The sequence below is a fragment of the Francisella sp. Scap27 genome (assembly GCF_013394105.1).
GTDB lineage: Bacteria > Pseudomonadota > Gammaproteobacteria > Francisellales > Francisellaceae > Francisella > Francisella adeliensis.
On sequence record NZ_CP041326.1, the window covers coordinates 1,268,770 to 1,730,142 of the forward strand.

A 461,373-nucleotide genomic window follows, 5' to 3' on the forward strand; every position below is an offset into this window, starting at 1 on the left:
AGAACTTTTTTTATTGCAGATAGCCCCTTTTCTCTATCAACCCCGATTGCTTCAGCAAACTTATTTGTTTTACCGAAAACAGGTTTTTCTAAGAGCTCTTGTTTCATTACGAAACAACATTTACTTATCAAACCATAAAATACAAAAGTTTCTAACATTGATTGATGTTTGGATATATAGATACAAGGTTTATCTGGAATAATATTTTCTTTGCCTTCGATTTTTACATAAATCTGTAGGATTACAAGTACTCCAAGACGATATAAACATGACCATAACCAGCATACAAAAAGTCTGACTCTTAGGGATGCACCTAAAACTCCAACTACATTCATTAGTATACAACACAGCATTAGAGCAATGTAAGCATAAAGAGTGAACACTTTCATTCTTGCAAGTAATAAAAAGTTTAATATCTTTTTCATAGACTTAAAACTACCCTTTGAAATCTTTAGTTTTAGCAGTGATTATTTTATGGCAGTATGCTGTTAGGCTTTTAGAATCATAATCTTTAGGATCTATTCTTTTACCAAAGTCCATTCTAGCAATACCTGGTTTTATATTGTCGTTCCAGCTTTTAGGAAAAAATCTTCCAAAGTTATGAGCAACTGGGATGATAAAAGTATCTGCATCAGTAGCTAGCTTCATCGCAGAACGTTGAAAATCAGGGTACTCACCAACTTCTACTCGTGTACCTTCTGGGAAGATGACTACATTAACGCCCTCAGCAAGGCTTTTTTTACCATCAGTGACTACTTTTTTTAGAGATTCTCTAGGTTTATCTCTGTCGATAGCAATACTACCTAAGTTTTTCATTGCAGAACCAAATATTGGAGCGTCGAAAAGTTCTTTTTTCATAATGAAATGACATTTACCTATAAAGCCATAAAACATGAATGTTTCTAGCATAGATTGGTGTTTTGAAACATATATGCATGTATAGTCTTTATCGATGTTTTCTTTGCCTGTAACACGGACAAAAACTTGTAGGAATACTAACATTCCTAACCAGTATAAGTAAGTCCAAACAAAGCAAACAGCCATCCGCCAAGATAATGGAAGTTTAAAGAAGGTGAATATATTGATTAATATACAACTACCACCAATTACCGCAAGAGAGTAAAGCTGAAAAGCTGACATTCTTGCCCACATAAATACTGCCCAAATCTTTTTGAGAAAAGATTTCATTAAGTTATTCTCCATTTATTTTTATATAGCAAATCAAGTGATTTTCGTTCTGTTTGTATACGAACATCACAAATATAATTAAGTAGTATTATAACACTTTTTTTAGCTATAGTAATTTTGAAAATTATTAGAAATAAGAAGTTCTATTTATTTTAGATATGTTAAGAGTAATTATCTTTCAAGATGCTTGAGTTTATCTTTGACGGAAGCCCAATTGTCAGCATCTTCACAAGGTTCGCATTTTTCAACGATATTTGGCCATTCTGCTGCTAACTCACGATTTAACTCAACAATCATGTCTTCTTGATCACCTAAATCATCACTTGATTTTATAGCATCTACAGGGCATTCAGGTTCACATAAGGCACAATCAATGCACTCATCAGGGTTTATTACAAGCATGTTTGGACCCTCGTAGAAGCAATCTACAGGACAAACTTCTACGCAATCACCATACTTACACTTTATACAGCTTTCTGTAACTACAAATGGCATCTTATAAATCCTTTGTTTTAGTCTTTTTTAAAATTGAAACCCGAAGATTATAGCATAGTTTAAAAAAAGGTAAAATATTTGGGTTACATCCAATAAATATTAATAATATGTTTTTTACATAAATTTTAAATTAATTATTTTTTGTGTTTTAGTTGCGATGCTTAGTTTTTTATGTTTTAATTATTGTGAGGGTAAAATAAAATTAAACAAAAATAAAGGTGGGTGGTAATTATGAAATATAAAGCATTAATAATCGGAGCTATCACTTTGGGTGCTCTGTCATTAGCTAATGCAAATGCTAATAGAGTTGATAATTCAGGAGATATTACTTTAGGGCATTCATCGTCGGCGAAAGAAAATCCTAATGGTCCTTTGAATACTCGTTATGGAGCTATAGAGTTCAAGAATTTAACACCAGACACAGATTATATTATAGAAGCAGATGATAAAAAAAGTAAGGATGGAACCTTTTTGATTCGCAATCCAATAACTGTAAAACCAGGAGAAACAGCAAAGCTGCAGTTTGCAATGAATTGGGGAGAAAATGCGGCAATGGATGCAGAAGCAGATGTGCATTGTGAATCTAGTGGAGGTGCTTCTGCTACTCTGTTTATTGGTGGAGTAGCATCAGGTCACTATAATGTAGAAGCTTCTTGCAGAGCTGTTGCTAGACTTACACAGAAAGCTTATTTGGGTATAGCAGCTACATCTCATCCGGTTGCAAAAGTCTCAGCTGTTACTCATCATAAAACTAAAAGCGATTGTGTTGTTAAATTTAAAGATAGCTATATTAGTGTCAATCCGATTACATACGCGGCTGCTAATGTTCATCAAAGCTTAGATAATATGGCATATGATGACGGCTATCTTGTGTGGAGTGGCAAAACATATAAAGGATATGTTACTAATAATCATTTTGAACCAACTGCATCAGAAATAGATCAACCAACAGCCTATGTTTACTCCCCAACTTGGGCAAAAACTACAATTGAGCGTTGCGCAGGAGATCCTCAATAGACAAAGTTTTTTCTTATAATTCATGTTACACTTTATAGTAGGTGAACATTAATAATAAAATTTTTCATGAAAGCTGAACTAAATCCAAAAAAACTTATATCCTTTACAACTATTGGTGTTGCTGTTTTATTTTTAGCAACTTATTTCTTATCGATATGGGATAACCATAATGTTTTATGTAATCCGTTTATATCTGGATGTTCAGATATTACACATGCTGGCTTTTCTTCGTATGAAAACTATATGTTGAAAGCAGTTCTTATCCCTACAGCTACTTTAATGGCTGTGATATTTTTCTTTATTCAACACTGGCTTGTAGAGATTAGTGATCATAATAAATCAGTAATTAAGCAAGGTAAAATCATACTGTTTTTAGCTATAATTGGCTGTATTGGTTTGATAGTAGGTACTTCTGTAATAGATGGTGATAATACGCTTATGAAAGTTCATCTAAAAGGAGTAGCTATATTTTTTGTGACTATGAGTGTTTGCCAGATTTGGTATACAATTTTAGAATTTAAATACTCAGATAAAGTAAATAAGCTACCTATGATCATGCGTCGTGTAGCTATACTGGTTACAATAGTATTTTCTGTTTGGTCAATATTTATGGATCAAACAACTGTTAACCATAATATTGTAGAGTGGTGGGGTGTTTATGCTCTTATCTTTTGGTTTTGGACTTTTTCTATCAATAAAAGGATAGATTGTTAGTCTTTTAATTCTAGTTTTAATTTTTTTTATACACCATCAGTTATAATTAGTACATAAATCTCCAATTGAGAAACACTTATGTCTATAAAATCACTATTCAACAATCAGGACTTAAATCAATATATTGATGACAAATCAATCAACCTAGATTCAATTGCTATAGAACTTTTTAATAAAGCAAAGAATGATGAATACTCTAATATGCTTAGTTCACCAAACCAGCTTCAACTACTGAGTATCTTTATAAAAATGATTGGAGCTAAAAATATTTTAGAAATTGGCACTTTTCGTGGATTTGGTACTTTAGTTATGGCTCAAGCACTTCCTGTTGATGGTAGAGTAGAGGCTTGCGATATAAGCCATGAATATATCGAGCCATATAAGTGTTTTTGGCAAAAAGCTGGTGTAGCTGATAAGATTAATCTCAATATAGCACCTGCATTGGAAACACTAAGGAAGTTTATTTCCCAAAAGAAAGCTTTTGATTTTGTGTATATAGACGCTGACAAGGGAAATTATCTTAACTATTATAAAAGTAGCCTACAGTTATTAAATACAGGTGGCATAATAGCTATCGATAATGTTTTATGGTCTGGCAGGGTTGCAGATATTTATCAAAGTGATGAACAAACACAGGCTATACGAGAGTTAAATGATTTTATTAAGAATGATAAAAGAGTAGAGAGTTGTATTATATCTATAGGTGATGGAATAAACCTCGTTAGAAAATTATAAAACTAACAATAAGTGGTTACGAAGTCTCAGAGATTATATGATCACCAGAAATATTATATTTATTTAGGTATTCAGTGCCACCAGTTACATATAAAGAATATGCATCAGATTTATCTGGGCTTGAGACTTTTACTATGTAAGCAGATTCTTTTTGAGCTAAAAACTGAATAAAGTTCACATATTCATTACTAGTTGATAGCCAACAACTCATCTTTATCGTTATATAATTCTACATAAAAACGATTTGAAATGTATTTTGGTGTAACAAGTATGGTTACAATTTGCTTTTGATTACTATTAATAATGTAGTCATCACCAATTTTATCTTTCATTGAGCCGTTAGTTAAGAAAGATGTATCTAAATCCTTTTTCTTAGAAGCAAAATCTGTGTCATAAAACTCATATAAATCGAAAGTTCTAGAGGTATTATAGTCATAAGGAACTGTATGTTGAGTCACTATTTTACCATTAGCTATATAGTTTCCATTTTTATCTCTATCATAACCATGCTCCCCAATTGGACCAAGAGGACCAAGAACCCCCCATAGTCCTAAAGCTCTAACATGTACGACGAAATTATTTTTTAAGAATAACTCTCCTTTGTAGTAATTATCTCCTGTAAAAGGCCCTTTATACCCAAGAGGACCATCTTTATCAAGAGAACCAAAGAAAGAGCGATAATAATCTATAATAGCAGTTGTTGAGGTTAAGGAGGGAGTGTATGGTTTTAGTTTTTGGACAGCACCATTTTCACCAAGAGGCCCATAACTTCCAAGAGGTCCATACCTGCCTAAAGGCCCATCTTTTAGTAAATATATTTTGTTTACAATATTTACTTTGGGTGAAATAGAGCTGATATTACTTTCTAAAGCCTCAATAGATGAAGCCGTTACATATTTGATCTTCGAATAATCATCAGACCAGTTTTCATTTACATTATCGCTATCATTTGATGACTCGGATGCTTTAATATATTTAGGAGATGAATAATCTTTTTTCCAGCTCTCGCTAGTCGTGTTATCAGCAAATATAGAACTTGTACTAAAAATAGTTAATAAAAAAACAGTTAGTTTGTTAAATCCTTTAATCATAAGAAAGTCATATATAGATAGTACGCTATAATGATTCTAGCTTTAAGTTGAAGTTAAATCAATGGAGTTATTTTAATAATGATGAAAAAAAAGTTAAGATAAAGTAATGAAAAAATTATTGATTATTGTACGCTTTGATTGCTTTATCAAGAAGTTCCATAGCTCTTTTTAAAGAGTCTTCTTCTAGGATATAAGCTATACGAATTTCATCTTTACCAAGACCTTTTGTAGCATAAAAATCAGCTGCCGGTGAAACCATTACAGTTTCACCATTATCTTCAAAGTCAGTAAGTAACCACAGTGCAAATTTTTCAGCATTATCTATAGGTAGTTTAGCAACCACATAAAAAGCACCTGTTGGCTTCTCACAAACAACATCTTCCATTTTTGAAAGTGCTGCAAAAGTTATATCACGACGGTTTTGGTACTCTTCATTTACTTCTTTTAAGTACTTTTCACTTACGCCATATAATGCTGCTGCGCCAACTTGTTCAAGAGTTGCTACACATAGTCTTGTTTGGCAAAGCTTATTAACTTCAGCTATGAACTCTTTATTTTTAGAGCAAAGTGAACCAACCCTAGCACCACAAGCACTGTAGCGCTTTGAAACTGAATCTACAATTATTACTCTATCTTCAACACTTTTGATATTACCAAAAGAAGTACAAGTAAGACCATCATATGTAAACTCACGATAAACTTCATCACTAATTATAAAAAGATCTTTTTCTAGTGCTACTTCTGCTAAAATCTCAAGCTCTTCTTTAGAGTATACAACGCCTGTAGGGTTACCAGGGTTAGAGATCATGATAGCTCGAGTCTTAGGAGTTACACAAGCTAGTATTTCTTCTTTACTTGGCAGGTGAAAACCATCTTCCGCTTTTGTTGTGATTGGTTTGATAGCTACATCAACGGCTGTTGTAAAGCCATTATAATTTGTATAAAAAGGTTCTGGAACTAAAATCTCTTCGCCAGCATTACAAAGAGCAATTGCTGCAAAGATAAGTGCTTCTGAGCCACCATTTGTAATTAATATCTCATCTTCTTTGTAGTCAATATCAAACCTTTTGTAGTATTCTGAAATTGCTTTTATAAGATTTATGTCGCCACTTGAAACAGCGTACTCAATAGTTTCTTTATCAAAAGCACGGATAGCATCCATAAACTCGTTAGGAGTTTTAATATCTGGTTGACCGATGTTTAAATGGTAAACCTTTTTGCCTGCTTTTTCAGCAGCAATTGAATAAGGCACTAGTTTACGAACTGGAGAGGCTTGCATCGCCTTTACTCTTCTTGAAAGTTGCATTTTTATATCCTTTGGTTTCAAAATCACTCTAAGAGTATAATATATTTTAATCACTCATAAAATATATTTTTTGCATAGTAACTATAGTTAAGATATAGCTTAGATAAGATGAGATTTATTATAAGTAGATGAGGAGTTTAAAGGAACTGGTTTGCTTTTATATTTGTTCAGAGTTTTTTCTAGGATTCTGATAGAGCAGCATTACAGCAGATATAGTAGCTAATGAGGATCTTGTATTTGGAGAAGTTGTTTTGTTAAACCAAATATTGCCACCATTTATAACTTCAACAGCACCCATAGGACTATTATTTATAGAAAATATGTAGCCAGTCGGAGTACCCATTGTAATAGATGTTGAGGCAAACTTTTCTGTTCCCGATACATTAATTTGCGTACCATTATCTGTCATAACACCTTGTAGCGAAGAGTTGATACTAGGTTGAGATATGAAAAGTTTTGCAGTTTTATTATGATTTTGCATGATACAAATCAACTGTTGGTTGGATGAAGATTCAAAAGATAGGCTTCCACCAAAAAAATTTTCAATCTTAAGTTGATTCCAAGATGCACCTGAAATACATTCTACATTCCATAATAGCTGATCATTTTTGTTAATTGAAAAATTATATTTCTGTTCTGTGTTTGAAGAACTATCCCCTAGTATTGATAAGTCATGCTTTTTAGTCCAGCCTCGATTAATATCAGTGATATAATACGGACCAAAACTTAATTTATTACTAAAGGCTGAAAATGTAAGTCCTTCAACAGGTATTTTATTTGAGTTGTTTGCTAAATTAACAGGCATAGCCATATGAGCAGCACAACTACTCAATACAATGCTCATAAATAAAATAGCAATAGTCTTTAAAGTTTTACAATAAGGTTTGATAAAGAAGTTATTCAATTTCGTTTTTAATATATGGTCTGATTAAGACCGAAAATTATACAGACAAATACTATCACTACAAGGGTTTATCAAGTAATTTTAAATGGTTTTTGTATATCTGCTTAAGCATGATATATTTACATACAGAAAAAAGTATATTTTGATTTCAATGTTATTACATTTATCTATTAAAAACTTCGCTATTATCAAGTCAAGTGAAATTGATTTTAAAAAAGCGATGACTGTACTTACAGGTGAAACAGGTGCAGGTAAATCAATACTTCTTGATGCACTTAGCTTTGTATTAGGTGCAAGGCTTGAAAAGTCATTTTTGCATGATAATGATGTTACAGAAGTATCCGCGACATTTTGTATAAAAGACAATCATCGCGCTAAAGAATTACTTGATGAGTTGTTTATAGATTATGATAACGAGTGTATATTTCGCAGAGTTGTAAACAAATCTAAGCAAAGTAGATTGTTTATAAATGGAAGTGTAGCCAGAGCAAGCGATATACAAAAAATTTCAGATAGGCTTATAAACATCTATAGCCAACACTCTCATCAAGATTTATTAAATCCAAAATCTCAACTAAACTTGTTAGATACTTTTGCAAGTAATGATAGTTTAGTAACGAAAGTTTCAAACAATTTTTGTGAGCTACAAAAAATAACAGCTCAGATAAGAAACTTAGAAGAACTAGTAGAAAGCCAAAATAGTCAAAAAGAACTTTTAGAGTATAAGCTTGATGAACTTGTAGCATTAGAGCTAGATGAAAATGAGTTTGAAGAGCTATCAGGTAAACAAAAGAGTCTTTCAAGTGTAGATGAGGTTAGCTATAGCTTAAATTACATCAGTAATGTACTTTATGATAATGATGAAAATATCATTTCAATGCTGACTCAACTTGAGAAAGAAACATCAAAACTTATAGAAGATAAATCTTTTGAAACTCTTGCGGATCTAATAACACAAACAAAAGTTTATGCTCAAGAAGGTTATGATGAGGCTCAAAATAAGCTAGGATCTTTAGAGCAAGACCCAGAAGAGTTAGCACAAGTGGAAGCCAGGATGGGACAAATATACGATCTTGCACGAAAGCACAAAGTTGAGCCTAGTTATTTGTATGGTTATATTGCAGAGCTTCAAGCAGAGTTAGAAAGTTTCTCACAAGAAAATGATAGCTTAAATGCTCTAAAAGACAAAGAGCAACAGCTTTTACAAGAATACCTAACACAAGCTTCAAAGCTTACGCAAGCACGCCAAAAAGCAGCTAAGGATTTTTCAAAGCAGGTTGAGAAAAATATCAGATCACTAAATATACCAAAAGGTAGTTTTGTTGCACAGATTTTGCCATTAGATAGTAAAACAGCTAAAGGTGTTGATAAATGCGAATTTATGATTAACTTTAATTTGGGTGAACAACTAGCACCTGTTAAAAAAGTTGCATCAGGCGGAGAGCTTAGTCGTATAGGGTTGTCCATACAAGCAGTATCAGCTGAGAAAAGATCATATCCTACACTAGTTTTTGATGAGGTAGATGTTGGTATATCTGGTGGTACAGCTGAAATTGTCGGTAAGCTACTAAAAAGTTTGTCACAAAAGTTACAAATACTTTGTATCACCCACCAAGCACAAGTTGCTGCACAGGCTGATTGTCATTTACATGTATCTAAAAAATACCTTAAAGATACTACAGAGTCTAAGATTATTGAATTAGATCAAGATCAACGAATCCAAGAGATTGCTAAAATTGTTGGTGGTATAGATATTTCTGAAAATACTCTAAAGCATGCTAGAGAGCTTTTATCTATTTAAGAGTATATTGTTAGATATATTACTCTTCTGTAACCTTGCCGATGCTCCAATAAGTACCACCTACGCCGTCTCCTGTAAAAGTTATAGGAAACATGTATGATTTGTTGCACGCATTTACATTCCATGTTTCACCCCACTGAAGCACACTAACTCTTTTGTGGTTAGATATTGTTGAGATTCTTTTTAATACAGATGCTACATAAAAGCTAGTGTTTTGTTCAAGCTGTTCTTTTGATGTGCTACATCTTTTAGAGTATAAGTATCTCTGTATATTATCAAGGGTGTCATGTTTTAGTAAGGCTGAAGTGAAGGATCCGCTAAACATTGTTCTAACTAATGGGGCTGGATCATTCTTAGTGCCTATTGAATAGTAAAGTTTCGCAGGTTTATCGTTTCCGTAAATAAAATAATGTAGAGTAACTTTTTTATATTCACCACAGGCTTGATATTCAAGACTTTGAATCGAAGCCATAACAGTTTCTTTAGTTTGCTTATCTTGGCTAGTAACAGGTTTAGTTGCCTTAGAAACACTTTCTATTTGAGGTACTTTGTCGCAGTTAAACTTAACAACATCATACATAAATAATGCGTTTGTTATATCGTTAGGGAGCTTATCTGAAGCATAAAGATTAGTAGTTAAAGACAACAATAGGATAACATAGGCAAAAAATTTCAAACTAGAAAATCCTTAAGCTTTGATAGATCTATCAAAAACATTATCAATCTCTTTTAGATAAGTCTTTTTGATACCTTCAAAATCCATTTCTGGAACATCTAAGTTGATTCCATGCTCAGACTTCATAATTTCTTGAAGCTTTTGTGAGAATGACTCGCCAGCTTTTAGTTCAAATGCTACTTGTTGTACGATTTTGTAGCAATCTTCTCGCATAAAATCTGTATTTGCGATCAAGAAATGCAGATAGAAGCTTGAGAGGTAAGCACTTGTACCTTTTACTCTATCTTCAATGATGTCTTTTTGTACTACAAGATTGTCGATAGTATTTCTCATTCTGCGCAAAGTATAAACCATGATGCCGAAGTTATCAGGCAGGTAAAAACGCTCAGCAGATGAGTGAGAAATATCTCTTTCATGCCAAAGTACACAGTTTTCTAATGCGATAGATACATGAGAGCGTAGCATTCTAGCCATACCTGTTAGGTTTTCTGTAGAGATTGGATTTTTCTTATGAGGCATAGTAGAAGAGCCTTTTTGACCCTTAGAGAAGCCTTCATAAACTTCAAATACATCACTTCTATGTAAATGGCGTATCTCAACAGCTAATCTCTCAATTGCAGCAGCAATTAGACCATGGATAGATACAAGCTTAGCGATTCTATCTCTAGGGATAACTTGTGTAGATACTTCTTCAACTGGAAGACCTAGTATAGCAGCAGCTTTTTTCTCATCTTCTGTAGTAAGGATGCAATAGTTACCTACAGCGCCAGAAAACTGAATAGTGAGACCATCTTTTTGGAAGTCTTTTAGCTCTTTTAAGCGGCGTTTGAATTCAACATACGCACCTAGGAATTTTTGACCAAAGCTCATAGGTTCAGCAAACATACCATGGCTTCTACCCATTGTGATGATTTGTTTTGTCTCTTGTGCCTTAGCTAATAAAGAATCACATAAAGCTTCTAAGTCTTTTACCACATAGTCTAAAGATTCACGAATTTGTAGGCTCAAAGCTGAATCAATAATGTCTGATGAAGTCACACCAAAGTGGAAAAATTTACCTGTCTCAGCTGTAAATTGCTCAGCAATAGAAGTACAAAAAGCGATAATATCATGCTTTGTAACCTTCTCAATCTCATCAACACGACTTGGACGAATCTCTGCTTTTGCACGAATCTCTGCCGCTGTACCTTTTGGAACCATTTTGTCTTCAAGAGCTTCTAATATAGCTAACTCTACTTCTAGCATTTTTGTATATTTACTTTCATCAGCCCAAATATTTGAGATTTCAGTGACATCGTATCTTTTTATCATCGTTTTATCCTTGTTATTAAAACACTAATGGTAGACATAAAGTAAAGGAGTATCGACACCGATCTTTATGAAAAATTTGATTTAAAAATTGAATATAGTTTAATTTTCTCAAATAGGGAGGTATTGTCAATATATAACTAGTTCAAAAGCTATTGAAATGACAAGATATATCACAAGGTTAAAGTTCATTTATCATTCAATATATGTTAGAGTCACAAATATAACAACTTCTTTAAGGGTAACAATGAGAAAGACCTTGATCATTTTAGCAACTGCTTTAACAATTATATCTGTAGGTTATAGTTCTGACCTAAATGGTAAGGATTATATTTCAACTGACACAGGTACAGTCTATAAGTATAAAACTATAGATGAAAATGGTAAGCTTAAGTTTTTTATTAGTACAACAATCAAGAGTTGTAATGAAGATAAGAGTTTGTGTCATTATGTTAGTGAGCTTAAAGATTCATCAAATACTAAAGTTTCAGGTACAAAATATGATTACGCTTACGAGATAAGAGAAGATGGTTCTATTTATACTGTATCTCCTGGATCAGAAGTGGAAACTAAACTATTTCCAGCAAAGATAAAGTTTGGTGAGGTTGAGAAGGATCATCAAAATATAGAGGGTAGAGATGTTACAGATTCATCAGAGTTTAAAAAGCAAATTCCAGAAATTAATATTGCGGGTAAAACTTATAAAGACTGTGTTGAGCTTGATGTTAATTCAACTATCAAATTTAAAGATCAGGTTATAAAAACTGAAAGTGAAGAGTTTTATTGTAAGGGTGTTGGTTTAGTTAAAGAAAAGCTAAAAGAAACTCACAACTCTGACAAACCAATGATTTATACAAATATTTTGACATCTGTAAAAAATAAATAGCTATTTTAAAAAAATGTTTTAAGAAATTTATCTTGTGACATCAGTCACTAATTGGGTTTTATATAGATAAGATTTTAAGTGATTTTGATGAATTAAAACTGAGGTTGTACAAAAGGTATAACTTGTTTTTTACGGCTTAAAACACCATCCAACCACATTTGGTTATTTTCTAGTTTTTTATCGAAAGCAGCTTCGATTTTGCTTGGCTCATCGCTCACACAAAGAAGCTGAGAACCCTCTTTCATTACATCTGTTAAAAGAACTAGCATTGTATGAAGCCCTTCTTCTTCTTTCATAGCGACCATGTCTACATAGATTTCATCTTTTCTATCATCTAGAGTAGAGATATCTATCATCTCAAGCTGATTTACTCCAACTTTATGGCCATTCATCATAAACGGCTTGTAGTCTTTGGTATTTAGTTGTCTAGCTGTTGCACCTACTGTCGCAGATTTCACAATAAACATCTCCATAGCTAATGCTTTAGGGTCTTCTACCCCTGCTATTTTTGCAAGCTCATTTACTGCTTTGATGTCGACTTCTGTACAAGTTGGTGATTTAAACATTACTGTGTCGCTTAGGATAGCAAGCATCATCATACCTGCGATATCTTTAGGGATAGCTACACCTAAAGCATCATAAACTTCTTTTACGATAGTATTAGAGCAACCAATAGGTCTAATCCAGCATTCAAGTGGAGTAGATGTCATCATATCTCCAAGTTTGTGGTGGTCAATAATACCAACAATAGTTGCTTCATCTATATCATCTTGAAAATGTGCCTTATCTGTTGAGTCAACAACATATACTTTTTCACCTGCTACAGATGTTTTAAGCTCAGGCAATTTACCATCAAACTTATCTAATATAAATTTTGTTTCATTAGATATCTCACCTAGTCTTACAGGAAGATACTCCTCTTTCTCAACTTGGTTTTTTAGGTAAGCTATAGATATAGCACCCACGATTGAATCACTATCTGGATTTTTGTGTCCGAAAACATATACTGACATAAATTAAAGCCTTTTTTTATTTTTTAAAAATTGTACTATATTTTTTTAAATATTTACAAACTTACTTTTGAAAACATTTTTCTAACAGTTCTTTCATTTTATCTGTGCCTAGCTCATTCATAAGGTTTATATTTCGCTCTGGGATATTGTCAGGGTCTGGGTAGTTTGTCACTGCTTTTTCAAGACTTGCTTCTCGTATAAGGTGTAGCATCTGATACGGCGAACGATTCGTATAGTTCTCAGCATCATCAAACTCTGTATCTGCAAACTGATAATTTGGGTGAAAGCTAGCTATTTGAAATACTCCATCTAGCTCCATATCTATAAGTAAGTTATCTGCTAGCTCTAAGAAATCATTATAATTATAAAAATCATGCAAAATATTTGGATGAATAAGCAGAGTTGTTTCAATATTTATATTATTGTATAACAGCTCTAGTTCTGCTTTTAGGTCCATAAGTAGTTGATCTTGTGCCGTAACTTCCGAAACTGTATATCGCACTCTATCTTTTACTACTTCACGCTTTGCAAAGGGACAAAGATTCATACCTACTACAATTTTCTCTACCCAGTTTTTAGTGGGTATAATAATGTTTTGATTATTCATATAATTTATTGAGGTGATACTGTTTCATAAAATTGGTTAATTAATAAAAAGTATACTATTGAAGGTGTTTATTTACTATCGACAAGTTTTGAAAAGTTGGTGGTTTCAGTTTTAAAGATTAAAAAATAATGTTTATAATGAATGTTCGAATAAATTAACTAGATTTGATATGGAATATTTCACACACCTAAATTCAGATGATATAGATAATGCAAAATATGCGATTTTGCCTGGTGACCCTAAACGGGCGAAAGATTTAGCTTTTTGTATTGATGAAAGTGCTATTAAACTTAAAGAAAACCGCCAACACGCTAGCTATTTAGCATATGCAGATAAAACACCAATACTTGTGGTAAGTACAGGAATGGGGTGTCCTGCAATACATGCTGTAACGATAGAACTTAACCGTTTAGGATTAAAAAACCTTATTCGCATAGGGACATGTGGTGCTATTAAACAAAGTATAAATTTGGGAGATATAGTTTTTACTAAAGCTGCTGTTAAGCTTGATGGTATCTCAAAACAGTACTTAGATGTTGCTTATCCAGCGGTTGCATCTCATAGTCTTACTCAATCATTTGTAGCTGCAGCAAAAGAGTATAATGTTCCATATCATGTAGGAATAACTGCCTCATCAGATACATTTTGGCCAGGCCAAGAGCGAGTTGATAACTTTTCAGGTTATTTGTTGCGTAACTTACAGGGTTCTATGCAAGAATGGCGTGCACTAAATGTTTCTAATTTTGAAATGGAAGCGTCAGCACTACTTTCTGCGGCGCATATATTAGAGATGAAAGCTATTTGTTTTTGTGGAGTATTAGCTAAGCGAGTAGATAGCGAAGAGATTTCAACGGATGCTAAAGCTATAGCTAAAAAGAACTGGGAAACTATACTAAAGCCTGGTTTGTTGAATGATATAAAAAAACGAGAAAGTCAGGTTGGAGGAATAGTAAAATGAATATAGATAATCAAACAAAACTATACCATATTGGATTTTCTCGTGAAGATGTAGAGTATGCAACACTTGCAATACTTACAGATGATAGTGATTATACTAAAGATTTAGCACTTGCTTTAGACTCTAAAGCAAGATTAATCTGCATCAATCGTGAGTATCATAGCTACATAATCCATGTAAATGAAACACCTGTACTCATTGTATCTACTGGTTTTGGTGGTCCTGCGATGGGAATCGGTTTAGAAGAGCTTTCTATGCTTGGGTTAAAAAGCTTTATAAGACTAGGAGAAACAGGAGCTGTACGCGAATATTTACAAGTTGGAGATTTTGTTATTGCTAAAGGGGCATTACGCCAAGAAGGAACCTCTCAACATTATGCTCCGATTAATTATCCTGCTAGTGCTGACTTTAGTTTTGTTGAATTTGCAGAACAAGCAATGATTTCTTCTGAACTTAGATACAGAATTGGCGTAGTAGCAAGTACAGATATACTTTGGCCAAAGCAAACAGCTAGTGATTTATTTGATAAATGTAGTATAGATTATCAGCATAAATTATTAAAAAGTTGGCGAGATTACCGTATACTTTCAGCAGATAACACTACAGCAACTTTGCTAACTATAGCTAACGTTTTTAATCTTCAAGCTATAAGCATACTAGATGTTATTGATAAAATAGATACACCTGAATATGAGCTTTCGAATATAAAACGCGATGATGCCGTTCGTATTGAAAAATGGTGTAAATTCCTACCTAATCTTATGGAATCTATTTTAGATAAGTAGAGTTTTTCTTAATAACTTCTATTAATAATTATTTGATTAATAACCTCTCCAGCCTTGTTACTAAATATTTAGTAGCTTCTAGGTTCTTTATATTATAAATAAGTTGCTGCAAATTGGTTTAGTATACAAAATAATTAGGCTATTATTTTCATTTCAAATACTAAACAATTTAGCAGGTTTACATTATGAATGAAAGATACAAGATTAATACAGGGCTAGCAGAAATGCTCAAGGGAGGCGTGATTATGGATGTGGTTACACCTGAACATGCTATTATCGCTGAAAAGGCTGGAGCTGTTGCTGTTATGGCTCTTGAGAGAGTCCCCGCTGATATCCGAAAAGATGCCGGTGTTGCAAGAATGTCGGATCCTAAAATGATTAAAGAAATAATAAACAGTGTATCGATCCCCGTTATGGCTAAAGTCAGAATAGGTCACTTTGTCGAGGCTCAAATCTTAGAGTCATTAGGCGTTGATTTTATTGATGAAAGTGAGGTGCTTACTCCTGCTGATAATATTCACATTGATAAACACGACTTCAAAGTACCTTTTGTTTGTGGTTGTAGTAATTTAGGTGAAGCATTACGCAGAATAGCAGAAGGTGCTTCATTGATTAGAACTAAGGGTGAAGCAGGTACTGGTGATGTGTCTCAGGCAGTAATACAAATGAGATGCATAAATAATCAAATGCGTGCTGTAATGTCTGCAGATAAAATGGAGCTAGCTAATATAGCAAAAGACTTACAAGCTCCATTACATCTTATTCAGTATGTTCATGAGCATGGTAAGTTACCTGTACCTAATTTCTCTGCAGGAGGTATCGCGACTCCAGCAGATGCTGCTTTAATGATGCAGTTAGGTGCCGAGTCAGTATTTGTTGGGTCTGGAATATTTAAATCAACTAACCCAGAAAAAAGAGCCTCAGCAATAGTTAAAGCAACGACTAACTATGATAACCCTAATATCTTAGCTGAGATATCTGAAGATATAGGTATAGCTATGACAGGAATAAACTGTGATTCACTTACTGAAATTGAAAACTTCTCAAATAGGGGTAACTAGTTGAATATAGGTGTTTTAGCATTACAAGGAGCTTATGTAGCACATAGCAATAAACTAAAAGAACTTGGTTTTGATAGTTGTTTATTAAAAACTAAACAAGATTTAGAAAAATGTGATGTGATATTTTTACCAGGTGGAGAAAGTACAACTATGCTTTATCTACTAAAGGAATTAGACCTCATAGACATGCTCAAAACTAAACTTAAAACTATCCCAGTTTTTGCAACTTGCGCCGGTCTGATATTACTCAAAGAGCTAAATATTCTTGATATTGAAATAACAAGAAATGGTTATGGTCCTCAATTGATGAGTGGTATATATCCTTTAGATGTTAACTTAAGAGGATCATCGTTTTTAACAGAGGCTTTTTTTATTAGAGCTCCTATAATTACAGGTTTAAGAGATGGTTCTATAGAGGTGAGATCTAGTTATAAAAATAGCCCAGTGCTTATAGAAAAAGACAATATTCTAGCAATGAGTTTTCATCCAGAACTAAGTGATTGTAATCAAATATATAAATATTTCTTTGAAAAAAATATGTAACCATAATTCTAATATAGATTAATTATTCCACTTACTAAATTATAAAATACTTGCTAAATAATACTTTGACAAAGTTTATTAAAGCAATTATGCTGTTAGTAGATGAATATAGATTCATTAGTTTATCTTTAAGGTAAACACGTGTTGATTTGTTAACTCAGCTTGCGGACACGATAAATAATCTGCTAAAAGGTTAAATACATGATTTTACCTACTTTTCAGATTTTCTCCCAAGCTAAAGAAATTTATAAATAGGAGAAATTTATGAATAAATATTCTTTAGAAACTTTAGCCCTACATCAATCCATACCTGCTCAAAGTGGTTCGGTGCAAATACCAATTCATCAAACTTCAAGCTATGTCTTTGAAAGTATAGAACAGGCTGCAGACCTTTTTGCATTGAAAGAATTTGGCAACATATACTCTCGGCTTACTAATCCAACTGTAGATGCTTATGCCTCAAGACTTGCTAAACTTCATAATGTAGCTGGCGCTTTTGCTTGTTCTTCAGGACATGCTGCTCAACTTTTGATATTTTTGAATTTACTACAAAGTGGAGATCATATTGTAGCATCTAAGTATCTATATGGTGGCTCTATAACGCAACTCACTCATACCTTCCCTAGGCAGTTTGGTTGGCAATCTACATTAGTTGATATAAATGATTTTAGTGAAGTTAAGAATGCTATAAAGCAAAATACAAAGGCTATTTTTATAGAAACTCAATCTAACCCTAGTGGAGTAATTGCTGATATTCAAGCACTAGCAGATATAGCTCACTCAGCAGGTATCCCGTTAATAGTTGATAATACTGTTGCTACTCCATATCTACTGAACCCAATAGATTATGGGGCGGATATAGTATCTTATTCTTTGACCAAATATTTGGGAGGTAATGGTTCTATAGTTGGTGGGGCTGTTGTTGATTCTGGGAAATTTGATTGGTCACAAAATGAGAAATTTCCTTTACTATCTAAGCCGGATAGTTCTTATAATAACATTAGTTTTTATGATAGTTTTAAAGAGCTTGCCTTTACTGTTAGGGGGATTGCTGTTGGATTAAGAGATATTGGTGCAACACTTAGTCCTCATACAGCCTTTTTAGCTTTACAAGGTTTAGAAACCTTAGGAGCAAGGTTGGATAAACATGTAGCGAATGCTATAGTCATTGCTGAGTACTTAGCTAAGCATCCTAAAGTGGAAAAAGTTAATTATTCAGGTTTAAAAAACTCTCCGTACCATGATTTGGCTAAGCAATATCTGCCTAGAGGTTTACCAGGACTTTTTACTATAGAGTTGAAAGATGGTTTTGAGGCTGGAAAAACCCTTGTAGAAAAGACGCAACTTTTTGTTCATTGTGCCAATATAGGAGATGCTAGAAGTTTGATTATACATCCAGCATCGACCACACATTCTCAGTTAAGTGATCTAGAAAAAGCACAAGCAGGCATAACTAATAGTTTAGTAAGACTTTCTATAGGCCTAGAAAAAGTTGAAGATTTAATCTTAGATTTAGAGCAGGCATTAAGCTGAAGGGGGGAGGTATGGAAATAAATAGAGATTACTCAAAAAATTCTTCTGTACTAATTAATGATAAGTCTGAAATAGATAAACATACTCTAAGAATAGCAGTATTAAACCTTATGCCAACAGTACAAGAGACTGAGCATCAATGGCAAGATCTTTTATCCTATAATAAAAACAACTCTGTAGAAGTTGTCTTTTTTAACTCATTAATTAGACCTAGTTCTAAGGTCGATAAAAGGCACATAGATCAAAATTATTCTAACTGGGAAAAGTATGATTTTAATAAACTTGATGGAATAGTTATAACTGGAGCACCAGTTGAACTGCTCGATTTCAATGAAGTCGATTTTTATCCGGAAGTATGCAAAATTATTGCCAAAAGTATAGAATACAATCTTCATTTAATGCTTATATGTTGGGCTGCTCAAGCTGCTTTACACTATCTGTATGCTATAGATAAATGTTGTTTAGATAAAAAACTATTTGGTGTTTATGAGCATAAAATAATAGACAACAAGCACCCGTTATTTAAAAACTTTAACAAAACTGAGGTGAAAGCATGTATCTCGAGACAAACAAAAGTAAACTCAATCGAAGCTCTTAAATATACTAATAAAATTTTATCATCAGAAATTGATGGGTTAGATTGTTTGGTAGATAAAAATAATTCCAAAATTATCTATATGTTTAATCACCTTGAGTATACGGAGAAAACATTAGAGGCTGAGTTTGTAAGAGATTTGAGTTATAAAAAAATGCCTCCTCCGTACAATTATTATCAAGGCAAAAATAATTATGTAAATATAAAATACTCTTGGAAAGACGATCGGGTGAATTTTTATTCTAACTGGATAGATATGCTAGTTTAGTCGGTTGATTTCTCCAACTCATCAATCATATAACCTGCTTCTTCTAGTTGTTGCGTAAATAATTCCTTAGCATCTGCTAAGCCACTATTATAAAAATGTGGGCCTATTTCTTTTGCAAAAAACTCCATGAGAAACTCAGCTTCAAAGCCACCGATTTCTTGATTTAGTTCTGTAGAGAAGTAAGTCTTTATCTTGGCTATTATTTGAGCGGTTTGTTCTTTTGTGAAGGTTATTTCTGTCATATCTCAATAATCCCTATTTCTTTCAAGTATTTGTATGTACCATCATAAAAAATTTTGGTTCTTGTATGATCTATCTCACTTCCGTTTGGAATAAATATAACCATGCCTTGTCGCGCTCTTGTTAGTAACACTCTATATGCATTTTTTAAATATTCCTTATCTATCTCTTTATTTATATTTTGCCACTTAGTACCTTTGAAACTTTGATATTTCCAATCAGTATTGTTTGCATAAAAATTTGCACCCCATGCAACACATACCCAATCAATTTCTAAGCCCTGAATATCAAATTCTGTTGCAACCTCTTCTAGAAAATAAGAAGAACGAATATCAGTATTATCATTTAAAAACCAATTAGGTGCTGATATTTCATTTTTTACATCTATACCAATGGGCCTTAAACGTTTTGCTCCTGATGAAGCTATTATACCAACCCTTTCAGTTCCCTTTGATTGTTCTCTAAGCCAGTTTTTAGCTTTGTTTATATCTCTGGTTATAACTATAGGATAAGTAGTCATAATTTGTTTGTAAATATCTTTGGCTAAGTCGGTATTCTTATTAAGTAACTCATGAATGAAACCTGAAAGTTTTTCTGCTCTAAAAGATCTAACTGAGACAGCTAAGTGCAGTTGCTCTTTACTTATACCAGATCTGGAAAACCAGTTTTTAATATCACTTCCTTTTAAGTAATTATCACTCTGCATTACGAGATTAGAATAATAAATATTCCAATCTGAGAATTTTTCTTTCAAGGAATATATCCATTCTTCAAGCCCAGCCTCACCGGTATTTATTTCTTGACCACCTCCAATCAAACATACAACAGTACACCAATGATCATGCCTATCCATCACGCTTATTAAGAATTCAGGCTCGGACATATCAAAATCATCTATACCTTTTTTTCTTTTCATAAAAGAACTAGTCTGATGTTTAGTCCATGCTCGTTGAGCCTCATCAAACACTACAACTTTTTCGATAGGTGCTTTATCAGATTGTAAGTTATCATCTCTGAAATGATGTATGTTTTGTATAAAAGCGTTTGCTTTTATACTTGCTTGCTTTTTTGTTAAGTTTTGACCAGTTTGCTTAGAGCTAAGAACATTATCTCTAGCTAAAGCCTCTCTTAAAACATCTACTAACGGACCATTACCGGATAAAAACACAGCATGCTCATCTTCATCTACATTCATTCGTTCAACAGCAATGTTTAGTCCCGCTAATGTCTTACCTGCGCCAGGAACTCCTGTTACAAAACATATAGACTTTAAATTATTTGCTTTTGAATTTTCAATTACATTGTTTATACAGTCTGTCGTTGTAGTTAGATTGATAGCTCCTGAATCAGAACGTGTGATTTCTTTAACATTATGTCCCTTATAAAGAGCTTGAGCTGCTTCTACAATCGTGGGAGTAGGCTTATAAATAGAATCTTCCCAATAATCTATGTCTATATCTTTTTTTACAGCGTTTATATATTTTCTGAAAACCATTTCAAGATTATTTTGATTAGCTTTTTCTGCTGTTTCAAAATCAGTAACTCTGTAGATACTCTCTTTTATTTCTCTTGCATCAGTAGATACTAAGACAGGAATTAACTTAGCATAGTGGCTACCCTCATGAAAATTTTTCAAATCTACAGAATAGTCTATTACCTGCTCTACAGCATGTTTTTCATACTTATCACTACCTACTTTAAACTCAACGACAAAAACAGTATCTTTTACTATGATGATATTATCTACTCGTTTTCCCATTCTTGGTATAGCAAACTCAAAATAGACTTTTCCATCTAATCCTTTTAGTTGATTTTTTAATATCTGTATCTGTGACTTCCAAGCATTTATCTGCAAATCTTCAAGGTTTCTATTTGTATGACTAGAAGTTAATTTACCTAAAATACTAGATTCTGTTTCAAACAGGAACTGTTCTATTGATTCTGAATAATAAGCTCTTTTCATCATATTTCCCTAGATTTTATAAAGCCTATATAACACCTTTTATAGACAAGCCCCAGCCTTCATACCACTCACAAACTCTTTCAGCTTAGCTAGCATCTTCTCACTACCGCCAAGATTACTTTCAATAATCTTGACAGTTGCCGAGCCTGATATAGCACCACTTGCACCTGCTTGGATAGCCTCTTGTACTTGCTGTGGTGTAGAAATTCCAAAGCCTAGAATTGGATTGGGAGCGTTGTACTCTTTAAGTTTCGCGAGTACAGTTTCTACAGGCAAGTTTGCTGCAGTTTCAGCTCCTGTCACACCTACTCGTGATAGCAGGTAAGTATAACCGCTACCAAGCTCTGAAATAGTTTGTAATAACTCATCAGTAGCATCAGGTGGAGCGATAAAAATCTGTTGTATGCCGGTCTTTTTAGCTATTTCTAAGAAGTCTTTTGACTCGTGAGCTGGGACATCTGCAATTAGGATTGAGTCAACACCTGCATTTTTGCATTTTGTATAGAAATTCTCAATACCGTTAGAGCATACAAGATTTGCATACAGTAGTAATCCCATAGGAATATCGGCGTGCTTCGCTCTTATTTCTCGCAGAATATCAAAGCAATCATCAGGTGTCATACCACTTTCTAATGCACGAATATTTGCAGCTTGAATAGTAGGGCCATCAGCTAAAGGGTCAGAAAATGGGATACCAAGCTCTAACGCATCAGCACCTGCCTCTACAAGAGCATCGATGATTTTTAGTGATGTTTCTTTGTTTGGGTCGCCAATAGTTACAAATGGTACAAAAGCACCTTGATTTTTAGCTTCAAGATTTGCAAAAAGTTTTGTATATCTATCCATTATATTTCTCCTTTTTGCTTTAGTACATCATGTACTGTAAATATATCTTTATCGCCACGCCCAGAAAGGTTTACTACAAGAGTTTGCTCTTTTTGTGGGCTATCAAAAGCCATTTTGACAGCATAAGCTAAAGCATGAGCAGACTCTAGTGCGGGGATTATACCTTCTTTTCTACACAGTAGCTTAAAAGCGCCTAATGCCTCATCATCTGTAGCAGAAACATATTCAGCACGGCCTATAGCTTGTAAATGAGCGTGTTGTGGCCCAACTGATGGGAAATCTAGTCCTGCCGATATTGAGTAAGACTCTTCAATTTGGCCATTCTTATCTTGCATAAGAGGGGCTTTCATCCCAAAAAATATACCAGTCTTGCCATGCTTTAGTGGAGCTCCATGCTGATCAGTATCTATACCTTTGCCAGCTGGCTCCACACCTATTAGGCGGACATCTTTTTCTTCGATAAAGTCAGCAAACATTCCAATAGCATTTGAGCCACCGCCGACACAAGCGATGACTGCATCAGGAAGCTTACCTTCTTTTGCTAATATCTGCTTTTTAGTTTCTTGCCCAATCATCTTTTGAAATTCGCGCACGATAGTTGGGAAAGGGTGAGGACCTGCTGCGGTACCTAGTAAGTAGTGAGCTTTTTGATAATTAGCTGACCAATCTCTAAGTGCTTCATTACAAGCATCTTTAAGAGTTGCTGAACCACTATGGACAGGGATAACCTCTGCACCCATAAGCTTCATTCTAAATACATTGGGGTTTTGACGCTCGACATCTTTTGCACCCATATATACTTTGCATTTTAAATCTAGCAATGCACAAGCTAAAGCTGTAGCTACACCATGCTGACCAGCACCTGTTTCTGCGATGATTTCTTTTTTCCCCATTCGCTTTGCAAGTAGGGCTTGGCCAAGTACTTGATTAGTCTTGTGAGCACCACCGTGCAACAGATCTTCACGTTTTAAGTAGAGTTTTGTTTTAGTTTCTTTAACTAAATTTCGAGTAAGTGTAAGAGCTGTTGGACGACCGGCGTACTCTGTTAGAAGCTCAGAAAACTCTTTTTTAAAAGATTCATCTTGTTGAGCTTTGATAAACTCTTCTTCAAGCTGGTTTAGAGCAGGTACAAGGATTTGCGGCACAAATTGGCCACCGTATTCGCCAAAGTAAGCATTTAATTTAGACATTGAAACTTCTTTAAATATTATTTGTTTATATTATCGCTAATATTGAGTTGAAAATATACAATAAAATTGTGATGCTAAAGACAATTTATATTTTCTAACAGGACTATATGTATACATTCATATTTAGAGTGACTGTATTCATATGCTTATGATCATATAGTTCTTGGTATACATATTCTGGACCAACAAGGACATTGTTATCAAAGTAAGCGCGTTGTGATGATAGTATAAACTGTTGCTTTACACCGGTGGTAGATCTTCCTAGAGAAAGAGGGGATGCAGATATAGGCATTGGTATATTAGAAGCATTATAAGATTGGCCATAAGAGGCACCAAAGTTTGTCTTCCTTCCTTTAAGTACGAAGGAGTAATTGGTTGCAGCGTACCATCCTCCAGCTAAGACATTAGAGCCAGTATCGTCGAAATCTTTCTTATTTGTAGTAGATGCCCAGCCAGCTCCTATATTTAGAAAACCACCGCCAACTGTATATGTAAGGTTGGTGTTTATATCTAAACTACCGATAGTATCTCCGCTTTTTGATTGTGATTTAAGGAACTTGTTTAGAGATGAATTACCAGCCTCAGCAAGGTTGTAGACATAGCCAGTGTTAAAACCGACAGCTAGATCCTCACTCCATTTTTCTGCATAAAATAATCCGGCTGAAAAGTTTAACCTATTGTCATCACTACCAAATACAGCAATGTTTGTGTTTAAAACATCATTTTTATAGTTGAATGAGACATTGGTGACATTCCCTGCAGCAAGAAATTTAGTCATACCACCCGTCCATGTCCCACCACCACCAAACGCTCCAATAGATAGTTTATTTTTGCCAACTGTAAAGAAAAATGGAGAAGTATCTAAGTTTCCTATAATTACTAAAGCATTTCCGAGAGAGAAGTTATTTAATTCAGTTGTACTAAAATCAAACTGAGCTGTTACATAGTGTCCTAAGTTAGATACAAAATACAGGTTTGCAGCTGTAAGATATATGTTTTGACCATTTCCAGGTAAAGTTGTTGTACCATTTGTTATACCGTTACTTCCAGACCATGCTTGAGTATTTGCTCCAATTCTGGCGCCAAACACTATAGAATGATTATCAAACTTATATCGTTGACCAATAAGGGTTGATGCAAAAAGATTGCTTGAAATCATTCCTATTGGGATTCGGTTATTTCCGGAGAATGCTCCTAGGAATGTTATCTCTCCCATAGTTGTAATAGCAGGGATGTTAGCAACATCTACACCTCTATTTTTATTGAATAAACCACTTTTACCTAGATTAATAATTGAATTATCTGTGTTAACATTTGTCAATATGTCAAAAGCTGTGTTTTTGTGAGCATCAGATATTAGACTTGAACTATCTATTCTTGATTTATATGTTGAAAATGTTAAAGAATTTTTAGCTTTTTCATCGTCATGTTGTAGCTTATTTATTTCGGATTGGATATCTTTTATTTTTATTTCTAGCGCTTTTATAGTTTCTAAGTTATCAAAATCATTTAAATTTTTATTAGTGGATTGTTGCTCAATAGAAAATCCTATAGAAGGGAATAATAGCTGTCCTAAGACACCCAAGGATAATGCTTTAAGCTTATTAGACATAGATATTATTAAGGGAAGAAATTATTATCTGTGGATAATATCATTAAATGATAATGATTATCAATACTGTTTATTGCAAAAATACTTATTTATTTCTTTTTATATAAAATAGCCACATCCCAAAGGATATAATACTCAAAATAGTTATCAGTAATGAGATAGGGTATAGAGATGTTATTGCTAAATGGCTGGTTATAAAGCTACTCAGTGAAGATAACAAAAACTCTAGAGATAGTGCAAAAGCCATTGCTGTGCCGATCATTTTTGGGAATGGTGAGACTACACCTACAGCAGCTGTTGTCATAATAAACCCTGTTCCAAGGAAATAGACAAACATTGCAGATATTGTTAGGTATGGCCCATCAACTTTAAGTATCGTTGTAGCTAATAAAAATACAGCTGCTAATACTAAAATCACCACACCTACACCTGTTAGATTAGAAATTCCTTTTCTGACAACATAGCGACCACATATAACAGCACCTAACAGATGAGCTACTAAGAGGCTAGACATCATTATTCCAAAGGTTTTTGTTGGTATACCGTAGGTTTTAATCATCAAAAATGCAGCACTTGTATTGAATGCCGTTTCACCAGCAACCATTAAGCCCGTACACATTAAATAGCCGAAGAAAACAGGATGTCTGAATACGGTAGAATAATCTCTTAAAATCCCTTTGAAAGACAATTTTTTTCGAAAATCATCCTTTTGTGTTTCAGGTAAGTATTTAAACATTATCAGGAAAATAAAACTGCTGTAAATACACATTACTATAAAGGCAAAATGCCAGTTTTTAAAAGTTGCTATAACTCCACCTAGAGTTGGTAAGAAAGCAATAATTATCGCAGCTAAGGCAAAGAGATAACCAAAAACATTTGCAGCCTTGTCATTAGGGTAAGAGTCATTGATAATTATTCGCCCCATGAGTATCGTAGCACTTACTCCAAGACCTTGGATGAAACGGAAAAATATCAGCCATGTTATGTCACTAGCAAATATACAACAAAAACTACTTATAATATAAAGCAGAAGCCCGATTAACATAAATTTGCGTCGACCATACACCTCTGATAAAGGGCCGTAGATTATCATTCCTAGAGCTTTTCCTGCTAAGAAAAAAGCAATAACATACTGAGTAAGCCTTACAGATGTATCTAAATCTTTTGTCATAATCGGAAGTAGAGGTAGTAAAAAATGCACTCCCATATTGCCAAGAAACCATGTCGATAGAACCAGTAAAGGGATATATCTTATATTTTTATTATCTAAATTCATTTTCTAACCTGTTTTTAATGTGTTTGTTTTGCTCTGAGTATTTCGTATTGACTATCTTTTTTTACTAAAATTACACTAGGTTTTAAGTGTATAAACTCATTATTTCTTGAAATATTGTAAGCTCCTAAGCCATCGACTAAAACATGATCGCCATACTCAAGATGTGGTAAATAAGTTTCAGATAATAAATCATGTTGCATGCAACTAGGCCCTAGTAGAAGAGTTTTTTTATTAGGCTGTTCTATTTGTTTTGTGTGATAAATAGGGTGCCTATAAACAGATGTTGTTGGAGCTATATGTATACCAGCATTTGTTATTAGTGTTTGATATTTATTATCTTGTTCTCTTACTCCTACTATTGATGTGATTAGGGTGGTAGAGTAGTCAACTAAACTTCTACCTAGCTCAAAGATAAGCTTTGTTTGATTGTTTGTTTTTGCTAGGTACTCTTTAAGTGGATTAATTACGGTGCTTGCATAAATCTCAAGATCAAAAGGGGAGTAAGGTTCTATTCGAGTATCATCTAGTCTAGGGCTTATGCCTGCTAATCCTCCGCCAAAATCAATCCAATCTAATGTTTGGTTATATTTGACAAGAATAGTTTTAGCTAGTTTTGCAATATTTTGAGACATTGCTTCAAAGCGAGATAGATCACGAATATTTGTACCAATATGACAATGTATACCTGAAAAATTCAACTCAGGAATGTTTTTTATCTTATCAATAGTTTTGAGTATCTCATTATCATGACTCTGTGTATTTGTCAGAGGAAAACCAAACCTTGACCAGTTTTCAGCAGTTGTATTGTCGCAGATTCTTATGCCAATATTTACCTTAGTTTTGAGTTTTTTAGCAATTTCAGCAATACGCAATATCTCACCAAAATGATCACAGTTTATAATGCTGTCTGATCGGATAGCTTTGATTAAGTTTTTATCTGTTTTATAGGGACCATTAAAAATAATCCCCTCTCTATTGAGCTTTAGTTTTTCTATAAGCTCGAATTCATCACTAGACACGACCTCTGGAATAAACCCATTGTCATAAAACCTTTTTATAATGCCTGATAGTGACTGAGTCTTTACAGAGTACGCGGCGATACTATTTTGATAGTGGTTTGTAATTGTCTTTTTAAATAATCTAGCCCTGTCTAAAAGAGCTTTTTCATTAACTATAAAACATGGAGATCCATATAAATGAGTTATTTCTTCTATTTTGTTTTTAGAAAGATTTTTAAAGATACTATTTGAAGTTTCTAGTTTAGACACTGGCTAATTCCTTATTATTTAAATTCAATTTTTGTTGGTCAAAAAGATAAAATAAACATGCGTACATAATTACTAAGAGTAGATAAATAAATGAAGTCAGATAAAATACAGTCTGCATATTACATAGTTGAAATATCATTCCACCTAAGAAAATACCGGATAAATTTCCAAATTTAGAGAAGGTGTTGCAATACCCGATTAAGTGTCCAAAACCAGCATCTTTAGCACGACAAGCTAGGCTAAATAGACAAGGTAGAGTCCCTGCGAAAGAGGCCCCTAATATAAGGCGTGCAATGATTATGAGATAAATGTTGTGAGTGGTAGCATGTATGCTTATTGCGATAGCTGCTAGCATAAATAAAGTTATAAAATAACCACTAGCAAAGAAGTATTGCTTATCAATCTTTTTAAGTAGTTTGTCAAACATAAGTCCTAAAGGAGCAGATATTAGAAGTAAACTAAAAGCAGGTGCAGCGTATATAGCACCAATAACTATAGGACTTGAATTGAAGAAATTTTCTGCATAAATAGCAAAGAAAGACTGTGGTAAAAATTTGGCTGTTTGAGCTAAAAATATACTTAGGAAAATAACAGAAAAATAAAAATAAGTAGAAGTATTTCTCTTTGGTTGTTTTGAATGTATGTTTTTATGTCTTTTTGATTCAAAGGGGGAGTTTACTTTTTTTAATTTCAAGCATAGTACAGTAAACGTTAGAGTTGCTGCAATAGCACTGATTAAAAAGATTGTGTTATAACTAAAAATACTAGCAAAAACACCGCCAACTAATGGGCCTATTGCTATACCTATAGCTGTAGATGATTGTAACCATGCTAAGACTCTACTTCTATATTCTTTTGAAACTAGTACCACAGCATAGCTTTGTGAGGCTAGTAGAAAACCAGCTATTGCTCCTTGGATAAAGCGTAGAGTTATAAAAATTACAACACTATCTGTAAAATAGATCAATAGTTGAATAACAGCTAAAGCACCAGCAGCTCTTAGAATCATGGTTTTATAGCCGAATCTATCGCCGTATTTGCCCCAAAATGGAGAGGAGATTATTGCTGATATAAGAGGTAGTGCGTATGCTAGTATGCTCCAAGTGTTCGCTGAAAGCAGACCAAAGTTACTAAGTGAATGTAAGTATATTGGTAAGAAAGGGTTGCTCATTTCCATAGCAGCTATTACAACAAGCTGACAGCAGCATAGTAATATGATTTGAGATTTTACTATACTATTCATGAAGCATTTTTAATGGATTTTCTAAGTTAACATATATATCTCCCTGCATGTCATCTTTGTCGCAGTCAAGCCTGTCATTTAAACGCATTCTTGTCAAAGCTTTCATAGACCAAGGTTTTTCAACTATTTCAGAGAACTCTTTGTTATATTTTTTAACACTTATTCTGTCTTTTAAAGCTATAAAACGATCTTCAATTTCTTGCCTTACGATAAGCCAAAAATCTTCTTCATTTATTTTATAGTGAGAACTTAACTGTAGTATTAGCTCACCAAGGTTACTCTGTAAGCAAGCATGTATTAATTTTCTTCTGGTAATAGACTGAGAGTCTGTAAATGTCAGTGAAAAAGTATCTTTAGGAAGCACTATGCCCGCATCTTTTATACTTGGAATATGAAGTCGCATCCCACCCAGATCTCTGATCATAAGTTTTTTAGGAAGGTTGTCTTCAAAAACAACTAGAGTATTTTGCTGGTGTGCTTCTAAAGCAATACCGTATAGAAGATACAAATCTAAGCATGTAGTTAGTGTTATTTTTGCATAAGTTCTGAAATATTCTAAAATTTCTATAGAGCTTTTATAGTTTTTTGAATCTAAGATATCACAGATTAGAGATTGGCTATTTGGGGTCTTTACAAATAAACTTGCCAGTGGAGAAGCAATTTCATTAGTACTTAGGTATTTTTCAGGGTTTTCTCTAAATATTGCTGAAAGTTGTCTGATGTCATCCTTTCTGCAAGCTTTTTCAGTATGTATGCCCACAGTATCAGCAAGTATATTCATGCTTTTAGCTATTTGAGGCTCTTTGTCTAATATATCTAAAAGAATTCTACTTACTCGAGGACCTGTTTTAACAGATTCAGGAGAGACGGTTCTCATAACACTTGTTGCGTGAATAGCCACTGGCAACTTTATATGAGGTTCAATTAAGCCATCTTTATTGGATGTAGGAAGCATAGTTCTAAAAGACATACTCGGTTTTGTAGTATATTTACAGTTATCTATGATTAGTAATTGTTGGCAATTCATTAGACACTTGTGTTTTTCTGGTAGGATATGCGCAGCTTGCCATGGGTGAATTGGGATCATTAAATAGTCATCACTATCTAAGCTTTTTTTAGCTAATTCATCACACCAAATACTATGCTGATTAGGATAATTATTTATAACCCATTCTTGGTAGGTTGTTTCTAAACTATCCATGATTTCTGTATGGGCAATATTTTTATGTATAGCACCAAAAATTATATCTACCTCAGCCTGAAACTCTGGGGAGTATTGTATATTTTCAAACTTACTAAGACCTAGCCTTGTTTTTGATCCTGGGTGATAGATGTGACCAACAGCTCCCCATTGCTCTAGAAATGAAAATTGCTCATTTTTATTTAATGAGTTACAGATCCAACTCCAAAGATTAGAATGACCAGATGAGTTAATATTATTCATTAACTGTTTCTGCCAGAAACTTCGGTATATATACATATAAAGCTCATTCTCGAATGAATTATTTAGCTCTAACTCAAACTGTTTCCAATCTGCTTTATTTATTTGAGGGTTATTAGTTTTTGTCCAGTTAAGTAGCTCCTGAAGAGTATTAATCTCACGAATATTTTTAGAATCGTTATTTACAACATAGATATCTCTAGTAAATAGAATTCTGTTGAGACTAAAAGAAGAAGCTTTTCTTGTTTGAAGTGTGTTTTTACTCTCTTGATCATAAAAAAATAAATTATCTTCAGTTGCTTTAACTTTTCCCAGAAGTCCTTCTCTATAGAAACTTAAAGCAACTCGATTAAATTGTTTATTTGCCGTATAATTTTTAAGTTTTTCTAAACCTAGACCTATCTCTCTTATTGTTAAGCCAATTAAATCTAAAGAATCTATATCTATTGGTGCATTTGTATTATGAAATTGCTCGCGTTGCATTTGTTTTATCCCTTTATGATAATGATACCGGTTATCATTATCATAAAGATAAGATGGAAAAGCAACTTTTTTTTGCACTTTTTTTAAGTATCTAAAATATCAGTTTGAGATTTGTTTCTGAGAAGAAGGAGAAGGGGGCTGGAAAAGGATTGGTTTATTAGTCTTTACGGCAATTTTTGCAAATAACATATATATTTAGACTATGATCTACAATCTCAGCTCCAATTGATTCAACAATCCGTTTTTGTAGTTCTTCAATTTCATCATTGTAGAACTCTTGTATTTTGTTACATTTAACACAAATTATATGATCATGATGATCACCTTGATTTAACTCATACATAGCTTGATCATTTTCAAGCTTTAAACGGTTGATTATGCCAACGGATTCAAACTGTGCTAATACTCTATATACAGTCGCAATACCGGTATTGCTTCCTTTAGATTTGAGTATAGAAAACACATCGTCAGGACTCAGATGTTTATCCTTATTTGAGTTAAATAATTTAAGTATCTCTAGTCGTGGTTGTGTGACTTTAAAGCCATATTCTTTTAGGTCAATATTCTGAGAACTCATTTTTTATTAAATATAGTAATGTACTTTGATAATAAGGTTATTGTAAAAGAGTATTTATGTAAAGGTTTTTGGACTCATCGCATAGTTTAGATGTGTTTATTATTAACTATTTTGTTATAAAAGAGGTTTAGAACGATATATTGTAGTTAGATATGACTTAGTTAAGTCAAACAACGAAAGAGGAGCATAGCACTTAAATATTAAACTTAATTTAAATATGATTAAGTTTGTGGTATTATATAATTAATGTTGAGGTGGCAATATAATTCTCTTTTACAGCGGAGCTCTTGATAATATGTCTTACTACTTATAGGGGTTACTGAATATGAAAAAATTAACAAGTATAGCTCTAGTCTTAATAGTATCTTTATCATATTTATATGCAGGTGTTAAGGATTCAACACCAAAGATAGAGAAACTTTATAGCTTTCTTAATAAGGAGTCTAAAGTAGACTTAATAAATACATTTTCAAAACCTTCACCTGTTAATGATGATTCTAACTGGATAGTGAGTACACCGAATTTATGGGGCAAAAATCTAAGTGATTATGAAAAAACATTGGTACCTAAGAATGGTTATGAGCTTTCTCCTACTTTGAAACTACCTATGTGTGGTAGTGATAGTGACTGTAGTGGGTCAGCAACTTGTCAACAGTTATTAAATAAAGAAAAAGTTTGTGTTACTTTTCAAAAAGATATTGTTAACACATTATTTGATTTTATTGTTTCTGCACAACATAGTGTAGATGTAATAGTTTTACAGCCTTTTGATTACTATAACCAGACATCTTTTACAAACGATGCTTTTACAGAAGTTTTAAAACAATCATTCCATGAATTATCTAAAAAGGCTACACAAAATAACCCTATAACTGTCCGTCTGTTGCAAGGCCATTATAATGTTGTTACAGCACAAAATAAATTAAAAGATGAAAAGCAAGAAAATTCACTATCAATAGAACATTGGCAGTACACTTATTTAAAGGAGTTGGTTAAAGGTATTGATAACCCATATTTTAATGTCTATGTTGCTTCACAATACGCAGGATTAACATCTTGGAATCACGGTAAGATAATTAATGTCGATAATAAGAAAATCTTAACGGGAGGTATGAATTTATGGGGTACAGACTATCTAGAATCAAATCCTGTAAATGACTTAAGTAACATAGTTAATAATTCGCAGGTAGCTCAGAGCGCTACTGAATATATGTCATTATTGTTAGATAATAAAACTAATAGTCTATATTGCGATGCATTTTATAAAAATAAGCTACAAGTCAATTTGTGTCCCCTTCAAGAGAACAACCTGACACCATTGCATGATACCACAAGTTCTAGTGATGATTTAGTTATGGCTGTAGGTAAGTATACTAATGAGTTGCCTTCAGGTTATAATGATAATCAAGCAGATCCCTCTGAAGTGGCAAGAATTTATGCTTTTCATAACGCACAGTCTTCTATTAAGATGAGTCAGCAAGCTATTTTAGGTTTATTGGGGACATTCCATTCACCTAAAGAAATGCAACTAAAAGGATTAGATCCTTTAAAGGACAAAATTTCTGTAATAGACTCTTTAGCTTTTGCAATAAGCAACAATGTAAAGGTGAGCTTAGTAACAGCAAATTATTTGGGAATTAACCCTGCAGCAGGATATACAAGTTTTGTTGATGCGGATAGTTTTTATCAAGTGCTATATAATGCTCTAGTTGGAAGAGGTTATTCCAGTAGTGATGCTAAATCATTGCTTAAAAATAATTTTGAGTATAAATATATTGCCTATGACAAAGGTAATACTAATGTTGATGGTTTAGATATAGGAAATCATCAGAAATTCTGGATGGTTGATGATGACTTATTTTATATTGGGAGTCATAATATTTATCCGTCAGAACATCAAGAGTTTGGTGTAATAAGAGGGTGTAAGTCAGGTTCGCAGTGTAGTTCTGCTGCTAAAATCTTAAAAGATGTATGGAACCCTATGTGGGAAAATAGTAAGAAAGTAACACTTACATTGCTTGAATAATATTCAATTATTGTGCTTAAATTTATAAGTTCAGATAAAGCAATTCAATTTAGCATTTTCATTTGGTAAAAGTTATGTATGATCCTTGCTTGTAGGGTTAGAGATACATCCTTGGTAGTCAGATTTTAGAAATACCAAGTGTTTTTTATCAAATTTGGGTAATATAATTACAGTTCTATCATGTTCGTCTGTATAAACTGTTGCTGAATCGGTTTCAATAACGACATTTCCTTTCATTATCATGGCTGTACATTCCGAAGTGTCATCACTATCAGGTGTTTTTTGTAAGCTTTCTTTTGCAAAGCTAACCTGAGCAAAACATATTAGAAACAAAGATATAAGCGCCATATTTATATTAATAAGGTTTATATTTTGAAACATAATTTCTCTTAAATTGATCATTAGCAATCTCCAACTGTTTGACACTAAGCTACCTTAGTACTTAAAAATATACAACTTTTTATACAGCACTTTTTTGTTAGGAAATATGAAAAAATTAACAAGTATAACTCTAGCCTTAATAGCATCTTTATTATATACAGATGTTAGAAATCGAGGGTAATCTTGGACATGAGATAAGCTTATATTCATGATTTATGAAAGCATGACAAGAGGAGATATTAATGATTTAATTTGCAAGAAGTGGAACTAGTTAATTAAATATTTCTAGCTAATACAATTAATATCAAACCAATAATATATGTGATAAACATCAATGTAATTAATTTATTTGTTCCTTTAGGAGCCAAAGCAAATTCTTTCCAAATAAACACACCCCAAAAAGCAGCTATCATCGTTGCACCCTGGCCAAGACCATAAGAAATTGATGGTCCAGCAACGCCAGAAGCTATAAAATTAAGACATGATCCTAGTCCCCATATTACACCACCTAATATCCCTATAGTATGTAGCCAGAGGTTGCCTTGCTTAAAATAATCACTAAAATTTAATCTCTTTCCTGAAATAGGAAACTTTATCATCCAACTATTAAATATAAAGTTTGATAAAAATATTCCTAGAGCAAATATGAAGCTAGCAGTATAAGGTGTCATCAAACCAGGTGTAGGGTTGCTAAAATCACTAGATATAGCGTGTATAACTAGCGGATAGAAGAAGCCCATAAGTATTCCTGAGATGACTGAAACTAAAATACCTTTGATTACTTTATTGTTTTTATTGTTGGAAATACGTTTATAAATAATAGCATCAATTACGATAGCTATAAGCACGCTAAGAACGCCCAGGGATAACAGTATAGGTTGGCCTAATGGTTGAGCAATATAGTTTACTATAACACCAATCACAAGAGCTAAACCGATAGCTAAAGGAAAGGCAACAGACATGCCTGCTATGTCTATAGCTGCCACAAGAAGAATATTAGCAAGGTTAAAAACGACTCCTCCAGCAAAAGCATAAAAAAAGCTCTCTCCTGAGGCTAACCAAATATCTGAAAAGAAACTTCTTCCTTCAGACCCAAAACTTCCAGCAGTTATTGCTAGTACGAATGAGATTATTAAAATACCAATAGCATAATCCCAGTAAAATAGTTGAAAAGACCACTCTTTTTTTGAAAGCTTTTGAGTGTTTGCCCACGACCCCCAACATAACATTGTTATAATGCATAAAAATACTGCTACACCGTATGAATGTATTGCAACCATATAAACTCCTTTGTGATAAATACACTAATATGTATTGGATTGGTATTAAATAATTTTTTCATTAAAAAATAGGTTTAACTCAGTAATTGTTGGAGCAGAGTTCTCTGCTCCTTGAATAGTTACTGCTCGAGCCGATGCTTTATTTGCTATTTTAATGGCTTGCTCAATGCTAAAACCTTTGTCAAGACAGTGTGCTAAACTGCCGTTAAAAGTATCACCAGCAGCAGTAGTATCTTTGACATCAACCTTTGTAGAGGGGAAGAGTTCTTGAGTACCATCTTGCTTCGACAATAAAGCTCCACTTTCTCCCATGGTAATAATTACAATATTGACGCCTTTCTTATGAATAACATTAGCAGCAGTTTTAGCTGAAGTTAGATCTGTAACTTCTACCCCAGCTATAATGGATGCTTCAGTTTCATTTGGGGTTAGAATATCTACTTTTTTTAGTAAATTATCTGGAAGTGTTTGAGCTGGAGCTGGATTTAGTATAAATGTGTTTTTTTCTGTTAGTATATCGGCTAAGTACTCAACAGTATTTAAAGGTATTTCCAGTTGTGTTAGGACTACTGAAGAAGCAGATATATATGGTCTATTTTTATCTATAATTTCTTTATCGACTTCAGCATTTGCACCCATAACAACGTTGATTATATTTTGACCAAAATCATCAACTGTTATAAAAGCTAAGCCTGTTTTAGATTTAGAGCTTTTTTGTATGGTGGATATGTTTAGACCTGTATTTTTGTAGAAGTTTAAGAGGCTATTACCAAAACTATCATCGCCTAGTTTTGTTATGAAATTCACTTCAGCCCCTAGTCTTTTAGCAGCGACTGCTTGATTAGCACCTTTTCCACCACAAAATTCATCATAATTTTTACTAATTATAGTTTGACCTTTCTGTGCTAGTTTATTTACTTTAACCACTAAGTCGCGGTTAGCACTTCCTACTATGGATATAGACATGTTTATATTTAATACTAGAGATTTGAAAGCTATTATAGCTTTTAAAGAAAGGTTTCTATACTAAAAAATATAGCATATTAAGGTATATCTACTTGAAAACTATTATTTTGATATAAGGTTTAAGAAAAAAATATTTCTTTACAGCTACATATTTAATTGATATTGATTAATACTTTAAATAGAGACTGAGCAGTTTCTACCTCTACTCTTTGCCTTATATAAACAATCATCAGCTCTTTTGTAAATTTTATCTGCTGTGTCACCACTCTTAACTTCTGTAACGCCAGCACTGATCGTTATAGTTTCATTTTTAATAACTTTTAATTCCTGCTCCACAAGAACTCTTAGTTTCTCAGCAACTCTATCAGCATTTTTTAATGAAGTATTTTTAAGAATTAATGCAAATTCTTCTCCACCTATCCTAAATGCAGAGTCAATATTTCTAATATTTGAAGTTATTAACTTACTAAATTCTTCCAAAACTCTATCTCCTATCAGGTGACCATAATTATCATTAACCCTTTTGAAGAAATCTATATCAAAAATAATCATCGAAAAAGGTTCTTTAGTGTTTTCGAATATTTCTAAATTCTTATTAATTTGATTATTATATGATCTTTTGTTGTTGAGTTTGGTTAAGTCATCTATAAATGCTTGTTTTTTAATAGTGGTCATTGCTTCAGAAAGATCTGTATTATCTACAGTGGTCATAAGTAGCTGTCTATTATTAGGCATTAATGCTATAGATGACATTAGTCTTTTAATTTTACCAGATTTGGTTAAACAGGTGTGCTCAAAATTTTCATATACTAATTTTACAGCCACTTTTTTAAGAGTAGACTGATATTCAGTTATAAATTTTTCATCAGTAAATTCAAATGTACTCTTACCCAGAAGCTCTTTGTCAGAGTATTCTAAAAATTCACAATATTTGTTGTTCACAAACTCATACACACCATCTAAGCTTAGTAAGCTAATGCCTCCTAATGCTGTTTGGAAGATAGCTTCTAATTGTTCATTTTGTTCAATAATAGTTCGCTCATTTTCTTTTTGTTCAGTAATATCTCTAGCTGAAGCATAAAGCAAGCTTTGATTATCTATATTTATTAGGTTAGCTGTTATATAAGCTATATATTTAGTGTTATTTTTTCTAGTGTGAGTTCTCTCGACCTCTATTGGTCCTTGCTTGAGGGCTTCTATGAGCTGAGAGTATTCTGCTTTATCAATATCTTTATCCCAATCATATACATTAAGATTCTGCATTTCATCAGCTGAATAACCCAGCATTTGTTTAGCTTTTTCACTATACTCGACTAGCTTACCATTGTAATCCATTATAAAAACACCATCAGAAGCTAACTCTAAAATAGTTTTATACTTAGTCTTTTCGCTTGCTAAAAACTTAGTTGCTAAATCAGCTTGATTTATGTTTTTTGTATCAACGATGCGTTGCGATGCATACAAGTATTTTTCACCATCAATAAGAACACCTTTGGCATTTATTTCCACAGTTATAATAGAGTTATCTTTTTTCTTATGTTTCGTAATAAAAGTTTCAGGGGTGTCAATTAGTGATTTAATTATAGGGGTAGGCTCTGCACTTGCTGCGATAGGGTCCCAATCACAGACATTAAAATTAAGCAACTCATCGTAATTTTCATAACCCAGGTTAATCATAAAAGTCTCACTGTAAAAAGCAAGATTACCTTCTGAATCTATAATATGGGTTCCATCAGGGGAACATTTGAGCAAATACTCTAACTTTTCTTTTGATAAGCTTAGCAACTATAAACTCTATTTATCAATCAACTATAAAATATATTTTAACAACTAATTTAGAAAAAGTATTTGTTTTCGACTATATTCTAAGGTTCTTTAATTCGACCTACTTTCATAATAAACAACATAATATCAGCACTTGTCTTATTGTAATATTAGTCGTTTTAGTTAAAGTTGGACCAATAGCTTTTACTCTAATTATTGGATTATTTAAATATATTTTCGTGTAAATAAATATTTTTAACTAACAACCTTACCGTTTCGATCAATAAGGACAAATTTGTCGTTATCATCGGTGTTTTTTTCATCTGTAAATGTAGTAGTTCTTATTCCGCTAGAATTACTTGGTTCTGATGAATCTTGAGAGTTACTACCGTGTATTAGATCATTGGCTTGCTGTTGAGCACTTTGCCAGTCGCCACTAACTTTACTTTCTGTATTTGAAATCTCATTCATTAATGATGAGATTATATCATCTTCACCAGCTGCGGGAGGGTTGATATAGTTTACAGCAGGTACTGATACTACAGATATGCATATATAAACTACCAGTTTAAAAAATTTGCTCATCGGGCATAACTGTTGTAAGTATCTAATCGCTATCAAATAAATAATAGTAGCTAAAACAAAAGCTACAATATAATTAGTCATTTTAAACCTCTTTTTTAGTAGTTTCTTATTTTATTAAAAACCCTTTTAAGCTTTTGCTCATCTTTTTCACCAGGTTTTGATTCAACTCCAGAGTTTATATCATAAGCAGAGCATTTTAACCCTATAGCTTTGCTAATGTTATTTGAGTTTAGCCCACCAGATAAGATGATATTTTTTTTATCTTTTATAAGCTCCCAGTCGAAGCTTTTGCCAGTACCACCAGATTTACCACCTATTTTAGTATCTAAAAGATGGTAATCAATATTGTCTAAAAATTCAGGGATAGATTTGTCAACACCGTATGCTTTCCATAGTTGGCAGTTTCTATGTAGTTTAGCTTTTAAGTCATTAATATATTCTTGGCTTTCATTTCCATGTAGCTGTATTGCGTTTAACCTTAACCCATAGGCAGTATCAACCACTTCTTTAATCGGAGCATCTGCAAATACACCTATATAGTTTAGTTTAACTTTTCTCGCTATTTTTTTGGCAGTTTCAAAATCTATATATCTTGGTGATTCTTTTACAAATATAAAGCCACCATATACAGCTCCAGCATTATAGGCTTTTTGAGCATTTTCTATATTTGTGAGGCCACATATTTTATTGAAACCGTAAACAATCTTCCTAACAGCAAGTTCGAGATTTTTTTCTCCCATAATTGAGCTACCGATTAAGAATCCATTTACAAAACTTCTAAGTTCACGAACCTCTTGATTTTTATAAATACCAGATTCAGAAATAATAATAGTTCCTTTAGGTACCTTAGGAGCCAATAATCTAGTAGTGTTTAAATCAACAGAGAGGTCTCTAAGGTTGCGATTATTTATTCCAATAACTTTGGCCTTAAGTTTTATAGCTCTATTTAATTCTTCTTCATTACTAGCTTCTGTTAAAACGCCCATGTTAAATCTATGGGCTACTTTTGCAAGTTTTTTATACTCTTCATCTGTAAGTACAGAAAGCATTAGTAGTATAGCGTCAGCTTTGTAGTATCTTGCTAAGTATATTTGATACTCATCGACCATAAAGTCTTTACATAATACAGGTTGCTCGACTTGATCTCTTACAATTTCTAAATTAGCAAAACTACCCATAAAGAACTTTTCATCTGTAAGTACTGATATAGCATTTGCATAGTTCTTATATACGCCAGCAATCTCATTTAAATCAAACTTTTTACGGATGAGCCCCTTAGATGGAGAGCCTTTTTTGCACTCTAATATGAAAACAGCTTGCTCAGAATCTAGTGCTTCATAAAAACTTCTATCTGTTTTCTTTACATCTTCTTTAAATATCTCTAGAGGAAAAAGTTTCTTCTTAGTAAATAACCATTTTTTCTTTTCTTCAACAATCTTCGCTAGTATGGTTTCCATCTTTTTTAATTAATGCAATTTTAGTTAGGGTAATTCTAATGGAAATGAGAAAAAATTTCTTTGTTTCTGTGAAACTATTTTCAAAATAGTAATTCTTCTAAGATAATTACGATTTATACTGTTAGTTTTATACAATAATTGCACAACGGGATCTGCATGTTTTTTGGCAATATTTATTTATGGTAGTTCTTTTGAGAAAGTAGCCAAGAATACATAATTGTTGAGGTAATAATAAAACATAAAAAATATAATGGCTGTAATAAAACTCCGTACTCATTCACATAGCCTATAACAATAGAAAATGCCATATAAGCGAAAATACTGCAAGAAGAGGCTAAAGAAATCAATACTTTTCGAGCTTTATATTTATAACTAGTTACAGAATAAAACAAAAACATTACAAGACTAAGTATTAGTACCAGTACTAAAATTTCTACTTTTGCCTGTGCTAACATGTAGGTGATAAATAAAAACATAAAGTAACTTAAGACCTTGCCACAAGGTACTCTAAATTGCTTACTGCTTTTATGTTGTGCGGATTCATTTGATTTAAACTTTGTATAAGATACTGGAATTGCGACAACTGATAATAATTGAAAAACTGTAACAACAATTACAATATCTTGCCAATTCTTAAAAAACACAACAACCCCCATACAAACTAAAATAGTGAAGATAAGAGAGCGATGAGAAAAATTATAGATAGGGTGTGTTTTTTTAAAATATGCTGGAGCTTGATTGTCCTCAGCCATGCCTTGTAACATACGGCTTGCCGATGCAGCATATACTACCCCTGTCCCAGAAGGGCTAACCATAGCATCTAGATATATAACAGTTGCCCATATAGCTAATATATTTATTTGGAAAAGTAATAATAATTGAGCTAAAGGTGAGTTGAAATCTAAATGAGCCCAACCCTTTGCTACCATCTCTACAGGTAAAGCACCAATAAATGCAGTCTGTAAACCTAAATATATAGCTAATATAATGAAAATTGATGCAGCTAAAGCAATTGGAATATTTCTTTTGGGGTTATCTAATTCTGAACTAAAAGTAGCAAGTATCGCAAAACCATAGAAAGAGTAAAAAATTCCAGAGTCAACCACAGTACTGAAAATATTTCCATAACCGTATGGTGCAAACCCATGAGAAGTGAAATTACTAGTATGAAATGCTGCTACCATTAAAATTATTACAGTTGAAGTAGGAATGATGATTTTAAACAATGTAATAACATTGCTAACTTTAACTAAAAAACGGATACCCCAAAAATTTACAAGAACATATAAGCTTAAAACTAAGATGACAAGGAGTATCCCTATATTTGTAAGGTTGCTATCAACATATATATAAGGTTCTAAAATAGGGAATGCCGCACTTAAATATTGGATGGTTGCTGATGCTTCAGATGCAATAGTAACAACGAGAGCTAACCAGGCAGCACTTGATGTTATAAATCCAAAATCTTCATTTTTATGGCTAATTGTAAAAAGTCTAGTAAAAAAAGACGTTTCTTTAGTATGTGAACATGTCATCTCTGCTAATAACAGCGATAAAATAAGTGCTAAGATTGCACCGATAATCCACGATATATATGCTGATGGTCCAGTATTCTTTGCAGCATAATATGCTGCAAATAACCATCCACTTCCTAACATGCAAGTTATACCAAGAGCTATGGTTGATATAAGGTTTGGTTTTTTCTTATAGTAGTTACTCATAATTTCTAATATCCTTAATTTTTTTCCATCCAAGAATTAATAAGTTGTAAAAACTTATGAGAACATTCAGGTAATTCACGCTTAGCATGTACAAGTAGATGCGATTGCCCCATGATTGAACCTTCCGTTGTTGTTTTTAAAGCTATAAGCTTATTGCTGTTTAATTCTTCAGAAACAACAAATTTAGGCAAAAATGTAATTCCCACACCTGATAAAGCAAAGTACTTAAGAGTCGAAATAGAGTTTGTGGTTAAAACAGGTTTTAAACATACATTTTTCTTAATTTCAGTTTTTGCAAGTAAGCTTCGGATACCAAAATTATTTTCTTGTAATGCAATAGGGTATTCACCTAGTTGCTTTAGGGTGATGTTCTTCTGTGATGCCGCTAATTCATGCTCAGGTGAGGCAATAGCATAAACAGGCTGATCAGCAATAATGACTGAATTAATGTTTTGATTCTCAGATGGGTTAAATGCTAAAGCTATATGAGACTCTCCCGTTTCAATTTTACGCAGCATATCATTTGTGCTATCAACACTAATAGAAATAGTGATTCCGGGGTATTTGCGATTAAAATCAGGAATAAAATTCATCATCAAATCTGTTATAAAACCTTCGCCAATTGATAGTTTTATATGTCCAGACTGTAGCCCTTGTAAAGCCTGCAATTTAGAAATACAAATTTCTTTATCAAGTTGTTGCTTATGATAAAAATCAAGCACAGTCTTCCCAGCTTCAGTAAGAACAACACCTCTATTGTGTCTTTGAATTAAAGTGCAAGAAAGTTCTTGCTCCAATAAAGAAATTTGACGACTTATAGATGATGGTGAAATATTTAGTTTATCAGCAGCAGATCTAATAGATCCTAAACTGATAACTTGGTAAAGATATATAAGTCTTTTACTGTTTAAATACCTAAATTTAGTAATATGCTTCAAAGCCTAACTCTCCTATTTGAAATCACGAAGTGATACATACTTTTTGAACTAAATTAACCCAGTAGTTAGCACCTAAAACAAGAATATTATCATTAAAGTCGTAAAAAGGATTATGTAGTCCAGAAGCACCATCTTTAGTTACTCCATTTCCAATCCAAATATATGCACCTGGTCGTTTCTCTAACATAAATGCAAAATCTTCTGATCCCATGCTAGGATGAGAGAATGAATCTACATTATCGTTACCCACTAAAGAGGTTGCAACATTGGTGCAAATCTCAAAATGCTTTGGGTCATTGATTGTCGCAGGATAAATTCGTCTATAATCAAGGTTACCTTTAGCACCGAAAGATAAAGATAAACTTTCTACCTGTTGCCTCATTCTATCTTCTATTTTGTTTTGAATTTCAGCAGAAAATGAACGAACTGTACCAGATAGAGTAACTTCATTAGGTATTACATTATAGGCTTCACCGCCAGACATTTTTGTAATACTAATAACTCCTGATTCTAAAGGAGGTATTTCACGGCTAACAATATTTTGAAGTGAATTAATAAGTTGTCCAGCAGCTGCAATAGGATCAATGCCTAAATGTGGCATACCAGCGTGACCTCCTTTTCCTATAATTGTGATGTCAAAGAGATCCATACCAGCCATAACAGGTCCATTATGTGTCGCAAATTTACCTTCTTCAAGTCCTGGCCAATTATGCATGCCATAGACAGCATCGACATTAAAATCATCAAATAAACCATCTGCAATCATTGACTTGGCACCAGCTTCTCCTTCTTCTGCTGGTTGAAAAATAAATACCACAGTACCTGAAAAATCAGGTGCATCCGCTAAATATTTTGCTGCCCCTAGCAACATAGCTGTATGTCCATCATGACCACAAGCATGCATTTTTCCATCATGGTGAGAGCAATGAGAAAAAGTGTTTAATTCTTGTAAGTTCAACGCATCCATATCCGCTCTTAAACCTATTAAAGGACCGTCACCGAGTCTACCCTTTAATGTTGCTACAATTCCTGTAATAGCTAGTCCTCTTACAACATCTAAACCAAAACTAGTAAGTAATTCTGCCACTTTAGCAGAAGTTCGATGTTCTTCATATGCTGTTTCTGGGTGTCTATGGATGTCTCGTCGCCAATCACGCATAGCTTTATGCAATTCACTTTCTAGTAAAATCATAATGTATAAATTCCTTATATAGTATCTTGATGTATCTCGATAATAGTATTGCCTGCATAGTGAGCAGGTATTAGTAAGCAGTTATCAGTAGTTTGAACATATTCAACTTTATTGTTATCAAGATGTGATTTAGCTTTACTAATAGACTTAGTACTAACACTAATAGCTATACCACTTGGAAGTTGATCATCAGTCAATGGGATATCAACGCCTGCAAAACGCTCATTAGCTTGAGGTTTAGATAAAATCTCAAATACTCCTCGATCTGTTTGTACAGTCATATAGCCTAGTTTATTTTTGGTTATTTTATCAGCTCCATAAATACCACAAAAATGCGAGTATAAATCATCTGGATTATGAGCAGCATACGAGACACTTGTAATTCCGTTAGCACCATTTGGATGCTCCATCCATTCCTTCATCCATATTGTTTCTGGGTTATGTTGATGGCACAAAAAGTGTGAAATAGATGGAAATTTATTATTAATTAGCATCACTAAAGACACACAAACCTCTGTTGTTCCATTTGGTAAGTGAGCAGTTCTACGAAAATCAACAATACCTAAGTTTTCAACCTTATTATTTTCTAATGATTTGTGATCTTCTCGTGCGTCTGTACTATGTAGAGCAACCAATGAAATACCTTCTCGACGACTTATAGAATCACTTATAAATCTACCAAAAGTAAACCCTTTTTCATTTGGTAAATCTAATTTAGTATCATCATATATACTAATTACTTCAATAAAGTTCTCTGGAAACATCAATAAATGATTATCTGTACCCCAGGGATGATGATGACGAGGGTTAATAAAGAAACCTAAACGGGTAAAATCTTCAACTGCTTTATCTATACTTCTTACAGCAACTAGCGGATGATCAATTCCTAAATGATTTTTCTTACTCATAAAATTTACTTCCTGATGATTTAATTAAGACTTATTTATTGTACTTATTGATTTTGATATACTTCCAATCATTGTATCGCCTGCTGAAACAGGTTTAATAACGACAGCTCCACTTGCTATTTTAGCGCCTTCACCAACTTCAATATTCCCTAAGATTGTAGCTCCAGAACCGATAAATGCATTTTTACGAACTTTAGGGTGGCGGTCACCTTGAAGTTTTCCTTTTCCTCCAAGTGTTACACCATGAAAAATTGTCACACCATCTTCAATGACAGCTGTTTCTCCAACGACAATTCCAAAGGCATGATCCATAAAAACACCTTTACCAATAATTGCTGCAGGGTGGATATCAACAGAGAATAATGATGTAACCTTACCTTGAATATAGCTAGCCATAGTATAGTTATTTTTAGTCCAGTAATAATGAGCAATACGATAACATTGCAACGCTAGATAACCATTAAAGTATAGTAAAGGGGTGTGATGATCCTTAATTGATGCATTTCCAATTAACTGACATAACAGATCTTCTTTCGCTGATTCTGCAATATTTGGACATTCCTGCATTATTTTTAGTATATTGCTTTGCCATTCCTCAACATACTCTACAGAGTCACTCAGTTTACTAGCAATAATATAAGCAAGAGCTTTCTCTAAACTATCGTGTTGAATGATATTTTTTTTATAAAATTCAGAAAGGACCTTATGCTCATCTACCATAGATTGTGCTTCTTTTAAAATAACACACCATAAATTATCAGCATCTATAACTCGTTGAAATTCACTCATTATGTTATACCTCTTTAAAAAATCATTATTTATGCAGAGTAGCCAAATTTAATACTAGAATCTTTAGCTGTTTCAACCCATACACTTTTCGTTTGAGTGTATTCTAGTAGACCTTCATATCCACTTGAACGACCATACCCACTTTCACCAAAACCACCAAAAGGAGACATAACATTAATAGCCTTATAACAGTTTATCCAAAATGTTCCAGCCTTAACAAGTGATGACATTCTATGTGCTCGCCCTACATCAGCTGTCCAAACTGCACCAGCTAATCCAAAGCGACTATCATTGGCGATAGATACAGCATCATACTCATCATCAAACGGAATAACAACAACTACAGGACCAAAAATTTCTTCTTGGGCAACCTTCATAGAGTTGTTAACACCAGTAATCACTGTTGGGCGTAAAAAGTAGCCTTCTTCACCACCTGAAACTTCAGGTTTATTACCACCGCATGAAATGGTAGCACCTTCCTTCACACCATCAGCGATCATGCTATTTACATGATTATATTGCTTTAAATTGTTTATTGGTCCAACCATTGTTGTTTTTTCCCAAGGAAAGCCAACAGAAAGTTTATTTGATGCACTTACAAGTCTCTTAACGAACTCATCATATACACCACGCTGAACTAATAAACGAGAACCAGCTACACAGCTCTGTCCAGCAGATGAGAATATAGCCGCTTGTGCACCAACAATAGCATCATCTAAATTTGCATCATCAAATATAATGTTTGCAGATTTACCACCTAGCTCTAAAACACAAGGAATAACCCTTTTTGCCGCTTGTGTCGCAATAATACTACCAACTTTATGTGACCCAACAAAGACTACTTTTTTGACAGCTTGATTGGATATAGCTGTTTCACCCGTGGTATTTCCAAGACCATTTATAACATTTACAAGACCTTTTGGAATTCCAGCCTTTTCAATAATTGAAACTAAAATAGTTGAGCTTAATGGAGTTAGCTCAGAAGGTTTCAATAACACTGCATTACCAGCACATATTGCCGGTGCTATCTGCCAGCCTGCTGTGAAGATTGGAGCATTCCAAGGTGTGATCTGAGCGACAACACCGTAAGGTTCATGACGAGTATAGTTCAAATGGCTTGTTGGTACAGGAATTACTTGCCCCGTCATTTTGTCACACCAGCCAGCATAATACTCAAACATATCTGCTACTTTAGCTACTTCTACAAGACATTCTCTTATTGGTTTACCTGCAGAAATTGCTTCGAGATTTGCTATTTTATCTGAGACATTACGAATGCTTTCACCGCACTTATACATTAGTTGAGCACGATCTTTAGCAGTAAGCTCCCACCATTTTTCTTGTGCTTTGGAAGCACAGTCAGCAGCAGCATTGACTACATCACTTCCAGCATCTTTGTAAGACTTAAAAACTTTTCCAGTAGCTGGGTTAGTTAGTTCAATAACCTCTCCTTTACCTTGAACTATTTCACCGTTTACCCAACTACCAAATGTAGTAGAACCAAAAAAATCAGTTAGTAAATTTTCAATCTGTTTTTCGCCATTTTTTTCAACTATCAAACTCATGTCTAAATCCTATTTGTTGTTATTTACAATACAGTTAAAGTCATATTCATTAGGAATATTGTCCTTACTTTGAGCCCATATTTCTGATATTTGTTCAGATACTGGTAACTTCATGTCCATTTCGCCAATTAAATTTTTTGCTAGGTTAACGTCTTTACGCATCAGTTGCATAGTAAAGCCTGAATCAAATGCATTATTTAAAATCCAACGAGGATAGTTAACTTGGCTTATCGCACTACTACCAGAACCAGCATTCAAGCCTTCTATTAGTTTTTCAGCATCAAGACCTGCCTTTTCACCTAGTGCTACAGCCTCTGAGGTAGTAACAAGATGTGCAGCACACAAAAGATTGTTAATAAGTTTTGCTATATTGCCATTACCAGATTTACCTAAATAAATGATTTTAGATGTTAGAGCATCCAAATATGTTTCAGCACGTTTAAAAGCAGACTCTTCACCACCAACTAGCATCAGCATAGTACCACTTTTACTTCCAGCAGGACCTCCACTTACAGGACAATCTAACAATTGGTGACCAAAACTACTTAGTTTACTTGCCAGCTGGCGAGTAATTTCTGGCTCAGAAGTTGAAGTATCGATGATAAGAGTATTAGGTTTTGCATTTTTAATAATACCTGCAGGACCTTCAATTACTTGTTGGACATGCTTAGACATTGGTAGTGATAAGATGATTATGTCTGCTTTAGAGCACAACTCTTTAACATCATCAGCTATAACAACACCTATCTCTTTAGCTGCAGCTTTCTTGCTTACATCAAGATCTGTTCCTATAACAGTAAACTTATGACGCAATAATGAACAGCACATACCATAACCCATATTGCCTAGACCAATAATACCTACATTTTTTTTAGTCATTTTTATAAACCTTTTTTAATTTTACAAATATCTATAACTATCATCATAAACAATTAAAATGCTCATAAAAATAACTAAAAACAAATCTTGTGTGCTAAAAAACGCAACGCAGATGAGACATAAGATACTGTATTTATTTATTTTTTTATATTATAAATTAGTTATAGACAGTATTTATAAATGGAATTTTCATGAAAAAATTTTTAGTTTTACTAGCAAGCTCAGCTGAGTGGTACGAGTTTACGGTTTACTCGTTTTGTGCGGTATATATTGGAGATGCATTCTTTCCTGAGTTGAGTAGTCCTTTTGCTAGCTTTTTAGCAGCATTTGGTGCATTTGCAGCAGGGTTTTTAGCTCGTCCAATTGGCGGATTAATTTTTGGCTATATTGGAGATAAAAAAAGTAGGACAACTGCTCTAGCTTTAGCCGCATTCTTTATGGGGGTTCCTACCGTAGGTATGGCACTTTTGCCATCTTATGCAACTATTGGCATATTTGCACCATTAATATTAGTAATTTTTAGGATATCACAAGGTATAGCAATCGGTGGTCAATCTAGTGGATCACTTGTGATACTTGTTGAGAGCGAGAGTACAATGTATGGTAAATCAAAAGCAGGTGTTAATTTTGTTACTAGTGCAATGGGAGGTGTTTTGCTAGCAATAGTAAGCTTCCAACTTATAGGATATTTTATTCCTGAAGAATCAATGGCTAACGGTGGTTGGAGAATACTTTTTGCAATAGCTATTATTCTAGTAATCATATCTTTCTTTATTAAGCACAGTAAAGATGAAGAAGAAAAACCAGTAGCGAGCAATATAAAGCTTAGCTCTACGATTTTAAAAAATTATAAAAGTATTATTTTCATATTTGTATTGAGTTTTCCTGGGTCTGTTGTTGCATACTTTCAAATTACGATGCTTCCAAATATTGTTAAGCAAGTTTTAGGGAAAACAAATGTAAATGTATCAGTTCTAACGACAATAAGCATAATCGTTTTCCTTATAGCTTGTCATATATCTGTAAGACTAACAAAATACTTCAGTATTAAAAGCGTAACAACATTTGGTTTGATATTAATGCTTGTGCTGTCTTTACCAATATATCAGTTATATAAGATGAATAATGAATTACTGATATTATTCTTTGTGGCTATGGCAATTGTTTTTGGTGTATTCTACGGTAATATCATGGTTATTTTCGCAGAGTGTTTACCAAAAGAGATCCGCTATACAGCATTTGCTTTGGCTTATAATGTTGGTTATGGAGTATTTGGTGGATTATTACCATTTGTGTGCTTCTACTTAGCAGGTGAAATTTCTGATTATCTTGCAATAGCTGTAATACCTGTAAGTGCTTTGGTAGGGCTATACGCTTTACATTTTCTTGATCCTAATAAAAACAATAATAACTATACAATGAAGGCTTCAGAAAGCATCACTTTAACACCTGTTACCCCTCATGCTCACCACTGATCTTAACATTATGAAGCAGATATAGTTGATTGGCTATTTTTCATAAACTAAAGTCATTGGCTACTTCAAGCTTAAATATCACAAGTCTAAATCAAAATATCTGTAAATCTGAATATGATTTTGAAAGTTTATAGTTTTCATAACTATTTCTGATGTAAAATAACTTTATACAGCCGAATATACATTGTGGTAAAAGTTATCTCTATCAATAATAATTATACTAAAAAAAGATTTTCTAATCCTACAGGTAGTCCTGTGCGTAAAGGAGGAAGTAAGGATCTTTTGAAATTTGTTTTTTCTTCGATGTTTAAGAAACATAAAGAAGTTTTCCCCAAAGATCATATTTTGCCAAAACAACAAGCTTTAGAGCAGTTGAATAATGCTGATAACTATAGTATCACTTGGTTAGGGCATGCTGCTTTTTTGATTAAGCTTAATGATTGTTTTATCCTTACAGATCCTTTTTTGAGTAAAAATGCTGGACCTGGATTTTTAGGTCCAAAGAGAGAGATAAGCTCTCCTCTAGACTTAACTGAGCTTCCAAAGATTGATACGATTATCATTAGTCATAATCACTATGATCATTTAGATTCAAAGGTTATAAAAAACTTTCCAAATAAAGAAAATATCAAAGTGATAGTACCTCTTGGGCTTAGTAACTTTTTTATCAAAAGAGGGTTTAATCATGTAACTGAAATGAACTGGTGGCAACAAATTGATATAAATGACATTACTATAGGTTGTTTACCTTGTGTTCATTTTTCTGGTCGAGGGTTATTTGATAGAAATAAAACGCTATGGGCTAGTTTCTCAATCAAAAATAAAAGCAAAAAGATATGGTTTTCAGGTGATACCGCTTATGGTGAAATTTTCAAAGAAATTGGTGAAAAAGAAGAGGGCTTTGATCTAGCTTTGATAGGAATAGGAGCATATGAACCTCGTGATTTTATGTGCTCTGTACATGCTACCCCAGAAGAAGCAGTTCAAATAGCTAAAGATATCAAAGCTACAAAAACGATAGGTATGCATTGGGGAACTATTAGGTTGACACCAGAACCTTTTTTTGAGCCTCCTAAAAGGTTTAAGCAAGCTGCAGAAGATCAAAAATATGGTCAAGAAAACGCTTTGATTTTAAGAGTTGGTGAGACTATAAAAATATAGTTTTATTTTAGATATTTTTTGAAGATCAAACAGAGAACATGTTTTTGGTGCAATTACCCTGCTAATTACACTGTCAGAGTATCTAATGTATGGTTATAATTAGTATATTAACTATTGTTAGGCATTAAAGAGAGTGCGTGTCACTTATTAATTTCCGCCCGAATGTAATGTTCAAGCCATTTTCGATTTTTGCTCAGCTATAAATGAGCGCGGAGGTGAAAAGGAGATTATAATTGACTTCTCTATGCTACAAATTGGAAGTAGGAACTAAATATGAGTTCTTCACATATTGGTGAATTGGTCTTGAGTGAACAGCAGATTCAAGACGGTGTTGAAGTTGTTGCTAATAAACTAAACAGCCAGTTTAGTGACGCTGTCGTTATTACTGTTGTTCCTGGAGGTATTTTGTTTACAGCTGACTTGGTTCGTAAACTGGAATTTAATATTAAAATGGACTATATCTCATGTCCTCATACACCGGGAGATAGCAATAACCAGTCTAAGATAGTGTTTCATGAAAATATCTCGATTCATGGTAAAGACGTTATCATGATTGATGATGCCATTGAGTCAGGTGGTACAATGAAAAGGTTGGTAACTCATATTCAAGATAATTACCAATTGAACTCTCTGTCAATTGCCACGTTGTTCGTTAAACCAAGCCGTGTAGACATAACTGTACCACAGTTTTACGCATATGAAATGGCAAATGATGACTTACTTGTTGGGTATGGTTTGCCGTGGGAAGATAGGCTAAGGAATGTTCCTTATGTATCGAAACTGTTAAAATAGCAAGCCAGTAGTATAACAATGAGTTTAATAAATGCTCCACAACGTGTGCCGGGGTGCTGCGCACCTTAATGCGGTGTTAAAATTTGGAGAAATTGCCGTAAGGCACTATAGATTATAAGGTCGTGAAAGCTAATAAAATACATATAAATGTATGTTTGTAATCTACTTATAAATAGTTGGTAGGCTTTATGTTATTTTTTTAATCTGATTACACTGTTACTTCGTTTATAAATAACTATAATTAATGCATGAGCAGTTGTTAGCCTACTTTTATAAACGGAGTTTAAATGTCAGAGTATTTTGCCAAAATCAATTGGGTTAGAGATAGTAGCGAAAGTTATATTGATAACAAATATAGTCGAGGGCATGAGTGGATTTTTGATGGCGGTGTAACCGTTCAAGCTTCTTCTTCACCTCATGTAGTTCCTTTACCTTATTCCGTTGAAGCAAATGTAGACCCAGAAGAAGCATTTGTCGCGTCTCTTTCTAGTTGTCATATGTTGTTCTTTTTATCAATATCAGCAAAAAGAAGATATGTTGTAGATTCATATATAGACGATGCTGTTGGTATTATGGAGAAAGATGGCGATGGTAAAACTTCAATGACTAAAGTTACGCTTAGACCACATGTTCAGTTTTCTGGTGATAAAAAACCAACGATGGAGCAACTTGAAAAAATGCACCATCAATCACATGAGCAATGCTTCATTGCTAACTCAGTGAAAACTGAAATTGTTACCGAAATCGTAGCCTAACAAGCTGTTAAATAAGGACAAAAAACAATTGGTTTTTGCTTGCACCTATTATACCCTAGCGTTATATATCAATTAATGAATAGGAGGATTTACGAATGAGTAAGAGTTTTATTTATGTTCTCATCGTCATAAAACTAGGGTTGATAGTGTGGGGAATCCTCGGGTCCATTGAATATTTTGTACCTGCAGTAGCGTTTGGCTTGCAAGACTCAAACTTTCCTCCAGGAGTGCAGTTCCTGCATTGGTTGTTAATTTTATCAACCGGGGTAATATTTGTCTTTGGCTATTTAACTCGTTGGCAATACACTCCTTTCGTTTCAATCGTTATGTATGCAACATTAGCTACGCTTTGTTTTGTTGAGACGGTCGATTTCAATGCATTTGGCGGTGGTGACAGACGTTTCTTAATCATGGGAGTAGAGTATGTTCTTTACATCATTCTTGGAGTATACTTGCTCCGCTCTGGACAAGTCAGGCTTCGATTTAAGAGTGATGAATAGATACATAACAAGGCAAAGTGGAGAGCCCCTGCTCGCGACGTTATTAAAACTTAATACATCCAAAGATATACATTCTTATAATACGCCCTTTGACATAGTCCAAAATATATTCCATAAAGAACTTACAATAAAATACACATAAATGTATGTGTACAATCTACTTATTAATGGTGATAAGTTTTATGTTGTTTTTTATTGCTAGATTAGTAATATAGCTTAGAATTAATGTATTAGCTGTTATTCAATGCAATTGAAAATATAAGAATGAAGATAGAGTTAGAGAAAGCTGAATCAGGAAAAGAGAAATACACGGTTTTTTTAGATAGTGAAGCTATTGGATATACATATATTTGGAACTGGCAAAAAGAAAAGAGTTACAAAATTTATGTTGATTCCGACAAACTGGAAAAAGTCTTTAAGTATAAAGTAAGCGAATTTGATGAAACTATAGAGTCATTAGAGCTACCGCTCACATTCGAAGATAATCATGATTTTGATTGGATCGACGGCATTAGAACATTAACTATAAGGTTTACAGATTATTTCGATGAGACTGCACCGTTCGCCTATATAGAAGTACAAGCAGATACAGATAATTGGGAAAAGCCATTTAGCCTCATGAGAATGGTGGATAGTTTGGAAAACTTATGCAGAAAAACTGAATCAGTAGCATTTCATTTAGAGGATCCAGAAATTATTAATAATGGATTTGGAGTTAAGCAATATTTCATTGATAGAAACAAGAATATTTGCGATGTTTATGAGGGATTACTAGAAATATTTACCAGATTAATATCTGGTACTATTAATTCCTTATTAGTTGAAGCTAGGCAAAATTCAATAACTAGTGTGTTCGATTTTCCTAAAGATATTCAGGTTCCTTGTGAACAGTATTTAGTCTATTTTTCAAAATTTCTTGAGGATTTGGGATTAAATGCGAAAACAACAATAGAAACTGAGGCTCAATCCACTTTATTTACTGTAACTCCTGAAGACCCTTCACAGGCCCTCTCACAAATAAGAGATGCATTAAATATTTACTTGTCTTTGCCTGAAATGCCTGATGTTGAATTAGTATCAAAGAACTACAGTGACATTGGTGTTCAGCAATTAATGTCAAATGTTTACCACTTAAAGTCACAACTGATTTTAGCGCATTCAATTATTCAGACCAAAGATTCTACCATCGAGAACTTAAGTGTTATTGATTATAAGCATAGAGTTTTGCTTGAGTCCGCGGATAAAGAAAAATCAAACCAAGAAAAAGCACTAAATGGTCTAATAACAATTAGTGAATATAAGGGTAATGGCTTTAAGATTAACCTGCCTGAATTATTTAGGCGAATAAAAAGGAAATTCGAATAGTTATAAAACAAAGTGTCTAAGTTCGTTCGTTATCGCTCACTGGGACACTTGCTTAGCATAATGTTAAGCTCTAATGCATCCAAAAATATATTCCATAAATAAACTTACAATAAACTATTAAATTTTTGAATATTCTTTAAAAGATAAATAACTAGCTACTAAACAAAGTAACCTACTTACTTATCTTATGAAAATAAGGTTGATAATAAATATACAAACAACTACAACTCTAAACTCTTACTAACAATTTCAAAGACATTTTTACTAGGATTTGAAGCTTTGATTTTCTTAAGAGCTTGTTTCATCATAGCTTGTCTATCTGCATCATAGCGTTTCCAGCTCATTAGGCTACGAGCCATTCTAGCAGCAACTTGGTGGTTAATTTTATCAAGCTCTAGCACAGTATCCGCCATGAAAGCATATCCTAAGCCATCTTTACGATGATATTGCGAGAAGTTAGCTCCAAAACCACCTATTAGTGAGTAAACTTTATTAGGGTTTTTAGCGTTGTATGCTGGGTGACTAGCCAAGTTTTTAACGATATCTAGCGCTGAATCATCAGATATTTGAGCTTGAGATACTAGCCATTTATTTACAACTAAATCTTCATGTTTCCAACGACTATAAAACTCATTGATAGCATTCTCACGAACTTGCTTATCATTAGATTTTAATAATGCTGAAAATGCCGTTTGCTGGTCTGTCATATTATCAGCATCATCAAATAATTGTTGTGCTAATTCTGTACCTTGATTTTGGTTGCTAGCATTCATTAGATAACTCAAACATACTCCTTTTAGCTTTCTTTTAGCAATCTGTTCGGCTGATAGGCTGTATGGTTGGTTGTCATTACATTGTTGATATACTGCTAACCAGTCATCTTTTAGTTTATCTGCGAGCTGATTCATAACTTTTTTGCGTGATAGCACAATATCATCAACGACAATAGTTGGCATTGCTTCTGCAATTGTAGACTCACTTGGGATAGAAAGAGCATCACTAATTAGAGCTTTGTCTAATTCTTTATCGTGCAGGATTGATTTAAAAGCATTCAAAAACTCATCACTTACATCAGCATTATTCAAAATCATATTGGTAGCTAACTGCTGTAAAGAATCCCAGCGATTAAAAGCGTTATTATCATATTCAACTATATGCAACAGCCCCTCTTCAGAACGCTTATGCTCAACTTTCACAGGTGCTGAGAAATCTCTAAATAAAGAAACTATAGGTTTTTCTGCAATATTCTCAAATGTATAAGTTTGCTTTTGCTCTTTCAGCTCAATTACTTGCTCAGCGATATTTTCACCTTTAGGCGTTATAAGCCCAATGTTAACAGGTATATGCAGAGCTTGTTTTTCTTTCTTATCAGCAGTTGATGGCGTCGTTTGCTCTAAAGTTAAACTATAAGTCTGGCTTTGTGCATCATAGTTTTCAGTAACTTTAATATTTGGAGTACCTGATTGAGAGTACCACCTTTTAAACAAACTGAAATCACAATTATTAGCATCTGCCATAGCATTTACAAAATCATCACAAGTAACAGCTTGTCCATCATGTCTTTCAAAGTATAGTTTCATACCTTTTTGGAAACCTTCTTCCCTTAGTAGAGTATGAATCATTCTAATAATTTCAGCACCTTTATGGTAAACCGTTACAGTGTAGAAGTTATTCATCTCGATATATGATTCTGGGCGAATAGGGTGAGACATCGGACTAGCATCTTCAGCAAACTGAGCACTTCTAATTATACGAACATCATCAATTCGTTTAACATCTCTTGAGTTTAAATCAGCAGTAAACTCTTGGTCTCTAAATACTGTCAAACCTTCTTTCAAGCTCAATTGGAACCAATCTCTACAAGTAACTCTATCACCTGTCCAGTTATGAAAATATTCATGCCCCACAACACTTTGTACTAGCTCAAAATCTTTATCAGTAGCAGTTTTATCACTAGCCATGATGTATTTAGTATTAAAGATGTTCAGACCTTTATTCTCCATAGCCCCTGCATTGAAGTCTGGTACTGCTACTATCATAAAAGTATCTAAATCATACTCTAGCCCAAATCTATCCTCATCCCACTTCATAGAGTCTTTAACAGCTTGCATCGCATAATGGCACTTATCTATGTCTTGCTTAAACGCATATATCTCAAGACTAACTTTTCGTTGTGACTTTGTAGTATAAGTATCTTTGATACTTGCTAAATCTCCTGCTACAAGTGCAAATAGATAGCATGGTTTTTTGAAAGGGTCTTTCCATACTGCAAAGTGTTGAGTGTCTGAAATATCTCCGGATTCAATTTTATCGCCATTCGAAAGGATTACAGGATATTTTTTCTTATCAGCGATTATTTTGACAGTATATGATGCCATAACATCAGGTCTATCTAAGTAGTATGTAATATTTCTAAACCCTGTTGCTTCACACTGAGTACAAAAAACATCCCCTGATTTGTATAAACCTTCAAGAGAAGTATTTGCAGTAGGATTAATTTCTACAACCGTTTCTAGTACAAAGTCATTAGGAGCGTTCTCTATAGTTAGTTGATTGTCGTGAATTTTATATTCTGCTGTAGGCAACTCTTTATTGTCTATCTTGATTGATATTAGTTTCAGAGCATTACCATCTAAAACTAAAGTGTTGCTTTCTCTATTTGCAGGATTTGCAGTGATGTTTATCTTAGATGTCACAATGGTTTTAGTTTCATCAAGGTCAAATGTTAGGTATGTATCTTCTATAAGATAGTTGCTTGGTTTATAGTCTTTTAGGTATTTGATTTCTGGTTGATTCATAACAGTATAAAATTAGATATTTTATTTTAGAATAGCAGTCGCTATAAATTGTTGCAATTATATGTAGCAGGTTATTTGTTCTCAGTTAAAGACTTAATATATTTAGATAAAGGAAAGTGATCTTTTAAAAATTATATAGCTATAGTAAAGCCATAGGTGTTTTAATAATTTGCCAAATCTTCTATAAGAATTTATACTTTGTAACTATATAATTACAAACAGTAGAAGTTATGAAAGAAATTTTAGATCCGATTAATGATTTGTTGAAAAATTCAAAAGAAAGTATAGTAAATAAAGGGCTTAAAAAGCTTGATGTTGTATCGCGTGAAGAATTTGAAATTCAAAAAAAGATTTTGCTAAAAACACGCACAAAGCTTGAGCAAGTTGAAGCAAAATTAGATTTATTGATTGCGGAGAAAAAGTAAGGTGTCTTTGGCAGTACTCTCTAGCCGAGCTCAACTTGGGATAGAAGCCCCTTTAGTCTCTATAGAGGTTCATCTTTCAAATGGATTGCCAAGCCTTTCTATAGTTGGTTTACCGGAGGCAGCTGTAAAGGAAAGTAAAGATCGTGTTAGAAGTGCTATTATAAATTCAGGTTTTAACTTTCCAAATAAACGCATCACAATAAATCTAGCTCCAGCAGACCTACCTAAAAGTAGTGGTAGATTTGATTTACCAATAGCTCTAGGAATACTTTATGCTTCAGGTCAGATTAATCTAGCTAAAGATACAGAAGAATATGAGTTTGCAGGTGAACTTTCACTAAGTGGAGAGTTAAGAAAAATAGCTAGCTCAATCCCAATGGCAATAAAGTCTGTAAGCTCTAAGAAAAAACTTATAGTGCCAACATCTAATGAAAAAGAGATAGCATTGGTTGAAGATGTAGAGGCTTATGGTTTTAGTAATCTAAAAGAGGTTGCTGATTATCTATCAGGTGAAGCGACAAAAGAGCAGATACAACCAAGTAAAAAAGTTGATTTTGAGAGTTTGTATCAAGACTTAGAAGATGTAAAAGGACAGTATCAAGCAAAACGAGCTTTAGAAATAGCAGCATCTGGTGGGCATAATATATTGCTGGTTGGACCACCTGGAACGGGTAAAACAATGCTTGCAAGCCGCTTAAATTCTATATTGCCATCACTAGATAAGAAAGAAGCACTTTCATCAGCAATGGTAGCCTCTATTAAAGGTGAAACGGATATTGCAGAGAGTTTCTATAAGCGACCATTTAGACACCCTCATCATACTTCATCAGGAGTGTCATTAGTTGGTGGTGGTAGTAACCCAATGCCAGGGGAAATCTCTCTTGCTCACAATGGCGTACTTTTTTTAGACGAATTGCCAGAGTTTGATAGAAAAGTACTAGAGGTTTTGCGTGAACCACTTGAGACTGGTAGGATAAATATTTCTAGGGCTAAGTGTCAGGTTGAATACCCTGCAAATTTTCAGTTAATTGCTGCAATGAATCCTTGCCCATGTGGTTATTTAGGTTCGCAATATAAAGACTGTAGTGATTCTTTACAAGCTATTCGTAGGTATCAGGCTAAGCTTTCGGGACCATTGCTAGATAGAATAGACTTACATGTGGAGGTACTTGAGCTGCCAAAAGATGACCTCACAAACCAAGAGTTAAAAGGTGAAAAAAGTGCTACAGTGCGTGAAAGAGTTGAAAAAGCTAGAGCTATTCAGATAAAGCGACAAGGCAAAATTAACTCACAGTTGAGTAGTAAAGAGTTGGATAAAGTCTGCGAGCTAGATAGTGAAAGTAAAAATATGCTCAATATGGCAATCGAAAAAATGGGGCTTTCAGCGCGCGGATATTATAAAATACTCAAAGTAGCTAGAACAATAGCAGATTTAAATGATGTGAATGTAGTAGATAAGCGCGCAATCCAAGAGGCTATAAGCTATAGAAAGATGGATAAGTTTATCAAGTAAGCAATTAATTAGTTTCGCTACTTACTTCGTAAGTTATAGCGACATACTTTTTTCATGGCAGAAAAAGTATGCAAAACTGCCTAGCACTACGCTATCGTAGTTTAAAGCAAATGGAAAATAAAAAACTCACTTTGTTAAACAGTTTTATTTTCGGATCATTTGTTTTTGTAACTACTAACCGCTAATGTGCGAAGAAATTTAACATAGGTATGAAATTATTATGAGAGAATTATTTTTAGAAGCATTTAATGAAAAGAAACTAGAAAAACCACCAATATGGATAATGCGTCAAGCAGGTAGATATTTACCTGAGTATAGAGCTACTAGGTCAAGATTCCCTGATTTTATGGATATGTGCCGTAATGCGGATGCTTGTTGTGAAGTTGCATTACAGCCACTAGCACGATATGACCTTGATGCTGCGATTGTATTTTCAGATATACTAACAATTCCTGAAGCAATGGGATTGGATTTAAAATTCATCAAAGGAGTTGGACCGGTATTTTCTGATCCAATCGAAACAGATGCGGATTTTGAGAAACTACTATCTGTAGAAGATAGCGCTAGCAAGCTTGATTATGTCTACAATGCTGTGAGAACTACTAAGTCTGCTATAGATGTACCGCTAATAGGCTTTACAGGTAGTCCATGGACTTTAGCTGCATATATGGTTGAAGGAGCTGGCTCTAAGCAGTTTAACAAGCTTAGAAAAATGATGTATGCAAATCCAACTCTTATGCACAAGTTACTACAAAAGCTAGCAGATATTACGGTTGTATACTTACTAGAGCAAGTTAAAGCAGGTGCTGATACACTAATGATATTTGATACTTGGGGTGGAATACTACCACAAGATAAATATTTACAGTTCTCATTACAGTATATGAACTATATTGCAAAAGGTGTAAAAGAGGTGTTACCTAGTATGCCTGTGATGTTTTTCACTAAAGGTGGGGCAAACTTCTATGGCGAATATGCAGATGCAAGTTGCGATGGTGTAGGTGTTGACTGGAGTGTAACACTAGAGCAAGCTCGTGAACGACTAGGCAACGGTAAAGTCATACAAGGCAATTTTGACCCTGCATTCTTATATGGTAGTCATGACAGCATTAGAGCGAAAGTAAAAGAAAATATGCAGTTTATCCAAGCGGATAAGCTAAATAATTATATAGTAAATCTAGGGCATGGAATTTATCCGGACATTAGCCCAGATAATGTAAAAGCTATGATTGATGCGATTAGAGAATTTAGCTAATAACTTCAGTTATAGTTGCTGTTAGTGATAAATAAGCTTGCAATCAATGAAAATGTTGTTATTATATACTTCATAAACGCGGGGTGGAGCAGCTTGGTAGCTCGTCGGGCTCATAACCCGAAGGTCGTAGGTTCAAATCCTGCCCCCGCTACCAGGAATTTTTTAAAAGGCCCTTTATGGGCCTTTTTGCTATCTAAAACATAGCAAAAGTTAAATGCAAACTCTAAGGGGTGAAAATGGTACTAGACAAATTATATGAGTTAGTAGAACCCATCACAGCTGATTTAGGCTATATATTATGGGGCATAGAGATAGTTGGTAGTGGTAAGATGACTATCCGTATTTTTATTGATCATGAAAATGGTGTGGCTGTAAATGACTGTCAAACTGTGAGTAGAGAGGTTAGTGCAATATTTGATGTAGAAGACCCAGTTGCTAGCAAATATACTCTTGAAGTGTCTTCACCAGGCATGAATCGCCAGATCTTTAACATTATCCAAGCAGAAGCTTTATTAGGGTTTAATGTTAAAGCAGTTACAATAGCTCCAGTTGAGTCACAAACAAAATTTAAAGGTAGGCTTACTCGTGTTGAAGGTAACAATGTTGTGTTGGTATTAGAAGACAGCCAAAAAGAAGTAAGTTTTGATTTTGATGAGCTTAAAAAGCTAAGAGTGTCACCAGAGTTTAGTTAAGAGGTATAGATAAATGAGTAAAGAATTATTAACAGTACTAGAAACTGTAGCGAATGAAAAAGATATTTCTAAAGATCTTTTATTTGAGGCAATGGAAGAGGCTCTTGCGATTGTAACTAAGAAAGAGTTAGATGAGCAAATGAACATTGAAGTTAAAATTGACCGTGTAACAGGTGATTATTTAGCTGATAGAGTTTGGCATATAGTTTCAGAAGATGAAGATTTGATAGATTACTCTAGAGAGCTATATGAAGATGTTGCTCGTGAAAAAGGCTATGATGTAAAAGCCGGTGATGTAATTAGAGAGCCAGTTGAAACTAAAGTTTTTGGTCGTATAGCTGCTACTATGGCTAAGCAAATTTTGATGAAAAAAATCAAAAATTTTGAAAGAGAGAGAGCGGCAAAAGTTTATTTAGAAAAAATCGGTGATATCGCTTACGGCGAAGTTAAAAGAGCTACTTATGAGCTTTTAATTATTGATCTTGGAAATAATTTTGAAGGTATCTTAGCTAAAAAAGATCTTATTGCTCGTGAAAGATTCCGTGTTGGAGATAAAATTAGAGCAGTAGTTCAAGATGTTGAAAGAGATGAAGATGGTACGCCAAATACTATTATTTTGAGTAGATCTAGCGATACGATGTTAAAAGCGTTGTTTAAACTAGAAGTTCCAGAGGTTGAAGAAGAAACTATTGAAGTTGTAAATGTTGTGCGTGAGCCAGGATTTAGATCTAAGGTTACAGTAAAAAGTAACGATCAAAGAATTGATCCTTGTGGTGCCTGTGTAGGCGTTAGAGGTTCAAGAATACATTCTGTAATGAATGAGCTTAATGGTGAAAAGGTTGATGTTATTCTTTGGGATGCAGAAACTGTTCAATACGCTATAAACTCACTTTCACCCGTAGGTGCTGAAGATATCTTAGAAGTAAATGTAGATGAAGAGTCTAGTTCTATGGATATCGTTGTTAGACAAGAAAGTTTATCTAAAGCAATCGGTAAAAATGGTGTGAATGTAAGGCTAGCAAGTGCGCTAATTGGTTGGAAGATAAATGTATTATCTGATTCTGAGCAAGAAGAAAAGCAGGTTGGTATAGTTGAAACATTTGTTGAAGTCTTAGATATTGACCATGACTTTGCATTGGTTCTTATAGAAGAAGGTATTGAAACACTTGAAGATCTTGCTTATCTTGATAAGGATGAGCTTTTAGAGATTGAAGGTTTTGATGAGGATGTTGTAGATGAGTTACAAGAAAGAGCAAAAGCTGCATTAGTTTCAAAAGCTTTAGGTGGTAAAGAGCCGGCTGAAGATCTTTTAAACATGCAAGGGATGAGTGAAGAGTTGGCTAAGCAATTAGCACAATCAAATGTAGCTACTATGGAAGATTTGGCTGAGTTATCTGTTGATGAACTACTTGATATAGTGCCTATGGATGAAGAGCAAGCTACAGATTTAATTATGCAAGCAAGAGCTCCTTGGTTTGAATAAAAGTTAAAAGACAGGAGAATAACACATGGCAAATATTACGGTAGGGCAATTAGCTCAGCAAACAAATAAAGATGAAGAAACTCTATTAAAGCAACTTAAATCTTTTGGTATAGACAAGTCAAGTAAAGATGACACTCTAACTGCAGATGAGATGAAGACTTTATTAGCAAAAATAAATAGTGCAAAAGCAGCACCGGCTAGAAAAAAAATGACATCTACTGTTAGAACTGGTGGCGATCACAAAATAAATGTATCTGTAAAAAGAAAAAGACGTGTAGCCAAGAAAGTTGAGGATACTCCTAAAGAAGAAGCTAAGGATTTAGTTTCAGAAGCTAAAGAAGTTGTTAGCAATTTAAAGGAAAAAGTAGCTCCAGTTTTAGAGAAAGTTGTTGATACTATAGAGACAAATGTAGTTGAACCGGCTAAAGATACTGCTAAAGACATTGCAGCTGAAATTAAAGAAAAGACTGTTGCGGCAAAGCCTAAAGATAGTGGTTTTAAGATAACTTCTATGCCAACAGTTAAAAAGGTTGAGCAAGAAGAGAGCAACACTAGAGAGCCAGCTAAGAAAAAAGCAGTTAAAAAAGTGTTTTCAAACGCTAACACGACAAATACTAAGTATAAAAAAGAAGAAGAAGATAAGCGTGGCAAAGCTAAAAAGGCTGCGGGTAAAGGATTTAAGAAAGCCAACCCAAGACAGCTGTCTCAGCTTGCTGGTGGTGATTCATTTGATGAATTTGGCTCTAAAAAAGGTAAGTTAAGAACCCCTAAAGTTAAAAGACAAGAGTTTACAAAGCCTGTTGAAGATACCGTTAGAACTGTAGAGATTTATGAAGGTATCACGGTAAGTGATTTGGCTTCAAGAATGGCGGTAAAAGGTGCTGAAATTGTTAAAGTACTTTTTAATATGGGTGTAATGGCAACAATCAATCAATCTTTAGATGAAGATACTGCTGTATTAATTATTGAAGAGATGGGACATAAGTATACTCTACATAATGCAAATGCTCTTGAAGAAGCTGTAACTACAGTAGACAGAAGTGCATTTAAGAAAATATCTCGAGCTCCTGTTGTAACTATTATGGGTCATGTAGATCATGGTAAAACATCATTGCTTGATTATATTCGTAAAGCTCGCGTAGTAGCGGGTGAAGCTGGTGGTATTACTCAGCATATTGGTGCTTATTCAGTTGAAACTGAGAAAGGTTCGATTACATTCTTAGATACTCCAGGCCATGAAGCATTTACTTCAATGCGTGCAAGGGGTGCAAAATCTACAGATATCGTAATTCTAGTAGTAGCAGCGGATGATGGGGTAATGCCTCAAACAGAAGAAGCTATTAACCATGCAAAAGCTGCAGGTGTTCCGATAGTTGTTGCTGTAAACAAGATAGATAAACCAGAAGCTGATCCTGAAAAAGTAATCAGCGAATTGGCTCAAAGAAATGTGATTCCAGAGTCTTGGGGTGGCGATGTAATGTTTGCAAATGTATCTGCTAAGAGTGGAGAGGGTATCCCAGCTCTATTAGATGCTGTGCTTTTACAATCAGAAGTACTTGAGTTAGAAGCATTTGCTGATGGTTCTGGTGAAGGTGTCGTTGTTGAGTCGCGCCTTGAAAAGGGTCGTGGACCAGTTGCAACTGTATTAGTTCAAAACGGTAGCCTAAAGCAAGGTGATAACATTCTATGTGGTACTGAGTATGGTAGAGTTAGAGCTATGCATGATGATCTTGGTAAACAAATTAAATCAGCAGGCCCTGCTACTCCGGTTGAAATACTTGGTCTATCAGGTGTACCAGCTGCTGGTGATGAAATGGTTGTGATTGAAAATGAGAAAAAAGCTAAAGAGCTTGCATCTCAAAGATCACAGAAACAAAAAGAAGCTAAAATTGCTCAAGAGCAATCACTTAAACTATCTAATATGTTTAATAGTATGGGTAAAGAGGGTGAGCAACAAACACTTAAGATTATCCTTAAAGGTGATGTGCAGGGCTCTGTTGAAGCAATTAGAGAATCTTTACTTAAACTTTCTACGGAAGAAGTTAAAGTTGATATTATCACTAGTGGTATTGGTGGTATTACATCATCTGATATTACTTTAGCTGTAGCATCTATGGCTGTTGTTGTAGGCTTTAATGTGCGTGCTGATGGCGCTGCTAAAAAATTAGCGGAAACTGACGGTGTTGAACTTCGTTACTATAATATCATTTATGATTTAATCGATGATGTTAAAATGGCAATGACTGGTCTTCTTTCACCTGAAATGAAAGAGCAGATTGTTGGTATAGCTCAAGTGCGTGAGGTTTATAGATCTACTAAGTTTGGTTCTATCGCTGGCTGTATGGTGATTGAAGGTACTGTTAAGAGAACTAACCCTATCCGTGTACTTAGAGATAGCGTAGTTATTTATGAGGGTACTTTAGAGTCTCTTAAACGATTCAAAGATGATGCAAATGAAGTCAAAAAAGGTATGGAATGTGGTATAGGTGTAAGAAACTATAACGATGTTCGTGCTGGTGACCAAATAGAAGTCTTTGAAGTTATTGAAGTAGCGAAGGAGCTATAAGATATGGCAGCACAAGGTAGAGTTCATCGAGTAGAAAGTGAACTAAAAAAAGTTTTAGCTGTAGTTTTACGTACTAGAATAAATGACACAAAACTTGCTATGTGTACTATTACAGAAGTTGAAGTTTCTAAAGACTTATCTTATGCAAAGATTTATTATTCTTGTTTGATTGCTGAGGATGTTGAGTATTCTAAGAAAGCTTTTCAAAAATCTAAAGGCCTTTTTAGAAATGCTATCGCTAGCTCTCTTAAGCTTAGAATTGTACCTGAGTTGAAGTTTATCTATGATGATTCGCTTGAGTATGGTGCTAAGATGGAGTCAAAAATACAAGATGCTTTAGATGCAGATGCTAAGTTCATAAAACAAGACGAAGAGTCTTTAGAAGAAAACTACAAAGGTAGTGATAAAGATAGTAAAGTCGAAAAATTAAGATAGAGGTTTCTCTATGAATAAAATCCAAATTATTCGTGGCTTCAATGATATTCTTCCAGATGAGAGTCCTAAGTGGCAGTTTCTGGAATCTAAGATTAACAAAGTTCTAAATAGTTATAATTACCAAGAAGTTAGGCTTCCTATACTTGAGAAAAGTGAGCTTTTTCATCGAAGTGTTGGTGAAACTTCAGATATAGTTTCTAAAGAAACTTATGATTTCGCAGATAGAAACGGTGATAGTCTTACTATGCGACCAGAAGGTACCGCTGGATGTGTAAGAATGGTTATTGAAAAAAGCTTGGCTAATCGTGGGCAAACACAGAAGCTATATTACTCAGGACCAATGTTTCGTTATGAACGACCTCAGAAGGGTCGCTATAGACAGTTCTATCAGCTTGGTGTTGAGGCTTATGGTTTTGATGGTTTGGCTATAGATTTAGAGATTTTAGCTATTGCATGGAACTTGTTCTGTGAGCTCGGTCTTTCTCAAGATATAAAGCTTGAGTTGAACTGTTTAGGTTCAATAGCTAGCCGTAAAGAGTACACACAAGCACTTTTAAAGTATTTAGAACCCTTTCATAATGAGCTTGATGAAGATTCATTGAAGCGACTAGATAAAAACCCACTAAGAATATTGGATAGTAAGGTTTCTACTACTCAAGATATTCTTAGACAAGCACCTAAGTTAACTGATTATGTAGACACCCAAGAATTACAAAGGTTTGAGAAAACCTGTGAGTTTGTATCAGCATTAGGTGTAGACTATAGTATAAATAAAAACCTTGTAAGAGGCTTGGATTATTATAGTGGTTTAGTGTTTGAATGGACTACAGACAAGCTTGGTGCTCAAAGCGCTATATGTGCGGGTGGTAGATACGATACTTTAGTAGAAAATCTTGGTGGACAAAAAACTCCTGCTATAGGTTTTGGTATCGGTATGGAGAGATTACTTTTGCTTTTAGAAGAGCTTGGTAAGTTAAGTGTTCAAAAAGATAAGTTAGATGTCTTTTTTGTAGTAGATGAAGCCACAATTCATCAGAGTATGGTTTTAATAAATAGCATTCGTAGTGAGCTAAAAGATTTAAATATTGAAATGGATTTAAAATCTGGAAGTATGAAATCACAATTTAAAAAAGCTGATAAATCAGGTGCAAGAATAGCTGTTGTTATAGGCTCTCAAGAAATTGAGAATAAAATGGCAAACATTAAATATTTACAAGAAGATAAGCCTCAGCAATCTGTGGCTTTTGATGAGTTGTTAAACTTCTTAGAAAGAAATATATGAAATTACATAATATAAAAGGATATGCTTGGATTGTTGTTGGTCTAAGCTCGTTTTTACTAATAGATAAGTACATAATGAATGTATCACCAAGTCTTATAGCAAATGACTTGATGAGTAGCTTTTCAATCAACGCTACAGAAATGAGTGCAATGGTTTCATTATTCTTATGGGCTGTTGTAATTTGTCAATTTTTTGTGGCTGGACCTATTATTGATAAGTTAGGATTTAGAAAGGTTAGTTTTTTCTCACTAATACTATCTGCGATAGGTCTTTTATTGTTTGTTTTAGCAGCAGATATTAATAGTTTTGCATTAGGTTGTGTCTCAAGGCTTATGATCGGTATAGGAGCATCTTTTGCAACTGTTGGCTATATTAAAGCCGCAGCGGTATGGTTTGACCCAAGAAAGTTTGCTTTTGTATGTAGTTTCTTGATGACAGCTGCTATGACTGGAGCTTTGTTAGGTCAAGTACCTTTGGTTTATCTGATAGAATTGACAGGATCATGGCATACAGCATTAGTGAGCTATGCATGCTTTAGTATATTGATAGCACTGTTATACTTTGCACTAGTCAGAGACTATAATCCAGATGCTGACTTCTCTAATAATCTAAAAGAGAAAACAAGTACCCTTGAAGGCATTAAAAAGGTTCTATTTAATAAAAATAATTGGCTTTTGACTCTATATACAGGCTTAACATTCACAACAATAGATGTATTTGGTGGTATTTGGGGCAATAATTACTTTAGAGAGCTATATAGCGTAACACCAAAAGAAGCTTCTTATATTGTATCTATGATGTTTCTAGGATTAGCGATAGGGTCTCCTGTTATAGGAAAACTTTCTGAGAAGTTTGATAATAGAGTGGGGATAATGGTCGTATTTCATATTATTGCGACAATTTCATTAGCGATAGTCTTACAAGTTAAACTTACTCCAGCTATTTCGGGAGTGTTGTTGTTTATCTTTGGTTTTTGTTTGGGTGTATATATGCTTGCTTTTGCAATAGGCAATCGTATAAACCCTATTATTGTTGCAGCTACTGTTGCAGCACTTATAAATACAGGAGAGCCATTATTAGGGGCTATATTTGATCCGTTGATTGGTTACTTTTTAGACATGACATGGACAGGTCAATACATAGATATCCATAATAATATTGTACAAACTGCTGTTGAAGGGTCGCATCGATATTTTCACGTATCTGCTTACCATAATGCCTTTTTAATACTGGTTTTAAGTATGGTAGTGGCTTTTTTCTTGTTAGTATTAATCAAAGATAAGGAAGTTAAATAAATATGCCACAACAGTCTACTCTTAAGCAAGTCTACTACGATAAAGTCAAAGAGTTAGGCTTAAAACCAGATTCCCTTCAGTTAGAAGCAATTGAAAGGCTTCAAAATATAAATAATCAATTGGTTGAAAAAAAACCTCTAAAATTTAATCTTTTTGGTAAAAAACTTTACCCTGAGATTCAAGGGCTGTACATGTGGGGTGGTGTCGGTCGTGGTAAAACTTTTATCATGGATATGTTTTATGAACAAGTTCCTGTTACGAATAAAACAAGACAACACTTCTCACATTTCATGAAAGATATTCACACAAGGTTACGAAGTTTTCAAGGTAAGAAAAATCCAGTTTCAAGAGTAGCTAATCAGATTGCTAAAGAAACTAGAATTATCTGTTTTGATGAGTTCTTTGTTGAAGATATTGCTGATGCTATGATCTTAGGGAATGTTTTTAAAGAGTTGTTTGCATTAGGTGTGGTTTTAGTAGCAACTTCAAATATTGAGCCACAAAAGCTATATTCAAGAGGACTGCAGCGAGAGCTTTTTTTACCAGCGATAGAAGTTTTAAAGCAGAACGTTAGTGTGTTAAATTTAGACTCGGGTGTTGATTATAGGTTTTTAGTAGATAGTGAGCACCTAAACTATACATTCCCATATAATGAGCATAATCGTAAAAATTTCTTTGATAGATTTTTTGTGCATAATAAGGATTTTGATAAAGATAAGAGTATAAATGTCCTTGATAGAGAAATACCAACTTTATTACTAAGTCACACAGATGTTTGTTTTGAGTTTTCTATTATTTGTGGGGATGGTAGAAGTGCTTATGATTATATCGAAATCTGTAAAAGGTTTGAGCAAATATTTTTATATAATCTCGTTGGTTTTGATGAGTATAATGAAGATATGGCAAGAAGATTTATTGCTTTTATTGATGAGTGTTATGATCAAAATAAAAAAGTGATAATTTTAGCAAACCAAGATTTTAAAAATATTTACAATGGTGAAAAATTAAAGTTTGAATTTCAACGTACTATTAGTAGGCTTAATGATATGCAAAACTCTAACTTTGGAAGTATAAATGGCTAGAGTACAACACCTAGAAGTTTCAGATGACATAAACGGTCAACGAATTGACAATTTTTTGCTAGGCAAGTTTTCTAAGCTTCCTAAGGCTTTGATATATCGTTGGATTCGCAAAGGTGATTTGCGTGTAAATAAAAAGCGCGTTAAACAGACAACGAGGGTCAGTGCTGGAGATATAGTGCGAGTACCGCCATTTATGCTTGAGGATGAGCAAGCAGAGGTGAAAGTATCTCAATCACATCTTGATTTTCTTGAGAGTAAAATACTCTATGAAAATGATGATTATATTATAGTTAATAAACCATCAGGGTTAGCAGTTCATGGTGGATCTGGAGTTAACTCTGGTTTAGTAGAAAGATTAAGACAACTTCGCCCAAAAGCAAGAAGATTAGACCTTGTTCATCGTTTAGATAAAGAGACATCAGGTTGTGTGATATTAGCTAAAAAGCATAGTTCTTTGGTGTATTTTTTTGATATTTTTAAAGAACGAAAGGTTGATAAGATTTACTATGCTGTTGTTCATGGCAAGTGGGACAAAAGCCTTAAAACTATAAATCTACCACTTAAACGCACTGAGACTAAAGATGGTCAAAGAGTAGTAAAAGTTGACAAACAAGAGGGTAAGAATGCTGTTACACATATACTTGATGTAAAGCATATCAAAGATGAATTTAGTCTGCTAAAAATAAAATTAGAAACAGGTAGAACCCATCAGATAAGAGTACACTGTAAAGAAATGGGACATCCTATAGTTGCAGACAAAAAATATGGAAATACTATTAAGGATAATCTTTTAGATCGAAAAGGTGTTAACAAGCTTTTGCTTCATGCGGGTAGTCTAGAGTTTTTTGATGAAAAACAAGATAAAATGATTAGTGTTGAAGCTAGCTTAGATGAAAGGTTTAAAACTATAATAGCTAAGTGATTTTATGCTACCTAATTACAAAATAAATTGAACGAGTTAGTCAAACCCTTTAAACTGTTTAAATTGAAATTAAAGCAGAAGAGGTTTTGGAAGATGAAAGATAAGGTTTTATTAGTAACAGGGGCAAGTAGAGGAATTGGTGCTGCAACAGCAATCAGAGCAGCATCTGAAGGTTATAGTGTTTGTGTTAACTATTTAAACGATAGTGATGCTGCTCACAATGTTAGAGATGAAATTTTAGCATTAGGCGTCAAATGCATCGCAGTTCAAGCTGATGTATCTGATGAGAAGCAGGTAGAGATTTTATTTCGTAAAATTGATTCTGAAATAGGCACAATAACACATCTAGTCAATAATGTTGGTATCTTGAAGACTAAAATGCCATTATTGGAAATGGATAATGATCGTATCCAAAAAGTTATCAACACTAATATAATGAGCTTATTTTATTGTTCAAAAGAAGCTATTTCAAGGATGTCTAAATCTAAAGGAGGTGTCGGAGGAGCTATAGTAAATGTTTCTTCAGGGGCTTCAAAGAGTGGCTCGCCTTTTGAGTATGTTGATTATGCTACTTCAAAAGGTGCTATGGATACATTTACCACAGGGTTAGCTAAAGAGGTTGCCATTGAAGATATTCGTGTAAATTGTGTTAGACCTGGAGGAATATATACAGATATTCATGCAGATGGTGGGGAGCCTGATAGAGTTGGTCGAATTGCCAAACATTTCCCAATGAAGCGTGGAGGAAAGCCAGAAGAGGTTGCTGAAGCAATTATATGGCTATTGAGTGATAAGGCTTCTTTTGTTACAGGAAGTTTTACTGATCTTTGTGGAGGTTTATAAGCTCATTTTTAATATGGATTTTTTTTTAACTTAAGTTTGCCATGCCTTTAATCTGCTTTCTAAATAGATATATTGCTAAAGAGACAATCATTCCTACAGCAAAGCTAAAAATAAATAGCCCTTCCCAATTATAGTGAGACTGTATATATCCCGCTAGTGGTCCAACTAGTACACGCCCAAGTGAATCAATAGAGCTTAATATTGCAAATTGTGTTGCTGAGAATTTTAGATTTACCAAGCTCATAATCATAGCCACTAATATCGCTGTACCCATTGCGCCAAAAAAGTATTCAACTGCTACAGATGAAACCATTAGATAATAATTTTTACCGACTATAGCTAGTGCGACATAAGTTAAGTTTGCGCAAGCCATTAGTATACTAAAGTATAAGAAACTACGATAAACCCCAATTTTTTTAGCGACCAAACCACCAAAAATAAGTCCAGAAATAGTTGCTGCTAGTGAGAAAGCTTTATATGAAACAGCTATGGTAGTTTTATCAAAGCCAATATCTACAAAAAAGATGGTATTTAATGAAAAGGCAATAGCATCAGCTAGTTTATAGACAATGATTATAATCAGTATTATGACTGCAGCAGAGACATTTTTACGTGTAAAAAAATCAAAAAAAGGTATTGTGAAGGCTTCTCTAAAAGATTTGGGTGCAACGCTTTGTGGGTTTTCTTTAAGCAATAAAGTGTATAGTGGACAAATTATAAAAAATGGTAATATCATTAACCATGTGAGATTCCAATTGTTATGAAGTTTATCAGCAATAATTAGTACAATTGAGCCAGTAACAATCATACCGATACGATAACCCATCACAGCAACAGCGTTACCTAAAGCTCGTTCATGTTCAGTTAAAACTTCTGTTTGATAAGCATTGATAGCAATATCTTGAGTAGCTGAAACAAAGCAAATTAAAAAACCAATAAATGCGATAATCAAAGGAGAGCTTGCGGGAGAGAAAAGACTCATAGAAGCTATAAGTGAAATCAACAGTATTTGAGTTAAAAAGATCCAGCCTTTGCGCCTACCAAGACCAAGGATACTTATTTTATCTAAGAAAGGAGCCCATAGATATTTTACTGTATAAGGAAGTGCTATAAGTGTAAGGAAAGCAATTTTTTGAGTGTCTATGCCACTATCTTTATACCATAATAGCAAAGATGATGCTGTTAGCATTAGAGGGAGTCCAGAAGCATACCCTAAAATAAGCATGCTAAACATTTTTGAGTCGCGAAAAGGGGCTAGAAACTTCTGTAATAATGTTGGCTTGGTATGTTGCATGTTTAATTGCTATAAACCTTAATAGTCTAAGGCTAATTTAAAAAAAGGATAATGTAAAGAGCCTTCTAGGTAAAACCAGAATCTCAAGATAAACAATACTATTTTATAAAATACATCCACATATTTACACTTAAAAAGCTAAGTATTGTTGTGAATACAACTACAAATGTTTGAATATTAACTTGTTCAGGTAGATCATACTGGTTAGCTATTATATAGTTATGGGTAGCTGTTGGGGTACTACACAGCAAAATCAAAGCCAATAGTAGATTACCATGTAAACCTAGAGCTAAACCAAATAGCAAGGCTACTAAAGGAAACACTAAGAGTTTAAGAACTGTAAGTACACATATCGCTAGCATTTGGTAGTCAACTTTAAACTGTCTTAAACCATAGCTACATGACAAACCTATTGAGAATAATGCAACAGGTGCAGATGCTTTACCAAGAAATTCAAAAGAATGAGTTATATTATGATTTATTGGCACTTTTAGACCGCCAAAAATAAAACCTAATACAGAAGATAATATGATTGGGTTTGTAAAAGATACTTTGATAATTCTCTTAATTACAAATGTAACACTGCCAGTCCCAGATAAGCTATTTTTTTGTAATAGCTCTATCATCAAAACACTAACTGTGAAAAATACTATATTTTGTATAGCCATTAAAGGTATCGCAAATGCTGCTGATGAAAATACCAGCATAAATAAAGGTATCGCGAAATAAGCTCCATCGACTTGAGTAACAGACATAGAGTTTAATACACCATCTACTTTAGTTCCTTTCATTAGTTTTATAGTTATAAAAAAAGTGAAAGTAGCCATAACTAACATACTGCCAACATAAGCAAGACCATAGTTAAAGCTAAGAGTTGAGGTGTCTGTACGATAACAACTTAAAAAAAGCTGTAATGGTAAAAGAATATAGAAAACCAGGTGGATAAAAGTTTTATCGGAACCTTTAGGAAATATTTTACTGTAGCCCATTATTAGGCCAAAGAAAATAGTGAAAAACAGTACAAATGTAGTATTAAAAACTTCCATCATAGTAAAAAGTGACTCCGATAATTTTCAATCAAAAGAATAATTATAAACAAGGGTTTACAAAAAAACACACTTTTAAGTAGCTCAATATATTTTTAATATTAATGTTTTGATTTAATTAATTTTTATAGTATTATAGTAAAAGTTTTGAGAATAACCAAAAAACATAACATGAATAAAAAATTAATAATAGCAATATTAACTCTATGCAGCCTAACAGCATTTGCTGAAGATAATGGCTTTTTATCATCTGCGGAACTACCTAATAGTAAAGAAATTCTTCCACCGCCTCCGAGCATGGAAGTTGATTCTCATGGACATAATTCTCCTACTTTCGCTCAAGATCAGGAAATAACTAAGACTCTTTTCCAGGATAAAATGTTTTTTAATGGTCAGCCAATATCAAAAGAGAGAAAGGATCAAACTATTGCTGATGCAAATAAAACAACAGAGTATTATCAACAAATATTTATAGATCCCCTTGATATATCAGAAGAAAATAAAATCAAGATAAAAAATGCAACTACCGATATTATTACTAAAGTGGTTCTTGATGGTAATAACTCCACTGAAAAAGCAAAGGTTGCATATGGAAGAGACAGACCATATTACTATTATCACACTGTTAGCTGTCAGGGTGATGATCATACATCTTCTAAAAGGAGCATTTCATACCCATCAGGACACTCTACAAGAGGGATGACTGTAGCATATGTTTTAGCAGATATTTTACCAGAAAAGTTTAGAGAGCAAATCTTAGCTCGAGGTATGGATTATGGTAATAGTAGAGTTATATGTGGCGCTCATTGGCAAAGTGATATAGAGGCAGGAAGAGTTTTGGCAAGATCAGTATTTGAAACATTAAAAGAAAATAATACTTTTAATACAGAGGAAAAGAAAGTTATACAAGAAATTGGTACAGTTTCAGCATAATCATAATCATATCTTTTGATAGTATCTGTTTTATTTCTACACCTATAAAAGCTATACTAAATTAGAAATCTCTAACCAGCAAATCTAATATGCAACTTAAAAAAATACTAATATCTATAGCCTCTGTAGTAGGTTTTTCTTATGGACTTTCATGCACAACCATTATTGTCGGAAAAGATGCTTCTGCTGATGGTTCACTTATTGTTTCTCGTAATGTGGATGGCCCTTCAGACAGTGGTGCAGTGAGATTTGTGTATCACCCTCCACTAAAGCATGGTTATCTTTATCAAAACCATGAAGAGCCTGAAAATAATTTCAAATATCAGCTTCCTAATAACCTAATGGGATTTTCTGGATTACCAGATTGGCAAACAGATAATCATGGCTATGAAGAGTCTGGTTTTAATGATGAAGGTATATCTGTTTCTGCTACCGAGACCATTTTTAGTAATGAGAAAGTACTAAAGGTAGATCCTTATGTCAGCAATGGCGTATCAGAAGAGGCGAGTGTTACTATACTATTACCACAAATACATTCTGCAAAAGAGGGTGTATCTCTTCTAGGGCAAATCATAGAAAAATATGGTTCATCAGAAGGTTTTGGTGTGGCTTTTGCCGATAAAAATGAGGCGTGGTATCTTGAAAATGCTGGTGGTCATAATTGGGTGGCTGTAAAAATTCCTGCTGACAAATACTTTGTCTCTGCAAATCAAAGTAGAATCGGCGTGATTGATTTAAATGATAAAGAAAATGTGATGATGTCTTCTGATCTGGTTTCTTTTGCAACTAAGCATGGATTGTACAAAGATGGAGAGTTTAATTTCAGAAAAATCTATGGTCAAGATAATATTTCAGATGCTGGATATAACTATCCAAGAGTAAAATATCTACAGAATCTATTTACGCCGTCACAAAAGGCAAAAAACTATGCTGGCAATGATTTCCCAACATTTCTAACACCCCAAAATAAGATCTCTATAGGTGATGTGGAGCATGCTTTAAATAGCCACTTTGAAAATACAAAACACGATCCTTATGAGCTACAAGATCCATCTGTGACAGCTAGACCAATATCTGTATATAGAACTCAACAATCACATATACTATCTTTGAAAGATGATTTGCCGTTACCAATTGCAAATATTGAATATCTAAGTCTAGGAATGGGTGCTTTGAGCATTTATGTGCCTTTTTATCAAGGAGCGAAAATTCCTTTAGAATACCAAATAGGTGATAATCATGCTGATAATCTCTCTGCTTATTGGAAATTCAGAAAACTACAAATGTTAGGGATGCTTAACTTCCCTGAGTATGCTCCTATCATAAAGGCAAGATTTGCGATGCTTAATAAGCAAATACAGCAAAATCAGCAAACTTTTGAAAAGGAATATGTTGCCCTATATAAAAAAGATCCTAAAAAGGCACAAGAACTTTTAGATATATTTACAAGTGCTACAGTGGCGAGTGTATTTGCCGTGACAGATAGTTTAACTAATGAGTTAATTACAAAGTATTCTGCAACAATCAACGATAAGTATAAGTTCCCAGGAGCTTAGGCTTGAGTCTTCTGTAATTCGCTTAAAGTTACTCGTATCTCGCGTAAACCTTGTTTAGCTAGAATTTTCTGTACTTTAGTTAGTATTTGCTTTTTCATATCATCTGAAGCAACATCAAAAACCATAGCTCCTGATGAGTGGTTTATTTGAGCACTATAAGAATGTAGTTCACTAGATAAAAGGTCATCATTAAAGAGTTTTTTGCCTAAGCTGACATATTCTTTGTGAGGGAAGTTTGATTTCTCTATAGTATTAATTGTGATAGTAAGTTGGTTTTTGCTAGAACAAGAAAAAGCGTTAAAACTAACAAAAAGTAAGATAATCAGTAGTATGTGTTTCATGATATTTTGGTTTAATTATTATAAGTTGTGAGTATATTATCAGTTATTTTATTGATGGTAAATATAAACTCAGCTACTATAGTTTTATACGCATACACAATCATTGTTCTTACTCACTAACTAGTAGTATAATGGTTGTCAATAAACCATCTAATTTTTAAAGCATAATTATGTCACATATTTTAGTACTCAATTGCGGTAGTTCTTCAGTTAAATTTGCTCTTATAAATCCAAAGACAGCAGAGTCTTTATTTACAGGCTTAGCTGAAAATATTTCTCAAGAAAATTGCTCGATTACATTTAAAGCAGAAGATAAAAAGCAACTTCAAATCAAAAATGGTCAATACAAAGATGTTTTCTCGGAGCTTAAAAGCTATTTAGATGAAAAGGACTTTTTTGATAAAGTTATAGCTATAGGTCATAGAGTGGTTGCTGGTGGTGAGTATTTCTCTGACTCTGCAATTATTACACCTGAAAATTTAGAAAAAATCAAAGCTTGTATACCTCTTGCACCGCTACATAACCCTGCTCATGTTGAGGGTATCAATTTTTGTGAGGAAATATTTGTAGGACTTCCACAGGTAGCTGTTTTTGATACAGCATTTCACCAAACTATACCTAGCTATATAGCAGAGTATGCAATACCTAGAGAGCTAACAGAAAGCCAAAAAATCAGAAAATACGGAGCTCATGGTACATCTCATAAATTTGTATCAATGAAAGCAGCGGAGCTTTTAGATAAAGAAAAAGGTAACTTTATAGTAGCTCACCTTGGTAACGGTTGTAGCATCACAGCTGTGGTAGATGGTAAGAGTATGGATACAAGCATGGGGCTTACTCCTCTTGATGGTCTCGTGATGGGTACGCGAAGTGGTTCTATCGATCCAAGTGTGTTTGGGTATTTAGCAGATAATCTTGGTTATGATGCTAAGCAAACTACGACTATGCTAAATAAGCAAAGTGGTTTACTAGGTATTTGTGGGCATAATGATATGCGTCAGGTTTCTGAACTAGCAGAAGGTGGCCATAAACTAGCAAAGCATGCTATAGAAATGTTTTGTCAGCGAGTAGCAGAGTTTGTGTCTAAATATATGTTACATTTTGATAAGCTTGATGCTTTAGTTTTTACTGGTGGGATTGGCGAGAATGCTGCTAATATTCGAGAGCAGATTGTCTCCAAATTAAAAAATATTAGTTTCAAAATAGACAATGCTAAAAATAAAAATGCTGACACACAAATACAGTCACAAGATAGCCATAAAATCATGATAATAGCGACAAATGAAGAGCTCATGATAGCACAAGATACCTTAAACCTTATCTAAGGAGGCTTATAAATGAAAGATACAATATTTATTTTACCAACATCTAAGTACACTGGTCTTAGAATGCTTACAAAATCTATAGAATATGCATTACAACAAGAGGGTTTGAAAGTTACTACATTCCATCCTATTTATGATATGGATTTATCAATTGAAGAAATTGAGAAGTACTTGCTTAACAATCGTGTAAAAGATTTTGTTGAGATACTTCTAAGTAAGTATTATGAAAAATGTTTGGATAAGGATTTTGCCGTATTTTCAGGGCTTTTCCGTCAAGGTAATAATAGTCATCCACTTTATTCATTAAATAGCGTTGTTGATGAGCTAAATATAGAAATTATCAAAGCACTATCTGCTAAGGTGATAATTGCAAGTTATCATGGTAACAAATCTCTAGTTGAGCTTAATGAAGACTTAGAGTATTCGCGTAGAAGCTTACCTAAAAAGGCTGATGTCTTAGGAGCTATAATAACTAAAATAAATGCTACTTATAATGAAGATGGGTATTTGAATTTTAGTTTAACTGATGAAGATATTGATTTAGATCATCAAAAAAACATAGCTGTTAGTGACATAAAGAACTTAGAAGTATTTAGGCATAAAGGTTTTGAGTTACTAGGTGCTGTTGAGTGGAAAAATGAAAAAACCTACCCAAGAGTGCTAGATATTAAGAATAACCTCAAGCTTGATGAGCTTACAAATGTTGATCTAAGCTCCAGGGTACAACGAGTTATGATGTGTTCGCGTGGAGTTGATAACTTCATCAAAGACCTTACACCAAACTCTCTTGTTATAACTTCTGCCGATAGGTCGGATATATTGCTAGCGGTATGTTTAGCTGCTCAAAACGGTATGAAAATACCAGGTGTAATTTTAACTGTAAAAGATTATCTCGATGATGATATCAAAAAACTTTGCTTAAATACTGCTCAAGAATCGGGTGTAGCTATACTTAATACCAAAAGTAGAAGTGTAAGTACTATTTTACGTATCGCTAATATTGATGCAATGGGTATACCTTTAGATGACAAAGAGCGTATTCAAGAAGTAAAAGATGTGGTGATTAACTCATTAGATAAAGAAAAGATATTCAAAGCTGTTAGTGAAAACTTATCTAAGCATCAAATTATGTCGCCACCTGCGTTTAGGTATCACTTATTAAAAATGGCAAAACAAGCTCAAAAGAGGATAATCCTACCAGAAAGCTATGAGCCTAGAACTCTACTGGCAGCTAAAAACTGTCAAGAACAGGGTCTAGCAAAATGTGTGCTGATTGGAGATAAGGAAAAAATCCATAATGTTGCTGAGCTAAATGGCTTTACTCTACCACAGGATATCGAAATTATTAACTTTGATAATAACGCTTTTACAAAGTATGTAGATGCATTAGTTGAGCTTAGAAAACACAAAGGACTTTCTGAATCTCTAGCAAGAGATGCTCTTAAAAACCCAATTGTACTAGCTACACTTATGCTACAGCTTGGTGAGGTTGATGGCCTTGTATCAGGTGCTGAGCATACTACAGCAGATGTGTTACGCCCAGCGTTACAACTTGTAAAAACTAAACCTGGTGCATCACTAGTATCATCGGTATTTTTTATGTGTATGCCTGATGAGGTAATTGTGTTTGCTGATTGTGCTGTTAACCAAGATCCAACTGCTGAACAGCTTGTGGATATAGCTATGCAAAGTGCAGATTCTGCTAAGAAATTTAACATTGAGCCACGCGTTGCAATGATAAGCTATAGTACAGGTTCATCAGGCTCTGGTGCTCAAGTAGAAAAGGTGCGCAAAGCTACAGAACTTCTCAAGCAAAAAGCCCCTGAGCTACTTGTCGATGGACCATTACAGTATGATGCTGCGATGATAGAGAGTGTAGCTGCTAAAAAAGCTCCAAACAGCCCTGTTGCAGGTAAAGCTACTGTACTTATATTCCCAGACTTAAATACTGGGAATACAGTTTATAAAGCAGTACAAAGAAGTGCAAATGTACTAAGTATTGGACCTGTTTTACAAGGTATAAATAAGCCTGTAAATGATTTGTCTCGTGGTGCTACGGTTGATGATATAACTTATACTATTGCGATTACAGCTATTCAGGCTATATAGTAAGCCTTTTAGATTTCAGGTTAATAAGGACTCTTTATGAAATATCTAAGCCAAAACTGTGAACTAACCTTAAGAGAAGGGTTACAAGAATATACAGATAACTATAAGTTTTTGAATAAAAACGATGGCCATGATGATGTTAGTCAATGGTTCAGGAATCATGATGTTACCCATGTGATTTTTGGAACTATACCTTTTCAGTTAAGAGGAGAAAGTATCAATGATACTTGGACACTTTTTGGTTCTGATATGACATTTAAAGAATATATGAAATTTTTTAAGATAACAGGAGTTGATTATAGAACTGTTATGAAAAGTTATAAGAAACATTACGGCAGCATGTTTAGAGTTTACCTAATGATGCTTGTTTATATTCCAGATATGCTTTCAGCTATTTTTAGGTCTTATAAAATGACAAAAAAATGGAATTGGCATTCTCATGAAGAATACTTCGATATACCTCTTAAAGACTTAAGAGGAGAATTTAATATTAATGTGATGAAGCCGTAGTTTATCTAATCAAGGAGATTATAAAATGCTAAATAATAAAGTTTTACAAAAAATTCTAAATAAATATTCTTGTGTTGCAGAAAACAGCTTTGAACTAAGAAACCCTGCAACTGATGGGCTAATATGTAGTTTAGAAAATAAATCAGCAAAATATGTGCAAAAAGCTATAGCTAAATCAAAACAGGCTCAAGTGGTTTTTAAAAACCAGTCTGCACGATCAAAAGCAGATCTTTTATTGAACTGGTATGATCTTATAATGCAAAATTCTGATGATATTGCAGAAATTATAACTATAGAAAGTGGTAAGCCTTTAGCAGAATCAAAAGGTGAACTTCAGTATGGAGCAAACTTCATAAGATGGTATGCTGAAAAAGCTAATCGTATAGATGGTAGAATTTTTGATCCAAATCTTGAAAATATGGAGGGTAGAGTAGACTACCAACCTGTGGGTGTGGTTGCTGCAATTACACCTTGGAACTTTCCGTTTGCAATGATAACGCGAAAGGTTGCACCTGCTATTGCTGCAGGCTGTAGTGTGGTGCTTAAACCATCAGAACTTACACCGTTATCAGCTTTTGTTTGCAGGGAGCTTTTTATAGAAGCTGGTGGAGATGAGGGTTTATTTCAGATAGTTTGTGGTGATTCTAAAATTATTGGCAAAGAGTTGCTAGAGAGTAAAGCAGTAAGAAAAATCACATTTACTGGTTCTACTGGGGTTGGAAAGCTACTGATGCAACAAGCTGCTGAGAGTGTTAAGAAGGTATCTTTAGAATTAGGGGGTAACGCTCCGTTTATAGTATTTGAACGAGCTAATTTAGATAAAGCTATAGCAGGACTTATAAACTCTAAAATTAGAAATGCAGGACAAGTTTGTGTCGCACCAAATAGAGTATTTGTTCATAAAAGTATCAAAAAAGAGTTTGTAGCTAAGCTTAAAGCTGAAGTTGCTAACCTTAAACTAGGTAATGGTCTTAATGAGGGTGTAAAAGTCGGTCCGTTAATAAATAATTCTGCTGTTGAAAAAGTACAAACGCATATTGATGATGCTATATCAAAGGGAGCAAAGCTTATTTATGGTGGTAAGGTTGATGAAGAGTTAGGCGGCAAATTCTTTAAACCAACAATTTTAGATAATATAACAGATGAAATGCTTGTTAGTTGTGATGAGACTTTTGGTCCTCTGATAGCTATATTTGAATTCAAAAATGAAGAAGAAGTTATCGAGCGAGCAAATAATACTAACTATGGCTTAGCGAGTTATTTCTTTAGTGAAGATATGGCACAAATTCGAAGAGTTCGCAATCAATTAGAATATGGAATGATTGGTATTAATACAGGAGTGATTTCATCAGAAAAAGCACCTTTTGGTGGGATTAAAGAGTCAGGTCTTGGTAGAGAAGGCTCTGATGATGGTATCTACGAGTTTATGGAAGCTAAGTATAGTTTGCAGAGTTTTTAAAAAGTTAAGATTATTTTTTAATAGAAAGGTTAATGGTTTGATACTTTAAGTAATCATTGCAACAGATGGTTAAGTCAAGTTCACGAGAAAATCATTTAATCCTGAATCGTAGACTACTGGTTAACACTAATATACAATAAAAATTAAGTTGGTAGTGATTCTAACTTTATAGCATCGATCAATAACGAGGAGTGTTTATATTATGTGTACAAGAATCTTTTTTAATAAAAATGATTACTCATTAACATCACGAACCATGGATTGGAATGAAGATATGCAGGCTCAACTTTATTTGATGCCAAAGAACATGTCTAAAAAAAGCTATGCTGATGATATCAATGCTTTATCGTGGAAAAGTAAATATTCATCTATTGCAGTGCATGTTTATGATAAAAGCTGCGCCGACGGTATGAATGAGGCTGGATTGGTTATGAATGTGTTGTTTTTAGCAGAAGCTGATTACGGCAATGATAAATCTATTCCTTCACTATCAATCTCACAGTATGGTGAATTTATCTTAGATAGTTTTGCTTCAGTTAAAGAGGCTGTTGAATACTTTAATAAAAATAAAATTAATCTAATTCCTATTACTTTACCAAATGGTAAAAGTACTACTATTCATGTGTCTTTATCAGATAAAACAGGAGACTCTGCTATTTTAGAGCATATTGATGGTGAACTGGTAATACATAGAAGTAAAGATTATACGGTTATGACAAACTCTCCTAAGTATAGTGAGCAACTCACTTTGAGTAATTACTGGGGAGATGTCGATGGTATGAAATTTGTCCCTGGAAGTATAAGGTCTGAAGATAGGTTTGTAAGATCTACATTTTTACTAAACTCTATCCCAGATAAAATTTGTGATAATTACACCGCTACTCTAAATAAGCATAGCTTAGATCAGCAAATATTATTCTCCCTTTTAGGTGTTGTTCGGTCTGTTTCTGTACCTCTAGGTATATTTGACCCAGAAAAACCAAATATAGCGTCTACTATATTTAGAACTATAAGTGATAGTAAAAATAGAAAATATTACTTCGAATCTGCGACATGTGGGAGTATATTTTGGGTGGATTTTGACAAGATAGATTCAAGTACATTAGAAGCGTACAAAGTAATTGATGGCATACAGCATACTCATTACTTTGGTGATATATCAGAAGAATTTGTAGATTGTGACCTGAGGTGATTCCAACTACCTTGTATATTATCTTTCTTAAATAGCAGTTTTGTTTATAAAAGTATTATTCTAGTTGCTATAATAAGTCTTTGTTTTTTATCATAAAAATAAAGGCTATTTTTAAAGGAGTTGTTTTGCGTACTAAATCGATAATAGTCTCAAGCCTTGGGAGTGCTTTTGAAACATTTGATTTTCATATATTTGGCTTATTTGCTTTTCAGATATCTATGTCACTCTTACACCAAGAGTCACTCAATAGCTCACTTATTTTAATTTTTGCTATTTTTGGAGCTGGATATTTTGCTAGACCAATAGGTGCTATATTTTGGGGTAATCTTGGTGATAAATATGGTAGAAAAGTACCATTTAAATGGACTGTTATATTAATAGGAGTATCGTCATTGATAATATCAGTATTACCAAGTGCTAATATTTTGGGTATATTTACTCCTTTAATATTGGCAGCATGCCGATTAGTTCAGGGTTTCTCTTTTGGTGGAGAGATGACAGCTGCAGTGTTGCTAGTACATGAACAACCCTCTCCTAGGCGTAACTTCCTTACTTCAATAGTTATATTCTGTGCAACCTCAGGGATGATTTTAGGATCGATAGCATATTACCTACTTAGTCTTGTATTAACAACAGAACAGTTTTTTGCTTATAGCTGGCGTTTAGCTTTTGCTTTTGGTGGAGTCGCGGTGTTATTTAGTTATTTTTGGCGTTCTTCGATAGGAGAGACTCTAACTATAGAATCTAGTAAACCAAGAGGTTTTGTAGTGGTGGAGTTATTGAAAGACCATTTGGGATTATCATTAAGATCTATACTAACAATCTCTTCTTGTACTGTTTTCTTAGCAATGTTTGTAGTATTTTTACCAACATATTGCCAAAAATGCTTAGGTTTTGATAAAAACACAACCTCGACCTATGTCTTGGTAACGATAGTTACTTATTCTGTATCTGTATTAGCTGGAGGGAGAATAGCAGATAGAATAGGAAATGTAGCTACTCAAGCTATAGGTATAATCTTGTCATTAATTTTAATTGTACCATTAGCGATTAGCTTAATCTCAAAAGGATCTTTGGTTTTGGTGTTTATAATTCCTTTTGCTTTTTCAAATGGATTAATAAATGCTAACTATCTGTGTGTAGTATTAAATAGATTTAAGAAAGAGCAAAGATTTAGTGGTTTGGCGATTACTCAGAATTTGGCGATGGCAATCTTCACAGGAGGTTTACCAATACTTTTTGCTTATTTGGCTGTGGATTTACAGGTTATTGCAGCACCATTTTATATATTAGTTGTGGTATATATTATTTCCCTAGTTTCTTTATTCGATAAGAAATAAAAAATATAAAAATTTACCGTAAAAAAAGTTGCATTCATATTCGCGAATATGGTAATGTTTATTCAAGCGCTGATTTATTTCAACTTGCGAGCGCTTTATAAATTATGCTAAAACGGAAACGATTCCCCCCAAAAGTCTTGTTTACTTCGTTTTAGTCAAAAGTTTTTTTGAGATTAACTCAAAATTGATTTACTAATAAAACACGGAGACTACCCAAAAATGAAAAAAGAAACCCTACTAGAAAGACTAGATAAAGGCCCTGTAATCTGTGCAGAAGGTTTTTTGTTTGAAATTGAGCGCCGAGGTTATTTGTCTTCTGGTGAATTTGTACCAATGGTTTCTCTTGATAACCCTCATGTTATAGAAAATTTACACCGAGAGTTTCAGCATGCCGGCTCAGATATTGTCGAAGCTTTTACATACAATGGTCATAGAGAAAAGTTAAGAGTAGCCGGTAAAGAGCATTTACTTGAGCCTTTAAATAGAGCTGCTTTACGCATAGCTAAGAAAGTCGCAGATTCAACTCCTGAAGGTGTGCAACCAAACTTGATGGCAGGTAATATTTCAAATTCTAATATCTGGAAAGAAAACGATGAAGAGTCTCAACGTCAAGTAGCTGAAATGTTTGAGGAAATGGTAACTTGGGCTGTAGAAGAAGGTGCTGATATACTTATTGGTGAAACTTTTTACTATGCTGAAGAAGCTTTTAAAGCACTAGAAATTATGAAGAAAACGGGGCTTCAAACAATTGTAACTATTGCACCAATGGGTGAAAATATCATGCGTGATGGATGGTCAATTGTTGATACTTGTAAAGAGTTGGAAAAGCGTGGTGCTGATGTGGTAGGTTTAAACTGTTTTAGAGGTCCTGAGACAATGCTTCCAGATTTAGAAGAGATACGCAAAGCAGTTAAGTGCCATGTTGCAGGATTGCCAGTACCTTACAGAACAAATGATGAGCATTCTACATTCTTTAATCTTCCAGACAATAATGGCTGTGGTTGTCCATCTCCTCACGGTAGAACATTCCCAACAGCATTAGATCCACTATTTTGTAATCGTTACGAAATAAGAGATTTTGCTGAAAAAGCTTATAATATGGGTGTTAATTATCTTGGTGTATGCTGTGGAGCGAGCCCTATGCATATAAGAGAAGTTGCCGATGCAGTAGGCCTAACAGTACCAGCTAGCAAGTATAATGAAAATATGGAAAACCACTTTATGTATGGTAAAAATAAACGTACAGCTAAGCACATGCAAGAGTATGGTGATAAAGCTTAAAATAACTTAATAAACCCATAAATAAAATGCGCTGATTTATCTCAACTTGCGAGCGCTATATAAATTCTGCTAAAACGAAGATGATTTACTTGTCTCTTATTTGTTTTAGTAGTCTTATAAAATAAAAAATAGGAGAAAATATGACTCAATCTAACTTTAAATCTAGCACTCTTTCTGTACATGCTGGTTCACCAGGTGATAAAACAACAGGAGCTGTGACTACTCCAATTTATACATCCTCAGTATACGCTCAACAAAGCCCCGGGGTTTGTGAGTTTGAATATGGAAGAGTGGGCAACCCAACAAGGTTTCAGTATGAAAAAGCAGTAGCTGAATTAGAGCGAGCAGAAAAAGCGTTTGCTTTTGCATCAGGGGTCGCTGCAATTAATGCTGTAATAGATATTTTGTCAGCAGGTAGCCATATAATTGCTATAGATGTTATATATGGTGGAACTTACAGAATTTTTGAGGAAGTAAAGCGTAAAACTTCAAACCATGAAATTAGTTATATTAATTTTGATCATATTGATTCATTACAACAAAGTTTACAAAAAAATACTCGCATGGTGTGGTTAGAAACCCCTGCTAACCCTTTACTAAACATTGTCGATATCGAAAAAATCAGTAGGTTTTGTAAGCAAAATAACCTCATATTAGTTGTTGATAATACTTTTGCCACACCATATAATCAAAACCCAATTTTATTGGGTGCGGATATAGTTGTTCATTCAGCTTCTAAATATATCAATGGTCATTCTGATGTTATTAGTGGGATTATTGCTGTTAGTGATGAAAGCTTAATTAAGCAAATAGAGTTTGTGCAATTAGCTGGAGGAGCTGTAGCAGGTCCTTTTGATAGCTTCCTTGCTGCAAGAGGCTTAAAAACTTTAGCTCTTAGAATGGAAAAACATAATCAAAATGCTTTGAACTTAGCTGAGTGGTTAGAAGAACATACGTTGGTAAAAAGTGTTCATTATCCTGGCTTGAAAAGTAGCATTGGATACGAAATTGCTCAGCGTCAGATGACTGGTTTTGGAGGGGTTATAGCTTTAGAACTTCAAGGAACTGCTGAAACTGCTCGAGTTTTCTTAGAATCGCTAAAGCTTTTTTCTATCACAGTAAGTGTTGGAGGTGTTGAGAGTTTATCATCTATTCCTGCACTTATGTCGCACTCTTCTATACCCAAAGAAATTAGAGAAAAGCATGGTATTTCTGATACTTTAGTAAGGCTTTCAATAGGGATTGAGGATGTAGAGGATTTACAAAGCGACATAGAGCAAGCTCTTATTAAAGCTACTCAGGGAGGGATTGAGTATGAGCGCTGTAGCTAAAGCTAATCTAACAAAATATCCTGAGGGCATGACACACCTATTCTTAACTGGGCTGTGGGAAAGGTTTAGTTATTATGGAATAACAGCATTACTGATCTTATATTTGTTTAAGCATTTTGACATGTCAGATGCTAGAGCTTACTTGATTTATGGGGCATATGCTTCGATGGTATATGGTACCCCTATTATCGGTGGAATTATAGCAGATAAATATATTGGCCAGTATAGATCAATAATAATAGGCGCTTCACTTATAGCTCTAGGACATTTTGTGATGATAGTTCCTGATAGTGAAAATATTTGTTTTTTTATGGGCTTAAGTATAGTAATAGTTGGCACTGGCCTATTTAAGCCTAGTATAGGAGCGATAACTGGTGCTATATTTGCTAAAAAGAATGCACACAAGAGAAACCAAGGTTTTACATTTTTATATATAGGGATGAATGTAGGTACAATTACTGCCCCTTTAGTGTGCTCTTATATAGCTGTAACATATAGCTGGAATTTAGCTTTTGGAATAGCTGGTGTTGGGATGTTGATCGGTTTGGCAATATTTATAAACGGCAGTAAGTATTATAACGATATCAAAAAGAACAAACTCAATCTGATTGAGAGGGTTTTTTACTGGATTGCTTTAACATTATCGTTAGTATGCCTTATCTTATTTATTTTCATCTTATTGAGTTATCCATTTTGGGCTAGTAAAGTATTGTTTATAATAGGTTTAGCAACAACACTGCTAATAATCTATTTTATTTTTAATTCTGAGCTTAATGATAGAGATAGAATATATATCACTGTAATTTTAACTCTCTTTTATATGGTTTTCATGATTCTTTTGCAACAAAGTGGAGGGATGATGAATGTATTTACAGAAAGAAATGTTAATAGAGAAATATTAGGTTTTGTAATACCAACAAGTGCTTTTCAATCTGTAGAACCATTTTTTATAATTTTATTTGGCCCATTGTATGCATATTTAGGTAAGCGTTTTAATTCCAACCCTCATACATATCCTGTGAAATTTGCTACAGGTCTTTTAATCATGAGTTTATCTTTTTTACTGTTGGTAGTAGCTATATTACTGACGGCGAAAAATGGTTTCATTTCATCTTGGTGGATAAATATAAGTTATCTTTTACAAGCATTAGGGGAGCTTTTTATCGGCCCTATTGGTTTAGCTATGATTAGTGTCGTAGCTCCTAAAAGAATGGTTGGTTTTTTTATGGGTGTATGGGTTTTGAGTTCAGCCTTTGCAAACTATCTGGCAGCTAGTTTTGGAGCGTTGATTAGTGGAGATGGTAAGGTTGGTTCACTAGCACCAAGTGAGACTATAGATATTTATATGAGGGCTTTTGGATACTTTACTTTATTAGGCATTATTGCTGCACTTATTTTATTTGTTTTGGCTCCAGTTTTAAATAAGAAACTTAAATTCTTGCTCTCTTAATTTATTGAATCTATGCGATAACTCAAGAATGAAGAAAGATTAGCTTTTTATGAAAAACAAAACTAAGTATTTATTTAAGGAACTTCTTATTTCTAGTGCTCTTACTAATAGCGCTATCTTTATAGTTAAGTTGATAAGAGAAGGATTCAACTACATATCTAAAATAGAATCTACTATTTGAATTTTTTCACCTTAGTCTGAGTATTTTCTTTAATTGATGATTGTGTTATTATCATAGTCTAGTTTTATGCGATAGATTTCACACTTTTAATAAGGTTCTAATATGAATTTCGAATTTGCTCGAGAAAATATGATTAAGCAGCAAGTAATGCCTGAAGGTATTGCCTATGGAAGTTTAATAGAGGCAATGTCTAGCATCGCTAGAGAGGATTTTTTACCTCACCAATATAAAAACTTAGCGTATTGTGATACAAATCTTGTTTTGGGCTCTAGAGAAATAAAGAGCCCTATGCTTACAGCAAAATTGCTTAATTCTTTGGAAATAAGAGAAAGTGATGATGTTTTAATGCTCGGTGTTGAATGTGGCTACACTGCAGCACTTTTGGCTAAGATTTCAAATAGTGTCGAAATCCTTGATTATAGTGACGATATGCTTGGTCAAACTCGTCGTAGTTTAGCAAGTTTAAATATCTTCAATGCAGAATTTAATAATGCTGAGCATCTTACAAATATTATTGAGAATGATAAAAAATATGATTGTGCATTTATCACTAGTGCTGTTCAGGAGAGTGATATTGATGAGTCATTGTTACAGCTTCTAGACTTAGGTGGTAGAATGGTTTTTGTTGTACAAACTAATATTTGTAATAAAGCGTATTTGCTTAAAAAAACAAGTACAGACGAATATGACAAAAAGTTTTTGTTTGATATATACAATAAGTAGAGCAATATGAAAAAATACTTCTTATATTTGTTGGGGATTTGTGCGTTCGGCTCAGTATTTGCTGATGATACGAGCCCAGATACAAGTGAGAATAAAGAAAAGCCTAAGCCTACTGCGGGTAGGCCTATCGGTACAGACATTGCATCAAATCCGTATACTGTTGAGAAGCAATATGCAAAAGTTGATAAAATAAGAGAAGATAATAAATTCTATGATCTTAAAAAAGCAGACGAAGTTGCGATGGCTGGAGATGTTAAGGAAAAGTTCTATAGCTTAACAGATGTATATAAGTTAGCAGCTGAGCATAATGCTGATTATTTAGCAGCTCGATCAACTTTTTCTGCAAATGTCGAGACTGTACCTGCTGCATTAGGTGCATTGCTACCACAGGTTGATTTTGGTTTTAATCTTCGTCGAGATAATTACGATCAATTCGGTGGACAAGTTACAGATACAGCGCAAAGTACTAGTTTTCAAGGTTCACAAACATTATTTGATTGGACTCAATGGAAAACATATACTCGAGCGACTTATTTGCAAAAATCATATGCGATGATTTATGCTAAAGCTGAGCAAACCCTTGTTACTAATACTGTTACTGCTTACTTTGAATTATTAAGAGCAGAACAAGCTTTACAGTTTCAGTTTGCCAATGAAGCATGGAACAAAAAGTTATATAATACACAAAAATATCAATATGATGCGGGTATGGTTTCATACGCAGATTTTAAAACTACTGATGCTCAGTATCGACAAGCTATAGCAGATAGAGCTGATGCACAAAGAGCATTAGTTAATGCAAAAGCAGTGATGGCTAAGCTTATAGGTAAGCGAATTAGTGCTATTCTTTATATCTCTAAAGATACAGAGTTTGTAGACCCTATTCCTAATGATATTAACTACTGGATCAGCACTTCTCAAATTCATAACCTAGATGTATCGCAAAAAGATTTTGAATATGAAGCTACAACAGAAGGTGTTGGTATAGAGTGGGGTAATTTCTTTCCTAAGCTTAATTTAGTCGGTGGAGTTCAGATGACCCGCAACAAGCTTGGTGGTTCAGCTATCCAAACATCTAAGATCCCTAAGAAGTTCGATGTAGCTAATGTTGGAGGACAGTTAAATTGGAATATCTTAAAAGGTGGTTCTGATTATGCAAGCCTAAAAAAAGCTAGCTATGATAACCAAGCAGCAGATTACCAGTTGCTACAGACCAAAAGAGAGGTTTATGCTGGAACAGTTGAAGCTTACCAAACCGTTGTACTTGACGTTGTTAGGATCGATGCCTTTAAGAAGTCAGTATACTCTGGTTTAGCTTCAGTAAAAGCCATATTAGAAGGGTTTGAAGCAGGGACACAGACTATTGTTGATTTGCTTAATAGACAGGCAATTTTAGTACAAGCACAGCTTTCTTTTGCGGACTCTATTTTCAACTATGTAGAAGATTATGTCAAACTTAAAGAGTTACAAGGAAGTCTTACTTCTAAGGATATTGAGTATATAAACACTTTATTAGGTAAGACAAACATGATTTCTAATATTGCAACAGAATAATATCAATGTCCCATCAAGTTAGCCTTTTTATCCTAAATGTTGAAGATTTTTCTATTGAAGATATTGAGCGTGTAAGTGGTGGTTTTAATTTGAATCTTGATAAAACCTCAAAAACATATAGGGAAAAACTTTTTTCTCAGTTTATTCGTTATTTCATTTTTGCTGAATACTTTAATCTTTCAAGGCTAAAATTTTCTACAAATCACTCAAATAAACCTTATCTTGAAAACTATAGTGATAAGCATTTTAGTATAAGTCATAGTGGCAATAAGATTATTATGGCTGTATCAAGTGTTGATATTGGTGTTGATACAGAAATTATTCAACCTCGTAAAAATATTTTCTCAGTTGCTAAAAGGTATTTTAGTGAATATGAAACCGATGTGTTAGGAGGCTCTAAAAATATAGAAAAAGAGTTCTATAAGCTATGGACACTAAAAGAAGCAGAAGTGAAAAGAAATTCTATAGGTATAGCTCATGGTTTGGCAAAAGCGACATTTACAAAAAAAAATGAATCTTGGGCTAGTGAAAATTATCCTGCAGATTTCGTTAGCTATTTTTTTGAAAATTCATTTATTTCTATATGTTCGGAAAATATTATCTCCTCAAAAATTAGAGTCTTCAAAGTTAGAAATGACTTTTGCTTTGAAGATATTTCTAGTAAGTTAAAATCTAATTAACTTATTTATCTTTACCTTGTTATAATGAAATTAGAGTTTTATACCTAAGTATTACAAATGAATTGTTGATCTTTATATAAGAAATAGTATTTTTTTGAAGTTTTTATTTTAACAATATAGGAGATAACTTATGGCCTTACATGGTAAAAAAGATAATGATTTAGAATTTTTTGAAGGCTCACTACCTAAGCTAGAAATTCCTGCTAAATCTCAAAACCCAATAGATGTTTATCAAGAAATTAAAGATGAACTAATGCTTGATGGTAATTCAAAACAGAATTTAGCAACTTTTTGTCAAACTGAAGTTGATGATTTTGTACATAAATTGATGAATGATTGTATTGATAAAAATATGATCGATAAAGATGAGTATCCTCAAACAGCAGAATTAGAAGCAAGATGTGTAAATATCTTGGCAAATTTATGGAATTCTAAAGCTGAGAATGCTGTTGGTTGCTCAACTACGGGTTCATCTGAAGCTGCTATGCTTGGTGGTATGGCTATGAAATGGCGTTGGAGAGACAAGATGAAAGCTCAGGGTAAAGATTACTCTAAGCCTAATCTTATTACAGGGCCTGTCCAAGTATGTTGGCATAAATTTGCAAGATATTGGGATATCGAATTAAGAGAAATACCTATGTCTGAAGATAGTTTGATTATGACTCCTGAAGCTGTAATTGAGCGATGTGATGAAAATACTATAGGTGTTGTACCAACTTTAGGTGTAACATTTACAGGTCAATATGAGCCTGTTGAAGCGGTATGTAATGCTTTAGATGAATATGAAAAGCAAACAGGTATAGATATTCCTGTACATGTTGATGGAGCTTCTGGTGGTTTTCTAGCACCATTTATCCAGCCAGAACTTAAATGGGATTTTAGGTTGCCTAGAGTTAAATCAATCAATGCATCAGGCCATAAGTTTGGTCTTTCTCCTCTTGGTGTTGGCTGGGTTGTTTGGACAGATAAAAAGTATCTTCCTGATGATTTGGTTTTTAATGTGAACTATCTTGGCGGGGATATGCCAACTTTTGCTCTGAATTTCTCGAGGCCTGGTGGGCAGATTGTAGCTCAATACTTTAACTTTGTTAGGTTAGGTTTTGAAGGTTATAAAGAAGTTCATCAATTAAGTTATGATGTTACAAAATATATTGCTAAAAAGCTGAAAGCGATGGATATTTTTGAGATTATCAGTGATGGTGATAATGGCATCCCTGCGGTAAGTTGGTCCCTTAAAGTAGATAAAAGCTTTGATTTGTTTGACCTTTCAGAAAAAGTAAGAGCAAGAGGCTGGCAAATTGCTGCTTACTCGATGCCAACAAATAGGCAAGATTTGGTTGTTATGAGAGTGCTTATTAGAAAGGGCTTTACTCATGATTTAGCTCAGCTTATGGTTAGAGATTTAAAAGCAGCTATACATTCACTTGAGTCAAAAAATAATAAACAAGTTAAGAATGGCTTCTCACATTAGTGTTCTTTTAAAAGATAATTAACTACTCATAGAGTTAAACCTATAAAAATCTTTCTAACAAATATTCTTTTTAATTATTGTATCAGTTCAAATTTGATATAATAGTTAAGTTAATAATCCTTTCAAGAAGATACAGTTTATGTGTGGAGTAATTGGAGTTGCAGGACCTGGTCAGGTCAGTTATGCATTATTTGATGGTTTAAGTTTATTGCAGCATCGTGGTCAAGATGCCGCAGGTATTACTACTATGCATGAAGGTCATTTTTTCACACGAAAAAATACTGGTTTAGTAAATGAGGTTTTTACTGACGATAAACTTGCTAAATCACTAGGAAATATGGGTATAGGGCATGTGCGTTATCCTACCGCTGGTAGTTTAGGTGCTGCAGATAGCCAGCCTTTTTATGTAAATAATCCTCATGGTATAGTTTTTGCTCATAATGGTAACCTTACCAATGTCTCAGAATTGGCAAGGATGCTTCATGACATAGAAAGAAGACATTTAAATACTTCTTCAGACTCAGAGCTTTTACTTAACTTTTTTGCATGTGGTATGAATAAGAGTAAAGGAAGTCCTACATTAAATGCGGTATATAAAGCTTGCGAGTTTGTTTTTAAGCATGCTCGAGGTGGTTATGCTTGTACCGCAATGATTGCAAACTTTGGTTTAATAGCATTTAGAGACCCTCATGGTATTCGTCCACTTGTACTTGGAGTAAGAGATGAGGCAGATGGTGAGAAATCTTATATGGTTGCTAGTGAAAGTGTATCTTTAGATATTTCAGGATTTAAAGTTTTACGAGATGTAGCTCCAGGTGAAGTTATAATCATCACAGAAGATCGTAAGATTCATTCAAAAATCTGTGCTAAGAATCCTAGTTTAGCTCCATGTTTGTTTGAATATGTATATCTTGCTCGTCCAGATAGTGTTATGAATGGAGTTAGTGTGTATCAAGCTCGTGTGGATGCCGGTAAACTTCTGAGTAAGCGTATAAAAGATGTGTGGAAAGATAATCAAATTGATATTGTAATACCTGTTCCTGAAACTGGTCGTGCTTCAGCTCAAGAGATTGCTACAGCATTAGGTGTTGAGTATCGAGAAGGTTTTGTGAAAAATCGTTATATTGGGCGTACATTTATTATGCCAGAATCAGTCGATCGTAAAAATTATGTTCGTCGTAAGTTAAACCCTATCCCAGCAGAGTTTAAGGATAAAAATGTATTGCTTGTGGATGACTCAATTGTCCGTGGTACAACATCTCAACGCATAATTGAGATGATACGTGATTTCGGTGCTAAGTCAGTTTATCTTGCATCAGTTTCACCTGCGGTATGTTATCCAAATGTGTATGGTATAGATATGCCAGTTAAATCAGACCTCATTGCACATGGTAAGTCTGTTGAAGATATTCGTCAATGGATAGGTGTTGATGGGTTGATATATCTGCCATTATCAGATTTAAAAGAAGTCGTGCAAATGCAAAACCCTGAGATTGTAGAATTTGAAGATAGTGTGTTTTCAGGGAACTACATTACAGGTGATGTAGATGATGCCTATCTTGATGAACTAGAAAAACATAGAAAAGAACTAAAAGAATTAGAGAAAAAACTCAAAGGATTTGACAACTAATGATTAAAATCTTTGAAGGCTTAAGTGCCTTATCACCATTTAAAAAAGAACAAGTTTTAGCAGATGCTAAGAAAATTACAAGTAAAGTAGAATCTATATCTGCTCAATACATTCATATAGTTGAAACTGATGAGGAGCTTAGTGCAAAACAAGAAGATGTGATTAAATCCTTATTAGACTATAACAAAGAGTATGGAGCAACTACGCTTAAAGGCTTTACTTTTATTACAGCACCTAGGGTTGGTACTATTTCTCCATGGTCATCAAAAGCAACTGATATTATTCAAAATACTGGTATCTATGCTGTTAAAAGAGTTGAGCGAGCGGTTGTTTTTGGGATAGAAGGTGATATATCTGCTGAAGATTTAATAAGCATCCAAAACCTAGTTCATGATCGTATGGTTGAAGAGGTGTTTACATGTAAAGAGGATTTACATAGATTATTTAGTATAACAGCACCTAAAAGCTTAGAATTTGTCGATGTACTAGCCAAAGGTGAGCAAGCTATCAAAGATGCAGATGCTAAGCTTGGTCTTGCACTAAGCTCTCAAGAGATTGCTTATCTAGCTGATGAGTATATCAAGCTTGGTAGAAATCCTACTGATACAGAGCTTTATATGTTTGCTCAGGCAAATTCAGAGCATTGTCGTCATAAAATTTTCAATGCTAAGTGGACTATAGATGGTCAAGAGCAAAGTCATTCGTTATTTAAAATGATACGCAACACTACAGAAAAATCTCCAAAAGGTGTGCTTTCTGCGTACAAAGATAATGCCTCTGTGATAGAGGGTGCAACGGCTCAAAGATTCTATAGTAATCCAGAAAATGGTGTGTATAATTTTAATCAAGAAGAAGTTGATATCTTGATGAAAGTTGAAACACACAATCACCCGACAGCCATTGCACCATTTAGTGGTTCAGCTACAGGTATCGGTGGTGAAATTAGAGATGAGGGTGCTACAGGTCTTGGTTCTAAGCCAAAAGCAGGCTTGACAGGTTTTACAGTTTCAAACCTTAATATTCCAAGTTTTGAACAACCGTGGGAATCAAACAAATACGGTAAACCAAGCCACATAGTTACGCCATTACAGATAATGCTAGAAGCACCAATTGGTGGAGCTCACTATTCAAACGAGTTTGGTCGCCCAAATATTACAGGGTATTTTCGTACCTTTGAGCAGTCTGCAAAATCTTCGGCAGGAGATGAGATGTTTGGTTACCATAAGCCAATTATGATTGCAGGTGGTATGGGTAATATCAAGAGAATGCATGTAGAGAAAACAGACATTAATATAGGTGATAAGCTGATATGTCTTGGTGGTCCTGCGATGCGTATTGGTCTTGGTGGTGGAGCTGCATCTTCTGTAGTATCTTCAGGTGCTAATTCTGAGCTAGATTTTGCATCAGTTCAACGCGACAATGCCGAGATGGAACGTCGTTGCCAAGAGGTTATCGACAAATGTTGGCAGTTAGGCGAGAAAAACCCTATTACTTTTATTCATGATGTTGGAGCAGGTGGTATTTCAAACGCATTCCCAGAGCTTGTAAAAGATGGAAATGTCGGTGGCCACTTTGAGCTTAGAAAAGTCATAGTGGGTGAGGAAGGTCTTTCTCCGTTAGAAATATGGTCAAATGAATCACAAGAAAGATATGTATTATCTGTTGAACCTAAAGATTTAGAGTTCTTTGAAGCTTTATGTAAGAGAGAAAGATGCCCATTTGCAGTAGTTGGTGAAGCTATTTCAGACAAGCATATTACGCTGAATGATGAGCATTTTGATAACAAACCGGTAGATTTGCCGATGGGATTATTATTTGGTAATACTCCACAAATGCACATCGATGTAGATACTGTAAAAGTTGAGCAAGATGCTTTTGATACAAGTTCTATAAAGCTAGATGATGCAGTTGAACGAGTACTAAAAGTACCTGCTGTAGGTTCTAAGTCTTTCCTTATAACTATCGGTGATAGAAGTATCACAGGAATGGTTGCTCGTGAGCAAATGGTTGGTCCATGGCAAGTGCCGGTAGCTGATTGTGCGGTAACTACGGCGACTGTAGATAGCCAAAGTGGTGAAGCAATGGCGATGGGTGAACGTACTCCTGTAGCTACTATAAATGCAGCAGCATCAGGTAGATTAGCAGTGGCTGAAACTGTGACAAATCTACTTGCTAGTGATATCGCAAGCCTAAGTGATATAAGGCTTTCTGCAAACTGGATGGTAGCTGCAAATCAAGGCGATGAAAACCAAAAGCTATACGAAACTGTAAAAGCAGTTGGTATGGAGTTTTGTCCAGAGCTAGGTATCGCAATCCCTGTAGGTAAAGACTCAATGTCAATGAAGACTAAGTGGTCTGACGATGGTAAGGCAAAAGCTGTAACTTCGCCGATGTCGATAGTAACTTCAGGTTTTGCTCCTGTAGTAAATGCTCGTAAGACTCTTACGCCAATGCTTATTGATGATGGCGACACAGTACTACTACATATTGATTTATCAAATGGTGCAGGTAGATTGGGTGGTTCATCACTAGCTCAAGCGTATAATCAGATTGGCAGTATTGCCCCTGATGTAGAGGCTAGTAAGCTTAAAGTTTTATTTGAAAATATCACAAAATTAAAAGTGGATGATAAGATTTTAGCTTACCATGACATTTCTGATGGTGGTGTATTTACAACACTAGTTGAGATGGCATTTGCAGGTAGAAAAGGGCTAGATATAACTCTTAATTCTAACGATATTCTAACAGAGCTTTTTGCAGAAGAAGTCGGAGCTGTTATTCAAGTTAAAAATAGCGATAGAAAGCTAGTTCAAAGTATGTTTGAAAGCGCTGATATTCATCTGTGTACAATAGCTAAGCTAAACTCTAGCGATGAGATAAATATCTTTACTAATGCAGATAAAGTTTACTCAAATACTCGTGTAAATCTACAAAGATGGTGGGCTGAGACTTCGTATCAAATCCAATCACTTCGTGATAACAGCGAATGTGCAAAACAAGAGTTTGATAGCATCTTAGATACTAATGATAAAGGTATTCATGTAAATGCTACATTTGATATTGAAGAAGATATCACAGCGCCATTTATAAATACACAAAAGCCAAAAGCTGCAATCCTAAGAGAGCAGGGTGTAAATGGCCATGTCGAAATGGCAGCAGCATTTACAACAGCAGGCTTTGAAGCTCATGATGTACACATGTCTGACTTACATGCAGGTCGTGTAAATCTTGATGATTTCAAGGTGCTTGTCGCTTGTGGTGGTTTCTCGTATGGAGATGTACTTGGTGCTGGCGGTGGCTGGGCTAAAAATATCCTATTCAGTGATAACCTAAAAGCTCAATTTAGTAGATTTTTCGGTAGAGATGATACGCTGACACTAGGTGTGTGTAATGGTTGTCAAATGCTTGCACAGCTTAAATCTCTGATAGCTGGAGCAGAAGACTGGCCAATATTCATCAAGAATAAATCTGAGCAATTTGAAGCTAGAACTTCTATGGTTGAGATTCAAGAATCTGACTCTGTTTGGTTTGATGGAATGACTGGCACGCTTGCACCTGTAGCAGTTGCTCATGGTGAAGGTAGACCACTTTTTGAAAGTTCTCAACAGCAACAAAATATGTTAGCAAGTAATCAAGTTGCTCTTAACTTTGTGGATAACAATGGTAGCAAAACCGAAAACTATCCACAGAATCCTAATGGAGCAATAGATGGATTAACAGCTGTCACAGCCTTAAATGGTCGTGTACTTGCGATGATGCCACACCCTGAGCGTGTCTATAGAGCAATTACAAACTCTTATATCCCAGCAGAGTACGATGAGTACAGCGTTTGGATGAGAATGTTTAGAAATGCAAGAAAGTGGGTTGGGTAGGTAACATGACTGATAAAAATATCATTTATGTTTTATCTAATGAAGCTATGCCTGGTCTTGTTAAAATAGGTAAGACTACTCAACATAGTGTTGATAGTCGAATATCTCAACTATATACAACAGGCGTCCCATACCCTTTTAAATGTGAATATGCTGTTGAGGTTGTTGATTGTCACTTAGTAGAAAAATCTTTGCATATCGCATTTAGGAATAATCGAGTAAATCCTAATAGAGAGTTTTTCGATATTCATCCTGATCAGGCTATAGCTATACTGAAGCTTCTTGATTGTGGTGGAAAAGATGTCACAGATGAGTTTGAGGCTGAGATAGAAAATAATACTGATAAGATTGATTTGAAGTCTGCAGAAATTGCAGCTAGTAAAAGACCTAATATGAATTTTCAAGAAATGGGAATTGATACGGGAAATGAGCTTGTTTTTATTGATGATACAAGTCAAAAAGTTCGTGTCATTAGTTCAAAAAAAGTTATATATGCTGATGAAGAGATGAGTCTAACTATGGCTACAAGGAAGGTTAAAGGATTAAATGATAAGCATCCAATAAGACCGGCACCTTATTGGTTATTTAATGGTGAAAGACTCGATCATATATACGAAAGTACATATGAGTTTTAAGTCAAAGCAAGAATTAATTTTTTTGAATATTGGTTCATATATACAATAACAACAAATGGAGTAAAGCATGTTTGCCAACACAATAGGAATTATCGGCGATATATTAGTTATCCTCGCATTTTTTCTATTACAAACAAGACGCATAAACTCTAGTCATTTGAGTTATTCATTGCTAAATATTTTAGGTTCATTGGCTGTACTGTATTCTTTGATGTATGAGTGGAATCTACCTGCTTTTGTTATTGAGTGTGCGTGGGTTATTATTAGTGGTTGGGGGTTATATTGTTATATAATTAGTAAAACCAAGAACAATAGCAGTAAAACCGATATGATTCAAATCAAAAACAAATTTCTGAAAGTTCAAATAAATCCACTAGGTGCAGAAGTCCGTAGCGTAAGAAATGTCGCAAATAATCGTGAATATATGTGGTCTGGTAATAGTGATGTTTGGGCAGGAGTATCTCCAGTACTTTTTCCGGTAGTTGGTAAGTCTATTGATGGAGAAATTCGTTATAAAGGGCAAGAGTATTCGATTGGGAATCATGGTTTTGTAAGGCATTCAAGTTTTGAAGTTGCTGAGATATTAGATGATAGCGTTTCATTTTCTCTAACAACTACAGAGGAGAATTATCCATTTAAATTGCAATTTAATATTACCTATCGCTTAGAACAAAAAAAATTGGTGACTACATTTAATATCATCAACCTTGGTGCTAATGAAGCATCGTGTGGCTTTGGTGCTCATCCTGCATTTGCATACCCATTTGATAAATCTCATAAGCTTAATGACTATGAAATTGTATTTGATAACAAAGAAACGCTAAACTTCCACCATATAACACAAGATGCACTTTATACAGGTAAAACAAAGCAAATTGAGCTAGATAGAGTTCAGCTTAATGAAAGTGTATTTAACAGCGATGCTTTGGTTTATAGTGGTTTTTCATCAAAGAAAGTAAGATTAGCTGAAAAGGGTTCTAACAGATATATTGAGGTGTCATTTGATGGCTTTGAATATCTTGGATTATGGTCAAAACCTAAAGCTCGCTATGTATGTATTGAGCCGTGGTGTGGTAGGTCAGATACTCTAGGTTTTGATGGCGATATTGATAAAAGAGTTGGAAATATCTCTATAGATGGTTTCGGAAGTGTTATAAAATCTTATACAATAGAGTTTGGGTATTAGTTGAGATATTGTATCAACTAAGTCGAATGTGCTCAGCTAATTTGACATCCCACATTGTAAATTCATTCTACACTTCTTTGTAAAAAGGGGTTTATTCTAGGTGATTTCAATTTGAATTAAAAGTATCTCAAATTAACTGAGAAGGTTGTTCTTAATATTGAAGAGAATATTTTAGAAAGATAGAAGAAAGGAATTAATTAAAAGTTTCTGCTGCTAGCACCAGTATAAAGCTGTCTAGGACGACCAATTTTTTGAGCAGGGTCATTTATCATTTCCATTAACTGAGAAATCCAACCAGATGTTCTAGCTAAAGCAAAGATTGCTGTAAACATTTCTTCAGGAATACCCATCGCTTTAAGGATAATACCTGAATAGAAATCAACATTAGGGAAAAGTTTTCTATCAATAAAGAACTGATCTTGTAGAGCAATCTCTTCAAGTTTCTTAGCGATTGAAAGTAGAGGATTATCTCCATCACCTAGTTTAGAAAGTATTTCTTCACAATTTTCTTTCATAGCTGTAGCTCTTGGGTCAGTGTTTTTGTAAACTCTGTGACCAAAACCCATTAATCTAAATGGATCATTTTTATCTTTTGCTTTTGCTATAAATTTATCGATATTTTCAACAGTTCCTATTTCAGAAAGCATTTTAAGTACAGCTTCATTTGCACCGCCGTGAGCAGGACCCCATAATGCAGTAATACCAGCGATAATTGCAGCATAAGGAGAAGTACCTGTTGAGCCAGCTAATCTTACTGTAGAAGTAGATGCGTTTTGCTCATGGTCAGCATGTAGCATAAACATAGTGTCCATAGCTTTTACATGTAATTCATCAGGTTTGTAGTTTTCATCTTTTGCAAACATCATGTATAAGAAGTTTTCAGCGTAGCCATATTCTTCTTTTGGTTCTAAGAATTTTTCACCACGATTGTGTCTATAAGCCATTGCAGCCATAGTTGCCATTTTTGCGGCAACATTTTTAGCAACATTATCAAAAGCTTCTTTTTGACCATCTTCAACATACTCAGCAGCTAGTACATTTACACCAGCAATTAAGCAAGACATAGGGTGAGCATGTTGAGGTAAAGTGCTAATAGCTGTTTTAACATGTTTGCACACAGGCATTTTAGCTACTATTTCTTCTCTAAATTTTTGCTTTTGACTGTCTGTTGGGATTCTGTCATAGAAAAGAGCGTAACATAAGCTTCTATAGTTTGATTTCTTTGTCCACTCTTGAATAGGGTAGCCACGATGTAAAAGTATACCTTTACCACCGTCAATATATGTAATCTTTGATTCACAAGCTGCTGTTGACATGAAGCCAGGATCATAAGTGAAAATTCCGTGCTTAACAAGAGATGAAACATCTATGCAGTCATTACCAAGGCTAGGTGAATGTACAGGTAGCTGTAATTCGATTCCTTTATCTGCGTATGTAAGAGTTGCGTATTTACTCATTTCAATTTATGCCTCCGAGTTAGAGTTGAGTTAAAAAAGTTATGCAAAAATGCATTTATTAAGAAGATACAAGCTCTAATCGGTTTGGAGAGCTTTTTACCGTATCGATACTCAAAAAGAATAATAAGCTAAAGAAAAGCTATTTGCAAATAATAAAATAGCTCAAGTCTATTTAGATATGAAATTTTAAAAAATAAATCTAAAACTTCACTTAAATATTTGAATTTGAGTGTGCAAAAATATATCATTAAGATGTTGTAGAGTGCGTGTTTAAACGCTACTTAAAGTTTAGTGAAATGCTTGGGAGGATTATCGAGCGTGAAAAAAATTACTAATATTGATTTGATGTCAATCAAGTCGTATAACTTTCCTATTACTGCGATAAGTTCTATACTTCATCGTATAAGTGGGGTTATATTACTTATCGCGATGCCACTTGCTGTTGTGGGTATGAATTATTCTTTGGCTGGTCCTGATGGCTATAAGGCTACGGTAGATCTTCTCACTGGTAGCTGGTGCAGTGTGTTTTTCTGGTTATTCTTATCTGCTGTTACATTTCATATATTTGCAGGTTTTAGGCATATGCTTATGGATATGGGTTTTGGTGAAAGCATGAAAGCTGCTAAAGCAACATCTTTAATAGTTATTGTGCTGGGCTTAGTTTCAGCTGTGTTGTGGGGGTGCTACTTATGGCTATAATGTCTCTAACATCTACAGGACTTAAAGACTTTTTTGTACAAAGAGTTACAGCGATTATTATAGCTGTATATTTTGCATATCTACTTATTGAGGCATTGTGTCTTTCACACTCAGGTCAACTTAATTATGAGGCTTGGTATGGATTGTTCACGGGTAGTATGTTTTTTAGAATAGCTACTTTGATGGCTTATTTAGCTGTATTTTTCCATGCCTGGGTAGGTATTTGGATTATATGTGGTGACTACATTAAATGCGCTTGGGCTAGTGCTACAGTGATGTTGACATTTGTTTTGTCATATATCTTCTGTTTCTTCTGGCTGTTCGCAGTATTATTTTTCTACTAAGAGGTTGTTTTTATGAGTATAGCTACACAAGAGTTTGATGCTATTGTTATAGGTGCTGGTGGTGCTGGCTTAAGAGCAGCCTTTCAGCTTTCACAGTCAGGTTTTAAAACTGCTGTTGTTTCTAAGGTTTTTCCAACAAGATCGCATACGGTTGCTGCCCAGGGCGGTATAGCTGCTGCACTTGGTAATGTTCAATTTGAAGATGATCTACCTTCGGATGATTGGAAATGGCATATGTACGATACTGTAAAAGGGTCGGATTATATCGGAGATCAAGATGCTATTGAATATATGTGTGAGCATGCTCCGCAGTCTATTATTGAGTTAGAGCATATGGGTATGCCATTCTCTCGTCTGAAAAATGGTAAGATTTATCAGCGAGCTTTCGGTGGTATGTCAAGAAATTATGATCCAGCTAACCAAGCAGAGAGAACTTGTGCTGCTGCAGATAGAACAGGACATGCTTTATTGCATACGCTTTATCAAGGTAACTTAGCTCACGATACGGATTTTTATACGGAATGGTTTGCTGTTGATTTAGTGAAAGCTGATGACGGTAGTATTTCAGGTGTGGTAGCACTATGTATTGAAACAGGCGAGACTGTATTTTTAAAAGCTAAGATAACAATTTTAGCTACAGGTGGTGCTGGTCGTATATATGAGTCAAGCACAAATGCTTATATCAATACAGGTGATGGTATGGGTCTAGCCTTAAGAGCTGATATCCCATTGCAGGATATGGAGTTTTGGCAGTTCCATCCAACAGGTATTGCTGGAGCTGGTGTACTTGTTACTGAAGGATGCCGTGGTGAAGGTGGTATCTTGCGTAATAAAGATGGTGAAAGATTTATGGAGCGTTATGCTCCAAATGCAAAAGACCTTGCTTGTCGTGATGTTGTATCTCGCGCATCTCAGCAAGAAATCATGGAAGGTCGTGGAGATACCTTTGGTGGGTCTAGCTGTGTATGGCTTGATTTGACTCACTTAGGAGCTGATGTGATTGATGAAAAACTTCCTACAGTTAGGGAGCTCGGCAGAACTTTTGCAGGTGTTGATCCGGTTGAAAATATGATCCCAGTAGTACCTACTTGTCATTATCAAATGGGGGGTATACCTACTAATAAATTTGGTCAAGTTGTTACACAGATTGATGGCAAAGATAAGGTCATAGAAGGTCTTTATGCTGTAGGTGAGTGTGCATCTGTATCTGTGCATGGAGCAAACAGATTGGGTAGTAATTCACTGCTTGATTTGGTTGTGTTTGGCCGTGCTGCAGGTATTCATGCTGAGCAAAGTTTAAAAGAAGGTATGAAGGTGAAAGATACTTCTGCTGAAAATGTAGAAGCTGCTACTGCTAGAATCAATAGATGGGATAGTTCAGAAGAAAGAGGCTGTAAGGAAAAAATTTCTGTACTTAGAAAAGAGTTACAGCAAGTTATGCAACAGTATTTTTCTGTATTTAGACAGGAAGATACTATGCACAAAGGGCTTGATGAACTTTATGCTCTTAGAACTAGACTAGAGAATGCAGTTCTTGAAGATAGTTCAAGAATATTTAATATGATGAGAATTGAAGCGCTAGAGCTTGATAACCTTATGTTAACAGCTATTGCAACAGCAAAAGCGGCTCTTGAAAGAAAAGAGTCTCGTGGAGCACATTCGCGTGTAGATTTCCCAGATAGAGACGATGTGAATTGGATGAAACATTCGCTTTATTTCTTAGAAGATGATAAAACTTCATCAAGAGAAGTAAATATGAGCCCAACTAAAGTTAAGGCTTTCCAGCCAGCTGAAAGAAAGTACTAATAAGGATTTCGCATAATGGAAGTAAGATTTAAAATTTATAGATATAATCCGGAAGTTGATAAAAAACCTTACTACGATGAGTATACTGTAGAGGTAGAAAACGAAGGTGTTAAGGTGCTTACAGCTTTAGAGCTTATTAAAGAGCAAGATCCTACGCTAGCCATGAGAAGGTCATGCCGTGAAGGTGTCTGTGGTTCTGATGGTATGAACATTAATGGTAAAAACCGTTTAGCCTGTATTACTTCTATCGGAGAATTAAAACAGCCAATCAAGATTAATCCTCTACCAGGTTTACCAGTGGTTAGAGATTTGATTGTAAATATGAAGCAGTTTTTTGATAACTATAATAAAGTTAAGCCATATCTTATTAATGATGAAGAAGCTCCTGTTAAAGAGAGGTTACAATCACCTGAAGATAGAGCTAAATTAGATGGACTATACGAGTGTATTTTATGTGCTTGTTGTACTACATCTTGCCCATCTTTCTGGTGGAATCCAGATAAGTTTATTGGTCCTTCTGGTCTTTTGCAGGCTTATAGGTTTATCGCTGATTCAAGAGATACAGCTACAGAAGAAAGGCTAGAAGATCTTAAAGATCCGTTTAGCTTATTTAGATGCAGAACAATTATGAACTGTGTTTCTGTTTGTCCGAAGGGTTTGAATCCAACAGAAGCTATCGGTAAGATTAGATCAACTTTATTAAAGAAGAGTGTATAAATAGTAGTAAACCAATTCTTGGGAATCTATATGAAAAAAAACCAACCTGATTTTAGTCAATGGCTAGAGACCACTCAGTTTTCTGGTGGCAATCTAGAATATCTTGAATCAATATATGATGATTATATTATAGGCAATCGCGAAGGATTAGATCCTGAGTGGGTGTCTTTTTTTGATTCTGTAGCTAACGAAACTGATACTGTACATAGAGATGTAGTTAATGAGTTTAAAGGTTTAGCTAAGAATAAGACAAACACTGTAGTTGTAGCAGGCGGGAGTGATATCAGCTTAAAAGCAAAAGCTTTGTTAAAGGCGTATCGTTCACATGCTTATAAATCAGCTAAGATTGACCCTCTTGGGCTTACGCAGTATGATAGAGACTCAGATCTTGAAATATCTGCACATGGTTTATCAGAGAGTGATTTGTCTGAGTCAGTTAACTTAGGCGGCTTTACAGACAATAAAGAAATGCTTCTAAAAGATGTTATCAGTAAACTTAAGTCAGTATACGAGTCAAGCGTAGGCTATGAATATAGGTATATTAGTAACAAATCAGAAAAGCTTTGGCTTCAAGACAGAATTGAAAGCGATACTGCCCCAACAATGGAGCAGAAAAAATGGATCCTTCAGCAGTTAGTAGCCGCTGAAGGACTAGAAAAGTTTTTGGCTTTAAGATATGTTGGGCAGAAAAGGTTTGGTTTAGAAGGAGGTGAGTCAATGATACCTTCACTACAGCACCTTATCGAGAAAGCAGTGTCAAGACATTCAACAAAATTTGTACAATTAGGAATGGCTCATAGAGGCCGTTTAAACGTACTTGTAAATGTTTTGGGTAAAAATCCAAAAGAGCTTTTTGAAGAATTTGAGGGCAAGCAAAGTGAGAAAACGCTATCAGGCGATGTAAAGTATCACATGGGTTATTCAAACTATCGTAGTATTGATGGTAAAGAAGCTAAAATTGCATTGGCATTTAACCCATCTCATCTTGAAGCGGTTGATCCTGTTGTTGAAGGTGCTGCAAAAGCTATTCAAGACAAGTTAGATGGAAATGTCTTTAATAAAGTTCTTCCTATTTTAATACATGGTGATTCTGCCTTTTGTGGTCAGGGTGTTGTAATGGAAACATTTGGTTTTTCATTAACAGAAGCATATGGTACGGGTGGTACAGTACACTTGGTAGTAAATAACCAAGTTGGGTTTACTACAGCAAGTAAAAATGGTGTAAATAGAAGTAGTAATTACTCTACAGATATAGCAAAAATGGTTGATGCACCAATATTTCATGTAAATGGCGATGATCCTGAAGCTGTTGTAAGAGTTACAGATATTGCACTAGAATATCGCATGAAATTTAACAAAGATGTTGTTATAGATTTAATTTGTTATCGTAGAAATGGTCATAATGAAACTGATGAACCTTCGGGAACTCAGCCAAAAATGTATGAAGTTATCAAAAAGCACCCTACAACTTTAACACTTTATAGCGATAAGGCTATGAAAGAAGGTGTGGTTGATAGTGAACTATATTCTCGTTACACGACAAATTATCGTAGTAAACTTACAGATGGTAAAGTAACGGTTGATATTTTAGATAGAAGTGTAGTTGCTGATCATTTAAAAGTATCTGATTGGTTACCTTATGCGGGTACACAAGAAACTGATTATGACTATAAAACTATCTCTCAAGATCATTTAAGAGAGTTGGCTATGAAGATGTGTACTGTGCCAGAGAATATCAAGGTACAGATGCAGGTCAAAAAAGCTCTTACTGATAGAGAAAAAATGGCGAATGGCGAATTACCATTAAATTGGGGTTTTGCTGAAACGCTTGCATATGCAACGCTTTTAGATGAAGGATATCCTGTAAGATTGTCTGGTGAAGATAGTGGTAGAGGTACATTTTCACATCGTCATTCTGTTGTTAAAAATATGAATACAGATCAAAGTCCTGAAGAGTACATACCTCTTGAGCATATCAAAGAAGGTGTTAGATTTGATGTGATTGACTCAACACTTTCAGAGTATGGTGTGCTTGGTTTTGAGTATGGGTATAGTTGTTATAGCCCTAAATCTCTAGTGATATGGGAAGCACAGTTTGGTGACTTTGTGAATACAGCTCAAGTTGTTATAGATCAGTTTTTAGTGGCAGCAGAAGAAAAGTGGGGTATATTATCTGGCTTAACTTTATTCTTACCACATGGTCAAGAGGGAGCTGGAGCTGAGCATTCATCAGGTAGGCTTGAGAGATTCTTAAGCTCTTGTGCTAATCAAAATATGCAAGTTTGTACACCTACAACACCAGCACAGATATATCATTTGTTAAGAAGACAAGTTATTAGACCACTTAGAAAACCTCTAATCGTGATGACGCCAAAAAGTCTACTTAGAAATCCTAAGGCAATTTCTTCTTTAGAAGAGCTTTCAAAAGGACATTTTGAAAAGGTTATAGATGATGATCAAGCTAATGCTAATAAGGTTACAAAAATCATACTTTGTAATGGTAAAGTTTATTATGATCTTATGGCTAAGAAAACTGATAAGCATGAACATATAGCAGTGGTGAGAATTGAAGAGCTTTACCCTACACCTCGAGAAGATATCGGCAAGATACTAGCAAAATATAAGAATGCTAAAAAAGTAGTCTGGCTTCAAGAAGAACCTCAAAATAAAGGTTCTTGGTATCATATTCGTGGAAAGCTAGAGAAGTTGTTGGATGATAAGCAAACATTAGAGGTTGTAGCAAGAGAAAGATCTTCTGCACCGGCTGTTGGTTATCATGCGCTGTATACAAAACAGCAAGAAGAAATTGTTAATAAAGCATTAGAAATATAAAAATTTTACTAGGAGTAAATGATGGTTGAATTAAAAGTCCCAATGTTTCCGGAATCTGTAGCCGATGGTACACTAGCTCAGTGGAATAAAAATGAAGGTGATTTTGTTAACGAAGGTGATATCGTTGCTGAAATTGAAACTGATAAAGTGGTAATGGAAGTTCCTGCTACGGCAAGCGGAGTATTAAAAGGTATTAAAAAGCATACTGGTGATACAGTTTTGTCGCAAGAAGCTTTAGCGCAAATAGATGCTGATGGATCTGCTGAACCTAGCACAAAGGCTGAAGAAGCTGCTCCAGTACAAACAACAGCATCAGGCACTGAAGTTGATGTTAAAGCTCCAGTATTTCCAGAATCAGTAGCTGATGGTACAGTTTCGGAATGGCATAAAAATGTTGGTGATGCTGTGGCTGAGGGTGATATTTTAGCTGAGATTGAAACAGATAAAGTAGTTTTAGAAGTTCCAGCAACTGTTAATGGTACATTAGTAGCTATTACAAAAAATGCTGGTGATACAGTTTTATCTGGTGAATCAATTGCGAAATTATCTGAAGGGGCAGTAGCTGTTAGTTCTGCACCAGCTAATGAAGATGAAAAGACAGATTCTAACTCAAATGATCCTCATTTAGTACCATCTGCTCGTAAAGCTTTTAACGCTAGTGGGTTAGATAATGCTAGTGATATACAAGGAACTGGTAAAAAAGGTCGTATAACAACTCAAGATGTGAAAAATGCATCTAGTGTAAAAGTAAGTCAGCCAGAAGTTGCTACTGCACCACAAGGTAAGAGATACGAAAAACGCGTTAAAATGACTCGTTTGCGTAAAACTATTGCTAATAGATTGGTAGATGTTCAGCAGACTAATGCAATTTTGACTACTTTTAATGAAGTCGATATGACTGCAGTTATGGAGCTTAGAAAAAAATACAAAGAGATGTTTGCAAAAGAGCATGATACTAAGCTTGGCTTTATGTCTTTCTTCTTAAAAGCGTCTACAGAAGCTTTGAAAAAATTCCCAGATGTAAACGCATCTATTGATGGTGACGATATTGTTTATCATAACTATTTTGACATAAGTATAGCAGTTGGTACAGACCGAGGCTTAGTTGTTCCTGTGTTGAAAGATGTTGATGATATGAGTTTGGCAGATTTAGAAAATGCTGTAGTTGATAAGGCTATTAAAGCCAGGGATGGTAAACTAACTCTTGAAGATATGCAAGGTGGTACATTTACTATTACTAATGGTGGTACTTATGGTTCTATGCTTTCTACTCCAATCATCAATTCACCACAAAGTGCTATATTAGGCATGCATAATATCGTTGAAAGACCAATGGTTGTAAATGGTGAAATAAAAATTCGTCCAATTATGTATTTAGCATTATCTTATGATCATAGAATCATTGATGGTGGTACTTCCGTAAGGTTCTTGAAGATGATTAAAGAACTTCTTGAAGACCCAACTAGAATTTTACTACAAGTATAGTTTTCTAATTTTTTATCAAATTTCTACCTATAGGTATTTCCATGAGTTTAGAATTTATTGAAAGCAAAATTATCACTGTGCCTGACTATCCTAAACCAGGTATTATGTTCCGTGACATTACACCTTTATTAGCTGATCCAGAAGGCTTACGCAAAACTACTTTTGAGATGAAAAAAGCTTTAGAGAGTAAAAATATTAAGCCAACAATCATCGCAGGAACTGAAAGCCGAGGATTTATTTTTGGTGTGGCGCTAGCAGAAGCGTTAGGTCTTGGATTTGTGCCTGTGCGTAAGCCAGGCAAGTTACCTAGAGCGATTTATAGTGTAAGCTATGATTTAGAATATGGAAGCGATAGCTTGGAGATTCACCAGGATGCTTTTTCAAAAGATGATAAAGTTCTTGTTGTAGACGATTTACTTGCTACTGGCGGTACAGCTACAGCTACAGCAGAGCTTATCGAAAAAACACAAGCCAATGTTTGTGGAATGATATTTGTAATGGAGCTAGATGGTTTAGGTGGTCGTGAAAAGCTTGCAGGACATGATATTACAGCATTATTAAAGTTTTAAGGATATATCTATGGCTAAGTATTTTGGAACTGACGGTATAAGAGGAGAAGTTGGTAATTCAACTATTACAGCAGAGTTTATGCAAAAACTAGGTAATGCTGTTGGCTCCGTATTAAACGATAAAAAGAAGAAAAAACTAGTGATTATAGGCCAAGATACACGTAGCTCAGGTAATATGCTTAAGTATGCTCTAGTGTCTGGTTTAAATGGTGCTGGTATTGATGTTTTAGATTTAGGAGTTGTACCAACTCCAGTTGTTGCTTTTATAACTGTTAAGCATCAAGCGTCAGCAGGTTTTGTTATCACGGCATCACATAACAAATTTACTGATAATGGTATTAAGCTTTTTTCATCAGATGGTTTTAAACTAGATGATGGCTTAGAGGCTGTTGTTGAGTCTAAAATAGATAGCCCTTTTGAATACCAAAAAGATTATAAGTTTGGTAACTACACTCTTGTAGAAAATTTAATTAATGATTATTTAAATGATTGTCACTCTAAATTCAAAGACATAGTTTCTTATACTGGAAAGGTTGTGGTCGACTGTGCTAATGGTGCTGCATCAAACCATTTTGAATCTTTGCTTGATATGTTTGGAATAGATTATATTACAATTGCATCTGATCCTGATGGTGTAAACATAAATGTGGATTGTGGAGCTACTTGTATTGATAATATAGCAAAAGCAGTACAAGAACATAATGCTGATTTAGGGATTTCACTTGATGGTGATGCTGATAGAATCATGATCGTTGATGAAAAAGGTGATTTGATAGATGGTGATGGTATTTTAAATATCATTTCACAGTTTAGTGACATTTGTGGTGGTACAGATGGTATAGTCGGTACACAAATGACAAATATGAGCTATGAAAATCATTATAAGCAAAATGATATTCCATTTATTCGCTCAAAAGTTGGTGATAGGTATGTTCTTGAAGATCTAGTAAAGTATGGTTATAAGATTGGTGGAGAGTCATCAGGCCATGTAATAAACCTAAATTTTGGTACGACTGGAGATGCTTTATTTACAGCTGCGCAATTATTAGCGATATTCTCTCAATATAATAAACCGGTTTCACAATTTAAGTTAGCTGGTGAGCTTATGCAACAAGTACTTATAAATGTACCTTTAGCAAAGAAAGTAACACCCAAGGATTTAGATAAGTTAACAAATGATGTTGCTCAGACGGAGACAGAGTTAGCTTCACATGGAAGAGTGCTTTTAAGACCTTCTGGAACTGAGCCTGTACTTCGTGTAATGGTAGAAGCAGATGATAAGGGTTTAGCTCAAAAGCATGCAGAATACCTGGTAGAGAAAGTAAAAGAAAAAATCTAAAAAACTATAAAACAAAAAGTGGAATAAAATATGCAAAAATTAATAATGGGTAATTGGAAGATGAATGGTAACACTCAAAGCATTAAAGAGCTTTGTGCTGGTATTGCGACTGCTAAATTTGATAGCTCAAAGGTAAGTGTTGCAGTATTTCCATCTAGTGTATATGTAAAAGAAACTATTGCTCAATTACCAAAAGAAATTGGTGTGGGTTTACAAAATATCACATTTAATGATGATGGTGCTTTCACAGGAGAACTTTCAAAAGCTATGCTTGAAGACTTAGGTTGTGATTACCTATTAATCGGTCATTCGGAGAGAAGGTCTTTGTTTGGTGAAACAGATGAATGTGTATTTAAAAAACTACTAAAAGTTATAGATACTGATATAACTCCTGTGGTGTGCATAGGTGAATCATTAGAAGATAGAGAAGGTGGTAAGCTTGAAGAAGTTTTAGCATCTCAACTAGCTTTAGTGTTACAGAACTTATCTGTAGAGCAATTAAGTAAAGTAGTAATAGCTTATGAGCCTGTATGGGCAATAGGTACAGGTGTTGTAGCATCTCTTGAACAGGTTCAAGATACACATAAATTCATTAGATCTATGATAGCTAGAATAGATGAAAATCTTGCTAAAAATATTAAAATAGTGTATGGTGGTAGCCTTAAAGCAGCAAATGCTAAAGACATTTTGAGTCTGGCAGATGTTGACGGTGGATTGATTGGTGGAGCATCACTAAAAGCTTCTGAGTTTAACGAAATAATAAATCAAGCAAATATAATATGTACTCAATAATTTTAACAATAGATGTAATAGCAGCTTTAGCTATTATTGTACTTGTACTTTTACAGCAAGGAAAAGGCGCTGATATGGGCGTATCTTTTGGCGCTGGTTCTTCAAATACTGTATTTGGTAGTAAAGGTTCGGCATCATTTTTATTTAAAGCGACAATTTTCTGCACAGCGGTATTTTTTGTTGGGTGCTTAACTCTTGGTTATCTTGGTAAAAGCCCTAAAGCCGCAACTACAGATACTTCTGCTAAGTCTATTGCTAATCAGTACGACTATGAGCAATACCAAAAAGAGACTGGTCAAGATAAAGCAACAAAACAAGTACAAGATATTGTTGCAAAAACAAATGCAGCAACACAATCTAAATAATCTACCTGCACTGGTGGTGGAATTGGTAGACACGCCATCTTGAGGGGGTGGTGTCCGAAGGATGTGTGGGTTCGAGTCCCACTCAGTGCACCATAATTATAATGATCTATAAAACTTATTTTCTATAAAAGATACCCGGACCTTTCGCTATACTTCAAACTTCAAAAGTATTTTTGGTAATAGGATTACATAGTCTATAAGTACTTTTAACCCTTTTTTGTGATTAGCTATAATTAGTATTGCTAGTTAAGAGCTTTTTTGAAATAATCTGTTTGCATATGAAAAGTGAGAAAACTATATAGATATGCAAAAAAAACCTAAGTTTGATAAATTTGATTATAGCTGGCTAATAATCAGTATAGGAATGGCTGTTGGAGCTGGAATTGTATTAGTCCCTGTTACTACAGGTATCGTTGGGTTTGCAATATTCGCTATTTCAATCTTAGTAGCTTACCCTGGTATATATTTATTTCAGAGGCTATATATTCGTACATTATTTGCTTCAAAAGAGCCTAAACTTTATAAAGAAGTAGTAGGTGAGTTATTGGGAAGCAGATGGTCATTTTTCTTGGGGATGCTCTACTTCCTGATGATGGTTATTTGGACCGTAATTTACGCCGAAGTTGTTGCTAAATCATTAGCAGCATATCTATATATCTTCAAATTTACAGACAACCCTCATCTTGAGCAAAATATAATATATAGTGCTTTACTAATGCTAATAATGATTTTTATAGGTATAAAGAGCCAAAAGCTACTAGTAAGAGTTTCATCTTTCTTGGTTTGTGCACTAGTAATAGCTGTTATTTTAGCTTCGATATTTCTAATACCTTTATGGTCATTAGATAATATAGCTACTCTACCAAGGGAAAATAGTGAGTTTATAACCCGGACTGTTTTCATGTTGCCTTTTTCTTTGACCTCAATACTTTTTATACAGTCATTAAGCCCCATGGTTTCAGCCTATAGAATTCATTATTCAGGCCTTAAGAGTGATGAATTAGTTTTGCAAAAAACATTGAGAACGATGAAAATAGCATTCATCTTATTGGTTAGTTTGATAGGCTTTTATATACTTTCATTTTCACTTGTAATTCCTAAGGAATTTGCACAGGAGGCTGCAGCAGGAAATCAGTCTGCTTTTGTGCTACTAGAGCAGCATGGATTATCAAGTGTAGTTTTACATGTTTGTGGGGTTGTTATAAGTGTTTGTGCAATTTTAACTTCATTTTTGAGTATATTATCAGGCATGACAGAATCCTTGAAAGGGCTCTTAAAAACCGGTTTTTCTAAGTTTAATCCGTATGGAATGGTAAACCTTAAGAGTATAGATATACTGGTGGTTATAATAATATTTTTATTGACGTGGTTATCAATAGTGTTTGAGGCACCTATTTATAACCTAGTACCACTATCTGGGCCAATATTTGGAGTGCTAGGCTGTCTAGCTCCAGCATATATGGTATATAAAGTCCCTTCTCTACATGTTTATAAGTCAAAAAGTATTTATTTCATTATTCTTATTGGTATTGTTTTGATAATTTCACCATTGCTACCTTCAGCAGTCTAGCGATACTTAAGAGTTAGTAAATTAATGTCTAAAGTGTCTCATACCAGTAAAGACCATTGTAATACCTACAATTTGAGTACCATGAGAATATACAATAGTATTTGATTTTACAGTTTTCCATGCAAATAGCATATTCGGTCTATTCTTTTATTATAGGTTGGTATTTTATAGTAAGAATATAGTCATCTTTAGTTATTTCATGATTGTTATAAGGATGAGACATGATTATAAGACAACGTTTTTCTCAAGTTTGTTGGGCATTTGCACAATAATAATTTAAATCTATTTTCTATAAAAAATATCTGCACCTTTAGCGATTTTTCCAAATTTATCATCTTTATTGTATAGAGGGCATCTATCTAAAGATAAACAACCACAACCTATGCAGCTTGATAAATTATCTCTGAGCTTAGTTAAGTAGTCTATTTTTTCATTTAGGTCTTTTTTCCAAACCATAGATAGTCGTTGCCAATCACTTTCATCTGGGGTCTGTTTTTTTGGTAAGTGTGAAAATGAAGCTTTTATATCATCCAGCTTAATTCCTACTTTTTGTGCTGCCTTAATTATTGATATTCTACGAAGCACATCTCGACTAAATCTTCTTTGGTTTCCGGAGTTGCGCCAACCATGTATTAATCCTTTGTTTTCATAATGATGGACTGTCGAAACTTTTATATTACATCTTTCAGCAACCTCTCCTACACTTAGATTTTTTTTCATATACTTTCCTCTGTAAAGCCCTTGACCTCATGTTAACTTGAGGTTTTATAATAGTCAACAATAAAACATTTAAATATCTTAAAAGGGATTTCTATATGAATAAACAAGAGAAGCAATTACTATTTTTTTTACCAGTTTTAAATTTATTGTGTGGCGTAAGCATTGATTCATATTCACCAACACTGCCTGATGTTGCTAATTATTTTTCTACTTCAAGCTCTATGGCTCAATCGACAATTACTATAATGATAATAGGTTTTGCTATTGGCCAATTTGCTTTTGGGTTTTTATCTGATTTGTATGGTAGGCGTAAAACTACAATACTATCTTTAATAATTTACATATTTGCTACGGTTTTAATTCTTTGTACTAAATCTATATTAGTTCTACTAGTATTGAGATTTATTCAAGGGGTTATGTGTGGGTCATTTGCAGTTAATTCGCGAGCCATAGTCATGGATAAGTTTAAGTGGCATAGCTTTAAACTAGTAATTGTTTATTTATCTTTAGCATGGGGGATTGGGCCAATAATATCACCATATCTTGGTGGTGTCTTGGTAACATGTTTCAATTGGCAAGCTATATTCATTGTAACACTGATATATGCAATTATATTATTGGTTGCTTCGATAAAATTAATTGATAGAAAAAATTGTGGAAGTAAACAGTTGTCTGATTATATAAATATTTCTAAAGAAATAATTATAGATAAAGAGTTTATTTCTAGAACAGGAATTTTAGGGTTATGTTTTTCTCAGGCAGTTATTTTTAATATTACGGCACCATTTTGGTCAGTAAATATATTTAAACAATTGCCTGATGCTTTTGGACTAGCTGCTCTTATTTCGGGATTAGGTTATTTTGTAGGAACATTAATTAATAAGCAATTAATTAATAAGGTAGCTTGTAATAAACTCATTTTATTTGGGCTAACTATAGGAAGCATGAGTTCTTTAATATTTTCATTTGTTAGTTATGAGTCAATTTATACAGTTGCATTAACTGTGGCAGCAATTAATTTTGGCTCTGGCTTTATATTTGCTAATATAATAGCTGAAAATATGTCTAGGTTTTGTAATTATGGGGGAGTATTTTCTGCTTTACAAGGTAGCATAACTATTATTATAGGTTTTGCTATAGCACTAGCGGTGTCATTTTTAAATCAGCCAACAATACAAAGTATTGGTATTGTTTATTTACTAGTTTCAGCTATGCAAATATTTCTTTTTATAAAGATAGAGTATTCTAGAAGTATGTATAAGATTATATTTTGAGAAAATATAAGAGTTTTCTAGTGTCTAAAGTGTCTCATACCAGTAAAGATCATTGTGATACCAGCTTTATTTGCTGCATCAATAACTTCTTGATCATTTTTTGAGCCACCTGGTTGGATAACTGCTGTAGCACCAGCTTTAATGCATTCTTCTAAGCCATCAGCAAATGGGAAGAAAGCATCAGAGGCAACTGCAGAGTTTTTTGCACTTTCGTGAGAATTTGCTTTCTCAGCTCCAATTCTAGCAGAATCAACACGAGACATTTGTCCAGCACCTATACCTACTGTTTGAGTATCACGAGCGTAAACGATAGCATTTGATTTAACAAATTTTACTGTCTTCCAAGCAAACATAAGGTCAGCCCATTCTTTTTCAGTAGGTTGGCGATCTGTAGCAACTGTGCAGTCTTCTATAGTAACACCACCGTTATCATAAGATTGAGATAATATTCCTCCATGAATGTTTTTATTAATCATACGATTAGATTTTGTATCGAATGTTTTACCTGTTTCTAGTACACGCAGATTTTTCTTCGCAGATAGTATTTCTAAAGCCTCTTTAGTGTAGCTAGGTGCGATTATTACTTCTAAAAACATCTTGCCTAAAGATTGAGCCCATTCTGCATCTACCTCACAGTTAAATGCTACAATACCACCAAACGCAGAGATAGGGTCACAAGAAAGTGCTTTTTTCCAAGCCTCATGAGCATTTTTACCAGAGGCAATACCACAAGGGTTAGCATGTTTGATGATTGCACAAGATGGCTCACTAAACTCACAAACCATTTCAAAAGCGCCATCAGCATCATTTAAGTTATTATAAGAAAGTTCTTTGCCTTGTAGTTGTTTTGCATTGGTGATGCTAACAGTATTTTTATCTGTAGAGTATACAGCCGCTTTTTGATGAGGGTTTTCACCATAGCGTAATACCTGCTCTAACGAACCAACTGTAAATAGTTTTTGAGGATGTTCTTCCTCTAGTTCTTTACTAAACCAATTAGCAATATGACTATCGTATTCAGCAGTGTGAGCAAATGCTTCTAACGCGAACTTCTTACGAGTGTTAAGAGTAGTGTTGCCTTCATTTTCTGACATCTCTTTTACTACTGTTGCGTATTGGCTTGGGCTTGTAAGAATAGTTGTGTGTTTGTGATTTTTTGCACATGAACGAACCATCGAAGGGCCACCAATATCGATGTTTTCAACGCAAGTATCATAATCTGCGCCAGAGTTTACTGTATTTACAAATGGATATAAATTCACTACAACCATATCAATGGCACCGATACTGTTTTCAAGCATTGCATCTAGGTGTTCTTGGTTGTCACGGTCAGCTAAAATACCTCCGTGAATTAGAGGGTGAAGAGTTTTTACTCTGCCATTCATTATTTCAGGGAAGTGAGTGTGATCAGAAACATCTGTAACATCAAGGCCTTCGTCTCTGAGGGCTTTTGATGTACCACCTGTTGAAAGGATTTGGACATTATATCTGCTTAACTCTTTAGCAAACTCAACTATCCCAGTTTTATCTGAAACAGACATTAAAACACGTTTTATTCTTTTAGACATTTCTCTTCCTTGTGGATTGTGATAGTGAAAGTAAAATTTGTGAGAATTATAACAATTTTAAGTATTAAAATATAGATTTTGTAATTGTGCCTTTAAACTATCAATTTAAAACTCATTTTTCGAGCTAGAAACAGTTGTTGATTTTGTGTAGTAAACTTTATACTAGCAAAATAATAGCTAATATATTAAAATAACACCATCTAAACTTTAATTTTCACAAGATTCAAATAGATGTCAAATATCGTAATTGTAGGTGCTCAATGGGGCGATGAAGGTAAAGGCAAGATTGCTGATACTTTAGCAGAAAAATCAGATCTAATTGTTCGTTACCAAGGTGGTAATAATGCAGGGCATACGCTAGTGGTTGATGGTAAAAAAACTTTCTTGCACTTAGTACCATCTGGTGTGTTACACAAACATACTAAATGTGTGATTGGTCATGGTGTAGTTGTTGATCCTATTGCATTAGATCAAGAAATCACTAGATTACAAGAGACAGGCATTTCTATTAGTGGTGAGAATTTATTTGTATCTGGTTCATGTACAGTTATTACTTCTTATCATAAAATTCTAGATGCAGTACGTGAAAATAGTGCTGTTGAAAAGATTGGTACTACAGGTAAAGGCATTGGTCCAGCTTATGAAGATAAAGTTTCTCGTAAGGGTATAAAGTTTGCTCATTTATTTGATAAAGAATTATTAAGGTCAAGACTAGAGTTAGCATTGATTGAAAAAGAAGCTTTGTTTAAAGATTTATATAAAGTTGATTATCCTAGCATAGATGAAGAGTTAGAAAGACTATATTCATTAGGTCAAAAATTAAGACAATATGCCGCAGATACTTTCTCTATAATAGATCAAGCAATAGCAGATGGTAAAAATGTAGTTTATGAAGGTGCTCAAGGTGTACTTTTAGATGTTGATTATGGTACTTATCCATTTGTTACATCTTCAAACACTTCTGTAGCAGGTGTTTACTCTGGTGCTACTACTGCAGGTGATGATCTTGATCATGTGATTGGTATCACAAAAGCATATGTAACTAGAGTTGGTGAAGGACCTTTCCCAACAGAGCTTTTTGATGATGTTGGTGACTTTATTCAGCACAAGGGTGGTGAGATTGGTGTAACTACTGGCCGTACGCGTAGATGTGGTTGGTTAGATTTGCCATTACTTAAGTATTCTGCGAAATGTTCAAACCTTACTTCTATAGCTATTACTAAGATCGATGTTTTGTCTGAGATGGATTCGTTGAAAGTATGTGTAGGGTACAAATATAAAGGTAAAGAAATTGATTGTGCTTATCCTGGTATAGATTTATATAAAGTTGAGCCAATACTTGTCGAGCTTGAGCCATTTACTATAGATGATGAGATTACTCTGGAAAATATGCCAAAAGAACTTAAAACATATTTAGATATTATCGAAAAGCATATTGGTATTCCTATTTCTGCATTGGCTTATGGTCCTTCAAGAGAGCAGATTTTGTTTTTAGAAGACTATTTTAATAGAGGTTAATCAGATGAGTTTTGCGGTAGATAATACTGAAGTATATATAACTGCTGGTGAGTTAGATAAAGAAATATCAAAACTAGCAGCTGAAATAAATAAAGATTTTGCTGGTCAAGAGATAGTCCTTATTTGTGTGTTAAAAGGCTCATTTATGTTTTTTGCAGACTTAACAAGAAAGCTTGATGTAGATCTTCGTACACACTTTGTTACAGCTTCATCGTATGGTTCTGGGACTGTTAGTTCTGGTAAGGTTATATCAACTATAGACTCTCTTAAAAAAGAGTATATAGAGGGTAAAAATGTTATTATTATTGAAGATATAGTCGACACTGGCCACACTTATCATAGATTGGTTGATGGCTTAAATCAGCTTGAACCTAAGACGCTAAAATTTGCTACTTTGCTATTCAAACCAGCAAGACTGGAAAGAGAAGTTGATTTAGACTATGTTTGCTTTGAGATTGAAGATAAATTTATTGTTGGTTATGGCTTAGACTATAACGATAGATATCGCCAATTACCTTATATAGGTTTGATGAAAAACCTATAGAACTGCCTAAAAACTAGTAACCTCTAGTGAAATTCTCTTTTAAGAAGTTTATTGCTAATTTCCAAGATCTTTGATCTGAAACTTTGTTGTATACAGTTCCAAATTCAATGTCATTTGCCTTAGGGTTAGTAAAAGCATGGTATGTGTTGCCGAAAGTGTGTAATTGCCAGTCAGCTTTTCTTGATTCCATCTCTTGTTGGAAGTTATACACATGTTCAGGTGTTACCATAGGATCATTATTGCCATGCAAGACTAAGACTTTAGATTCTATATTTTGTTCTTTAGTTATGTTTGACTGAAGAAGCCCATGAAAGCTTATTACAGCGTTTAACTCCATGTTTGCTCTTGCCATATCTAAGACACATCTACCACCTAAACAGTATCCTATTGCTGCAATATTTGATTTGTCGACTCGGTGCATTTTTCTAACAACACTAAAGGCAGCCCTTAATCTTGTCATAAGAGCATACTTATCCTCTAAAAGATTGTTCATTAAAGAGGCATTTTCATCCTTTGATTGTCCGACTTTACCATCACCATATAAATCTAAAGCAAAAGCTAGATAGCCTCTTTTTGCTAGTAGCATAGCCTTATCACATGCAAAACTATCTCTCCCAGCCCATGTAGGAGCTATAATGATAGCAGATAAGTGAGCACCTTTGTCTGGATAAGCACAGAAACCTTTTAAAAGTACATTATCAGCACGATATTCTATTTCTTTTGTAATAACCATTTTTAATATATAAGAAATCTTTTTAGATGGAGGTTATTATAAAGGCAAATGATAGTAAATGAAATGGATACTATAACTAAAAATACTAGAAATCACTGTGGCTTTGTTATACTTTGAAGCTAATTAAGAATATAGTTTGTTTTTAGCAATACTCACTATATAAAGAGCGCATATAATCGTTGTTATAAAGAAGCTAATAGGTACATCAATATAGTAGGCAGCGACAATACCAAGCCATACAGTCATGACGGATATAACACAGCTTAAAACTATCGGCTTATAAAAGCCATCTACCCACTGCGTTGCAATAGCTGCTGGACCTATAAGTAATGAAAAGACCAATAAAATCCCTACAACTTGACAAGCCATTGATACAGTGATTGAAATACATATAAATAAGAGTATAGATAGTAATTTGTTTGAGATATTTTTAGACTCAGCAAAAGTTGGGTCAATCGAAGATATAAATAGTGGTCGAGCAATAAAACCTAGTAAAATAACTGTAAATACTGCTAAGCCGAACAATACATATATTTGCTCGAGCGATACTGTGAGAATATTTCCCACAAGAATTGTCATCACAGAGCCAGAGTAACCATTTTGATATAAAAATAAAAAGTAAGTTCCTAGGCCTAAGAAAAATGTTAAAACAATTCCTATAGCGATATCATTTTTTTTGATTTTATCTCCAAATGCACCCATTAGAATACCGGCAAAGAGATTTACTATTAGTTGACCTGTAAGGGCTGAAAGATTTAAAAGAACAGCACCAGCAGCTCCAGTTAAACTTATATGTCCAAGAGCATGGGAAGCAAAAGAAAGTCTACGAATAATTACAAAGAAACTTATCAAACCACAAATAAAAGCAATAATAGTACCCGCTATAAAAGCATATTGCATAAAGGTATAGCTAAACACAAATATCCTCCTTCAAGCAAGGCATCTCATCACAATAGTGGCAATCGCCATCTTTAAAATGTATGAATGAATCAAGTTGAGTGCTTATTTCTTTCATATCGTGAGAGATTAGCAGTAAGGTGATATTTTCTTTTGCATGAATCTCTTTTAAGCAACGCAAAAACTCTTGCTTAGCATTTGGATCAAGATCTGATAATGGTTCATCTAGAAGCAGTATTTTGGGCTCATTAATAAGAGCTTGCATAAGATATATACGCTTTTTTTGACCACCTGACAAATCTTTGAAAGGTTGAGATATATAGTCTTGAGTTTGTGTCAAGTTTATAAGGTAACCTAACTTTTGCTTAAAGCTTTTATTAAAAAATGGCAATCCCCAAAAATTTGGTTTGTAACTATACTTTACAAGTGTTAGACCAGAAGTTTTTTCTTCATAATTGACATCTCTTTCTTGAGGAATATAACTTATCACATCAGTATCAAACTTCTTATCATCAATTGTTATTGTGCCAGATATACTAGGAATCTTACCAAGCATAGTTTTAAAGAAAGTTGACTTTCCAACTCCATTTTTACCAACAATACCAACCCAAGCATTAGTTGGGATGTTTAAATTGATAGATTTACTTAAAGGCGTATTTTTATAACCAATAATAAGGTTTTGGCATTTAATCATTTTTGGCGGTTTCTTCTACAGATTTTTTTGATTGAGCTAGTGCTTGTTGAGTTTCACTAAGAGTATCAACCATCCATGAAATAGCATCTTTATCTGTTGGCATAGTTTCAGTAACTCCAACAACAGGTATACCCTGTTTATTTGCTAAATCTAGAATGTTTTTGGTAGTATTGTCTGTTACTTGTTTGTTATAGAAAAGCACTTTGACTTCATTGTTTTTAAGTAAGTCTTGATAAGCAATCATCATTTTTGGACTTGGTTCAGAGTCATTCATAATCACCCATTGGAAGTCTAAACCTTTAGTTTCTAGACCAAGAGCTTCTTCCATATAACCAAATACAGGTTCTGTAGCTGTTACAGGTGTTCCAGAGTAGTCTTTTTTGATAGCTTCTACAAGGCTATCAACTGTTTTATATTTGTCGTTAAATTTTTTAAGGTTCTTTTGGTATAAAGAATCATCTGCCTTAACTGTGTCTATTTTTGAATAAACTTCTGTAAGTTTTTTAGCAAGAGCAGGGAAGGTTTCAGGCTTATACCAAAGATGTGGGTTTATACCAAGATTAGATGTTTTTTTGAATTCTGCTAAATCTTGAATTTTAATAACAGTAGCTTTTTCATTACTTTTTAATATTGGTTGTATCCATGAGTCATAATCAGCACCGTTGTATATAATTACATCAGCATTAGCTAGAAGCTTAGCATTCTTAACAGATGATATGAATGTGTGTGGGTCACCGTCGGCATTATTTATTATATTTGTAACGTTGACACTATCTCCGCCGATAAGTTTGGCAACACTACCGTACTGGTTTTCAGCTGCTACTACATTTAGTTTCGCATTTTCAGCGAATGCTGTGAATGAGAGGCTTACTAAAGCAAAAATTATTAAAAATATTTTTTTCATAATGGTATTGTTTGAGTGAGAGGTTTTAAAGAGAATGATAAGTTAAATAGGGGCAGTAGTAAAGTTTTATCAATTAGTCATTTGTATCTTTTATAAAAAGAGCAATGATAAATGATAAAAGCATGAGTAGAGGAATAATGCATAGAGCAATCTGGAATGAGTATAGGTCACCATGATGGTGTCCTAGACTTTGGATAACAAACCCGGTAACAGGCTGTAAAACACCACCACTTAAAGGCAAAAACATATTTACTAAAGCTAGTGCAGTAGCTATTCGGACAGGAGCGACACTCTTTCGTAAAGAAGAGTAATTAAGCACATGGACAGCCTGTATCCCACCAAAAAGTATGCATAAAATAAATGCTACATATAGACTGGTATTTAGGTAAAGAAGAGAGATAACTACAAATATTCCTAGCAAAGGTGCAAAAATCAGTGGCTTAGCTTCACTGTTTATAGCTGTTGCAATTATTCCCCATATGGGACTAAATATAGCAATACCAATGAAGATTAAAGAGGTACATAGCCCAGCTGTTTCTTGGGAGAATCCTATTAAACCAAGGTAACGGATTCCCCATAAGTCTGCAAATAGAACAGTAGTTCCATATATAGTAAAGCAGTAAAAACCGTGAAGCCATATTTGTTCATTTTTCATGATTTTTAAAAGGTTTTGGACTGCGCTAACTTTTCTTTTTTGTATTGCTGGCTTAGTTTCGTAGCTAGGGTGAATTTTGATTACAAAAATACTAAATAGAAGTAACACTACGGAAACTAAAAATACACCACTCATTATTACGGATATAGAGGTATATTTAGCCATAATTACCAAAGGACCGGCAGATAGTGTTGCACCAAGATATAAAAAAAACTGTGTAAAACCAGTAAATATTGGGAAATAACGGTCTGGTAACCATAGGGCAATACTTTTTAATGCACACAAAAATGCAAATCCACCACCTATGCCAGCAAGCACTCTATATAAGATAATCATATTGGGAGAGGTTGACATAGATGCTATGAAAATTGCAATTGAGAATATTATAGAGCTAGCTATCATAATTCTCTTGATACCGTATTTATCAACTAACATTCCAGATGGGATCTGAGCAACTACATAGCTTAGGTAAAAAGCTGAACTAGATAAAGACATTTGCTCAGGTGACATGTTATAGGGAAGAACAGCATATGAGTCGTAAAGAGCTCCGCTAGATGAACGAATAAAGTATTCAAGTGCGTAGAAGAATGCGCATATAAACCAAATTGAAATGCCTAGAGCTTTTAATCTTTCTTTATACATATTTATAGCAGCCTGTGTTAGAAGTATTTATGTAAAATATAAAGTACATACATTTATATTAGGCTATAGTTATGATGAAGGCAATAGATTTAGGTTTGATTTGAATAGTTGTTAGGAACTTTACTTTGTTGATATAGGGACTATTCGAGTGTTATTTCCTGATTCAAATATAGTTACTTCATCACCGACACTTAAACCTTTATTCTCTTCTTGAAGTACGGCGATAGATTTGCCAGTATTTAGTTGGATTACAAACTGAAATGCGGTAGAGGATGTGATTGCTTTTTCTGTAGCCCCACCTGCGACACCACCAACTAGAGCACCTCCAATTGAGCCAGCTATGCTTGTTAGCATGTTTCCACTACCAGCTAGAGCGCCACCAAGTCCACCTGCAAGACCACCAACACGAGCACCGACATTATCTTTGCCCTTTACATTTACTTTTTGGATATCTATGATTTTTCCTTGCATTACATTTGAGACCTGCCCGATTGAGCTGGCAGAATAGCTAGGATCATTACTAGCACAACTCGTTAAAAGAGTTGTTACAAGAAAAAATAAAAAGAATATCTTTTTCATAAATAAACCCTTAGTTTGAAAGTTTAGATGCTATATCTGAGACTCTTTTGCCAAGTGTTTTGCATATTTTGATTTCATCGTCAGATAGCGTTTTGTTTGTAGAAAATGTATTTAGGTGAGAGGCCCCATAAGGAGTACCTCCTGTACGAGTGGTTTCTAATGCTTGCTCGCTATACGGAACGCCAACAATTAAGCAGCCATGATGAATGAACGGTATCATCATTGATAGAAGAGTGCTTTCATGTCCTGCATGCATTCCTGATGCTGCGGTAAAAAAGCCTGCAGGTTTACCTATTAAGCTCCCTTTAAACCAAACATCGGCATGCTTTTCTAAGAAGTACTTTAATGGAGATGCCATATTTCCAAAATATGCTGGTGAGCCTACAATTAGGCCGTCGCAGCTTATAAGGTCTTCTTTAGATGCATACAAGTCGCCTGTTTCAGGAATAACAGGGTCTACCTGCTCTGTATTTGCGGAAAGATTTGGCACTGTTCTGAGAATAGCTGTTGCACCTGTAGCCTCTACTCCAAGAGCAATAGTTTCAGCCATTTTCTTTGTACTTCCACCTTGGCTGTAGTATAGTATTAGTATGTTTTTCATTGCTGTACTTCTATGTTTGATATTAAATTATACAAAAAATATTTACCAGTGTTTAAAAACTACTGGGTTTGGGTTATAAAAGAGTATCTTCGTAAAGATTGCCCCACTGTAGCAGCATCGATGACTCTTGCAAGTTTGTTTGCTATAGTACCAACTTTTTTTATTATAATAAATATTTTGAATACTTTTAATGTATTTAATCATCTTTCTGGTGAGATTCAGCAGTTTTTGTTCTCTAATATGCTTCCAGATACTGCAAACACAGTTCAACAGTATATTGTATCTATCTCAAGCAAAATGACTACACTACCTGTAACTTCGGTGTTTGTTTTATTGATAGTTATTTTTATGATGATAAAAAGACTTGAGAAAACTTTAAATAAAATATTTTATGTAAAAAAACAACGCTCATTGGTACAAAGTCTGCTTGTTTATTGGGCTTTAATGTCAATGGGGCCATTGCTTCTTGGTTTTATATTTATTTCGAGTACTTATGTGCTTTCGATGACTTTTTATTTTAAGGATGTCGGTTTAGAGCAGTATCTTTTAAGTGCCTTGTCGCTGATGTTTTTAACAGGTGGTTTTTTTGTAGTTTATAAGATTTTGCCAAACACAAAGATCAGCTCCTCTATAGCTTTAGCTTCAGCATTTATGATAGCAATAGTGTTTACTGTGGCGAAGAAAATATTTTCTCTATACATGATTTATGTACCGACATATTCTGTTATTTATGGCTCACTTTCTTTAATTCCTATATTTATACTGTGGGTATATTTAACTTGGCATATTACTCTTTTAGGTTCTGTGATGATCAGAGCAATACAGTATATGAAAATCACTTTTGATTTTAAAAGAGAAGTTAAAAATGATGATTTAAGCATAAGCATAAATATGCTTAGTGAGTTATATAAAGCACAGAAAGATTTATCTAATGGAGTATCTATAGATGACCTATATAAGAGGCTAGATATTGCTGACTATGATAAGATAAAATCTATACTGTATACCCTTGAGGAGCAAAACATTGTCCGTATAGGAGCACATGATATTTGTTATTTAAATTGCGATGTTTTTGATCTTAGTTTGAGAAAGATATATATCGCTTTCAATCCTACATTAAGTTTAAAAAATTCTTGTGTTACGGCATTAAATACAGTTAAATCAGATCTGTATCAAGACCTTGATATTAAACTATATGACTGTTTTAAAGCTGAAGGTGACTAAATGTTTATAAGTTTTCTAGATTACTCAGCATTGATAATCAATGTTCTATACACTATTTATTTGGCTAGACTAAAAATATGGTCATGGTCTTTAGGTATTGTCGGAGCGGTATTGTTACTAATTCTTTTTGCTATTAAGGGAACCTATTCTTTAGTTCTCTTACAGTGTGTATATGTTATATTTTTTAGCTACGGTTGGTATAAGTGGTATACACAAGGTATTGATAAGGGCGATCAAGTCATAAGATGGATGAAAGCGAAAGATTATATTCGTTATATTTGTTATCTTATAGTGCTTTGTGCTTTAGGAGTTGGTTTTAACTATATTACAGGTTCAAAAGATATTTTATCTACAGGATTGCTCACAGGTATTACATTTGTTGCTGTGATTATGACTATTGAAAAATTTATGGAAAATTGGATTATTTGGATAGTTTCAGATTTGTATTTTGTTGTTGTGATGTACCAGCAAGGTTTACATGGCCAAACGATACAAAACTTCATATTTTTCTTAACAGCAGTTTATGGTTTTTACTATTGGCATAAACATTCTTCCAAAGTAAAATGATAGTCAAAGTTGCTTTACAAGTTCCTCCTAATTATCTATTAGACTATAGTATCGATAGTGAAGTAAATCTTTTTGACAGAGTGCTTGTCCAAGTTGGAAAACGCCAGCTTATTGGTTTTGTTGTAGTTAAAGATGTTTCTATTGATTATCCAGTAGAGAAAGTTAAGCCAATTACTAAAATAATAGATAGCCCTATAAGTCTTGCAATACAGAAACTTATTTATTGGATAGCTGGGTACTATTGTTGTGATCTGTATAATGCTATTCGTTTAGCTCTACCTAATGATTTTTTCAAAAGCGAAATAATAAAGCCTCAAAAAGAGACTTTTATACTTAAAAATTCTCAAACACAAGAGGCAAGACTTACAGTAAAGCAACAAGCAGTATTAGATGTCTTTGAAGAGGATCAAGCAATTAAGTATGAAGACTTAAAGTCTAGGTTTTCACTCAATATTATTACTCGTCTAATAGATAAAAATATACTTATAAAAACTACAGAATTAAAAAGTATAGCTAGTTTAAACAGTGATCAAGACATAGCTAAAAAGCTTAATGAAGATCAACAAACTGCTTTTGAAATAATATCAAGACAAGCTAGTTTTAAGACTTTTTTGTTATATGGTGTAACAGGGAGTGGTAAAACAGAGGTTTATTTACAAGCTATTCAAAGAGTGCTTGATAAGGACAAACAGATTTTGGTGCTTATTCCCGAGATAAACCTTACACCTCAGACTCTTAAACGCTTTGAACTAAGGTTTCCTACTAACAAGATTGTTACGCTACATTCAAAAGTTTCAGAAAAAACTCGCCTTACAAGTTGGTTAAATATTCGTAATGGTGAAGCTGATATTGTCATTTCAACTCGTAGTGGAGTATTGTCAGATTTTAAGAGCCTAGGTATGATTATAGTTGATGAAGAGCATGATAGTTCTTTCAAACAACAATCTAGTACGATTCGCTATAATGCTAGAGATGTTGCTATTTATAGGGCTAGCCAGCTTGATATTCCTATAGTTTTAGGTAGTGCAACACCATCGATAGAAAGCTACTTTAACTGTAAAGTAGGCAAATATGAGTTACTAAAGCTTAAATCTAAAGCTCTAAATAATTTTTCAAATGAAGTCAGATTGATAGATCTTAAATCATCAATTGTTGATAATGGTATTTGTAGTATGTTATTTGATGAACTTGGGAATAACATCAACGCTCATAGTCAATCATTAGTTTTTATAAATAAGTTGGGCTTTGCTAAAGCATTGGTTTGTAAAAGCTGCAATGTTGCTGTGGAGTGTGAAAAATGTGATAAACCATATACACTACATACACACCCTTATCAGTATTTACAGTGTCATTTCTGTGGTACACGCAAGCCAATTGTTACAAGCTGTCAATCTTGTGATGAGGGAGAGCTTTTCACATATGGTACAGGTACAGAAAAGGTTCAATCTCGCATAGAGTCAAAATTTCCATATAATAAGATTATAAGATTTGATCGTAACAATATAAAAACAATAGATGACCTTGATGAAGTTAACAAAATGATTAGTTCAAATATGGTTGACGTGATTGTTGGTACACAAATGATTGCTAAAGGACACCATTTTGCAAATATCACATTAGTCGGACTCATAAATATTGACGCTGGACTTTACAGTACAGATTTTCATGCCATAGAGAAAACAGCTCAACTTATAGTGCAAGTTTCAGGAAGAGCAGGAAGGGCAGATAAACCAGGCAAGATTTTGTTACAAACATATCAGCCAGAAAATAAGTTGTTACAATTGTTGGTTAGTAGTGATTATTTGAACTTTTTAGACTACTTACTTGAACAGCGAGAATATGCAAAGTATCCACCCTACACATTTCAAGCACAAATTTTAGCAGAATCTCGTAATGAGCAAGTAGTACTGGAATTCTTAAATCAACTCTATGCTAAGCTAGCAAAAGTTGAGCAGGTTCAAATATCAAAACCATTGCCTGCATTACATTTAAAGAGAAATAATACTTACCGCTATAGTTTACTACTGACATCGAGTAATCGTAAACAGATAAACAGTATAGTAAGTTGGGTTAGAGAAAATGCTTTAAATGATGTATCTAGTGTTATTAAAGTATATTTTGATATTGATCCTATTGAATTAGCTTAGTGTTTTAACTTGGATAATTAGGGTGAATGCCACTATAATAGAGGTTATATTTTAGTAAAATAGTGAAACCAAGAATTTATGACTAAATCTGATATTCAATATGACCTACAGCAACTTATATTAAGTAAAGAGTTTTCTTCACAAAATGATATCTGTACTACGCTGTCTCAGCTTGGTTATGAAGTGAGTCAATCAAAAGTAAACAGATTGCTTAAAAACATTGGTGCTATTAAGGTTAAGAATAACCAAAAAACATTAGTATATAAGATACCTGATGAGCCAGCACCACCATTAATGTCTGATAATATATCTTCTTTGATAATGAAAATAATGGCAAATGAAGTGAATGTTATTATCGAAACTGCGCCGGGATCAGCTCAGCTCGTAGCTAGAGTATTGGACTACAATAAAAATAGTTTTGGTATAATTGGAATCGTCGCTGGAGATGATACGTTGTTTATTGCTCCCTCGACTATAAAAAATATAGAGAAATTAAGAGACAATATTGAGGAATTCCTTTTTTCAAAAGCTTAATATAGAAATTTGATTACTAACAGGCTTTAGTTATTAAGCTTTTGTTTGATTGATATGTAAGCATCTCTAAAGGATGCCCCTTTTTCAACAAGTCCATAAACTTCTTCGGTAGCATATAAGTCTGAGCTCATAGCCTGGGTAAGCTTTTCTTCATGAACATTCAAATTTGTGATTATTGAACTAATTAGTATAGAGGTATCCTCTATAAGCTCTAATGCTTCACAAAAAGGTACCTTGGTTAGCTGGTAATCACGATTATAGCCACTACCGACGCTATCTATTATTGAGTTAATTTGCTGCATAAAGCCATGATAGAGCTTTGCATTGCCTCGCATAATTTCAAAGAGGTCATAGTTGCGCTTTTGTGGCATGATCGATGAGCCAGTAGTATACAAATTATCTAAGCTGAAATATTTGAATTCGGACATCGTGAATATCATCATATCATTTGCAAAGCGAGAATAAATACTCATAGGATTAGAGAGAGTTTGGAGTATTAGTTTTTCAAAATACCCTCTTGAAAAAGCACAATATATTGGGTTTTCTTGTGTTTTAGTAAATCCTAAAATTTCAGTAGTATAGGCTCTATCATTTTTAAAATTTCTTATTCCAAAACCTGACGCAGAACCTAAAGGATTTTGGTCAATTATTTTATTGGTAGCATCAATTAGTATAAGAGTATCTTCTAGACTGTCGGCAAATGAATTGAGCCAAGTCCCAACGCTAGTTGGCATAGCTTTCTGCATATGAGTATAGCCAGGCATTAATGTGTCAAAATGTATCTCGGCTTTTTTACGTAAAGTACTAATATTGTCTTTAATCAATGTACCTATGGATTTTAACTTTTCTTTCATGAAAAGCCTAAGCATTACTAAGGACTGGTCATTTCTACTTCTGCCAGTGTGTATCTTTTTACCAATCTCACCATAATGAGCTGAAAGATATTGCTCTATAGCCGTATGCCCATCTTCCTGATCTTGAGTTATATTAAATTTACCATTCTCAGAAAGGTTTTGAATTTCATTCAAGCCTTGCTCTAGCTCTGTGAGCTCATTGTCGTTTATAATACCTGTTTTTGATAACATTTTTGCATGAGCTAAGCTCGCTTGTAGATCATATTTTAAAAGTCTCTGGTCATACAGATAGTCTTGACCTACGGTATATTTTTCAACAATATTAAGTAATTGATCTGAGCTCATTTGCCATAGTTTTTTATTCATAAAATTATTTCTTATTTTTCATGATTGAGTAAGCAGTACGTTGAGATAAGCTATGCAACTCTATAAATCCAGCAGAAGCGTTGTGGTTAAATAAATCACCACCGGCATCAAAAGTTGCAAGTTCAGCTTTAAGCAACGAAAAGGGAGATTCAACAGCTACAATCTCAAGGTTACCTTTATATAAAGATATTGTCACAACACCTGTTACCTTTTTATTTTGTTCATTTATAAATGAATGAATGTTATTCATTACTGGATTATACCATTGAGCGGCGTAATTTAGATAAGCCCATTTTGTATCGATAAAAGTTTTTAGTTCATTTTCTTCACGAGTTGAAACTAATTGCTCTAATTTTTTATGGGCTGAGATTATGATACTAGCACCAGGGTTTTCATATATTCCTCTAACTTTTAGGCCTATCAATCTATCTTCTATCAAGTTAAATACACCAACACCATGAGAACCACCAATCTCATTGCATTTTAATATGAGTTCAGCTAATGGTAGTAGTTGGTCGTTTAATTTGACAGGCAGACCCTCTTCAAAAGTTAAAGTGATATTTTGTTTTTCATCTAAAGCTTTTTCTGGGGTTTTACACCATTGTAATATATCTTCATTTGGAGCTATAAGGGTTGAGTCCTCAATTTCACCACCTTCTGCGGTGTTTCCCCACATATTCTCATCGTATGAGTAGGGTTTGCTTTTTTGTTGTTTTACTGGGATGTTATGCTTTTCTGCGTATTCCAACTCTTCTTCTCTTCCCATTCCCCATTCTCTAACTGGGGCAATAGTTTTGATATTATCATCAAGAGTTGTTAAGTAACTTTCAAAACGAACCTGATCATTTCCTTTGCCTGTGCAACCATGGGCAATCACTTGACAGTCGTATTTTTTAGCTACTTCTATTGCTACTTCAGAGATTATGACTCTACCTAGAGGGGTAGAAAGAGCATATCCTCCCTGATAGTCTGCATTAGCCTTAATTGCTTGGCTAATAATTTCATCAGCAAAACGAGTTTTTGCATCGTAGACTATAGCATCTTTAGCACCTAAGTTAAGAGCTTTAGCTTTTATTTCATTAAGGTTGTCAGCTACTTGCCCAATATCTATAGTTAATGCAATAACTTCAACCTCATATTTTTCTTGAATCCATTTAAGCATTACAGAAGTGTCAAGACCTCCCGAATATAGTAATAGGCAACGTTTGAATTCACCTTTTTTAGCCTCATGGCTGGCAACTTTTTGATATTTTTTAGGCATAGTTTTTTTACTTGTCTTTTTGATTATTTATTCATATTATCAGATAAAATGCCATATAAAAAGTACAAATTAAAATAAATATTCATAATCAGGGTTTTTAATTGCTGCAAAAAATAGGTTTTATAAATTGCTTGTGAGAGTTTCTTCGAAGCTTAAAGGGTAGTTGGTTCATGATAAGCATATGGATGTTTACTATAATGAAAAAAGTAAACATCCTAGCATTAATTAGATGATCCTAAATTAACTAGATGTATAAGTAGAAATGAAGTTATAAAATGTCTTAAATTGATAAGATAGATCAGAACTTGAATTTTTTATTTTAGTAACAAATATAGAAGCGCTTTTTGTACATACTTTCGATTTAAACTCTGTTGAAAAATTACAGAACAATCATTATCCGGTAAGGTAGAACTTACTTCTTTGCCTCTTAGCATCGGCATACAATGCATAAAAACAGCATCATTATTGGCATGTGACATGAGCTCTTCATTTACCTGATATCCTTTGAAAGAAGACTCATCTGTAGGCTCGAAGCCCATACTAGCCCATACATCGGTATATACAGCATCACTGCCTATTACAGCACTCTTGGGATCTGTAAAGCCTTTTATTAAACTTTGATCTTTTAATTGATTTAATATTATCGAATTAGGCTCATGACCTTTGGGACATGCATAGTTAACCTTGATCTTTAGCTCATTTGCTATAAGCATTAAGCTATAAAGAATATTGTTTGCATCTCCTAAGTAAGTAATAGTTAAAGATTCTAAATCACCAAACTTTTCTTTTAATGTTAATAGATCTGCTAAAGTCTGACATGGATGATATAAATCAGTTAAAGCATTTATAATTGGTACCGTAGAATAATTTATCATCTCATCTAAATCATTGTCATTAAATGTTCTAATCACAACGGCTGAACAGTAGTTTTGCAAAACTCTTATGAAATCTTTTGGCTCTTCTTGCTTTCTTGAGGTAGAAACACTTTCTATAATATTTCCCCCCATTTCTGTAATAGCTGCTGAAAAACTAAAGCGTGTTCTTAACGATGGTTTATCAAAAACTAAGGCTATTATCTTATCAGTTAAAGCATTCTTATATTCTTCGGGGTTTAATTTCATATGTTCAGCTGTAGCAATGATCTTTACAAAATCGCTGTTAGTTACCTCGGCGCCAGATAATAGGTTATTAAACGATAAATTATTTTCACCCATATATACATCAAAATCTGCAAGTTGTTCCATAATTACCTTCTCCTTCTTTTATAAATTTATTTAATAGAATCTCTTCTTGTTTACCATTTAATATCGTAATATTTTTCTTTGAGCAGTTTAAAAAACTCTTTACTGAATTTAATTTGATTCCCATACCTCCAATAACAGTTTTATTTACTGTAAGCTCTTCAATATCTTTTGTGACTAAATTTGGTATTAACTTTCCACTCTTATCCAAAACGCCTTCCTGATCTGTTAGATATATAAGTTCATCAACATCACATATTATTGCCATTTCTGATGCAACATTATCAGCATTAACATTTACAGATTCATAGGTATCAGTAAGGCTGATAGTTGAAACTATAGGGACTAACCCCTGAGCAAGTGTTTTCAAAATAATACTTGGATTAATCTCCTTGATGGAACCTACATAACCATACTTATCTTTGTCAATAAAATTAGAAGTTAGAAGGTTGCTATCCTCTCCAGAAATACCAACACCTTCTAAACTAATGCTACTAAAAGTTTTAGTGATTTTTTTATTGACCATATACAAGGCCATTTGAATCAGTTCCATATGTTCTTTAGGAGTGACTCTTAAGCCTTCAAGGAAATTTGTCTTTAAATTGTGCTGATGTAAAGTTTTGGTAATATATTTGCCGCCACCATGAACTAAAATTACTTGAGCCCCTTCATCCTTTAACCTTCTCACATCACGACATAAATTTTTCATAACCTGATTATCTTCAAGAATAGAACCACCTAGTTTAATTAATATTCTTTTATTATTTAATTTTTTCATGATAAATACCCCGCATTAATATCCACATATTGTTCAGTTAGATCACAACCCCATGCAGTTACATTCTCATTTCCTTGTGAAAATGTAACATCAATCCCTATCGTATCCTCTTTCATGGATTCTTTAAGATTTGATAGGTCGTAAGAAACTGGTAAACCTTGAGTAAATATTTTTTCTCCTTGTATATAAATCTCACAACTTGCTAAAGTTTCCTCATCAATTTCAACTTCACCTATTTTAGCTAAGACCCTACCCCAGTTTGGAGACTGCCCATATATGGCTGTTTTAACTAATGGGCTGGAAATTATTTTTTTGGCTAACTCTTTAGCTATTGTTTGATCATTTAGACCATTTACTTTAGCTTCTATAAGCTTGGTTGCACCTTCACCATCCCTAGCAATACTTTTAGCTAAAATAATTGCTATTTCATGTAATGCTTGTTTAAATATTTCGATATCAGCCTTAGATGAGAGATTTACGCCACTAGCCCCATTTGCTAACATAAATACACAATCATTCGTTGACATATCACCATCAACAGAGATCATATTGAAGCTATTATCCGTTGAATCTTTTAGTAACTGTTGAGCTAAATTAAGATCTAAATCGACATCAGTTAAAAAGTAGCCTAACATGGTAGCCATATTTGGATTAATCATCCCAGAGCCTTTACAAATTCCAGTAATCGTAATTTCACCGCCTGAGAGCTTTATTTTTTTATGTATTGATTTTGGTAATAAATCAGTTGTCAAAATTGACAGTGCAAACTTATCTGCGATATTTGATAAACTTGTCGTAAGTCTTGGTATTGCAGCTGTTATCTTATCAATAGGCATTTGCTGTCCTATAACTCCTGTTGAAGCTATCAAAACTTGCTCGGGTGAGCATCTAAGCTCTTGAGCTAGAGTCTCAACTATTTGTTTGTTGTGCTTAACTCCTATTTCCCCAGTTGCTGCATTTGCTTGACCACTATTAGTGATAATCGCTTTAATATTATCAGCTGGTAAAAGCTCCATACAATAACGCACAGGAGCAGCCTTATATTTGTTTTTTGTAAAGACTCCAACTGCTTTAGCTTTTTTATCTAATACTATAACTCCTAGATCTGGACGATAAAGCCTTATCCCACTATTAATACCGCCTGCTAAAAACCCTTTTGGCAATTTAGTTCTAAATAAACTCTCCATATCCATCTCCTTTTTTATAATCCTGTATCTACAGGTAAATCATAATAATTATTTAAATTTTCAAGCGCTTGAGTAGCTGCACCTTTTAATAAATTGTCTATGCATGCAAAGATAATGATTTTATTACCTTTGACTAAAAAACCTAATTGAGTATTAGGAGTATTAACAACGCTTTTGATAGATAAAAATGACAGCAATGTTTCATTACTTTGTTTCGTCATATCTATAAATTTAAACAATGGGTAGTTATTATATTCATTGTCATATGCTTCATTAATTACTCTTTTAATGTCATTATTATTTAACATATCCTTACTGAAATTAAGGTCTGCATAAATAGATATTGAAATGCCTGAGTGAATTGGCAACATGCTTGTGCTGAGGAAAAAATTATCCTCTTCCAGATTGAAGTCTGCTAAATATTTTAATATTTCTGGAGTATGTTGATGCTTGCCAATTTTATATGGATAAAAATTATTTAGCATTTCTGAAAACATTAGTTCAGAAGAAGGTGTTTTACCAGCACCAGAAACTCCAGATTTAGCATCTATAATAATATTATCTGGTTTAATTAAATTATTTTTTAATAGAGGGATAATTGACAATAGAATGCAGGTAGCATAACAGCCTGGGTTAGCTATTAAAGTGTCTCTATCAGAAAACTTCACATATGGTGATAAGCCATATTTAGCGCCGTCATCAAAAGCAGGAATCGAGTGTGTCAGGCCATACCATCTTTCTAGATCTTCTTTTTTTAATCTAAAAGCACCACTCAAATCCAAAATCTTTGTATTTATATTCTTTTGATTGATTTTATCTACGATTTCTATAGAAATATCTGCAGGTGTAGCTAATAATAAAAAATCCACATCGAAATTTTCACTATTTAAGTCATCTAAAAAATATCTATATTGATCTTTTTTATTTGATGATAGACCTAAGCTTCCAACTAGCTCAAAATTTGGATGATTATTTATCAGTTTCTTTAAAATCTGGCCGGTATAACCATTCATTCCTGCTATACAAATTCTTTTTTTCATATGCTTCTTTATAATCATTTTTAAATTACAATAACATGATTTTATATTTTGGTGAATAATTATTCAGCAAAATGATGTTTTTATGTATAATTAGTCATAAATTAGAATTATGGATCAGAAAGTGGATGCTAAAAAAATAATAGATAAATTCAGTGCTAATATAATTAATCCTTACAATATTAATATAGTTAGAGGGGATGGTAGCTATGTCTATGATATTAATAGTAAAAAGTATATTGATATGGCAACAGGAATCTCTTCAACAAATTTTGGACATCAAAATCCAGAAATTTTTGAAGCTTTAATTGAACAGTCTCAAAAAGTATCGATTGTTTCGAGACTTTTCTATAATGAACCTTTATCTATGTTCTTAAAAAAAGCTTGCGAGTTAACAAATATGGATAAAGCTATAGTAATGAATAGTGGTGCTGAAGCTATTGAAACAGCTATAAAAGTTATTAGAAAATGGGCTTATATAAAAAAACAAATACCACAAGATAGAGCGCAAATAATTACATTTGATAATAGTTTTCATGGCAGAACAATTGCGGCAATTAGCTCTTCTTCAGAAGCAAAATATAAGGCTAATTTTGGTCCTCTGACCCCAGGTTTTAAATCTATTCCTTTTAATAATATTGAAGCATTAAAAGCTGCTATAAACGATAATACTGCTGCAATTATTATAGAACCAATCCAAGGTGAAGCAGGAGTAATAATTCCAGATCCTAATTATTTGATTCAATGCCAAAAAATATGTAAAGATAAAAATATTTTATTTATATTGGATGAAATCCAGACAGGAATGGGTAGAACTGGAAAAAATTTTGCTATGGAGCATTATGGTTTGAGTCCTGATGGAATAACTCTTGGTAAATCTTTAGGAGGGGGTGTTTTACCAGTATCATTATTCTTAGGCAAAGAAAAAGTTATGAATGTTCTAAGTCCGGGTGATCATGGAAGTACTTTTGGGGGAAACCCTTTAGCAAGCGCAGTTGGCTATAAGGCACTATGTCTCTTAGAACAGCAAAATTTGGCATTGAAATCTGAGGTTTTAAGTAGTTTTTTTATATCTGAATTAAATAAAATAGACTCTAAATACATTAAAGAAATTAGAGCCAAAGGTTTATTTATAGCTTTGCAAATTTATCCAGAATATTTTGAGAATTTTTATAAATCCTTAATTGACTTGGGTTTGTTAGCCGTAAAAACTAGAAACAACTCGATTCGATTGCTCCCATCATTAACTATTGATCAAGAAACTCTTAGAGAAGCTGTTGAGATAATAAATAAAATAAAGATATATTAAAGCTTATAAGTTAAGTAGACTTTATTACAGACATATTCGCTAGAAAATAGGTTATAACCACTTGGTTAATAGTAAGTTCAAGAAAAGATGTTTATCTGATAGAGTTGTAATCGCAGTTGTATAAATTAAACTGCAGAGTATTGATAGCTCTTTAATATTTCTGGATTATTATCTAACCATCTATCAAATTTATTTGCTAGTATTTTACCTTTTTCATTCTTATTGAACATGAAAGCCTTATAAGATATTTTCTTATCAAAATCTACAAGTATTTTGCATAGCTTGGGATTTATTGAGTGCTGATAGTGTATTTCTAATGTATCAGTAAACATTATATTTGGATATATGCCATCAATGCCCTCAGTCAGAGATTTTATGGCTAACTGATTATCGTTAATAATCAAAAGTTTAGCTTTTTTTAATTTAGCTAAGGCAATTTTTTCATTGGTGCCACCACGGTTTTCTATTACTAGGGTTTTAGGGTTGTCGATATCATCAAAGAATTTGTATTTGTTGAGATTGTTGCATTGGGTCATGGCGGCTTTATGAAAAGAGGTTAAAGGCGTTGAAAATACAAAATTTTTCTTACGCTCAGGGTTTATTGTCATCCCGCCTACGAAAATATCAAACTTTTTATCTTTAAGGTTTTTTCCTGCAGTTTTCCAAGTTGTTCTTACAAACTCTACAGGTTCATTTGATGCTTTAGCAAATTTTTTGATAATGCCTATATCCTTTCCTTTAAAACCTCTGGTTTGTTCTTTGTATTCAGAAAAAGGAGGATAGTCACCTGTTGTACCAATTCTTAATAAGGCATAACTAAAGTCACTTAGTAAAATTGAGAATAAAATTATTAAAATTCGAGGCATAAAATTTAAAAAAAATTATTTTGAGATATTCTACCAAGCTTTTTGATTAAAAAGCATAGGCTTTAAAGATGAGTGAAGAATTAATCTTCTTTTTTATCAATTCTGCTTGCTACAAAACAACCAACAGCTACTGCTGAAAATGCTGATAAGAACCAATATAGATAATACATAATAATCTCCTTAATACATATCGTGTGAGTTTTCTTTAACTTCTTCTGCACATATTCTGCGACCATTTGCCCACATTTTTTTGTATACAAAGAAAGTATAGCTAAAGATGATAGGTAATATAATCACTGCAGCACATAATATACCAACTAATGAAGTTTGGCTACTACTAGAGTTATATACAGTCAAGCTAAACAGATGATCACCTACAGTTGAAACCATAATGAATGGGAATAATGCAAACCCAACAGTCAATACAGCACAAAGTATAGATACCATGCTAGATAAGAAAGCTAAACCATCTTTATCTTGCCTGTTAAACTTAATTACAAGTCCTGCACATACTACAGTTAGTACTGGTGCGAACCACATCCAAATATGAGCGTGACAGAAGTTGTAGTACCATGAGTAATCCATGCTTACTACACCGCTAGTAAATGGGTGGTGTAAAGTGTCAGACATATTTACAAGGTCAGCACTTGGAGTATATTGGTAACCAGGTATAAACGCAATCCAAATACCAGCAATTACAAATAGTAATATATACACACTAGCCATAACAGTTGTTATAGATCTAAATCTATCTCTAAGTACACCTTTTGTTCTAAGCTTAGCATAAGCTGAACCATGCATAAGAGCCATTACCAGAGCAAATACACCAAATAGCAAAGCAAATGGAGTTAGTAGGTATATAAGTGTTACCCACATAGATTGGTAAGCTCCATTTGTGATAGTACCGTAGATTAAACGAGAAGTATCATCATAAGAGATAGGGAAACCCAAGAATAGATTACCTACCGCTACACCCATCACTACCATAGGAATTATGCTACCTAAAACTAGCATCCAATCCCAGAAGTTACGCCACTTAGGACTATCAATCTTTTTGCGATATTCAAGAGCAGGAGGGCGTAAAAATAAACCCCATAGTACTACTAAAATAGCAATATATAAGCCAGAGAAGCTTGTTGCATAAACTTGTGGCCATATAGCAAATATAGCACCACCAGCTGCGATAAACCAAACCTGGCTACCATCCCATGTTGGAGCTATCGTGTTGATAATAGCTCTTTTTTCATAGTCATTTTTACCGACAAACTTAGCTAAGATGCCTACACCAAAGTCAAATCCAACAGTGCCAGCTACAAGGAATATCAATATTCCAACAACTAGCCAAGAGAGGATTTGTAAAATATCTAAAAACATTTATTTATCTCCCTTTTTTAAATTTTCGCTATCTTGTTCGAAGTGATACTTACCTAAGCCAAGAGAACTAGGGCCAAGACGAGCAAACTTAAACATTAAGAATACTAACACTGCAAATAAAGCTGTATCAATTAGCGTAAAGATTGCCATTGAAGTAGCCACATCTATAGATGTAAGAGCTGATGAGCTGATATTTGTAGGTAGTATATTGTATACTGTCCAAGGCTGACGACCATGCTCAGTTACATACCAACCAGCGATACACGCTATAAATGGTAGAGGTATCGACCAAGTCATTACTTTAAGTACAAATCTTGTGAAAGCGTTGCTTGTGAAGGCTTGTCTTGCTAGAAGTATTAAGCCTACTATGATTAGTGCAAACATAAAGAATCCGATACCAACCATTATTCTGAAGCTCCAGAATACGCTAGCTACATCAGGAGTCATATTTGTAGCTACTGATCTTACAAGTTCAGGATCATTAGCAACTTTGATAATGCTTGCAGAGTCTGCTTTTCCATACTTATCCATAGCTGCTTGAACAAGGAACTTACCATGCCCCATGTATCTTTGATACTGAGGGTTGTTGTAGTCTTTGTAGTCAGCCGTAGGAGTATCGCCAGTATGACCTGATTCACGCCATTTTAGTAAATCAGCATAAGCAAGGCCACCATCTTTAATCATTACTAAAGCAGAAGGAACTTTTTCATATTTAGCAGGGTTTGCAGCGGCAACTTCTGGAGAAACTTCAGCAGTTACACCTGTTTTGATATCTCTGTAGTATGCAAAGTTAGGATCTCTATCACCATTTGCATCAGCTTTTCCATAAAGAATAGCTTTCATACCAGGAATTTCGACATCAGTTGCATGAGTTGCAATAAGACCAAGTACAGTAGGGATCTCAACGGCATAGTTGTTCTTTTGCTCTGATTGACTTGGTAGAGCTACAGCATTAAATGCTGCAGGAGCTTTAGAAGTATCCCACTCAGCTTCAATTGCTGCCATTTTCATTGGCTGTACTTTAAATACATCAACACCGTTTGCATCACCGAAAATCATAGCAACTAAACAAGTTACAATACCAAAGCCAAGACCTACACCTATAGATCTAGTAGCGAAAGCTTTATCACGACCTTTTAGTAGATAGAACGCACTTATACCAATTACAAACATTGCAGCAGTTGTATAACCTGCTGTCATCACATGGCCAAAGTTAGTTTGAGCAGTTTCGTTCATAAATACATCTAGTAAGCTAACAGTTTCCATACGCATAGTAGAAGCTACGAATTCAGAGCCTACGGGGTGTTGCATATAGCCGTTTGCTACCAATATAAGTAAGGCAGAGAAGCTAGAGCCTATAGCCATACAAAAAGTAGAGAATAAATGCTGTTTCTTTGAAAGCTTGTCCCAACCGAAGTAAAATAGTCCAACAAAAGTAGACTCTAGCATAAATGCAGCTAAAGCCTCAATTGCAAGTGGAGTACCAAAGATATCACCTACTGATTGTGAGTAGTAAGACCAGTTTGTACCGAACTCAAACTCCATTGTAAGACCCGTAATGATTCCTAAAGCAAAGTTAATCCCAAGTAATTTACCCCAGAATTTAACCATGTCTTTATAAACTTGCTTATTTGTTCTTATGTACATCAGTTCCATTGTGAATATAATCCATGTCAGGCCTAATGTAAGAGGTACAAATAAGAAGTGAAAAGATGCTGTTAAACCAAACTGTAATCTAGCTAGGTCAACAGACATGAGCGTTGGTAACATATCGACTTCTCCTTGTATTTTAAAATAATGTGTCGTGTTATTTTTGTTTTTCTAACTTAGAAAACTTGTTTGTTGGATTATTTGGGACGTTGAAAATCTAATAAATTAACAAAAGTCAACTAACGTTAACAAAAATTAATAAAAGTTTATCACATAAGTTTGTGAAAACAAAAAAAATCATGCTGAAAGCCTTGTTTTTAAAGGCTTGTAGTATACCGATTTAGTATAGATTTTGAGTTGAGTATAAGGTCTTTATTGGCTTTTCTTGGTGTAAAATTTAAAAAGATGCTTAAGAATTACAAGCTAAAGATTTATCAAGTGTTTGATTCTTTTAACCAGATTCTGCTCTTCTATTTCTTTTTTATCAATTTTTATGTAAACTGCTTGCTCATCTAGGCATGTGTTATATTCATAAACTCCTGTTTGGGCTGCAAGTATTTCTTCTAGAGCTATCTTTGCATCATGAGAGTTACTTTTTAGCTTATATATTTTTGAGTTTAGATATGTCGGTTCTGCCATCATTATTGATACTATCAACCATAAAATGCCAAGAGTTAAGCAAAGAGTTAGAACTCCTGCTATGTGAAAGTGATGATAGACTACGCCGCCAACCATACCCCCTACAAATATTCCGAAAAACTGACAGCTTGAAAATACTCCCATTGCAGTTCCTTTACTACCAACAGGAGCTATCTTAGAAACTAAAGAAGGTAAGCATGATTCAAGAAAAGTAAATGCAGCAAAGAAAAATGTAAGCAGAACGCTTAGTATGAAGACATGCGTATAACTAAGAGTAAGAAGACCTATCGAGATACTTAGAATGGCAACAGCTATTATAAAGTAGCTTCGCATTTTTCGTTTTACTTCAGCGATCATAACAAATGGAAACATCATTGAGAAAGATATTATTAAAACAGGTAGGTATATTACCCATTGGTAATCAGCTTTCACCTCTAAGATATTTGTCATAATAGGTGGAATAACAATAAACAATGCGGTTAAACAAGCGTGTAAGCTGAAGATACCATAGTTAAGTTTAAGCAATTCTTTATGACTTACTACATCTTTTAAGAGTGTAAATACAGTTTTCCCTTCGTGATGGAAGGTTGTTGTTTTTGGTGTTGGAATCCTGCTAAGCATAAATATGCTTATGAAGCCAAAAATTGCAGTCAGCCAAAATATGCCAGAAAGACCTATAATGCTATTAAGAATAGAGCTTATCATCATCGCAATAAGAAAAGAAAATCCTATAGACATGCCAACTAAAGACATTGCTTTTAGCCTGTTTTCTTCTTTTGTAGAATCAGCAACTAATGCTGAAAGAGTACTTCCTATTGCTCCAGCACCTTGAATGGCCCTACCAATGATGATTCCATAAATGCTGGTTGAGAGAGCAGCGACAATACTACCTATTATGAATAGTATCAAGCCAAAAAGTATTACAGGCTTACGGCCATATTTGTCAGAGCATATACTTAGTACTATTTGAAGCATTGCTTGTGTAAGCCCATATACTCCAAGAGCTAAGCCTATAAGAAATGGTGTGGCATCACTTAGGTGGTTTATGTATAGGCTAAAGATCGGAAATATTATAAATAGTCCAATCATTCTAAAACAATAGATTAAAGATATGTATGTTGTAGTTTTGAATTCGTTTTGATACATGTTGGTTGTGACTTTGCTCTAGCATGATTTAGTAGCAAGAGTATAGCGAAAAGGTTCCTATAATTAAATCTTTATTGATTTTTTTGGGTGTTTTTTTTTGTAAGCTACTGTATAATATGGTATCTCGGTTGAGGTGTGTGTAAAATTCGCAACTTTAAGATAAAATAATAAAAAAGGTATCTTGTATAATGAAATTAAAAAAATATATAGCTATATTATTGAGTGTATTGGCTGTACTATCTTTAGCTGGTTGTAAGGGTGGTATTTGGAATCCAAATGGCGTAATTACAGCACAAGAAAAAGAGTTGTTCATAATTGCTACAGTTCTTATGCTTATAGTGGTTGTCCCTGTGATAATATTGACTTTATGGTTTGCTTGGCGCTACCGTGAAGGTGCAAACGCTAAGTATAGACCAGAGTGGACTCACAGTACAGCGCTAGAGGTTGTATGTTGGGGTATACCTGCTGTGCTTATCTTAATATTAGGCATAATGGTTTGGAAAACAACACACTCTCTTAGCCCTTATAAAGCTTTAGAGTCAAATAAAAAACCTCTTGAAATTGATGTTGTAGCATTGGACTGGAAATGGATGTTTATATATCCTGAGCAAGATATTGCTACAGTAAATTATCTTGAGCTTCCTAAAGATCGCCCAGTAAACTTCAAGATTACATCTGCAGCTCCGATGAACTCATTTATCATCCCTGAGCTTGGTGGTCAGATTTATGCAATGACTGGTATGACTACACAGTTGCATATTATTGCGACAAATAATGGTAAGTATCGTGGTTTCTCAGCTAACTACACAGGCACAGGGTTTGCTGAAATGCAGTTCTATGCTCATGTTGTAGATCAAGGAGACTTTGATAAGTGGGTTACTACGGTACAAGATGGCAAACATCAAGCATTAACTTGGGATTACTTCTGGGGTAACCTTGTTAAGCAGTCTATTGCTAATCCTGTGGCTTACTATTCAGATGTTGATAAGAATCTATTTAGTGATATCGTCATGTCTTATATGATGCCTAACTATAAGCCAGGCGACATGGGAAAGATGGGTGATATGCACCACATGGCAATGTAATTAAGTTGCAAGATATTAGAAGTTATAAATAAAATAAAAGTAGTACAGTAAATAGGAGAATAGCATGCTAGAAGCATTAATCGGAAAGCTAAGTGATCCGCATCTGGTTTTTCCATACTTGTATGAACCGGTAAGCCAACAATTAATCATACTTGTTATGTTTATAGGTATATCGGTCGGCGGTGTGGCATTACTTGGTGGAATCACTTATTTTAAAAAATGGGGATACTTATGGAGTGAGTGGTTTACCACTATTGATCATAAGAAAATAGGTACGATGTATGTAATCGTAGCTTTGGTGATGATGGTTCGTGGTTTTGTTGATGCTGCGATGATGAGAACACAACAAGCATTAGCTTCTGGCGATAGCACAGGATATTTGATTCCTGAGCATTTTGACCAGATTTTTACTGCTCATGGTGTAATCATGATTTTCTTCGTTGCTATGCCATTGATTTTTGCACTTATGAACTGGGTTATTCCTCTTCAGATTGGTGCTAGAGATGTAGCATTCCCTTATATGAACTCATTAAGTTTCTGGCTATTCGTAGTTGGCGCAATGCTTATCAATATTTCTTTATTGGTAGGTGATTTTGCGCATGCTGGTTGGTTAGCTTACCCACCATTCTCAGACATAACTTATAGTCCGACAGTCGGAACAGATTATTATATTTGGGGATTACAGATTTCAGGTATCGGTACATTAATGACTGGTATCAACTTCTTTGTAACTATCATTAAGATGCGTTGCAAAGGTATGACGCTAATGAAAATGCCTGTATTTACTTGGGCTTCATTATGTTCTGTTATTCTTGTGATAGCTGCGTTCCCTGTATTAACGGTTACACTAGGTTTACTTACTTTAGATAGATACTTTGGTACTCACTTCTTCACTACTTCAGGTGGTGGTGATCAGATGATGTATGTAAATCTAATATGGATTTGGGGCCACCCAGAAGTATATATTCTTGTGCTTCCTATGTTTGGTGTGTACTCAGAAGTTGTTGCAACATTCTCTAAAAAGCCACTATTTGGTTATGCGACTATGGTTTGGGCAACTATTGCTATTACAGTTTTATCATTTGCGGTATGGCTACATCACTTCTTTACGATGGGAGCAAGTGCAAATGTAAATGCCTTCTTTGGTATAATGACGATGATTATCGCGATACCAACAGGTGTGAAGATATTTAACTGGTTATTCACTATGTTTAGAGGTCGTATAGCATTTACTACACCTATGTTGTGGTTAGTTGGCTTTATGATTGTCTTCTCTGTAGGTGGTATGACAGGTGTATTATTATCAGTACCTGGTGTTGACTTCCAGATGCATAATAGTGTGTTCTTAATTGCTCACTTCCATAATGTAATTATTGGTGGTGTAGTGTTTGGTGCATTTGCTGGTCTTACTTACTGGTTCCCTAAAATCTTCGGATTTACCTTAAATGAACGTTTAGGTAAATATGGTTTCTGGTGCTGGTTTATAGGTTTCTTTGTAGCATTTATGCCTTTATACGTACTTGGAATGATGGGTATGACTAGAAGATTGTATCATTATGATGCTTCTACTGGTTACCAAACACTATTAGTTGTAGCATGGTTTGGTGCGATGATTATAGCTTTAGGTATATTCTTCCAAGTGCTTCAACTTATTGTAAGTATTCGTGATAGAGATCAAAATCGTGTAGGTGCTGATGTTTGGGGTTCTGGTCGTACTTTAGAGTGGGCTATACCTTCTCCAGTACCATTCTACAACTTCTCACATGAACCAGAAGTTTCTGATAGAGATGATTTCTGGTCACAAAAAGAAAAAGGTCTTAGCTTTGATGGTAAGCCTGTAGATGCTGAAAAGACTTATGAAGATGTTCATATGCCTAAAAACACATCTGTAGGCCTAATCATCGGCATATTTAGTTTTGTATTCGGTTTTGCTATGGTATGGCATATATGGTGGCTTGCTGCTGTAGGTGTTGTTGGTATGATCGGTACAGTTTTACGCAGATCTTTTGACTATAGTATTGACTACTATGTGAAAGCAAAAGAAGTCAAAGAAGTTGAAAGTAAATATACAAAAGAAGGGGAGTTACGATAATGAGTACAGTAACTGCAGATAACAATCACCACGACGACCATCATCACTTTGATGGTTCTAAGAACGTCTTTGGTTTTTGGATTTATATTATGAGTGACTGTGTGCTTTTTGCTACACTGTTCGCTGTATATGCGGTGTTTCACAAGCATACATTTGGTGGAGCTGATGCTCAGGAGCTTTTTAGCTTACCTTATGTTTTTGTGGAAACTATGCTACTACTTGTAAGTAGTTTTACCTTTGGTTTAGCAATGCTTAATCGTAATTCTGATAACATTAATCATGTGATTAAATTTTTATGGGTTACATTCTTCTTAGGTTTAGGCTTTATCATTATGGAGGTTCATGAGTTTTATGAGCTTGCAATGGAAGGTCATACTTGGGCTAGTAGCGCATTCCTGTCATCATTCTTTACTTTAGTTGGTACGCATGGTCTTCATGTATCTATGGGTCTTATATGGATCGTTAGTATGATATTCCAACTTAAAAAGCATGGCATGACACCGATGACTAAGACTAAAATGACTTATTTAGGTTTATTTTGGCATTTCTTAGATATCGTATGGATATTTGTATTCTCAATAGTTTATTTATTAGGAGCGGTATAATATGTCAGGATTATATGATAAAGATACTGGTGCTGCTTATGGTACGCACAAGACTTATATAAAAGGTTTTGTATTTTCAATAGTTATTACAACAATAGCTTTCGCATTAGTTGGTTTTAAGGTGTTTTCTCCTGCAGTATTGTGTATTGCGGTAGCGGTGCTTGCTATAACTCAATTATTTGTTCAGCTAGTATACTTCTTGCATTTAAGTACAGATTCAGAAGCTCGTTGGAATTTAGTGAGTGCTATATTTGCTGTAATGGTAGTAGCAATTATTCTTGCTGGTACAATGTGGATTATGTTCGATCTATATGCAATGATGATGTAATCATAATTTCTTAATATGTCTTCTTTCAAAAATTATTTTCAATTAGCTAAACCAGGTATCATCTTTGGTAATTTAATCACTCTTACTGGTGGTTTTTTATTAGCTACTCATCGCCAAATTGGCTTTGAATATATTACTCTTTTTTTATATGTAATGATTGGTGTAGCATTGATGATAGCTTCTGGCTGTGTATTCAATAACTGCTATGACCGAGACATAGACAGTACTATGGAGCGCACACAAAAGCGACCACTCGTAACAGGCGATATATCTTTAGCTATGGCTTTAGTATATGGTTCGATACTTTTTGTGTTAAGCTGTATGATTTTATATGCTCTAGTTAACCCGCTTACTCTATATATAATTTTAGTTGGTTTTGTAGTTTATGTGGTTATATATACTATCTCGAAAAGACTTACTATCCATGCTACTGTGCTTGGTGGTATATCTGGGGCTATTCCACCTGTAGCAGGTTATACTGCTGTAGTAAATGGTCTAGACTATAATGCATTAGGATTGTTCTTAATACTCTTCTTTTGGCAGATACCACACTCGTACGCCATAGCTATGTTATATAAAGATGATTATAAAAAAGTTAATCTTCCAATGTTACCTTTGGTTAAAGGTGTTGCCTATACAAAAAAGATAATGTTAGTTTATCTTGTGCCTTTTGTGGTTTCGTGTAGCATACCGTATTTGCTAGGTACAGCAGACTTAGTTTCGTTTGTTGTTTGTATGTTTGTGGCTATATACTGGTTATACAAATCAGTAGTATCATATAAGCAAGATGATGATAGAGCTTATGCTAAGACTGTTTTTAAAATATCTATAATTGTAGTTACTGTCATCAGTCTTTGTTTAGGTTAATTAGCTTTTTAGCACTTTAACATCCCTTTTACTTTTTAAATCTTCTTGATAAATAAACATTTGCCCTTATACTTTTAAACAGGCAAATATTTTAATTCTTGGAGAGATTAGTGTCTGTACATAGTGAATTTAACCAACTTTTAGAGTTTTTGAATAATCGTGTGGTTGGTCAAGAAAACTTAAATAAAAGACTTTTGATAGCATTATTAGGTGGTGGACACTTACTTGTAGAGGGCGCGCCAGGGCTTGCAAAAACTACAGCGATTAAAACTTTATCTGAAAGTATAGATTGCTCTTATCATCGTGTTCAGTTTACTCCTGATTTATTGCCAGCAGATCTTACTGGTACTGAGATTTACGTACCACAACAACAAAGTTTTGAGTTTCAAACAGGGCCGTTATTTCATAATCTTTTATTAGCGGATGAGATAAACCGTGCTCCAGCTAAAGTTCAGTCAGCATTATTAGAAGCAATGGGTGAGAAGCAAATAACAGTAGGCAAGAAAACTTATCCATTATCAGACTTGTTTATGGTGATGGCAACTCAAAACCCTATTGAGCAAGAGGGAACTTACCCACTACCAGAGGCTCAGCTAGACAGATTTATGATGTTTGTTAAAATTCAATACCCAGATCCAAAGACCGAGGCTAAGATCTTAGCCATAAGTCGTGGAGAAGCTTTAGGGCATGTTATTGAACACCCTAGTATTCATCAAGATACTATCTTCGTAGCACAAAAAGAAGTTTTGAATGTGCAGGTATCTCAAGTGATAGAAGAGTATATGATAGAGCTTATATTAGCATCTCGTCATCCAGAAAAATATAGTCAAGATATTGCTAAATGGGTATCGTTTGGGGCTAGTCCTCGTGGAACAATATCTCTTGATAGAGCTGCTCGTGCTCATGCTTGGTTAAATGGTTGTGACTTTGTATCTCCAAGTGATATACATGCTGTAATTTATGAGGTTTTACGCCATAGAATTCTACTTACATTTGAAGCAGAAGTTGATGGTGTTACTACTGATGATGTTATTACAAAACTATTAAAAGCTGTACCAATCCCATAAGTTAGAAAGATAGTACTTCGTATGGAGCTTATTAGAGAATGAAAAGCTATAAAGGTATAAAGCCAGATATCAATGAATTATTGAGTTATCGTTATCGAGCAAAAGCCTTGAAGTTATTTGCTAATCAAAAAGTAAATTCAGTAAATGCTGGAAGTAAATCATCTAAGGCTAAAGGTCGCGGGATGGACTTTGATGAGGTTAGGCACTATCAACCAGGTGATGATATTAGGTTAATGCATTGGTCTCTAACCGCTAGATTGGGTAAGCCATATACAAAGGTCTATCATGAAGAAAGAGAGCGAACACTATACTTTGTAGTAGATCAAAGTACTACAATGAAATTTGGTACACGAGAATGCTTTAAATCTGTAAAGGTCGCAAATGCTACTGCTTTAATTGGTTTTGGAGCATTAGAAGCTCATGAGAAAGTTGGAGGAGTGATTTTTGATGATGAGGGGTATAGTTTTTATCCTGCTAAACAAGATAAGTCAGCCCTAGTAAAAATATTAAATCATGTAACAACAGATAATAAACAACCTCAAATAAGCACTGATAAAGGTTTGGCTGGTGCGTTAAAGTTTCTTTATGCGAAGGCTCGTAGTAATAGTGTGATAGTTGTAATGGGTGATTTTGATGGGTTTAATTCAGAAGCTAGACAATACTTAAAACTATTAGCTAAAAAAAATGAGATTATTAATATGTTTAGTTATGATCCATTAGAAAAAGAGCTGCCAGCGAAAGATATTTATAATTTTAGTGATGGTGAAGAAAATTTAGTTTTTGATGCGGCAAATACTAGGCAGTACAAAATTTATAAAGACATATATAATACTAGGCATAGTGCTATTAAAGATTTTTCACGTCAATACAAAATGGCATTTTTTGAGATGGCGACTAATGATGATTTGGTTAAAACAATAAATTATGGGGTGGCAGGGCATGCAACCTAATAATCTTCTTGACCAATTAAAGGATATTTACCTTCCCCAAGAGGTTTCTTCATGGTGGCCATTAGCTTATGGTTGGTGGGTTGTGTTTGGACTTATTGTATTTGTTGGGGTATTATTTTTAATCTATTTGCAAATTAGAAAAAGACAGAAGCAATATGTTGAGAGTATTGTAGATGATTTTAAAGCTAGTGTTACTGATACTTATATATCAAAACCTAAAGAAGTTTTGCAAACCATTTCGGTCTATTTAAAACGCATTGCAATTCATAAGTTTCCAAAGGATGATATTAAATTATTATACGGACAAGATTGGGTTGATTACCTTAATTCAAAGACTAAAATTAGTATGTTTGAAGGAAGTGTTGCTGAGAGCTTAGCAAATATTTACCGACCTATTTCTTTAAGTGATAATGAGCTTGAATCTATTGTAGTGGCTAGTCAAACATGGATAAGGAGAGTTTTATGATAAACATAGAATATCCTTGGGTTTTTATCTTACTAATATTGCCATTAGTTTTTTACTGGATTGTTCCTCGTGCAAAAGCAGATAAGCAAGCAGCACTTAAAACACCATTTTTTAAGCAAATACAATCACAGTTACCAACAAGTCTTGAAAGTAATTTTAAGAGGGCTAATTATTTTAAATATTTATTGGCTACTATTTGGGTGCTTATTATCATTTCTGGTTCAGGACTGCAATGGCTTGGTAAACCTATGAGCTTACCACAGACAGGTCGAGACCTTATGATGGCCATAGATTTATCAGGAAGTATGGCTATTGAAGATATGAAAAAAGCTGACGGAAAATCAGAATCAAGATTTGATCTTGTGATGCGAGTAGCTAATGAATTTTTAGATACCCGGAAAGGTGACAGAGTTGGATTAGTGCTGTTTGGTACAAAGGCTTATTTACAGACACCACTTACATTTGATATTCCTACTGTTAAAAAGATCCTTAACGACTCAAGTATAGCTTTACCTGGGCCACAAACAGCAATTGGTGATGCTATAGGTCTTTCTGTGAAAAAACTAATGCAATATCCTAGTGACTCAAAGGCTTTGGTGCTACTTACAGATGGTGAGAATAATTCAGGAACATTAAAGCCATTACAAGCAGCTGAAATAGCTAAAAAAACAGGCATTAAGATATATACCATTGGGTTAGGTGGTGGGCAGATGGTGGTCAATACTGCATTTGGACAGAGATTAGTAAACACTTCTGAAGATCTTGATACTGGTGTACTCGAGCAAATTGCAAAAATGACTGGCGGGAAATTTTTCAGAGCTCAGAATAGTAGTGATTTGCAAAAGGTTTATGAAGATATTGATAAGCTTGAACCAACGGAGTCTGATAAAACTGTAGTCAGACCAATAACTTATTTATACCCTTGGACTTTAGGTGGAGCATTAGTCATAAGTTATATAGTCGCATTATTATGGTTAAATCGTAGGAGGGCAAACTCTCATGGTTGATACACTTCACTTTATACGTCCTTGGTGGTTTTTAGCTCTTATACCAAATGCAGTATTTGTATATTTGTTGGTTAGATATTCTAGTAAATCAAATAACTGGTCAAAATATTGCGATCCACACTTGCTTGAACATATAATTGTTGGGAAAAGTGCTAAGAGTAAAAAATCGTTATTACCAATATTTTTCTTTATAGTTTGGAGTTTATTGGTAGTAGCATTAGCTGGACCTAGCTGGAAGCATCAAAATGTGCCTATTTATCAAAAAAATATTTCTAGGATTATAGCTCTAGATGTATCTCAATCTATGGATACTACTGATGTCTCACCAAGTAGGCTTGGATTAGCTAAATATAAGATACTTGATATGCTTAAGAGAATTACAGAAGGGCAAGTTGGGATGATAGTTTTTTCAAGTGAGCCTTTTGTAGTATCACCACTCACGAGTGATTCTAAAACTATAGCAAATTTAGTAAATGTTCTTAGTACTAGTATCGTACCTGTAAAAGGGCACGATATGGCAAAAGCACTATCAAAATCATCTGAGCTTTTAACCCAAGGTGGTGCTGGTGAAGGACAAGTGGTGCTAATTACAGATTCTACACCAACAGATAAGGCTATAGAACAGGCAAATAAACTAGCTCAAAAAGGTATAACCGTTGATGTGTATGCTATTGGTACACCAAAGGGTGGTATTGCTAAAGATAAAGATGGGAATTATATCAAAGATAGCTCCGGTAAGATTCAATACTTTGGGGTGAACTTACAAGGTTTAAGAAAGTTAGCCAAAGCCGGTGATGGGAAGCTTATCACTTTAACTGCTAATAACAATGATGTAAAAGCTTTGATACAAGATATTCAAAACGGTGTGAAAACTAAAGAGTCAAAACAGTCATCAGCTAATACATTCTGGCAGGATGAAGGTGTTTATTTTATTTGGGCCTTAGGGTTACTAAGCGTGTTAGTGTTTAGAAGAGGGTTTTTGGAGAAGATATGTCGTTAAAAAAAGTATTTTTACTTGCATTCTTTACTCCTTGTTTGGCATTAGCAAGCTGGAATGATGCTTGGCATACAAAAGATCAGCAAGGTAAAAACAATTTTGAACAGGGTGATTATAAAAATGCTGCTCAAAGCTTTGAAAATTCTAGTTGGAAGGGAGCATCGTACTATAAAGCTAAAGATTTCCAGAATGCTTATAATGAGTTTAAAAAAGATAATACAGCTTCAGGACTTTATAACCAAGGCAATGCTCTAACACAGCTTGGCAAATATAAAGATGCGATAAAAGCTTATAATAAGGCTATTGAAGAAAGACCTGATTTTGAAGATGCAAAAGCTAATCTTAAAATAGCTGAAGAACTTGATAAACAAAAAGATCAGAATAAAAACAATAATGATGATCAAAAAGATAATCAGGATAATCAAAAACAGAAAGATAAAGACAACAAAGACAACAAAGACAACAAAGACAACAAAGACAACAAAGACAACAAAGACAACAAAGACAACAAAGACAACAAAGACAACAAAGACAACAAAGACAACAAAGACAACAAAGACAACAAAGACAACAAAGACAACAAAGACAACAAAGACAATAAAGACAATAAAGACAATAAAGACAATAAAGACAATAAAGACAATAAAGACAATAAAGACAATAAAGACAATAAAAACGAGCAAGATAAACAAGAGTCTAAAGATAATGATTCTCAAGCTCAGCAACAAGCTAGAGAGGATGAGTTAGATAAGCGAGAGGCAGATAAGCTTTTAGCTATGGTAGACGATGATCCTGGTGGATTATTAAGACATAAGTTTGCACGAGACTATCAAAGAATGACAGGAGCTAATCGTGAGAGTTAATTTTATGAAAAAAATTAGTGTTTTATTAGCATTAGTGCTTTTGAGTGTGAGTGTGAGTTTTGCTAAGGTTTCAGCATCAATAGATAGAACAGATATAGAGAATGGTGAGACTATAGAGCTGACTTTACATCTTGAAAACTTTAATACTCAGCCACAATTAGATGTTTTAGATAAAGATTTTACGGTATATAACACTAGTACAAACAGCAAGGTTTCCACGATAAATGGTAAAACGACAGCAATATACGATATGATTGTTACTATTATGCCAGATAAAGCCGGTAAGCTTACTATTCCTGCTATTAGAGTTGGTAATGAATATACAAACCCGATTAATATCAAGGTTGATAAAGCATTAACCAGTGATGAGCAAAGTGAATATCAAGATATATTTGCTATTAGTACAATAGCTAGAACAAAAAGTTATGTAAATGTACCAGTTCTTTATACTCTAAAATTATACTATTCAACACCGATGCTTGGTATACAGCCAAAAGCATTTAAAATAAGAAATGCTGAGATGAAGCCGACAAGTCACCAAATATCTTATGAGAAAAGAATAAATGGTAAGCTTTATGAGGTAGCTGAACAGAGTTTTCTGATAATTCCTCATGTGACAGGTAAGTTATACGTGCCTCCGATGATTCTTGAGGCAACTTTATCTAAAGGTTTTGGACAGCTTGGGGTAAAAAAAGAAAGTATTCCAACCAAATCACATACGCTTTATGTTAAACCCATACCAAAAGATATTCGTATAAAAGATTGGTTCCCATCATCTGAAGTAACTATGAAAGATAACTGGTCAGATGATAAAAATGTTAAGGTAGGTAACTTACTAACAAGAACAGTAACTATTAAAGCACAAGGAGTATTAAGTACAGATATTCCAAAATTAGATTTTAGCTCAAATGATGATTTTAATGTTTATGCGGAAAAACCAAAATTAGATGATATTGAGAAGAGTGGCAAACTTACTGGTACAGCAACATATACTGTTGGTTATATGCCAACTACAGAAGGTAAGTCAAAAGTGCCAAAGTTGGAGCTTAAATGGTTTGATATAGACACTCATAGATCAAAGATTGCTAGCATTCCTGTAAAAGATTTTGATGTTAAAAAAGGTAGCCTAGTAAATACGGATTTCTCAAGCTTATCACCACAAAAAGCTCAAATCGTAGAGAAGACTGTAGTTGACTATTATTGGCGAAATATTGCTATATTATTTATGGTTTTATGGGTTATTACACTACTATTACTTTTAAAATGTAAGTTATCTAAACCTAAACAAAAAAATAATAATGATAGCACCTCGAACTTAAATACAGTAAACCAATCGAGCTTTAAAGAAGTTAAGAAAGCTTGTGGTAAAAAAGATAAAGTTGCATTGCAACAATCACTTATAGGTTGGGCAAGTGAGAAATATGATAAAGAAATATTCTCATTACTTGAGGTTGCTGAACTAGTGCCTGAACTTAAAGCGCTGGTAATAGGTTTGAATGCTTCAATATATGCAGATAAAGAGTTTAATCAGTATGCAGAGCTATTAGAAGAAATTAAAAAGGTAGCAAAATCTAATAAAAAAACAGATAATAAAAAGATTAAAGGACTTTACGAATAAAAAATATGAAACTCTTTGTAACAGCAATTACGATAATTTTGTCAGTTTTTTTAGCTCAAGCTAAAAATCCCAAATCTGATACTAGTGATATAAAGCCCTCTGAAAAAGTTGTTTTAGTCACTGGTTTTGAAGCTTTTGATGGAGAAGGCGTTAATCCATCGTATCAAGCTGTCACCAAGTTGCCAGATAATATAGATGGTTACAAAATCATTAAAAAAGAACTACCTGTAAGTTTTAAGCAATCGACTAAGGCTTTGGATAAATACATCAATAAATACAATCCTTCTATAGTTTTGAATGTTGGTCAAGCTGGGGGTAGATCAAGCATATCTCTTGAGCGAGTGGCTATAAATGTTGACGATGCAAGAATCCCAGATAATGATGGAGCAAAGCCCGTAAATAAAGTCATATCTAAGAAAGGAGAAAATGCTTACTTTAGTAAGCTACCTATATATAAAATAAAAAAAGCTATAAACGCAAAGGGAATCCCAGTGATTATTTCAAATTCAGCTGGTACTTATGTTTGTAATCACATTATGTATGAGTTATTAAATCAACTAGCAAATAAATACCCAAATAAGATAGGTGGTTTTATCCATGTACCTTATAGTACTCAACAAGCTGTATCAAAAGATAATGAACCTAGTATGAGTATAGTTGATATGACAACAGCTATTGATACTGCAATAAAAGTTTCAATAAAGAGTCTGAGTAATAATGGATAAAAACCTCAAATATTACCTGGGCATATCATTATTTGTCATTTCATTTGTACCTTATATAATAGTTTTTGCGATTTTGCCATTTGTAGGTTTAGCAACAGCGACATATTTAGCTGTTTCATCAATTTTGCTGATAAGTGCGGAAGTTATATTTGTAATATCTGTGATGTTACTAGGTAAAACCATAGTTACGGCTATTAAAGATACTATAAAAAAAGTGTTTAAGAATGCTTTTAGCCAGCAAAAACCGATTAGTTATAAGAGATATATTATCGGAATGATAATGTTTTTTAGTAGTTTAGTTTATCCAACCATTTCAATGGAGCTTATATTATTGTTTGATAAGGCTAGGCAGGTTGGTGAAGTAAATATGATGCTAATTTTATTTAGTGGTGATATTATTTTTATAGGAAGCTTTTTTGTTTTAGGTAGCGATTTTATTACGAAGTTAAAGTTAGCATTTAAATATGATAAGTCTTAATGTTTATAGTTTGTATGCTTATCTTAAGTAGAAAGCTTTAGTTTATTAGGAATTTAAAGAGGAGTTATGGAAGTAGAATTTCAAGTTTTGCAAACAAATAGTTTGGTGGATGTTTTGAACTATATTTGCACACAGGTATCAGATAATTACATTACTAACAAAAGGTTAGCAATTTTAGCCCCAAGTGGTGTAGCAAAAGAACTTGATACGGTTTTGTGGCAAGCAGGCCAAGAGAGTTTTATCCCACATTTTTGTGCATTAAATGCTAAGGAATATAACACTTTCAAGGGTATCCCTATACTTATTACGGACAATGTGTTTATAGTAAACAATTTTGATGAACTTATAAATATTATGGATATAGGGATAGATAAGAATAAAGTAAAAGTTAGTAAGCTTATAGAAGTTGTTTATCAGGATAATAAAGCTTTAGACTCTTCGCGTAAAAAATATGTGTTTTACAAAAAGTCTGGACTGGAAATTAAAACTAAAAAAACTAGCTTTTAAGTAGATTGGCATAAGCTCCAGGCCAAGAGCCATCTATTTTTATAGCACCAACTGCTTTTTCATAGAACTCAGCAGGACCAACCGCTCCAATAATTGCATAAGCATAACCTTTAAGCTTCATATCCATCATACATGCTTGTAGTAAAGCTTTGCCAGTGCCAAGGCCACGGGCAGATTGACTAACTCCTGTAGGACCAAAAAAATTGAGCATAGTACTGTCATAGCAAGCAAAGCCTATGATTTCCTTATCTTTTATTGCAATAAAAATAGAACCAGGATTATTTGAAAAAGCTATGTCTGCCTCATCTGCCCAGGCTTGAGCAAACTCTTTTTTTATCCAGTTAAGGACAATGCTTTTTTCAGGAGCTAATGCTTTACGGATTATGATGTTTTTTTTAGTTTGTTGTGAAATACACTTAAGATCAAGTTCTAAGTTATAGAGTTTAACTAGCATATCAAAATGAGGCATGTTTTAAAGTTTGTTGGTGGGTTCTTATAGTATATTTTATATCTTTATTACTTAAATTCATAAATAAGCTAAGGTTTTATTTCCAATAAACTTTAAAAATGATTATATTTACAGCAAGTGCTTATTTTTTTAACCATCAGAATGAAAAAAGTTTTAAATGCTAAAGCTCCATGGTTGTGGGTACCAAGTACATTTTTTATGGAAGGCTTACCAGCAAGTATGATTATGCTTGTGTTAGCTATAATGTACAAAAACTTAGGAGTTTCTAACTTTGAGATTACTCTTTATACAGGTTCAATGGTTTTGCCTTGGGTTATTAAACCACTTTGGGCACCACTGATTGACTCTGTATGTACCACGCGATGGTGGATATATGCAATGCAAATTTTTGTGGGTCTTGCATTTATAGTTATGTCACTATCTTTAAAAACAGAACACTTTTTACTTTTTAGTATAGTTGCAGGCTGGTTTATAGCATTCATGTCATCTAGTCATGATATTGCAGTAGATGGTTTTTATATTCAAAATCTCTCTCCAGAACAGCAATCGTATTTCATAGGGATGCAGTCAGCAGCCTATAATATTGGTAAAGTTTTTGCTACAGGATTTATACTAATGCTTTGTGGAGGTCTCTATAATGTAAATAATGATTATGTTGAGAGTTGGAGCCTTTGCTTAGTGCTCGTAGGCTGTGTATGTATATTTATGGGATATTACCACCTAAAAATCCTACCAGAGCAACCAGTTTTAGAAAAGAAAAGTGCTAAAGAAACATTTAGAAATTTTATTGATGTTTATAAGACATTTTTTTTAATTAAAAACTTATGGATTGGTTTGGCATTTATCTTTTTATTTAAGTTTTCAGAAAGTATGATTGGGGCAATACTACCATTATTTATGATTGATACTCATCAAAATGGGGGACTAAGTTTAGGCAATACATTTACGGGTTTTGCTTATGGAACTATATCTCCTATAGCTATTATACTTGGTGGCTTTGTGGGTGGGTACTATATCTATCGTAAAGGTTTTGGTAGTACTATATATACAATGTTTGTATTAGTCAATTTACCGCATATTCTCTATGTTCTTCTAGCATATTTTCAGGTAAATGATCATATCGTAGTTATTTTATGTGTTTTTGTTGAGCAATTTAGTTTTAGTTTAGGGCTTACTGCAGCTATGCTTTTTTGTTATTTCATGGTGAAAGATAGTTCACATAAAACGGCTCATTATGCCTTTATATCAGGAGTACTTCTTCTGGGTAGAATGATACCAGTAATGATAAGCGGAGCTATTGAAAGCTCAGTTGGGTATACGATGTTTTTTATTATAACGATAATCTTAGCATTACCAGTTGTATTAATACTTCCAAAGGTTAAAGCTATGTTAGGAGACTATGGTAAAACACATGCTAAGGAGCGAAAGGTAGGCTAGCAATGTACTTAGGCCTTAACCTTTAAACCCTTGAGCTACTACATAAATTTCTCTTGACCTAGGACGAGATGATTTTGGCTTGAACTGTGTAACCTTCTTGAAGCATTCTTTAACTTGCTTGATATATTCATCACTACCTTGTCCTTGGAAAAGCTTAACAACAAAGCTACCATTGCTGACAAGGTTATCTTTAGCAAAGTCTAATGCTAGCTCTAGTAGATGTATCGATTTAGCTTGATCAGATGTTTTATTACCACTCATATTTGGAGCCATATCACTAACTATTGAGTCTATCTTTTTTCCTTCAACAAGAGAGTTTAATTGCTCAAAGGTATCATCACTAGAAAAATCTCCTTGTATGAAATCGACTCCTGCAATTGGGGACATATCAAGTAAATCAAGAGCTATCAACTTACCGTTTTGCCCTATATATTTTACAATATGTTCAGACCAGCCTCCAGGTGCAGCACCTAAATCTACTACAAACATATTTGGTTTTATGAGTTTGTATTTTTCTTGAATCTCTATGATTTTAAAGCTTGCACGTGATCTATAGCCTAATTTCTTAGCTTCTGCGACAAAGTGGTCAGAATCATGCTCTTGCACCCAACGCTTACTACTTGCGGTCTTTACCATGAATATATTGATGTTAAATTTTTATAGAGAGATTTTACTGTTTTTAACTAGTAAATAGTAGTATTTCAAACTATAAAATTAATGATTTTACTAGGTTATATTTGTTATAATTATCGTGTAATTATTGATTTATGGGTACTTGAATGAAAAAGATATTAGCTTTGAGCTCTTTAATAGTATTGTTAGCATCTTGTAATATTGATGAAGCAATTCAAGATAACATAGATCATTATCATCGACTTTCTAGAGATGAAAATATTAAAGAAGAGTCATTTAGTAAAGATACAAATACTATCGAAGGAATGAGATTTTTAACTGCCAATAAGCCAGATAAAACTATGGAATTCGATGGAGTGAATTTTGATGAGAGGTATAATGACTTAGTTAAATTTTTAGATAAAGAAGGATATAAAATAGTTGTAAATGATAAATTACATAATGTTGCTACTATAATTGCAGAAGTAAACAAACCTATGCCTAATATGAAATATATTGGCATTGAGATGGAACAAAATAGTAGATTAAAACAAACTGTTTATAACTTCGTTTACGGAAATAATAAGTTTTTAGCCCATAAGCTTTATGAAGATTATAAAAAAAGTTTAGAAGAACCTAAAAAGACGGGTGAAAATATTAATAAATCAGACAAATCAGACAAATCAGATAAATCAGATACTAAGACTTCTTCGTAAAGAAAGAGCTCAGTATTAGAAGTATTACACCGCAAGTTATAGCTGAATCTGCAATATTAAAAGCAGGCCAATGATAACTACCTGTATGAAAATCTAGAAAATCAATCACAAAACCTCTAAAAGCTCTGTCATAGAAATTACCTAAAGCTCCGCCTAATATCATTGCAAAAGAAAAAAGATTTAATTTGGCAGTTATTGGTTGCTTGATGATAAGGTAAATCAAAATTATAGCTGCGATCATTGAGATACAAGCAAACATAATAAGCTGCCAAGAGGTTTGGTCATTACTTAAAAAGCTAAATGCAGCTCCATGGTTATATAAAAGTGTCAGATTAAAGAAACTAGTTATCTCATAAGGCTGAGCAAAGTTTAGATGTGTATTTGCATAGTGCTTAGAGTATAAATCAACAGCTATAATAATTATAGCTACGATAAAATACTTAAGCTTTGGTTTAAGCGAATTCACGCGACTCTCCTGATTCAGTCGTTATATTTTCGACGCAACGCGAACAAATATCTGGATGCTCAGAGTTTTCACCAACACTAGCACTACGATGCCAGCATCTTTCACACTTAGTTTCTTCTAGTTTTTCTATATCGATATATAATCCAGGTATAGTTGACTCAACTGCTGAAGGTGTTTTGTTATCTATAGATTTAAGCTCAGCTTGTGAAGATATAAGTAAGAACCTTAACTCATTTTGTAATTTGCTTAATAGCTCCATGTTTGTAGAATCTACAAAAAGAGTGATTTTGGCTTCAAGAGATGCTTTGATAAGGTCTTCGTTTCTTTTTAGTTCTAAGACTCTATTTACTTCTGAACGGATGTTTTGTGTTTTTGCCCAGAATTCTATGCCTAATTCATCATTAGTCGAGAAAGTATTTAAACCATCATACCATTCACATAATTGGATTGGTAAATTTGTAGTTTTTGGTGTAGCTTCCCAAATCTCATCAGCAGTGTATGAAAGTATTGGAGCTATCCATCTAACTAATGCTTGTACAATATGATAAATAGCTGTTTGAGCAGACTTGCGAGGTTGACCGTCAGCTTTTGCTGTGTACTGTCTGTCTTTGATTACATCAAGATAGAAGCTACCCATTTCTACAGAGCAGAAGTGATGTATCAACTGTGCGACAGTATGAGTTTGATAGCCGTTATAGGCTTCAATAATCTTGTCTTGGAACTCTTGAGTTTTTGCAACAGCCCATTGATCAAGTTTTACAAGCTTATCAAACTCGATAATATCTGTATCAGGATTAAAACCATTTAGGTTAGATAGTAAAAATCTTGCAGTATTACGCAATCTTCTATAGGTATCCGCAGTACGCTTTAAAATTTCATCAGATACAGCCATTTCACTTCTATAATCCGCTGATGCAGTCCATAGGCGCAATATATCTGCACCCAAGGTATTATAAATATCTTGTGGAGATGTTACATTTCCAAGAGATTTAGACATTTTGCGGCCATTTTCATCAACAACGAAGCCATGAGTTAAAACTTCTTTGAAAGGTTTCTGGTTTTTAGCAGATAGTCCCACTAAAAGTGAAGTTTGGAACCAGCCACGATGCTGATCAGAACCTTCTAAGTATAGGTCTGCAGGATAGCTAAGATTTGTATCTTTATCGAGTAGACACATGTTAGATGAACCAGAGTCAAACCAGACATCTAAAGTATCCGTTACAGATTTATATTTGTCAGTATCAACTATAAATTCGCTATCATCAGCATTAAACCAAGCTTCTACGCCACCCTTTTCTATTTTCTGTGCTACTTTTTCAAGTATAGCAGTAGTGTCTGGATGAAGCTCTTCAGTATCTCTATCAATAAATAATGGTAGAGGTACACCCCAAGTTCTTTGGCGAGAAATACACCAATCAGGTCTATCTTTAAGCATGCCTTCGATACGGGTTTCGCCCCAAGCAGGAATCCATTTCGTGTCTTTCACTGCTTTTAAAGCATTGTCGCGTAAATGCTCTTTCTCCATGCTAATAAACCATTGAGGTGTAGCTCGGAACATTAGTGGAGTTTTGTGACGCCAGCAATGTGGATAGCTGTGTTTTAGTTTATCAAAATTCATTAGGCGTTTTTTCTCGCCTAAAAGCTCAACGATTCTATCGTTTGCTTTAAAGATGAACTCACCAGCAAAAAGAGGAGTGTTATCAGAGTAACAACCATTACCTTTAACAAAAGTTTCCATTGATAAATCGTGTTCTTTACCAAGTGTGAAATCCTCGACACCATGAGTAGGGGCAGTATGTACCATACCAGTACCAGAGTCAGCTGTTACATGGTCACCATGAAGTATAGGGACATGTCTACTATAGAAAGGGTGTTCAGCTATTATACCTACTAGCTTGTCACCATTTGTAGTAGCAATTACACTAGCATCTTCAATCGCGTACCTTTTTAGGGTGGCTTCAACTAGGTTTTCAGCCAGGATTATGTAGTTATTTTTTAATTTTACTAAGCTGTAGTTTAGCTCATTATGTATTGCGATAGCTTGGTTAGCTGGAAGGGTCCAAGGTGTAGTCGTCCATATGATTGCAAAAGCTTCATGATTTAAAGTGTCAAGACCAAAAGCTTGAGCTAGTTTTTCATGATCTTTAACTTTAAATTTAACATCTATGGCTGGAGATACTTTGTCAGCATACTCAACTTCAGCTTCAGCTAGAGCAGATCCACAAGCAGTACACCAATGTACGGGTTTAAAGCCTTTATTTAGATGACCATTCTCAACAATTTTTGCTAGAGTTCTAATCATATTAGCTTCATAGTCAAAATTCATTGTAAGGCAAGCATCATCCCAATCGCTTAATACGCCAAGTCTTTTGAAGTCTTTCTTTTGAAGCTCGACTTGTTTTTTAGCATATTTACGGCACTCTTTTCTAAAAGCATCTTCAGATATTTTTTGTCCAGCTTTACCATGTTTTTTTTCAACTTGTAATTCAATTGGTAGGCCGTGACAGTCCCAAGTTGGGATATATGGCGTATCAAAACCACTTAGAGCTTTAGATTTTATTATTATGTCTTTTAGAATCTTATTGACAGCGTGGCCAACATGAATATTCCCATTTGCATAAGGAGGGCCGTCGTGAAGAATAAACTTATCACGTCCAGCAAAATGCTCGCGCATTTTCTTATAAATTCCACTTTTTTCCCATTTGTTTAGAATCATGGGTTCTTTATTTGCTAAGTTGCCCTTCATTGAAAAGCTGGTTTTTGGGAGATTTAGCGTGCTTTTGTAGTCACTCATGTGAATTTCCTTGAAGATTTTAAATTGTTTTATTTTTAGAAAAATAAATTACTTAAGTGTAAGATTATAAAGCACATTGATAATTATGTTAATACTTCTTTGTATACAAAATGATTTTATAAGTATTTTAATTCTAGATAATTATGAGCTTTAATATGAATATAAGTCTGTAAAAAATATTTTCAGGTTTATAGTTATAGTTCAGCAATCATGGCTTTTGCGGTTTGAACATCGTTGGCTATTTGGTCTTTTAGCTCATCAAAGTTAGCAAATTTTCTTTCTGCTCTGATGAAGCCAATAATTTCTACAGTAATATATTTTTTATAAATATCTTGATCAAAGTCGAAAAGATGTGTTTCAAGTAGATTATTTTTGCCATCTACTGTTGGGCGAGTTCCAGCGTTAGTTACACCATAGTAATAAGCCTTATCAATAGAAGTTTTTGTTAGAAATACTCCTTTTAAGACTGAGTTTTTTGGAAGTTTCAAATTTGCAGTATGAAAGCCTATTTTTCTGCCATTTTGTTGACCATGAATCACACGACCATTAATTTTATAGTTTTCACCCAAAAGTTCATGTACTTTTCTTAAATCATGATTAGCAAATGATTTGCGAATATCTGTACTGCTTATGCGATGATTATCTAAATTCAAGGTCGAGATTTTATCTATAGTAAAACCTTTTTCTTTTGAAAGAGCTTCTAACAGTTTAAAATCGCCTTTGCGATTTTTACCAAACTTAAAGTCATCACCTATGATGATATGTTTTACATTTAGTTTTTGTATTAAAAAATCGATAAAGTCTTCTGCTTCGATATTTGCAAACTTTTGATTAAATTTTTGGCAAATGACATTGTCAATTCCAGCTTTTTTGATGTTTAAAATCTTATTGCGAAAATTATTAATTCTTGATGGAGACTTACTTCCCATAAAAAATTCTTTAGGAAGGGGTTCAAAAAATAAGATGAAAGGTTTGAGATTGTTTTTTTTGGCAATACTCTTAAGTTTTTTGATAATGCTTTGATGACCTAAGTGCACGCCATCAAAAGAGCCTATAGCTATTGCTGCGGGAGCTGTATTATTCATTTTTTTAAAATGTGTGGTTATTTTCATAGCTAAAAAAGGGCTAGTATCTATTTTTAAATGAGAAATTATTGGCTATAGTATTCATTTTTTGTTGAAAAAAAGCAACCACTGTTACATACTTGTTAGTCAGATGTTTTATTATATTGAAATTTAACCTAAGTAATTATCATGCAACCAGCAAAAAGAACTAAAAGAATTAGAAAACTGCGCAATCAAAAGGGTAAGGTTTTCGCTATTGAAACGAACCTTACAGGTAGGCAGCTTCTTAATAACCGAGTTTTAAACAAAGATGTAGCATTTTCACAAGAAGAAAGGCTTGCTTTTAATCTAATGGGGTATCTACCTGAGAAAGTTGAAAACCTAGATGAGCAGGCGACTCGTGTTAGAAGGCAAATGAATCTTAAAAATTCGTCACTTGAAAAGTATGTGTTTTTAAACAGACTACATGATTTGAATACGACGCTTTTTTACTACTTCGTCCGTGAAAATTTAGAAGAAATTATGCCGATTATTTATACACCAACAGTTGGTGAAGCCGTTCAAAAATATAGTAGTCAATTTAGAAAACAAAACGGTTTATTTATATCTATAAACCATAAAAGATATATTGGTCAAATTCTTGAAAGATATGACTATAACAGTATAGACCTTATTCTTGTAACAGATGGTGAAGCTGTACTTGGTATAGGTGATCAAGGTATAGGTGGAATGAATATCAGTATCGGTAAGATTATGGTATATGTTGCTGCAAGTGGCATTGATCCAGCTAGGGTATTACCGATCCAGCTTGATATGGGTACAAATAATGATGCTTTACTAAATGCTCCAGGGTATTTGGGTGTTCGTTTACCAAGAGTCTCAGGTGAAACTTATGATGAGTTTATAGAAGAGTTTGTGTCTCAAGCTAAAAACAGATTTCCAAATGTGTTTTTACACTGGGAGGATATCGGTCGTGATAACGCTACTCGTATTCTTGAGAAATATAAAGAAAGACTTTGTACTTTTAATGATGATATTGAAGGTACAGGAATTGTTGCAGCTGCGAACTGTATAGCTGCAGTTAAGACAATTAGCACTCTTAAAATAAACTCAGGTGAAATCACTACAGAAGAGGCTTTAGGATCTATCTGTGATATAAGCATCGTAATTTGTGGAGCTGGTAGTGCTGGCTGTGGTATTGCAAGACAGTTAGCTGATGTAATCGCTGACAGAGCAGGAATAAGTGTAGAAGATGCTAATAAGAATATTTATCTTGTAGACAGGTATGGTCTTGTAAATGATAAATTAAGAGCAAAGCGAATTACTCCAGAGCAAAAACCTTTTGTGAAAACTGGTGAGCAACTTAAAGGTTGGAAGGTTGAGGATTCTAGCTATATAACTCTTACAGATGTGGTTAAGAACTCAAAAACAGATATTCTTATCGGAACATCAGGCCAACCAGGTACATTTACTGAAGAGATTATTAAAGATATGGTTAAGCATAATGATTATCCTATTATTATGCCATTATCGAATCCAACTTCTTTATGTGAAGCTTTACCTGAAGACATTATTAAATGGACAGATGGAAAAGCACTAATTGCTGCAGGTAGCCCATTCCCAGATGTTGAGTATAAAGGTAGGGAGTACCGTATATCTCAAGGTAATAACGCATTTATCTTCCCAGGTTTAGGACTTGGTTCTGTTGCAGTGCATGCTAAAGTACTTACAAAAGGTATGATTAGGGCAGCATGTTATAGACTTAGTGAGTTATCACCGATGGTTATAAGTGAAGATATTACTCAACCATTATTGGCTAAGATCACAGATTTAGTAGCTGTTTCTAAAGAAATTACAAAGGCTGTAGCTAAGCAAGCAGTTCTTGAAGGTGTACATGGTGTTGATATAGATCTAGAAGACCTAGAAGAGGGTGAATTAGAAGAAGAAATTGATAAGCTTATTAGTTTGTCATCTTGGACTCCAACATACGCACCTTATATGCCAATCTAAACTGAGTTACCTCAGTTTGTCTTTTAAAGATTAATATTAAAAAAACAAATTCTTGCTGATGTATTAATTGAAATAGTGCAATTTATTTGTTATGCTCAAAAATGATTTTCTATTGTTTGTGTTTTGTCAGAGGGTATACCAGTGATTAAAAGGTTTAAAAAAACATGTTTGGTTATGGGTGGAGCTGTTATATTTACAGGTTCAGCATATGCTGAAGATTCACCTAAAGTGGTATCACAAGGGGGGCCTTTTGGAGCTACCAGTATTGGTGACCAAAACTTAAGCTCTTCACAAGCAAATACAAGCAAAGCTTCGGCAGCTACAACAACAAACACTCCTGCAAAACCTACAGCTCAAATGAATGAAAAAGAATTGTTGATGCAATTACAACAACAAGTTCAAGAGCTTCAAGGGCAATTAAAACAAATTAAAACAGAGAAAGCCCAAAACGACGAAAATGGTGGAGGAGGTTCTTCAGCGTTTACTACTTATAGCTCAAGAGTTGGTGATAACACAAAAGGTAGGCCTATTGACGGAGCTACTTCTGGAACTGATTTAAGTCAGATGATGGTTACTGGGGAATCAACAGATGACATTATGTCGAATGTTGGCCAAGATGGCTCAATTGTGAATCTGGACCAAAAATCTTTGGGTGGTATATTTAACCAAAAAGGCGGGATTGATGTCGGCGGAGCTCCTGCTATTACATCTCAAGGTGAAACTACTTTCCTAGGTTCATACTCTGGTAACAACAGTATCCCAATAGGGATGATTTCAAGCAGCCTTTTTGCTTCGACATTATTAGGGCAAAGAGAAAAGTTTGATGACTACTCGGTGTTCTTCGGTGGAAAAATAAATGCAGATGCTCAAGCATGGTTCGGTAGTAGTGTATCTAGATCTGAAGCTGGACCAGATGGTAAATCTGTAGCAGCAGGAGCATTTAATAATACTGGTCAAAATGTATACCTTACAGCTGCAAACCTTTATTTCTTATCTAACCTTGGTCACTATGTAACAGCACAGTTTGACTTTGACACAGATGAATCAGGCTCATTTGGTTTAGGTAATGCTTTTGTAATGTTTGGTAACTTAGATACTTCACCATTCTTCGTAACAGCAGGTCGAAATAAACTCTCGGTAGGATCATTCGGTGGTGGTGGACCATATACCGGTGGTATTAATAGCTTCTTAGCACCAGGTAAAACTTCAAATATATCAGTAAACTATAAAGATGACATAATAAACACGAACATTACAGTTTTTGGTTCAGATGATAAGCGAGCTAATTTCTCAACAGGTATTTTCTATGTAGATAGTTGGTCTGAAAACATTGCTGTCGGTGGTAACCTCGGCTATGTATTTAATATGGCGGGTGCTGGTAACAGCTCTTTAAATCAGGCATTAATTAATACAGATAGTGCAAATGACAATGTTGGTGTATTTAATATCGATGCCAACGTCGCTTACACAGGTTTTGGTGGTATTTGGCAGGTTCAAAGTGGTTGGACAACAACGACCAAAGCAGAAAAATTCAATGGTGATGGTAAGTCAGTGAGTGCAAGTGCTGCCTCTGGTGTTGGTTCCGAGGTATTAGCAGGCACTTGGTATGCAGCACTTAACTACTCGGCAGTACTAGCAGGGCGAGGCACTAACTTTGGTGTATCTTATGGTGAAACTTATAATGCTGCTGCTATACCAATGGCAATTGCATCATCACCAATAAACTTTGGTTTGTCTGATTCAGGTATTAAGAATCAGCTTGTATTCTCAGCTCAGCGTGCTTATTTTGATGATAATGTATTATTCGGTCCAGAGTATACTTATCAGAAAATGTATAATGGTGAGCATATGAATACTTTAACTCTTGATATGAACGTATATATCTAGTCTCTTTTACATACTTTATTTCACGTAAGAAAATCGATTTTTAAGCATTTATATTCAAGAAAAAATTAGCTTATAGATGTTGTTATTTCAATGCATGTAAGAGTCTAAATAATATAAAAATTGTTCGTCAAACACATTAGGCCAACAATAGATTTATGGTCGAGGCTTCTAAATTCAGGTGTATTAATTTTTGAGGATAGTTATAGATAGTTTTATATGAACTCTGTGTTTTTGATAAAGAAGTAACAGAAAGAAGCAAGTAAGCATATTACTCCGCTTATTAAGAAGACAATTGTAAAACTTTCGCTGTCATATGAAAGGATAATTCCTGTCAGTAAAGGAGCTAATCCTGCACCTATAAAGTTTGCAAAATTTTGGATGCCTCCAACAGTCCCAACAGATTCCTTTGATGAAATGTCAGCTACTAGAGCCCATATTGGAGATATTCTCAAGCCTAAGCAAAAGATACTAATGCTAATAATAACTATTGAAATTGTTAAGTTATCAATAAATGGAAGTATGATAATCGATAGTCCAGCAACAGCACAGCCAAATATAATCGGTACTAAGCGTGATTTGATCACATTTGTTTTTGCTGAAATAAACATATCAGAAATAATTCCACCAAGCATAACAGAGGCTAAGGCTAGTACAAATGTTGCAGAAGCTGCTAATCCCATCTGAGCTAGATCAAGCCCCTTAGTATGAATGAAATAGTAAGGCAGCCATGTTACAAATACCCAGTAAGCATAGGATGATCCAAAGTTGCCAAGACAAAGCAATATAACATTTTTATTTTTAAAGCATTTAACAAAGCTTGTGGTTTTTCTTGATCTATTTTGTAATTCAATCTTTTTGAAAGATTTATTTGAAATCATATACCATATGACACCCAAGATAGCTCCAATAATACCTAATAGAATAAACATTCCGCGCCAGCTTATTAGAGCAATTAAGAGAACAATAAAAATTGGAGCAACAACACTAGCGATTCTAGGACCTAAAGAGACTATAGATGATGCTAAGCCTCTTTTGCTTGGACTGAAGTGCTCTTGGATAACTTTAGTAGCTATTATAAAAAAAGGAGCTTCTGCAATGCCAAGTAAGATTCGAGTCATAAGTATGGTATAAAACCCTGTCACAAACCCAGAAAGAATACATGCTATAGACCATCCTGTAATGCTTATGGCCATAATTTTATTGATGCCATATTTATCAACAAGATAACCAGAAGGAAGGTTTGCAATGGCATATGGCCACATAAAAGCAGATAGCAAAATGCCCATTTGCATAGGAGGTATGTCGAAAGTTTCAGCAATTACGGTATTAGCTATGCTAAGGGTAGACCTATCAAGATAGCTTATCATTCCCAAGATTAGTAACATGAAGGCTAGGAGCCAAGGGAAGATCTTTTTCATACCTTAAGCTACTTCACTCTCATACCTGGCTTAGCGCCTTCATGAGGTTCTAATATGTATATATCTTTGCCATCACCAGCTGCTAATACCATACCTTCAGACATTCCAAACTTCATTTTTCTTGGAGCTAGATTAGCTACCATGACGGTATTTTTACCTACTAAATCCTCTGGGTTATAAGCAGATTTTATTCCTGCAAACACTTGTTTTGTCTCACCATCTAAGTCAAGAATTAGTCTGAGAAGTTTATCTGCTCCTTCCACAAGAGAAGCTTCTGCAATTCGTGCAATGCGTAGATCAACTTTCATGAAATCATCAAAATTACACTCAGGAGCAATGTTTAACTTTGATTCAGGTTTTTTAGGTGACTGAGGTTGCTCTTTTTCTAACATAATCTTTGTTTCATCTAAGATTTTATCTATTTTTTCTTTTTCTATACGAGCAGCTAAAGGTTTGAATTTATTGATCTTGTGGCTTTTTAAGAATACAGGTGCATCTTCCCAAGATTTTATTTCAATGTTTAGAAACTTCTCAGCCTTTTCAGTAATGCTAGGGATTACAGGTGAAAGGTAAGACACTAAGGCTTTAAACATATTTATACCTTGAGAGCATACTTGATGGACTTTATTTTCTTGTCCTTCTTCTTTTGATAATTGCCAAGGTTTATGGAAATCAATGAATTGATTAGCTTTATCTGCTAAACCCATAATTAGCCTGATAGCTGTAGCAAATTCTCTATGCTCATAAGCTTCGGTTATAGCGTCATGAGTAGCTGTAAACTCTTTTTCTAAGTCAGTATCGAAAATTTGATCTGATAGCGTTGCATCAAATTTCTTATAAACAAATCCAGCACAACGACTAGCAATGTTTACAACTTTACCAACAATATCAGAATTTGATTTAGTGATAAACTCTTCAAGGTTTAAGTCAATATCATCAATTTTTGAAGTTAAACGAGAGGCAAAATAGTACCTTAAATATACAGAATCTAAATGATCTAAAAATGTTCTTGCTTGGATAAATGTACCACGAGATTTAGACATTTTTTTGCCATTCACAGTAAGGAATCCATTTGCAAATACACTTGTAGGAGTCTTGTACCCTGTAGCTTCTAGTATTGCTGGCCAAAAAAGAGCATGAAAATATATGATGTCTTTACCTATAAAGTGGTAAAGCTCAGTATCTTGAGAGTTTTTACCCCAATAGTTATCAAAATCTAAATTATTTTTATTACAATAATCTTTAACACTGGCAATATAGCCCATTGGAGCATCAAGCCATACATAAAAGAATTTTTTGTTATCAGTTCCTGGTATAGCAAAACCAAAATAAGGGGCATCGCGAGATATATCCCAGCTTTGCAAGCCCTGTTCAAACCATTCTTTAAGTTTGTTAGCTACTTCGGGCTGTAGTTTATCGTTTGAATCTATCCAGTCAGCGATATTTTGCTCAAGTTTTGGCAAATCAAAGAAATAATGCTCAGAGTTTTTTTGGATAGGGGCTTTACCAGATACCACAGATTTTGGGTTTAGAAGGTCTGTAGGGTCATAAGTGGCGCCGCAAACTTCACAGCTATCACCGTATTGATCCTCAGCTTTACACTTTGGGCAAGTACCTTTAACAAACCTATCAGGCAAAAACATATTTGCTTCAGGATCATACGCCTGAGCAATGCTCTTGGTGCTTATGAGATCGTTATCGTTAAGTTTTGTATATATATCTTCGACAATTTCCTTGTTAAGGTTATTATTGGTCGAATGGTAGTTATCAAATTTTATTTCAAAATCAGAAAAATCTTTTAAGTGATTTGTAGAGTATTTCTCTATTAAATCTTCTGGTGAGATTCCTAGGTTTTTTGCCTTGAGCATGATAGGAGTACCATGAGTGTCACTCCCGCAAACAAAAGTACATTCATTACCCTGTAGCTTTTGAAATCTTACCCAAATATCAGATTGGATGTAGCCAAGCATATGACCTAGGTGTAGATCACCGTTAGCATAAGGAAGGGCATTAGTAACTAAAATTTTACGCATGAGTATTTGGTTTTCTTTTGTATTTAATCTATTGGTACTATTATATACTCAAATGGATTGAATGGACATATTTTAAGCATGAAATGGATTACAGTAAAATATTTTGGGGTGATTGACTTGACTCTATCTATAATCTATATATAATAGTTTTTCACATGGTTATGGAGAGGTGGCCGAGTGGCTGAAGGCGCTCCCCTGCTAAGGGAGTATAGGCGTTAAACCCTATCGAGAGTTCGAATCTCTTCCTCTCCGCCATTAAGACTTAAAATCGGGTGCATAGCTCAGCTGGGAGAGCATCGCCCTTACAAGGCGAGGGTCGGGGGTTCGAGCCCCTCTGCACCCACCACGATTTTATGATCTATAATCAAACTATTCACCTAATAAAGATTCTTTTAAAAATATTTCTGTATAAAGCATTTTGATATAGTTTTTTGTTAATGGTTATAAAAATTACCTGATTAACTAATTTGTAATACACCATAATTACTGCTACTATTTAAATCAACACAGGGGAGCACTAAGGTAAGTGCTGAGAAGTGTATATAATACGCTGACCCTTTGAACCTGATCTAGTTAAAACTAGCGTAGGGAGTGCTTAAATAGTCGGCTATATATTTTTTCAGCTACATTTGCTCTTTTATGCTTGTTTTACTTGATTTAAGTAAACAAACTGGAGAGTCAAATGAGTTTTAATAACATCAAATCAGTACATAACTATAGGCTAGATGATAATTTAACTAAGCCATATTCTAACTCTAAGAAGGTATATATCTCATCATTTGATAATGATGATCTTAAAGTCCCTTTTAGGGTTATAAAACAATCTCAAACAAATATTGATGGAGTAAAAATTGATAACCCAGATATATATCTTTATGATACATCTGGCGAATATTCCAATGCTGATAATAAGATTGATATTAGCGAGGGTCTAGTTAAACATAGACTAAAATGGATCAAAAATAACAATGACCTACATGAGCTTGATGAGCTTAGTTCGGACTATAGTAATAAACAATCAAATGATGCTTTGAACTTTCAAAAAAATGTAATGCCTTTTAGAGCATGCAAAGACAAAAATATTTCACAAATGCATTATGCCAGGAAAGGAGTGATTACTCCTGAAATGCAGTATATCGCTATTAGAGAGAATATTAAAAGAGCAAATTCTCATTTAGATAGTACTATGCATCAACAGCAACTTGGACAATCCTTTGGGGCAAATATAGTCAAAGAAATAACTCCTGAGTTTATTCGTGATGAAGTTGCTAGTGGAAGAGCTATAATCCCCGCAAACATTAATCATCCTGAGTTAGAGCCAATGATCATCGGTAGAAATTTTTCTGTTAAAATTAATGCAAATATGGGCACCTCTGCAGTAACTTCATCAATATCTGAAGAAGTCGAAAAAATGGTTACAGCAACAAGGTGGGGTGCTGATACTATTATGGATTTATCTACAGGTAAACACATTCATCAAACTAGAGAGTGGATTGTAAGAAATAGTCCAGTTCCTGTCGGTACAGTGCCTATATATCAAGCTCTTGAAAAAACTAATGGTGTTGCTGAAGATTTAACTTGGGAGTTATTTAGAGATACCCTTATTGAGCAGGCTGAACAAGGAGTAAGTTACTTTACTATTCATGCAGGTGTTCGTAAGGCATTTATTCCTTTAGCATCAAAAAGAATTACAGGGATTGTATCTAGAGGTGGTTCTATAATGGCTAAATGGTGTATGCATCATAATCAGGAGAATTTTTTATATACAAGATTCGAAGAAATCTGCGAAATAATGAAGGCTTATGACGTATGTTTTTCATTAGGAGATGGACTTCGTCCTGGGTGCATAAATGATGCTAATGATGCTGCTCAACTTTCTGAATTAAGAACTTTAGGTGAGTTAACAAAAATAGCTTGGAAGCATGATATCCAAACAATGATAGAAGGCCCTGGGCATGTACCTATGCAGCTTATCAAAGAAAACATGGAATATGAACTTCAAGATTGTTTCGCGGCACCATTTTACACATTAGGGCCACTAGTTACAGATATTGCTCCTGGTTATGATCATATTACATCAGCAATTGGAGCTGCTCAGATCGCTTGGTATGGCACATCTATGCTTTGCTATGTTACTCCTAAGGAACATTTAGGTTTACCTAATAAAGATGATGTTAGAGAGGGTATCGTTACGTATAAGCTAGCAGCACATGCAGCTAATTTAGCTAAAGGATTACCAGGAGCCCAGATCAGAGATAATGCATTATCTAAAGCAAGGTTTGAATTTAGATGGGATGATCAATTTAATCTAAGTTTAGACCCAGAAAAAGCACGTGCATTTCATGATGAAACTTTACCTAAAGAAGGCCATAAGGCAGCACACTTTTGCTCTATGTGTGGACCTAAATTTTGTTCTATGAAAATTTCTCAAGATATAAAGAGAGAGTATGCTAGTTAACTAGGCTTATATAATGAAAAAAATAGCAATAATAGGGTCAGGAGTAATGGGGAGGGTTTTAGCCTTAACTTTTACAAAGAATATTCCTCATCTGGGTATAGATCTGTATGACAAGGCTTCTTTGGGTGCAAAAGATAACTGCAGTTATCAAGCGGCTGGTATGCTAGCTCCTGTTTCGGAAGTTACAAGTTGTGGCATCCATACGTATACATTAGGAGCCGATAGTGTACAGCTATGGGAAGAATTGTTATCTATACGTGGAGAAAATTTAGTTCAAAAACATAATATTATTGATAAGTTCGACACGCTTTTTTTAGCACATAAAAATGATGTGAATGAGTTTGATTTAATTAAAAATAGAGTAAGTTTTTTTACTAAACAACATGAGAGCATTAAAGAAAGGTTTAGGAATATAAGTTCTGATGATTTATCAAGTCTTGAATCATCTCTTATGAATGGCACGTTTATGAATAAAGGTTTGTTAATAACTAATGAAGGCGTAATAAATGTTCCAAGTTTTTTTAAATTTACAAGCCAGTACTTCTCTGAAGAAAGCAATATACGATTTTTAAAAGAAGAGATTACTAAAATAGAAAATAATAAAATATATATTGATGAATACACTTGTGAATATGAGTATGTCTATGATTGTAGAGGATTCCCTATAGAAAAGAGTAAAGATAGTAGATTATATGGTACTCGTGGGGAAGCTTTAATCGTACAACATAAAGATATTAATCTTAAGCATGTAATTAGGCTTGCTCACCCAAGACACCCTCTATATTTAATTCCTAGAGGAAATGGGGTTTTTTATGTTGGTGCAACTAGTATTCTAAGTGAGGACTACTCATCTATTTCAGTGCAAAGTGTAATGGAGTTATTGTCTATGTTACTTGTGATAGATAAAAGGTTTTCTGAGGCGAGGCTTATAAAAACTTTAACTTCTGTAAGATCAACTAGCTTTGATGACAAACCATTAATTATAAGAAATATGGGTAATACTTCTATTAATGGATTATCTCGACATGGGTATTTATTTGCTCCAAAAATTGCTAATGATTTATTAGAAGAATTTAAAAAGGATATTTATGAAAATTAAATTTAATAATAAGACTGTTGATCTAACTCAACATACAAAGCTAGGCTTGGTAGAAATTTTAGACTTAAATGATTATAAGAGTGGCTGTTATGCAGTAATGATAAATAATGTTTTTGTACCAAAATCGAATTACTCCACTAAAGAGATAAATGATAATGATCAGATCGATATCATCTTACCAATGCAGGGAGGATAGTTATGTTAGAGTTATTTGATAAGGTTTTAAGCTCTAATTTTATATTAGGAACCTCACAGTATCCTTCTTTAGAATGTATGATTGCTTCAATAGAAGCTGCACAGGTAGAAATGGTCACGGTATCTTTAAAACGTTCGATACATCCAACTTTTCATAAAAATAATTTTTGGGAAGCTTTAAAAAAAACTAAATGCCATATTTTACCAAATACTGCCGGTTGTAAGACAGCTGCTGAAGCGATACAAATGGCTGAAATGGCAAGAGAAATATTTGAGACAGATTTTATCAAAGTTGAAGTTATCGGAGATGACTATAACCTTCAGCCGAACGTCATAGAGCTAGTTAAGGCTTGTGAGCAATTGATTTTACGAGGCTTTAAAGTCTTGCCTTATACTACTGATGATCTTTCAGTGGCAACTTATCTAGTGGAATTGGGATGCGAGGTACTTATGCCTTGGGGTGCGCCCATAGGTAGTGGCAAAGGTGTTATCAATCCATACGCTTTAAACGTCTTAAGAGAAAGATTTCCTCAAATAAAGCTTATAGTTGATGCAGGTTTAGGTGTACCTTCTGATGCTGCCCAAGTTATGGAAATGGGGTATGACGGTGTGTTATTAAATAGTGCGGTAGCTCAGGCTGGAGATCCAGTCAAAATGGCAAAAGCTTTTTCTCAAGCTATAGATGCTGGTAAAAAAGCTTATGAAGCTCAAAGAATGCCTGAAAGAAGCTTAAGCTCTCCTTCCACTAATTTGCTTGAAACTCCATTTTGGCAGGTTTAGGGAATTTAGTTTATAAATATTTTTGACTATCAAAATAAGGAATATAATAAGTATGCAAGATGTTTTATTGACTATTGCAGGTTCAGATAGTTGCAGTGGAGCTGGAATACAAAGAGATACCCAAGTTTGTTGTAATCTAGGTGTCCATGCTTTAAATGTGATAACTGCTATAACTGCCCAAAATGCTCATAAAGTGTATGAAGTAGAGAGTGTTTCAGATAATATGTTTGCTGCCCAATTAAGTGCTTTAAAAGATGACTTTAATATTAAAGTTATTAAAAGTGGTATGTTAGCTACAGTGGGACAAGTTTTAGAACTTGCTAAGTTACTTAAGCATCGTAGAGATATTGTATATATATGTGATCCTGTTATGGTAGCAACCTCAGGTGATATGTTGATGTGTACTGAAGTGCTGGATGCTATTAAAAAAGAGTTACTATTGAGGGTCGATATCTTTACACCTAATCTACAAGAAGCCCAAATGTTATTATCTTTAAAAATAACTAAAACGATAACTTTGTCACAGATGTTAAATATGGCAAAAAAAATCAGTGAACTTTATGGTATTGAAAATGTTCTTTTGAAAGGTGGACATAATGAAGGTAATAAAGCAGTAGACTGTTATTTTAACTATAAACGTAACCAAGTATTGTGGTTAAGTGTAAATAGGTTTTTAAACAATTCTGATACTCATGGTAGTGGTTGCACGTTATCTGCAGCTATGGGTGCATTTTTAGTAAAAGGTTATGATACTAATAATAGTATTGTACTAGCTAAAGCATATATTAGTTCAGCAATTAAACATGCCGAAAAGTTAAGTAAGAAAGGTTCATTATTTTTGAGAAATTCAGGTTTCCTAGCTGATAGTAATGCTTTTCCCAAGACATATCTGAATTTGAGGGATTTGAGCTTTAAGAAGATCAATAAAATAGGTCTATACCCTGTTGTTGATAGTAGTGATTGGGTGCTTTTTTTGGCTAAGCAGGGTATTAAAACTGTTCAGTTAAGAATTAAAAATATGCCTCAAGAAGATGTTAGAAATGAAGTAATACAAGCTATTGAGTATCAAAATCAATATAACCTCCAACTGTTTATAAATGATCATTATAATTTAGCAATTGAATATGGAGCTTTTGGTGTGCATCTTGGACATGAGGATATTGTGAAAATACATGAGTGTGGTAGTGATGTGTTAGATCAAATTGCTAGTGAAAATATTGCTTTAGGGTTAAGTACGCACGATTATTATGAACTTTCTATAGCTTCTAGCTTAAACCCTAGTTATATTGCTTTAGGACCAATATTCCCAACTAAAACTAAAAAGATGAAATTTTCAGCTCAAGGTATTAATAGAATTAATGAGTGGCAAAAACTAGTGAATTTACCCTTAGTAGCAATTGGTGGTATAAAAGAGTCTCATATAACTGAGATAGCTCGCACTGGAGTTAATGGAATTGCAGTTGTTTCACTGATTACATTAGCAGATAACCCTGTAACTGTGATCAATAATATAAAAATTCTTATGAATTAAGGTTTAGCATAATGAGTGATTTGTCCAAATTATCAGCTAGTGAGATTAGACGTTATAGTAAACAAACTTCTCTTGAAAGTTTTGGCATTAGTGCTCAGCAAAAGTTAAAAGATACTGCAGTTTTATTGATTGGAGTAGGTGGGGTTGGTTCGCCAGCAGCACTTTTTTTAACTAGTATGGGTGTTGGTAAGCTTGGAATTGTTGATAATGATGATATTGAGTTATCCAACTTGCCTAGGCAAATATTGTATCATACAGATAATGTAGGACAGTCTAAAGTTACTGTAGCGTACCAGAGATTACGAGAGCTTAATGATAATGTAGTCGTTGAGGCTTTTAATAAAAAAATAACTTCTTTAAATGAAAAAGAATTTAGTATTAGCTCATATGATTATATATTAGATGGAAGTGATAATTTCGAAACTAAGTTTTTATTAAATAAGCTGTCTTTACAATATAAAGTACCTTTGTTAAGCGTAAGTGTACTAGAAGCATCTTACCAAGTTGGATTATTTAACTTAGATAACAAATCACCATGTTTATCATGTGTTTATCCTGGTATAAGAGCAGCAGATTTAATTTCTTGCTCTAATACTGGAGTCTTAGGGTACCTTCCTTCACAATCATCGTTGACAGCGATAAATTTATTGATAAATAATATTTTGAATAAAAATAATAATTCTGAGCTAGTTTGTTATGATGCTAATAAAATTAGCTTGAATAAATATGTTCTTGTTAAAGATAGTCACTGTCAAATATGTAGTAAAAATGCATGAGTCATCCTGTAAAGTTTGGTAAGCGAATAGATGTCATTAAGGAGTCTATAAACAGAGCTATTCTTAAATAAGTGCCAGGGTAAACAAATACTATTTATTTAGTTGAAAGGCAGTAAAGTATACTTTTAGTATCAAGGATAATTAAATTATATGCTCTTTCATTATTTTTTTGATAAACCAGGTATAGTCAGATTTATAATCTAATATTTTTTGGTAAAAGCAGGTTCATTGGTAGGCAAATTACAAGTATAGCAACTATAACTGCTAATGCTTTATGGTAGCTACCTATAGAGTATGTATGAGGGCCTATTTGGGTTCCTAGATTAATTAGTAAATAACCAATTCCAGGTAGTAATATTACAGGTATGATGTTGTTTATCATATTTAGACCGGCTGTTGATGCCCCGGATGTACCTGGTGGTGATATTGCTCTACCAACGGTGAATGTAATGGCTTCTGTACCAGACATTAGGCCAAGTAAGAAATACAAAATAATAAACAAATCTTGGCTAATAGGTATATATATCAAGACTATACTTATAATAATCATACTGATTAAGCTTATAGTGAATAATAGCCTATATCTTGTAGTAAAAGCACTTATAATCGCAGCTGCCCCAAAGCCTATAGCAGTACCGACAAAAAGGATGCTGTTTATATAGGCAGCGTTAGTTTCTGAAAGACCAAATTTAGTTTGTATAAGTCCAACACCCCATAGCGAGCCTAAAACATTTATAGGTAAGAAAAGGGCACTGCCGATAAATGCTGCCGCCCAAAATTTTGAGTTTGTAAACATTTTAAATGTTGTGTGAAGACTATCAACAAGCTTTGGCGCACTGTTTTTCTTATGGTATTCAATAAATTTTTCATTATCTTTAACAACTAGTAAAATTAAAATAATGATTCCTACACCAATATATGTGAAAAGCCCATTACCTTCACGCCAACCAAGATGCCCTACGAGATATGAAAGAACAGTGTCTGTAAATAACCCCCCAAGAATTCCTATCATTGTTGTGAAACTCATAAAACTAGCAAAAAACCTTTTAGGGAGCCACATAGCTGCCATTTTTGCAGCACCGATAAATCCAAAAGCTGAACCTACACCCATAAGCACTCTTCCAAGCACAGAAACCCAGTAATGATCTGTTGCGGAGAATAAAAAGTTACCACAGACACAAAGAAGAGTAGCGATAGAAATTACCCACTTTCGATTATATTTATCAAGAAAAATGCCAGCGGGTATTTGCATCACCGTATAAGATATAAAATACGCTGAAGATAACCATCCTATTTGAGCGTGATCTATTTTAAACGTTTTCATTAGTCCATCAGACATTACACCTGGAGCAGCACGGATAAAGAAATCATAACTATAATTTAGAGTAACAACTAAGCATATAGTCCAGGCAAGGATTATTAAGCTTTTTTTGTTTGGTAGGTAAGACTGGTCAGGCATCTTGGTATCGTTTAAAGTAATAGTGTGATTAATCTATAAGCTACAGGAGGTAATGTCAAGGAAAGTCATTTAGGAACTATTAATCAACCTTGCTTTAAATATAGAATGTATTGGGTAGAAAAGAGAAGTTGTTAGGTTAATTCATCAATAGCTTTTTGTTGCTTTTTATCTAAAGCAACAGCTTTAGATTTGTCTTCGGCAAGATACATATAAACAACTGGCAGTACAAATAATGAGAATATAGCACCAATAACCAATCCACTTGAGATAACTACACCAATACAGTTTCTGCTTACAGCACCAGCACCTGATGATGTTACTAGTGGAATAACACCCACTACCATCGCTGAAACTGTCATAAGAATAGGTCTTAGCCTTTGAGATGATGATTTGACAATTGCATCGTACTTATTTAAACCTTCATGTGATTGTAAATGGTTAGCAAACTCCACAACCATGATACCTTGCTTGGATATTAGACCAATGAGGGTTACAAGCCCCAGCTGAGTATAGATATTTAATGATGCCCAACTTGCACCCATATATTGTCCTAGGTATAAAGGAATCAATGCTCCACATATAGCCATAGGAATTGTAACTAAAATCACCAATGAATCTCTAAAGCTTTCAAACTGTGCTGATAGCGCTAAGAAAATCAAGACTATTGCAAAAGCAAAGGCAATCATCATTGTATTACCATTTTCAACAGTTTGACGCGCAGAGCCTGAGAAGTTATATGAAAAACCTTCTGTAAGTTCATTTTGAGCTAGGTTTTTAACATAGTCAATTGCCTGACCCTGACTGAATCCAGGAGCCATAACTGCAGATATTGTTGCAGAGTTTAGCTGTTGGAAAGTATTTAGTGTGAGTGGCTGCCCTTCAGTTTTAAAGTTAACTAAAGCAGATAAAGGTAGCTCAGAATTAAACAAATCACCAACAAGGTCTTTTGATGTCATTTGATTACCTTGTCCATCAGAGCGGATAAATATATTTCCTAGTTGCTCTTGAGTAAGCATCTCATTACGCGCTAATTGAGGAATTACTTGGAAACTATACCCTTTTAAGAAGAAGAAATTTATATAACCACCAGCATAAGAGTATTGTAGTGTTTTAGCTATATCTGCCATAGTTATACCTAAAATACCTGCTTTTTCTCTATCTATGTCAATATCAACAACTGGGTTGTCAAACTTAAGATCACTTTGAGCGAAAACAAACATACCACTGCTCATCATTTTATCTATCAGCTTATTTGTGGTTTCGTTGATAGCTTCATAGTCATTAACACTTTGAATAACAAGAGACATTGGTGCACCACGAGGTATCCCAGGAAGAGAAGGTGTTTCATAAGTATATGTTTGAATACCTGGTAAATCTGTAACTTTAGCTTGAAGCAGTTTTGCAGCTTTAGCTTGAGAGATTTTTCTATCATCCCAAGACTTCATTATAAACCCACCAAAAATAACATTCGAACCCATTACTCCGTTTAGAATAAATGTACTTTGTTTGCCTGGTATCGTATCAAGAGTGCTAGCAAGAGGTTTTCCAAAAGTTTCAAGATAATTAATGTTTGCTGAAGACGGTGCTTGTCCCATTACACCCAAGAAACCTTGGTCTTCGTTTGGAGCAAGCTCAGACTTTACACCCATACCCATTATAAAGCAGCTTATTAGAACTATGAGACCCATAACTGCAATAGCTGGTTTTATCTCAAGTACAAACTTAAGTAAAGCTGTATATTTTGCTGTTAGAGCGGTAAAAAGTTTGTCAATAAAGTGAACAAGTTTAGTGTTCATCATTTGTTTGTTGAGTGTTTTGGAGCACATCATTGGAGATAGTGTATACGCTACAATACCTGAAATGACAACAGCGCCGGCTAATGAGTAAGCAAACTCGGTGAAGAGCTGTCCAGTGAAGCCACCCATCATTCCGATAGGAGCATATACAACAACTAGTGTTAGTGTCATTAAGATTACAGGATTAGCAATCTCTCTAGCCCCTTTAATTGATGCGGCAAAAGGCTCCATGCCCTCCTCAATGTGCCGGTAAATGTTTTCAAGTACAACAATAGCATCGTCTACAACGAGACCAATTGCCAAGATCATTGACAGAAGTGTTAGAAGGTTTATTGAGAATCCCATGATCTTCATAAAGAAGAATGAGCCAATTATAGATAAAGGTATTGCAATAATGGGAACTACGATTGCTCTTAGAGATCCTAAGAATAAAAACATTACAATTGAAACAATAATAATAGCTTCAGCTAGCGTGTGAATAACCTCTTCAATAGAGCTTTCTATATATAGGGTCTGGTTATAAGCGATATTGACATCCAAGCCATTAGGTAATGAAGCTTTAATGCCTGGTAGCTCACTTATTAAACGAGCTACCACAGTCAGAGGGTTATCCTCCGGAGATACGACAGCTCCGGCAAGCACGGCATTTTTACCATCAAAGATTACTGATGAATCATAATCCTGAGCACCTAGCTCAACTTTTGCTATATCTTTTAGTCGAATTACTTGGCTTTCAGATTTTTTAACAATTAAATTTTCATACTCTTGTGCCGTTGACATGCTTGTGCCTGGATTAAGAGTGTAGTTTAGGTAAGGACCTTGAATCTGACCACCAGCAGCTATCAAACTGTTAGACCCTATAGCTGTAGCTAATTCGCTTGGTGTAATAGCATATTCGGCCATTTTTTGTTTGTTAGGGTAAACTCGCATAGCGTAGGGTTTATTACCCCACACATCAATAGATGATAGACCACCTTTAGCTAAAAGCTTTGGAGTTAGTTCAGAGTTAATATATGCTGATATTTCAGAGGTGTTCATTGATTTACTAGTAAATGCTAGTATTAATGATGGGAAGTTATCTGCAGGATTCATTCTTATTGAAGGAGAGTAAGCATCTGCAGGTAGCTGATTTAGTACGGCATTTACATTTTGGACAACCTCAGATAAAACATCGTTTGTATTATAGCCAAGCTTTACAAATACTGTGATAGTACTTGCTCCTAAGGCAGAAGAAGAAGTCATGTAGTCAATACCCTTGGACGAGCCAACAGATGATTCTATGGGTCTTGTGACAAATGCTTGGATTGTAGCTGGGTTAGCACCTGGATATGTTGTAGTTACTGTGATTGTAGCACTATCAATATATGGGTATTGTCTAATTTGTAGACCAAAAAATGATCCAACCCCAACAACTATAATCATAAAACTTATTGATAGAGCTAGAACGGGTCTTCTAATGAATATATCAATTAACTTCATTATTGAGGTCCTTGCGTATATATGTTGTTATCAATTTTTACACTATTATTAACGACCGCATTCATGCCTTTATGAACCTTGTTTTGGCCAGAAGTAACTATTGTTAAACCCTCTTTAAGCCCCTTTACAAGAGCTAGATTATTTCTTGTTTCTAAAACATCTACATTTTCTTCGCCAACTTTATAAAGAGTTTTGTCTGTATTTACAGTTTTCATACTGCCAGATTCTGTTGAAGTGTAAGAAGCTTTTTTAGGCTTACCATCCTCCATTTCAGGGGTTAGAGTATATACAGATTGACCATACAAGCTATATGAGATGGCATTTCTAGGTATTACAATAGAATTTTTAACATCAGGTAAGCTTACATGTACTGTTAAAAACATTCCTGGAACTATTACACGATCAGGGTTTTTATAAGTAGCCTGAACAGTTATTGATCTGTTTGAGCTGTTGATGAAAGAGTTAATTGCAGTAATTTTTGCAGTAAATTCTTTGTTTGGCATAGAATCAGAGAAGAAATCTATATTCTGTCCGACTTCTATTTGACTAACTTTATTTTGCGGTACGGCAAATGTTATGAAAATAGGATCAAGCATTGTTAAAGTTGCAGCACTATCACCATTATTGAAATACTCGCCTAAACTAATGTTTCGAATACCTATCTTACCATCAAAAGGAGCTCTGACTTCTTTAAAGCCTATTTGTGATTCGATGTTTTGCACTTGTGCAAGAGCTGATAGATATTCTGAGTTTGCTTTATCTGCAGATTCTTTTGATGTTGCTCTTTGTCCTGCAAGTTTGTTATAACGATCATTTGTTAGTTTAGCAAGTTTTAACTTTGATAGGGCTTCTTCAAGGTTTGCTTTTAGTTGGCTAGTGTCTAGCTTAAATAGTAAATCACCTTTTTTTACTATCTGTCCACCTTTAAAGTGTATTTCACTAACGATACCACCAGATTGAGAAGATATTTCTGTAGACTGAATTGATTGAGCTTCACCAATTGTGTTTATGGTTTGTTTCCAGTCTGTTTTTACTACCTCTGATGATGTTACCGCTACAGGTTGAGGTACATAAGAAGCCATACCATGTGAAATCATTGATTGTATAAATTGAGCAAAACCAAAAATACATCCAAACAAAGCAAGCGTCGCGACTATAACGGCAATAGAAGCAAAATTCTTGTTTTTGAATTTAGGGAGTTGTTTTTTTACAAATTTAGTTTGAAAAATAAAGTACACAATAGCTATTGAAATACCTAGTTTACCAAGTGCAAACCATGCAACTGCAATAGTAATAACTATGAATATTAGATAGTTTTTTTTATTTGAGTGTATCTTGTCATTTAGGCTTGTAAGTTGTTTTTTGATTTTTTCTAAGTTCATAAGATTTACTTCTTTTTTAGGATGTTAACAAAAAGTGCTGATGTATTTATAAGCAACATAAATATAAAGAACACTAAACTATAAATAGCAAGGCTCACACCTTTTACTTCTTCTGAGATGGATGTACAACTCTGTACGGAGCCAGTTATACTTTTAGTAGCCTGTATTAAAAATGGACTGCTAATATCACATGACGCTATAGTTCCATGAATAGGGATTGCCTGAAAATACTGAATATAAACCTGATCACCGGCAATATAAATACCATAAAGGATTGCTAGTATAACAAAAGTCTTGACTACTATATGAAAGCTAGATGGACTTTTTTTTATAACTCCTAGTATGCTAAGAAAAAGAATTATAATTACACAGAATTGTTGTAGTAAGCACATAGGACATGGTTTCCAGCCTAAAAATGCGATGGTAAATATTATTACTGCTATTGCACCAACACAGACTAGTATGTTTATTGGTAGTATTAAGCTAGCTAATTTTTTCATTTGTTATTGGTATATACTGCATAAGAGTTTTCCCCATTGTATCATACTTTTATATACTTGTTTATAGTATCTGTTTGCAGTTTTTCTATGGTTGTTTTTAGTTGATTTGCTGGGGTTGATTTAGCAAGCGGGCTTAAATCGAAGCTTAATATTTCATCTATAGAGTTTTTTAGGGTAGCTAATTTCATTAGGTGATTACTCTCAATGGGAGATTTTTGTATGATTTTAATTGCTGATATATAAAGCTGTTGGTTACGCAGAATATTTGCAGATTTTATTAGCTGTAGTATTTGTGGTGTTGGTATATTAGTTGTTATTATTTGGTATATGCTTGCGCTAGCTAATAACAATTTATACTGATTTTTGGTTAGATTAAGTTCGTCTCTTATGTTTTTAAGATTCTCTATAGGAAAGTTATAGAATGTAAAAGCTGTTTTTTCATCTGTTGAGAGATTTTTATAGTCATCATTTTGGAAAAAAATACAGCTATGTAATAAATCGATATTTTTATATATGTAAGGAAAGACAGCTGGTAGAACTTTTAATCCTGTTAGGCACTTAAAGAATATAGTAGGATCTTTCAATGATTTTATAAATTCTAAGTGAAGTCGTTCTTTAGTGAGATGGTTTAATTCATTAGATGAAAGCATTTTGCTTACAAGCTCTATGGTCTCAGGAGCTATAGTGAAATGAAAATCAGATAACTGAGCTTTAAACCTAGCAAGGCGGATAACTCTTAAAGGATCTTCTTTGAATGCAAGTGAGGTGTGGCGAAGTATACGGTTTTCAATGTCTTGTTGGCCATTGAATGGATCAATGATATCACCATCGATAGTTTTAGCGATTGAATTGAGTGTTAAGTCACGCCTTTCTAAGTCTTGTTTTAGAGTTATGCTTGGGTCAGAGCTGATTTTAAAGCCATGGTAGCCACGAGAAACTTTTTTTTCGGTCCGAGCTAGAGCATATTCTTCTTTAGTTTTTGGGTTTATAAAAACAGGAAAACTAGAAAAAATTGGTTTATAACCAAGCTTTAGCATGTCATCATCAGTTGCACCAACTACAACCCAATCTCTGTCTTTAGGTTTTAGATCTAAAAGTTCATCTCTAACAGCACCACCAACTAAGTAAATCTGCATTAGTTAAAAAGTTTTTTTAAGATATTAAGCCTTTCTTTATGTTATCAGAAAAAAGTGTATAATTGCTAACCATGTGACTATAAAATCAGATTTATTGAAAAGGGTCTTCTTACTGAAAATATGGCAAATTTAATTGATAAAATTGATATGAAAGATAGTGGTTCTAATAACCTTAGTGGGCAAATGACTAATCATGAAAAGGTTAGTTCTTTATATAAAAGATTACTTTCTCAGGTAAAACATTTATGGCACTTTTTGGCTTTAGCTGCTGTTGGTAGTATATTTTTCTCAGCAGCAGATGCTTCGATGATATACCTTATAAACCCTATACTTAATTATGGTTTTGGTTCAAGTGGTGACATAACTAAGCAAAGTGCAAGTATACTGATGTTGATGGGCGTTGGTATGGTTGGCTTGCTTACACTTAGGGCTGTTGGATCATTTTTATCTCAATACTTCATTGGTTCACTTGGTCAGAAAGTTGTTTACAAGTTCAGAAAAGATATTTACAAAAGATTTATGGATCTACCGTCAAGTTTTTTTGACAAGCATTCATCTGGACAAATTATTTCTAGGCTTCTATATAATGTTGATCAAGTTACAGAGGCAACTTCTACAGCAATAATTACAGTTGTGCAGGATGGTACATTTGTGATTGGTTTGATAGTTGTGATGGTAGTGTCTAGCTGGCAATTATCATTACTTCTAATTCTAATAGGACCATTGTTAGGTGTTTTTATAACATTAATAAACAAAAAATTTAGATCTTTAAGTAGAAATACACAATCTTCTATGGGTAATGTAACTCATACGGCTGAAGAGACTCTTAGAAACTATAAGGAAATAAGAGTTTTTGGAGCACAGCGTAAACAAGGTGAGAGATTTCATAAAAGCTTAGATTATACATATTCTCAGCAAATTAGAACAATAGCACTAGATGCTTTAACTTCTCCAATTATCCAAATAATAGCATCTTTAGTTTTAGCTTTGTCACTTTTTACAATAGCTATTTTCGGCACGAATGAAGGTGGTGGATCATCATGGCTTACAGCAGGTTCTTTTGCATCATTTTTTGCAGCAGCAGCGGCTATTTTAAAGCCGATTAAAAACCTAACTAAAGTAAATGTTGTTATCCAAAAGGCTGTAGCAGCCACTGAAGATATTTTTTATATATTAGACTACCCTGCAGAAAAAGAAACTGGTAGAAAAGAGCTTCATAATGTGAAAGGAAATATCAGAATTAAAAATGTAGATTTTTCTTTTGGAAACCAAAAAGTGTTGGATGATGTGTCTGTAGATATCAAGGCAGGACAAACAGTTGCTTTCGTTGGTAAGTCGGGAAGTGGTAAAACTACGCTTACGAGTGTTTTATCAAGGTTTTATACTCAAAGCAAAGGACAAATTACCCTTGATGGAGAAGATACGCGAGAGTTATCGCTAGCAAATCTTCGTTCACATTTGTCGATGGTTTCTCAAAATGTACATTTATTTGATGATACTGTTTATAACAATGTATCTTTTGGTTTAGATCGTGATGTAACAGAAGCAGAAATAGTAGATGCTTTGAAAAGAGCTAATGCTTATGAGTTTGTAAAAGATTTACCAGAAGGTATGCATACAGGTATTGGTAATAATGGTTCTAAATTATCTGGTGGTCAAAGACAAAGAATCTCTATTGCTAGAGCATTACTTAAAAATGCTCCGGTGCTGATATTTGATGAAGCTACAAGTGCGTTAGATAATGAGTCTGAAAAAGTAGTTCAGCAAGCGCTAGAGAACTTAACAACCTCGCGCACAACTTTAGTAGTAGCACATAGACTAACTACAGTTGAAAAAGCTGATAAAATTGTGGTTATGGATGCTGGTCGTATTATTGAAAGTGGTACTCATGCTGAGCTTTTAGAAAAAGGTGGTGCTTACTACAGACTTTATCAGTCTGGTTTAGATTAGCATGTTAGATAAAACTTGGTATAGCCGAAGTATTAATCTTATAAGTTTTTTGTTACTTCCTATATCCTTTATTTTTTCAAAAATTGCTCAAAGACGCAAAATTAAGCAACTCCTTGAACAATATAAGTCACATATTCCAGTTATAATAGTTGGTAATATATCTGTGGGCGGTACTGGAAAAACCCCAGTAGTCCGCAAGTTAGCAGAGCAGTATTTAGCTCAGGGTAAAAAAGTAGCGATTATAAGTCGTGGTTATGGTGCGAAGTCAGAAAATTATCCTTTTGTCGTTAGTGTAAATACTAAGCCTAGTGAATGCGGTGATGAACCTGCAATGCTTTATGATGCTTTGAGAGGAAAAGTTCCGATAGTTATTGGACCCAAAAGAGTAGAGTCTGTAAAGTTGATAGAAAAAAAATACCCAGATACTGATGTGATAATATCTGATGATGGCTTGCAGCATTATAAGCTTGGTAGAGATTATGAGTGTTGTGTGGTTGACGCAACAAGGATGTTTGGCAACCAGCTCTGTATACCCGCTGGACCGCTTAGAGAGCCTGTTGAGAGATTAAGTCAAGTAGATCAAGTCGTTGTGATTGGCGAATTAGAAGGCTCAGATAAGGATTTTCTAAAATCTTATAATCAAAAAATAACTCAAACAAAAATTAAATCACTTGAGTTTGTAAACTTACTTTCAAAAGAGACTTTAGCTATTGATAACTTTTATGGTAAGTCAGTTACAGCCGTGGCTGGTATAGGTAATCCGGATAAGTTTTTTACTAGTCTTGATGGCTTAGGTATAAATATTCATCATGAAAAAACTTTTAAAGATCATCACAAGTACGAGGAAAAAGATTTCTCAGACATAGAGGTTGATGATAGGGTAATAATGACCTACAAAGACGCTATTAAATGTAAAGATTTCGCTAATGATAATTGGTGGTATTTAGATATTGACTTAGATGTCTCAAATCTTCTGAATTGTGAATAATATCAAAGTAGTTCTTATAATATTTTTTGCTGCAATGGGTGGCATGATATATGGGTATGATTTCGGCATAATCAATGGAGCTTTGCTTTTCATAAAAGAAGATATTCCAATGAATAGTTCTCAACTATCGCTGTTAGGCGGAGCTGTTTTCTTTGGTAGCGCATTTGCTATTTTGATAGCAGGTATGGCGGCAGATATTTTAGGCAGGAAAAAAGCTATAATTTTCACAAGTGTGCTATTTATCTTTTCACTCTTGTTAGTTGGTTTTATAGACAGCTATATTGAGATTTTATTTTCAAGGCTTTTGCAAGGAGTAGCAGTAGGTCTTATATCTGTGGTAGTTCCTTTGTACTTATCTGAGACGATGTCAAAGTCAGTTCGAGGTCGCGCACTTACAGCTTTTCAGTTATTTCTTACTTTTGGGATATTATTAGCCAATTATGTTGGCGTTTACTATGCTTCTGAGAGTGATTGGAGAGCTATGTTTTTACTTGGAATAATTCCAGGACTAGTGATATTTTTCGGAGCATTTGTTTTAGTGGAGTCACCTGTTTGGTTAGCTAAAAGAAATGGTATTACTGAAGCTAATAAAGTTTATGCCCAATTAAATTTAGAAAATGATCAAGGTTTGGGAGATGATTCTAAGTTTAAGAAAAAATATAGTAAGCACTTGATTATTGTGGCTATGATAGTGATTTTCTTTCAGCTAACAGGGATTAATAGTATTTTAGAATATTCATCTTTAATATTTAAAAATACTGGTGCAGGGTCTAATCAACTTGCGGTATTAAGCAGTAGCATTATGAGTACTTGCTTGTTCGGTGGTTCAATCGTTGCATTTTTTATCGCGGATAGACTTGAGAGAAAGGTTGTAATTTATCTTACAAACATTGCTATGGCTTTAGTGCTTGTGATGATAGGAGTATTATTTTTATTAGTACCGGATTCGCAAATAAAAGCATATATACTTTTAGGGTTGTTAATACTCTACATTTTATCTTTTGCGGTTGGGATTGGGTCTTACAACTGGGTAATAATCCCTGAGTTAATACCTACAAGCATTAGAAGCTTTGGACTACCATTAATGCTGTTTTTAAATAGTATTATATCTTTTGCTACAACATCAATCTTTCTGCCGGTTATTGATATTATCGGTTATGCTAATATCTTTTTTCTTTGCAGTTTTTTTACTTTTGGATTTAGTTATTTTATATATCGTTTTATGCCTAGGACTACGGGGAAAAGCTTGCAAGAGATTGAGAATGCAATCACAACCGGGAAATATTAATCACGACATATAGTTGTAGTGTTACTAACTGATGTTACACACCAAATATATTTTGAGTGTTATAAGTTGTGTTGAAGAGCGAGGCAACAAGGTGTAGGAGCTACTAGTAGCTTCAAATCTTGGTAACGACGCTATTTGATGCAAATTAAATAATCCTAAAGGACAAAAAGCTAAAATATCATCTGACTGTGTTAGAACTTTATTACCATAGCTACTGCTATGGTAATAAAAACCTGCCTTGCATCTAACACTTTATCTTCTTGCTCAAATTTATGTTTGGTGCGTAATATCAGTTACTAATTGACTATGATTTTTTGCTATATTGCTGTGTATATATTACTATTACACTAGCTTTAAATTTCTTTTAAAAACTTCATGAAAAATATCGTACTAGTTGATGGGTCATCTTACCTTTTTCGAGCATATCACGCTTTACCATTTCTTACTAACAAGCAGGGCGAGCCGACAGGTGCAATTTTAGGTGTAATTAATATGCTTAAAAAATTACCAACAAAATATAACACCGAGCATGTTGCAGTTATCTTTGATGCAAAGGGTAAAAGTTTTCGTAATGATATCTATTCAGAATACAAAGCAAATCGTAAATCTATGGATGATGAGCTGAGGGTTCAAATTAAGCCGTTACATGAGATTATCAAAAAGATGGGTTTTCCACTGATAGTTGTAGACGGTGTCGAGGCCGACGATGTAATCGGTACACTTGCAAAAGATCTTGAGAAAGAGGATTATCGTGTAGTTATCTCTACAGGTGATAAAGATATGGCTCAACTTGTAGATGAAAAAGTAGTACTTTTTGATTCTATGAAGAATGTCACTACAGATGTCGATGGTGTAGTAGAAAAGTATGGTGTTCGCCCTGATCAGATAATTGACTACTTAGCTCTTATGGGAGATAAGTCTGATAATATCCCCGGTGTACCAAGTGTAGGCCCAAAGACTGCTGTTAAATGGCTAAACCTATACGAAAATATCGAAGGTGTAATAGCTAATCAAGATAAAGTAAAAGGTAAGGTTGGCGAGAAATTGCGCGATAATATTGAGCAGTTAAAGGTATCGTATACACTTGCTACTATTAAGTGTGATTTAGAGCTAGGGTTATCTTTAGCTGATTTGAAATGCAAAAAATCAGATGATGAATTCCTAGCTAAAACATTTGCACACTATGGTTTTAATACACTTTTAAAAGGGCTTGGAACTACAGCTCCTGTTGCAACTAGTAATAATGAGAGTACACCTGCAAGTATTGAGATAGTTCACCCAACAAGTAATGTAACAGTTGATTATAAAACTGTTTTGACTATGGAAGAGCTTGAGAGTTTAGTTGTAGAGTTAAATAGTGCCGAGAGTTTTGCATTTGATACAGAAACTGATTCGTTAGATACCTCAGAGGCAAATTTGGTTGGCTTATCGTTCTGCACAAAAGAGGGCTTAGCATACTACATTCCCGTTCAGCATCGTTACCTTGGTGTACCACAACAGCTTGAGTTAGATGTGGTTATCAATGCGTTAAAACCTGTATTTGCAAATATAAAAAATGCGAAAGTCGCTCATAACTTTAAGTTTGATGAAAAAGTACTTTCAAAATATGGTATTGAAATTCGTGGAGATATTCATGATACGATGATTATGGCGTATGTGCTGAAAAGTAATGGTAAGCACAGTATGGATGCAGTATCGAAAGAATATCTAGGTGTTGAGCCAATCCCATATACCGAAATAGCTGGCACAGGTAGAAAGCAACAAACACTAGATCAAATTGAAATAGAAGTAGTTTCAAAATACGCTGCTGAAGATGCGGATATTACATTTAGATTATTTAATTATCTAGGCGAGCTTTTAGCTAAAGAAAAGATTTTAGATAAACTTTATCGTGAAGTTGAGATGCCGTTAGCTTTAATTTTGAATGATATGGAAAAGCTTGGTGTCAAGATTGATGCTAATAAGCTTAGAAATCAAAGTGCTGAATTAGAGCAGAAAATAGCAGATTTACAATCAAAGTGTTTTGAGTTGTGTGGCGAAGAGTTTAATCTTTCATCACCTGTGCAATTACGCGAGGTGCTGTTTGAGAAAATGGGTTTACCAGCAATTAAAAAGACGGCAAAAGGTCAAGCTTCAACATCTGAAGAGGTTTTGGTGCAACTAGCAGAGGAGTATGAGGTTGCTGCATTGATCATGGAATATCGTCATCTATCAAAGTTAAAAAATACTTACATAGATAAGCTACCAAACATTTTAGATGAAAATTCACGCGCACATACTTCATATAATCAAACAGGTACAGTGACAGGTAGACTATCTTCATCAGAACCAAACTTGCAGAATATCCCTATAAAAAGTGCAGAAGGTCGTAAGATTAGGGAAGCATTTATCGCAGAAGATGGTTTTGTGATAATGGCAGCTGATTACTCTCAAGTAGAGTTACGCATAATGGCACATCTTTCAAAAGATGCTAACCTTGTAAAAGCTTTTAATGATGGGCTAGATATCCACAGTGCAACGGCTGCAGAAGTTTTGGGTGTGGCATTGGATGAGGTCACAAGTGAGCAACGCCGTAGAGCAAAAGCGATAAACTTTGGTTTGATATATGGCATGAGTGCCTTTGGCCTTGCTAAGCAACTTGAAATTCCAAGAGGCGAGGCTCAAGAGTACATCAATGTGTATTTTGACCGTTATCCAAGTGTCAAAGAGTATATGACTACTGCAAAAGAGGTATGTAAAGAAAAAGGTTTTGTTGAAACCATACTGGGTAGAAGACTTTATTTGCCTGAGATAAATGCTAAAAATGGTATCCAAAGAGCAGCAGCTGAGCGAGCAGCAATCAATGCCCCAATGCAAGGCACAGCTGCAGATATTATCAAAAAAGCGATGATAAGTGTAAATGCTACCATAGCTGAAAAGTATTCTGATACTGTAAAAATGGCAATGCAAGTCCATGATGAATTAGTTTTTGAAGTGGCAAAAGACAAGCTTGAAGAAGTATCTGTTGAAATCAAGAAAATTATGGAAGAAGCTGTAGAGCTAAGTGTGCCACTAGAAGTAAATGTCGATAGTGGTGAAAACTGGGATCAAGCACATTAATAATTCCTGAAATTCGGGGTCTAATAGCGATCTCATGAGGGTGGTTTTTTTATATTTTTCACACGCTAGAAAAGATACCCGTTTGTACGAGTATTGCTAAAAACTGTTGATTTATCATCGAAAAGTCTTAAATCAATAGCACTTGATGAAAGAATAGTACAGTTTTATCTATGTTTTAGTCAGTTATCTTTTTAATATCAAACCTATACTGTATAATGTAGTCAGTTTATTTTGATTAAAACAAAGGCAATTCTATGCTTTTAGTAATGGATGTGGGGAATTCTCATATACATATAGGTGTTTTTGAGGGCGATAATATAGTCTCTCAAATCAGATACGCAACTTCATCTGTAGATTCAACTTCAGATCAGATGGGAGTTTTTTTAAGGCAAGCTCTTCGTGAAAATTCTGTAGATTTAGCGAAAATAGAGGGGTGTGCAATTTCTTCTGTAGTTCCACATCTAAATTATTCTTTAGGTTCAGCAGTTATTAAGTATTTTGATATTAAGCCTTTTTTTATTAGTATGGATACTACTGCTTTAGATATGTCTTCAGTTGAGGCTCATCAGGTTGGTGCTGATAGAATTGCTAGTTGTATAGGTGCTATTGCAGAATACCCAAATAAAAATTTGCTTATAATAGATCTAGGGACAGCAACAACATTTGATGTAGTGACTAAGGATAAAAAATATCTTAGCGGTTCGATTATGCCAGGGGTTAAGCTTTCATTGAATGCTTTGTGTAGTGGTGCATCTCAACTATCATCAATAACTATTGTTAAACCAGAGGTTGCCATTGGTTACGATACAAAAACAAATATCCGTTCAGGTTTGTATTATGGCCATCTTGGTGCCTTAAAAGAGATAAAAAAGAGAAGTATAGAAGAGTTTGATGGTAATGATGTGTATACAGTTGCCACAGGTGGGTTTACGGGGCTTTTCAAAGATGAAGGAATATTTGATGAGATATCTCCTGATCTTATTCTAAGAGGTATTAGAATAGCCTTTTTACAAAATAAAAAATAATTGAGGTTTTAGTTTTTATGTTAAAAAAGAAAAAAGTTGTAATCTTACTTTTTGATTCATTTGGGATTGGTGAAGCTCCAGATGCTGCTGACTTTGGTGACGAAGGTTTTGATACGCTTGGTCATATTGTAGAATATTTTGAAGCTAATGGTAAAAAAATAACTCTTCCTAACCTTTCAAGAAAAGGGTTGAAGCAAGCAGCTGAGTATAACAGGTGTAAGGCTCTATCTACAGATATTTCAGGTGGTAGTGATACTATTGAAAATGCTAAGTATGGATACTGTGCTGAGCTAAGTAAGGGTAAAGATACTCCAAGTGGACACTGGGAGCTTGCAGGTGTGCCAGTGTTGTTTGATTGGTACTATTTCACTAAAAAAGAAAATCAAAGTTGTTTTGATGAGGCATTTATTGATGAGTGGGTCAAAAGATGCGATCTTAAAGATGGTTTTATTGATGCTGGCCATGCTTCTGGAACACAAGTGCTTATAGATTATGGCTGTGAAAGTTGTATGACAAAAAAACCAATAGTTTATACTTCTGGCGACAGTGTATTTCAAATTGCTGCTCATGAAGATTACTTTGGTTTAGATAACCTTCTTAAGATTTGTAAGATAGCTAGAGAGCTTCTTGATGAAATGAATATGATGGTTGGTCGAGTTATAGCAAGACCGTTTGTCGGCGAGTCAACAGATGAGTATGCTCGTACGGGTAATCGCAGAGACTTATCTATATTACCTCCTGCAGAAACTCTACTACAGAAACTTGTGAAAGCAGGCGGAAATGTGGTTTCTATTGGTAAAATTGCAGATATTTATGCTAACCAAGGTATTACAAAGGCTGTGAAAGCAACAGGCCTTGAGGATCTTTTTGATAAGACTATACAGGAGTATCAAAATGCAGATACTGATAGCCTTATATTTACAAACTTTGTTGATTTAGACTCAAGTTTTGGTCATAGAAGAGACCCTAAAGGGTATGGTAAAGCACTAGAATATTTAGATAGTCGCATCCCTGATTTAGATAAACATTTAGATGAGGATACTATCGTGATTTTAGCAGCAGACCATGGTTGTGATCCAACTGCACCTGGTACTGACCACACACGTGAATGCGTACCATTCTTATTGTGGGGTAAAAATATTGAATCAGAATTTATTGGCCCAAGAGATACATTTGCAGATATAGGTCAAACTATTGCTGAGTTTATGGGTGTTGAAAAGCTAGATTATGGTAAGTCTGTACTATAGGAATCAGTATGATAACTAAACAAAAAATCGTTTCGCTAATGGATTTAACTCAATTAGGCGAAAATGATACAAATGAAGATATTATAAATCTATGCTCTAAGGCAAAAAACTCTCTTGGAGAGGTTGCTGCAATTTGTGTCTTCAAAGAATTTATTCCTGTTGTTAAAAAGCAACTAGGACAAGATTTTAAGGTAGCTACTGTAGTAAATTTTCCAAACGGAGACTCTTCATTAGCAGAAGTCATTTCAGAAGCAAAAGAAGCTCTTGAGCTTGGGGCTGATGAGATTGATGTGGTGATTGATTATAATCAGTATATTAAAACTGGCGAAAGCTCAAACTCATGCGAGATTGTAAATTCTGTTAAAGAGCTATGTGGTGATAAGGTACTAAAGGTGATTATAGAGTCTGGAGAATTAAACTCAAATCATCTAATAGAAAAAGCAAGTGTTGATGCAATTGCAAATGGTGCGAATTTCATAAAGACTTCTACAGGAAAAACTCCAGTAGGTGCAACGCTTGGAGCAGCTAAAACAATGCTGGAAACTATTTCTAATAATGGTGCGGGAGTTGGTTTTAAAGCTTCTGGGGGGATTAGGAATTATGAGCAAGCTATTGCATACATAAACTTAGCTGATACTATACTCAACAGTAATTATGTTAACGCAAATAAATTTAGGTTTGGTGTTAGCGGATTGTTAGATAATTTACTCAAACAAACACAAGAAGATACAAATGGCTACTAAACTCTTATTTTTTGTATTAAGTCTACTGGTTATATATATATTAGCATTTGCATGGAGTAGTAATAGAAAGCTAATTCGCTACAAATATTTAGTGATAATTGTCGTGGTACAGCTTATTCTAGCGAAATTTATGCTAAGTACCTCTGTAGGTGTCCAAATTATAGATACCGTAAACAAAGCGTTTGGAGTGCTTTTGTCAAGTGCACATGTTGGAGTTTCATTTGTATTTGGTGGTTTAGCAGATTCAAAAGACTTTATATTTTTCTTTAATGCTGCGATGCCAATAGTTGTGATGTCTGCCGTGATAGGTGTTTTGCAACACTTCAAAATTCTTCCTTATATAGTTGTGGGGATTGGTAGTGTATTGTCAAAATTTACAGGTATGGGTAAGTTAGAGTCATTTAATGCGGTAAGTTCACTAAGTGTTGGTCAGTCAGAAAACTTTTTGTATTATAAGAAAATCTTGCAATATTTGCCTTCAAATGTTCTTTATACTATGGCTGCTACAGCGATGTCTACTGTTTCGATAGGGACAGCTGCTGCATATATGACAATTATAAATCCGACTTATGTATGTGTCGCAATTGTACTAAATATGTTTGGTACATTTTTTGTGTTAAATATCATAAACCCTTATGAGAAAACTAAAGAAACAAGCTATAAATTTCTTAATGATCAGGTTGAAGAAGAAAATAAGCAGAAATTCTTTGAAATGCTTTCAGAGTATATTATTGACGGATTTAAAGTTGCAATCGTCGTTTGTGTAATGATTATCGGTTTTATTGCATTTTTAAACCTAGCAGATGATATTTTTACCACAATTTGTGGAGTAAGTCTGCGAGCGATTATAGGCTATATTTTATATCCTTTAGCATGGCTTCTAAATATAAACGGTAGCGAGATACATTTAGCAAGTCAGATAATGGGTACAAAAATAGTTACTAATGAATTTGTAGCTATGGAAATGTTATCTCAGCATACAAAATCTTTTTCTGCTCATTCAGAAGCAGTTATTTCAGTGTTTTTAGTATCATTTGCGAACTTTAGTTCTATCGGTATTATAATAGGTGCGATACAGGCTTTAAGTAAAGAAGCATCTGTAAAAGTTGCTAAGTTTAGCTTGAAGATTTTATACGGAGCAATACTTGTAAGCTTTTTATCAGCAAGTGTTGTGGGGTTTGTGATATAGAGTTATGATTTTATCTAAAATCTTATATTTTTTGTTAGGACTTGTCGTTGTTTTTGTAATGGCTTTTCTTTGGAGTTCTGATAGGAAAAATATAAAGTATAAAACTCTAGCTATTATTTTAGTTATTCAGCTAGTACTAGCAGTGATTATGCTTGATTCAAGTTTGGGTGTCACTATTGTTGACCATGTTTCTAATGGCTTTAATAATCTACTTGAGTATGCTCATGTAGGTACAGCATTTATCTTTGGTGATTTGGCAAATTCTCAAAAAAATGGTTTTGTATTTTTCTTTAATGTTGGGATGTCTATAGTTTTAATCTCAGCGATAATAGGAATTCTACAATACTTTAAAATTCTGCCAGTAATTATAAAATCTATAGGATTTATTTTGTCGAAAATAACTGGCATGGGTAGACTTGAATCTTTCAATGCAGTTAGTTCTTTGATGGTTGGCCAGCAAGAAAATTTCTTAGTCTATAAAAAAATAATTGGCCATTTACCTTCAAATGTTTTGTATACAATGGCAGCTACGGCAATGTCTTCCATATCTCTAGCAGCAATAGCTATCTATATATCTATTATTGAGCCAAGACTTGTATGTGTTGCTGTTGTGATAAATATGTTTGGTATATTTTTTGTACTAAATATTATCAACCCTTATGAAAAAACTAATGACCTAATGTATTCAAAACTTCATGATAATTATGAAAATACAAAGCAAAGCTTTTTTGAAGTGCTGTCAGAATATATACTAGATGGTTTCAAGGTCGCAGTTATAATCTGTGCAATGCTTATAGGTTTTGTGGCTCTTTTGGCAATGATAGATGGAATCTTTACTGCGGTATTAGGTATAAGTTTTAGAGAGATTTTAGGATATTTGCTTTATCCATTTGCTTGGATTTTAAATATTCATGGCAATGAAACATATATTGCTGGCCAAATAATGGGTACAAAGATAGTCGCAAATGAACTAGTTGCGATGCAAATGTTAAAAGATCAGTCGGCAAATCTTTCTGCACATACGCAGGCAGTTATTTCGGTGTTTTTAGTTTCTTTTGCTAGTTTAAGTTCAATTGGTATAATTATTGGAGCAGTTCAAGCTTTAAGTAAAGAGGCAGCTATTAAGGTTGCTAAGTTTGGTTTGAAAATAGTTTATGGTGCTTTGTTAGTAAGCTTTTTATCTGCAAATATCGTGGGATTAATCATATAGGGTTGTATATGCTAGTTACAAAAATACTTTATTTAATTTTAGGTGTTGCAGTTGTTTTTCTCTTAGCGTTTGTGTGGAGTAGTGATCGTAAAAACATCAAATATAGATACCTTTTTATTATACTAGGCTTACAGCTTATTCTTGGATATTTTATCTTACAGTCTACAGCTGGAATTAAGTTTGTAAGTGTTTTATCTAGTGGTTTTGAGCGTATATTGCAACACTCTCATGAAGGTGCTGAGTTTGTGTTTGGTAATCTTGCAAATATGGATAAATATGGCTTTGTATTTTTCTTTAATGTGGGGCTTTCGATAGTTCTAATCTCCGCAATAATTGGAACTTTACAGCATTTTAAGATACTTCCTTTTATTGTTAAGTATGTTGGCTTAATACTCAGTAAAATTACAGGCATGGGTAAAATGGAAGCCTTCAATGCTGTTAGCTCTATTACAGTTGGGCAACAAGAGAACTTTTTAGTTTATAGGAATTTACTTGATCATTTACCATCAAATGTTTTGTATACTCTAGCAGCTACAGCTATGTCGACAGTATCTCTTGCGATTGCTGGCTCATATATGGCAATAATAGATCCTAAATATGTTTGTGTTGCTATAGTGTTAAACATGATAGGTACTTTTTTTGTTTTACATATTATTAATCCTTATGATAACTCAGAAGACTTTGATTTTGATAAGCTTCAAAAAGATTATGAAACTAAAAAAGCTAGTTTTTTTGAAATGCTAGCAAACTATATGTTTGATGGCTTCAAGATAGCTGTTATTGTTTCAGCTGTATTGATAGGTTATATAGCATTATTAGATCTAATAAATGTGATTTTTTCACATGTCATCGGCATTACGTTTACTCAAATTATAGGGTATGTATTTTATCCTTTGGCATGGGTTTTAAATATTCGTGGTAATGAGGTGATGCTTTCAAGCCAGATAATGGGTACGAAGATTGTTACTAATGAATTTGTGGCAATGCAAGATTTAGCAAAGCATTCTTCAGAAATCTCTGAGCATACCAAAGCTGTTATATCAGTCTTTTTGGTATCTTTTGCAAACTTTAGTTCTATCGGAGTGATAATAGGTGCAGTGCAAGCATTGAGCAAAGATGCTTCTGTTAAAATTGCAAAATTTGGTATCAAGATACTTTATGGAGCAGCGTTAGTAAGTTTGCTTTCTGCATCTGTGGTTGGGTTTATTGTTTAAGGTGAGTTATGAAAGCTAAATTTATAGTAGTAGAAGGCTTAGATGGTGCAGGTAAAAGTACCGCTATAAGCTTTATTAAAAAATTTTTAGAGCAAAAAAACATCAACGCAATATATACTCGTGAACCCGGAGGTACAAGGGTTGCAGAAGATATTCGTAATTTAGCATTACAAAATAATGATGATGAAATAGTCCACTCAGATACGGAGCTTCTACTAATGTATGCAAGTAGAGTTCAGCATATACATAGCCTTATAAAACCAAACCTTAATAATGGTGCTACAGTCGTTTCAGATAGGTTTTATTGGTCTAGCATGGCGTATCAGGGTGGTGGAAGAGGGCTTGGGTTTACTAAGCTTAATGCACTTAATAATAATTTTATAAAAGATTGTGAGCCGGATTTGATCATTTATTTAGATGTTGAGCCGATAATTGGTTTGCAGAGAGCTAAAAAGGTTGGTGATCCAGATAGGATTGAGCAGGCAGGTTTGGAGTTTTTCCATCGTGCTCGTAAGACTTTTAAAGATCTTGTGGCAAAGACAGGTAATGCTTATGAGATAGATTCATCTTTACCATTGCTAGAGATAGAAAAGCAGATTTGTGATTTACTAGCTGAAGTTACGCATTAAATATATTTTGAGTGGTATAACATTGCACTGAAAAGCAGGAGAGCAAGGTGTAGGAGTTACTAGTAAGCCCCAAGTCTATCACTAAAACAATATTTTTGGTTTTCTAAATTCAATATTTTTAGTAAACTCTTTTATCAAATAGATATCTTTAATTATTTACTCATAAAATTATGAACGAACTTCTACAACAAATAGCAAAACGAAGAACTTTTGCAATCATCTCGCATCCGGATGCTGGTAAAACTACCATCACTGAAAAAATGCTTTTATTTGGAAATGCTATCAAGACAGCAGGTACCGTAAAAGCTAAAAAAAGTGGCGTCCATGCGACATCTGACTGGATGCAAATGGAGAAAGATAGAGGTATCTCAATTACCACTTCTGTAATGCAATTTCCTTATAATGATCGTGTTGTAAACCTACTAGATACTCCAGGGCATGAGGATTTCTCAGAGGATACTTACCGCACACTTACCGCAGTTGACTCTGCTTTGATGGTTGTAGATGCTGTAAAGGGTGTCGAGGATAGAACTATTAAACTTATGAATGTGTGTAGGTTGCGTGATACACCTATCCTTACATTTATGAATAAATTTGACCGAGATACTCGTGATCCACTTGAGCTTCTTGATGAGGTTGAAGATATCATGAAAATCAAATGTGCTCCGATGAACTGGCCTATAGGTATGGGTAAATTTTTTAAAGGCGTATATGACCTTTATAATGATGAGGTTACACTTTTTGAGACAGGGCATGGGCATGAGATTCATCCATTTAAGAAGATAAAAGGTCTAGTAAATGCAAAAAATGAAATTGGTGCAGATCTTTATGATGATCTTGAGATGGAAATTGAGCTTGTAAAAGGTGCTAGTAATGAGTTTGACCAACAAGAATTTCTTGATGGAAAATTAACACCAGTTTATTTTGGTACAGCCCTTAGTAACTTCGGTGTAAAAGAGATGATGGATGGCTTTACAGATATTGCTCCGGCACCACAAGGTCGTGAGGCAAATCAACGCGATGTGCTCGCAGGCGAAGAAAAATTAACGGGTTTTGTATTTAAAATCCAAGCGAATATGGATGATAAGCACCGTGATAGAATAGCATTTTTTAGAATCTGCTCAGGTAAATACCATCGTGGTATGAAAATTTACCATGAAAGAACAGGCAAGCTAATGCAAATCTCAAAAGCTCTTACATTTATGGCAGGCGAAAGAGAGCAAGTAGAAGAGGGCTATGCTGGTGATATTATTGGTCTACATAATCACGGTAGTATCCAAATTGGTGATAGCTTTACTCAAGGCGAAAAACTTAAATTTAAAGGTATACCAAACTTTGCTCCAGAGATTTACAAGCGAGTCAAACTGAATGATCCTCTTAAAATGAAAGCTCTTCAGAAAGGTCTGGTTCAGTTATCAGAAGAAGGTGCTACGCAAGTGTTTAAACCAATGATTTCAAATGATCTCGTGCTTGGTGCGGTAGGTGTACTTCAGTTTGATGTAGTAGCACAACGCTTAGCTAGTGAGTACAATGTAAAATGCTCGTACGAAGGTGTGAATGTGGTTCAAGCTCGTTGGGTCTTCTGTGATGATGAGAAAAAACTTAATGATTTTAAGAAAAAATATGAAGTTAACTTATCTTATGATGGTGCTGGGTACTTGACTTATCTTGCTCCGACAGGTGTGAACTTACAGTTAGCACAAGACAAAAATCCAGATATAATCTTTAGTTCTACTCGTGAGCATTAAATAAAATCATCTAGTTTCTATACACTAAAATATGCTATAATTTTTGAGTCTTTATTTAAAGTATATTATAGGGTTTTCTAGATGTTAAAGAATATCAGCAAAATTTTGATAGCGGGTTCAGCTATAGTTGCGTTACAGCCATTATATTCAATGGAAATATACACTGTTAAAAGCGGCGATTATTTATATAAGATTGCCAAATCACACACTGTAAATGGTATAAGTACTGGTGAGTTAACAGATTCTATTAAAGGTATCAATAAGTCTGAGGTTCCAGGGATTGTTGATAATCGCATAAAGATTGGAGATAAGCTTGCTATTCCAACAACAAAAGATGAAGTTGAAGATGGACTTACTTTAGTTCGTAATGAGATGGTCCAAGGGACATATAATGCTAGTAATGTTTCACAGACACCTAAAGTTATTGGCAATAATAATTTTTCAACAACAGACTCATCAAATCTTGGTGACCAAGCTATGGTTCCTAATCAGTCAGCTGCGACACAAAATACTCAAACAACATCATCACAAAATACTGTTCCAAACATGATGCCAAATGATGATGCTAAAGTTGTTACATATGGTAGTGACTTAGATAGTAAAATCAATAATCAAGATATTCAAGAGACTCAGTCGAATGATGGTAGTGAGTCAAGCTCTATTTTTAGTAAGTTAGCTAAATTTATTTTTGTGATTATTATTTTGTTCGGGTTATTTATATTTGGTAAAAGGTTTTGGGATAGCAGAAACTCAAAAAAAGAACAAGAGTTAGAGGTTCTTTCCAAGAAAAGAAGAGATCATCTGATGTCTAGAATTTCTCCAGTAGTATCTGATAGCGATTTTTATAAAGCTGATGATAGTCATCAAGGTCCTCAAGAAGCTTTTGATTTCTCTGCCCCATTAGATGGAAGTAGGCATAGTAAAGTTGCTGCTGAAAATATCAAGGATAAAGATTTAGATGAAAAAGTTAATCTAGAAAGTGATATCAATGATCTTATTAATACTAGTGAAAATAAAACTAACGAAACAGTAGAGTTAGTAAGTACAGGTGATAAACCAGAGGATGATAATAGTGCAGAAGAAAGTATTACTGCTCCTCAAAATGCTAAAAGCACAGCTATTAAAACATCAAAAGGTATGGTTTTTGAAACAGCTAGTGATGATAGCTTTAAAAAAACAGATGATTTAGTAGAAGAAATTGATTCTGAGATATATGAAGAAGATGAGATGAGATATGTTGAAGAGTTGGTCGAGCAATATCTTGATGGCGAAAAATATATGGAAGCGAGTATTACGGTTCAAGACTCATTAGAAAAAAGTCCAAACAATATAAATCTTCGTTTTATGTTGCTTGAAGTTTATGCTCGAGCAGGGGATGAAATAGCTTTTGATGGAGAAGTTCATCTTATTAAATCTAAAAATATTGTTAGTATGTTTGATCCACTCCATCAGAAGATTGCAAAACTTAAAGATAAATATTTTGAATAATCTTTACTGGAATTAATATGTTTTTTAAGAAGAAAAAAGAGTCTGTAGAAGTACAGCAACCATCTAACGAGAGTCAAAAAAAAGGCCTTTTTTCTAGACTACAGTCAGGCCTTTCTAAAACTGCAGGTAAGTTTGGTAGCGGTTTAAATACCATTTTAATGGGACAAAAAATCGTTGATGAAGAGCTTTTAGAAGAAATAGAAATGCAACTTCTTACAGCTGATATCGGTGTTGAAGCAACAGATGAAATAGTTAATCATCTTCGTGATAAAGTAGCTAGAAATGAGCTGCAAACTGTTGATAAACTTAATGATATTATCAAAGCAAAGCTTACTGAGATTTTAAAACCAAGTGAGAAGCCTTTAGAGATTAACTCTCAAAATACTCCTCATGTAATACTTGTAGTTGGTGTTAATGGTGTAGGTAAAACGACAACTATTGGTAAACTTACCAAAAAGTTACAGCTTCAAGGTAAATCTGTGATGCTAGCAGCAGGAGATACTTTTAGAGCTGCAGCTGTTGAGCAGCTTCGCGAATGGGGTGACCGCAACAATACTCAGGTTGTTTATCAACATGAAGGTGCTGATAGTGCTTCAGTTATTTATGATGCAATAAGTTCAGCTAAGTCAAAAGGTGTTGATGTGGTAATAGCAGACACCGCAGGTAGGCTACACAACAAAGATAACTTAATGCAAGAACTTAAGAAAGTCATTAAAGTTATTAATAAGATTGATGATTCAGCACCTCATGAAGTTATGCTAGTGCTAGATGCTACAACAGGGGGTAATGCACTTTCCCAAGCGGAAGCTTTTAATGATTTAGTCAATTTAACAGGTATAACAATTACCAAACTTGATGGTACAGCAAAAGGAGGGGTAGTATTCTCTATTGCTAAAAAAATGGGCTTGCCAATAAGGTTTATTGGTGTTGGTGAGAAAATTGATGATTTACAGGTGTTTAAAGCAAATGATTTTACTGATGCTTTATTTGCAAATAAGTTGAATTAAAAAAAGACTGTAGTCAATGAAACTCAAAACTCTTTTTTCTATTATACTTTTGTTACTGAGTATAGATATTTCTTACTCAAAAATAGAGTATTCAAATGATAGTAAAACAATTATTGAGAAAACCGATATTATTATGTCAAATCTAGCTCCTTTGGCAGACTATATTGCAGATGATGAGAATGATGAGGTAATAGGTGGGCAACAGCTTTATGAGTTTCGAGAGCAAGCGCTAAAAGGTTTTAATCAGCTAATAGCACTTGAGAATAAAGTGGATAAAGAAATAGCATTACGAAAAGGACAGCTAAAAACATACGCTCCTTTAATCAAACATGGACAAGAATTTACCAATAAAGTCGTTAGAGATAGATATGATTTTATTAAATCAAAGCTCTATAAGTTAGAAGAAGCTAAAGCTTATATCGTCGATTCAAAGCAAATTATAGATATAGGATTAAGTGAAGTTACGCAAATGCGAATACAATCGCGTAATAAGGGTATATTAAGGAGAGATAACTTTCTTGGCTATACAAGTGCTTGGCAAAAAGGCATTAATGAAATAAAGCAAAATATAGAAAAGCATAACAAGTTTATACCATTTTTTTTATCGGCGATATTTGCTGTTATAGTGTATAACATTTGTGTATATTTATTTGCAATTAATATGCGTTTTGTTGAAGGTAGATTAAACACTTATAAAGATCGTAAACTAATCAATAAAATAAACATATTTTTGCGAATTTTCTGGTGCACATTTGTAGCATCTTTAATTACTATTGGAATTCTTAAGTTTGTAATTGTAGAGTTTGGTTGGGTTGAAAGAAATCATATAATTTTTATATATTTGGTCATTCAAAATATTATATTTATTCTACTTAAGATACTTGGGGTCAATATGAGGCGTGTAACAGTATTTTGGTTACAGCTTTATGTGTTTATACTTTTATGTTTATTATCAATACATGGGGTAGATTATTTTTCCGTTTCTGCTGCATATAACCCTGTCTATGGAGCTCAAGGAAATACGGTTATATCATTTATATTTAGTTTACTTTTAGTTTTTGTGGCAATAAAAGTTGTGCAAAAAATGCGTAGTTCATATTCAATAACTAAAGGTTTAAGTGTTTATAAGAATGCTGTGAGATTTATTATATTTATTTTAGCAGTTGCTTATTTAAGTTTATCTTTTATTGGTTCAGATAATCTAATAGCTGGTGTAATCATTAGTATACTTAGAATAATGTTTGTTTTTGTGGTTTTTTATTCATTGTATAGTGTTTTAACTATAATGATTTATATGTTCCTAGCAAAACTACAAGAAACATCTAATTATAGTGAGCTTGTAATTAAGAAAGTCCGTGATTCGAAGAATGAGAGTATTTTTGAGTATTGGACAAGAACAATTATCAAAATGATTTTTATTATCGTAGGTATTATTTTAGTTCTTCTTGAGATAGGCATACCTTATCATCAAATTGCAGATAATGTTTATAAGGCTTATTACTATGGTTTTAATATTGCAGGTGAGAAACATTTTGCGATATTAAATATTTTAGAATCTATTCTTATACTTGTAGTATGTTTAGTTATTTCAAGAGTTATTCAAAGCATATCTAATAAGCATATTTTACCTTATATAAATATTGATGATGGTACACACAAGGCCATAAATACAGCAATAGGTTATTTAGGCATATTTATTTCTTTGGTAATATTTATATACTCGTTTGGAATAAGTGGTACATCACTAGCATTTATAGTAAGTGGTTTATCTGTTGGTTTTGGTTTTGCATTACAGGATCTTATCAAAAACTTTTTTGCAGGACTTATGCTTTTGGTTGAAAGACCTGTCAAAATAGGTGATTGGATAAATGTAGATAGTGAGCTTGGAGAAGTAAAAAAAATCAGCCTTAGATCAACACATGTAGAAACTTTCGATCGTAAAACACTTATTATTCCAAATAGTTTATTTATGAGTGATGTGATTTCAAATGAAACCTTTAACCCAATAAGTCGAATCGTTTTAAAAGTTAAAGTTGCATACAATAGCGCCCCTAGAGCAGTATCACAGGTGCTCTATGATGTTGCAAAAAATCATGATAGGGTGCTTAAAGATATAGAACCATTTGTTGTTTTTGAAGATTATGGTGATTATAGTCTTAATTTCACTCTGAGAGCATTTTGCTATAAAGTCCAGCAGCTAGCTATAGAGAGTGACTTGAGAGCAAGGGTTTTTGAAAAGTTAAAAGAGAATAATATAGAAGTTCCTATAGAAGTATCGAAAGTAGTACTTGAAAATAATGAAGTAAAAAACTAGAGATTAAATGCAACAAGTATAAGCAAAGTAATTAAGTTTTACTAAAAATATAAGGGGAAGCATGAAGAGAAGTTTATTTCTACTATTGATTCAGCTGTTTTCTTCGATATCATTTTTTCTTGCTACAATTGTAGTTGCTAGATATCTTGGACCAGAAGATTTCGGAGATTTCTCAGCGGCATATAGTGTGGCAGTTGTCGCTTATATAGTATGTTTACTTGGTGCTGATATGACTGCAATAAATGTTATAGCGACAGCAGTTAAAGCTAGAGAAAATGGTGTTATTAAAGCATTTGTGATTTATGTATTTACTGTGGTAGCACTTTTAAGCATTATATATTATATGATAGCTTTTATTGGATATTTAGTTGCAAAAGATATTTTATACTTCAAAGATGATCATCCAGTTTTTGTTGCTGTATTATTTATACCATTTATGGCACTTACTTTTTTCTTTTATAGAGTTATTATCTCTTTTTCAATGCCAGTTTTTGCTAATATTCTCTTTAAAGCTTTAATACATTTTTCAATGTTACTTTTAGCGTCCTTGATGTTTTATGATGAGTTTTTTAGAGATTCACATATAGCAGTTGTTCTGTTTATGATTCCATGGATATTGTCTCTTTGTATTATGGCTTTGTTTCTCTTTAAGAGAATGAAAATATTTGTTTGTAACCCTGAAAAAATTGATTATGCAGGGTGGCTTAGTTCTGGCCTTTCAGGACTACCTTATACTCTAGCTCTACTCACAATACCTTATTTGTCAATTATTGGAGCAGAAGTGTTTCTTAATAATGAAGAGAGTGTCGGTATTTTTGCTACAGTGATAGCTCTTTCACAACTAATAGCAACAAACTTTTCTGCATGTATACAATCGGTCGATCTAGAGCCAATAGCTGAAGCACTTTACGATAAAAAATATATAATAATCAGACGAATTTTTAATAGAAATACACTTAATATAACCTTGTTAAGTCTTATTCTTATAGAGATAACTTTACTTTATGGCGCTGATATACTATCAGTATATGGTAAGGAATATGTTGTTGATGAAGGTATTTTGCTGATGTTTATTATCACTCAGTGCGTGATTTTGATGGGGTGTTTAGCAGCACCTACTCTTATTTATATGGGGAAAAATAAGTTTGTAGCATCTACCTCTTTACTACTTATTATCTTGCTTATAGCATTTATCAGTCTTTTGGGTTATATTTACCAGGAAATAGGAATTGCCTTTGCAGTATTATTGTCTGTAAGTTTTGTGTTTTTAGTACAAATATTGTACGCATATAAGCTCACACTTGATGGTTGCAAAGTTAATAAGACATATTTTTAAAAATAAATAGTAATTTTATTCGAGGTGCAAATGAAAAGAAGTCTATTATTATTTTTGATTCAGTTGTTAGCTTCGGTATCATTTTTTTTGGCAACAATCATAGTTGCTAGATACCTAGGTTCTGAAAAGTTTGGTGATTTCTCAGCAGCATATAGTGTTGCTAGTGTTGCATATATAGTTTGTCTGCTTGGAGCAGATATTACGGCTATAAATGTGATTGCTATTGCCGTTAAAGCTAAAGAAAATGGTGTAGTAAAAGCCTTTTTTGTGTATGTGTTTAGTGTTGTTGGGTTACTAACAATTTTTTACTACATCATAGCATTTATTGGCTATTGGATTTCTAAGGATATTTTATTATTTAAAAATCCTCATCCAGTATTTATTGCAGTGATATTTATACCTTTTATGGCGCTTTCCTTCTTTTTTTATCGGGTGCTTATTGGGTTTTCAAAACCGGTGTTAGCAAATGTCATTTATAAGATCATAATAAACTTTTCGATGCTATTTCTAGCAGCTTTAATGTTTTTTGATGAAAGCTTTAGGAACTCGTATGCTGCGGTAGTTTTATTTATGGTGCCATGGGTCATTGCATTTGTAGTTATGTTTTATTTGTTGTTTAAGAGAATGAGACTATTTTTTACAAAGACAGAGGAAATTGAGTATACAAAGTGGTTAAGTTCAGGATTGTCTGGGCTTCCTTATACATTAGCTTTATTTACAGTTCCTTATCTGGCGATTATAGGTGCTGAGGTTTTCTTAGCAAATGAAGGAAGTGTAGGAGTGTTTGCAACATCAGCATCATTTTCTCAGCTAATAGCAAATATCTTTTTAGCATGCATACAGTCTATAGCCTTAACACCTATAGCTATAGCTATAAATGATAATGATTTGTTTAAAATTAGAGATGTATTTAATAAGAATCTTGCTGCAATGAGTATCGCGAGTTTTATTATAGTGTTGCTTACAATTGTATTTGGAAGAGATGTATTATTCTTATATGGCAAAGATTATATAGTCGGTGAAAATATATTGCTTATATTTATGGTAATGCAATGTGTAATAATGTCGGGGTGTTTGGCTGCACCTACTCTTATATACATGAAGAAAAATAAGTTTGTAGTATCTAGTTCATTACTACTTATGATACTGCTTGTGATTGCAGTTAGTATCTTTGGTTATATTTATCAAGAGACGGGAATTGCATTGGCTGTACTTTTAAGCGTAACAATAGTATTTGTGGCACAGTCTTGTTATGCGTATAAACTTACTTTTGAAAGCTCAGAATAGTGAATTATTTTCTGTTAAAATACTTTCAGTAATTTAAAAATATTTTATAGAATGTCAAAACATCAGTTTCTTAATAATCTAAACCCAGAGCAACGCAGAGCTGTTCTTTTAGAAGACCGTAACTCTCTTATACTAGCAGGTGCAGGTAGTGGTAAAACAAAAGTTCTTACTTCTCGTATAGCCTATCTTTGTAGAGAAGGTAGGGCTGACCTTGAGAATATCCTAGCTGTTACATTTACTAATAAAGCTGCAAAAGAAATCCAGGCTAGAGTAAGTAGTATGCTTGGAGTTTCAGCTTTTGGAATGTGGATAGGGACTTTTCACGGTATAGCTCATAGACTTTTACGTAAGCATGCACATGAGTTAGGTTTAGACAAAAACTTCCGTATACTTGACCAGGACGAGCAAGCTCAACTTTTAAAACGAGTGATAAAAGAGCTAGAACTCGATGATAAAAAATATCCGCCAAAATTGTTACAAAACTTCATTAACAAGCAAAAAGATCAAGCTATAAGGAGTAATAAACTCTCAAGACAGTATGACTCTCATTATAATGCGATATATAAAGCTTATGAAGAAAAACTACAGACTGAGCAGGCTTTAGATTTTGCTGATTTGTTACTTTACTTATATGAGTTATTTAGCTTGAATAAGCAGTTAAGAGAATACTATCAGAGAATGTTTAAGTATATTTTGATAGATGAATTTCAAGATACAAATAGTGTCCAATATAAGTGGTTGAAACTGCTTTTAATTGATAATAACTACATCATGGCAGTAGGTGATGATGATCAGTCTATATATGGCTGGCGTGGCGCTGTTGTCGATAATATTCATAGTTTCATAAAAGATGTCGCAGATGTAGATATTGTAAAGCTAGAGCAAAACTATCGTTCGACAAAAAATATTCTAAATGCTGCAAATTCAGTGATTAAAAACAATGATAATAGAATGTCAAAACAGCTTTGGTCAGCAGCCGAAGAGGGGCAGAAAGTCGATGTTTATACAGCTGTAAATGAACGCGATGAAGCCAAGTACATAATAGATAAAATCCGTAATTTACACGCAAATGGTACAGACTATAATGATATAGCGATTTTGTATCGTTCAAACTACCTTTCGCGTGTACTTGAGGAAAGTTGTATTTATGGAAGTATTCCTTATAGAATATACGGAGGCTTCAAGTTCTTTGATCGAGCAGAAGTAAAAGATGCTTTAGCTTATTTACGACTAGCAGTTTCAAAGGCAGACAATCTAGCTTTTGAGAGAATTATTAATACTCCAACAAGAGGTCTAGGAGCAAAGACTTTAGAAACTATTCGTAACTTTGCACAGATAAACTCGCTGTCACTTTGGCAAGCGACTATAGAGGTTGTACAACGTGATCTTTTGACAAAACGCACGGTGGGATTGCTCCTTAAATTTATCGCTCTTATAGAAAAAATATCTGCAAAAGTAGCAGATTTAAGCTTAGATAAACTTCTAGAGGTTGTAATAGAAGATAGTGGACTTATTGCATCTTATGAAGAAAAAAATACTGAAAAAGACCGTCAAAAAATAGACAATTTAAAAGAGCTTATAAGTGCAGCTAAAGACTTTGAGCCACAAATTGAGTTACTTGATGACAATACTGATATTCTTCAGGAATTTTTATCATTTGCAGTACTTGAGGCTGGAGATATGCAGGCTGATGATACTGTAGATAGCATACAGCTGATGACAGTCCACGCATCAAAAGGACTAGAGTTTAAGTATGTGTTTATAGTTGCTGCAGAAGAGGGCGTATTTCCTCCTAGTGCAGTGATTAATTCAGAGCAAGCTTTTGATGGAGAGCATTCTAACAAGCTTCAAGAAAAACTAGCAGAAGAACGCCGATTATTTTATGTGGCAATTACAAGAGCTATGAAGGCTTTGACTATAAGCCATGCTGAAGTTCGTAACATATTTGGGCGAAGTAGTTTTCAAGTGAAATCAAGATTTCTCGCAGAAATTGATGATGAGCATATAAGTAAAGCAAAAGCGACAAGACAAGCATCACCTGCTAGACAAAAAACTAAGACAAGCTTTGGTACATCACCATTTGACTTTTTAAAATCAAACTCAAAAGATAATAAATTTAAAAAAGGCGATAAAGTTTTTCATAAGATATTCGGCAAAGGAATATTTGTAAAAGCTCAAGCACAAGGCTCAAAAGAGTTTTTTACCGTAGATTTTGGTAGTGATGTTGGGCAAAAAATTTTATTAGCAGATATTGCTAATTTGGTTAGAGTTTCTTAAATCCAATTAATAAAAATTAAAAAAGAGAATAAATACAATGAATATGTTTAAAAACTTACTAATGATAGTAATGTTGGCTATAGGCTTTGCTACAGCATTTGCTAATAAGCCTGAAGTTATTGTTCTAGGTACTGGAGGCACAATCTCAGCTGTTTCAGATAGTGGGTCAAATACTAGTAGTATTTATACTGCTGGCAAAGTATCGGTATTAGATTTAATAAAGCCAATCACTTCAAAATTTATAGGAGTGAAATTTAAGACAGAACAGGTTTTTAATAAGGATTCTGGAAATATCACTTATAAAGACATTAGAGATCTGGCGTTAGTAGTTAAGAAGTATAATGATGATAAAAATATAAGTGCCATAGTTATTACTCACGGTACAGATACTATGCAAGAAACAGCTTATTTTTTATTTCTTACTATTCACCCTAAGAAGCCAATTGTTATTGTCGGTAGTATGAGAGGTTCAGATCAACTTTCTTCTGATGGGCCCATAAACCTTTATAATGCAATTTCAGTAGGCCTGAGTAAGCATAAGCATGTAATGGTTGTTATGAATGATAGTATTTATTCTGCTAAATATGTACAGAAAATGAACACCACAAATGTGGATGCTTTTAAGCAAGGTCGATTAGGTACAGTTACTGATGGTAAAGTTGATTTTTTTACATATCACCCAGAGAAGTACTATAAGATTCCTGGTGAATCTGTTCCTAAAGTGGTTATAGCTTCTACATGGGAGGGGATGCCTTCTGACTCATTAGATTATTTGCTTGAAGATAAAGACCTAAAGGGATTGGTAGTAGCTGGTTTAGGAGATGGTAATATTCCTTCTGATGTATGGAGTGTAATTTCTAAGTTAACTAAAAAAGGTGTAGTTGTAATAAGATCAAGTAGAGTTCCATCTGGAGAAAATACATATAATTATAATAATCTTGATGACAAGCTAGGAACTATTCCCTCATATTTTATGACTCCAGATAAGGCTAGGATAAAACTAGAATTAGAATTAAGCGACCAAAATACTAGCTCATCTAAAGCTAAAAAATAAATAACTTTTGCATATAGTTCCAAATTCAATATCTTACTAAATTGTATTAGTATTGGCATAAAGCATTTGAGTTTTATAAATCAATGGTTTAAATTGGAATGAACCAATATTTATTTATTCATAATTATGTTCAAAAAAACATTAATATTAACATCTATTGTTAGTTTGATTCTAATAGCAGGTTGTTCTAATGATTCAAATAGTAGCGATGATGCATACTCTGGACAGCTTACAAAAGACAACAATCAGTTAGTTGTAAATATAGGTACCGATATGCCTTCGATAGATCCGCAACAATCTTCGGATAATAGTTCAAGCAGAGTGATTGAAGATATCTTTGAAGGTTTAGTTGATTATAATCAGAAATCAGAAGTTATACCGACAGGAGCATCTAGCTGGGATATATCAGAAGATGGTAGGACTTATACATTTCATCTAAGAGAAAATGCTAAGTGGACAAATGGTGATCCTGTAACTGCAGAAGATTATGTGTATTCATATAGAAGGTCTGTAACTCCAGCTACTCTAACTCGTGCTTATGCTTCGTATTTTAATCCTATAGTTAATGCAGTAGCTATTCAAGCAGGTGAAAAGTCCCCAGATACATTAGGTGTAAAGGCTTTAGATAAGTATACTTTGCAAATTACACTTGCAGCACCTAATCCAACATTTTTAGATTCACTTACTATTTATGCTTTTTTTCCTGTTAATAAAAAAGCGATAGATAAATATGGGGATACTTGGGCTGCTAAGCCTAGTACAATTATAAGTAATGGTGCTTATAAACTAACTAAATGGATTCATAATGGCTACGCTTTAGCAGAAAAGTCTCCTAACTATTGGGATGCTGGAAATGTAAGTATTGATTCCGTGAAATATCTGATGATAGCAGATGTTTCTAGTGACTTAGAAAACTATAAAGCGGGTGGAGAGAGTATCACTTATAATTCATTACCAGCAAATACAGCAGATTGGTACAAAGAGAATTTTACAAATAATCAATTTCAGCCAGCTCCAATGCTTTCTCAAGCTTACTTTGTGTTTAATATGAGAGACCCTAAATTTCAAGATATAAGAGTGCGTAAAGCTTTAAGTATGGTTATAGATAGAGAAGGTATAGCGAACGGGGTTAAAAAGGGATTAGTTGTACCATCTTACTTAGTTGTACCAGAAGCTGTAGCTGGTGATAGATATAAAGACTTAGCAAAAGATATTCCTGGTTACGATTGGATAAACCAACCAATACCTCAAAGAATAAGAGAGGCAAGAGAGCTTCTTAAAGAAGCAGGGTATTCAAAAAAACATCCACTAGAATTTACTGTTAACTTTAACACTTCTGATGTTAATCGTTTAATGGCTCAAGTTTTACAAGGTTCATGGCAGCAAGACTTCGGTGATTTAGTTAAGATTGATATATTTAATGAAGACTGGAAAGTTTATCTAGATAGTCTAAAGAACGGTAATTTTGATGTTGGTAGAATGGCTTGGATTGCAGATTTTAATCAGCCAAATACTTATACTGAGATGTATACTTGTCATAGTGATAACAACAAAGGTGACTATTGTGATAAAGCAGCAGATAAAATATATAAAAAATCACTAGTTGCTAATTCAAAGGAAGAGTTTTATGAATTGCAGCGCCAATTGATTATCAAGCAAACGGCAGGATATCCGATGATACCGCTATTTACTCAACCAGCTATACAGCTTGTACAACCTTATGTGAAAGGGTTTAAACCTAAAGAGAATGTAATGGGTAGATACAGGGCTAAGCAGCTTTCGATAACACAGTCTAAGGTATAATTATTATGATGAAATTTATTTTAAAAAGAATATTTGGAGCAATTCCAACAGTATTCTTTGTGATTACAATTACCTTTTTACTAGTACATTTAACTCCGGGAGACCCATTTTCTTCAGATCGAGCAATGAGCCAGCAAGTTCTAGACAAGCTACATCATCAGTATGGTATGGATTTACCGTTATGGCAGCAGTATTTGAATTATCTTAAAAACCTAATATTTCATTTTGATTTTGGTCTGTCGTATAAAAATATCGGTGCATCGGTGAATGACCTTATTTTCCCAACAGATGGAGATAGTGGGTTTTGGTTGTCTGTGAAGTTTGGTAGTATCGTTTTAGTTGTAACAACTATCTTTGGCTTAGCACTAGGGACTATTGCAGGACTTAAACAAAATGGTATTGTAGATAGAATCGTGAGTATTTTTTCTGTGACATTTATTGCAATACCTACAGTGATTACAGCTCCAGTTTTAGTACTTATATTTGCAGTGGAATTTCATCTATTACCACCAGGTCAGTGGGGTATGGACTTTAGTCATTTAATCTTGCCAGTTGTGGCTTTGAGTTTACCATTTATTTGTATATTAGCTCAGATTCAACGAAATAGCATCATTGAGACACTTAACTCGCCATTTATTCGTACAGCTTATGCTAAAGGGTTATCTAAAAAAAGAATTGTGCTTGTACACGCGATCAAACCATCATTGATGCCGTCCATTTCATTCTTAGGTCCAGCAGCAGCAGGTATTTTGACAGGTACTATTATTATTGAAAAAGTTTTTGCATTACCAGGTATGGGTACACAAATGGTAAATGCTGCGACAAACAGAGATTATGCTATTGTTTTAGCTTTAACTATTATTTACAGTATTTTAGTTGTGATTTTTAATTTGATTGTAGATGTTTTATATGGATTTATAGATCCTAAAGCGAGGATAAAATAATGGCAAATAATAAGCAGAGTCTTTTTCAAGATGCTTTTATAAGATTTAAAAAGGATAGAGTTGCTACGATTTCACTATTTGTGATAGTTTTTATTTTGGTTGCATGTTTTGTTGTGCCATGGTTGTATCCAGATAACTATTTTTCTCATATAGATTTATATGGTACAACTCAAGCACCATCATTTCAGCATTTCTTTGGCACAGATACTATCGGCAGAGATGTTTTTGTAAGAGTACTTGTAGGTGGTCAGATCTCTTTTGAGGTAGCTATAGTAGCAACAGTTGTTTCAGTGGTAATTGGTACACTATGGGGAGCTTTTGCAGGGTTTGTAGGAGGTAAGGTAGATAGCATTATGATGAGGATTGTAGATGCATTATATGCTTTACCATTTTTGTTTTTTGCAATACTGTTAGTTACTCTATTTGGTAGAAACTTTATATTAGTATTTGTAGCTATCGGTGTAGTATCTTGGCTTGATGTAGCTAGGGTTGTGCGTGGGCAAACTATAGCACTTAGACATAAAGAATTTGTTGAAGCTGCTAAGGTTGCAGGTCTTACAAACCGTAAAATTGTGACTAAGCACATCATCAGAAACCTTATTGGTATTATCATCGTATATATAACTCTTACAATTCCTACAGTGCTTATGCTATCAGCATTTTTGAGTTTCTTAGGTCTTGGGGTGCAGCCACCAATGACAGACTGGGGTGAGATGATAAGTGATGGTGCATCATATATAACTTTAGGCTACTGGTGGTTATTAGTATATCCAGCGGCATTTTTAACTGTAACCTTATTGGCTCTAAACTTTGTTGGTAATGCAATGAGAGAAGCACTAGATCCAAAGAGCAAGAGGTAGATGATAATGGAAGATTTAGCACTTCAAATTAAAGATTTAAATGTCGGTTTCAAAACTGATGATGGAGTATTTTCAGCTGTTAGGGATATTAGTTTTGATCTTAAAAAAGGTCATACCCTAGGTATAGTTGGCGAGTCAGGATCTGGTAAAAGCCAAACGGTATTATCACTTATGAGCTTACTTGCTGGTAATGCTGTTGCATCTGGCGAGGCACTATTTCATGGACAAAACCTTATCAATATGCCAGTTAATAACCTAAATAAAATCCGTGGCGATAAAATTTCGATGATATTTCAAGATCCAATGACTTCTTTGAATCCATACATGAATATTCGCAAGCAGTTATTAGAGCCTTTGACAATTCATAAAGGAATGTCTCGAAAAGACGCTACTCAAAAGGTATTGCAGATGCTAGATGCAGTGCAAATACCTGATGCAAAGAATAGGCTCAACTTATATCCGCATGAGTTTTCCGGTGGTATGCGTCAAAGAGTTGTAATAGCTATGGCTTTACTGTGCAATCCTGAGATATTGATTGCTGATGAGCCTACTACGGCTCTTGATGTAACGGTACAGGGTCAGATTATACAATTATTGGCAGACTTACAGAAAGAATTTCACATGTCGATGCTGTTTATCACACATGATTTAGGTGTGGTAGCGGAGATTTGTCATGATGTGATGGTTATGTATTGTGGTAATGTTATGGAGCAAGGTACGGTAGATAATATATTTACAAAAGCGCAGCACCCCTACACAAAGGGTCTACTAAATACTATGCCAAGTATCACTAAGGAAGTAGAGGTTTTACAGACTATCCCTGGGGAAACACCAAATATTCACAATATGCCAAAAGGTTGTCCTTTTGTTACAAGGTGTGATTATGCAAAAGGTATATGTAGAGATGTTAATCCTGCTTTGATTTCGATGGGAGATCAGCGTACAGCTTGTCACCTTGTTAAGGAGTATAGATAGATGAATGTTTTAGAAGTCAAAAACCTAACTGTAGAGTTTCCAATAAAGAAAACTATCACAGGTAAAGTCACTCAAAAGGTTACAGCTGTAAATGATGTAAGCTTTGATGTGAAAGAGGGTGAGATTATCGGTATCGTAGGAGAGTCTGGTTGTGGTAAGTCATCACTGCTAAGAGCATTGATTGGGCTTAATGATATCACTAATGGAGAAGTTATCTGGAAAGGTGAGCATCCACTTCATAAGTACAAATCACATAAGCAGTGGCTAAGCGTCAGAAGAGATATTCAAATGATTTTCCAAGACCCATTTGCTTGTCTTAATCCGCGAATGGTTGTTAGAAATATCATTGCTGAACCATTGATTAACTTCAATAAAGATCTAAGTAAAAAGGAAGTAGATGAGAAAGTGCTTTCTATCATGAAAAAAGTTGGTTTAAGTGAGTCGCAAATGTATCGCTACCCTCATGAATTTTCTGGTGGACAGTGCCAAAGAATAGGTATTGCAAGAGCTTTGATTTGTGAACCAAAACTGCTTGTTTGTGATGAGCCTGTGAGTGCATTAGATGTATCAATACAAGCTCAAGTTGTAAACCTTCTTAAAGAGTTGCAAAAAGATTTTAAGCTTACGATATTATTTGTAGCTCATGACTTGAGTATTGTGAAGCACATTTCTGATAGATTGTTTGTGATGTATCTAGGTAGTCTTGTAGAAGTATCTCCTAAGGAAAATATCTATAAAAACCCAGTACACCCTTATACAAAGGTTCTTTTAGATGCTATCCCGATTGCAGATCCAAAGTTAGCAAAACAAAGAAGGTTTCAGTTAGAAAAAGCAGAGTTACCATCACCACTAAATCCTCCTAAGGGTTGTGCATTTCACACAAGATGTAAGATAGCTACAGATATTTGTAAGAAAGAGCATCCAAGCCTAAGAGCTATTGAAGGAGATGTTTATACAGCTTGTCATAATGTATAAGAAAGCACTATCATTCTTATGGCTTTGGCCATAGAGCTCATTTAATTAAATGCGAGAGAATAAGCAATAAGTGAAGGCATTTATTATAGCTGTTAGCTCTTTTTAACACCCATAGAAGCAAGTCTTTTTTCAATAGATGGGTGAGTTGAAAATAAATCAGACATGTCACCACCACTAATACCAGCACTCAGCGGATCAAAAATATATGAAGCTCTACGCAAGTTTTCATTTTTATTATGTTTGTAGCTATGCTGAGCCTCTGCAGATTTGCTATCATTAGATATTTTTAGTAGTGCATTTGCCATAGGGACATTAGTTCTCATTAGTTCAACAGCTCCAGCATCTGCCATGTATTCACGGGTACGGCTTAAAAATAGCATCATAAATATAGTAAATATCTGCAACATATAACGTAGTATCATTATTATGATAAAAAATGCAGCAGCATTATTATTTTTACTATCTCTACTGTTGTTATTTCCGGAGAATAGTGCTGAATAAAACAAGAAATCCATGATTATCAGCATCATATTAGATAAAACCATTGTAAATAGATTTAGCTTAATATCTTGATTGCGAATATGTGTTAGCTCATGAGCCATTACAGCTTGTAGCTCATCACGAGTCAAAGCATTAGCTAGCTTATTTGTGATAGCTACCATTGCAGATTTTTCAGAGTAGCCTGATGCGAAAGCATTCATATAATTTGCTTCGATGAGAAAAACTTTAGGCATATATCTCATACCAGCAGCTACCTTCATTTCTTCAACAACATTATATATTTTACGCGCAAGAGGATCTTGGTTATCTGGTGAAATTTCTTGGTACTCGGTACCTGAAAGCATTATCTTATCGTAAGATGAAAATGTAATAAGAACCCATATAACAGCTATGGCGAAAATTATCATAGTGGCAACTGGAGGGATCTGAAAAGTCGCTAGAGCAATAAATACCTTTGATATTGGTAGCTGTGTCCCGTAAGTATGATAATAAGCATTAGCTAGTTCACTATAACGCCAAAAAGTATCAACAAAGATGCCTAACAAGAAAAAAACTACCAAAAATGTCGCAATTACGAAATAAGTTTTTCGGGTGTTTTTAGCAACAACCTCACGCCAATTAGCCGAACCAAATTGCAAATTTTCTTGCATTTGTTATAGCTCCACTCTTGATTCTTCAAGTTGCTGTATTTTCTCTTCTGAAAGATTCCAGTACACAAAGTTTTCATCTAATTTTTTGAAAATATTAACAACAATTCCTGCAAAAAAAGATTTCTTATGAGCATTGTATCTTTCGATAGAGTCATTAAAAGCTTGCTTTGCATATGCTAATTTATTTTCTGTAGAAGTAATCTCTTCTTGAAGCTGAATTACATTTTGATTAGCTTTAAGCTCAGGATAGTTTTCAAACTGAACATTTATTCCTTTTGCAAACTGAGAAATTTTATTTTCTGCTGCAATTCTAGTTTTCTCATCGCCATCAGCTTGTGCTTGATTTGCTTGACTACGAAGTTCAACTACTTGTTTAAGCGTAGTTTGCTCATAATCCATGTATTTTTTTACCACATTGATAAGTGAGTCAAAAACCTTAGATCTGCGATCTAGCTGCACATCGATTTGCTTTTGTGAATTTTTTGTTGTTTCAATTTCTGATATTAATTTATTGTATGTCATAACAATATATGCACCAATAATTACAACAATGATAAGTAAAATTATTCCGATAGACATTTTAGATCTCCTTTTTTGTTATCTACTATTAATATAAGGCTATTTTGATGAAATACAAGTTTATATGTCACTTTCAACGAATTTACAGAATGTTTCAGTTAGGTTCGTATGATATTTATTTTTGTGTAGTAGCTTATAAAAATTTCTACTAAGGTCTAATTCGTTAGTTTTGATTTTTAGTTTTGAGAAGTTGTCGCCATTCCAAGAATCTGCAATTGATAGTTCTGATAAACAAGCAACAGCATCACTGTTATAAATGTATTGTTTTTTTGCACCATCGTAGTTTAGGGTGATAGCCTTTTTAAGGCTTTTTATATGCTCCCCTAAAGCTTTTATTAGTAGTTGGTGTGTTCCTGAACCAACTTCTCTTGTTACCCATGGGTATTCAAGTAGTTTTGTAACAGTAATATCAGTTTCTTTAGCTAAAGGGTGGTTTGCTCGAACAATTACTCTTAAATTATCTTCTCTCCAAAAAGTGGTAGAAACCATATTGCTATGACATTCACCTTCAACAAACGCGACATCACAGTTCAGTCTTTCTATTTCATTTATAATTTCTTGGGTATTATTGCTAATTAGTTTGATATGAACTTGAGGATATAACTCTTTGAATTTTGCAATATATTTAGGCAAAAGATAGTTTGCTATTGTAGTGCTAGCACCAATTACTAATTTGCCTGATAAAGAATTATCATTTAGAGCAAATGCTTCAAACTCTTCTACCTGATCTAGTATCTGTATTGCTTTGGCAAGTAAGCTTTCACCATTCGAATTTAAGCGAATGCGCTTACCTACTCTATCAAATAGAGTAGAGCCTAATAGATTTTCTAGTTGAGATATGGACATGCTTGCGGCAGCTTGAGAGATGAAGCATCTCTCAGCACCCGTACTTATAGATTCTGTTTTTGCAGTATTTACAAATACCTGCAGTTGTTTAAGGGATATTTTCATTTATAATGCTTCATAATTCATAGTATATAAGAAATACTAATATAAGTTTTACTGATATACAATATATAAGATATTGGATTTTCTTATCTAGATAAAAGAATCATAATATAGGTTACATAGAGAAATTGAGGATTTTTATGTTAAAAGATAAGTTTAGATGGGCTGTTATAGGAGCTGGGCCAGCAGGTATTGCGACTGTAGGACTGTTATTGGATAATAATGTTGATGCTAAAGATATACTATGGATAGATCCTAACTTTAAGGTAGGGGATTTTGGACAAAAGTGGTGTGAAGTTAGTAGTAACACTAGTGTGAAACTGTTTTTAAGTTTTTTAAACCAAATAGGCTCTTTTGACTATAGTGAATGTAATGAAAAGTTTGTTTTGAATACGCAAGATGAAGAAGGCTTTACTCATTTAAAAAATGCTGCAGAACCTTTACGGTGGGTTACTGATAATCTTAGGACTAAGGTTAATTCTTGCGAAGCTAATATAACTGAGCAATATGTGAAGAACGGTACTTGGAATCTTGTTTCAGATAAGCAAACATACTATGCTGAAAAAGTTGTTTTAGCAACAGGTTCCACCCCTAAATCCTTAACTCTTCATGACAGTGAAAGGTGTCAAGAAATAGGCTTAGCTTCAGCACTAACCCCGAGTATTCTTGCCGAAGAAGTTTCTAATCATGATAAAGTAGCGGTATTTGGATCTTCACACTCAGCAATGATTATAGTTAGAAACCTTATTGAAGCTGGGATTACTGATATAGCAAACTTTTACTTAGAACCTTTGCGTTATGCTGTAAGAATGGATGGCTGGACACTCTACGATAATACTGGCCTAAAAGGTGAAACTGCAAAGTGGGTTAGGCAAAATATTTCTCAAAATCTTGATAAAAGGGTAAGTCGATATCTTTCTACAAAAGAGCAAATAGATAAGCACTTACCGAACTATAACAAAGTTATCTATGCTACAGGATTTAATCAACGAACACCTATATTAGAGGGAGTTGACTTTAGTAAATACGACTCTTCAACAGGGATAATAGCACCAGGGCTATTTGGGGTTGGTATTGCGTTTCCTTGCAAAACTATCGATCCTAGTGGTAATGTTGAACTTAATGTTGGGCTATTTAAGTTTATGAATGATATCAAGAGAATGTTACCATTATGGCTGCAATATAGTTTATAACACTCAAAATATATTTAGTGTGTAACTTCAGTTATAAATAATGCCTCTATCTGTTTACTATCTAGCTCAATTTTAATATATTAGAGTTCATAAGTTTATTTTGTTTAAGAAAATCTCATGCAAAAAAATATTTTAGTTCTTGGGGCAGGGGCTTGGGGCACAGCTTTAGCATTACAACTTGCTTATAATGGTCATCAAGTGAGATTGAACTCATGGCGTGATGAGCATAATCAAAGTATGATCGAAAACCACAATAATATTAAATATATTCCAAATATTGAAAAATTTCCTGATAATTTGCAAGCTATACAAAACTGGCAAGATTGTATTGCTGATTTTGATGATATTTTGATAGCTTCACCAAGCTCAGGATTCAAAGATACGCTTAATAAGCTAAAGCAGATTATACAACCCCGTCAAAATATAATAAGTGCAACAAAAGGGTTTTGTCATGATAGTTATTCATTATTGAGTGAGATGGTTGAGCAAATTTTGCCACAGCATAGTTTTGCTTTAATAACAGGACCAAGCTTTGCAAAAGAGGTTGCTAATAGATTGCCAACAGCAGTGGTTTCAGCCTCAAAAAATATAGAATACGCTGAATATGTCCAAAAATTATTTAGTAATAGTACATTTAGGTGTTATTCAACTTCAGACATCATTGGGGCTCAGGTTGGAGGGGCTGTAAAAAATGTATTAGCTATTGCTGCAGGAGTTGCTGCAGGACTTAATTTTGGGGTTAATGCTCATGCAGCTCTTATTACTAGAGGGCTAGCTGAAATTAAAAAGCTAGGTAATAAATTAGGTGCAAAAGATGAGACTTTTTTAGGACTAAGTTGTCTTGGAGATTTATTGCTAACTTGTTCAGACAATCAATCACGAAACCGTAGGTTTGGACTTTATCTTGGTGAAGGCTGTTCTATAGATGAATCACTTACTAAAGTAAACAATGTCGTTGAGGGTTACTCAACAGCTCAAGCTGTATATAAACTAGCTAAGAAACATGGGGTAGATATGCCGTTAGTATTTGCTACCTATAAGGTTCTTTATGAAGGTGTCGATGTTCGTGATGTTGTTAAAGAGTTGATGCAAAGAGAACTTAAATCTGAATGATAATATTTAAGAATATTAACTCAATAGCAAAAGTTTATTAAGCTTGTCGAAATGTTTGCTATTTATCTAAGGAAACTAAAACTTCGATTCAGCTCAGCCATTTTGTTCTCTTGGAAAGTTAGATCAAATTAACAGTCTTTGTTTATAGATTTACAACTCTATCAAACCTATCTAAAAGTTTAGAATTATGTGTAATAAATATAACTGTTTTATTAGACATCAGGTTACAAAGGTTGTCAAAAACGACCCGTTCAGTCTCTTTATCTAAACCTTCCGTTGGCTCATCTAAAATCAGTATTGGTTTAGATTGTAAAAAGGCACGAGCTAAAGCTAACCTTTTTTGTTGACCACCAGATAAGTGTCTTCCAAGCTCACCAGTCCAAGTGTCTAAGCCATTTGGTAAAGAGTCAACAAGTTCTTTAAGTTCTACTTGTTCTAATGCACTTAACAGCTCTTCATCAGTGGCGTTTGAATTTGCAATTAAAAGGTTTTCTTTAATCGTTGTGTTAAAAATATGTGGTGATTGGTTAATTGTAGTTATTAAATCCCTAATTTGGTTTTCGCTGAGTTCCTTTATATTTTTATTACCAATAGTAATTGAACCGCTATCAACATCCCAAAATCTATTTAGTAAATTTATGATTGTTGATTTGCCAGAACCTGTTGGAGCAAAGAGGGCTATTTTTTCATCTTGATTTATTTCAAGAGAAAAATTGTTAAACACACTAGAGCCTTTAACATAGCCAAAACTTATATTCTCAAAACAAATATTACTGTTTTTTATTTCAATGTCATTTTCTGGGTATACTACATTGGGTTTAGCATTTGTAATATTTAAAATTCTTTTTGAGGCAGAAAGCGTTTTTCCAAGATATTGATAGGCTAATGGTAGAGGCATTAACGCTTCAAATACAGCCATAATTCCCAAAAATATAAGAGCAATAAAAGCACCGTTTATTGAGTTATTATTTGTTAGAGATACTGCAAATACTGTTACCATAATTATTGTTAAGCCCAGGCTTAATGTCATTAAGGCAGAACCTAGCCCGTTGATTTTACTTAGTTTAGTTTCTTGATTTAGTAGACTAACATTGTCTTGTTTTATTTTTTCAAGGTGAGCGTTTTCTAAGTCAAATATTTTCAATTCAGCTAGAGAGTTTACGCGTTCAGTTATATCTGTTTTTAATTCATTAGATATTTCATTTAACTTGTGAGATTTTTTATAAGCTATAAAGCTTGATAAAGCAGGTATAAGAAATCCTGTAGTTAGAAGTGCTAAAGCTGTACAAATCGCTAATTTTACACTAAAAAAACAAAACAGCAGAAATATAGCAAAAGTTGATAGTAAAAATACAACAGTAGGTGATAATATGCGAATATACAAATTATCTAAGGCACTAATATCATTTACTAATCTTGAAAGTAAATCACCACTTTTATATTTGTATAGGTGAGATGGAGCAAGAGGTTCTAGTTTCTTATAAAACCATACACGAACATCAGTTAAAATTTTAAAAGTTGCTTCGTGAGTTAGTATTCTTTCACCATAACGGCCGACAATTCTACCTAATGAAAAGGTTCGTACACCAGCAGCTGGGTAAAAGTAGTTAAAAGAGCTTGCTACAGCATAGCTAGTAGTTGCAAGATAACCTGTATAAGATATAAACCAACCAGATAATGACATTAGTCCAATACCCATAAGTATAGTAGACCATGCTAGGAGTGTGCCTAAGAGCATCCATTGGGTTTGGTTTTTAAAAAGTTTGATGAATGGTATTAGATTTTTCATAGCACCACCTCATTTTTATAGAAATTGTGAAAAGCTTTGTCTTGTTGGTTAACTAGCTCCTTGAAATTTCCTTGTTGAACTATTTTGCCATTCTCAAGGACTATGATTTTATCGACACATTCAAGAAAACTAAGCTTATGAGTTAACATAATTACTATTTTATTTTGCCATGATGATGTAAGTGACTTAATTACCTTTGTTTCACTTTCTTTGTCTAAGCTTGCAGTTGGTTCATCAAGTATTAGTAAGTCGTGAGGTTTTATATATGCTCGTGCTAAAGCTAATCTTTGAGCTTGTCCTCCCGATACACCTAAGTTTTGTTCACCGATTTGTGTGTCTAAACCATTTGGCAGTGATTTGATGAATGTGTCGATATTCGCTTTGGTAATCGCATTGTGAATTTCATTTTCACTACCCTTGGGATTAGCAAGTTGTAGGTTATCTCTTATAGAACCTTTAAATAAAGAAGCGTTTTGCCCCAACCATGATATGTTTTCTAACCATGATTTTTCTGTAAGAGTTTTTAACTCATGCTCTTTGGAGTTAGAGGATGTAATAGCTATATTTCCATTATATTCTATAAACCCAAGCAGTGTGTTTATAAAAGTTGTTTTACCAGCACCACTAGCACCTACAACAGCTATCTTTTGCCCTCGCTTAATATCCAAAGAAATATTTTTTAGTACTTTTTTATCGCCATAACTCACACTAAGATTTTTTATGTTGATGTTTTTAATATTTCCATCAAATACTTTATCTGCAGATTCATTTGGTTTTAACTCGAATATTTTAGCAATTTCAAGTGCAGCACCTACGGCATCAGCTTTAGCATGGTAGTGTGTACTAAGCTCTCGTAATGGCATAAAAAACTCAGGAGCTAGTAACAGTATAAACAAAGCTCCTTGCAGGTTTAAATCTCCAAGCGTCCACCATATATGGTTGTCAGAGCCTTGATTAATAAACCCCATACCCAAGTAAATTGCGACTAATGCTATTGATGCTGCTGAGAAAAGCTCTAATACAGCCGATGAAAGAAAAGCTAATTTTAAAACCTTCATCGTACGAATTCTATAGCTATCAGATGCTTCAAATATTTTGTCGCTTTGTATTTTACTTTTATTAAAAAGTTTGAGAGTTGTGAGACCTTTTAAAGTATCTAAAAATGTGAGGCTCATGCGAGCTAGTTCTTTAAAGTGTTTTTGGCTTTCAGATTCTGCACTAAGACCAACTATTATCATAAAAAGTGGAATTAATGGCATGCATATTAGCAGGATAATTCCAGCAACTATGTTTTGATATAGAACAAAAGCTAAAATAATCATCGGCATAACTGCAGATAAAGTTACTTGTGGTAAAAATTTAGTTAGATAGTTTGTAACGCCATCAACTTGTTCCATTGCACTTGTAATAAGGTTTGCATTTGCTGTTTGACTAGATTTCACTGGCCCAAGCTTGTCTATGTGAGTTACTATATCCTCTCTTAATTGTTTTTTGACAATTACAGCAGATTTATAGCTTACAACTTCTTTTAACCAGCTTAACCCAGCTCGTATAACCACAATAGTAAGTATAATCACGAAAGAGTTTATCAGCTCTGTTAGATTAAATTTTAAAATATACGCATCATAAGCAATACTTGAGAGTAAGTATAGTTGAACAATCAATAACATTCCGCTAATTATCGAAATTAAAACAGTTTGTTTTATTTGTTTTTTTGCTGGCTCTGATATTTGTTTTAGCCATTGGCGAGCTATTTTTTTATTTTCTTTCGGTGAAATAGTAGGCATTAGATTGCTCTATTTATCTTAAAAATTTCGAGTATTATAGCACTTAAGAATGAGTATTTCGAAATATAAGATTTACTGTTGTTACCGAGATTTGAAACTACTAGTAGTTCCTTACACCGTGTTGACTCGCTCTTCAATCTAAGTTGTGACACTCAAAATATGTTTAGTACATAAGCTTCAGTTAATGGCAGTGTAAGCAAAGCATTGTGACTGTATTGGTTGGTTTTTGATAAGGTATTATTTTATGTGTGATTGTGCTAGAATATCGGGTATATGTATTATCTTTAATAATAGCGGTAAATAATGTCATTAGTACCTAGAGAATCCTCATCTATAAATATAGAAAAAGAACTGAAACAGTCATACCTTGATTATGCAATGAGTGTAATTGTTGGTCGTGCATTACCAGATGTTCGTGATGGTTTAAAGCCAGTACATCGTAGAGTGCTTTTTGCGATGAATGAACTATCTAACTACTATAACCGACCTTACAAAAAGTCAGCAAGAGTAGTCGGTGATGTTATCGGTAAGTATCATCCTCATGGTGATACGGCTGTTTATGACACTATTGTTAGAATGGCTCAGCCTTTCTCTCTTCGCTATACACTCGTAGATGGCCAAGGTAACTTTGGTTCTGTTGATGGTGATTCGCCAGCTGCAATGCGTTATACCGAGATTAGAATGCAGAAGCTTACACATGAGCTTTTAGTTGATCTTGATAAAGAAACTGTAGATTTTTCACCTAACTATGATAATACAGAGCTAGTTCCTGATGTATTACCAACGCGAGTACCTAATTTGCTTGTTAATGGCTCTTCAGGTATTGCTGTAGGTATGGCAACAAATATTCCTCCACATAATATGACAGAAGTCATAAATGGAACGCTAGCCTTAATCGACAATCCACAATTAACTATTGAAGAGATTGTAGAATATATTCCTGCACCAGATTTCCCAACAGGCTCATACATTAATGGTACTGACGGTATCCTGGAAGCTTATAAAACAGGTCGTGGTCGTGTGATAATGCGTGCTAAGGCAAATATTGAAGAAGATGAAGCTAGTGGCAAATCTCATATCATTATTACTGAAATACCGTATCAAGTAAACAAAGCAAAACTTGTGGAGAAGATTGCTGAGCTTGTTAAAGACAAGAAGGTGGTCGGTATTACTGAGCTTAGGGATGAGTCTGATAAAGATGGTATTCGTGTTGTAATTGATATTAGAAGAGATGAATCACCAGAAGTTGTTTTAAATACTTTATATGCTCAAACACAATTGCAATGTAGTTTTGGTATAAATATGGTTGCTTTAAGTGACAATAAGCCTAAGCTTTTAGGCCTTAAAGAAATTCTTGAGCAATTTGTTAAGCATAGAAAAGAGGTTGTTACTCGTAGAACTATTTTTGAACTAAGAAAATCAAAGGAAAGAGCTCATATTTTAGAGGGTTTACTTCTTTCATTGGCAAATATTGATGAGATGATTGAGTTGATTAAAGCTTCTCCAAGCCCTGCTGATGCTAAGGAAGGAATGCTTGATCGTTCATGGAATGGTTCACTTGTTAAGAGTATGCTTGAAGGTGTTAATGTTAAGATGTATCGCAAAGAAGAACTTGCTTCTCATTATGGTATTCAAACTGATGCTTCTTACAATCTTACAGAAGAACAAGCAGAAGCAATTCTTGCATTAAGGCTACATAGATTAACTGGTTTAGAGCAAGATAAAATTACAAATGAGTTTAAAGAGCTTATTGAAAGAATTAAGTATCTAATTGGCATATTAAGCTCACAAGAAGAGTTGATCAGAGTAATAAAAGAAGAGTTGGTTGAGATTAGGGATAATTTTGGCGATGAAAGAAAATCTGAAATTATGTCATCAAGACTTGATTTAACAAGAGCAGATTTGATTACAGAAGAAGATATGGTTGTGACTTTATCTATGGATGGGTATGTTAAAACTCAACCTTTAAGCTCATACAATGCTCAAAAACGCGGTGGTGTAGGTAAGTCAGCAACTAAGACTAAAGAAGAGGATAGTATCTTTAAGTTAATGTTAGCTTCTACTCATGATACTATGCTTTGTTTCTCAAGTTTAGGTCGCGTTTACTGGTCAAAAGTTTATGATTTCCCTGTTGCAAGTCGTGTATCTAAGGGAAGACCTATAAATAACATCTTACCATTAGATAAAAATGAAAAAATTACAGCATTAATGCCAATATCTGAGTTTACAGAAGGTTGGTTTGTATTTATGGCAACAAAATTAGGTCGTGTTAAAAAAGTTGATTTATCACAGTTTGAACGCCCAAGGAGCACAGGTAAGATTGCGATTGGTTTAAACGATGGTGATGAACTATCTTATGTGACTCTTACTGATGGTAGCAAGCAAGTCATGATGTTTTCTAATGCTGGTAAAGCTATTCGTTTTGATGAGTCAGATGTACGAGCTATGGGTCGTTCAGCAGCTGGTGTGACGGGTATGCGTTTACAAGATGGTCAAAAAATTGTATCTATGTTTGTTACTGATCCAGAAGAAGGAATTGTGTTAGCTGCTACTGAAAATGGTTATGGTAAGCGAACTGCGGTAAGTCAGTATCGTAAAACTAAGAGAGCTAGTCAAGGTGTTATTGCAATATCTACTTCTGAAAGAAATGGTAGTGTGGTTGTTGCAGTACTTGTGGATACTGATGAAGATATTGTGATGATTACAAACAATGGTACTTTAGTCAGAACGCACTCAAATCAAGTTAGAGAATGTGGTAGGTCTGCACAAGGTGTTAGACTTATTAATCTTAGAAATAATGAGAAACTTATTGGATTAAAAGTTGTTAAGCAAGGTGATGAAGAGCTTGATGATGAGGTCTCTGAGTTGGAAGGTTTGATTGAGGAAACAATCGAAAACACTGAGGTTGAAGATTAATTATAATGTCTAATAAGAGCAAAATTACCATATTAGGAGCTACAGGTTCTGTTGGAGATAGCACCGTTGCTGTAATTAGAGATTCTCAAGACTTTGAGGTTTTTGCTCTATCTGGCTTTAGCAATATTAATAAGCTAGCAGATTTATGTAATGAGTTTTATCCAAAATATGCTGTTGTCACAGATGAAAATGCTAGGCTAGAACTAGAAAAGCTTACAAAAACTAAGATTTTAGTTGGTGAAAGTGCTCTTGAATTAGTTGCGAGTGCTAAAGAAGTTGATTTGGTTATGTCTGCAATAGTTGGGGTCGCTGGCTTAAAACCTACCTTTGCTGCAGCTAAAGCAGGTAAAAAAATTCTTTTAGCAAATAAAGAGTCACTAGTCGCAGCAGGTCATCTGCTGATAGACGAAGTTAAAAAAAATAATGCTCAACTTATTCCTGTAGATAGTGAACATAATGCTATATTTCAATGCTTAGATAATCCAAAAAAGGAATTTACTCCAGAGGTTTCAGAGATTGTGTTGACTGCATCTGGTGGGCCTTTTAAGAATAAGGAATTAAAGGAGCTTGTTGATATAACTCCTGATCAAGCTTGTGCTCATCCTAATTGGAGTATGGGCAGAAAAATATCAGTAGATTCATCTACGATGGTAAATAAAGCATTGGAGGTTATTGAAGCATATTGGCTTTTTGGTGTAACAACTGATAAACTTCGTGTCTTAATTCATCCGCAAAGTATAATTCATTCGATGGTGAAATATGTGGATGGTAGTTTTTTAGCGCAATTAGGTGTTCCAGATATGAAAACACCTATAGCAAACGCGATGTATTACCCTAAGCGCGGGGAAGTGAATGTAGCTGAATTAGATTTCACAAGCATCGAGTTAACCTTTAAAGCTGCCTGTTTTGAGCGTTTTGAAGCATTAGCTATAGTGTTTAAAAATTTGCAGGATAAAAATTATGCTGCAAATATAGTTTTTAATGCAGCAAATGAGATATTAGTTGCAGCATTTTTAGATGAGAGAATTAAGTATTTAGATATTATTGAGATCAATAAAAAAGTAATAGAAGAATTAGAGTTTGAGAATCCGCAAAGCATAGAAGAAGTTTTTAATATTGATGAAAAAGCTCGTGAATATGTGGGTTCTATTTTGAGGTAAGAGTTGGTGTTTTTTTTAAAAAAGAAGTTTGTATTCATCCTTCTTCTTATGGGTATTGCATGTACTAGCTGGGCTGAAGGTGGCAGCTTTATACTAGATGATGTATCTATAGAAGGGCTGCAGGGGTTGCAAAGTGATGTGGTTAAAAGCCGCCTTGGTTTTAAAAAAGGTAGTTATATCACACCAGAAGATACAAACCAGATTATTAATAATCTTTATGGTACCGGTTTTTTTAATAGTGTTGACTTGTATCGTAAAGGTAGTAATCTTTTTATAAATGTAAAAGAACGCCCAATTATCGCAGGTTTTAACTTTAGTGGTAATAAAAAACTAAAGAAAGAAGATCTTGAGAAAGTTTTTACCGATGCAGGTATTTATGTAGGTAATGTATTTAACCCAAATACATTATTTTTATTAAAACAATCGCTACTTAGCCAGTACTCTCAAATGGGTCTTTATGGGGCTAAGATTGAAGAGAATATTCGCAAACTACCAAACAACAGAATAGACATCAATTTAACAATGTCAGAAGGTAAGCCTGCGACAATAGATGCGATAAATTTTGTTGGTAATAAAGATTACGATGATAAAGCTTTAAAATCTAGTGTAGCATTTCAGGTACCTTCATTATGGAATTTATGGGGCTTTTTAGCGCCATTTGATAGTTATTCACCTAATGCTATGGATCAATCTGTCCAAGGAGTCACAAACTACTATTTAGATAGGGGTTATCTTGATTTTAAAGTAACTTCAAAACAAGCCTCAATGACAAAAGATAGAGAGCATTCATTTATAACCTTCGATGTTGCTGAAGGAGAGGTTTATAAGGTTGGTAAAATTAGCTTGGATGGTAAGTTTATACTCCCAAAATCAGAACTAGAGGCTCTAATACAGCTTAAGCAAGGAGAGGTTTTTTCAAAGAAAAAGTTAGTCGATAGTGCTGAGGCAATAAAAACACTTTTAGGTAGTAAGGGTTATGCTTTTGCAACTGTAAACCCAATTCCTGATGTAAATAAGAAAAAAAGAACAGTCTCGTTTAAGTTTGTTGTTGATGCGGGCAAGAAAGTATATGTAAATAGAGTAAACTTCTTTGGTAATAATGTTACTAATGATTATGTTTTTCGTAGACAGTTACAGTACTATGAGCAAGCTAAGTACAACAAAAAAGCAATTGATAAATCTCAGAGAAGATTAGACCAGTTACCATATGTACAGTCTGCAGATATGCAGTTAGTTCCTGTTGAAGGCTCTGATGATCTCGTTGATGTAAACTATAATATAAAAGAAAAAAATGCTAACTCAGTCAGTGCTAGTTTAGGATTCTCGGATCTTTATGGCTTTATGATTGGTGGTAAACTAAATATGCCAAATGTATTTGGTACAGGTAATACATTTAATTTAAATGCCCAGTTATCAATACCATTCCAACAGTTAGACATTAGTTATATAGACCCTTACTTTACCACTTCTGGTATATCACAAAGTGTATCCGCATATGCAAACCGCTCAAACTTCGCAAAAACTAATGCAATTGCAGCATATCAGTTAGACACTTTTGGTGCTAGATTAATGTATGGCTTGCCAATATCGACATTTAGTAATGTTTCATGGGGGCTTACATTTGCAAACAACACAGTTAAACAATCAGATGGTTATGAATCATCAATAGTTAAATGGTTTATAGATCAGCAAGGTAGGAATGTTTTCAATGAGCCAGCTGTTACAGGTGGTTGGAGTTTTGATAATTCAAATAAATTCATGTTTGCAACTGATGGTGGATCTATTGATTTAAATGGAACTATAAATATACCAGGTATTAGTAATATTAACTCTTATAAAGTTGAATTTGGTGGGAAGTATAATATAGCTATACCAAATACTGATTTATCAGCGCTTTCTATAACGGGGAAAGTTGGCTATGGTGGAGGGTTTGGTAAAACTGCTGAGCTACCTTTTTATCAAAACTTCTACGGTGGTGGTTGGGGATCTGTACGAGGATTCTTACAGGGTTCACTTGGTCTAAGAGACATTAATTTGATTGATGGCTCGACAGGAAACTCAATTGGTGGTAACCTTAATATTTATAACGGTTATGATTTATTATTTCCTGTGCCATTTGTTGAAGATAGTTCAAATATGCGGGTGGGAGCTTTTGTTGATATTGGTAATACTTATACCACTTATGATCTAAGTGGTGTCGTAGCACCAGCCCCTAAGCAAGAAACTACACCATCGTTGTCTAACTTGAAGTATTCGGTTGGTGTGGAGTTTAGATGGGCGTCTCCAATGGGGCCTTTAGCGGTATCATTTGCTCAACCGTTTAATGTCCAAACAGGTGATGTGACACAATCATTTCAGTTCTCATTAGGACAGAATTTTTAAAAAAGGTAGTTTGATTAATCAAGGAGAAAGCAGAATGAAAAAAATAATTAGCGCGATATCTATAGCGATTGTAAGTGTAACTTGCTCTTATGCTGAAGCAAAATTAGCAGTTGTGAACCCTTCTGAGATATTTAACGATACTGATTTAGGCTCTGTAAGTGTTAAGAAGCTAGAAAACGACCTTAAGCCACAGGCTGCAAAGTTGCAAGAACAACGAAATGCAATCATGAAGAAGGTTAATGAGTTGCAGCAGAACTCAACTACCATGACAAAAGATGAGTTGGCCCAACAGCAAAAAGCTATTGAGCAAGAGCAACAAGAATTTGCAGGTAAAGCTAGAATCCTTCAGCAAAAAGAGTATGCAAAAAAAGATGAACTATCTAAGAAATTCCAAGCCTCTTTTGATAAGTCAGTAAGTCAGATCGCTAAAGAAAAAGGTTACAACATGGTTGTAACAACTCAAGCATTAGCTTACTCACAAGGTATTGATGATATATCGAATGATGTCGTTGTTCTTATGAATAAATCTTCTAGTTAATCGCGGATAGGAGAAGTAAATGTATACTTTAGATTTTTTAGCAAATAATCTTGATGGTAGAGTTGAAGGAGATACTTCCGTAGAGATTACAAAAATAGCTACACTATCTCAAGCAGGCCCAGGAGATATATCTTTTTGTACTAATCCCAAATATTTATCTCAATTATCTGAAACTAAAGCATCTGCTGTTTTGATAACAGAGGAAGCTCTTGAGTTTTGTAATACTAACGCGGTTGTTTTATCAAACCCTTATATGGCACTAGCTCAAGTAATGGAACTGTTTGATAAATCCCCAAAACCTAGCGGTAAAATTCATAGTAAGGCAGTAATTGCTTCAAGTGCAGTTCTTGGAGATAACATTACAATTGAAGCTAATGCTGTAATTGGTGATAATGTTGTGATTGGTGATGATGTCTGTATTGGAGCATGCGCAACTGTTGATGCAGGTACTATAATTGGTGATAGATCTGTAGTTAAGAATAATGTTTCTATCGCTTATGATATTGTTATTGGTAGCGACTGTATTATTCATCAAAACTCAGTAATTGGTTGTGATGGTTTTGGTAATGCCAGAGATGATGATGGTAGTTGGACAAAAATTCCACAACTTGGCCGTGTTGTGATACATGATGATGTTGAGGTTGGTGCTGGCACAACTATAGATCGTGGAGCTATAGATGATACTATAATCAAAAAAGGTGTTCGTATTGATAATTTAGTTCAGATAGCACATAATGTAGTTATAGGAGAGAATACAGCTTTGGCTGGAGTTACAGCAGTAGCTGGGAGTACAACTATTGGTAACAACTGTCTTATAGGGGGGCAGTCTGCGATTACAGGTCATATAGATATATGTGATAATGCTATTATTGGTGGGGCTTCGAATGTAGGAAAGTCAGTTACAAAGCCAGGGATGTATTATGCAGCGTTTGAAGCCAAACCTCGTATAGAATGGGGGAGGTTTGTAGCCAGAATATCTAAAATTGATAAATTAATGGCAAGAGTAAAAGATTTAGAAACAAAAATAAAATAGCAAATAAGGATTTATTACAATGAGTCAGTTTGATGATAAAAACAAACAAATGGATATATTAGGCATAAGAAAAATTTTACCTCATAGGTATCCATTCGCACTTTTAGACAAAATCTTAGATTGGGATGTTGAGAATAAATCAATCGTAGCTCAAAAAAATGTCACTATTAATGAAGATTTTTTTAATGGACACTTCCCAGATTTCCCAGTTATGCCTGGAGTTCTGCTTGTTGAAGCTATGGCCCAAGCTACAGCTATATTGGGTGAAATAATGGCAGAAAAACTTTTCTCTCATGTTGTTGCTAAAGCTGGTGTTGGCGAGCGTCGTACATTTATGTTAGCAGGAATTGATAAGGTTAGAGTTAAAAGACCTGTCGTTCCTGGTGATGTGCTGATTATTGAATCACAGGTTATAAAAGTTAAAAGTATAGTATGTACAGCAAAATCAGTAGTGAAAGTGAATGATCAAGTTGTTTGTTCAGCAGACTTAATGGCAGCGTATAAGGATTATTAATAGTGATACATAGTTTAGCAGTAGTCCATGAAAGTGCTAAGATTGCAGATAGTGCTACCATCGGCCCATTTTGCGTTATTGGTGCAAATGTTGAGATTGGTGAGGGTACTGAATTAAAAAGCCATGTTACTATTGGAGATAATGCAATTCTTGGTAAAAACAATCGGGTTTTTCAATATGCTTCTATAGGAGATGATCCTATTGATTATACCTATAAGCAGGGAGAGTTTTCTCAGGTTATAATAGGTGATAATAATGTTATCCGTGAATGTGCTACTATACATGGTGGTACCTCTAAAGAAGTTGGTATTACATATGTTGGCAATAATAATCTTATTATGTGCTATGTTCATATTGGCCATGATTGCAAAGTTGGTAATAATATTAGTTTAGTCAATGGGGTTGGTTTAGCTGGTCATGTTCATATTAAGGATTATGCTATATTAAGCTCAAATGTTGGCGTGCATCAGTTCTGCACAGTAGCGGAGCATGCATTTATAGCTCATGCGGCTCTTGTAAGCAAGGATGTGCCTCCATATCTTATGGTAACAGCGGTTGTTGGTGGTGCTACTCCATGTGGAATTAATTCTGAAGGGTTGAAGCGAAGAGGTTTTACACCAGAGCAAATTAAAGCTATTAAAGAAGCTTATAAGGTTTTATACCGCAGAGGTTTAATGGTTAAAGAGTCTTCTGAAGTTATTAAAGAGATGGCAAAAAATGAAGATGTAATTAAACCGTTTGAAACTTTAATGAGTAATTCTAAGCGTGGAATCTTAAGGTAATGAGAATAGGCATAGTTGTAGGTGAACTTTCTGGAGATCAGTTGGGCTGCTCTTTAGTTGCTGCTCTCAAGCAAAAATATCCTAATGCTATTATTGAAGGCATTGGTGGACCTAAGATGCAAGCTGAAGGCTTTATTAGTCACTACTCAATGGATCAACTATCTCTTATTGGCTTTATGGAAATAATCTCTAAGGGCTTCAAAATATTAGCTATCCAGAGAAAAATGATTAATTATTTCAAGCAAAATAAGCCGGATATTTTTATTGGTATAGATGCTCCAGACTTTAATTTAACTGTTGAGAGAAAATTAAGACAAGTTGGAATAAAGACTATACATTATGTCAGTCCTAAAATCTGGGTCTGGCGAGAATATAGGATTAAAAAAATCCGTAAAGCTACGGACAAAGTTCTAGCTTTGCTTCCTTTTGAAGTTGAATACTATAGAAAAAGGCATGATTTTGAAGCAATTTATGTGGGTCATCCTTTAGCTAAATCAATTCCAATAGAAATAGATAAGCAAAAATATCGAGATAAGCTTGGTCTTAAAAATGATTTACCAATACTTTCAATATTACCTGGTAGTCGCACTAGTGAAGTTTCTCGGCTACTGCCTTTGTTTTTAGAGGCAACTCAAAAGTTAAAAGAAGGTGGTTATAAGTTTCAAGCTGTAATCCCTTTAGCTAAGCAAACTCTACAGCCATTGTTTGATGAGTATAAGAGTCAAATAAATAATTTAGATATTAAAGTTATTGATGGTCAATCACATGAACTTCAGATGGCAGCAGACTTTAGTTTACTTTCTTCAGGTACAGCTACATTAGAGGCTATGCTTTATAAATTGCCTATGGTTGTTGGATATAAGCTTTCTAAGCTTTCAGCTTTTCTCGGAAGATTGTTTGTAGGAAGCCATAGTTACTGGGCATTTCCAAATATTCTGCATAAGAGTGAGATAATAAAAGAGCTAATCCAAGAAAACTGCACCGTTGAGAACTTGTATTTTGAACTGAAAAGACTTTTCGATGATAAAGACCGAAATCAAATGATTCAAAAAGAGTTCACGAAAATACATAAAAGCATGATAGTGGATACTGATGAGAAAATTCTTGAAGTCTTAGATACTATTATTAAAAACCCTTAAAATATTACACTTTTGTATATATAATATAGACTAGTAAAATGTTTATAGTAGAGTAATTAATGTCAACGATTTTAATTTTAGTTATAATTTTAGTTGTACTGGTCATAATAGACCTGTGTCGAAAAGCTATCCGTATTAAGCAAAAAGAGGCTCTAAAGCGTTCAGAAAATGAGTCTACTGAAAAGCTTATCAAACAAACTAAATCTAGTCTTAGCAATATTGAAGAGGTTAAAGATGAATATCCTCTATTAAAAGACGGGTATTTACTGTTTTATTTTGAAGGCATTGATATGATTGATGTCAATAATTTGTCGATGTTTTTGAAGTATTATGGTATTAAATATACTGATGAGCAAGTTTTCCAAAAAGTAAATTATGATGATGTAATATTCACGGTTTTACCAGATAATGAGGCACAAGTTTTTGAGTCACAAAAGGAAGGGTCTATTAAATCCCTAGTGGTGGTTATGAACTTTAAAAAACTTGCAGATATGCAGTATGATGTTAAAACATGTTATGAGCTTATGATGGATGTTTTAGAAGCAATGAATAAGAGCTTTCATGGTACAATTATGAATGAAAATAGAATCAGGCTTACTAAAAGAGATAAGCAGAACTATTTAGATGCTATTTTATAATCAAAGTTTTTTCTTGTTATTACAACTTAATTTTTTGGAGAATTTATGAAATATCAATATCATCATATTGGAATTCCTATTACTGAGCCAAGAGATGGAGAGCGTTATAGTCCGACAATGGATATGTATACATCAGGGGGAGAAAAGCCTGGGAGGGTTCAGTATCATCGTTTTGGCCCAAACTGCCCGCTAGATAAGCTTATTCAGACGATGCCCCATATTGCATATAAAGTAGCTAATCTATGTGATGCTGTTAAGGGTAAGAATATTCTTTTAGAACCATACTTCCCTATGAGAGACTTTAAGGTTGCTATAATTGAAGAAAATGGTGCAATTATTGAGTTAATTGAAACTAGTCTGGATGAAGAACAGATATGGGATGATTCTAAACATCAGGATTCTATCTTATATACGAATTAGATGAATCTATTTTATGATTATTTAGCTAAGTATTTTCTATAAGGACAATGTTTTGGCTTTAAGTGTAATTTTACAAATTATTACAGCTTTAAGATATGTAATGTTTGGTGGGCCCAGTAGGACTCGAACCTACGACCTACGGATTATGAGTCCGGCGCTCTAACCAACTGAGCTATAGGCCCAAAACATGAGAGCAATTATATTTAAATCGACTTGATTAGTCAATATATTATTTGATTTTATCGTTGAAAAATTATTTGTATATTTTAGAGGATGAGCCAACAATTAAAGGATCCGGTGGAATTGCAACTTCTGGAGATTTATTATCGTAATCAATACTATTGAGAATGTATCTGATAGCATTAAGTCTAGCTCTTTTTTTATCATCTGATTTAACAATAACCCATGGGGCATAAGGTTTATCTGTATAAATAAACATTCTTTCTTTAGCTTCAGTATAGTCTTCCCATTTATCTAATGACGCTTTATCAACAGGACTTAATTTCCATTGTTTAAGAGGGTGTTGTTCGCGGGCTTCAAATCTTTTTCTCTGTTCGTCTTGACTTACTGAGAACCAAAACTTTATTATTATAGTCCCACTATTGGTAAGCATTTTTTCAAGCATAGGCACCTGTTCTAAGAATGAGAAATATTCTCGTTCAGTACAAAATCCCATCACTTTTTCTACACCAGCTCGGTTGTACCAAGATCTATCAAATAGAGTTATTTCACCTCCTGAGGGTAGGTGTTTAATATACCTTTGAAAATACCACTGGTCGCGTTCTCTTTCACTAGGCTTTTCTAGAGCAACAACCTTAGCTCCACGAGGATTCAAGTGTTCCATCATTCTTTTAATGGCACCACCTTTTCCAGCAGCATCTCGCCCTTCAAAAATAATAAGTAATTTTTTATTATTTTCTTTAATCCAGCGCTGTAATTTTAATAGTTCTATTTGTAGGTGATATTTTTGTTTTTCATATATATTTCTTGGGATGTTATGCTTATAAGGAAAAATATTATCAACAAATAATTTTTGACGCTCAGCTAAGCTCAGTACTTCCATTGTCAATTCTTCAAATATAAATGTAATACTTAATATATTAGCATATAACAGGGTTAAATTATAAAGCTAGTTATCAGAATTTTTAAGGTTTAATTTGAAACTAAAAAGTATATAAAAAACAGTGAAAACCATGATGATTGAAATAATAGGAGTAGGAGTTTTTATTGGGTACATTAAGACTGCAAGAAAAGTGCATATTGATGCAATCATTGTGAAGATAAAAGTAAAAGTTTTTACATGTTTACTTTTACTAATACGCTCAGTTCTTGATAGGTATATATATTTTATTGGAATAAATGAAAAAATTGCTAAAACAATAATTACTAATCCATTAATTAACTGAGAACTTTGGAAACATAACATAAACATCACTATAACATTCCAATAGCTAGGAAAGCCTACAAAAAAGTTATCATCTGTTTTAGCATTTAGCTGACAGAACTGGTATGAAGAGGAGATAGTGATCATTACTATGATTGGGATAAGCCATTGATCGCTGACAACACTTGAAACATATATCCATATACAAGGAACAATAGAATAAGTTGTGAAATCAATAATATTATCTAATAAGGCACCATCAAGAGGAGCAAGTTTTTTAATATCAACAAGTCTGGCTAAACTGCCATCTATTGAGTCAATAAAAACAGCTGCTATAATACTATACATAGATAACTTGATATTATGGTGAAATAAGTCAATTTGACCTAAAGTACTAGCTTTTGCAGCTTCTATTGAGAAAATAATGGCAAGAATCCCAAATACAGCCCCTAAAGATGTAAATAGATGAACTAGCCAAGCATATATTTTTTGCATCATTAACATTATGAAATTTATTAAATAAGATTTAGCTAATTGTAGCAAATAACTTTAGTGGTTTCTATTAATAACTAGTTTGATAATATTTTTAAGTTTGCTACAGTTAACTGAGCTACTTTCTATATTCATAATACTTTCTAGTATTTCGTATGTCATAGTATTGAGTAACTCATTTGCTTTTTCGATACCAAGTAAAGATACATAGGTCGATTTGTTTGATGATATGTCTTTTGCAGATGTTTTACCAAGCTCTTTAGTTGATTTTGTAACATCAAGAATATCATCTTTTATTTGGAAACATAGCCCAGTAAGGACTGCTATATGTTCGAGGGTTTTAGCAATATTTTTATTGTAGTTGTTAGAAACAGTGTATGGTATTAACATACTTGCACAAAACATCTTTGCAGTTTTATTTATATGTACTATTTTTAAGTTATCAATGTCTAAATTACTATTTTCGCCGTCAATATCTAACTGCTGACCAGCTACCATTCCATCAGTACCAGAGCAGTCTGCAAGTATAGAATTTACTTTCTTTAGCACTTTGACATCTTTTATATCTAAATCTTGTAGAACCTTGAAAGCTATGGATTGTAATGCGTCACCAGCTAAAATTGCTGTAGCATCATTATATTTTATGTGGCAAGTAGGAATCCCTCTACGAAGAGAGTCGTTGTCCATCGCGGGTAAATCATCATGTATAAGTGAGTAGGTGTGTATAGCCTCTATAGCAAAAGCAATTTTATTGCTTTCTTGAATGCTTACTCCAAACATTTCTGAGACAATATAAACTAGTTGAGCTCTAATTCTTTTACCTCCACTAAAAAAGCTATACTTCATGGCATTTATTAGATTACTAGAGGGGCATTTCAGCTCATTAAAGTACTGTTTTGCAAAATTATCAAATATTTCTAGTTTTACTTTTGACATAAGAATTTAGTGATCTGATTATATTGTAGGTCTAATACATCGCCATGAGCTTGGAATGTTTTATATGAATTGTCTGCTAATTCAGAACATTTTTGCTTATCTTTTATTAGGTTTGATATGTTAGTTGCAAGCTCTTGTGAATTTCTTACACGAATTAAAGCTTTATTACGAATTAAAGCCTTAGATATTTGACTGAAATTATATAGGCTTGTTCCTGATATAATGGGTTTTCTTAATGCGGCTGGTTCAAGCAAGTTATGACCACCATTATCAATAAGTGTACCACCCATAAATGTTATGTCAGCTATAAAGTAAAGTTGAAGTAGCTCACCCATAGTGTCACCAAGATATACTTGAGTTTTTTCATCGATCTCCTCTTTGTTAGAGCTTCGTTTTTGTAGTGTTAGATTATTGTTTGAAATTATTTTTTCAACATTACAAAATCTTTCTTTATGTCTAGGGACTATAATCAATAAGCAATCTGGATTAGTTTTAAGAATTTCTTTATGTGCTTCTAATATGATGCTTTCTTCACCAGCATGAGTGCTTCCAGCAACCCAAACAGCTCTATGTTTAATACTTTCTTTTAAACTGTGTGTTTGATTCGCCAGATCTTTGGGTGTAACAAGATTATATTTTAAGTTTCCAGTTGTTGATACTTTGTCTTTTTGAACACCAAGTGAAAGAAAGCGTTTTGTATCTTTTTCAGTTTGCGTGCAAATATGAGACACTTTGCTAAAAAGCATTTCACCACCAAAAGGGATTTTCTTGTAATTTCTAAGTGATTTTTTTGATAATCTAGCGTTTGTAATTACGACTGGAATATCCTCCGCAAAACATTTGCCTAGGATATTAGGCCAAATCTCTGTTTCAATAACTATAAATAGCTTTGGATCAACCTTTGCAAAGAAACTGTTAATGAATGGTTTAACATCATAAGGAATATACATGTGATGAACATTTTTATGATTGTCATATAAGCGTCTTATAACATCACTACCTGTTGGTGTTGTAGTTGTTATAACAATATTTTCATTAGGGAAGTCGTTTAAAAGTTTTCTAACTAAAGGTTCAGCAGAAAGTGATTCGCCAACGGAAACTGAGTGAATCCAGATGCTATTTTTTAAGCGTAATGGTGTTATAGCAAAGCGTTCAGACCATCTTAGGCGGTATTGATTGTTATTTAGACTTCTTTTAAGTTTTTTTAAATAGACAATAGGAATATAGACTAGAAAAAGACTAGAATACAAGTGAGTTAATATGTTATAGATTATTTTTTTAATATTATCCACCCTACAAAAAAGACAAACCCTGTTCTATACTTTTCGTTAATTATAGCATATATAATACAAGAATATTTACCATAGAAGTGCTATATTTCAGATTTAATTTGCTCGATAAGTTGACTTAGAGCTTTCGAGCGATGACTTATAGAGTTTTTGAGACTACTATCTAGCTGAGCTAAAGTTTTACTATGATTTGGTTCAAGAAAAATAGAATCATAGCCAAAACCATTGCTTCCTATAGGTTTAAATGTGATACAGCCTTCTAATTTCCCTATGGAAATTATTGGCGTAGGATCATTTTCATGACGCATATAAACTAGAGCGCAAATAAATCTAGCTTCGCGCTTTTTTGAACCTTCTAACTCTTTAAGTAGTTTATTTATATTTGCGATATCATCACCATGGGAGCCAGCATATCTTGCAGAATATATGCCAGGATCGCCATTCAATGAATCAACCTCTAGGCCCGAGTCGTCTGCTATAGATGGTAAGTTTGTTTCTTTACAGCAGTTTCTAGCTTTGATTATTGCATTTTCTATAAATGTTAGACCAGTTTCATCTGCGTCATTTATATTAAATTGAGTTTGAGGTGTTATTTGAACATCAATTGTAGAAAATATTTCACTAAATTCTTTTATTTTACCTTTATTGCTTGATGCAAGTACTATATTTTTCATGCTAGTATTAATTTGGTTTATATGTGATTAACAATATTGTATCAAAATGATACCATTTGTTAGAAATTGATTTTTAAATGCAGGGGACGTTATGATAAAAAGTATATGTTTTATTGGTGGTGGAAATATGGCGGAAGCTATGATTTCTGGAATGGTTAATAGTAGTTATGAGTCACAGTCGATATGTGTTGTTGATAGGAACGAACTAAAAAGAGAAAGTCTTAAAAGTAAGTATGGAATAAGAGTTTCTGTAGATTTAATTGAAGAGGTTGAAAAAGCAGATATTTTAGTACTAGCAATAAAACCTCAACAAATGTCTGAATTGATTCTTGAGATTAAAGATACAGTGAAGGACCAACTAATAGTTACAGTAGCGGCTGGAATAGAAGTTGTTGTATATGAAAAATTATTTTCTAAACCTATTTGTATTTCAAGAACAATACCTAATACCCCTAGTAGTATTGGTTTTGGAGCTACAGGTATATATTTTAATGAAAATGTAACCAAAGATCATGAAGAGCAGGTTATTAATATGATGAGTTCAATTGGTATTGTAGAGGTTGTCGAGAAAGAGAGTATGATTGATGTAATAGCCGCTTGTGCAAGCTCAGGCCCAGCATATTATTTGCAATTCATGGAATGTATGGTTGCAGCAGTTGTTAAGCAAGGTTTAGATAAGGAAAAAGCAGAGCGACTAGTTATACAAACTTGCTTAGGGGCAGCTCAAATGGCCAAGCAGAGCGATAAGAGTATATCTACCCTAAGAGAGAATGTAACATCTAAAAAGGGGATAACAGCAGCAGCATTAAATGTTTTTGAAAAATCCAATCTAGGAGATATAGTTAGGGAAGCAATTGATGCTAATATTGACCGAGCTAATGAGCTTTCTAAAGAGATCAGTGGGAAACTTATTTAGCTAACTATTTTGTGGGCTTTGAAATTTAAAATAAATATTTGCTTTATCTATATTATGATATATACTACCAAAATAAATATTTTTTAATTAAAATTAACATTCTAAAATAAAATAAAGGTAGAAGTAATGAGACTATTATTATGTGAAGATGATTTGAATTTGGGTGAAGGTCTTTTAGAAGCACTACAAAAAGAAAGTTTTAATGTAAACCTAGTATCTGATGGTGAAGCTGCTCAAACATTCATAGAGTCAGGACTTTATGATATCGTTGTATTAGATATTGGCCTTCCAATTAAAACGGGTCTAGAAGTTCTTAGAAATGCTAGAAATAAAGGTATTAAAACACCTATTCTTTTACTTACAGCTAGAGATGGTTTAGAAGATAGAATTAAAGGTCTAGATTTAGGTGCCGATGATTATTTGACAAAGCCATTTGAGTTGAAAGAGCTTGTAGCTAGAATTAAGGCAGTATCTCGTAGAGTAGATACTAAAGCAGGCAAAAATGTAAATGAAGAAATTAAGTTTGGAGACTATAGCTTTAACCCAAGTTCTGAAACAGTAACTAAAGATGGTGTGATTATTCCAGTTTCTAAAAAGGAATTAGCATTACTTTCTATTCTAGTTCAGAATGCTGGTCGTGTTGTACCAAAAACACAACTACTAGAGGAAGTTTATTCTACTGATAAAGAAATGGATACTAATACTCTAGAAGTACATATGCATAACTTAAGAAAGAAAATAGAAATTTCCAATTTTATTCAGACTATTCGTGGTGTGGGATATTTTGTCCAAAAGGATAAGATAGTAAAATAAATATGGAAATATTAAACAGCATTGTTGGTTACTTGCTTAGTTTGGGTTTTACCTTTTGGCTGTTGTTCTTGACTATAGCTAGTGGTGCTATATATATAATTGATTATCTTTTTTTTCAAAAATCTCGTTTAGCACCATATAAAGATCAATTGAAAGGTCTTAAGAAAAAAGAAAAGCGACAATTTTATAAAGATCATGGCTTAAAAGCCCCATTTGTAGCAGATCAAGCCAGATCATTGTTTAGTGTTTTTATTATTGTGTTTTTCTTAAGAACGTTCTTTGTTGGTAATTTCTTAATTCCAACAGCGTCGATGACACCTACTCTCCCTGTTGGCGATTTTATTTTTGTTGATAAAACCGCCTATGGTATTAGAGCACCGTTTAGTAATAAAACACTTATTAAAGTTGGTGAACCTAAGCGTGGAGATATTTTAGTATTTCATTTTCCTGTAAACCCTAATGTGGACTTTGTTAAAAGAGTGATCGGTTTGCCTGGAGATGTTATTTCTTATAATAATAAGATGTTGACTATCAATGGTAAGAAACTTGATTATACTAATTGTAATCGTGATGCGATGAATTATTATAATAATTCCATGGCTGGAGGTAGTGGAGATACTGTTTGTACGGAAGATCTCCTTGGCGTTAAGCATGAGATTGACTGGATAGAAGCTGTTAAGCCAACAAATTTTGAAGGATTAAAGGTGCCTCCAGGACATTATTTTGTAATGGGTGATAATCGTGATAATAGTGAAGATAGCCGTTATTGGGGATTTGTTCCAGAGAAAGATTTAGTTGGTAAAGCTAAGATAGTATGGATGAGCTGGGATAAAATAGATAAAAAAGTTCGTTGGAGCGAGCTTGGTAAAACTTTCTAATTGATATGATTCAAGATTTTTCAAAATTATACCGTAACTTAAGCTATACATTTAAAGATGTTTCTATCCTAAATAGAGCATTAACTCATCGTAGTAAAACAAAAAAGAACTATGAAAGATTAGAGTTCCTTGGCGATTCTATCTTAGGATTTGTTATCGCTGAAGTTTTATACCATAAGTTTCCTGATGATGGAGAGGGTAAACTCTCTCAAGTTCGTTCTAAATTAGTCAGAGGTGCAACTTTAGCTAAGTTAGCTTTAGAGCTTCAAATTGATGAATATATAATATTTGGAGACAGTGAGCGAAATGGTTCACATCGTCGTGAGAAGATCTTAGAAGATGTAGTCGAGGCAGTTATTGGAGCTATTTATCTTGATAGTAATTTTGAAACTGCTAAGAAAATTGTTTTAAAGTGGTATTCAAAATCACTTTCTCAGGAAGATTTTGATATTGCGGTTGTTAAGGATAATAAATCATCACTACAAGAGATTTTACTGCAACAGTCATTAAGTTTGCCGGTATATGATATAGTTAGTATAGATGGTAAAGATCATGAGCAAGTTTTTAATGTATCAGTGTCTTGCCAAGAGCATGACTTGAGTGTTACAGCACAAGGAAAATCACGCAAAAAGGCTGAGCAATCTGCAGCTGGAAAGATGATTCAAATTATAGAAGATAAAGTAATAGATGAAAAAGAATAGACTAAATTTAAATGGTGTAATAGTCGTAAATAAATCAAAAGATGCAAGTTCAAACCATATTCTTCAACAGTTAAAAAGACTCTTTAATGCACAAAAAGCAGGTCACACGGGTACTTTAGATCCAATGGCTACAGGTGTATTACCAATATGTTTTGGTAGAGCTACAAAAATCGCTCAATATTTGCTTGATGCTGACAAAGAGTATATTGCGACTATTAAATTAGGTATAGAAACGGATAGTGGTGATGCAGAAGGTAATATAACTAGTCAAACAGCTGAAATTCCTAAGCTTGATGCGAGCATAATAGAATCTACACTAGATAACTTTAGGGGGCAAATATCTCAAGTGCCACCGATGTACTCAGCATTAAAACATAATGGTAAGCCATTATACAAGTTAGCGCGTGAAGGCATACAAGTTGAGATTAAACCACGCAATATTACTATATATAATTTAGATATGCTTGATTTTACTGAAGATACTATAACAATCAAAGTTCGTTCATCAAAAGGTACATATATTCGTTCATTAGCGATAGATATAGGTACAAGTCTTGGTTGTGGGGGGCATTTGACTGCACTTCAAAGAACTAAGAGTGGTCCGTTTGATTTAGAACAATCTTATACTATTGAACAGTTAAAAGATTTAAGTTTTGAAGATAAACTTGCTACTATATCTCATGTGGAGAGTGTATTTTTAGATAAGTTAAGTTATACACTAGTGGAAGCAGAAAAAGAAGATTTATATAAAAGAGGGAAATTCCCTATAAAACCCGAACTAAATGGCACAGTGAAAATGTATGATGAAGATAAGTTTGTTGCCATAGCAGAGTTTGATAAGGGTAAATTAATTAATAAAAGGTTTTTTGACCAGGAAATACTAATAAGTGAGTAAATATAATATACAAAATGATCCAAATAAGGATCTTGAAGCACAAAAATATGAAAATCCTATACCAAGTCGTGAAGTTATTTTAAACTTTATAAAAGATACAGGATTACCGGTAAGTATAGAGACAATAGCGGATGCTTTAGAAATACATAAAAAAGCATCTTTTGATGGTTTGGTTTTTAGACTGGGGGCAATGGTTCGTGATGGACAAATTGCAAAGGATAAATACTACTTTAGTGCCTTAGATGCTAAGCCGATATTTATTACATCAAAAGTAAGTGCAGATAGAGATGGCAGAATGGAAGTTTTTAGTCATTCCTTGAAAACTAAAGTTTCAATATTGCCAGCTCAGGCTAAAATGCTTTTTGTTGGTGATGAGATTAATGCGAAAGTACTTGGGATAAATAAAAGATCTCGTTTAGAAGCTGAAGTGAAGTCAATAGTTTCTCGTTCACAGAAGACTATTACAGGATATTATTCCAAAAGTTTTGATGGACATTTTTTAAAGCCAATCAGCAAAAATAGTAGTGTAGTAGTTACTTTACTACCTCCTAATATTAAAATTGAACCAGAGACTTTAATTGAAGCTGAGATAATAGTCCAGCCAAGTGTTTCTGGCCCAGCAGTTGCTAAATATATCAAAGAAGTTGAAGCTATATCTCCAGTAAAAGAGGCGATGATGCTTGCATCTAAAAAATACGACTTGATCGAAGAGTGGAGTAAAAAAGCTCTTAAATATGTCGAAGATATTTCAGATGATGTCCTGGATAGCGAACGCGTAGATATGCGAGATAAAAACTTTGTCACGATAGATGGTGAAGATGCAAAAGATTTTGATGATGCTGTTTATTCACATAAAACTAAAACTGGTGGATGGAAGCTTTATGTAGCAATAGCAGATGTATCTAATTATGTTAAAAAGGATTCAGCTCTTGATGTGGATGCTAAGCGTCGTTCAACCTCTGTGTATTTTCCTGGGTTAGTGATTCCGATGCTACCAGAAAAATTATCTAATGGACTATGTTCGTTACAACCTAAGGTTGATAGATATTCTTTAGTTTGTGAAATGAATATCAGCAAAACAGGTAAGCTTACAAGATATAATTTCTACTCAGCAGTTATTAACTCAAAAGCTCGTTTGACTTATACTGAGGTTGCGAAGCTTTTAAGTAAGAAAGAAAACACTATTGTTGAAAATACTCCAGAATTAGTTCCTGATCTATTTACTTTGCAGGATTTATATTTTGTGTTGCATCAAGCAAGACAGGAAAGAGGGGCTATAGATTTTGATACGGTCGAGACACAGATTATTTTGGATGAACATAATCATATAGAATCAATTATTCCAAGACATCGTAATGATGCTCACAGGTTAATTGAAGAATGTATGCTTGTAGCAAATGTGGCTGCAGCTAAATTTATGATTAAACATAAAAAAACTTCACCATATAGAGTTCATAGTGAGCCTAAAGAAGATAAGATGGAAGCTCTTAAAAAATATCTCTCTATCCACGGCATACACTTAGCTTATGGTAAAGATGGCAAAGTAACACCGCAAGCGTTATCAGCTATGCTTGAGAGTGTAAAAGGCCGAGCTGATTACGATGATATTCAGATGATGACTCTTAGAAGTATGAACCAAGCAATCTATAGCATAGATAATGATGGGCATTTCGGTTTAGCATATAAAGAATATACTCATTTCACTTCACCGATTCGTAGATACCCAGATTTGGTTGTTCATAGGCTTATTAAATCAATTATCAATGAGTATAAGCTTGGTGGTAGTGATTATGAAAAGTCTGAGCTAGCTAACATCTGTGATAACGCTTCAGTGCAAGAAAGAAATGCTGATGGGGCGTCTAAACAAGTTGAAGGCTGGTTGAAGTGCTATTTCATGAAAGATTATGTCGGTCATGTTTTAGATGCTAAAATCGTACATCTAAATGGTTTAGGTTTATTCGCAGAGCTTAAAGATATGTATATTGAAGGTCTAGTTCATGTATCTAAGATACCTGGAGATTACTATATTTTTGATGAAGCTAAAAGCATTTTAATTGGTAAACGAACTCATAAAGTTTTCAAAATAGGTCAAGATATAGTTATTAAAGTCTCAAGAGTTGATCTTGAAAATACGCATATTGATTTTGAAATTTTTGATCCAGAAAGCAAAAATGATGATCATAAAAAGTCAAAAGGACCGAGTAAAAAAAGAAAGCCTAGAAAAAGAAAACCTAGAAGTAAGAAAAAGAAAGAGGTTGTTAAAAAGTAAGAAACATATTATCTAATTTATTCTTTACCGTAGCGTAGATAAATATAGATAAATTTATGTCTTTATGGGGCTTCGTGTCCGTTAGATACTTCTAAAATTTTAAACCATTCCTGTACATTTAATTCTATGTTTTGACTATTAACAGTGTTTTCTAGTCTATTGATATTTTGTGAACCAATAATAACCTGAGGGTTGCTTGGATGCTTTAATAACCATGCCATTGCAATCTGATCAATAGTTGCGTTGTGTTTATCCGCTATAGTTTGTAGGCAGGCTTGGACATTTTTTTCAGTAGCATTTTCAGGATTAAAGATTCTACCACCAGCTAATGGAGACCATGCCATAGGACGAACCTTATGTTTTTGCAACTGGTCTAAAGTACCATCATAAAAAGTGTCTGTATGTAGTACAGAGATTTCAACTTGATTTGTATGTAAAGGTATATGACTATTTAGGAGCTCAAACTGGCTTGGAGTGAAGTTAGATACGCCAAATGCTTTAACTTTACCCTGCTTTTGTAAATGCTCAAAAGTTCTAGCAATAACTTCTACATCCATCAATGGACTAGGGCGATGTACAAGAAGTAAATCAAGGTGATCAGTACCTAGGTTTTTAAGTGAATTTTCTGCAGACTCTATAATACTCTCTCTTGATAAATCATAGTGCTTTACAAGGTTTTTTGGTGTTGCTTTACAGGCAAATTTTATGCCACATTTGCTAACTATTTGTACTTTATCACGCAGATGCGAATGGTTTTTAAGAGCTTTACCGTAGATTTTTTCGCATTTATATTCACCATAAATATCAGCATGATCCAAAGTTGTTATATCAAGATCTATAGCCTTCTCTACAAGCTCAACAATTTGATTATCATTAAGTTTAGCATCATCAAGGCGCCAAAAGCCTAAAGCGAAGTTGTTTTTTAACATGAGATTATATCCTTTTGTTGATAGGTTTATGAATTTAGTTTGGAAGAAATACTAGAGAAAAATCTAAATATTTACAATAAAAAAACTTACAAAAAATAATAATTAGTGATAGGGTGTATTTAAAATGCATTTTAAGTGTATAACTTTTTTTAGGTGGCTAATTAGATATGTATACAAATTTAGTGATATCAGAACAGAAACTAAATAATAATAAACCATTTCCCTTTGTTCTCGACAATGAGAGTAGATTTGATAGTGCTGAACAAGTTTTAAATTGGGTTAAAGCAAGTAAAAATTCTTTAAAAAAAATATTGTTGGAGCATGATGCTGTACTCTTTAGAGGCTTTCCTATAACAAATGCTGAAATATTTGAACAAATGCTTGATGATGCAGGGTTTCCACGTATGGGCTATGTGGGTGGTGCTGCCCCACGGAATCAAATTACAGCAGGTAGAGTTCTTACAGCGAATGAATCACCATCAAGTGAGAGTATTCCATTTCATCATGAAATGGCTCAGACTCCTAATCCCCCTAAGCATATATTTTTTTATTGTCATATTGCTGCAGAAAAAGGTGGGGCAACACCTATAGTTCAATCAAATTTACTTTATAAAAACTTTGTTGAGATAGATCCTGAGTATGCAAGAATGGTTGAAGAGCAAGGTGTAAGGTATGTACGAGTTATGCCTTTTGAGACAGATACTAAATCTGCAATAGGAAGATCATGGCGAGAAACTTTTCAGTGTGAAACAAAAGAAGAAGCTGAAAAAGTAATGACAGAACTAGGTACAGAGTGGGAGTGGTTAGAAAAAGATAACCTAAAAACTATCACAGCAATATTACCAGCGGTAAGATTTGATGAAGCAACTCAGCAAAAAGTTTTTTTTAATTCTATCATAGCAGTTTATACAGGGTGGAATGATGCTCGTAATGTTGGTGAAAAGTGTGTGATGATAGGCGATGGTAAGTATTTTGATCCTTTAGTTATGGAGAAATTAGTAAAAGCTGCTCAAAAAGATGCTGTAGCTTTTAAATGGCATGAAAAAGATGTGCTATGGATAAATAATGATACTGTTCTTCATTCAAGACAGCCTTATGAAGGAGCTAGAAAAATTTACGCTTCAATTTCTCAATAATCTATCTGAGGTTACCTAATAATGCAAAAGTTGAAATTACGAAATTTCATTGCCTATGGCATGGGTGATATATTTGGTGGAGGCGCATTTACTCTTATAGGTACATTCTTCTTAATATTTCTAACAAATAACGTTGGTCTATCACCTTGGTTGGCAGGACTGATTTTTGGTCTTGGAAGATTTTGGCTAGCAATAGTTGACCCTATTGTTGGTAACTTATCAGATAGCATTCGTACAAAGTTTGGTAGAAGAAGGGTATTTTTTCTAATAGGGTTCATCCCAGTTTTATTCACATTTGTTCCTTTATGGATGTCACCTATAGCTGTAAATGCAGATGGTTCAAATGAAATGACAGTGTTTTTCTATTATCTGATCATGTACTGTATTTTTGATTTTACATACTCAATATTAGATACTCCTTATGCTGCTTTAGCGGCTGATATGAGTTATGATTACAAAGAAAGAGTGCTATTATCATCTTTTAGAATGGGTTTCTCTCAGTTTTCAGCAATATTATCAACGGCTGTAGCACCAATGTTACTACTTAGTTATTCGTATGGGGCAAAACATTATACAAATCATGCTTTTGTTGTGATGGCTAGTTTTTTTGCTGTAATTTACTCAGTGGTTTGGATATTTGTGTTTTTCGGTACTAGAGAAATTCCACCAAAAAATAACTATAAAGAAGCAGCTATGAAGTGGTTTTTAGTGCCATTTACAGGTTTCATAAACTTTCTTTCTGCATTTAAAAATAAAACTTTTCGTTATCACTTAGGTCTTTTCTTATTTGCTTTTGCTGGCTTAGATATTTTGATGAGTTTTTCTGCCTACTACATAAATGTATATTTGCAAAAACCAGAGCTTATGTCTTATGTAAGCTCAATGTGGATTGTCCAAGTACTTGTATTACCCATGTATGTTTTAATTGCTAATAATTTTAGTAAGGCAACTGCTTATAGAGTAGGTGCTTGTATTTGGTTCCTTGCTGTACTTTATCTTATAAATTTAAGTCCTGAAAATGCAACGCCATTTATGGTAAGTCTTCACTTTGGCTTAGTTGGTTTAGGTTTATCAGGATGTTATGTAATGCCGATAGCAATGCTTAGTTTTGTGACAGAGGTTGATACTTTGATGACTTGTAAGCGTAGAACAGGTATCTATGCTGGCGGAATGTCTTTTGCTCGCAAGCTTTCGCAAGGGCTTTTTATTCTACCAGGAATAGGTCTTCTTTTAAGTGTTATAGGTTATAAGAAAGATGCAATCGTTCAGCCTGAAGAAACATTATTTTATCTACATTGGGTTTTTGTATTATTACCATTAGGATTTATAGCTTTAGGATTTTTCTTTTCACTTAAGTTTGCTCTTAATAGAAGAAACTTTCATCTTCTACAGAAAGAAGTTCTACGCTTGGAAAATGGTGAAGTTAGTGAGTCAGAGTGTCATAAAACAAGAGATTTATGTAGGCTTGTAACAGGTAAGTCGTATAAAGCATTAATCGATACTTGGAGAGAGTTTTATGCTAAAAATAAATAGTAATAGCGATAGTTTCTCAGTAATTCTAGATGGGAAGAAAATACTTGAGCATACTCCTAAAAATCCTTGTATATTTATGGGTGAGGGTGTTACAGATATAAAAATGTATAGAGGTAACTTTGAGTTTGATAATTATCTAATCAAAAGATTGCCTCTAAGAAGCTTTGAGATAACAAAACATACAGATAAACATCATGAAATAGAGCTTACAGCATATACTAGAAAGTTTTATTGTCATCTTAGGTTAGATGGATCAAGACTTGATATTGAGTTCGATAGAGGTACATTCCCAGAGCAATATAATAGATTTTGGATTAGAGTGACTACGGATGTAGATGAAAAAGTATATGGTTGCGGTGAGCAACTGTCATACTTTAATTTGCGTGGTAAAAACTTTCCTTTGTGGACTTCAGAACCAGGTGTCGGTCGCGATAAAAGTAGTTTTGTAACTTGGCAAGCAGATGTAAAAGATAAAGCTGGGGGAGATTATTATAGTACAAACTACCCTCAATCAACATTTATGTCTTCAAGAAAATATTTTTGTCATTTAGATAGTACGGCATATATGGATTTTAATTTTAGGAATTCACATTTTCATGAACTAGCTTGTTCTGAGATTCCTAAAAAAATCACATTTGATACAGCAGATACTTACCTAAATCTTGTTTCAAAAATAACTAGCTTCTTTGGTAGAAATCAAGAATTACCAGAGTGGGTTTATAATGGTGTGATACTTGGTATACAAGATGGTACAGAGGTTGTATTAGATAAAACTAAAGCCGCGATAGATGCAGGCGTTGAGGTTGCGGCTATTTGGGCACAAGACTGGCAAGGGCAACGCAGAACAAGTTTTGGTAAAAGACTTAACTGGAATTGGCAATGGAATGAAGAGTTATACCCTGAGCTAGATAAAGAGCTTGCGAACTTAAAGCAAAAAGGTATAAGATTTTTAGGGTATATTAATCCGTATCTTGTAAAAGACTATCCACTGTATAAAGAAGGCTTAGAGCTAGGATATTACGCTACCGGTAAAGATGGTGGTGAATATACTGTAGACTTTGGTGAGTTTGATTGTGCAGTTGTAGACTTTACAAACCCAAAGGCATATCAATGGTATAAAGATCGAGTTATCAAAAAAGAGCTTATAGAGTTTGGGCTTGATGGTTGGATGGCTGATTTTGGTGAGTATCTGCCAACAGATTGTAAGCTTTATGATGGCACAGATGCTACGATGGCACATAATGACTGGCCAAGACTATGGGCAAAAGCAAATTTTGAAGCAGTAAAAGAGTCCGGAAAGCTTGGAGAAATTCTCTATTTTATGCGAGCTGGATTTAATGGTTTTCAACAGTATAACTTACTCTTGTGGGCAGGAGACCAATGTGTAGATTTTAGTCTACATGATGGTCTAGCCTCTGTGATTCCTGCTGCATTATCGGCTGGTATATCAGGTATGGGATTAAGTCATAGTGATATTGGTGGTTATACAACCTTACATGGTTTAAAAAGATCAAAAGAGTTGTTTATGCGTTGGGCTGAGATGGCCGCTTTCACATCTGTGATGAGAACTCATGAGGGTAGTAGTCCTGAACTAAACTATCAGTTTAATGAAGATGTTGAGGGGCTTGCTCATTTTGCTAAGATGACAAAAGTCTATAAGCATTTGAAACCATATATTAAAGAGCTTGTGCGTATAAATGCTAATGATGGTATTCCTGTTCAAAGACCGCTATTTATGCATTATGAGGATGATGTTATAACCTATGACATACAGTATCAATATATGTTTGGTAAAGATATCCTTGTGGCTCCTGTATACAAAGATAATAAAGAACAATGGCTAGTTTATCTACCTGAAGATAATTGGGTGCATATATTTACAGGCGAGAAATACAATGGTGGAGAAGTTACTGTGAATGCTCCGTTAGGTTGTCCGCCTGTTTTCTATCGTGAGGATTCAGAATATAAAGAGCTATTTTCTAAGGTTATCAATATAGTTTAGAATAATGTTTTTATTAGTGCTGTTTAGGCTCTTTAAAATCCCAAACTATGCCTAATTTTCTAAGTAAGCATAAAATTATATATGTGATATCAATTTGCCAGAACTTTATATTGTTTCTTACAGAATAAGCAAATTTGTGATGATTATTATGCCAACCTTCACCAAATGTCATAAGTGCTACAAACCAGTTATTTCGGCTGTTATCTGTAGTTTTATAGTCTTTTTTACCAAAAATATGGCAAAAAGAGTTTACGCTAAAAGTAGTATGGTATAAAAGTACTGTACTAAAGATACCGCCACATAAAACAAATGTAAGTCCTGAAGTATTTAATGATGGGAACATTGTTGCAATTAAACTACCTAAAACAAAAAGACCTATAAGGTATGCTACAAAAGAGAGATGGCTATATTTGTCTAGCCATACAAGCTCAGGATATTTCATCCAATCTTTAGTGAATTTAGGGTCTACTTTTTCATTTTTAGGAATAAAAACCCAACCAAAATGTGCTTGTAAAAAACCATTTTTAGGTGTGTGGAGGTCTGTTTCTTTATCAGAATGAATATGGTGATACCTATGATGGCCTGACCACCATAAAGGGCCATTTTGAGATGCCCAAGATCCTACAAGAGCTAATATAAACTGAAATGTACGAGAAGTTTGAAATGATTTATGAGCAAAGTAACGATGATACCCAGCAGTTAAAGCAAATGTTCTCATTGAAAAAGTTACTAGAAATACAACTACAGCAGTTATATTCCAAGTAATAAAGAATGCACTAATACATATAATGTGTATTATTGTAAAACCTACAAAGGCTAAATCAATCTTAATATCTTTCATTATTTTCTCACATCATTTTTTTTGCAATTTTAAAATATAATTTATAGGGTAAACTAGCTATCAATTTTAGTGTTAGCGTAAACTTCTTAGCAAAGTGTATTTCAAAACTATTAGAATTTAAGCCTTTTATAATGGCATCAGCAGCATCTTTTGCCTCTAGTATAGCAGGCATTTTGAAATTATTTTTATCTGTAAGCTTCGTTTTCACAAAGCTCGGGTTTATTAGTCGGATATCAAGCTCAGGGTTCTCAGCTTTTGCACTCTCAACTAGATTGATAACACCTGCTTTAGTTGCTGCATAAGGTTGTGACTTAGGTAGACCTATATATCCTGCAACACTAGCTGTGACTGCTAATTGAGTAGTCGAGTGCTTTTTAATATATGGCAGCATAAATTCAAAAAGATAAAAAACAGCAGTAAGATTTGTATCAATCGTTTTTTGAAGATTTTCTGCAGTAATTTCTGATATTAAAGATGGCTCATAAAATGCAGGAAGATAAATAATATAATCAGGGTTATGTTCAAGGGCTAGTTCAGATTTTTCTTTAAAACCTTGATAATCTGCAACATCAAACTCTAAAACAGTTGATTTGTTTATAAGGTTGTCAGCTATTTGTTGAAGTTTATCTTTAGAGCGAGCAGAAAGAATAAAGTCAGCTTTTATTGATGTATCTAGTTTCTCAAGAAGAGCTTTGCCAATCCCGTCTGTTGTACCTATTATCCAAATAGTTTTATCTACAAAGTTTTGCATATTATTCCTTATTTTCTTTGTGCATCATCAATGTAAGCGAACCTACTTTAAAACCAAACTTTTTAAATGTATTTTTGTTTATTAATGAACCATCATCCATCAGATACATCCAGTCATCAAATGAAATTTTGTATTTCTTATCACCAACTGGTACATTCATTTGATATTTCCAATTCATAGCATTACCTTCAACATAAATCTTAGCTATTCCAATAACATCACTTGTTGTACCTTCATAATATCCATCATGGATTTTTTTGATAGTCCAAATACGATGATCTTTTGAGCCATCATCATAAACCATATGCTCATCAAAAGTACCAACGCTATCTTTCCAACTAGCATCGCCACTGAAATCAAACTTTTTGATAACCATGTTTTTATAATCTTGAATCATCCCAGAGCCTTTTATATGACCCTGTAGATAGTTCTCTAATACTAATTTAGGTGTAGCACCTTTATATTGTGATATGTCTGCTGAACAACCAAATAATCCTAAAGCCATTATTATTACTCCTAATTTTTTCAAAAATTTAAATTCTATATTCATTACGATAATCCCCTCAATTTTGTTGATAATTGGTGGTTTGCGGAGTTGTCACTTAACCATATTTCAAAAAAGTATTTCGATAATTGTTTGTCGTTTATCTTACCAACAAGATTTTGGTCGGTAAAAATATATCCGTAGCCATCTTTATCCATATATCCATAAAGGTTACTGTTCTTTTTTATGTCTGGTATTACAGCTGCTATTATTTGCTTATATTTCTTTCTATTTTGTCTAACAGCCTCAGGGTGTTGTTTTGCAATTTCACTGATAGTACGATTTGTAATAACTCTTGATTTAAAACTCAATAAATAATGAATTTTAAGTGTAAAAGGTTGGTTCCAATCAAACTTGCCATTTTGAGTATAAAGTCCAGCATCATATATATGGAAGAACCATTTTCTAAATTCTACTTGACCTACTTGTTGGTTATTTGTAGTTAGTATTTCGTTGAGTTTAGGCTCGGTTGAAAAGCTTAGAATAGGTAGGGTTATAAAAAATAGCACTACTAATTTTCTAAGCATGAGTTATCTCCAATTGAGCAACATCAATTCGGCCATGACCAAAAGCTGCACTACATGATGTTAGATAAAAACGCCACATTCTTTGAAAGCGTTTATCAAATCCTAGTTTTATTAATTCATTTTTTTTTGCGATAAAGTTATTATCCCAAATATCTAAGGTCTTGGCATAATCTTTACCGAATGATTCTTTATTAACGCATTTTAAACCAACTTTCTTAAGTTCAATATTAATTTGTTCAAGGCTTGGTAAAAAGCCACCAGGAAATATGAAAGTTCTAATCATATCAGTACCTGCAGCATATTCATCAAAAATACAATCATCAATTAATATACTTTGGATCACAATTTTTCCATCTTTTTTAAGTAAAGATTTGAGTGTTGAAAAATAAGTATTCCAATACTTTCTGCCGACAGCTTCTATCATTTCTATTGAAACGATATAATCATATAAACCTTTTTGTATACGGTAATCTTCTATAACTATAGAGGCATTTTTACCAGTGAGTCTTTTTGCTGCATAATTATGTTGCTCTGTTGAGAGTGTTATACCTTTTACAGAAAATCCTTGTTCTGTAGCAACTTCAGCAAAGCCACCCCAACCACAACCGACCTCAAGTATAGAAGCATCTTTTTTATCAAATGTTTTAATGATGTTATTGTATTTATTGATTTGTGCTTGCTCGAGAGTCTCACTTTCATCTTTATATAAAGCAGACGAGTAAGTCATAGTCTTATCAAGCCATAAACTATAAAAATCATTGCCTAAATCATAGTGTTCATAGATGTTCTTTTTACTTTGTTCGATAGTATTTCTTTTTGTCAGATAGCTTAACTTTTGAAGTAGCTTATAGAATATATTTGGTTTCATATATTGACCAAAAGCTTCTTCGTTGTCTATACCTAGTCGGATTAAAGCTTTCAAATCTGATGTTTCCCAATAACCATCACGATAGTCAGCAGCAAAACCTATGTCAGACTTGAATTTTAGATTTACGACTGTACGCCAATCTTTTAGTTTTAAATCAGCTGTTTCACCAGATTTTGAACCTTTTTGATGAAAAGTTTCACCTTCTGGAGTTGTAAGGTATATCTCGCCATATACTATGTTTTTAAGTGAATTTAGAAGATTTTTTTTAATAGACTTTTCAAACATTGTTTAACTCGTTTAATATGGTTTTTTGCTACTTTACAATATTAGCAAATAATAGTTGAGACTATATTGCCAAATAATTAAATTTTGTTAATTAATATTTGATATTTTAAATGAATCTTTGTTATTAACTAAAGTTACTAGTTAGTTTAGTTGATTAAAAGGTAATATTTTTACTTAACCCAGTATAATAAAATCCTGCCCCAGCATTTTGACCTTGGATATCGATCTGGAAGGGTTTTAAATTTTTAGGAGGAGATTGATACTGTGTATTATAGAGAGGGCCATAATTACTGATATATGGGTTTGAATTTTTGCTCGAATTAAATTCGGGTTGGTTTATAGAGCCAATATAAGAATAATTATTAGCGAGCAATAGTTGTGGGGTAGATATTATAATTATAAAATATAAGTAGATTTTGTTTTTAGATGTTTTAAATTGCATTAATAATCTCACGAGCCTTTAAATCGAATAAAATAGTAGGTTGAGTGGGCTAAAACTTATTGTTTCTCTAAAAGGATTATCAATCTCTTTAATTAGTTTTTTAGCCATCTTTTTATGGATAATATTTGTCTTTAGAAGAGGATTTAGGCTTTTATTAGCCTTAACTGTTGAGAAAGATTCTAACCATCTTTGTGTAATATCTTTAAAATCCTCTTTTGCCATAGATGGAGATATTTTTGTATCAAAAATAATATGGTTATAAAAATGTTTAGGCATACAAAAGATATGGCGAACTATTTCATTATTTGCATTTATTTGAGCTATTTGCTGTTTATCAATATCACCAAAATTATTTAGGTATAGTGCTTTAAGCATTTCTATTCCAACAAAGTTCTTATGAATATGAGCTATAAAGTCTCTTTCAGTATTGCTACTATTTTCAATTGAATGACTTACATCTTCTATCAAATAGTCGTAAAGGGTATCTTTGTTAAAAATGCTTTCAAGTTTTTTTAGTTGTGGAGAAGAGATGGTTTTATTTGATTTTAGATTATTTAACTCTTTTAACCACCAGTTCATTTTTTCATTAGCCACTTCGATATTATTATATAATTCTGTGCAAGAAATCATTTGTGATTTTAACTGGTCTAAGAGATAGAGTATTTCTTTTTTATCATCAGCTAATTTTCTATATGCAAAATAAGGAATACTCCCATAATTTGGCAACTTTTGAGTAGGGTGATTGAAGTGGTTATATTGCATAAAGATTAAACCTTTTTAAATGCTATTATGTAGTTTACATCAGCATTACTACCAAGCCTGAATTTATCATTTAATGGGTTGTAGTGAACGCCTGTCATATCTATGGCTTTAAAGCCATATTTCTCTGCAGTCTTGATTAGCTCGTAAGGTTTTATGAATTTCGCATATTCATGAGTACCTTTTGGTACCATTTTTAAAATATGCTCAGCGGCAACTATAGAAAGTAAGTAAGACTTGAGGTTTCTATTTAAGGTTGAAGCAAAAAAATAGCCATCATCTTTGATGATTTTGCTGATTGATGCAATTATGCTCTCTGGGTCTGGTACATGCTCAAGCATTTCCATACAAGTAATAATGTCAAAATTTTTAGATTGGTTAACTACAAAGTCTTCAATAGTTGAATTAGTGTATTTAATATTTAGATTGTTTGTTTGAGCATGCTTTTTAGCAACCTCAATAGCCTCAAAAGAAGCATCTAGTCCGGAAGTTTTATTATCTTGTGTAAAAAGTGATTCTGTCAAGATACCTCCGCCACAACCAATATCGATGATTTTTTTATTATTTAGTTGAGTATGTTTTTTTATAAATTCCAATCGAAGAGGATTTACTTGATGAAGAGTTTTAAGCTCACCACTTTCATCCCACCAAGTATTTGCTAGTTTTGAGAATTTATCAACTTCATTACTGTCTATGTTGCTCATAGTTATTACTTTGAATATGTTATATTGAGATAAATAATATCAAAGATATTTAAGCTAAGAAAATTTTTATTAGAGTTTTATGATTTAATTTACTATAATTGACTGGTTATTTTTTTATTAACATAAATATATGAGATATTGTACCTATGAAGTTTAACAATAAGTCGATGGTTTTACTAACACTTGCAGCTACTACTTTAGCTAGTTGTTCGAGCATGAAAACTACTAAAGATAATAGAGACCCTTTTGAAAATTACAATAGGAAGATGTATGCATTCAACGACTCAGCATATGAAACACTTACACCATTAGCACATGGTTATGATAATGTGGTACCTGATTCTGTACAGAGTGGAATCTTTAACATTATGAATAACCTTAGAGAGCCTGGTCGTATCATAAATGATATGTTCCAAGGTGAATGGGGTTATGCAGGAGATGATAGTGTAAGGTTTTTAACAAATACTACGGTTGGTCTTTTAGGTTATTATGATCCAGCAGATAGTATGTTAGGTAAAGAAATGAGATATCATCAAAGTTTTGCTGTTACTCTACATAAATGGGGTGCTTACGATGATAATGAAGCTTCTCCTTATGTTGTATGGCCATTAGCTGGTCCAGGTACTCTTGAAGATGTATCTATGGGTGTTGATGCTATGTTTAACCCTCTTACTTATGTGTTCTTCTTTGCGCCTGTTGGTGCTGTAGTATCTTGGGGTGTGAGTGTGGGTATTACAGGTACATATTATGTAAACCAAGGAGTAGCATACTTACCTGCATATAATAACTTAAACGAAGTTTCTATTGATCCTTATGTTGCTATGAGAAATGCTTACTTGCAGAACTATGATTATGGTATGGCTAAAGTTCTTAAGCAAGAGCTAGCTCAGGATGATGACTCTATCGAAACGGATAAAGCTGTACTTGGTGTTCTTGGTCTTGATAGTTCTGATGCAGAGAATCAAGTAGCTTCAAATCGTAAAGTTACATCTTCTGAGCCTCCGGTAATGCTTAAAACTAAGCTTGCCACTATCAATAAAGCTTCTCAGGTTGACGAATCTTTTGATACAGATTACTCTAATGATAGTGATGCAATAGATTTATCTAATTTAGATGAAAGTGCTGATAAAGCTACAATTGATGAGTCTAAAAATATCAATACTCAAATAGAAAATGCAGCTGCAGACTTACCTGGTGATGCTGATAATGCTCCAGAAGCAATCAAAACATTAGAAGAACAAAACTAGTTATTCCTAGTAAAATTTTAGGATCCTTGTATGATTAAACTTCTCCGCATTCCTATATTAATGTGGGGAGTGGCTACCGCCTTTTATGCATTTGAAATAATGCTAAAATCTTCGATGGGATCAGTTTCTGAAGTTTTCTCTTCACAACTTTCTTTAAATAATACACAGCTTGCAAGTTTAAGTTCAGCATTTTATTTCACATACATTCTATTACAGATTCCAGCGGGTATACTTATAGATAAATATGGTGTTAGAAAGATGCTTCCAATAGCAATATCGGCAGCAGTTATTAGTACATTATTATTTAGCCTAAACAATAACTTTGTAGCCTTAATGGTAGCAAGAATCTTAATGGGGGTTTGTGGAGCCTTTGGTTTTTTATGTGCAATAACTTTAGCAGTTCAATGGTTTTCTGTTAAAAGGTTTGCGTTATTGGCAGGCTTAACAAATTTTGTTGGTTATCTTGGAGGGTCGCTATCAGGTATGCCCTTAGCTATGATAGTTACAGAGAGTAATTGGCAAATTATTTATTTTTGCTTTTCTTTAATTGGGGTTCTTATTTTGATTATTACAATTCTTATTGTGTATGATAACAAGTCCAAAAAAAAGCTATCGCGTGAAAATATTATCTTCAAAGATATTTTTAAAGCTATTTATTCGCAAGGAATTATTAGTAATGGACTTTTCTGTGCAGCGACTATGGGAGCTACTTTTGCTCTTTGTGATTTATGGGGCAGAGAGTTTTTAGCTTCTCTTGGTTATTCGGAGTTTTATGCATCACTAGCAGGCAATTCCTTGATTTTTATAGGGATAGCTATTACAGCACCATTATGGGGCTTGATGACTAAGTATGTTGCAATTAGGACATTGCTTTCTATAGGAGCTTTATTAGGTGTTGTTTCTAGTGTTCTGTATTTGTATATCCCTATCCCTGTAGTTTTGTTGTGTATACTTTCACTAGGCATAGGAGCTAGTCAATCTTCACATATTTTGAGTTTCTCTTATGTGCATAAATATTCTCACAAAGCAGTTATATCTGCAGTATTCGCTTTTGTAAACTTATGTGGGATTATAGGTGGAGCAACTGTACAACTTGTGATAGGTATTTTTCTTGATTTAGGAGTTACGAAAAGTGTTGTGGTCTGTATTATCCCAGCATTATTTTTTATAGCATTTCTACTAACACTATTTATGAAAAAAGATTAGATAGGGTGATTTTAGATTTCATTTTTAGCAATAGTTTTCATAGCTATTGCATGAAGTTCACCTGATAATATATAGTCATTTATTTTAGAGTAAACTAACTGTTGTCTTTTAACTTTGCTTTTTATCTCGTTAAACTCTTCTGCAATGATTGTAGCTGAGAAATGTACATTATCATCACTTTCAACAACAGCATTACAGTTATTGAGTGAGTTTTCGAGAATTTCTTTTAGTTGTTCTTTAGTCATTAAAATATCCTTTTAATAAATTGTTTTTATTGTGTAACTTCAGTTAATAATAGTAGTTCACTAATACCATGCACTTTAGCCAATAATAAAGATTCTTTATTAAGTCCTACAACTTTAAGCTTTATATTGTTTGCTTTAGCATATTTAAAGTATTTGACTAATAAGGCTAAACCTGAACTATCTATGTGTTTACATTTAGATAAATCAATACTCCAGTCTTGATCTGGAAGAGATTTATTATAACTCTTTATTATGTTCGGTACAGTTGTAGAGTTTAAATCTTCAGATATATACCAAGTATTATTGCTGATATTAGTCATTGAGATTTTTAAGCTTGTAATCTTTATCTAGTAGTTTTGGGTAGTTTTTCTTTTTAATACGAGTAGTTACTTTATTAGCAGCCTTTATCATATCAGACACGCTTGCATAAGATTTGAACTGTTCTTTATATGTTCTTAAAATACTGACACCAGCTACATCAAAATCATAGATGTGCCACTTATCATTCTTTTTAAACATCTTAATAGAGAAGTCAGAACTCTTATTATTATCTATATTTGTGATTTTACCATTTACAACAATTATTGGTTTTTTTTGCCAGCTATTATTATCTTTATCAAAATCAAATAGTGTCATTTTGTATTTACCTGCGTAAGCAACATTTTTAGCATACATGAAAGTAAGCATCTCAGTTGCTGATGTTATGAAGGCTTTTTGATCATCTGCAGAAGCAGCTTTCCATTTTTTTGTACCCACTATTAATTGAGCAATCACTTTAGGGCTTACAATAGGAATGATTTTTTGATCTACTAATGCTAAAAGCTTGTATGGGTCTTTAGAATATTCAGTAGCGTTTTTTATTAGATCATCTTGTGTTTTTACTATTGTATTATTAAGCATGTTAACAGGGTTTTCAATTGCCCAAGCAGATGAAATACCAAGAGTAAGTATTGTAAATAAAGCTACTAATTTGCGAAACATATTTTTTACTTATTATTATTTTGATATAGGTATTAAATTCTAATATAAAATATCGAATATTAAAAGGATAATGTGTTAGCTCTTTTTGCTATCGTTATTATCTTTATTTGCGACAAAAGTGTCAATAAGTGAGCCAAGGTCTAAAGCCGATTCTGTATTTTCAAGTGCGATAATACTTCCTTGGTGTAGATATTCATCACTAGAGTTAGAATCACTCTCATCATCAAGACCAGCTACTGCCATAATATCTTCTTTAGGAGGACTAAGAGATATGTAGTTATCCCCAAGAATTCCAGCCATTGATATGCTAGCTGAATAGTTTGCAGGTATTTTTTCATCATTATTTATCGTTATATCAACAACAGCCATAAAGCCATTATAAGTTTTATCTAATGATATGTTTGTTACTCTACCAACTTCAACTCCAGATATCTTAACTGAAGCATTTGTGCGTAATGATCCTACATTTTTAAATTGTGCTTGGATCGTGTAGTCAGTACTTGAAAGTGATTTAAGTGAACCACCACTAACCTTAAAAGTTAGAAAAGCTAGACATAAAACTCCAAGTATTATAAAAATACCAACAGACGTTTCAAAATATTTATTTCTCATTATATTCCTCCTCCAAACATAATTGAGGTCAAGATTAAGTCTGCACCTAACACACTCATACAACAATAAACAACAGTCTTTGTTGTGGATTTAGCAATACCGTTTGAGTTTGCAATACAGTAATATCCTTGATAAAGAGCTATCCAAGATATTAAAAACCCAAACACTAGGCTTTTTATAATTCCATTAATAATATCAGAAGCTGTCACAGATGCTTGGATATTACTCCAAAATTCACCAAAACCAACACCTAAACCTGCTTTTGCTAATATAAATGAAGCTACAATAGAAACAGAACAAAATATCAGAACTAAAATCGGTAGACTTATCATGCATGCCCAAAATCGTGTACTTAGGATAAAGCTAATTGGGCTTACATTCATCATTTTTAGGCTGTTGATTTGGTCTGTAGCCTTCATCAAGCCAATTTCTGATGTGATTGAGCTACAAGCACGACCGGCAAAAAGCATAGCCGTAACAACAGGCCCTAATTCACGTAGTACACTTAAAGCTACCATAACTCCAAGCAATGATTGAGCTCCAAATTTAGAAAGAGTGTAATACCCTTGCAAACTAAGAACTAATCCTATAAAAACACCAGATGTAATTATAATAACTAATGAGTTTACACCAACAGCTTTTACTTGAGTGATACAGTCTCTAAAATCAAATTTTGAAATAATAATATGCCAGATTAAAAGAGTTGATCTTATGGAGCTATATATTAGGTTTAATAAAAAAACAAAGATATTAGAAAAGATGTTCATATAATCTAATTCCCTAGAAGTGTATTGATGAATAAATCATTATCATTATTTGAAGAACGATCAACTTTAGATTTTCCATGAAGAAAATCCTGTACTTCAGGATTTGAGCTGTTGCGAATATTTTCTGGAGTATCACTAGCTATTATTTTTTTGTTTGCTGATATTACTATGTGGTCAGAAAGCTCTAAAGATTCTTCAATATCATGAGAAACTATAATAGAGGTCATCTTTAATGATTTATTTAGAGTTGAAATTAAAGATAGTAGATTTTTGAAGGATGTTGGATCTTGGCCTGTAAAAGGTTCATCATATAGCATAATCTCCGGATCAAGAGCTATAGACCGAGCTAAGGCTATACGCCTTGCCATACCACCTGAAAGTTCACTTGGCATCATATCTATGGTGTGTGCTAGCCCAACAGCTTGTAATTTCATTAAAACTATAGTTTTTATGAGTTCTTCACTGAGTTTAGTATTTTTGCGTAAAGGAAAGGCTATGTTATCGTACACACTCAAGTGTGTAAATAGGGCGCCAGACTGGAATAAAAATCCCATATTTTTGCGTAGTGTAGCAAGGTTTTTTTCTTTAGTGTTTTTACCTATTAGTGTTTCACCAACCTTTATCGAGCCACTAGAGGGTTTTATAAGACCTGAAATTAGTTGGAGGATAGTTGTTTTACCAGCCCCCGAAGGTCCTAGTATAGTGGTTATTTTACCTTTAGGAATCCAAAAAGATGTATGGTCGTAGATGCAGTTATCACCTCTGAAAAAAGAAACATCATCAAAGTTGATATAGTTCATAAAGATGATTAGTTAAAAGGGATGTTAACTTCTATAGTCGAGTTTTTACTACTATCCTCAACCTTAAGATCAATATCTCGAATATTCTGTTCAGATAACGCAACATATTTTTTTACAACTTCAATTATTTCATCTTTAAGTTCAGCTAGTAGGTGACTGCTGATTCTAGCTGATTTTGGCTGTAACTCATTTCTTTGGTGAGCAACAATAATTTGAAGTCTTTCTTTTGCTAAGGAAGCACTCTTTTGTTTTTTATCTAGTCCAAAAAGTTTTGCAAACATAATTTATTTACCCATTAATTTTTTAAAGAAGCTAGTCTTTTGTTCAGTATGTCTCATTGGAATATCTTTTCCAAGTATTCTATCCACTGCATCAAAATATGCTTTTGAAGCTGTTGTGTCTGCAAAGTGAGTTACTGGATGTCCGCTGTTTGATGCTTCTAAAATCTCTCTAGATTCAGGAATAATCCCAACTATTTTAGTATAAAGAATCTCTTCAACATCTTCAGCTTTTAGCATAGCACCAGCTTTTGCTCTAGCTGAATCATATCTGTTTAATAATAAATAGACTTCTTTAAATTCACCATCTTTTTGAGCTTTAAGTGTTTTACTTCCTAGCATGCCTAAAATTCTATCTGAATCTCTTACAGAAGATACTTCTGGGTTAGTAACAATTATCGCAGCATCAGCGCATCTCATAGCCATTAAAGAGCCTTTTTCAATACCTGCTGGTGAATCGCAAAGAATTATATCAAACGAGTTCTTTAACTCATTAATAACTCTATCAACACCTTCTTCATTTAAAGCATCTTTATCTCTTGTCTGAGATGCTGGTATTATGTATAGGTTATCAACTCTCTTATCTTTTATGATTGCCTGATTAATAGTAGCTTCTTCTTTTACTACATTTACCAAATCGTAAACAACTCTTCTTTCACAACCCATTATAAGATCTAGGTTTCTTAAGCCCACATCAAAATCGATAACAACAGTTTTCATTCCTCTATTAGCAAATGCGTAAGCAATTGCAGCACTTGAGGTTGTTTTACCAACACCACCTTTACCAGATGTTACTACAAATACTTTACCTTGTTTTTTTTCTTCACTCATTTTTTAACCCTGACTTTAAATTTTTTTAAAAACCTTCAATATGAAGCTTATCATTATTAAGATAGACAATGTATCCATCTTTGTATCTTTCATCAACCGGAATACTTTCATTATTTAATGTTACATATTTTCCTGCGATAGAAACAAGTTCAGCTTTTAGGTCCTTGCAGATGATTTTTGCATCTGTATTTCCTGAACTACCGGCTATAACCCTACCGCCAATTCTACCGTAAACGATAACACTACCATCAGCTATTATCTCTGCACCATTATTTACATTTGCAGTAATGATTACATCGCTGTCTCTAGCGGTAATAGACTGCCCAGTTCTTACTGGTGAGTTTATAATTTTTGTAGAAGTAGCCTCGGTTTCTGAATCCGAGGAGCTATCTTTTATTTTAGTGTTTTTCAGGATGTTATAGCCTGCTTTAGCAATTTGTGTTTTTAATTCTTGATTTGAAACAACAAACCCAACTGGAATCATACCGTTAGATTTAAAACATCCATGTACTTTTTCAACAAAAGCTAGGTCGCAGTTTTCATCTTGATCTATTTCTCGAATATCAATAGCAAAAGGAGTGTTTTGGAAAAAAGACTTTGACTGAGTAACTTTAGAGTGAAGTAGACTTTCAATCTGAGTAAGCTCAGTAACATTTATACTAATTGCACTTATAGTATAATTACCACCTTTAAAATGAAAAGCTTGTTTCATGAGAAGGTTTCCTAGTTGAGGGTTAGAAGAATCCTATTTGATTTTAGCTTCCTTATACATCACATGCTTACGCACTACAGGATCAAACTTTTTGATTTCCATTTTCCCAGGCATTTCTCTTTTATTTTTTGTAGTAGTGTAGAAGTGACCTGTTTTAGCAGAAGAAACTAATCTGATTTTTTCTCTCATTGTATTTATCCTTTATTAAATATTTTATACTTTATGACCATTAGCACGAATTTCAGTTAAAACTGAATCAATACCTTTTTTGTCAATAATTCTCATGCCTTTAGCACTAACTTTTAATTTAATATATTTGTTCTCGCTTTCAACCCAAAATCTATGAGTGTGAAGATTTGGTAAAAATCTTCTTCTAGTTTTGTTCATAGCGTGAGATACATTGTTTCCTGTAGCAGGCCTTTTGCCTGTAACCATACATACTTTAGACATTTTTTAGAACCCTCCTTTGGGCATAATCATTATTATCATTTTAAGAATATCTCGACAATTTTAGTACTTTTAAGCCAAAAAGTAAATGCTTAAATTCAGATAAGATGAGTAGATGGATCTTTTTTTTGGTAAATGTAGTTTTTAAACTGGAGGGCCACCAGCTCCTGCTGAGTTCATTATGTTCTGTTGGAAGCCAGAACCATCGCCAGAATCGATTAATTCTGTGGCTTGTGGATCACTACTTCTTACTGGTGAAGTAGGGTCGTTATCGACTTTCACAGTATCTTTTTTAGCAATTGTCGAACCAGAAGCAGCAATTGTCGAGCCTGAGCTAACTACCTCTTTCTTAGGTAGGTAGAGCTCACCCGTTTGACCACAACTTGAAAGGGCTAGTGCTATTATTGATAACGGAGCCAGTAAGAGTAGAGATTTTTTCAACATTTAAATCGCCTGTATTAATATATTATATGTACGAAGAATTTATCAATAATGACTTACTTTAGCAATGAGTTTGTTCACATTTACTATCAAGCTGTTAAAATTTATATAGTTTTGTTTCATTTTTTAAGTGTTTTATGGAATTGTTAGATTGCTCCGGTGTAGGTGAGGCTACTGTAAAAATGCTTGAAAAATATGGAGTAAATACTCCTGAAAAAATTTTAACTATATTTCCAAAAGCGTATAAAGATACTCGAAATGTTACACCTATAGCAAATCTTCAGCTTGGTTATACATATCTTATAGAAGGCCGAATTAGTCATATTAGCCATAATAGATTTGGGAGGAAGTTTCTGAAATTTGTAGTTACAGATAATACTGCTAGCTGTACTATTGTGATGTTTCGCTTTTATCCAAATCAAATATCGATGCTTGAGAATGCTGAAACTGTGCGATGTTATGGTAAGGTGGGTTTATCTTCAAGTACACAAATGGTACATCCTGAGTGGTCAATTGTTAAGAACGGCAAATCAACGATTGAACAGAAAATATCAGCGGTTTATCGGTTAGCAAAAGTTTCTGATAAGGTTGTGTCTAATATAGTGTTGAAGGTATTACAGTCAAAGACTGTTGAGAATTTATTGCCTCAAAAATATTTAAAGAAATATGGTTTATTAGATTATACAGATTCATTGTACATAATCCACGCATTAGCAAATACTCTTGAAGAAAGATATCTTCTAAAAGCTCGTTACTCTATAAAATTTGAAGAGATGATTGCTTATAAGTTAGCGGAAGAAAGTGTAAAAAAGGATAGCACTAAAACTAGCTCGCCTAGTCTAAAAGTTGCTGATAAAGATTTACTAAGCTTCAAACAAAAATTCCCCTATGAACTTACAACAGCACAAGATAGAACTATAGCTGAAATCCTCACAGATGTACGCAGTAATGATACTATGATACGTCTGCTTCAAGGCGATGTGGGGGCTGGTAAAACTATAGTTGCGACAATGGCGCTATATGCTTGTGTAAGCTCAGGTTATCAAGCTGCGATAATGGCACCTACTGAAATATTGGCAGAGCAACATTTTGCATTTTTGAGTGATTTTTTTACCGATACGAATATTGAAATAGTACCACTCTTAGGTAAGCTTACAGCTAAGCAAACTCGTACTAGTTTGGAGAAAATAAGCACTCTTAAAAGGTGTATAGTAGTAGGCACGCATGCGATATTTCAAGAGCGAGTAAAATATAGCAATCTTGGACTAGTCGTCGTCGATGAGCAACATCGTTTTGGTGTGGAACAGCGCCTGGCTCTTATGCAAAAAGGTAGTGGGGTAGACTTTCAAGCCCCGCATCAGCTAATAATATCTGCAACGCCTATTCCTAGAACGCTGGCGATGACTTTATATGGTAATTTGAAGCTTTCGATACTTGATGAGCTACCGCCAAATCGTAAGCCAATAACTACAACTATTCTTAATAGAGCTAAAAAACAAAATCTTGTCGCCAAGCTAAAACAAGCCGTTGCAAATAAAGAACAGGTTTACTGGGTATGCCCGCTAGTTGAAGAGTCTGAAGAGCTAGATACCTTGCAGGATGTAAAATCATTACACCAAGAGCTTTCGCAAGAGCTGGGTGCTGAAAGGGTTGGGTTAGTTTATGGGAGCATGAAGTCTAAAGAAAAAGTCCAGGTTATGAGTGATTTCAAAGCTGCTAAGTATGATATATTGGTTGCTACAACTGTAATTGAGGTCGGGGTTGATGTGCCAAATGCGAGTATTATGATAATAGATAATGCCGAAAGGCTAGGTATTTCACAGCTTCATCAGTTGCGTGGTAGGGTTGGGAGAGGCTCAAAAGAGAGTTATTGTATATTACTATATAGTGATAAAATTAGTGAGATTGGCAAGAAAAGGTTATCTCTTGTTCGTGAGTCACAAGATGGTTTTTATTTGGCAGAAAAAGATTTAGAAATTCGAGGTGCTGGAGATGTACTTGGTAAAGAACAGTCTGGATTATCATCATTTACAACTTTCGATATAAATGAGTATTATGATAGTTTTGAGAAAGTCTCAAAATTAGCTGATGAAATAAGTGAAAATGAACCTAAGGTGGCGGATAAGCTGATTAAAAAATGGTTTGATAAAAATATAAGTTTTGTGGATGTGTAGAAGATGATTTTGGCAAGTTTGTTAGCAGTTGTAGTGGCATTGATAGTTACAGTAGTTGTAGTTCGTGTTTTGTATAGGTTTAGCTTCAAAAGAGGACTCTTGCAGTCGCGCAAAGATTATATGATAAATGCTGTGATAGTGGCGTTTGTATTTTTTTGTGTGAGTAGTATTGTGTATGTAACACTAATAAACATTTAGTACACAGATTAGGTTTTGCAATATCAAAATTGTTTTTTAGAATCAAAACAGTACAATATTTATCTTTTATTGGAGATGTTCATAGGTATATGTATTTTATAGTCGTTACACTAATCGTGATTTTAACATTATCATGTTTTTCATATATGGTATATAAAGTTGCAACACATCAAGATAAAGAAACAACTTTAAGTTTCTGGCAGGCGATAATGCTAGCTTTCTCAGGAGTTATAGCGTTTATAGGAGATACAATAGGTGTTGGAAGCTTTGCAATAAATATTGCTATAGCAAAGACATTTAAACTTGTAAAAGATGCAGATTTACCAGCTTTAGCCAATGGTGCTCAAGTTGTTCCGGGAGCTATAGAGGCAGTCTTTTTTTTAGGAGTTTTACATGTTGATGCCTTAACGCTAATCACTTTAGTTTTAGGAGCGACCCTGGGAGGATTTATTGGTGGTATATATGCATCAAAAATAGATGCGAAGAAAATTAGACTTATCATGATAAGCTCGTTTATAGTTGTTATTTTTTTGCTACTTACTAACCTGTTAGGTTTAATTCCAATAGGAGGAAGTTTGGTCGCATTAGCTGGGACTAAGCTTGTATTAGGTTTTTTTGGGATGTTTATCGCTGGGTTCTTAGTGTGCTTTGGGGTTGGGTTATTTGCAATAGTGCAGGCGATACTCTTTTTGCTTGGTATGTCTCCTTTAGTTGCTTTTCCTATTATGACTACAGCAGGAGCTATTCAGCAACCAGTTACTACTTTTGCGTTTATTTTTGCAGGTAAAATTCCTCTTAAAAAAATCCTTATAGTTGGGTTGTTTGGTATTGTTGGTGTCGTGATTGGTTTTAATATTGTTACATCATTAACGACATTTCAGCTTCATTGTTTGTTGATTTTGGTGATTGGCTACAATGTTGTTAATCTAGTTATCGCATCTTTAAAAGACTCTAAGGCTTCAATATAAAACAAGCTTAAAAAAAATATTACAACTGTTATAATACTTTGTAGCAATTCTAAATAGTAAAACTCAAGGTAATATAAATTATGGCAGTTATTAAAACTCAGGATCTAATTGATAGTGTAGCGGATGCTTTACAGTATATTTCTTACTACCATCCAAAAGATTTCGTAGATGCAATGTACGAAGCTTACAATCGTGAAGAGTCAAAACCAGCAAAAGATGCAATGGCTCAAATCTTGATAAATTCAAGAATGTCTGCTTATGGACAACGCCCAATTTGTCAAGATACAGGTATGGTTTGTGCATTTGTGAAGGTTGGTATGGATGCGAAACTTGATGATACTAGTCGCACAATTACAGAACTTGTAAATGAGGGTGTAAAAAAAGGTTACGCTGATGAGCATAATCCTCTTAGAGCATCTATGGTATTCCCACCACATGGTGCAAGAAAAAATACAAAAGATAATACTCCTGCTATAGTGCATATAGATTTAGTACATGGCGATAAGATTGATATTGATATTGCTGCAAAGGGTGGGGGATCAGAGTTTAAATCAAAGTTTAAAGTACTAAACCCTAGTGATAGTATTGCTGATTGGGTAGAAGAAATGCTGCCAACTATGGGTGCTGGCTGGTGTCCTCCAGGTATAATTGGTATAGGCGTTGGTGGTACCGCTGAAAAATCTATGCTTTTAGCTAAAGAGTCGCTTGGTGAAGAGATAAATATGCAAGATATTATCAAAAACGGCCCACAAAATGAGACTGAAGAGTTAAGGCTAGAGATTTTTAATAGGGTTAATGCTTTAGGTATAGGGGCGCAAGGTCTTGGTGGTCTTACAACTGTGCTTGACGTGAAGATTAACGAGTACCCAACACATGCGGCTTGTAAGCCTGTAGCACTTATACCAAACTGTGCTGCTACTCGTCATGTGCATTTTACACTTGATGGCTCTGGAGCTGTAGATTTACCTTCTCCAAGATTAGAGGACTGGCCAGTTATCGAGCAGAGTCAAAATGATGATGTTGTGCGTATTGATCTTGAAACGGCAACAAAAGAAGATTTTCAAAAGTTAAAGTCGGGTGACAATATTTTACTTAGTGGTAAAATTCTTACTGGTCGTGATGCCGCTCATAAACGCTTAAAAGATATGTATGAAGCTGGCGAAGAGTTTCCTGTGAACTTAAAAGATAAATTTATCTATTATGTAGGCCCTGTAGACCCTGTAGGTGATGAAGTAGTTGGTCCAGCTGGTCCTACAACAGCGACTAGAATGGATAAGTTCACGCCGTTTATGCTAGAAAACGTAGGTGTAATGGGTATGATAGGCAAATCTGAGCGTGGACAAGATACTATTGATTCAATCAAGAAAAATAAAGCTATATATCTTATGGGAGTAGGCGGAGCAGCTTACCTTATTTCTAAATCTATCAAGCAAGCAAAAGTTGTTGGTTTTGAAGATTTAGGTATGGAAGCTATCTATGAGTTTGAAGTAGAAGATATGCCGGTAACAGTAGCTGTTGACTCAAATGGAGTGTCTGCTCATCAGCAAGGTCCTAAAGTCTGGAAAGCCAAAATCGCCGATATTAAAAAGCAGTAATAAGTTCTGTGTTATGGTATTATTGGGGTTGTAGTCAATTAGTATTTAGGGATTATTGATATGAAAAAAGTATTATTGTCAACAGTGTTACTAATACCTTTTATGGTTTTTGCAGACTCCCAAAACTCTGATAATCATCAACAAAAATTTGAAGCTAAAAAACAGCAGATAATTACAAGAATGCAAGAGGGTATGTCTTGTGTTGAGAAAGCAACTACAAGGGATGAATTAAAAGCTTGTAAGCCAAATAAAAAAGGGCATAAAAAGAATAAATAAGGTTTAATAATATGCAACAAGCAGTGTTTTTGTTTACACAAATATTTTTTGTGGTTTTGGCTATATCAGTAATAGGTATAACTATTTTTACTATTGTAAAAAGACGCGATAAAAGTAATCTTGGAAACGATAAGGTGACATCATCAGCTTCTAATAAAACACCAAAAAATGAATCAAGATAAAATCTTTGAATTTATAAAAAAAGTAAATGCGATAGCTCATACAGGAGTTGTGTATTCTAAATGTGAATATGCATTGGATAATTATCATGAGCTTTTAGAGTTAAGCACTAAAATGCTTCATGAATATATAAAGTCTGAAGTTCAACCGTATGATATATATCGAGATACTTATTATCCTACTCCTCAACCTGGTGTAAGAGTCGTTATTATCAACGATGGCAAGCTTTTGATGGCTCAAGATATAGACACTCCTGGCGAGTGGACTATTCCAGGTGGGTGGTGTGATATTGATTTATCTCCGGTTGAAACCTGTGTGAAAGAGGTTAAAGAAGAGACTGGCTTTGACATAAAAGTTACAAAATTTTTAGCATTGATGGATAGAAATAATTACACTCAAAGTGAGATCTATAATGTTTATAGTTTAGTTTTTTTAGCTGAAATAGTTGGTGGCGAAAATAACCCTAACTTTGAAGTAACAGAAGTTGATTGGTTTGATATGGAAAACCTACCAAAATTATCTCATAAACTTACTAAACAAGAGTTAGATATAATTCTAAAAACATATAATAATAATCAAATATATTTTGAGTAGGGTTTACATTTTGCCTATAGATAAATACTATCTATAACAGTTATATTAAAATTAAAAATCTAATGATAATTTTAGGCGTTCATCTTACGATAATCTTGAAATTTATAGTTACTTTACTAACTATAATTAATCCATTTTCGATTTCTGGAATATATCTCAATGCAGTTGACTCTTTAAATAGGAAAGAGAAAAATGTTTTTGCACTTACTGTAGCTATCGCAGTATTTATTATTTTAACTGTTGTTGCATGGGTTGGCATAAGCGTATTAAATGCTTTTGGTATAAACATTAATGCTTTTAAGTTTGGCGGAGGTATTGTTGTGCTTTTCTTTGGTTTGAGGGTTATAGGAGTTATTCCACAAGTTCAAAACACAAGTGTTCATACTGATTCAAAAAAATTAGCGATAGTACCAATGGCAATGCCTTTGGTAGCAGGTCCTGGGACTTTAGTAGCTACCATTTCAGAAGTTCATGTTTATTTTGCTACAGTAGAAGCTAAAATAATTGCTACAGCTTGTATAGTTTTTGTAGCTCTTTTACTTTGGTTATTTTTTAGAGAATTACCTAAAATTTTAGAAGTTTTAGGTCATAATATAATGGACATAATCTCAAAAATTATGGGGTTATTTTTAACAGCTTTAGCTGTTGAAATGATGTTTGATGGTGTAAAAGGATTCTTTTTTTAATGTTTAATAAAGTTACGGAGATAAAAATGATAAAAGTTTTTGGAATCAATAATTGTACAAGTGTGCGTAATGCTCTTAAGTTTTTTGAAGAAAAAGGTAGAAAAGTAGAGTATGTGAATTTGAGAAAAGAAAAGCCTACATGGCAAGAAATGCAACAAATAAAGCAAATAGGTGGCTTTGAAGTAATAGACCTTTTTAATTCAAACGGTAAGCTTTTTACAGAGATGGGTTTAAAAGAAAAGTTTGCTAACCTATCTGAAGAAGAAGCTTTCAAACTCCTAGTTACAGATGCATTACTTTTTAAAAGACCATTAGTAGTAGAAGGTGATTTTGCTAGAACTGGTTGGAATAAAAAAGAATATGAGCAAAAATGGAGTTAAGTTATTGGTATAAGTATTGTTTTAATCAGTTAATATAATGTTTTTATCCAGAATATCCAAGTTTAATGTCTCTTTTATCAGGTTTACATTTTTATTATTATTAACTAAGTCTACCGCATTCTGCCTTTTAATTTCTGCGGGAGATTTTTGGTTGGAGCTTGTTAGGTTTGTCTGATGGTTTTTTATATCTAATCTAAAGCTTGGATTTTTGAAATATTCTCCAATACTAGCTTGAAGCTTAGATAAACATTGCGGGTCTAGTTCAAGAGTCTTTTTAGCATCATCATTTAAATGAATTTCAAAATGGTTATCTGTAACTTTTGCGAGATTGCTGTTAAAAGCTAGAGTCTTAGTGAACCCTTTTATTTTGATTTTATTTAAAAGATTAAACCATTTTGTATCTAAAGGTGTATCATCGCGTTGCGGTTGCGGTTGCGGTTGCGGTTGCGGTTGCGGTTGCGGTTGCGGTTGCGTTGCAGTTGCGGTTTCAGGTTTAGGTAAGTCTCCTACTATAGGTTTAGAAACTTTAGACTCTTGAGCATTATTTACGCTAGGACTTGCTTTAGTCGGTTGTTTAAATTCTTCTTTAAGTCGAGAAATATCCTTCCTAGTTTCTTGTGAAAGATTAGCCCCAACAGGTTTTGAATCTGTAGCCTCGCTACTATTTAGGCTTTTTTTTTGAAATGCAATAAGACGAAGCACAGCCATAGTCACACCAGTTTCAAAACTTGGTGCTAGTGAAATATCTTTTTTGGCAGATATCGTTAGCTGATACAGAAAGTGAGCCTGCTCTACAGAAAGGTGAGCTAAAATTTCATTAATTATATCAATGTCTATATCATTTATGGCATCAAGGCTTTGCGTGAAGCTATATATACAACAGCTAAACCATATTTCAGCAATCCTATCAAGCACAGCTTCAGCATTTGATTCGCTTAATGTTAGGTTTTTCACAGCGGGTAGTATCGCATTTGGATCATTTTTGATAATAGCTTTGACTATAGTATAAACCTCTTCATTGTCAACAACACCGAGCATTTGTTTTATTTTAGCTTGTTCTAGCTTACCGTTACAAAAGCTTATAGCTTGGTCAGTCAAGCTTAAAGCATCTCTTAAGCTACCTTTGGCATGGTATGCTATATAATCTAGAGATTGTTGATCTGATTCGATTGATTCTTTGGTAAGAACTTCATTTATTTGTGCTTTAATATCTGTTTGAGAAATATGCTTAAGATGAAGTTGTATACACCTTGAAAGTATGGTTACTGGGATTTTATGATAATCAGTTGTAGCTAATATAAATTTGACATATTCCGGTGGCTCTTCAAGAGTTTTTAGCAGGGCGTTAAAACTTTGTTTAGAAAGCATATGTACTTCATCTATTAGGTAGACTTTGTATTTACCTTGAGAAGGCATATAAGCGATGTTATCTAATATCTCTTTAGTTTCTTCAACGCCTGTACGCGAGGCTGCATCTATCTCAATTAGGTCGATAAAGCTATTATTGTTTATAGCTACACAGTTTTCGCACTCATTACATGGTTCTGCAGTTACACCAGTTTTGCAGTTTAAACATTTTGCAAGTAGTCTGCCAAGAGTAGTTTTGCCCACGCCACGCGTACCTGTAAAAAGATAAGCATGATGAACTTTTTGTGTTTCTAAAGCGTGAACTAAACTGTTTAGAGCATGCTGTTGTCCTGCAACTTCGGAGAAGGATTGAGGGCGATATTTACGCGCTAATGCTTGATATGACATAAATTTTTTTATATTAGTAAAGTCCTTGAATAAATGATAACAAAGTTAACTAAAAAGAATAAGGTATTATTGGGTGGCTTTCTCATTTTATAGTTTATGGGGTTGATATATTAAACAAATTGAAAAAATAAATTATAAAGGGTATTGTTACAGTAATATTTTTTTAAAGAGATGTTTTCTAATAATGAAGTTCAGGGTGTTTTTAGGGTTAGTATTTACTTTAGTTGTAAATTTAGGTTTTGCTGATTCAATAAAGGTTTCCGCAGTACAAATGCTTGCACATCAACAGTCGTTTGAAGAGTTTAAAGCAGATGTTTCAAAGTATGTGGAAGATGCAAAAAAGCAAAATGCCGATATTGTTGTTTTTCCAGAAGATAATACTCTTAATTTGATATACGATTTACCTTGGAAGAAAAGTTCTCTTCTTAATCTAGCAAAGTTTTATGATAATTATAAAGCTTATTTGTTAAATTTAGCTAAACAAGAGAAGATAACAATTGTAGGTGGAACAATTGTGAGGGTCATTGATGAGAAGATTTATAATACTTTGATTGTAGCATTACCAAACGGTGAGATTATAGAGCATGATAAGATTTACTTAACACCTGTAGAATTAGCAGTTGGATATAATGGTAAGGGTGACAATATACTAGTATTAGATACAGATAAAGGTAAGGTTGTAATTCTAATATGCTATACCAGTGAATTTGCAAATATATCTATAGAATTAGCCAAAATTGAACCGGATTTGATTATAGTACCATCCTATACAGACGATATATATGGCTTAAGTAGGGTACAATCTGCTATTAAGATTCTTTCTATACAAAATTTTGCTTATGGTTTAGTAGTTGGTATGGTTTCAAATAGATCTATTAATGATCTTGAAGGTGCAGATGGAGTTGCACAAGCATTATTTGTATCACCTCAGCAAAAGGGTTTTCCATTAGACCATCTAAAGCGAGCTAAGTTTAATCATGAGGAAATGATTGATTATAATTTTAATATTACAAAACTACATAATGAAAAAAAAGAAAATGATGTGTTTCCTCATAACGGACTTAACATATACAAGAAAATATCATTTAATGTTAAAAGTGTAGACCTTTAGTAACTTCAGTTAGCAATCTAGTTGTAAAAAAATTCACAAAAATATAAAATCTACATATTAAAATTTCTATATAAAAAGTCACAAAATGGAATCTGTAAATTATAAATCTTTGTTAAAAGAATTAACGGCTCGTATTCAATCATTACGAGACTATCTTTGACTATGATGTCAAAAAAGAAAAGCTGGTAGAAGTCTTGATGGAGTTAGAAGATGGCTCTGTATGGGATAAACCCGAATATGCTCAAAATCTTGGTAAGCAAAAGGTCGAGCTAGAGGGTGTGGTGAATAATTGCGACCATATTGTAGAGACTTTAGAAGCACTTACAGAATTGCTTGAAATGGTAGATGGAGATGAGTCTTTATTAGAAGAAATTGCAAACGATACCCAAGAAATCACAACCGAGATTGAAAAACTTGAGTTTAGAAGAATGTTTTCAGGACAAATGGATGCAAATAATGCTTATCTTGATATTCAATCAGGCTCAGGTGGTACAGAAGCACAAGACTGGGCTGAAATGCTAATGCGGATGTATATGCGTTGGGCAGATAGTCATGGCTTTAAAGTGACTGTTGATGATGTCTCTGATGGTGATGTAGCCGGTATAAAAGGTTGTACTCTAAAGATAGAAGGTGAGTATGCTTATGGCTGGTTACGCACGGAGACAGGTATTCATAGACTTGTTAGAAAATCTCCATTTGATTCAAATAGTAAGCGCCATACTTCATTTGCATCGGCATTCATTTCACCAGAAGTTGATGATGATATAGACATAGAAATCAACCCTGCAGATTTACGCATAGACACATATCGAGCAAGTGGTGCAGGTGGACAGCATGTCAACAAGACAGACTCAGCTGTGCGTATAACTCATGTGCCCACAAACACTGTAGTACAAAGTCAAAGTGATAGGTCGCAACATAAAAATAAAGATAGTGCGATGAAGCAGCTTAAATCTAAGCTATATGAGCTAGAGCTTCAAAAACGCAATACAGAAAAAGATGCTCTAGAAGATTCTAAATCAGACATCGGTTGGGGAAGTCAAATTCGTTCGTATGTGCTTGATCAATCGCGTATTAAAGATTTACGCACAGGTGTTGAAAGTAGTAATACCCAAGCTGTGCTTGATGGTGATTTAGATAAATTTATTGAAGCTAGTTTAAAAAGTGGATTATAGGCTAACCATAAAACTTATCAAGTAAGTTTTTAAATGTGGTTCCTTGAATAAATATAGATAGTATTACAACAATATATACAATAGAAAATAAAAGTACATACCTACTGTCCATGGGTAGGGATAAGGCTAGCGCAATAGATACTCCTCCTCTTAATCCCGCCCATGTCATTACAATATTGCTCCGACTATAGTCTTTAGGAATACCTCTGTTTCGTAAAAACACAGATATGGCAACACTTATATATCTAGCAATAACTGTAATAATAAACGACACTATCCCAACAAATAGTATTTTATTCGAATAATCTAGTTCTAATATTTTTATTCCGACTAAAACAAATAAAAATGCATTTAATAACTCATCAATTGTTAACCAAAAATCTGTGAATTTTTTGACCTCTCTGTTAGATAGTCTACTTTTAAATTTGCTGTTACCAATAATAAGTCCAGATACAACCATTACTAGAGGACCTGAAACCTCAAGTTGTTGAGCTAGCCAAAATCCTGAGCTAACGATTGCTAAAGAAATAATAATTAAAGTATGACTATCATTAGAGTTATACATTAGTGAGATACCAACTATACCTAATAATATCCCTAATAATATTCCTCCTAGACTTTCTTGAAAAAACAGTTCAGCAATATGTAAAACAGAAATGTCTGTATTTGAGCCAAATGCTATAGATACTAATATCATAAATAGAACTATGGATATTACATCGTTAAATAGTGATTCACCTTCTAGGAGTGATTTAACCCTTGTTGGAACATTTTTGTTTTTTTTGAAAACGGCAAATACTGTAACAGGATCTGTAGGGGAAACTATAGCCCCCACTAATAGATATACAACATATGGAACTTGTTTGCCTAAAATGAGAGGGATAATTAGCCATCCAAGGGTACCTATGATAAATGTTGAGATAATTACTCCTAAGCTAGAAAGAGTTAAAACGCCTAAAAAATGTTTTTTAAGGTTTAATAGATTCAGATGCATTGCTGAGGCGAAAAGCAAGTAGCCAAGCATACCGTGTAATACAACCTCTTTAAAATTAACACTATCCAGTAAATTATAAACAGGATCAAACAAGTGTGGTTTAGAACTTATTAAAACTAGTAGAGTTAAAGAAAAAGCACCACTAATAACTATCAAACCAACAGGTTTTGGCAGCTTAAGATATTTTAGATTAATATAACTTGCTAATGCCGTAATGATACAAAGTAATACAAATAAACTATGGTGACTCATTTTTATTATTTAAGTAAAAGAGATTTAACTAATTATAGGCAAAAGTTATAGTTTTAAAAAGTTTAATTTGTATTGGGAGTGGTATAAGAGGAGGTAATGAGAATTTGGAAGCTACTAGAGCGTAGTTGATAATAAATACTTTGGCTAAAATCTAGCATTTCCAAATAGTTTGTGTCTATATAACTCAATAAATATTATGTATAATAGGTAGCTTAAACTTAAAAGACAATTCTCGCTATAAATTACAGGTGTATAAATGAGCAGTAAATTAAAGGATTTAATCAAAGTTTCTATCAAAGAATATTTAGAAGCAAATGAAGTTGTAATGAAAGATGCTGTAAGAGGCAAAATTCGTGAGCAGGTGCAAAATATCATCACAGGAAAAGGTCTTGATGAAAAAAGTGATGGCGTAAAAGAGCTATCGGCATCATTAGTTAAAAAACAAATAACAGAGTTACAAGAAAATTCTCAAATGACTTTGAGAAAAGAAAAGCTACAAACTTTAGCTGACCAAAATAATGGTATAAGCCACCCAAATAGTTTTAGAAGAAATATTGTGGCAAATGATTTGCAAAATAAATATGCAAGCTTTTCAAAACCTGAGCTAGAAGAGCTTGAGAATAAAGAGCAGTATAGTGTTACAGGTAGGGTGGTTTTACGCCGTGTAATGGGTAAGGCTTCGTTTATTACTCTACAAGATTATTCTGGTCGTGTACAAGTTTACTTGAAAAAGAGTGATTTGCCTGAGGGTCAGTACGATACTTTTAAAAGTTTGTGTGATTTAGGTGACATCATCGGTGTGTCTGGAACTATGTTTAAGACAAATACAGGTGAGCTTTCTGTAGAAGCTAGTCATTTTGAGATTTTGACAAAAGCTATCCGCCCTTTGCCAGATAAATTCCATGGTCTTGCAGACCAGGAAATGAGATATCGTCAAAGATATGTGGATTTAATTACAAATGATAACGCTCGTGATGTATTTAAGGTTCGCTCTAAAGTAGTAAGTTTTATTCGTAACTACTTTGATAAATTAAGCTTTATGGAAGTTGAAACTCCGATGATGCATGTATTACAAGGTGGAGCTGCTGCAAAACCATTTAAAACACATCATAATGCTCTAGATATGCCATTATATCTGCGTATAGCTCCAGAACTTTATCTAAAAAGACTAGTTGTTGGCGGTTTTGAGCGTGTTTACGAGATAAATCGTAATTTCCGTAATGAAGGCGTATCTTCGCGTCATAACCCTGAATTTACTATGTTAGAATTCTATATGGCGTATGCTGACTACAATGATCTTATGGATCTAACAGAAGATATGCTATCTAAGCTAGTACAAGAAGTTACAGGCTCAACAGAGTTAGAGTATGGTGAGTACAAAATTAACTTTGCTGGTAAATACGAACGAATTTCGATGATAGATGCTATCGTTAAGCATAGCGATACTATCACAGTAGAAGATTTAACTGATTTTGATAAGGCTAAGGCAATTGCAGAAAGCTTGAACCTAAAAGTAGAGTCTTTCTATGAGCTTGGTCATCTTATTAATGAAATATTTGAAGAAGTTGCTGAGCATAAGCTTATTCAACCAACATTTATTACAGATTATCCTGCTGTAGTATCTCCACTTGCGCGTCGCCAAGATGGTAATCCTGATTTTACAGATAGATTTGAATTTTTCATCGGAGCTAGAGAGATTGCAAATGGTTTCTCTGAACTTAATGATGCTCAAGATCAAGCAGAAAGATTTAAAAAACAAGTTGAAGCTGCTGCAGGTGGTGACGATGAAGCTATGCCTTATGATAAAGACTACATAAGAGCATTAGAGCACGGTATGCCACCAACAGCAGGTCAAGGTATAGGTATTGATAGGCTTGTGATGTATCTGACAAATTCTCAATCTATAAGAGATGTAATTTTATTTCCACATATGAAGCCTGAGTAGGATAAATGTTGAAAAACCTTATAAAATCATTATTTGAGAATGTTTATAATTCTCAAATTAATCCAAAAGAATATCTTGAAAAATTTGTTAGTAAGGATTACAAGCAAATAGTTGATGGACATGAAATTGACTATATTGATTTTATTGAGCATATTCAAAAGCAGCGCGAAATAATAGAGAGTATTTCTTTTGACTTTATATACCTTATTGAAGAAAAAAATATTGTAGCCTCACTACATAGAGTCTATTTAAAAAAGAAAGAAAGTAATCAGGAAGTTATAGCAGAAGTGCATGCTTTTTTTGAGTTTGAGCATAATATGTTAATTTCATGTGATGAACGCACTAGAATTATTAAAGGATCTAAAGAAGATGAGGATTTAGGTCGTAGGAAATAATAATTGGTTGATAAGCTTAAGATATTTCAACTGTCAATTTAAAAATAGTTCTAAATCTATCCACCCGGTATAATTCTGACCTCTGTTTTACCTTTGTTATTCTCTACAGCATAGGAAATACTTGTATTTGTCCCATCTTTAAAATTAAGTTTGGATTTACAAATTCGACTATGCTTATAAACTTTAGTTTCTTGTATGTCAGATACTTTATATTGAATGCTTTTTTGAGAGCTCGTTTGATTGAGTATCTGTCTAACCAAAGTATTTAGTTTAGGCTTAACATCGCTAGAAGCACATGATGGTACGCTATTTTTTTGATAAAAAACTAAGAAATAAATACTAGTAAGTGCTATTAAGATTATGATTGTAGCTATTTTTTTCATATATTAATGATCATCATCGTAGCTAGCTTTATGAGACTTACCTTCAACAAATGAAGTTGCTGCAATAAGTAATGCAGAAATCACAAAAACAAGATGGATAGAGGCAGCCCATACTAAGTCTCTATCACTTGTTTGAGATATCTCTAGGTATTTTTTTAATAATGATATTGATGATATACCAATGATAGAGCCTGCAATTTTAAGTTTTACAGCATTTGGAGAAAGCTTTTTAATCCAAACAGGTTGACCACCATCTTTTCTATCTAAATTCATTTTACTTACAAAGTTTTCGTAGCCACTTATTACGACAATTACAACTAAGTTAGCAACTAAAACGATATCACACAAAGTCAGTGCTAATATGATTAATTTATCCTCATCAAAAGTTGCTATAGAAGTGAATAGGATATAAAGCTCATGATATATTTCGTAGATAAAACCAAAAAGTACAAAAGAAAGTAATATATATATAGGCGCTTGAATCCAACGGATAGCAAATATAAATCTTTCAATAAGTGAGAGAAGTTTGTTAATCATAATAATTTCCTGTTTGGTTTAAGTAAATTCAAACATAAAAGATATATAAATTAAGTCAAAAAATCAAATATTATTTTTATATTAAAAGCAGTATTTATTGAGATTGGGTATATGTGAAAAATACAGATTAACTTAGATTTATAGGATAGCGACGTATTATACTTACTTTTGTTTTCGTTGTTTTATAGTGTGTAAGTCTATAAATAATGCGGGTAACAAAAGATAGTATTATTGATATATTTAAACAAGTATTTGCAATGTGAAAAGTGCTTAATTATAGAGAAATAAGTATGGTAAATATATTAGAACACTTATTATAGTTTTATTAGCTAGTCTCTAAGATTTTAATTATATCATCGTGACTATTGGTTTTAGCATCATCAATAGCTTTCATTCCCCAGCGGTCTTTTGTAGATACATCAGCACCTTTATTTAAAAGATACCTTACTACATCATCATGACCTTCAGCTGCTGCTAGGTGTAGAGCTGTACGATTATCATAATCTCCTTTGTTAATGTCAGCACCTAGAGCGACACTTCTTCGAACTTCGGTTAAATCACCTGTACTTGCTGCCCATATTAGCTCAAAAGTAAGATTTGACTCAACCATCATACGGTTTTCTATTGGATTGATTTTTAGATTATTATCAATATTGTCATAGTTATGGAAATTAAACTTATCTATTAGACGCCTACTGAAATCAACACCTCTAGCAGAGTTATGATTAGCATCTAACCTTGGTGAAAATATTGCAAACCCCCCAACATTCGGTATAGCAATCACTAAAGAGCCTGATACCCCTGATTTCGCAGGTAAGCCTACTGAGAAGGCGTACTCTCCTGAGAAGTCATACATTCCACAAGAGTACATCATAGATAATGAGTTTCTAATTGTTGTTGGTGAAAATATTTTTTTATTTGTAAGAGGGCAAATGCCACCATTAGCAAAAGTAGACATTACTTTTGCCATTTTGACTGCATTTACTTGTATAGAGCAATTTTGGAAATAAAAATCTAAAGTTGTATGGATATCTGTACCTTCAGGAAAAGCATCTACCTCTTTCATGAAGTGAGCTAATGCATAGTTTCTATTGGCAGTTTCTTTTTCTGAATGGTAAGTGGCATTATCAAAACCGATGTGTTCACCACCGGCAAGATTACTCCAAACTTGGGTAACATATTCAAACCTATCAGCTAAATTAACTTCAGGTTTTATTAATGAGGATGTCATAATAGCACCTGAATTAATCATCGGATTATGCGGTAAATTATGTTTGTTTAAGGCAATAGCGTTAAAAGTAACACCACTTGGCTCCCTACCTACATGTTGATGGACTTTTTCTTCACCATTAAGTTCAGTTGCTATACAGTATGATATGGCTTTAGATGTAGATTGAACACAATATGGTTGCTTATAATCACCAAGTGTTATCATTTGTCCGTCAACACTACAAAAAGCTACTGCAAAAAGATCTGGGTTTACGCGCGCTAATTGAGGGATATATGTAGCTACCTGTCCTTCAGCATTTTTAGAAACCTCTTTAAAAATTTCTCTTATTTCTTTTTCGAACTCATTGAAATCAGGGATTATGAATCCTTTATTTATTGATTTTTCAATAAGGCTTATACATTCTGAGCTTATTTCTATAAAGCCTTCAAAATCAATCTTGTCTCTTCTTGAATAATCTTCTAGATTCTTGTTGAGTTTTTTGATTCTGGGATCACTTCGAGTAATACCATTATCTTTCAAATGGCTTATTATATCCATTTTAGTGATATGTCCAGTTTTGTCGCAAATAGCCTCAAAAATTGTTTTATAGTGCTCTTCACCAATAGTGCAAACTTCAACACTGTTTATTTTATTAGATTCCATTATGAGCCTTTATTTATTTTAATTAGTTTTGTGGAAGTATGTATTGTTTAAAGAATAACAAAGAAAAAGAATTCTGAAAGAAGTTTATGCTACTGTTGCTGCTGCAAGAGCTGCGGAAACCAAGTAAGGATCAGAGTTAGCACCAGGTCTTCTATCTTCAAAGTAACCATAGCCTTTGATAGCAACAGGGCGTGGTATTCTGATTGAGCAACCTCTATCAGCATCACCAACATTGAACGTGTTAATGTCACTAGTTTCAAGCTCACCTGTCAATCTATCGCCTAAACCAAACCCATAATCCAAGATATCTTTAGCATGATTTTTTTCTAAATTTTTGACAATGTTATCAATAGTCTGTTTACCTGTTTCAGCACTTCTAGTACCTATAGTAGAGAAGTTAGCATGCATACCAGCACCATTCCAGTCACCCTTGATAGGTTTGTTTGAAAATGAAACTGCTATATCGTACTCTTCACCTAGCCTTTCTAATAACCATCTCGCTAAATGAGTATGATCAGATACATTTAGTATACCAGCATCTTCGCCGTCTACACCTCTAGGGCCTATTTGAAATTCCCATTGACCAGGCATTACTTCAGCGTTTATTCCGTAGAATAAAATACCCGCATCAAGACATGCTTGCATGTGAGTTTCTACAAGGTCGCGACCAAATGCTTTTTCTGATCCGGCACTACAGTAATATGGCCCTTGAGGTCCAGGGAAACCTGTAGTTGGCCAACCTAACGGTCTACCATCTTGAAACATTGTATACTCTTGTTCAAAACCAATCCACATATCGTGATCTATTGAACTATCAAGAATAGAGCGTAATTTAGCTCTGTTGTTTGTTATATGAGGAGTTTTGTTATCTGGGTTGTATACTTCGCAAAGTACAAGATAGCCACATTCTCTAAGTGGATCAAATACAAAGTTTACTGGTTTTAATATGCAATCAGAGTCATCGCCTGTAGCTTGATTAGTAGATGAGCCATCAAAGCTCCAGTCTGGAAAATCTGTAGCGCTCGCAATTTCTTGGAAAGGAAGAACTCTAGCTTTTGAGCGAAGCTCAGGTACAGGCATGCTTCCGTCAATCCAAATATACTCGGCTGTCATTACTCTCATTATTAAAATCCTTTATTTTGTTGTTTCAAATATTATAATACCAATTAGTACAAAAAAGTAAATGTTTGAAAGCCAATAATATTGATTATAAATTTAAAAAAGACTGTATGTAATCTCGTTTAGAGTGAGTTTTATATTGCCTTTTTTTGCGCCTTTAATATATAGATCTGCATCAAGACATTTTTCCAAGGCATTAGTGATTGTTGAAAGGTTAATTTTATTTATCAAACTAGAGTAGTACTTTTGTTTGGAAGCCCAGATATTGTTATCTTTAAATATTTTCTGGTAATAGGTATTTTGAGTCGCCTTAAGTTGAGAAAGTATTCGCAATTCTTTTTTTAAGGTCCAAAGCACAAGAGGAGGTTTATCGTTTTCTATCAATATACTGTTTAATATAGTTAAAGCCTTAGCTTTTTGTTGCATTAATATAGCATCAGATAGATCAAACACATCAAAGCTGGCGTGTTCGTGTAAAAATGGCCTAATGCTAACCTCATCAAAATTATTTTCATTTTGTCTGCTTAAAAGCTTTAGTATTTGCTTTGTGGCTATTAGATTACCTTCTGTTTTTTGAGCTAAAAGTGCAATAGCATTATCATTTAGTTTTAAGTTAGTCTGAGTGATTTCATATTTAATTATATTAATTGATGCTTGAAAGTTTGGTTGATAAATATGGATGTGTTCAGCATTATTTGTAATTGATTGAAACCATTTAGCACTTAAGGTTTGTTTTTTTAATCCGTGAAATACTAAAATATAAACATTATCACTGGATTTGGTTAAGTTTTCGATTAGTGCTTTTTGAAGATTTTTTTGTGGTGGTTTCTCGATGTTGAATTGTACAAGCTTATCCATAGCAAATAAGCTTAAGCTATCAGCTTCGTCATATAGTGAGTCATGTTTTTGTTCAGTTAAATCGTGTCTAACTATCTCAAAACCTTTATCTTTAAATGAGTCAGTTATTTTCTCAATAGTATTAAACCTTTGTAGTGGTTCATCACCACTTATTACAAAAGTCTTAATATTCGATATATCTGGCTTTTTAATAAAATCTAAGTAGTTTGTTTGCATAGGTTAAGAAAGTTTAATTATTTAAAGTAGCTATAAGTAGTTTATTATATTAATGGTTATAACAAAAGTATTAAGAGTTTTAAGATGAAAAAAGTAATTATATGTCTATTTGCTGTTAGTGTGGTATTTTTAAGTGGCTGTGTTACAAAGCCTTCAAATATAGAGCCGGTTAAAAATTTTCAAGCAAAAAAGTATCTTGGTAAATGGTATGAGATAGCTCGTTTTGATAATCGTTTTGAAAAAGGTATGACTAATGTAACAGCAGAGTACAGTCTAAATTCTGACGGTTCAATCAAAGTAGTTAATAGTGGTGTTAATGCTAAAACAGGTGAAAGAACTTACGCAGATGGTATAGCAAAATTTGTTGGTAACCAAGATACAGCATTCTTAAGGGTTTCATTCTTTAGGCCGTTTTATGGTGCTTACATAGTGTTTGAGTTAGATGATAATTATAAATATGCTTATATTGCTGGTGATGATAAAGATTATCTATGGTTGTTATCTAGAACACCTACAGTGCCTAAAAATGTAAAAGAAGATTTTGTATCTAAAGCTAAAGAACTTGGTTATAACACAAGTGACCTTATATGGGTTAAGCAATAGTAAATAAGGAAACATCTCTATTGAGAGGCATCTTCTTTGCTAATGTTTTTAATAATTCTGTCATTAATTTTCAAGAATATAAGTGGAGAAGCCATTAATAACCCTCCTAGAATTAAAGATATAGTAAATGTAGGTATGCTCAATACATCATCTAAATATGCTCCATAATAAATCCAGCTAGAGATTGGCAAGAAAAGTAATATAGATGTAATTACACCAGGAGATATGTTTTTTTGGAATATCGTTGGCAGAATATGAAAAAATATTCCATTGATAAGCATTAAAGCTGCTATTATCAAGCCGAAGGCTGGTAAATGCCAACCTACCATTGCAGAAGATATTGAGATAAACATTACAGCAGCATTTGCAGTATAGAATGTACTCCATTGCATTTGCTTTAGGCCTAATGATGATCTTGCCCAGCTTCTCCAATCAAGTATAAGCTCTTCTAGTACATGAATGCTATAAGCAGCAAGAGCTATCCAGAGCAGATATTCATGAGTCATTTCTTCAATTCCTTTTATGTTTATATTATAAAGTAAAAGTATAATTACAAAGATTATTGAGTCAATCTAAGAAACCATTATAGCTTACTACATATTAAGAATAGTGTAAGACAGAAATAAATTCAGTATGAGTGGTAAATTATATATTTAAATGTCAATTTGTTGGGAGTATTATGTTGAATGATAGTAATTAACTTTGGGAATTGTCATGTCACTATATCCAGAAATAGAACCATATAATAAAGAGTTGTTAAAAGTGTCAGATCTTCACATAATATTTTTTGAAGAATGTGGTAACCCAAAAGGCAAGCCTGTTGTGTTTGTGCATGGAGGACCTGGCGGAGGTATTCAGCCAAGTTACAGGAGATATTTCAATCCAGATAAATATCGCATTGTTTTAGTTGATCAACGAGGTTGTGGACAAAGCACGCCTTTTGCAGAGATTGAAGAAAACACTACTCAACATCTGATAGAGGATTTTGAGAAGATTCGTAAAAAGCTTGGTATAGATAAATGGATGGTGTTTGGAGGGTCTTGGGGTAGTACTCTAGGGTTGGCTTATGCTCAAAAGTATCCTGAAGTTGTTACAGAACTTGTTCTTAGGGGAATCTTTTTTGGTAGAACTAAAGAAATCTCTTGGATGTATCAACATGGTGCAAGTGAAGTATTTCCTGATATGTGGGAAAAATATGTAGAACCAATCCCGGTGGAGCAAAGAAATGATTTCTTATCTGCTTACTATAATATACTCACGGGTGAGAATGAGGCTCTTAAACAAAAAGCCGCTATTGCTTGGAGTGTTTGGGAAGCATCAATAAGCAAGTTGTTTATGGATAAGGAAGCTATACTCAAATATGCGGGTGATAAGTTTAGTTTAGCTTTTGCACGAATTGAATGTCATTTCTTTAAAAATAAACTCTTCTTAGAAGAGGCTCAACTGCTTAAAAATGCTCATAAAATAGTAAACATACCTGGAGTTATTGTACAAGGTCGCTACGATATGGTTTGTCCAGCAGCTTCTGCTTGGGATCTACATAAAGCATGGCCAATAGCAAAACTAGAGATAATCTCAGATGCAGGTCACTCTATAAGCGAGCCAGGAATTGTAGAGGCTTTAGTTAAAGCAACAGATGGTTTTGTTGAATAAGAATTATTTCTTTTAAAAATATTTAATTTGAATATTTAATGGTTTTAGTAAGATCTAAGATTATTATAACTGTTATAAAGCGTGAACATATTTTCATTAATAATGGTGCATTAAAGTGGTTAAAATGATAATTTTTAAAAAACCTTGAAAAAGATGTAAAAAGTAGTTGCGTTTTGTAAATGTGATGTGTATTATATGTCTTCACCGGTTGGGAGTGATGCAACGGGAAGCGAGGCAGCGATTAGGTTTGCGGTCATCGAGATATTTAATAGATATATTATATACAAACACTTTGTTAATGAATTTGAGTGAACAGTAGTTGGAGTCAGAAATAGATTAAACTGAAGAGTTTGATCCTGGCTCAGATTGAACGCTGGTGGTATGCTTAACACATGCAAGTCGAACGGTAACAGAAGGAGCTTGCTCCTTGCTGACGAGTGGCGGACGGGTGAGTAACGCGTAGGAATCTACCTATCTGTGGGGGATACCGTTTGGAAACGAACGTTAATACCGCATAATATCTTCGGATTAAAAGTGGCACTTGTGCTGCTGCGGATAGATGAGCCTGCGTTAGATTAGCTTGTTGGTGGGGTAAAGGCCTACCAAGGCTGCGATCTATAGCTGATTTGAGAGGATGATCAGCCACATTGGAACTGAGACACGGTCCAAACTCCTACGGGAGGCAGCAGTGGGGAATATTGGACAATGGGCGGAAGCCTGATCCAGCAATACCATGTGTGTGAAGAAGGCTCTAGGGTTGTAAAGCACTTTAGTCAGGGAGGAAGTTTATTTGGTTAATAGCTGAATGAATTGACGTTACCTGAAGAATAAGCACCGGCTAACTCCGTGCCAGCAGCCGCGGTAATACGGGGGGTGCAAGCGTTAATCGGAATTACTGGGCGTAAAGGGTCTGTAGGTGGTATAGTAAGTCAGATGTGAAAGCCCAGGGCTCAACCTTGGAACTGCATTTGATACTGCTAAACTAGAGTATAGTAGAGGAATGGGGAATTTCTGGTGTAGCGGTGAAATGCGTAGAGATCAGAAGGAACACCAATGGCGAAGGCAACATTCTGGACTAATACTGACACTGAGGGACGAAAGCGTGGGGATCAAACAGGATTAGATACCCTGGTAGTCCACGCTGTAAACGATGAGTACTAGCTGTTGGGTTCGGTGTAAAGGATCTAGTGGCGCAGCTAACGCGTTAAGTACTCCGCCTGGGGACTACGGCCGCAAGGCTAAAACTCAAAGGAATTGACGGGGACCCGCACAAGCGGTGGAGCATGTGGTTTAATTCGATGCAACGCGAAGAACCTTACCTGGTCTTGACATCCTGAGAACTTTCTAGAGATAGATTGGTGCCTTCGGGAACTCAGTGACAGGTGCTGCACGGCTGTCGTCAGCTCGTGTTGTGAAATGTTGGGTTAAGTCCCGCAACGAGCGCAACCCCTATTGATAGTTACCATCATTAAGTTGGGTACTCTATTGAGACTGCCGCTGACAAGGCGGAGGAAGGTGGGGACGACGTCAAGTCATCATGGCCCTTACGACCAGGGCTACACACGTGCTACAATGGATATTACAGAGGGCTGCGATACCGCGAGGTGGAGCGAAACTCAGAAAGGTATTCTTAGTCCGGATTGCAGTCTGCAACTCGACTGCATGAAGCAGGAATCGCTAGTAATCGCAGGTCAGAATACTGCGGTGAATACGTTCCCGGGTCTTGTACACACCGCCCGTCACACCATGGGAGTGGGTTGCTCCAGAAGTAGATAGCTTAACGAATGGGCGTTTACCACGGAGTGATTCATGACTGGGGTGAAGTCGTAACAAGGTAGCCGTAGGGGAACCTGCGGCTGGATCACCTCCTTAAAGGAAATACGAAAAATAGAAATAAACTTTAACTGTTGTTTCTCAAGTGATTTAACTTAGTGTTTGTAGATAATATATTTTAGTGTAAATAAATACGGGTCTGTAGCTCAGCTGGTTAGAGCGCACCCCTGATAAGGGTGAGGTCGGTAGTTCAAGTCTACTCAGACCCACCATTTTCTAGACATCGTAAGATGCTGGGAGTATAAAACATATTGGGGCCTTAGCTCAGCTGGGAGAGCACCTGCTTTGCACGCAGGGGGTCAGCGGTTCGATCCCGCTAGGCTCCACCAATATTTATTTGCATGAAGATAGAGATATTTAACAATTTAGTATAGAGATAGACTTAAGAAAATAAGTGCAAGTGGCGGATGCCTTGGCATTCAGAGGCGATGAAGGACGTGTTAATCTGCGATAAGCTTCGGTTAGGTGGTAAATGACCTATGATCCGGAGATTTCCGAATGGGGGAACCCAACCAGAGCAGTCTGGTTACCTACTCGATATAGAGTTAGGAGCGAACGAGGGGAACTGAAACATCTAAGTACCCTTAGGAAGAGAAATCAATTGAGATTCCCGTAGTAGTGGCGAGCGAAGTGGGAAGAGCCTGGTATGATATAGCTAGAATTATAGTAGAACAAGTTGGGAAGCTTGACGATAGAGGGTGATAGTCCCGTATACGAAATAATCTTAGTGGAACTAGACATACGAGCAAGTAGGACGGGGCACGAGAAACCTTGTCTGAATATGGGGGGACCATCCTCCAAGGCTAAATACTACTGAATGACCGATAGTGAACTAGTACCGTGAGGGAAAGGTGAAAAGAACCCTTATAAAGGGAGTGAAATAGAATCTGAAACCACTTGCATACAAGCAGTAGGAGCATAATTTAGTTATGTGACTGCGTACCTTTTGTATAATGGGTCAGCGAGTTACTTTTAGTAGCAAGGATAACTGAATAAGGGATCCGTAGCGAAAGCGAGTCTTAATAGGGCGTATAGTTGCTAGGAGTAGACCCGAAACCGGCGCGATCTATCCATGACCAGGTTGAAGGTTGGGTAATACCAACTGGAGGACCGAACCCACTAATGTTGCAAAATTACGGGATGAGTTGTGGATCGGAGTGAAAGGCTAATCAAGCACGGAGATAGCTGGTTCTCCCCGAAAACTATTTAGGTAGTGCCTCGTGTATAACTGATTGGGGTAAAGCACTGTTTCGACTAGGGGGGTTTTACGACCTTACCGACTCGATGCAAACTCAGAATACGATCAAGTTCAATCACGGGAGACACACTGCGGGTGCTAAGGTCCGTAGTGGAGAGGGAAACAGCCCAGACCGCCAACTAAGGTCCCCAAGTCATAGCTAAGTGGGAAACGAAGTGGGAAGGCCCAGACAGCCAGGAGGTTGGCTTAGAAGCAGCCATCCTTTAAAGAAAGCGTAATAGCTCACTGGTCGAGTCGGCCCGCACGGAAGATTTAACGGGGCTAAGCTATGCACCGAAGTTGCGGATATAGATAATATATGGTAGGGGAGCGTTCTGTAAGCCGATGAAGGTGTGTTGAGAAGCATGCTGGAGGTATCAGAAGTGCGAATGCTGACATGAGTAACGTAAAATAAGTGAGATTCTTATTGGCCGAATACCCAAGGATTCCTACGCAATGTTAATCAACGTAGGGTAAGCCGGCACCTAAGGCGTAGCTGAAGAGTGAAGTCGATGGAAAACAGGTTAATATTCCTGTGCTGCTTATATGAATGATGGAGGGACGGAGAAGGCTAGGTAGGCCCGGCGAATGGTTGTCCGGGTGAAAGTAAGTAGGTAGATACGCTAGGTAAATCCGGTGTATTGTTGATCTGAGATACGAGACGAAGTCAAACTTGTTTGACGAAGCTATTGATGCCATGCTTCCAGGAAAATCTTCTAAGTATATTGTATAGGTAACCGTACTGTAAACCGACACTGGTGGGTAGGTAGAGAATACTAAGGCTATGAGACAACTCTGGTGAAGGAACTAGGCAAAATAACACCGTAACTTTGGAAGAAGGTGTGCCCATGTTATGTGAAGGGACTTGCTCCTGGAGCAGAGATGGGTTGCAATTATCAGGTGGCTGCGACTGTTTATCAAAAACACAGCACTCTGCGAAATCGTAAGATGAAGTATAGGGTGTGACGCCTGCCCGGTGCTGGAAGGTTAATTGAAGTGGTTAGCGCAAGCGAAGCTGTGGATCGAAGCCCCAGTAAACGGCGGCCGTAACTATAACGGTCCTAAGGTAGCGAAATTCCTTGTCGGGTAAGTTCCGACCTGCACGAATGGCGTAACGATGGCCACACTGTCTCCACCAGAGACTCAGTGAAATTGAAATCGCAGTGAAGATGCTGTGTACCCGCGGTTAGACGGAAAGACCCCGTGAACCTTTACTACAGCTTTGCACTGGACTTTGAATATTTATGTGTAGGATAGGTGGGAGACTATGAAGACAAGTCGCTAGATTTGTTGGAGTCGACCTTGAAATACCACCCTTGACTATTTGAAGTTCTAACTCAGGAGAAATTCGAGGACAGTGTATGGTGGGTAGTTTGACTGGGGCGGTCTCCTCCCAAAGAGTAACGGAGGAGTACGAAGGTGCACTCGGCATGGTCGGAAATCATGCCAAGAGTATAAAGGCAAAAGTGCGCTTGACTGCGAGAGTGACGGCTCGAGCAGGTACGAAAGTAGGTCTTAGTGATCCGGTGGTCCTGTATGGAAAGGCCATCGCTCAACGGATAAAAGGTACTCCGGGGATAACAGGCTGATTCCTCCCAAGAGTTCATATCGACGGAGGAGTTTGGCACCTCGATGTCGGCTCATCACATCCTGGGGCTGAAGCAGGTCCCAAGGGTATGGCTGTTCGCCATTTAAAGTGGTACGCGAGCTGGGTTCAGAACGTCGTGAGACAGTTCGGTCCCTATCTGCCGTGGGCGTTGGATATTTGAGAAGAGTTGCTCCTAGTACGAGAGGACCGGAGTGAACGAACCACTGGTGTTCCGGTTGTTTCGCCAGAAGCATTGCCGGGTAGCTACGTTCGGAAGGGATAACCGCTGAAAGCATCTAAGCGGGAAGCCTCCTTCAAGATTAGATATCCCAGGTCTTAGACCTGTAAGGAACGTTGGAGACTACGACGTTGATAGGCTGGGTGTGGAAGTACAGCAATGTATGAAGCTTACCAGTACTAATGATCCGAGAGACTTAAGTCTATTTCTATGCTGAATTGTTAAATATCTTTATTGATATGCAATTAAACAGTAAAATACAAAACCAAAACATTAGAGATTAAAGTTTTGGCGATGATAGCTTGTAGGTACCACCTGATCCCATTCCGAACTCAGAAGTGAAACTATAACACGCCGATGATAGTTTAGCATTCGCTAGGTGAAAGTAGGTAGTCGCCATTTTATTCTATAATAAAAGACTCAACAACAATGAGCACATATTAAAAGCCCCGGTAGTGATCCTATCGGGGCTTTTTTTTTGTCTTAAAATATACAAATTAAAATCGTTGCTTATATGATTGCTTTGTTTGTTTTCTAAACTATTAACTATAATTAACCTTAGTAAAGGTGGTTTTTTATATACTTTTTGCAATTCCCTGCTTATACTGAATATGTGTCTAATATATTTAAGGTAGATAATTATGAGTGATTATAAGAGCATGGACCAATCAACAGCTGATGATATTAAAAATGTTATTGATGGTTTGAATAAGTACTGTGATTCAGATTACTTAGTTGAGCTGTATTCAACGTTATTATTAAAATTGCAAGATTCTAAAGAAGGATTCCCTATTAATAGGTTTGAGCATTCTTTACAATCTGCTACGCTAGCACATAAAGATGGTAGGGAATTAGATTATGTTATTTCTGCTTTGTTACATGATGTGGGTGAAATATTTGACCCATTTAATCATGATCACATTATAGCAGAGCTTCTTAGAAATTATATCTCTGATAAATGTTACTTCATGCTAAAGTACCATTCTATTTTCCAAGGGTATAATTTTTGGGATAAAATTGGTTTAAATAAAAATCTTAGAGATGAGTTTAAAGATAATCCATATTATGATGATGCTGTAGAGTTTATAGCTAAATATGATGATAAAGCATTTAGTAAGTCATATGAAAATATGACTCTTGAAGAATTCAAGCCAATGATGAAAGAGTTTTTTATGTTAAAGCATAAAAATAAAGACGTCTTCAATGTTAACAAATAATTCTAAACAAATATTTTTTCTGTAATCCACCTTTTCACCTAAACCATTTAGTAGGATGAGTTTTATACAGATTTCTTATACCTCTTATGGTAGGATTTAATTAGTGCTTAAATAATTAATGAGGGTTTTTTCTGATGCAAACAGCAGCACAATTAGTAGTAAAATGTTTAGAAGAGAATGATGTCGAATATGTCTTTGGGATTCCTGGGGCAAAGATAGATACAGTTTTTGATGCTTTGCATGATTCAAAAATTAAGTTGATACTTTGTAGACATGAGCAAAATGCAACATTTATGGCAGCAGCTTATGGTCGAACTACGGGTAAGCCAGGAGTAGTACTTGTGACATCAGGTCCAGGTGTTGGTAATCTAGTAACAGGACTTTTAACAGCAACGACAGAGGGTGATCCAGTTGTAGCTTTAGGAGGTAATGTAGCTTTATCTATGAAATTTAGAGAGACACATCAAAATGCAGATAATTCAAAATTACTTGAATCTGTAACTAAATCAAGTATAGAGGTTACAAATGCTGAAATTATTCCAGAAGCTATAGCGAATGCTTTTCGTATTTCTACAGAGCCTAAATCAGGAGGTTGCTTTATTAGCCTACCTCAAGATATTCTACAGCAATTAACAGCTATAAGTCCGTGTAAAAAATCTGAAGCAATCAATTTTGGTAGAGCAAGTGAACAAAATATTTCAAATGCAATTAAGGTGATAGAGTCTGCTCAATCACCGGTTTTATTTCTAGGTCAAGAAGCATCTAGATCTGAAAATGCTAATGAGATAGCAAAATTAGTAAATAAACTTAAGATACCTGTGATATCTACGTATCAAGGTGCAGGAGTTATTCCTAGGAATTTAATTGAGTATTTTTATGGTAGAGTAGGGTTGTTTAAGAATCAGCCTGGAGATAAGGTTCTTGCTCAAGCAGACTTAGTTATCACAGTCGGTTTAAACCTGTTTGAATATGATGCAGAGGTTTGGAATTCAGATGCTAATAAACAAATTATTCATGTAGACTATAAACCTGCAAATATTCATTATCATTATCAGCCAGAATGTGAAATTCTTGGAAATATTTATGAAAACATTAAACTATTAACAGAGAGACTTTCTAAAGTTAAATCAATCGCTTACCCTGATTTACAGAATCAATTATTTGATATGATAAAAGCAGGTGTAAATAAGCAAGGTAAAAACAATAGAATTCATCCACTTAGATTTGTAAATGAACTTAATAAAGTTATTGATGATGATACAATTATTTGTTGTGATATTGGTTCTGTTTATATGTGGTTAGCCCGCTACTTAATATCTCATAAGCCTCATCAATTATTGTTCAGTAATGGACAGCAGACCCTTGGAGTTGCACTACCGTGGGCAATGGCTGTAAAGCTAGCTAATCCAAATAAAAAAGTCATAAGTATATCTGGAGATGGAGGATTTCTATTTTCAGCAATGGAGCTAGAAACAGCTATTCGTGAAAATATAAAAATAACTCATTTTGTATGGCAAGATGGTAGTTATGATATGGTGAAAGAACAAGAGTTAATGAAGTATAAGCGCGGGTCCGGAGTTGACTTAGGTCAAATAGATATACCTAAATTTGCTTCAGCCTTTGGTGCTGATGGTTATCAGACAAATAATCCTGAAGATATTGTGAAACTATATAATAAATCATTAAGTAGTGACAAGCCAACATTGATAAATGTTAGTATGGATTATTCTGATAATATGGAGCTTTTCTTACAAGTGCAAGATACAGGAGTAGGTCATTAAACTATGATAAATATAAAAAAGATTAATGATGAATCACAAACTTTAGCTTATATTGGACATGTTAATAATGTGATCAATGGAATTGTTCCAGAAGAGCTTAAGAATGTAAGGTTTCAAGCTAAAGATTTTGAGTGCGGTTTTGAGCTTGCTTCCCCAGAAGGTATAGCAAGTTTAGGAGAAAGTATTCTTTTTAATAGTTTTATTTATACCTCAAGAACAGATTATAAGGCTAAAGGAAAAAGTTCTTTAATTTACGGTACTGATTTCGTTACTACAGGTATATTTATTGTACCTAAAGGCGCATCTATAAATTATGAAGTTCAGTATACATCTCTTGATAAGAGTCTATCATTGGCAGATATTTATGCCGAGATCTATAAAGAGCTAGATGCTCCATTTGCTCTAATTGGTTGTTGTGAACTTGATTTGGTTAATTATGAGTCTATCTCTAAGGCACCAATAAATAATGAGAATATCTTTAATAATCAGGATAAATATTATGATGGGCAGGTGAGTAGCGATGAGGATATAAGCCTTACTATAATGGCTGTTGTTAGCGATCCAAACTCAGATGACTTAAAAACTATAAATAGTAAGCTTTCATCAGTTTTGTATTATAATCCATTTGCTAATAAACATAAGTTACTAAGTCATACTCATGGTGTAAGGTTGAACAAACCGATAATAGATATGGATAAGGTTACACCTGAGCATGTTGAAGATGCTTTTCATATTAACGATACTTCTATGGTTAGAAGCTTTAAGTTTAAAGTTTATAAGATAGGCGATTTATCAGAAATAAAACCGTAAGCAATATTGTTTAAAGGTTTACGCCAGTAAATACTTTACTGGGTTGTCTGGGCACTCGTGTAGACCGCATTCAAAGAAAGTTGATACTACATTAGCAAATATCACAAGTACATAAATTAAAAATATTACATGAGTTAGAAGGCGTATTTTACTATTCTTAGCTTCAGAAATTTCTTGAGGTGATTTACGGATTTCATATTGTTGAGGGTATGACATAACTACCGCTATATAAATAATAGCGATCATAGATATAACAAATACCCAGCTATACATATGCATTCCTAATATTGTAGACCCAAATCCAACAGGGTCAGAAACATGCAAAGCTACTTGTCGTAGCGAAACGAAAGCTGTAAAAACAGCAGCTAAAAGTGAAAGAGCATAGTGACTTGGTCTAACATGAAATCTCATGTTTAGTAAAAAACCAAAACCTATAGCTAGTAGCCCCAGTCTTTGTAAAAGACAAAGAGGACATGGTAATTCACCCATAAAAATTTGAAAGAAAAAAGCCATTAAAATAATAATAGCGATACCAGTTGATTCAATGGCGCTTAAAAATTTTATAGAATCATTTATTACACTTTTTTTCATAAATATCTCCTATAAGTAAATTGCTAGTTGATCTGTTGCATGATGAAGTAGTACTAAGCTTGCTACTATAAGAAAAATGCTGAATGTGATGACACCCCAGCGTCGATTGAACCAAGCTGTTGACACAGAGATCATAAGTAGTACAAAACTAATTAATATTCCAGGCATTTGATTAACCCTATTTTCATGTTTTATACTTAAATGATAACAGTAAAATATTTTTGTACCAATTAATTTACTAACTTCAGCTACTAATTAAACTAGTTGAAATTATATTTTAAACCACTATCCAATATCATGATCAGGACATTATAGTTTTTACCTTTAGGTAGTGAATTTAAAAGCTGCTTAGCGATATAGTAGTTCGCACCACTACTATGCCCAGCATAAATACCTTGTTCATTTGCTAAATCATGGCAACCTTGCAAAGCATCTTCATCTGTAAATTGGATTATCTCATCAATATAGTTTAGATCCATTGATTTACAGAAAACGGGGTTTCCCGGCCCTTCGACTTTATAGCTATGGATATTATCTTCGATAACTTTTCCATAATTGAAAATATCATAATATACAGAACCTTCCGGATCAGGCATGATAACTTTAGTTGTGGATGAAAGCTCTTTAATTTTTTTTGAGCAACCTGTAATTGTTCCTCCAGAGCCCCCCACGGTTATAAAGTAGTCTAGATCAATTTGGTTAGTTACAAAAAAATCAGATATTTCTTTGCCTGTTGTTTGATAGTGACACTCGGTATTTAGAGGATTATCGTATTGATTAATGAATACTGTGTTTGGAGCATTTGCGATTTCTCTAGCTTTGTTGACATAAAAGTCTTTATCTTTATGATCTGCAGTATTTTTGCAGATTGTTAGTTTTGCACCAAAAGTTTCTATCATTTTTCTTTTAGCTAAACCAGTTTTAGCTGGGCAAGTTATATGTACAGATATATCTAGAGTTTTAGCTATTGCAGCTAAAGAAGTCCCCATATTTCCAGAGCTTGCTTCAACCAGAGTCGTGTTGCTATTTATTTCACCTGATTCTAGTAACTTATTTATAATATATTTTGCGACTCTATCTTTTACACTCCCAGTAGGATTTAACCATTCACATTTAGCGAATAAGTTGTGTTGAGATTTGGTCTTTAATTTTATGATAGGGGTATTTCCTATAATGTCTATCATAGTCAACTTCTAGTTCATCTAGTAAGGTACCTATTCTAACAAATGTTTCAGTATAGTCTTGCTAGTTATACAGCTAAAACCTCTATTTATACCTATTTTTTTATGAAAATTTTATACATAAGTTTTATACCCTAATAGAATCTTTATATTTAAGAGCTTTATAATACCCCACCTAAATAAATAATAAAAAACAGGAATGATAATATGTTTGTTTTATCAGCATTGGTTATGTCAGCTTTGACTGTCTATATATCTTTAACTTTAGTTTTCCCTGAGAAATTTTAGAGGTACGAAATGGTCATGATTATCAACTTTTCATTATTTATAGTTTTTATCGTTACTTTGGTAGTTGTTACTAAAGTACTAGGTGGCTATATTTTTAAGGTTTTCAATGATAAAAAAACAATCATTGATTGGTATGCTCTTCCACTTGAGAATATATATGCAAAATCAATAGGGGTTAGTTTAAGAAGAGAGCAGTCAGCAAAAGCATATTTTATGAGTATTGTGATGTTTTCTGTAATATCATTTATTTTTGTGATGTTTATTTTGATGTTACAAAAATATTTACCATTTAACCCTCAGCATCTTGAGGGTATGGGTTTTTATCAGGCATTTAATACCGCAGTCAGTTTTGTGGCTAATACAAACTGGCAGAGCTATGCTGGTGAAACAACTGTAAGCTACTTCTCTCAGATGACAGCATTATGTGTGCAAAACTTTGTATCTGCAGCAGTTGGGCTATCTGTTGCGATAGCATTAATAAGGTCTATAGCTAGGCATGAAAGTACTACTGTAGGTAACTTTTGGTCTGATTTGAGTAAATCTATATTTTGGATACTATTGCCAATAGCCTTTATATTAGCTGTAATTTATGTGTTTCAAGGGGTTCCTCAGAATATCCTTGAGTATGTAAATGCTCATACTCTAAATGGAGCTACGCAGATAATCCCACAAGGGCCTATAGCATCACAAGAAGCGATAAAATCTTTGGGTACGAATGGTGGAGGATTTTTTAATGCTAACTCTGCTCATCCTTATGAAAATCCAACAGTGATTGTGAACTATCTTCAAGTATTGTCGATATTTGCTATAGCTTCTGCATTAACACATACATTTGGTAAATGGGTAGGTAATACTAAGCAGGGTTGGTCAATATTTATGATAATGCTAGTGTTATTTGTATCATCACTTTTAATTATGACAGTATCTGAGCTACATGGTTGGGGATTATCACATAACTCAAACCTACAGGATACATATGGTCAGGTAGGCCACCTTTCAAATATGGAAGGCAAAGAGGCTAGGTTTGGTATATTTAACTCTACGCTATATAACACAATTTCTACTTCTGCATCTGATGGTGGGGTTAATAGTGTGGTAGATAGTTATACTCCTATTGGTGGTATGATGGCTATGATAAATATGGCTCTTGGTGAAATTATATTTGGCGGTATTGGTGCTGGATTTTATGGCTTCTTTATGTTTTTAATGTTAGCTGTTTTTGTTGGTTCATTAATGATTGGTCGTGCTCCTAGCTTTCTAGGTAAACGTATAGACACAGTAGATATGAAGTGGGTTATGATAGGTTTACTGGTATCTCCATGTTGTGTGCTTGTATTTACTGGTTTAGCATGTGTTGTACCTGGGGTTAAAGAGTCAGTGTTTAACTCAGGAGCACATGGTTTTTCTGAGATTTTATATGCTTATATTTCAGGTGCGAATAATAACGGCAGTGCATTTGCGGGATTATCTGCAAATACTCCATACCTAAATACTACGATTGGATTAAGTATGCTTATCGGTAGATTTGGTGTTATTTATGCAATTCTTAAAGTGTGTGGGTCTTTAGTTGTCAAAAAAAGAAGCTCAAGCTATTCAGAGGTGAGCTCTTTAGATACTACAAGTGTTGTTTTCTGCATATTGGTACTATTTACAATACTAATAGTCGGTGGTTTGACGATATTTCCAGCTTTAAGTTTAGGTCCAGTTTTAGATCAGTTACATATAGGTTTATAGGTGAATAATATGAGTGAAAAATCTAAAATGCTGTCTAAAGAATTAGTTATTCCAGCAATACTTAAGTCATTTACAAAGTGTAATCCAAAACAGATGGTCGCAAACTCTGTGATGTTTTGTGTTGAGGTGGTTACATTACTATGTTCAGTTTATCTGATAGATGAGATAGTTACAGGTCAAGACTTTGGTTTTACGCTACAAGTAGTACTATGGTTATGGTTTACAATCTTATTTGCAAACTTTGCTGAAGCTATAGCTGAAGGTAGGGGTAAAGCTCAAGCTGATACTTTAAAAGCAGCTAAATCAAAGCTAATCGCTATCAAAGTAGACTCTGATGACAGCACTACAAAAATAGATGCTGAAAGTCTAAGAATAGGTGATGTGGTTCTAGTAGAAACTAACTGCTTTGTGCCTTGTGATGGTGATGTCGTGGAGGGTATGGCAACTATAGATGAGTCTGCTATTACAGGTGAATCTGAACCAGTAGTTAAAGAGTCAGGCTCTGATAACTCTGCTGTGACAGCTGGTACAAAAGTAGTGTCTGATAGTATAAAAGTAAAAGTTACATCAAATCCTGGTGAAAGCTTTTTAGATAAGATGATTGATTTAGTCGAAAATGCTAAGCGTATGAAGTCACCAAATGAGATAGCATTGACTATATTATTATCTGGCTTAACTTTGATATTTATATTTGCAGTATGCTCATTATACGGAATGGCAATGTATAGTAGTACAGTACTATCTGTAGTTATGTTAATTGCACTATTTGTAACGCTAATACCTACAACTATCGCAGGATTACTATCAGCGGTAGGTATCTCTGGAATGGATAGATTATTAAAATTCAATATCGTTGCATTATCAGGTAGAGCGGTTGAATCATCAGGAAGTATAGATTTGCTACTGTTAGATAAAACAGGGACTATAACGCTTGGTAATAGGTTTGCAACGGAGTTTATACCTGTTGGAAATGTAGATGAACAAGAGCTTGCCTATGCTGCGTGGATTAGTTCATTATCTGATGAGACTCCAGAAGGTAAATCAATAGTAAAGCTTGCAGAACAAAGATTTGAGTTTTCTCAAGAAGATGTTGATTTGGATAGTGTAGAGATAATACCTTTCTCTGCTTACACACGCATGAGCGGCATTGACTATGATGATGTTTCAATAAGAAAAGGTGCTATCTCAGCTATAGAGGGACATTTAGGAGATGCATTAAGTGCTAATATCAAAATGACTTTCCAAAAGATAGTTGAGACAATCTCAGAGCAAGGCGGTACACCGCTAGCAGTAGCTAAGGGCAATAAACTTTTAGGTGTTATATATTTGAAAGATATTATAAAGCCTAATATTAATGAGCGTTTTGCTGAGTTGCGAAAAATGGGTGTGCAAACCGTGATGATAACAGGCGATAATCCACTAACAGCGGCATCAATAGCAGCAGAAGCCGGCGTTGATGACTATATCGCTCAAGCATCACCTAAAGATAAGCTTGATTTTATCATCAAGGCTCAAAAAGAAGGTAAAACTGTAGCAATGTGTGGTGATGGTACAAATGATGCACCAGCTTTAGCCCAAGCAGATGTGGGTATCGCAATGGCATCTGGTACTTCAGCGGCTAGAGAAGCAGGCAATATGGTTGACCTTGACTCAGATCCTAAAAAGATTATCGAGATTGTCAAAATCGGTAAACAAATATTGGTTACAAGAGGTGCTTTGACAACCTTTAGTATCACAAATGATATTGCAAAATACTTTGTGGTTATACCAGCATTATTTGTAACGGCATTTCCTAGTCTTGATGCTTTAAATGTTATGCATCTACATTCGTCAGAGAGTGCAATACTTTCAGCGGTGATATTTAATGCTTTGATAATTATATTTTTGATACCTATGGCATTGATAGGTGTAAAAAGTGTAGTGTCATCAGCACAAGCCTTACTAAGAAAGAATATGCTAGTTTATGGGCTAGGTGGGGTTATAGTTCCGTTTATAGGTATAAAGCTTATAGATATGTGTATTACGATGCTACATTTAGTCTAGTTGGAGAAAGAAAATGAGAAATTTATTTGTATCATTAAGAGCGATGTTATTTTTTACAGTAGCTTTAGGCTTAGTGTATCCGTTTGTAACAATGGCTGTTGGATATACTTTTTTTTATCATCAAGCTACAGGATCCATGTATAATGAAAATGGTAAAATTATCGGTTCAGAGCTGATTGGTCAGCATATGCCGAGTAACCTTTTTCAGTCAAGACCATCGGCTAGTGACTATGATGCTCAAGCTAGTGGAGGCTCTAATTATGCTGTTAATAATCCTAATCAAGAGAAATTAGTAAAAGATAGAATTACGCAGTTACAGCAAAAATATGGTAAAGGTAATCAAATACCAGAAGATTTGGTGTTTGCATCAGGTAGCGGACTTGACCCTGACATAACGACTGATGCGGCATACTATCAAGCTGACTATATTGCTAGAGTAAATAATATCGCATCGAATAAAATATACGGTTTGATAAAAAGCAATACTAGGTATAGACTCTTCAACACAAATACTGTTAATGTTCTTGAGCTTAACATGGTCTTAATAAAAATGATTCGTCAGAATTAAAAAAAATATGGAAAATAAGCAAAAAGTAGATGCTTTATTAAATTTAGCAAACAAAAGTGGTGAAGCAAGTAAGGGTAAGCTGAAGATATTTCTAGGATATGCTCCTGGAGTAGGTAAAAGCTATGCCATGCTTAATAATGCTAGAACTGTCCAAAAAGATGGTAAAGATATAGTTATAGGGCTTATAGCTAGTCATGGTAGGGTAGAGACAGAATCTCTTGTAGATGGTTTAGATGTTATTAATACTAAGTCTGTTGACTATCGTGGTAGCACTTTTCAAGAGCTAGATGTCGATCTTATAAAACAGCGTAAACCAGATATTGTAATTATTGATGAGCTTGCTCATACAAATATCTCAGGTACAAGAAATAAAAAACGCTATCAAGATATTGAAGAGTTATTAGGTGAGGGAATATCTGTATATACGGCTATAAATATCCAACATATAGCTAGTATCTCTTATGAAGTTACACAAATTACCCAAACTGAAGTTAATGAGATTGTTCCTAATGAATTTATTCAATCAGCTGATGAACTAGTTGTAGTTGATGTATCACCAGAAGAATTAATTAAGCGGTTGAGACAAGGTAAAGTTTATAAAAGTGATGCTATTGATAGAGCTTTAGAAAAATACTTTCAATACACGAATCTCACAATTTTAAGAGACTATACATTTAGAATGGCTGCAAACCATGTTGGTCAAGATATACAGCAATATAAAAAGCTATATAAAAATGGTAATTTAATACCTAGCTCGCCGTATGTGCTTGTATGTTGTGGTTATGATGATTCTACACCTACATTATTACGTAAAGGTAAGCAGTTAGCAGCAACCTTAAATGCTCGTTTGATAGCTGTTTTTGTACAGCGACCAGATTCGCTTAGTAAAGTTAGTTTTGGTTTGATCAGGCGTTATAAGTTATTAGCAAACAGTCTTGGTTATAATATTGATCATATTTTAGGTGATAAGGTATCCGAAGCCATAACTGAATATGCAATTTCGATAGGCGCAACTGATATTGTTATGGGCAAGTCAACAAGACCTAAATGGAAAGATGTGATTCTAGGTTCAGTTGTTTATGATCTAATTCGTAAAAATAACGGTATGCAAGTGCATGTTATATCTGTAAATAAAAAATCTATTGAAGATAAGTCGAAGCTTAAAACTAATAGAGATAAAACACACAAAAAAGATTTTGTAGATGCTATCAAGTCTATGGGTATAGTTTTAATTTCAAGTTTAGTGATATTTATTGGTTTAGGTGATACAGGCTTACTGGCAAAAACACTCTGTTTCCTGATGGTGTTAGCATTCTGCTCATATAGGTTTGGGCTCATTGCATCTATTGCATCATCGCTTGTAGCAACTCTTTTGTATATGTATATATATTTAATGCCAAATTTTGAGTTTCATATATCAAGTTTAGCGGGCTTAACATCATTTGTTTTTTTTGTATTCATGGAAGTATTTTTAAGCCATGCTATATTAAAAACCAAAAAAGCATTTATATTACTGCAGGAACGGGAAAATAGAATATCTGTACTTTATAGATTTACCAAGCTCTTTAATGAAAAAAATGTGGATAAAGATTTTAGAGTGATATTTTTACAAGCTTTAGAAGAGTACTTTAAATGTAGCTTTGTTTTTTTAAGTGTGAAAAATGGCGAGCTAGATTTAGCAGCCTTTCCACAACATCCAAATTTTAATCAAAAAGAGTTGGTTGCTGCAAAGTGGAGTTTTTCATATAAGTTAAGTTGTGGCAAGGGAACGAATACTTTCTCTGGTCTAAATTGGGCGATAGAACCATTAGTTATAGAAAATAGAGTTTTAGGGGTATTAGGTATATATTTACGCTCGCAAGAGGCAACAGAAAGAGTTATTTCTGATAGTGTTATACTAAGTAATTTGCTGTCACATATTTCTCATTTACTACTTAAACGAAGCCTTGAAAAAGAAGAGAAGAAATTTATGCTGTTACAGGAGCAAGAGAAGCTACAGCAATCTATGCTTTCATCCGTATCTCATGATTTAAAGACACCTTTATCATCTATTATGGGCTCTATAAGTAGTTTGAAATCATTCAAGGAATCATTTAACGAAACTCAAAAAGATGAAATGCTAGATATTGCGTTATCTGAGTCTAAAAGGCTAAATAATTATATTGATAACATTATGCAGATGCTTAAGGTTGAATCAGGAAGTTTGGCTTTAGTGATAAGTAAGCAGAATAATAAAGCATTTATAAATGATATAGGGCAAATATGCTCTAGGCTCTATACTAAGGCTGATATTGAATTTATTAATTCAAAAGATGAGTTTGAATTTGAATGTGATGAAATGCTATTTAAACAAGTTATGCTAAATTTGGTTGATAATGCCGTAAAATTTTCAAATGGTCACAGCAGTAAAATTTATGTCAGCTTGAGTCGGAAAAATAATAGTGAATGTATTTTTGAGGTAATTGATAATGGTGTTGGTCTAATTAAGACTGATTTAGATAGCATATTTACAGTATTTCACCGACTTGATAAAAAAGATAGCTACACCCAAGGAAATGGTTTAGGTTTATCAATATGTAAAGGTATTGTTGAGGCACATAGCGGCGTTATAACAGCATATAGTGACGGTGAGAATTGTGGAAGTAGATTTAAAATAGTTTTGCCACAAAAACATACTGATAAAAAACAGTGGGACAGTTCAATATGAAAAAAATTCTAATGGTAGAAGATGATCTGCAAATTAGGCGTTTTTTAGAGAAGACATTTCTTGTACTAGGCTATGATGTTGACTGTGTCGATAGCACTATAACAGCTAAACAATACTTAGCTCAAAACACAGTAGATGTAGTTATTCTTGATTTAGGTTTACCCGACGATGATGGTCAAAATCTAATCCCAATTATTCGTCAAAACTATAAAATACCGATAATCGTACTGTCAGCAAGAAGTGATACTACAGAGGTCGTAAGAGCATTAGACGCTGGTGCTAACGACTATGTCAAGAAGCCTTTTGATATGCCAGAATTAGTCGCTAGAGTTAAGAGTGTTATAGCTAATAGTGCTTTACAAAATGATAGTCAAAATTCACATGGCCAATATAGCTTTGATAATTTGCTAGTTGATATCAGTGATAGAAAAGTACTGATTGATGGTGAGCAAATTCACTTATCAAAAAAAGAGTTTTTAATATTACAAAAGTTAGTAATTAACTCAGGCAAATTAGTATTGCAAGATGACATTTTAAGAGATGTTTGGGGTGAGTATTATGGTGATGGAGCTCAGTATTTGAGAGTGTATATTGGTCAGTTAAGAAAAAAGCTATCTAGCTGTAGTAAACAACCTCTTATAACTACAGAAAACGCTATTGGTTATCGTTTTACTAATGCTGATTAGAGATTAGCGTTAGCTTTATAATCTCAAGCATATTCTTAAGAAAACCTTATGAAGATAGTGATCATGTGTTAAAATTGTTATAATTTACAATTGTGATTTTAACGATGTTTTTTATTAAAAATATAGCGATATACTTAGCTATATATGCTGTTATATGCATACTTTCCATAATTTTATTTAAGCCTTTTTGTAAAGGAAAATCTTTAATAGATGATAAGAATGCAATTTTTATTGTATTTAGCTTTAGTGCTTATATCTTAGTATTCTTGACATTGATATTAAGCTATCAATATTTTATTAGTTTGATGATTTGCTTTGGTAATTTACCGATTACTAGTTATCCGATTTGCTTTTTTGTGGTCTTGTGTTCGGTTCTTTTATATCTTTTTATTACCTTACCAATCTATTTTCAACATAAAGCACAGTTGTATTGTAAATATCGTTTTTTCTATATTTCACTTTTCTCTTTCTTTGTGGTGGCACTTGTTTCATTAACAAATTCATTTCCTTTTTTCTCATCTATTGCATCATTTTTTTACTATCAAAAGACAGATATATCTTTTAGCATATTAAAAATCTGTTTGGGAGTTTTTATATTTGGGTATTTGAGTTATTTATTTATCTATTTTTTTATACGATAACTTTGCATTTGCGACAGCAAAAAAGATTGTAGCTAAATCTTATGCCGTAATATTCACTGTTCTTGTTTTCTGTTGTGTTACTCCTATTCTTTATAGTCAAATTGAAGTAAAAATCTTTGGTACCTATAAAGTGATTCCTGAGGTTTATCAAACAACAAGTAAGAAAGTAAAAGATAGCAATATTTATGTTCCTAAGAAACTTAGTTCTAAACTTGAGCTTAATAAACATCGGACTGATTATGAAAGCCCAATAAAGATTAAGGCTATTGGTAAGATAGAAAGCTTAGAAGTTGCAGTTCAAAAGAGTCAAAAGTTAGAAGATGTTTTGAAAAGGACTATTAAGAGTGACTATTTTGAAAGATTACGATTATCCCCAACATTGCTTAAATACTGGCAAGAAACATCTAGTTTTTCAGATACTTATGTTTTAGAAAATTTAAAGTTAGCTGATGGAACTTCTTTTAAGTATGATATATCCGATAGGGTTAGAGAGAAGCTTGATCATCTACAGATACTAGAAACCTTCTCAGCAAATAAGCTTATAAAAGTCAGAGTTATAGGTTTTCACTTAATGCTTAGTTATGGAGGTAGGGTTAGGGTTTACGACATTACTCGTGGTGCTGAGAATATTTTAACAGATGAGATATTTACTATTGGATGGAATAAATATCAATCAGATTGGAATGTATCTGGCTGGGATGAGATTGCAGATTTAAATATGAAAGCGATAAATACTGGTTACCTTACAATTTTAAATGCAGTTAGAAAGACGATTTTTAATAAGACTGAGTATTTTCAGATTATTGGTGAGTTAAAATTTAAATTTGATAGTAGCTCTAACGATATAAAAATAGATTTTTCTCAAATAAATAGTTATTTAAAAGGTAAAGCGGAAAAAGAACCTCTTACTGCACTAGCACTTACTATAGGTCTTGTAAATCAATGGGCTAATATTAAATCTGCTGATTGGAATTATCAAAATGTTTTAAACAACATATCAGGTCAAATAAAAAATGAGAAAACTTCTGCGAAACAGATTCAGGAGTTTAATGATTTGCACTTAAAGCTTCTTAATGAGAATGTGTATGTTAATTCAAAAGGTGATGTTAAGTATTAAGTTCTTTTTTAGAAACTATAAATATACTCTATACATTCATCTTTTTTAGGACCTACTATATCCCATTCTAACTTTATAGCATTACTTGTAATTTCAAGCTTTGCAGAATATAAGTCATCAACACAAACATGAGCTTCTTCACTCTGCCAGATAGTTTCTGATATTTTGATTAGGTTAAAAAGAGTGACCGTATTTTCATAACCAAAACGAGCATGAGATAGTTTGATTTTATTTGGAGATATTTGTTTCCAAATATACTCATTTGAGATTTTTGTTTGTTGAGAGGATATATCTAGTTTAAAAAAACCATCTTCTTTGAAAAGTATACAACCTTGCTTTATTTTTGTTGAAACAGTACCATTGCCACTACCATTCCATCCAGTTTGAGATTTACCTTTACTTGATGATATAAATTCAAAACTTTTGATTTGTTGCAGATATGAAAATAAATTCATTTTTTATAATTGAGATTTTTTAGCTTAGGTATATTATATGCAAAACAGGCTATTGAGAATACAGTAGTTTGAATAACAGTTAAAATACTGTAATATTCATTTCTGATTTTAATGAAATAAATATATTTATGAATTCTAAAGCCATTGGCTCAGTATTGCTTATCATTGGTACAACTATTGGTGCAGGAATGCTTTCTCTACCTTTAGTCGTTGCATCTTGTGGGTTTAAGGTGGCTATACTACTTTTGATATTATCATGGAGTGTTATGTATATGACAGCTCTTAAACTTTTAAACGCATGTGCTAAATACCCAGTAGGTGTTAATTTCACCACAATGCTAAAAGATAGAACGCCAAAGCTATATCAAGCAATATTTGCAGTAGTTTATATTTTACTACTTTATTCTTTGCTATCTGCCTATACATCTCAAGGCTCGAGTCTTGTTTCTTTAGCTCTGCCAAGCGGTAAAGCAAATGCTACGAATGTTGCTATACCAGCAATTATTTTTATTCTGATATTTGGTAGTTTAATGTATAGCTATAAGGTTAGTGATTATGCAAATCGAATTTTTGTGTTTTTAAAATTTCTATTTTTTATTCTAGCTATTGGTGGAATGTTTGTTTATATACAAATGGATTATTTAAGTAACATGCCTGTTTCACTATCAGCATTAGTATTTGCTTGGCCGACACTTTTACCATCGTTTGGGTTTCATAATGTAATTCCTGTTTTATATGAGTATCAAAATGGTGATATTAGGAGTATTAAAAAAAGTATTTTAATTGGAAGTTTAGCTGTTTTAATAATTTATTTTATTTGGATATTTTTGGCGCTTTCACTAATACCTCAAGAAGGTTTACATAGTTACCAGTCACTTTTTGTCAGTGGTAATAATACGCCAAATGGTTTTGTGAGCGAGATTAAAAATATTTCAAGCTCTTATATGTTAGAAATTGGTTTAAATACATTTATTCATATAGCCGTGATTACTTCATTTATTGGGGTTGGTATTTCTCTTATGCATTATATTAGAGATCTTTTTGTTAAGTACGATAAAAATGTCAGTAATCTTGAGCTTGGTTTTCTATGTTTTATACCCCCTCTTATATTTACGGTATTTTATCCACAAGGATTTATATTAGCATTACAATATGCAGCCATTTTTGCTGTTATAATTTTTGTTTATACTCCTATATTTATAGGATCTAAAAAAACCTTTGAACTTAGTGCTGTTAATCTGTACGCTGGAATTCTTGGCTCTTTAGTTATTGTTTCTCAAATCATTAATCTTTATTTTAATATCAATCCATTTGTTGGTTGATTAAGAGTTTAGGTAATTTAGCACTTTTGTGCTGATATAGGTCTGCTTAAGTGCAAAAAGACTAGTTTATTTATGAGAAAATGTTATCGTTTATTGTAGTTATAATTACATGGTCTGAGCAATATAAAAAAATGGTTGTACATAAGTTTGGTGGAAGTAGTCTCGCTAGTGCTGAAAAAATAAGAAACATTTCTAAAATCATTGATTATAAGGGGGATGCTATTGTAGTTTCTGCCTTAAATAAAACAACATCGCATTTGCGTGATGCTATTGAAAAAGCTTTATCTGGTGAAAATTATAATCACTTAATGGATACTGTGTGTAGTTTTCATACTGATATAGTAAAGGAATTAATCCCAGCCAATGAATCCTTAGTAGCTTTAGTTAGTAGAGATATTTGTGATATTAAGCATATTTTAAGCACTATAGTTATGACAGGCTCTTGTGCATCTAAATTAGAATTTTTTATACTAGGCTTCGGTGAAATTTGGTCAGCGAATATTTTAACAGCATACTTTCAATCTATAGGTGTTAAAGCAAATTTTGTAGATGCCTCTGAAAAATTAATTGTAGATGATAGTACTTATCCGGTGTGTGTGGATTGGCAAAAAAGTTCAGAAAAGTTAAATGTGCTATTAAATGATAATAAGGCTGATGTATACGTAATAACTGGATTTATAGCTCAAAATACTGAGGGAAAAAGGACTATTCTTGGGCTTAATTGCAGTGATTATTCTGCTGCTATATTTGCAAAATTATTGCAAGCGGATGAATTATATATCTGGACAGATGTTAAGGGGGTATATAGTGCTAACCCATCAGTTGTTCCTGAGGCAAAACCATTGTCTAGGCTTACTTATAAAGAGGCTTTGGAGTTGGCATATTTTGGCGCTTCGGTAGTGCATCCATTCACAATAGCACCTATGGCTCTAGAAAATACACCTATATACATCAAAAGTAGCTATTTTCCTTCGGAAAAAGGAACTAAAATAAGTGCTGAAAAAGATGAAGATCAAGGGCTTATTAAGGGTTTAACTAGTGTTTCAAATGTAGCTATCATTAGGGTTCAAGGAGCTGGAATGATAGGGGTTTCTGGCATCTCTGTGAAGGTTTTTAGTGCATTAGAGAAAGCAAATATTTCAGTTATGATGATCTCTCAAGCAAGTTCGGAGTATTCGATTTGCGTTGCTGTGGAAAGTTTACAAGCAGATAAGGCCTTAAGAGTCTTATCTCAAGAGTTTGTTAATGAGATAAGAAATAACCATATAGAAAAGATAATTGCTGAGAAACATTATTCTTTGATTACAGCTGTTGGTGAAGGAATGCGAGCTAAATCTGGATCTTTAGCAAAGCTGATAAACTCTTTGAGATTAGCAAATATAAATATTCATGCTATAGCACAAGGTTCATCAGAAAGAAGTGTTACTGTTGCAGTAAGGTCTGTAGATGAAAAAAGAGGTGTTCAGGCAATGCATAGGCATTATAACACCACTAGTAATGATGTGGCTGTAGCAGTTATTGGGGCTGGAAATATAGGTAAAGAATTAATTAACCAGCTAAAGCAAACATATGAAAGTTGGTATTCTAAAGGCATAAACATTGTTCTAATAGGCGTAACTAATTCGAGACAAATGAGATTAGTTTATGAAAACCTGTTGTTTGAGAATACAGAAACTCTTTTAGCTGAAGAGAATGAGCTGGTTGACTTAGAAAAGCTGGCTGAATTTATGTCAAAAGCTTCAGCAATTAAAAAGATCGTTATTGATGCTACAGCAAGTGAAGAAGTTTCTACTAAATATACTCACTTTTTAGAGAGAGGGGTTAATGTTGTAACCCCTAATAAATATGCTAACTCTAATGATTATGAGTATTATCAGCATTTAAGAAAAACAGCAAATCTTAGGGGAGTTAATTTTCTCTATGAAACAAATGTTTGTGCGGGTTTACCTTTAGTGAAAACTATTCAAAACATGGTACAAAGTGGCGATAATGTTAAAACGATACAAGGGATTTTCTCTGGGACATTGAGTTATATATTTACCGAACTTAATAATGGAGTTAGTTTTGCTGATGCTGTTAAGTTAGCTCATGATAAAGGTTATACCGAACCAGACCCTAGACAGGACTTATCAGGCTTAGATGTTGCTAGGAAAACGGTAATAATGGCTAGAGAAATAGGTGTAAATATTAGCTTGAATGATTTGGAAATAGAAAATCTAGTACCTGAAGAACTAAGAGAATGTTCATTAGAGGATTTTTTCATTAAACTACCTGGGTTTAATGATCAGATAATGAAGCAAATAGAGGCTAAAAAGCAAACGGCTATAGGTGTTCACTATATTGGGCGTGTCGAAAATGGCAAAGCAAGTGTAGGGATTCAAGGTTACGACCAAGGTAGTCCATTTGCTAACATTAGAGGAACAGATAATATAGTAATGATCTATACTGACCGTTATGTTCAACCTATGGTTATTCAAGGGGCAGGTGCAGGTATAGAAGTTACTGCTGCAGGTGTTTATGCAGATATTATTAGTATCATCAAAGAGAGTTAGTATATGGAACTAAGTGATAATGTAAATTTAGCTAAAGCTTTTGCTCCAGCCACAAGTGCTAATTTTGCAGTAGGATATGATTTGCTAGGATTCTCACTAAAAGGTGTCGGCGATATCGTAGAATTAAGAAAAAGAAAAGATTCTAGTTTGGTTATAAAAAGTATAGCTGGTGTAACAGGTGCAGACAAACTTCCTTTTGATATTGATAAAAATGTCGCTACAGCAGTTATTAAAAAATTTCTTAGTGATAAGAATTTTGAGATAGGTTTTGATGTCTATATTACTAAAGGCATAACTTTAGGCTCGGGAATGGGTGGTTCAGCAGCCTCTTCCGTAGCAGCGTTGATTGCTATGAATGCTTTTTTTAAAGAACCTTACTCATATGATGAATTAATTGATTATGCGATATATGGTGAAAGCCTTATATCTGGGTCTTTTCATGGAGATAATGCTGTACCATGTATGTATGGAGGTATGGTTTTACTTCAAAGTTCAAAGCCATGTAAAAAGATTGACTTGCCACTAGTTGAGTGTGATGTTGTTATAATTTGTCCGGCATTGTCTATAGAAACTAAAAAAGCTAGAGAAATTCTCAAAAAGCCTTACAACTTATCTACAGTTGTTGAGCATAGCTCTTATTTAGCTTCAACAATAAGTGCTCTATATACAAAAGATATTGATTTGTTGAGTGAGAGTTTAAAAGATGTTCTAATAGAGCCTAGACGAGCTAACTTAATCACGGGGTACTATGATGTACAAGCTGCAGCTTATGATTCAGGAGCTTTTGCTTGTGGTATTTCAGGTTCTGGGCCTACGATGTTTGCTTTAGTTAAAAAAGGAAATAACCCTGATAAAGTGGCGGATGTTATGAGTAATGTATTTAAAAAATCTGGTTTGGAATCAAGTGTATGGATTAGTTCTATGAACAGTGAAGGCGCATATTTACTAGAAAAAAATTAATAAGGTAGAATAAACAATGAATTTTATTAGCACTAGAAATGATAATATCTGTGTTACGTTAAGTGAAGCAATGCAAAATGGTTTAGCTGCAGATGGTGGCTTATTTGTACCTGAGACTTTTCCTAAGCCTGAATGGAATAAGTTTGACTCTAATATGAGTTATCCTGAGTTTGCTGCAAATATGCTTCAAAAATTTTTTGAAGGAGATGAATTAGAGTCTCATTTGTCTGATATTTGTCAAAAGACATTTAAGTTTCCTGCGCCAGTAAAACGATTAGATGAAAATACCTCTATATTAGAACTCTTCCATGGACCTACGCTATCTTTTAAAGATTTCGGAGCAGGATTTTTGGCTAATTGTTTAAGTTATATCAAAGATGATAAACCATTTACTATATTAGTTGCTACTTCAGGAGATACAGGATCTGCAGTTGCAGCAGCTTTTCACGGTAAAAAAAATATCAGAGTGGTCGTGATGTTTCCTAAAGGGAAAATTTCAGCACGACAAGAGGCTCAAATAACTTGTTGGGGTGATAATATTCAAGCAGTTGAAGTTGAGGGTGTTTTCGATGATTGTCAAAGTTTAGTTAAAGAGGCTTTTAAAACACCATGGTGGAGTGAAAGAACAAAGCTAAATACATCAAATAGTATAAATATCGGAAGATTATTGCCTCAATCAACATACTATGCATATACCTCTTGGCAGCACTATCTAAAGACAGGGCAGAAGATTAACTATATTATACCTTCCGGTAATTTAGGTAATATCACGGCTGCATATTGGGCAAAAGAAATGGGGTTTCCAATCGCGGAAATATCTATGAGTTTAAATGCTAATGCCACGATAACAGATTATATGAGCTCAGGTTTGTTTGAGCCAAGAAATAGCGTAGAAACTTTGGCAAATGCTATGGATGTTGGTAATCCTAGTAATTTTGAGAGATTAGTTTACTTGTTAGGTTCTCACGATGATTTCAAAAAAAGTATTAAAGCTTGCTGTGTGCCAGATAAGGAAATACAAGATACTATAAGCAGTGTTTACCAAGAGTATAAAGAAATTATTTGTCCTCATACGGCTACTGCTTTTGCAGCTAAGCATAAGTATAATGAAAATAAAGATTATGTAATCGTAGCCACAGCACATCCAGCAAAATTTGAGTCTGTTGTAGAGCCAATACTTGGTGTAAATGTGGATCCAACAGCAGATTTACAAAGATTGTTAGACAAGGATAAGCATAAGGTTAGTATTAATAAGAGTATGAAAGAACTTTGCGAAGTATATGAACAGCAAAACTAACAAAAAATTCAAACTGATAATTTTTGTTTAAAAGTATATAATGGCTCTTATATTAAGATATAAAAAAATTAAATTCTATTATGAGATTTGTTGATGAAGTAGTTATTAAATTACAGGCCGGTAAAGGCGGTAATGGTTGTGTAAGCTTTCGTAGAGAAAAATATGTACCTCTTGGTGGGCCAGATGGTGGCGATGGTGGACATGGCGGAAGCATTTATTTAAAAGCTGACGAGAATATAAACACTTTAATAGATTACCGCTATAAAAGAGAGTACCATGCTCAAAATGGTCAAGGTGGAATGGGTGCTAATTGCTACGGTAAGGCGGGCGATGATTTGTTTTTAATTGTCCCAGTTGGTACGAGTATTTTTGATCTTGAGACAAATAAGAAAGTTGGCGAGGTGATGAAGCACGAAGAAACCTATATGATCGCCGAAGGTGGTAAGAGAGGTATAGGGAATACGCACTTCAAAAGTAGTACAAACCAAGCCCCACGTAAATTCACATTAGGTGAAGAGGGTGAGTATAGAGAAGTTCGTCTTGAGCTGAATCTACTTGCTGATGTCGCATTGTTAGGTTTACCAAATGCTGGTAAATCAACATTAATTAGAGCAGTGTCAGCGGCTGTACCAAAGGTTGCGGATTACCCATTTACTACTATGTATCCTCATTTAGGAGTAGTGAAAGTAGGTGTTGATAGTTTTGTAATGGCAGATATTCCTGGTGTCATAGAGGGGGCTGCTGAAGGGGCTGGGCTTGGGCTTAGATTTTTAAAGCATCTAACAAGAGCAAGGTGTGTTCTACATGTGGTAGATATTTGTCCGTTTGATGAGTCTGATCCTGTTGAAAACTATTTTGCTGTTGAAAAGGAGCTAGAAAAATATAGTGAAGATCTTTACGATAAACCAAGGTTTTTGGTTATAAATAAAACAGATTTGTTAGGAAATGAAGTTGAGGAGAAGTGTGCTGAGTTTGTTGAGGAAATAGGTTACGACGACAAATACTTTACAATATCTGCGGCAATGAGACAAAATACAGAGATGTTAGCTAAAAACCTTAATGAGTTTTTAAATAGGGAAGAGTAACTTTAGATGAAACTGAGAAATCTAATATTTGGTTCACCAATTCCTACTGCGAAACAACAAGAGCAGAAGATAGGTCTTTTCTCTGGGTTTGCGATATTATCCTCTAATGCATTATCATCAGTTTCCTATGCAACTAGCGAAATATTTATAGTTCTAGGTACGGCTGGAGCATTAGCTATTGCTAAATATTCCATTGGTGTAGCTATAATGGTTGTGTTGCTGATATTACTTATGGGAGTTTCTTATGCCCAGGTTATAAAAGCTCACCCAGAAGGCGGTGGTTCTTATTCTATAGTTAAAAGTAATTTTAGTGAGAAGATGGTTCTTTTGACTTCGGCCTCACTGATTATAGACTATATACTAACAGTAGCTGTATCTGTATCTATGGCTTCAGTGGCTATAAGTTCAGCTTTCCCAGTATTTAATAACTTTATGGTTGAGATAGCTTTAGCACTTTTAGTTTTGATAATGATTGTTAATTTACGTGGTGTGAAATCTACAGCTCGAATATTTGCTTGGCCGACTTATCTATTTATTGTTTCAATAATTTCATTAATAGTAGTAGGGTTTTATAAGTACCATAATGGTAGCTTAGAACAATTTAATTATAGTCAAGAGCATATGAATCATATGAGTCATATGAATTCTGCTATGGGTGTTTTGACTGTAACTTTGGTTTTAAGAGCATTCTCGTCAGGTAGTGCTGCACTAACAGGTATTGAGTCTTACGCAAATGGAGTATCATCGTATAAAACACCTATGATGAACCGAGCATTGATCGGTTTAGGATTGATGATAATCCTTTCTATGGTGATGTTTGCTGGTGTAACATTTATTGCAACACAAACTAAAATTTTCCCTGACTTTACAGAGAGTATATTGTCTCAATTAGGTCACCAAGTATTAGGTGATGGTGCTGCATACTACTTCTTACAAGCTTCAACTTGCTTGATTTTATTGATGGCTGCAAATACATGTTTTACTGGTTTTCCAACTCTAGCTTCGATAATGAGTAAAGATAAGTATTTACCTGAACAACTTCAAAGAGTTGGAGATAGGTTTGCTTTTAGAAATGGCATCATAATGCTTACATGTACTTCTGCGGTATTAGTAATAATGTTTGAAGCTCAGGTGAATAAACTTATACCGCTTTATGCTTTTGGTGTATTTATAGCATTTACACTATGTCAAGCAGGACTGGTAAAACATTGGTACAAGAATAAGAGAATATATAGAAGTTGGGGTGTTAGAGCATTTATAAATGCTATCGGCTGTATTGCGACTTTTATAGTCTTGCTGACAATTATTGAGAGTAAATTTTTTGAAGGTGTTTGGGTTGTTATTATAGCTATATCTATAATCATGTACTGCTTGTATAAGGTAAAAAAACACTATCTCATAAGAGAGCAAAATTTGACTATTAGTGTTGATGAAGCAATAGTTAGTGCATCGGTAAATAGAAGGACTAAGCCAAAGATTGTTCTTTTAGTTTCTCGTATTCATAAAGGAACGATAGAAGCACTACAGTTGGCAAGAAACTTATCTGATGATATAACTCCAGTATATGTATCTGCAGATGAGAAAAAGATAGCTAAAATCAAAGGACAATGGAAGGGGCTAGCTTTTCAGGAAAAGCTACTTATTTTGAGACCAGTTTATAATTCCTTCATCACTCCTATTGTAAAAATTCTGCATAAAAATGATTTGCGTGATCCTGAAAAGGGTTATTCTGTAGTTATTATACCTGAGGTTATAAATACTAAATGGTGGCACTTTTTACTGCATAATCAAAATTCAAAAATGCTTAAGCTTGCTATAACAGCCATGGATAAAAGGGATCAAAAAACAGTTTCACGTGTTGTTATTTCTGTACCATATAAGGCGGAGTAGATGAGTTTTCTAAAAGATATTTGGTTCGTTTTTAAGCCTTTTTGGCATTCAAACTCAAGCTTTAGAATTCTGTTTGTTTTAAGTGTTTGCATTATTTTAGAGTTTATTAGTGTTGGGTTGAGCGTTTATCTTAACTATTGGTATGTTGATTTTTATAACTCTATTCAAAACTATAACTACCAGTTATTAATTCATCAATTAATAGCTTTTGTTGGCATAGTTTTTTTTATGTTAGTAAATAGCTTTCTCTTATACATTGTGAGTCAAATTTTTATCATAAAAATAAGGAATTCTCTAACTCAAATATATACCGAAAAATGGCTTTACTCAAAACACTATGCTTGTGTGCAAGAGACTTGCGATAACCCTGATGAGAGAATAAGTAATGATATTAAAGAGTTTGTTTCTATTTTAAGAAATCTGTTTTTAGGGTTTATAGGAAGTGTGCTTACATTTGTGCTTTTTTCGTATATATTATGGGAACTTTCTGGATCAGTAAGCTTTAAGTTTTTGGGTTATAACTTAGTAGTTAAGGGATATTTGTTTTGGTTGGCAGTATTACTTGCTGGCTTAAATGCATATATAGTTATCAAGGTTGGTAAACCACTTAGAAAGCTTGTTTATGAAAAGCAAAAATTTGAGGCAGAGTTTCGGTACAACTTAGCAAATATACGCGGCAATAAGAATACAATATGTGAATCAGGACTTGAAAAATTTAAGGTTTCAACCTTAAAACAAAACTTTAGTCAGGTGGTAGATAATTTTTATAAGTTAACTTTTCGAGAGGTCAAAATAAATATCGTAACAGGACTTTTCTCTCAAGTTTATGCAGTGATTGGGATATTTTTGTCATTACCAAGGTACTTTGCTAAAGTGATAAGCTTTGGTCAGGTTATGCAAATAAATGCTGCTTTTTTAAAAGTTGTATCGCCATTATTGTTTTTTGTTTATAGTTATGAAAGTGTGGCAAAGCTAAAGGCAAATGTGCAGAGACTTAAGGAATTGAAGTTGCAAATTGATGTGAGTGATAATAGGTCTGTTTATAAGATTGAGCCTACACAGGAGCAGTTTTTGAATATAAAAAACTTAGATGTTAGTAACCCTAAGGAAAGGCTTTTAATTGGGGTCAATTTATCACTAACACAGGGAGAAAGTGTTTTTATAAAAGGTCCGGTAGGAGTTGGTAAAACTACCTTTCTAAGAGTTCTAAATGGTTTGAATCATGATTTTGAGGGTGAAATCTCTTACAATACAATACCAATGATTTTATTTTTAAGCTCTAACCCTTATTTCCCCAAAGATGATTTCAAACGTGCAGTATTTAGTTCAAATTTATCAAATATCCCTACAGATGATGAGTTTGTAGAGATTCTGGAAGATCTCGGGTTAGAGCATTTGGTGAAATTTGTTGGACAACTCTATGATTGGAAACACTTACTTTCAGCTGGTGAATTAAAAAGCTTAGCATTTTGTAGACTATATACTAATGATTATAATCTTGTGATAATTGATGAAGCTCTTACAAATACTTCTGTATCCTTTAAAGAAAAAATATATAAGCTTTTAAAGCAAAAAAAGATGAATTATATAAGTTCAAGTCATAATAATGATGCTAGTGAGTATCACGATAAAATTATTTGCTTAGGTGATTATAGGATTTATAGATAAATGGTTATGTTTAGCCAAAGGCGCATATAAGGTCGAATAGCAATGATAAGGTTTTTAAAAAGTTTTTGGCATATATCCGATTTTTTCTGGAAAAGCAAACTGGGGAAAATAGCTGTAATTATAATTGTTTTATTACTCAGTTTAGAAGGATTAGGAGTTGCTGTAAGTGTCTATATGAATGAGTGGAATGTTGGATTTTATAACTCTATACAAGAGTATGATAAGTCATTGCTAAAACACCAATTAATTATTTTTTTAGTATTAACATCGGTTATGATGTTTAATTTCTTTTTATCTTATTTAGTTAGGGAATTCTTTGTAATTTTTGTAAGAAAACCAATGACCAATTTTTATACTAAAAACTGGCTATATTCACAGTCTTATTTTACAAGCAAACATGTTGATAATCCCGAGGAAAGAATTGATGAGGATATTACCAGATTTATTACAGACTCCCAATCTTTGTTTTTGGGTATCATTAGAAGCATTTTTAGTTTTTTTTCATTTGCTGTAGTTTTATGGGGACTTTCAGGTAATTACACATTCTCTGCTTTGGGTGTGACATTTACTATATATGGTTATTTATTCTGGGTAGCTTTTTTGTTAGGTATTTTAAATATTGCTGTGGTATTTTGGATCGGCAAACCTTTAAAGAAACTAGTTTACCAAAAACAAAAATTACAAGCTAACTTTAGGTACCATTTATCTACTATAAGAAATAATAGGTCGTCAGTTAGAGACTACAATGCTGAAAAATATGAGTATGCTTGTTCTAAAAGAAACTTTAAAGCGGTTGTAGATAATTTCTTCGGATTGATGTTCCGTAATGCAAAATTAGATGTTGTAAATTCTTTATTTAGTCAGGTTTATGCAGTAATCGGAACAATAATGTCTTTGCCGAGATATTTCGCCAAACAAATAAGTTTTGGGCAAATGATGCAGGTTAATTCGGCGGTTATGCAAGTAATTTTTCCAATGGTGTATTTGACATATGTTTATGAAACATTAGCGAGTTTACGAGCAAGTATGTCACGACTTGCAGAGTTAAAATATGAGATTTCTAAATGCGATGATGTAACAAGTAGCGAAAAAGAGCATGAGCTAACAAGCCTAGATAACCTTTTAGAAGTTAAAAAATTCTCTTTAGCAGACTGCTCAAAATCACATTTTTTACTTGATAAAGTAAGTTTTAGTTTAAAGAATCATGATAGGTTGCTGATAAGTGGGGCTTCAGGGGTAGGAAAAAGCACTTTGTTACGGGCGATTGCGAAAGTTGGATATGGTAACAATTATGAAGTAAATATTGTTTTTGCTAAAGAATGTTTTAGAGTTTGCTTATTTCCACAAACACCTTATTATCCTGAAGATGATTTTAAAAGAGCTGTTTTTTATCCAATACATTCGGGGATTCCCTCAGATGAAAGATTTGTTGATATCTTAAAGAAGCTTGGTGTCGGATATCTAGCTAAATATGTTAATACAGTAAATGATTGGAGAAATTTTTTATCTTCTGGAGAACAGCAGAAACTTAACTTTTGTCGAGTGTTTATTAAAAGATATGATTTACTCTTACTTGATGAGGCGACATCAAATATAGATGCTAATTCTGAAAGAAGGATATATGAGTTTTTACAGCAGAATAATTTGACATATATATCAACAAGCCATAATGAAAGAATTAAAAAGTATCACAATAGATTTTTAAGTTTTTCTAATTGATTATTAGGTGAGTAGCAATACTTGCAAAATAACCTATTGCAATAACCCATGTCCATTTTAAGTGACCCATAAAAGTATACTTGCCATTTGCTTTACCCATTACAGCAACACCAGCTGCAGAACCAACCGAAAGTAAGCTACCACCTACACCAGCTGTAAGGGTTATTAGTAGCCATTGAGTGTGGTCTAACTCAGGGTGCATACTAAGTACCGCAAACATTACAGGAATGTTGTCAATAATAGCAGAGAATATACCTATAAGAGTGTTTGCTTGAGTGTGAGCATCAAACAATGATGGTGCTATAGATTGCATATCTGTATAAATGTATTGTGATGCAATTCCTAGATAACCTAGCGTAGCTAAACCTTGTACGGCAACTAGTATGCCATAGAAAAATAGCAGTGTATCCCACTCAGCATTTTTAACTTTATCAAAGATATTGAATGCTTCATACGACATTTTATGTGCATTAGGGTTTTTCTTTTGATGACAGGTAATGCTAAGACCATAGATATAGTTATAAATCATCACATAGCCAAGACCAGTCATCATCCCAAGTGCGGGAGGTAAGTGTAGTATATGTTCAAAAGTAATTGCTGTAATGATTGTTGCAATGAAGAGAATAATTGTTATTACAGCACCTTTTTTAAACTTTACTTTTTCCTGAATAATTGTTTGTGCTTTCATTTTTGGCAAGAAAAAACTCATAATAATAGCAGGAATAAGGGCATTGACTACTGATGGTATAAAGATCGCAAAAAATTCGTTGAATTCAACAACACCAGTTTGCCAAACCATAAGTGTAGTAATGTCACCAAATGGTGAAAAAGCACCACCAGCATTCGCACAAACCACCACATTTACACATGCCATAGTGATGAATTGTTTATTATCTTTTCCAATTGCGATAACAACAGTACTCATAACTAAAGCAGTGGTTAAATTGTCTGCTACAGCTGATAAGAAAAATGAAATAACCCCTGTAAGCCAAAAAACTCCAAGATAACTAAACCCTGCTCGGACTAGTATGCTTTTGAGTTTCTCAAAGACATTTCGATCTTCCATAAGGTTTATGTATGCCATAGCTACCATTAAGAATAGTAAAAGCTCACCATATTCAACCATAATGTGATCAAAATTAGCGGAGACTATATGTCCAGCATGGGTTGTATTGCCGACTATAGCGACTAATGCCCAGATTATTCCCGCAGCTAGTACAACGGGTTTTGATTTATTTAAGTGAGTAAAGTCTTCTGTGACTACAAAAAGATAAGCGATACAGAATACAGCAACGGCAATTATTGAATAAACATTTGTAGGAGCTCCGAGATCACCATTAGTTGAGCTACTGGCAAAACTTAGTATTGGTAGTAAACTTATAAGAGATATTAGGCTTGTTTTTTTAAGCATAGCAGTATCGAAATTTATTTAAAAACTTAGGGCTTAGTATATCATGCTGAGGCAAATATAGGCAATGAGTTTAGTTGAAGCAACCTCTTATTATTGTTGTATTTGCAACCGTAGTTATTGAAAGAATAAATTATGTATTTAATATAAGTTTTTATATGTTATAATCTTTGAACTGAAAAATATAATAATATAAAACCACTAGGCTTTAACTAATTATGGCATTAGACAATTTATTACACCCTACAAACATCAAGATTGATGACTATGCTACAAACTCGACTAAGTTTTCTTTTGAAGCTTTAGAAAGAGGCGTGGGTTATACTCTTGGTTTTGCTCTAAAGCAAACTATGCTTTACTCTATAAATGGTGCATGTGTTACTAGCATCAAAATTAATGATGGTAAAATTTCATCACTAGAAGACATTGTTCCTTGTGAAGAAACTGTTGCTGATATTATCTTAAATATTAAAGATTTAGCAGTATCTCTTGAAGATGGTATTGAGTCTGGAAGTTTAGTCTTTGAACTTTCTGGTGAAGCAGAAGAGATATTTTCTGAAGAAGCTAAGCTTTCTGAAGGTTTAAGCATCAATGAAGAAGTGTTTATTTGTAGTTACACTGGTAGTAAAAAATTAAAAATTCAAGCTACAGTTGAAAAAGGTATTGGCTATAGAGAAACTACTGAAAACTTCAAAGATGGAGAGTTTCTTTTAGATGCTGCATTTTCACCAATTAACTTTTGTGAATTTGAAGTAAGAGATGCTCGTGTTGGTAGAAGAACTGACCTTGATAGACTTGATTTTAATATTAAGACAAATGGTAATACAACTCCAGAAGAAGCTTTAAGACTTGCTGCAACTAAGATCCAAAATCAATTAACAAATATTGTTAATGTTGAGGAGATTAATCAAGGCATCTTTGTTGAAGATCCAACTAAAGATATTGATCCTGATTTACTTAAGCATGTTGAAGAGCTTAATCTAACAGCTAGATCTTCTAATTGTTTGAAAGCTGTAAACATAAGATTTATAGGTGAGTTAGTACAAAAAACTGAAGGAGAGCTTTTAAGAGCCCCTAACTTTGGTAAGAAATCACTTACTGAAATAAAAGATAAGTTAACTGAATTGAATTTATCTTTAGGTACAATGATCGACAATTGGCCTGAAGATTTATAATCACTTTTGCCGGAGTGGTGAAATTGGTAGACACGCCGGATTCAAAATCCGGTTCTAGTGATAGAGTGCCGGTTCGAGTCCGGCCTTCGGTACCAGATATACTATCAATAGTATAGCATTAAGCCTTCGATTCCTTATTTCACAAAGGAGTTGAGGGCTTTTTTGTTTCTATAGAGTGAGAAAGAATAAAGTCTGTATTTTTACAAAAAATTATTAATCTAAGTTTTATAGTTATCTCAATTATTTTAATTTTCTTATAGTTATGTGAGTTAAAAGTGTTTGTTAGTGGTTATAATAATCTATATATCTTGCAGATAATTTATAAAGGTAACAAAAAATGCGATATGTAGCGATACTGATAATATTGATTATACTAGCTTTACTTTTTTTGTAGAGGTGGAGAGATAGATGTTTAAATTTCTAAAATATATTCTCATCATAGTAATACTGATAATTATAGCGTCGTTTGTTATGAGTAAGAGAAGTAACGAGATAGTACCAACAGCTATTAGCATCCAAAAAATTGGTGAATTAGCTACTTTAAAAGTTGTAGTTAGTGGTAATTCTTTATATGTATCTGATGATGGTATGCTAGTTGAAAATACCGCAAACTATAGCTATAAATCATCAGCTACTTTATCGACTAATATTGATAAAGCTAGTATCAAAATTAATAAAAAAGATAAAACCATAACCCTAAGAGTTAAGCCACCTAGAGTAACATCCGTTACAATAGATTTTGATAAAACTAAGCAGTTAAGTAGGCAAGCGTATACATTTAAAGTATTGCCTAGGTTAGGGGTTATAAATACTGATCCTGATGATAATTTAGCAAATATAGCATATAAAGAAGTTCAAAAGCTTACTAATAATATCGCATCTTCACAAAAGCATATTGATCAGGCAAAGAATAAATTTGTTAGCTTAATGAATAAACAGTATGAGCCACTTGGCTGGAAAGTCATGGTAGTTTGGTTGGAATAAGATTTAAAACTCTCTCTTAGCCTCTCTCTTATTAATAGAGGAGGTTAAGAGGAGTATTTTATAAATTGTTATTAAGAAATAAAAATTTAATAGTTCCTCTTCTATATTTTAGAGGAGGCTAGGAGGAGTATTTAAAAAAGTATGAAAAACCTAGACGCAAGTAGTATAAATTTAAACGGTCGCCACATTATCGAGGCAAGTGCTGGTACTGGTAAGACTTATAATATTACTAATATTTACATCCGTTTATTGCTTGAGAGAAGGTTGTCACCGAAAAATATTCTTGTGATGACCTTTACCAAAGATGCTACACAAGAGATTATAAGTCGGGTTGAAGAGAAGATTCGCGAAGAGCTTAAAGCTTTTGATGGCACAATATCTGCAAAAGATACAAACCTTGTAGAAGATTTAGATAAAAATATCAGAACAGAAGAGCAAGAGCTTAAGTATAAAACTCTCAAAAAAGCACTGTTAGAAATAGATGAAGCAGCTATATTTACTATTCATGGTTTTTGTAAGCGAGTATTATCTCAGCAGGCTTTTACAAGTGGTTTAGAGATGGATGTATCTATGGAAGTAGATACGGATGATATATTGTTTGAAGTTGTTGAAGATTACTTTAGAAAACATATAAATACTGATAACGAAAAGTTTAAATTGCTGCAGTCAAAAAAATGGCATATTCCTGAGAAATTTTTAGATAAAAATAATGGATTCAAAAATGTAGTTAAATCAAATTATGATATTGAAGTGCCAAGGCAGTTAAGCTTAGAAGATTTTAAAATGCAGAAGTTAGAGCAATTAAGTTTGTTGGAGAAAAACTCAAGTGTTGTTGATGAATTTTTAGCCAAAGCAAAGAAGGCAAAAGAGCCAGAAGGAGCTAGGGTTGAGGAGTATCATAGAATATTAGAATGGTTAAAAAATGATGGGCTTACTTTCCCACAAAATATCTCAATAGTTACTAATGGTAGTAAAATCAAAGGCGATGAGATAAATCCTATTTTCATAGGTATAAAAAATTTAAAAGATCTCTCAGTACAAGTTTATCAAAACAAAATATATAAAATAGTCGCAAATATATGCCAAGAAATCCGAGCTAATTTTATTGAAGCAAAAGCCAAAAGGTCGGTGTTAGATTTTGATGATTTAGTCGTGAAATTACGCGATGCAGTTTATAAATCACCCGAGTTAGTTGAGATACTTCAAAAAGAGTATCCAGTAGCTTTAATCGATGAGTTTCAAGATACAGATGTTATTCAGTATGAGGTATTAGATAAGCTGTATCCATTAGCAAAAACTATTGATAACGACACTTCGATTGACAATCAACCCCCTAATACTATCAGTCATTCCCGCGCAGGTGGGAATCTCAATAGCATGAATGAATATTCAAAAGATACTTCTTTAAACGGACATGACAAGTCAACTAATGAGCCACTACTGTTAATGATAGGAGACCCTAAGCAGGCTATTTATGGCTTTAGGGGTGGAGATATTTTTACATATTTAAAAGCAAAAAAAAGTGCTGAATATAGTTGGAGTATGGATACAAATTGGCGAAGTACAGCTGGTATAGTTAGTTCATATAACAGACTTTTTTACACTAAAGATTATACTAAAGATGATTTTGAAACTATCGAAGATAATAATGCCTTTAGTGATGGTATAAGCTATCAGCTTATCAAAAGTACAAAAAATGCTAAAGTAAATAAAGAACTTATAGAGTTTGATGATGATTTTAAGGCGATGAACTACTTTGTTTATGATGAAGAAAAAGTTTTAGCTGATAATGGTAGGAATATCCTTTCTCAATGGACTGCTAATGAGATTGTAAGACTACTAAATACAAATAAGGTTAAAGAGTCAGATATAGCCATACTTGTACAAAATAACAAGCAAGCAAATGCTACAAAAAAAGCACTACAAGAGGTTGGGTTAAGCTCAGTTTATCTTAGTCAGCGAGATAGTATTTATAAAAGTGTCGAAGCTGAAGAAGTCTTGAAAGTGCTAACAGGAATAAATGAACTAGAAAATGACAGTATGTTAAAACAAGCACACTCGACTAGTTTGTTTGGTGGTACAGCCGAAAAGTTTAGCCAGTTTCTTGATGAAGAAAATCCTGCAATTTGGGACAGAGCAAAAGATGAGGCACTTAAGCTAAGAAATACTTGGAAGAAAGAAGGTGTAATGTCGATGTTACTTGAGATATTACATAACCAGTATGCTCCAAGAGTAGAGCAAAATGCACGAGCATTGACGAATATTTTACACATAGCAGAATTGCTAAAAGTAGCTGAAAATAGATACAAACAATCATTCCAACTTATAAAGTGGTACAAAGATAAATTACATAATAAGTCCAGTAATGAAGAAAATACACTTCGTTTAGAAAGTGATTCTAACCTTATTAAGATAGTTACAATACATGGTTCAAAAGGGCTTGAGTATCCGATTGTCTTTGTGCCATTTATGTCTTTGATTAACTCTACAGCATTTAATGCTAAAGATATAAATAAATACTATAACCAAAAATCTCAAAAAACTGTTCATTATATCGGTAAAGATGATTTGGTGAAAAAACAGGTTGATAATGAAATCATAGAAGAATCACAACGGCTACTTTATGTAGCAATCACAAGAGCGTCACAACGCTGTTATATTGGTGTAGCAAATTTTGATAAATGTGATAAATCTTCATTGGCCCAATTTGTAGGTTTTAACCCTAAAGATGAGTGGCAGGCTTTATTAGAAAATATCACTCAAAATCAAGAAAATCATAGTAGAGTTATCAATTTTGATGAGGTCAAAAAGACTAAGTTACAAATTACTAATCATATTGGTAAAGATAAGCTAGAAGCAAAAGATTTTAATACTAAAATTGAAAATTCTTGGGGGATGTTATCATTTTCATCAATGGTTAGAGATAACAAACCGTATGAATACACACAAGATGATAAAAGCTCTGATGAAGTCATTGATGAGGCTGCAAATATTACAAATAAAAAAGAGTTAGAGTATAGATTTACTGCAAATAAAGGTAGTGATATTGGTAATTTGCTTCATGGGGTACTAGAAGAGTCTGAGTTTTCTGAAGGTGTAACGATAGAGAAAGTAAACGAATTTATAGGTAAAAATCTAGGTGCTGTAAATGACAAAGCAGAAGCACAAGATATAAAGCTATGGCTTGATGAATGTTTAGAAGCACCTATTTGCAGTTTGTATGGTGGGCAAAGTTTTTGCCTTAAAGATTTAGCACCATCGCAAGTACTTAAAGAACCAGAGTTTTATTTTCCGATAGATAATAATGATTTATGGAAAAATGATCTTGCGGGAGTACTATCAAACTATCGTGGTGAGCAGGCAGAACTACCAAATAAGACTAAATTACATGGCATGTTACACGGATTTATAGATTTGATATTTACACATAATGGTAGATTTTTTGTAGCTGATTATAAGTCAAACTATTTAGGCGATAAGTTAGAAGATTATACGCAAGAGAAAATGTCGACTAAAAATCAATCAAGTTTTTATGATTTACAATATCTTATATATTGTGTGGCATTGCACCGTTATCTTAGTATCAATAAAAAAGACTATGATTTTGATAAAGATTTTGGCGGAGTTTACTATTTTTATCTTAGAGGGATGAGAAATGAGTATGGTATTTATAGTAAAAAGCTCAACAAAGAAATAGTGCTAGAGTTAGATAGCCTTTTCAGAGGAGGTAAGTAATGATTTATAGCAGTTACGCTCAAGCAAAAAAGCATTTAGATAATTTGGAAGCTATTGATTATTTCTTTGCAAAGCAGGTTTTTGAATTTTTTGAAAACATAGATAAGTCGCATAATATACAGCTTTTCCACTTACTAATGTGCCTACAAAAGTACTATAGTGATGGACACACTTGCTTACCACTAAACAAAATAGCAAACAAAACTCTTTGGAATACTAAAGAAGATAGCGAAGACAACCAAGTAGCCGAGATAAAAGCAGGGTTTGCGTTTGCCGATATTGATACTTTTAAAAATATAGTAACTAGCCTAACACTAGATGAAAAATCACCGATTAGCTTTCACTATGATTGTTTGTATATAAACAGACTATGGTTGTTTGAAAACGAGATAGCTAACAACCTAGTAGCTAGAGCTTTAAATACACATTCTAAGACGCAAGAAACTCAACAATCTAATGAGCAAATTAAAGCTATACTAGATGCTTTGTTTGCTGAAACTAAAGAAGTGGATTGGCAAAAAGTAGCGGTAGCAAAAAGTATAAAGGGCAATTTCAGCATAATATCTGGAGGACCGGGAACAGGTAAAACAACTACAGTTGCTAAACTTATACTTGCACTACAACAGTTATCAAACAAACGCTTAGATATACAGATGATAGCACCGACTGGTAAAGCTTCACAACGATTAAAAGAGTCTATAGCTAATTTTAAAAATGCTAATCAAAACTTAGATATGGATGCTTTACCAACAGAGGCTAAAACGCTACATAGATTTTTAGGAATGCGACCGAACTCAAACTATATAAAGTACAACCAAGAGCGTAAATCTAACTGTGATGTGTTGATAGTAGATGAAGCTTCAATGATAGATATAAACTCATTTATTTATATTATTAGGGCTATAAAGAGTGACTGTAAACTTGTATTACTTGGTGATGTAAATCAGCTACCATCAGTTGAAACAGGAAATATATTGGCAGAGCTTGCTAAAGCTTGCGATGATAATCATTATACAAAGTATACAGTAGAGTATCTTAAGGAGATTTGTGGCTATAGTCTTGAAACATCCACTAAAGCTTATGATTTTACTACATTTTTACAAAAAAGTTATCGTACAGATAGCCAAGATATTCTAGCTATAGCTAAAGATGTGATAAGCGGAGATGTAAAAAACTATCATTCAAATGCTCATATAGATTACCAAATACTAGAAACTAAAAACTATGATAAACAAGTTGAAGATTTTATCAAAAATGTCTGTCTACCAGAGTTTAAGAAAATTCAAACAGCCGAAAGCCCACAGCAAGCATTAGATGTTTTGAAGCAATTCAGAGTATTAGTCGCTAATAGAAATATAGCTACAGGCACACAAGTTGTAAACCAAAAAATAGCTAAGTATTTAAATCAAAATGAAGCGTTTAGTTATCACTGTAAGCCGATAATGATTACTGTAAATGATTATAACTCAAGATTGTTTAATGGTGATGTTGGGGTTATCTGGAGAGATAAAGCATACTTTGAAGCAGGAGATGGACAGTTACGAGAGCTAGGGCTTTCACGCCTACCAAAGCATGAAACAGTGTATGCAATGACTATCCATAAGACACAGGGTTCAGAGTTTGACCATGTAGCGATTATATTACCAAATGAACATAACAGACTACTAACAAGAGAGCTTTTATATACAGGTATTACTAGAGCCAAGTCTAAGGTTTATATCCGAACTAGTGCTGAAGTTTGGCAACAAACAGTAGTCAAAAAGGTAAATAGACACTCAAATATCAGTAAGATTATGCAGGATATTCAGTCTAAAGCAGATAGTATAGGGGAGAGTTAAAGAATGGCACTATATACATACCCATCAAACAAACTTGAGTATTTAGTAGAAGTTTTTGCAAAATTACTTGAATTTAACCAAGAGCGAAAAGCTATATTTGACCAAAATAATGTTTTAGTTGGTAGTAGAGGAATGCAGCATTGGTTGAGTATGGAGTTGGCAAGTAAAAGCTCAATTACAATGAACTTTAATTTTGATATGGTAAATGGTTTTATTGTAAATACTTGTAGCAAAATAGCTAAAACTGAAGAAACCAAAAAAGCTTATACCAAAGAGATATTAACTTGGAGAATTTATGCAATAATCTCATCCAAAGAGTTTATCGCAGATAGTGTTAATAGTAGCTTAAATGACTATTGGATTTTAGACGGTGAGATTAATCAGCTAAAATGCTATCAGCTTAGTAATAAAATCAGTGAAATATTTAGTAAATATATAAAATTTCGTCCTGATTGGTTAGGAAAATGGCAAGTTGGCGAAAGTATTGATAAAACTCAAACTGTTGATGATGAATCATGGCAGATGAAATTATGGCAAAAGCTAGTAGCTCAAGAGTCAAATACACCAATGGAAGTACAAGCCAAGGCATTAGAAAAGCTAGGGGATTATGCGACTAATCTACCTAAGGATCTTTACATCTTTGGTATAAATGCAATATCACCACAGAACTTAAATTTTATTTTTGAATTATCAAAATATATAAATATCCATATACTTTATATCGACCCATGCAGTCAGTATTGGTACGATATTTGTAAAGATAAAGTTAGTGTTTGGCTTGGTAATGATGATTTTGAATTACAGCCATTATTAGCAAATTTAGGTCAGCAGGGTAAAGAGTTTTTTAGTCAAATACTAGAAAATGATACTAAGCACGAAGTCACAGTTTATGGTGATTTTAAATCCTCATTAGAAGTCTCAGTTGATAGTGAGGAGAGTATCTCTACAGATAGTATGCTTAGCTCTATTCAGCAAAATCTACTTGAGTTAAACACTAAGAAAATGCACGATAAAGATAGTAGTGTATCTATTCATTCTTGTCATAGCCCAATGCGAGAAGTTCAGGTTTTACATGATAGACTCTTAGATATGTTTGCTACAGACCCAGATTTAAAGCCTAAAGAAATATTAGTAATGTGTCCAAACATCGAGGATTATGCACCGTATATTAGCTCTATATTTACAAAAAATTATGATGAAAATAAAATACCTTGTTCAATAGCTGATAGAACCCTAAAAGATTCCGAGCCTTTGATTTCCAGCTTTATAGATTTGCTTCAACTCCCAGATAGTAGCTTTGAGGTTACAAAAATACTAGAGTTTTTAAGTGTACCGGCAATTCAAAGAAAGTTTGCGATAGAAAACTCAGATATAGAAACTATTGAGTATTGGCTAAGAGAGACTTGTGTCCATAGAAATCTTGGTAATACTAATAAAACTTACTCGTGGCAATGGGGCTTAAATAGGTTGCTACTAGGATTCTGTATCTCAGACAAGCATGAGATAGTCAACGATAATACACTTATGACTGTACCTAGCATTAAAGGTAAAGAAATAACTGAACTAGGTGCGGTATATGAGCTTTTAGAGTTACTAAATGATTTTGCCGAAGATTTGGAAGAGCCAAGAACTGTTGAGCAGTGGCAGGAGTTATTTGTTAAAAATATTAAACTTTTGTTTGAGGTTTCAGATGATGATTCTAAGGCAAAAAGATATATTGAAAATGCGATAGTTAAGCTAGTTGAAAGTACCAAGCAAGCAGGGATTACAGCTAATCAAAAGCTTGATTTAACTATTGTTAGGTATTATTTGAGTACTTTATTTTCTGAACCTGAAATAAACAACCACTTCTTAACAGGTAAGGTTACATTTTGCTCAATGACTCCGATGCGAAGTATTCCATTTAAAGTGGTAGCAATGTTAGGATTAAATAGTGGTCAATTTCCACGCCAAGAGAATCCGATTAACTTTGATATTATGGCACAAAAACCACGCCAAAAAGGTGATACAACGACCAAAGATAATGACAGATATTTATTTTTAGAGTCTATTATTTCAGCAAGGCAAAGCCTATACCTTAGCTATATTGGTAATAGCGTCAAAAATAATGCCGAGCAACAAGCAAGTTTAGTGCTTAAAGAATTGATTAATTATCTGCAAAAAAACTATGGTTTCGAGGAAAAAGATATTTATCACTATCCATTACACCCATTTAGTGAAAAGTGCTACAAAAAGGGTGATTATCAAAGTTATGATAAAAATTGGCTCAACTTGCTCAAAAAACAAAATATAGATTTTTATAATCAGCAAAGTATAGATGAAAGTGCCCAGCATAGAGCAACTTTAGATAAAAACCTTACTATTGCAGAGATAGTTAAGATATTTGATGACCCATTAAAAGCTTTTTGTAGTTCATCATTGCATTTATATTTTTCTCAAACAGAGGATGAACTATCAGACTCAGAACCTTTTGATGTAAATAACTTAGTTAAGCACCAGTTTAAGGGTGATACCTTATCAGCATTATTAGATAATCAAAGTTTAGAGGATATTAAGCTTAGAACTGAACTATCAGGAGTAATGCCTCAATCACCATTAACAGAGTCGACAATTATCGAAGAGACTGAAAAACTACAAAGAATGGTTGATGATAATCTCTTGGCAGAATGTACTAAAAAACCTATAGTAGCAACTGTAGGTGAGTATCATCTATCAGCGAATATTAGTGTTGATAAAGAAGATAATATCAAAGTGTATGGAGTATCTAAGGGTGCTAAGCCAAAAGATAAACTTTCTTTATATCTAAGCGTTTTGATAAAAGCTATCAATGATGGGAAAGCTGTAGAGAAAGCCGAGATGTATTTTAATTCTGAAAAACAAAGCTCGGTATCAATTTCACTTAAGCAAAAAATATCTCTAGAGCAAGCAGAAAAAGAGTTGCTGACATATCTAAAATTAGCAGAGCAGTTACTAAATACTCCTAAGCTTTCACATTTGAAATTAGCAGATGTGGTCTATAACGCAAAAGATGAGAATGACAAAGAAAAAAAATGGAAAGAGGTTGTCGAAGCTAATGAGCACAATTTTGACTCTTTAAAAGAAAATCCATATTTCGCTATGTTTTACCCAGATAATCCTAGTTGCAATGAGTTTGATGACTTAGATGGTTTGTATAGGGGATTATTTGAAGCGGTGGAGTAATTGCTTATTTATATAGATAACTAAAGAAAAAACAGCAATGCCTATGTAGACCCGTATCTTTAAAATATATGGAAGATGTAAGATGATTCCCACCTTCGTGGGAATTACGAAATATTTATATATAGAATAGTTGATGAAGTTTTTTTGTATATATTGGCTATGGTTAAATCCTTAAACTACAGAGGTTTAGTACGATATGAAATTATAAAAAAACAGTAATACCCGTGTAGATGGGTATCTTTTTATGTATGTCGAAAAAGTAATAAGGTCCTTTCGTTTATCGAAATTACAATTTATTGATAAGTAAGGTATTAATTTAACTGAAGTTATTTATTTTGCTATAATTCCCTTTAACTAGATTTTATAACAAAACATTATGATAATAGATTCACATTGCCACTTAAACTACCTAAAGTTAGAAGATATAAGCCTAGATCAAGTTATTGCAAATGCAAAAAATGCAGGTATAGATAAAATTGCTTCAATAGCTGTAGCTTGGCATGAGATAGATGAGATACAAAAAATAGCTGAGAAATTTGCAGATGTGTATTTTTCGGTAGGCGTACATCCTAGTGAGCTTGATAGCCACCAACCATCAGTTGAAGAGCTTATTACTCGTTCAAATCACCCTAAGTGTGTAGCAATAGGAGAGACTGGTTTAGACTATCATTATAACGGTGAAGAAACTAGAAAAGCTCAGATCAATAAGTTTGTAAATCACATGCACGCAGCAAATGAAGTCAACAAACCCGTGATAATTCATACACGAGCAGCTAAGCAAGATACTTTAGATATTTTGAAATCTGAAAATGTAGAAAAATGTGGTGGAATATTACATTGCTTTACTGAAGATTATGATATGGCAAAACAAGCTATAGATATGGGTATGTATATATCTTTCTCAGGTATTTTAACTTTTAAAAATGCCCAAGATATACAAGAAACTGCCAAGAAACTGCCTTTAGATAGAATCCTTATAGAAACTGATGCACCGTATCTTACTCCTGTACCTCTTAGAGGACGACCTAACTACCCTGAGTATGTTAAGTATGTAGCACAATTTTTGGCAGATTTAAGAGGTATTAGCGTTGATGAGGTGGCAAAACAAACATATAGTAACACCTGTGAAATATTTGGTTTCTAAAATTAGAGTTTTATTTCTAATACCAATAGCACTTGTTATAGGAGGTTGTAATACTATGGCTAGTAATACAATACAAAATAAATCACAAGAAAATATTTTTGATATAAGTCCTGAAAACTCAGATGAAGAAGTTTTCAAAGAACTATATGTTAGTAAAAATGTCACTATAGAAAAAATACTATCTTATGGGCAAACAACTCCTTCAAATGAGCCGTACATACAAGATCATGATGAATGGGTTTTGATTGTTGAAGGTAGTGCTAAACTGAAGTTAGATGACAAAGAATATTCTTTAACTAAAGGAGAAAGTTTGTTTGTACCTAAGAATGTGAAACATTGGGTAACATATACTGAAAATCCAACTATTTGGCTAGCTGTACATATTAAAGATTAGAACGTGCTAGAAAAATTAATCTCCTTTGACTGGAGAAACATATTCTGAGCAATCAACATAAGCATTAGAATCTGGCAAAACTCTAGTGTGTATTCTAGGGTAGTTCCATATATCTGTTATCAATCCTGATAATCCTGCAGTTTTAGCATAAGGGCCTTTCTGCCAGTATGTAGTATTGTTTTTAACACTGGCAGGAACCTCATATAGATATGATTTAAACTTTTCAAGAGCATCATATCTAGTAGCACTTCTGTTTGCTTTATTGTTGGCCGCTAAAAACATAAGTAATCTAATATTATCTTGATTCCATTGTGTGATATCTCTAGCGTTATCAAGGCTTTTAACATACTTGACAATACTCTCCATGCCCCGACCATACTCTAAATCATGGAAGTTTGAAGCGAAATATGTAACAAAAATAGTATCTATCTGCTGGTTATACATCCACTCTACTATATTTTCAATATCCTCTTGACTGAGTGCGGCAGCCTGATTTGACACCTTATAAGTTGCTCCTTTATACTCAAGTGTAGTACCTTTTTTGTCAGATGGAGCATCAGCTGATTTTGATATAAATGCGATATTGTTAGAAAGTGTAGTGCCTTCACGGCGCATAAGGGCTTTTCTTGCACTATCAAATTCATTTTTAGCTACTTCTTTGAATTTATCTTGGCTAGCATCATAAGTGGTTGAATAGACATTTGATGGAGTTACATCTTTTGCAAACTCATCAGGTGCTATAGTTACTGATAAGTATAATGGATGGTCCTTTCTCTCAGAATCTTTTTTGTCGCACATTGCGCCATATAAAGTATTATCGTGGTCTTTACTATTCCCTATATATGAGCCACTAATTCTTAAAAAATCTATTGGGAGTTTGAGGTCAGTTTCGGTAAATTTATCTGTTATTGGTAAATCACGAGGATCCTCTATTAAAGAGCCGTATCCAAGATAAGCAATTTTTGAGTCAGCATAAGATAAACCAATTGTAGTAATTACTAAGCAGATGCTAGTTTTTAATGTTTTTATCATTTTGATAAGCAGATTTTCAATAATTGTATTAAAACTATAACATAATATAGATTAATTTTAAAATTAACTTATTATTTTGGATGATGTGGAGACTAATCAAAATACAAAAAGCATATTAAAAAGCTGTAGTAAATTTAGGCTATAAAGTATACTTTGCTATACACTAAATCTATTTTTTGTAGATTATGAAAACTATCGTATTTGTATATAAAGATACCTTAAAATCCTACAAACAAGAGTTTCTAACTAAAATTCAAGCTGATCTAGCTAAACATGATTATAGTATTTTTTTGGTTGATGGTATGGATGAAGTGGTCGAGCTTTTAGAAGAAAATTCGAGGATTTGTAGCATAGTCCTAGATAGGACTACTTTTAATATTGATGCTTTTCATGATATAGCTCATTTAAATGCGAGATTACCTTTATTTGTTATTTCAGACTATAACCAAAGCATCAAACTAAACCTTAAAGACTTTAATCTAAATATAAACTTTCTACAGTACGATGTACTTGTTCAAGAAGCTTCAAACTTTATTTCTAAAACTATTGAAACATATTTTAATGAGATTCTACCTCCATTGACATATGAGCTATTTAAATACTCAGAATCATTTAATTCATCGTTTTGTACTCCAGGACATCAGGGTGGTTATGGTTTTCAAAAATCTGCTGTAGGCTCATTGTTTTATGATTTTTATGGTGAAAATATATTTAAGACTGACTTATCAATATCTATGAAAGAGCTAGGTAGTTTGCTTGATCATTCAGAGGCACATAAGGATGCAGAAGAATATATCTCTAAAGTTTTTAAGTCTGATAGATCATTGATAGTTACTAATGGTACATCAACAGCAAATAAGATAGTTGGAATGTATAGTGTTGCAGATGGTGATACTGTATTAGTTGATAGAAACTGTCATAAATCACTAACACATTTAATGATGATGGTTGATGTAAACCCTATATATCTTAAACCAACTCGTAATGCCTATGGAATAATAGGTGGAATACCCCAAAAAGAATTTCAGAAAAATGCAATTCAACAAAAAATAGATGAAAGTAATATAGCAGATCAATGGCCTGCTTATGCAGTAGTTACAAACTCTACTTATGATGGTATTTTATATAATACGGATACTATTCATCGTGAACTTGATGTTAAAAAATTACATTTTGATAGTGCTTGGATTCCTTATGCGATATTTCATCCAATATATAAGCACAAATCGGCAATGCAAATAAAGCCTAGACCAGAGCATACTATCTTTGAAACGCAATCAACGCATAAGCTTTTAGCAGCATTTAGCCAATCATCTATGTTACACATTAAAGGTGATTATAGTGAAGAAGTTTTGAGTGAGGCATATATGATGCATACCTCAACATCACCTTTTTATCCGCTAGTTGCAAGTACAGAAACAGCTGCGGCAATGATGGAAGGTGAGCAAGGTTATAATCTTATTGATAGAACGATTGATTTAGCGATAGATTTTAGAAAAGAGCTTGTTAAATTAAGATCAGAAGCAAAAGGGTGGTTTTTTGATCTTTGGCAACCAGATAACATCTCCAATAAAGAAACTTGGCTTTTAAGAAATGCAGATGATTGGCATGGTTTTGATGATGTCGATGGTGACTTTTTATCTTTAGATCCTGTTAAGATTACAATATTGACCCCAGGAATAGAAAATAATAAAGTTACAGACTGGGGAATCCCTGCTGATGTTGTAGCTAAGTTTTTAGATGAGCATGATATTGTAGTTGAAAAAGCCGGACCTTACTCATTATTGTTTATATTTAGTATGGGTACAACAAAAGCAAAGTCTGTAAGACTAATATCTGTACTGAATAAATTTAAACAGATGTATGATGAAAATGCTTTAATTGAGAAAATGCTGCCATCATTATATGCTGAAGATCCTAAGTTTTATGATGAAAAAAGAGTTCAAGAAATATCTAGCCAGCTGCATGGTTATATTAAAGAAGCTAAGATGCCATCACTAATGCATCATGCTTTTAATGTACTTCCAGAGCAGGAGATAAATCCTCATAGAGCTTTTCAAAAATTACTAAAAGGTAAGGTTAAAAAAGTTCCATTAACAGAGCTTTTAAATCATGTTTCAGCTGTGATGATATTACCATATCCACCAGGTATCCCTGTTATATTTCCAGGTGAAAAAATCACAGAAGAGTCTAAAACAATTTTAGACTTCTTGCTGATGCTCGAGAAAATTGGCTCGATGCTACCAGGTTTCGATACGGATATTCATGGGCCAGAAAGAGCTAAAGACGGAAAGCTTTATATAAAGGTTATAGATGATAGTAAGTAGTTATAATGATGAAATCCAGTAGCCAGTAGGGTCTGAAGCACACATATGAGGTCCGCATTCTGCAAAGACACTAATTGTATTTGCTAGAGTCAGCATTATTATAAATCCTATAGCTATTTTGCATATTAAAGAAACACTAGAGTTTACTTCTTTTCTAGGAGAGTTAGAGCTAGCTAGTCCTGCAAATACTGCATAAACTATAAATCCAACACTTATAATGAAGTTCCATGTATACATATGTAAAGAAAGGAAAGCATCACCATAGCTGCCAGTACCTGGAACTATATGTAAAAGGATTTGAGTCATAGCCATTGCAGCATTTAGCATAGCAACTAAAATCACCAAAAAATAATGTTTAGTATAATTACCATGAACAATATTAAGAATAAGTCCAAAACTCATAAGGCATAGAGCAATTCTTTGAAATACGCATAAGGCACATGGTAGCTCATGTAAAAATAATTGATAATAAAAAGCTACGCTTAGTACTACCGCTATGGCAATAATATCAAGAGCATCAAGAATGTTAAAAAATTTTCTAGTTGTAGTCATCGTAGTCACCTATAATTGGATATTTATGTATCTGATTGTATGAGGTATAAACACTGCTAATAGCAATATCATTGAAATGCTAAAAAATATTATGGAAGCTTTATACTTGTTAGTACCAGCTAAGATTAAGCTTGCTAGAGTACTTAAGAAGATTAAGAAAATCATTTTTTCACCTTTTGTTTGTCATTGCTTTTATGTTGAGTATTATCAGCTGATAATAGCTATATGTAAAACTGAAAAAAATGATATATCTTATAATATTTTCTTATGTTGAATGATTTATTGAAAGTGCTAACAGGTTATGAAGATTGTAGCATTAAAAAAGTAGTGTATAAAAAAGACCCTAGAAAGATTTCAAGTTAAGGAGATAATGAAAAAACTAAGGAGTTTTATCTAAATAGAGTCTAATTTATTTGGAAAATATTCTGGAAAGTGTTGGCTCCCTGAGACGGACTTGAACCGCCGACCAATTGATTAACAGTCAACTGCTCTACCAACTGAGCTATCAGGGAGTAACAGGGACTATTCTATAATTGACTACTTGTTTTGTCAATAAGTTTTTAAGTTTTTTTGTTAACTTTTGTCGGCTTTTGTATATTTGGGAACTATCACTAAATAAATATAAATGATTAAACTATTTATTTTCAGTCGCTTAAGGGTTTATGTTAATATTATTATTTAAGATTGATAGTAAAAATTAAAAGTTTTAACGATGGCAAATCAAGTAGTAGAAAGGCAGCAAGAGGTTGTAGAAGAGTTATCTTTTTTTGATGATTGGGAAGATAAATATGATTACGTTATTTCACTGGCAAAGCAATTGCCAAAATTTCCTGAAGATAAGAAAATAGATACTAACTTAGTAAGAGGTTGCCAGTCGCAAGTGTGGTTCGACAGCTCATTAGACCAAGACAAAATCCATTTTATCGCTACTAGCGATGCTTTGATAGTTTCTGGCCTTATTGGTTTATTGATACGAGTTTATGATGATGCTTCTGTAACAGATATTCTTGAATCAAATACTGATTTTATTAAAGAGATTGGGTTTGGTAGTAATCTAAGTGCAACTAGAGCGACAGGCTTAAAATCAATGATAGACTATATTTATAGTACAGCAAAAAAATATCAGTAATGAATGTATTAGTATGCAGACCATTAGAGGATAGTATCGATTTATCAAGATCATTAAATAAACTTGGTATTACTAGCCTTGTTTTACCAACTATCTCGATTGAAAATATAAGTATTAATATTTGCATTGATGGTTTTACTGATTTTATTTTTACGAGTAAGCACGCAGTTAGAAGTTTTTTTAGTCAATACTCACCAAATCTTTTTATTAATATTAATATTTATGCCGTAGGTGCTAGCTCAGCTTCACTTATAGAAGAGTTAGGTTTGAAATGTCAGTATCCTAAAAAAGCTAGCTCCTATGATCTATTTGAGCTTATAGATACAAAGTCTATTTCAGATGAAAAATTTGCAGTGATTGGTGGGGTTGGAGGTAATACATATCTTATTGATAAGCTTTCAAAAATTGCAGGTTGTCAAAAACTCGAAGTCTATAAGAGAAAAGATATTGCCTCTGATGAATTGTTGAAAAATTATCTAAAACATTACCAAGATGAATCCCCAGATATTATAGTAGCTACTAGTATTGATGTTTTTAACTCATTAAATAGAATTTTTAGCAAAATAAGAGCACCGTACGATACTAAAATTACAGTTACAAGCTTAAAAATGCTAGAATTATTGGAAAGCAAAGGTTTTAATAATACTGTTATGTTGAATAAACTAAACAATGACCATATTTGTAAAGTGATAGAAGAAATTGCTAAAGGAAAATAATAAAATGTCTCAACAAAAAGATCTAGACAAAAAAGAAATCAAAAAGACTCCAAATGATAAGAAAAGTTTGTCAACGAAATTAATTCCATTAAGTTTGGTTATATCAATCGTAGCAATTGCGACCTCAGGGTATTTAGCTTTGCAAATAAATGACGATGCAAAAAGGCTATCAGATGCCAATCAAACTTATAATACGCTAGAAAGTAATATAACTAGTTTAAAAGATAAGCTTCGTGAGCAGCAATCTCTGGTTAGTGATATAGCCAAGCAAAATGATGCACAAAATGCGGGTATTAAAACAGTACAAACAAGAGTCGATATGTTAGGTGCTCAAAGAGCGACGCCTACTAAAGAGCTTTATCTTCAAATTAGTATCGCAAATATCCAAGCAGCGATAGATTATTTTATTTTAGCAAAAGATGTAGCCTTGTTTAGTGGAGATACTACTAAGGCTGATGAGCTTGTTGATATAGCTTTTGATAAAGTTGAGGCTAGTAGGACTGCCAATATTGGAGCATCTAGTCGTAGTGAAATAAAAAAAGCAATTGATAATCTTGTTTCTCAATCTGATATTGTTAAAAACTTCTCAAGCATTATTGAGAGAATAGGACATTTGAAATATACAACACCAGAAAATTTTGATAGATCAAAAGAACCTCAAAAAAATAAATATATGAAGTATTTAAGTTCGATAGTTGAGATTCAAGATATATCAAAAGATCAACAGCTTGTGGCTACAAAGCTTTCACAGCAACTTATCTCAGATAATCTCTATAAATCATTGATGGATTTACAGACAGCAATGTATACGAATAATGATGCTGCAGTTACAACATCAAAAACTAATTTACAGAAAATACTGAAACAATACTTCATTCAAAATAAGAATGCTAAAGATCTTGAGTCTCAAATTGATAAAATTCAACCACTAAATACAAAAGTGCTGGAAAGTAATCTAGATAAAGTGATTAAGAGTCTTACAGAGCAGCAAGATCGATTGATGGTAAGTAGTGTAAATCAGTTTAAAGATGTAGCTAAAAAAGGAAGTGAAGATGGTAAAAATTCTTAAGCTTGTAGTTATAGTTGCAATAGCAACACTTATGGGTATATGGGCTAGTCAATATCATGGCTATATCATGGTTGTTGTAGCAGATAAAGCAATCCGTATGAATCTTGTTGCTTTTGTGTTTATAGTAGCTATATTATGTTTTTTAAGTGTATTTGGTTATAGAATACTGAAATTAGTAATTAGTTTCCCATACTTATTGTTCAGCTGGTTATTAGAGCTTGTTAATGTAAGTAAGCAAGAAAAGTTTGTTGATCTTGTTGCTGATATAGCACTAGACCAAAATAAAATTTTAAAAAGGATAAGTATAAGCAAAATAATAAAACTTACACCAGCATATGTTTTAGATTTTATTTTATTTAGAAAGATGATGCTAGTTATTAAGCAGAAAGATCTAAGACAGCTTGAAAATTCTTTAAGGCAGATAAGCAAGACTTCTGATATATATAAGTATTTTCGTGTTTATAAATTGTATTTGGTTGAAAAAACTTCTGATGCGTTAGCTGAGGTTAGACTATTGTTAATGGATAAAAACATTAAGTTGAAACCTAATATTGTAAACTTGGCTGGAAAAATTGCATTAGCTGAAGATGACGGAGAGTTTGCTTTTGAGCTACTTGAAAAATATGATCAACACTTAAAGCTTGAAAATGAGAAAAAATTAATCGTGCTGGCTCTTAAGCACACTAAGACAGCTGCCCAAGCTATGGTAATTTACGATAAGACAGATGAACGCCCATTGTTTACAAGAGTTTATATCGAGATGCTTATTAAATTTGGAGAGACAGCATTAGCTCAAAAGACTCTTAAGAAAAACATTGCAGAGTATAATTTTGAATCGAAAATGTTGAGTATATATATAAATGCATTCAATGGAGAGGTTCCAAGACTTTTCTCAAAAGTTTGTAGTACTGAAAATAATGATCTAGATGCTGTTTTGACATTATTAGATCTAGCAATGATGAAATCAGAAAATAGAACATTCAAAGCAATATATGATTATGTGGAGCTGAATTTGATAGGATCATTTTCTGCAATACAGTTAGAAAAATATAAGCTTATACTGTGTAAGTTTTTTATCAAAAACGGTAGTGTTCCGGGTATTGATTTATCTGAGACTAGATTAGTTTACGAAAATACATAGGGTGGGTTATGCAAGTAAAAAGATGGTTTTCGAACAATAGTTTACGTAATTATCAATATGCCTTATATGATGACAAGCATGCAATAATTGTTGATCCTTTAAAAGCTAGTTTATTTAGTGATTTTATCAAAGAAAATAATCTTTCATTAGAAGCTATTTTAATTACTCATAAGCATGGTGATCATATTGCAGGCGTAAAAAAGCTTAAGCAAGAATTTCCTGATGTAAATATTTATGCTTATGAAGATAATGAGCTTTTTGCGCCTGATTTTTATGTCAAAGATGGTGATCAAATAGATTTAGACTTTGTTAGTTTTAAGGTTATGTATACCCCTGGTCATATAGCAGATCATGTAAGCTTTTTGTTTGAGAGTGAAAAAGCATTATTTTGTGGTGATACTTTGTTTAACGCAGGTGTTGGAGGTGTTCATGCTTCAACTGCTAATACTAGAGATCTTTATAAGTCATTAGTCAAAATAGTAAATCTTGATGGAAATGTAGTACCCTATGCAGCACACGATTATTGGCAGAGCAATTTGGATTTTGCACTTAGTATATTGCCAGATGATGAGGGCTTTAAATATTATCGTGAAAATGTAGCAGAGCTTCCAGCAGAAGATAAGCCGAAAGTTACGCTAGCAGAAGAATCAAAGTTTAATATATTTATTCGTTCAATTGATGATGAAAAGCTTTTAGAGGTACTTTCAGATTTTACTCTAGGCGAAGAAATGTTTGTAAAGCTTAGAGAATTAAAAAATAATTTTTAAGATATTAAGTTTCATTAGAGTATAGCTTTCTTGCCTTTTTAAACTGAAAAATAACTATTAAAATCAATAATATTGAAAAACATAGGTTAATTATTGACAAACTATCTAAGTTAGAACCAGTAATAATTAAGTATGGGAAGTATGATAGTATGAGCCATAACGCTTTTAGAGAAATAAAGATTATTCCGTAAAAATATCTAAATGCTAATATTACATAACCAAATATTTCAAATGATTCAAATATGAATTTGTAGTATAAAAAATAAATGTATGTAGATGAAGAAAACAGCTCACTATTGATTATGAAACCTGGAATTAACATTGTGTATATTAATAGAACGCTAATGACTATGATTAAAAGTGCTTTTAAGTAGAGGGACTTTTGCTAATAATATTATAGCTAAAGTTTATGTATCCTATTGAGGCTAATAAAATAACCAAGAGGTATTTTTGAGTTTTGTGACATTAAGAATAAAAGCTATTTGAAAAATATTTATCAATAATATAAATAAAGTAAAAGATAACATTTAAGGGGTTTGCTGAGGGTATAATGGTGCATTTTACCATGCTATCGATAAGAAAAAAGTATGGCAAGTTAAGTTTGTGACTCAGACTTAGCTTTATCATCTGTTGTTTTATCTTTTTTAGAGGGTTTCTTAGGCTCTATCTTTGTACGACTAATTTCTCTAGTGAAACCACCATTTAAGCCTATTCTTTGTAGTTTGATGATATCAGGAGCAATTGCCCTCTTACTATCATAAGGCCCGATGTACATTCTAATCCAACTTCCAACAGTTTTATACTGTGGTTCAAGGCCTGCTTCTTTCATTTTTTTAGCATAATAAGTAGTTTCATTCATATTTCTAAATGAGGCTACCTGGTAAATATAAGTGTATTTATATTCAGTTCTTTGAGCTTGTGGTGAAGCATCAACTTCAACTTGCTCATTTTTAAGATGATCATAAAATGTAAAAATCATCTTGTTTTTTTTCTTTTGCTCTTCGAAATCAGGTTTCTGCTCAGCTTTGGATGTTTCTTTCTTGAGTACTTCTTTTGGAGTATTCTCTTCTATGGTAGCTTTTTCTTCCGCTTTGAGTTTCTTGAGATGTTTGTTTACAAGTTTAGAGCCGACAGCTATGGCTAAGAGGCAAACTATAGCGACTATTACTACCTTTTTTTTCTTAGATTCTGGCGAAGTTTTCTTTAACTCCTGCTTTATTTCAGGTTCTTTTTTGGGCGTGTCAAATCTTGAGAGGTCTTTCATAATTATCTATTGTAAAAAAGCATTAAACATTCTTAGTGTTTAATCTATTGATGCTATACTAATGAGAAGATTATAATTAATAGTTAGATAAAAATATATAGGTATAAGTATGACTTTTAGTAAAAATGATAAGTTTATTGTTAAAGGCTTTAATGAAAACTGCCCCAATTCGTTTAAAGACAAGATTATTGCTATGGGTGTGATCGAAGGTCAAGAAATGATTGTTACAAATAAATCAGTTTTTGGAGGCCCTATTGCTTTTCAAACTAACTGTGGAATGTTCTCTTTGAGAAAAAAAGATTTAGAGTTTTTAAGTTTAGAAAAAATAAATTAAGAGGGTTGTATGAATTTTAAAAAAATACTTTTAGCAGCATCTGTTGGTATCACAACTTTTTCAACTACAAACTTATATGCTGAATCAAAAGCAGTATCATCTCAACTGACTAGTGCTGAGAATTATCAGCTTAAAAGCGTGTTAGTTGCAAATTTGGATTCACTATTTCCATACCCGGTACAGGTTACTGTTGGTAGCATAAATAAAGATAGCAATGGTATGATTATTGCTAAAGACGTATTGCTGATGAGTGCTGATGAAAAAAATCCAAATATCTCAATCAATAAGGTTGAATTAGATGGTCTTAAAGTGGGAAGTGAAGTTACTAAAGATTTCAGTATTAAGGTTAGTGGTTTAAGTGTATCAAACTTAGCTACGACAGTTGCAAGCACAAATATTGTAAGTGGCAAAGTTGATACTGAAAGTCTTGCTGAAAATAAAGGTTTCTATAGCATCTTTATGAACAACCTGGGTCAAAGTATTGCTGATTTCACGATCAACTATAACTCAAGTAGTGATTCTTTAGCAGTGAGTTTTGATTCGACTTATGCCAAGCAAAAGCTAGCTCAAGGTAGAATAGAACTTTCTGGTATTGACTTATCAGATACTAAAGTTGATGATGATTTCCTTGCGAGTATTCAAAACTTAATACCTAATACAACTTTTAAAGATGCTGAGTTTGATGCTGATTTCACACCATTGTTGAAAGAGGTTACAGTAGAGTATTTAGGCAAGAGTTTTAAGAAGACACCAGCCTTGCAGATAAAAGCAAGCATGGGTGCAATTAAAGGAGAGCTTAAGCTTGATATAGCTGGAGAATTAGGTTCGGATAACCACTTTAACTACAATGCAGTTGTAGATGGCATTAACTATAGTGATAGTAAGCTTAAAGAGCTCTTAGAAAATAAAAATCAAGTATTAGATAATGCCTATATAGCATCAGATAAAGGCAATATGAAGTTTGATTTTGATTTTAAGAAAAACTATTTCTCTAGTAGTGCTACGATCCAACAACTTTTTACACTTTTAGGCAAAGATGAAATCAATATTGCTATAGACTCTAACCGTAATTTTAATGGCTCTAAATATATTGGTGATGTAGAGTTATCTGCTAATGATTTGGCAAGTTTTAGTGCTAGCGAAGTAGGTGTTGTAGATGGTAAACTTAAAATTTTACCATATATTGCCGTTGATCCATCATCAAGCACTACAAACCTTTATAACTGTAAAGATCAGTTGTGTTTAACTCAAATGAACGCTAGCTTCTCAAATGATGGACTACTTGAGAAAGTAGCCCGTTTGGCAAATAAAGATCCAAACACTACACCTCAGCAAATTTTAGGTTCTTATGGTGCATTATTACAGTTATTTGCAGTACAACAAGATGATAAGTTTTTACAAAAATCACTTTCATCATTAGCGATGTTTTTACAAAATCCTAAAAATATTTCCGTAAGCATAAATGCAAAAAAACCAATGAATCAAAATGCGTTGCTAGCAATGCTAGCTAGTGATGCTAAGAGTGTACAAAAAAATAACCCGATGAAGGGTGGTAGAGTGAACCTAAAATCAAACAATAACCTTGAGCTTTTAAATAATATTCAGAAGCTTTTCAAGATCGACTTCGAGGTTAATAAATAACTTTTAGTCTTGTGCAAAAAATTTTCTTATAAAATCTAACGATTTAGTATCACTTGTTATTGACTATTTCATAAAATAATGTAATATATCACCTTGTAATGCGGGAATAGCTCAGTGGTAGAGCACAACCTTGCCAAGGTTGGGGTCGCGAGTTCGAGCCTCGTTTCCCGCTCCATACAAATTTTAAAGTGGCTGAGTAGCAAAATGGTTATGCAGAGGCCTGCAAAGCCTTAGACGCCGGTTCGATTCCGGCCTCAGCCTCCACTCGTTAGCCCGGGTGGTGAAATTGGTAGACACAAGGGACTTAAAATCCCTCGAGACTTAACTCTCGTGCCGGTTCGAGTCCGGCCCCGGGCACCATATATACTACTTGTAGTATACCTCTAAAACCTCATGATCCTGATTTCACACGGGGTTATGGGGTTTTTTTGTACCTGTTTGTTTTATATGGTTTATTAAAGCTAAGATACTCGACAATATGCGGTGTCGCGGTACTACTAGAAGATAGTTTTTAAATCTATAGCTTTAGCTATAAATCTATTTTTTCAAAAAACTCATCTGATAACTCTTCTATAGATTGTGGAAATTGGTAAGTAGCTATATAGGAAATATGATAAGGCTGATGAAATAGATAATGAAGAAATATTGATGTTATACAGAAATTGGCATTACCTATCAAATCAACTATAATCAATTTACTATTTTTAGTTAAAAGACTAGAGCAACGCATGAGCCAAGAGCAAAATAAAATAGGCTATATTTATATCCTTTCAAATAAAAAAAATAATATTGTATATGTAGGAGTAACAGCAAATATTGTAAAACGAGTACATGAGCATAAACAAAAGCTTGTTGAAGGTTTTACTAAAAAGCATAAGTTAGATAAGCTTGTTTACTTTGAGAATTATGATGATATTCGACTGGCAATAGCTAGAGAGAAGGTACTAAAAAAGTTAGATATGGATTCAAAACTAAACCTGGTGAAAAAAGAAAACCCAAAATTTGAGGAGTTAATTTAGAGCTAACTAGCTATAAACACAATTTGTTACACACTATTTAGAGGTTAGTTTTATTGAGCATTACTCCTGAAACAATAAAAATCAGCAACCAAAAATACAAGGCTTGAGTCTATTGAAATGATCTTCAAAATTAACAGCCTATTTGGCTAACTCACAAACCCATGCTCAAGCTTAGTTTTATCAATAAAAGCTTTATTCTCAAGTTTATAAAACTTTTTGTAAATTATATAAATTAGTACAGATAATATGATCGGCAAGATAATTACTGTAAATGTGATGAAACTAATTGTTGTAGAGTTTTGGGCATGAGTTATCTTGCTAGTGCCTGTTTCAGCATGAAAGCCTGTTAGATATAGTCCAAAACTAATGCACCCAGCACTTATAGCTGCAGCTAGTTTCACAACCATTGGCTGGAAAGAGAAAACTATACTTTCATTTCTTTGGTTTAAAATTATCTCACCATAATCAACAGCATCTGCTAGCATTACAAGCGAAAGCCCAAGTGTTATACTTATACCAACTTTAAATACAGCCACAGATATACAGATTAAGATTAGACTTGAAGTGGCAAAGATATGAGCTCCATAAAATAAAGAAAACCCTATAAATATTGCCAAGCAAGAGATATTAAAAGCAGTTTTTCTATCCCATAATTTTATAATAAATGGAAATATAAAAATTCCTACTATTTCAAAACCAGAAGATACCGCACTATAGTATCCAAAGTAACCAGTTTCACCAACTACATATTTAAAATAATAAATAATCATGCCACCGGAGATTTGTAGGATTATGTTTATTACTAAAACAATTACGATGATAATCAGAAGCTGATCATTTTTTGTAACATACTTACAGAAATCTTTAAAAGAAACCTTTTGTCTTTCTGTTTGTAGGGGTATTAAATAGTGCAATTACCACAAGAATATTAAGAACTGTACCGATAGCTATCCAAGGCTTAAACTTCCCCCAACGACTACTAGTGTTATCAACTAATATTCCTATAAGTGGATCAACTATAGCATCCCAGAGTTTAGCAACTACAAATAAAATACCGACAAAAGCAACATTTACACCGACCATATCAGTAAGGTAATACATCAAGAATATATCAAACAATGGCACAGCCAACATCTTTTCCATACGCACCAAGCCCGTATGAGATTTTTAATTTAGAGTTTCTCATTTCAGAATGTTTAGAATCTATATATTTATGGATTCTAAATAGATAGTTGTATTGTGTCAAACAAAAGCATTGCTAAACATAGAGTTATAAAAAGATTAAATTTGACTGAGTAGATAGTGATAGACACTTTGTTTGTGTTTATTTTAGATATTGATAGTATGTCAGATAAAGAGTTTATTTTTTACACATCCCACCTTCTTGCCATTCTTCACTACCAACACAATGATGACAATAAAATAAGCCGTTTGGATCGTACTTGTTCTTTATTGATAATAGGCGATTATAGTTTGATCCCCAGAAATGATCTTGCCAATTTTTTTCAAAATAATCAGCTTCATTGCCATAGTTACCAGCATTAGGTGCTAGAGATTGTATTATACCCATAGCTTTATAGATATTATCAACTTCGGCTTTTTTCTCTTTACTTATTTTAGTATCTCCTAAAACAGGTTTGTCACTACTAGAGCTCATTATAACGAGAGCATTAGCATTGAAGACTTCAGGGTTCATAGAAGTTTGCTTAGTCAATTCTGTAGCATCTTTAGAAGCCCCAGACATCCCTTTATTTAGGCTGATAGACATATTTGCTAATCTTGAAGCTTTATAAAGACCATCGGCTGTTTTATCTATATTCTTTTTATCGAATAAAAACTTCGGTAGGTACCATGACTGATATGTATACCAGTAAGAGAATACTTCACCAGTATTTGATGCCCACCAGTACTCGCCATCTCTAGCATCAGGCCCAGTATTTTTTACCACCATATCTGGATAATTTTTATGCCAGAAGTCATAGCTCCAAATTTTAGTTGGTGGAATATCTATGTATTTTGTATTAGTGTGTAAATCTGATTGATCTTTAGACCATTCGATAAATGGTTTCCAAACTTTTAAAGCATCTTCAGGTGTAAGGTCTTGTGTAACCATTGCTATTTTTAGATGATTATTTTTTCGCAGAGAGAATTGCTCGCCCCAATTAGGGTTAGTCAAATTTTTACTATAGAAAGATAAGAACTTCGTAATTAATTTCTTATAAGCATCATCACTATCAGCAGTTATTTCACCTGTTAATAATCCTAGATGTTTAGGTAAATCATGTACTCTAAGAGTTAGTTTAGTTACGACACCATAAGTGCCACCACCACCACCTTTTATAGCCCAAAATAAATCTTTATTCTGGCATTCATTGGCGATAACCACCTTACCATCTGCAGTCACTACTTCAGCTTGTAAGATTCCTGCAGCACCAGTTCCGTATTGTTTTGTCCAACTACCGAATCCGCCACCTTGGGTAAACCCTCCTGCAGCACCAACCGTAGTACATCCACCACCTTGAACATATTTATGATGAATGTTAGTTACATTGTTGTATGCTTCTAACCATCTTGTGCCAGCACCAACAGTTACAGCTGTATACTCTTTATCTTTAGCACAGTTTGCAGGGTGAAAATGCTGATTATATGAAATGTCTCGCATATTATGAGTCCATATCATTAAAGCATCTTTACTACTTGATCTGCCTAGGTAGTCATGACCTGCACCTTTGATAACAAGTCGAAGGTTATTTTTTCTAGCAAAATCTACAGCCTTGACTACATCGTTTGTATTTTTAGCTTCTACCGCATATGCACTAGGTGCATCTTTCCAAGCATTATACCAGCCCTGATTTTCGCTTCTTCCAGAAGCTGATTGCATATAAAATGGGTTTTTAGTTTTAGAAATATCGCTTTTACATTCTTTACTTTGACTATCTGTGCTACAACTATTTAGTGCTGCTGATGGATTAATTAGATCACCCTTTAAAGATTTTTTTAAAGATTGCCATTTATCTTTGTCGGGCCAACATGAGTCAGATGGTAAGCAACGACAACTAGAGCCATTACTTGTTTCGTTATCTGTAGCGTAGCTAATGCCCATAGTTGTTGCAACTAAAAGCCCTAAGGTTGTAAAGGTTTTTTTCATTTTGTACCTAGCTAATAAATTCTAATATAACTTAGATAATAAAAGATTTTTTGACCAAAGTCATTATCAAAAGAGGGTATTTGATTTAAATTTGGAGAGTTATATTATGTGGCTGTATAGGTTAAGCTATAGTGTGCTATCATAGTTGTTACAAGTAAGATTTGATGAAAAAAATCATGTCATTTGAAAAAATTAATTTAAGCGATGAAATAATCTCAGCATTAACAGCTAAAAATATCAATACTTTAGTAGGTTGCCAAAGTTTGAGCTATGAAGGTATTAGTCAAGGTGAAAATATCTGGCTAAAATCCCCCACAGGTAGTGGTAAAACTTTAGCTTATTTATTACCGATTATTGAAAAACTGTATCAAGATAAACAAGCATTAACTCAGGTTGTATTTTTTACACCTACGCACGAGCTAGCTATACAAATCAGTAATTTTATAAATGAAACATTTTCTAGCATAGGTGTTAAATCTTTAGCTCTAATAGGTAAAGCGTCTATTGAGCGTCAAAAAGAAAAACTTAAAAAGAAACCACAAATAGTAGTAGGCTCTGTTGGCCGTATACTTGAGCTTGTAAATATTAAGAAGCTAAAGCCTAATCATTTTAAGTATTGCATAATTGATGAAGCTGATAGAATGCTCGAGGATGACAGCTTAAAGACTTTGAAGCAGATCTTAGCAAAGTCAAATAAACTACAATATATACTCGGCTCAGCTACTATCAAAAATGATGCTTTAGAGGTGGCTAACTCATTTATTGAAGATTTAAAGCTTGTAGATAATAGTAATGAAAAAGAAACTATAACTCATAGCTACATAATCGCAGAAGGTAATCGTAAAAATGAAACTTTAAGGTCGCTAGCTAATGCCATAAGTCCTGCTCGAGCGATAGTTTTTTTACACCGTAATTATGATGTGAATTTCGTAACTAAGAAGCTAGAAAATGCAAAAATTAGTGTTGGATCAATCCATGGTGAGCAAAATAAGATTGATAGAGCAAATACTATCCGTAAATTTAAAAAATCTGAAATACAAGTTTTAGTAGCGTCTGATGTTGCTGCTAGGGGATTAGATATAGAAGGGGTTGAATATGTTATAAACTACGACATACCAACGAAGTATGAAGACTACAAGCATAGAGCGGGTAGAACTGGTCGTATGGGTAGTGAAGGTAACAGTATTCTTTTAATAAATAAAAGTGAACTTTCTAATATAGAAAAACTAGCTAAAAAAATTACTATATCCAAGGGGAAATTAGGTTTTGGAGAGTATAAGGCTAATTGATAGCTACAGAAATTTCATCGAAAAAATAGATTTAAAGAGCCAAAAAACACTTGAACTTATACTATACTAATATAGTATAGTCTTGGAAAACAGAAAAGGAGAAAATGCAAAATGAGTAATATTAATGAACTACTTGAAGGCAATAGAGAATGGGCAGCAGAAATCAAGAAAAGTAATCCAGAGTTCTTTGAAACATTATCTAAAGGACAATCACCAGAGTACTTATGGATAGGTTGTTCTGATAGTAGAGTACCTGCAAACCAAGTTTGTGGTTTGATACCTGGAGAAGTTTTTGTTCATCGTAATATTGCTAATGTTGTATCTCTTACGGACTTAAACTGCTTGTCAGTACTGCAGTTTGCAATAGAAGTACTTAAAGTTAAAAAAATTATTGTATGTGGTCATTATGCATGTGGTGGTGTTGAAACAGTAGTTAAAGATAAGAGCTACGGTTTGATTGATAATTGGTTAACTTCTATCCGTGAAATAAGAGATGACAATGCTGATTTCGTTGAAAAAACTTTAGCAGCCTATAAATCTAATGAAGATGAATATATGGCTAAAAAAGTTGATATGATGTGTGAGCTTAACGCATTAAACCAAGCTTTGAACTTATCTAAAACTACAGTTGTTAGATCTGCTTGGGAAAAAGGATTAAACTTTACAATTCACGCAGCTATTTATGGCGTTAGTGATGGTAAGCTTTATGAAATCGGTGGTGGTGTAGGCTCTAAAGAAGAAATGGAACTTGTATATAACGAGGCTCTTCAAACTATCGAATCAAGATACACTAAATAATCTACAATTATTCTTTGAAAAGTTCATGCTAAACGAGAATATTTTCGTATTTAGTCCGGGAAATCTCACCTCTATTTTAAACCCTACTCTCTGATGGGGATTACTGAAAGTATTAAAATTAAGTAGTTTGTTGACAAAAAATACTGTTTATTAACTTAATAGCTGTTTTTTTGTTATCAGAAAACGATACGTAGTTCTTATTCTGCCATTTTTGAGAAAGTTGAGCAGACTTTGTTTTAGTATCTACCCAACTTGGGTATATTCTAAAGCTTAATTTGCCCTTTTGATTATTCGTAGAAAAAATCCTATTTTGAATCAAAGTGTCTTGAGAAAATATATACTGGCCAATGTGACTATCATCTTGAAATGAGATAATAACAAAATCAAGTTCATCACTAATATCTATGGGTTCGATTTGATTAGTTATTTGTGATCTTTTCCATAAAGCAACAAAGCCTCCTAGATATTTGGGTGTGATTTTTGCAGTTAAGTGTAGAACTTTATACTTATTTAGCTCCAAATAGCATGCATCATATTCAGCTCGTTTCGAGTCTTTTTGTACTTGGGGTCCTTTAGTAACTATAACATCTGCTGATTGATAAAAGTTTTTTAAACAATAATTGAGAGCTTTAGGAGTACTAATGGTTCTATGGTTGTTACACATATTTCTTATTTTATAGAGCTTTTTAAGTTCCAGCATATTGTAAGAAGTACAGTTGCAATAACACATGAGCCTACTAGTAAAGAAAATACTGCACTCCAACCAAAATAAGTAGCTATAACACCAATTACAGCTTGTGCCCCAACTGTCCCAAATAAATATCCAAATAATCCAACAAACCCAGCAGCCGTACCACCAGCTTTTTTAGGGACTAGGTCAAGCGCTAGAATACCTATTAAAGCCACTGGACCGTAAATAAATATTCCCATTGCAGATAAGCATAAAAGTAGTATCCAAGCTGTATCACTGTTCCAATAAACTAATAAAGCACCTATAAATAAAATCATACAAATCACACTCATTGGTGCTCTACGGCTACCAAGGTATTTATCTGTAAGCCATCCTATAACAATTGTCCCTGGTATTGCAGGAAGTTCAAACATCGCAAAGCCAAGTAAGCCAGTAGCTGTTGACATATGTTTTACTTGAACAAGATAGTATGTAGACCAGCTAAGCATACCGTATCTTGCACAGTATACAAATGCATTAGCCGTTGCAACTAACCAAATCCATTTGTTATTTAATACATATTTGAAAAATATTTCTTTGCTTGAAAATTCTTTTTCTTGGTGTGCTTCAGTAGTTGTATAACCTTTGTAGACTTCTATAGCTGGCAAGCCTAATGATTCTGGCGTGTCTGCTCCAAAGAGAAGTATTGCAGCAGCAACAATAATGCACATGGCACCAGCAACATAAAATAAGCCATGCCAATCACCATTAAATAAATATAAACCAACAGGAACTACCGCTATAGCTAGAAATCCAGCACCAACATTATGGGCAGTATTCCAAATTCCCATTTTAGTGCCTCGCTCGTTAGCACAAAACCAGTGAGTCATAATTCTAGCACAAGCAGGCCAGCCCATACCTTGTACCCAACCATTTACAAGCATGACTATAAATAACACTAACACGCCTGCAGAAAGCAAGCTCGGAAGAATAAGATTTATAACACCTGTTATAAACAGCCCTGTAGCTAAAAATACTTTAGCATTACTTCTATCGGAGACATTTCCCATTAAAAACTTGCTAAGCCCATAGGCAACACCAAGTCCAGCCCCTATAAATCCAAGTTCATCAGGCGTTAGAGTTGTTATATACTGTTTTGAAACATCAAAGCTACTACGACCAAAGTAGTAGGTGAAATAGCCAATATAAGCAACTAAAAACATTCTTAGTCGCCAATGAGGGTATTTCTTTTTAATTGATTCAGCTGTAAGTTGAGGGATAGCTTTTGCTGGTTTTAGAAAATTCATTTTTTAGTTTTATGTTTAAGCTAAATAAGTTTTGATTATAAATCGTTTTTCCCAAAAAACAAAGGTGCTAATTTAAAGCAGGTTGTTAGGTTGAATTTTATGAATTTTTAGCACCTCGCTATATAACTAAGATAAATAACCAATGACTTATTGTAATTGATATAATGATTATAAGATGATATTAATTTTTAGAGTGTTATTTTCATGAGTAGTTATAAGCTGTGTATGGGTGTGATGTCAGGAACCTCGTTGGATGGTATAGATGTTGCACTATGTAGAGTTAAAGGTAGTGGTGTTGATACAGATATTGAGCTAGTAGCTTTTGAAACCTACAAATATTCTGATGAAGTATTTTCGGATATAAAAAAAGCTCTTGAGCTTGATAAAAGTAATGCCCAGCTACTTTGTAGTTTAAATTTTAAGCTTGGTGAAGAATACGCTAATGCATGTAATAAAATGATGAAAGCAAATAATCTTATAGCTAAAGATATATCGTTTATCGCAAATCATGGTCAGACAATTTATCACCAAGCACAAAAAACATTTAGTTTTGTTCAATCATCGCTTCAACTTGGGGATGCTGCAACTATAGCTTATAAATGTAAAACAACAGTTGTTTCAAATTTCAGAGCTGGAGATATTGCTGCAGGTGGAGATGGAGCTCCATTAGTACCATTCGTTGATTATCTGCTTCATCGCTCTAGTGATAAGTCGATAGCCTTGCATAATATTGGAGGTATTGCTAATACAACGATCTTACCTAAAAACTGTGATATATCTGAAATTAAAGCTTTTGATACTGGTCCAGGTAATATGATGATGAATCAAGCTATGGAAGTGCTATATAGCAGGGATTATGATGAAAATGGTGATATAGCAGCTACAGGTAGGTTGATTAAAGAGATGTTTGATGAGTTGATGGCTCATGATTATTTGAAGTTATCACCACCAAAGTCTACAGGTCGAGAGCTTTTCGGGACTGAATTTACAGATAGTATTCTTGATAAATACAAAAATAACTCCAAGCAAGATATTGTTCATACTCTAACAGTATTTACAGCTGAAACTATCATCAAGGCATATAAAGATTTTGTATTGCCATATTGTAAGCTTGATAGAGTTATTTTTACTGGAGGAGGAGCATATAATAGTTTCTTAATTAATTATATAAAAACTCAACTTAACGATGTAGAGGTTTTAACTTTTGAAAGTATTGGTGAAAATAGTGATGCCAAAGAAGCGATAGCATTTGCTATACTTGGAAATGAAACTTTACATAAAGGTTATAATAACTGTCCATCAGCTACAGGTGCGAATGATACGGTAGTACTTGGGCAGGTTAATTATTATTAACAGAACTTATATCGCTTAAAATATGTTTAGTGCGTAACAGTAGTTATTAAAATAAAAGGTTAAAAAATGAAAATAGTAGAAGTAAAACATCCAATGATTCAGCATAAACTAGGTCTTATGCGTGCGAAAGATATAAGCACACAAGAGTTTAAAAGACTTACACGAGAAGTATCTAGTTTATTAACTTATGAAGCAACAGCAGATTTTGAGTTAGAAGATACGCAAATATTAGGTTGGGATGATTCTGATATAACTATAAAGCAGATTAAAGGTAAAAAATTAACTGTTGTACCAATATTACGAGCAGGGCTTGGGATGATGGATGGTGTTTTTGAACATGTGCCAGCAGCAAAAGTAAGTATGATTGGTATGTATCGAGATGAAGTAACTTCTAAGCCAGTTCCATATTTTGAAAAATTATGTGATAAGCTTGGTGAAAGGTTGGCACTAGTTGTTGATCCAATGCTTGCAACTGGAGGATCAATGATTGAAACCATATCACTATTGAAAAGGGCTGGTTCAAAAAATATTAAAGTACTTGTACTTGTTGCAGCACCTGAGGGTGTAAAAGCTCTTGAAAAAGTACACCCTGATATTGAGCTTTATACAGCATCTATTGATAGTCATCTTAATGATAAAGATTATATTATTCCAGGGTTAGGTGATGCTGGAGATAAGATATTTGGTACGAAATAGATTAGGGGAAATAATTTCCCATAAATAGTGAGTAATTTAATTTAGATAAATTGTAAAGAAATGCTAGGTAGAAAACCTAGCAAGAGAATTTGTTTAGTTATAAGCTACATTCTTAACACCATCAACCCAAGTCCAGTTTTGGTAGTCGTCTGAGTTTAGGATCCATGTCATAACACCACCATACTGATCATAGTTAGCTATTTTACCATCATTAATATCTTTAGTAAGATCAACAGGGTCATATATACCAACACCAGAACAAGTAGCATCTCTCATACATTGGCCTTGGCTATATTGGGCGTCTGTTACATTAGGACCTCTGTAGTTTGGTACACCAAGAACTATTTTAGTTGATGCTGGCACATAGAAGCTTGATGGTGATAGGTATTGCTTAAAATTAGATCTTGTTTCTTCTGAAAGAAGATTAAAGACATTAGTTAAGAATCCTACATCAGTACCTTGTTTGTTAAAGAACCTAGCACCACCGTATTGGTTATATGTCTGTACAAACACAGCATCAAGTTTTGCCTTATTCATAAAACTTTGTGTGTAAATTTTTTCAGCAAATTTTGCATTACCACCAGGATAATTACCAACATGACCAGTAATTTGTGGAGCAGCTGTAACAAACTCTGCTTTTCCAGTAAGTTTCTGGAACTCTTCACGCATAGCTCCAAGGTACCTTAAGAAGTTTTCTCCTGTTGCAGAAGCATTAGGATGCTCGACATCTATATCAAGACCATCAAAACCATAATCAGCAAGAAACTTAGCCATTGCTTTACCACCAGATATAGCTTTGTCACCACTCATATCTACATCAAAGAAGTTTACAGCACCACCAATTGCTAGTAGGGCTATACCATTTTTACTATGTATGATTGGCATTTGAGTTTTTAAGTTATCAATGGCTTTTTGTGTCCAATCAGTGAAAAATACTTCTCCTCCAGGTTTTTGACCTGCAAAAGAATATACAAACACATTGTAGCCACGATCAGCAGCTGTAGAAATCATATCATCAGTAGTATCTGGTTGAGTTTTCCAAACAGCGTCATAACCTCTGACATATCCGACAACAGCTCTATCTGGCCAGTTAGAATCTGAAGTTTGTTTTTGCCTAAACTCAACAGAAAGATTATGAGTAGATGAATTATTTGAATCAGCAAATATAGAGTTGGCACTTATGAAGGCAGTATAACCAACTATAGATGATAGTGTAATGTTGTAAGTGCTATCATCACTAGGTAGCTCAAAGCTATAAGAGTCTTTCGTAGAATTTAACTGAATCTCTTTAGTTTGCCCCTTATCATTTACTAGTGTTAGTACTGCTTGTTTATCTTCAGGAATACCTGAAACATTTAAGTTCACATTTTGAGTAGGAAGAGCCTGTTTGCTAAATTCAAAATTAACATTTGTAGTGTTATGACGGTAAATAGTAGCATTAATATCATTGATACTATATTTATAGCCATTTTGAATATAGTCATCAAATGAAATTTTATAACTTGTACCATTTTCAGTAGCTGGTAAATCATCTATATTAAGAGCTGAGCTAAAATCAGTATAGCCATTCCTAATAATATTACCGTCATTATCCAGTATCTTATAATGTACAGCCTCATTTGGTTTATCTGAATTATTAAAGGTTATATTTAGAGTACCTTCTTCAGCTGGAGCAGCTTGTTGATAGTTTATCTCTACAGATTTAGTTTCATTTTTAGCTATTGTAATATTAGCATTGTCAGCAGAACCTGTATTACCACTAATGGCTGGTACAAATATTTGTAAGTCACCAGCTGGTACTTCTAAATTGAAAGGTGTATCCCATTTAGCATCAGTTACTTCAGCAACTTCAATTTGAGTTGAATTTTCATTTTTAAATACAATAATGCTCGGTAATTCACTCTCATTTATAAAGCTGGGTTTGTTTATTTTTATGTTTAATGTAGCTTTTTCTTGAGCTTGATCAGCTTCACATAGTTTCCAGTCTGGATCTTGTTTTGGCGATGAAGCTGTCCACCAGTCAGTTAGTTTATATATAGCACCTTCAAATCTTACAAAGGCATCTTTAGCATAACCATTCCAGTTACCTGGACCTTGAGGTTTAAAGTCCTCAACTTGATTTGGCATTGCAGGACAAGCTTCTGAGCCAGTATTGTTAGCATTGTCATCATTATCAGTATTGCTAGTGTCATCATTATTTGAATCACCGGAACTATCATCGTTTGTGGTGGTATCTGAAATTTTATTCCAAGCATCACTTCCATATGCTCCATTAGGCTTATATGCAGCTATTTTACACCAACCACTTGCTGGCCATGCTTTACATTGATAAGTTTTACCATCTAATTCCACTTTATCACCAGCGTTATATGAGCCTAGATTATTAGTAGACCATACTTCAGCAGAGTATCCAGATGTTCCCATTAGTACAGTAGTAACTATTGATAGTATTTTATATTTTGCTTTCATAAGTATTCTCCTTACAAGGTTATTAATAGATGTAAACTTTTATGCTTACATATTCATTATAGGGCTATAAAAAGTAAGATTACAAATTATAGTAGTCTATAAGTAGCAACAATTACTAAAAATGTAAATTACATTAAGTTTAAATACTTAGTTGTTACCATTGTAAATTTTAGCACTACTTTAAATTTTCCATACTTATCTAAAATTGAATGTAATTGTCTAAAATTAATAAATGAAGTTAATAAATATAAAAAATATAAAGCTGTAAAACCTTGTTATGAAGTTTAGTTATCTATATGTATAATCAATGTAGTCTATAAAACTTATTTTCACAAAAGATGCATAAAAAAATATTTTTATTGTCATTACCTTTGATGCTTTCTAATACAACCTTACCAATTGTAGGCATGATAAATACAGCATTAATAGGACATTTGCATAGTAGTAGTTATTTAGCCGCTACGGGGTTGGGAGTATCCGTAATTACAGTAATTTGTTTTTTATTTGCATTTTTTAGGATGAGCATTACTGGATTAGTTGCTCAAACTCCAATTAGTGATGATAGAGACACAGAGTTGGCTGTATTAGTCATGCGTGCGAGTATTGTTGCTATTATATTATCAATACTTGTCTATATTATTAAACCATTTATTTTATTGCTTTTATTGAATGTTATAGATGTTGATAACGAAGTAAAAAAACTTTTTATAGGTTTTTATAGTATTGGAATATATACACTCTGGTTTGCACTATTAAACTATATTTTTATAGGATTTTTCATTGGTATAAAGCATACAAAGGTGGTGCTTAAAAGTTCTTTGATTTTGATGGCAAGTGGGATTTCTTTTAGTCTTATATTTGTTAAGGTTTATGATTTGAATGTCATAGGGATAGCATTATCATTGGTATTTTCATATTTTATAAATTTTGTGTTTTTGAGTGTTGTGGCGTGTAGGTACTTTTCTGCTAAAGGTGTTAAGTTTAATCAAGTTATATATAAGGCAGATTTTTTAAAACTTTCAGAGTACACACCTTTTTTAAAATTAAATACGAATATATTTATTCGTTCGGTATGTTTGCTATTAGCATTTAATTCTTTTTACTTATTTTCTAGTCATTATGGCAAAGATGTACTTGCTGCAAATACAATATTAATGGAAGTTGGATTATTTGTGGCATTGTTTTTAGATGCTTTAGCAAATGTGACGGAGTCACTGGTAGCTTCAGCGTATGTTGAGAAAAGTCAGAACAAGTTTAATGAAATTATAAATAAAACATTTATTCAGTGTATAGCTATAGCATTTGCATTAACCTGTTTTTATGGGATTTTTTCTGAGCAGATTATAGGTTTATTTACTTCTATTGAGAGTGTGAAAATTCAGATTAATAATTACATAATATTCTCTATAGCATTGCCGTTGGTTGCAAGCTTCAGTTTTTGGATAGATGGGGTGTTTGTAGGGTTGCTTAAAACAACAGTTATGAGAAATGCAATGATCTTGTCAGCTATAGTTTATTTACTAAGTGTTTACTTACTTTCTGATTTTCAAAATTATGGATTATGGGTTTCATTATTAATATTCTATGTAGCTAGGACAGTATTTCTGTATTTACCTCTTAAGGTTTATCTAAAAAAAAGCTTCTTTGCTAGATAATAGTTGTTTAAAATAGTTCAGTCATTAATATAACCAGCAAGACTATTCCTCTAAATTATTATGAAAAAATATAGTAAGTTACTCTTTACAACCTTAGGTGCGGCTTTTGAGTATTATGATTTAGCAATATACTCAGTTTTTGCAGTAACTATTGGTCAGAAGTTCTTTAATGAATCTAGCAGTGTGAGTAGTACTTTATTAGTATTTTCAGTATTTATAGTAGGGTATTTGGTTAGACCATTAGGTGCATGGGGATTCGGGTATTTAGCAGATAAAAAAGGTAGGGCATTTATTTTAAGACTTAATATGTTCTTACTGTTTTTTTCAACACTTGCATTGGCTTTTTTACCAACTGTAGAGCATATAGGTATATTAGCAACTGTGCTTTTTGTAAGTTTGCGTTGTATCCAATCTTTAGCTATAGGTGCTGAGATTCCAGTTTCGGTCATTTATATAGTTGAAAATTATCCTAAAAGAAAAGGGCTAGTAACGAGTTTAGTATTTTGTTGCCTAAGTATAGGTATTATGATGACGTCATTAGTTTTATTTTTGTTGTATCATTATACCAGTGAGGCATTTATTGATAATTATGGCTGGCGAATAGGTTTCTTTTTAGGTGCAGTATTTACTTTTATACTATTCTTTTTAAGGCGAGGGATCGTAGATTTACCTCAAGTTATATTGGATGATGATTCTAAAAAATCTAGTTTTGGTGAACTAACTCAGAAAATAGCTATTGGAATAGCCCTAGTTGCCTGTATTGCAATGCTAACAACTCAGCTATATATGTTTTTACCAACATTTTATAAGCTTTATTTAAACTCTAAGTTTGATGTTTCAGGAGTATTGTTAAGCGGCTCTATAATTATGGCGATTAGTTGTGTGATTGGTGGCTATATAAGTGATTATGTTTGTAGGACTAAAATGTTTGTTTTACTCGTGCTTTTAAGTTTGGCTATTACACCATTGCTATATAAGAATATTTTTTTAGATAAAAACATATATTCTTGTTTTATTGTTATGTCTATAATTATGGGATTTTTTGCTTCAACTTATAATGTCTTGATACCTGAGTTATTTAGGTATGAGTATAAATGCCGTGGTTATGGTCTAGCTTACAACTTAGGTTATCTGGTGTTTTCATCAGGCGTTCCAGCACTGACTATTTACCTTATATCTATCACAAACAGCTTAATGATACCTGTATATATGGTTGTATTTGCTGGAGTTGTTTCTCTAGTTGGTGTTTTGATGTATGAGTATAGCCTTAGAAAGAAGGTCGTTATATAGTTAGTGCTTTTTCTATATTTAACAGAAAGATTTTTTTCTCAGTACCTCCTGTATAGCCACCAATTTTGCCATTAGAGTTTATCACTCGATGACAGGGGATTATTATTGGGAACAAATTTTTACCATTTGCATTTGCTACAGCTCTAAAAGCAGTTGGTTTACCGATATTCATAGCTTCATCTAAATAGCTAATAGTTTTACCGTAAGATATTTTTGATAGTTCTTGCCAACATTTTACTTGAAACTCTGTACCTGTGAATTTTAAGGGAATCGTAAATTTTTTAAGACTGCTATCAAAATAACTGTTTATCTCATGTTTGGTTAACTCAAGTATCTTATTTGATTGTAGTGAAAGTTTGCCATTGTAGTTATTAAGAAGATTTCTTATTATTTGAATAGAGCTTTCACTTATAAAGCTTGAATAATATAAAAGGTCATTATCAGCAATAGCTAGAATTGTGCCTATCGGAGTGGTTATTTCTTGAGCATAAAAAGTTTTAACTGAAGAAAATTTATTTACTTGAATCAAAGAAAGCAGGTGAGTTTTATTTAACATAGTGTAGGATATAGTTATATTATAATTTATATATTAACCTAAATGAAACAAGATAAAAATAAATACAAATTTTTACCAATTATAGTTCTACTGCTTGGGATTATTCTTTTTTTTAGTTTTGGTGGGCAAAACTATTTGTCATTAAATGCTCTTAAAGAAAATTATCAAAGTCTACTAACGTATACAGCTAATAATTTTTTATTAGCATCATTTATATTCTTAGTGGCTTATGTTTTAGTTGTAGCTTTTTCTATACCTGGTGCGACGGTTATGACTTTACTAGGTGGACTTTTGTTTGGTGCTTTATTTGGCTCAATATTAGTCGTGCTTTCAGCAACTCTTGGAGCTTGTTTAGTTTACTTTGCAGTTACAACAGCGTTTGGTGAGTCACTAAGGTCAAAAGCTGGTGGAAACATAGAAAAAATGCGAGCTGGATTTGAAAAAGATGCTTTTAATTACTTACTTGTTTTAAGATTGATACCTATATTCCCATTTTTTGTAATAAATATTGCAGCGGGCGTATTAGATATTAAGTTTAAAGATTTCTTTTGGGCAACACTTTTTGGGATTATTCCAGGAAGTGCAATATATGTGTGGGTTGGTACAAGTCTTGGTTTTGTGTTGAAGCAGGGCGGTGATATTAATTTAGGTATTATATTCGCACCACAATTTATATTACCAATAGTAGCACTTGCACTATTATCATTATTTCCAATTTTCATGAAGAAGTTTAAAAAGAAAGTTCAAAAGGCAGAGTTATGATAAAAACTGATATTTGTGTAATAGGAGCAGGTTCAGGAGGATTATCTGTTGCTGCAGGTGCTGTTCAAATGGGTGCAAAAGTTGTGCTATGTGAAGGCTCTAAAATGGGTGGCGATTGCTTAAACTATGGCTGTGTGCCTTCAAAAGCTATGATTGAAGCATCAAGAATTATTGCAAATACTCAAAAAGCGAAAAATCTAGGGATAGAGGTATTAGGTATAAATGCGGACTATAAAAAAGTTCAGCAACATGTAAAAAGTGTAATAGCAAAAATTGAACCACATGACTCAGTTGAGCGATTTGAAGGTTTGGGCGTTGAGGTTATTCAGGATTTTGGAGAGGTTGTTGATAGTCATACTGTGAAAGCAGGTGATAAGATTATCAAGGCAAAATATATCGTTATTGCAACAGGCTCGAGTGCAAGTATTCCACCTATCAATGGTTTAAATGAAGTTGAGTATCTGACTAATGAAACTATATTTGAAGTTGTTGATAAACCAAAGCGTTTACTTGTAATTGGCGGTGGTCCAATCGGTATAGAGCTTGCTCAAGCACATGTTCTTTTAGGTTGTGAAGTTACAGTCTTTGAAGTATCTGATAGTGTACTAACGATGGTTGAAAAAGATTGCAGAAAGATTGTTGTAGATGAACTAAAAAGTCAAGGTATTAAAATTATTACAAAAGCTGACATTGAGAAGGTTGTCACTGAAAATAATGAAAAAGTTATTTACTGTAATGGAGAGAGGTTTACTGGTTCAGATATACTCGTAGCTGCTGGACGGAAACCAAATCTTTCTAAATTAGGTCTTGATGATGCAAATATCAACTATACTCCAAAAGGAATCGTTGTTGATAATAGGTTACGCACAAATCATAAAAATATTTTTGCTATTGGTGATGTAACAGGAGGGTATCAGTTTACTCATGTAGCAGGGTATCAAGCAGGTATAGTTATTCAAAATATTTTATTTAAGCTTCCAGCAAAAGTTGGTTATACAAGCTTACCATGGTCAATATATACAACACCTGAGATAGCTCATGTCGGTATATCTATAGAGCAAGCAATTAAGCAAGGAGCTAAAATTCTAGAGATCTCTTACGCTGATAATGATAGAGCTCAAGCAGGGTTAGATACTAAAGGACTAGTTAAAGTTGCTGTTGATAAAAAGGGATATATATTGTCAGCTACTATCGTTGGTAAAAGCTCTAGTGAGCTAATAACTCAATGGACTATAGCTATTAAAAATAAGCTTAAAATAAAAGCTATGGCATCGCATATTGTTGCGTATCCAACACTTAGTGAGCTAAATAAACGAGTTGCAGGTAGTTATTTTACGCCAACACTTTATAGCCCTAAAGTAAAAAAAATTGTTAGATTTATGATGAAGGTTTTTGGTAAAAAAATATGTTAGAACAAAAGTTACGACCATTTTTTCAGACTAAATTTGTGGATTGTGTGGCAGTATTCTTAGCTGATAAGATTAAACCAAATACTGTCACAATTTTAGCAACTATTGTTGGTTTACTTTGTGCTATTAGTTTATTTGTTAATCCTTATTTATGTGTAGCGTTATTATTATTTTCAGGGTATCTCGATATACTTGATGGTTCACTTGCTCGGTTACAAAAAACTTCATCAAATTTTGGCACACTGTTAGATATATTCAGTGATAGGCTTGTAGAAGCTTTTATAATAATTGCGATTTTTATCAATCAACCAGATGTCTTGTGGGTTGGTTTAATGATGACTATGTCGATAGCTTTCTGTATGTATAGTTTTTTACTTGTAGGAATGTTTAGCGAAAACTCATCACAGAAGAGTTTCTATTATAGTCCTGGTTTTATTGAAAGAGCTGAAACATTTTTATTTTTTATCGTGATGATTTTATTACCATCTACAGTATTTTATTTAGGAATAATTTATACTATATTAGTTTCATGGACAACGCTATATCGTTGTTATGAATTTTATTTATATCAACAAAATAAGGAAAAATAATGAGAAATTTTGCAAATAAATCTTTTGTCGGTTTTATGAGTGGTTTAATTAGTGCAGGTGTTTTATTGTGTATATTCACATTAATTCGTGAACAAGCAATTACGCTAGATGATGGCTTTAAATATAACCTATATCGTTTAATGATATGGGGAGGTGTTTGGGCGATTCTTTTTGCGTTACCTTTATCAAAAAATATTTTAATCAAGAGTTCGATTATAGGCCTTGCTGTTATATTTTTTAACTTTATAGTGCTTATGCCGCTACAAGGTAAAGGGTTTTTTGCTTCTGAAGCAGGGTCTACAACTTTCATTATGAATATTGTATTTAACTATCTATGGGCACTATTTGCTGGTCTAATTTATATGAAAGTAGAAAAGTAAAAAAAATTCTTAATTTTCTAATTCGCTAAAATACTTATCAAACATGAAATGTGCTAAAATCTTAGCTAATATTTTAAATTTAAATACCATTACAAAATGCTTACATTTCAAGAAATTATTTTAAAGTTACATCACTACTGGTCATCGAAAGGTTGTGCAATAATACAGCCCCTAGATATGGAGGTTGGTGCGGGTACATTTCATCCAGCTACGACACTTAGAGCTATAGGTCCAGAGCCATGGACAGCTGCCTATGTCCAACCATCAAGAAGACCAACAGATGGTCGCTATGGTGAAAACCCAAATCGTACCCAACATTACTACCAATACCAAGTTGTGATGAAGCCCTCACCAGATAATATTCAAGAGCTTTATCTAGGTTCACTAAAAGAGCTTGGGATAGATACTTTAGAAAATGATATTCGTTTTGTTGAAGATAACTGGGAGTCACCAACATTAGGTGCTTGGGGTCTTGGCTGGGAAGTATGGTCAAATGGTATGGAAATTACACAATTTACATATTTTCAACAAGTTGGTGGACTTGAGTGTAAACCTGTAATGGGCGAGATTACATATGGTCTTGAGCGATTGGCTATGTATATTCAAAATGTTGATAGTATGTATGATTTACTTTGGGCAAACACTCAGAATGGGCCTTTATACTATCGCGATGTGTTTTTACAAAATGAAATAGAAATGTCTACCTATAACTTCGAAGAAGCAAATGTGGAAGAGCTTTTTAGACAGTTTGACTTGCTGGAAAAAGAAGGTTATAGATTGGTAGAGAAAAATCTACCACTACCGGCTTATGAGTTTGTACTAAAGGCATCTCACACATTTAACCTTCTTGATGCACGTCACGCGATCTCTGTAACAGAAAGACAAGGCTATATCCTTCGTGTAAGAAAGCTAGCACTACAGGTTGCACAAGAGTATTATAGTTCAAGAGAAAAACTGGGTTTTCCAGCTTTCAAAAAGTAGCCAACAATGAAATCTACCCTTCAAGTTTTAGATTTTTTTAAAATTCAAAGTACTAGTCATAAAGATACTTCTATTAACTCTCTATGTTTAGATAGTCGTAAATGTAATAAACAATCAGTTTTTATAGCTTTAAAAGGTCAAACTACAGATGGTAATAAATACATTAAGGATGTTTTAGCTAAAGGTGTGAAGCTTGTGTTGACTGATGATTCTAGTATAGATAATCAGCAAGATGTTTTTTATATAGATAACTTAAAGGACGAATTAGCTGATTTAGCTAAATGGTTTTATGATTATAGGAAGCCAGAGAATGTTATTGGAATTACAGGAACTAATGGTAAAACATCTATATCAAATTATGTAGCTCAGTTTTTTGATTTAAATAATCAGAAGGCTCTACTTCTTGGCACTAATGGAAATGGTATTTATCCAAGTTTAAAAGAAAGTACACATACAACTTTAGACATATTATCACTATATGGTGAACTATCAGATTATAAAGATTCTCAAAATTTAGTAATGGAAGTGTCATCCCATGCCTTAGATCAAAAGCGAACAAAAGGACTTGATTTTGATACCGCAGTATTTAGTAATTTAAGCCACGATCATCTTGATTATCACAAGACTATGGATAATTACTTTGTTGCTAAGGCGCAACTATTTCTGTTTGAAAGTCTAAAGAAAGTAGTTATAAATATAGATGATGATTATGGGCAGAAACTTTGTAAAATGTGTAACTGTGAGGTAATTACAGTCAGTTTGAAATCAAAGGAGGCTGATATTTATCTTGATGTTAAAAGTATTACAGATATGCAAACAAGTTTTGAGTTATATCTATCGCAAAAGAGTATGGGTTGTTTTACTACAACTTTATTGGGAGATTTTAACCTTACAAATTTAGTCTTGAGTATATCGGTATGTGATGGGCAAATCGCTAGAGATAGGTTGCTTAACAGCATATCACAGATTAAACCTGTAAAAGGGCGTATGGAGATAATAGAGCTTCCTAATAATGCAAAAATTGTAATTGATTATGCACATACACCGGATGCACTTGAAAAGGCATTACAGAGCCTAGAGATTTATTCACAAGCTAATTTTTGGTGTATATTTGGCTGTGGCGGTGATAGAGATAGCTCTAAGCGAGCAAAGATGGCTACTATAGTTGAAAAATATGCAGATAAAATAGTAATTACTGAAGATAATAATCGTTTTGAAGATGTTGAGAGTATTTTTGATGATATTAGAGAGGGTTTTTCTGATACTCATACTTTCATCAAGTCACGAGAAGGGGCTATAAAATATGCTATTGAAAATGCTGAACAAGGCGATATTATATTACTAGCAGGTAAAGGGCATGAGTGCTACTTGGATAAAAATGGAGTCAAAGAATTTTTTGATGAGAGAGAGGTTATTAAAAGAGCAATTTCATAAAAAAATAAAAGTTTAATTTTTGGTAAATATTATTTCATATCACGTTAATATTCGCGTATACTATGAAAGTGTAGGATCTGTAAATTCACAAATAATAAAAAGGTAAATAAAGATTGATGGACATAAGAAAAGCAACACCACAAGATCATGAAAAAATGAAATACGTTTGGTCAGAATGTATTTTGACTACTTGTTACTTTTTAACTACTAGAGAAATTAAAAAACTAGAAAAAGAGTTTGAAGAGAAATTTTTAAAAGACCCTAATATTAATTATTTCACTCAATGGTTAGGTGATGAGTTTGTTGGTTTTGCTTGTATTCGTGGTAAAGATATTCTTTTTACACCTATTAATCCTGTATATTTTGGAAAAAGATATGGTGAGCAAATGGTTGCATATATTCTAGAAAATTATGAGATTGAAAGAACTTATGTTTATTGTTCTGACATGCATTCATTAGCATTTTATTCAAATTTAGGGTTTGAAATTGAAGATAGAATTCCTGATATATTTTTTGGTAATCCTTATGAAATAAATCAATTAAGGTTAGGGGTTTCTCAGGAGGAGGCTCTAAGATTAGTGAAATCTAAAATACTTTCTTAATTAAGCAATAATAAAACCCATCACCTTTATCATTTTTTGGTAATATCTGATAACCGTAGTCTGTTTCATATTCTTTTAAGATATCTATTTTAATAATCTCAGCATTTGTATTTTTATCTAAAAATAATTGTATTTGTTCTTGATTTTCCTGTCTAAGGATTGAGCAGGTTATATATAGTAAGTAACCATTTTCAGTTAGGTTATTATCCCAAAGATTTTGAAGTATGTTTTGTTGTATCTCTTGAATATTTTTTACATCTTTAGAATTACGAAGCACTTTTATATCTGGGTTGCGACGAAGAGTTCCAATAGCTGAACATGGGGCATCAAGGATTATTTTGTTAAATCTGCCATTAAGTTTTTTAGTTAGATCATGCTTTAGCATTCTAACAGTATTATCGGCATTGACTCTATTAAGATTACTTTTTAATAGCTCCAATCTTTTATCGACAATATCTATCGCTGTGATTTTAGCTTTTGGATTAAGCTCAAGTATATGTGAAGTTTTACCACCTGGTGCAGCACAAGCATCAAGAATTATATCCTCATCTTGAGGATTGATAATTACACCAGCATATTGAGCAGATAAGTCTTGTACAGTGAAATAACCTTTGTTAAAAAGTTCGTTATGTTTTACATCTATAGCACTATTAAGTCTTAGAGAATTTTTTAGGCTTGTTTGAGAATATATTACCTTATTGTCATCAAGAAAGTTGATTACTTCTTGAAAATTCTTTGCTTGGTTTAAGCGAATAAACATATCAGCCTGATGATTTAGATTACCTGCTATTTCAACAAGTTTTTTAGGGCATTGTTGCTTTATAGTTTCTATTAGCCATTGCGGCAAATCAACTTTTGAGTATTTATTAAATTTAAGCTCAATAGCATCAATATTTCTTAGGATATTACGTAATACGCCATTAATGAGTTTTTTCGCCCAGGTAAGGTTTAAATCCTTGCAGGCATTGACGGATTCATTGATGCTTGCATAGTTTGGTTGATTAATCTTTAGAAGTTGTAATAGCCCAAGCATTAGAAGTAGCTTTACAGTTTTTTTTGTTTTAGAGTTCGTATATTCTGCGATGATTTGCTCTAAAGAATAGTAGTTCCTAAAAAACTCATAGCATAGTAATTTAGCAAAAGATTTATCTTCTGTAGATATTTCTAGTTTTGAGAGCTTATTATCAAGAGTTAGTAGAGAATATTTATTGTCGATTATATCTATTATCGACTTAGCGGCAATAGATCTAGTGTTCATTATTTCAGATGTTTAGCTAGAATTTTAGAAAGTTTTGGTTGGATTTTTTTATTAGCAGCAATCATTACAGTTGATTCTTCAAGTTTACTCGAACCTTTAATATCAGTTACTAATGCACCAGCTTCTTTAGCTATAACAAATCCTGCTGCAAGATCCCATATTCTTACTTGACCACATGCCCATAAACCATCAATATAGCCTGCTGAAAGGTAAGCTAAATCCATAGCGATACTACCAGAGTATCTATAGCCAGATATTTCCTGTTGTAGCATAACCATTTCAGCTATATAACTATCTTTGAAAATTTTGCGGGAGTACTTTAGTGAGGCAGAGATTAAAGTGTCTTTAAGGTCTTTAGCTTGAGAAACTCTTATTCTTTGGCCATTAAGCTGAGCACCTTCACCTTTGTATGCACTAAACATTAAGTCTAAAGAAGGATTATAAATAACCCCTAATACAAATTCATCGTCCTTTTTAAGTCCCACAGAAATACAGCAATTAGGTAAACCATGGACAAAATTATTAGTACCATCTATAGGGTCTATTATCCATGTAAAACGACTGTCTTTATTGCCAAATTCACCACTTTCTTCAGTAATGAAATAATCATCGTAGCCAGACTTTTTAATGTTTTCGACTAAAAAATTTTCAACAGCTACATCAACATTAGTTACAATAGAGCCATCTGATTTTTTTGAGATGTTTATAGAGCCAAGATCATTTTGAGCTTGAACAATCAATCTACCAGCTTTACGAGTGATAGTTGTAATTGCATTTAGAATAGGTTTCATAAGAATAGCATTTTTGAATTAATATTTTTAGATATGATACATTATTTCAAGTTAAATTAGGATAGTTAAGGCTTAAATAAACTTAGATAATAGCAGTAATTAGGTAAGTAATTGCTAGACCACCAAAAAATAGCCATGCAAATAAGATTAAAGCAAGCAATAATGGTTTGATACCTGCTTGAATAAATTTCGATACATGAGTTTCTAAACCTAAAGCTGTCATAGCCATTGCTAATAAGAATTGGTCAGCAAAACGAATATGATTAACAGTTGATACTGGTAAAAGATCTAACGAGTTAAAACCAGCTACTACAATAAAGCCAACAGCAAACCATGGAATGATCTTCATAAGAGATGGTTGCTCAACAGAAGTCGCAGTCTTATCTGTATTACTAATAGTGCTAGCAGCAGCTTTAGCAAGCCAGATACCTATAACAACAAGCATTGGAGCAAGCATCATTACTCTAATCATTTTAACAGTTACAGCAACTTCTTCAGCATGAGGGTTTATTGCACTACCAGCAGCTACAACCTGTGCTACTTCATGGATTGAACCACCCGAAAATATTCCGTACTGTATATCAGATAGATTTCCTAAAAGACCTGCTTTCATAAGGACAGGGTATACAAACATCGCAGTTGTACCAAATAATACAACAGTACCCACAGCCATTGCTGCTTTGTATGGTTCTGATTTAAGCGTACCTTCTGTAGCAAGTACAGCGGCAGCACCACATACAGCACTACCAGCAGATACAAGTATAGAACTGTCTCTATCAAGACCAAAAACCTTTGTGCCTAATACGATACCTAATATAAGCGTAGATACGAGCATTATTATTGAAACAGAAAGTCCAGCAAGACCTACTGAAGCTATAAGTTGAAATGTAAGGTTAAAACCATAAAATATAATTGCAAATCTAAGAATTTTCTTAGCACTAAAGACAATCCCAGCTTTCCATTGATGGATAATTTTGCTTAAAGGAGTATGAGTTAGAGCCATACCAAGTACTATACCTATAATTAGCGGACTGATTCCGAGACTTTTAATAGCAGGAATTTCAGCTATAAAATAAGATATACCTGCAAGTATTGCTACAAGAAGTACACCTAGTATCATATTTGGAGTAAAGAAGTTTTTCATCGTTTATTATTGATAGTGATTTAATTTGTGTCGTAGGATAACCTAATTTGTATATAAATAAAATTCAGAAAGATTTATATATGATATTAGATACTTTGATATAGGCTATGGGAAGAGTATGCTAGAGGCTTGATTCTTTATTTTCAGACTCTTTTGAGAAAATGACAGCTAAAATAATAAATACTAAGCAAATAAAATAAAATAGAACCACAGAGTTCATTACAGCAACTAAGCTTCCACTCTTTCTTAAAATGAATGCCCCAAGAGTTGTTGATAATGCTGTACCTGTTGTACCAAACAGCAATATAGTTGTGATTAGTGTAGGCGGAGGTGTTTTCATTTGGAATGTTCCATAAGCTAGTAGTCCAGCATATACATAGCAGTTAAATAAACCAAATATTGCAGCAGCACCTAAAGAGATATTTATACTTGATGCAAATATCATGAAATATAACAATACTGTTGATATTGCCATAAATACCGGTAGGATAGTTTTTAGAGGTATTTTTTTTGCGATAATAGGGCTTATAAATAAGCCAACACACTGAGCTGCCCAGAAGTATGCCAGAGGTCTACTTGAATCTACAGCACTCCAACCAAGAATCTTTTCATAGTATGCTGGGCCATACCCTACATAGGTTAACTGACCAAGTAAAAATAGAAATGCCGCAATTCCAATAAAGTATAGTGATTTATTCCAGGATTTTAAGCTTAAACTAGACTCGGATTTAAGAGTTTTATTTTTATCAAATATTGAGTAGTCAGAGATGATTACTAATACAAATATTGCAATGGCAGTAATTTGCAAAGTAAGATAGATCTGATACCACTCTAAGTTTTTAGTTATTAACCAAGAAGCGATAATAGGCGTTAGTACACCACCAAAACTAAAGAAAAAATCTGTAAATAAGATGTTTTTAGCTCGCACTTTATGATCATTGTACATATGCACAATCATATAACTACCCACAGCCATAAAGAAGCCACCACTTATGCCGGCAAACACTAGCATGAGTTTTAGTGTGCTTAAGGAAGGGAATATATTTGTATATATTGATGCTAATACACCTAAAGCAGAAGCTATTAATAGTATTTTTTTAATAGAAAATTTAGTCATCAAGTAACCAGTTACAAGTATTGCTAGCCACATAGATACATTCACGTAAGTAAATGCAAAACCGACAGCATCTATAGGGATGTTAAAATATTTGGATATTGGTAACATTACTGTCCCTGTTACGATAACAACTGTTGCAGTGAAAAAGTAACATAAGTAACATGTTAGAGTTATTAAGGTTTTGTTTTTTAGATTGATGAGGTTATTCATTACTGCTGAAAGATAGTCTAAATAGATATTGTATTTTACAGTCTATCATTAAAATAGCAATAGACATTTTTGGTTGTCTTGATTATTGCTTTCGATATTGATATTAATTACTCTTTAATAAAATCCAGTTCATTGATATGCTTAACAGCATTAAAAGTACTAAAGCTATATTTAGCAGTTCCATTTTTATAAAAGGGATCATTCTTTATAAAATCTTTTATCAGCTCAATATCTCCTGATGCAAGTATAATTCCACCAGTTTTATCAGCTTTAGGTCCAGATGCTATAAAAATTCCTTGGGTATAACCAGTATCAAGAAATTCACGATGAGCGGGACGTACACGAGCGACTTCTTCTTCACTCACCGTGTATTTTAAGTTTATAATATGAATATTCATTTTTTTCTCAGTTTTAGTAATAAAAAAAGCCACAGATAGTGGCTTTTAATGTTTCACCTTTATTTATAAGGTAAGTTAGATTTTTTTGAAAATTACAGAACCATTTGTACCACCAAACCCAAAAGAGTTATTTAGTACATAATCAATTTTCATTTTTTTAGCAGTATTTGCAGCATAATCTAAGTTACAGCCATCATCTAAGTTTTCTAAGTTGATAGTTGGAGGAGCAATTTGATCTCTGATAGATAGTACACTGAAAATAGATTCAATTGCACCAGCAGCACCAAGTAAGTGACCAGTCATAGATTTAGTAGAGCTCATTACAAGATCTTTTCTATACTGACCAATTACTTTTTCAACTACTTGACTCTCTTGAACATCTCCAAGAGGTGTAGATGTTCCATGAGCATTAACATAGTCAATTGCATCAGGATTTTTTGTAAGGCCAGCATCATCAATTGCATTTTGTACAGATCTTTCTTGACCAGCTGCATAAGGCATTGTCATATGATAACCATCAGCAGACATACCAAACCCAACTACTTCAGCGTATATTTTAGCACCACGAGCTTTAGCTTTCTCATACTCTTCTAGTACAAGAACACCAGCACCGTCACCTAATACAAAGCCATCTCTATCTTTATCCCATGGACGAGAAGCTCCTTTAGGATCATCATTACGAGTAGATAATGCACGAGCAGCAGCAAAACCACCTATACCAATAGCATTACTCGCTTTTTCTGAACCACCAGCTAACATAGCGTCAGCGTCACCATAAGCAATCATTCTAGCAGCCATACCTACGTTATGAGTACCTGTTGTACATGCTGTAACTATAGGTACATTAGGGCCACGTAAACCATGATTTATAGATATTACTCCTGAGAGAATATTTATGATTGATGATGGTATACAAAAAGGAGATATTTTTGATGGACCTTTGGCATCTATAGTAGCTTTTGTTGATTCTAAAGTCTCTATACCACCAATACCAGAGCTGACTGCAACACCAAAACGAAAAGCTTCTTCTTCGCTTAGGTTTTCAATTCCAGCATCCTTCATTGCTTCATTAGCTGCTACAATGCCGTAGTAGCAAAAAGGATCAACTCTTTTAGCATCCTTTTTACCCACCATTGCATTTACATCAAAATCTTTGACTCTTGCAGCGAATCGAACTTTGAATTCACTTATGTCTGGAGCAGCTGTATCAAAACCTGTGAGGGTTTCAACACCACTTTCACCAGCTAACACATTAGACCATGTGCTTGGTACATCGTGTCCTAATGGTGTTACCATACCTAAGCCAGTAACAACAACTCTACGATTAGATTTCATATCAAAATAACCTGTTTATTATATTTTGAGAAAAAACATGAATATTATTTAATATTCATGCAGCTAAGAGATTAATTTTGATTAGTTTACTTTAGAATCAATATAGTCGTAAACATCTTTTACAGTTTTGATTTTCTCAGCATCTTCATCAGGGATTTCAGTATCGAATTCTTCTTCAAGAGCCATTACTAGCTCAACTGTATCTAAAGAGTCAGCACCTAAGTCATCAATAAAAGAAGCTTCTGGTTTAAGATCTTCTTCTTTAACACCTAATTGTTCAACAATGATAGAGTTTACTTTTGAATATACTTCATTTGCGCTCATTTTTTTTTCCTTTTTATTTGTTTTGAAAATTTAATTATTAATAGTTCAACAGCAATAATATTATTTTTTATCGCTTTTTGCAATATTTTTGCAAAAAATTAAGCCATATACATGCCACCATTAACATGAATTGTTTGGCCAGTTATGTATCTTGCACCGTCAGAAGCTAGGAAAGCTACAGCTTCAGCTATATCTTTAGGCTCTCCCATTTGACCTGACGGTATTTTTGTAGATATAAATGATTTCTGTTCATCAGTAAGCTTATCAGTCATATCTGTTGCTATAAAACCAGGAGCTACTACATTTACAGTTATACCGCGAGTAGATGTTTCATAAGCCAGAGATTTAGAAAAGCCTATCACACCAGCTTTGGCAGCACAGTAATTCGCTTGTCCAGGATTACCTGCCGAAGCTACTACTGATCCAATAGAGATAATTCTACCCCATCTTTTTTTCATCATACCACGGATACATTCTTTTGAGATTTTGAAGATAGAGCTTAGGTTAGTGTTGATTACAGCATTCCACTCATCATCTGACATTCTCATCATTAAGTTATCACGAGTGATGCCTGCATTATTTACTAAAATGTCTATAGCTAATTTTTCAGATTTAAGTTCTGAGAAAAGGTTTTTAATGCTTTCAGCATCTGAAATATTTAAAATCATTCCTTTTGCTTTGAAACCTTTTTCAGCCATATTTTGTTCAAATTTTTCAGCAGAAGCTTGAGAGGTAGCTGTGCCTATAACAAAAGCACCTTTCTCAGCCATTGTAAGAGCTACTTGGTTACCTATACCACGACTTGCGCCAGTTATTAAAACCGTTTTTTCATTTAAAGACATGTTATTTCCTTTTTTTGCATTAAATTTTTTCTAAACTTTCAATAGAGTTTGTATCTTTTAAGGTTAAACTTTTATCAATTCTTTTCATGAGACCACAAAGTACTTTGTTTGGGCCACATTCAATAATTTCTGATACACCTAGTTTAACTAATTCTTCAACTGATTGAGTCCAAAGGACAGGTTTATAAAGTTGTTTAACTGTAGCTTGCTTGATTTCTGCTAGGTCACTATGAGACTTAGCATCAAAGTTTTGTACAATGGCAGTATTCGGAGTGTTGAAGTTTACGCTATTAAATTCAGCTTCAAATTTCGTTGCGGCATTTTTCATTAAAGAGCAGTGAGAAGGCACGCTTACAGCCAGTATTTGTGCGCGTTTTGCACCTTTTGTCTTTGCTATAGTATTGGCTTTCTCGACAGCAATTTTTTCACCTGAAATAACTACTTGACCAGTTGAGTTAAAGTTCGCAGCTTCAACGATACCTACATCAGAAGCTTCTTTACAGCTAGTAACAACATCTTCATTAGACAAGCCTAATACTGCACTCATAGCACATTCTTTGTCTGTTACAGCACTTTGCATTAATTTACCCCTAGTAGATACTAGTTGTAGAGCATCTTTATAAGAGATGCAATCTGCTGCTAAAAGAGCTGTGTACTCACCAAGACTATGTCCAGCTAAAAAAGAAATTTCTAAATCTGGTTTTTGCTCTTTTAATACTTTAAAAATAGCATAGCTAGTTGCTAGAAGTGCAGGTTGTGTATATTCAGTCTTGTTAAGCTTTTCTTCATTGTTTTGAATTATATCCCATAAGTCATAACCTAAATGTTGTTTGGCTTCATCAACAGTGTTTTTAAATGTTTCAAAATTATTATAATAATCTTGTAGCATTCCAAACTTTTGAGAACCTTGACCAGGAAATACAACAGCTATCTTATTTGACATGATTTTCTCCTATTTAATTATAAACAAAAAATTTAAATTACATTTTAGCGATAAAGCCGCCCCAAACGAATCCTGAACCAAATGCTTCTGAGATAATTGTCTCACCAGCTTTAATGGAGTTGTTTTTTACAGCATGGTCTAGAGCTAGGGGTATAGATGCTGCAGAAGTATTACCATGATCTTGAAGCGTAGTAATAACTTTCGACATTGGCATATTTATTTTTTTAGCTGTAGAGTTTAGAATTCGATAATTTGCTTGATGTGGCACTAACCAATCAATATCTGCTGCGGTAATACCCGCATCAGTTATAAGTTGTTCAGCTAAAGATGAAAGTCGAGAAACTGCAAATTTAAACACTTTGTTGCCTTCCATAATTAAATGAGCATTTATGTCTACTGTGTCACCACGATTTACTGGTAGGTTGTTTGGTACATTTAACATATCTATGCATGAACCATCTGTAAATAAAAGTGAGGATAAAATCTTTTTCTCTTCACTCTGGGAGACTACAACAGCACCAGCACCATCACCAAAAAGCACACAAGTTCCTCTATCGTTCCAGTCTAGAACACGAGTCATTTTTTCTGCACCAATTACTAGGATATTTTTGCAGGTTTGAGTTTCAATATATTGCTTTGCCATATCTAAAGCATAGACAAAACCACTACAAGCTGCAGATACATCAAAACACCTTACATTATAGCCTTCTATTTGTAGTTCATTTTGAACTGTTGCCGCTGTAGACGGCATTATATAGTCTGGGGTGCTAGTAGCTACAATGATAGCGTCAATCTGTTGAGCATCAATTTGAGCAGATTCCAAAGCTTTTTTTGCAGCTTGAGTCGCCATGAATGTGGTCGTTTCAGTCTCATTGGCGCAGTGACGTCTTTCAATACCGACACGTTGCTTGATCCACTCATCAGAAGTGTCTACAAATTTGCTTATATCATCATTAGTTAATATTTTTTCTGGTAGGTAGCTTCCTGTACCTAATATTTGTGCAAACATTTATTATTACCTAAGTTGATTTAATAATAGTAAAGTATTACCCGTGAGAAGCTTTAGCAACTCACTAAATATTAGGTATTGTATCATGGATGGAAAAATTAAAGAACTTTTTCTATGGATTCTTGGATAGTTTTAGGGATGTTATGCTTGACTTCTTTTACAGCCTCAAAAATGGCAGTTTCAAAAGCATTAGAGCTTGCACTACCGTGACTTTTAACTACTATACCAGTTAGTCCTAGTAGAGATGCACCATTAAAGCTATCTAGGTTCATACTCTTTTTCATTCTTTTGAAAATTGGTAGAGCCATTATTGTAGGAAGTTTCATTAACCAAGACCCTTCTGTTACAGACTTCTTTATAAGAGCTTCAATTAAGCGAAGTGTGCCTTCCATTGTTTTTAAAGAAACATTTCCAACAAAACCATCACAAACAACAACATCTGTAGCGTCATCAAAGATGTGTTTGCCTTCGACATAGCCTTTATAGTTTATGAAGTCACAGTTTTGAAGTAACTTAGATGCGTTTTTTATATTATCTAAGCCTTTCATTTCCTCTTCACCAATGTTTAGAAGAGAAACTCTTGGTTCAGCAATTCCTTTTGAACTAGCAGCTAATATTGAACCCATGATTGCAAATTGGAATAGTTGTTCAGAAGAACAAACAACATTGGCTCCCAAATCAAGCATATACGTTTTGCTGAGGGTTTTTGTCTCTCTATTAAATGCAGGTAGTGCGTATACAATGGCAGGACGGTCTACACCATTAACTGTTTTTAGCACAAACTTAGATGTTGCCATCAGTGCGCCGGTGTTACCAGCACTCACACAAGCGTCAACAGAATTATCTTTGACAAGATTTATTGCGACACGCATTGATGAATCTTTTTTCTTTCTGACAGCATCAGCTGGAGATTCATCCATAGCAACTGTTTCACTCGCGTGATGAATAGCTATTTTTTGTAAAACAGGAAGTTTAATCTTTTTAACTTTTGAATATCTGTCTAAAGCTCTTTTAACTTTATGATGATCTCCAACAAGAACTATCTGTAAGTTTGAATCTTTCTTTACAGCTTCAAGAGCTGCGGGGATGGTAGTGTTAAGACCGTGATCTCCGCCCATCGCATCTATAGATATTTTATAACTCATTTTAGATAATATTTCCTAATAGATTAAATGTTGAAAAAATACGCACATTCACGAGTGTATTCTTAATATTGGTATTAGTCTTCAGATTTTGTTTCAACTACTTTTTTGCCTTTATAAAAGCCATTTGGTGAAACATGGTGTCTAAGATGAAGTTCGCCAGTTGCTTTATCAGTAGATAAAGTTGCGCTTGTTAAAGCATCATGTGATCTTCTCATATCTCTTTTTGATCTGCTAGATCTTACTTTTTGTACAGCCATTTTAAATAAACCTCCGGTAGAAATTTTGTTTATTATTTATATTATTAGTGTTTACAAATATGTTACTTCAATGATTTTAGAATTTCAAAAGGATTCTTTTTTTCTTGTGTAACATTTTCTTGGTCGCTATAGTATGAATGTTTTTTTGAACTTTTACAAGTACTACCTGCTTTTTTTGGTACTAAGGGTAAATCTAGGAGTATCTCTTCTTTGATGATGTCACGCAAGTCGATGTTTGCATCTTCGCAGATGAAAGGCTCATGTTGGCTATCATTTGCTAAGCGATCATCTTCTACTAGTATAATGGTATTTGCTGCGTTAAATGGTTGCTCAAACACCTCAAGAGTGTTTTGACATATCAAGCGGAGACTAGCCGAAATGTCGTATTTTATGCAAGTTTTATTTTTTTCTTCAAAAAATGAGAAATTGCATTTGAATGAGTGAGGAGAGTTTTCCATTACTTCACAAAAGGATTTTGGTTTATCTATGATAACCGTATAACCTATAAGTTCCCTTTTTTGCTTGGTATATCCTACATGGTTTATTAGGTAATGATTTTTCATTTTGTGGTTTAATATATTTATGAGGTTTAATTATGAATATTGTAGCGTGATTTGTTGTTTTATTAAAGTTGCTGGGGTATCATTTGTGTGAGTTTCGTTTACTAAAGTTAAATAATCATTATTTAAAAGGATCAGAACTATAATGTCTCTTACAATCTCTCAAGAATTTTCGAATGCGATTAGATTTTTATCTATAGATGCTACGCTAAAGGCAAAGTCTGGACATCCTGGCATGCCAATGGGTATGGCGGATATCGCAACAGTTTTATGGACTAAGTTTTTAAAGCATAACCCTAAAAATCCAAACTGGATAAACCGTGATAGGTTTGTTGTATCTAATGGGCATGGTTCAATGTTGCTTTATTCTTTACTTCATCTTAGTGGTTATGATGTGTCTATTGATGATATTAAAGATTTTCGTCAATTACATTCAAAAACCCCAGGACATCCTGAGTATGGCTATACTCCAGGAGTTGAAACTACAACAGGCCCTCTAGGTCAAGGTATTGCAAATGCTGTAGGTATGGCATTAGGTGAAAAGCTCTTGTCTGATAGATATAACTCGGAAGATAAAAAAGTAATTGACCATCATACTTATGTGTTTTTGGGTGATGGTTGCCTTATGGAAGGTGTTTCTCATGAGGCTTGCTCATTAGCTGGGACTTTGGGGTTAGGTAAGTTGATTGCTTTTTGGGATGACAATAATATCTCTATAGATGGAGATACGAAAGGTTGGTTTACTGATAACACTGTTGAAAGATTTAAGTCTTACGGTTGGAATGTTATTGAAGCTGTTGATGGTCACGATATGAATGAGATCGAACAAGCAGTAGTTAAGGCTCAATCTGAGACAAATAAGCCAACGCTGATTTGCTGTAAAACAGTTATAGGGTTTGGTTCACCTGAAAAAGCAGGCACAGCAGCAGCTCATGGCTCGCCACTGTCCGCTGAAGAAAGAGCCTCAGCTGCTAAAAAATTGGCTTGGGAATATGATTCTTTTGAGGTTCCACAAAGAGTTTATAAGTTTTGGGATGCTAAGGAAAAGGGTGTCGCTTTAGAAACTAATTGGAATAAGCTTTGGGAATCAGCGAAGTCTTTACCAAAATATCAAGAGCTTGAACGAGTACTTGCAAAAGAACTTCCTAGTATGCTTGATTCAGAAATAAGTAAATATATTCAAGATCAAATTGAGAACCCTTCAAAAGTGGCAACTCGTAAAGCATCGCAAATGGCTCTAGAAGTGTTGTGCCAGAATATGCCTGAAATGTTTGGTGGTTCGGCAGATCTTACTGGTTCAAACAACACTAACTGGTCGGGATCTGTTTGGTTGAACAATACGGATGAAGGCGCTAACTATCTATCCTATGGTGTTAGAGAGTTTGGTATGGCTGCTATTATGAATGGTTTAAGCTTGTATGGTGGATTAAAGCCTTATGGTGGTACATTCCTGGTGTTTAGTGATTATTCAAGAAATGCTATTAGAATGTCAGCATTAATGAAACAACCTGTAGTACATGTGATGAGCCACGATTCTATTGGTCTTGGTGAAGATGGACCTACGCATCAACCTGTTGAGCATGTGCCAAGCTTACGATTAATTCCTAATTTAAATGTATGGCGTCCGGCGGACGCTGTGGAAACTATGGTTGCATGGCAAGAAGCTATTAAATCAAGTGATACTCCCTCTGTAATGGTGCTTACACGACAAGGTCTTACTCCGTGTGTTGATAGTCTAGAGAAGGCTGCTAATGTTGCTAAAGGTGGGTATTTGGTTAGTGAACATAAAGATGCTAAAATTACATTAGTAGCTACAGGTTCAGAAGTTGAGCTTGCTGTAACTACTGCTAAAGAATATGCGCAAAAAGGTGTGGATATAAATGTTGTCTCTATTCCGTGTGTAGAAGAGTTTGAAAAGCAATCGCAAGATTATAAAGATAAAGTGATCAGGCAAGATATACCTGCAATTTTTGTTGAGTTGGCACAAGGAGATATGTGGTATAAACATATGCCAAAAGCAGGTGGCGAGGTGAAAGGAATGACTACATTTGGTGAGTCAGCTCCTATAAATGATTTAATGAAATATTTTGGTTTCACAGTTGAAGATTTGAGCAAAATTGTTGCGAAATATCTTTAAGAATATATAAACAGGAGAATAAAATGAAAGTAGCAATAAATGGTTTTGGTAGAATTGGTAGATTGGCTTTCCGTCAAATGTTTGGTAAAGCTGGTATTGAAGTGGTAGCTATTAATGATCTTACGGATCCTAAAATGTTAGCGCACCTATTAAAGTATGATACTGCTCAAGGTAGATATGCTAAAGCAAATACTGTAAAAGCTGGTGAAAGCTCAATCACTGTTGATGGCAAAGAAGTTAAAATTTATGCACAAGCAGACGCTTCAAAACTACCTTGGGGCGATTTAGGTGTTGATGTGGTTGTTGAGTGTACTGGTTTTTATGTGTCAAAAGCTAAATCTCAGGCTCATATAGATGCAGGTGCTAAAAAAGTAGTAATTTCTGCACCAGCTGGAAATGACCTTCCAACTGTAGTTTATGGTGTAAATGAAAATGTTATATCTGCTGATGATAAAATTATCTCAGCGGCATCTTGTACTACAAACTGTCTTGCTCCTATGGCTAAAGCATTACATGATTTGGCTGGTATAGAGAAAGGTTTTATGACTACAATTCATGCTTACACAGGTGACCAAAACACTCTTGACGGACCTCATGCTAAAGGTGACTTGCGTCGTGCTCGTGCTGCTGCTGCAAATATTGTACCAAACTCAACTGGTGCAGCTAAAGCTATTGGTCTAGTAATTCCAGATCTTGCAGGTAAATTAGATGGTGCTGCTCAAAGAGTTCCTGTACCAACTGGTTCATTAACTGAACTTGTAGCTGTTGTAAATGATAAAGTTTCAGCTGACAGTGTAAATGCTGCGATGAAAGCCGCAGCTACGCCATCATTTGGCTATACTGAAGAGGAATTGGTGTCTAGTGATGTTATCGGTATTGAAGAGGGTTCATTATTTGATGCTACACAAACTAAAGTAACAGACCTTGGTGACAAATCAATGGTTAAAGTTGTATCTTGGTACGATAATGAGATGTCTTACACTAACCAAATGGTAAGAGTTGTAGAGCATTTTGCAAAATTATAGTTAGAGGATTTAAATGAGTTTCTTAAACTTAAAAGATGTTGATTTAAAAAATAAAAAAGTAGTTGTACGTGTTGATTTTAATGTACCAATTAAAAATGGTGAAGTTACAAGTAAAGTAAGGATTGAAGCGGCAGTTCCAACTATTTCTTATATTCTTGAGCAAGGTGGGGCAGTTATACTATTATCTCACCTTGGTCGTCCTACAGAGGGTGAATATGATCCTCAATTTTCATTAGAACCAGTTGCTAAAGCCTTAGCTAAGATGATTGATAAACCTGTTAAGTTTGAAAAAAATTGGCTTAATGGTGTTGAAGCTAAAGCTGGCGATATTGTTATGTGTGATAATGTACGGTTTAATGTTGGTGAAAAGAAATCTGACAAAAACTTATCTAAAAAAATAGCTGGTTTAGGTGATGTATTCGTTATGGATGCATTTGCTACAGCTCATCGTGCTCAGGCTTCAACTTATGGTGTTGCAAAATACATTGGTGTCGCTTGTGCAGGACTTTTACTTTCTAAGGAAATACAAGCTTTAGAAAAAGCATTGAAAGAACCAAAAAAACCGATGGCAGCAATAGTAGGTGGCTCTAAAGTATCTACTAAACTATCTGTACTTCATAATCTACTAGATAAAGTAGAAATCTTAATAGTTGGTGGAGGTATTGCAAACACATTTATTAAAGCTAAAGGCTATAGTGTGGGTATATCTTTGTACGAACAGGATTTGGTGGCAGAAGCTCAAGATATAATGATAAAGGCTAAAGAGAAGGGTGTACAAATACCTACTCCTGTGGATGTGCGTGTTGCTAAAGAGTTTAGTGAAGATGCTGAAGCTGTTATAAAAGATGTTGATAATGTTGCTGATGATGAGATGATTATGGATATAGGTCCTAAGTCTGAAAAAAATCTTTCTAAACTACTTAAGTCTTCAAACACAATTCTTTGGAATGGTCCGTTGGGGGTGTTTGAATTTAATAGCTTTGGAGAGGGTACAAAAGCTTTGTCACTAGCTATAGCAGAATCTGATGGTTTCTCAGTTGCTGGTGGTGGAGATACTATAGCTGCAATTGAAAAATATAATATTCAAGATAAGGTATCTTATATTTCTACTGCGGGCGGAGCATTCTTAGAGTTTCTTGAAGGTAAAAAATTACCTGCAGTTGAAATTTTGAGAGAAAAGGCTCAATCGTAAGTTATATTAAAATATAAGCTAAGGAAACAAAATGAAAAGAACTAAAATATTAGCGACTTTAGGACCTGCAAGTGAGTCTAAAGAAGTCCTAACCGCGATGATAAAAGCGGGTGTAAATGCGGTGAGATGTAACTTCTCACATGGTTCGCCTGAAGATCATCGTAAAAGAGTTGATTTGATTCGTAGTATCGCTAAAGAACAAGATACCTATGTCGGTATCTTGGCTGATTTACAAGGTCCAAAGATTAGGCTTTCAAAGTTTAAGAATGGTTCAGAAATGCTTAAAAAAGGTCAAAAGTTTGTTCTTGATTCTGACTTGGGTGTAGAAGATGGTAATGATAAAGCTGTTGGTATTGACTACAAAGAGCTTATTCAAGATGTTAAGAAAGGCGATATACTTTTAGTTGATGATGGCAAAATTGTATTAGAGGTTGATTCTGTAAAAGGAAACAAAGCTACTACTAACGTTTTGGTTGGAGGTAAGGTTTCTAATAACAAGGGCATCAATAAAAAAGGTGGTGGTTTAACAGCTCCAGCTTTGACCGAAAAAGATATCGAGGACATCAAAACGGCTGCAATGTTACAAGTTGATTTCTTAGCAGTTTCATTTGTGCGTGACGGCAAAGACATGGACTACGCTCGTAAACTGGTTAATGAAGCTGGTTGGAAACCTGCTATGGTTGCTAAAATTGAAAGAGCAGAAGCTGTACTTAAAGAAAATTTAAAAGCTATTGTTGATGCTTCAGATATGGTAATGGTTGCTCGTGGTGATTTAGCTGTAGAGATAGGTGATGAAAATGTGCCAGCTGCTCAAAAACTAATAATTACAACTGCTCGACAAAATGAGAAAGGTTCCATTACGGCTACTCAAATGATGGAGTCTATGATAGATAACTCGTCTCCAACTCGTGCAGAAGCATCTGATGTTGCAAATGCTGTGTTTGATGGTACTGATGCTGTAATGTTATCGGCGGAGACTGCTGTGGGTAGTTACCCTGTAGAAACTATTGAAGCAATGTCGCGCATATGTGACTCCGCTGAGCATAGTAAGTATAGCCATATGGTTAAAAAACCAAAAATTGCTGACTGTAGCCGAGTAGATCAGGCTGTATCTGTAGCAGCTGTTAAAATAGCGAATGAGATTAATGCTAAAGGACTTATAGTTCTTACAGAAGGTGGTAATACTTCTCGCTGGATGTCTCGTATAAATACATCTTTACCAATATATGCATTATCTCGTAATGCTACAACTTTAGGTGCTATGACATTGTTTAGAGGTGTTGTGCCAATACATTTTGATTCTACTAGAATGTCTAAATTATATGTAAACAGATCTGCTTGTATGGAGTTAGAAACTAGGAACTATGCAAAAGATGGTGATATTTTCGTGTTAACAAGTGGTGATAGTATGGGTGTTCATGGTAGTTCAAACAAGATTAAAGTAATAATTGCAGGTCAAGTAAGGTAAAAGGAGAAATATAATGGCTTTAGTTTCATTAAGACAACTATTAGATCATGCTGCTGAGCATGGTTATGGTATTCCAGCTTTCAATGTAAATAATTTGGAACAGGTTAGAGCAGTAATGGAAGCTGCTGATAAGGTAAATTCACCAGTTATTCTGCAAGGTTCTGCTGGTGCAAGAAAATATGCAGGAGCGCCATTTATTCGTCATTTGGTATTAGCTGCAATTGAAGAGTATCCTCATCTACCTGTGTGTATGCACCAAGATCATGGTACATCTCCAGCGGTTTGTCAAAGATCTATCCAATTAGGTTTTTCATCTGTAATGATGGATGGCTCATTAATGTCTGATGGTAAAACTCCAGCTAGCTATGAGTATAATGTAGATGTTACTAAAACTGTAACAGATATGGCTCATGCTTGTGGTGTGTCTGTTGAAGGTGAGTTAGGTTGTTTAGGTTCATTAGAGACTGGGCAAGCTGGTGAAGAAGATGGTGTAGGTGCTGAAGGCACTTTGTCTATGGATCAAATGCTTACAGATCCTGAAGAGGCAGCTGACTTTGTTAAGAAAACTAAAGTAGATGCTCTTGCAATTGCGATTGGTACATCACATGGGGCTTATAAGTTTACTAAGCCACCTACAGGTGATATTTTATCTATAAGTAGAGTAAAAGAGATTCACGCTAGAATTCCTAACACTCATCTTGTAATGCATGGCTCTTCTTCTGTACCACAAGATTGGTTGGAAGTGATCAATAATTATGGTGGTGCTATGGGTGAAACTTATGGTGTTCCTGTAAGTGAAATCGTAGAAGCTATTAAGTATGGCGTGCGTAAAGTAAATATTGATACAGATCTTCGTATGGCGGCAACTGGTGCAATAAGAAGGTTTATGGCAGAAAATCCTGCAGAATTCGATCCTCGTAAATATAATGCAGTAGCTAAAAAAGCTATGTCTGAAATCTGTGCTGCTCGCTATGAAGCATTTGGATCAGCTGGTCAAGCTAGCAAAATAAATGCTACATCATTAGAGACTATGTTTGGTCTTTATGAAAAAGGTGAACTTGACCCTGTAGTTAAATAATCAATCTATAAAATTCTTCTAATTTTTCTCTAAAAAAATCTATCTTTGCAGGAATTGCTGAAAATAATAAAAGACTATTGATTTAATACCAAAAGATCATTAAGTACTTAGCAACCATCTGTCAAAATGTCTGTTACAATACAAAGAAAACTGAGACTTCGACTTCGTTCAACGATATTGTTTTCTTGTACCATAATGTTAAATCAACAGTTTTAATGGTTTTTTGAATAATACTCTAAAGATAAGAGAAAGCTTTATTTGTCTATAAAGTTTGTAAGAGATTTTGATGGATCTAGTAGACTAATAGTTGTTATAAAATTAGTAATCTTTTTCCCAATCAACGACAATTTTTTTATCAGTTAAATTTTCTGATAATACATATTGTTTAATATAAGGTATAAGGTACTCTTCTTTATCTGATTGGCAGATTAATACTTGGTTAGAACCTGTATCAATTACGTCAGTGACTTTGCCGAAAGAATCATTGGATGTGTTAACAACAGAACAGCCGATCAAATCTGCATAATATGTTTCATCGTTATCTAGTTTAGGTAAAGCATTTTTAGGTACTCCTATCATAGCATTTACGAATTTTTTAGCGATATTTGCATTGTCAATGTTTGCAAACTTTATATAGATCTTATCTGCACGACGAAATACATTTTCATCACTCAGCTTTTGCCAATCATGAGAGTTTGCTAGTTGAATATACCAATCACCATAACTCAAAAGAGTTTCAATAGTGTTTGCAATAGGATATAGATTGAGCTCGCCATCTAACTTATAAGTAGCTCCAATACGAGCTATTTCAACGAACTCTTTTATCATAGAAGTTTTTAGAATTTAAAAGGCTATTAAGCAGCAGCTTTTTGAGCTTCTTTGATTAAGCTTGCAACTCTTTCAGATGGTTGAGCGCCTTTAGCGATCCATTCTTGAGCTTTAGCTATATCAAGTTTCAATCTCTCTTCACCACCTTTAGCTACAGGGTTAAAGAAACCTAATCTTTCGATGAATTTACCATCTCTAGGGCTTCTTTTATCAGCAACTACGATTCTGTAAAAAGGACGCTTTTTTGCTCCACCACGAGCCATACGGATTACTACCATTTATTTATTTCTCCAATTATTGTGATATTAAAACTTCATTAAACTAAGTAGAGCAGCCATCTGCTTAGCAAAATATATTTAAAAATTTAATAGCAATACTTTAAAGACTATTAATGCAAAAGTCAATAGTTGACTTATTATTAGCATCATATTATAATTGTTTTCGTCGCTGAATTTAACAAACAACTTGCTTGCGACCATAAAAAACAAGCTAAAGCGTTTCTAAGAATCTCTTATGAGTCTTTCCAGAAAACCTTTTAGCAGCCTCATAATTAAAAGGAGAAATAATAATGTCGAAAAATTATTTATTTACATCAGAGTCTGTTTCTGAAGGACACCCAGATAAGCTTGCTGATCAAATTTCAGATGCTATTTTAGATGCAATTTTAGAGCAAGATAAAAATGCTCGAGTAGCTTGTGAAACACTAGTTAAGACAGGCATGGCATTAGTTGCAGGCGAGATTTCAACTTCTGCATGGGTTGATATAGAAGAATTAGTGCGTAATGTTATTACAGAGACAGGTTATGATAATGCTGAAAAAGGTATAGATGGTAGGACTTGTTCAGTAATAAATGCTATTGGTAAACAATCTAGCGATATTGCTCAGGGTGTTGATCGTGGTTCATTGGCCGATTTAGGTGCTGGTGATCAAGGCTTGATGTTTGGGTTTGCAACTAATGAGACTCCGACACTTATGCCCGCAGCTATATATTATTCTCATTTACTTATGAGGAAACAAGCTGAGCTTAGAAAATCGCGCAAACTTGCTTGGTTGCGTCCAGATGCTAAAGCTCAAGTTACATTAGCTTATGAGGATGGTAAGCCGAAATTTGTTGATACAGTTGTATTATCGACTCAACATGATGAAACCATTTCTCAAAAAGATCTTCATGACGCTATCATACAAGAGATAGTAAAAGAAGTTATACCGGCCGATTTACTTACTAAGGATACTAAATATCACATAAACCCAACAGGTGTGTTTTTAATAGGTGGACCTCAAGGAGATTGTGGATTAACTGGTCGTAAAATTATAGTTGATACTTATGGTGGAGCAGCTCATCATGGAGGAGGTGCATTTTCTGGTAAAGATCCATCAAAAGTTGATCGTTCAGGTGCTTATATGGGTAGATACATAGCTAAAAATATCGTGGCAGCAGGCTTAGCGGATAAATGTGAAGTACAAGTAGCTTATGCAATTGGAGTGGCTAGTCCTGTTTCTCTTATGGTAAATACATTTGGTACTGGTAAAGTTGCAGATAGTAAAATTGAGCAAATAGTATCTGAAGTTTTTGATTTGCGAGTTGGTAAGATTATAGAAAATTTGGATCTTTTAAGACCTATCTATCGTAAGACTTCTAATTATGGACATTTTGGTAGAGAGCTAGCTGAATTTAATTGGGAAAAAATTGATAAGGCTGAAGCTCTAAAATCTTCTTTTTCAATATAGTAAGCTCTAAAATTTATCAAAATGTCATTATATAAATCATCTCACACTTAATTTTTTCCAAAGAAAATTATTTTTTTAATCTTGTGTTTATTGTTTATTAGTAGAGCTTAAAGCTAGAAATACTGCAGTGTTTATGGTAGCGTATAGATATACGATTTGTAAGTTTACATAATAAACCATGGAGATATATTATGAAAAAAATTTGTTTAGCAATGATGGCACTAGGTTTATCTACAACGCCATTAATAGCAACTGCAATGAGCTCATCGAATACTGAAAGTGCATCTTATAATGCTGGTGAAAAGGTTGGACAAATTGCAGACTCTGCTAAAGATAAAGCAAATCAAGCATCTGTATCGGCTAGCGAAATGTCTGATAGTGTTAAAACAAATGCTCAAAATATGAATGATACTGTTTCTAATAAGTCTGAATCAGCTAAAGCTTCTCTGAATCAGGCTATTGATGATACTCAAGATAAAGCGCAGAATATGACTGATGATGCATCAGAAAAATTAGATGCAATGCAAGATTCTGTAACTGAGAAAACTGGTCAAAGTTCAGATGATATGAATAAGATGGTTGATGATGCCCAGGTTAAAGCACAATCTATAGCAGATGATACATCTGATAAAGTTGATGGTATGCAAGATGCTATGTCTAATGAAGCAAATGATGCAACAACAAGTATGGGTTCTACTTCAGATGATGTTTCTAACAAAGCTGAAGGTATGAAAAATACCATGATAAATGAAGCGGATGATGCAACGAACAGTGCTAAAAATATGGCTGATAGCAGCTCTCAAAAGGCTAAAGATATTCAAGCTAAAACAGATGCAGCCGTTGATGATTTTAACAAAGGTATGGAAGATCAAGTAAGCTAATAAATGCAATCTATGAAAAAAATACTTAAAAAAATTAGGCTAACAATTAATATTCCTCTTGTTATATTTTTACTTATATCAGGTTCTTTGCTTCTAATAGCCAATATCAATAGTAGTCCAGTTAATCAGGCGAAAGAAACTGTTAATAATACTGTTGACCAGGTTTCTGAGAAGTTAAATAATGCTGCTGATGATAGCACACCTCTTGCTGACGATTCTAATTAATTTTTTTCCTGATAAATATAGTGGGGTTTATACCTATCAGGGTTATCACTTTATACAGTAAATGTATATTCCAATATATCATTGAAAGGCTGGAAGCAACTGCTAAGCCGTATACTCCATATTCTAGAGTTAGGAATATACCCAAAATTATATTTATGGCTAAAGCAAAGTAAAATGCTATACAAGTTTTTCTCTCAAACCCTGCCATATTAAGTATAGTTGCTACACATCCTGACAGTACATTTATAATTTGACCAACCATTAAAATACAAAAAATATAATATGAAGCTGTATATTGTTCACCGTATAATAAAATTATTGGGTAACCGCAAATTATTAATCCACTTATTGCAAATATGGAAAGTATAAAGATAATTTTAGTGTAAGATGTTATTCTTCCTTGGAAAGCCTCTTTAGAGCAATTTTTATAATCGTCAGCTATTTGAGATAATACATTTGAATTTACTGCATTTAGAACAAAACTAACTAAAGCAGAAAGTTGTAGTGCAACACCAAATAATGCAACATTTGAAGTATCACTAAAGACTTTTAAGATTATAATATCTATCTGAGATAAAAGTAGTAAGCCCCATTGCATTAAAGCAAAAGATAAGTTGCTTCCAGCAGGTTTAAAGCTTTTAAAACTATAGTTTTTGAGTTGTTTTAACCATATCATGAAAATATAACTGAACATACATATAGCTATAAAAGCGATGAGGATAGTTGAGTCAGTTATCTGCATAAAGAAAAAGTATGAAACTATAGCAAACATTATTAGTCGTAAGCCTAATTGGATAAGGTTTGCATAAACAACAACTCGTTTGGCAACAAAAAAGGACTGTAATATGTTTGCTATAAAAAAAGGTATTGCAAAAAGTAGCGCAAATGTTTGAATAAGGTTTGTGGATGAACTTAAATAATTGGGTATAGTAATTAGTGCTAAAACGATAATGATTAAGACCAAACCGCGTTTGAAATACCAATTTTGTGCTAAAAAGGTCTCCTGATCTCTTTTGAAACCCATCTCATCTGACTTGCCCCAAGTACGAGCAAGTATCCCACCTGCTCCCATAGTAGCGATAACGGCTAAGATAGTTGCGACTGTAACACCAAATATATAAAATCCATATTGATCCATTGTAAGGTGTCTAGCAAGCATAATAGCTGTTATAAAAGCACAGCCTTGCCCTAAAGCTTGAACAAACATTGTCATTAATGATTTTGATAGGATATGGTTTGAACGAATACGATTAATCACAAAATAATTATTTTTTGAAGATGTAAGAAGATTCTAGCAAATATGGTATAAGAATGTATAGTTATTTAACTTTCAAACTTGCTTAACTCTTTAACCATATCGTTAAATTCTTTTCTTTCAAAGTCGTAAGTTAGCTGATCATCAGCTTGTTTTTGACAACTTTTAGCATATGCTAAAACAACTTTTTTATTTTGCCTATTGAGATGCTTAGATATATGTATCAAGCTTTTTTGAATTCTTTTAGCAACCATGATATTTTGACTGCCATATATTCTTACATATTCGAAGCTACTTTTCACAAACCTTTCAACGGCTATTTCTTTTAAAGAAATTTGTTCAAACTTCACTTTTGAGTTTTTTTTATCATGTGTAAATAGGGTTTTTAGGCAACGGTTAATCGAATCTACAATATCGATAGCAGTGCCTGGGTCATTAGTCGAGGGACTTAGAGCTTTAGCTGCTATCTCCCCTAAGGTTTCAAGTCCAAATACAGGGTCATCTATAAAGCTTTTTTCGGTAGAGATTGTAAAGTAGGATAGTATTTGCTCAAGGCTTTCTTTTGATATGTTTTTAGATGATTTTGCAAATGCTAAGGTTTCTGAGTATGCTAAATGCTCGCCTTTGTATTTTACTATATACAGTTTTATTTTGTTATCTTTGCAAAAAATGTTAAGACCTTGTAGGTTGATATCATTTAGAAAACCATAATCTTGTGAATATATGAACTGAGCATTTTCTGGGATGCCATCTTTTTCAAAAGTATTACAATTTAGGTGAGGATTCTCGGCGTATTTCTTGACAGCTTTTAGAGCTTGTGATTCGGTTTTAGACATTAAAGTTTTAACTTGACCTAATTTAGCTATACTGTCAATCCATATTATGAATGTGAAAATGACCCAACCAAAAACTAGTATAGTAATTATAAAAATAAGGAATATCCCCGTTTCATCAAAGACTCCGGATTTAATTGCTACAGTTGCTACAACCCCATAGATAAAAGCACCTATAAAACAAGATGTAGCATCATGAGATGTGCTATCTCGTAAAAGGAGAGATAGTATTCTAGGTGTACCGGAGTTGCTGGCAGAATTATATGCAGTTACAATAGAGCCTACAGTGAAAACGATTACAGCCAGCATACTGCCTGTTATTACAGATAAAAGTGAGTTAACTGTTTCTAAGTTTATTTTTGTAGTGTAAATTGATACATGTTTTTCTTGGATTAAAAAACATATATAGATACTAAGTATAGCAATAATACAATAAGCTAAAGGTTTGTACCAAAGTTTGCTTCTAAGGTTATAAAATGCTTTTTTGATTGATTGAAGAAAACTTTTCATCTGAAATTAGTTAATCCAAATTTTTGTAAATAAAGTTTATCAATAATTGTAAAAAAATATAAGTAGTACTTGAGAGGCTTAGCTTTTATCTAATATGTCAAGAGCTAATGCCAGTGAGCCTTTAACACCTGTATTATCACCAAAAGATGCTGGGACTATGAAATTATCCATATCTTTAAGAGCAGGGTAGTCAAAGTAGCCATTTATAGAACTCTTAACATTTCTACGAATCAAATCAAAAAGAATTGTTTTGTGCATCACACCGCCACCTAAGATGACTTTTTGGGGTGATAGTGTAAATGTAAAACTAGTGATGGCTTTAGCTAGATACTCAGCTTCAAACTGCCATGCAATATGATCATCAGCTAATTCTCCAGCATGGTCTACCTTCCAGCGTTTATTTATAGCCGTGCCTGATGCTAAACCCTCAAGACAGTTACCATGAAAAGGGCAAGAACCTTCAAACAAATCATTAGGGTTTTGAGCAATACTAATATGTCCAAGTTCAGTATGTGTAGCACCTTGAACTATACGATTGTTGCATATTGCACCACCACCAACACCTGTACCGATAGTCAAATACATCAGGTTTTCAAGCCCTTGAGCTGACCCCCAAAGTTGCTCACAGATTGCAGCAGCATTTACATCGGTATTAAAGTTTATAGGACCATTAAATACTGATCTAATAGAACTAACAATATCAAAGTTTTGCCAAGCAATTTTAGGTGTATTGGTAATAAAACCATAAGTTGGAGAATTAAGGTTTATATCTATTGGTCCAAAACAACCAAGCCCAAGAGCTTTTATTTCATATTTAGATTGATAGTTTTTTAAAACTTCAAGGGTTTCAGCCATTGTTTCAGCTGGAGTGGTAGTACCTGTACGATGTCTTTCAATTACATTGCCTTCCATATCGCCAACAGTTGTGAAAAACTTGGTTCCGCCAGCTTCTATTCCTGCTATATACATTTTAAAGGTTTTAAAGTGCTAATATTTGTATAATACCATTAAAAGATTATAAAATTAATCACTATTTAGAGTAGTTTTATTGATTTAGGGAGAGTCGTTTTAGATCGTATAAACTCTTAATATTAACTATTGAGGTATTTTGAATTGTTACCTCAAAAGGTTAGCGGTTTATATTTGGATTATGTTATTTACTTTTCTTATGGTGTTCTCTCGTATGCTCTTTATGATCATGGTATTTAGTCTTATGATGTTTGTGACTATCTGGGTCACTATGTGTTTGGACAGCATGTTTATTTTGATTTGGATCACCACCATGTTGAGTGTGTGGATGAGATTTTTCGTGATCTCTATGTTTTAGTGTATTCTTGTTGTGCTTATGATTCTCTTCGCCATATTTGTTTTCCATAGTTTTTGCGGTAGAGACTTTGGTTTTTTGCATTTTTTCTGACATTATAATCACTCCTTTAAAGTATTGATTACAACTAAATCATAACAAAAAAAATGGTTTTACGCTATAAGTTATTTAATAACCGAGATACCACCCATATAGTTGACTAAAGCCTCAGGCACAATTATAGAGCCATCTTCTTGCTGATAATTTTCAATAACAGCTAAAAGTGTACGACCAACAGCAAGTCCAGAACCATTTAATGTATGAACTAACTCAGGTTTTTTCATGCTGACATTTTTATGGCGAGCTTTCATTCTACGAGCTTGGAAATCCCCGCACCAACTACATGAAGATATTTCACGGTAAGTGTTTTGAGAAGGTAGCCAAACTTCTAAGTCATAAGTCTTTTTAGCAGTAGCTCCCATATCTCCTGTACATAATCTCATTACACGATATGGTAAGTTTAGCTTTTGTAATATTTTTTCTGCGTGAGATGTAAGTAGTTCAAGTGACTCTTCACCTTTTTCTGCAGTAGTTATATGAACTAACTCAACTTTTTCAAACTGGTGTTGACGAATCATACCTTTAGTATCTCGACCATAAGATCCTGCCTCACTTCTAAAGCAAGGCGTATGAGCTGTATATAGTCTTGGTAAAGATTCTGTATCAAGTATTTCATCTCTAACCATATTAGTGAGAGGGACTTCAGCAGTAGGGATAAGACTATAGTTAAAGTCACCTTCTAAGTTAAATAAATCTTCACCAAATTTAGGAAGTTGACCAGTACCATATAAGCTATCTTTATTTACCATGAATGGTACATACAGCTCTTCATAACCGTGCTTGTCTGTATGAACATCAAGCATAAATTGGCTTAAAGCTCTGTGTAACTTTGCAATCTTGTTTTTAAGAACTACAAATCTACTACCTGTGATTTTAGCAGCAACTTGGAAATCAATCATATCAAGTGCTTCACCTAAGTCAGCATGGTCTTTCGCTTGTGCTTCAGAATGAAACTCACGAGGAGTTCCCCATCTTCTAAGCTCAACATTATCATCTTCAGATTTACCTATTGGTGTATCTTCATTTGGGATGTTTGGCATAGACAGAAGCTGTTGATTTATATCTTCAAGAAGTGTTTTTAGATCTTTTTCTACAACTTTTAGTTCTTCGTTTATTGCACCCACTTTAGCAAAAACATCACTAGCATCTTCGCCTTTTGCTTTTCTTTTACCAATTTCTTTTGAAGTGGTATTTCTTTGTGATTGAAGTTCTTGAGTTTTTTCTTGAAGCTCCTTTCTTTTTGCTTCATTTTTCTCAAAAAGTTCTGTGTCTAGTTTATAGCCTCTAGTAGCTAATCTGTCAGCTACTTCTTGGAGATTATCTTTGATGTATTTAGCGTCAAGCATATTAGTTTTATACCTTTTATTTATCGAAGTTAAATAGAGATTTGCCAGTCATTTGACTAGGTTGTTTAATTCCCATTACTTGTAACATTGTTGGGGCAATATCTGAAAGTTTTCCTTTGCCATTTTCTACTGTAGTTTCAGCAGTATGCTGACCAACATAAACAAAAGGTACAAGGTTTGTAGTGTGGGCTGTATGTGGTTTTTGAGTGTCTGGGTTTACCATAACATCAGCATTACCATGGTCAGCTGTAATGAACATATTGCCATTATTGTTTAAAATAGTGTCTTTCAAAGTAGCTAAGCATTTATCTAGATACTCAATAGCTTGCATAGCAGCTTCATAATTACCAGTATGTCCAACCATATCTGAGTTAGCATAATTACAAACTATACAATCATATTTGCCACTATTGATAGCATTTACTAATTTTTCAGTAAGTTCAGGTGCAGACATTTCAGGTTGTAAATCATAAGTTGCAACCTTAGGTGATGGAATTAGCAATCTATCCTCACCTACAAATTCATCTTCTTTACCACCATTAAAAAAGAAAGTTACATGAGGGTATTTTTCTGTTTCAGCGATTCTTAGTTGGGTTTTGTCGTTGTTAGCTAGTACTTCACCTAGAGTATTTATAGGTTGCTCTGGAGGGTAAGCTACATGACATTTAAGCTTAGAATCATATTGAGTAAGAGTAGTGAAGTTTATATTTAAAAGTCTTTTTTTATTAAAACCATCAAAATCTTTATCTGTAAAAGCATGACTTATTTCACGAGCTCTATCCGCGCGGAAGTTCATAAATAATACACTATCGTTATCTTCTACTTTAACTGTTTTGCCATTTACTGCAATACAAGTAGGTACTACAAACTCATCAGATTGATCACGATCATAAGATTGTTCTAATGCTTGTAAAGCTGAGTTACAAGTATGTTCAGCACTTGCTTCTACTATTGCATTATAAGCTTTTTCAACTCTATCCCAACGATTATCTCTATCCATTGCATAATATCTACCAGATACAGATGCTATATGACCTATATTTAAATCTTTCAAAAGCTTATCTGTAGCTTCAATAGATTTTTGTGCAGAGCGAGGCGGAGTGTCTCTACCGTCTAAGAATGCATGAATATAGACTTTTTTCACTCCTTTATCTTTTGCCATTTTTATTGCTGCAAATATATGTTTCTGATGAGAATGTACACCACCAGCTGATAATAATCCCATGATATGAAGAGCAGAATCATTGTTTATAGCATTGTCCATAGATTGGCAAAGTGCAGGGTTTTGCTCAAATGTTTTTTCAGCAATAGCTTTATCTATCTTAGTAAGTTCTTGATAGATAATTCTACCTGAACCGATATTTACATGGCCTACTTCGGAATTACCCATTTGACCTGAAGGTAATCCAACTTCTAGGCTCGATGCATTAATAAGTGTTTTAGGGAACTCATTCCAAATACTATCCCAAGTTGGAGTATCAGCATTTTTTATAGCGTTAAAATAATCATTGTCACTATATCCCCATCCATCTAGGATGACTAAAAGAGTAGTTTGTTTCATGATATCCTCAAGTTTAAGGTTTTATATAATAAATAAAAATATGAATAATTATAACGCTATATTTGTTATTTGTCTGCTTTGTCCTGCTAAAAACTAATGATTTTTAAGAATTGAGTGTATTTGTTTTTATTAAAGTAATAGTTGCTTTTATATTAATATTATTTTTTTAGTATATGAGTGCTATTTCAGGATTTTTTTGGAAATAAGTTGGAAATATACTGTTTAAAAATATATAGTGATAGTCAGTCTTTTTTAAATATACTGTCAAAATGGAACAAAAAAATATTGCTAATACTATCGTGATGGTTGAACCTAAGCACTTTCGCTTCAACCAAGAAACATCAGTTAATAACTCTTTTCAAAGTAAACCTGATATTACAAATGAGCAATTACAAACTGCTGTATTGAAAGAGTTTAAAACAATGGTTTGTAATATCAAATCAAAAGGTATTGATGTTATTACTTTAGAATCTAACGATAACACTCCTGATGCTGTATTTCCAAACAATTGGTTTTCAACACATATTATAAATGGTAATCCTTATGTTTTTATTTATCCGATGTATACACAAAATCGTCGTAATGAAGTTCAAATTGAAAATTTATTGAAAAACTTGGAGTCTAATACGGGTAAAGAATATAAGGTTTTAGATTTTCGTGGAGATTTTTCAAAAGCTCTAGAGGGCACAGGAGTTTTTATATTTGATCATGAGTTTAAAGTGGCTTATATGTCTGTATCACCTCGAGCAGATACAAGTTTAGCTAAAAAAGTATGTGAGAAAATTGGTTATAAATTGGTTACCTTTACAAGTTTTGATAAGAAAGGACCAATTTATCATACGAATGTGATGATGAGTGTTGGTGAACGTGTTGCTGTTGTATGTTTGGAATCTATAAGGTCAGACTTAGAAAGACAAAGTGTGGTTGAAAGTTTGGAGCAGGCAAATAAAATAATCATAGATATATCTCTAGATCAAATGTATAAAATGTGTGGTAACGTTTTAGAAGTGAAAAATAAGCAAGGTAAAAGTTTCTTAGTCTTATCGGAAACTGCTCACAGCGGATTTACTCAGCAACAGCTAGATAAAATGACTAATTATATAACTTGTCTTCCGTGCGACATTAAAAATATTGAAACAGTTGGTGGCGGAAGTGCCAGGTGCATGTTGGCAGAAGTTTTTTATTGATTTTAAAGTTAATTACTAAACCTAGTAGGAGTAAAATGTTTTGAGTAGTAATGTTGGTTTTTTTAAATATTGTGGTTGTGTTTTATTGATCATAAGCTCTATGATCGGAGGTGGAATATTTGCACTACCAATAATGGCATTTAAAGTAGGAATTATTGCAACTATAGTCTTAACTATTTCAATGTATATATTAATGACTATATCTGGAATGTTGGTCGTTGAGGTCAGTACGAAGCTGCCAAAATTTAGGAATCACTATACATCTCTAGCTCAAGAAGCATTTGGTATGCCTGGTAAGATAATAACATTGATAGCATTTTCAGTGGCTATATATGCTAGTTTGACAGCTTATATTGGTGCGGTACCTTCTTTATTAGGTTCAAATTCTTGTAATATTAACTTATACAGTTGCATAAGCCCCTCAATTGCAGAAGTTTTATTTACAGCTATTTTATCTATAGTTCTCATCGGTAGTATGAAGTATTCCGAGAAAATTAATAGGGTTGTTATGACAGTTAAGTTAATTTCCCTGGTTTTGGTGATATTACTGTTGTCAAGATATGTTGATCTTAAAAGTCTTTTCGTAGTACCTATGAATTTTACAGCTATAACTCAAGCAACTCTCATAGTTATTTTGGCATTTTCATATCAATCTATATTGCCAAGTATTGTGAATTATGTTGGGCCTGAAAATAAGAAAGAGATTAAAAGAATTATACTTATAGGTACCTTTATAACCTGTGTTATATATACACTATGGGTTGTTATTATGTCTGGGTTCATAAAGCATGCTGGAGCAGATGAGATATTTATGGCTGATCCGACACTCGACGGACTTGTTTCAATAATAAAACAAAGCAGCTCAAGTTCATTGGCAGTTAGTGCTTTAGATATTTTTTTAAATGTTAGTCTGTTTGCATCATTTATTACGATATCACTAGCATTTATTGATTTTTGGATTGATGCTTTAAAATTAAGTCCTAATTTAAAGGGTCGTATAATTGCTGGAGCAATAGTATTGATACCATCGTTGTTGATAGCAGTATACTTTAATGATATATTTGTATTAGCTCTAGCTGTATCAGGGTTTGCAGGTATAGCTTATTCTATAGTTTTGCCTGCTAGTGTGTCCTGTAAATTATTTGATAAGTATAATCGTGATGGCTCTTACTTCTTTGGCGGTGGTCGAGGTGTTAGAGCACTGATTTTCATAATAGCAGTTATCTTTATGGTATTTGCTTTGTTTTATTAAACAATAGTAAGAGGCAGGAGTTGACTGTCTAAAATAAAATATTTGAATTATAATAGTGATTAAGTAAATTGAAAGTGAGGAAATTAAAATGAAAGTTTTATCAGTACAAGATGTTGCAAAAATAGTAGAAAAGCATGGGATTAACCAGTTTATGGGAGATCTTAAAAATTATATAAAAGACGATTTTATCAGATGGAATGAGTTTGATAAATCGCCTCGTTATGCAGCGCATGTTCCTGGTGGAGTATTGGAGCTTATGCCTACGGCAGATAATGAGCTTTTTGCATACAAATGTGTTAACGGACATCCAGCAAACCCATTCGAAGGCAAACAAACAGTTGTTGCTACTGGACAGTTGAATGAAATCAAGTATGGTTATCCTCTACTTATATCTGAAATGACAGTACTAACAGCTCTTAGAACAGCTTCTGCTACAATCTTAGCGGCAGATTTTTTGGCTAGAAAAGATAGTAAAACTATAGCACTTATAGGTACTGGAGCACAGAGTGAGTTTCAAACTTTAGCACATAAGCTTATTCGTCCAATTGAGAAAGTACAGTATTTTGATACAGATCCAGAGGCGATGAAAAAATATGCTAATAATATGAAAGATGCAGGGCTTGAGCTAGTTGCTTGCAACAACGCTAAAGATGCTTGTGAAGGAGCTGACATAATAGTAGTTTGTACTGCCTGTAAGCTTCATGCTGTTGTAATTGAAAAGGAATGGGTCAAACCAGGCATGCATATAAGTGGACTTGGTGGTGACTGCCCTGGTAAAACAGAACTTGAATCAGATATATTATTTAAAGGTAAGGTTGTTGTTGAATATACTGAGCAATCAATGATTGAAGGAGAAATTCAAAACTTATCAGAACAAGAGGTTGAGCAGGTACTTCATGCAGAAGTTTGGGAGATTGCAGCAGGACTTAAAAAAGGTCGTGAAAACGATCAAGAAATTACAATTTATGATTCTGTAGGTTTTGCTGTAGAGGATTTTTCAGTACTTCGTATGGTTTATGAGTTAGCAGAAAAATACGATATAGGACATGAAATGGAAATGGTTCCACCAATCAAAGATCCTAAAAATTTATTTTCAGCTATATAAGCAGAGGTTTTTATGAAGAAAGTAGAAGCAATCGGCGTAGCAATAGGAAATGCTGGGCGTGAAATAGGTTGCGGTAGAGCACCATATGTTTTATTAGATGCTCTTAGGGATAGAAGAATAGACTCTCAGATTCTTAATTATATTGGTGGTCGATCAGAAGTTGAAACTATGGCAAAATACTTTAATAAAGTCGCAATGAAAGTTTCAGACTTACTTGATGAGAATAAGTTTCCTTTAGTTCTTGGGGGAGATCACTCTTGTGCAATGGCAACATGGAGTGGGGTTCATAACTATCTTAAAAAGCAAAATAATGAGTTAGGGTTGATATGGATAGATGCTCATTTGGATAGTCATCGACCAGAAACTTCAGATACTGGCAATATACATGGTATGCCAGTTGCTCATCTACTTGGCTATGGTCATGATGAGTTGAAGAAAATATTAAATGATGAGCCAAAATTAAAACCTGAAAATATAGTGTTTTTTGGGATAAGGTCTTATGAGGCTCCAGAAAAAGAGTTGCTTGACAGCTTAGGCGTTAAAATTTATTATCAAGAAGATTTAAATACTAAGAATTTTGAAAAGATCTTCTTAGAAGAGTTTGCACGCTTAGAAAAAATCACAAATGGAAATGTTGGTATTAGTTTTGATTTGGATGGTCTTGATCCAACAAATCTTGATGCTGTCGGTACACCGGTTGAAGATGGTATAGATCCAATAGTTTTTTATAACACTATTAGACAAATTAATTTTGACAGTTTAGTTTGTTTTGAAATTGCAGAATATAATCCTCTTTTAGACAAAACAAAAGTTTCATTAGAATACATGCAAAACCTTTTAAGACTTGTCGAAAGAAACATTAAAGGTTAAAAATATTTCCTTCTTAATATCTATCAGTTTATAATCATCTTACAAGCTTATTTTATCGTTGTTTAATTTAGTATTATGAATCCTTCGAATTTGATTCTTATGACAGATAGTTATAAGCACTCACATCCCTATCAGTATCCTAAAAACACTACATACACTCACTTTTATATGGAAAGTAGAGGTGTGGCAAATGCTTATCTTGGAAATGTTACCAGGTTTTTTGGATTACAGTATTATCTTAAAAAATATCTAAGCCAACCAATAACGCTAGCTATGATTGATGAAGCTGAAAAAGTTTTGAAAGCTCATGGTTTGGTTTTTTACCGTAAAGGTTTTGAACGAGTTTTAGAAAAGCATAATGGTTATTTTCCAGTTAGGGTAAGGGCTGTAAGAGAGGGCTCAATGGTGCTAACACACAATGTCTTAATGACTATAGAAAGTACAGATGAAGAGCTTGCATGGTTACCAGGTATGCTGGAAACTTTGCTTTTAAAAGTATGGTACCCAACAACAGTTGCTTCAATAAGCTCAAATATAAAAGAAACTATTAAAAAGTATCTTCAGCAAACATCAGATACGCTAGATAAACTAAATTTTATGCTTCATGATTTTGGTTATAGAGGTGTTTCATCTGAAGAGTCAGCTGGAATAGGTGGAGCTGCTCATTTGACTAACTTTATGGGCACAGACACGCTAGCAGGGTTGAGAGTTTGTAAAGATTATTATAATGAAGATATGGCAGGCTTTTCGATACCAGCAAGTGAGCACTCAACTATCACAAGTTGGGGTGAAGGTTCAGATTGTGAAAAACAAGCTTTTGAAAATATGATAGAGCAATTTGGTGATGCTAGTGTACTATATGCTTGTGTTTCAGATAGTTGGGATTTTAAAAAAGCCATAAAGACTTGGATTAGTTTGAAAGATAAAATTACTTCTAAAAAAGCACACCTAGTTATCAGACCAGACTCAGGAAATGCTTTAGATAATATTTTATATGCACTTGAAGAGCTAGAGAAAGGTTTTGGTGTAACTGCTAACTCTAAAGGTTACAAGGTACTTAAAAATGTTGCTCTTATCCAAGGTGATGGTGTCAACATTAATCTTATAGAAGAGATACTTTCAGTAATGCAACAACGCGGATATTCAGCAGAGAATATTGCGTTTGGTATGGGTGGTGCATTGTTGCAGGGTAATTTTGAATCATCTTTGAATCGTGATTCATTTAAGTTTGCGATAAAATGTTCAGCGCTTATCAGAGATGGTGAACTTAGGACTGTTTCAAAAAATCCTATTACAGATCCTAATAAAAAATCTAAAAAAGGGCGATTAGATCTGATAAAAAATCAGCATGGTGAGTATGAAACAATAGTGCTAGATGATAGTTACGCTATAGGGCAGTATCATTTGGAAAGTCAGCTTGAAACATATTTTGAAAATGGAAAAATTCTATTTGAACAAAGTTTAAAAAACATCAGGAATTATTAGAGAATATAAAAAATATATAACATAGGAGTATAAAAATGGCACTTATTAAAGATTGGAATTTCTTTTGGGACAATCGTGAAAAATTCAAACTAGGTCACTTAACAACAGAAAAACCTAACCCTAAAACAGTAGGGCTTGCCGAAATGGCAGATTCGGATCTAAGTAAAGCTGTAGAGATGATTAGAGCGGTAGATATTGATGCGATAACTAAAGTTAAAGAGTATGGTGCAGAAATTAATGAGCTTAAAGCTGATTTAATAGAGGTAATGAAATCAGGGAGCGTTTATATCTCTGGTTGTGGTGCAACTGGTCGTTTGGCGATGTTTATTGAAAGTTTATGGAAAAGTAGAGCTCCAGCTAAATTAAAAGATAAAGTAATTGGTTTTATGGCTGGCGGTGATGGAGCATTAGTTCGTTCGGTTGAGGGTTTTGAGGATTATGAAGAATACGCTATTCGCCATATCAAAGAACTTGGATTTACAGAGCAGGATATGCTGGTTGGCGTAACAGAGGGTGGAGAAACACCGTTTGTACTTTCGACAGTTGAGTATGCACGCGAGCATTCAAAATATAATCCATGGTTAATTTATTGTAATGGAGATGATCTTTTAGCTAATGTAAAAAGATCTGATGATTTGATAAAAGCGGATGATGTAAAAAGTATTTGTATTGAAATTGGTTCGATGGCATTAGCTGGAAGTACAAGAATGCAAGCAACTTCTGTACAAACGCTATTTGTTGGATTGGCATTATTTTCTATTATTGAAGATATTGACTACGCTAAAGAGTGTGATGCTTTGCTTGATGCTTTAAAAAATCTTGACTGTAATGAAGTCGCTAAGTTTACACAGTTTGAATCTGATTGTTATAAGCAAGGAGGTTATGCGACTTATCTTACAGATAGTAATCTCGGTCTTACAGTACTTACAGATACGACAGAACGCACGCCAACATTTAGTGTAAACCCTTTTGAGAATACAAACCATCAAAATCCTGTTTCAAGCTATTGTTATTTAGCTGTGAAAGATAGTATTAAAGAAAATGTATGGAATCAAGTTCTTAACCATGAACCTAGAACGCTAGAGTGGGACTTTTCAAAAGAGCAAACTGGTGTAAAAAACTTACAAGGTTTTGATATATCTTCACAAGCATTAGAAAGAAGAAGTGTGTTGCCTAATCATCAAGTAATTGAAGTATCAAGTGCTAAAAATATGTTTGTTATAAACTATGCCGATACAAAATTAGAGATAAAGTATAAAGATATGTCTGAGCTAAGCTCACAAGTGCTTATAAAGATGGTGATGAATAGTCATTCAACATTAGTAATGGCTAGACTAGGTCGTTTCACTAGTAACATTATGACTTTTGTAACTCCAGGTAACAACAAACTAATAGATAGAGCAACAAGGTATGTTGAGTATTTGTTAGACCAAGAAGGCGTTGCAAAACCTGCTTATGATGATATTGCTAAAAAACTTCATGAGGTCTCTTTAGAAATGGATTCAACAGAGGCAATCGTTATGAAAACTTATCAAACAATAGCTAATAAGTAGTCTTTAAATTCATTTAAATTTTTCTTCTATATTCTATATTTTGCTTTTAAGGCTTTTAACTTAGATACAGTAAAAAGAAAATAGAGTAGAGTTGAATCTCAGTTTTTTAGTTTGTCAATAGACATTTCAATAAGCCCAATAAACTTGTTTATGAAGGATTATTTAAAGTTATTATAGGGGTAAAAGTATTTTTTAAATATCTGCTGTGACTCTTTAAATTCAATGATATAGGTGGTATTGTTAAAGTACATTACAAAACAAAGGAGTTCACATGTTAGAACATCATCCATTAATAAAAGAGTTTCCAGAATTAAAAGCACAAATTCATAATATCAAAGCCGACCATCATGTAAGTAAGCAGATGAAACAGTATGAGGATTTAGATAAAGAAGTATTCAACTTAGAAAGCACTGGTAAGTTTGAAGATGTCCGACTTGAGGATCTTAAAAAACAAAGACTTGAGTTGAAAGATTCTATTTATAAGGCTTTAATTAAATAATCTTCTGCAACTAATATTCTTCTGAAATTTCAAAAAAATCTCTAGGAGTGTCCTAATGAATTGGTTAGATCTTATTTCACAAGAAAAGCAAAAACTATATTTTAAGCAAACACTCTCTTTTTTAGAGGCTGAAAAAGAGCAAGGTAAAATTATTTTTCCTGCTGAAGAAGATATTTTTAATGCTTTTAAATTAACAGAATTTGATAATCTCAAAGTAGTTATCTTAGGTCAGGATCCATATCATAATTACAATCAAGCTCATGGGCTAGCTTTTTCTGTACAAAAAGGTGTCGACATTCCGCCATCTTTGCGCAATATGTATAAAGAGCTGGAAGCTAGTGTTGAAGAATTTCAAACCCCAACTCATGGTAATCTTGAAAACTGGGCAAAACAGGGAATTTTCTTGCTAAATACTACTCTTACTGTTGAAGCTCACAATGCAAATTCCCATAAAGATATTGGTTGGGAGACTTTTACAGATTCTATGATTCAGAAAATCTCTAAGTATAAGCAAAATGTTGTATTTATGCTATGGGGTGCTCATGCACGCAAGAAAAAGTCTTTGATTGATTCATCTAAGCATTTGGTGCTAGAGTCTTCACATCCATCGCCATTATCTGCATATAGAGGGTTTTTAGGTTGTGGACATTTTGTTTTAGCCAATGATTATCTGCAGAAAAATAATCTAGGTGAAATAGAATGGAAAATATAACCCTAAGTAGATACTTAAATTAGACATAAACTCCTTTACGACAAATATCTCATTTTGTATCAGGGCTAGTGTTAAGCTTTGGTCTCATCAATTACATCAGTTCCTTTTGGAGTTTTAAAATTAAAATCCTCAGTTTTGATGTTTGAGGTATTCATTTTTACATTATCAAATTTTATTTGAGTGTATTGATGTAAAGACGTTGAGATCTCTAAGCATTCTAGCTCACCACTACTATCAAATTTAATGGTAATGCTATTTATCATTTCATCATCTTTTGGCTTTAAGATGTAAGTGTTTTCTGATTTTTCTTTTATGTTAAATAACTTATCTAAGTTATTTGCATTTTTGGATAGTAAAATTAAATAAGGAAATTGAGCGATATTGTTAGAAACTTTTTTAATAATAAGCTGTTCTAAATCAGCGTCATAAATCCATAATTTTGCACCATTTGACACTATTTGCTGGTTGTTTGGGGTTTTTGTAACCCATTTAAAATCACCAGGTTTTTTAAGGCTCATTATACCTTTTGAGTTATTGTTGCTATTATTTTGACCATCAATAAGTTTTTGTGTGAAGTCAGCAGACATTGAGTTGATATTTTTAATTTTTGAAATTAAATCGTTCGTAGGCGAAGCAAAAAGTGTTGTAGCTAGAAGTGTGATAAATATAGTTAGGATTATTTTTTTCATTATTGTTCTCTACTTATTAGTACATCACGCATACCATTTTGGTTCATTTCGGAAACTATACCGTTATCTTCCATTTCTTCCATAAGTCTAGCTGAACGATTATAGCCTATTTTTAATTTTCTTTGCACTGCAGAAATAGAAGCTTTTTGAGATTTGATTACAATTTCAACAGCATCATTGTATAAAGGATCCTCACTGCTACCATTATCTCCACTAGAACCATTTTCACCATCTTCACTAGTTTCTAAGATATCTTCAATATATTCAGGAGCACCATACTCTTTCCAAGCATCAACGACCTTATGTACTTCGTTATCATCGACGAAAGCACCATGGATACGCATAGGAGCTCCTAAACCTGGTTTTAGATATAGCATATCGCCCATCCCTAAGAGCTGCTCAGCTCCTTGTTGATCAAGCATAATTCTAGAGTCAATTTTTGCAGAAACTTGGAAAGACATTCTTGTTGGAATATTTGCTTTAATAAGTCCTGTAACCACATCTGCAGAAGGTCTTTGAGTTGCTAATATAATATGAATACCAGCAGCACGAGCTTTTTGTGCGAGTCTAGCAATAAGTTCTTCCACCTTTTTGCCAACTACCATTATCATATCTGCAAACTCATCAGCAACAACTACGATATATGGCATCTTAGTAAGTATTGGTGCTTCATGTGCTCGTTCTGGGTTCATCTTAATAAACATAGTGTCTTTAAGTGGGCGACCATCTTTTTCGGCTTGCTCAATTTTATCGTTTAGTAAGGCAATATTTCTTACACCAGCTGCAGACATTAATGCATAACGGCGTTCCATTTCTTTTACACACCAGCGAAGAGAATTAGCAGCTTCTGTCATATCTGTAACTACAGGAGTAAGTAAGTGAGGGATACCATCATAGATAGAAAGTTCCAGCATTTTTGGATCTATCATGATGAATTTAAGTTGCTCAGGAGTACATTTGTAAAGCATACTTATAATCATTGAGTTAACACCTACAGATTTACCAGAACCTGTTGTACCAGCTACTAGTAGATGTGGCATTTTAGCAAGTTCAGCAAAAGTTGGTTTACCAGATATATCAACACCTATTCCCATTAGTGTTGGGGATTTAGAGTCTAAAAATTCGGGGCAGCCTAAGACTTCTTTAATACGAACCATTTCACGTGTAGGATTAGGTAATTCAAGACCTACATAAGGCTTACCCGGGATTACTTCAACAACCCTTACAGCTGTAGTTGATAATGCTCTAGCCAAATCTTGAGATATGCCAACAAGCTTGCTTACTTTAGTTCCACGAGCTAAATCTATTTCGTATCTTGTAATTACTGGGCCTGGGTAAGCACCTACAACTTTAGCGTTTATATTGAAGTCATTTAGGGTTTGTTCTAGTAAAGAGGATGTTTCATTGAGTTCTTGCTGTGATACAACTATTTTTTTATCTTCAGGCTCTAAGAGTAGGTCAATTGACGGCAGTCCAACTTTTTTAAAGTTGTCTCTTGTATTAACTGCATTGTTAACTGGATTATTCTGTGTAATAGGTTGGTTATTTAATGGTTGCTCAGTTTTAGCTTTAGGCATTGCTGGGGCTGGAGTAGCTTCTACAAACTCTTCAAAGGAATCGAATCTTTTAGTCTCAATTGACTCTATTTCTTCTGGAACTACAGGTTCAAAACCCTCATATTCAGATCCGTTAACTATATTTTCTTCTGAGCCTTCTTCAAAGGATTTATTATCTATAAAAGTAAGCTCTTCATCGTTGTTAGAGTGACCTAAAATTTCTCTAAAAGTATCTTCATCACTTTGGTGTACACTTTGATCTGCTTTATTATCTAAACTTATATTTGTTGATGCTTTTTCATCTTTCGATAAGTTGGAGGATTTATTTTTAAACTCCTCAAAATCATCAATCCTATTAATGTTATCTTTTTCTTTAGGTTTAGAGGTAGCAATATATGCAAGAGTCTTAGTTATTAACTTTGACACTTCTTTTATTAAGTTTAACCAAGAATTTCCACAATAAAGAGTTAGTCCAACAAAAAGAGTTATGGTGAGAGTAAAAGATCCACCAACAGTACTTAGGTATTTAACTACAAATTTTGCACTCTCATATCCAAGAATACCGCCAGATCTTTGAGGAACCCAATAGTTTGCAAAGCTTAAATATAATTCAGCAAGACCAGTACATGAAAGGATGAAAATGACTATTCCAATGGTTTTAATTGTAAACATAACATAGCTAAGCTGCTCGTCTTTAGGTTTTATGAGTAACACTCGGATAATATCAATTATTAAAAAAGGTATTAAAAAAGCAATTACACCAAATATTGCTAGTAGGAAGCTAGAAATATACGCTCCAACAGGGCCGGCATAATTTTTTGTGATAGTTTCTGAAGAGATACTACTCCATCCAGCATCATTGATATTAAAAGTGAAAAGAGCAATGAAAAGATAGATTACTATAGCTGCTAATATTAGGACTAAAGCAATTTTAAGCCTTCCAACTGCATGATTTGTATTTTTATGTTTACTATCTGTCATGGTTTTGTATAGAATATAGGTGTTAAGCTTGTTAATAAAATCAAAGGATATTCTAACAAAAAAAAGCATAAAAATGTTAGAGTCTTTATAAATTAAAATATCTTAAGATAGCTAAGGAGAAATATTTTGGCGAAAATGCATGTTGCACTTGGTATAGTAGTTTGTTTTTTGGTATGGCTATTTTTCTTAATTTTCCCTAATGTTGATATAGATGTAGCTAGTCATTTTTATGATCCTTCAACGCAAGGTTTTGTTGGTGGTTACGATGGGGTTCTTGGGTTTTTACACTGGTTTGCTAGATTCTTTCCAATATTTTTTTCTATTGGTGTGATTCTTTTCCTCCTAGGGTCGTTATTTATCAAATGTTTTCAGATTAAGCATCGCAAAGAAGTTTTTTTTGTTGCAGTTTGCTTGTGGATAGGTCCAGGATTGGTCGTTAACTATATATTTAAAGATCATTGGGGTAGGCCTAGACCTGTTATGGTGCAAGAGTTCTCTGGTGATATGGTTTTTCAAAAACCATTTGTTATATCCAATCAATGTGGTAAGAACTGCTCTTTTGTATGTGGTGATGCATCAATGGGGTTTTGGTTGTTTGCATTTATGCCACTTTTAGTGACTCGTAAAAAGAAACTGGTAGCTTTTACTGCAGCTATATTAGCTGGAGGAGGATTAGGTTGGATGAGAATGGCACAAGGAGGACACTTCTTTAGTGATGTGATTTTCTGTGGGGTGTTTGTCTATATTTGTACATGGCTTATTTACTGGGTTATGTATGAGAGAAAGAAACCTTCTGTTGTGACTTGATGCTAGAAGGTCAGTTTGACAGCTTTTGGTCTGCTATGTTACACTTAGTGATGTCGGTTTTTTACCACAGATAATTTTAAAAGAAGAGGATGCGTAATTCTATAGAACTAATTTGAAAGTCATAACACTTGATGATGATTATGTTTCTAGAGATTATGCCGAAAAAAGTCAAAAAGTTATGATTTGATTTTTTGGGTCTAGTACTGAAAGGTGTTAGAACTGTCACACTTGCTTGAGTGTGGAGAGCTTCTGGTCTTAGCATAAATATATGCAGGGTCTCAGCCTCTTGATTTTTGAAAGCTTTCAGAGAATTTATTTAGTAATAAATTTTAAGTATGAATTGTTAAAAAAAGGATAGTATAAATGTCAGAAAAGTTAAATAGAAGTCTACAATCCCGCCATATGTCAATGATAGCTTTAGGTGGTTGTATCGGTACAGGGCTGTTCTTAGCTCTTGGTGGTGCAATAGCAGATGCAGGCCCAGGGGGTACAGTGCTTGCATATATTGTGATTTCGGTGATGGTTTATTTTTTAATGACGAGTTTGGGCGAAATGGCGGCGCATAAACCTGTGAGTGGATCGTTTTGTGAGTATGCTACCCGCTATGTAGACCCTGCTCTTGGATTTAGTACTGGTTGGAGTTATTGGTTTAACTGGGCGATTACGATAGCTGTAGAGATTGTAGCTGCTGGTGTAGTAATGCAGTATTGGTTTCCTGGCACTTCAATTATTTTATGGGGACTAGGCTTCTTTGCATTAGTTTTTATTATAAACCTTCTATCTGTTAGAGTATTTGGTGAGTTTGAATATTGGCTGTCTTTCATAAAAGTTTCTACAGTTATTATATTTATCGTAGTAGGATTTCTATCTATATTAGGATTGGTTGGTAATCATGAGAGTATCGGTTTCCACAACTGGCATATAGGCGATGCTCCTTTTCATAATGGTTGGTTAGGTTTTATTTCTGTATTTATGATAGCTGGGTTTTCATTTCAAGGTAGTGAATTTATAGGTATTACGGCAGGAGAAGCCAAAGACCCAGGCACTTCGATTCCAAAAGCAATTAAGCAAACATTCTGGAGACTCTTTTTGTTTTATGTGTTAGCTGTAGTTGTTATTAGTACTCTTATCCCATACAATGCCCCATTTTTAATAAATGGTGCAGCTAGTGAAGATGTTTCTGCTAGCCCCTTTACAATTGTTTTCCAGAATATAGGTTTAAGTTCGGCAGCGACTATAATGAATGTTATTATCTTAACAGCTATAATTTCAGCGTGTAATGCTAGTATGTATAGTGCTACCAGAGTTTTGTGGCATCTTTCTAAAATTAATCAAGCACCTAAGTTTTTTGCAAAAACTAATTCTAATGGAACTCCAATGTATGCTTTATTAGCAACATGTTTGATTGGATCAGCTTTTATTTTTGAACCATTGGTTGGAGAAGATAGGTTTTTTGGTTTGTTAGTAAATATTTCTAGTTTAGCAGGCTTTATTGCTTGGTTTACTATCGCTATAAGTCATTATCGTTTTAGAAGAGCATATATTAAGCAAGGTAAGAGCCTTAAAGATCTTCCATTTGTAGCAAAATTCTTCCCTTTTGCACCTATATTTGCATTACTACTTGTATCTATAATAATATTAGGCCAAGCAGGTGTGATTTTTTCTAATTATGATAGAAGTTGGGCTAGCCTTTTATTTGAGTTCATAACAACATATGTAGGTTTTTTTGGTTTTGTAGCATTATACTTTGGTTATAAATATATTAAGAAAACCAAGCTTATAAAGTTAGAAGACTGTAATTTAACTTCAGAATCTTAGGTGCAAGATGAGTGTTTTTTTAATTGGTGGTAAGGTAGGGAAGCTAGAAGTAGCCCATGATGAAGTAAAAAATTCTAGTAAAGATACTGTTGCTATAATCTGTCATCCTCATCCTCTATATCAAGGGACAATGCATAATAAAGTTGTAACGACTATATCTAGAGCTATGAAGTCTCTTGGGATTGAATCTTATAGGTTTAATTATCGAGGGGTTGGAAATAGTGAAGGTCAGTATGGCGATGGGATTGGAGAGCTTGAGGATTTACTTTCTGTATATGATTGGATTAAAACTAATACCCAATTTAAAAAGATTGTTTTGTGTGGATTCTCATTTGGCGGAGCTATCGCATATAAAGGGCTTTCGAGCATTTTAGAAACGAATATCTTGGTTACTGTAGCGCCAGCTGTTGACAGATTTGATCTTACTAGTTATCCTCAACCTAGGGATGTTAAGTGGCTAGTTGTACAGGGTATAGATGATGATACGGTTAGAGCATCATCAGTTTTTGATTTTGTGCTAAATAAGGTGAACTCAGATTTGACGTTAGTAAAGAAAAATCATGTAGGACATTTTTTTCATGGCAAACTTACTGATCTAAAAGTAACAATAGAAGATTTCGTAAAACCTATAATCAAATAGTAGTAAAAAACACAGAAGGGATATATCAATGAACAGAAAAGTAGCACTTGAAGCAGTAAGAATAACAGAGCTGGCAGCATTAGCTTCTTGGGGACAAATGGGTCGAGGTGATAAGATAGCTGCTGATCAGGCGGCTGTTGATGCAATGAGAAAGGCTTTTAATGATGTTGATATTGATGGAACTGTAGTTATTGGTGAAGGTGAGCTTGATGAAGCTCCTATGCTATATATCGGTGAGAAAGTTGGTGCTGGTGGCTGTAAAGTTGATATAGCTTTGGATCCACTTGAGGGCACTACAATCACATCCAAGGGTGGAGCTAATGCACTGACTGTATTGGCAATGGCTGATGAAGGTGGTTTCTTAAATGCTCCTGATGTTTATATGGAGAAAATTGCTGTAGGTGGCATTACTGCTCCTAAAGGCATAGTTGATCTTGATGATTCTGTGACAGATAATCTAAAAAGAATTGCTGAGTATAAAGGAGTTCATATGTCAGCGTTAGTTGTATGTACTATGGACAGACCAAGGCATGCAAGTATTATTAAAGAAGCTCGTGAATGTGGAGCTAGAGTAATACTTATAGATGATGGCGATGTTTCTGGAGTTATAGCTACAGCTACTGAAGGTTCTGGTATAGATGTGTTTATAGGTACTGGTGGTGCTCCTGAAGGTGTGTTATCTGCTGCTGCTTTAAAGTGTCTAGGTGGACAAATGCAAGCAAGACTTGTTTTCCATGATGATGCTGAAATTAAAAGAGCACATAAGTGGGGTATTACAGATCTTGATAAAAAGTATGATATAGATGATCTTGCTTCAGGTGATATTATATTCGCTGCAACAGGTGTAACTGACGGTAATATGCTTCAAGGTGTAAAGCGTATTAAAAGCCCACTTCGTGGTTCTTTTGCAGTTACTCATAGTGTAGTAATGCGTTCTACAACAAAAACTGTAAGACATATTACAGCAGAGCACAGCTTTGATTTTAAAGATGGTGTTGAGAACTTCATGTCTTAACCTTGTTTGTAAGATCTGTAATCAAATTTAATACCTCTATCTATATTTCTGAAACCAATTTCTTATAAAATGAATTATAAAAGCTCTAGATGGTAAATTCCGTTTTCTAGGCTCTTTATAAAAGTGTGATTGAAGCAACTGTTTTCTTACAGTTTAAATGGGGCAAATGCATTGAGCAATTAGAGTTTGTCGACTCGATTAAGTTTAGAGCGTAATTTCAGCTATTAAGAGTTATGACAAGGTGCCTATATTAGCAAGATTATAGACTTTATTTAAAAATAACTGAAAAAAATTTTAGTTATTTTTGGTGGTTTGTATCGAATAAAATGTTTTTCGTTTTGAAAAGGATTGAAAAGCTTTTATATGTGATATATAATCACGGCGATTCACCTACTTAATACAGTTTAGTTTAAGTATTAATACTTTTAAAAATAAGGATTTACTACAATGAAACTTAAGAAAATAGTTCTAACTACTTCAGTGCTTTTGGGTACTTTTACAGCTTCTTTTGCTGCTGATGCAGTAGCTGATACTGATACTAGTATGACAACTGATGTATCATCTACAATGGATAAGCCAGAGGCTTCTAGTGTTAGTAATAGTTCTATTATTACTCCATTTGCTAGCACTTATAGCTCTATAACGAATGAGAATGATACTTGGGGTCCTCAGGATAGAACAGGTCAATGGTATCTAGGTGTAGGTGCTAGTGGTCTTGCTGATAGTGGTAACTCTCCTTCAGGTGGTGCAGCTAATTTCCTTTTAGGTTATAACATCAATAAATATTTTGCTGTTCAATATAATCAAATAGTAGGTAAGCATTTTGCTGGTATAGGTGAAGGTGTTCTTAATTTAAGTAATAGCACAATGTTTACGCCATACGCTGCTGCTGGTGCTGGTTGGGGTAACCTATCAGGTCAAGCAACTGGTGCTTGGGATGTTGGTGGCGGTCTTAAGTTTGAGCTATCAAGACATGTTCAGGCAAGTGTTGACTATAGATATATTCAAACAATGGCTCCAGTAGGCACAGGCTCTAATGCTATGGGTGCTACAAATAATATTGGTGCTGGTTTAACTTGGTTCTTTGGTGGTGATGATAATGCTCAAAATACATCAGCGATTCAAGATAATGGAGCTAAGACTGCTGCAGAAACAATCCCTACAGTTGATGAAAGTAAGTATACTCTTCCAGAAGGTATTCAGCAATGTGAAGGTAACTTCAATCTGACTAAAGATGGAGTCGCTTGCTATACTGTTGATGGCGACGATGTTACAGTTTATTTGGATACTAAGTTTGCGTATGACAGTACTGATCTAAACACTCAAGGCAAAGATGCGATAGCTTCTTTTGTTAAATTTGTGAAAGGTAGTGACATTGCTTCTGTAACTGTTAAAGGTTATGCTTCTCAAGGTCAAACTGGTGGCGAGTTTGAAATCTATAACCAGAAGCTTTCTGAGAAAAGAGCAGAAGCTGTTGCTGATTACATGGAAAACCTAGGTCTAGCTTCTGATAAGATTGATACTAAAGGTTTTGGTTACTACGATACTCTAGAAGGCGTTGATAAAACTGATACTGCTAACCAACGTGTACAAGCTAGTGTTTCAGCTCCTTTGAAGAAATCTTAATCCCTCTTAAGCTATATTCCTTGCCTTTTCTAGGCACTAAAAATAATCTTTAATTTATTTCAGCTGAATAAAGCAATTTTTATATTGTTTTATATGTTTTGCAGTGTTTATTGTGATTTTGAGTCTAAAAAATATGATCAGAAATTTTATTAAATTAATTGTGAATGTCTATGTGTTTTTTAAGAGGCTTAAAAAACAAAAGCTTTATATATTGTGGTTTTGCAGAGAATGACAGATTAAAGAATTTTTTATAAGAAACTTGATGATGAGTGAGCTATTTATTTTCATCCCAAGTATTTCTAAGGGTTACAGTTCTATTAAATACTGGTTTATCCTTTGAATGATCTTCTCTATCTGTGACAAAGTATCCAATCCTATTAAATTGGAAACGTTCTTCGGCATTAGCATCTTTTAGAGATTTTTCTACTTTAGCATTTTTGATTAATAAGAAAGAATTAGGATTGATACTAGTTTCAAGATTTTCATCAGTACTTGGGTTTTCAGTATTAAATAGTCTGTCATACATTCTTACTTCAGCATTAATACAGTTGTTAGCATCGACCCAATGAAGAATACCTTTAGGCTTTATACCGTCATCTGGTTTTTTACCACCAAGTGTTTCTGGTAAATAGCTACAAATGAGCTCAGTGACCTTTCCAGCTTGATTAGTAATTACTTCTTCACAATCAAGAACAAAAGCATTCATTAAGCGAATTCTACCATTAGGACTTAGTTTTTTCATACCTTTTTCTAACTCAAATACAAAGTCTTCACTATCAATATAAATTGTATCTGATATGGTAATATCTCTTCTGCCAAAATCAGGGTTTTGAGGATGATTTGGTACACTCAAGGTTTGTGTTGGCATATCTTTGATAGTTACTTTTAGTGGCTCAAGCACAGCATTTTTTCTAAGGGCATTTTTGTTTAGATCATTTCTTATGGATTCTTCTAAAATTGACATATCTAAAATTGAATCTTGTTTAGATATACCAACAGTTTCACAGAAATTAACTATAGATTCTGGAGTATAACCTCTACGACGAAAGCCTTTTATGGTTGGCATGCGAGGGTCATCCCAGCCATTAACAAGCTTGTTATCAACCAAATGCTTTAACTTTCTTTTACTAGTGATTGTATAGTTTAAATTTAACCTTGAGAACTCTATTTGTTGTGGCTTTAATTCAAATTCTGCTTCAGTTACAATCCATTCGTAGAAAGGTCTTTGATCTTGAAACTCAAGAGTACAAAGTGAATGAGTTATCTCTTCAATAGCATCTTCAAGAGGGTGAGCAAAACTATACATTGGATATATGCACCATTTATCACCAGTTTTAGGGTGATGAGCAAATTTTATTCTATATAATGCTGGGTCGCGCATATTTATATTTCCTGAGCTCATATCTATTTTTGCTCTTAGTGTTTTACTTCCAGCTTCAAATTCACCATTTTTCATTGCTTCAAAGAGTTTTAAATTCTCTTCTACAGATCTATCTCTGTATGGGCTGTTTTTGCCGCCTTCTTTAAGTGTTCCTCGATATTCTCGGACTTCATCAGCAGACAAGTCACACACAAAAGCTTTATCTTTCTTAATAAGAATAGTAGCAATTTCATACATTCTATCAAAGTATTCTGATGCGAAGTGAGGGGTGTTTTCCCACTGAAACCCAAGCCAATTAACATCCTCTTCGATGGCTTTGATATATTCTATATCTTCTTTTTCTGGATTAGTATCATCAAATCGTAAGTTACATTTTCCAGTAAATTCATTGGCGATACCAAAATTCAAACAGATTGATTTAGCATGACCAATATGTAAATAACCATTTGGTTCTGGGGGAAATCTTGTTAGTACGCTAGAGATCTTTTTTGTCCCAAGATCTTTTTTTATTATATTTTTAATAAAGTTGGTTTTATTTGCGATGGTTTTATTATCCATTTGTTAAAAGAAAAGGGTTATTTAATAAGTTACTGATATTTTACTTTATATATAAACTAATAGCATAACTTTTTGAAAAAAATGTTTATAACATATATACTTTGATCAAGTAACCAACTCTATAGTTATCGGGAAGATATACTCTAATGGATCCAGCCACTATTGATGATAATAAATTTCTTTATACAAATCAAAATGTATATACAAATCAGACTTTAAATGAGCTTGCACTACATGCTCAAGAGCAAGCTGGATTTCTTGCAAGGAAAAATAAAGCCTTATTAGTTGATAGTGGTAGTGTCAAGGGCAGACTTCCTGAAGATAAGTTTGTTGTTGAAACTAAGTATGCAAAAAAGAATGTTTGGTGGCATGAGAATGGTTCGGATAATAAACGCCTTGCTAGAAGTAATTGGAAGTTAATTAAGCAACAATTATGTAAGGATGTTTCACAAAAAAACCTTTTTGTTGTTGATGGTTTTTACAATCATGATGATAAACATCGGCTAGCAGTTAGACTTATTACAACACAAGCATCAGCTGCGTACTTTTTTAAATTAACTACTATATCTCCAACAGTAAAAGAGCTTGAGGGCTTTGAACCTCAATGGGTAATGATGCATTCTCCAGAGACGGTCTTAGAAAATTATAAAGAACTGGGTATTAATTCATCAAAAATTATTGCAACAAACTTAAAGCAAAGAGAAAGTTTATTTGTTGGAACGTTATATTTGCGAGAGATAAATAAAGTACTATTATCGATAATGAGCTACTATTTGTCCTTAAATGATATAGGGGTTTTTTATTGTGCTGTAAGTGTTGATGAGCAAGCAAAAAGTACTATGTTTTTTGGATTATCGGGCAGTGGAAAGGCGACTCTAGCTCTTGATAATGAGAAGAGTCTGGTTACTAATGAAGCTGTATCCTGGACTGAATCTCGAGGTCTATTTAGTCTTGAGTCGGGTTTAACTCTAAAAGCTGGTAGTTTTAAAAGTGATGATTCACGAATTAGAGATATTTTAAATGAGGATATTTTAGTTGAAAATCCTAATTTTGATGAAGATGGTAGTGTAATCTTTGGCTCTAAAGATAAAAGCCATAGTAATACTTATCTGACTTTTCCTAGGGGAAATTTCAGTAATACGGTAACAGCAACTAATGAGCCAGATACGATAATTTTCCTGGTTAAAGACGCACAAGGAGTTTTACCTAGAGTTTCAAAGCTAAGTAAGGGTCAAGCTATTTATTATTTATTGTCAGGATATACATCAACATCTACAGGTGTTGAAGATGGCGTTAGAGAACCTAAAACTGAGTTTTCAAGTTGTTATGGGCAGCCTTTTCTTCTATTAAATCCAACAAGGTATGCAAACATTTTGCGTAACAGGTTGAAGCACAGTAATGCGAAGATTTATATGATAAATGTTGGTTGGATTGAAGGTGATTATAAGACGGGGCGAAGGGTTCCTGTCGATGAAACAAAAATAGTTGTAAACTATCTGCTTAATAAACCTGAAGGAGTTAGTTTTAAGTTTGAGAGACAAAAGTATTTTAATTTTAAATCTTTAGTTTCTGTCGTGGATGACCAGTATAATTATTATTATAAAAATATTTGGGAAGATTATGCTGAGTATAAGAAGCAGTATAAGTCTTTGGCAAAAGCTTTTATTAAGAATTATAAGCAGTTTGAAGATAATGAGTTCGCTATTAAATATAAAGATTTTGGACCTATTTTATGATGAATGCTGCGGATAGATTCTTTACTATAAAAACAGTGTTGAATATATTATAATGTGACTAATTTATTTTGAGTTTTAGATTATGCTAATTTACTTGTTTGGTTGGTTGAGCCACTATTTTTCTGGTTTTGAATTTTTTTATCAATTTATTTCTTTAAGAATAATGATGATAGCAATTACATCATTACTAATTACATTGTTTTTAGGTGCTCCAATGATTCGTTGGTTACAAAGAATGCAGATTGGACAAGTTGTAAGAGATGATGGTCCAGAGAGTCATTTTTCTAAGAAGAATACGCCTACGATGGGTGGAGTTTTGATGCTGCTTTCTATTGTGATTTCTTCGTTGCTTTGGGGTGATTTAACTAGTATATATTTATGGATTTTGATCTTAGTTGTGGTGTTTTTTGGTGCAATTGGTTTTTTAGATGATTATCTGAAGCTTGTACTTAAACACCCTAAAGGTCTTCGCTCTAGACATAAATTTGCTTTGCAGAGTATTTTCTCAATTATCTTGGCAGTAATTTTATTTGCATTGCTAGCTAAAGATGGTCAAATGAAGCTTGCAATTCCATTTTCAAAGGATTTATACATATATATGGGCGTAGTATCATTTATGGTGCTAACATTTTTCATAATTAATGGTAGTAGTAATGCCGTAAACCTTACAGATGGCTTAGATGGTTTAGCTATAGTCCCTGTTGTTTTGGTTGCTGCGGGTTTGGGTATATATGCCTATATAGAGACAAACAATACCATAGCGACACATTTGCTTTTTGATTATCTTGGAAATCCTGGCTTGGCTGAGGTTGCTGTTTTTTGTGCAGCTATTTGTGGTTCTGGGTTAGCATTTTTATGGTTTAATTCTCATCCTGCTGAAGTTTTTATGGGTGATGTGGGGTCATTAACTTTAGGTGCAGTGCTTGGAGTTATTTCTGTTATGATACGTCAAGAGCTGGTGTTTTTTATAATGGGATTGTTATTTGTGGTAGAAGCTTTATCTGTAATATTACAAGTAGGCTCGTATAAGTTGAGAAATGGAAAAAGAATATTTAAAATGGCTCCTATACATCATCACTTTGAGTTAAAGGGTTGGCCTGAAACTAAAGTTGTGACACGTTTTTGGATAATCTCCGTTGTATTGTTTTTAATTGGTATGATTGCTATTAAGGTAAGGTAATGTCAGAAAAGTTTTATTTAGATGGTGTGCAAATATCTAAAGTGTTAATAGTTGGCTATGGTTCAACTGGTAAATCTATTCATGAGTTTTTAAAAGCTTTTAGTGGTACGCAAGTAGACATTTCAAAATCTGCAGATGATTTTGAAAGTTTTAAATTGGATGATTATGATTTAATTGCTGTAAGTCCAGGTATTCCTCTGAACAAAGATATTTATGCTCCTTTGAGAATTCATGAAAATATAATAAGCGATATGGATATCTTTTATGATCAAATAAAAGATACTCTTTCTAAAACTATAGTAGTTACAGGCTCAAATGGTAAGAGTACAACGGTTACTATGCTTAATTATGTACTTAATTATCTTGGCTATAAAAGCGTCCTTATAGGTAATATCGGAACACCTGTGTTATCAATTATTGATGATGAATTTGATTACTATGTAATAGAGCTTTCTAGTTTTCAGATAGACTTATTAAGAAAAGCTAAGTTTGATATTGGTTGTGTGATAAATGTGTCACCAGATCATCTTGATAGATATGATAGTTTTGAAGAATATAAACAGTCTAAGCTTAATCTTGAGAATTTTTGTGAAGAGTTTATTGCTTATGATGTCGGGACTAAGGGTGTTAAATATGAAGGATGTTATGCTATTCGTAGAGGAAACATATATAAGAACACTACTAAAATATTAAGTATGGAGGAAGTCCATCTATTTGGTAACCATAATCTTGAAAATATTGTAGTAGTTTTAAACATATTAGATAAGCTAAATATTGATACTTTCCAGGCAGTTTTTGCTATAAAAACATTTAAAGGTTTAGAGCATAGATGTAGGGTTGTAGAAACAGTTGATCGAGTGTTATATATAAATGACTCAAAAGGTACTAATGTAGGAGCTACTATCGCCGCACTTTATAGCATTACAGATACTAGAAATATAGTGCTTTTATTAGGAGGTGTTGCAAAGGGTGGTGATTTTACTCTTATGGAAGATATTCTTAAAAAGTATGTTAAGTACTTACATATATATGGGCAAGATAGAGATTATATAGAGAATCAAATTGGAGATTTTTGTGATCACGAGCTTAATAAAAATATGAAAGAAGCTTTTGCTAGCGCATCAAAAAATGCTGATGATAATGATGTTATATTGTTATCGCCTGCTTGTGCTAGTTTTGATGAGTTTAAAAATTATGAAGAGCGTGGAGAAGCTTTTGAAAAGCTAGTTAAACAGCTTTTACCACCAAAGAAAAAACTTTGGAAAGGGCTTAAAAAAAGTGCTATATAGGTTAAAGGTTTTACTTAGCCGACAAAATGCAAAAAAAGAAAGAGTAAGGGCAAAACTAGAGATTGATATATCGTTAGTCTTTATAATGTTAGGAATGTTGGCATTTGGTTGGATTATGGTTACATCAGCTTCAATGGTTGTGGCCCTAGATGACTATAATAATCCTTATTTTTATTCTATTAGGCAAGGTTTCTTCGCAATAATTTCTATATTTTTGTTTTTACTAGCATTGTTAGTGCCAACTAAAAATTACGAAAAAAATTACAATGCATTCTTTTTTATTATGCTATTAGTGCTTGTGGCGGTATTAGTTCCAGGAGTAGGTAAAAGTGTTAATGGAGCAAGGCGTTGGATACCATTGGTTATAATTAATATTCAAGTTGCTGAATTAGCAAAACTTTTGGCAATAATATTTTTCTCTGGATATATTGCTAATACTTTAGATCACATGAAAAACTTCAAGGAAGGAATTCTTACACCTATTTCACTTCTTGGTTGTATAGCTATACTTTTGCTGATGCAACCAGATTTTGGTTCTACAGTTGTTATATCAATATGTGTTTTGGGCATGCTTTTTGTTGGTGGTAACAAAGTTCAATGGTATGGTTTACTTCTTGTTGCTATGATACTAATGGCTGCAACTCTAGTTGTGATCTCACCATACAGAATGCATAGAATCACAGGTTTTTTACATCCTTGGGAAAATGCTAATGGCTCTGGTTATCAGCTTGTACAAGCTTTGATTGGCTTCGGTCGAGGTGGTTGGTTTGGAGATGGTCTAGGTAACGGTGTTCAAAAGCAATTCTTCTTACCAGAAGCACATACCGATTTTATTACATCTGTAATAGCAGAAGAGATTGGTGTGGTTGGTTTAATGGTTCTTTTATGTGTATATTTGTTTATTGTATTTAAGGCTTTAAATATAGCAAAGTTGGCATTTGAATTAAAAAGGCATTATCAAGCATTTCTAGCCTACGGTATAGGCTTTTGGATGGGCTTTCAGGTGTTTGTTAATATTGGGGTAAATACGGGGTTATTACCGACAAAAGGGCTTACTCTACCGTTTATAAGTTATGGTGGTAGTAGCTTACTTATAATGTGTTATACGATCGGAATATTGCTCAGAATAGACTTTGAAAATAAGCTTTTAGCAGATACGATAAATCCTAGGTATTTTTATAAAAAGGTTAAGAATTGATTTTGAAGAACCATATAGGCTAAAATTAGTAACTATAGAGTCTTAGCCTTAATATAGGTGAGTGCTGAATTCATCTTAGATTGTTTTATAAGTTAGATAAAAAATTATAGTTTAGTAAATTGTTCAGGCTTTTCCTCTTTGCCTTCAAATAAAAATTTGTGCATCTCTTCCTTAAGAAACTCTTTTGATTTTGGGTCAATAAGGTTTAAACGATACTCATTTATAAGAATAGTTTGATGAGCTAACCATGCTTGCCATGCCTGTTGAGAAATTTCAGCTTGGATTTTTTTACCTAGCTCACCAGGTAATGGTTGAAAGGTAAGAGCATCTAGTTCTTTGTCATATTTTTTGCAATGTACTTTTGACATTTTTATTCCTTAGTTTGTAACTGGAGTTACGGGCTGAACATATTTGCATAATTATATTTTAGCGAGTGCGATAGTGCAAGTTTTTACGAGTTCCCTTTTGTTTACTTTTTAGTATAAGAAGGGTGGTTTTTAAATGCATCTTTTTGGTTTTGGTAAACCAGCTATTTTAGCTGCTTGAACAGCTGGTGAAACAGGAAATAACATCTGTAAATATAGACTATTACCAGTTTTTTCACCGTGCTTGATTTTTAGATTTTTAACAAGTTCACGAATAGCAGGAGATTTTTTGTTTTCAGCGTAAAATTCACGCAAAAAATCTATGACTAAAAAATGGTTATCATTTAGCTCTAAATTTTCATTATCGGCAGTTATTTTGCAAAAATTGTGATCCCAACTATCGAAATCTACTAAAAAGCCTTCAGTGTCTATGTTGTAGTTATCCACAAATATGGTAAAATTTAATATTAGTTTTTATTATCTACAATTATATCAAACAAAGTTTAGTATGTTTAATTGTTTTAATTTTCAAAAAGGCACCATAAATGAAAGTAATATTATATACAGCTAAGTATTGTCCTTATTCACTTAGGGCTAGAATTGCTCTTGCAGAAAAAAAGATGGCGATGGAAATTGTCGAAGCAGGGGATTTAACTCCAGAAATGCAAAAAAAAGTTTCTCCGAATGGTCTATTCCCAGTTTTAAAGGAAAAAGGTTATAGTATAAATAACCGCAGATCGTTGTTGGTTTATATTGATGAGAGGTTTCCAGCTCCAGGATTGTTGCCGAGTGTGGTTAATGATCGTATAAAAATTCGTCAATCTTTATCTAAGATTGATAATGAGTGGTATCCTGTTCTAGATAAGATAAGAGAAGTTAGAACAAATAAGCTTAAATTAAAAACTATTTTTAAGGATTTAAAGGATAGTTTGCTTACTTTTGAGAAAGCTTTTGCTGAAACTGATTATTTTATAAGTTCTTCATTTACCCTTGCAGACTGCTATATTGCTGCATATATCATCTCATTAGAGGCTGAAGGTTTTGTGATTGATGAAAGTTTTGGTGCAATTCATGAGTATAAAAAACGTGTATTTGCTCGTGATTCTGTTAGAAAGGCAAATATTAAAGGTAATGCGAATGATTCACTTCTTAAAACTTTAAGGGCTCAAAAGTAAAACTATGTGGTACGAAAATTTTGTAAGCTTTGTGTTTTTTGCATTAAGTGTATTGCTTGTTGTGGTTGCTGTAGTATTTGTCGTTGGTAGTTTTTTTTCATTGCTTGCTAAAGCAAAACAAGAGGTTGCTAAACTTGCAGATGGTAGGCTTGAAATTAAAAAACTAGGCGATGATTATAAAGAAACAAAAAATGAGATTTTAGAGACAATTTTAGATAAAAAAGAATATAAAAGCTTTACAAAAGAACAGAAGAAAAAGTCTAAAGAAGAATCTCCTAAAAATAAAATATTTGTAATAAGTTTTAAAGGCGATGTTCATGCTTCACAAGTAGAATGCTTGCGTCAAGAAGTGACAGCTGTGCTAGCTGCTGCGAAATCTGAAGATGAAATAATTGTGAGAATAGATAGCCCGGGTGGTGTGGTAAATGGTTATGGTTTTGCTGCGGCTCAGCTTGAAAGAATTCGCCAAGCGGGACTTAACCTAACTATATGTATTGATCAAGTAGCTGCATCTGGTGGTTACATGATGTCTGCAGTTGGTCATAAAATAATCTCAGCACCTTTTGCTATTGTTGGGTCTATTGGTGTGATTGGGCAGGTACCAAACATCCATGATTTGCTTGAGAAAAATGGTGTAAATGTTGAAATGCATACATCTGGAGAGTTTAAGCGAACACTTACTACGATGGGTGAAAATACTGATGAAGGTCGTGCTAAATTTAAGCAAGATCTTGAAAATATTCACGAGCTTTTCAAAAAGCATATTCTTACTTATAGACCGTCACTTGATATGCAAAAAGTAGGTACAGGTGAGTATTGGTTTGGTAAAGATGCTTTAGATCTTGGTTTGGTAGATAAACTTCAAACTTATGATGATTATATAATTGAGCATTTAAATAATAATCTTGATGTATACCAAGTACAATTTGTAATAAAAAAAGATAAAGGTTTTTTAAAGTCTAAATTAGCTATGATAAGAAAAACTTTTACAAACCTTTTGTATGCTCGTAAAATAATGTAGGATTACAGTGCTATCTCTAAATACTCATAAAAAACTTCTCGATAATTTCCAAGCTCAGAAAAACAGCAATAAGCTTCATCATGCTTTTATATTTAAAGTTAAAGATGCTGTACTTTTGGATAGTTTTATTAAGTCTTTTTGTGAAATACTTTTAGATCAAGAAATACAAGACTATGAAGACAGTCCGTATGTAACTATTGCAAAAGTTGAAAATGATGAGATAAAAGTTGCAGAGATAAAGAAAATTATCAAAAATTGTGAACTAACAGCGCATAACAACCTTGCTAAAATTATAATTATTCCAGAGTTGAGTTTTTTGAATGATTCGGCGACTAATGCATTACTTAAAACTTTAGAAGAGCCTACCGAAAATACTTTTTTCTTATCATTTACACGAAACTTTAGCGATATATTAGATACTGTAAAAAGTAGATCTTTGACTTATGATATTTCATTTGATGATGAGGATAAATATAACTATCTTGAATATACTTTTGAGATGTCTAAAGATTCTATATCTAAGTCATTAAAGATGTCTCGTGATGATATAAATGTAATTGCTAAAATTAAACTCGAGCCAGAATATTGGCAGATTAGGGCGTCACTAATGAAGGTGCTTGTTGGTCAGGTGAATGTTAATGTATTTTTGAAAGAAGCAAGTCCGCATTTTAAAGATACTTTGTATTGGTTAACGAGTTTAATTATAGACGTATATAACTACAATCTTGACTCTGAAACACAATGTATAGCAAACTATGATAAGCTTGCGATAATCAAATATTTAGCTACTAAACTACAAACTAATGATATTTATAAGATTTATCAGCAGACACTAGAAGCTAAGGATTATTTTGCTAACTATAAAAATGTAGATAAAGAGTTAGTTCTAGAAAATATAATATTAGAAATTTTAAAATAGGAAAAATAATGGATACTAAAAAACAACAAAGATTAAGAGCAGATGCTCATATTTTAAAGCCTGTAGTACTAATGGGTGATAAAGGTTTAACTGAAAATGTAATGTTAGAAATAGATTTAGCATTAGCATCTCATGAGCTTATAAAAGTAAAAGCAGGTCGCTTGCCGAAAGAAGAAAAGAAAGCTATAGCAGATGAAATCACAAAAGCTACTAAGTCAGAACTAGTACAAATAATTGGTAATATACTAGTTTTATACAGAAAAAATTCTAGTAAAAATAAGTAGGTAATACCGATGAGCTTTCCAATTACACGTCCGCGTAGATTACGAACTAGCCAAGCTATGCGAGATATGGTTGCAGAAATCACTTTAAGAACAGATGATTTGATGTACCCGATATTTGTTGTGCATGGTCAAAATATCAAGAAAGAAATATCAAGCATGCCTAATCAATATCATTGGTCTATTGATAGGCTTGATGAGATTGTTGAAAAAGTAGTCAAAGCTGGCATCAAAAGTTTGATGATATTTGGTGTGCCAAAGACTAAAGATTTAGTGTCTTCAGAGAACTATGACTCAAATGGTATTACTCAACTAGCTATCAGAAAAATTAAAGCTTTAGCTCCGCAATTAGTAGTAGCTACAGATGTTTGTATGTGTAGCTTTACTCCACATGGACATTGTGGGATATTGGATGAAGACCAAGTTGTCGATAATGATAAAACATTAGAGATACTTCAAAAAACAGCTGTTTCTCATGCACAAGCTGGGGCAGATATTGTAGCACCAAGTGGTATGATGGATGGCATGATTATCGCAATGCGTGAGGCTTTAGATAGTGCAGAGTTCTTTAATGTTGGGATTATGTCGTATTCTGTAAAATATGCTTCAGCATATTATGGACCATTTAGAAGTGCTTGTGACTCATCTTTAAAAGGTGATCGTAAAACTTATCAGATGGATTATCGTAATAAAAAAGAAGCAATTCGTGAAGCATTAGAAGATGTTGAGCAAGGTGCTGACTTTATAATGGTTAAGCCTGCTTTGAGTTATCTTGATATTATCAATGAGCTTGATCGTATCATTGATTTACCGGTTGCAGCATACCATGTAAGTGGTGAGTATGCGATGATAAAAGCAGCAGCAAGTGCAGGATTAGTTGATGAAAAGGCTATCACAATAGAGACCTTAACTTCGATGAAAAGAGCAGGAGCTAAAGTTATACTTACCTACACGGCACTAGATGTAGCTAACTGGCTTGAAAGCTAATTATGATAAGTATCGCATTATTTGAGCCAGAAATCCCACCTAATACAGGTAATATTATCCGCTTATGTGCTAATGTGGGTGCTAATCTTCATCTTATTGAGCCACTTGGTTTTAAGCTTGAGGATAAGCAACTAAGACGAGCTGGTTTGGACTATCATGAATTTGCAGATCTTAAGATTTATAAAAGTTTTGATGAGTTTTATGAAAAAAACAAATCTAAAAAAATTTGGGCTTGTGAAACAAGTGCAAAAAAGTACTATCATCAGGTAGACTTTACAACTGATGACATTCTTTTATTTGGCCCTGAAACTAGAGGTTTACCAGCTGAGGTTTTAGAGCTTCTTAATCAAACTCAAATCAAAATTCCGATGCACAAAAATACCCGTAGTTTAAACCTTTCAAACTCTGTAGCAGTCATATTATATGGTGCTTTGGATAATATTGGCTTTGAAGGGTTGGGATTGTTATAGTCCTGCCTGAAAGCTGTAGTTTTTTTATTATAGGATTTAGAGTGTAAGGGCCGTCATACTATGAGTTTGGCTAATCAAACAATTAAGTGTTTAGTGTAGGGAATTATCTTGAAATTCTGAAGTAAACACTCAAGTAAAATAAAACATTACAGTGAAGATAATATAGCGATCTTGCCTAATCCTCCTAGTTTTAAAAATGCTTTAATATGTATGTGTTAGTATTCACGAAGGTGAGACAGGATCTATTGAGTTAGCTTGTAAGCTAATGCCTGAAATTTATGATGGATTAGGAGTTTCTCGACCTATTGGACCTGCTATGACAGATGTTTTAGAAAAAATGTAGTATTTGATTTATAGTCTCATTTTGCTTTTCTGATCAAACATTTATAAAGAACATAAGCCAGCATAGCAGTCAATAAATCTACAACCATTAGCCATAGAGCAACTTCATTATAATCACCACTAAACAGCGAAAGTATATTTAAAAGCGTATAAATACTAAAAAATATCAGACAACCAGCTTTAAACGCAGAGCCTTTAAATAAGGCGATTATAGAGAATAAAAACAATGCTAGCTGGTAAATTCCAAGCTGAAAAACCGCGGGAGTGTAAATCCATCCTTGAAATTTACTCATGTAATCTCCATCTACTAAATAAGCGTAACTATTTAGTAGCATAAATACGCTTATGTTTATTGCGATAAAGTAATTTGCATAGATGTTTGGGGAATGTTTTTTATAAATAATGCTTGAATGTAAAAAGCCAATTATAAAAGGGGTTATCAGTAAACATACGCTTATAACTATTGTTACCATTGGAGTGTGAATTTCTAAAATAATTTAGAGTTTACAATAAATGTCGTATCTTGTCATATATAAATGCAATAAGATATAGACAATCCAAGTGATGATAGTTAAAATTTGCTACTATTGAATTGTTTAAAATAAAAAATAGGAAACTAAAAAATGCAAGTAACTGTAGAAAAGAAAGAAGGTATCAATTGTTCATTACTTATCGAAGTACCAGCTAACGAAATTGATTCTGTAGTAGAAAAAGAAGTAAATAAAACTGCTAAGACTATCAAAATGGATGGTTTCAGACCTGGTAAAGTACCTGCTGGCATGGTTAAGAAAAAGTACGGTGAGCAAATCAGAATGGAAGTAATTTCTGACTTAATCCCTCAAAAATATTCTAAAGCAATTCAAGATGAAAAATTAGCTGTTGCTGGTATTGAAGTTGACCTTAAAGAAAACAAAGAAGGTGAGCCACTTAAGTTTGTAGTAAACTGCGAGCTTTTCCCTGAGTTTGAAGTAACTGGTTTTGACAAAATTGAAGTTCAAAAGCCTAAAGTAGAACTTGGTGATAACGAAGTTAAAAAAATGATTGAGAATTTAAGAAAGCAAATGGCAACTTTTACAGAAGTAGAAAGAGCTGTTGAAGCTGATGATAAAGTAACAATCGACTTCGTTGGTAAAAAAGACGGTGAAGTCTTTGATGGTGGTACAGCTAATGATTCTGAAGTTGTTATCGGTTCAGGTCAAATGATCCCTGGTTTTGAAGATGGTATCGTTGGTATGAACAAAGGTGAGCAAAAAACTATAACAGTTACTTTCCCTGCTGAATATCAAAATGAAGAATTAGCTGGTAAAGAAGCTACTTTTGACATTACAGTTAAGAAAATCTTAGTTCCTGAATTACCAGCAATTGACGAAGAATTCGTTAAGAAGTTTGGTGTAAAAGGTGGCGTAGATACTTTTGAATCTGAAATCAAAGAGAATATGGAAAGAGAGCTTAAGTTCATCCTTCAAAGAAAAACTAAAGACCAAGTATTTAAAGGTCTAAGAGAAATTGCTGAATTTGAAGTGCCTAAATCTTTAGTTAAAAGAGAAATTGATGCAGCTAAGCAAAACATAGTTAAGCAAATGGGTGGAGATAAAGGTGGATTTGATGTAAATCAATTACCTGATAACCTATTTGAAGAGAATGCTAAGCAAAAAGTAGAGACTAGTTTAGCTCTTGATAGCGTAATGAGAACTCATAATTTTGAAGCTACTGAAGAAGAAGTGGATAGTTTACTTGATGAGATGGTTCAAGCTTATGAAGATGCTGAAAAAACTAAGCAAGAAATCAAGAAAAATGAAAAAGAAATGGCTAACTTGAAAGCAGTAGTTATAGAAAACAAACTTACTGACTGGGTTCTTGAGCAAGCACAAGTTACTGATAAAGAAGAAGATTTCTTTGAAGTTATTAAAGAAAATATGCAAGCTCAACAACAGGGCGGATTCTAATTTTAGAATTAAGAGGTTAATATGATAACTAATAATTTAGTTCCTACAGTTGTCGAAAAGTCAGCTGGTGGTGAAAGAGCTTATGACATTTACTCAAGACTCTTAAAAGAGCGAATTGTTTTTTTAAATGGCGAAGTAAATGATCAGTCTGCAAATCTTGTAATTGCACAGCTTTTATTTTTAGAGTCAGAAGATCCTGAGAAAGATATATTTTTCTATATCAATTCTCCAGGTGGTATGGTTACAGCTGGTATGGGTGTTTATGATACTATGCAATTTATCAAGCCAGATGTAAATACTATCTGTATTGGTCTAGCAGCTAGTATGGGTTCTTTACTTTTAGCCGGTGGTGCAAAAGGTAAAAGATACAGTCTACCAAGTTCGCAAATCATGATTCATCAACCATTAGGTGGTTTTAGAGGTCAAGCTTCTGATATAGAGATTCATGCAAACAACATTTTGCGTATCAAAGAAAGACTAAACAAAGTACTTGCTCACCATACAGGTCAAGATTATGAAAATATAGTTAAACATACTGATCGTGATAACTTTATGATGGCTGAAGAAGCTAAAGAGTATGGCTTGATTGATCATGTAATTGAGACTCGTGACGCAATAATAAAATAAATTAAAGGAATAAGCTAAATGGCTAAAATTCTATACTGCTCTTTCTGTGGCAAATCACAAAACGAAGTGAAAAATATAATCGCTGGTCGTGAAGGTAATATCTGTAATGAATGTGTTAGTAAGTGTGCTACAAAAATGCATACTTCTAATGTTGATGGCAGTATTGCGAATACAGAAGAGTTATCTTTTGATAAATTACCAAAACCTATTGAGATTAAAAAGCAACTTGATGATTATATTATTGGTCAAGATAATGCAAAAAAAGTACTATCTGTAGCTGTTTATAATCACTATAAAAGAATAACAGCTCCCGCTGAAGACTCTTCAGAAGAAGGTGCTGAGAAAAAAGATGATACAGAGCTTAAAAAGAGTAATGTGCTTCTTATCGGACCTACAGGTTCAGGTAAGACTTTATTTGCTCAAACTCTAGCGAAGTACTTAAATGTACCGTTTGCAATAGCTGATGCAACTACTCTTACAGAAGCAGGTTACGTTGGTGATGATGTTGAAAATATTATCGTTAGATTGCTTCAAAATGCTGAGTTTGATGTTGATAAGGCTAAAAAAGGTATTATTTATATAGATGAAATTGACAAAATAGCACGTAAATCAGAAAGTGCTTCTATTACTCGTGATGTATCTGGTGAAGGTGTGCAACAAGCATTACTTAAACTGATCGAAGGAACTGTGTCTTCTGTACCACCTAAAGGTGGTAGAAAGCATCCTAATCAAGAGATGATAGAAGTTGATACTTCTGAGATATTATTTATATGTGGTGGAGCATTTGCTGGTATTGAAAAGCAAGTAAAACACCGCATGGATAAAGTTAGTATTGGTTTTAATGCTGATGTAATCCAACAAAAAGATAATCTTGATACACAAAAGCTAATGCAAAGAGTAGAAAGTGAAGATTTAACTAGGTTCGGGCTTATTCCCGAGCTTATAGGTCGTTTGCCGATACTTACTGTACTAAATGAGCTTACAGAAGAAGACTTGGTTAAAATCCTTAGAGAGCCTAAAAATGCTATCGTAAAGCAATACATAAAACTATTTAAGTTTGATGATATTGAGATAGAGTTCACTGATGAAGCATTAGTTGAAGTTGCTAAGAAAGCTATAGCTAAAAAGACAGGCGCAAGAGGGCTTAGAAGTATATTAGAAAATGTGCTTTTAGAATTGATGTTCCATGTACCTTCAAATGCTGAAGTGGCTAAAATTATAGTTACTGGTGAAGCTATTTCTGATGAAGAGGAGCTAACTATAGTGATGAAAAATAATGATAAAAAGCAACTCAAGGATTTAGTATAAAATTACAAACTCACAGGAGTATATAAATCTATGTCAGAAGCATTAAATGTTGTTCCTGTAATACCGCTGAGAGATGTGGTTATTTTCCCTACGATGACAATTCCGTTAAATGTAGGCCGTAAGAAATCTATTCAAGCAGTAAAAGAGTCATCAAATAATTATGATAATTTTGTACTGCTAGCTACTCAAAAAAATGGTTCAAGCACAGGAGATAATCCTGAAAATATCTATGATATTGCTACTCTAGCTAAGATAGTTCAGATAATGAAACTGCCAGATGGTAGCTTAAAAATTATCGTTGAAGGCGTAGCAAAAAGATTAGTAGCAAAGTATGCAGATGAAAAAGACTGTATGTACGCAAATCTTGATAGTTTATTTGTTGATGATAGATACGATATGAAATCTTTAGATAAAGAGATGAAAGCTATATTGTTATCTATATCTGAATCATTGAAGTATTTTGCTGAAATAAGCAATAAAATTACAAAAGAAGCTTTAGGTGCGATTGTAAACACTGAAAAGCCTGAGAATTTTATCTATGAGATAGCAACTATCTTAAATACAGATATCTCGAAAAAACAAAAACTTCTTGAAGCTACAGATATTAAGAATAAAGCCTTATTACTTTTAACTTATCTTGAAGAAGAGCTTGAGATTTTAGAGCTTGAAGCAAAGATAAAGGATCGAGTAAAAGCTCAGGTTGATAAAAACCAACGTGAGTATTATCTTAATGAACAAGTAAAAGCTATCTATAAGGAGCTTGGTGAGGCGGATGAAGAATCAGAAGTTTCGGCAATTAAAAATAGAATAGAAAAGTCTAAGATGACAGATGAAGCAAAAGAGAAATGTTTTAAAGAGCTTAAAAAGCTTAAAGCAATGCCACCATCATCATCTGAGTCTGCTGTTTCGAGAAACTATATTGAAACAGTACTTTCATTGCCTTGGGGTAATAAAACTAAAGTAAAGAAAGATATTAGCCTGGCTGAGAAAATCTTAGAAAAAGATCATTACGGTATCAAAAAAGTTAAAGATAGAATACTTGAGCATTTAGCAGTACAAATTAAGAAAGATACTAATGCAAAAGCGCCTATATTATGTTTGGTAGGCCCTCCAGGTGTTGGTAAAACATCTATAGGTCAGTCTATCGCTCGTGCTACTGGACGTGAGTATGTGCGCATGGCATTAGGTGGCGTGCGTGATGAATCTGAGATCCGTGGACATCGTCGTACATATATAGGTTCTATGCCTGGTCAGATTATCCAAAAGATAGTTAAATCTAAAACAGAGAATCCATTATTTTTGTTAGATGAGATTGATAAAATTTCTGCTGACTTTAGAGGAGATCCTTCAGCAGCATTGCTAGAGGTTTTAGATCCTGAGCAAAACAATACTTTTAATGATCATTATCTTGAGATTGATTATGATTTATCTAAAGTGATGTTTGTTGCTACAGCAAACTCATTAGATATTGATCCAGCTTTGCGTGATAGATTAGAAATCATTCATTTAGCAGGTTATACTGAGTTAGAAAAGCAAGCGATTGCTAAGCAGTACCTGATCCCAAAATCTTTAAAAAATAATGGTTTAACTACTAAAGAATTAGCTATTACACCAAAAGCTACTTTGGATATTGTTAGATATTATACAAGAGAAGCTGGTGTGAGGAATTTACAACAAAAAATAGACGGGATTTGTCGAAAATCTGTTAAAAATTTGTTGGTTGATCCAGATACTAAAAAAGTTTCAATTTCTCAAAAGAATTTAGCTGATTATTTGGGTGTTCAACAATTTGATTATGGTATTAAGAATACTCAGGCTAAAATTGGTCAGGTAACAGGCCTTGCTTGGACATCTGTTGGTGGTGATTTATTAACTATTGAAGCATTAGCAATGCCTGGTAAAGGTAAGATAAAATATACTGGTAGCCTTGGTGATGTGATGAAAGAATCAATAGATGCTGCTTTGAGTGTTGTGAGATCTATTTCAAAAGATTATGATCTTGTTGATGATTTTTATGAAAAGAAAGATGTTCATATTCATGTGCCAGAGGGAGCTACTCCAAAAGATGGTCCTAGTGCGGGTATTGCGATGACAACAGCTTTAGTTTCTGTGTACACAGGTCAAGCTATCAGAAATGATATTGCTATGACAGGTGAGGTTACTTTGCGTGGTGATGTGTTACCAATTGGTGGCTTAAAAGAGAAACTTTTAGCTGCTTTAAGAGGTGGTATTAAAGAGGTTTTAATACCGAAACAAAATATTAAAAACCTAGCAGACATTGACAAAGAAATTACAGAAAATCTGCAAATAACCCCTGTAAACCATATAAAAGAGGTGTTATCTAAGGTTTTTTAGTTTTTTTTGTTGAAACTGCAAAATATTAGTGTTATAAATTCTAGTGACACAAGTCGTTTGTTAATAAAAAGGAGTCTCAAATGAATAAAAGTGAATTAGTAAGTGCTATAGCTAAAGAAGCTGATGTAACTAAAGAAGTTGCTGCAAAAACTTTAGATGCTACTATTGCATCTGTAACTAAAGCATTAAAAAACAATGATAGCGTAACTTTAGTTGGCTTTGGTACTTTCCAAGTTAAAGAAAGAAGTGCTAGAGATGGAAGAAACCCTAAGACTGGTGAAACTATCAAAATTAAAGCATCTACTGTACCAAGCTTCAAAGCTGGTAAAGGTCTTAAAGACGCAGTACAGAAGTAAATAAAATTCACAATTTAGTGATTTTTTAAAGGCATGCTTAACGGTGTGCCTTTTTTTTATCTATAATATACATAAAATAATAATATCTTGATTAAACCATAGGATTAAAAAAATGTTACAGTCTTTTAATGACAGGCTCAAAGGACCATTCACTTGGATAGTTGTAATAACAATAAGTTTTGTTTTTGTGATTACAGGTATGAGTTTTTTCTTTACTAATATTGGAGCAGGCAGTTCTTATGTTGCTAAAGTAGGTGATAATGAGATAAGTTCTCAGCAGCTCCAGCAAAATGCTAGTGGAGCAACGACAAATGCTCAGAAACGCCAAGTATTAGCTCAAATGGTAGATCAATACCTAGTATTAGCAGATGCTCAAAACCATAATATTCAGGTTTCTAAATTGGCTTTACAAAGCGCTATATTTACTAACCCAATGTTTTTTGACAAATCAGGTAAGTTTTCAAGTGAGAAATTAGCTCAAGTTGCTAGTTATGTTGGTGGTATGCCAAGATTAGAGGCGATACTTTCACAGAATATTACAGCATCATTAATCCCAGGTACGATTGAGCAAACAGCTTTTATTACAGAAGATGAAACTAATCAATTAAAAAATATTTACGCTGTTAGTAAAGATATTGAGTATATTAAACTTACTCCAAAAGATTTGGAGTCTGATATTAAGCCAACAGATGTAGAGCTACAAAAATTCTATAATACTAATAAGGCTGAATATGTAAATCCTGCAAAAGCAAAAATTAGTTATTATTTGATTTCAAAAGATGACTTTAAGTCAAAAGAAACAATTTCTGATGAGCAGATAAAACAGTACTATAATGAAAATAAAGATTTATTCAAAAAATTTGATGATAAAACCAAAGCAACAATAAAAAATATTATCCAAAATAGAACTGCACTTGCAACTTATAATACATATACTCAAAATATTGATAGTATAAAGTTTGAGCAAGTTTCTAAAAAGCTTGGTGATTCAAAGTTTAGTAATATCATAGATAATGATTCTAAAGATATAGAAGGTCTTCAAAATGGTTTATTTTTTACAAATACCCAGAAATATGGAGCGTTGCCAATATCTGATGATAAAACAGTGGTATATCATATTGATGGAATGACTCCGACAGCACAGCAAACTTTTGAAGAAGTTAAAGATAAGGTTTCTCAAGAATATATAAAACAAAAGTCTAAAGAACTAGCTGTAACAGAGGCTCAAAAAATAGCTGCTAATTTACAGGATAGTAAAAAAGTATCACAAGGTTTTGAAAAAGCTACGGTATCTTCTGATGATAGTAGCCTACCTAAAGAGTTTGTAGACTTTGTGTTAGCAAACACTAACTCTCAGTATTTAATTTCTCAAGATACTGATGGTACAAATTATGTTTACAAAGTAACAAAAGTTATTCCATTAGATAGTAAAAAAGCTAGTGTTCCTACGCAAGTAATCCAAGCCTATAAAGCTGAAGAGTTAAACTACTACTTGCAAACCGTAAGAGCAGAAGTTCCTGTGAAAATTAATACTCAAAATATCTAATGACTAAATCTATATATGGTATTGCTGGACCAACTGCTTCAGGTAAAACAGCTCTTTCTATCTCAATAGCTAAAAAAATAAATGCTGAAATTATCAGTGTTGATTCATCGCTTGTTTATAAAGATATGGATATTGGCACGGCTAAGCCAACTGTTGATGAGATGGAAGGGATTCCTCATCACTTAATTGACATTATAGAACCAACAGAGTCCTTTTCAGTAGCAGATTTTATAAGAGAAGTTAATCGACTTAAAGTTGAAATCTGGGCTAGAGATAAGGAAGTGTTACTTGTCGGTGGTACGATGCTTTACTTTAAAGGTCTGATAGAGGGTTTATCTGTATTGCCAGAAAGTGATCCTGAGATTAGAGCTACACTTGAGCTTGAGTGTAAATCTAAGGGTTTAGAGTATCTTTATAAGCAATTAAAGCAATTTGATTTGCAAGCTGCAGATAAAATAAATGCAAATGATCAGCAAAGAATCTTTAGAGCTTTAGAAGTTATTATGATTAGTGGTAAAAAGTACTCAGAGCTTGTACAAACAGCGAAAGTGGGAGCTTTAGAAGAAGAGCTAAAATTATGTGCTATAGTTCCACAAGATAGAAACTTACTTCATAGCAATATTGAAACTAGATTCAAACAAATGATAGAAAATGATTTTCTTGATGAAGTTAAAACTCTTAGGGAAAACCCAAATCTAACTATTGATACTACAGCTATTAGAAGTGTTGGTTATAGGCAGGCATGGGAATATCTTGATGGAAATATATCTTATGAGGAATTTTTGCATAAAGGAATAGTAGCCACAAGACAACTTGCAAAACGCCAACTTACTTGGCTTAGAAACTGGAAGGGTGAGATTAAACTAATTGATATGGAAAGTGCTAGCAAAAAGCGCGAGGTTTTAGAATATTTTGGTAAGGGATATCTTTGATGAGAAAAATACTTATGCTAATTTTAATAGCAGTAGTTATATCAAGCTGTAGCTTAATATCTAACAACTCTTCGGTTCAATCTGAGATGAAAATAGATTATAAGAACAATATTTTAGAAATTAATAACTATAAAGATCGTGATTTTAACCTTGAGATAATTAGTAAAAACTCTAAAGATGGTAAATATTATGCTAGTGAGGATATAGTAGTTAAAAATGGGTCTCATAAATATAATTTGATTTTTAATCAAATAAGTAAAAAAGCTGTAGAAGTTCTAATGAAATACTCTCAAGCGAATACTATGTATATTTATACATCAGTAGATCAAGACTCAAAGATAGATAATGTATCTCATATCATCTTTAAAGCACGCAGTAATGTGAAGACTCAATCGACGCCTTTATCAGCTGATATTTTATTTAATGCAAGTCAAGTATCAACTTTCTATAAAATTACTGGAGTTGCTATCACCAATAATGGTGGAATGAGCAGTAGTGAAATTTCAACTAATATCAAGGTAGCTCTTGCTGATAAAGAGATTACCATAGGAAGGGTTTTAACGAGTAATTATAAAGAAGTTAACTGTAGTGCTCTTAACAAAGGCTGTGATAGTTAATTAAACTAAAATCTATGTAAAGTTCGTAAACATAAAGATATCAGTCAAAATGAAATAGTTGATTATGTATCCGTAATATCTTATTATGAAATATACGATGTATTTTGTTGATATGTATATGAAGACTATATTTTCATTTTTTTTTATGTCTTTTTTTGGTGTTTCTTTTTGCTTTGCTTTAAATGATTTAACTACTCAGTCTGTTTTAGTTTCAAACTATGATGGTAATCCTGTAGCTCTTTTTAAAGAGTCTGATGATAGTGGCTTAGCATATTTGCAATATGATAAAGCTAGTAAATCGTGGACGGGAAACTGGGTCAGTTTGGGTGGAGCTTTAAATAGTGGTTTTGTCAGAAGTTTATCAGCTGTTAAGAATGCAACAGGTGTACTTAGAGGTGTTATAGCTTCAGATAATAGTGGTAATATAGCTATTTACGCCTACAATAGTGGATTAAATACTTGGCAGGAGATGTCGCACTTAAGTTCTATTCGTGGCACAAATAATATCGTTTTTGTTAAAGGACTTTCTTTTGATAAAAATAGTTTTGGTATAGTAGCTGTAAATGAGTCTGTGCCAAACTATACATTAGACTTCTATAAGATGAGCTATAATGAATATGCCAAAGACTCTTTAACCGTTGAAGACAAAACTAAGCAGCAATTTAAGTTGAAAGGTGTTGAAGCAAAAAACAATATAGAACATATTTATCCTATCTATAATAAGTCTAAACTTAAAGGCGTAATAGTGACTTCTAATACTTCTGCAACAGTAAGTTATGTTCATTATTGTAAATACTCTTTAAGTTCACGAGATCAATGTGAGCGGGTTGCTAGATATAATCATCCAATAGAAGCATCAGAGGTTGTTTATACTAGGGATAACAATATAGATGGCTTTATTGTGAAAGCAGGCACTAGTGCGTATTTTTTGCCTTATAGTCGAGGAGAATTAGATGGCAGACATCAAGAACAACTAACACTTTCCGTTTGGGATACTGTCGATGATATTCATTCAGTTACATCGAAAGATGGTGAAACGATAGGCGTAGTAGCTGTTTTTATGAATGGACTTGTAAAATACCTTCCGCATAGTAGTGGTTGGAAAAACCATATTTGGAAAATTCTTCGTAATGCTAGTGTTGAGGATTATATTAAGCAATCTCAAGAGTTTGATGACCATGATGGTAAACATTATTTGTTTATAGGTGATGCAACTGGAAGAGTAGAGTATTTGGTCAATGATGATAATTTTAAAGCAACTTCATGGAAGCTAATCGGTGATAATAAGGGGACTATTACTAAATTTATACCTTTTTTAACAGCTAATGGGGACTTGGAGTCCGTAGAATCTTTATTTTTGAATCCTTTTTCTTCGGTTAGTATTGAGATATAGCCATAGTCGTTTCTAATAAAATAAAAATTTGCCGATGACTATTATTCTTGTTAGAATATACTCGGAAAATTTAATTGTCCAACTTGATAAAATAATAACAATAACAAAATAATAAAAAGGAAGTGAAACAATGTCTAGAATATCATCTTTACAAGACCCATTCTTGAATGCTCTAAGAAAAGAGAAAGTAAGTGTATCTGTATACCTAGTAAATGGTATTAAACTACAAGGTCAAGTAGAAGCGTTTGACCAATTTTGTATCGTACTTAGAAATACTGTAAACCAAATGGTTTATAAGCATGCGATTTCTACTATAGTGCCAGCTAAAAGTGTAAGAATGGTTTACAGCTCATTTAACCCATATCACCAAAATCAAAATGAAGATAGTTCTGATAATGTTGATGAAGTACATTCTGATGATCTTGAATCTCAAGAAAATGTTGGTAACACAGCTGAATAATAACATCTACATTATTTTGAATCAAAGCACTGAGCTAAGTCGAGGTGTGATTCAAGCTCCTACAAAATTCTTTATTTTCTTAAAGAATTTATCTATTCATTCCATTCGGAGTAATATTATTTAATGGAATTTTTCGAATCTTATGATGCAGGTAGCAAATGTTTACTTGTAAATATAAACTTTAAATATCATCGTGGTTTAAATGCCGATTTAGCTGAGCTTGAGGGCTTGGTCTCTGCTGCTGAAAAAACAGTACTAGAAAGTTTAAGCTATAATCACCCTGAGCCTGAAATAAAGTACTTATGCGGTATGGGTAAGATGGAGATGATTAAAAATAAACGCGATGAGCTAGATGCTGATGTCGTAGTATTTAACCATCCGTTAAGTCCATCTCAAGAGCGAAATATTGAGAAGTTTCTTGAGTGTAAAATCATGGATAGAACTAGGCTTATTCTTGAGATATTCTCACTGCGAGCAAAAACTCACGAGGGTAAACTACAAGTTGAGTTGGCACAGCTAAATTATCAGTCAACAAGACTAGTAAAAGGCTGGACTCACTTAGAGAGACAAAAAGGTGGTATCGGTGTAAGAGGTGGTCCTGGTGAGACACAGCTTGAGATAGATAGGCGACTTATCCGTCAACGCATTAAGCAGATTAGTCAAAAGCTTGAAAAAGTAAAACATCACAGGCATTTAAGCAGATCATCTCGTCGTAAAAATAATATCCCAACAATATCATTCGTAGGTTATACAAACGCTGGTAAATCGACATTATTTAATAAAATATCTAATGCTAATGTGCTAGCTAAAGATCAGCTTTTTGCAACTTTAGATCCAACATTACGAAATGTGAATGTACCAAAGCTTGGCGAGGTTATATTTTCCGATACTGTAGGGTTTATTAAAAACCTGCCTCATGATTTGGTAGAGGCTTTTCATGCAACATTAGAAGAGGCGATAGAGTCTGATTTATTAGTGCATGTAATTGATTATGCTGATGATGATTATAAAAGCTATATTGAGCAAGTTGAGAAAGTACTTACTGAGATTGGTATTGGCGATAAGCCTATGGTTTGTGTTTATAACAAAATTGATAAAATAAAAAATGTTGCCCCAAGTTTTATCAAGATAAATGAGCCAGAAGATAATATCGTAGCGAGAGTTTATTTATCTGCTGAAACAGGTAATGGAGTTGGTAAATTTTATGAAAGTTTAGCGACTTATTTTAACTCTACTTGGATCAGCAAAACACTAGAGCTACCTCCAAAGTATTCAAAAATTAGATCTAAAATGTATGAGCTTGGAGTAGTTGAAAAAGAGGGCGTTTCTGAAAAAGGTAACTACCTTTTAGATATAATAATTTCTGAAGATGATTTTGAAAGGTTTAATCGAGAATTTGATTTAAATCTTGAAGATTTTTTTGTGTAGGATAAACAATAAAATCTTTATATTATTTCTTCTTAGCTCTTGGGTGAGCATTGTCAAATACATTAGCTAATTGCTGGAAGTTTAAATGAGTATATATTTGTGTGCTTGAGATATCAGCATGACCAAGTAGATCTTTCACTGCTAATAAATCTTTTGAAGAATCTAAAACATGACTAGCAAAAGAGTGCCTAAGCATATGTGGATGAATATGTTTAGAAGCGTATTTTTTAGCAAATATCTCCAAGCGTTTTTGGATGGATCTGTTTGTTAGATGAGTTCCATTTTGAGATATAAACAAGTAGTTTGATTGAGGATTAAAAGAGTCACGAATCTTTAACCATCTTTGTAAGCTATCAGAAGTTTTATTACCGAAGTATGCGATTCTTTCTTTGTTGCCTTTGCCTGTAACTCTAATGCTTTGTTGCGAGTGATTTATATCTTTAAGCTGTATAGCTGAAAGTTCACTTAATCGGATACCACAACTATATAGCAAATCAAAACTAGCTATATCACGAGCCTCTATGACTGTACTAGGAGTTATATCTAGTAAGAATGCTAGCTCATTAGTATTCATCGCTTTTGGCAGTTTCTTAGAGCTTTTAGGTGCTTTTATATTTGCTGCAGGATTTATGGTAGTAACTTCACTATTTATCATGAAATTAAAAAAGCTTCTAACTGTACTAAGTTTTCGCTGTAGTGTTTTAGCTGATGAGCCTTTCGAATGTTCTTTTTTTATCCAAAGTTGAATGTCTTGGCTTGAAATGCTAACAATATCTTTACCTTCAATAGACTTATCAAGCTGCTCTAAATCTCGTTTATAACTTGTTATAGTTTTATCGGAGTATTTTTTATGGTAGAGGAGGTTATCTAAGAATTTATCAATGTAATCAATATTTGCCATAAGGGTTATGCTATCACACACGAAAGGACTATTATTCCTGAAAGTATTGATATTATCCAAAGGACTTTGTAGCTAGATATTTTATAGTTAAATGATTCACCTAAAGAGTTCATTCTAAACGCCATTAGACCTGGCATAATCATTAGTAATACCGCTATCGACAAGCCTACACAAGTCATTGCATAGATGAAGATATTTGGATCCATTTGGTTGATTATAAGCGGTATAGCAAATGTTAAAATGGCAGCAATAGAATAGCCAGTTATAGTTTTAAGTTTGTGTAATTTATATGTATCCATATTGAAGTGAAATAGTGATAGATTTACACTTAAGAAAGAAGTCATAATAGCTACATAAGTAAATATATGTAATACAGCATCTGTTACGGGAGTATGTATTTTGTTTCCTATAGTAGTTAAGATGTTGTCTATATTTGCTTTGCCTACTGGAATGTGATCAAAGATTGAGCCCATAAAACTTACAGGGCCATGTAATGGTAGTACGCCTAATATAGTCACTACCCAGATTATATAAAGAATTAAAGGTATTACACTACCAATAATTATAGCTTTTTTCATATCACGAGCATTTTTATTAAGATAATCAGAAAGTGCTGGTACAATGATGTGAGATGTAAAAGATGTAGTAAAAACAGGAATTGAAATTAATAATGATGCACCAAGATCTACAGGTGAAACCAAAAGATTTGCAGACTCGATGTATCTGTTAAAAACCACACATAAAATAACTAGTATTATGATTTTCAGTGAGATGAAAAACCTATTTGCATAATCAACAAATCTTGTACCAAGAACTACAATACTACCAAATATCAAAACGAAAAGGATTGACGAGTATTTTTCACTAATACTTGGGAAATCAACAGACATTGAAGATGCCGCTGCAGAGATATAGGCTGTACTTATAAAGTACATCAATAATAAAAACGCTATAGTTGCCACTATACCACCAGCTTTACCAAGATATTTTTCAGCAATGCTTTTAAAGCTAGAACCATAGGGCATACTACATGAGATATCAGATATTATAATAGCTGTATATGTCATAATTGACCATATAACTATAATCAAAAATGAACCGAGCAAAAAACCTAGTTTAGCTGTGATTATTGGTAAGGCAAGAATACCAGCACCAATCATTGTGCCGACTATTATCATTATGCAGCCTAAAACTTTAATAAAGCTATTTTCGGTGTTTTGCATATTTAAAGAACCTTTAGATTAATGTGACTGCTCTTGGCTTTGGTTAGCTTTTTTTTGCATGTAAATAGCATCAAAATTTATTGGAGCTAAGTTCAGTGGCAAGAATCCACCTTTCATAATGGAAGAGTCAATTACTCTTTTAGCATAAGGAAATAGTGTATTTGCACAGTATGTATTAAGTACTGATTCAATTTGGGCTTCTTCCATACCTGCTATTGTAAAAATACCTGCTTGAGTCACTTCAACTATATACACATTAGTTTCATTATTTTTAGTTGTGATAGTTATTGTTAGATCAAGTTCAAAATTTTCTTCATCCATTTTTTTTGTGTTTATATCGATATTAAATTCAGATGCTGGGTTCCACTCATCTTTGAAAGATGCTGGAGAGTTAATAGACTCAAAAGATACATCTTTTGTATAAACTTTTTGAATTAAGAATGATGGTTGATTGTCTGTAGATTCCATTAGTGACTACCTTATTTAAGTATTTAAAATTATATTTGTAAAATTATAGCAAATTGAGGAGCTTTATATAACTAGTCAAGAGAAATTTATCCTAAATCTCCAATTATAAATTATCTTAGTTTACAGGTCTTAATGATTCTGAGAATGATGCTTTCATTATTTCTTCTGTAGCTTTATTGAAGTTTGCTTGAGTTATACCTAATTTTTTAAGAGGTACTGAATTTATATTTTTCACATTAAAAGAATCAACTTTCCAGCGTTGAGAAATATTAAAATAAGTATCTTTGTATTTTGTATATCTGAATATTCCAATTTCACCTTTTTTAGAATTGTTTGAATATTTACCACAATATATCACCATCATAAGATCATTCTTTTTATTTAATAGTGCTTTACCTTCCATATCTTCTTTTTTACATTGGTTCATCAGCTTGGCTATTGAGTAGCTCATAAATTTATTTAGATCAAGATTTTTTTGGTATTTACCGTAGATAGCATTGATTGTATATTTTTCATTCCAATCTTTAAAAGTTTGTCCTGTTGGAATTTGTGTAGTAGAAAACAAGGGGCCTTTTTGATTGTTTTTTGCATTACCTATTAGTCCACTTTTAAACCATGTTGGGTAAGGGTATATAACCGTTGCATCAAAAATGTTGATTGATTGAAATTCAACCTCTCCTTTTTTCATACCCATGAAATCTTTTGGAGCTGAATATGAAGTTAGAATAAAATATGAAGTTAGAATAAAAACTAGACAAAAGCTAACCGTAGGTAATATTTTTTTCATGTTCAGGTTTATAATGTATAGATTATTTTAAGTATAAAGTGATTAAAAAAGTAAGTCTATATAAGGTCTTTTAATTTACTGAGTAAATTCAGTGCAGCTATAGGTGTTAGGTTGTTGATGTCGATTTCTTTAAGTTTATCTTTTAGAGGGTTTGGTTTTTGACTAGTTTCAGTTTCTTCGAATAAAAGTGTAGTTTGAGGTGAATTAGCTTCGATTATGGAAGATTTATTCTCAAGATTATGTAGGTTTTTTTTGGCAGATTTTAAAACATCGTTAGGGATACCTGCGAGCTTAGCAACCTGTATACCATATGATTTCTTAGCAGCACCCTCTATAGCTTTGTGCATAAAGTAAATATCGTCTTTATACTCTTTTGCTTCAAAGTGGATGTTTTTGATATTTGGGTATTTAGTAGTAAGTTCAGTAAGTTCAAAGTAATGTGTTGCAAAAAGAGTAAATGCTCCAATTTTTGCAAATTTTTCAGCACAAGCTTGAGCTAAGGAAAGACCATCAAAAGTACTTGTCCCTCGACCAATTTCATCCATTATCACTAGAGACTTATCTGTAGCACTATTGAGAATATAAGCTGTTTCTGTCATCTCGACCATAAATGTCGAACGCCCACTAGATATATCGTCAGATGCACCTATACGAGTATAAATACTATCTATGTCACAAATACTAGCTGTAGTTGCTGGAACAAATGAGCCAATATGAGCAAGGAAGATAAGCTGAGCAACTTGTCGCATATATGTAGACTTACCACCCATATTTGGGCCTGTAATTATCTCTAGGTTATGTGTGTCTTTACTAAGGTTTGTATCGTTAGGGATAAATGGCTCATCTATATTTTGCTCAATTGCTAAGTGTCGAACCTCTTTAAGTTCTAGTTTGTTTGAAGTATTAAAGTTTGGCTTGGTTAGGTTAAGTTTTATAGCTCTTTCAGCAAAGTTTGTTAGTACATCAACCTTAGCAATACTTTCAGCAGTTTCTTGAATTTGAGCGTAGTAACTAAGAATATTTTGTAAGAGTGCATCATAAACGAGTTTTTCACGAGCTAGTGCTTTTTCTTTTGATGTTAGTATCTTAGATTCAAACTCTTTTAGCTCTTCTGTGATATATCGTTCATTTCCCTTTAGAGTTTGACGGCGGATATAGTCACTTGGTACTTGCTCAGCATACTGTTTTGACATCTCTATATAGTAGCCGTGAACTCTATTGTAGCCAACTTTGAGATTGTTTATGCCGGTTTTTTGTTTTTGTTGTCTCTCAAATTCTAGTAGAAATTCATAAGAGTTATCTTTGATAGACTTTAACTCATCAAGCTCAGTATCGAAACCAGTTTTTATTACGCCACCATCTCTTATCGTTACAGGAGGGTTGTCAATAATCGCTTTATTTAGAAGTTTTGTTAAATCATCTAGGTTGTGGATTTTGTTATTAAGTTCAAGAAGTTTTTTAGAGTCTATTTCAGTTAACTGTTGCTTTAGCTGTGGTAATTGAGTTAGTGAGCTTTCAAGTGATACTAAATCTTTAGGTTTTACTGTACCTAAAGCTACGCGAGAAATTATTCGCTCAATATCATTTATATAACTAAGAGTATCTTGAGTTTTTTGGAATGCATGAGATTTTGTGAAAGCATTGATTATTGCATGGCGAGCAGCTATTTTATTAAGGTTTTTTGTTGGTGATTTAAAGTACCTTCTTAAAAGTCTACTACCTAAACTTGTTTTACATTTATCAATGATATTTATCAGGCTAGCTTTTGAGCTACTATCAATCTCAAGGTTTGTTCTACTGTTATGGTCTATGTTTAAGGTACTTTCATTGTTGCTAGATTGAATGGCTGTTATGTGAGTAGGTAATTGTTTAAGTGTGTAAGCAAGGTAAGCTATAATCGAGCCAATTACAGTTATCTGATCAGGTTTGTATTTTTCTAGTGTAGATTTGGCAAGTGTTATGTCAAGGGCATTGGTAATGTGCTTTTTAGCTTTAAAGTTGCTGTAATACCATTCTTCAAGATAGCTAATAGTTGTTTCAAATGATTTATCTTGGGATAAGTCTTGGCTGTTAGTAACTATTTCTTTTGGATTAAGCTTAGCTATTTCATTTTTTAGCTCTGTAGTATTTGTTAGGGTTTTATATAAAAAGATCTTTCCTTGAGTGTAGCTTGTATAGGCTAGGTGGTATTTGTTGTTTTTAGCAAATATACTTAGCAGAATACTGTCTTCTTTTGTGCTTAAAAAAGCTTCTTCAGATACTGTGGCTGGTGTGATAATACGAGTTACGCCTCTCTCAACAGGACCTTTAGATGTAGCTGGATTACCTATTTGTTCACATATAGCTATTGATAAACCTTTTCTAACCATTTTAGCAATATAATTTTCTGCTGCATGATATGGCACGCCAGCCATAGGGATAGGTTCACCATTTGATTTACCGCGAGCTGTTAGGGTTATTTCAAGTATTTCAGCAGCCTTAATAGCATCTTCAAAAAATAACTCATAAAAATCTCCCATACGATAAAAAAGCATAATATCTGGGTATTGGGCTTTTATCTTTAAAAATTGTTGAATCATCGGTGTATGGGACGAAATATCTTTCATTGATAGTTTTATAGGTGTTTATTTGTATAACAATATTATAACTGAAGTTATGCACTAAACATAAGTTTGAGCAAAAAAATAAAGTTCTAACATGATCAGATTATACTTTACTTTTTTTGTCTTTTATTTAAAACAACTTTAGCATGATTTGTTGTATGATTAGTATAACTAGATCATTGCTCAAATAACTAATTGATAAAATTAATCTTCTACTGTAAACTTTTGTAGTCAAAAATTAAAAATATCTCTAGGAGAGAAAATGAAAAAAATACTATTATCATTATCAGCAATTGTTCTTTTAACAACTAATTCTTTTGCGGCGGAAGCTGCTGCTTCAGCGGGTGGGAATCCTATGAGCTCTATTTTAATGCTTGTGGTTTTCTTTGCTATATTTTGGTTTCTACTTATTAGACCGCAACAAAAGAAAAATAAAGAACTGCGTAAAATGTTATCAGAGCTTTCAAAAGGTGATGAAGTTGTAACAAATGGTGGCATGATTGGTAAAATAGCTAAAATTGATGAGTCTTTTGTAGACTTAGAAATTTCTGAAGGTGTAACTATCAAAGTACAAAGAAATGCAGTAGCAAACATCTTACCTAAAGGTGCAACAAAAGCATAATCTCAAAATATGGTCTAACAAGTAGATCTTTTTCTTTCAATAAAGGAATCCCTCAATGAGTTTTAATAAAAATCTTCCTATTAATCAGTTTCCGTTGTGGAAAAATGTATTGATAGTATTTGTTTTGGCATTAGCATTGTTCTATGCTATCCCAAATCTTTTTGGTAAAAGCCCAGCACTACAAATATCTCCTAAAGATGGTAATGTTTCACAGCAGACTCTTTCTAAGATTGAAACGACTCTTGTTAAAGATCATATAGCTTACCAAAAAGCACAATTATCAGATAACAAATCTAATATATCTATAATATTTGCTGATGTTGAAGATCAGCTAAAAGCAAAGAAAGCTATTAAAGAGAATCTCGGTGATAGCTTTGTAATTGCAATGAATATGTTATCAAATGCTCCAGCATGGATGACAGCTTTAGGCGCAAACCCAATGAACTTAGGTCTTGACCTTCGTGGTGGTATGTATCTTATGCTTGAGGCTGATACAAACTCTGCAATAGATGCTCAACTTGATAATACTTTAGGTACAGTTTTAAGTGCTGCTAAAGATGCAAATATAAGCATAGAAAACTCTACAAAAGCCGAAGATAGAGCTAAAATTAAAGTACCTCAAAAGTACCAGGATTCTAATTTTGTATCTGTAACTACTTCAGGCTCAGAAGATACTGCAAAACTTATAAGCTACTTGAATGGTGAGTTTAAGAAAACTCAAGATGCGAATATTGTATACACCACAAAAGATAATACTATATTTATAACATACAACAGCCCTAAAATGCTTCAGCTAGAACAAGGAGCTATTTCGCAAGTTGTGACAGTTATGCGTAATCGTATAAATGCTTTGGGTGTGGCTGAGGCTTCAGTTGCTCAAGCCGGAGCAAATCGTGTGGTAATTGAAATTCCAGGCATGCAAGATGCTACTCAAGCTAAGCAAATACTAGGTGGGACATCTACAGCTAGTTTCTATATGGTTAATCCTGTTACGGATAGATTAGCTACAGAAGAGCAAGGTTATAAGGTTTATTCTTTAGATAATGGTCGAGGTTATCAAAGTTACTATAGCTTAAAAGGTGCTGCTGTTGCTGGTGGTGCTGATATTATTGGAGCTAGTCCATCAGTTGATCATCAAACCGGTACTCCTATAGTAGCAGTAGAGCTAAGTAGAAGTGCAGCTACTAACTTTAGAAAAGTAACAAGCAAGAATATTGGTAACCCAATGGGTGTAATGCTTGTAAATACTACTTATGAAAAAGTAAAAGATAAAGATGGTAAAGAGCGAAATGTTGTCAGTAAAGTTGAGAAGCTTATCAATGTGGCAACAGTTCAATCTGCTTTAGGGTCTCATTTCCAAATTACAGGATTAAGTCAAAAAGAAGCAAATAATCTTGCATTGATGATAAAATCAGGTGCCTTACAAGTACCAGTACATATTGTCCAAGAGCAACAAATAGGTCCAAGCTTAGGTAAGGATAATATTGACAAAGGTATGTTGTCTATAGCTTTAGGCCTAGTAGCAATAATAGTTTTCATTCTTGCTTACTATAGAGTCTTTGGTGTAATTGCAAATGTTGCACTAGTTATGAACTTGCTTTTGATTGTCGCAGTGATGTCTATAATTCCAGGTGCAACTCTTACACTACCAGGTATAGCAGGTATTGTACTTAACTTAGGTATGTCGATAGATGGTAATGTACTTATTTTTGAGCGTATTCGTGAGGAGATAAGAGCAGGGATGCCTCGTCAAAGTGCTATTCATGTAGGTTATGAAAAAGCATTTGCAACTATTGTTGATTCGAACATAACTACACTTATAGTGGCTGTGATTTTATTCTTTGTGGGTAGTGGTGCTGTTAAAGGTTTCGCTATTACACTAATGATCGGTATCGTAACTTCAATGTTTACAGCTGTTACAGTATCACGAGCTATGACAAACTTTGTTTATGGCAAGAAAAAGAAATTAGAAAAAATTTCTATAGGAATATAAGCAATGGAATTCTTTAAACAAAAAACACAGATAGACTTTTTAGGAATTAAAAAATACACAACTATTTTATCTGTTGTTATGATAATAGTATCACTATTTTTCATCTTTACTAAAGGTTTAAATCTTGGTCTTGATTTTACTGGTGGTTATCAGGTTCAGATTCATACTTCGCAATCAGTTGATTCAGATGTTTTAGCTGATAAGCTTGAAAAAATTGGTTTCAAACATACAGATATTACAACTTTTGGTGAAAATAATAATTACCTAATCAAATTTGCACCGGATGAAGTAAATGCAAAAGCAGAAAACTTAGATGAAGCTCAACAATTACTTCATAAAGATGTTGAACAGACGCTAAATGCTCAAGTTCAAAGTGTAGATTATATAGGGCCACAAGTAGGGAAAGAGCTAGCGAGTAATGGTATCTTAGCGATAATTATTGCACTTGTTTGCATACTTATATATATATCGGCAAGATTTGAGATGAAGTTTGGTATAAGTGCTTGTTTGGCATTACTTCATGATCCGATAGTTATACTTGGAGTATTTGCTGCATTTCAACTTGAGTTTAATTTGACTGTGTTAGCTGCTGTACTTGCTGTTATAGGTTATTCACTTAATGATACTGTTGTAATTTATGATAGAGTCCGTGAAAACTTCCGTAAAATGCGTAAAGCGAGTGTAACAGAGGTAGTGAATAGAGGCATTAACGATACTCTTTCAAGAACTATACTTACTTCGGGATTAACAATGCTTGTAGTTGTTGTGTTGTTTTTCTTTGGCGGTAGTTCAGTACATAATTTCTCATTAGCTTTAATACTAGGTATTATTGTTGGTACATATTCTTCTATATATGTTGCTGGTGTTGTAGCAGTTGTCTTAGGCCTAAATAGAGAATCTCTTCTTCCTAAGCAAATTCCTACAGATGATACGCCTATCCTTTAGTTTAAGGTGTTTATAAAAGTATCTTTCAATAAGAATGACAGTCTTTTTTTAGGATAATTCTAAACCTAAGTTTACATTTTTAAAAATCATTTGCTTTCCATATTTCAGTTAAAATAAGAGATTTTAGTTGTTTGAAATATGGCAAAAATATTGATACGATTTCATATTGTTAATTAAAGCTAGGTATTCAACTATGGCTTCCCAAACTGAAGAAAATCAAATTCAGATAGAAATGATGGCAAACTCGTTTCTTTACATAAACAAACAACCTTTGGTAAAAAAACCATCTGACTATGGTATGGAGTATGAGGATCTAAGCTTTAAAACAGATGATGGTTTAAACTTAGCTGCTTGGTTAATAAAGGGAACAAAAAATAAAACTATTATTTTTAGTCATCCTTTGGCATTTACAAAATATGGGTATTCTTTAAATCACGAAGGTTCTGTAAAATCAGGCTACTCCAAAGATGTAGAATTTTTACCTTCGGTAAAACATTTAGTCGATGCTGGATACTCTGTTTTTATGTATGATCAGCGAAACCATGGAGAAAGTGAATCAGAACAAAACGCAATACATGACCCATATAAAGCAAATTTAGATAATGCAGCAGCGATAGAGTTTGTATCAAATATTCCTTCTCTTAAGGGAGATGTTATTGGATTAATAAGTCATTGCCAATCAGCATATAAAGAAATGGTATCCATGAGTAAAAATCCTAAGCTTTATAATAGTGCTAATGTAAAGGCTCTTGCTATAACTCAACCTCTAGCTATTAGAAAGTTTTATGAAAAGCTGGGATTAAGCAATGAGATAATTGATTCTCTTAAGGATGTATATAAAGAAAAAGGGGTTGATCTAGAAAAGCAAAATCCTTTATTATTTGCAGATAAAACTATTGTTCCAACACTAATGCTTCAAAATATAAATGATCCGTGGGGTGAAGTAGAACATTCTAAACAAATTTTTGAAAAAATTCCAACAGAAAAAGAAATGATCTGGATAGATGAGGAAGCTCATCGTTTTGTAGCATATAATTGGTTTAATGATAATCCAGAAAAATTACTTTCTTTTTTTAATAAGAATCTTTAAGTGCTTTATTATTAAATACAGCTATCTGTGATGTTATAACGATTGGTAATATTATGTATTATTCGAAGTTTCTCTCAATTTGCTTTTATCATTAATATAAGTTTTGTGCTTTTTAAAGTAATGGATAATAGATCAAAATATTTCTTATATAAATAAATTATATCTGCAATATAGTAACTGTTTAGTGTTTTAGTCTGATTTATATTTTTTATACATAGAAATTAATCAAATAAGTTAATAATTCTTAATGAAATTTGCATATAAACTAAGTTATAATAGCTCTATATAATATATAGGAAAGTTAAATGAAAAAAATTATTTTAAGTGTGACTGTATCTTTATTGGCACTTTCACAAATTTTTGCAATGTCTAGTGATAAAGTTTCTAAGCCAGCAATAAAAAATACTGAAGATGCTAAGTCAATGGCAGAAACCACCAAAGACCCACATCAATTAGTTGATATATACGCATCAGATAATGAAACATCTAAAAAGCAAGGTTCTATAGCTTATGTGGATCGTGATAAATTTAATATAATCTTCTGTAAAGAAAATGCATGGTGTGAAGTAGTTGACAATCGAAATGGTAATACTGGTTGGATAAACCTAGAAAAACTTAAAGAGTCTCAGCAGAAGTACAATCAAGTAATGCAAAAAAATGCTAATATAGATAGATTAGTTCAATATGTTGGCTTGCAAGATAAGAAAATAGTACAACTGCAACAAATGATTATGCAAATGCAGAAAGAATTTTCGGTAGTGTTACAACAACAGCAAGCACAGATTAATAGCTTAAAGCAGTCAGCATACTATTAAACGTAAAGGAAATATATGGCTAAAAAGAGCTATCTACCAGCCACTAAATCTAAAACCCTACCAGTCGTTTCCGATGATAACTTAAGTTCATATCTGAATTTTGTTAATAGCTTACCAATGTTATCCTTAGAAGAGGAACAAGAGCTAGCAAATAAGTATAAGCATAAAAAAGATCTTGAAGCTGCACAAAAGCTTGTGTTAGCGCATCTAAGATTTGTTACAAAAATAGCAAGAAACTTCTCTGGGTATGGTCTTTCAGCTGCTGACCTTATTCAAGAGGGTAATATTGGTCTTATGAAGGCAGTAAGTAAGTTTGATCCTGATCAAGGTGTAAGGTTAGTGTCTTTTGCCGTACATTGGATAAAAGCAGAAATGCATGATTTTGTACTTAAAAACTGGAAGATTGTAAAAGTAGCAACAACCAAATCCCAAAGAAAATTATTCTTTAATTTACGTAGTAGTAAAAAAAGCTCTAACTGGTTAACACATGATGAAATAAAACAGATAGCTAAAGAACTAGATGTAAAAGAAGAAACAGTTGTTGAGATGGAAAAAAGGATGTGTCAAGGAGATGCAAGTCTTGATTTACCATATACAGATGATGAGGGTGGAGAATCTAGTGCTCAAAGTCTTTACCTAGAAGATAAAAGCTCAAACATAGAGCATCAAGTTGTACAGCAAGATTATTATGATAATTTTAAAAGTGTTATAAAAGATGTATTAGCAGGGTTTGATAATCGTACAAAAGATATAATTATGTCTCGCTATATGTTAGAAAAAAAAGCTACTTTACATGATTTAGCCGCGAAATATAAAATTTCAGCCGAAAGAGTCCGACAGATAGAAGAAGAAGCTTTAGGCAAAATGAAAAAAGCTGTCAAAAATCGAGGTTAAGAGCTCAATGGGCATTGTGCATCTCTAGACTAATCTTATCAACTAGTTTTTTTACATCTAGATCTTCGCTTCTACGGGGCATACTAATATCAACATTCACCTGTGATGTAATATGGCCAGGGTTATTGCCAAGTACAATAACTTTATCTGCCATTAAAACAGCTTCTTCGATATTGTGGGTTACAAGCACAATAGCTTTAGTGGATGTTTTTTTTGTTAACCATAAGTTTATTACATCATCTCTAAGTTTTTTTGCTGTTACGATATCTAAGGATGAAAAAGGTTCATCTAAAAATAATACTTCAGGTTCAATCATAAGAGCCCTAGCAAAACCAACTCGTTGTTTCATGCCACCGGATAATTCACTAGTGTACAGATCTTCAAAGCCATTTAAGCCTATATCTTTAATTATTTCTAAAGCTTTTGGAGTACTTTTTGCTCTTGATATACCAAGAGCATCTGTGCCAAATAAAATATTTTCTAAGACATTTAACCATGGCAATAAAGCAAAATTTTGAAAAACCATACCAGTGTTTTCAATTGGTTTTATAACAGGATCAGCCTTGTAAAACAATTTCCCTGAAGATGGCTTAATTAAGCCACTTAAGACTCTAAGTAAACTAGATTTTCCTGCGCCAGATTTTCCAACTATAGCTATTATTTCGTTTTCTTTTATGCTGATGCTTACATCATTAAGAACTTGTAGATAATTTTTCTTATCTTTTTTAAAGTTTAATGAGAGGTTAAAGCCACTAATTATTTGTTGATTAATTATTTTTTCCATTGCTCTATTCCTTTTATTTTAAATCAAAGTTTGATAACTAACTGTTTGTATTTTCTTAACTACACTTGTATTTTGTTTCTGCTAGCTTATATAAAGGTCTCCATATAAAGATGACACAAAGTGCCACTAAACTACAAAGTGCTACTACTGCTAGAGCTGCTTGATGAATCTGATTGTTTGAGGTTGTTGTTGAAACAAGAGCCCCAATGCCATCAACTTTAATGGTTTCAGAACCCCAGATTACAACTTCAGCAGCAATTGCAGAGTTCCAAGCTCCTCCTGCTGCACTTATTATTCCACAAACGATATATGGGAATACGGCAGGAATTGCGAATTTGTACCACCATTTCAAACCTTTTAGTTGAAAGGATTTTGTCATTTCTACTATTTCTGTAGGTAGGCTTGATACTCCAGCAATAACATTAAACAATACATACCAAGAAGTTCCTGTCATTATTAATGGGATAGTCCATACATTTAATGATCCACCACTAGTAAGTAATAAAATTGCTACTATAGGAAAAAAAATTGGTTGAGGTATTGCAGCACAAACCTGAATTATAGGTTGAATCTTTTTTGTTCGGTTTGCAGATAAACCAATCCAGATGCCTAAAGGTGTGCATATAAGCACACTTAAAACCATTGCTATTGCAACTCTTAAAGTAGTTTCAAACATTAATGGTATTAGGTATGTCATATCACCATTAGGGAAAAAGTTCCACAATGCATTGCCGACCCATAAGCATAATGCTGTTATACATATGTACCAAATATAACATGTGATTTTTTTAAGATTATGACTTACTGTAAAGTTTATTGAGATGTTTAGTAGTGATCGTATAGATGATGCTCCATTGATTGACCAAAACTTTAAGAAACTAATAAGTGGAGTGAATAATGAAACTAGTCTAGACTTTTTATATGATCTATATAACCAGGGATTACTAGAACTTCTAGTTTTAATAGATTCGTATTTGAATTTTTCCGACCATTTAATTAAAGGTCTAAAGAATATCTGATCAAATAGAATAATATTGATTATTATTGCTAATAAAGCAAATAAGATAGCAATAATGTTTGAGCTTTCTAAAGCTGTGGCAATATAAGAGCCTACTCCCGGTAGATTTATGTTATTTGTTGCAACTGGAATAGCCTCACTTGCTGTTATAGCAAACCATGCTGCAGATTGGGAAACCATAATGTTCCAAAGCATTCCGGGTGTCGAATAAGGTAATTCAATTTTCCAAAATTTTTGCCAAGCATTAAGGTTAAAAGCATCTGCTAAATTAACAAGTTCGGTAGGAACTATTCTAATAGTTTGATAAAGAACTAAAGCCATATTCCATGCTTGTGATGTAAATATTCCAAAAATAGCAGCACTTTCTAATCCCATTAATGAATGAGGAAATAAAAATAAGAAAAAAGCAGTTGTGAATGTTAGAAAGCCTAGTAGTGGTGCGGATTCTAGGAAGTTTATGATTGGTAGACATACTCTTGCAAAGTGCTTGTTTTTTGCACAAGCATATCCTGCAATTAGTGCAAAAATAAATGAAAATATCATCCCGATGACTAAACGCATTGTTGTTCGGAGCATATAGTAAGGTAGGTTGCTGGGGTCTAATGATATTTTTGCTACAGATGATGAGTCTATAAAACTAAGATGCATTTCATGCCATGCGTATGCTGTTAATAAAATTAAAGCAGTAGCGATTGAAAATATAATAATATCTGATTTATTTATAATAAAATTCTTATTTTGAGCTTGATTAATAATCATGCTTATACTCCTTTCTAGAGAGGTTTGTCTGATGTGATATGGTTTTACTTTGAATAGTTAAAGATTTCGATCTATAGTTTTATCTAGGCACAGAAAAGCGCTCTTAATAAAAGTTAAGTCAATAATTATTTCAAAGTATTTTGGACGCTAAATTGATGTACAACTAGGAGGTTGTAGAGAATGATTTATTATCATTTGATTCTCTCCTTACAGAAATTCTGAGAACTTCTAAGGTAGTATTGAATTTTGATAGGAATGGTATATTGTTATTCTCGTTTGT

General features: G+C 33.7%; 407 protein-coding genes, 12 tRNA genes, 3 rRNA genes, 2 pseudogenes and 3 riboswitches (1 of these 427 only partly in view). Of the genes and pseudogenes, 263 read left to right on the plus strand and 161 right to left on the minus strand.

Annotated features, from left to right (window positions below; translation table 11 throughout):
- The 3 genes from FLM55_RS06155 to fdxA form a co-directional block, all read right to left on the minus strand.
- Positions 1–425 carry the 5' portion of a 1-acyl-sn-glycerol-3-phosphate acyltransferase gene (locus FLM55_RS06155; protein ID WP_178948488.1) on the minus strand. It extends 319 nt beyond the left edge of the window, so the window shows 425 of its 744 coding nt (coding positions 1–425); its start codon is at positions 423–425; the stop codon falls past the left edge of the window.
- Positions 426–435: 10 nt separating this feature from the next.
- Complete coding sequence (locus FLM55_RS06160; RefSeq protein WP_178948489.1) at positions 436–1,188, minus strand: 1-acyl-sn-glycerol-3-phosphate acyltransferase; 753 nt, start codon at positions 1,186–1,188, stop codon at positions 436–438.
- A 171-nt stretch (positions 1,189–1,359) separates the two neighbouring features.
- Positions 1,360–1,683 (minus strand): ferredoxin FdxA, encoded by a 324-nt coding sequence (gene fdxA, locus FLM55_RS06165; protein WP_112870809.1) that lies wholly within the window; start codon positions 1,681–1,683, stop codon positions 1,360–1,362.
- A gap of 231 nt (positions 1,684–1,914) precedes the next feature.
- Here fdxA and FLM55_RS06170 point away from each other — a divergent pair, with 231 nt between their 5' ends.
- The 3 genes from FLM55_RS06170 to FLM55_RS06180 all read left to right on the plus strand — a co-directional run bounded on the left by FLM55_RS06170 (position 1,915) and on the right by FLM55_RS06180 (position 4,149).
- Positions 1,915–2,700, plus strand: a complete 786-nt coding sequence (locus tag FLM55_RS06170; protein ID WP_178948490.1) for a hypothetical protein — start codon at positions 1,915–1,917, stop codon at positions 2,698–2,700.
- A 66-nt stretch (positions 2,701–2,766) separates the two neighbouring features.
- On the plus strand, positions 2,767–3,414 hold the full coding sequence (locus FLM55_RS06175) for a hypothetical protein (protein ID WP_178948491.1): 648 nt from the start codon (positions 2,767–2,769) through the stop codon (positions 3,412–3,414).
- 78 nt (positions 3,415–3,492) lie between these two features.
- Positions 3,493–4,149, plus strand: coding sequence for an O-methyltransferase (locus tag FLM55_RS06180; RefSeq protein ID WP_178948492.1), 657 nt, complete (start codon positions 3,493–3,495; stop codon positions 4,147–4,149).
- A 16-nt stretch (positions 4,150–4,165) separates the two neighbouring features.
- Here the strand turns inward: FLM55_RS06180 and FLM55_RS06185 are convergent, their stop codons facing one another.
- The 4 genes from FLM55_RS06185 to FLM55_RS06200 form a co-directional block, all read right to left on the minus strand.
- The gene (locus FLM55_RS06185) at positions 4,166–4,360 is read right to left on the minus strand and encodes a hypothetical protein (protein ID WP_178948493.1); all 195 of its coding nucleotides are present in this window, start codon (positions 4,358–4,360) and stop codon (positions 4,166–4,168) included.
- Entirely contained in the window at positions 4,338–5,240 is a 903-nt protein-coding gene (locus FLM55_RS06190; RefSeq protein ID WP_178948494.1) for a hypothetical protein, read from the minus strand. The genes FLM55_RS06185 and FLM55_RS06190 overlap by 23 nt, the downstream gene beginning before the upstream one ends.
- Before the next feature lie 115 nt (positions 5,241–5,355).
- A complete protein-coding gene (locus FLM55_RS06195) occupies positions 5,356–6,546 on the minus strand; it encodes a pyridoxal phosphate-dependent aminotransferase (protein ID WP_178948495.1) in 1,191 nt (396 codons plus the stop codon).
- Positions 6,547–6,703: 157 nt separating this feature from the next.
- The gene (locus tag FLM55_RS06200) at positions 6,704–7,390 is read right to left on the minus strand and encodes a hypothetical protein (RefSeq protein WP_178948496.1); all 687 of its coding nucleotides are present in this window, start codon (positions 7,388–7,390) and stop codon (positions 6,704–6,706) included.
- A gap of 211 nt (positions 7,391–7,601) precedes the next feature.
- Here FLM55_RS06200 and recN point away from each other — a divergent pair, with 211 nt between their 5' ends.
- Entirely contained in the window at positions 7,602–9,251 is a 1,650-nt protein-coding gene (recN, locus tag FLM55_RS06205) for a DNA repair protein RecN (protein WP_178949081.1), read from the plus strand.
- 19 nt (positions 9,252–9,270) lie between these two features.
- On the opposite strand, the gene FLM55_RS06210 is transcribed toward recN, so the two are convergent.
- Both FLM55_RS06210 and purB read right to left on the minus strand, forming a co-directional pair.
- The gene (locus FLM55_RS06210) at positions 9,271–9,927 is read right to left on the minus strand and encodes a hypothetical protein (protein WP_256868856.1); all 657 of its coding nucleotides are present in this window, start codon (positions 9,925–9,927) and stop codon (positions 9,271–9,273) included.
- A gap of 12 nt (positions 9,928–9,939) precedes the next feature.
- Entirely contained in the window at positions 9,940–11,238 is a 1,299-nt protein-coding gene (purB, locus tag FLM55_RS06215; protein WP_178948497.1) for an adenylosuccinate lyase, read from the minus strand.
- Positions 11,239–11,482: 244 nt separating this feature from the next.
- On the opposite strand from purB, the gene FLM55_RS06220 reads away from it, so the two are divergent.
- Entirely contained in the window at positions 11,483–12,121 is a 639-nt protein-coding gene (locus FLM55_RS06220; protein WP_178948498.1) for a hypothetical protein, read from the plus strand.
- Positions 12,122–12,213: 92 nt separating this feature from the next.
- On the opposite strand, the gene FLM55_RS06225 is transcribed toward FLM55_RS06220, so the two are convergent.
- Positions 12,214–13,134, minus strand: coding sequence for a manganese-dependent inorganic pyrophosphatase (locus FLM55_RS06225; RefSeq protein ID WP_178948499.1), 921 nt, complete (start codon positions 13,132–13,134; stop codon positions 12,214–12,216).
- A 61-nt stretch (positions 13,135–13,195) separates the two neighbouring features.
- Complete coding sequence (locus FLM55_RS06230) at positions 13,196–13,741, minus strand: DUF1415 domain-containing protein (RefSeq protein WP_178948500.1); 546 nt, start codon at positions 13,739–13,741, stop codon at positions 13,196–13,198.
- A 169-nt stretch (positions 13,742–13,910) separates the two neighbouring features.
- Here FLM55_RS06230 and FLM55_RS06235 point away from each other — a divergent pair, with 169 nt between their 5' ends.
- The 6 genes from FLM55_RS06235 (at position 13,911) to FLM55_RS06260 (ending at position 19,484) form a co-directional block, all read left to right on the plus strand.
- Entirely contained in the window at positions 13,911–14,699 is a 789-nt protein-coding gene (locus tag FLM55_RS06235) for a nucleoside phosphorylase (RefSeq protein ID WP_178948501.1), read from the plus strand.
- Entirely contained in the window at positions 14,696–15,484 is a 789-nt protein-coding gene (locus FLM55_RS06240) for a uridine phosphorylase (protein WP_178948502.1), read from the plus strand. Before FLM55_RS06235 ends, FLM55_RS06240 begins: the two co-directional genes overlap by 4 nt.
- 185 nt (positions 15,485–15,669) lie before the next feature.
- Entirely contained in the window at positions 15,670–16,545 is an 876-nt protein-coding gene (gene pdxS / locus FLM55_RS06245) for a pyridoxal 5'-phosphate synthase lyase subunit PdxS (protein ID WP_112870797.1), read from the plus strand.
- On the plus strand, positions 16,546–17,088 hold the full coding sequence (gene pdxT, locus FLM55_RS06250; protein ID WP_112870796.1) for a pyridoxal 5'-phosphate synthase glutaminase subunit PdxT: 543 nt from the start codon (positions 16,546–16,548) through the stop codon (positions 17,086–17,088).
- A gap of 131 nt (positions 17,089–17,219) precedes the next feature.
- A riboswitch (SAM riboswitch) is annotated at positions 17,220–17,297 on the plus strand.
- Between the two features lie 55 nt (positions 17,298–17,352).
- Positions 17,353–18,621, plus strand: coding sequence for an O-acetylhomoserine aminocarboxypropyltransferase/cysteine synthase family protein (locus tag FLM55_RS06255; protein WP_178948503.1), 1,269 nt, complete (start codon positions 17,353–17,355; stop codon positions 18,619–18,621).
- An 11-nt stretch (positions 18,622–18,632) separates the two neighbouring features.
- Positions 18,633–19,484, plus strand: coding sequence for a homoserine O-succinyltransferase (locus FLM55_RS06260; protein WP_178948504.1), 852 nt, complete (start codon positions 18,633–18,635; stop codon positions 19,482–19,484).
- On the opposite strand, the gene FLM55_RS06265 is transcribed toward FLM55_RS06260, so the two are convergent.
- The 10 genes from FLM55_RS06265 to FLM55_RS06310 all read right to left on the minus strand — a co-directional run bounded on the left by FLM55_RS06265 (position 19,481) and on the right by FLM55_RS06310 (position 31,623).
- Positions 19,481–19,726, minus strand: coding sequence for a DUF2164 domain-containing protein (locus tag FLM55_RS06265; protein WP_178948505.1), 246 nt, complete (start codon positions 19,724–19,726; stop codon positions 19,481–19,483). The two genes, FLM55_RS06260 and FLM55_RS06265, sit on opposite strands and share 4 nt — an antisense overlap.
- Entirely contained in the window at positions 19,723–21,687 is a 1,965-nt protein-coding gene (locus FLM55_RS06270) for a DUF2075 domain-containing protein (protein WP_178948506.1), read from the minus strand. Before FLM55_RS06270 ends, FLM55_RS06265 begins: the two co-directional genes overlap by 4 nt.
- A 39-nt stretch (positions 21,688–21,726) precedes the next feature.
- Positions 21,727–22,533 carry a tryptophan synthase subunit alpha gene (gene trpA, locus FLM55_RS06275; RefSeq protein ID WP_178948507.1) on the minus strand — a complete coding sequence of 269 codons (807 nt, stop codon included), beginning with the start codon at positions 22,531–22,533 and terminating at the stop codon, positions 21,727–21,729.
- Positions 22,533–23,723 carry a tryptophan synthase subunit beta gene (gene trpB, locus FLM55_RS06280; RefSeq protein WP_178948508.1) on the minus strand — a complete coding sequence of 397 codons (1,191 nt, stop codon included), beginning with the start codon at positions 23,721–23,723 and terminating at the stop codon, positions 22,533–22,535. The genes trpA and trpB overlap by 1 nt, the downstream gene beginning before the upstream one ends.
- 103 nt (positions 23,724–23,826) lie before the next feature.
- A complete protein-coding gene (fslE, locus tag FLM55_RS06285) occupies positions 23,827–25,335 on the minus strand; it encodes a rhizoferrin import outer membrane protein FslE (RefSeq protein WP_178948509.1) in 1,509 nt (502 codons plus the stop codon).
- A gap of 85 nt (positions 25,336–25,420) precedes the next feature.
- Positions 25,421–26,611 (minus strand): rhizoferrin import MFS transporter FslD, encoded by a 1,191-nt coding sequence (gene fslD, locus FLM55_RS06290; RefSeq protein WP_178948510.1) that lies wholly within the window; start codon positions 26,609–26,611, stop codon positions 25,421–25,423.
- A gap of 14 nt (positions 26,612–26,625) precedes the next feature.
- On the minus strand, positions 26,626–27,879 hold the full coding sequence (gene fslC / locus FLM55_RS06295; protein WP_178948511.1) for a rhizoferrin biosystnesis N-citrylornithine decarboxylase FslC: 1,254 nt from the start codon (positions 27,877–27,879) through the stop codon (positions 26,626–26,628).
- Positions 27,872–29,122 (minus strand): rhizoferrin export MFS transporter FslB, encoded by a 1,251-nt coding sequence (gene fslB, locus FLM55_RS06300; protein WP_178948512.1) that lies wholly within the window; start codon positions 29,120–29,122, stop codon positions 27,872–27,874. The genes fslC and fslB overlap by 8 nt, the downstream gene beginning before the upstream one ends.
- The gene (gene fslA / locus FLM55_RS06305) at positions 29,115–31,046 is read right to left on the minus strand and encodes a rhizoferrin biosynthesis protein FslA (protein ID WP_178949083.1); all 1,932 of its coding nucleotides are present in this window, start codon (positions 31,044–31,046) and stop codon (positions 29,115–29,117) included. Before fslA ends, fslB begins: the two co-directional genes overlap by 8 nt.
- A 157-nt stretch (positions 31,047–31,203) precedes the next feature.
- Positions 31,204–31,623 carry a Fur family transcriptional regulator gene (locus FLM55_RS06310; RefSeq protein WP_178948513.1) on the minus strand — a complete coding sequence of 140 codons (420 nt, stop codon included), beginning with the start codon at positions 31,621–31,623 and terminating at the stop codon, positions 31,204–31,206.
- Positions 31,624–31,948: 325 nt separating this feature from the next.
- Between FLM55_RS06310 and FLM55_RS06315 the strand changes: the two genes are divergently transcribed.
- Positions 31,949–33,649: a hypothetical protein gene (locus tag FLM55_RS06315; RefSeq protein WP_178948514.1), complete on the plus strand. Its 1,701-nt coding sequence runs from the start codon at positions 31,949–31,951 to the stop codon at positions 33,647–33,649.
- A gap of 72 nt (positions 33,650–33,721) precedes the next feature.
- Here the strand turns inward: FLM55_RS06315 and FLM55_RS06320 are convergent, their stop codons facing one another.
- The 13 genes from FLM55_RS06320 to FLM55_RS06380 all read right to left on the minus strand — a co-directional run bounded on the left by FLM55_RS06320 (position 33,722) and on the right by FLM55_RS06380 (position 48,074).
- Complete coding sequence (locus tag FLM55_RS06320) at positions 33,722–34,051, minus strand: hypothetical protein (RefSeq protein ID WP_178948515.1); 330 nt, start codon at positions 34,049–34,051, stop codon at positions 33,722–33,724.
- Positions 34,052–34,305: 254 nt separating this feature from the next.
- Entirely contained in the window at positions 34,306–35,310 is a 1,005-nt protein-coding gene (locus tag FLM55_RS06325) for a multidrug DMT transporter permease (RefSeq protein ID WP_178948516.1), read from the minus strand.
- Between the two features lie 45 nt (positions 35,311–35,355).
- The gene (gene rbsK, locus FLM55_RS06330; protein ID WP_178948517.1) at positions 35,356–36,276 is read right to left on the minus strand and encodes a ribokinase; all 921 of its coding nucleotides are present in this window, start codon (positions 36,274–36,276) and stop codon (positions 35,356–35,358) included.
- Positions 36,277–36,450: 174 nt separating this feature from the next.
- Positions 36,451–37,953 (minus strand): sensor domain-containing diguanylate cyclase, encoded by a 1,503-nt coding sequence (locus tag FLM55_RS06335; RefSeq protein ID WP_178948518.1) that lies wholly within the window; start codon positions 37,951–37,953, stop codon positions 36,451–36,453.
- 342 nt (positions 37,954–38,295) lie between these two features.
- Positions 38,296–38,706: a hypothetical protein gene (locus tag FLM55_RS06340; RefSeq protein ID WP_178948519.1), complete on the minus strand. Its 411-nt coding sequence runs from the start codon at positions 38,704–38,706 to the stop codon at positions 38,296–38,298.
- 14 nt (positions 38,707–38,720) lie between these two features.
- The gene (gene trpCF, locus FLM55_RS06345; RefSeq protein ID WP_178948520.1) at positions 38,721–40,082 is read right to left on the minus strand and encodes a bifunctional indole-3-glycerol-phosphate synthase TrpC/phosphoribosylanthranilate isomerase TrpF; all 1,362 of its coding nucleotides are present in this window, start codon (positions 40,080–40,082) and stop codon (positions 38,721–38,723) included.
- 173 nt (positions 40,083–40,255) lie between these two features.
- A complete protein-coding gene (locus FLM55_RS06350) occupies positions 40,256–41,803 on the minus strand; it encodes an APC family permease (RefSeq protein WP_178948521.1) in 1,548 nt (515 codons plus the stop codon).
- Positions 41,804–41,817: 14 nt separating this feature from the next.
- Entirely contained in the window at positions 41,818–42,741 is a 924-nt protein-coding gene (locus tag FLM55_RS06355; protein WP_178948522.1) for a LysR family transcriptional regulator, read from the minus strand.
- 22 nt (positions 42,742–42,763) lie between these two features.
- Positions 42,764–43,933 carry a M20 aminoacylase family protein gene (locus FLM55_RS06360; RefSeq protein WP_178948523.1) on the minus strand — a complete coding sequence of 390 codons (1,170 nt, stop codon included), beginning with the start codon at positions 43,931–43,933 and terminating at the stop codon, positions 42,764–42,766.
- 14 nt (positions 43,934–43,947) lie between these two features.
- Entirely contained in the window at positions 43,948–44,841 is an 894-nt protein-coding gene (locus tag FLM55_RS06365) for a VOC family protein (protein WP_178948524.1), read from the minus strand.
- 24 nt (positions 44,842–44,865) lie between these two features.
- Positions 44,866–45,630: a serine O-acetyltransferase EpsC gene (gene epsC / locus FLM55_RS06370; RefSeq protein ID WP_178948525.1), complete on the minus strand. Its 765-nt coding sequence runs from the start codon at positions 45,628–45,630 to the stop codon at positions 44,866–44,868.
- A 29-nt stretch (positions 45,631–45,659) separates the two neighbouring features.
- Complete coding sequence (locus FLM55_RS06375; RefSeq protein ID WP_178948526.1) at positions 45,660–47,195, minus strand: aldehyde dehydrogenase family protein; 1,536 nt, start codon at positions 47,193–47,195, stop codon at positions 45,660–45,662.
- A gap of 9 nt (positions 47,196–47,204) precedes the next feature.
- Positions 47,205–48,074 (minus strand): NAD(P)-dependent oxidoreductase, encoded by an 870-nt coding sequence (locus FLM55_RS06380; protein ID WP_178948527.1) that lies wholly within the window; start codon positions 48,072–48,074, stop codon positions 47,205–47,207.
- A gap of 191 nt (positions 48,075–48,265) precedes the next feature.
- Here FLM55_RS06380 and FLM55_RS06385 point away from each other — a divergent pair, with 191 nt between their 5' ends.
- From FLM55_RS06385 to FLM55_RS06410, 6 genes are all read left to right on the plus strand, one after another.
- Positions 48,266–49,549 carry an MFS transporter gene (locus tag FLM55_RS06385; protein ID WP_178948528.1) on the plus strand — a complete coding sequence of 428 codons (1,284 nt, stop codon included), beginning with the start codon at positions 48,266–48,268 and terminating at the stop codon, positions 49,547–49,549.
- A gap of 186 nt (positions 49,550–49,735) precedes the next feature.
- Positions 49,736–50,710: an MBL fold metallo-hydrolase gene (locus FLM55_RS06390; RefSeq protein WP_178948529.1), complete on the plus strand. Its 975-nt coding sequence runs from the start codon at positions 49,736–49,738 to the stop codon at positions 50,708–50,710.
- 273 nt (positions 50,711–50,983) lie between these two features.
- The gene (locus FLM55_RS06395; protein ID WP_178948530.1) at positions 50,984–51,502 is read left to right on the plus strand and encodes a phosphoribosyltransferase; all 519 of its coding nucleotides are present in this window, start codon (positions 50,984–50,986) and stop codon (positions 51,500–51,502) included.
- Between the two features lie 287 nt (positions 51,503–51,789).
- A complete protein-coding gene (locus FLM55_RS06400; RefSeq protein ID WP_178948531.1) occupies positions 51,790–52,257 on the plus strand; it encodes an OsmC family protein in 468 nt (155 codons plus the stop codon).
- 95 nt (positions 52,258–52,352) lie between these two features.
- Positions 52,353–52,757 (plus strand): hypothetical protein, encoded by a 405-nt coding sequence (locus FLM55_RS06405; RefSeq protein WP_178948532.1) that lies wholly within the window; start codon positions 52,353–52,355, stop codon positions 52,755–52,757.
- Between the two features lie 264 nt (positions 52,758–53,021).
- The gene (locus tag FLM55_RS06410; protein WP_178948533.1) at positions 53,022–54,122 is read left to right on the plus strand and encodes a hypothetical protein; all 1,101 of its coding nucleotides are present in this window, start codon (positions 53,022–53,024) and stop codon (positions 54,120–54,122) included.
- A 221-nt stretch (positions 54,123–54,343) separates the two neighbouring features.
- On the opposite strand, the gene pepN is transcribed toward FLM55_RS06410, so the two are convergent.
- Positions 54,344–56,920, minus strand: coding sequence for an aminopeptidase N (gene pepN / locus FLM55_RS06415; RefSeq protein WP_178948534.1), 2,577 nt, complete (start codon positions 56,918–56,920; stop codon positions 54,344–54,346).
- Between the two features lie 230 nt (positions 56,921–57,150).
- Between pepN and FLM55_RS06420 the strand changes: the two genes are divergently transcribed.
- From FLM55_RS06420 to FLM55_RS06480, 13 genes are all read left to right on the plus strand, one after another.
- Complete coding sequence (locus FLM55_RS06420; protein WP_178948535.1) at positions 57,151–57,345, plus strand: accessory factor UbiK family protein; 195 nt, start codon at positions 57,151–57,153, stop codon at positions 57,343–57,345.
- A gap of 1 nt (position 57,346) precedes the next feature.
- Positions 57,347–58,858 carry a YifB family Mg chelatase-like AAA ATPase gene (locus FLM55_RS06425; RefSeq protein WP_178948536.1) on the plus strand — a complete coding sequence of 504 codons (1,512 nt, stop codon included), beginning with the start codon at positions 57,347–57,349 and terminating at the stop codon, positions 58,856–58,858.
- Positions 58,859–59,078: 220 nt separating this feature from the next.
- A complete protein-coding gene (gene hemE, locus FLM55_RS06430) occupies positions 59,079–60,113 on the plus strand; it encodes a uroporphyrinogen decarboxylase (protein ID WP_178948537.1) in 1,035 nt (344 codons plus the stop codon).
- A gap of 77 nt (positions 60,114–60,190) precedes the next feature.
- Positions 60,191–60,267: transfer RNA gene (locus FLM55_RS06435), tRNA-Met, on the plus strand.
- A gap of 82 nt (positions 60,268–60,349) precedes the next feature.
- On the plus strand, positions 60,350–60,805 hold the full coding sequence (gene rimP, locus FLM55_RS06440) for a ribosome maturation factor RimP (RefSeq protein ID WP_162699233.1): 456 nt from the start codon (positions 60,350–60,352) through the stop codon (positions 60,803–60,805).
- 13 nt (positions 60,806–60,818) lie between these two features.
- Complete coding sequence (gene nusA / locus FLM55_RS06445) at positions 60,819–62,288, plus strand: transcription termination factor NusA (protein ID WP_112870729.1); 1,470 nt, start codon at positions 60,819–60,821, stop codon at positions 62,286–62,288.
- A 25-nt stretch (positions 62,289–62,313) separates the two neighbouring features.
- Positions 62,314–64,854, plus strand: a complete 2,541-nt coding sequence (infB, locus tag FLM55_RS06450; RefSeq protein WP_178948538.1) for a translation initiation factor IF-2 — start codon at positions 62,314–62,316, stop codon at positions 64,852–64,854.
- 3 nt (positions 64,855–64,857) lie between these two features.
- Positions 64,858–65,289 (plus strand): 30S ribosome-binding factor RbfA, encoded by a 432-nt coding sequence (rbfA, locus tag FLM55_RS06455; RefSeq protein WP_112870727.1) that lies wholly within the window; start codon positions 64,858–64,860, stop codon positions 65,287–65,289.
- Between the two features lie 10 nt (positions 65,290–65,299).
- Positions 65,300–66,571, plus strand: a complete 1,272-nt coding sequence (gene hisS, locus FLM55_RS06460) for a histidine--tRNA ligase (RefSeq protein WP_178948539.1) — start codon at positions 65,300–65,302, stop codon at positions 66,569–66,571.
- Entirely contained in the window at positions 66,568–67,866 is a 1,299-nt protein-coding gene (locus tag FLM55_RS06465; protein WP_178948540.1) for an MFS transporter, read from the plus strand. The genes hisS and FLM55_RS06465 overlap by 4 nt, the downstream gene beginning before the upstream one ends.
- A 2-nt stretch (positions 67,867–67,868) precedes the next feature.
- Positions 67,869–68,948 carry a cell division protein ZapE gene (zapE, locus tag FLM55_RS06470; RefSeq protein ID WP_178948541.1) on the plus strand — a complete coding sequence of 360 codons (1,080 nt, stop codon included), beginning with the start codon at positions 67,869–67,871 and terminating at the stop codon, positions 68,946–68,948.
- Positions 68,941–69,870 (plus strand): RluA family pseudouridine synthase, encoded by a 930-nt coding sequence (locus FLM55_RS06475; protein ID WP_178948542.1) that lies wholly within the window; start codon positions 68,941–68,943, stop codon positions 69,868–69,870. The genes zapE and FLM55_RS06475 overlap by 8 nt, the downstream gene beginning before the upstream one ends.
- A gap of 93 nt (positions 69,871–69,963) precedes the next feature.
- Positions 69,964–70,713, plus strand: coding sequence for an SDR family oxidoreductase (locus FLM55_RS06480; protein WP_178948543.1), 750 nt, complete (start codon positions 69,964–69,966; stop codon positions 70,711–70,713).
- Between the two features lie 25 nt (positions 70,714–70,738).
- On the opposite strand, the gene FLM55_RS06485 is transcribed toward FLM55_RS06480, so the two are convergent.
- Together FLM55_RS06485 and FLM55_RS06490 are read right to left on the minus strand one after the other, a co-directional pair.
- Positions 70,739–72,007 (minus strand): MFS transporter, encoded by a 1,269-nt coding sequence (locus FLM55_RS06485; protein ID WP_256868858.1) that lies wholly within the window; start codon positions 72,005–72,007, stop codon positions 70,739–70,741.
- A 98-nt stretch (positions 72,008–72,105) separates the two neighbouring features.
- A complete protein-coding gene (locus FLM55_RS06490) occupies positions 72,106–73,056 on the minus strand; it encodes an AEC family transporter (protein ID WP_178948544.1) in 951 nt (316 codons plus the stop codon).
- 168 nt (positions 73,057–73,224) lie between these two features.
- Here FLM55_RS06490 and FLM55_RS06495 point away from each other — a divergent pair, with 168 nt between their 5' ends.
- Together FLM55_RS06495 and FLM55_RS06500 are read left to right on the plus strand one after the other, a co-directional pair.
- Entirely contained in the window at positions 73,225–73,986 is a 762-nt protein-coding gene (locus tag FLM55_RS06495) for a phosphatase PAP2 family protein (RefSeq protein ID WP_178948545.1), read from the plus strand.
- 89 nt (positions 73,987–74,075) lie between these two features.
- Complete coding sequence (locus FLM55_RS06500; protein ID WP_178948546.1) at positions 74,076–75,542, plus strand: C69 family dipeptidase; 1,467 nt, start codon at positions 74,076–74,078, stop codon at positions 75,540–75,542.
- Here the strand turns inward: FLM55_RS06500 and FLM55_RS06505 are convergent.
- A complete protein-coding gene (locus tag FLM55_RS06505) occupies positions 75,539–75,883 on the minus strand; it encodes a hypothetical protein (protein ID WP_178948547.1) in 345 nt (114 codons plus the stop codon). The genes FLM55_RS06500 and FLM55_RS06505 overlap by 4 nt on opposite strands.
- A 170-nt stretch (positions 75,884–76,053) precedes the next feature.
- Here FLM55_RS06505 and FLM55_RS06510 point away from each other — a divergent pair, with 170 nt between their 5' ends.
- The 17 genes from FLM55_RS06510 (at position 76,054) to FLM55_RS06590 (ending at position 99,812) form a co-directional block, all read left to right on the plus strand.
- Entirely contained in the window at positions 76,054–77,208 is a 1,155-nt protein-coding gene (locus FLM55_RS06510) for an acetate/propionate family kinase (RefSeq protein WP_178948548.1), read from the plus strand.
- Positions 77,209–77,220: 12 nt separating this feature from the next.
- Entirely contained in the window at positions 77,221–79,317 is a 2,097-nt protein-coding gene (gene pta / locus FLM55_RS06515) for a phosphate acetyltransferase (protein WP_178948549.1), read from the plus strand.
- Positions 79,318–79,353: 36 nt separating this feature from the next.
- Complete coding sequence (locus tag FLM55_RS06520) at positions 79,354–79,827, plus strand: hypothetical protein (RefSeq protein WP_178948550.1); 474 nt, start codon at positions 79,354–79,356, stop codon at positions 79,825–79,827.
- 25 nt (positions 79,828–79,852) lie between these two features.
- Positions 79,853–81,286, plus strand: coding sequence for an NAD-dependent succinate-semialdehyde dehydrogenase (locus tag FLM55_RS06525; RefSeq protein WP_178948551.1), 1,434 nt, complete (start codon positions 79,853–79,855; stop codon positions 81,284–81,286).
- 202 nt (positions 81,287–81,488) lie between these two features.
- Positions 81,489–82,478 (plus strand): linear amide C-N hydrolase, encoded by a 990-nt coding sequence (locus tag FLM55_RS06530; RefSeq protein WP_178948552.1) that lies wholly within the window; start codon positions 81,489–81,491, stop codon positions 82,476–82,478.
- 125 nt (positions 82,479–82,603) lie between these two features.
- Positions 82,604–83,818 (plus strand): MFS transporter, encoded by a 1,215-nt coding sequence (locus FLM55_RS06535; protein WP_178948553.1) that lies wholly within the window; start codon positions 82,604–82,606, stop codon positions 83,816–83,818.
- A gap of 219 nt (positions 83,819–84,037) precedes the next feature.
- A complete protein-coding gene (locus tag FLM55_RS06540) occupies positions 84,038–85,099 on the plus strand; it encodes a homocysteine S-methyltransferase family protein (protein ID WP_178948554.1) in 1,062 nt (353 codons plus the stop codon).
- Between the two features lie 140 nt (positions 85,100–85,239).
- Positions 85,240–86,430, plus strand: a complete 1,191-nt coding sequence (locus FLM55_RS06545) for a PLP-dependent aspartate aminotransferase family protein (protein ID WP_178948555.1) — start codon at positions 85,240–85,242, stop codon at positions 86,428–86,430.
- Positions 86,414–87,880, plus strand: a complete 1,467-nt coding sequence (locus FLM55_RS06550; protein WP_178948556.1) for a peptide MFS transporter — start codon at positions 86,414–86,416, stop codon at positions 87,878–87,880. Before FLM55_RS06545 ends, FLM55_RS06550 begins: the two co-directional genes overlap by 17 nt.
- A 283-nt stretch (positions 87,881–88,163) precedes the next feature.
- Entirely contained in the window at positions 88,164–88,784 is a 621-nt protein-coding gene (locus tag FLM55_RS06555) for a protein-L-isoaspartate O-methyltransferase (protein ID WP_178948557.1), read from the plus strand.
- A gap of 6 nt (positions 88,785–88,790) precedes the next feature.
- On the plus strand, positions 88,791–90,338 hold the full coding sequence (locus FLM55_RS06560; RefSeq protein ID WP_178948558.1) for a TolC family protein: 1,548 nt from the start codon (positions 88,791–88,793) through the stop codon (positions 90,336–90,338).
- A gap of 5 nt (positions 90,339–90,343) precedes the next feature.
- Positions 90,344–91,018, plus strand: a complete 675-nt coding sequence (locus tag FLM55_RS06565) for a 4'-phosphopantetheinyl transferase superfamily protein (protein WP_178948559.1) — start codon at positions 90,344–90,346, stop codon at positions 91,016–91,018.
- A 130-nt stretch (positions 91,019–91,148) separates the two neighbouring features.
- Positions 91,149–92,489: a glutamate decarboxylase gene (locus tag FLM55_RS06570; RefSeq protein ID WP_178948560.1), complete on the plus strand. Its 1,341-nt coding sequence runs from the start codon at positions 91,149–91,151 to the stop codon at positions 92,487–92,489.
- Between the two features lie 139 nt (positions 92,490–92,628).
- Entirely contained in the window at positions 92,629–94,119 is a 1,491-nt protein-coding gene (gene purF, locus FLM55_RS06575) for an amidophosphoribosyltransferase (RefSeq protein WP_178948561.1), read from the plus strand.
- Entirely contained in the window at positions 94,119–97,991 is a 3,873-nt protein-coding gene (gene purL / locus FLM55_RS06580) for a phosphoribosylformylglycinamidine synthase (RefSeq protein WP_178948562.1), read from the plus strand. Before purF ends, purL begins: the two co-directional genes overlap by 1 nt.
- A 5-nt stretch (positions 97,992–97,996) precedes the next feature.
- Entirely contained in the window at positions 97,997–98,626 is a 630-nt protein-coding gene (locus FLM55_RS06585; protein ID WP_178948563.1) for a GIY-YIG nuclease family protein, read from the plus strand.
- A 67-nt stretch (positions 98,627–98,693) separates the two neighbouring features.
- Positions 98,694–99,812 carry an aldose 1-epimerase family protein gene (locus FLM55_RS06590; protein WP_256868859.1) on the plus strand — a complete coding sequence of 373 codons (1,119 nt, stop codon included), beginning with the start codon at positions 98,694–98,696 and terminating at the stop codon, positions 99,810–99,812.
- 197 nt (positions 99,813–100,009) lie between these two features.
- Here FLM55_RS06590 and FLM55_RS06595 read toward each other — a convergent pair whose 3' ends face one another.
- The gene (locus FLM55_RS06595; protein ID WP_178948564.1) at positions 100,010–101,269 is read right to left on the minus strand and encodes a citrate synthase; all 1,260 of its coding nucleotides are present in this window, start codon (positions 101,267–101,269) and stop codon (positions 100,010–100,012) included.
- A 318-nt stretch (positions 101,270–101,587) separates the two neighbouring features.
- Between FLM55_RS06595 and sdhC the strand changes: the two genes are divergently transcribed.
- The 12 genes from sdhC to FLM55_RS06655 all read left to right on the plus strand — a co-directional run bounded on the left by sdhC (position 101,588) and on the right by FLM55_RS06655 (position 113,787).
- Complete coding sequence (gene sdhC / locus FLM55_RS06600) at positions 101,588–101,968, plus strand: succinate dehydrogenase, cytochrome b556 subunit (protein WP_256868860.1); 381 nt, start codon at positions 101,588–101,590, stop codon at positions 101,966–101,968.
- Positions 101,944–102,312 carry a succinate dehydrogenase, hydrophobic membrane anchor protein gene (sdhD, locus tag FLM55_RS06605; RefSeq protein ID WP_112870702.1) on the plus strand — a complete coding sequence of 123 codons (369 nt, stop codon included), beginning with the start codon at positions 101,944–101,946 and terminating at the stop codon, positions 102,310–102,312. Before sdhC ends, sdhD begins: the two co-directional genes overlap by 25 nt.
- A 12-nt stretch (positions 102,313–102,324) precedes the next feature.
- Positions 102,325–104,118 (plus strand): succinate dehydrogenase flavoprotein subunit, encoded by a 1,794-nt coding sequence (gene sdhA, locus FLM55_RS06610; protein WP_178948565.1) that lies wholly within the window; start codon positions 102,325–102,327, stop codon positions 104,116–104,118.
- Between the two features lie 15 nt (positions 104,119–104,133).
- Positions 104,134–104,835, plus strand: coding sequence for a succinate dehydrogenase iron-sulfur subunit (locus FLM55_RS06615; protein ID WP_112870700.1), 702 nt, complete (start codon positions 104,134–104,136; stop codon positions 104,833–104,835).
- Between the two features lie 30 nt (positions 104,836–104,865).
- Positions 104,866–107,667, plus strand: coding sequence for a 2-oxoglutarate dehydrogenase E1 component (locus tag FLM55_RS06620; RefSeq protein WP_178948566.1), 2,802 nt, complete (start codon positions 104,866–104,868; stop codon positions 107,665–107,667).
- A gap of 21 nt (positions 107,668–107,688) precedes the next feature.
- Entirely contained in the window at positions 107,689–109,152 is a 1,464-nt protein-coding gene (odhB, locus tag FLM55_RS06625; protein ID WP_178948567.1) for a 2-oxoglutarate dehydrogenase complex dihydrolipoyllysine-residue succinyltransferase, read from the plus strand.
- A 41-nt stretch (positions 109,153–109,193) separates the two neighbouring features.
- Positions 109,194–109,721: an adenine phosphoribosyltransferase gene (locus tag FLM55_RS06630; protein WP_178948568.1), complete on the plus strand. Its 528-nt coding sequence runs from the start codon at positions 109,194–109,196 to the stop codon at positions 109,719–109,721.
- A gap of 10 nt (positions 109,722–109,731) precedes the next feature.
- A complete protein-coding gene (glmM, locus tag FLM55_RS06635) occupies positions 109,732–111,060 on the plus strand; it encodes a phosphoglucosamine mutase (RefSeq protein WP_178948569.1) in 1,329 nt (442 codons plus the stop codon).
- Positions 111,061–111,090: 30 nt separating this feature from the next.
- Positions 111,091–111,852 carry a triose-phosphate isomerase gene (gene tpiA / locus FLM55_RS06640; protein WP_178948570.1) on the plus strand — a complete coding sequence of 254 codons (762 nt, stop codon included), beginning with the start codon at positions 111,091–111,093 and terminating at the stop codon, positions 111,850–111,852.
- Complete coding sequence (gene secG, locus FLM55_RS06645) at positions 111,840–112,217, plus strand: preprotein translocase subunit SecG (RefSeq protein ID WP_112870694.1); 378 nt, start codon at positions 111,840–111,842, stop codon at positions 112,215–112,217. The genes tpiA and secG overlap by 13 nt, the downstream gene beginning before the upstream one ends.
- A 7-nt stretch (positions 112,218–112,224) precedes the next feature.
- Positions 112,225–112,310: transfer RNA gene (locus FLM55_RS06650), tRNA-Leu, on the plus strand.
- Positions 112,311–112,521: 211 nt separating this feature from the next.
- Positions 112,522–113,787, plus strand: a complete 1,266-nt coding sequence (locus FLM55_RS06655) for an amino acid permease (RefSeq protein ID WP_178948571.1) — start codon at positions 112,522–112,524, stop codon at positions 113,785–113,787.
- A gap of 282 nt (positions 113,788–114,069) precedes the next feature.
- Here the strand turns inward: FLM55_RS06655 and soxR are convergent, their stop codons facing one another.
- Entirely contained in the window at positions 114,070–114,507 is a 438-nt protein-coding gene (soxR, locus tag FLM55_RS06660) for a redox-sensitive transcriptional activator SoxR (RefSeq protein ID WP_112870692.1), read from the minus strand.
- A 95-nt stretch (positions 114,508–114,602) separates the two neighbouring features.
- Here soxR and FLM55_RS06665 point away from each other — a divergent pair, with 95 nt between their 5' ends.
- Complete coding sequence (locus tag FLM55_RS06665) at positions 114,603–115,781, plus strand: MFS transporter (RefSeq protein WP_178948572.1); 1,179 nt, start codon at positions 114,603–114,605, stop codon at positions 115,779–115,781.
- Positions 115,782–115,798: 17 nt separating this feature from the next.
- Here FLM55_RS06665 and purH read toward each other — a convergent pair whose 3' ends face one another.
- Entirely contained in the window at positions 115,799–117,349 is a 1,551-nt protein-coding gene (purH, locus tag FLM55_RS06670; protein WP_178948573.1) for a bifunctional phosphoribosylaminoimidazolecarboxamide formyltransferase/IMP cyclohydrolase, read from the minus strand.
- A 231-nt stretch (positions 117,350–117,580) separates the two neighbouring features.
- On the opposite strand from purH, the gene FLM55_RS06675 reads away from it, so the two are divergent.
- Together FLM55_RS06675 and hpt are read left to right on the plus strand one after the other, a co-directional pair.
- On the plus strand, positions 117,581–118,867 hold the full coding sequence (locus tag FLM55_RS06675) for an adenylosuccinate synthase (RefSeq protein ID WP_178948574.1): 1,287 nt from the start codon (positions 117,581–117,583) through the stop codon (positions 118,865–118,867).
- A 4-nt stretch (positions 118,868–118,871) separates the two neighbouring features.
- On the plus strand, positions 118,872–119,411 hold the full coding sequence (gene hpt / locus FLM55_RS06680; protein ID WP_112870688.1) for a hypoxanthine phosphoribosyltransferase: 540 nt from the start codon (positions 118,872–118,874) through the stop codon (positions 119,409–119,411).
- A gap of 13 nt (positions 119,412–119,424) precedes the next feature.
- Here the strand turns inward: hpt and FLM55_RS06685 are convergent, their stop codons facing one another.
- The 7 genes from FLM55_RS06685 to wrbA form a co-directional block, all read right to left on the minus strand.
- Complete coding sequence (locus FLM55_RS06685; RefSeq protein ID WP_112870687.1) at positions 119,425–120,144, minus strand: dienelactone hydrolase family protein; 720 nt, start codon at positions 120,142–120,144, stop codon at positions 119,425–119,427.
- A gap of 123 nt (positions 120,145–120,267) precedes the next feature.
- Entirely contained in the window at positions 120,268–121,044 is a 777-nt protein-coding gene (locus tag FLM55_RS06690; protein ID WP_178949087.1) for a metal ABC transporter permease, read from the minus strand.
- A 10-nt stretch (positions 121,045–121,054) separates the two neighbouring features.
- Positions 121,055–121,735: a metal ABC transporter ATP-binding protein gene (locus FLM55_RS06695; protein ID WP_178948575.1), complete on the minus strand. Its 681-nt coding sequence runs from the start codon at positions 121,733–121,735 to the stop codon at positions 121,055–121,057.
- Positions 121,728–122,639: a metal ABC transporter solute-binding protein, Zn/Mn family gene (locus tag FLM55_RS06700; RefSeq protein ID WP_178948576.1), complete on the minus strand. Its 912-nt coding sequence runs from the start codon at positions 122,637–122,639 to the stop codon at positions 121,728–121,730. Before FLM55_RS06700 ends, FLM55_RS06695 begins: the two co-directional genes overlap by 8 nt.
- A gap of 73 nt (positions 122,640–122,712) precedes the next feature.
- Positions 122,713–123,936 (minus strand): MFS transporter, encoded by a 1,224-nt coding sequence (locus tag FLM55_RS06705; protein ID WP_178948577.1) that lies wholly within the window; start codon positions 123,934–123,936, stop codon positions 122,713–122,715.
- A 120-nt stretch (positions 123,937–124,056) separates the two neighbouring features.
- On the minus strand, positions 124,057–124,515 hold the full coding sequence (locus FLM55_RS06710; protein WP_178948578.1) for a hypothetical protein: 459 nt from the start codon (positions 124,513–124,515) through the stop codon (positions 124,057–124,059).
- A gap of 10 nt (positions 124,516–124,525) precedes the next feature.
- Complete coding sequence (gene wrbA, locus FLM55_RS06715; protein ID WP_112870682.1) at positions 124,526–125,116, minus strand: NAD(P)H:quinone oxidoreductase; 591 nt, start codon at positions 125,114–125,116, stop codon at positions 124,526–124,528.
- Between the two features lie 12 nt (positions 125,117–125,128).
- On the opposite strand from wrbA, the gene FLM55_RS06720 reads away from it, so the two are divergent.
- From FLM55_RS06720 to FLM55_RS06735, 4 genes are all read left to right on the plus strand, one after another.
- Positions 125,129–126,340 carry a YihY family inner membrane protein gene (locus FLM55_RS06720; RefSeq protein ID WP_178948579.1) on the plus strand — a complete coding sequence of 404 codons (1,212 nt, stop codon included), beginning with the start codon at positions 125,129–125,131 and terminating at the stop codon, positions 126,338–126,340.
- Positions 126,341–126,907 carry a nicotinamide riboside transporter PnuC gene (gene pnuC / locus FLM55_RS06725; RefSeq protein WP_178948580.1) on the plus strand — a complete coding sequence of 189 codons (567 nt, stop codon included), beginning with the start codon at positions 126,341–126,343 and terminating at the stop codon, positions 126,905–126,907. It abuts the gene before it with no gap.
- On the plus strand, positions 126,904–129,054 hold the full coding sequence (gene priA, locus FLM55_RS06730; RefSeq protein WP_178948581.1) for a primosomal protein N': 2,151 nt from the start codon (positions 126,904–126,906) through the stop codon (positions 129,052–129,054). The genes pnuC and priA overlap by 4 nt, the downstream gene beginning before the upstream one ends.
- Before the next feature lie 78 nt (positions 129,055–129,132).
- Complete coding sequence (locus tag FLM55_RS06735) at positions 129,133–129,588, plus strand: ArgR family transcriptional regulator (RefSeq protein WP_178948582.1); 456 nt, start codon at positions 129,133–129,135, stop codon at positions 129,586–129,588.
- 26 nt (positions 129,589–129,614) lie between these two features.
- On the opposite strand, the gene argH is transcribed toward FLM55_RS06735, so the two are convergent.
- The 6 genes from argH to argC form a co-directional block, all read right to left on the minus strand.
- Complete coding sequence (gene argH / locus FLM55_RS06740; RefSeq protein WP_178948583.1) at positions 129,615–130,808, minus strand: argininosuccinate lyase; 1,194 nt, start codon at positions 130,806–130,808, stop codon at positions 129,615–129,617.
- A 4-nt stretch (positions 130,809–130,812) separates the two neighbouring features.
- Complete coding sequence (locus tag FLM55_RS06745) at positions 130,813–132,069, minus strand: argininosuccinate synthase (RefSeq protein ID WP_178948584.1); 1,257 nt, start codon at positions 132,067–132,069, stop codon at positions 130,813–130,815.
- 314 nt (positions 132,070–132,383) lie between these two features.
- Positions 132,384–133,313 (minus strand): ornithine carbamoyltransferase, encoded by a 930-nt coding sequence (locus FLM55_RS06750; RefSeq protein WP_256868861.1) that lies wholly within the window; start codon positions 133,311–133,313, stop codon positions 132,384–132,386.
- On the minus strand, positions 133,291–134,088 hold the full coding sequence (argB, locus tag FLM55_RS06755; RefSeq protein WP_178948585.1) for an acetylglutamate kinase: 798 nt from the start codon (positions 134,086–134,088) through the stop codon (positions 133,291–133,293). The genes FLM55_RS06750 and argB overlap by 23 nt, the downstream gene beginning before the upstream one ends.
- On the minus strand, positions 134,085–135,275 hold the full coding sequence (argJ, locus tag FLM55_RS06760) for a bifunctional glutamate N-acetyltransferase/amino-acid acetyltransferase ArgJ (RefSeq protein WP_178948586.1): 1,191 nt from the start codon (positions 135,273–135,275) through the stop codon (positions 134,085–134,087). The genes argB and argJ overlap by 4 nt, the downstream gene beginning before the upstream one ends.
- A 14-nt stretch (positions 135,276–135,289) precedes the next feature.
- Positions 135,290–136,315 (minus strand): N-acetyl-gamma-glutamyl-phosphate reductase, encoded by a 1,026-nt coding sequence (argC, locus tag FLM55_RS06765; protein ID WP_178948587.1) that lies wholly within the window; start codon positions 136,313–136,315, stop codon positions 135,290–135,292.
- A 109-nt stretch (positions 136,316–136,424) separates the two neighbouring features.
- Between argC and rocD the strand changes: the two genes are divergently transcribed.
- A complete protein-coding gene (gene rocD, locus FLM55_RS06770) occupies positions 136,425–137,621 on the plus strand; it encodes an ornithine--oxo-acid transaminase (protein WP_178948588.1) in 1,197 nt (398 codons plus the stop codon).
- 125 nt (positions 137,622–137,746) lie between these two features.
- On the opposite strand, the gene FLM55_RS06775 is transcribed toward rocD, so the two are convergent.
- The 5 genes from FLM55_RS06775 to FLM55_RS06795 all read right to left on the minus strand — a co-directional run bounded on the left by FLM55_RS06775 (position 137,747) and on the right by FLM55_RS06795 (position 143,296).
- Complete coding sequence (locus FLM55_RS06775; protein ID WP_178948589.1) at positions 137,747–138,487, minus strand: transporter substrate-binding domain-containing protein; 741 nt, start codon at positions 138,485–138,487, stop codon at positions 137,747–137,749.
- Between the two features lie 80 nt (positions 138,488–138,567).
- On the minus strand, positions 138,568–138,657 hold the full coding sequence (locus FLM55_RS06780; protein ID WP_178948590.1) for a cytochrome bd oxidase small subunit, CydX/CbdX family: 90 nt from the start codon (positions 138,655–138,657) through the stop codon (positions 138,568–138,570).
- 10 nt (positions 138,658–138,667) lie between these two features.
- Positions 138,668–139,861, minus strand: coding sequence for a cytochrome d ubiquinol oxidase subunit II (cydB, locus tag FLM55_RS06785; protein ID WP_178948591.1), 1,194 nt, complete (start codon positions 139,859–139,861; stop codon positions 138,668–138,670).
- On the minus strand, positions 139,862–141,631 hold the full coding sequence (locus FLM55_RS06790) for a cytochrome ubiquinol oxidase subunit I (RefSeq protein WP_178948592.1): 1,770 nt from the start codon (positions 141,629–141,631) through the stop codon (positions 139,862–139,864).
- Positions 141,632–141,934: 303 nt separating this feature from the next.
- Entirely contained in the window at positions 141,935–143,296 is a 1,362-nt protein-coding gene (locus FLM55_RS06795) for an MFS transporter (protein WP_178948593.1), read from the minus strand.
- A gap of 188 nt (positions 143,297–143,484) precedes the next feature.
- Here FLM55_RS06795 and cyoA point away from each other — a divergent pair, with 188 nt between their 5' ends.
- The 15 genes from cyoA to FLM55_RS06870 all read left to right on the plus strand — a co-directional run bounded on the left by cyoA (position 143,485) and on the right by FLM55_RS06870 (position 156,951).
- On the plus strand, positions 143,485–144,381 hold the full coding sequence (gene cyoA / locus FLM55_RS06800) for a ubiquinol oxidase subunit II (RefSeq protein ID WP_178948594.1): 897 nt from the start codon (positions 143,485–143,487) through the stop codon (positions 144,379–144,381).
- A gap of 64 nt (positions 144,382–144,445) precedes the next feature.
- Positions 144,446–146,473, plus strand: a complete 2,028-nt coding sequence (cyoB, locus tag FLM55_RS06805; RefSeq protein ID WP_178948595.1) for a cytochrome o ubiquinol oxidase subunit I — start codon at positions 144,446–144,448, stop codon at positions 146,471–146,473.
- Entirely contained in the window at positions 146,473–147,078 is a 606-nt protein-coding gene (cyoC, locus tag FLM55_RS06810; RefSeq protein WP_112870664.1) for a cytochrome o ubiquinol oxidase subunit III, read from the plus strand. The genes cyoB and cyoC overlap by 1 nt, the downstream gene beginning before the upstream one ends.
- 1 nt (position 147,079) lies before the next feature.
- Complete coding sequence (gene cyoD, locus FLM55_RS06815; protein WP_112870663.1) at positions 147,080–147,406, plus strand: cytochrome o ubiquinol oxidase subunit IV; 327 nt, start codon at positions 147,080–147,082, stop codon at positions 147,404–147,406.
- A 15-nt stretch (positions 147,407–147,421) separates the two neighbouring features.
- Positions 147,422–148,273, plus strand: a complete 852-nt coding sequence (gene cyoE, locus FLM55_RS06820; RefSeq protein WP_178948596.1) for a heme o synthase — start codon at positions 147,422–147,424, stop codon at positions 148,271–148,273.
- A 110-nt stretch (positions 148,274–148,383) separates the two neighbouring features.
- A complete protein-coding gene (locus FLM55_RS06825) occupies positions 148,384–149,340 on the plus strand; it encodes a MoxR family ATPase (RefSeq protein ID WP_178948597.1) in 957 nt (318 codons plus the stop codon).
- Positions 149,341–149,378: 38 nt separating this feature from the next.
- Positions 149,379–150,290, plus strand: a complete 912-nt coding sequence (locus tag FLM55_RS06830) for a DUF58 domain-containing protein (protein WP_178948598.1) — start codon at positions 149,379–149,381, stop codon at positions 150,288–150,290.
- Complete coding sequence (locus tag FLM55_RS06835; RefSeq protein ID WP_178948599.1) at positions 150,280–150,756, plus strand: DUF4381 domain-containing protein; 477 nt, start codon at positions 150,280–150,282, stop codon at positions 150,754–150,756. Before FLM55_RS06830 ends, FLM55_RS06835 begins: the two co-directional genes overlap by 11 nt.
- Positions 150,753–151,763, plus strand: coding sequence for a VWA domain-containing protein (locus FLM55_RS06840; RefSeq protein WP_178948600.1), 1,011 nt, complete (start codon positions 150,753–150,755; stop codon positions 151,761–151,763). The genes FLM55_RS06835 and FLM55_RS06840 overlap by 4 nt, the downstream gene beginning before the upstream one ends.
- Positions 151,756–152,763, plus strand: coding sequence for a VWA domain-containing protein (locus FLM55_RS06845; protein ID WP_178948601.1), 1,008 nt, complete (start codon positions 151,756–151,758; stop codon positions 152,761–152,763). The genes FLM55_RS06840 and FLM55_RS06845 overlap by 8 nt, the downstream gene beginning before the upstream one ends.
- Positions 152,754–153,623, plus strand: coding sequence for a tetratricopeptide repeat protein (locus tag FLM55_RS06850; RefSeq protein ID WP_178948602.1), 870 nt, complete (start codon positions 152,754–152,756; stop codon positions 153,621–153,623). Before FLM55_RS06845 ends, FLM55_RS06850 begins: the two co-directional genes overlap by 10 nt.
- A gap of 4 nt (positions 153,624–153,627) precedes the next feature.
- Positions 153,628–155,241, plus strand: coding sequence for a BatD family protein (locus FLM55_RS06855; protein WP_178948603.1), 1,614 nt, complete (start codon positions 153,628–153,630; stop codon positions 155,239–155,241).
- 5 nt (positions 155,242–155,246) lie between these two features.
- Positions 155,247–155,966 carry a pyroglutamyl-peptidase I gene (gene pcp, locus FLM55_RS06860; RefSeq protein ID WP_178948604.1) on the plus strand — a complete coding sequence of 240 codons (720 nt, stop codon included), beginning with the start codon at positions 155,247–155,249 and terminating at the stop codon, positions 155,964–155,966.
- Positions 155,959–156,444 (plus strand): transporter suffix domain-containing protein, encoded by a 486-nt coding sequence (locus FLM55_RS06865; protein ID WP_178948605.1) that lies wholly within the window; start codon positions 155,959–155,961, stop codon positions 156,442–156,444. Before pcp ends, FLM55_RS06865 begins: the two co-directional genes overlap by 8 nt.
- A 66-nt stretch (positions 156,445–156,510) precedes the next feature.
- Positions 156,511–156,951, plus strand: coding sequence for a DNA polymerase III subunit chi (locus tag FLM55_RS06870; protein WP_178948606.1), 441 nt, complete (start codon positions 156,511–156,513; stop codon positions 156,949–156,951).
- Here FLM55_RS06870 and FLM55_RS06875 read toward each other — a convergent pair.
- Positions 156,941–157,405, minus strand: a complete 465-nt coding sequence (locus tag FLM55_RS06875) for a GNAT family N-acetyltransferase (protein WP_218644477.1) — start codon at positions 157,403–157,405, stop codon at positions 156,941–156,943. The genes FLM55_RS06870 and FLM55_RS06875 overlap by 11 nt on opposite strands.
- A gap of 156 nt (positions 157,406–157,561) precedes the next feature.
- Between FLM55_RS06875 and FLM55_RS06880 the strand changes: the two genes are divergently transcribed.
- Positions 157,562–158,857, plus strand: coding sequence for an MFS transporter (locus tag FLM55_RS06880; protein WP_178948608.1), 1,296 nt, complete (start codon positions 157,562–157,564; stop codon positions 158,855–158,857).
- A gap of 15 nt (positions 158,858–158,872) precedes the next feature.
- On the opposite strand, the gene rlmE is transcribed toward FLM55_RS06880, so the two are convergent.
- Positions 158,873–159,493: a 23S rRNA (uridine(2552)-2'-O)-methyltransferase RlmE gene (rlmE, locus tag FLM55_RS06885; RefSeq protein ID WP_178948609.1), complete on the minus strand. Its 621-nt coding sequence runs from the start codon at positions 159,491–159,493 to the stop codon at positions 158,873–158,875.
- Positions 159,494–159,636: 143 nt separating this feature from the next.
- Between rlmE and FLM55_RS06890 the strand changes: the two genes are divergently transcribed.
- Entirely contained in the window at positions 159,637–160,185 is a 549-nt protein-coding gene (locus FLM55_RS06890; protein WP_256868862.1) for a hypothetical protein, read from the plus strand.
- Here FLM55_RS06890 and lspA read toward each other — a convergent pair.
- From lspA to ribF, 3 genes are all read right to left on the minus strand, one after another.
- A complete protein-coding gene (gene lspA / locus FLM55_RS06895) occupies positions 160,169–160,651 on the minus strand; it encodes a signal peptidase II (RefSeq protein ID WP_178948610.1) in 483 nt (160 codons plus the stop codon). The two genes, FLM55_RS06890 and lspA, sit on opposite strands and share 17 nt — an antisense overlap.
- Positions 160,638–163,445, minus strand: coding sequence for an isoleucine--tRNA ligase (gene ileS, locus FLM55_RS06900; RefSeq protein ID WP_178948611.1), 2,808 nt, complete (start codon positions 163,443–163,445; stop codon positions 160,638–160,640). Before ileS ends, lspA begins: the two co-directional genes overlap by 14 nt.
- Before the next feature lie 194 nt (positions 163,446–163,639).
- A complete protein-coding gene (gene ribF / locus FLM55_RS06905) occupies positions 163,640–164,557 on the minus strand; it encodes a bifunctional riboflavin kinase/FAD synthetase (protein WP_178948612.1) in 918 nt (305 codons plus the stop codon).
- Positions 164,558–164,698: 141 nt separating this feature from the next.
- On the opposite strand from ribF, the gene FLM55_RS06910 reads away from it, so the two are divergent.
- Complete coding sequence (locus FLM55_RS06910) at positions 164,699–166,519, plus strand: NAD-dependent malic enzyme (protein WP_178948613.1); 1,821 nt, start codon at positions 164,699–164,701, stop codon at positions 166,517–166,519.
- A 141-nt stretch (positions 166,520–166,660) separates the two neighbouring features.
- On the plus strand, positions 166,661–168,406 hold the full coding sequence (locus tag FLM55_RS06915) for a DUF3573 domain-containing protein (protein ID WP_178948614.1): 1,746 nt from the start codon (positions 166,661–166,663) through the stop codon (positions 168,404–168,406).
- A 212-nt stretch (positions 168,407–168,618) separates the two neighbouring features.
- On the opposite strand, the gene FLM55_RS06920 is transcribed toward FLM55_RS06915, so the two are convergent.
- The gene (locus FLM55_RS06920) at positions 168,619–169,824 is read right to left on the minus strand and encodes an MFS transporter (protein ID WP_178948615.1); all 1,206 of its coding nucleotides are present in this window, start codon (positions 169,822–169,824) and stop codon (positions 168,619–168,621) included.
- An 8-nt stretch (positions 169,825–169,832) separates the two neighbouring features.
- A complete protein-coding gene (gene metG / locus FLM55_RS06925; protein ID WP_178948616.1) occupies positions 169,833–171,857 on the minus strand; it encodes a methionine--tRNA ligase in 2,025 nt (674 codons plus the stop codon).
- A gap of 163 nt (positions 171,858–172,020) precedes the next feature.
- On the opposite strand from metG, the gene FLM55_RS06930 reads away from it, so the two are divergent.
- From FLM55_RS06930 to FLM55_RS06965, 8 genes are all read left to right on the plus strand, one after another.
- Positions 172,021–172,112: transfer RNA gene (locus tag FLM55_RS06930), tRNA-Ser, on the plus strand.
- A 15-nt stretch (positions 172,113–172,127) separates the two neighbouring features.
- Positions 172,128–172,203 (plus strand) — tRNA-Val (locus FLM55_RS06935).
- A gap of 152 nt (positions 172,204–172,355) precedes the next feature.
- Positions 172,356–172,465: riboswitch (TPP riboswitch) on the plus strand.
- Between the two features lie 74 nt (positions 172,466–172,539).
- Entirely contained in the window at positions 172,540–174,315 is a 1,776-nt protein-coding gene (gene thiC / locus FLM55_RS06940; RefSeq protein WP_178948617.1) for a phosphomethylpyrimidine synthase ThiC, read from the plus strand.
- A 13-nt stretch (positions 174,316–174,328) separates the two neighbouring features.
- The gene (locus FLM55_RS06945; protein ID WP_178948618.1) at positions 174,329–175,414 is read left to right on the plus strand and encodes an FAD-dependent oxidoreductase; all 1,086 of its coding nucleotides are present in this window, start codon (positions 174,329–174,331) and stop codon (positions 175,412–175,414) included.
- Positions 175,404–175,610, plus strand: a complete 207-nt coding sequence (gene thiS, locus FLM55_RS06950; RefSeq protein ID WP_112870640.1) for a sulfur carrier protein ThiS — start codon at positions 175,404–175,406, stop codon at positions 175,608–175,610. Before FLM55_RS06945 ends, thiS begins: the two co-directional genes overlap by 11 nt.
- A 2-nt stretch (positions 175,611–175,612) precedes the next feature.
- Positions 175,613–176,389: a thiazole synthase gene (locus FLM55_RS06955; protein ID WP_178948619.1), complete on the plus strand. Its 777-nt coding sequence runs from the start codon at positions 175,613–175,615 to the stop codon at positions 176,387–176,389.
- Between the two features lie 52 nt (positions 176,390–176,441).
- Complete coding sequence (gene thiD / locus FLM55_RS06960) at positions 176,442–177,920, plus strand: bifunctional hydroxymethylpyrimidine kinase/phosphomethylpyrimidine kinase (RefSeq protein WP_178948620.1); 1,479 nt, start codon at positions 176,442–176,444, stop codon at positions 177,918–177,920.
- Positions 177,921–177,931: 11 nt separating this feature from the next.
- Entirely contained in the window at positions 177,932–178,696 is a 765-nt protein-coding gene (locus FLM55_RS06965) for a HesA/MoeB/ThiF family protein (RefSeq protein WP_178948621.1), read from the plus strand.
- A gap of 193 nt (positions 178,697–178,889) precedes the next feature.
- Here the strand turns inward: FLM55_RS06965 and FLM55_RS06970 are convergent, their stop codons facing one another.
- From FLM55_RS06970 to FLM55_RS06990, 5 genes are all read right to left on the minus strand, one after another.
- Complete coding sequence (locus FLM55_RS06970) at positions 178,890–180,155, minus strand: MFS transporter (protein WP_178948622.1); 1,266 nt, start codon at positions 180,153–180,155, stop codon at positions 178,890–178,892.
- 131 nt (positions 180,156–180,286) lie between these two features.
- Positions 180,287–183,430, minus strand: a complete 3,144-nt coding sequence (locus FLM55_RS06975) for an efflux RND transporter permease subunit (RefSeq protein ID WP_178948623.1) — start codon at positions 183,428–183,430, stop codon at positions 180,287–180,289.
- Positions 183,430–184,812, minus strand: coding sequence for an efflux RND transporter periplasmic adaptor subunit (locus tag FLM55_RS06980; RefSeq protein WP_178948624.1), 1,383 nt, complete (start codon positions 184,810–184,812; stop codon positions 183,430–183,432). The genes FLM55_RS06975 and FLM55_RS06980 overlap by 1 nt, the downstream gene beginning before the upstream one ends.
- A 5-nt stretch (positions 184,813–184,817) precedes the next feature.
- Positions 184,818–185,312: a disulfide bond formation protein B gene (locus tag FLM55_RS06985; RefSeq protein WP_178948625.1), complete on the minus strand. Its 495-nt coding sequence runs from the start codon at positions 185,310–185,312 to the stop codon at positions 184,818–184,820.
- Between the two features lie 41 nt (positions 185,313–185,353).
- On the minus strand, positions 185,354–186,448 hold the full coding sequence (locus FLM55_RS06990; RefSeq protein ID WP_178948626.1) for a tRNA CCA-pyrophosphorylase: 1,095 nt from the start codon (positions 186,446–186,448) through the stop codon (positions 185,354–185,356).
- A 120-nt stretch (positions 186,449–186,568) separates the two neighbouring features.
- On the opposite strand from FLM55_RS06990, the gene msbA reads away from it, so the two are divergent.
- The 24 genes from msbA to FLM55_RS07110 all read left to right on the plus strand — a co-directional run bounded on the left by msbA (position 186,569) and on the right by FLM55_RS07110 (position 219,098).
- On the plus strand, positions 186,569–188,398 hold the full coding sequence (gene msbA, locus FLM55_RS06995; protein ID WP_178948627.1) for a lipid A export permease/ATP-binding protein MsbA: 1,830 nt from the start codon (positions 186,569–186,571) through the stop codon (positions 188,396–188,398).
- A 1-nt stretch (position 188,399) separates the two neighbouring features.
- Positions 188,400–189,386, plus strand: coding sequence for a tetraacyldisaccharide 4'-kinase (lpxK, locus tag FLM55_RS07000; RefSeq protein ID WP_178948628.1), 987 nt, complete (start codon positions 188,400–188,402; stop codon positions 189,384–189,386).
- The gene (locus tag FLM55_RS07005; RefSeq protein WP_178948629.1) at positions 189,379–190,674 is read left to right on the plus strand and encodes an MFS transporter; all 1,296 of its coding nucleotides are present in this window, start codon (positions 189,379–189,381) and stop codon (positions 190,672–190,674) included. Before lpxK ends, FLM55_RS07005 begins: the two co-directional genes overlap by 8 nt.
- Before the next feature lie 375 nt (positions 190,675–191,049).
- Complete coding sequence (gene polA / locus FLM55_RS07010) at positions 191,050–193,773, plus strand: DNA polymerase I (RefSeq protein ID WP_178948630.1); 2,724 nt, start codon at positions 191,050–191,052, stop codon at positions 193,771–193,773.
- 254 nt (positions 193,774–194,027) lie between these two features.
- Complete coding sequence (locus tag FLM55_RS07015) at positions 194,028–194,798, plus strand: type III pantothenate kinase (RefSeq protein ID WP_178948631.1); 771 nt, start codon at positions 194,028–194,030, stop codon at positions 194,796–194,798.
- Positions 194,799–194,815: 17 nt separating this feature from the next.
- A complete protein-coding gene (locus FLM55_RS07020) occupies positions 194,816–196,045 on the plus strand; it encodes a phosphopentomutase (RefSeq protein ID WP_178948632.1) in 1,230 nt (409 codons plus the stop codon).
- 8 nt (positions 196,046–196,053) lie between these two features.
- On the plus strand, positions 196,054–196,788 hold the full coding sequence (deoC, locus tag FLM55_RS07025; RefSeq protein WP_178948633.1) for a deoxyribose-phosphate aldolase: 735 nt from the start codon (positions 196,054–196,056) through the stop codon (positions 196,786–196,788).
- Positions 196,778–197,977, plus strand: a complete 1,200-nt coding sequence (locus FLM55_RS07030; protein WP_178948634.1) for a NupC/NupG family nucleoside CNT transporter — start codon at positions 196,778–196,780, stop codon at positions 197,975–197,977. The genes deoC and FLM55_RS07030 overlap by 11 nt, the downstream gene beginning before the upstream one ends.
- 7 nt (positions 197,978–197,984) lie before the next feature.
- Positions 197,985–199,187, plus strand: coding sequence for a NupC/NupG family nucleoside CNT transporter (locus FLM55_RS07035; protein ID WP_306293448.1), 1,203 nt, complete (start codon positions 197,985–197,987; stop codon positions 199,185–199,187).
- An 8-nt stretch (positions 199,188–199,195) separates the two neighbouring features.
- The gene (locus FLM55_RS07040) at positions 199,196–200,401 is read left to right on the plus strand and encodes a NupC/NupG family nucleoside CNT transporter (protein WP_178948636.1); all 1,206 of its coding nucleotides are present in this window, start codon (positions 199,196–199,198) and stop codon (positions 200,399–200,401) included.
- 8 nt (positions 200,402–200,409) lie between these two features.
- Entirely contained in the window at positions 200,410–201,030 is a 621-nt protein-coding gene (tmk, locus tag FLM55_RS07045; protein ID WP_178948637.1) for a dTMP kinase, read from the plus strand.
- 170 nt (positions 201,031–201,200) lie between these two features.
- The gene (locus FLM55_RS07050) at positions 201,201–202,778 is read left to right on the plus strand and encodes a peptide chain release factor 3 (protein WP_178948638.1); all 1,578 of its coding nucleotides are present in this window, start codon (positions 201,201–201,203) and stop codon (positions 202,776–202,778) included.
- A gap of 81 nt (positions 202,779–202,859) precedes the next feature.
- Entirely contained in the window at positions 202,860–204,266 is a 1,407-nt protein-coding gene (locus FLM55_RS07055) for a LysM peptidoglycan-binding domain-containing protein (RefSeq protein ID WP_178948639.1), read from the plus strand.
- A gap of 17 nt (positions 204,267–204,283) precedes the next feature.
- A complete protein-coding gene (ftsY, locus tag FLM55_RS07060; RefSeq protein ID WP_178948640.1) occupies positions 204,284–205,273 on the plus strand; it encodes a signal recognition particle-docking protein FtsY in 990 nt (329 codons plus the stop codon).
- A 16-nt stretch (positions 205,274–205,289) separates the two neighbouring features.
- Positions 205,290–207,587: a mechanosensitive ion channel family protein gene (locus FLM55_RS07065; RefSeq protein ID WP_178948641.1), complete on the plus strand. Its 2,298-nt coding sequence runs from the start codon at positions 205,290–205,292 to the stop codon at positions 207,585–207,587.
- Between the two features lie 61 nt (positions 207,588–207,648).
- The gene (locus tag FLM55_RS07070) at positions 207,649–208,923 is read left to right on the plus strand and encodes a hypothetical protein (protein ID WP_178948642.1); all 1,275 of its coding nucleotides are present in this window, start codon (positions 207,649–207,651) and stop codon (positions 208,921–208,923) included.
- Positions 208,924–208,953: 30 nt separating this feature from the next.
- Positions 208,954–210,210, plus strand: a complete 1,257-nt coding sequence (locus tag FLM55_RS07075; protein ID WP_178948643.1) for a hypothetical protein — start codon at positions 208,954–208,956, stop codon at positions 210,208–210,210.
- Positions 210,211–210,261: 51 nt separating this feature from the next.
- Positions 210,262–212,487, plus strand: coding sequence for a UvrD-helicase domain-containing protein (locus FLM55_RS07080; RefSeq protein WP_178948644.1), 2,226 nt, complete (start codon positions 210,262–210,264; stop codon positions 212,485–212,487).
- 37 nt (positions 212,488–212,524) lie between these two features.
- Positions 212,525–213,541: an asparaginase gene (locus tag FLM55_RS07085; protein WP_178948645.1), complete on the plus strand. Its 1,017-nt coding sequence runs from the start codon at positions 212,525–212,527 to the stop codon at positions 213,539–213,541.
- A 126-nt stretch (positions 213,542–213,667) separates the two neighbouring features.
- A complete protein-coding gene (locus FLM55_RS07090) occupies positions 213,668–215,344 on the plus strand; it encodes an ABC transporter substrate-binding protein (protein ID WP_178948646.1) in 1,677 nt (558 codons plus the stop codon).
- Positions 215,345–215,349: 5 nt separating this feature from the next.
- Complete coding sequence (locus FLM55_RS07095; RefSeq protein ID WP_178948647.1) at positions 215,350–216,288, plus strand: ABC transporter permease; 939 nt, start codon at positions 215,350–215,352, stop codon at positions 216,286–216,288.
- Positions 216,288–217,148, plus strand: a complete 861-nt coding sequence (locus tag FLM55_RS07100) for an ABC transporter permease (RefSeq protein ID WP_112870605.1) — start codon at positions 216,288–216,290, stop codon at positions 217,146–217,148. Before FLM55_RS07095 ends, FLM55_RS07100 begins: the two co-directional genes overlap by 1 nt.
- A 6-nt stretch (positions 217,149–217,154) precedes the next feature.
- On the plus strand, positions 217,155–218,123 hold the full coding sequence (locus FLM55_RS07105) for an ABC transporter ATP-binding protein (protein WP_178948648.1): 969 nt from the start codon (positions 217,155–217,157) through the stop codon (positions 218,121–218,123).
- Positions 218,124–219,098 (plus strand): ABC transporter ATP-binding protein, encoded by a 975-nt coding sequence (locus tag FLM55_RS07110; RefSeq protein ID WP_178948649.1) that lies wholly within the window; start codon positions 218,124–218,126, stop codon positions 219,096–219,098.
- A 92-nt stretch (positions 219,099–219,190) separates the two neighbouring features.
- Here FLM55_RS07110 and htpX read toward each other — a convergent pair whose 3' ends face one another.
- Genes htpX through FLM55_RS07125 form a run of 3 tightly spaced genes read right to left on the minus strand, consistent with a single transcriptional unit; the run spans position 219,191 to position 221,779 of the window.
- Positions 219,191–220,249, minus strand: a complete 1,059-nt coding sequence (gene htpX, locus FLM55_RS07115; RefSeq protein WP_178948650.1) for a zinc metalloprotease HtpX — start codon at positions 220,247–220,249, stop codon at positions 219,191–219,193.
- Between the two features lie 3 nt (positions 220,250–220,252).
- Entirely contained in the window at positions 220,253–220,828 is a 576-nt protein-coding gene (locus FLM55_RS07120; RefSeq protein ID WP_178948651.1) for a LemA family protein, read from the minus strand.
- Between the two features lie 60 nt (positions 220,829–220,888).
- Positions 220,889–221,779, minus strand: coding sequence for a LysR substrate-binding domain-containing protein (locus FLM55_RS07125; protein WP_178948652.1), 891 nt, complete (start codon positions 221,777–221,779; stop codon positions 220,889–220,891).
- A 137-nt stretch (positions 221,780–221,916) separates the two neighbouring features.
- Between FLM55_RS07125 and FLM55_RS07130 the strand changes: the two genes are divergently transcribed.
- Positions 221,917–222,969 (plus strand): FAD-dependent oxidoreductase, encoded by a 1,053-nt coding sequence (locus tag FLM55_RS07130; RefSeq protein ID WP_178948653.1) that lies wholly within the window; start codon positions 221,917–221,919, stop codon positions 222,967–222,969.
- Positions 222,970–223,086: 117 nt separating this feature from the next.
- A complete protein-coding gene (locus FLM55_RS07135) occupies positions 223,087–224,082 on the plus strand; it encodes an NAD(P)H-dependent glycerol-3-phosphate dehydrogenase (RefSeq protein ID WP_178948654.1) in 996 nt (331 codons plus the stop codon).
- A gap of 142 nt (positions 224,083–224,224) precedes the next feature.
- On the opposite strand, the gene cydC is transcribed toward FLM55_RS07135, so the two are convergent.
- A complete protein-coding gene (gene cydC / locus FLM55_RS07140) occupies positions 224,225–225,871 on the minus strand; it encodes a cysteine/glutathione ABC transporter ATP-binding protein/permease CydC (RefSeq protein ID WP_178948655.1) in 1,647 nt (548 codons plus the stop codon).
- A complete protein-coding gene (gene cydD / locus FLM55_RS07145; RefSeq protein ID WP_178948656.1) occupies positions 225,868–227,658 on the minus strand; it encodes a cysteine/glutathione ABC transporter permease/ATP-binding protein CydD in 1,791 nt (596 codons plus the stop codon). Before cydD ends, cydC begins: the two co-directional genes overlap by 4 nt.
- A gap of 303 nt (positions 227,659–227,961) precedes the next feature.
- On the opposite strand from cydD, the gene gyrA reads away from it, so the two are divergent.
- From gyrA to FLM55_RS07195, 10 genes are read left to right on the plus strand one after another with little or no spacing between them, the layout of a single operon-like run.
- Entirely contained in the window at positions 227,962–230,574 is a 2,613-nt protein-coding gene (gyrA, locus tag FLM55_RS07150) for a DNA gyrase subunit A (protein ID WP_178948657.1), read from the plus strand.
- Between the two features lie 5 nt (positions 230,575–230,579).
- Positions 230,580–231,734, plus strand: a complete 1,155-nt coding sequence (gene dxr / locus FLM55_RS07155) for a 1-deoxy-D-xylulose-5-phosphate reductoisomerase (RefSeq protein ID WP_178948658.1) — start codon at positions 230,580–230,582, stop codon at positions 231,732–231,734.
- A gap of 6 nt (positions 231,735–231,740) precedes the next feature.
- Positions 231,741–234,116, plus strand: coding sequence for an outer membrane protein assembly factor BamA (gene bamA / locus FLM55_RS07160; RefSeq protein ID WP_178948659.1), 2,376 nt, complete (start codon positions 231,741–231,743; stop codon positions 234,114–234,116).
- Between the two features lie 34 nt (positions 234,117–234,150).
- A complete protein-coding gene (locus FLM55_RS07165; protein ID WP_112870593.1) occupies positions 234,151–234,654 on the plus strand; it encodes an OmpH family outer membrane protein in 504 nt (167 codons plus the stop codon).
- Positions 234,655–234,673: 19 nt separating this feature from the next.
- Positions 234,674–235,687, plus strand: a complete 1,014-nt coding sequence (lpxD, locus tag FLM55_RS07170) for a UDP-3-O-(3-hydroxymyristoyl)glucosamine N-acyltransferase (protein WP_112870592.1) — start codon at positions 234,674–234,676, stop codon at positions 235,685–235,687.
- Between the two features lie 19 nt (positions 235,688–235,706).
- Entirely contained in the window at positions 235,707–236,201 is a 495-nt protein-coding gene (gene fabZ / locus FLM55_RS07175; protein WP_178948660.1) for a 3-hydroxyacyl-ACP dehydratase FabZ, read from the plus strand.
- A gap of 2 nt (positions 236,202–236,203) precedes the next feature.
- Entirely contained in the window at positions 236,204–236,983 is a 780-nt protein-coding gene (gene lpxA, locus FLM55_RS07180) for an acyl-ACP--UDP-N-acetylglucosamine O-acyltransferase (RefSeq protein WP_112870590.1), read from the plus strand.
- Complete coding sequence (gene lpxB, locus FLM55_RS07185) at positions 236,983–238,122, plus strand: lipid-A-disaccharide synthase (protein WP_178948661.1); 1,140 nt, start codon at positions 236,983–236,985, stop codon at positions 238,120–238,122. Before lpxA ends, lpxB begins: the two co-directional genes overlap by 1 nt.
- 59 nt (positions 238,123–238,181) lie before the next feature.
- Complete coding sequence (locus FLM55_RS07190) at positions 238,182–238,760, plus strand: cell division protein ZipA C-terminal FtsZ-binding domain-containing protein (protein ID WP_178948662.1); 579 nt, start codon at positions 238,182–238,184, stop codon at positions 238,758–238,760.
- Positions 238,761–238,805: 45 nt separating this feature from the next.
- The gene (locus FLM55_RS07195) at positions 238,806–239,180 is read left to right on the plus strand and encodes a helicase (protein WP_112870587.1); all 375 of its coding nucleotides are present in this window, start codon (positions 238,806–238,808) and stop codon (positions 239,178–239,180) included.
- Between the two features lie 105 nt (positions 239,181–239,285).
- On the opposite strand, the gene FLM55_RS07200 is transcribed toward FLM55_RS07195, so the two are convergent.
- The 6 genes from FLM55_RS07200 to rdgB form a co-directional block, all read right to left on the minus strand.
- Positions 239,286–239,362: transfer RNA gene (locus tag FLM55_RS07200), tRNA-Ile, on the minus strand.
- Positions 239,363–239,433: 71 nt separating this feature from the next.
- Positions 239,434–240,243, minus strand: a complete 810-nt coding sequence (gene ppk2 / locus FLM55_RS07205) for a polyphosphate kinase 2 (RefSeq protein ID WP_112870586.1) — start codon at positions 240,241–240,243, stop codon at positions 239,434–239,436.
- 66 nt (positions 240,244–240,309) lie between these two features.
- A complete protein-coding gene (locus FLM55_RS07210; RefSeq protein WP_178948663.1) occupies positions 240,310–241,068 on the minus strand; it encodes a phosphatidylcholine/phosphatidylserine synthase in 759 nt (252 codons plus the stop codon).
- Between the two features lie 45 nt (positions 241,069–241,113).
- The gene (locus tag FLM55_RS07215) at positions 241,114–241,992 is read right to left on the minus strand and encodes a polyprenyl synthetase family protein (protein WP_178948664.1); all 879 of its coding nucleotides are present in this window, start codon (positions 241,990–241,992) and stop codon (positions 241,114–241,116) included.
- Entirely contained in the window at positions 241,980–243,284 is a 1,305-nt protein-coding gene (gene waaA / locus FLM55_RS07220; RefSeq protein WP_178948665.1) for a lipid IV(A) 3-deoxy-D-manno-octulosonic acid transferase, read from the minus strand. The genes FLM55_RS07215 and waaA overlap by 13 nt, the downstream gene beginning before the upstream one ends.
- 80 nt (positions 243,285–243,364) lie before the next feature.
- The gene (gene rdgB, locus FLM55_RS07225) at positions 243,365–243,955 is read right to left on the minus strand and encodes an RdgB/HAM1 family non-canonical purine NTP pyrophosphatase (RefSeq protein WP_178948666.1); all 591 of its coding nucleotides are present in this window, start codon (positions 243,953–243,955) and stop codon (positions 243,365–243,367) included.
- Positions 243,956–244,046: 91 nt separating this feature from the next.
- Between rdgB and proC the strand changes: the two genes are divergently transcribed.
- The 6 genes from proC (at position 244,047) to rnr (ending at position 250,427) form a co-directional block, all read left to right on the plus strand.
- A complete protein-coding gene (gene proC / locus FLM55_RS07230) occupies positions 244,047–244,871 on the plus strand; it encodes a pyrroline-5-carboxylate reductase (RefSeq protein WP_178948667.1) in 825 nt (274 codons plus the stop codon).
- Between the two features lie 126 nt (positions 244,872–244,997).
- Positions 244,998–245,684 (plus strand): response regulator transcription factor, encoded by a 687-nt coding sequence (locus FLM55_RS07235; protein ID WP_112870580.1) that lies wholly within the window; start codon positions 244,998–245,000, stop codon positions 245,682–245,684.
- A 2-nt stretch (positions 245,685–245,686) separates the two neighbouring features.
- Positions 245,687–246,562, plus strand: coding sequence for a signal peptidase I (lepB, locus tag FLM55_RS07240; RefSeq protein ID WP_178948668.1), 876 nt, complete (start codon positions 245,687–245,689; stop codon positions 246,560–246,562).
- Positions 246,563–246,567: 5 nt separating this feature from the next.
- Positions 246,568–247,263, plus strand: coding sequence for a ribonuclease III (gene rnc / locus FLM55_RS07245; RefSeq protein ID WP_178948669.1), 696 nt, complete (start codon positions 246,568–246,570; stop codon positions 247,261–247,263).
- A complete protein-coding gene (gene truB / locus FLM55_RS07250; RefSeq protein WP_178948670.1) occupies positions 247,250–248,158 on the plus strand; it encodes a tRNA pseudouridine(55) synthase TruB in 909 nt (302 codons plus the stop codon). Before rnc ends, truB begins: the two co-directional genes overlap by 14 nt.
- On the plus strand, positions 248,151–250,427 hold the full coding sequence (rnr, locus tag FLM55_RS07255; RefSeq protein WP_178948671.1) for a ribonuclease R: 2,277 nt from the start codon (positions 248,151–248,153) through the stop codon (positions 250,425–250,427). The genes truB and rnr overlap by 8 nt, the downstream gene beginning before the upstream one ends.
- Before the next feature lie 62 nt (positions 250,428–250,489).
- Here rnr and FLM55_RS07260 read toward each other — a convergent pair whose 3' ends face one another.
- Positions 250,490–251,356, minus strand: a complete 867-nt coding sequence (locus tag FLM55_RS07260) for an aldo/keto reductase family oxidoreductase (protein WP_178948672.1) — start codon at positions 251,354–251,356, stop codon at positions 250,490–250,492.
- A gap of 167 nt (positions 251,357–251,523) precedes the next feature.
- Between FLM55_RS07260 and FLM55_RS07265 the strand changes: the two genes are divergently transcribed.
- From FLM55_RS07265 to FLM55_RS07275, 3 genes are read left to right on the plus strand one after another with little or no spacing between them, the layout of a single operon-like run.
- Positions 251,524–252,492 carry a TauD/TfdA family dioxygenase gene (locus FLM55_RS07265; protein ID WP_178948673.1) on the plus strand — a complete coding sequence of 323 codons (969 nt, stop codon included), beginning with the start codon at positions 251,524–251,526 and terminating at the stop codon, positions 252,490–252,492.
- 21 nt (positions 252,493–252,513) lie between these two features.
- Complete coding sequence (locus tag FLM55_RS07270) at positions 252,514–254,025, plus strand: MFS transporter (protein ID WP_178948674.1); 1,512 nt, start codon at positions 252,514–252,516, stop codon at positions 254,023–254,025.
- A complete protein-coding gene (locus FLM55_RS07275; protein WP_178948675.1) occupies positions 254,009–256,027 on the plus strand; it encodes an alpha-glucosidase in 2,019 nt (672 codons plus the stop codon). The genes FLM55_RS07270 and FLM55_RS07275 overlap by 17 nt, the downstream gene beginning before the upstream one ends.
- Positions 256,028–256,040: 13 nt before the next feature.
- Here the strand turns inward: FLM55_RS07275 and FLM55_RS07280 are convergent, their stop codons facing one another.
- From FLM55_RS07280 to ubiG, 7 genes are all read right to left on the minus strand, one after another.
- A complete protein-coding gene (locus FLM55_RS07280) occupies positions 256,041–256,868 on the minus strand; it encodes an acyl-CoA desaturase (RefSeq protein ID WP_178948676.1) in 828 nt (275 codons plus the stop codon).
- A 7-nt stretch (positions 256,869–256,875) separates the two neighbouring features.
- Positions 256,876–257,619: an SDR family oxidoreductase gene (locus tag FLM55_RS07285; protein ID WP_178948677.1), complete on the minus strand. Its 744-nt coding sequence runs from the start codon at positions 257,617–257,619 to the stop codon at positions 256,876–256,878.
- A 1-nt stretch (position 257,620) separates the two neighbouring features.
- Entirely contained in the window at positions 257,621–258,124 is a 504-nt protein-coding gene (locus tag FLM55_RS07290) for a DUF3833 domain-containing protein (RefSeq protein WP_178949089.1), read from the minus strand.
- A 44-nt stretch (positions 258,125–258,168) separates the two neighbouring features.
- Positions 258,169–258,690, minus strand: a complete 522-nt coding sequence (locus FLM55_RS07295; RefSeq protein ID WP_178948678.1) for a chalcone isomerase family protein — start codon at positions 258,688–258,690, stop codon at positions 258,169–258,171.
- Positions 258,683–259,843, minus strand: coding sequence for a cyclopropane-fatty-acyl-phospholipid synthase family protein (locus FLM55_RS07300; RefSeq protein WP_178948679.1), 1,161 nt, complete (start codon positions 259,841–259,843; stop codon positions 258,683–258,685). Before FLM55_RS07300 ends, FLM55_RS07295 begins: the two co-directional genes overlap by 8 nt.
- 460 nt (positions 259,844–260,303) lie before the next feature.
- A complete protein-coding gene (locus FLM55_RS07305; protein ID WP_178948680.1) occupies positions 260,304–261,047 on the minus strand; it encodes a hypothetical protein in 744 nt (247 codons plus the stop codon).
- A gap of 5 nt (positions 261,048–261,052) precedes the next feature.
- The gene (ubiG, locus tag FLM55_RS07310) at positions 261,053–261,748 is read right to left on the minus strand and encodes a bifunctional 2-polyprenyl-6-hydroxyphenol methylase/3-demethylubiquinol 3-O-methyltransferase UbiG (RefSeq protein ID WP_178948681.1); all 696 of its coding nucleotides are present in this window, start codon (positions 261,746–261,748) and stop codon (positions 261,053–261,055) included.
- Between the two features lie 146 nt (positions 261,749–261,894).
- Here ubiG and FLM55_RS07315 point away from each other — a divergent pair, with 146 nt between their 5' ends.
- Entirely contained in the window at positions 261,895–262,995 is a 1,101-nt protein-coding gene (locus FLM55_RS07315) for a VacJ family lipoprotein (RefSeq protein ID WP_178948682.1), read from the plus strand.
- A 30-nt stretch (positions 262,996–263,025) separates the two neighbouring features.
- Entirely contained in the window at positions 263,026–264,201 is a 1,176-nt protein-coding gene (locus tag FLM55_RS07320) for an MFS transporter (protein ID WP_178948683.1), read from the plus strand.
- 11 nt (positions 264,202–264,212) lie between these two features.
- Here FLM55_RS07320 and FLM55_RS07325 read toward each other — a convergent pair whose 3' ends face one another.
- The 12 genes from FLM55_RS07325 to FLM55_RS09430 all read right to left on the minus strand — a co-directional run bounded on the left by FLM55_RS07325 (position 264,213) and on the right by FLM55_RS09430 (position 270,318).
- Complete coding sequence (locus FLM55_RS07325) at positions 264,213–264,446, minus strand: BolA family protein (protein ID WP_112870567.1); 234 nt, start codon at positions 264,444–264,446, stop codon at positions 264,213–264,215.
- Positions 264,447–264,472: 26 nt separating this feature from the next.
- On the minus strand, positions 264,473–264,766 hold the full coding sequence (locus FLM55_RS07330) for a lipid asymmetry maintenance protein MlaB (protein WP_178948684.1): 294 nt from the start codon (positions 264,764–264,766) through the stop codon (positions 264,473–264,475).
- The gene (locus tag FLM55_RS07335; protein ID WP_178948685.1) at positions 264,759–265,427 is read right to left on the minus strand and encodes a phospholipid-binding protein MlaC; all 669 of its coding nucleotides are present in this window, start codon (positions 265,425–265,427) and stop codon (positions 264,759–264,761) included. Before FLM55_RS07335 ends, FLM55_RS07330 begins: the two co-directional genes overlap by 8 nt.
- A gap of 75 nt (positions 265,428–265,502) precedes the next feature.
- Positions 265,503–266,039 (minus strand): outer membrane lipid asymmetry maintenance protein MlaD, encoded by a 537-nt coding sequence (gene mlaD, locus FLM55_RS07340; protein WP_178948686.1) that lies wholly within the window; start codon positions 266,037–266,039, stop codon positions 265,503–265,505.
- On the minus strand, positions 266,039–266,806 hold the full coding sequence (locus FLM55_RS07345) for an MlaE family lipid ABC transporter permease subunit (protein WP_178948687.1): 768 nt from the start codon (positions 266,804–266,806) through the stop codon (positions 266,039–266,041). The genes mlaD and FLM55_RS07345 overlap by 1 nt, the downstream gene beginning before the upstream one ends.
- A 5-nt stretch (positions 266,807–266,811) precedes the next feature.
- A complete protein-coding gene (locus tag FLM55_RS07350; protein ID WP_178948688.1) occupies positions 266,812–267,606 on the minus strand; it encodes an ABC transporter ATP-binding protein in 795 nt (264 codons plus the stop codon).
- A gap of 8 nt (positions 267,607–267,614) precedes the next feature.
- Positions 267,615–267,887 carry a cell division topological specificity factor MinE gene (gene minE, locus FLM55_RS07355; RefSeq protein ID WP_112870561.1) on the minus strand — a complete coding sequence of 91 codons (273 nt, stop codon included), beginning with the start codon at positions 267,885–267,887 and terminating at the stop codon, positions 267,615–267,617.
- Positions 267,888–267,890: 3 nt separating this feature from the next.
- Complete coding sequence (minD, locus tag FLM55_RS07360) at positions 267,891–268,715, minus strand: septum site-determining protein MinD (protein WP_112870560.1); 825 nt, start codon at positions 268,713–268,715, stop codon at positions 267,891–267,893.
- 25 nt (positions 268,716–268,740) lie between these two features.
- On the minus strand, positions 268,741–269,427 hold the full coding sequence (minC, locus tag FLM55_RS07365) for a septum site-determining protein MinC (RefSeq protein WP_112870559.1): 687 nt from the start codon (positions 269,425–269,427) through the stop codon (positions 268,741–268,743).
- Between the two features lie 33 nt (positions 269,428–269,460).
- On the minus strand, positions 269,461–269,616 hold the full coding sequence (gene rpmG / locus FLM55_RS07370) for a 50S ribosomal protein L33 (protein ID WP_040009078.1): 156 nt from the start codon (positions 269,614–269,616) through the stop codon (positions 269,461–269,463).
- 24 nt (positions 269,617–269,640) lie between these two features.
- Positions 269,641–269,877, minus strand: coding sequence for a 50S ribosomal protein L28 (rpmB, locus tag FLM55_RS07375; RefSeq protein ID WP_112870558.1), 237 nt, complete (start codon positions 269,875–269,877; stop codon positions 269,641–269,643).
- 141 nt (positions 269,878–270,018) lie between these two features.
- A complete protein-coding gene (locus FLM55_RS09430; protein ID WP_218644478.1) occupies positions 270,019–270,318 on the minus strand; it encodes a lipoprotein in 300 nt (99 codons plus the stop codon).
- A 134-nt stretch (positions 270,319–270,452) separates the two neighbouring features.
- Between FLM55_RS09430 and FLM55_RS07385 the strand changes: the two genes are divergently transcribed.
- From FLM55_RS07385 to FLM55_RS07425, 9 genes are all read left to right on the plus strand, one after another.
- Positions 270,453–272,489 carry an ATP-dependent DNA helicase RecG gene (locus FLM55_RS07385; RefSeq protein ID WP_178948689.1) on the plus strand — a complete coding sequence of 679 codons (2,037 nt, stop codon included), beginning with the start codon at positions 270,453–270,455 and terminating at the stop codon, positions 272,487–272,489.
- A 3-nt stretch (positions 272,490–272,492) separates the two neighbouring features.
- A complete protein-coding gene (locus tag FLM55_RS07390) occupies positions 272,493–272,687 on the plus strand; it encodes a hypothetical protein (protein ID WP_178948690.1) in 195 nt (64 codons plus the stop codon).
- Positions 272,688–272,776: 89 nt separating this feature from the next.
- Entirely contained in the window at positions 272,777–273,655 is an 879-nt protein-coding gene (locus FLM55_RS07395) for a sulfite exporter TauE/SafE family protein (protein WP_178948691.1), read from the plus strand.
- An 80-nt stretch (positions 273,656–273,735) separates the two neighbouring features.
- Positions 273,736–275,250, plus strand: a complete 1,515-nt coding sequence (locus FLM55_RS07400) for a fumarate hydratase (protein ID WP_178948692.1) — start codon at positions 273,736–273,738, stop codon at positions 275,248–275,250.
- Between the two features lie 60 nt (positions 275,251–275,310).
- On the plus strand, positions 275,311–275,526 hold the full coding sequence (locus FLM55_RS07405) for a hypothetical protein (protein WP_178948693.1): 216 nt from the start codon (positions 275,311–275,313) through the stop codon (positions 275,524–275,526).
- Positions 275,527–275,537: 11 nt separating this feature from the next.
- Positions 275,538–275,708: a hypothetical protein gene (locus FLM55_RS07410; RefSeq protein ID WP_178948694.1), complete on the plus strand. Its 171-nt coding sequence runs from the start codon at positions 275,538–275,540 to the stop codon at positions 275,706–275,708.
- A complete protein-coding gene (locus FLM55_RS07415; protein WP_112870552.1) occupies positions 275,695–276,300 on the plus strand; it encodes an NUDIX hydrolase N-terminal domain-containing protein in 606 nt (201 codons plus the stop codon). The genes FLM55_RS07410 and FLM55_RS07415 overlap by 14 nt, the downstream gene beginning before the upstream one ends.
- Positions 276,301–276,362: 62 nt before the next feature.
- Positions 276,363–276,986: a MarC family protein gene (locus FLM55_RS07420; RefSeq protein ID WP_256868864.1), complete on the plus strand. Its 624-nt coding sequence runs from the start codon at positions 276,363–276,365 to the stop codon at positions 276,984–276,986.
- 26 nt (positions 276,987–277,012) lie between these two features.
- Positions 277,013–277,366 (plus strand): arsenate reductase family protein, encoded by a 354-nt coding sequence (locus FLM55_RS07425; protein WP_178948695.1) that lies wholly within the window; start codon positions 277,013–277,015, stop codon positions 277,364–277,366.
- 21 nt (positions 277,367–277,387) lie between these two features.
- Here FLM55_RS07425 and dnaX read toward each other — a convergent pair whose 3' ends face one another.
- Positions 277,388–279,121, minus strand: a complete 1,734-nt coding sequence (dnaX, locus tag FLM55_RS07430; RefSeq protein ID WP_178948696.1) for a DNA polymerase III subunit gamma/tau — start codon at positions 279,119–279,121, stop codon at positions 277,388–277,390.
- Between the two features lie 184 nt (positions 279,122–279,305).
- Here dnaX and FLM55_RS07435 point away from each other — a divergent pair, with 184 nt between their 5' ends.
- A complete protein-coding gene (locus FLM55_RS07435) occupies positions 279,306–280,232 on the plus strand; it encodes a nitrilase-related carbon-nitrogen hydrolase (RefSeq protein ID WP_178948697.1) in 927 nt (308 codons plus the stop codon).
- 85 nt (positions 280,233–280,317) lie between these two features.
- Positions 280,318–281,407 (plus strand): peptide chain release factor 2 gene (gene prfB, locus FLM55_RS07440; protein WP_178948698.1). Its coding sequence is split into 2 segments (ribosomal slippage): positions 280,318–280,389 and positions 280,391–281,407, totalling 1,089 coding nucleotides; the frame shifts between segments, so codons are not numbered across the junction.
- A 1-nt stretch (position 281,408) separates the two neighbouring features.
- Here prfB and FLM55_RS07445 read toward each other — a convergent pair.
- Positions 281,409–282,653 carry a sodium:proton antiporter gene (locus FLM55_RS07445; RefSeq protein WP_178948699.1) on the minus strand — a complete coding sequence of 415 codons (1,245 nt, stop codon included), beginning with the start codon at positions 282,651–282,653 and terminating at the stop codon, positions 281,409–281,411.
- A 256-nt stretch (positions 282,654–282,909) separates the two neighbouring features.
- Here FLM55_RS07445 and lysS point away from each other — a divergent pair, with 256 nt between their 5' ends.
- Together lysS and FLM55_RS09435 are read left to right on the plus strand one after the other, a co-directional pair.
- On the plus strand, positions 282,910–284,598 hold the full coding sequence (gene lysS / locus FLM55_RS07450) for a lysine--tRNA ligase (protein WP_178948700.1): 1,689 nt from the start codon (positions 282,910–282,912) through the stop codon (positions 284,596–284,598).
- 5 nt (positions 284,599–284,603) lie between these two features.
- Complete coding sequence (locus FLM55_RS09435) at positions 284,604–284,993, plus strand: nuclear transport factor 2 family protein (protein ID WP_218644479.1); 390 nt, start codon at positions 284,604–284,606, stop codon at positions 284,991–284,993.
- Between the two features lie 56 nt (positions 284,994–285,049).
- Here FLM55_RS09435 and FLM55_RS07460 read toward each other — a convergent pair whose 3' ends face one another.
- From FLM55_RS07460 to holA, 5 genes are all read right to left on the minus strand, one after another.
- Entirely contained in the window at positions 285,050–285,376 is a 327-nt protein-coding gene (locus FLM55_RS07460; RefSeq protein ID WP_178948701.1) for a hypothetical protein, read from the minus strand.
- Positions 285,377–285,379: 3 nt separating this feature from the next.
- A complete protein-coding gene (locus FLM55_RS07465) occupies positions 285,380–285,913 on the minus strand; it encodes a TIGR00645 family protein (RefSeq protein WP_178948702.1) in 534 nt (177 codons plus the stop codon).
- A gap of 325 nt (positions 285,914–286,238) precedes the next feature.
- Positions 286,239–287,786 (minus strand): glutaminase A, encoded by a 1,548-nt coding sequence (gene glsA, locus FLM55_RS07470; RefSeq protein WP_178948703.1) that lies wholly within the window; start codon positions 287,784–287,786, stop codon positions 286,239–286,241.
- Between the two features lie 84 nt (positions 287,787–287,870).
- Positions 287,871–288,908, minus strand: coding sequence for a glutamine synthetase beta-grasp domain-containing protein (locus tag FLM55_RS07475; RefSeq protein ID WP_178948704.1), 1,038 nt, complete (start codon positions 288,906–288,908; stop codon positions 287,871–287,873).
- Between the two features lie 93 nt (positions 288,909–289,001).
- Complete coding sequence (gene holA / locus FLM55_RS07480; RefSeq protein ID WP_178948705.1) at positions 289,002–289,979, minus strand: DNA polymerase III subunit delta; 978 nt, start codon at positions 289,977–289,979, stop codon at positions 289,002–289,004.
- Positions 289,980–290,063: 84 nt separating this feature from the next.
- On the opposite strand from holA, the gene FLM55_RS07485 reads away from it, so the two are divergent.
- Positions 290,064–290,582: a lipocalin family protein gene (locus FLM55_RS07485; protein ID WP_178948706.1), complete on the plus strand. Its 519-nt coding sequence runs from the start codon at positions 290,064–290,066 to the stop codon at positions 290,580–290,582.
- A 17-nt stretch (positions 290,583–290,599) separates the two neighbouring features.
- Here FLM55_RS07485 and FLM55_RS07490 read toward each other — a convergent pair whose 3' ends face one another.
- Positions 290,600–291,088, minus strand: coding sequence for an HXXEE domain-containing protein (locus FLM55_RS07490; protein ID WP_178948707.1), 489 nt, complete (start codon positions 291,086–291,088; stop codon positions 290,600–290,602).
- 208 nt (positions 291,089–291,296) lie between these two features.
- Between FLM55_RS07490 and pip the strand changes: the two genes are divergently transcribed.
- From pip to FLM55_RS07535, 9 genes are all read left to right on the plus strand, one after another.
- Positions 291,297–292,235 (plus strand): prolyl aminopeptidase, encoded by a 939-nt coding sequence (gene pip / locus FLM55_RS07495; RefSeq protein ID WP_178948708.1) that lies wholly within the window; start codon positions 291,297–291,299, stop codon positions 292,233–292,235.
- A 338-nt stretch (positions 292,236–292,573) separates the two neighbouring features.
- A 16S ribosomal RNA gene (locus FLM55_RS07500) occupies positions 292,574–294,107 on the plus strand.
- A 96-nt stretch (positions 294,108–294,203) separates the two neighbouring features.
- Positions 294,204–294,280 (plus strand) — tRNA-Ile (locus FLM55_RS07505).
- 41 nt (positions 294,281–294,321) lie between these two features.
- Positions 294,322–294,397 (plus strand) — tRNA-Ala (locus FLM55_RS07510).
- A gap of 51 nt (positions 294,398–294,448) precedes the next feature.
- Positions 294,449–297,335 (plus strand): 23S ribosomal RNA (locus FLM55_RS07515).
- Between the two features lie 83 nt (positions 297,336–297,418).
- A 5S ribosomal RNA gene (gene rrf, locus FLM55_RS07520) occupies positions 297,419–297,533 on the plus strand.
- Together the 16S, 23S and 5S rRNA genes with 2 tRNA genes alongside form the textbook arrangement of a ribosomal RNA operon.
- 239 nt (positions 297,534–297,772) lie before the next feature.
- Positions 297,773–298,348, plus strand: coding sequence for an HD domain-containing protein (locus tag FLM55_RS07525; protein ID WP_112870530.1), 576 nt, complete (start codon positions 297,773–297,775; stop codon positions 298,346–298,348).
- Positions 298,349–298,482: 134 nt separating this feature from the next.
- Positions 298,483–300,129: an acetolactate synthase AlsS gene (gene alsS, locus FLM55_RS07530; protein WP_178948709.1), complete on the plus strand. Its 1,647-nt coding sequence runs from the start codon at positions 298,483–298,485 to the stop codon at positions 300,127–300,129.
- 3 nt (positions 300,130–300,132) lie between these two features.
- Positions 300,133–300,939: a hypothetical protein gene (locus FLM55_RS07535; protein ID WP_178948710.1), complete on the plus strand. Its 807-nt coding sequence runs from the start codon at positions 300,133–300,135 to the stop codon at positions 300,937–300,939.
- Positions 300,940–300,957: 18 nt separating this feature from the next.
- On the opposite strand, the gene FLM55_RS07540 is transcribed toward FLM55_RS07535, so the two are convergent.
- From FLM55_RS07540 to FLM55_RS07550, 3 genes are all read right to left on the minus strand, one after another.
- On the minus strand, positions 300,958–301,530 hold the full coding sequence (locus FLM55_RS07540; RefSeq protein WP_112870527.1) for a disulfide bond formation protein B: 573 nt from the start codon (positions 301,528–301,530) through the stop codon (positions 300,958–300,960).
- A 9-nt stretch (positions 301,531–301,539) separates the two neighbouring features.
- Positions 301,540–301,698: a DUF5993 family protein gene (locus tag FLM55_RS07545; protein WP_178948711.1), complete on the minus strand. Its 159-nt coding sequence runs from the start codon at positions 301,696–301,698 to the stop codon at positions 301,540–301,542.
- Positions 301,699–301,790: 92 nt separating this feature from the next.
- Entirely contained in the window at positions 301,791–302,714 is a 924-nt protein-coding gene (locus FLM55_RS07550; protein WP_178948712.1) for a PLP-dependent cysteine synthase family protein, read from the minus strand.
- A 300-nt stretch (positions 302,715–303,014) separates the two neighbouring features.
- On the opposite strand from FLM55_RS07550, the gene kdpA reads away from it, so the two are divergent.
- The 6 genes from kdpA to FLM55_RS07580 all read left to right on the plus strand — a co-directional run bounded on the left by kdpA (position 303,015) and on the right by FLM55_RS07580 (position 312,495).
- Positions 303,015–304,733, plus strand: a complete 1,719-nt coding sequence (kdpA, locus tag FLM55_RS07555; protein ID WP_178948713.1) for a potassium-transporting ATPase subunit KdpA — start codon at positions 303,015–303,017, stop codon at positions 304,731–304,733.
- A 9-nt stretch (positions 304,734–304,742) separates the two neighbouring features.
- Positions 304,743–306,776, plus strand: coding sequence for a potassium-transporting ATPase subunit KdpB (gene kdpB, locus FLM55_RS07560; protein WP_178948714.1), 2,034 nt, complete (start codon positions 304,743–304,745; stop codon positions 306,774–306,776).
- Between the two features lie 13 nt (positions 306,777–306,789).
- Positions 306,790–307,344 carry a potassium-transporting ATPase subunit C gene (locus tag FLM55_RS07565; RefSeq protein ID WP_178948715.1) on the plus strand — a complete coding sequence of 185 codons (555 nt, stop codon included), beginning with the start codon at positions 306,790–306,792 and terminating at the stop codon, positions 307,342–307,344.
- Positions 307,345–307,351: 7 nt separating this feature from the next.
- Positions 307,352–310,051, plus strand: a complete 2,700-nt coding sequence (locus FLM55_RS07570; RefSeq protein ID WP_178948716.1) for an ATP-binding protein — start codon at positions 307,352–307,354, stop codon at positions 310,049–310,051.
- Complete coding sequence (locus tag FLM55_RS07575; protein ID WP_178948717.1) at positions 310,048–310,737, plus strand: response regulator transcription factor; 690 nt, start codon at positions 310,048–310,050, stop codon at positions 310,735–310,737. Before FLM55_RS07570 ends, FLM55_RS07575 begins: the two co-directional genes overlap by 4 nt.
- A gap of 771 nt (positions 310,738–311,508) precedes the next feature.
- Positions 311,509–312,495, plus strand: coding sequence for a hypothetical protein (locus FLM55_RS07580; RefSeq protein ID WP_178948718.1), 987 nt, complete (start codon positions 311,509–311,511; stop codon positions 312,493–312,495).
- Between the two features lie 8 nt (positions 312,496–312,503).
- Here FLM55_RS07580 and FLM55_RS07585 read toward each other — a convergent pair whose 3' ends face one another.
- The gene (locus FLM55_RS07585; protein ID WP_178948719.1) at positions 312,504–312,950 is read right to left on the minus strand and encodes a DUF6314 family protein; all 447 of its coding nucleotides are present in this window, start codon (positions 312,948–312,950) and stop codon (positions 312,504–312,506) included.
- 128 nt (positions 312,951–313,078) lie between these two features.
- On the opposite strand from FLM55_RS07585, the gene FLM55_RS07590 reads away from it, so the two are divergent.
- The 8 genes from FLM55_RS07590 to FLM55_RS07625 all read left to right on the plus strand — a co-directional run bounded on the left by FLM55_RS07590 (position 313,079) and on the right by FLM55_RS07625 (position 325,443).
- Positions 313,079–314,272 (plus strand): amino acid permease, encoded by a 1,194-nt coding sequence (locus FLM55_RS07590; protein WP_178948720.1) that lies wholly within the window; start codon positions 313,079–313,081, stop codon positions 314,270–314,272.
- A gap of 131 nt (positions 314,273–314,403) precedes the next feature.
- Positions 314,404–316,824: a bifunctional aspartate kinase/homoserine dehydrogenase I gene (gene thrA, locus FLM55_RS07595; RefSeq protein ID WP_178949092.1), complete on the plus strand. Its 2,421-nt coding sequence runs from the start codon at positions 314,404–314,406 to the stop codon at positions 316,822–316,824.
- Positions 316,825–316,827: 3 nt separating this feature from the next.
- Positions 316,828–317,784 (plus strand): homoserine kinase, encoded by a 957-nt coding sequence (locus tag FLM55_RS07600; protein WP_178948721.1) that lies wholly within the window; start codon positions 316,828–316,830, stop codon positions 317,782–317,784.
- 16 nt (positions 317,785–317,800) lie between these two features.
- A complete protein-coding gene (thrC, locus tag FLM55_RS07605; protein ID WP_178948722.1) occupies positions 317,801–319,081 on the plus strand; it encodes a threonine synthase in 1,281 nt (426 codons plus the stop codon).
- An 80-nt stretch (positions 319,082–319,161) separates the two neighbouring features.
- Positions 319,162–320,166 (plus strand): Obg family GTPase CgtA, encoded by a 1,005-nt coding sequence (gene cgtA / locus FLM55_RS07610; RefSeq protein ID WP_178948723.1) that lies wholly within the window; start codon positions 319,162–319,164, stop codon positions 320,164–320,166.
- Positions 320,167–320,172: 6 nt separating this feature from the next.
- The gene (locus tag FLM55_RS07615; RefSeq protein WP_178948724.1) at positions 320,173–322,056 is read left to right on the plus strand and encodes an APC family permease; all 1,884 of its coding nucleotides are present in this window, start codon (positions 320,173–320,175) and stop codon (positions 322,054–322,056) included.
- A complete protein-coding gene (locus tag FLM55_RS09545; protein WP_178948725.1) occupies positions 322,057–323,724 on the plus strand; it encodes an ABC transporter ATP-binding protein/permease in 1,668 nt (555 codons plus the stop codon).
- Positions 323,725–323,766: 42 nt separating this feature from the next.
- Positions 323,767–325,443 (plus strand): ABC transporter ATP-binding protein/permease, encoded by a 1,677-nt coding sequence (locus tag FLM55_RS07625; RefSeq protein WP_178948726.1) that lies wholly within the window; start codon positions 323,767–323,769, stop codon positions 325,441–325,443.
- Here the strand turns inward: FLM55_RS07625 and nhaD are convergent.
- Positions 325,436–326,854: a sodium:proton antiporter NhaD gene (gene nhaD / locus FLM55_RS07630; protein WP_178948727.1), complete on the minus strand. Its 1,419-nt coding sequence runs from the start codon at positions 326,852–326,854 to the stop codon at positions 325,436–325,438. The genes FLM55_RS07625 and nhaD overlap by 8 nt on opposite strands.
- Positions 326,855–327,069: 215 nt before the next feature.
- Between nhaD and FLM55_RS07635 the strand changes: the two genes are divergently transcribed.
- From FLM55_RS07635 to FLM55_RS07670, 8 genes are all read left to right on the plus strand, one after another.
- Positions 327,070–328,026 carry a DNA-directed RNA polymerase subunit alpha gene (locus FLM55_RS07635; RefSeq protein WP_112870512.1) on the plus strand — a complete coding sequence of 319 codons (957 nt, stop codon included), beginning with the start codon at positions 327,070–327,072 and terminating at the stop codon, positions 328,024–328,026.
- A gap of 8 nt (positions 328,027–328,034) precedes the next feature.
- Positions 328,035–328,121 (plus strand) — tRNA-Leu (locus FLM55_RS07640).
- 376 nt (positions 328,122–328,497) lie between these two features.
- Complete coding sequence (locus FLM55_RS07645) at positions 328,498–329,010, plus strand: DUF4230 domain-containing protein (protein WP_256868866.1); 513 nt, start codon at positions 328,498–328,500, stop codon at positions 329,008–329,010.
- A gap of 141 nt (positions 329,011–329,151) precedes the next feature.
- Positions 329,152–332,745, plus strand: a complete 3,594-nt coding sequence (locus FLM55_RS07650) for a UvrD-helicase domain-containing protein (protein WP_178948729.1) — start codon at positions 329,152–329,154, stop codon at positions 332,743–332,745.
- A complete protein-coding gene (recD, locus tag FLM55_RS07655; protein WP_178948730.1) occupies positions 332,745–334,583 on the plus strand; it encodes an exodeoxyribonuclease V subunit alpha in 1,839 nt (612 codons plus the stop codon). The genes FLM55_RS07650 and recD overlap by 1 nt, the downstream gene beginning before the upstream one ends.
- A gap of 3 nt (positions 334,584–334,586) precedes the next feature.
- Positions 334,587–337,784, plus strand: a complete 3,198-nt coding sequence (gene recC, locus FLM55_RS07660) for an exodeoxyribonuclease V subunit gamma (RefSeq protein ID WP_178948731.1) — start codon at positions 334,587–334,589, stop codon at positions 337,782–337,784.
- A gap of 376 nt (positions 337,785–338,160) precedes the next feature.
- Positions 338,161–338,928, plus strand: a complete 768-nt coding sequence (locus FLM55_RS07665; RefSeq protein ID WP_178948732.1) for a TatD family hydrolase — start codon at positions 338,161–338,163, stop codon at positions 338,926–338,928.
- 55 nt (positions 338,929–338,983) lie between these two features.
- Complete coding sequence (locus FLM55_RS07670; RefSeq protein WP_256868867.1) at positions 338,984–339,322, plus strand: cupin domain-containing protein; 339 nt, start codon at positions 338,984–338,986, stop codon at positions 339,320–339,322.
- Positions 339,323–339,337: 15 nt separating this feature from the next.
- Here the strand turns inward: FLM55_RS07670 and FLM55_RS07675 are convergent, their stop codons facing one another.
- Positions 339,338–340,354 carry a hypothetical protein gene (locus FLM55_RS07675; RefSeq protein ID WP_178948733.1) on the minus strand — a complete coding sequence of 339 codons (1,017 nt, stop codon included), beginning with the start codon at positions 340,352–340,354 and terminating at the stop codon, positions 339,338–339,340.
- A 185-nt stretch (positions 340,355–340,539) separates the two neighbouring features.
- Between FLM55_RS07675 and ldcC the strand changes: the two genes are divergently transcribed.
- On the plus strand, positions 340,540–342,681 hold the full coding sequence (gene ldcC / locus FLM55_RS07680) for a lysine decarboxylase LdcC (RefSeq protein ID WP_178948734.1): 2,142 nt from the start codon (positions 340,540–340,542) through the stop codon (positions 342,679–342,681).
- Here ldcC and FLM55_RS07685 read toward each other — a convergent pair whose 3' ends face one another.
- A complete protein-coding gene (locus FLM55_RS07685; protein ID WP_178948735.1) occupies positions 342,682–343,233 on the minus strand; it encodes a disulfide bond formation protein B in 552 nt (183 codons plus the stop codon).
- Between the two features lie 76 nt (positions 343,234–343,309).
- Between FLM55_RS07685 and FLM55_RS07690 the strand changes: the two genes are divergently transcribed.
- Positions 343,310–343,507: a hypothetical protein gene (locus FLM55_RS07690; RefSeq protein WP_178948736.1), complete on the plus strand. Its 198-nt coding sequence runs from the start codon at positions 343,310–343,312 to the stop codon at positions 343,505–343,507.
- A 162-nt stretch (positions 343,508–343,669) separates the two neighbouring features.
- Here the strand turns inward: FLM55_RS07690 and FLM55_RS07695 are convergent.
- Positions 343,670–343,745: transfer RNA gene (locus FLM55_RS07695), tRNA-Asn, on the minus strand.
- Positions 343,746–343,945: 200 nt separating this feature from the next.
- Here FLM55_RS07695 and FLM55_RS07700 point away from each other — a divergent pair.
- From FLM55_RS07700 to FLM55_RS07720, 5 genes are read left to right on the plus strand one after another with little or no spacing between them, the layout of a single operon-like run.
- Complete coding sequence (locus FLM55_RS07700; protein WP_178948737.1) at positions 343,946–344,362, plus strand: SufE family protein; 417 nt, start codon at positions 343,946–343,948, stop codon at positions 344,360–344,362.
- Complete coding sequence (locus FLM55_RS07705; RefSeq protein ID WP_178948738.1) at positions 344,362–345,078, plus strand: uroporphyrinogen-III synthase; 717 nt, start codon at positions 344,362–344,364, stop codon at positions 345,076–345,078. Before FLM55_RS07700 ends, FLM55_RS07705 begins: the two co-directional genes overlap by 1 nt.
- Before the next feature lie 4 nt (positions 345,079–345,082).
- Positions 345,083–346,147, plus strand: coding sequence for a hypothetical protein (locus tag FLM55_RS07710; protein ID WP_178948739.1), 1,065 nt, complete (start codon positions 345,083–345,085; stop codon positions 346,145–346,147).
- On the plus strand, positions 346,131–347,288 hold the full coding sequence (locus FLM55_RS07715) for a heme biosynthesis protein HemY (RefSeq protein ID WP_178948740.1): 1,158 nt from the start codon (positions 346,131–346,133) through the stop codon (positions 347,286–347,288). The genes FLM55_RS07710 and FLM55_RS07715 overlap by 17 nt, the downstream gene beginning before the upstream one ends.
- Before the next feature lie 8 nt (positions 347,289–347,296).
- Positions 347,297–348,055, plus strand: coding sequence for an MBL fold metallo-hydrolase (locus tag FLM55_RS07720; protein ID WP_178948741.1), 759 nt, complete (start codon positions 347,297–347,299; stop codon positions 348,053–348,055).
- A gap of 595 nt (positions 348,056–348,650) precedes the next feature.
- Here the strand turns inward: FLM55_RS07720 and FLM55_RS07725 are convergent.
- The gene (locus tag FLM55_RS07725; protein WP_178948742.1) at positions 348,651–349,319 is read right to left on the minus strand and encodes an SPOR domain-containing protein; all 669 of its coding nucleotides are present in this window, start codon (positions 349,317–349,319) and stop codon (positions 348,651–348,653) included.
- A 109-nt stretch (positions 349,320–349,428) separates the two neighbouring features.
- Here FLM55_RS07725 and FLM55_RS07730 point away from each other — a divergent pair, with 109 nt between their 5' ends.
- The 6 genes from FLM55_RS07730 (at position 349,429) to FLM55_RS07755 (ending at position 352,313) form a co-directional block, all read left to right on the plus strand.
- Positions 349,429–349,653, plus strand: coding sequence for a FeoA domain-containing protein (locus tag FLM55_RS07730; protein WP_178948743.1), 225 nt, complete (start codon positions 349,429–349,431; stop codon positions 349,651–349,653).
- A 9-nt stretch (positions 349,654–349,662) separates the two neighbouring features.
- Positions 349,663–351,294 (plus strand): hypothetical protein, encoded by a 1,632-nt coding sequence (locus FLM55_RS07735; protein WP_178948744.1) that lies wholly within the window; start codon positions 349,663–349,665, stop codon positions 351,292–351,294.
- Positions 351,295–351,394: 100 nt separating this feature from the next.
- A tRNA-Gly gene (locus FLM55_RS07740) sits at positions 351,395–351,469 on the plus strand.
- A gap of 15 nt (positions 351,470–351,484) precedes the next feature.
- Positions 351,485–351,558 (plus strand) — tRNA-Cys (locus FLM55_RS07745).
- A gap of 7 nt (positions 351,559–351,565) precedes the next feature.
- Positions 351,566–351,654, plus strand: a tRNA-Leu gene (locus tag FLM55_RS07750).
- Positions 351,655–352,022: 368 nt separating this feature from the next.
- Positions 352,023–352,313 carry a GIY-YIG nuclease family protein gene (locus tag FLM55_RS07755; RefSeq protein ID WP_178948745.1) on the plus strand — a complete coding sequence of 97 codons (291 nt, stop codon included), beginning with the start codon at positions 352,023–352,025 and terminating at the stop codon, positions 352,311–352,313.
- Positions 352,314–352,459: 146 nt separating this feature from the next.
- Here FLM55_RS07755 and FLM55_RS07760 read toward each other — a convergent pair whose 3' ends face one another.
- From FLM55_RS07760 to FLM55_RS07770, 3 genes are all read right to left on the minus strand, one after another.
- Positions 352,460–353,227, minus strand: a complete 768-nt coding sequence (locus tag FLM55_RS07760) for an MFS transporter (RefSeq protein ID WP_178948746.1) — start codon at positions 353,225–353,227, stop codon at positions 352,460–352,462.
- A complete protein-coding gene (locus tag FLM55_RS07765; protein WP_178948747.1) occupies positions 353,178–353,456 on the minus strand; it encodes an MFS transporter in 279 nt (92 codons plus the stop codon). Before FLM55_RS07765 ends, FLM55_RS07760 begins: the two co-directional genes overlap by 50 nt.
- A gap of 217 nt (positions 353,457–353,673) precedes the next feature.
- Entirely contained in the window at positions 353,674–355,416 is a 1,743-nt protein-coding gene (locus FLM55_RS07770) for an FAD-dependent oxidoreductase (RefSeq protein WP_256868934.1), read from the minus strand.
- Between the two features lie 221 nt (positions 355,417–355,637).
- Between FLM55_RS07770 and FLM55_RS07775 the strand changes: the two genes are divergently transcribed.
- Both FLM55_RS07775 and FLM55_RS07780 read left to right on the plus strand, forming a co-directional pair.
- Entirely contained in the window at positions 355,638–356,750 is a 1,113-nt protein-coding gene (locus FLM55_RS07775) for a DEAD/DEAH box helicase (RefSeq protein WP_178948749.1), read from the plus strand.
- A 111-nt stretch (positions 356,751–356,861) separates the two neighbouring features.
- On the plus strand, positions 356,862–357,548 hold the full coding sequence (locus FLM55_RS07780; RefSeq protein ID WP_178948750.1) for a carbonic anhydrase: 687 nt from the start codon (positions 356,862–356,864) through the stop codon (positions 357,546–357,548).
- A gap of 118 nt (positions 357,549–357,666) precedes the next feature.
- Here the strand turns inward: FLM55_RS07780 and FLM55_RS07785 are convergent, their stop codons facing one another.
- Positions 357,667–358,212, minus strand: coding sequence for a MepB family protein (locus tag FLM55_RS07785; protein ID WP_178948751.1), 546 nt, complete (start codon positions 358,210–358,212; stop codon positions 357,667–357,669).
- 5 nt (positions 358,213–358,217) lie between these two features.
- On the minus strand, positions 358,218–359,525 hold the full coding sequence (locus FLM55_RS07790; protein ID WP_178948752.1) for an MFS transporter: 1,308 nt from the start codon (positions 359,523–359,525) through the stop codon (positions 358,218–358,220).
- A 204-nt stretch (positions 359,526–359,729) separates the two neighbouring features.
- Here FLM55_RS07790 and anmK point away from each other — a divergent pair, with 204 nt between their 5' ends.
- Positions 359,730–360,878 carry an anhydro-N-acetylmuramic acid kinase AnmK gene (anmK, locus tag FLM55_RS07795; RefSeq protein WP_178948753.1) on the plus strand — a complete coding sequence of 383 codons (1,149 nt, stop codon included), beginning with the start codon at positions 359,730–359,732 and terminating at the stop codon, positions 360,876–360,878.
- A gap of 66 nt (positions 360,879–360,944) precedes the next feature.
- Positions 360,945–361,574, plus strand: coding sequence for a uracil phosphoribosyltransferase (gene upp / locus FLM55_RS07800; RefSeq protein ID WP_178948754.1), 630 nt, complete (start codon positions 360,945–360,947; stop codon positions 361,572–361,574).
- Positions 361,575–361,667: 93 nt separating this feature from the next.
- Here the strand turns inward: upp and FLM55_RS07805 are convergent, their stop codons facing one another.
- Positions 361,668–364,043, minus strand: a complete 2,376-nt coding sequence (locus FLM55_RS07805) for a glycosyl hydrolase family 18 protein (RefSeq protein ID WP_178948755.1) — start codon at positions 364,041–364,043, stop codon at positions 361,668–361,670.
- A 338-nt stretch (positions 364,044–364,381) separates the two neighbouring features.
- Between FLM55_RS07805 and FLM55_RS07810 the strand changes: the two genes are divergently transcribed.
- Positions 364,382–365,698, plus strand: a complete 1,317-nt coding sequence (locus tag FLM55_RS07810; RefSeq protein ID WP_178948756.1) for an MATE family efflux transporter — start codon at positions 364,382–364,384, stop codon at positions 365,696–365,698.
- Positions 365,699–365,758: 60 nt separating this feature from the next.
- The gene (locus FLM55_RS07815; protein ID WP_178948757.1) at positions 365,759–366,988 is read left to right on the plus strand and encodes an MFS transporter; all 1,230 of its coding nucleotides are present in this window, start codon (positions 365,759–365,761) and stop codon (positions 366,986–366,988) included.
- On the opposite strand, the gene FLM55_RS07820 is transcribed toward FLM55_RS07815, so the two are convergent.
- Positions 366,981–367,544 (minus strand): methylated-DNA--[protein]-cysteine S-methyltransferase, encoded by a 564-nt coding sequence (locus FLM55_RS07820; protein WP_178948758.1) that lies wholly within the window; start codon positions 367,542–367,544, stop codon positions 366,981–366,983. The genes FLM55_RS07815 and FLM55_RS07820 overlap by 8 nt on opposite strands.
- Before the next feature lie 42 nt (positions 367,545–367,586).
- Here FLM55_RS07820 and FLM55_RS07825 point away from each other — a divergent pair, with 42 nt between their 5' ends.
- The 7 genes from FLM55_RS07825 (at position 367,587) to FLM55_RS07855 (ending at position 373,702) form a co-directional block, all read left to right on the plus strand.
- Positions 367,587–368,306: a TVP38/TMEM64 family protein gene (locus tag FLM55_RS07825; RefSeq protein WP_178948759.1), complete on the plus strand. Its 720-nt coding sequence runs from the start codon at positions 367,587–367,589 to the stop codon at positions 368,304–368,306.
- Positions 368,303–369,718, plus strand: a complete 1,416-nt coding sequence (locus FLM55_RS07830) for an NAD(P)/FAD-dependent oxidoreductase (protein WP_178948760.1) — start codon at positions 368,303–368,305, stop codon at positions 369,716–369,718. Before FLM55_RS07825 ends, FLM55_RS07830 begins: the two co-directional genes overlap by 4 nt.
- Positions 369,712–370,305, plus strand: coding sequence for a CDP-alcohol phosphatidyltransferase family protein (locus FLM55_RS07835; protein ID WP_178948761.1), 594 nt, complete (start codon positions 369,712–369,714; stop codon positions 370,303–370,305). The genes FLM55_RS07830 and FLM55_RS07835 overlap by 7 nt, the downstream gene beginning before the upstream one ends.
- Positions 370,305–370,685, plus strand: a complete 381-nt coding sequence (locus tag FLM55_RS07840) for a membrane lipoprotein (protein WP_178948762.1) — start codon at positions 370,305–370,307, stop codon at positions 370,683–370,685. The genes FLM55_RS07835 and FLM55_RS07840 overlap by 1 nt, the downstream gene beginning before the upstream one ends.
- 96 nt (positions 370,686–370,781) lie before the next feature.
- Positions 370,782–371,666: a glycine--tRNA ligase subunit alpha gene (gene glyQ, locus FLM55_RS07845; RefSeq protein WP_178948763.1), complete on the plus strand. Its 885-nt coding sequence runs from the start codon at positions 370,782–370,784 to the stop codon at positions 371,664–371,666.
- 6 nt (positions 371,667–371,672) lie between these two features.
- Positions 371,673–373,100, plus strand: coding sequence for a UDP-N-acetylmuramoyl-L-alanyl-D-glutamate--2,6-diaminopimelate ligase (locus FLM55_RS07850; protein WP_178948764.1), 1,428 nt, complete (start codon positions 371,673–371,675; stop codon positions 373,098–373,100).
- Between the two features lie 116 nt (positions 373,101–373,216).
- Complete coding sequence (locus FLM55_RS07855; protein WP_112870478.1) at positions 373,217–373,702, plus strand: GNAT family N-acetyltransferase; 486 nt, start codon at positions 373,217–373,219, stop codon at positions 373,700–373,702.
- On the opposite strand, the gene rsmB is transcribed toward FLM55_RS07855, so the two are convergent.
- The 13 genes from rsmB to FLM55_RS07920 form a co-directional block, all read right to left on the minus strand.
- A complete protein-coding gene (gene rsmB, locus FLM55_RS07860; protein ID WP_178948765.1) occupies positions 373,686–374,960 on the minus strand; it encodes a 16S rRNA (cytosine(967)-C(5))-methyltransferase RsmB in 1,275 nt (424 codons plus the stop codon). The genes FLM55_RS07855 and rsmB overlap by 17 nt on opposite strands.
- Positions 374,960–375,751: an inositol monophosphatase family protein gene (locus FLM55_RS07865; protein WP_112870476.1), complete on the minus strand. Its 792-nt coding sequence runs from the start codon at positions 375,749–375,751 to the stop codon at positions 374,960–374,962. Before FLM55_RS07865 ends, rsmB begins: the two co-directional genes overlap by 1 nt.
- Positions 375,752–375,833: 82 nt before the next feature.
- Positions 375,834–376,895: a YeiH family protein gene (locus FLM55_RS07870; RefSeq protein ID WP_178948766.1), complete on the minus strand. Its 1,062-nt coding sequence runs from the start codon at positions 376,893–376,895 to the stop codon at positions 375,834–375,836.
- A 121-nt stretch (positions 376,896–377,016) separates the two neighbouring features.
- A complete protein-coding gene (tsgA, locus tag FLM55_RS07875) occupies positions 377,017–378,222 on the minus strand; it encodes an MFS transporter TsgA (protein ID WP_178948767.1) in 1,206 nt (401 codons plus the stop codon).
- 107 nt (positions 378,223–378,329) lie between these two features.
- Positions 378,330–378,620: a YciI family protein gene (locus tag FLM55_RS07880; RefSeq protein ID WP_112870928.1), complete on the minus strand. Its 291-nt coding sequence runs from the start codon at positions 378,618–378,620 to the stop codon at positions 378,330–378,332.
- 75 nt (positions 378,621–378,695) lie between these two features.
- Positions 378,696–379,955 carry a beta-ketoacyl-ACP synthase II gene (gene fabF / locus FLM55_RS07885; protein WP_112870473.1) on the minus strand — a complete coding sequence of 420 codons (1,260 nt, stop codon included), beginning with the start codon at positions 379,953–379,955 and terminating at the stop codon, positions 378,696–378,698.
- A gap of 81 nt (positions 379,956–380,036) precedes the next feature.
- Positions 380,037–380,279, minus strand: coding sequence for an acyl carrier protein (acpP, locus tag FLM55_RS07890; RefSeq protein WP_112870472.1), 243 nt, complete (start codon positions 380,277–380,279; stop codon positions 380,037–380,039).
- Positions 380,280–380,377: 98 nt separating this feature from the next.
- Complete coding sequence (gene fabG / locus FLM55_RS07895) at positions 380,378–381,121, minus strand: 3-oxoacyl-ACP reductase FabG (protein WP_178948768.1); 744 nt, start codon at positions 381,119–381,121, stop codon at positions 380,378–380,380.
- A gap of 19 nt (positions 381,122–381,140) precedes the next feature.
- The gene (fabD, locus tag FLM55_RS07900) at positions 381,141–382,064 is read right to left on the minus strand and encodes an ACP S-malonyltransferase (RefSeq protein WP_178948769.1); all 924 of its coding nucleotides are present in this window, start codon (positions 382,062–382,064) and stop codon (positions 381,141–381,143) included.
- A gap of 37 nt (positions 382,065–382,101) precedes the next feature.
- Positions 382,102–383,073 (minus strand): beta-ketoacyl-ACP synthase III, encoded by a 972-nt coding sequence (locus FLM55_RS07905; protein WP_178948770.1) that lies wholly within the window; start codon positions 383,071–383,073, stop codon positions 382,102–382,104.
- A 98-nt stretch (positions 383,074–383,171) separates the two neighbouring features.
- Positions 383,172–384,218: a phosphate acyltransferase PlsX gene (gene plsX / locus FLM55_RS07910; protein WP_112870468.1), complete on the minus strand. Its 1,047-nt coding sequence runs from the start codon at positions 384,216–384,218 to the stop codon at positions 383,172–383,174.
- Between the two features lie 74 nt (positions 384,219–384,292).
- Positions 384,293–384,475, minus strand: coding sequence for a 50S ribosomal protein L32 (gene rpmF, locus FLM55_RS07915; RefSeq protein ID WP_112870467.1), 183 nt, complete (start codon positions 384,473–384,475; stop codon positions 384,293–384,295).
- A gap of 62 nt (positions 384,476–384,537) precedes the next feature.
- Positions 384,538–385,038, minus strand: a complete 501-nt coding sequence (locus FLM55_RS07920; RefSeq protein ID WP_112870466.1) for a DUF177 domain-containing protein — start codon at positions 385,036–385,038, stop codon at positions 384,538–384,540.
- Positions 385,039–385,180: 142 nt separating this feature from the next.
- Between FLM55_RS07920 and tkt the strand changes: the two genes are divergently transcribed.
- The 5 genes from tkt to fba are packed head-to-tail and all read left to right on the plus strand — an operon-like array spanning position 385,181 to position 391,935.
- Positions 385,181–387,172, plus strand: coding sequence for a transketolase (gene tkt / locus FLM55_RS07925; protein ID WP_178948771.1), 1,992 nt, complete (start codon positions 385,181–385,183; stop codon positions 387,170–387,172).
- A 23-nt stretch (positions 387,173–387,195) separates the two neighbouring features.
- Positions 387,196–388,197: a type I glyceraldehyde-3-phosphate dehydrogenase gene (gap, locus tag FLM55_RS07930; protein WP_178948772.1), complete on the plus strand. Its 1,002-nt coding sequence runs from the start codon at positions 387,196–387,198 to the stop codon at positions 388,195–388,197.
- Positions 388,198–388,210: 13 nt separating this feature from the next.
- Complete coding sequence (locus tag FLM55_RS07935) at positions 388,211–389,389, plus strand: phosphoglycerate kinase (protein WP_178948773.1); 1,179 nt, start codon at positions 388,211–388,213, stop codon at positions 389,387–389,389.
- Between the two features lie 31 nt (positions 389,390–389,420).
- A complete protein-coding gene (gene pyk / locus FLM55_RS07940; protein ID WP_178948774.1) occupies positions 389,421–390,857 on the plus strand; it encodes a pyruvate kinase in 1,437 nt (478 codons plus the stop codon).
- Between the two features lie 13 nt (positions 390,858–390,870).
- Entirely contained in the window at positions 390,871–391,935 is a 1,065-nt protein-coding gene (gene fba, locus FLM55_RS07945; protein ID WP_178948775.1) for a class II fructose-bisphosphate aldolase, read from the plus strand.
- Between the two features lie 318 nt (positions 391,936–392,253).
- Here fba and rimM read toward each other — a convergent pair whose 3' ends face one another.
- Both rimM and rpsP read right to left on the minus strand, forming a co-directional pair.
- Positions 392,254–392,763, minus strand: coding sequence for a ribosome maturation factor RimM (gene rimM / locus FLM55_RS07950; protein WP_178948776.1), 510 nt, complete (start codon positions 392,761–392,763; stop codon positions 392,254–392,256).
- Between the two features lie 26 nt (positions 392,764–392,789).
- Positions 392,790–393,041 carry a 30S ribosomal protein S16 gene (gene rpsP / locus FLM55_RS07955; protein ID WP_178948777.1) on the minus strand — a complete coding sequence of 84 codons (252 nt, stop codon included), beginning with the start codon at positions 393,039–393,041 and terminating at the stop codon, positions 392,790–392,792.
- 290 nt (positions 393,042–393,331) lie between these two features.
- On the opposite strand from rpsP, the gene metK reads away from it, so the two are divergent.
- From metK to FLM55_RS07970, 3 genes are all read left to right on the plus strand, one after another.
- On the plus strand, positions 393,332–394,492 hold the full coding sequence (gene metK / locus FLM55_RS07960; RefSeq protein WP_178948778.1) for a methionine adenosyltransferase: 1,161 nt from the start codon (positions 393,332–393,334) through the stop codon (positions 394,490–394,492).
- 191 nt (positions 394,493–394,683) lie between these two features.
- Positions 394,684–395,373, plus strand: coding sequence for a hypothetical protein (locus FLM55_RS07965; protein ID WP_178948779.1), 690 nt, complete (start codon positions 394,684–394,686; stop codon positions 395,371–395,373).
- Positions 395,374–395,385: 12 nt separating this feature from the next.
- A complete protein-coding gene (locus FLM55_RS07970) occupies positions 395,386–395,598 on the plus strand; it encodes a hypothetical protein (RefSeq protein WP_178949094.1) in 213 nt (70 codons plus the stop codon).
- On the opposite strand, the gene FLM55_RS07975 is transcribed toward FLM55_RS07970, so the two are convergent.
- From FLM55_RS07975 to gpmI, 6 genes are all read right to left on the minus strand, one after another.
- Entirely contained in the window at positions 395,591–396,856 is a 1,266-nt protein-coding gene (locus FLM55_RS07975; protein ID WP_178948780.1) for a lipopolysaccharide biosynthesis protein, read from the minus strand. The two genes, FLM55_RS07970 and FLM55_RS07975, sit on opposite strands and share 8 nt — an antisense overlap.
- Positions 396,857–396,921: 65 nt before the next feature.
- On the minus strand, positions 396,922–398,196 hold the full coding sequence (locus tag FLM55_RS07980; RefSeq protein ID WP_178948781.1) for a DUF2254 domain-containing protein: 1,275 nt from the start codon (positions 398,194–398,196) through the stop codon (positions 396,922–396,924).
- A gap of 78 nt (positions 398,197–398,274) precedes the next feature.
- Positions 398,275–399,165, minus strand: a complete 891-nt coding sequence (locus tag FLM55_RS07985) for an ROK family protein (protein ID WP_178948782.1) — start codon at positions 399,163–399,165, stop codon at positions 398,275–398,277.
- A gap of 184 nt (positions 399,166–399,349) precedes the next feature.
- On the minus strand, positions 399,350–399,616 hold the full coding sequence (locus FLM55_RS07990) for a hypothetical protein (RefSeq protein ID WP_178948783.1): 267 nt from the start codon (positions 399,614–399,616) through the stop codon (positions 399,350–399,352).
- A 68-nt stretch (positions 399,617–399,684) separates the two neighbouring features.
- On the minus strand, positions 399,685–400,965 hold the full coding sequence (serS, locus tag FLM55_RS07995) for a serine--tRNA ligase (protein ID WP_178948784.1): 1,281 nt from the start codon (positions 400,963–400,965) through the stop codon (positions 399,685–399,687).
- 16 nt (positions 400,966–400,981) lie between these two features.
- Positions 400,982–402,526, minus strand: a complete 1,545-nt coding sequence (gene gpmI, locus FLM55_RS08000; protein WP_178948785.1) for a 2,3-bisphosphoglycerate-independent phosphoglycerate mutase — start codon at positions 402,524–402,526, stop codon at positions 400,982–400,984.
- A gap of 269 nt (positions 402,527–402,795) precedes the next feature.
- On the opposite strand from gpmI, the gene ctlX reads away from it, so the two are divergent.
- From ctlX to ung, 8 genes are all read left to right on the plus strand, one after another.
- Positions 402,796–403,713, plus strand: coding sequence for a citrulline utilization hydrolase CtlX (gene ctlX, locus FLM55_RS08005; RefSeq protein WP_178948786.1), 918 nt, complete (start codon positions 402,796–402,798; stop codon positions 403,711–403,713).
- Between the two features lie 40 nt (positions 403,714–403,753).
- The gene (locus tag FLM55_RS08010; RefSeq protein ID WP_178948787.1) at positions 403,754–404,965 is read left to right on the plus strand and encodes an aromatic amino acid transport family protein; all 1,212 of its coding nucleotides are present in this window, start codon (positions 403,754–403,756) and stop codon (positions 404,963–404,965) included.
- An 88-nt stretch (positions 404,966–405,053) separates the two neighbouring features.
- The gene (locus tag FLM55_RS08015; protein ID WP_178948788.1) at positions 405,054–406,070 is read left to right on the plus strand and encodes an ornithine cyclodeaminase; all 1,017 of its coding nucleotides are present in this window, start codon (positions 405,054–405,056) and stop codon (positions 406,068–406,070) included.
- A 12-nt stretch (positions 406,071–406,082) separates the two neighbouring features.
- On the plus strand, positions 406,083–406,940 hold the full coding sequence (locus tag FLM55_RS08020; protein ID WP_178948789.1) for an arginase: 858 nt from the start codon (positions 406,083–406,085) through the stop codon (positions 406,938–406,940).
- Between the two features lie 75 nt (positions 406,941–407,015).
- The gene (locus FLM55_RS08025) at positions 407,016–408,425 is read left to right on the plus strand and encodes a nicotinate phosphoribosyltransferase (RefSeq protein ID WP_178948790.1); all 1,410 of its coding nucleotides are present in this window, start codon (positions 407,016–407,018) and stop codon (positions 408,423–408,425) included.
- A 35-nt stretch (positions 408,426–408,460) separates the two neighbouring features.
- Positions 408,461–409,978: a hypothetical protein gene (locus tag FLM55_RS08030; protein WP_178948791.1), complete on the plus strand. Its 1,518-nt coding sequence runs from the start codon at positions 408,461–408,463 to the stop codon at positions 409,976–409,978.
- A 271-nt stretch (positions 409,979–410,249) separates the two neighbouring features.
- A complete protein-coding gene (locus FLM55_RS08035; protein WP_112870445.1) occupies positions 410,250–410,477 on the plus strand; it encodes a YdcH family protein in 228 nt (75 codons plus the stop codon).
- A 37-nt stretch (positions 410,478–410,514) separates the two neighbouring features.
- A complete protein-coding gene (gene ung, locus FLM55_RS08040) occupies positions 410,515–411,189 on the plus strand; it encodes a uracil-DNA glycosylase (RefSeq protein ID WP_178949095.1) in 675 nt (224 codons plus the stop codon).
- A gap of 71 nt (positions 411,190–411,260) precedes the next feature.
- On the opposite strand, the gene lolA is transcribed toward ung, so the two are convergent.
- From lolA to FLM55_RS09575, 3 genes and pseudogenes are all read right to left on the minus strand, one after another.
- Positions 411,261–411,878 (minus strand): outer membrane lipoprotein chaperone LolA, encoded by a 618-nt coding sequence (gene lolA, locus FLM55_RS08045; protein ID WP_112870443.1) that lies wholly within the window; start codon positions 411,876–411,878, stop codon positions 411,261–411,263.
- Positions 411,878–413,350: pseudogene (locus FLM55_RS09570) on the minus strand (DNA translocase FtsK); the annotation flags it as partial. The gene lolA and the pseudogene FLM55_RS09570, both read right to left, overlap by 1 nt.
- A 533-nt stretch (positions 413,351–413,883) precedes the next feature.
- Positions 413,884–414,415 (minus strand): annotated as a pseudogene (locus FLM55_RS09575) (DNA translocase FtsK 4TM domain-containing protein); the annotation flags it as partial.
- Between the two features lie 135 nt (positions 414,416–414,550).
- On the opposite strand from FLM55_RS09575, the gene lpxF reads away from it, so the two are divergent.
- The 5 genes from lpxF to FLM55_RS08075 all read left to right on the plus strand — a co-directional run bounded on the left by lpxF (position 414,551) and on the right by FLM55_RS08075 (position 420,321).
- A complete protein-coding gene (gene lpxF, locus FLM55_RS08055; RefSeq protein ID WP_373193981.1) occupies positions 414,551–415,222 on the plus strand; it encodes a lipid A 4'-phosphatase LpxF in 672 nt (223 codons plus the stop codon).
- Between the two features lie 75 nt (positions 415,223–415,297).
- Positions 415,298–415,479, plus strand: a riboswitch (Lysine riboswitch).
- Between the two features lie 106 nt (positions 415,480–415,585).
- The gene (locus FLM55_RS08060; RefSeq protein ID WP_178948794.1) at positions 415,586–417,040 is read left to right on the plus strand and encodes an amino acid permease; all 1,455 of its coding nucleotides are present in this window, start codon (positions 415,586–415,588) and stop codon (positions 417,038–417,040) included.
- 7 nt (positions 417,041–417,047) lie between these two features.
- Positions 417,048–417,680: an alpha/beta hydrolase gene (locus tag FLM55_RS08065; RefSeq protein WP_178948795.1), complete on the plus strand. Its 633-nt coding sequence runs from the start codon at positions 417,048–417,050 to the stop codon at positions 417,678–417,680.
- 28 nt (positions 417,681–417,708) lie between these two features.
- Entirely contained in the window at positions 417,709–418,695 is a 987-nt protein-coding gene (glpX, locus tag FLM55_RS08070; RefSeq protein ID WP_112870438.1) for a class II fructose-bisphosphatase, read from the plus strand.
- Positions 418,696–419,142: 447 nt separating this feature from the next.
- Positions 419,143–420,321, plus strand: a complete 1,179-nt coding sequence (locus FLM55_RS08075) for an OmpA family protein (protein WP_178948796.1) — start codon at positions 419,143–419,145, stop codon at positions 420,319–420,321.
- A gap of 274 nt (positions 420,322–420,595) precedes the next feature.
- On the opposite strand, the gene FLM55_RS08080 is transcribed toward FLM55_RS08075, so the two are convergent.
- On the minus strand, positions 420,596–422,260 hold the full coding sequence (locus tag FLM55_RS08080; RefSeq protein ID WP_178948797.1) for a glutamine--tRNA ligase/YqeY domain fusion protein: 1,665 nt from the start codon (positions 422,258–422,260) through the stop codon (positions 420,596–420,598).
- Between the two features lie 146 nt (positions 422,261–422,406).
- Here FLM55_RS08080 and FLM55_RS08085 point away from each other — a divergent pair, with 146 nt between their 5' ends.
- The 4 genes from FLM55_RS08085 to ftsW all read left to right on the plus strand — a co-directional run bounded on the left by FLM55_RS08085 (position 422,407) and on the right by ftsW (position 427,663).
- On the plus strand, positions 422,407–423,996 hold the full coding sequence (locus tag FLM55_RS08085) for a phosphoenolpyruvate carboxykinase (ATP) (protein ID WP_178948798.1): 1,590 nt from the start codon (positions 422,407–422,409) through the stop codon (positions 423,994–423,996).
- Positions 423,997–424,078: 82 nt separating this feature from the next.
- Positions 424,079–425,176, plus strand: coding sequence for a phospho-N-acetylmuramoyl-pentapeptide-transferase (gene mraY / locus FLM55_RS08090; protein WP_112870434.1), 1,098 nt, complete (start codon positions 424,079–424,081; stop codon positions 425,174–425,176).
- Complete coding sequence (gene murD / locus FLM55_RS08095) at positions 425,176–426,465, plus strand: UDP-N-acetylmuramoyl-L-alanine--D-glutamate ligase (RefSeq protein WP_178948799.1); 1,290 nt, start codon at positions 425,176–425,178, stop codon at positions 426,463–426,465. Before mraY ends, murD begins: the two co-directional genes overlap by 1 nt.
- Positions 426,455–427,663 (plus strand): putative lipid II flippase FtsW, encoded by a 1,209-nt coding sequence (gene ftsW, locus FLM55_RS08100; protein ID WP_178948800.1) that lies wholly within the window; start codon positions 426,455–426,457, stop codon positions 427,661–427,663. Before murD ends, ftsW begins: the two co-directional genes overlap by 11 nt.
- Before the next feature lie 104 nt (positions 427,664–427,767).
- Here ftsW and FLM55_RS08105 read toward each other — a convergent pair whose 3' ends face one another.
- Together FLM55_RS08105 and FLM55_RS08110 are read right to left on the minus strand one after the other, a co-directional pair.
- Positions 427,768–428,031, minus strand: a complete 264-nt coding sequence (locus FLM55_RS08105; RefSeq protein ID WP_178948801.1) for an oxidative damage protection protein — start codon at positions 428,029–428,031, stop codon at positions 427,768–427,770.
- 129 nt (positions 428,032–428,160) lie between these two features.
- Positions 428,161–428,475, minus strand: a complete 315-nt coding sequence (locus FLM55_RS08110; protein ID WP_178948802.1) for a TusE/DsrC/DsvC family sulfur relay protein — start codon at positions 428,473–428,475, stop codon at positions 428,161–428,163.
- Between the two features lie 98 nt (positions 428,476–428,573).
- Between FLM55_RS08110 and FLM55_RS08115 the strand changes: the two genes are divergently transcribed.
- Genes FLM55_RS08115 through FLM55_RS08140 form a run of 6 tightly spaced genes read left to right on the plus strand, consistent with a single transcriptional unit; the run spans position 428,574 to position 432,881 of the window.
- The gene (locus FLM55_RS08115; RefSeq protein WP_178948803.1) at positions 428,574–429,203 is read left to right on the plus strand and encodes a glutathione S-transferase family protein; all 630 of its coding nucleotides are present in this window, start codon (positions 428,574–428,576) and stop codon (positions 429,201–429,203) included.
- A gap of 4 nt (positions 429,204–429,207) precedes the next feature.
- A complete protein-coding gene (gene sohB, locus FLM55_RS08120) occupies positions 429,208–430,224 on the plus strand; it encodes a protease SohB (protein WP_178948804.1) in 1,017 nt (338 codons plus the stop codon).
- A gap of 7 nt (positions 430,225–430,231) precedes the next feature.
- Positions 430,232–431,143 carry a DNA polymerase III subunit delta' C-terminal domain-containing protein gene (locus FLM55_RS08125; RefSeq protein ID WP_178948805.1) on the plus strand — a complete coding sequence of 304 codons (912 nt, stop codon included), beginning with the start codon at positions 430,232–430,234 and terminating at the stop codon, positions 431,141–431,143.
- Positions 431,144–431,151: 8 nt separating this feature from the next.
- Positions 431,152–431,427, plus strand: a complete 276-nt coding sequence (yhbY, locus tag FLM55_RS08130) for a ribosome assembly RNA-binding protein YhbY (protein ID WP_178948806.1) — start codon at positions 431,152–431,154, stop codon at positions 431,425–431,427.
- Between the two features lie 9 nt (positions 431,428–431,436).
- Positions 431,437–432,411 carry a porphobilinogen synthase gene (gene hemB / locus FLM55_RS08135; protein WP_178948807.1) on the plus strand — a complete coding sequence of 325 codons (975 nt, stop codon included), beginning with the start codon at positions 431,437–431,439 and terminating at the stop codon, positions 432,409–432,411.
- Between the two features lie 2 nt (positions 432,412–432,413).
- A complete protein-coding gene (locus tag FLM55_RS08140; protein ID WP_178948808.1) occupies positions 432,414–432,881 on the plus strand; it encodes a tRNA (cytidine(34)-2'-O)-methyltransferase in 468 nt (155 codons plus the stop codon).
- Positions 432,882–433,240: 359 nt separating this feature from the next.
- On the opposite strand, the gene FLM55_RS09550 is transcribed toward FLM55_RS08140, so the two are convergent.
- Positions 433,241–433,696, minus strand: a complete 456-nt coding sequence (locus tag FLM55_RS09550) for a DUF6790 family protein (protein WP_178948809.1) — start codon at positions 433,694–433,696, stop codon at positions 433,241–433,243.
- Between the two features lie 150 nt (positions 433,697–433,846).
- Here FLM55_RS09550 and tig point away from each other — a divergent pair, with 150 nt between their 5' ends.
- The 11 genes from tig (at position 433,847) to hflX (ending at position 446,191) form a co-directional block, all read left to right on the plus strand.
- The gene (gene tig, locus FLM55_RS08150) at positions 433,847–435,169 is read left to right on the plus strand and encodes a trigger factor (protein WP_178948810.1); all 1,323 of its coding nucleotides are present in this window, start codon (positions 433,847–433,849) and stop codon (positions 435,167–435,169) included.
- A gap of 21 nt (positions 435,170–435,190) precedes the next feature.
- The gene (clpP, locus tag FLM55_RS08155) at positions 435,191–435,796 is read left to right on the plus strand and encodes an ATP-dependent Clp endopeptidase proteolytic subunit ClpP (RefSeq protein WP_178948811.1); all 606 of its coding nucleotides are present in this window, start codon (positions 435,191–435,193) and stop codon (positions 435,794–435,796) included.
- Positions 435,797–435,814: 18 nt separating this feature from the next.
- Positions 435,815–437,104, plus strand: a complete 1,290-nt coding sequence (gene clpX, locus FLM55_RS08160) for an ATP-dependent Clp protease ATP-binding subunit ClpX (RefSeq protein ID WP_178948812.1) — start codon at positions 435,815–435,817, stop codon at positions 437,102–437,104.
- 30 nt (positions 437,105–437,134) lie between these two features.
- Complete coding sequence (gene lon / locus FLM55_RS08165; RefSeq protein WP_178948813.1) at positions 437,135–439,459, plus strand: endopeptidase La; 2,325 nt, start codon at positions 437,135–437,137, stop codon at positions 439,457–439,459.
- Between the two features lie 80 nt (positions 439,460–439,539).
- Entirely contained in the window at positions 439,540–439,815 is a 276-nt protein-coding gene (locus tag FLM55_RS08170; protein ID WP_112870417.1) for an HU family DNA-binding protein, read from the plus strand.
- 112 nt (positions 439,816–439,927) lie between these two features.
- Positions 439,928–441,361 carry a SurA N-terminal domain-containing protein gene (locus tag FLM55_RS08175; protein WP_178948814.1) on the plus strand — a complete coding sequence of 478 codons (1,434 nt, stop codon included), beginning with the start codon at positions 439,928–439,930 and terminating at the stop codon, positions 441,359–441,361.
- Entirely contained in the window at positions 441,361–442,293 is a 933-nt protein-coding gene (gene miaA, locus FLM55_RS08180) for a tRNA (adenosine(37)-N6)-dimethylallyltransferase MiaA (protein WP_178948815.1), read from the plus strand. Before FLM55_RS08175 ends, miaA begins: the two co-directional genes overlap by 1 nt.
- Positions 442,293–442,910, plus strand: coding sequence for a hypothetical protein (locus FLM55_RS08185; protein ID WP_178948816.1), 618 nt, complete (start codon positions 442,293–442,295; stop codon positions 442,908–442,910). Before miaA ends, FLM55_RS08185 begins: the two co-directional genes overlap by 1 nt.
- Before the next feature lie 85 nt (positions 442,911–442,995).
- Positions 442,996–444,303: a hypothetical protein gene (locus FLM55_RS08190; RefSeq protein ID WP_178948817.1), complete on the plus strand. Its 1,308-nt coding sequence runs from the start codon at positions 442,996–442,998 to the stop codon at positions 444,301–444,303.
- 130 nt (positions 444,304–444,433) lie between these two features.
- Complete coding sequence (gene hfq / locus FLM55_RS08195) at positions 444,434–444,763, plus strand: RNA chaperone Hfq (protein ID WP_178948818.1); 330 nt, start codon at positions 444,434–444,436, stop codon at positions 444,761–444,763.
- A gap of 123 nt (positions 444,764–444,886) precedes the next feature.
- Positions 444,887–446,191: a ribosome rescue GTPase HflX gene (gene hflX, locus FLM55_RS08200; protein ID WP_178948819.1), complete on the plus strand. Its 1,305-nt coding sequence runs from the start codon at positions 444,887–444,889 to the stop codon at positions 446,189–446,191.
- A gap of 22 nt (positions 446,192–446,213) precedes the next feature.
- On the opposite strand, the gene FLM55_RS08205 is transcribed toward hflX, so the two are convergent.
- From FLM55_RS08205 to mutS, 5 genes are all read right to left on the minus strand, one after another.
- Positions 446,214–447,092 (minus strand): tyrosine recombinase XerC, encoded by an 879-nt coding sequence (locus tag FLM55_RS08205; protein ID WP_178948820.1) that lies wholly within the window; start codon positions 447,090–447,092, stop codon positions 446,214–446,216.
- 5 nt (positions 447,093–447,097) lie between these two features.
- On the minus strand, positions 447,098–448,315 hold the full coding sequence (locus FLM55_RS08210) for an amino acid permease (protein WP_112870409.1): 1,218 nt from the start codon (positions 448,313–448,315) through the stop codon (positions 447,098–447,100).
- An 18-nt stretch (positions 448,316–448,333) separates the two neighbouring features.
- Entirely contained in the window at positions 448,334–448,783 is a 450-nt protein-coding gene (gene secB / locus FLM55_RS08215) for a protein-export chaperone SecB (protein WP_112870408.1), read from the minus strand.
- Between the two features lie 115 nt (positions 448,784–448,898).
- The gene (locus tag FLM55_RS08220; RefSeq protein WP_178948821.1) at positions 448,899–449,570 is read right to left on the minus strand and encodes a hypothetical protein; all 672 of its coding nucleotides are present in this window, start codon (positions 449,568–449,570) and stop codon (positions 448,899–448,901) included.
- A gap of 56 nt (positions 449,571–449,626) precedes the next feature.
- Positions 449,627–452,176, minus strand: coding sequence for a DNA mismatch repair protein MutS (mutS, locus tag FLM55_RS08225; protein ID WP_178948822.1), 2,550 nt, complete (start codon positions 452,174–452,176; stop codon positions 449,627–449,629).
- Positions 452,177–452,435: 259 nt separating this feature from the next.
- Here mutS and yajC point away from each other — a divergent pair, with 259 nt between their 5' ends.
- The 6 genes from yajC to rpoH all read left to right on the plus strand — a co-directional run bounded on the left by yajC (position 452,436) and on the right by rpoH (position 458,532).
- Positions 452,436–452,795: a preprotein translocase subunit YajC gene (gene yajC / locus FLM55_RS08230; RefSeq protein ID WP_178948823.1), complete on the plus strand. Its 360-nt coding sequence runs from the start codon at positions 452,436–452,438 to the stop codon at positions 452,793–452,795.
- A gap of 55 nt (positions 452,796–452,850) precedes the next feature.
- Positions 452,851–454,788 carry a protein translocase subunit SecD gene (gene secD / locus FLM55_RS08235; RefSeq protein ID WP_178948824.1) on the plus strand — a complete coding sequence of 646 codons (1,938 nt, stop codon included), beginning with the start codon at positions 452,851–452,853 and terminating at the stop codon, positions 454,786–454,788.
- Positions 454,789–454,791: 3 nt separating this feature from the next.
- Positions 454,792–455,733 (plus strand): protein translocase subunit SecF, encoded by a 942-nt coding sequence (gene secF / locus FLM55_RS08240; RefSeq protein ID WP_178948825.1) that lies wholly within the window; start codon positions 454,792–454,794, stop codon positions 455,731–455,733.
- Positions 455,734–455,926: 193 nt separating this feature from the next.
- Positions 455,927–456,823, plus strand: coding sequence for a S9 family peptidase (locus tag FLM55_RS08245; RefSeq protein WP_178948826.1), 897 nt, complete (start codon positions 455,927–455,929; stop codon positions 456,821–456,823).
- Between the two features lie 305 nt (positions 456,824–457,128).
- The gene (locus tag FLM55_RS08250) at positions 457,129–457,638 is read left to right on the plus strand and encodes a hypothetical protein (protein WP_178948827.1); all 510 of its coding nucleotides are present in this window, start codon (positions 457,129–457,131) and stop codon (positions 457,636–457,638) included.
- Between the two features lie 15 nt (positions 457,639–457,653).
- The gene (rpoH, locus tag FLM55_RS08255) at positions 457,654–458,532 is read left to right on the plus strand and encodes an RNA polymerase sigma factor RpoH (RefSeq protein WP_178948828.1); all 879 of its coding nucleotides are present in this window, start codon (positions 457,654–457,656) and stop codon (positions 458,530–458,532) included.
- Positions 458,533–458,536: 4 nt separating this feature from the next.
- Here rpoH and FLM55_RS08260 read toward each other — a convergent pair whose 3' ends face one another.
- Both FLM55_RS08260 and FLM55_RS08265 read right to left on the minus strand, forming a co-directional pair.
- A complete protein-coding gene (locus FLM55_RS08260; protein ID WP_178948829.1) occupies positions 458,537–459,316 on the minus strand; it encodes an ABC transporter ATP-binding protein in 780 nt (259 codons plus the stop codon).
- 55 nt (positions 459,317–459,371) lie between these two features.
- Positions 459,372–461,093 (minus strand): ABC transporter permease subunit, encoded by a 1,722-nt coding sequence (locus tag FLM55_RS08265; RefSeq protein ID WP_178948830.1) that lies wholly within the window; start codon positions 461,091–461,093, stop codon positions 459,372–459,374.
- Between the last annotated feature and the right edge of the window lie 280 nt (positions 461,094–461,373).

Coding starts and splice junctions, on each gene's coding strand:
- rpmF (WP_112870467.1), bottom strand. CDS start 384,475: ATGGCTGTACAAAAAGTAAGATCTAGCAGATCAAAAAGAGATATGAGA.
- FLM55_RS06775 (WP_178948589.1), bottom strand. CDS start 138,487: ATGCCTCGAATTTTAATAATTTTATTCTCAATTTTACTAAGTGACTTT.
- FLM55_RS07020 (WP_178948632.1), top strand. CDS start 194,816: ATGTTAAAAAAGAAAAAAGTTGTAATCTTACTTTTTGATTCATTTGGG.
- FLM55_RS06615 (WP_112870700.1), top strand. CDS start 104,134: ATGGAAGTAAGATTTAAAATTTATAGATATAATCCGGAAGTTGATAAA.
- thiD (WP_178948620.1), top strand. CDS start 176,442: ATGCAAGATGTTTTATTGACTATTGCAGGTTCAGATAGTTGCAGTGGA.
- FLM55_RS06200 (WP_178948496.1), bottom strand. CDS start 7,390: ATGAGCATTGTATTGAGTAGTTGTGCTGCTCATATGGCTATGCCTGTT.
- FLM55_RS06855 (WP_178948603.1), top strand. CDS start 153,628: ATGAAAAAAATTAGTGTTTTATTAGCATTAGTGCTTTTGAGTGTGAGT.
- FLM55_RS07905 (WP_178948770.1), bottom strand. CDS start 383,073: ATGTTTGCACAAATATTAGGTACAGGAAGCTACCTACCAGAAAAAATA.
- yajC (WP_178948823.1), top strand. CDS start 452,436: ATGAAAAAAATACTATTATCATTATCAGCAATTGTTCTTTTAACAACT.
- FLM55_RS07325 (WP_112870567.1), bottom strand. CDS start 264,446: ATGACTAAAGAACAACTAAAAGAAATTCTCGAAAACTCACTCAATAAC.
- FLM55_RS07055 (WP_178948639.1), top strand. CDS start 202,860: ATGTTAAAGAATATCAGCAAAATTTTGATAGCGGGTTCAGCTATAGTT.
- purH (WP_178948573.1), bottom strand. CDS start 117,349: ATGTCTAAAAGAATAAAACGTGTTTTAATGTCTGTTTCAGATAAAACT.
- nusA (WP_112870729.1), top strand. CDS start 60,819: ATGAGTAAAGAATTATTAACAGTACTAGAAACTGTAGCGAATGAAAAA.
- rimM (WP_178948776.1), bottom strand. CDS start 392,763: ATGATAAAAGAGTTCGTTGAAATAGCTCGTATTGGAGCTACTTATAAG.
- FLM55_RS07720 (WP_178948741.1), top strand. CDS start 347,297: ATGCAAGTAAAAAGATGGTTTTCGAACAATAGTTTACGTAATTATCAA.
- plsX (WP_112870468.1), bottom strand. CDS start 384,218: ATGAGTTATAAAATATCTATAGATGCGATGGGCGGAGATCACGGTCTT.
- FLM55_RS06485 (WP_256868858.1), bottom strand. CDS start 72,007: ATGCAACATACCAAGCCAACATTATTACAGAAGTTTCTAGCCCCTTTT.
- FLM55_RS07465 (WP_178948702.1), bottom strand. CDS start 285,913: ATGATTAACAAACTTCTCTCACTTATTGAAAGATTTATATTTGCTATC.
- FLM55_RS07820 (WP_178948758.1), bottom strand. CDS start 367,544: ATGTTAAATAAAACTCACCTGCTTTCTTTGATTCAAGTAAATAAATTT.
- FLM55_RS06545 (WP_178948555.1), top strand. CDS start 85,240: ATGACTCAATCTAACTTTAAATCTAGCACTCTTTCTGTACATGCTGGT.
- ctlX (WP_178948786.1), top strand. CDS start 402,796: ATGGAACAAAAAAATATTGCTAATACTATCGTGATGGTTGAACCTAAG.
- epsC (WP_178948525.1), bottom strand. CDS start 45,630: ATGAGTGAATTTCAACGAGTTATAGATGCTGATAATTTATGGTGTGTT.
- FLM55_RS07755 (WP_178948745.1), top strand. CDS start 352,023: ATGAGCCAAGAGCAAAATAAAATAGGCTATATTTATATCCTTTCAAAT.
- lpxF (WP_373193981.1), top strand. CDS start 414,551: ATGCATGTTGCACTTGGTATAGTAGTTTGTTTTTTGGTATGGCTATTT.
- FLM55_RS09545 (WP_178948725.1), top strand. CDS start 322,057: ATGAGTTTTCTAAAAGATATTTGGTTCGTTTTTAAGCCTTTTTGGCAT.
- glyQ (WP_178948763.1), top strand. CDS start 370,782: ATGCTTACATTTCAAGAAATTATTTTAAAGTTACATCACTACTGGTCA.
- FLM55_RS07335 (WP_178948685.1), bottom strand. CDS start 265,427: ATGTTTCGCAAATTAGTAGCTTTATTTACAATACTTACTCTTGGTATT.
- trpB (WP_178948508.1), bottom strand. CDS start 23,723: ATGTCTAAATTAAATGCTTACTTTGGCGAATACGGTGGCCAATTTGTG.
- cyoE (WP_178948596.1), top strand. CDS start 147,422: ATGTCTTCTTTCAAAAATTATTTTCAATTAGCTAAACCAGGTATCATC.
- fslB (WP_178948512.1), bottom strand. CDS start 29,122: ATGAATAGTATAGTAAAATCTCAAATCATATTACTATGCTGCTGTCAG.
- fdxA (WP_112870809.1), bottom strand. CDS start 1,683: ATGCCATTTGTAGTTACAGAAAGCTGTATAAAGTGTAAGTATGGTGAT.
- minD (WP_112870560.1), bottom strand. CDS start 268,715: ATGAGTGAAGAAAAAAAACAAGGTAAAGTATTTGTAGTAACATCTGGT.
- FLM55_RS07725 (WP_178948742.1), bottom strand. CDS start 349,319: ATGAAAGACCTCTCAAGATTTGACACGCCCAAAAAAGAACCTGAAATA.
- FLM55_RS06540 (WP_178948554.1), top strand. CDS start 84,038: ATGAAAAAAGAAACCCTACTAGAAAGACTAGATAAAGGCCCTGTAATC.
- FLM55_RS07400 (WP_178948692.1), top strand. CDS start 273,736: ATGGCAGTTATTAAAACTCAGGATCTAATTGATAGTGTAGCGGATGCT.
- FLM55_RS07490 (WP_178948707.1), bottom strand. CDS start 291,088: ATGACTCATGAATATCTGCTCTGGATAGCTCTTGCTGCTTATAGCATT.
- FLM55_RS08170 (WP_112870417.1), top strand. CDS start 439,540: ATGAATAAAAGTGAATTAGTAAGTGCTATAGCTAAAGAAGCTGATGTA.
- truB (WP_178948670.1), top strand. CDS start 247,250: ATGAAAAAGAATAGACTAAATTTAAATGGTGTAATAGTCGTAAATAAA.
- FLM55_RS07305 (WP_178948680.1), bottom strand. CDS start 261,047: ATGCAATATAACCACTTCAATCACCCTACTCAAAAGTTGCCAAATTAT.
- ribF (WP_178948612.1), bottom strand. CDS start 164,557: ATGAAAATAACCACACATTTTAAAAAAATGAATAATACAGCTCCCGCA.
- wrbA (WP_112870682.1), bottom strand. CDS start 125,116: ATGAAAAACATACTAATACTATACTACAGCCAAGGTGGAAGTACAAAG.
- rsmB (WP_178948765.1), bottom strand. CDS start 374,960: ATGAACACTAGATCTATTGCCGCTAAGTCGATAATAGATATAATCGAC.
- FLM55_RS08060 (WP_178948794.1), top strand. CDS start 415,586: ATGTCAGAAAAGTTAAATAGAAGTCTACAATCCCGCCATATGTCAATG.
- FLM55_RS08080 (WP_178948797.1), bottom strand. CDS start 422,260: ATGGATAATAAAACCATCGCAAATAAAACCAACTTTATTAAAAATATA.
- FLM55_RS07070 (WP_178948642.1), top strand. CDS start 207,649: ATGAAGAGAAGTTTATTTCTACTATTGATTCAGCTGTTTTCTTCGATA.
- FLM55_RS07825 (WP_178948759.1), top strand. CDS start 367,587: ATGAAACAAGATAAAAATAAATACAAATTTTTACCAATTATAGTTCTA.
- hemE (WP_178948537.1), top strand. CDS start 59,079: ATGAGAGAATTATTTTTAGAAGCATTTAATGAAAAGAAACTAGAAAAA.
- FLM55_RS07585 (WP_178948719.1), bottom strand. CDS start 312,950: ATGAATTTATTTTCATATCTGCAACAAATCAAAAGTTTTGAATTTATA.
- anmK (WP_178948753.1), top strand. CDS start 359,730: ATGAGTAGTTATAAGCTGTGTATGGGTGTGATGTCAGGAACCTCGTTG.
- FLM55_RS07855 (WP_112870478.1), top strand. CDS start 373,217: ATGGACATAAGAAAAGCAACACCACAAGATCATGAAAAAATGAAATAC.
- FLM55_RS06585 (WP_178948563.1), top strand. CDS start 97,997: ATGACTGATAAAAATATCATTTATGTTTTATCTAATGAAGCTATGCCT.
- tkt (WP_178948771.1), top strand. CDS start 385,181: ATGTCTCTTACAATCTCTCAAGAATTTTCGAATGCGATTAGATTTTTA.
- FLM55_RS07565 (WP_178948715.1), top strand. CDS start 306,790: ATGAGAAATTTATTTGTATCATTAAGAGCGATGTTATTTTTTACAGTA.
- FLM55_RS06225 (WP_178948499.1), bottom strand. CDS start 13,134: ATGTCAGTATATGTTTTCGGACACAAAAATCCAGATAGTGATTCAATC.
- proC (WP_178948667.1), top strand. CDS start 244,047: ATGATAAAAAGTATATGTTTTATTGGTGGTGGAAATATGGCGGAAGCT.
- minE (WP_112870561.1), bottom strand. CDS start 267,887: ATGTTTGCAAAACTTTTTGGACTAGATAAAAAACAAAAGAGTGCTTCC.
- FLM55_RS07625 (WP_178948726.1), top strand. CDS start 323,767: ATGATAAGGTTTTTAAAAAGTTTTTGGCATATATCCGATTTTTTCTGG.
- FLM55_RS06380 (WP_178948527.1), bottom strand. CDS start 48,074: ATGACTAAAAAAAATGTAGGTATTATTGGTCTAGGCAATATGGGTTAT.
- FLM55_RS07805 (WP_178948755.1), bottom strand. CDS start 364,043: ATGAAAGCAAAATATAAAATACTATCAATAGTTACTACTGTACTAATG.
- FLM55_RS07445 (WP_178948699.1), bottom strand. CDS start 282,653: ATGAGTCACCATAGTTTATTTGTATTACTTTGTATCATTACGGCATTA.
- yhbY (WP_178948806.1), top strand. CDS start 431,152: ATGGATACTAAAAAACAACAAAGATTAAGAGCAGATGCTCATATTTTA.
- ldcC (WP_178948734.1), top strand. CDS start 340,540: ATGAAAACTATCGTATTTGTATATAAAGATACCTTAAAATCCTACAAA.
- FLM55_RS07965 (WP_178948779.1), top strand. CDS start 394,684: ATGAAAAAAATTTGTTTAGCAATGATGGCACTAGGTTTATCTACAACG.
- secB (WP_112870408.1), bottom strand. CDS start 448,783: ATGGAATCTACAGACAATCAACCATCATTCTTAATTCAAAAAGTTTAT.
- FLM55_RS07970 (WP_178949094.1), top strand. CDS start 395,386: ATGAAAAAAATACTTAAAAAAATTAGGCTAACAATTAATATTCCTCTT.
- pip (WP_178948708.1), top strand. CDS start 291,297: ATGTCACTATATCCAGAAATAGAACCATATAATAAAGAGTTGTTAAAA.
- kdpB (WP_178948714.1), top strand. CDS start 304,743: ATGAGTGAAAAATCTAAAATGCTGTCTAAAGAATTAGTTATTCCAGCA.
- FLM55_RS06480 (WP_178948543.1), top strand. CDS start 69,964: ATGAAAGATAAGGTTTTATTAGTAACAGGGGCAAGTAGAGGAATTGGT.
- FLM55_RS07790 (WP_178948752.1), bottom strand. CDS start 359,525: ATGAATTTTCTAAAACCAGCAAAAGCTATCCCTCAACTTACAGCTGAA.
- FLM55_RS08020 (WP_178948789.1), top strand. CDS start 406,083: ATGAAGAAAGTAGAAGCAATCGGCGTAGCAATAGGAAATGCTGGGCGT.
- FLM55_RS07920 (WP_112870466.1), bottom strand. CDS start 385,038: ATGAAAAATCATTACCTAATAAACCATGTAGGATATACCAAGCAAAAA.
- FLM55_RS07270 (WP_178948674.1), top strand. CDS start 252,514: ATGCAAAAGTTGAAATTACGAAATTTCATTGCCTATGGCATGGGTGAT.
- purL (WP_178948562.1), top strand. CDS start 94,119: ATGATTAAAATCTTTGAAGGCTTAAGTGCCTTATCACCATTTAAAAAA.
- FLM55_RS07090 (WP_178948646.1), top strand. CDS start 213,668: ATGTTCAAAAAAACATTAATATTAACATCTATTGTTAGTTTGATTCTA.
- fabG (WP_178948768.1), bottom strand. CDS start 381,121: ATGTCTTTAAATGAAAAAACGGTTTTAATAACTGGCGCAAGTCGTGGT.
- FLM55_RS06840 (WP_178948600.1), top strand. CDS start 150,753: ATGATAAACATAGAATATCCTTGGGTTTTTATCTTACTAATATTGCCA.
- mutS (WP_178948822.1), bottom strand. CDS start 452,176: ATGAAAGATATTTCGTCCCATACACCGATGATTCAACAATTTTTAAAG.
- FLM55_RS08205 (WP_178948820.1), bottom strand. CDS start 447,092: ATGGCAAATATTGATTACATTGATAAATTCTTAGATAACCTCCTCTAC.
- recN (WP_178949081.1), top strand. CDS start 7,602: ATGTTATTACATTTATCTATTAAAAACTTCGCTATTATCAAGTCAAGT.
- acpP (WP_112870472.1), bottom strand. CDS start 380,279: ATGAGCGCAAATGAAGTATATTCAAAAGTAAACTCTATCATTGTTGAA.
- FLM55_RS07100 (WP_112870605.1), top strand. CDS start 216,288: ATGGCAAATAATAAGCAGAGTCTTTTTCAAGATGCTTTTATAAGATTT.
- FLM55_RS07265 (WP_178948673.1), top strand. CDS start 251,524: ATGTATACAAATTTAGTGATATCAGAACAGAAACTAAATAATAATAAA.
- FLM55_RS06595 (WP_178948564.1), bottom strand. CDS start 101,269: ATGAGTAAATACGCAACTCTTACATACGCAGATAAAGGAATCGAATTA.
- FLM55_RS06530 (WP_178948552.1), top strand. CDS start 81,489: ATGTGTACAAGAATCTTTTTTAATAAAAATGATTACTCATTAACATCA.
- hisS (WP_178948539.1), top strand. CDS start 65,300: ATGAATAAAATCCAAATTATTCGTGGCTTCAATGATATTCTTCCAGAT.
- lolA (WP_112870443.1), bottom strand. CDS start 411,878: ATGAAAAAAATAATCCTAACTATATTTATCACACTTCTAGCTACAACA.
- lon (WP_178948813.1), top strand. CDS start 437,135: ATGTCAGAAGCATTAAATGTTGTTCCTGTAATACCGCTGAGAGATGTG.
- FLM55_RS06870 (WP_178948606.1), top strand. CDS start 156,511: ATGGAAGTAGAATTTCAAGTTTTGCAAACAAATAGTTTGGTGGATGTT.
- upp (WP_178948754.1), top strand. CDS start 360,945: ATGAAAATAGTAGAAGTAAAACATCCAATGATTCAGCATAAACTAGGT.
- tmk (WP_178948637.1), top strand. CDS start 200,410: ATGAAAGCTAAATTTATAGTAGTAGAAGGCTTAGATGGTGCAGGTAAA.
- ileS (WP_178948611.1), bottom strand. CDS start 163,445: ATGAGTGACTACAAAAGCACGCTAAATCTCCCAAAAACCAGCTTTTCA.
- FLM55_RS06410 (WP_178948533.1), top strand. CDS start 53,022: ATGAAGATAGAGTTAGAGAAAGCTGAATCAGGAAAAGAGAAATACACG.
- FLM55_RS07410 (WP_178948694.1), top strand. CDS start 275,538: ATGCAACAAGCAGTGTTTTTGTTTACACAAATATTTTTTGTGGTTTTG.
- cyoC (WP_112870664.1), top strand. CDS start 146,473: ATGAGTACAGTAACTGCAGATAACAATCACCACGACGACCATCATCAC.
- cyoA (WP_178948594.1), top strand. CDS start 143,485: ATGAAATTAAAAAAATATATAGCTATATTATTGAGTGTATTGGCTGTA.
- glpX (WP_112870438.1), top strand. CDS start 417,709: ATGAACAGAAAAGTAGCACTTGAAGCAGTAAGAATAACAGAGCTGGCA.
- FLM55_RS06310 (WP_178948513.1), bottom strand. CDS start 31,623: ATGAGTTCTCAGAATATTGACCTAAAAGAATATGGCTTTAAAGTCACA.
- FLM55_RS07670 (WP_256868867.1), top strand. CDS start 338,984: ATGGCTAGTAATACAATACAAAATAAATCACAAGAAAATATTTTTGAT.
- FLM55_RS07685 (WP_178948735.1), bottom strand. CDS start 343,233: ATGACTACAACTAGAAAATTTTTTAACATTCTTGATGCTCTTGATATT.
- FLM55_RS06220 (WP_178948498.1), top strand. CDS start 11,483: ATGAGAAAGACCTTGATCATTTTAGCAACTGCTTTAACAATTATATCT.
- FLM55_RS06495 (WP_178948545.1), top strand. CDS start 73,225: ATGAATAAAAAATTAATAATAGCAATATTAACTCTATGCAGCCTAACA.
- FLM55_RS06685 (WP_112870687.1), bottom strand. CDS start 120,144: ATGGTTATTACAAAAGAAATAGAATATCGTGCTGATAATGTACTTTTA.
- glsA (WP_178948703.1), bottom strand. CDS start 287,786: ATGGAATCTAATAAAATAAACAGTGTTGAAGTTTGCACTATTGGTGAA.
- FLM55_RS07535 (WP_178948710.1), top strand. CDS start 300,133: ATGATAAATATAAAAAAGATTAATGATGAATCACAAACTTTAGCTTAT.
- FLM55_RS06910 (WP_178948613.1), top strand. CDS start 164,699: ATGCAACCAGCAAAAAGAACTAAAAGAATTAGAAAACTGCGCAATCAA.
- tsgA (WP_178948767.1), bottom strand. CDS start 378,222: ATGAATAACCTCATCAATCTAAAAAACAAAACCTTAATAACTCTAACA.
- FLM55_RS07730 (WP_178948743.1), top strand. CDS start 349,429: ATGACTTTTAGTAAAAATGATAAGTTTATTGTTAAAGGCTTTAATGAA.
- FLM55_RS07095 (WP_178948647.1), top strand. CDS start 215,350: ATGATGAAATTTATTTTAAAAAGAATATTTGGAGCAATTCCAACAGTA.
- rbsK (WP_178948517.1), bottom strand. CDS start 36,276: ATGTCTATATCCATAGTAGGAAGTGCTAACCGCGACTTAGTGGTTAAA.
- lpxB (WP_178948661.1), top strand. CDS start 236,983: ATGAGAATAGGCATAGTTGTAGGTGAACTTTCTGGAGATCAGTTGGGC.
- FLM55_RS06795 (WP_178948593.1), bottom strand. CDS start 143,296: ATGTATCAAAACGAATTCAAAACTACAACATACATATCTTTAATCTAT.
- FLM55_RS06160 (WP_178948489.1), bottom strand. CDS start 1,188: ATGAAATCTTTTCTCAAAAAGATTTGGGCAGTATTTATGTGGGCAAGA.
- secD (WP_178948824.1), top strand. CDS start 452,851: ATGAGTTTTAATAAAAATCTTCCTATTAATCAGTTTCCGTTGTGGAAA.
- trpCF (WP_178948520.1), bottom strand. CDS start 40,082: ATGGAAACCATACTAGCGAAGATTGTTGAAGAAAAGAAAAAATGGTTA.
- FLM55_RS08115 (WP_178948803.1), top strand. CDS start 428,574: ATGAAAGTAATATTATATACAGCTAAGTATTGTCCTTATTCACTTAGG.
- FLM55_RS07395 (WP_178948691.1), top strand. CDS start 272,777: ATGTATTTTATAGTCGTTACACTAATCGTGATTTTAACATTATCATGT.
- FLM55_RS07815 (WP_178948757.1), top strand. CDS start 365,759: ATGAAAAAATATAGTAAGTTACTCTTTACAACCTTAGGTGCGGCTTTT.
- FLM55_RS07460 (WP_178948701.1), bottom strand. CDS start 285,376: ATGAAAAAAATAGCTACAATCATAATCTTAATAGCACTTACTAGTATT.
- FLM55_RS07475 (WP_178948704.1), bottom strand. CDS start 288,908: ATGAGAGTAATGACAGCCGAGTATATTTGGATTGACGGAAGCATGCCT.
- FLM55_RS06655 (WP_178948571.1), top strand. CDS start 112,522: ATGCAAAAAAAACCTAAGTTTGATAAATTTGATTATAGCTGGCTAATA.
- FLM55_RS06265 (WP_178948505.1), bottom strand. CDS start 19,726: ATGACAGAAATAACCTTCACAAAAGAACAAACCGCTCAAATAATAGCC.
- FLM55_RS08245 (WP_178948826.1), top strand. CDS start 455,927: ATGGCTTCCCAAACTGAAGAAAATCAAATTCAGATAGAAATGATGGCA.
- fslD (WP_178948510.1), bottom strand. CDS start 26,611: ATGAATTTAGATAATAAAAATATAAGATATATCCCTTTACTGGTTCTA.
- FLM55_RS07775 (WP_178948749.1), top strand. CDS start 355,638: ATGTCATTTGAAAAAATTAATTTAAGCGATGAAATAATCTCAGCATTA.
- FLM55_RS07700 (WP_178948737.1), top strand. CDS start 343,946: ATGGCAAATCAAGTAGTAGAAAGGCAGCAAGAGGTTGTAGAAGAGTTA.
- FLM55_RS07600 (WP_178948721.1), top strand. CDS start 316,828: ATGGAACTAAGTGATAATGTAAATTTAGCTAAAGCTTTTGCTCCAGCC.
- FLM55_RS06240 (WP_178948502.1), top strand. CDS start 14,696: ATGAATATAGATAATCAAACAAAACTATACCATATTGGATTTTCTCGT.
- serS (WP_178948784.1), bottom strand. CDS start 400,965: ATGCTTGACGCTAAATACATCAAAGATAATCTCCAAGAAGTAGCTGAC.
- gap (WP_178948772.1), top strand. CDS start 387,196: ATGAAAGTAGCAATAAATGGTTTTGGTAGAATTGGTAGATTGGCTTTC.
- FLM55_RS06235 (WP_178948501.1), top strand. CDS start 13,911: ATGGAATATTTCACACACCTAAATTCAGATGATATAGATAATGCAAAA.
- FLM55_RS07985 (WP_178948782.1), bottom strand. CDS start 399,165: ATGTATATAGCAGGAATAGAAGCTGGCGGAACCAAGTTTTTCACAACT.
- FLM55_RS07570 (WP_178948716.1), top strand. CDS start 307,352: ATGGAAAATAAGCAAAAAGTAGATGCTTTATTAAATTTAGCAAACAAA.
- rpmG (WP_040009078.1), bottom strand. CDS start 269,616: ATGAGAGAAAAAATCAGATTAGTTTCTTCTGCTAAAACAGGTCACTTC.
- FLM55_RS06260 (WP_178948504.1), top strand. CDS start 18,633: ATGGAAATAAATAGAGATTACTCAAAAAATTCTTCTGTACTAATTAAT.
- FLM55_RS07290 (WP_178949089.1), bottom strand. CDS start 258,124: ATGGCTTTAGGATTATTTGGTTGTTCAGCAGACATATCACAATATAAA.
- FLM55_RS07190 (WP_178948662.1), top strand. CDS start 238,182: ATGTCAACGATTTTAATTTTAGTTATAATTTTAGTTGTACTGGTCATA.
- holA (WP_178948705.1), bottom strand. CDS start 289,979: ATGCAAACAAACTACTTAGATTTTATTAAAAAGCCAGATATATCGAAT.
- FLM55_RS06185 (WP_178948493.1), bottom strand. CDS start 4,360: ATGAGTTGTTGGCTATCAACTAGTAATGAATATGTGAACTTTATTCAG.
- murD (WP_178948799.1), top strand. CDS start 425,176: ATGTCAGAAAAGTTTTATTTAGATGGTGTGCAAATATCTAAAGTGTTA.
- trpA (WP_178948507.1), bottom strand. CDS start 22,533: ATGGATAGATATACAAAACTTTTTGCAAATCTTGAAGCTAAAAATCAA.
- infB (WP_178948538.1), top strand. CDS start 62,314: ATGGCAAATATTACGGTAGGGCAATTAGCTCAGCAAACAAATAAAGAT.
- dxr (WP_178948658.1), top strand. CDS start 230,580: ATGTCTAATAAGAGCAAAATTACCATATTAGGAGCTACAGGTTCTGTT.
- secF (WP_178948825.1), top strand. CDS start 454,792: ATGGAATTCTTTAAACAAAAAACACAGATAGACTTTTTAGGAATTAAA.
- FLM55_RS06850 (WP_178948602.1), top strand. CDS start 152,754: ATGTCGTTAAAAAAAGTATTTTTACTTGCATTCTTTACTCCTTGTTTG.
- FLM55_RS06990 (WP_178948626.1), bottom strand. CDS start 186,448: ATGCAGATTTACTTAGTTGGTGGTGCTGTTAGAGATGAACTTTTAGAT.
- FLM55_RS08030 (WP_178948791.1), top strand. CDS start 408,461: ATGGCACTTATTAAAGATTGGAATTTCTTTTGGGACAATCGTGAAAAA.
- FLM55_RS07315 (WP_178948682.1), top strand. CDS start 261,895: ATGAAGTTTAACAATAAGTCGATGGTTTTACTAACACTTGCAGCTACT.
- FLM55_RS06180 (WP_178948492.1), top strand. CDS start 3,493: ATGTCTATAAAATCACTATTCAACAATCAGGACTTAAATCAATATATT.
- FLM55_RS07030 (WP_178948634.1), top strand. CDS start 196,778: ATGGCTACTAAACTCTTATTTTTTGTATTAAGTCTACTGGTTATATAT.
- FLM55_RS07850 (WP_178948764.1), top strand. CDS start 371,673: ATGAAATCTACCCTTCAAGTTTTAGATTTTTTTAAAATTCAAAGTACT.
- argB (WP_178948585.1), bottom strand. CDS start 134,088: ATGAAAAAATTAAATAATAAAAGAATATTAATTAAACTAGGTGGTTCT.
- FLM55_RS07665 (WP_178948732.1), top strand. CDS start 338,161: ATGATAATAGATTCACATTGCCACTTAAACTACCTAAAGTTAGAAGAT.
- secG (WP_112870694.1), top strand. CDS start 111,840: ATGTACTCAATAATTTTAACAATAGATGTAATAGCAGCTTTAGCTATT.
- recC (WP_178948731.1), top strand. CDS start 334,587: ATGGCACTATATACATACCCATCAAACAAACTTGAGTATTTAGTAGAA.
- FLM55_RS08260 (WP_178948829.1), bottom strand. CDS start 459,316: ATGGAAAAAATAATTAATCAACAAATAATTAGTGGCTTTAACCTCTCA.
- alsS (WP_178948709.1), top strand. CDS start 298,483: ATGCAAACAGCAGCACAATTAGTAGTAAAATGTTTAGAAGAGAATGAT.
- cydD (WP_178948656.1), bottom strand. CDS start 227,658: ATGCCTACTATTTCACCGAAAGAAAATAAAAAAATAGCTCGCCAATGG.
- FLM55_RS06325 (WP_178948516.1), bottom strand. CDS start 35,310: ATGGTTGCAATACATTCATACGGTGTAGCAGTATTTTTATGCATTATA.
- FLM55_RS06340 (WP_178948519.1), bottom strand. CDS start 38,706: ATGACTAATTATATTGTAGCTTTTGTTTTAGCTACTATTATTTATTTG.
- ftsY (WP_178948640.1), top strand. CDS start 204,284: ATGTTTTTTAAGAAGAAAAAAGAGTCTGTAGAAGTACAGCAACCATCT.
- FLM55_RS06590 (WP_256868859.1), top strand. CDS start 98,694: ATGTTTGCCAACACAATAGGAATTATCGGCGATATATTAGTTATCCTC.
- FLM55_RS07550 (WP_178948712.1), bottom strand. CDS start 302,714: ATGATAGACATTATAGGAAATACCCCTATCATAAAATTAAAGACCAAA.
- FLM55_RS07990 (WP_178948783.1), bottom strand. CDS start 399,616: ATGTCAGAAAAAATGCAAAAAACCAAAGTCTCTACCGCAAAAACTATG.
- pdxS (WP_112870797.1), top strand. CDS start 15,670: ATGAATGAAAGATACAAGATTAATACAGGGCTAGCAGAAATGCTCAAG.
- FLM55_RS06190 (WP_178948494.1), bottom strand. CDS start 5,240: ATGATTAAAGGATTTAACAAACTAACTGTTTTTTTATTAACTATTTTT.
- FLM55_RS06555 (WP_178948557.1), top strand. CDS start 88,164: ATGAATTTCGAATTTGCTCGAGAAAATATGATTAAGCAGCAAGTAATG.
- FLM55_RS07275 (WP_178948675.1), top strand. CDS start 254,009: ATGCTAAAAATAAATAGTAATAGCGATAGTTTCTCAGTAATTCTAGAT.
- fslA (WP_178949083.1), bottom strand. CDS start 31,046: ATGCAACGCGAGCAATTTCATAATACAAATGCACCAATAGATATAGAT.
- FLM55_RS06830 (WP_178948598.1), top strand. CDS start 149,379: ATGAAAAGCTATAAAGGTATAAAGCCAGATATCAATGAATTATTGAGT.
- FLM55_RS07540 (WP_112870527.1), bottom strand. CDS start 301,530: ATGAAAAAAAGTGTAATAAATGATTCTATAAAATTTTTAAGCGCCATT.
- FLM55_RS07710 (WP_178948739.1), top strand. CDS start 345,083: ATGTCTCAACAAAAAGATCTAGACAAAAAAGAAATCAAAAAGACTCCA.
- dnaX (WP_178948696.1), bottom strand. CDS start 279,121: ATGTCATATCAAGCATTAGCGCGTAAATATCGCCCTCAATCCTTCTCC.
- FLM55_RS07300 (WP_178948679.1), bottom strand. CDS start 259,843: ATGTTTGAAAAGTCTATTAAAAAAAATCTTCTAAATTCACTTAAAAAC.
- hpt (WP_112870688.1), top strand. CDS start 118,872: ATGAGTTTTGCGGTAGATAATACTGAAGTATATATAACTGCTGGTGAG.
- FLM55_RS07435 (WP_178948697.1), top strand. CDS start 279,306: ATGAAGTTCAGGGTGTTTTTAGGGTTAGTATTTACTTTAGTTGTAAAT.
- rdgB (WP_178948666.1), bottom strand. CDS start 243,955: ATGAAAAATATAGTACTTGCATCAAGCAATAAAGGTAAAATAAAAGAA.
- mraY (WP_112870434.1), top strand. CDS start 424,079: ATGCTAATTTACTTGTTTGGTTGGTTGAGCCACTATTTTTCTGGTTTT.
- thiC (WP_178948617.1), top strand. CDS start 172,540: ATGAGTTTTAATAACATCAAATCAGTACATAACTATAGGCTAGATGAT.
- FLM55_RS07285 (WP_178948677.1), bottom strand. CDS start 257,619: ATGCAAAACTTTGTAGATAAAACTATTTGGATAATAGGTACAACAGAC.
- FLM55_RS07865 (WP_112870476.1), bottom strand. CDS start 375,751: ATGAAACCTATTCTAAATGCAATTACAACTATCACTCGTAAAGCTGGT.
- FLM55_RS07485 (WP_178948706.1), top strand. CDS start 290,064: ATGAAAAAAGTAATTATATGTCTATTTGCTGTTAGTGTGGTATTTTTA.
- gyrA (WP_178948657.1), top strand. CDS start 227,962: ATGTCATTAGTACCTAGAGAATCCTCATCTATAAATATAGAAAAAGAA.
- FLM55_RS08075 (WP_178948796.1), top strand. CDS start 419,143: ATGAAACTTAAGAAAATAGTTCTAACTACTTCAGTGCTTTTGGGTACT.
- FLM55_RS08220 (WP_178948821.1), bottom strand. CDS start 449,570: ATGAAAAAAATATTACCTACGGTTAGCTTTTGTCTAGTTTTTATTCTA.
- FLM55_RS07690 (WP_178948736.1), top strand. CDS start 343,310: ATGCTAAAAAATATTATGGAAGCTTTATACTTGTTAGTACCAGCTAAG.
- cyoD (WP_112870663.1), top strand. CDS start 147,080: ATGTCAGGATTATATGATAAAGATACTGGTGCTGCTTATGGTACGCAC.
- FLM55_RS07590 (WP_178948720.1), top strand. CDS start 313,079: ATGAATTCTAAAGCCATTGGCTCAGTATTGCTTATCATTGGTACAACT.
- FLM55_RS06745 (WP_178948584.1), bottom strand. CDS start 132,069: ATGCCTAAAAAATATCAAAAAGTTGCCAGCCATGAGGCTAAAAAAGGT.
- rocD (WP_178948588.1), top strand. CDS start 136,425: ATGGATCAGAAAGTGGATGCTAAAAAAATAATAGATAAATTCAGTGCT.
- cyoB (WP_178948595.1), top strand. CDS start 144,446: ATGCTAGAAGCATTAATCGGAAAGCTAAGTGATCCGCATCTGGTTTTT.
- FLM55_RS07320 (WP_178948683.1), top strand. CDS start 263,026: ATGATTAAACTTCTCCGCATTCCTATATTAATGTGGGGAGTGGCTACC.
- FLM55_RS06705 (WP_178948577.1), bottom strand. CDS start 123,936: ATGTATAAAGAAAGATTAAAAGCTCTAGGCATTTCAATTTGGTTTATA.
- FLM55_RS08175 (WP_178948814.1), top strand. CDS start 439,928: ATGTTACAGTCTTTTAATGACAGGCTCAAAGGACCATTCACTTGGATA.
- FLM55_RS06500 (WP_178948546.1), top strand. CDS start 74,076: ATGCAACTTAAAAAAATACTAATATCTATAGCCTCTGTAGTAGGTTTT.
- FLM55_RS06720 (WP_178948579.1), top strand. CDS start 125,129: ATGTTTGATATTAAATTATACAAAAAATATTTACCAGTGTTTAAAAAC.
- lepB (WP_178948668.1), top strand. CDS start 245,687: ATGGAAATATTAAACAGCATTGTTGGTTACTTGCTTAGTTTGGGTTTT.
- FLM55_RS07345 (WP_178948687.1), bottom strand. CDS start 266,806: ATGAACATCTTTTCTAATATCTTTGTTTTTTTATTAAACCTAATATAT.
- FLM55_RS06270 (WP_178948506.1), bottom strand. CDS start 21,687: ATGAAAAGAGCTTATTATTCAGAATCAATAGAACAGTTCCTGTTTGAA.
- FLM55_RS06675 (WP_178948574.1), top strand. CDS start 117,581: ATGTCAAATATCGTAATTGTAGGTGCTCAATGGGGCGATGAAGGTAAA.
- pcp (WP_178948604.1), top strand. CDS start 155,247: ATGAAACTCTTTGTAACAGCAATTACGATAATTTTGTCAGTTTTTTTA.
- FLM55_RS07525 (WP_112870530.1), top strand. CDS start 297,773: ATGAGTGATTATAAGAGCATGGACCAATCAACAGCTGATGATATTAAA.
- FLM55_RS06490 (WP_178948544.1), bottom strand. CDS start 73,056: ATGATGGAAGTTTTTAATACTACATTTGTACTGTTTTTCACTATTTTC.
- purF (WP_178948561.1), top strand. CDS start 92,629: ATGTGTGGAGTAATTGGAGTTGCAGGACCTGGTCAGGTCAGTTATGCA.
- FLM55_RS06350 (WP_178948521.1), bottom strand. CDS start 41,803: ATGAGTAACTACTATAAGAAAAAACCAAACCTTATATCAACCATAGCT.
- FLM55_RS07405 (WP_178948693.1), top strand. CDS start 275,311: ATGAAAAAAGTATTATTGTCAACAGTGTTACTAATACCTTTTATGGTT.
- FLM55_RS07615 (WP_178948724.1), top strand. CDS start 320,173: ATGAAACTGAGAAATCTAATATTTGGTTCACCAATTCCTACTGCGAAA.
- FLM55_RS06695 (WP_178948575.1), bottom strand. CDS start 121,735: ATGATTAAATGCCAAAACCTTATTATTGGTTATAAAAATACGCCTTTA.
- ubiG (WP_178948681.1), bottom strand. CDS start 261,748: ATGAGCAACATAGACAGTAATGAAGTTGATAAATTCTCAAAACTAGCA.
- FLM55_RS06405 (WP_178948532.1), top strand. CDS start 52,353: ATGAGTAAGAGTTTTATTTATGTTCTCATCGTCATAAAACTAGGGTTG.
- FLM55_RS06335 (WP_178948518.1), bottom strand. CDS start 37,953: ATGATTAACCTGGGTTATGAAAATTACGATGAGTTGCTTAATTTTAAT.
- FLM55_RS06790 (WP_178948592.1), bottom strand. CDS start 141,631: ATGTTACCAACGCTCATGTCTGTTGACCTAGCTAGATTACAGTTTGGT.
- FLM55_RS07545 (WP_178948711.1), bottom strand. CDS start 301,698: ATGCCTGGAATATTAATTAGTTTTGTACTACTTATGATCTCTGTGTCA.
- polA (WP_178948630.1), top strand. CDS start 191,050: ATGAAAAATATCGTACTAGTTGATGGGTCATCTTACCTTTTTCGAGCA.
- purB (WP_178948497.1), bottom strand. CDS start 11,238: ATGATAAAAAGATACGATGTCACTGAAATCTCAAATATTTGGGCTGAT.
- FLM55_RS07165 (WP_112870593.1), top strand. CDS start 234,151: ATGAAAAAAATAATTAGCGCGATATCTATAGCGATTGTAAGTGTAACT.
- argH (WP_178948583.1), bottom strand. CDS start 130,808: ATGAATAAAAAACTATGGCAAATGAGCTCAGATCAATTACTTAATATT.
- FLM55_RS06975 (WP_178948623.1), bottom strand. CDS start 183,430: ATGAAGTTAATTGATATATTCATTAGAAGACCCGTTCTAGCTCTATCA.
- FLM55_RS07705 (WP_178948738.1), top strand. CDS start 344,362: ATGAATGTATTAGTATGCAGACCATTAGAGGATAGTATCGATTTATCA.
- fslE (WP_178948509.1), bottom strand. CDS start 25,335: ATGTCTAATAAGCTTAAAGCATTATCCTTGGGTGTCTTAGGACAGCTA.
- FLM55_RS06970 (WP_178948622.1), bottom strand. CDS start 180,155: ATGCCTGACCAGTCTTACCTACCAAACAAAAAAAGCTTAATAATCCTT.
- FLM55_RS06360 (WP_178948523.1), bottom strand. CDS start 43,933: ATGATTTTACTAGAAAGTGAATTGCATAAAGCTATGCGTGATTGGCGA.
- FLM55_RS06475 (WP_178948542.1), top strand. CDS start 68,941: ATGGCTAGAGTACAACACCTAGAAGTTTCAGATGACATAAACGGTCAA.
- pepN (WP_178948534.1), bottom strand. CDS start 56,920: ATGAATCAACCAGAAATCAAATACCTAAAAGACTATAAACCAAGCAAC.
- FLM55_RS07085 (WP_178948645.1), top strand. CDS start 212,525: ATGAATATGTTTAAAAACTTACTAATGATAGTAATGTTGGCTATAGGC.
- FLM55_RS06170 (WP_178948490.1), top strand. CDS start 1,915: ATGAAATATAAAGCATTAATAATCGGAGCTATCACTTTGGGTGCTCTG.
- FLM55_RS06510 (WP_178948548.1), top strand. CDS start 76,054: ATGTCACATATTTTAGTACTCAATTGCGGTAGTTCTTCAGTTAAATTT.
- FLM55_RS06175 (WP_178948491.1), top strand. CDS start 2,767: ATGAAAGCTGAACTAAATCCAAAAAAACTTATATCCTTTACAACTATT.
- fabF (WP_112870473.1), bottom strand. CDS start 379,955: ATGAAATCTAATCGTAGAGTTGTTGTTACTGGCTTAGGTATGGTAACA.
- argC (WP_178948587.1), bottom strand. CDS start 136,315: ATGAAAAAAAGAATTTGTATAGCAGGAATGAATGGTTATACCGGCCAG.
- FLM55_RS06525 (WP_178948551.1), top strand. CDS start 79,853: ATGCTAAATAATAAAGTTTTACAAAAAATTCTAAATAAATATTCTTGT.
- FLM55_RS09435 (WP_218644479.1), top strand. CDS start 284,604: ATGTTGAAAAACCTTATAAAATCATTATTTGAGAATGTTTATAATTCT.
- clpX (WP_178948812.1), top strand. CDS start 435,815: ATGGCTAAAATTCTATACTGCTCTTTCTGTGGCAAATCACAAAACGAA.
- kdpA (WP_178948713.1), top strand. CDS start 303,015: ATGATTATCAACTTTTCATTATTTATAGTTTTTATCGTTACTTTGGTA.
- thiS (WP_112870640.1), top strand. CDS start 175,404: ATGAAAATTAAATTTAATAATAAGACTGTTGATCTAACTCAACATACA.
- thrA (WP_178949092.1), top strand. CDS start 314,404: ATGGTTGTACATAAGTTTGGTGGAAGTAGTCTCGCTAGTGCTGAAAAA.
- FLM55_RS07645 (WP_256868866.1), top strand. CDS start 328,498: ATGAGTAAGAGAAGTAACGAGATAGTACCAACAGCTATTAGCATCCAA.
- rnc (WP_178948669.1), top strand. CDS start 246,568: ATGATTCAAGATTTTTCAAAATTATACCGTAACTTAAGCTATACATTT.
- FLM55_RS07130 (WP_178948653.1), top strand. CDS start 221,917: ATGTTAAAAGATAAGTTTAGATGGGCTGTTATAGGAGCTGGGCCAGCA.
- FLM55_RS07420 (WP_256868864.1), top strand. CDS start 276,363: ATGATAATTTTAGGCGTTCATCTTACGATAATCTTGAAATTTATAGTT.
- FLM55_RS07765 (WP_178948747.1), bottom strand. CDS start 353,456: ATGGAAAAGATGTTGGCTGTGCCATTGTTTGATATATTCTTGATGTAT.
- FLM55_RS07075 (WP_178948643.1), top strand. CDS start 208,954: ATGAAAAGAAGTCTATTATTATTTTTGATTCAGTTGTTAGCTTCGGTA.
- fabD (WP_178948769.1), bottom strand. CDS start 382,064: ATGTCAAATAAGATAGCTGTTGTATTTCCTGGTCAAGGTTCTCAAAAG.
- glmM (WP_178948569.1), top strand. CDS start 109,732: ATGGCTAAGTATTTTGGAACTGACGGTATAAGAGGAGAAGTTGGTAAT.
- pnuC (WP_178948580.1), top strand. CDS start 126,341: ATGTTTATAAGTTTTCTAGATTACTCAGCATTGATAATCAATGTTCTA.
- lpxK (WP_178948628.1), top strand. CDS start 188,400: ATGTTAGATAAAACTTGGTATAGCCGAAGTATTAATCTTATAAGTTTT.
- FLM55_RS06320 (WP_178948515.1), bottom strand. CDS start 34,051: ATGATCAATTTAAGAGAAATTATGTTTCAAAATATAAACCTTATTAAT.
- FLM55_RS07715 (WP_178948740.1), top strand. CDS start 346,131: ATGGTAAAAATTCTTAAGCTTGTAGTTATAGTTGCAATAGCAACACTT.
- FLM55_RS07675 (WP_178948733.1), bottom strand. CDS start 340,354: ATGATAAAAACATTAAAAACTAGCATCTGCTTAGTAATTACTACAATT.
- FLM55_RS07050 (WP_178948638.1), top strand. CDS start 201,201: ATGAACGAACTTCTACAACAAATAGCAAAACGAAGAACTTTTGCAATC.
- FLM55_RS06400 (WP_178948531.1), top strand. CDS start 51,790: ATGTCAGAGTATTTTGCCAAAATCAATTGGGTTAGAGATAGTAGCGAA.
- fabZ (WP_178948660.1), top strand. CDS start 235,707: ATGAGTCAGTTTGATGATAAAAACAAACAAATGGATATATTAGGCATA.
- FLM55_RS06395 (WP_178948530.1), top strand. CDS start 50,984: ATGAGTTCTTCACATATTGGTGAATTGGTCTTGAGTGAACAGCAGATT.
- deoC (WP_178948633.1), top strand. CDS start 196,054: ATGATAACTAAACAAAAAATCGTTTCGCTAATGGATTTAACTCAATTA.
- FLM55_RS06835 (WP_178948599.1), top strand. CDS start 150,280: ATGCAACCTAATAATCTTCTTGACCAATTAAAGGATATTTACCTTCCC.
- FLM55_RS06630 (WP_178948568.1), top strand. CDS start 109,194: ATGAGTTTAGAATTTATTGAAAGCAAAATTATCACTGTGCCTGACTAT.
- ppk2 (WP_112870586.1), bottom strand. CDS start 240,243: ATGGAAGTACTGAGCTTAGCTGAGCGTCAAAAATTATTTGTTGATAAT.
- FLM55_RS07015 (WP_178948631.1), top strand. CDS start 194,028: ATGCTTTTAGTAATGGATGTGGGGAATTCTCATATACATATAGGTGTT.
- FLM55_RS06710 (WP_178948578.1), bottom strand. CDS start 124,515: ATGAAAAAGATATTCTTTTTATTTTTTCTTGTAACAACTCTTTTAACG.
- FLM55_RS06945 (WP_178948618.1), top strand. CDS start 174,329: ATGAAAAAAATAGCAATAATAGGGTCAGGAGTAATGGGGAGGGTTTTA.
- FLM55_RS08035 (WP_112870445.1), top strand. CDS start 410,250: ATGTTAGAACATCATCCATTAATAAAAGAGTTTCCAGAATTAAAAGCA.
- FLM55_RS06780 (WP_178948590.1), bottom strand. CDS start 138,657: ATGTATTATCTATATTGGTTCTTATCAGCATTTTCAGCAGTAGCTGTT.
- FLM55_RS07260 (WP_178948672.1), bottom strand. CDS start 251,356: ATGTTAAAAAACAACTTCGCTTTAGGCTTTTGGCGCCTTGATGATGCT.
- FLM55_RS07125 (WP_178948652.1), bottom strand. CDS start 221,779: ATGAAAATATCCCTTAAACAACTGCAGGTATTTGTAAATACTGCAAAA.
- FLM55_RS06665 (WP_178948572.1), top strand. CDS start 114,603: ATGAATAAACAAGAGAAGCAATTACTATTTTTTTTACCAGTTTTAAAT.
- FLM55_RS07280 (WP_178948676.1), bottom strand. CDS start 256,868: ATGAAAGATATTAAGATTGATTTAGCCTTTGTAGGTTTTACAATAATA.
- FLM55_RS07635 (WP_112870512.1), top strand. CDS start 327,070: ATGGCATTAGACAATTTATTACACCCTACAAACATCAAGATTGATGAC.
- FLM55_RS06230 (WP_178948500.1), bottom strand. CDS start 13,741: ATGAATAATCAAAACATTATTATACCCACTAAAAACTGGGTAGAGAAA.
- FLM55_RS06255 (WP_178948503.1), top strand. CDS start 17,353: ATGAATAAATATTCTTTAGAAACTTTAGCCCTACATCAATCCATACCT.
- FLM55_RS07935 (WP_178948773.1), top strand. CDS start 388,211: ATGAGTTTCTTAAACTTAAAAGATGTTGATTTAAAAAATAAAAAAGTA.
- pta (WP_178948549.1), top strand. CDS start 77,221: ATGAAAGATACAATATTTATTTTACCAACATCTAAGTACACTGGTCTT.
- miaA (WP_178948815.1), top strand. CDS start 441,361: ATGACTAAATCTATATATGGTATTGCTGGACCAACTGCTTCAGGTAAA.
- FLM55_RS07840 (WP_178948762.1), top strand. CDS start 370,305: ATGAGAAATTTTGCAAATAAATCTTTTGTCGGTTTTATGAGTGGTTTA.
- msbA (WP_178948627.1), top strand. CDS start 186,569: ATGGCAAATTTAATTGATAAAATTGATATGAAAGATAGTGGTTCTAAT.
- FLM55_RS07135 (WP_178948654.1), top strand. CDS start 223,087: ATGCAAAAAAATATTTTAGTTCTTGGGGCAGGGGCTTGGGGCACAGCT.
- htpX (WP_178948650.1), bottom strand. CDS start 220,249: ATGCAAGAAAATTTGCAATTTGGTTCGGCTAATTGGCGTGAGGTTGTT.
- FLM55_RS07830 (WP_178948760.1), top strand. CDS start 368,303: ATGATAAAAACTGATATTTGTGTAATAGGAGCAGGTTCAGGAGGATTA.
- FLM55_RS06700 (WP_178948576.1), bottom strand. CDS start 122,639: ATGAAAAAAATATTTTTAATAATTTTTGCTTTAGTAAGCCTCTCATTC.
- FLM55_RS06985 (WP_178948625.1), bottom strand. CDS start 185,312: ATGAAAAAATTAGCTAGCTTAATACTACCAATAAACATACTAGTCTGT.
- FLM55_RS08025 (WP_178948790.1), top strand. CDS start 407,016: ATGAATCCTTCGAATTTGATTCTTATGACAGATAGTTATAAGCACTCA.
- soxR (WP_112870692.1), bottom strand. CDS start 114,507: ATGAAAAAAAATCTAAGTGTAGGAGAGGTTGCTGAAAGATGTAATATA.
- argJ (WP_178948586.1), bottom strand. CDS start 135,275: ATGGAGAGTTTATTTAGAACTAAATTGCCAAAAGGGTTTTTAGCAGGC.
- FLM55_RS06880 (WP_178948608.1), top strand. CDS start 157,562: ATGAAAAAAGTTTTAAATGCTAAAGCTCCATGGTTGTGGGTACCAAGT.
- FLM55_RS06965 (WP_178948621.1), top strand. CDS start 177,932: ATGAGTGATTTGTCCAAATTATCAGCTAGTGAGATTAGACGTTATAGT.
- FLM55_RS06865 (WP_178948605.1), top strand. CDS start 155,959: ATGGATAAAAACCTCAAATATTACCTGGGCATATCATTATTTGTCATT.
- recD (WP_178948730.1), top strand. CDS start 332,745: ATGATTTATAGCAGTTACGCTCAAGCAAAAAAGCATTTAGATAATTTG.
- FLM55_RS07425 (WP_178948695.1), top strand. CDS start 277,013: ATGATAAAAGTTTTTGGAATCAATAATTGTACAAGTGTGCGTAATGCT.
- sdhA (WP_178948565.1), top strand. CDS start 102,325: ATGAGTATAGCTACACAAGAGTTTGATGCTATTGTTATAGGTGCTGGT.
- zapE (WP_178948541.1), top strand. CDS start 67,869: ATGCCACAACAGTCTACTCTTAAGCAAGTCTACTACGATAAAGTCAAA.
- lysS (WP_178948700.1), top strand. CDS start 282,910: ATGAGCAGTAAATTAAAGGATTTAATCAAAGTTTCTATCAAAGAATAT.
- FLM55_RS06690 (WP_178949087.1), bottom strand. CDS start 121,044: ATGCAATATGCTTTTATAGCGGGTACTATTATTGCTTTTATTTGTGGT.
- FLM55_RS06890 (WP_256868862.1), top strand. CDS start 159,637: ATGAAAAAGATATTAGCTTTGAGCTCTTTAATAGTATTGTTAGCATCT.
- FLM55_RS06875 (WP_218644477.1), bottom strand. CDS start 157,405: ATGCTAGTTAAACTCTATAACTTAGAACTTGATCTTAAGTGTATTTCA.
- cydB (WP_178948591.1), bottom strand. CDS start 139,861: ATGTTTTTAGATATTTTACAAATCCTCTCTTGGCTAGTTGTTGGAATA.
- FLM55_RS06505 (WP_178948547.1), bottom strand. CDS start 75,883: ATGAAACACATACTACTGATTATCTTACTTTTTGTTAGTTTTAACGCT.
- FLM55_RS07880 (WP_112870928.1), bottom strand. CDS start 378,620: ATGAATATTCATATTATAAACTTAAAATACACGGTGAGTGAAGAAGAA.
- FLM55_RS07120 (WP_178948651.1), bottom strand. CDS start 220,828: ATGTCTATCGGAATAATTTTACTTATCATTGTTGTAATTATTGGTGCA.
- FLM55_RS06520 (WP_178948550.1), top strand. CDS start 79,354: ATGAAATATCTAAGCCAAAACTGTGAACTAACCTTAAGAGAAGGGTTA.
- FLM55_RS06465 (WP_178948540.1), top strand. CDS start 66,568: ATGAAATTACATAATATAAAAGGATATGCTTGGATTGTTGTTGGTCTA.
- FLM55_RS08140 (WP_178948808.1), top strand. CDS start 432,414: ATGATAAGTATCGCATTATTTGAGCCAGAAATCCCACCTAATACAGGT.
- FLM55_RS07195 (WP_112870587.1), top strand. CDS start 238,806: ATGAAATATCAATATCATCATATTGGAATTCCTATTACTGAGCCAAGA.
- FLM55_RS06420 (WP_178948535.1), top strand. CDS start 57,151: ATGAAAGAAATTTTAGATCCGATTAATGATTTGTTGAAAAATTCAAAA.
- pyk (WP_178948774.1), top strand. CDS start 389,421: ATGAAAAGAACTAAAATATTAGCGACTTTAGGACCTGCAAGTGAGTCT.
- metK (WP_178948778.1), top strand. CDS start 393,332: ATGTCGAAAAATTATTTATTTACATCAGAGTCTGTTTCTGAAGGACAC.
- mlaD (WP_178948686.1), bottom strand. CDS start 266,039: ATGAGAAATAAATATTTTGAAACGTCTGTTGGTATTTTTATAATACTT.
- FLM55_RS07040 (WP_178948636.1), top strand. CDS start 199,196: ATGCTAGTTACAAAAATACTTTATTTAATTTTAGGTGTTGCAGTTGTT.
- FLM55_RS06195 (WP_178948495.1), bottom strand. CDS start 6,546: ATGCAACTTTCAAGAAGAGTAAAGGCGATGCAAGCCTCTCCAGTTCGT.
- odhB (WP_178948567.1), top strand. CDS start 107,689: ATGGTTGAATTAAAAGTCCCAATGTTTCCGGAATCTGTAGCCGATGGT.
- rpsP (WP_178948777.1), bottom strand. CDS start 393,041: ATGGTAGTAATCCGTATGGCTCGTGGTGGAGCAAAAAAGCGTCCTTTT.
- FLM55_RS06955 (WP_178948619.1), top strand. CDS start 175,613: ATGTTAGAGTTATTTGATAAGGTTTTAAGCTCTAATTTTATATTAGGA.
- cydC (WP_178948655.1), bottom strand. CDS start 225,871: ATGAAAAATCTAATACCATTCATCAAACTTTTTAAAAACCAAACCCAA.
- FLM55_RS06565 (WP_178948559.1), top strand. CDS start 90,344: ATGTCCCATCAAGTTAGCCTTTTTATCCTAAATGTTGAAGATTTTTCT.
- FLM55_RS07235 (WP_112870580.1), top strand. CDS start 244,998: ATGAGACTATTATTATGTGAAGATGATTTGAATTTGGGTGAAGGTCTT.
- FLM55_RS07835 (WP_178948761.1), top strand. CDS start 369,712: ATGTTAGAACAAAAGTTACGACCATTTTTTCAGACTAAATTTGTGGAT.
- FLM55_RS08105 (WP_178948801.1), bottom strand. CDS start 428,031: ATGTCAAAAGTACATTGCAAAAAATATGACAAAGAACTAGATGCTCTT.
- FLM55_RS07785 (WP_178948751.1), bottom strand. CDS start 358,212: ATGTGTAACAACCATAGAACCATTAGTACTCCTAAAGCTCTCAATTAT.
- thrC (WP_178948722.1), top strand. CDS start 317,801: ATGAATTTTATTAGCACTAGAAATGATAATATCTGTGTTACGTTAAGT.
- FLM55_RS07065 (WP_178948641.1), top strand. CDS start 205,290: ATGAAACTCAAAACTCTTTTTTCTATTATACTTTTGTTACTGAGTATA.
- FLM55_RS06920 (WP_178948615.1), bottom strand. CDS start 169,824: ATGAAAAAGATCTTCCCTTGGCTCCTAGCCTTCATGTTACTAATCTTG.
- FLM55_RS08210 (WP_112870409.1), bottom strand. CDS start 448,315: ATGCAAAACACCGAAAATAGCTTTATTAAAGTTTTAGGCTGCATAATG.
- lpxD (WP_112870592.1), top strand. CDS start 234,674: ATGTATACTTTAGATTTTTTAGCAAATAATCTTGATGGTAGAGTTGAA.
- FLM55_RS06550 (WP_178948556.1), top strand. CDS start 86,414: ATGAGCGCTGTAGCTAAAGCTAATCTAACAAAATATCCTGAGGGCATG.
- FLM55_RS06750 (WP_256868861.1), bottom strand. CDS start 133,313: ATGGAACAACTTGCAGATTTTGATGTATATATGGGTGAAAATAATTTA.
- FLM55_RS07650 (WP_178948729.1), top strand. CDS start 329,152: ATGAAAAACCTAGACGCAAGTAGTATAAATTTAAACGGTCGCCACATT.
- FLM55_RS07330 (WP_178948684.1), bottom strand. CDS start 264,766: ATGACTAATATCAGCAATAATACTTGGTATATATCTGAAGATTTAAAC.
- FLM55_RS07870 (WP_178948766.1), bottom strand. CDS start 376,895: ATGAAAAACTTCTTTACTCCAAATATGATACTAGGTGTACTTCTTGTA.
- FLM55_RS07735 (WP_178948744.1), top strand. CDS start 349,663: ATGAATTTTAAAAAAATACTTTTAGCAGCATCTGTTGGTATCACAACT.
- FLM55_RS06365 (WP_178948524.1), bottom strand. CDS start 44,841: ATGAGTAAGAAAAATCATTTAGGAATTGATCATCCGCTAGTTGCTGTA.
- hemB (WP_178948807.1), top strand. CDS start 431,437: ATGAGCTTTCCAATTACACGTCCGCGTAGATTACGAACTAGCCAAGCT.
- rpoH (WP_178948828.1), top strand. CDS start 457,654: ATGGCTAAAAAGAGCTATCTACCAGCCACTAAATCTAAAACCCTACCA.
- FLM55_RS08185 (WP_178948816.1), top strand. CDS start 442,293: ATGAGAAAAATACTTATGCTAATTTTAATAGCAGTAGTTATATCAAGC.
- tig (WP_178948810.1), top strand. CDS start 433,847: ATGCAAGTAACTGTAGAAAAGAAAGAAGGTATCAATTGTTCATTACTT.
- FLM55_RS07210 (WP_178948663.1), bottom strand. CDS start 241,068: ATGTTAATGATGCAAAAAATATATGCTTGGCTAGTTCATCTATTTACA.
- cgtA (WP_178948723.1), top strand. CDS start 319,162: ATGAGATTTGTTGATGAAGTAGTTATTAAATTACAGGCCGGTAAAGGC.
- FLM55_RS07105 (WP_178948648.1), top strand. CDS start 217,155: ATGGAAGATTTAGCACTTCAAATTAAAGATTTAAATGTCGGTTTCAAA.
- FLM55_RS06980 (WP_178948624.1), bottom strand. CDS start 184,812: ATGAACTTAGAAAAAATCAAAAAACAACTTACAAGCCTAAATGACAAG.
- FLM55_RS07390 (WP_178948690.1), top strand. CDS start 272,493: ATGATTTTGGCAAGTTTGTTAGCAGTTGTAGTGGCATTGATAGTTACA.
- FLM55_RS08250 (WP_178948827.1), top strand. CDS start 457,129: ATGAAAAAAATTATTTTAAGTGTGACTGTATCTTTATTGGCACTTTCA.
- clpP (WP_178948811.1), top strand. CDS start 435,191: ATGATAACTAATAATTTAGTTCCTACAGTTGTCGAAAAGTCAGCTGGT.
- hfq (WP_178948818.1), top strand. CDS start 444,434: ATGTCTAGAATATCATCTTTACAAGACCCATTCTTGAATGCTCTAAGA.
- FLM55_RS07780 (WP_178948750.1), top strand. CDS start 356,862: ATGAGTAATATTAATGAACTACTTGAAGGCAATAGAGAATGGGCAGCA.
- FLM55_RS08265 (WP_178948830.1), bottom strand. CDS start 461,093: ATGATTATTAATCAAGCTCAAAATAAGAATTTTATTATAAATAAATCA.
- FLM55_RS06845 (WP_178948601.1), top strand. CDS start 151,756: ATGGTTGATACACTTCACTTTATACGTCCTTGGTGGTTTTTAGCTCTT.
- fba (WP_178948775.1), top strand. CDS start 390,871: ATGGCTTTAGTTTCATTAAGACAACTATTAGATCATGCTGCTGAGCAT.
- rbfA (WP_112870727.1), top strand. CDS start 64,858: ATGGCAGCACAAGGTAGAGTTCATCGAGTAGAAAGTGAACTAAAAAAA.
- FLM55_RS07980 (WP_178948781.1), bottom strand. CDS start 398,196: ATGAAAAGTTTTCTTCAATCAATCAAAAAAGCATTTTATAACCTTAGA.
- FLM55_RS09550 (WP_178948809.1), bottom strand. CDS start 433,696: ATGGTAACAATAGTTATAAGCGTATGTTTACTGATAACCCCTTTTATA.
- metG (WP_178948616.1), bottom strand. CDS start 171,857: ATGCGTAAAATTTTAGTTACTAATGCCCTTCCTTATGCTAACGGTGAT.
- FLM55_RS06620 (WP_178948566.1), top strand. CDS start 104,866: ATGAAAAAAAACCAACCTGATTTTAGTCAATGGCTAGAGACCACTCAG.
- priA (WP_178948581.1), top strand. CDS start 126,904: ATGATAGTCAAAGTTGCTTTACAAGTTCCTCCTAATTATCTATTAGAC.
- tpiA (WP_178948570.1), top strand. CDS start 111,091: ATGCAAAAATTAATAATGGGTAATTGGAAGATGAATGGTAACACTCAA.
- FLM55_RS06570 (WP_178948560.1), top strand. CDS start 91,149: ATGGCCTTACATGGTAAAAAAGATAATGATTTAGAATTTTTTGAAGGC.
- FLM55_RS07110 (WP_178948649.1), top strand. CDS start 218,124: ATGAATGTTTTAGAAGTCAAAAACCTAACTGTAGAGTTTCCAATAAAG.
- FLM55_RS07415 (WP_112870552.1), top strand. CDS start 275,695: ATGAATCAAGATAAAATCTTTGAATTTATAAAAAAAGTAAATGCGATA.
- FLM55_RS07215 (WP_178948664.1), bottom strand. CDS start 241,992: ATGTCAAAAGTAAAACTAGAAATATTTGATAATTTTGCAAAACAGTAC.
- hflX (WP_178948819.1), top strand. CDS start 444,887: ATGGAATTTTTCGAATCTTATGATGCAGGTAGCAAATGTTTACTTGTA.
- FLM55_RS08190 (WP_178948817.1), top strand. CDS start 442,996: ATGAAATATACGATGTATTTTGTTGATATGTATATGAAGACTATATTT.
- FLM55_RS07575 (WP_178948717.1), top strand. CDS start 310,048: ATGAAAAAAATTCTAATGGTAGAAGATGATCTGCAAATTAGGCGTTTT.
- FLM55_RS06385 (WP_178948528.1), top strand. CDS start 48,266: ATGAAAAAATTTTTAGTTTTACTAGCAAGCTCAGCTGAGTGGTACGAG.
- FLM55_RS07295 (WP_178948678.1), bottom strand. CDS start 258,690: ATGCTTAGAAAATTAGTAGTGCTATTTTTTATAACCCTACCTATTCTA.
- FLM55_RS07385 (WP_178948689.1), top strand. CDS start 270,453: ATGGAATTGTTAGATTGCTCCGGTGTAGGTGAGGCTACTGTAAAAATG.
- FLM55_RS07770 (WP_256868934.1), bottom strand. CDS start 355,416: ATGGGCATTAGCTACGCTACAGATAACGAAACAAGTAATGGCTCTAGT.
- nhaD (WP_178948727.1), bottom strand. CDS start 326,854: ATGCTTAAAAAAACAAGCCTAATATCTCTTATAAGTTTACTACCAATA.
- rimP (WP_162699233.1), top strand. CDS start 60,350: ATGGTACTAGACAAATTATATGAGTTAGTAGAACCCATCACAGCTGAT.
- rpmB (WP_112870558.1), bottom strand. CDS start 269,877: ATGTCTAAAGTATGTATGGTTACAGGCAAAAGGCCTGCTACAGGAAAC.
- FLM55_RS06560 (WP_178948558.1), top strand. CDS start 88,791: ATGAAAAAATACTTCTTATATTTGTTGGGGATTTGTGCGTTCGGCTCA.
- rlmE (WP_178948609.1), bottom strand. CDS start 159,493: ATGGTAAAGACCGCAAGTAGTAAGCGTTGGGTGCAAGAGCATGATTCT.
- FLM55_RS07080 (WP_178948644.1), top strand. CDS start 210,262: ATGTCAAAACATCAGTTTCTTAATAATCTAAACCCAGAGCAACGCAGA.
- FLM55_RS06375 (WP_178948526.1), bottom strand. CDS start 47,195: ATGAGTTTGATAGTTGAAAAAAATGGCGAAAAACAGATTGAAAATTTA.
- FLM55_RS07810 (WP_178948756.1), top strand. CDS start 364,382: ATGCATAAAAAAATATTTTTATTGTCATTACCTTTGATGCTTTCTAAT.
- FLM55_RS09430 (WP_218644478.1), bottom strand. CDS start 270,318: ATGTTGAAAAAATCTCTACTCTTACTGGCTCCGTTATCAATAATAGCA.
- sohB (WP_178948804.1), top strand. CDS start 429,208: ATGTGGTACGAAAATTTTGTAAGCTTTGTGTTTTTTGCATTAAGTGTA.
- FLM55_RS07350 (WP_178948688.1), bottom strand. CDS start 267,606: ATGAACTATATCAACTTTGATGATGTTTCTTTTTTCAGAGGTGATAAC.
- gpmI (WP_178948785.1), bottom strand. CDS start 402,526: ATGAAACAAACTACTCTTTTAGTCATCCTAGATGGATGGGGATATAGT.
- minC (WP_112870559.1), bottom strand. CDS start 269,427: ATGAAACAAGCTTTTCATTTTAAAGGTGGTAATTATACTATAAGTGCA.
- FLM55_RS06735 (WP_178948582.1), top strand. CDS start 129,133: ATGACTAAATCTGATATTCAATATGACCTACAGCAACTTATATTAAGT.
- FLM55_RS08065 (WP_178948795.1), top strand. CDS start 417,048: ATGAGTGTTTTTTTAATTGGTGGTAAGGTAGGGAAGCTAGAAGTAGCC.
- FLM55_RS08015 (WP_178948788.1), top strand. CDS start 405,054: ATGAAAGTTTTATCAGTACAAGATGTTGCAAAAATAGTAGAAAAGCAT.
- FLM55_RS06315 (WP_178948514.1), top strand. CDS start 31,949: ATGAAAAAATTAACAAGTATAGCTCTAGTCTTAATAGTATCTTTATCA.
- FLM55_RS08085 (WP_178948798.1), top strand. CDS start 422,407: ATGGATCCAGCCACTATTGATGATAATAAATTTCTTTATACAAATCAA.